The following is a 427,787-nucleotide window of genomic DNA, read 5'->3' as shown; positions in this document are numbered from 1 at the left end:
GTGTGATCTTGGTCTCGTCGGCGGCGTCGACACGCGGCATTTCAACGATCGCTTCACCGTTGAACGCCCAGGCATGCAACTGCGGTTCGAAGGTCAGCAGCAGGAAGCTGCCCGGCGCCTGCGGGTTGCCGCCCAAAATGAGCCGTTGGGCGTTGGCGCTGACGACGGTCAGCGCGCGATCGCCGCCGTTAATCTTCGCCAGCGGGTAACCTTGCAGGAACCACAGCGTCGGCGAGAGGGTTTGCCCGCCGTGTTGCAGCGTGACCGCGCCGCTGCCCTGCAGCCAGCCGTCCTCGCCGCAGCGCAGCGCGTCGCCGGCGGGAATGAACAGCGCGCCGCCGGTGGCGTCGTCACCCCAGAAGGTGCGGAAGTGGCAGCCCTGTGGCAGGCTGAAACGCTGTGGCGGCGCGGTGTCCGCCTGCGCAGAGGTGACGGCCACCGCCGCAGGAATGGTCGGCGGCGGCGGGGTTTGCGGCTGCTCGGCGGTCTCTTGTTTGACCACCGGTTTCCAGCCGCGCGCTTTGGCGGCTTCGCCGGTCGCCAGCTTCTCACCGCGCTTGTCGGTCAGCGTCCAGGGCAGATGACCGGCTTTTGGGCACTGCTTTTCCAGCAGATTGCCGACGCGGGGCAGAAAGTCGTTCAACACGGCCGGATCTTTGCCTTGCGCCGAGACGATGCGCAGCGGGATGCTTTTGCCGCACCAGCTTTCCGGATTGCTGTTCTTGACGTCATCGATAAACACTTCCAGCTTCTGGCTGGGGGAGTAAACCAGGCGATAGTTCATCGCCTGCGCGGTCGGTACCGCCATCAGGGCAACGAGCCCCGGCATCCAGTATTTCATAGTGAACCTTGCTGTGAATGTGCGCCGACTCAGTCGCGGATGAGAAACCGTTCCGCATCCGCCAGCGAATGCAGCAGGGTGGTTTCCTGCGGTGAGCCAATCCAGACGGCGATAGCGCTGTAGTTATCGCTGTTATTGTTTTTCTTCCATGCCTGCTGCATCAGGGCGATCCACTCGCTGGGGGAGTTGACCATGTGCAGCGACTGTTCCAGTTCGGCCTGGCTGAAGCTGTGCCAGAAGCCGTCGGTGCACAGCAGGAAAACGTCGCCGTCTTCCAGCTGCAGCACGTCGCTGTAGGTGGCGTCGCGCTCTTCGTTGAGCCCCAGCGCGAAATACAGCAGGTTGCTGTTGATGCCGTTGGTCTGATAGCCGGCGTCCTGCATCTGTTGGATCAGACTGTGGTCGGTGGTGACGGCATGCAGGTAGCCGCGGCGGAACAGGTACAGGCGGCTGTCGCCGGCGTGCGCCCAGTAGGCCAGCTGGTAATCGCGATCGATAAACAGACTGACCAGCGTGGTGCCCATCTTGCTGTATTCGTCCGACTGCCGCTGTTGCTGGTGGATGGCGGCATTGGCGCGCGTAATGTGCTGACGAATGCTCTGGGCGTTCAGGTGCTTTTCGCCGTCGAAGTTTTGCAAAATGGTGTCGCGCGCCAGTTTGGCGGCGATATCGCCGCCCGGAAAACCGGCGATGCCGTCGCACACCACGAAGCAGGCGGCGCGGTTGCCGAGCACCTCGCCGGTCTGATCCTGGTTGGAGGCGCGGCCGCCCTGATTGGAGGTAGAGGCTATGGTGATATTCATTACGCGTCCGGTTTGGTCTGTGAGTCTTTGTATTGATTCACTTCAACGTCATAGGCGTGCAGGAAGGCTTCGCCGAACAGGGTGTGGAAATCGTCCTCGATCTCGCCGGAGGTTTGCTGATAGTTCTTCACAAAGTAGTCCCACAGCGCGGCCTTGCGGTTGGCGGGCAGCGACAGACGCGGCGCCACGCCTTCCTTGCGCGCTTCCTCTTCGAGGCGCTCCGGGTTGAAGGACTGCAGCATGGCGGCGATGATGGCGCGAATGCCGGCGATCATCCCCAGCTGGTGCGCCTGCAGGTCGATCAGTGCATCGCGCACCGCCTGTTCCGGCGGCATAAAGCCCGGCATCTGGCTGCCGAACATCTGCATCAGCACCGTTTTCCCCGAAGGCAGCAGTTTGAACGGGTTGTTGGCCTCGTCGAGGATCATGGTCATCTCAGCCTTCACGCCGCGCTTGAGGATCGAGCGGGATGAGAGCAGGGCGACGGTGCCTTGCGAGAACAGGCTCAGCAGGCGGCCAGCCTGGCGGATCTGTTGTTCGTCGAAATGCGGCTGCGGCTGCAGATCGTCGAGACCGATGCCTTGCAACAGCGCCGTCAGCAGCGGCCCCTCCAAGGTGTCGCCATTCGGCGCGGCAGCTTGCTGCCGCTGGGCGGACTGGTAGGCGACCGGATCGATGCCCAGGCGGTTGCCCTGGCGCGGGCGCGGAGGTTGCGCAGGCGGTTCCTGCTGGCTGAACTGCGGCGCGGGTTGGGGTTGCGGCTCGGGTCTCTGCACCGGCGGAGGCGTCGGCGTCGGTTGAGGGCGCGGCGCTTGCGGTTGTGTGGCGATCGGCGCCGGTGGTGGGGACGGCGGTTGTGCCGGTTCCTCCGGCTGAGCCAGTGGCACGGCGCCGCCCATCAACAGCCCCAGCGGGTCGTTGCTGTTTAACGTCTCTGGCGAAGCGGGCGCGGATGAACCGCCGAACAGCGCCAGCGGATCCAGCTCTTGTTCCGGTTGCTGCGCATTCTGGACGGGGGGAGCCGGGCGCGGTGGCGCAGCCTGCTCCGCCAGCAGCGCGCTGGGAGTGGTGTCGGCCAGGATATGCTCACGCTCAAAAGTGGAGTCGGTGTTGAACAAGGCGGCCGGATCGGTTTGCTGTTGCTGCAATTGGCGCAGATCGACATCGCCCGCCAGCTGCGCCAGCGGATCGGCCGGGTTCAGCTCGCGAGCGGGGGTATCCAGCAGCGGATGATTGTCCGGATTGGCGATCGGCGGCGGTGTGACGGCGGTCGGCGCGTTTGGCGTAAATTCTTCCACCAGGCTGTCCCAGATTTCGTTGGGGATCGGCGCGGCGGATTTTTCTTTGGCGGCGGCTGCAGGGGCCGCAGCAGCGGCAACGGCCTTGGCCACCGGTTGAGCCTGCGGCGCGGCGTGCTGTTGCAGCGCGCTGACTTCAATCTGGTAATCGTCGATGCCGAGCACGTCGCCATCCTGCAATTCAACCTGGCGGCCTCGTTCCAGCGGAATATCGTTCAGCAGCACGCGGGTGACGTTGCCGCGATTGGTGATGCGGCATTCGCCGTCAGAGGAAATGTGCACGATCGCCTGCAGACGGGAAATGGCGCGCTCTTCGTCCGGCAGCACCAGGTTGTTGTCCACGCTGCGGCCGATGGTGCCGCCCGGCGGCAGAAAATCGCAACTGCTCTGCGGCGGAACCTGGCCGCTTTTATTTTTTACAATGGAAAATCGCATAAGGCATTCCTGCTGATAAGATCTTATGGCCAGACAGTGGAACTCGATAACTGGATGAGTTTGACTTGATTTCTTTCCTAAGAGAGAGCTTTGAATTTGAGTGACTAAATTCTTTGGTTAACGCATTATATGTTCGCAAGCTTCAATTTAGTAACGTGAGGCTGTATATGTCAGGTGATGTCTTTGCTATTACTCTCATTGTTCTTACCCTTTCTTTTGTAATAGAGATTAGTCGGTAGTTGAGATAAGTAAGTAAGGGCGAATATAATACTGGCGTACCAGACCTCGTCATAATCTTGAAGTTTTATATTGAGCATTGGATCCAGTATCTCAGAACCATAGTTAAATACTAAACCTTGGATGATGCTTGCAAATAAATTTACTGTGGTAGCTATCACAAAAAGGGAATAGGATTTTCTATTGTTGGTTTTTTGTTTTAGGTGATAAAGCCCGACAAATACTAAGACTGACAGGAAAAAGTATAAAAACACAAATGAGTAAGAGTAGGTGGAAAGCGTGACGTCATCGAACACTGTTTTTTCCTTATCCCAATGCTCTAAAATTCCATATGGTTTGTACTGAGTAATAGAAAGTCAAGGAATATTTTCCCAATGACTGATGATTAATGGTGCTGGTATATTTTCAAGTAATAAATTATAAGTGATAAAAATGTAATTAATTTGAGGCTGATGGCTGCAAAAAATGAATTCTATCACTGCGGCTATTACTTTGAGTAACGTTTAAAAATGGCTTCAGCTTCACTGGCGTTCTGCAGTAAAAGGCAATCTAAAATATGATAACTTCCTTTAACTGAGCCTTGGCTATTTTTATTGGCGTACTGTTCAGCCAGCTTTTCGCCTTGTTCGAATGCATCCATCGGCAGTTTACTCAATTCTAAATAGGCGGAAGCGGAACGGAAGGCGTCTTGCTTGGTTTTTTCTGAGTCAGTGGACTTCCCAATGCAGCGGCTGACTAACCAATTTTTATATAGTGCCTCTTGCGATAAAATATTGAGTGAGTTTTCAGCAAGGGCTACATGGCTTCCGAGCAGCAGAGACATTAAAAAGTACGTGTATCTTCTCATCCGAGATAACCTTTGATATGAGCCGTCGTTTGAGCAACTCTGATATCAGTTGTCGTCTTTCCCTTGGTACTTCTTGATGATGGCTTGCAACGCTTGGCTATGTACAAGATCGATGCACTTTGCCATCGTCATCGGCTCCCCTGACATACTGTCATAGGGCTTTGCCAGAAATTCTTTTGCCAGCGCCCTGACGGCGGTATGCGCCTCCAGAGAATAATCGCCGAACTCCATATAACCCCGAGCAGCGGCGGCGGCATCGTTTTTGACTTCTTTTGCTGAGTACCCCTCGGCGATGCAAACGCTAAGCGCGTAGTTTTTGAGGTACTCGGCAGGGGAATACTTTCCGTTGGCGTAAGCTTCAGCATTCAATACCGCCAACATGAGTAGGAACGCAGTTTTAATCGTGTGACGTAAGTGCATCGATTCGTTTTTGCATCGTATCGGCCAGGCAATCTTTGTCATCTCGGCATTTATCCCTTTGCAGTAACCAAGATCTTTGCGTGCTGTTTAAAGAAGCCGCCAGTTTTTTATCCCCTACATCGGTCGCCTGCTTTTTTGCCAACAGCCAAGCTTGGGAAACGCTTTTGTCATAGGCGGATAAATTGAAGTCTGAGCAGATAGTTTTTTCAACAACGCTTGTAGATTTAGCACAGTCGAAAGACGCTGCAGGTTTAGGATCTTTCGGTAACCGTTCTAATTGCAGTAGCGAACCATCGTACCAATTAACCAGCATTTTTTGTGGATTGAGAGCGGCAAAGCTGGAGCCTGCACCATTATCGGCTGGGCCGAATGATCCGGCGTGACAATCGATCTTGAAAAGAGAGACTTCTGCTTGGCCGTTTTCTTTCAATGCATAGTTTTTAGCCGAGATGCTTTTATCTCCGCCCATCGACTTGCCGATGAATTGATTTAGCGTGCCTCTCTCAATACTTAAGGTTGGCGCTGTGCAGACGTCTTTTTCCGGCAGATTGTTTTCTATTGATTGAGCGGAAATATTGATCACTCTTCCTAGTAATCGAGGATCGTTAAATTGATAGCTAAGCGTGCGGGTAGTCTCATTATCTATGTTGACCTGAGTCACTTGCCATAAGCCATCAATAGTTGATGATGTTGAGGCATTAACGTTTTTTTCTGCAGCGTATGTACTGAACGATAATAAGACGCTACTGATGAGAAATTGATGTTTACTCAATTGAGTGATGTCCTTATCTCTGCAAAATACTGTCCTTAGTTTGCTAATAAACCTCCCCATAATGGGGAGGTTGTATAACAATTAAGCTTCGCGGTTTTCCTTGATGTTCCAACCTGCGCTGCTTTCGGCGCCTTTGCCGCCTTTGTCGCTCTGCTCCCAGTACTGCTGTTTCACTTTCGCCGCCTGGAAGGAGTAGGTGACGCCCACGGTGTCTTCGCCGCCTGCACCGGTGTACTGCACGGCGGTGACCAGCACGTCTTCCAGGGTGATTTTTGCGTATTCAACCTGGGTGCCGCCCGCCTTGCAAACCGACAGCTCAATCTTGGTCAGGTGTTTGCCGCTTGAGCAGTGTTTCAGCAAGGCCGGGGTTGACTTGTCGATCAGCGCGTTGACGTGCAGATCGTTGAAGCACACTTTACCGGCGCCACCGCCGCCGCCAACGCCCATATTGCCCGGTTGAGAAGCGCCCCAGGAGAAAGAAGTAATGTCGGTCCAGCCTTTGTGATTCGAATCTTTGGATTCGCCGCTGGCACCTTCAACTTTCAGGAACATATCAATAGCCATAGTTTCTTCACTCTTTATTAAGGGTTAACAGTAGTATTAACGTTACGTTGAAAAACTCAGGTAATAGCAGCAGGAATTGCAAGTGTGGTAATGCATTACCAATTTATATCCTTGTGCCATGCACCTTCTTAAATACCGAAAACTATCGGTACGGGTTACCGAGCCACTATTAAGTGCTAATGGCTCAATGCTTAATTATTTCGCGTTATCTTGATTCCACGTGCGATCTGGATTGCCTGCAATGAGCTGTCGGGAAAGCTTGTCCAATTCCGGACTATGGTACAACCGCAGGCAGTTTAAGGTGACACCTTGACTCTTGCCTTTGGTTTCACTGTGAAACTCATTGACTCTGGATTTATATTTGCCGATGAGAGCATTGATTTTCTCATCACCTGATTCGATATCGAATGGCATCCATTCTCTCATCGCATTCGCCGTTCTGGCTGCATCAAGAGAGAACGCTTTATCCGAATCGGAGACCTGTGCCAGGCAGCGTGACAATGCCAGTTCTTTTACGACCTGGTGATAAGGCATCTGTTTGATAAATGCCACCGGATCTTGAATGTCCTTGGCGAGCGATGACTGCGAGAGCCCCAACAAGGTAGTTGCCAATCCGATTGTGATTAACTTGTTCATGGCAACTCCCAAAAATTGGCTCGCGGAGTAGAGTAATTGGTTCCGGGCTCATTGAAATAGCAATGATCTGAACAACTGTTTCCGTTCCAGAAAGTGGCGTGCCCGCCCGCATTTCCCCAACCTGATACTTCAAAAAGTATTAATCCTTTTTTGTTGGCCAGTTGCGTAACAGGTAATTGAGGGTAATTAACAATCATGTCAGGTTTTCCCCACGTTTTAGTCAGGTAGGGAATCAAATCCCGCACGCGGAAAAAGTACCATTTTTTATCTGCGCCTGAGACGGTTAACTGACCTATTCTGGGAACTGGATGGCCTGTGTAATTGAGCACGTAACTCATCCTTACAGCACAGCTGTTTTCCCAGCCACCTGATTCGGCGGGTATCTCAAAGTTTCGTTTTACGGCACCGCCAATCGTATTTTTAACTTTTCCCAGAGGATCGTTTGGGTCATAAATATTTTTAGCCGCAGTCCAGGCAGCCAGAAAACGGGGTCTTGTTCCCATGATTTACCTCCATGTTTTATTTATCAGGCCGCGGGATCGCGGCCTGACTCCAGTCCATCAGGACGCGTCGTTTTGCTTCAGCGAAGGCAGCTTCGACACCAGGCGCAGGGAGACGGTCAGGCCTTCCAGCTGGTAGTGCGGGCGCAGGAAGAACTTGGCGCTGTAGTAGCCCGGGTTGTCTTCGATCTCTTCCACCTGCACTTCCGCCGCGGCCAGCGGTTTGCGCGACTTGGTTTCCTGCGATGAGTTGGCCGGATCGCCGTCCACGTAGTTCATGATCCAGTCATTCAGCCAGCGCTCCATATCGTCGCGCTCGCGGAAGGAGCCAATTTTGTCGCGCACGATGCACTTCAGATAGTGCGCGAAGCGGCAGCAGGCGAACAGGTATGGCAGGCGCGCGGAAAGCTGGGCGTTGGCGGAGGCGTCGGCGTCGTAGTATTCCGCCGGCTTCTGCAGCGACTGCGCGCCGATAAAGGCGGCGAAGTCGGAGTTTTTGCGGTGCACCAGCGGCATAAAGCCGTTTTTGGCCAGCTCGGCTTCGCGACGATCGCTGATGGCGATCTCGGTCGGGCACTTCATGTCCACGCCGCCGTCGTCGCTCGGGAAGGTATGGCACGGCAGGTTCTCCACCGCGCCGCCGGATTCCACCCCGCGAATGGCGGTGCACCAACCGAACTCTTTGAACGAACGGTTGATGTTGGCGGCCATGGCGTAGGCGGCGTTGGTCCAGGTGTAGTTGCCGTGGGTCGCGCCGTCGGTATCTTCTTCGAAGTCAAACTCGTCCACCGGATTGGTGCGGATGCCATACGGCAGGCGCGCCAGGAAGCGCGGCATCACCAGGCCCAGGTAGCGCGCGTCTTCCGATTCGCGCAGGCTGCGCCAGGCGGCGTATTCGGTGTTCTGGAAAATCTTGGTCAGATCGCGCGGGTTGGAGAGCTCCTGCCAGGACTCCATCTGCATCACGCTTGGCGCGGTGCCGGCGATGAACGGGCAGTGTGAGGCGGCGCCGATCTTGGCCATTTCACCCAGCAGCTCCACGTCCTGCGGGCTGTGATCGAAGTAGTAGTCGCCCACCAGGCAGCCGAAGGGCTCGCCGCCGAACTGGCCATACTCTTCTTCGTAGATTTTCTTGAAGATCGGGCTCTGATCCCAGCCCACGCCTTTATAACGCTTCAGCGTGCGGCCCAGCTCCTGCTTGGAAATGCTCATGAAACGGATCTTCAGCATCTCGTCGGTTTCAGAGTTGTTGACCAGGTAGTGCAGGCCGTGCCACGCGCCTTCCAGCTTCTGGAAATCGTCGTGGTGAATGATCTGGTTGATCTGCTGCGACAGCTTTTCGTCGATTTCCGCGATCAGCGCCTGGATGGTGCGGTAGGCGTCGGAAGAAACGGTGACGGTATTTTCCAGCGCCTGCTGCGCCAGAGTTTTCACCGCGTTCTCGACCGCTTCTTTGGCCTGATCGGTCTTCGGCCGGAACTCTTTGTTCAACAGCGCGCTGAACTCATCGCTGGAAAAAGTCTCGGTGGTTTGCAACGCATTTTGTTGCTGAGGCGAGTTGCTCATCGATTAATCCTCACGCTCGTTGTTGTCATCGTTAACCGCCGGCTTCGGCGCGTCGGTCAGGGATTTCAGCAGCGCCGGGTTTTGCAGGATCTTGGAGATCAGCTCCTCGGCGCCGTTTTTACCGTCCATGTAGGACAGCAGGTTGGAAAGCTGGGTGCGGGCGTCCAGCAGATTGTCCAGCGCGTCGACCTTGCGGGCGATAGCGGCGGGGGAGAAGTCTTCCATGCTTTCGAAGGTCAGATCGATGTTCAGCTTGCCTTCGCCGGTCAGGGTATTGTCAACCTGATAAGCGACGCGCGGCTTCAGCGATTTCATGCGCTCGTCGAAGTTGTCGACGTCGATTTCCATGAACTTGCGCTCCTCCACGCTGGCTTGCGGATCGACCGCTTTCCCCACCAGATCCGCCATCACGCCCATCACGAACGGCAGCTGGATTTTGCGCTCTGCGCCATAAATTTCGACATCGTATTCAATCTGTACGCGCGGCGCGCGGTTGCGGGCGATGAATTTCTGCCCGCTGCGGGATTTCGAGTTTGACATGATTTACTCCATCTAATGGCGATTGGGAACGCGCCTCGTCCGGCTGGGAGAGTCAGGTTCTGATTCGGGTCTGCGCAGGGGCAGACGGTATCGGGTGTCGTCAAGAGAACAAAAGTCGGCGGCTAGCTGTTCTCCTCGTTGTCGGGGCGACCGAGAATGGTCTCCAGTTGGTTAAGCCCATCGGGCGCCAAATCGCGGACGATTTGCATAAAGTCCAGCGTAATCAGTCGCTGTACCCGATCGATCATCAGCGGCGCCGGGTGGCTTGGCTCATGAAGACGAAAATAGTTTTTCACCTTGTCCAGCATCAGCTGGGCGTCATCGCGCGACTGGATCTGCGCGCTGCGCCAGTTGAGTGAGGCAGAGGCGCTCTGCACGGCGGCCGGTGGCTGCTCAGCGGCGGTTTCCTGTGTGGCGTCCGCTTCGGTGGCGGCCGGGGCCTCGCTCTGGCCGGCAAGCGCCACCAGCGAAAAGACTTTGGTCAGCGCGCTCATTTCCGGCAGCGCGCTTTCACCCAGATGGCGGGTGACTTCGCTGCGAATGGCGGCCAGGGTGTTGGCGATATGCATCACCAGCGCGCCTTCGGGGCGATCCTGTTGCGCCAGCTCATCCTGCAGCCGTGCGCGGCCGCCGGGAAAGTTGGGGCACTCTTGCTTGCTGCCGTCGAGCAGGGCGCCGGCATCGCGCAGCGAGATTTCACCGGCGGCGCTTTTCAGCAGCGGCGCGGCGCGCACGCTGGCGGCCAGCGCGGCCTTGTCGCCAAGGTCGGCCAGCGCGTTGATGCGAAACAGCGGGTCGGCCTCGCCGTCGAACTCCAGCGGCGGCTGCAGGGCATCCCAGTAGCGGAGTATCGCCTGGTGGATCAGCGTCAGCCCGTCGGCGTAGCCCGGCAATCCGCGCAGCTGGGTCCAGGCGCGGGTGAGATACAGCATGACGCGCAGGTCTTTGGTGCGCGCCAGCAGCGAGCTTGCGAGACGCTCGACCTGCACCCAATCCGGCGCTTCTTCCGGAATGATGGTGCTGCCGAATTGCTGTTCGGCTTTGCCGGTGGCGGCGCGCGCCATGGCCAGAAAGTCGGCGTCGTATTCCAGGTTGTCGCCGCAGGGCGTGTCCGCGTCAACCGGGGCCAGCAGGGTATCGGTGTCGATAGCCATAAGATTTCCTTCAACGAGCGATGTTAATCAAACATTTGCGGGTACTGGCCGCCGCGGCCGGGGCGCGCCCAGCCGTTGGGTTCGAACAGCAATGAAAACAGCTGCACGGTGAGGTTGCCGCTGTGCACGTGGGTGTAGAGCGGGTGCCCGTCGGCCTGATTGGTCCACCAAAAGCTGGTGTACTGCGCCGGATCGAAACAGTCGGCGGCCTGCTGCCAGCCGAGGCCCGGTACGTCCGGATGCTGGAAACCGATAATCGACAAGATCTCGGAGTCCGCTTCCGCCGGCGGGCTGGGCAGCGCCGGGATCGCCTGCAGCGTGCGGTCGATCTGTTCGGCGGAGAAGCCGTTGCGCACGCCGTTCAGTAGGGTATGGCCGAGCTGTTGGTACCAGCTCGCCGCCATGTTCAGCTGTTGCGGGCGCCAATCCTGTTGGCTGAACAGGCGCAGCGCGCAGATGGGGTAACGCCGCCCGACGCGGTCGCGCGCCGGCAACAGGCAGCCCATCTGCACGTACTGGCTGCCGAGCGTGGCGGGGATCACGAAGTTCCACACCGGCGCGTTGCTGAACGGGTGATCGTTTGGCCCCTGCGCATCGCGCTGCAAATTCACCAGCCCGTTATGGAACCAGTGGGCCCAGTTGTTGACCACCGGGTCAGGCAAACGGCGTTGCAGGAAGTCACCGGCGGAAGGAAGTTTGCCGTACCAGCCGATGCTCGTCGGGGCGCTTGAATCAGTGCTCATGGTCATGTCCTTTCGGGGCTACGGGCACGAGAAGGCCGGCAGTTGGAACGGATTGCGAATGCTGTTGGGCGTGAACTCCAGCGTGACGCGGTGGCCGTCGAGATTGAACGTCGCCTGACGGCCGAGGCCGCCGGTGCCCGAAGACTGCGCCATATCCACCAGGCGGTTCAGCGCCCACGGCCCGCTGGTCACCAGACTGGCGGTGGTGCCGTTGGCCAGCGCCAGCTGCAGATGCACCTGGTTGGTATTGCGGGTGCCCGGCCAGCTGACCACCAGCGGCACCTGCGGGCCGTGGCTGTATTTGAACAGCTGCCCGTCGATATCCAGCGTCAGGTTGAGGATGTCGTTATCCATCCGCACCGGCCGCACGGTCACGCGGTAAGAGGGCGTCGCCGTGCCGTTGGCGAAAAAGGCGTCGCGGATGCGCTGCGCCTGCTGGAACGACCGCAGGATGCCTTCGCCGCCGGGCAGCGTCTTGCCGTCCACGCCGGGCGTGAAACGCCAGTTGGCGCGGGTGGTATCGACCTTGCCCTGCAGGTTGTCGCGGAAGAAGCTGTCCATCAGCCCGCTGTTCGGCGCGAACATGCGCGCCAAATCGTCCGGCGTCACTTCCTGGCGCGCCCGGGCCACCAACGGATAACGCCCGGCGATCGCCTGGCGGCAGAAGCTGCCGACCTCGAAGCTGATGCGCTTTTTCACGTTCTCCATCTCTTTGCGCTGGGTGTCGCTGCTGGCGCCGATCGCCAGCGACAGCAGCATCTGTTTGAACGGCACCGGCAAGCGGCCGGATTCGGCCTGCAGGCGCGGGATGATGTCGCTCGGCGGCGCCGACATGCCGCTGTTGGCCGCGCCTTGCACCGCCGTCAGGTAGCTGTACAGCTCATCGACCTGTTTCAGCACGCTGTCGAAAGGGATCGCCTTATTGCCTTCGCCCTGGCTTTGCGCCAGCTCAAGCAGCGGCGCGAAGTGCGCCATCACCAGCTGTTCCGGCTGGGCCGACACGTCGCCGTCGGCGTTGGCCGGCCGGTTGGTGAACAGCGCCTCCAGCGTGCGATTGGCGTTTTGATTCAGTTTGTCTTCGGTTTTGGCCAGCAGCGAGCGGGAATCGGCGTCGCTTTTCTCGTCGCGCAGGGTGACGTTTTTGCTGACGTTAACCAGCAGATTGCGCATCGGCGACGGATTGCCGGACAGCAGGCGCGCGCTGCTGATGCGCTGGGTCAGGTTGCCGATGTTGGCCAGTTGGATATCGCCCAGCAGCTCATCCCAGGCGCTGATAAAGTCCTGCATGTACAGCTGGCGGATGGTCTTGGTCAGATCGGCGCTTTTCTGCTCCGGCGTCTGGCTGTTCAACACCCAGACGTCTTCCTTGCGCAGGGTATCGGTCACCGGATCGATGTTGTCGTTGAACGCTTTCCAATACCCCTGCGAGGTGAACAGGCCCGGCACGCCGTCGGTCACCGGTTTGCCGCTTTTGCGGCTGAACGCCAGTTCGGTCTGCGGACCGGCCAAATCGACCAGGCTGACCGGCTTGATGTCGGTCTGTTTCAGCAGCAGACGCTTAAGGCGGCCGTAGACGCGTTGCGACAGCGGCGCCCGATTGAGCGCGGCCTGCGCCTGCGCCACCAACGGCTCGTCTTTGGCGTAAGGCGAGGCCTGGATCTGTGTATCCAGCAGTTGGCTCAGGTGCCATTCGATCTGCTGCAGCTGTTTTTGGGTACTGCCCTGCGGCAGGTTGCGCTGCAGGTTGAGCATCACCCAGGCGCGCAGGAATTTGCCGTCGTACTGCTTCGGCAGATACAGCATCTGGTAGGCCTTCAGCGCTTCATAGCTGAAGTCCGCGTCGCCGTGGTTGTCGTTGCGCAGCGTGGCGGCGATCTGTTGCGCCACCTGCGGCAGCAGCAGTTCTTTCAGCGCTTTTTGGTACAGGGCATTGCCGGCGTCGCCGACCTGATCGCCGCGGAACAATCCCATGCGATAGGTGAACGGCGGATCGTCCAGCGAAAAGTTCTGGCTGTCCGGCAGATGCAGCAGGCTGTTGAGGAACGGCAGCAGCGAGAACATATCGCCGTTGCCCAACTGGGTCAGGCTTTGCCCCTGGCGCTCGACGCCGGGCACCTTGGCGGCCACTTCCGCCAGATAGGCCTTGTTGTTGCCGTAGCTGGTGAACCACAACATCGCCAGCACCGCCAGGATCACCGCCAGCGCGATGTACCCCGCCCAGTGCAGGGCGCGGTTGCGGTATTCCCACCAGCGGTTGCTGCCCGCCAGCCCGGACTCCTGGAAGACCACCGATTCCAGCGTCTCTTTCAGGAAGAAGCTCTGGCCTTTGGCTGCCGGGATCGGCGTTTCCTGGCCCACGCTGTCCCAGGCCGCGTTGGCCTGCGCCCCTGAATTGGCCGGCGGCAGCTGCAGGTAGCGGTTCAGTTCGCCCATCACCCGGTCAAACGGCAGGCCTTCCTGAGTGCCGCTGGTGAAGTAGATGCCGCGCGGGGTAAAGCGGGTTTCAAAACTGGAGGTGGCGAACACCTGTTCCAGATATTGGCCGAGCAGCGGGCGCAGCGCGGCGAACTCCTGCGGGAACAGGTAGCTTTCGGCGCGTTGGCGCGCGTCGTGCTCCATCAGCAGCGTATCCGGCAGCGCCGCATCCAGCCGTTGTTGCAGCAGGGCGTATTGTTGTTCGAAGGCGGCGTTCAGGTTGAAGTCCGGCTGCCGCGAGCGCTCGTAAGGGAAGGTGAATCCCCAGATCTGGTCGCGCTGCGCTTTGTCGAAGCTGCCGAAATAGGCCATAAAGCCGTTGAGCAGGTCGGTTTTGGTCACCAGCACATAGACCGGGAAGTGAATGCCCAGCTGTTCGTGCAGTTCTATCAGGCGTTTGCGCAGCGCGCTGGCCTGCGCGGCGCGCGCTTCCGCGCTGTCGCTCAGCAGATCGGCGACGCTGATGGTGACCATCACGCCGTTGATCGGCTGGCGGGTGCGATATTTTTTCAGCAGCGCGACGAAGCTTTGCCATTCGCCGGCGTCTTCTTCGCGCTGGCTTTCCTGGGTGGTGTAGCGGCCGGCGGTGTCGAGCAGCACGGCGTCGTTGGTAAACCACCAGTCGCAGTTGCGGGTGCCGCCCACGCCGCGCAGCGCGGACTTGCCGAAGCGATCCGCCAGCGGAAAATGCAGGCCGGAGTTGACCAGCGCGGTAGTTTTACCGGCGCCGGGCGCGCCGATGATCACATACCACGGCAGCTGATACAGATATTGGCGGCTGAAGCGGGTCATCCAGCGATGTTTGCCGTCGCCCTGGCCCGGGGCGAAGCGCGCCTTTTTCAACAGCTGCGCCGCTTCGTCGAAACGCTGGGCCAGCGGATCGTCTGGTTTGATCTCGGGCTTGCCGTCTTCCGCCGGCACCGCTTCGGCGGCGCGCAGGTTGCTCAGCAGGCGGCTGTTGAACCAGGCGCTGTAGAGGCGCGGTATCAGGCGGCACAGGAACCAAATCAGGTAGATAGCGCCGATGGCGATCTGGCGGTTGAGTTCCGGCTCCAGCGGGCGATAGTCACCGATGGCGACCAGCGGGCCGATCGTCCAGATGATGAACGCCAGCGCGGTGATGCCGACAAAGCCCCACAGCAGGCGGCTGGTGATGATGGAGAATAACGTACTGAGCATTACTTTCCGGTTCCTTGCGGCAAGCCGTTGATTTCCGCCTGGGTGTTTTCCGGGGCGACCAACAGCGTAATTTCTACCCGGCGGTTCAACGCGCGGTTCACTTTGTTATCGTTCGGCGCGACGGGGTTGCTCTCGCCGCGGCCCTCGGCCTTGACCCGCTGCGGGTTGGCGAGGTGTTTTTGCAAGCGGGCGCTGACCGCTTCGGCGCGCGCCAGCGACAGCTCCCAGTTGGAGGCGAAGCGGGCGCTGCGGATCGGCACGTTGTCGCTGTAGCCGGTGACCAGGATTTTGCCGCTGACGCCGTTCATGGCGGCGGCGATGCGATCGATGACCGGAATGTAGTTGGCGCGCACCGTGGTGGCGGCGGAGTCGAACAGCCCGTCGCCTTTGAGGATCACCACGCTTTGCTGCGCTTCGTCGCGCACCACCACCAACCCTTCGGCGATCTCTTTGCGCAGGAAACTTTTCAGGCTCAGCGTCGGCGGCGCGGCCGGCGCCGGATTACCGATCGCCACCTGCGGCAGGTTGGTTTGGTAAATCGCTGCCAGCACCGGGCTGGTGTTGTCGCCCAGCCGCCAGTTGAGGGCGATAAACAGCAGCGAAGCCAGGAAGCCGGTCAGCGCCACGCAGGCCCACAGCGGCACCAGCGGACGCCATAGTTTCTGTTGTACCGGCAGATCCAACGCATGAGGCGACAGGGGCGGGGCGTAGCCGCCGCGTACCGACCGAATCAGCTGCAGCAGGCGCTGCTTCATGGTTTCCAACTGCGAGCGGCCGTTTTCCATCACCCGGTAGCGGCCTTCAAAGCCCAGCAGCAGGCAATAATTGATCAGCTCCAGCAGATTGATGTGCTCGCGCGGGCTCTGCGACAGCTTGGCCAGCAGCTGGAAGAACTTCTCGCCGCCCCAGGTTTCGTTATGGAAGGTCACCAGCAGCCCGCTGCCGGACCACACGCTGTTGCTGCCCCACGGGGTCAGCGCCGCCGCTTCATCCAGCGCGGTGCACAGACAATAACGCGCGCCGATGATCACTTCGTACGGCAGGTTGGCGCGTTGGCCGCGGATCTCGAAGCGGCGCATTTCGTCGATCAGCTGTTGGCGCAGCTGCGCCGGGTTGGCGTGCGTGGCCGATTGGCGGATCTGCGAAATGGCGTTCAGCAGCGGGTTGGCGGCGTCCACCAGCGGGTTGGCCGCCGGCGCCATGCTATTTTCCTGAGTCATAGGTTACCGGTCCGTATGGCTGCGAATCGCCCAAAATTCCATGTCCAGCCCCGGGAATTCGCCGGCCAGATGCAGGGCGAAGGCGCTGGATTTTTCCATCTGTTTCCAAAGGTCGCCGCCTTTTTCCAGCTCGAAATAGGTGTAGCCGGCGTGATAAGGGATCTGGCGCGGCGCGACGGGCATGGTGCGCAGACCGATGCCCGGCAGCTGCAGCTGCACCAGATCGCGGATGCGTGTGACCGGGGCGATCTTCATCTGCGCCGGGAAGTGGGTCTGCAACACCTCGGCGGCCACGTCGGCGCGCACCGCCAGCACGAAGCCGAAGTCGCGCATCATTTTGGCGTCTTGCACGGTGGCGACGTTCAGCCCGTGGGAGCGCTCGACCAGCGTCAGCTGAATGGCGTTGTCCTCCAGCACCACCGACAGGCCCTGACGCAGCAACAGCATCAGCTTGCCGAAGCACAGCGCCAGGTTGTCGTGGTCATACACCGGCAGGCGGCCTTCCGGGGTGCGCTGCGCCGAGAAGCTGGCGAGTTCGGTGGCGAACTGCAGCCAATCGGCGAACAGGCGCTCCGGGTGCAGATGGTCGAGGTGGTAGGCATGGCTCACCTGACCGAGATGGCGGTTGATCAGCTGCAGCAGCATGAAATCGACCATTTCGGAACTGCCACCGCGGCCCGGTTGCAGCAGGCGTTGACTCATCTGCTGGCTGCGCTGTTGCAGCAGACCCTGCAGATCGTTGATGAAGGTCTTCAGTACCGGGTTACCCTGGCAGTTCAGCATCGGCGGGATTTGCGCCGTATCGAGACGCAGGCTGTTGTCGCCGCGCTTTTCCAGCACACGGGTGACGCCGAGCGCCGTCCATTCGGCGTTCAGCTCGCTCTCCAGCATCAGCCGCAGGCGCAGGCGACCGAATTGCAAGGCCGCGCTGCCCACCGAGACGGCGTTGAGATCGTCGACTTCGGTCTCGTAAGCCAGATAGCGCGCCAGCGCTTCCGGGCTTTCCTGAAAGATCACGTCTTCACGCCCCGCGCGATAGGTCGGCAGAGCCAGCACCACGTTTTCACCGGTCTTGTTGTCGGCGATGGCCAGCGGCGCGGGCGCCTGCTGGGCGCCGGAGAAGCGAAACGGCGTGCCGTCGGGCATGATGCCGCTGGCGGCGTTGAGCGCGATCTTGCCCTGGCGCAGCAGCGTTTGGTCCAGATCCAGGGTGAGAAATCCCCAGAAACAGCCGCTGTGGGCCTGGCCCCAGTTGCGCATATAGCCTTCGAGATAGTTTTCCGCCTGCTGGAAATGGTGAGGGCGCAAAAACATCCCCTCAGTCCAGACAACCTTATGAGCATCTTTCATCATCACACCTATAGTTACTTCGCTTCAGCGCAGCGGTAGGTCAGTCGACCTTTTTTACGGGGCGCAGGCCACTCACGCCCGCGACGATATGCGCTTCCAGCTCATCCGGCGAGAATTGCCATACCTTGTAGAAATTGGTTTCGGTGGGTTCCGGCAGCGGCAGTGAAATGCGCCAGGTCTTGCCGTCCAGATTTTGATATTCGGCGATCACGCCGATGTAACGTGCGTCCAATGTGCTTTGCCCACCGAGCTTTTTGCCGGTCTGGCCCGGCGTCAGGAAGAACTGATCGCTGTCCAGCAGGCTGTTGCCGAGCACGCTTTTGGCGTCGTTTTGCAGACTGAAAAAGTCGGCTTCCATGAATTCCGCATCCGAGCGCAGCAGCAGCACGCGAATTTTGATCGGCGCCGGTTGCGCGCCGGCGGCGGCGTTGACCTGGCGGTCAGCGTCGAAGACCAGGCTGTAACGCGCCGGCACGCTTTTCGCGGAAGACATGCAGCCGCCGAGCGCCAGCGCGCCCAGCAGCAGAAACAGCATCCCGCACCAGCGGGAAGCGATAGGGGTCGTCGTCATGGGAATCTCGTCGCCCGCAGGCGTGCTGACTACTGGAGGATCCAGGTGGCTGAGCCGGCGTTTTTGCACGCCTTGCTGTCGCCGCCGACTTTAACGCAGTCCTGCTTGGCGGCGCGCGCGCGGCGCGGCAGATCTTTGCGCAGCGTCGCTTTGTAGCGCGCTTCCGGCACGCCGGCGTTGGCCTGGATATACCCCACCAGATCGCCGCCACGTATGGCGGAGATCGCCAGCCAGTTGTTTTCCACTTCGCCCAGCGCGTAGAACGCGGCGGCGTTGTCCAGGCTGCCGACGGCGGTGCCGGTATAATTCGGGCTGCTCATGATGCTGGCGGCGTACAGGCTGCGGTACTCCTCACCGATCGGTTTGAACTGTTTCGGCGCGCTCACCGCGGCGCGGTGCTTTAACGTGACGCCGTTGACTTCACTGCTGACGATGGCGTCGTTATTGAGCGCCGGCGGCGGTGGCGGTGGGGTGGAGCAACCGGCAAGCGTCAGGGCGGTCAACAACGTCAGGGTAATCCGTGTTTTCACAATGTCCTCTTTTTCTTGATTGAATGGCTGTGTAATAAAGCGCCGTCATCAGGGCGCAAGCAGCAACACTTTTAATTGGCTCGGCACGATGCGCATGCCGAGCGCGTTGGTGGAGTTCTGCAGGCTGAGGCTGGTCAGCCGGGTGGCCGGGGTGCCTTTGAGCAGCACGGTAAAGGCGCCGGTCAGGTGGCGGGACGGCCCCATCACCGTGCCGGAAGCGACGCCGGTGGCCACGCCGGGGTTGTCGCCGTTGGTCAGTGGCGTCACCGTCGCCATGTTGTGCGCCGGGGTGCCGACGAACAGAATGTTGAACGCGTTCGGGATGGCGGTCGGCGCCAGGGCGATATCCGGGTAGGGAATGGGCACCGGCGCCGGGCTTGGCGTCAGACAGACGTCGGGAAACGCCAGGTCCACGCCGATCATTTGGCTATTGGCAAACATAAAAGGCCTCCGCAAGGTTATCCGACGTGGATCTGTTCCGAATCCAGCTTGGTGATGTCTTTCGAGGTAATCAGCGTGTTGCGAGCATGAATACGGGCGTAATCTTCCGCCTGATAATCCAGCTGCCCGGCGCGCACGTGCTCGGTCTGGCGCACTTTGCGAAACAGCGAGTGGCTGATCTGGCTGACCGAATGCCACAGTGACTCGCAGCGTTTGCCGACCAGGCGGCTGATGCTGACGAAAGCCGAGAGCTCTTCGCCGCTGTATTTCATCTTGTCGACGTGGCAGTCGCCGCTGTTTGCTTGCAGGGTCATGGCGTCGCCGCTCAGGTTCAGCGCCTGCGCGCCGTGCAGCGACAGCGAGCCGTGCAGCGTTTCAATGTGCAGATCGCCTTCGACGCTCAGCCGCGCCGCGTTTTGCGGTTCCGCACGCTCGAGGACGGCGATCGCCCACAGCTGGTGGCCGCAACCGGCGACCAGCACGCTATCGCCGAGGGCCGGCGTCAGCAGGCAGCTGGCCGCACGGCGGCAATGCCAGCCGCGGCCTTCACATTCCACCACCAGGCTGCCGTCCGGCAACAGGTTGACGACCTGACCGGCGGCCTGCTGGGGCGGCGCGATGTTGACGGCGCGAGTAGTGTTGACAACGCTCATGGTGATCCCCTCGTGAAGTGGTCAATACGTTCAAATGCGGCTCTGGCGCTGTGCGCTCCAGATTTCGGCGGCGTACAGCTCTTCGTCGCGCTCGAGAATGCCGCTGCGGTCGCCCCAGCGCGTTTGCTGCTGGTGGGCGCGGTGCATGCGGGTGCGCATGAAGCGCGCACGCCGAAAATCGGCGGCGCCGATGTCGGCATAACAAAAATCGGCGTAGGTTAGGTCGCTGTCGCTGAAATCACAGCGCGCCGCGCGGCTGTGCTGGAACACGCTCTGATACAGACGCGCCTGGTTGAAGTTGGCGGCGTCCAGCGTCGCTTCGCTGAAAATCGCCTGATCGAACTGCCCGCCGCGGCACAGCGCCTGAGTCAGGTTGGCCTCCAGCCACAGCGACTGCTGCGCCTGCACGCCCGTCAGGTTGGCGCGCCGCAGCGAAGCGCCCTTGAAGTTGCTTTGGCGCAGCGTCGCCTGGCTGAAGTCGACGTCGTCCAATTGGTTATCGGTAAACTGGCAGGCGATCAGGCGCTGCCCGGCGTAACTTTTGCCGCGGTGGTCGCATTCGAAAAACGTGACGCGGTCGAAATCTGCTCCTGCAAATTCTGTGTTACAGAGGGTTAAGCGAAAAAACGTGACAAGCGAAAGTCGGGCATGCTCCAACGTAGCGCCGTCGAGCGGGCTTTCGTAAAACGTGGTGCGATCGTGCTGAGTGGCGGAAAAGTTCGCGCCGGCCAATTGGCATGACATCCAGTGGCTTTGGGTGAGCGGCAGACGGCTGAAATCACCCTGTTCAAGCCGGCATTCGTTGAACATCGTCAGCTCGATATGACTCTCACTGAAGCGGCTGGCGGACATGGCGCACTGATTGAAGGCCGTTTGCTTGAGGTTCGCCCGAGTAAACAGAGCGTGCTCGAGCCGGCAATCGCTGAATACGCTGTCGCGCAGATCGCAATCGGAGAAGTCCACGCCGTTCAGGTTCAGGGCGTTGAACATTGCGCCGGCCAAATCCATACCCGCGAATGACAGGCCGTGCAAATCCTCACCGGAAATCGGTTCGCCGCGTTTCACACGCTGGCGTATCTGCTCTGGCGTTGAGGTCATACTTCTTTCCCGTTGTGGCGAGGCAATGTTTTCACTCTGGCGGTATAGGCATCGTCGAGCCGGGTCGCCTTGTCCACTTTCGACTGCGACAGATCGGCCCGGAACAGATTGGCGCCCTGCAGGTCGGCGCCTGACAGCACGCACTTTTGCAGGATCGCCGCAATAAAGTTGGCGTCGCGCAGGTTGGCGCGCGTCAGATCGCTGCGAATGAACAGACTGCCGCTGCCGTTGGCCTGATTGAAGTCGGCCTCGTTCAGCCGCGTTTCCGACAGATCGCAATTGTTGAGGCGCGCGCGGCTGAAACTTGCCCGCTGCAACGGCATCTGACGCAAATTGCACTGGTTCAGCGTCGCGTCGCTGAAATCCGCCTGGGGCAACAGCGTCTTTGCCGCAAAGGCGCAGGCCGTCAGGCGCGCGGCGCGGAAACTGAGGTTTTGCGTTTCGGTATCAACCCAGGCGCAGCTTTCCAGCCGTGCCTGCTCGAATTTCACCGCCAGCAGCCGGCATTTGATGAAGCTGACTTTGTCGAGCCGGGCGTGACTGAATGTCAGTTGCTCCAGCTGCAGCTCCATCAGCGTAATGTTGGCCAACGTGGCGCGGCTGAAATCACACTGTCCAAGCAAGGTTTCGTACCCCAGCAAATCGCGTAAGGACGCCATCGTGAAGTCGCAGCGTTGAAACAACGTTTGTTGAATGTTGGTTTCATGCAGCTGTGCGCCGCCGAAATCCGTCGCTTCGCATTTCGCCAGGGCCAAAGAGGCGTGGCTCAGATCCGCCTGCTGCAAGACGGCACCGCAGAGATCGGCGCGCGCCAGCATTGCCTCGCGAAGGTCACAGCCCACCAACCGGGCTTGGCGCAGATTGGCGTTTTCCAGCAACGTGCCGCGCAAGGTGGCATGGCTGAGGTCCATGCCGGACAGATCGGCGCCGGTGAGATCCAGGCCGCTGAGATCTTTATCGCGCTGCATGGCCGCGGTGACGCGTTGGCGAATGATCTGTGCCAGATCGCCGCTTAAACGCAGCGCCGGGCTTTGCGCCTGTGCCGACATTAAATACATTTGGTGCAGCGCGCGCTCGCTTTCCCCCAACTGCTTGTCGCTAAACGCGTCGGGGCGTTGACGCGCCTGTTGAAACAGCTGGTCGCGCTGCTGTTGGTAGCTTTCCGCGCCGGAAAGGTCGGCGGGGCCAGGGCCGTCAATATCAATGCCGTTTGCCTGCGCGTCATCGCGGATTTCACGGTAATGCGCTTCAGCGCGCTGTTCCATGCCCTCGACAAACTCGGCCAGCTGATCCAAAGCGGGCATCGGTTCAGCTGGCGGCGCGGCAAACATGTCGTCGATGTCTCGGCCTTCGCGCTGCAGACGTTGGCGGTGTTGTTCGCGTTGGTGGTGCTCGTAGGCGGCGATGTTTTCCACCATCGGGCTTTGCTGCGTCGGCGTTTCCGTATCGAGCCAGGGGCCGATACAGCACTCCGGCAGCAAATCTTTTTCACGAAAAGCGTGCAGAGCGCCATGCTCTTTATCAAGCCGCCGATCGAGCACCTGCCGATAATGCGCGACGGTGCGGCTTTTACCCTCAATTTCCAGCGCCGGCATGAGCTGCATGACGTCTGCGGCATCGTCTTCATTGATGGGAAGGCTGCCCTGGTAGATCAACAGCATTTGTTCGCGATGGGGAAAGAACCACACGGTGGTGTGGCGCATCGCGACTTCCCCGAAATGCGCTTCGCCGCCGCGCAGCCGGTTAATGAAGCAGCGTGCGCGCCACGCCGGCAAACGGCCTTGCTGAACCGGCTCTGAAGGGTGCATGTTCCATATCCGGTAGGCAGCCTGAAGCGGCAAGCTGTCGCGTTGGGGAAACTGCTGATCGCTTTCCGCCATGTTGAACAGGCGCCAGTCGATATCGTTGGCGAAGCCGGGAAAACCGTGTTTCAACCAGTCGGCGTCGTAGTTTTTACCGATGCGTGAGAAGCGGCGCGGCCAGGTGATATCCAACGCGTCAAAGCTTGCCGGCTGCGCGCTTTGCCGAGGAGACGCGAGGCGCTCCTGCAGCGGTTCAACATTGGGTAGGCGATGAATGCGGCCCTGCGGAAATGTTTCTGGAGTGGCGCCGATGCCGTGCGGATTATCGGCGAACTGAGCCCCGCCGTAAGCCCGGCGCCAGTCCAGACGCATTTCTGCAAAAGGGAGAGGAGAGGAGGGGCGATCGTTGATCCAATGACGATCGCCGAAAACCACCAGCGTTTTCTCCAGCGAATCAAGCTGGATCTTCACGGCGCAGGCGGTTTTGTCTTGTTGATGGTGGGTGTAGGCGTTGCCGGTGGCGAGAAACTCCGCACAGGCTTTCGGAATAGCCAAATCGAGCACACCGCCGCTCAGCGTAAGTTCGTCGGCGGCCAACTGCCACAGCTCCGGTTCGGGGCGCAGGCGCGGGGAAGCCCCCATGTCGGCCAAGGCCAAAATGGAAACGCCCAGATGATTTTGCCCTTGCCAAGAGAAGGGGCGATGAAGCGCGCTGAGGCGCAGAGGTTTTACGACTTTCATTGTGTGTGTAAAGCTTCCTGTGGATATCAGCCGGCAGCCAGGCTGCTTGCTCAAAAACAATCCGTTTTTCGGTTTAATAGATATCAGGCTATGTCACAACAGATGAAGAAAACGATGCGGCGTCCAGAGCCGATCGCGAATGCGGGGAGCATTTCCTCGCGTCAAAGGGATTATCAAGAGGACAGTGCGTTGTCCTTCCCGCTTATTTTACGAGCCAGCAGTACGACGGCGACGGACAATGCCGCGGCGATCGCCTTGGCGGTAAATTGGCCTGTGCTCTCCAGATGATAGGGGGCAAAAAAGCCGACGCCGGCGGTGCCCAGAATCAGCAGCGCGGCGAGCGGGGCAAAACAGCACAGTTCTATCGCCAGCGCCAGTCTGCCGGGGGCCGCCGCACCCAGGTAACCCATCAAAAAACCGGGCAAAATCAGGAACCCGATCAGCTCCGCGGGCGCGTTCACCGCAGACATCACCTGCTGGTTATACTTCAGGATCGCCAGCATCAGTGCGACAAAGATCAGCAACCGGACGGACAATGCCGCCGTTCTGCCCGCGGGTAAGACGGTCTTGCAAATGGCGGCGATCAATACGCCGCCAACCAGGATGCCTAAGAAGGTAAACAGGATTTGTCCCCCGAGGCTGTCCTGCGTCGAAAAGGCAATAAACGCGCCCATCGTGACACTTCCTTATGCAAGGTGATTTAGCGAACTGATGGACGACAAGTCGTTTTCACAACGTTGAAATCGGATCGCGTTGATTGAAAAGGTTCTTTTCGCTCAAAGTCGGGATAACTCTTCGATCACCGCTTTTTTGGGGTTCTTGGGATCGTACTTTATCGCGGTGAAATGACCCGGCTGATAACGCGGCAGATCAACGACGCTGATCGGGCCTTTCGCGACGGCCGTATGGTTTTTTCCGTCTTGGGCGATGTATTTGACTTCCACTTCGCAGACCGGCCGATTCCCGTCCCACAGGTTGGTCTGGCGGATGCTGACGATTTGCCCGGAGGCGGAAACTCCGTTCTCCATCACGCTGAGAGAAGAACCGATGTGTTTGAAATAGCCCCAGATATCGACCGTGATGAATTTGAAAAAACCCACCAGGCTGAGAATAGGGGCCAATAAAATCAAACCGATTACGGTGAAGATATTTTTGGCTTTGGACATGGGCATCCCTACTTATAAAAAGATCGCCAGCGCCTTGCTGCTCAATCGCAACGAACCGTTGGTGATTAAGGCCCCAAGCTGCGTGAACGTCATGGGATCGTTGCTTAGCTTGAAATTGGTTTTGCTGATCGAAAGCGGGTTATGGGAAACATCGAACATCGTGTGCTTGACGCTCAGCCCCGTTAAGGCAAGGTTGGCGCCTATCGCGGTCCACTTATAGCCGTGGCAGTTATCTTTCCAGGTGGGCGCCGAAATAGACACGCCGTCCTCGCTGGTAATGCTGATGGTTTTTGCCGTGATGGTCAGCGAACCGCTAATGGTCGTTTGCTGATCGTTTTTGTAGGTTTCTTTGACATTCCCCGTGATGTCGCTGGTCTGGCCGCCGGCCTCCACCTTCAGCGTCTGACCGCCTGCGGTGACGGTAGTGGTTTGCCCGCCGGCGGTGATGGTGGTGTGCTGCCCGCCGGAGGTGATGTTGACCGTCTGCCCCTTGTTGATGGTGTTGGTCTGTTGCCCCTCGGTAATGTCGAGGGTCTGGTCGCCTTTCACCGTGACATGCTGGGTTTGCGTAATGTTTTGCGTCTGCGCGCCGTCAAGCTTGAAGGACTGATTGCCGGTGATGTCAATCTTATCGCCGCCGTCGATAATCGTCAGGGCGCGGCCGCCTTTGATGTTCACCGTCTGGTGAGCGTTCAGGTTGGCGGTTTCCAGCCCATCGACGGTGGTGGTGCGTTTCGCTTTGTACAGGAACGTGGCGTCGCCGGTGACGGTATCGTTCTGCTGGCGACCGATGGTGGTGGTGCGACTGCCGTCAATATTGACGTTCTTGTCGTTTTCCACCGTCATGTTCATGTTGCGTTCGGCGTGCATGTCGAAAGATTCGTTGCCGGGCGAGTCTTCCAGGAACAGGAAGCTGGCGTTGTCGATGCCGCCGCCTTTGCTGCGGCTCATAAAGCCCATTTTGGTGGCGTCGCCGGGCAGATCCCAAGGCGGCATGCTGTCTTCGTTGTAAACGCGGCCGGTGATGATGGGGCGATCCGGATCGCCGTTGATAAAGTCGACCACCACTTCCTCACCCACGCGCGGGATTTGGATCCCGCCGTATTTCCAGCCGGCCCAGGCGCTGGAGACGCGCACCCAGCAGGAGCTGGTTTCATTGCCGCTGCCGTGGCGATCCCAACGGAACTTGAGTTTCACCCGGCCATATTTATCGGTCCAGATGCTTTCGCCTTCCGGGCCAACCACTTCGGCGGTCTGCGGGCCATGGGTTTTCGGCCAGGGTGTGGTGCGCGCCGGGCGCCAGTTGATGTCCGCCGGCACCACCTGAAATTCGGTATGTTGCTCGCCAACGTCGTTATCGTTGCTGGCGTAGCTGTTTTCCTGCATGAAGTAACGCGCGCTGACCACCAGATAGGCGCGGTTGTCTTCCATGCGCGGCGCCTGGATCAGCTGAAAACGGTAGCCGGGCGCAATGCCCTGCGAACTGCCTTCGCCGCTCATCTGCTCATGCTGCGCTTCGAACTCCTGTTGGCGCACCTTGACGTAAAACTGGCCGTGGGCGTGATCGGTATAACGCCCGGGCCAGTCGAACACCTCGGCTTTATCCTGTGCGAACGAGGCGGGATTCTGCCGGGCCTCGAGCAACCGCGCGCGCGGTTTGCGAAAATCGTAGTCATCCAGGCTATACAGGCTGGGCGTGATGGCGTCCGAGACGCTCCAGCTGTTGATGCTGTCCTTGTTTTCCACCAGACCGCCTTCCGCGAGCTGATAGGGGATGCTGGCATAGCCGGCGAGTTCCTGATGCGCCGCCGGCGCGTCGGCCAGCACCAGCGTATGGCCGTCCTGCTGGTGCGTGAAATAGTAATAGATGCCTTCATGTTCCATCAGACGACTGATGAAATCGAAATCGCTCTCCTGGTACTGCACGCAGTACCCCCAGATGCGGTAGTCGTAACTCAGACGGTTATCGATCTTCACCTGATACTGCCCCAGCACCTGGGTCAGGATGTCGGGAACGGTCTTTTCCTGATAGATGCGAAAATCGCGGTTTTGCGTCAGGTACCACAGCGTGGGGCGCAGCACGGCGCGGTAGATATAGTAGCGGTTGCCGCCGGCTTCTCGTCCGGAGAGGGTCATACGCGTGATATTGCCGTTGAGATAACGCGGGGCCATCGGGTTGCCCCGCAGCTCCAGCGTGATTTTTTGTCCCAGCAGCGCTTTCAGATCGAGGCGATTGTCAGGGCTGAGCAGCTCGACGTCGAACTCGAACAGCCCGGCCAGTCTTTCCTCACCGGAAAGGCTTCTGAACAACAGCTGATGGGCGGGCAAAGGCGTGTGCGCAATGATAAGGCGATCCATACTATATCCCCGGTTTAGGCATAGCTACCGCACGAGATTTGACGCGCGATCCCGATGGCGTATCTGTCACGAATTGAGACAGGGGCTGACGAAAGATTTAACAAAGTTTACACAAAGGCACGATTTGTGCAGTCTACAATAGAGCTCTGCATTTGCAAAATAGCCTTGTGGATCAATGCTCAATTCGTTAACTCGCTCACGATCTGCTTTTTTATTATCTAAAACATATAGATACGAGCAGATCTTTTTTTATCCCAAATTATTGGGAAAATGGTAATACCAAATAATAAATCTGTAACACTTAAGTCAACGTGTTTATAAAACAACTCTTTTTTTCCGTGAAAAAAGTCACTGAGTATTTTTTATCCTTACCATTCGTTAGTTAAAGATGATCAAATATATAAATTTACCGAATGTTAATTCGGATGATTCCTATTTGGCCGACGTGAAAAGCCCGCGGTGCGGGCCTCCGACGGTGAGTCTGAATGGTTGATAAAGCAGCAATTGATGCGGTTAGCGCGGAAGGGGATCGAGGGAAAGTCGGCTTATCAGGTCACAGAGCCAGATTAAGGCCGGGTCGCGTTGCGCCTGTCGGCCGGCGATCAGCTCAATGGGGAAAGGCGCGATGGCCAACTCCTCAGGCAGCGGGAGAATGCGTACGCGTTGCGGATCGGAAAAACGCCGGGCCACGCTGGCGGCCAGGGTGGCGATCAGATCGCTGTCGGCGACCACCGCCGGCAGGGCGACAATGTGTGAAAAGGTCACGGCGACGCGCCGCTGGCCGCCGATTTCCGCCAGACGGCGGTCGACCAAGCCTCTGGCAGAGCCGTCGTCAGCCGGCGCGTACAGCCCGTGCGGCAGGCTGAGGTAGCGGGCCAGATCCCAGCGGCCATCCGCCAATTGCGGGTGTGAACGGCTGGCGATACAGACCAGATGCTCTTCAAACAACGTGCGCACATAGTGACTTTCCGCCCCGGAAAGATGCCCTCCCAGCGCGACATCTACCTCCCCGCTATCCAACTGACGGTAAATATTGCGGCGATCCAGACGCGAAACGCGAATATCGATGCCGGGTGCCGCCTGACGCAAACGGCTGATGATGGCGGGCAGCAGCAAAATATCCGCATAGTCGCCGGCGGCCAGCGTAAAACGCCGTTGCCCGGCGGTGGCCGGATCGAAACGGGCCGGTGGGGCCAACGCCAGATGGATTTGCTCAAGTACCCGCTGTATCTGCGGCATAAGCTGGTGGGCGCGCGGCGTGGGCGCCATGCCGCCGCCGCTGCGGACAAACAGCGGATCGTTGAGCAGAATGCGCAGTCGCGCCAATGCATTGCTGACGGAAGGTTGCGCGCGGTTAAGACGCCGGCCTGCGGCGGTGACGTTACGAGTCTGATACAGCGCTTCAAACACTACCAGTAAATTGAGATCGACGTTGGCTAAATTCATTTTATGAATACTCTATATACAGATAATCCATTTCCAGAATCTTACAGCGTTCCCTAGGCTGGTAGCACACGAATTTAGCCTTCAATCAGGGGAAATGATGAACAAAGTGTTAATCACCGGCATTGAGCCGTTCGACGGTGACGCGGTGAACCCTTCCTGGCAGGTCGCGCAGGCATTGGCCGGAGAGCGTATTGCCGGCGCGGAGATCGCGGTGCTCGAGTTGCCGTGCGTATTGGGCGTGGCCAACCAGCAGCTGATCGCGGCGATTGAGGCATTGCAGCCGCTGGCGGTGATCTGTCTGGGGCTGGCCGGCGGCCGGGCCGAAATATCCCTGGAACGGGTAGCCATCAATTTGATCGATGCCCGCATTCCCGACAATGCCGGTAAACAGCCGATTGACGTGCCGGTGGTTGCCGGCGGGCCGGTGGGCTATTTCAGTACGCTGCCCGTCAAGGCCGCGGTGCAGCAACTGCGCCGGCAGGGGATCCCGGCGGGCGTTTCTTACACGGCGGGCACCTATAACTGCAACCATATTTTTTATGGTCTGCGTCACTATCTGGAGACGCAGCATTCGCGGGCCAGGGGCGGATTCGTGCACATTCCGTACAGCCATGAACTGGCGGCGGCGCATCCGGGCAAGCCGAGTATGGCGCTGGCGACGATGGTGGAAGCGGTGCGCACTCTCGTGCAGGTGACGCTCACGGTAGAGGAAGATGTGCAATTCGGCGACGGTGCCGTGCATTGACAAGCAGGGCGTGGCGCGCCACGCCCTGATGCGCGTTATTCGTCAGCGACGCGGATCACCAGTTTGCCGAAGTTTTTGCCCTGCAGCAGGCCGATAAAGGCCTGCGGCGCCTGCTCCAGCCCATCGACGATGTCCTCGCGGAACTTGATCTTTCCTTGTTCGACCCAGCTGCTCATCTGTTGCAGGAATTCATCAAAGCGTGAACCGTAATCGTCGAAGATGATAAAGCCCTGCATGCGGATACGTTTACGTAAGATCAGCCCTTCCAGCAACGGTAAGCGGTCCGGCCCGGCGGGTAACCCGGTGGCATTGTAATGGGCGATGATGCCGCAGACCGGAATGCGCGCTTTGGCGTTCAACAGCGGCAACACGGCGTCGAATACGGCGCCGCCGACGTTCTCATAATAGATGTCGATGCCCTGCGGACAGGCGGCGGCCAGCTGTTCGGCAAAGTCGGGGGCGCGGTGATCGATACAGGCGTCGAAACCCAACTCTTCCACCACATAGCGGCATTTGTCCGCACCTCCGGCAACGCCGACGACGCGGCAGCCTTTCAGTTTGCCGATTTGGCCGACCACTGAACCGACCGCGCCGCTGGCGGCGGCGACCACCAGCGTTTCACCCGCCTGCGGTTGGCCGATATCGAGCAACCCCATGTAAGCGGTAAAACCGGGCATGCCCAGCACGCCGAGCAGGCGGGAAGGGTGCGGCAAGTGTGGGCCGAGATTGCGCAGGCCGCTGCCGTCGGACAGCGCGTAATCCTGCCAACCGTCATAGCCCAATACCCAATCGCCGACGTTGAAATCGGGATGCTGTGAGGCCGCCACGCGAGAGACCGTTCCACCCACCATGACCTGACCGATCTCCACCGGCGGCGCGTAGGAGGGTGCATCGCTCATGCGTCCGCGCATATAAGGATCCAACGACAGATATACGGTGCGCAGCAGCAGTTGGCCGGCCTCGGGTTGTGGCACGGCGACCGTGTCGAGGCGGAAATTCGCCGCCGTCGGTTCGCCGTGCGGACGCGAGGCCAGCAGAAAGCGGCGGTTCTGTTGAGAAGGGGACATCGAAAGCTCCTTTGTGTTGCGACAAACAAGGTTCGTTAAGCCTAGTCCAGGGGCGCCAAGGCAACGTTACCGAATGTGCTTAGCCTCAGAGCGGAACGATCAGCACGTCGATATGGCTGATGTTGATGAAGCGGGCGGCGGAACAGGAGACTTTGTTCATCATGCTGTCGCGGTGATTGCCGCAGAGCAGCAGGTCGAACGGCTGACGGCGGCTGGCGAATTCCAGGCTGTCGCCAAGCTCGCCATGCACGATAAGGGTATCGGCGATCGGGTAGCCGGCGCGTTGGCGCAGTTCCTCCATAAACAGCCGGGTTTCCTCTTCCATCAGCGTGCGCAAATCGGCCAGCATCGGCCCGGCGAAATTATTGTACATTTCCGGATTGGCGAGGGTGCTTAACAGGGTGATGTTGCCGCCGTAGGGGCGGACGATAGAGACGGCCTTTTCCACCAGGCGATGGCTGTCAGGCGCGACGGCGACGGTAACCAGAACGTTTTGATACCCCATATTCCACTCCTTGTTGCATCCGTCGTGTTTCAGGCTGCCGCGTCGGGGCCTTGGATGAAATGCTGCGCTCGGATAAAGGGTAGAACCTGGCGGGGGGAATAAATGTGTTTCGCATCACGCGCGGCAATAAAAGCTGAGTTTGCTCCGGTTATATAGCAATAAAAGATAAAACCGTTGCCGCACGTAATTTCACTGAATTAAAGCACCTGCGCCCACAGCGTTTTCGGCACCTTGCCCAGATCGAACAATTTACCGGCAACCAGCTCGGCGCGGCGGTGGTCGGCAGCACGGTACATATTGCTCATTTCTGTATCGTTTTCAATGGAATAGTTCAGTTTGTCGTACACCTTCTCCAGGCTGTCCAAAGAGGAGCATTTACGGAATGTCAGCAGATATTCGAGCGTATCGGTCATGATTAAAATATAGCCTGTTAATAGTTAAAGCCGGGTGAATAACACATAGCGGCTCACGGCGACGCCGTCGAGGCAGCGATGTACGACCTGACAAAAATCATTTCAAGTGAATAAATTGCACTGGGTAATAATGTGACGCCGCCCGTGGCGGCGCTGGATAAATCATAATATGCAAGTGCGCCATCAGCAATCTCATCCTGCTGATAAATGAAGAAATAGGGAAAGTCTCAGGGCGATGCGTCACGAACGAGAAGCTTAAGCGTCGACGTTTCCGCTGCGTGCAAGCGCGCGAAGCCGCGCTCGCTCTCCTTTGGCGGCGTTTTTTTCACCTGTCCGGAGGGCGGTCGCAGCACGAGGCGATGTATGTTGCCGCTGTCGGCATTGAAACTACGCCTGTTTGGCCTGCGCGATTATGGCAAGTAAAACAAAACTGCGTTTTATTTTATTGCAATAAAACGATGGGGCGCGGGAATTTTAATAACGTCTGGAACGGCGTGGTAATTAATGTGCCGGCAAAAAAGAAATAAAAAAACGCTAAAGCTTTAGGATGTGCTGCCGATATGTCGTTTTGGGGTAATTTAACGTTAAAAAACCATTCTTGCGCCGCGCTAATACGGAAACATATCGTTACGTCTATTGGCTTGTTCACTACGCCAGCGAATCATTGATAAGCCATAATCACCTGATGTTGAAAATTAGAACAACCCTCTGCGGAGGGTTTAAGTCAAATCCGATAGCTAATAACCTTATAGTTTACATTGGTTATTTTTCACCTCGGATATTTTTTAGCGGCTCAAATGGTTATTTATACTAAGATTGTTGCCTATATGCAGATTTTTGTTCTGTTATTTTGGTTTGGTGATGGTTTTGTTCGAATTGATCTAAAAAAGATAATTTTTTGGCTGATAAACATTGTTTTTAAGACGTTTTTTTACCTAAGGCGATTTTGTGAGCAAAATGCGGGTCATAAAATGTGCGAATTTAGGGGTATTTGGCTTAATTATTTTTTATTTTTGTGATCTATGTCACATTGTATTTAAAATTGCCTCTCACTTACATTGTGTGTGCTAATGGTTCGGGGGTAGAGTTGCGCTGCTTTAGGAATAATCTTATTAAATTTGTAAAAATAGTTTCATGGTGACTAAACACTATCGAAGCAGAATGCTGTACATCCATACACGTTGGTTTACGCTCGTAGCAAATACTGAACAGTGGTCGAATTTAGCGATTGGCGAAAATTATAGCAGTCGTTTTTGAGAGATTAATTTGCCAACTTTGGGAAACAACCCAGGTCACGGGCGATAAAATTTATCACCCAGCGTATGTTTTTAAACATAGTCTGTCGGGATGGGGAATATGGGTACGTCTGAATTACTTAAGCATATTTATGACATCAATTTGTCATATTTACTTTTAGCACAGCGTTTGATCAACGATGAAAAAGCGTCCGCGATGTTCCGCCTTGGTATTGATGAGACCATGGCCGATGCGTTGGCGCAGCTGACTTTGCCGCAAATGGTCAAACTGGCCGAGACCAACCAGCTGGTTTGCCACTTCCGCTTTAACGATCACCAGACCATCGAACGCCTGACCAAAGAGTCGCGCGTCGACGATCTGCAACAAATCCATACCGGCATTTTGCTATCAAGCCATTTACTGCAAGAGCTATCGAGTAAAGACGCTAGCCCGACGAAGAAAAGAGCCTGATGATGGTTGAGAAAAGCATTGTTCAAGAAGCCAAGGACATTCAGCTCGCCATGGAGCTGATTTCGCTGGGGGCCCGTTTGCAGATGCTGGAGAGTGAAACCCAGCTCAGCCGCGGGCGCTTGATTAAACTTTACAAGGAGTTGCGCGGCAGCCCGCCGCCAAAAGGAATGTTGCCGTTCTCAACCGACTGGTTTATGACCTGGGAACAGAATATTCATTCCTCGATGTTTTATAACGCCTACCTGTTTCTGATGAAAAGCGGACAGTGCAGCGGGGTGGAAGCGGTGATCAAAGCCTATCGCCTCTACCTGGAGCAGTGCCCGCAGCAGGCCGGCGAGGCGCCGTTGCTGGCGTTGACCCGCGCCTGGACGCTGGTGCGCTTCGTCGACAGCGGCATGTTGCAGCTCTCCGCCTGCAGCTGCTGCGGCGGCGCATTTATCACCCACGCGCACCAGCCGCTGAACGGTTTCATCTGCAGTTTATGCCAACCCCCATCCCGCGCCGTAAAAAGACGTAAACTTTCGCCGCAACTGGCCGATATTATTCCTCAACTGCTGGACGAGCAGGTCAAACGCGCCATTTGAGCCGCCACGTTGCCGGCTCTCGGCAATGAATACCGACGTGTGATACGCAGGGGCGGCATGCCGCCCCCAGACATGCAGCCTGGTCTGTCGCGCCAGGGCGCGTTTGCCCCACCTTCCATCCACATTGTTAATTTAAGGAATGCGTGTGCTAGTTATTTTGGGTTATCTCGTGGTATTGGGTGCGGTGTTTGGCGGCTACCTGATCGTGGGCGGTCATCTCGGTGCGTTATATCAGCCGGCGGAGTTTCTGATTATCGGCGGGGCGGGGGTCGGCGCTTTCATCGTCGGCAACAACGGCAAGGCGATCAAAGCGACGCTGCGCGCCCTGCCGCGCCTGATGCGCCGTTCCAAATACAACAAAGATCTGTATATGGATCTGATGGCGTTGCTGTTCCGTCTGCTGGCCAAATCGCGTCAGCAGGGCATGCTGTCGCTCGAGTTCGATATCGATAATCCGCAAGAAAGTGAAATTTTCTCTAATTATCCGCGCATCCTTGCCGATAACACCCTGGTGGAGTTCATTACCGACTATTTACGGCTGATGGTGAGCGGCAATATGAATGCGTTCGAGATCGAAGCGCTGATGGACGAAGAGATCGAAACCTACGAGCAGGAAAGCGAAGTGCCCGCCGGCAGTCTGGCGATGGTGGGCGACTCCTTGCCGGCGTTCGGCATCGTCGCGGCGGTGATGGGGGTGGTGCACGCCCTGGCTTCGGCTGACCGTCCGGCCGCTGAACTGGGCGCGCTGATCGCTAACGCCATGGTCGGTACTTTCCTCGGCATTTTGCTGGCCTACGGCTTCATCTCGCCGCTGGCGACGTTGCTGCGTCAGAAGAGCGCCGAAAACGTCAAGATGATGCAGTGCATCAAAGTCACGCTGTTGTCGAGCCTGAACGGTTACGCGCCGCAGATCGCAGTCGAGTTCGGCCGTAAAACGCTGTATACCACCGAACGTCCTTCTTTCGTTGAGCTGGAAGAACACGTGCGCCGCGTGAAAGCGCCGGCGCAGCAGGCGACGGAAGAAGAAGAAGCATGAAACAGAATCATCCGGTCGTTTTGGTCAGAAAGCGCAAGTCGCATCATGCCGCCCATCACGGCGGCTCCTGGAAGATCGCTTATGCCGACTTTATGACGGCGATGATGGCGTTCTTCCTGGTGATGTGGCTGCTGGCGATCGCCAGCCCGCAGGAGCTGACGCAAATCGCCGAATACTTCCGCACGCCGCTCAAGGTTGCCTTGACCAGCGGCGACAAGAGCAGTTCCGAAAGCAGCCCCATTCCTGGCGGCGGCGACGATCCAACGCAACAGCATGGCCTGGTGAAAAAACAGGTCGATTCGCCGGACTCGCGCGCCGAAGAGCTGCGCCTGAACAAGCTGCGCGAAAAGCTGGATGAGTTGATTGAGTCCGATCCGCGCCTGAAGGCGCTGCGTCCGCATCTGTTGATCAACATGATGGACGAAGGGCTGCGCATCCAGATTATCGATAGCCAGAACCGGCCGATGTTCAAAACCGGCAGCGCGCAGGTCGAGAGCTACATGCGCGATATCCTGCGGGCGATAGCGCCGATCCTTAACGACTTGCCGAACAAAATCAGCCTGTCCGGCCACACCGATGACATCCCTTACGCCACCGGCGAACGCGGCTACAGCAACTGGGAACTGTCGGCCGATCGCGCCAACGCGTCGCGACGCGAGCTGATCGCCGGCGGCCTGGCGGAAGGCAAAGTGCTGCGGGTGGTAGGCATGGCGGCCACCATGAGCCTGAAACAGCATGGCGCCGATGATGCGATTAACCGCCGCATCACCGTACTGGTGTTGAACAAGCAAACGCAAGAGGGCATCGAGCACGAAAATGCCGAAAGCAACGCGCTGGATATTGCCCAGCCGGACGGCCTGAAGCAGCTGGCGCCGTCGGCGACCGCGCCGGCCAGCCAAACGCCGGAATCCTCGACGACAGCCCCGGAACCCGCGGCGCCAACGCCGAGCGCTCCACCGCAGGCGTCCCCGGCGATAGCCCCGGCCGACCAGGCGTCGGAACCACCGGCGGCCGCACCCGCACCGACTAACCGCGACTCACAGCCAGAGGTGACCCCGTGAGCATGGACATTAGCGATTTTTATCAGACCTTCTTTGATGAGGCGGACGAGTTGCTGGCCGACATGGAGCAACACCTGCTGGAGCTGGATCCATTGGCTCCCGATATCGAGCCGTTGAACGCCATCTTCCGCGCGGCGCATTCGATCAAGGGCGGCGCGGCGACCTTTGGTTTTTCGGTGCTGCAGGAAACCACCCACCTGCTGGAGAACCTGCTGGACGGTGCAAGACGCCAGGAAATGAGCCTGAGCACCGAGATTATCAACCTGTTTCTGGAAACCAAAGACATTATGCAGGAGCAACTGGACGCCTATAAAACCTCGCAACAGCCTGACGCTGAAAGCTTTGAATACATTTGCCAGGCGCTGCGTCAGCTGGCGTTGGAAGCGCAACAGCAGCAGGAGGCGCCTGCGGCTCAACCCGCCGTTCAGCAGCCGGTCGCTCAGCCATCGGCCGCGCCGGCGGCGATTGAAGGCGGCATGCGCATCAGCCTGAACGGGCTGAAAGCCAGTGAAATCCCCTTGATGTTGGAAGAGCTGGGCAACCTCGGCGAAGTTAAAGACCCGCATCAGACGGAACACAGCCTGGACGTGACGTTGCTCACCTCCGCCAGCGAAGACGACATCAGCGCCGTGCTGTGCTTCGTGCTGGAACCGGAACAAATCAGCTTCTCGACGCCGACGCAAAGCGCGCCGGCCGTCGCGGAGGCGAACTTGCCGGAGACGGTCGCTGCGCCGGAACCGGCGCCAGCGCCGATCGCCAGCGCTGCGCCGCCTGCCGCCAAACCGGCGGCCGCAGCGGCGGAAGCACCAAAAGCACGCGCCAAGGCGAGCGAATCCACCAGCATTCGCGTAGCGGTGGAAAAGGTGGATCAACTGATCAACCTGGTGGGCGAGCTGGTGATCACCCAGTCGATGCTGGCGCAACGTTCCGGCACGCTGGATCCAGTGAACCACGGCGATCTGCTGAACAGCATGAGCCAGCTGGAGCGTAACGCACGCGATCTCCAGGAGTCGGTGATGTCGATCCGCATGATGCCGATGGAATACGTCTTCAGCCGCTACCCACGTCTGGTGCGCGATCTGGCCGGCAAGCTGAACAAACAGGTGGAGCTGACGCTGCAGGGCAGCTCGACCGAACTGGATAAGAGCCTGATCGAACGGATTATCGACCCGTTGACGCACCTGGTGCGCAACAGCCTCGATCACGGTATCGAAGAGCCGGCCACCCGCATTGCCGCCGGCAAGTCGGCGGTGGGCAATCTGGTGCTGTCGGCCGAACATCAGGGCGGCAACATCTGTATTGAGGTCATCGACGACGGCGCCGGCCTGAACCGCGAAAAAATTCTCGCCAAGGCCGCTTCGCAAGGGCTGGCGGTGAGCGACAGCATGAGCGACGAAGAGGTCGGCATGCTGATCTTCGCGCCGGGCTTCTCCACCGCCGAGCAGGTGACCGACGTTTCCGGCCGCGGCGTCGGCATGGACGTGGTGAAAAGAAATATTCAGGAGATGGGCGGCCACGTCGAGATCCGTTCGCAGGCCGGTAAAGGCACCACCATCCGCATCCTGCTGCCGTTGACGCTGGCGATCCTCGACGGCATGTCGGTCAAAGTGAACGACGAAGTCTTTATTCTGCCGCTGAACGCGGTGATGGAGTCGCTGCAGCCGCAGGCGGAGGATTTGCATCCGTTGGCCGGCGGCGAACGCGTGCTGCAGGTGCGCGGCGAATACCTGCCGCTGGTGGAACTGTATCGGGTATTCGAAGTGGAAGGCGCCAAAACCGACGCCACGCAGGGCATCGTCGTTATCCTGCAAAGCGCCGGCCGCCGCTATGCGTTGCTGGTGGATCAGCTGATTGGCCAGCATCAGGTGGTGGTGAAGAATCTGGAAAGCAACTACCGCAAAGTGCCGGGCATTTCCGCCGCGACCATTTTGGGCGACGGCAGCGTGGCCTTGATAGTCGATGTCTCGGCGTTGCAAACCTTGAACCGTGAAAAGCGTCTGACGGACGCCGCCGCATAATAATGAGTTTATTGATTTAAAAGGTGAATGATATGGCAGGATTGGCAGCCGTCAGCAAATTGGCTGGCGAAACGGTAGGGCAAGAGTTTCTGATTTTTACCCTGGGCAACGAGGAGTACGGCATCGATATCCTCAAGGTGCAGGAAATTCGCGGCTACGATCAGGTGACCCGCATCGCCAACACCCCGGCGTTCATCAAGGGCGTCACCAACCTGCGCGGCGTGATTGTTCCCATCATCGATCTGCGGGTGAAATTCTCCCAGCAGAGCGTTTCCTACGATGAGAACACCGTGGTGATCGTGTTGAACTTTGGCCAGCGCGTGGTGGGCATCGTGGTTGACGGCGTCTCCGACGTGCTGTCATTGACCGCCGAGCAGATCCGTCCGGCGCCGGAGTTCGCGGTGACCCTGGCGACCGAATACCTCACCGGCCTCGGTTCGCTGGGCGAGCGCATGTTGATCCTGGTGGATATCGAAAAGCTGCTGAGCAGCGAAGAGATGTCGCTGGTCGACAGCGTGGCGAAAAGCGTCTGATCCAAGACTCAAGGGGGCAGGGCGCTGCCCCCTTCAACCTTCACGTTCCCTGACCTGTCGCGATGCCGCCCGCCGCGCCCGGAACCCCCACTAAAAATAGTTACTTTCCCGCATAAAGTTTTGCCGCGCTGCGCCGATAACTCTCACATTCAACGTCATCAGAGCCTGTCTGCGCGGGCTTCAACAAGGGAAATCATGTTAAATCGTATGAAGGTGGTCACCAGCCTGTTGCTGGTGTTGGTGCTGTTTGGCGCCTTGCAGTTGATTTCGGGCGGACTCTTTTTCTCCTCGCTGAAAAGCGATAAGGAAAACTTTACCGTCCTGCAAACTATTCGTCAGCAGCAGCTGCAGCTGAGCGAAAGCCGCGTTGACCTGCTGCAGGCGCGCAACTCCCTGAACCGTGCCGGTATTCGCTACATGATGGATACCAACAAGATCGGCAGCGGCGCCACCATTGATGAACTGCTGGCCAAGGCGAAGGAAGAGCTGGGCGAAGCGGAAAGACACTACGCCGCGTACGAGAAAATCCCTCAGGACCCGCGTCAGGATCCTCAGGCGGCGGAACGCCTCAAGCATCAGTACGATGTGCTGTACGGCGCGCTCTCCGAGCTGATCCAACTGCTGGGCGAAGGCAAAATCAACGCGTTCTTCGATCAACCTACGCAGAGTTACCAGGACAACTTTGAGCAGAGCTACAACGTTTACCTGGAGCAAAACGGCAAGCTGTACCAAATCGCGGTCGACGGCAGCAACAGCTCCTACAACTCGGCCATCTGGACGCTGATCGTGATCCTGGTGGTGGTGCTGGCGGTGATCGTACTGGTCTGGACTGGTATCCATCACATCCTGGTACGCCCGCTGAACCGCATGATCGAGCACATCAAACAGATCGCCGCCGGCGACCTGACTCAGCAGATCGTCGTCAACAGCCGCAACGAAATGGGCGTGCTGGCGGCCAGCCTGAAACACATGCAAGGCGAACTGATTGAAACCGTCAGCGGCGTGCGCCAGGGCGCAGACGCCATCTACAGCGGCGCGTCCGAAATCGCCGCGGGCAACAACGATCTCTCTTCCCGCACCGAGCAGCAGGCCGCGTCGCTGGAAGAGACCGCCGCCAGCATGGAACAGCTGACCGCGACGGTGAAACAGAACGCCGAAAACGCGCGTCAGGCTTCGCAACTGGCCCTGAGCGCCTCTGAAACCGCGCAGAAAGGCGGCAAGGTCGTGGCTAACGTGGTGCAGACCATGCATGACATCGCCGGCAGCTCGCAGAAGATCGCCGATATCACCGGCGTGATCGACGGCATCGCCTTCCAGACCAACATCCTGGCGCTGAACGCCGCGGTGGAAGCGGCGCGCGCCGGCGAACAGGGCCGTGGCTTCGCGGTGGTGGCCGGTGAAGTGCGTAACCTGGCGCAGCGCAGCGCACAGGCGGCGAAAGAGATCAAAGGCCTGATCGAAGATTCGGTCAGCCGCGTCGATATGGGTTCCGTGCTGGTCGAGAGCGCCGGGGAAACCATGGGCGACATCGTCAACGCCGTCACCCGCGTGACCGACATCATGGGCGAAATCGCCTCGGCGTCGGACGAGCAGAGCCGCGGCATCGATCAGGTTGGCCAGGCGGTGGCGGAAATGGATCGCGTCACCCAGCAGAACGCCTCGTTGGTGGAAGAATCCGCCTCGGCGGCGGCGGCGCTGGAAGAACAGGCCAGCATGCTGACCCAGTCGGTAGCGGTATTCCGTCTGAGGCAGGAAGGCCAGGAAGAATTTAAAGCGCCTGTCACCAGCAAGGCGTCGGTAACACCGGTAATCAATCATAAGAAAATGAACGCCAGCGATCTGCAGGATAACTGGGAAACGTTCTGACCGGTATCGGGCCTCTCTCGCAGAGGCCCTTTTCCCTACGTAGGCCGGTCGCCGGCCGGCTGCAAGGAGGTTCAAGTGTTTAACCGAATCCGTATCTCTACCAGCTTATTCCTGTTGTTGATGACCTTCTGCATTCTGCAGTTGGCCAGCAGCGGCCTGTCGTATTCCGCGTTTCGCTCCGATAACCACAACCTCGACATCATCACCCTCGGCAGCCAGCAGCGCGATTCGCTTAGCCTGAGCTGGGTGTCGCTGTTGCAGGCGCGCAATACGCTGAACCGCGCCGGCACCCGCGCGGCGCTGAAACTGCCGCAGGAGCAGGTGAACGAGCTGATGAGCAACGCCCGCAGTTCGCTGCAGAAGGCCGATCTCTATTTCAATCAGTTTATGGCGGTTGAACGCAGCAGTGAACAGCAGAACCAGCAGACGGCCACCACCAAGGCCAGCTACGAGCGGCTGCGCGGCGCGCTGCGCGAGCTGATCGGCTTCCTGGAAAAGGGCGAGCTGCAGGCGTTTATGGATCAGCCGACGCAGAAAACCCAGGACCTGTTCGAGGCCGACTTCGTGCAGTACCTGCAGTTGGTGAACGGTGACATCAGCGAGGCCAGAGACGCTAATCAGTTCTCCTTCACGCTGGCGGGCCTGATGCTGGCGGGGGCGGTATTGATGCTGATCGTGGTGACCGGCAGCGCCATGTGGTGGTTGCGCACCATGCTGATACAGCCGCTGAACCAAATCCGCAGCCACTTTGAACGCATCGCCGCCGGCGATCTGGCGACGCCGATTCAGGTGTACGGCCGTAATGAAATCAGCCTGCTGTTCGCCAGCCTGCAACGCACGCAGCAGTCGCTGATCGGCACCGTCGGCGCGGTGCGCGACGGGGCAGAGTCGATTCTGATCGGTCTGCAGGAGATCGCCGAAGGCAACAACGATCTCTCTTCCCGCACCGAGCAGCAGGCCGCGTCGCTGGAAGAAACCGCCGCCAGCATGGAACAGCTGACCGCGACGGTGAAACAGAACGCCGACAATGCGCGGCAGGCGTCTCAGCTGGCGCGTGACGCCTCGGCCACCGCGGCCAAGGGCGGCGAACTGGCCGGTGACGTGGTCACCACCATGCACGATATCGCCAACAGTTCGCAGAAAATCGGCGCTATCACCAGCGTGATCGACGGCATCGCCTTCCAGACCAACATCCTGGCGCTGAACGCCGCGGTGGAAGCGGCGCGCGCCGGCGAACAGGGGCGGGGTTTCGCGGTGGTCGCCGGTGAAGTGCGCAACCTGGCGAGCCGCAGCGCGCAGGCGGCGAAAGAGATCAAGGTGCTGATCGACGAATCGGTCAGCCGCGTCAAACACGGCTCGGTGCTGGTGGAAAACTCCGGCGCCACCATGCAGGACATTGTGCGTTCGGTAACTCGCGTGACCGACATCATGGGCGAGATCGCGTCGGCTTCGGATGAACAAAGCCGCGGCATCGAACAGGTGACGCAGGCGGTGACCCAGATGGACCAGGTTACCCAGCAGAACGCCGCGCTGGTGGAAGAATCCGCTTCTGCCGCCACCGCGCTGGAAGAGCAGGCCATTACCCTGGCCGACGCGGTCGCGGTATTCCGTCTGGCGGACGATAACGTCGTCGCGCCAGGTAACAGCAACAACGCAGTTTCACCCGTGGTAAAGGAAGCCCAAGATTGTTAAACCGCATAAACAGCACGTTTTTCTCCGGTGAGGCGGCATGAAACAGGCGCCGTCTACTTCTAACCGGGATACTGCGTCGATGTTGACGCAAATGGTGCAGCGCCTGCCGCTGTCGGACGTGCATTTTCGCCGTATCAGCCAGTTGATTTATCAACGCGCCGGCATCGTGCTGGCGGAGCATAAGCGCGAGATGGTTTACAACCGCCTGGTGCGCCGGTTGCGGCTGCTGGGATTGCACGATTTCGGCGACTATCTGGCGCTGCTGGAAAGCGATCCGAACAGCGCGGAGTGGCAGGCGTTCATCAACGCATTGACCACCAACCTGACGGCATTTTTCCGCGAGGCGCATCACTTCCCGATCCTGGCGGAGCATGCGCGCTCGCGGCCGAACGGCTACAGCGTCTGGAGCACTGCGGCCTCGACCGGCGAAGAGCCGTATTCGATCGCCATCACGCTGAGCGATGCCCTGGGGCAGCGGGCCGGCAGTTGCCAGGTCTGGGCCAGCGACATCGACACGCAGGTGTTGGAAAAAGCGGAAGCGGGCGTTTACCGCCAGGAAGATCTGCGCACCCTGACGCCGACCCAAATGCAGCGCTATTTTTTGCGTGGTACCGGGCCGCATCAGGGGCTGGTGCGCGTGCGGCCGGAACTGGCGGCGCGGGTGAACTTCCAGCCGTTGAACCTGCTGGCGCCGGAATGGGCGCTGCCGGGGCAATTTGACGCCATTTTTTGCCGCAACGTCATGATCTATTTCGATAAGGCGACGCAGGAGCGCATCCTGCGCCGCTTCGTTCCCTTGCTTAAGCCGGGGGGGCTGATGTTCGCCGGCCACTCCGAGAACTTCAGCCAGATCAGCCGGGATTTCTACTTGCGTGGGCAGACCGTGTATGGGCTGACCAAGGAGAGGTAATGAGTAAAATCAGAGTGTTATGCGTAGACGATTCGGCACTGATGCGTCAGCTGATGACGGAAATCGTGAACGGCCACCCCGACATGGAAATGGTGGCGACCGCGCCGGATCCGCTGGTGGCGCGCGATCTGATCAAAAAATTTAATCCTCAGGTGCTGACGCTGGACGTCGAGATGCCGCGCATGGACGGGCTGGATTTCCTCGAGAAGCTGATGCGCCTGCGGCCGATGCCGGTAGTGATGGTTTCTTCGCTGACCGGTAAAGGCTCGGAGATCACGCTGCGTGCGCTGGAGCTGGGCGCGGTGGATTTCGTCACCAAACCGCAGCTCGGCATTCGCGAGGGCATGTTGGCCTACAGCGAACTGATCGCCGAGAAGATCCGCACCGCCGCCAGAGCGCGCCTGCCGCAGCGATCCAGCAGCCCGGCGCCGGCGATCCTCAGCCATGCGCCGCTGCTGAGCAGTGAAAAACTGATCGCCATCGGCGCTTCCACCGGCGGCACCGAAGCGATCCGCCAGGTGCTGCAGCCGCTGCCGGCCACCAGTCCGGCGCTGCTGATCACCCAGCACATGCCGCCGGGTTTCACCCGTTCGTTCGCCGAACGGCTGAACAAGCTGTGCCAGATCACGGTGAAAGAAGCGGAGGACGGCGAGCGCGTGCTGCCGGGCCACGCTTACATCGCCCCGGGGGATCGCCACCTGGAGCTGGCGCGCAGCGGCGCCAACTATCAGGTGAAGCTGCATGACGGCCCGGCGGTCAACCGCCATCGTCCGTCGGTCGACGTGCTGTTCCGCTCGGTAGCGCAATATGCCGGCCGCAATGCGGTGGGGGTGATCCTCACCGGCATGGGGAACGACGGGGCGGCGGGAATGCTGGAGATGCACCGCGCCGGGGCCTATACCCTGGCGCAGAACGAGGCGAGCTGTGTGGTGTTCGGCATGCCGCGCGAGGCGATCGCCGGCGGCGGCGTCAGCGAAGTGGTCGAGTTGGACAGGATGAGCCAGCGCATGCTGGCGCAGATTTCCGGCGGCCAGGCATTGCGCATTTGATTTCAGTCCGCAGGGTTTGCCCGGCGGCGATATGACCTACGGTCGCCGCGCGGCGGCCTGCGGTTTTGCATCATTAAACGGTTAACTATTTCAGGAGTAACAATGGCAGACAAGAACCTCAGATTTCTGGTTGTGGACGACTTCTCCACCATGCGCCGCATCGTCAGAAATTTGCTGAAAGAGCTGGGCTTCAACAACGTCGAAGAAGCTGAAGATGGCGCGGATGCGTTGAACAAGCTGCGTGCCGGCGGTTTCGACTTCGTGGTGTCCGACTGGAACATGCCGAACATGGACGGGCTCGAACTGTTACAGACCATCCGCGCTGATAGCGCGCTGGCCGCGATGCCGGTACTGATGGTGACGGCGGAAGCCAAGAAAGAAAATATCATCGCGGCGGCGCAGGCCGGCGCCAGCGGTTATGTGGTGAAACCTTTTACGGCGGCGACGCTGGAAGAAAAGCTCAACAAGATTTTTGAAAAATTGGGCATGTAAGGAGAGGGCGATGAGAGACATTCCAATGCCTGCCAGCGATGCAGCGACCGCGGGAGAGATCATCTCCCGCATCGGCCAACTGACCCGAATGCTGCGCGACAGCATGCGCGAACTGGGGCTCGATCAGGCGATTGCCCAGGCGGCAGAGGCGATCCCGGATGCGCGCGACCGTCTTGACTATGTCGTAACCATGACGGCGCAGGCGGCGGAACGGGCGTTGAACTGCGTGGAGGCGGCGCAACCGCGCCAGGCGGAGCTGGAATCCGGCGCCAACGCGTTGAAAGGGCGCTGGGACGAGTGGTTCGCCAATCCCATCGAACTGGACGACGCGCGTTCTCTGGTCAACGACACGCGTCAGTATCTGGATCAGGTGCCGGGCCATACGGCCTTCACCAACGCTCAACTGCTGGAAATCATGATGGCGCAGGACTTCCAGGATCTGACCGGTCAGGTGATCAAGCGCATGATGGACGTGGTGCAGGAGATCGAAAAGCAGCTGCTGATGGTGCTGATGGAAAACATGCCGGAGCAGCCGGTGAAGGAAAAACGGCCGAACGACAGCCTGCTGAACGGCCCGCAGCTCGACCAGAACGGCGTCGGCGTGATCGCCAACCAGGCGCAGGTCGACGATCTGCTCGACAGCCTCGGTTTCTGAGGCCTTTCGGGGCGCGCGACGGCGCGCCCCGACAACAAGCCACGCAGTTTTCGTCTCATCCCCTAAATAACCCGCCTTTTTCCCCGTTGTTCCGCCAATGACATCGCCAATTTTTTGGCATGCTGACCGCCATTCTTTACCCTCCCGACACAGGAACGGCGTTTCGTGGCTGAAGACAGCGATCTGGAAAAAAGCGAGGCCCCCACGCCCCACAGGCTGGAGAAGGCGCGTGAAGACGGCCAGATCCCGCGCTCCCGCGAGCTGACCTCGGTGCTGATGTTGCTCTCGGGCCTCGCGATCATCCTGATGTCCGGCAGCAACATGGCGCAACAGCTGGCGGCGATGCTAACGCAAGGGCTGAACTTTGACCACGGCATGGTCAGTAACGACAAGCAGATGCTTCGCCAACTGGGCATGTTGCTGCGTCAGGCGGTGCTGGCGCTGCTGCCGATCATGGCGGGGCTGGTGCTGGTGGCGCTCGCCGCGCCGATGCTGTTGGGGGGCATTCTGTTCAGCGGCAAGTCGATCAAGTTCGATATGAAGCGGCTAAACCCCCTGTCCGGGTTGAAGCGTATCTTTTCCAGCCAGGTGTTGGCCGAGCTGCTGAAAGGGATCCTGAAAGCGACGTTGGTCGGCTGGGTGACCGGCCTCTATCTATGGCACAACTGGGCGGCGATGCTGCATCTGATGACCCAACAGCCGCTCGACGCGTTGGGCAATGCGCTGCAGATGATCCTGTTCTGCGGTTTTCTGGTGGTGCTGGGGCTGACGCCGATGGTGGCGTTCGACGTGTTCTATCAGCTGTGGAGCCACTTCAAAAAGCTGAAGATGACCAAGCAGGATATTCGCGACGAATTCAAAGACCAGGAAGGGGACCCGCACGTCAAGGGGCGCATTCGCCAGCAGCAGCGGGCGATCGCCCGGCGCCGCATGATGGCCGACGTGCCTAAGGCGGACGTGATCGTCACCAACCCGACGCACTACGCCGTCGCGTTGCAGTACAACGACAAGAAAATGAGTGCGCCGAAGGTGCTGGCCAAGGGGGCCGGCGAAATCGCCTTGCGCATTCGTGAGCTCGGTGCGGAGCACCGCATTCCGATGCTGGAGGCGCCGCCGCTGGCGCGCGCGCTGTATCGGCACAGCGAGATTGGACAACACATTCCGGCCACCCTGTATGCCGCGGTCGCCGAAGTGCTGGCCTGGGTATACCAACTGCGCCGCTGGCGGCGCGAGGGCGGCCTGATCCCGAAAAAACCTGAACGTTTACCGGTGCCGGAAGCACTGGATTTTGCGAGAGAGAGTGACTCTGATGGCTAATTTGGCCTCCCTGCTTCGTTTGCCGGGCAATTTTAAAGATACGCAGTGGCAGGTGCTGGCCGGCCCGGTGCTGATCCTGCTGATTTTGTCGATGATGGTGTTGCCGCTGCCGGCGTTTATCCTCGACCTGCTGTTTACCTTCAACATCGCGCTGTCGATCATGGTGCTGCTGGTGGCGATGTTCACCCAGCGTACGCTCGAGTTCGCCGCTTTCCCGACCATCCTGCTGTTCTCCACGTTGCTGCGTTTGTCGCTCAACGTCGCCTCGACGCGCATCATCTTGCTGGAAGGCCACACCGGTTCCGCCGCCGCCGGGCGCGTGGTGGAAGCCTTCGGCCACTTCCTGGTGGGCGGCAACTTCGCCATCGGCATCGTGGTGTTCATCATCCTGGTGCTGATCAACTTTATGGTAATTACCAAAGGTGCAGGGCGTATCGCCGAAGTGGGCGCGCGCTTCGTGCTGGACGGCATGCCGGGTAAACAGATGGCGATCGACGCCGATTTGAACGCCGGATTGATTGGTGAAGACGAAGCGAAGAAACGCCGCGCCGAAGTGACCCAGGAGGCCGATTTTTACGGCTCGATGGACGGCGCCAGTAAATTCGTGCGCGGCGACGCCATCGCCGGCCTGATGATCATGGTGCTGAACGTGGTCGGCGGCCTGTTGGTCGGCGTGGTGCAACACGGCATGGAACTGGGTGCGGCGGCGGAAAGCTATACGCTGCTGACCATCGGTGACGGCCTGGTGGCGCAGATCCCGGCATTGGTGATCTCCACCGCCGCCGGTGTCATCGTCACCCGCGTCGCGACCGATCAGGATGTCGGCGAGCAGATGGTGGGCCAGCTGTTCAACAATCCGCGCGTGATGCTGCTGAGCGCCGGGGTGCTGGGCCTGCTGGGCCTGGTGCCGGGCATGCCGAACCTGGTGTTCCTGCTGTTTACCGCGGCTCTGCTGGGCCTCGCCTGGTGGCTGCGCGGCCGTGAACAGCAGGCGCCGAAAACGGTGGAAGATCCGGTGATGCCGGAGAATCCGCAGGCCGCCGAGGCCAGCTGGGCCGACGTGCAGTTGGAAGATCCGCTGGGGATGGAAGTGGGCTACCGGTTGATTCCGATGGTCGACTTTCAACAGAACGGCGAGCTGCTTGGACGTATCCGCGGGATCCGCAAGAAATTTGCCCAGGACATGGGTTATCTGCCGCCGGTGGTGCACATTCGCGACAACCTGGAACTGCCGCCAGCCAGCTATCGCATCCTGATGAAAGGCGTCGAGATCGGCAGCGGTGAAGCGCAGCCGGGCCGCTGGCTGGCGATCAACCCCGGCAATGCCGTGGGCGAGCTGGCGGGAGACAAAACCGTCGATCCCGCCTTCGGGCTGGAAGCGGTGTGGATAGACAGCGCCTTGCGCGAACAGGCGCAAATCCAGGGCTTTACCGTGGTGGAAGCCAGCACCGTGGTGGCGACGCACCTCAATCACCTGATTGGCCAGTTCGCCAGCGAGCTGTTCGGCCGCCAGGAGACCCAACAGCTGTTGGATCGCGTGTCGCAGGAGATGCCGAAGCTGACCGAAGACTTCGTGCCGGGCGTGGTGTCACTGACGACGCTGCACAAGGTGCTGCAAAATCTGCTCGCCGAGCGCGTGTCCATCCGCGATATGCGCACCATCGTCGAAACGCTGGCGGAACATGCCCCGGCGCAGAGCGATCCTTACGAATTGACCACCGTGGTGCGGGTGGCGCTGGGCCGGGCGATCACGCAGCAGTGGTTCCCGGGTAACGGCGAGATTCAGGTTATCGGCTTGGATACCCAGCTGGAGCGCCTGTTGCTGCAGGCGTTGCAGGGCGGTGGCGGTCTGGAGCCGGGGCTGGCTGACCGTCTGCTGGAGCAGGCGCGTCAGGCGCTGCAACGGCAAGAGATGCTCAGCGCGCCGCCGGTGCTGTTGGTTAACCATGCGCTGCGTCCTTTACTGGCGCGCTTCCTGCGTCGCAGCCTGCCGCAGCTCGTTGTGCTGTCCAACCTGGAGATCAACGACGATCGCCAGATTCGCATGACCTCGACCATTGGAGCCGCCTGATGAAACGCTGTCTGTCCTTGTTGTGTTTGCTGGCGCCGCTAGCCGCCGGCGCGGTGTCCGGCTCCTGGGTGGCTGAAGGGGCGGGGGTCACGCTGGAACAGGGCGGGATGCGCGATGAATCCGCCGGTTTGCGGCCGCCGAACGCGCTGCCGGATGCCAATGCGCGCATCACCAGCGTCAGCTGGCGCTACCGTTTGCTGGGGCCGGAGCCCGTGGGGCTGCAGGCCCAGCTTTGCACGGTAAACCGCTGCATTCCGCTCGGCGGCGGCAGCGGCAGCAGCATCGGTCTGCAGGGCGAGCCGGCCAATGCGGAATTGCGTTTTGTCTATTACGTGCAGTCGCAAGGCGGGCTGAATCCGCCGCTGCGAGTGATTGGCAATCAGGTGATCGTCAATTATCAGTAAGATCAGGCCAGAATTTGCAGGCCGTTGCGTTCCACCAGCGTCAGCAGTTTCATCGCGGCGGAGTTCGGTTGCGCTTCGCCGCGCTCCCATTTCTGCACCGCCTTTTTGCTGACGTTGAGATACAGCGCAAACACCGGCTGACTGACGTTTTCCCGTTCGCGCAACGCGCGGATCTCGGCCGGCCCGAACTGCTTCACCGGCCGCAGGCACAGCATGTCGAAAGTGCGCATGGTCACGTCGTCGACGAAACCGGCGCGGTGCAGGCCCTGAACTTCCTGGTGGATCTCGGCAAGAATTTTACTCATCGCTTAGCCTCCGTAACTCCCTGTTGTTGACCAGCTGGTAGAGTCTGAATGGCGAATAATCCAGATACAGCGCAGCCAGATGTTTCAATCCCTGTAACTCATCCGCACTGATGTTTTCTCTCTCGCTTTTGGCAAAGCCGCGCATAAAAAACAGGCGGTCTTCATCGCGAAAAACGATCAGTACCCGATAGCCGCCACGTTTGCCCGCACCAGCCCGAGCGATGCGCTTTTTGTATACGCAACCGCCAAGATTGGCGTCGTACAGCTGATGTTGCATCTCTCGCGCCGCTTTCACTATCCTGGCGTCGCTAATGCGCTCGCGTGCGGCAAAACCCTGAAAGGTTTTGGTGAGATAAATGTCGGCCATTCGCTCTCCCTGCGAATCTATACCCGTTAAGGGTATATTTCAAGTGGTTTAAAAATAACCACAGGGTGACAAGCGGCCAAAGGGAAAGAAACAGCCAAATTCACGCCATGCGCAGCCTGGCGCAAAGCCTTAAGTGAATTCAAAGAGTGATAGGGAGAAAATGCGACGGGATGCGCAGAAGCCGGTTAACGCATGCCCGGTGATAGGCTCACCGGGCGAAATGAGTCAGGTCAGACGCCGATTTTTCTGCCGAGCAGGCTGCCGGCGTGCGACTGGCCGTCCGGGCCATACAGCGATTTGTTGTTTTTGCTGAGGATGGCCAGCGCCTGAGCGTTATGGTCGATCTGCTGATTGAGCAGCAGGCCGTTGTGCTGGTTCTTTTCGCGCAGCGTTTGGCTCAGCAATTGAACGCGCTGCCAACGGTCGGCCAGGGGGGCGTGGCTGGCATAGGGCGCGCGTTGCCCGCAGGTTTTTTCCTGCCCCAGGCGCTGTTGCTCGAGGTAGGCGACCGTCGCCAGCAGTTGGCTTTTGGCATCGGTTACGCGCTGCAAGGCCACGCCCGGCAGCTGGCCGGAGCATAACAGATCGTGCTCTTCTTCCAGCACGCCATTGAGCGCCTGCAGCGTTTCCAACAGTTTGTCCAGCAGTTGTGCCAGCTTTTCCATAGTGATGACTTATCCTTTACCGCTACCCGCCGCCGCGTTGTCAGTCGCGTCCGGCGATCCATTGAACATCGTTCTGCGCGTCTTGCAGCAGTGCGTCGGCGATTTTGCCGGCGTCCATCTTCAGTTCACCGTTGCGGATCGCCTGCTTGATGGCCTCGACCCGGCCCATATCGATATCCTGGGTGCCCGGCTGCATCAGGCGCGCCTGCGCCTCGCTCAGTTTGACCTGCGTGCCGCTGACGGCGGTTTCGGCCACGGCGGCCTTACGCGGCTGGAGCGGGTTGTCGGCCGGGGTTTCACGCGGTTGCACAGTGGAAACCGGCTGTAACCGCTGGGTGCGATCGATACTCATGGTCCATCTCCGTTTACGCCGTGACCGCACTCGGGCGACGACGCTGCAATGAAAGTGTTGCGGCCCTGATGGCCAATAAAATGCTGCTTGATTTGTCTTATCGGCAAGGTTTGCGGAACCTTTACTTTTTTATAACGTAATGCGAATCGCGCCGTCGTCCCCGACCACGCCGCTGACGATTTGCCCGGACGCCATGCGCACGCGCACGCTGTCTTCGGCGGCGGCGTTGTTCATCGCTTTGCCCGCGCCGCTAATGCTGAATCCTTCGCCCTGTGCATTGACCTGCACCGGTTGCCCGGCCTTGATAATCCAGGCCCGGCGCAGCATGGCGAGGGTCAGCGGCTGGCCGGGGCTGATATTGCGCAGGCTGACGGCGCCTAATGCTTTGCCCGCTTCGGTCAGCGCGCGCGGCGGCAGGGTATCGAGCCGACCTTCTTTCAACGTCAGGTCCGCCGCCGTCAACCGGCTGCCGGCGGTGATGCCGCGCGCCGAAACGAGATAGCGGCCGAACACCTGCACCTGCGTCTGGATAAAACGCCGCTCCTGGCCACAGCGCGCCGAAATGCTGACGTTGCCGCCGATCCGCGCGTTGGGCGGCAGCGACAGCTGCGGCAGTTCGCAAGCGGGCCATTGGTTCGGCGGCGTGCGCACCCGCACTTTTACCTGCACCGGTTCGCCGCTGAACTTGCCTTGGATGAAGCTTTCGATTTGCGTCGCCAGATCGTCGGCGCGCGCGTTCAGACTGCACAGCAGGCCGATAAGCAGCAGCATTTTACCTTTCATCGTCATCTTCTCAAGATCTTCTCAAGCTTCATCGGGATACGCGTAAGTGTACCCGCAGCGCGCGCAGGCTAAGCAGATAAATAGCGCCCCATTTTGCGTTTATTCCCGCGATAGGGTAGCGCGGGGGGCGTTTATGCTGTCGACTCCAAATTCTAACCTCGCGGAGGGAGCATGCTCGACAAACTGGACGCGGCTCTGCGCTTTGGCCAAGAGGCGCTGAACTTGCGCGCCCAGCGGCAGGAAATTCTGGCCGCCAACATCGCCAACGCAGACACACCGGGTTATCAGGCGCGGGATATCGATTTCGCCAGCCAATTGAACAAAGTGATGGAGCAGGGGCGCGTCAGCGGCAACGGCATGGCGCTCAACCTGACGGCGGCGCGCCATATCCCGGCGCAGACCCTGCAGCCGCCGCAGCTCGATCTGCTGTTCCGGGTGCCGGATCAGCCGTCGATGGACGGCAACACGGTGGACATGGATCGCGAACGCACCAACTTTGCCGATAACAGCCTGAAATATCAGACCGACCTGACGCTACTCAACGGTCAGATCAAAGGGATGATGTCCGTACTGCAACAAGGATAAGGCGCATGTCTTTACTGAATATTTTTGATATCTCCGGCTCGGCGTTATCGGCGCAATCCCAGCGCATGAACGTCAGCGCCAGCAACATGGCCAACGCCGACAGCGTGACCGGCCCGGACGGCGAACCTTACCGCGCCAAGCAGGTGGTGTTCCAGGTCGCGGCGGCGCCGGGACAGCCGACCGGCGGCGTGCGCGTCGCCCAGGTGGTGGACGATCCGGCGCCCGAGCGCCTGGTGTATCAGCCGGGCAACCCGCTGGCGGACGCCAAGGGGTATGTGCGCATGCCGAACGTCGACGTAGTGGGGGAAATGGTCAACACCATCTCCGCTTCCCGCAGCTATCAGGCCAACGTCGAGGTGCTCAACACCACCAAGTCGATGATGATGAAAACCCTGACGCTGGGTCAGTAACCGGAGGTTCCCATGGCTATCGCCGCAACCACGAACGAGTCGTTGGACAATACCGTCATCGGTAACAACAGCAAAAATACCAACAGCCAGGATCTGCACAACAGCTTCCTGACGCTGCTGGTGGCGCAGTTGAAAAACCAGGACCCGACCAATCCGATGCAGAACAACGAACTGACCTCGCAGCTGGCGCAGATCAACACCGTTCAGGGCATCGAAAAACTCAACACTACGCTGGGGTCGATCTCCGGCCAGATCAACAGCAATCAGTCGCTGCAGGCCACCGCGCTGATCGGCCACGGCGTGATGGTGCCGGGCAGCAACATTCTGGTCGGCAGCAAGGACGGCAAAGTCAGCACCACGCCGTTCGGCGTGGAACTGGAGCGCGCCGCCGATCAGGTAACCGCCACCATCACCAACGCCAGCGGGCAGGTGGTGCGCACCATCGAAATCGGCGGTCTGACCGCCGGCGTACATGCCTTCACCTGGGACGGTTCGCTGGATGACGGCTCCACCGCGCCCGACGGCGCCTACAAAGTGGCGATTAACGCCAAAGGCAACGGCGAGCAGTTAGTGGCGCGCAGCCTGCACTTCGGCCTGGTGAACGGCGTGATCCGCGACGGCAACGGCGCCAAGCTGGATCTCGGCCTGGCGGGCAACGCCACCCTGGAAGACGTGCGACAGATCTTATAACCCTAAGCATCAGGCTCAATCGGACGATAGCCTGACCACTATTCGGAGAATAACATGGCTTTTTCTCAGGCAGTCAGCGGCTTGAACGCGGCAGCAACCAACCTGGACGTGATCGGTAACAACATCGCCAACTCCGCGACGGCGGGCTTCAAATCCGGCAGCGTCTCCTTTGCCGACATGTTCGCCGGTTCGCAGGTCGGTCTGGGCGTCAAAGTGTCCGGCATCACCCAGAACTTCAAGGGCGGCACCACCACCGGCACCAGCCGTTCATTGGATGTGGCCATCAACGGCAACGGCTTTTTCCGCATGCAGGATAAAGACGGCGGCATCTTCTATACCCGCAACGGCCAGTTCAAGCTGGACGAGAACCGCAATCTGACCAACATGCAGGGTCTGCAGCTGACCGGCTACCCGGCGGCCGGCTCCCCGCCGACCATTCAGCAGGGCGCCAACCCGGTGCCGCTGAGCATTCCTGAAGGCATGATGAACGCGAAAGCGTCCACTTCCGGCCAGATGGTCGCCAACCTGATGTCGACCCATAAGGTGCCGGAAAACAAGACCTTCGATCCGACCAAACAGGACAGCTACAACTATACCAATACCATCACCGCCTACGACTCACTGGGTAACGCGCACAACATCAACGCTTACTTCGTGAAGACCGAAGACAATAAATGGCAGGTCTACACCCAGGACGGCAGCGCAGCGCCAGTGAACGCCGGCACCATGGAGTTCAGCACCAGCGGTACCCTGGTGAAAACCACCAGCACCAACGGCGCGCCGGGCGAGTTCAGCATGGTGATCCCGATGACCGCCAAAGACGGCGCGCCGGCGCAAAACTTCACCCTGAGCTTCGCCGGCAGCATGCAGCAGAACGTGAGCAGCGACTCGGTGAGCAAGGTATCGCAGGACGGTTATGCCGCCGGTGAATACACGGGCTATCAGATCAACAACGACGGCACCATCGTGGGCGTCTATTCCAACCAGCAGACCCAGCTGTTGGGCCAGATCGTCATGGCTAACTTCTCCAACCCGGAAGGGCTGGCGTCGCAGGGTGATAACGTTTGGCAGGAAACCGGCGCGTCCGGTCAGCCGCGCGTCGGTCTTGCGGGCGGCGGCGGTTTAGGCAAGCTGACCAGCGGCGCGCTGGAGTCTTCCAACGTCGATCTGAGCCAGGAGCTGGTGAACATGATCGTCGCACAGCGTAACTATCAGTCCAACGCCCAGACCATCAAGACGCAGGACTCCATTCTGCAGACGTTGGTTAGCCTGCGCTAATAGGGTCGAGTTATGGATCACGCGATTTATACCGCGATGGGTGCGGCTCGCCAAACGCTGGAGCAGCAGTCCATTACCGCCAACAACCTGGCCAACGCGTCGACGCCGGGCTTTCGCGCCCAGCTCGCCGCACTGCGCGCGGTGCCGGTTGACGGGCCTAGCCTGGCGACGCGCACATTGGTGGCCGCGTCGACGCCGGGTGCCGACATGAGCCAGGGGGCGCTGAACTATACGGCGCGCCCGCTGGATGTGGCGCTGCAGCAGGACGGTTTCCTGGCGGTGAGCCTGCCGGGCGGCGGTGAAGCCTATACCCGCAACGGCAACATCCAGATCTCCTCCACCGGGCAGTTGACGGTGCAGGGGCTGCCGGTGATGGGCGACGGGGGGCCGATCGAGGTGCCACCGTCGGCGGAGATCACCATCGCCGCCGACGGTACCATTTCGGCGCTGAACGCCGGCGATCCGCCGAACACCATCGCGCAGATCGGCCGCCTGAAGCTGGTGAAAGCCGACGCGCGCGAAGTGATGCGCGGTGACGACGGGCTGTTCCGCCTGACGCCGGAAACCCAACAGCTGCGCGGCAATCAGTTGCAAAACGATCCGCAGGTGCGGGTGATGCCCGGGGTGCTGGAAGGCAGCAACGTCAAGCCGATGGAGACCATGGTCGACATGATCGCCAACGCCCGCCGTTTTGAAATGCAAATGAAGGTCATCCACAGCGTGGATGAAAACGAACAGCGTGCCAACTCACTGCTCTCAGTGAGCTAAGCAGCAAGGAAATAACCGATGATTCCATCCTTATGGATTGCCAAAACCGGTCTGGACGCGCAGCAGACCAACATGGACGTGATCGCCAACAACCTGGCGAACGTCAGCACCAACGGCTTCAAACGCCAGCGTGCGGTATTTGAAGATCTGCTGTACCAGACCATGCGTCAGCCGGGGGCGCAGTCCTCCGAGCAGACCACGCTGCCTTCCGGTCTGCAGATCGGCACCGGCGTGCGTCCGGTGGCGACCGAGCGGCTGCACAGCCAGGGCAACCTGTCGCAGACCAACAACAGCAAAGACGTCGCCATCAAGGGGCAGGGGTTCTTCCAGGTGATGTTGCCGGACGGCACCCAGGCCTACACGCGCGACGGCTCGTTCCAGATCGATCAGAACGGCCAGCTGGTCACCTCCAGCGGTTTCCAGGTGCAGCCGGCGATCACCATTCCGGCTAACGCGCTGTCCATCACCGTCGGCCGCGACGGCATCGTCAGCGTCACCCAGCAGGGGCAAACCGCCGCCCAGCAGGTGGGTCAACTGACGCTGACGACCTTTGTCAACGACAGCGGTCTGGAGAGCGTGGGCGAGAACCTGTATCAGGAAACCGAAAGCTCGGGCGCGCCGAACGAAAGCACGCCGGGGCTGAACGGCGCCGGTCTGCTGTATCAGGGCTACGTGGAGACCTCCAACGTTAACGTGGCGGAAGAGCTGGTCAACATGATCCAGACTCAGCGCGCTTACGAGATCAACAGCAAAGCGGTATCGACTTCCGATCAGATGCTGCAAAAGCTGACGCAACTGTAATCTGTCATTGACGGGCCCGGCTTGCCGCGCCCGTCATTCTCTTTCGTGAAACAAAGGCGATACCCGTGGTAACCACATATTCGATGGCAATCCTGCCGCGGCAGGGACAACGCTGGCTGGCGGGAATGGTGATGCTGACGCTGAGCGGCTGCGCTTATATTCCGCATAAACCGCTGGTGGACGGTGCGACCACGGCGCAGCCCGCGCCGGCCAGCGCGCCGATGCCGAACGGCTCGATCTTCCAGACGGTGCAGCCGATGAACTACGGCTATCAGCCGCTGTTCGAAGACCGCCGGCCGCGCAACGTCGGCGACACCCTGACCATCGTGCTGCAGGAAAACGTCAGCGCCAGCAAGAGCTCCTCCGCCAATGCCAGCCGCAACGGCGCCAGCAAGTTCGGCGTCGCCACCTCGCCGCGTTACCTTGACGGCCTGTTGGGCAATGCGCGCGCCGATATGGACATTTCCGGCGACAGCACCTTCGGCGGCAAGGGCGGCGCCAACGCCAACAACACCTTCAACGGCACCATTACGGTGACGGTCAACCAGGTGCTGGCCAACGGCAACCTGCACGTGGTGGGGGAAAAGCAGATCGCCATCAACCAGGGCACCGAATTCATTCGTTTCTCCGGCGTCGTCAACCCGCGCACCATCAGCGGCAACAACTCGGTCACCTCGACGCAGGTGGCGGACGCGCGGATCGAATACGTCGGCAATGGCTATATCAACGAAGCGCAGACCATGGGCTGGCTGCAGCGCTTCTTCTTAAATGTTTCACCGTTCTAAGGATTGACTGATGCTGAAAAAATGGTTTATCGCGCTGTGCGTCGGGCTGGTGTGCTTGCCGGCGGCGGCGGAGCGCATCCGCGATCTGGTGACGGTGCAGGGCGTGCGAGACAACGCCCTGATCGGCTACGGCCTGGTGGTGGGACTGGACGGCTCCGGCGACCAGACCATGCAGACGCCGTTCACCACCCAAAGCCTGAGCAATATGCTGTCGCAGCTGGGCATCACCGTGCCGCCGGGCACCAACATGCAGCTGAAAAACGTGGCGGCGGTGATGGTGACCGCCAAACTGCCGCCGTTCTCGCGCGCCGGGCAGAACATCGACGTGGTGGTCTCATCAATGGGCAACGCCAAGAGCCTGCGCGGCGGCACCTTGCTGATGACGCCGCTGAAAGGCGTGGATAACCAGGTCTATGCGCTGGCGCAGGGCAACGTGCTGGTCGGCGGCGCGGGCGCGGCGGCCGGCGGCAGCAGCGTGCAGGTCAACCAGCTGGCGGGCGGGCGCATCAGCAACGGCGCCACCATCGAGCGCGAACTGCCGACCACCTTCGGCAGCGGCGGCGTACTCAACCTGCAGCTGAACGACGAAGACTTCACGCTGGCGCAGCAGATCAGCGACGCCATCAACCGCCAACGCGGCGGCGGCACCGCGACGCCGCTCGACGCCCGTACGATCCAGGTGCTGGTGCCGCAGGGCAACAGCTCTCAGGTGCGCTTCCTGGCGGAGATTCAAAACATCACCGTCAACGTCGGCGCGATGGACGCCAAAGTGATCATCAACTCGCGCACCGGGTCGGTGGTGATGAACCGCGATGTGATCCTCGATTCCTGCGCCGTCGCCCAGGGCAACCTGTCGGTGGTGGTCGATCGGCAAAATACCGTCAGCCAACCGACGACGCCGTTCGGCGGCGGCCAAACGGTGGTGACGCCAAACACCCAGATTTCGGTGCAACAGCAGGGCGGGTCGCTGCAGAAGGTGAACGCCAGCGCCAACCTGAACAACGTCATTCGCGCGCTGAACGCGCTGGGCGCCACGCCGATCGATCTGATGTCGATCCTGCAGGCGATGCAGAGCGCCGGCTGCCTGCGCGCCAAGCTGGAAATCATCTGATGGCGGGCGATCTGATGGCGATGTCGGGCGCGGCCTATGACGCCCAGGCGCTGAACGGCCTGAAGCGCGACGCGGCGGCCGACCCGCAGGGCAACCTCAAGCAGGTGGCCCAGCAGGTGGAAGGCATGTTCGTGCAGATGATGCTGAAAAGCATGCGTTCCGCTTTGCCGCAGGACGGGGTGTTGAGCAGCGATCAAACGCGGCTCTATACCTCGATGTACGATCAGCAAATCGCCCAGCAGATGTCGCAAAAAGGGCTGGGGCTGGCCGACATGATGGTCAAGCAGATGAGCAACGCCAACGCGGTGCCGAGCGAAACCGCGGGCATGTCGCCGATGGCGCTGGACAACGAGGTGCTGCAAACGCTGCCGAACCAGGCGCTGGAGCAGATGGTGCGCCGGGCGATGCCGAAAGCCCCGCCGGCCGCCGCGCCGCTGTCGCTCAACAACGGCAACTTCGTCGCTCGTCTGTCGATACCGGCGAAGGTCGCCAGCCAGCAGAGCGGCATTCCGCATCAGCTGATCGTCGCGCAGGCGGCGCTGGAATCCGGCTGGGGGCAGCGCGAGATCCCAACCTCAGACGGCACGCCGAGCTACAACCTGTTCGGCATCAAGGCCGGCGGCAGCTGGAGCGGGCCGGTGACGGAGATCACCACCACCGAGTTCGAACAGGGCGCGGCGAAGAAGGTGAAGGCGAAGTTCCGCGTTTACGGGTCGTACGTCGAAGCGATCGCCGATTACGTCAAACTGCTGACCAACAACCCGCGCTACGCCGACGTGGCCGCCGCGCGCAGCCCGGAGCAGGCGGCGCATGCGCTGCAGCGCGCCGGGTACGCCACCGATCCGCAGTACGCCAGCAAGTTGGTCAGCGTGATTCAGCAGATGAAGAGCGCGGGGGAACAGGCGGTGAAAGCTTACACCCACGATCTGAAAGATTTGTTCTAAATCCCCGTCATTCTTGACGCCGCTGCGGCGCCAATTATTTAGGGGGTAGGCGGCAATGGAGGCTCGCTGGATGCTGACCGCATTGCCGCTTTTTTTCCTCAAGTTCTTCTCATTTTTGCCGATAACCGAAACAGGCTGAGCGAACAGGCTCAGCAGCTCAATTAAGAACCCTGTGGGCCACCGGCGCCGCAGCATAAGGAATTCCGATGTCCAATAGCTTAATCAATACCGCGATGAGCGGGCTGAATGCGGCTCAGGTGGCGCTCAGTACCGTCAGCAACAACATCTCCAACTACAACGTGGCGGGCTACAACCGTCAGACCGCGATCCTGGCGCAGAACGGCGGCATGGCCACCATGAGCGGCTTTATCGGCAACGGCGTGACCGTCACCAGCGTTAATCGCGAGTACAACCAGTTCATCACCAACCAGCTGCGCGGCGCGCAAAGCGCGTTCGGGGCGCAAAACGCCTATTACGAGAAGATTTCGCAGATAGACAACCTGCTGGCGAGCAAGACCAACCCGCTGTCGACCAACATGCAGGATTTCTTTACCAACCTGCAGAACCTGGTGAGCAACGCCGGTGACGACGCCGCGCGCCAGACGGTGCTGGGCAAGGCCAACGGCTTGGTGAACCAGTTCAACAACACCGACAAATTCCTGCGCGACATGGACAACGGCGTCAATCAGCAGATCAGCGATACGGCGCAGCAGATCAACAGCTACGGCCAACAGATCGCCAAGCTGAACGACGAGATCACCCGTTTGCGCGGCAGCGCCGGCGGCGAACCGAATGCGTTGCTGGATCAGCGCGATCAGCTGGTCACCGAATTGAACCAGCTGGTGGGCGTACAGGTCACGCAACAGGACGGCGACGCCTATACCGTTTCCTTCGCCAACGGTTTGACCCTGGTACAGGGCAGCAATACGTATCAGGTGGAAGCCGTGCCTTCCAGCAGCGATCCTTCCCGTCTGACCATCGGCTATAACCGCGGCAACGGCGCCAGCGAAGTGCCGGAAGGCCAGATCACCAGCGGCACGCTGAGCGGCGTACTGAAATTCCGCAGCGAAACGCTGGACGGCGTGCGCAATCAGCTGGGCCAGTTGGCGCTGGCGATGGCGGACAGCTTTAACCAACAGCATCGTGCCGGCTTCGATCTGAACGGTGACGCGGGCGGCGACTTCTTCAGCTTCAGCGGCGGCCGGGTGGTGGATAACACCCGCAACACCGGCGACGCGTCGCTGTCGGTCTCTTACACCGATACCGGCAAAGTGAAGGCCAACGATTATCGCGTCGAGTTCGACGGCAGTAACTGGCAGGTCAGTCGCCTGCCGGACAACGTGAAAGTTAACGCGACGCCGGGCACCAGCGCCGACGGTAAACCGACGCTGAACTTCGACGGGTTGGAAGTGAGCATCGACGGCAATGCGCAGGCCAAAGACAGCTTCACCGTGAAACCGGTCAGCGACGTGGCGGGCAACCTGAAAGTGGCCATCACCGATTCGTCCAAGATCGCCGCCGCCGGTAAAGACGACAGCGGCCGCGGCGATAACGAGAACGCCAAGAAACTGCTGGATCTGCAAACCAAAAACCTGGTGGACGGCAAAGCGACCCTGAGCGGCGCTTACGCCGGCATCGTCAGCGGCGTCGGCAACCAGACCGCCGCCGCCAAGGCCATCGCCACGTCGCAGGCCAAAATCGTCACCCAGCTGGGCGCGCAACAGCAGTCGATGTCCGGCGTCAACCTTGACGAAGAGTACGGTGAACTGCTGCGTTTCCAGCAGTACTACATGGCCAACGCGCAGGTGATTCAGACCGCCAGCTCGCTGTTCGACGCGCTGCTGAACATTCGTTGATTTCATTGTTAATCGGCGCCGATAACGGCGCCGGTCGCTCAGAGTAAGGAACCCACAGCATGCGCATGAGTACCGGCATGATGTACCAACAAAACATGAACGGCATCACGGGCAACCAGTCGCTGTTCATGAAGGCCGCCGAGCAGCTTTCCTCCGGCAAGCGGGTGATCAACCCGTCCGACGATCCGTTGGCGGCGTCGCGCGCGGTGATGCTGTCGCAGTCGCAGGCGGAAAACAGTCAATACACGCTGGCGCGCACCTTCGCCCGTCAGAACGTGTCGATGGAAGAAACTGTATTGGCCGGCGCGACCTCCACCATCGCGGACATGAAGGCGTTGATCGTCAACGCCGGCGGCACCGAAAGCGATAACGATCGCCAGTCGCTGGCCACCCAGCTGCAGGGGTTGAAAGATCAGCTGCTGAACCAGGCCAACAGCACCGACGGCAACGGCCGCTATATGTTCGGCGGGTATGTGAACGACAAGGCGCCGTTCGTCGACAACGGCGGCACCGTCAGTTACCAGGGCGGCGACAAGACGGTTGAGCAGAAAGTGGACGCTAACCGCACCATGACCATCGGCCATACCGGCAACGCGGTGTTCATGTCATTGACCAGCAATCCGAAGCCCGAGCCGGACGGCAGCGCGCCGGTCAGCAACGTATTCGAGAGCATTGATATTGCGCTGAACGCGCTGAAAACCCCGCTGCAGGGCGCCGACGAGGCCACCAAGCAGCAGGTGAACGATGCGCTGGCGAAAGCCAACCGCGGTCTGGACAACTCCTACAACAACGTGCTGAGCGTGCGCGCCGAGCTGGGCAGCCAGCTGCAGGAGATGGATCAGTTGGACAGCATCGGTAAAGAGCGTGACATGACCAATCAGATCCAGATGAGCGCGCTGACGGATGCCGACCTGGCCGAGTCTATCTCGTCCTACTTCATGCAGCAGGCGGCGCTGCAGGCGTCGTACAAAACCTTCAGCGATATGCAGGGCATGTCGTTGTTCCAGATGAATCGTTAAGAGCAATACCCCGTTGCCTGACCGCGACGGGTTTCCCTTTAGTGCGCTTAGAAAACGCCTTCTCCGCCCCGCGGGGAGGGAGGCTTCTTGAAACCGGGCGCACTCGTTTGGCGCGTCGCTCGTTCTCCCACTACTGACTGAGTGACGCGCCTTTTTTTCATCAGGGAAGAAATAATACGATTGTCACCCCTGTTTAATGCGCAATGGCATTATTGAAATCAGTGGCGGGAAAATCGCGATGGATATTATTTTCCTGACGATAAATAGCGGTGCTATTTCTTTTTCTTCACCACTTTCCATTTTTCACCGGCGGCCGTTTCGCTGATGGCAACTTTAAATTTGTTGCTTTTCCAGTGGGCCATGCCGAATAACCGGCGTGCTTTGCGGTTGCTTTTCGCTTTAATCATGATCTCGCTCCTGTAGTTAGCAAAGGTCGATGCTGCGCCCTGCAGCCGGCAGGCTGCCGGACGCATTTATTCAGGGTGTAAGTTATCTGCCGCGCATTTAACTCTGCGTGGCTGTGTTATTTTATTTTTCTCTAACCAATAATTTTATATTATCGCCACGGGTGACTGACGGGGTGTGGGCGATATTTTTTCTATCGGGTCTATTTTAGGTCGGGGTTTTATTTATTCAAGCCGCCGGAGACATTTGAACCTTAATCCGGATAAAAGACGTTTCTCAGGCTTTTGTCCCAAGAAAACGTTTTTATTGCCATTTTGTCTCAGGCGGAAGAGGGGGAAAGGAAGGGGCCGCAGGGGCTCAGAAGGTCATGCCGCCGATCACCGCCGCCAGTCGATCGAAGATTTCACCGAACAGGTGCTCACAGAACGGCGCCAACATCGGCATCATCATGCCCAGCGTCATGATGCCGAAGGTCATGGTGACCGGGAAACCGATCACGAAGACCGACAGCTGCGGCGTCATGCGGTTGAGCAGGCCGAGCGCCATGTTGAGCGTCAACAGCAGGCAGATCAGCGGCAATGCCAGCATCATGCCGTTGATGAAGATCAGCGAGCCGACCTGAGTCAACACCAGGAAGCCGTTGCCGTTCAGAGGCTGCGTTTGGATCGGCAGGGTATGGAAGCTGTCCGCCAGCAGCGAAATCAGCCACAGATGGCCGTCAAAGCTGAGAAACAGCAACATCGCCAGCAGGTTGAGCAGGCGCGCCAGCACCGGCATGTTCGGGCCGCCGCTGGGATCGAAGAAAGTGGCGAACGACAGTCCCATCTGCATGCCGATCACTTCCCCCGCCAGGCGCACCGCCGCGAAGGCGAACTGCATGGTCAACCCCAGCGCCACGCCGATCAGAATCTGCTGAATCGCCAGCCACAGGCCGGCGGCGGAGAAGATGGGAATATTGCTGGCGGGCAGCGTCGGCGCAATCAGGATGACGATCAGCCCGCCAAGGCCGATTTTGACCTTTTTGCTGATTTGCTTTTCGCTGAATATCGGCGCGGTGCTTATCAGCGCCAGAATGCGCAGCAGCGGCCAAAAGTAGTGGCTGAGCCAGACGGTGAGCTGGGCGCTGTCGAAAGTGAGCACGGTCAGCCGATCAGGGTAGGCAGGTTGCTGAACAGGGTGCGCATGTAGTCCAGCAACAGATTCAACATCCAGGGACCGGCGATGATGATGGTGGCCACCACCGCCAGAATTTTAGGGATGAACGACAGCGTCATTTCGTTGATCTGGGTGGCGGCCTGCAGCAGGCTGACGACCAGGCCGCTGATCAGCGCCGCCAGCAGCAGCGGGGCGGCCAGCGCCAGCGCGACTTTCATCGCCTCGGTGCCGAGCGCCATAACCGATTCAGGTGTCATCTCGCTTTCTCCGGTCAGGGGTTACGAATAGAAGCTCTGCGCCAGCGAGCCGAGCAGCAGCTGCCAGCCATCGACCAGCACGAACAGCATCAGCTTGAACGGCAGCGAGATGGTGGCGGGCGGCACCATCATCATCCCCAGCGCCATCAGCACGCTGGCGACCACCAGGTCGATAATCAGGAACGGAATGAACACCGTAAAGCCGATCTGGAAGGCGGTTTTCAGTTCGCTGGTGACGTAGGCGGGCAGCAGGATGCGCATCGGCACCGCTTCCGGGCCGGCCAGCGGCGGCTGATTGGCCAGCCTGGCGTACAGCGCGAGATCGGTTTCGCGCGTTTGCCGCAGCATGAATTCGCGCAGCGGCTGCGCGCCTTTATCCAGCGCGACTTCCAGCCCGATTTTGTCCTGGCTGAACGGCAGATAGGCATCCTGATAAACCTTGTCGAACACCGGCGACATGATGAAGAAGGTCAGGAACAGCGCCAGCCCCAGCATCACCTGGTTCGGCGGCGCCGACGGCGTGCCCAGCGCGTTGCGCAGCAGGCCGAGCACGATGATGATGCGGGTGAAGCTGGTCATCATCAGCAGCATGGCCGGCAGGAAGGTCAGCGAGGTCAACAGCACCAGCGTCTGCACCGGCAGCGACCAGCTCTGGCCGCCGTTGGCCAGCGGCTGGCTGATCAGCCCCGGCAGTTGCGCGAAAGCCGCCGGGCTGATGAACAGCAGGGCGGCAGGGAGCCAAACCGCCGGGCGGCGGACGAGGGTATGAAGAGTCGAGGTCATGCCGATTTTTCCGGGCGTTTCAGAACTTTTTGCATCAGTTGGCGGAAGTCCGCCGGTGTCGCCGCGTCGGTCTCGCCCTCGTCTTTCGGCGGAGCGGGCAGGGTGTGCAGCGGGGTGATCTGCTGGGCGGTGACGCCCAATACCAACAAGGTGTCGTCGACTTCCACCACCACCACGCGCTCGCGCTGCCCGACCTGGCAACTGGCGCGTAGGTTAAGCAGTTTGTTGTTGCGCGCCTGCGGGGCGAAACCCAGCCGACGGAACAGCCAACCGGCCAGCAGGATCAGCAGCAGAATGCCGCCGAGCGCGCTGCTGACCTGCATCAACACCGAACCGGCCGGCAGGGCCGGCGCGGCGGGCGGTTGGGTGCTTTGGACGGTAACGGGCGCCGCGGCGGTCATCAGCGGCTCAGTCGACGCATGCGTTCGGATGGGGTGATGATGTCGGTGATGCGCACGCCGAACTTGTCGGCCACCACCACCACTTCACCTTGCGCGATCAGGTAACCGTTGATCAGGATATCCAGCGGTTCGCCGGCCAGGCCGTCCAGCGCCACCACCGAGCCTTGCGACAGGCGCAGCAGCTCTTTGATGGTCATCTTGGTGCGCCCCAGTTCCACGGTCAGCTTGACCGGAATATCCAGGATCAGGTCGATATCCTGCAGGCTGCCGAGCGCATCCTGAGCTTCCAGCGACTTGAACACCCCTTCGGTGCTCGCGCCGGATTTCTCTGAAGACTGCTGCTCGTTAAACGCATCAGCCCACAGATCGTCTACGGATTCCTTTCCTTCGCCAGACGGTTGCTTAGGATCACTCATTGGGCTGTTCCTCACTCAGAGCATTCAAAATAGGGTTAATCAAATGTTCAACACGCAGGGCGTATTGCCCGTTTAACGTGCCGTATTGGCTGGTCAGAACCGGTACGCCGTCCACATGGGCGATCAGGCGTTCCGGCTTGTCTATCGGTAATACATCGCCCGGTTGCAGCTTCAGGACTTTCGACAGCCGCATCGGGATATCGACGAAGTTGGCGATCAGCTCCAGTTCGGAGTGCTGCACCTGCTTCACCAGCGTTTCGCGCCAGTGGCTGTCTTCCTGCCGCGAATTTTCCAGCGGCGGGTTGGTCAACAGTTCGCGCAGCGGTTCGATCATCGCGAATGGAATGCAGATGTTGAACTCGCCGGTCAGCGCGCCGATCTCCACCTGGAACGGCGTGGTGACCACGATGTCGTTCGGCGAGGTGGTGATGTTGGTGAACTTCACCTGCATTTCGGCGCGCACGTACTCCACGTCGATCTTGTAGATGGCGCTCCAGGCGTCGCCGTAGGCGTCCAGCGCCAGGCGCAGCATGCGCTTGATCACCCGCTGTTCGGTCGGGGTGAACTCGCGGCCTTCGACCTTGGTCGGGAAGCGGCCGTCGCCGCCGAACAGGTTATCGACGGCGATGAACACCAGGCTCGGCGCGAACACGAACAGGGCAGTGCCGCGCAGCGGATTCAGGTGCACCAGGTTCAGGTTGGTCGGCACCGGCAGGTTGCGGGCGAACTCGTGATACGGCTGAATTTTGATCGGGCCGACGGTAATGTCCGGGCTGCGGCGCAGCAGGTTGAACAACCCCATGCGGAACTGCCGGGCAAAACGTTCGTTGATGATTTCCAGCGCGTGCAGTCGCTCGCGCACCACGCGGCGCTGGGTGTTCGGATCGTAAGGCTTGACCTCGCTCTCTTTGCCGACCACCGCTTCGGGTTCATCACCCGCGCTGTCGCCGTTGAGCAAGGCGTCGATCTCTGCCTGTGAAAGAATGCTATCGCCCATAGTGATTACCGCAGTATGAAGGCGGTGAACAGCACGTCGCTGACCACCTGCTTCGGTTGTCCCTTAACCAGCGGCGGGCTGAGCACGTCCTTAATCTGCGCCACCAGCTGTTGCTTCCCTTGTTCATTGGCCAACTGACTCGCTTCCTGACGGGAAAGCAGCATCAGCAAGCGGCTGCGCACCTCCGGCAGAAAATCGTTCAGCTGACGGCGGGTACTTTCGTCCGGCAGGCGCAGCGTGAGGCCGATATACAGCACGCGATCCGGGTTGTTGTCCGGCGTCACCAGGTTGACGGTAAAGGTGTCGAGCGGCATGAACACCGGCGCGGCCGGCGGTTGCTGTTTGACGGCGGCCGGTTCGGCGCCGTTTTTATGCTGTTGCAGCAGCCACCAGCTGTAGCCCGCGGCGCCACAGGCGACGACGCTGATCAATACCAGCAGGATGACCAGAAGGGGGCGTTTCGGTGCTGCCGGAAGGGAGTTCTGAGACATAGCCAAATCTAATTCCTGTTGTTCCACCCGCGGCCTGCGTGGCGGCGGGCATAGCGCGCGGCAAAGCCGCACGCATGACATGTAAAGGTATTATCGCGTCTATCGCGGCGTGCAATAGCCTGAATAGACGCGCAAATGGGTGCCAGCTTGGGCGTTTGCGGCGGCTCAGGCGAAAATATCGACGCCGTTGACCGCGCTGGCCATGCGCTGCAACGCCACCGGCGCGCTGACGCCGTCGGCGGCCGCAGCCTCGCCGCCAGCGTGTTCAGCATAGCTGGAACGCCCCTGGCCATTGGAAGCCTGCTGCTGCGCCTGTTGCCATTGCGGGGTGGACTCGCCGCCCACGCTGCTCTGCCCCAGGTTGATGCCGCTCTCGGCCAGCGCGTGACGCAGCTGCGGCATCGCCGCTTCCACCGCCGCGCGCACCTGACCGTGGGCGGAGGCAATGTGCAATTGCGCCTGCTGATCGTCCAGTTTCAACGTGATCTGCAAGGCGCCCAGCTCCTGCGGGTGCAGGCGCAGCTCGGCGCTTTGCTGGCCGTTGCGGTGGAACATCAGCACCTGCTGGTTCAACGCCTGCTGCCATTCCGGGCTGCCCAGCTGCGCGTTTAACTGCGGCGCGGGCGGCGCCGTCACCAGCGCGCCGGCCGGGGCGGCCATTTGCGTGGGGCTGGCGGCGGCCAGGGCGACGGCGTGATTGAGCGTCGTCGGCTGCTGCGTATCGCTCGCCGGCAGCGGTTGAGCGGCACTGGCGCGCTCGCCGCTGGTCGGCTGCGGGAGCGCCGCCGTGGCGCTATCGCCGTCCGGGGCCGGGGCTTTAGCGTTTGTCACCGTCGTGGCGGCTGACGCCGACGAGCGCGCGGCGGTATTATCACCGGCCGCCGCGATGTTCAGCAGGCCGTTGCCGGGCTGCAGCGCGGTCGCATCGTCAGCGTTTTCCACCGGCAGCGGCCGCTGGCCGTCGGCCGGTTGAGTCTGGGCGACGATCGCGGCCGGCAGCATGGCGTACAGCGCCTGCAGCGTCGCGGCATCCAGCTCTTTGGCCGCGGCGATCGGCGGCTGCGCCGGTTTATCGCCGGCGAGGGGCGCATCGGTCTCGGGGCGTTCAGATGAAAGCGCATCGGCTGAGATTACCGGGTTCTCCAGCAGGCCGCCGCGCTCGCCGAAGGCGGCCAGCAGTTGATTGAGCTGGTTGCGGCTCAGGGCCGGGGCGCGTTCATCGTCCGCGCTCAGCGCGACCGGCGGCTGTTTGCCATCGGCGGCGGGCGCGAAACGCGCGCCGAGCAGCTGGGCGAATGCCGTCGACAGTTGACTCTCATCCAGCGCCGACGTCAGTTCGGCCAGGCCGCCGGCATCGCCGGGTAAGGCCAGGCCGGGCAGGGCGTTCAGATTCATGGGTTGATATTCCTTTGTGCACTGCGTTGAGCGAACTCATCCATCAGTTTTTGATCCCGTTTATTCTCCTGCTGCTGCTCCGCATTTAAGGCGCGGGTATGCAGGGTCTCGAAAGCGTTCAACCGCTGTTGTTTGTCTTGCCATTGCTTCACCGCATGATCCACTTTCTGCCCCCACTGCAGCAGCTGCTGGCGGTGCTGGTCGATGGCCTGTTCCAGCGTGCCGATAAACTGCTGGTAGTTTTGCCAGCGTGAGCTGTCCATGCCGTCGCAGAGCGTATGATTCAGCTTCTGGCGGTATTCGTCCTGATAGTTGAGCAGCATCGACAGCTGTTGCTCCGCCGCCTGCTGCGCCTGCCGAACCTGGCCTAGCTGTTGCGCGGCTTGTTCCACCGCGTCCTGCGCCAGATCGCGCAGGGTAATCAGGGGTGACTGTGATTTCATCGCTCTGCGCCTCTGTGACGTTAAACAATCAACTGCTGCAGCTGTTGACAGGCTTCATCATAGCCGCTGCGTTCAAAGATGCCCTGTTGCAGGTACGCCTCCATCTGCGGGTACAGCGTCATCGCTTTGTCCAGCAACGGATCGCTGCCGGCCGCGTAGGCGCCGACGCTGATCAGATCGCGGTTGCGCTGATAGCTGGCCAGCATCTGTTTGAAGGTGCGAACCCGGCGATAATGCTCCTCGTCGATCAGCGACGTCATGGCGCGGCTGATTGACGCTTCGATGTCGATAGCCGGGTAGTGGCCGGCCTCCGCCAGGCGTCGGGACAGCACCACGTGGCCATCGAGGATGGCGCGCGCCGAGTCGGCGATCGGGTCTTGCTGATCGTCCCCCTCGGTCAACACGGTGTAGAAGGCGGTGATGGAACCGCCGCCGCTGATGCCGTTGCCCGCGCGTTCCACCAGCGCAGGCAGTTTGGCGAAGACCGAAGGCGGATAACCTTTGGTCGCCGGCGGTTCGCCGATAGCCAGGGCTATCTCACGCTGTGCCATGGCGTAGCGGGTGAGGGAATCCATGATCAGCAACACGTGCTGCCCGCGATCGCGGAAATCTTCGGCGATGCGGGTGGCGTAGGCCGCCCCCTGCATGCGCAGCAGCGGCGATACGTCCGCTGGCGCGGCGATCACCACCGAGCGCGCCCGGCCTTCGGCGCCGAGAATGTTCTCGATAAAGTCTTTGACCTCGCGGCCACGCTCGCCGATCAGGCCAACGACGATCACATCCGCCTGGGTGTAACGGGCCATCATGCCGAGCAGCACGCTCTTGCCGACGCCGGAACCGGCGAACAGGCCCATGCGCTGGCCGCGACCGACGGTCAGCAGACCGTTGATGGTGCGCACTCCCACGTCCAGCACCTGCTCGATCGGCGTGCGCTGCAATGGGTTGAACGGCGCGGTGATCAGCGGCGCGCGGTAACCGGTTTCCGGCGACGGCAGGCCGTCTAGCGGTTTGGCGCTGCCGTCCAGCACGCGCCCCAGCAGCGCCGGGCCGAGCGGCAGCTGTTTGCCGGCGCTTTGGCCTTCCGGCGCGATGCGGGCGTAAACCCGCGCGCCCGGCACGATGCCTTCCACTTCTTCCAGCGGCATCAGGAACAGCCGCTGGCCGTTGAAGCCGACCACTTCGCTTTCCACTTCCTGCACTTCACCGGCGTCGTGCCGTTCGATGAGGCAGGTCGCCCCGAGCGGCAGCTGCAGCCCGGTGGCTTCCAGCACCAGCCCGGTGGCTCGGGTCAGGCGGCCGTAGCGGCGCACCGTCGGCGCGCGGGCGATGCGTTTTTCCAACGTATCCAGAGAGCTCAGCCAGCGGCCGAGACGCGCGGTCATCAGACTTCTCCCGGTGCCGCCAGGCGACACAGTTCATGCCAGCGCGTCGCCAGACTGGCGTCGAGATCGCCTTCTTCGGCGCTGACCTTGCAGCCGCCCGGGTGCAGTTCGCCGTCCGCCAGCAGGCGCCAGCCGTGCAGGCTGAGAGTAACCCCCAGCTGCTGCTCGACGCGGGGGTAGTCGTCCGGGTGGACCCGCAGCTGCGGTTTGCCGTTGAACATCGGCTCCTGCTGGATCAGCTGTTGGATCTGCGCGAGCAGGGCGGTGCCGTCGCACACCGGCGGCTGGCCCAGCACCTGTTTGGCGGCGGTCAACGCCAGCTGCATCAGCCGGGAAGCGATCACGCTGTCGAGCGCGTCCAGCGTGTGCTGGAATTCGGTGACCAACTGCTGCCAGTGGGCGGTCAGCGGCTGTTGCTGCTGCTGCGCTTCCAGCAGACCTTGCTGACGGCCTTCTTCCAGACCGGACTGAAAACCGGCCTCATACCCTTTTTGCTGGCCGTCGGCATAGCCCAACTGCTGGCCCTGTTGCTCGGCCTGCAGCCGCAGCGTCGCCAACTGCTGTTGCAATTCGGCCTGCGCGTCCGGCGACGGATCGCTTTGTTCGAGATCCGGCAACGGCGGCAGTTCGAACGCCGGTTTCTGTTCGCCCAAATCGTTGAGCGACCAGGGCTGCCAGGGCAGGGTGTTAATGCGATCAGACATAGGTGTCCTCGCCGCCGCCGATGATCATTTCGCCGGTTTCCGCCAGGCGTCTCACCACCAGCAGGATGGCTTTCTGCTCGTTCTCCACCTGAGACATGCGCACCGGCCCACGGTTGGCCAGATCGTCGCGCAGGATGTCGGCGGCGCGTTGCGACATGTTCTTGAGGAACTTCTCGCGCAGCGGCTGTTCGGCGCCTTTCAGCGCGATCAGCAGCGACTCGCCTTCCACTTCCTGCAGCAGGCGCTGGATGCTGCGATCGTCGACTTCCACCAGGTTTTCGAACAGGAACATCTCGTCGATGATCTTCTGCGCCAGCTCGCCGTCGTATTCGCGCATCGCGTCGATGACCGCTTCTTCCTGCTGGGTTTTCATCAGGTTGATGATCTCGGCGGCGGTGCGCACCCCGCCCATTTTGCTGCGTTTGAGGTTCTGGCCGTCGAGCAGGTTGTTCAGCACCTCGGTCAGCTCCGCCAACGCCGCCGGCTGCACGCCGCCGAAGGTGGCGATACGCAGCATCACGTCGTTGCGCAGGCGTTCGTCGAACAGGGCCAGAATATCCGCCGCCTGGCCGCGTTTGAGGTGCACCAGAATGGTGGCGATGATCTGCGGGTGTTCGTCGCGGATCAGATCGGCGGCGCTCTGCGGCTCCATAAAGTTGAGCGTTTCCATGCCGGTGGTGGTCTCGCGCGATTCGAGAATGTCTTCCAACAGGCTGGCGGCGCGCTCTTCGCCCAGCGCCTTGACCAGCACCGAACGCAGATAGTCGCTGGCGTTGACGCTCAGCGCCGCGTATTGCTCGGCGTCGTCTTCAAACTCGGTCAGTATTTCGCCGAGCTGTTTGTGCGACACCTGGCTCATGCCGGCCATGGTGCCGCTCAGCAGCTGTACTTCGCGCGAGGAGAGGTGCTTGAACACCTCCGCCGCGCGATCTTCACCCAGCGTCATCAGCAAGATGGCGCTTTTGTCGGTTCCGGTCAGGCTCATATCTCGTTACTCATCCATTGGCGGATTACCAGAGCGACCACGCGCGGGTCTTTGTCAGCCAGATCGCGGATCCGCTGGCTCTGGACTTCTGCGCTGACGCGCTGCTGCGATTTACGACGCTGCGCCAGCTCCTCGTTGCTCGGTTTGCTGCTGTCGACCGCTTTGGCGGCAGGCGCGTTGGCGGCGGCGATGGCGGCCTGTTGCGCCGCCTGGCGCTGTTGCAGCTGCGGCCGCACCAGTTTGCGCCACAGCAGCCAGGCAACCAGCAGCACCAGCAGATAGCGGCCCGCGTCGATCAGGCGATCGATAAACGACTGGCTTTGCCAGAACGGCAGTTCGCCACCGGTCACCTGAGCGTCGGTAAACGGCGTGTTGACCACGTTCAGGGTATCGCCACGGCTGCTGGAGTAGCCCATCGCTTCACGCACCAGCGCTTCGATCTGCGCCAGCTGTTCTTTGCTCATCGGCTGCGGTTTGCCGTCTTTATCCGCGCCGAGGTAGTTGACCACCACGGCGACCGACAGACGCTGCACGGTGCCGGCTTTTTGCTGGGTATGGCGGATGGTGCGATCGAGCTCGTAGTTGGTGGTCGCGTCGCGACGGGTATTTTGCGGCACGCCGCTGGCCGCCGCGCTGCGGGTGGTCGCGGCGTTTTGCGCGGTGGCGTTGGCGTTATTGCCCGCCGCCGGCTTGGCGGTTTCAATCGGCGCCGTAGGCGGAGCGCTCGGTTGGTTGGACAGCGCGCCCGGCACGCCGCCGACCTGCGGCCCGCCTATCTGCTCGCTCAGGCTGGTTTGCTGTGAGCGGATGGCGGCTTTATCCGGCTGCTGGTTAGGTTGGTACTGTTCATCGGTTTGTTCGCGCGTGGCGAAGTCGATCTGCGCCGTGACCTGCGCACGCACGTTGGCGCTGCCGACCACCGGGGCGAGGATCGCTTCGATGCGGCGCTGGAAGCCGTTTTCGACTTCGTTGGCGTATTTCAGCTGCGAAGCGTTGAGATCGCGCCCGGTCCCGTCGGACTGGGTCAGCAGGCGGCCGGCCTGATCGACCACGGTCACGTTGCCCGGCGGCAGACCGGCGACGCTGCTCGACACCATATAAACGATGGCGTTGATCTGGCCGTCGTCCAGCGCACGGCCGGGTTGCAGGGTCAGCGTTACCGAGGCGGAAGGGGATTTTTGTTCGCGCACGAACAGCGAAGGTTTAGGCAGCGCCAGGTGAACGCGGGCGTTTTGCACCGGCCCCAGCGACTCGATAGTGCGCGACAGCTCGCCCTCGAGGGCGCGCTGATAGTTAATCTGCTCGCTGAACTGGCTGATGCCGAATTTTTCCTGATCCAGCAGTTCGAAGCCGACGGCGCCGCCTTTCGGCAGCCCCTGCTGCGCGAGGCGCAAACGGGTTTCATGCACCTTTTCCGCCGGGATCAGCAGCGCTGCGCCATTCTCGGCGAAGCGATAAGGGATATTCATCTGCGTCAGCTGGGTGACGATGGCGCCACCGTCGCGGTCGTTCAGATTGCTGTACAGCACGCGGTAGTCGGGGCTTTTCACCCACAACAGCAGTGCGACGACGATCGCGATCGCGGCGGAAGCGGCGACCAGCAACGGAATTTTCGGGTTGGCGCGCAGACGGTTCCAGATGGCCTGCAGGCCGTTGTCGCGGCTTTCGCCGGCGGTTATCGAAGCACTCATTTTAGGTCTCGTCCTTCAATGGCGCTCACGATCCCGTACGGGCCGCTGAGCAGCTCCCTGCCAGGCTGATGAACGGTATGGTTAGCGTTGTGTGACAAAACAGACTCCCTGATACACATATCTTCTAAATAGCGGCGCTCCCATTTCTGGGCAGGCCATTATTCGCCTTATCAGACAATTCCGATTGCCCGATAAGCCGGGTTTTTTGCAGTTAATTAACCGCTTTAGGTCCGAAAACGCTGTGCTAGGGTGTGCATCATTGGAGAAGTACAGGGTGAAAACGTCACCCGGCGAGACGAGAGGATTGAGGACCAGATGGCGATTCAGGGCATTGAAGGGGTACTGCAGCAGATGCAGACCATGGCGGTTCAGGCCGGCAAGATGGGGCAAAATGCGGCGCCGCAGGGCGTCAGCTTCGCCAGCGAACTGACCGCGGCGCTCGGCAAGATCAGCGATACCCAGCAGACGGCGCGCAAACAGGCGCAGGACTTTGAGCTGGGCGTGCCGGGCATCAGCCTGAACGATGTGATGGTCGATCTGCAGAAATCGTCGGTGTCTTTGCAACTGGGCGTCCAGGTGCGCAACAAGCTGGTGGCGGCCTACCAGGACATCATGAACATGCCGGTGTGATGAACGTGCCGTCCATTTTTCAGTGAAATTTGGCTCGGCGCTGTTAGCCTATGGCGATGGTTATAGGAGGGATAGGATAATGTGTAAATCGCTGTGCCTTGCTCTGGCCATGATGGCGTTGTCTGGATGCGCCGGCCAGAATGATGACTATCCATCGGCGCAAAAAACGGCGTCTCATCAGGATGCCGGCAAAGAGTGGAAGGCGTTTGTCGCGCCGCTGTCGGTGAAGACACAGTCGCCCGGCGAGCGTGAAATGAAACGCGCCGCCCGGTAAGACTGAAGCCGTGACGCCAGTCGATGGACAAAAAAAAGCCAGCTATCGAAATAGCTGGCTGAAGGTGCGATAAAACATTTATGTGATGTAGGAGCGCCGACGCACGTTCGAGGTGCGTCAACGCGAACATCATATTTGTTATATTATAACAAATCAATGCTGCCGTGCGTTTGCCTCAGCCCGCTAACGTCACGATGCGCTGGTGGGCGCTTGCCAGCCCCTGGTCGCGGCCGTGCGGTTTCATGTCCAGCCCTTCGGCATAGATGAATTGCACGTCGCCGATCCCCATCAGCCCCAGCACCGAGCGCAGGTAGGGCGTTACGGCGTCGGTCGGATGCCCGGCGTGCATACCGCCGCGTGAACTGAAGACCACCGCATTGACGCCTTCCACCAGCCCCACCGGGTAGGCGGCGGTATAGTTGAAAGTCATCCGGGCGCGGGCCACCAGATCGAACCAGTTTTTCAGCTGAGTCGGCACGTTGAGGTTGTACATCGGCGCCCCGATCAGCAACAGGTCGCTCTCTTTCAGTTCGGCAATCAGTTGATCGGAGAGCGCCACCGTGGCTTTGGCGCGCGGGCTGACATTTTCCGCGCCGCGCAGCGCGCTGAACAGCTCGCCGTCCAACACCGGCAGATCCAGCGCCGTCAGATCGTGTTCGACGATCCGATCGTCGTATCCTTTCGCTTTGCGCGCCGCCAGATAGCGGTCAATCAGGTTATTGGTCTGCGAGTCATTTCCCATAATGCTGGATTTGAGAGCCAGTATTTTTTTCATGCTGTTGTCCTCTGACGGTAATCTGTGGTTTTCACCGGGGACTCCGGAATGACTGCAGGTTATCATTGCTTAAGGTTCACCAGTGGTGATAGGTTTTCACCTAATTGATTCCATATTGGCAACATTAAGATGAAAAGCGATCTGAGTGCGCTGCCGGCCTTTGTTGCCGTAGCGGAAGGCGGCAGTTTCGCCGCCGCCGCAGAGAAACTGCATCTGACGCGTTCTGCGGTCAGCAAAATCGTGTCGCGTCTGGAGGCGCGGCTGGGCGTGATGCTGTTTATGCGCACGACGCGCAGTCTGAGCCTGACGGACGAAGGCGCGCTGTACTATGAACACTGTCGACAGGCGTTGGCGAACATCCAGGCGGCGGAAAACCAGCTTGACAGCGGCAAGATGCAGGTCAGCGGCCGGCTCAGAGTCTCGGTGCCGGTGCTGTTCGGCCACCTGTGCATTGCGCCCTTGTTGACGGCGCTGGCGAATGAGCATCAGTTACTGACGCTGGAAATCTCATTCAGCGATCGCAGGATCGATCTCGTCGACGAGGGATTCGATCTGGCAGTGCGCATCGGCGAACTGGCGGACAGCGGCAGTTTGGTTGCCCGACGTTTGGGCGAACATGGCATGCTCCTGTGCGCGTCGCCCGACTACGTGCGGCGCTGCGGCGAGCCGAGCACGGTGGAAGCGTTAAGCCGGCATCAGGCGGTGGGGTATCTGCACGCCGGCGCCGTGCTGCCGTGGCAGCTGCGTGGCGAAAACGGTGAGCTGCAATCATTCAGCCCCCCGGCCAAGATGATGATGGATGATATGCAGGGGATCGTCGATGCGATATCCGCCGGCGCCGGCATTGCCTGGCTGCCGGAGTGGCTGGTGCGCGAGCGGCTGATGGCGGGGACGTTGGTGGAGATCATGCGCGGTGAGTCCAACCTCAGTTTCCCGGTCAACGTGGTGTGGCCCTATATGCCTTACCAGCCGCTCAAGGTGCGGCTGGCGGTGGACAAACTGGTGGCTGAGCTGCCCGCAAAATTGGCGCTTGTGCCGCCGCCGTTATCGCAGCGGTAATCACCGCGTTGCAACCGACAGGAAATGGGGGCAATGTCCCGAATAGAGGGGCGAAGATTGTGCTGTCAGGCTTATTGAATGTGCCGGTGAGCGTTTATTATGGCCTTATTAGTAGGGTTATTATTCGAGGCAGGTCAATGAGCAGTAAAAGCGAATCCAGATGGCGCCTGATCAGTATTTTAATGCTGGCGGTGTTAGTCGCGTTAATTGGCGTGTTGGTCAAACTGGATTGAAGTCTGACCAGGCGATAAAAAACCTGGCCGTTTTATTGTGCGGCCAGTAAACGCATCATGTCTTCTTCATACAGTAAGGCTAGCAGCCACAGCCCCAACAACATTATTGCCAGAGAAAATAATCGCTTTTCATTGCGCATCGTTTAATTCGCTTTCGGCGGATAGACGTGGCTTAGCGTATCTTAGCGTTGTTACAACCGTTGGGGACTTGTGTTAAATAAAGCCATTTTGTTGCGCGTCTATTTATGTTTCTCCGGCGACCATCGCCTCAACGCCCTGAGAGCCGGGTTCCATAATCCTTTGGTGGCCGCGAATGGCGGTAGGCGCGAAACCGAAGCGTTTGCGAAAACGTTCGGCGAAACGCGACGCGCTTTCATAACCCACATGCTGCGCGATGGCGGAGATCGGCCAGTCGGTCGATTGCAGCAGGGCCAGCGCGCTGCTCATCCGGACGTCGATCATCAGGTTGCGCAACGCGGTGTTTTCCATCGACAGTTTGCGGCGCAGCATCACCTCACTCATCGACAGGCTCTCCGCGACTTTGGCCGCCGTCCAAATGCTGTGCGGATCGGTCGCCAGGCAGCGACGCACGCGCTGCGTCAGATCCTTGGCTTCGTTGTGAATAAAGCGAATGCCGAATTGGGCCAGCCACAGCAGAATTTCCAGCATTTTGTGCCGCACGATGATGGTGGGAAAGCGTTGCCGCAGCGTCAGCGCCAGGCCGGTGGTTTCAAAACTGTGCTTTAGGGCGCAGGGCAGGTTGCGCAGCGCCAGGACGGCATCGAACGGCATCGCCGCCGGCGTTTCCTCGGCCGGAGGCTGGACGGTGAGCAACAGGGGATCGCAGGTCAGCAGTTGGCAACTGAATACGCCGTCTTCGGACGGGCCGTTAATAATGTCCACCGTTTGCCCGCCGTCGATAATCAACAGCTCGCCGGGATGAGCGACCACTTCGTGTTGTTGCCAGCGTACGCGCTTATGGCCTTGTTGTATCAGATACAGATGTGGTTGCTCAAAATAGACTGAAGGGAATAATAATTCAGTATACTGAATGATGTGCGCTGAGGCGCCAATTCCAGGACAGAGATTAATTGTACGTTCCATCGATATTCATTTCGCAGCCATTATCTGGGAATATCTTTACGCTTTGATCCGCGCTGGAGCAACATTTTTCCATGGGCCGTGAAACACAGCGGCGAGTTTTATCTATCAAAAATCAATTTCCTGATGAACAGAAAACGTCCGTGTCGGGATGATGTTTATCCATTAAAGTGAGAGCCAGGCTCGAAGCGCGCATTTTACCAATTACCCATAAACTGAATAATTCAAATGCCATAGATTAATATCCTAACGTAACCCGAGGGTAATAGCGCATAGTGCTATTTAATCCATTTTCGTCAGTATTGTCGATCTTATCGGACCTGTGGCTCTCCCAGCAGCAGCGCGCGGTCATGAAACTGGCCGTAGGTGTTGTTGACCACGTTTTGGCGCGTTGACTGTTCAATAAGCGTTTTCAGCTCATCCATCCGTTGCTGCAACAGACGTTTGAGCTCGGTTTCGTTGTCGAGGATCTGTTGCAGCTTATTGCGCAACATCTCCTGCAACGCCATGGACGGGCCGGCTTGCCCGGTAAAGGCGGCGGTTTTTTCCACCGCCGTCACGTAGGCGAATTCAAGCTCGACGAGCTCTTCCCAGCGTCCGGTTTGCGCCAGCGCAATCATCTGGCTGCTCAGGGTGTAAATTTGTTGATAAGCGGCTAACAGCTGCTGTTGACGTTCCATTACACGGCGTCCTGCGAAGGTTGGTAGTTGGGGCCGATCTGGCGCCAGGCGTCGGCGATGTTTTCCAGCAGTTTGACCACCTCGGCAATCGCCGCTTCGTCGTTGTGCAGATTGGCCTGCATCAGGCGACGCTTCATATAGTCGTATAACGCCGCCAGGTTTTCGGCGATCTCGCCGCCCTGCTGAGGATCGAGGCCGCTTTTCAGGCCGTTGTCGATGATGTTGATGGCTTTGGAGAGCGCCATGCCTTTGCCGGCGATATCGCCCTGGTTCATCAGGATGCGTGCGCGAAGCAGGGCGCTGAGCGCCCCGTCGAACAACATCACGATTAACTGGTGCGGGCTGGCGCTCATGGCGCCGCTTTCCAGACTGACCTGTGCATAGGCCTGAGTGCCGCTACGGTTATACATGCTGTTTTCTTTGCCTTGTTAAAGGGTTATTTGAACTGTTGAGCCAAATAGTTACTGGTGCCGTTCATTTTCGACATCATGGTATCCAGCTGAACGAACTGTTGTTTATAACGATCGATGGTGTTTTGAATGCTGGCCGTGACCGTGGTGATCTGGCTGTTCAGGCGATCGAGGTTAGTGTTGATGCTTTTGGTCGAGTTCTCGATGATGCCGCCGGATTTGATGTAGTTCTGGATCTCGTTGTGGATCTCGGTGGCCATGCCGGTGTCTTTGCCGTTACCGACGAAGAAGTTGCTGACCTGATCCGGCTTCTCATCCATCGCTTTCTTCAGCTTGGCGCTGTCGATTTCCAGCTTGCCGGTTTTGGTGTTGGTGGAAATGCCGAGGTTGCCCAGGCCTTTCAACTCCGGGTTGTCCTGGGCGGCGCTCAGCGCGCTTTTGATCGACGACTGAATGCCGCGCAGGGTGTTGTCGCCCAGCAGCGGGCCGTTGGTTGGGTTTGGCGCTTCGCCGGTTTTCACCGGGGTGAACTTGGACAGCGAGTTGAAGGTGTCCAGCAGCGAGTTATAGCTGTCGACCCACTCTTTGATCTTGTCGGTGGTGCCGGCGGTGTTGGTGCTGATCACCAGGTGTTGCGGTTCATCGGTTTTGGTTTTGGTTTTCAGATCGATGGTGACGCCCTGCAGGGCATCGCTGATCGAGTTGGTGCTGCGTTTGATGGCCGTGCCGTTCACCATCAGCTCCGCGTCCTGCGGCGCGACCGTCTGCTTCATGGCGGTGCTGGTGCCGCGGGTGGCGTTGTAGTTCAGGATATCGCCCAGTTTGTCGTCATTGTCGACCTGGAGGGAGATCTTGTTGTTTTCGCCGGTGGTGGAAGAGCTGATCGCCAGCTGGTAGTCGTTGTCGCCGACGCGCATGATGCTGGCGGTGACGCCGGCCTTGGCGCCGTTGATGGCGTCGCGCATTTCAACCAGCGAGGTTTGATCGTCGCTCAGCGGGATTTTGGTGGCTTTCGGCGGGTTGCCGGCGGTGATGGTCAGGGAACGGTCGGTGGCGCCTTCGGTGCCTAACTTGGCGCCCTGGTCGCTGACTTTCGCCTGAGTGGTCAGGGTTTGCGCCTGCGCCAGGTTCTTCACTTCCACCACATAGTTGCCCGGCACCGCCTTGGCGTTGGTGGTGATCTTGAAGGCGTCGTGTTCGGTGGCGGTGGTGGCCTTGAAGAAGTCCTCTTTCGCCATCTCTTTGCTGAGGTTGTCGAACTTTTCCAACGCGCCCTTCAGCGTGCCGTAACCGGTCAACTGGGCTTTATAGCTGGATTGTTTGGTGGTGTAAGGGGTCAGGCGCTGTTGTTCCGCTTTAGTCAGCTTGTCCAGCAGGCCATTGAGGTCGAGTCCTGAGCCGAGACCTAATGAACTGATCGTTGCCATGGGTAATTCTCCTTGATTATGACTTTATTCGCTTTACGCGTTATCGGCCCAGTGATGAAAAAGTTTACCGAAAAAAACAAAAAACCGATGGCGCAATAGAAGAGGGAAAAACCGCGTTATTTCCGCCATTGCGGCGGACGCAAAAAAAATTAAAAAAATTCTAAAGGTTGTTAGGGGAGGGCCGATACCTGAGGGGACGGTGGTTGACGCCGTGGGCAAACAAGCCCGAACCTTTTAACTGTGTTGCGAAGAACGCAACTGACTCGTAAGGAAAGCAAACAATGGCACAAGTAATCAACACTAACAGCCTGTCGCTGATGGCGCAGAACAACCTGAACAAATCTCAGTCTTCTCTGGGCACTGCGATTGAGCGTCTGTCTTCCGGTCTGCGTATCAACAGCGCGAAAGACGATGCTGCGGGTCAGGCTATCTCCAACCGTTTCACCGCGAACATCAAAGGCCTGACTCAGGCTTCCCGTAACGCCAACGACGGTATCTCTCTGGCGCAGACCACTGAAGGCGCACTGAACGAAGTTAACGACAACCTGCAGAACATCCGTCGTCTGACCGTACAGGCGCAGAACGGTTCTAACTCCACCAGCGACCTGAAATCCATCCAGGACGAAATCACTCAGCGCATGTCGGAAATCAACCGTATCTCCGAGCAGACCGATTTCAACGGCGTGAAAGTGCTGAGCAGCGATCAGAAACTGACTATCCAGGTTGGCGCTAACGACGGTGAAACCATCGATATCGACCTGCAGAAGATCGATTCTGGCAAACTGGGTCTGACTGGTTTCGATGTAACCGAAAAAGGCACCAAAATTGGCTCTGCAATTGCCGATAAAGCCATGGTTAAAGATGACACCGGTAAAGATGTTGCTTTCGACCTGGCTGAATCTTCCAAAACTGGTGGCGCTTTAGAGAAAGCGACTCTGGTTTCCGGTAAAGACAAAGACGGTAAAGAAGGTTACTACATTCAGACTACTGATGCAGCGACTGGCGCAAAAACCTACGCCACTGCGAAAATCGACGACAAAGGCGTTGTAACCAAGGGTGCTGACGTTACTGACGTTAAAGATCCACTGGCTACCCTGGACAAAGCGCTGGCACAGGTTGACGGCCTGCGTTCTTCCCTGGGTGCGGTACAGAACCGTTTCGATTCTGTTATCAACAACCTGAACAGCACCGTGAACAACCTGTCCGCTTCTCAGTCCCGTATTCAGGATGCTGACTACGCGACCGAAGTATCCAACATGAGCCGTGCCAACATCCTGCAACAGGCTGGCACCTCTGTTCTGGCACAGGCTAACCAGTCTACTCAGAACGTTCTGTCCCTGCTGCGTTAATCGTCTCTCCCGATTAACTGTCGCAAAGAAACCCCGCTTCGGCGGGGTTTTTTTATGCTCGCGCACCGCGCGGTTATTACATGGCGCAAATAAAGCCCGTTTTGTGCGACTGTTCAGCCGATTGGCATTTCGCCCCCTACGCATAATAGCGCTGACTCTCTTATCCGCAGGTTTAAGACATAGTGAGCGATCTGTATACCGCCGAAGGCGTGATGGACAAAAATTCTCTCTGGCTGCGCTACGTCCCGTTAGTGCGCCACGAGGCGCTGCGCCTGCAGGTCAGGTTGCCCGCCAGCGTGGAGCTTGACGACTTGCTGCAGGCCGGGGGAATCGGGTTATTGAACGCCGTTGAGCGTTATGACGCCCTACAGGGAACCGCCTTTACCACCTATGCGGTGCAGCGCATTCGCGGCGCGATGCTCGACGAGCTACGCAGCCGCGACTGGGTGCCGCGCAGCGTGCGGCGCCACGCGCGCGAGGTCGCGCAGGTGATGCGGCAACTGGAACAGCGTTATGGCCGGCCGGCGAGCGAGACGGAAGTGGCGCAGACGCTGAATATCTCGCTGGATGAGTACCGTCAAATTCTGTTGGACACCAATAACAGCCAGCTTTTCTCTTACGACGAATGGCGCGAGGAGCATGGCGAAAACGCGGAACCGATGCTGGAAGGGCATGAAGAGGCCAACCCGCTGCATCACCTGTTGGAAGGCAGCCTGCGCCAGCGAGTGATCGACGCCATCGAGGCGTTGCCGGAGCGCGAAAAAATGGTGCTGACGCTGTATTACCAGGAAGAGTTGAATCTCAAAGAGATCGGCGCCGTGCTGGACGTCGGGGAATCCCGCGTCAGTCAACTGCACAGTCAGGCGATCAAACGGCTGCGTGCGCGGCTTGCGAACGATACCTGACGGCGGGCTGCCGCCCCCTCAACTCGATGACTCATGCGACAATCGGACTGCCCCTTATGCCAGGAATACTGTTGAAGAAACGGCCGCTTAGCCGTTACCTGAAAGATTACAAGCACAGCCAGACCCATTGCTCCCAGTGCGGTAAATTGTTGGACCGCATGGCGCTGGTGTTTCGCGGCAAGATAATCAATAAAGAAGCCATCGCGCGCATGGATCAGCCGATCGACGATGCGGTCTGGCAAAACGTGCAGCATGAGCTGACCGCGCTGTGCCGCTTTTGCAGCGAGATTTCCTGCAACAGCCACCCGAGCTATTTCGACATCATGGCGTTCAAGCAGTATCTGTTCGAACAGACCGAGATGAGCCACAGCACCATTCGCGAGTACGTGGTGCGGCTACGCCGGCTGGACGAAATGCTGGTGGCGCGTAATTACCCGGCGGACAAGTTCGCCAACTGCGCCAGCCATCAGCGCATTATCGACGATCTGCCTACCGCAGCGCACAACAACTACCGCATTGCGCTGCGCAAATACGATCAGTATCTCGCCTGGCAGCGCAGCTACTGAGATTTTCCCCGGCCGCTGGGCCGGGGTCTGCGGATCCCCCCGTGATAAAGGATGATTATTCAGTTCACATCTGCTAAATCTATCGGTTATCAGATGTTGATACTCGATTCCCTGGGGGGAAGTAGTGAACCTGCAACAACAACTGGCGCAATTTCCGCGTCTGGATCTGGTTGGCGTCGCCACGCCGCTGGAAAAACTGTCCCGTCTCTCCGATTATCTCGGCCGTGAAATCTACCTTAAACGTGACGATGTCACCCCTATGGCCATGGGCGGCAACAAGCTGAGAAAGCTTGAGTTTCTGGCTGCCGATGCGCTGAGGCAAGGCGCCGATACGCTGGTTACCGCCGGCGCCATTCAATCCAATCACGTGCGCCAGACGGCGGCGGTGGCGGCGAAACTGGGCCTGCACTGTGTCGCGCTGCTGGAAAACCCTATCGATACCCGCGCGGAAAACTACCTGACCAACGGCAACCGCCTGTTGCTCGGCTTGTTCAACGCCGAAGTGGTGATGTGCGAAGCGCTGCACGATCCGCAGCAGCAGCTGGCGGAGCTGGCGACGCGCCTCGAGGCGCAGGGCTTCCGGCCTTACGTGGTGCCGGTGGGCGGCTCCAATGCGCTGGGCGCGCTGGGATACGTGCAGTGCGCATTGGAAATCGCCGAACAGAGCCAACGCAGCAACGTGGCGTTCAGTTCGGTGGTGGTGGCGTCCGGCAGCGCAGGCACCCACGCCGGGCTGGCGGTGGGGCTGCAACAGCTGCTGCCCGAAACCGAGTTGATCGGCGTGACGGTCTCGCGCACCGTGATCGATCAGTTGCCGAAGGTGGAACAAATCCAGAAAGCCCTGGCCTGTTCGCTGAATATCGACGAACTGGCGCCGATCGCGCTGTGGGACGATTACTTCGCGCCGCAGTACGGCATGCCGAATGAAGAAGGCATGGCGGCGGTGCAGCTGCTGGCGCAGCAAGAGGGGGTATTGCTGGATCCGGTATATACCGGCAAAGCGATGGCCGGTTTGATCGACGGCATCGCCCAGCGGCGTTTCCGCGACGAAGGGCCCATCCTGTTCGTTCACACCGGCGGTGCGCCGGCGCTGTTCGCCTACCATCCGCAGGTGTAAATGCCGCTTGTTATTCCATTTTGAACTATATTTATAAAGTTATATTCCTTTATGCGGGCGGTCGCACTGTTAAAGTGCTGATATCAAAAAAGATAAATAACACACAGGGGTGTTTATGATGTTTGCGAAAGTTCGTCGTCAATGGTTGTTGGGCGTGGTGGGTATTGCGTTGGCCGCCGGTGTGACGACGCAAACCTACGCCGCCGATAACCTGCTGCAGCAGGTGAAACAGCGCGGCACGCTGATCGTTGGGCTGGAAGGCACCTATCCGCCGTTCAGCTTCCAGGGTGAAGACGGCAAATTGACCGGTTTCGAAGTGGATTTCGCCAACGCGCTGGCGCAACATCTGGGCGTGAAAGCCAAGCTGAACCCGACCAAGTGGGACGGCATGCTGGCGTCGCTGGAGTCAAAACGCATCGACGTGGTGATCAACCAGGTGACAATCTCCGATGAGCGCAAGAAGAAATATGACTTCTCCACCCCTTACACCGTTTCCGGCATTCAGGCGCTGGTGAAAAAGGGCAACGAAGGCACGATCACCAAGCCGGAAGACCTGAAGGGCAAGAAGGTCGGCGTTGGCCTGGGCACCAACTATGAGCAATGGCTGCGTGCGAACGTGCAGGGTGTAGACGTGCGCACTTACGACGATGATCCGACCAAGTATCAGGATCTGCGCGTCGGCCGTATCAACGCCATTCTGGTGGACCGCCTGGCGGCGCTGGATCTGGTGAAGAAAACCGGCGATACGCTGGCGGTGGCCGGCCCGGCATTCTCCCGCCAGGAGTCCGGCGTGGCGCTGCGCAAGAATAACCCAGAGCTGTTGGCCGCGATTGACCAGGCGATCGCCGAGATGCAAAAAGACGGCACGCTGGCGAAGATCTCCGAAAAATGGTTTGGCGCGGACGTAACTAAATAATGCACGAAAGTATTCAACTGGCGCTGGATTCAGCGCCATTTTTATTGAAGGGCGCAATACTGACGCTGCAGCTTAGCCTGGGCGGTATGGCGTTCGGCCTGTTGCTCGGTTTTCTGCTGGCGCTGATGCGCCTTTCGCCGCTTTGGCCGCTGTCGTGGCTGTCGCGCATTTACGTATCGCTGTTCCGCGGCACGCCGCTGATCGCCCAGCTGTTTATGATCTATTACGGTCTGCCGCAGTTCGGCGTTGAATTCGATCCCTTCCCGGCGGCGCTGATTGGCCTGTCGCTCAATACCGCCGCTTACACCTCAGAAACGCTGCGCGCGGCGATTTCGTCGATCGATAAAGGGCAGTGGGAAGCCGCCGCCAGCATCGGCATGACTCGTTGGCAAACCCTGCGCCGGGTGATCTTGCCGCAGGCGGCGCGCACCGCCTTGCCGCCGCTGGGCAACAGTTTTATCGGCCTGGTGAAAGACACTTCGCTGGCCGCCACCATTCAGGTGCCGGAACTGTTCCGCCAGGCGCAGCTGATCACCTCGCGCACGCTGGAAGTGTTCACCATGTACCTGGCGGCATCGCTGATTTACTGGGTGATGGCGACCCTGCTTTCCGCACTGCAAAACCGTCTGGAAGCCCACGTTAATCGCCAGGATCAGGAGTAGCGCATGAGTGCCATTGAAGTTAAGCAATTGACCAAGCAGTTCAAGGGTCAGACGGTGCTGCATGGGATCGATCTGGCGGTGGACGCCGGCGAAGTGGTGGCGATCATCGGGCCGAGCGGTTCCGGGAAAACCACCTTGTTGCGCTGCATCAACCTGCTGGAGGAGCCGGATTCCGGCACCATCCGCGTCGGCGATATCCGGATCGACGGCAGCAAGCCGCTGAGCAAACAGAAAAATCAGGTGCGGGCGCTGCGCCAGCAGGTCGGTTTCGTGTTCCAGAACTTCAACCTGTTTCCGCACCGTTCGGTGCTGGAAAACATCATTGAAGGGCCGGTTATCGTTAAAGGCGAGGCGAAAGCCAGCGCCGAACAGCGTGCTCGCGCGTTGCTGGCCAAAGTGGGCCTGAGCGGCAAAGAGGCGGCTTATCCGCGTCGGCTGTCCGGCGGGCAGCAGCAGCGGGTGGCTATCGCGCGCGCGCTGGCGATGCAGCCGGAGGTGATTTTGTTCGACGAGCCGACGTCGGCGCTCGATCCCGAGCTGGTGGGGGAAGTGCTCAATACCATGCGCTCACTGGCGGAAGAGAAACGCACCATGGTGATCGTCACCCATGAGATGAGCTTCGCTCGCGACGTGGCCGATCGGGTTATCTTTATGGATCACGGCCGCATCGTCGAACAGGGCCCGGCCAAAGCGCTGTTCGCCAATCCGCAGCATCAGCGCACCCAGCAATTCCTCGACAAGTTCCGGAATCAATAAGGCGTCGGGGGCGTTTCCCCCGACCGCATTCACTCCGCTTTCAACCATTCGTTTCGCGCGGCGGCGGCGAGAAATCCGCTGCGGCTGCCGTATCCTGGATTATTACCGAACCCGAAAGTCAATGCGTCTCGTAGCGCTCTGACGCGCTTTCAAACAGAATAATCCGTCTATGTTGTTATCGTCCATGAGCGACGCCCCACTCTGTAAGGATAACAAGGCGCTAACGGCCGATCGGCCTGCGGACAATAAAAAACCCTGCACGAGTGCAGGGTTTGCGTAGCGGTAAGCCCATCAGGCTGCAACGCGTGCAGCCTTGAGGATGCGTTAACCGATGGTCATCAGGCTGGCGTTACCGCCGGCGGCGGCGGTGTTGACGCTCAGGGAACGTTCGATCAGCAGGCGTTCCAACAGGATGTTGGTTTCACCGTGGGCGAAGCCCTGCACCGAGACGATGGCGCCGCCGCGCTGGGCGATCTGCTCGCACAGGGTGCGCAGCTGGTCGGCATCGCCGTGGTAGATGGCGGCGTCGAACTCGACCTTGTCCTGCTGCCAGTCTTTGCTGAAGGCGATGCGCGCCTGCACATCGTTCGGCAAGCGGCGGAACAGATTGCGTTGCAGTTCCGCTTCCGGCCACAGCGCGCAGCTGCCAACCGCCAGCACGGCGGCCAGCTGGATCAGCGCGTCGGTTTCGTTATCCGCCAGGCACAGCACGCGTTCACGCGGCAGCAGGGCATAGGTGTTGCGCTCGCCGGTCGGGCCCGGCAGCGGACGTACGGTGCCGCCCTGGCCCAGTTCCGCATAACGTTGCGCCAATGCCGCCAGTTCGCCTTGTTGGCTGGTGACCGCCCACTTCTCCAGCGATTGCAGCGCGCCCAGCAGCTGCGGCCGCGCGGTGGCTTCCATCGGGCGCTCTTCGTCCTGGCGGTGCAGCGTACGTTGCAGCGCGTCGTCCGGACGGTTGGCCAGCAGACGGTACAGGTACAGCGGGCCGCCGGCTTTCGGGCCGGTGCCCGACAGGCCTTCGCCGCCGAACGGCTGTACGCCGACCACGGCGCCAACCATATTGCGGTTGACATACAGGTTGCCGACCTTGGCGCGTTCGGTCACCCGGGCGATGGTTTCATCGATGCGGGTGTGAATGCCGAGCGTCAGGCCATAACCGGCGGCGTTGATCTGATCGACCAGCGCGTCCAGGTTGTTGCGCTGGAAGCGCACCACGTGCAGCACCGGGCCAAAGATCTCTTTTTGCAGCTCGTCGAAGCTGTCGAGTTCGATCAGCGTCGGTTTGATGAAGGTGCCGCGCGCCCACTCTTTCTCATCCTGCGCGTTGCCTTTGGCGGCCTGGTACACCTTGCGGCCTTTGGTGCGCATTGCCTGGATGTGGCGTTCGATGCCGGTTTTGGCTTCGGCGTCGATCACCGGGCCCACGTCGGTGGACAGGCGCTCCGGATTACCCATGCGGCATTCGGCCATCGCGCCGCGCAGCATTTGCAGCGTGTGCTCGGCCACGTCTTCCTGAATGCACAGGATACGCAGCGCGGAGCAGCGCTGGCCGGCGCTGTCGAAGGCGGAGGCCACCACGTCGGTCACCACCTGTTCGGTCAGGGCGGAGGAGTCGACGATCATGGCGTTCAGGCCGCCGGTTTCGGCGATCAGCGGCGTCGGACGGCCTTGTGGATCCAGGCGACCGGCGATGCTGCGCTGCAGAATGCCGGCGACGTCGGTGGAGCCGGTGAACATCACGCCGCGCACGCGGGCGTCGTTGACCAGCGTCGAGCCGACGGTTTCACCCTGGCCCGGCAGCAGCTGCAGCACGCCTTGCGGAATGCCGGCTTCCAGCAGGATGCGCACCGCCTGCGCGGCCACCAGCGGCGTTTGCTCCGCCGGTTTGGCCAGCACGCTGTTGCCCGCCGCCAGCGCGGCGGCGATTTGGCCGGTGAAGATCGCCAGCGGGAAGTTCCACGGGCTGATGCAGACCACCGGGCCCAGCGGGCGGTGGCTGTCGTTGGCGAAATCGTCGCGCACCTGGCCGGCGTAGTAGTGCAGGAAGTCGACCGCTTCACGCACTTCGGCGATGGCGTTGTTGAAGGTTTTACCCGCTTCGCGCACCAGAATGCCCAGCAGGCTTTGCAGCTGGCTTTCCATCAGCTCGGCGGCGCGTTCGAGGATCGCGGCGCGCTCCGAAGGCGGTGTCGCGAACCAGATTGGGCCGGCGGCCGCGGCGGCGTCGAGCGCGCGGCTGACTTCGCCTTCGGTGGCTTCACGCACGTAGCCGACCACATCGCCCGGCTCGGCCGGGTTGATCACCGGCTGCTCCACACCCTGATCCAACTCGGCGTCGATGATCGGTTCCGCACGCCATGGATGGCTGGCGCTGGTGAGCAGGGCGCTGGACAGCGAAGCCAGACGCTGTTCGTTGGACAGGTCCAGACCGCTGGAGTTGGTGCGCTTCTCGCCGTACAGCTCGCGCGGCAGCGGGATGCGCGGATGCGGCAGGCCAAGTTGTCCTTCGCTGGCCGCCAGCGCTTCCACGGCGCTGACCGGATCGGCCACCAGCTCGTCGAGCGGCAGGGTGGCGTCGGCGATGCGGTTGACGAACGAGGTGTTGGCGCCGTTTTCCAGCAGGCGGCGCACCAGGTAAGCCAGCAGCGTTTCATGAGTGCCGACCGGCGCGTAGATGCGGCAAGGGCGGTTCAGTTTTCCGTCGGCCACTTTGCCCACCACCTGTTCGTACAGCGGTTCACCCATGCCGTGCAGGCACTGGAACTCATACTGGCCAGGGTAGTAGTTATTGCCGGCCAGGTGGTAAATAGCGCTCAGCGTATGGGCGTTGTGGGTCGCGAACTGCGGATAGATCAGGTTCGGCACCGACAGCAGCTTGCGGGCGCAGGCCAGGTAGGAAACGTCGGTGTACACCTTGCGGGTGTAAACCGGGTAGCCTTCCAGACCGTCCATCTGGGCGCGTTTGATTTCGCTGTCCCAGTAGGCGCCTTTCACCAGACGGATCATCAGGCGACGGCGGCTGCGTTGCGCCATGTCGATCACTGCGTCGATGGCGAACGGACAGCGTTTCTGGTAGGCCTGAATCACGAAGCCGATGCCGTTCCAGCCGGCCAACTGCGGCTCGAAGCACAGCTTCTCCAGCAGATCGAGCGAGATCTCCAGACGGTCGGCCTCTTCGGCGTCGATATTGATGCCGATATCGTACTGACGCGCTTGCAGGGTCAGCGACAGCAGGCGCGGGTAAAGCTCTTCCATGACGCGTTCGTACTGCGCGCGGCTGTAGCGCGGGTGCAGGGCGGACAGCTTGATGGAGATGCCGGGGCCTTCATAGATGCCGCGGCCGTTGGAGGCCTTGCCGATGGCGTGGATCGCCTGCTGGTAGGAAACCAGGTAGGCCTGGGCGTCGGCTTCGGTCAGGGCGGCTTCGCCCAGCATGTCGTAGGAGTAGCGGAAGCCTTTTTCTTCCAGCTTGCGCGCGTTGGCCAGCGCTTCGGCGATGGTTTCGCCGGTCACGAACTGTTCGCCCATCAGGCGCATCGCCATGTCCACACCTTTGCGGATCAGCGGCTCGCCGCTCTTGCTGATAATGCGGTTCAGCGAGCGGGACAGATTGGCTTCGTTATGGGTCGACACCAGCTTGCCGGTGAACAGCAGGCCCCAGGTAGCGGCGTTGACGAACAGCGACGGGCTGCGCCCCAGGTGCGAGTGCCAGTTGCCGTTGCTGATCTTGTCGCGGATCAGGGCATCGCGGGTCGGTTTGTCCGGAATGCGCAGTAGCGCTTCCGCCAGGCACATTAACGCCACGCCTTCCTGCGAGGAGAGGGAGAACTCTTGCAGCAGGCCTTGCACCATGCCGGCGCGGCCGTTTGCACTTTTTTGGTTACGCAATTTCTCGGCGATGCCATAGGCCATTTTATGAGTAGCCTGTGCAAGATCGGCGGGTAATCGCGCCTGTTCGAGCAACATCGGCACCGCTTCGGTCTCTGGGCGGCGATAGGCGGCGGTGATGGCGGCGCGAGTCACCGACTGCGGCAGAATTTGTTCGGCGAAATCGAGGAATGGCTGGTGTGACTCTTCCTGCGCTTGCGGCATAATGTCGTCCGCTTCAGGCTGACCCGCTGCGGCCAGCGCTGGAATTTCAGGAATATCGGTACCGCTCTCGAGACGCTCGAGGTAATTAAAGATGGCCTGCTTGATGAGCCAGTGCGGCGTGCGATCGATACGCTGCGCGGCGCTCTTGATCCGGTCGCGTGTGGCCTCGTCGAGTTTCACGCCCATTGTGGTAGTGCCCATGCCTATCCAACTCCTGTGTTTAGAACCTATCCCATCAGGCTAGACAAACAGCAGGCCGGAAAGCCTGTTGGGATAGGTTCGTGAGATGTGTGGTGTCAAGAATGCAGACAATATCCTGCATGTTGCAACTTTGTGCAACCTTGTTAAATCAGGCGGATGAGCGAAGTGTGAGTTTCATCGATTTTTTAACACGGGCAGTTGGCATGAATGTTGCGTTATTGAGCGAACGCGGCGGGGTTTATTACGCCGAAGGCGCTTTACCTTGCGGTATATAAGGGTAATAGCAGGGTGCAACTCATTTTGCTTGTCGTGAGTGCAACCTTTGAGCCTGGTAAATGTGACGCAGGGTAAACTTTGTGTAACTTTGTTGTTAAATATCTTGTTGGTTGATGAAAGGCTCATCTAGGATAACCAACGGTCAACAATTACGGGCAGAAACTATTTTACCTGCACTTGCTCGCAGGCTGCGCCACGTTCCGGCGCGGCGGCCAGTGAAATGCATTGCGCGTGGGTTTACCGGCGCCGGCTTGGCCGGAGCGAAACGCGAATAATAATGAAAGTGGAGAATTAAATGACAATGAGCATACCTATGCTGGTGACCTTCCTGGTATACATTTTCGGGATGGTGCTGATCGGCCTGCTTGCCTACCGGGCAACCAATAACTTTGATGACTATATTCTCGGCGGCCGCAGTCTGGGCAGCGTGGTGACCGCGCTGTCCGCCGGCGCTTCCGACATGAGCGGCTGGCTGCTGATGGGCCTGCCGGGCGCCATCTTCCTCTCCGGCATCTCCGAAAGCTGGATCGCCATCGGCCTGACCATCGGCGCTTACCTGAACTGGAAGCTGGTGGCAGGAAGGCTGCGTGTGCATACCGAAGCCAACAACAACGCCCTGACGCTGCCGGATTATTTCACCAGCCGTTTTGAAGACAACAGCAAGCTGCTGCGGGTGATCTCGGCCATCGTCATCCTGGTGTTCTTCACCATTTACTGCGCCTCCGGCATCGTGGCCGGCGCGCGTCTGTTCGAAAGTACCTTCGGCATGAGCTACGAAACCGCCCTGTGGGCCGGCGCCGCGGCGACCATTCTGTATACCTTCATCGGCGGTTTCCTGGCGGTGAGCTGGACCGACACCGTGCAGGCCAGCCTGATGATTTTCGCGCTGATCCTGACCCCGGTGATCGTGATCTTCGCCGTCGGCGGCATCGATACCTCGATGCTGGTGATCCAGGCGCAGAACCCGGCCAACCTCGACATGCTGAAGGGGCTGAACTTCGTCGCCATCCTGTCGCTGCTGGGTTGGGGCCTGGGCTACTTCGGCCAGCCGCACATCCTGGCGCGTTTCATGGCGGCGGATTCTCACCGCACCATCCGCAGCGCGCGCCGCATCAGCATGACCTGGATGATCCTGTGCCTGGCCGGCACCATCGCCGTCGGTTTCTTCGGTATCGCTTACTTTGCCAATAACCCGGATCAGGCCGGCAACGTGTCGCAAAACGGCGAGCGCGTGTTCATCGAACTGGCGATGCTGCTGTTCAACCCATGGGTGGCGGGCGTGCTGCTGTCGGCGATTTTGGCGGCGGTTATGAGTACCCTGAGCTGCCAGCTGCTGGTCTGTTCCAGCGCAATCACCGAAGACCTGTACAAAGCGTTCCTGCGCAAAGGCGCCAGCCAGCGTGAACTGGTGTGGGTCGGCCGCGTCATGGTGCTGGTGGTGGCGTTGGTCGCCATCGCGCTGGCGGCCAACCCGGAGAACCGTGTGCTGGGCCTGGTGAGCTACGCCTGGGCCGGTTTCGGCGCCGCCTTCGGCCCGGTTGTGCTGATCTCGGTGATGTGGTCGCGCATGACCCGCAACGGCGCGCTGGCCGGCATGTTGGTCGGCGCGGTGACGGTGATCGTCTGGAAACAGTACGAATGGCTGGGCCTGTACGAAATCATCCCGGGCTTCATCCTGGGCTGTCTGGCCATTGTGGTGGTGAGCCTGATGGGCCGCCAGCCGTCTTCCACCATGACCGAACGTTTCGATCAGGCGGAAGCCGAGTACAAAACGGTATAACTGACGATAAATAACGAGGGGCGCCCACGGCGCCCCTTTTTTTGACCAAGCCGCAGGCATTACCCTTTAAAGAAAGTCACCATGCGTCTTAATGGTGAGGTCATCTTCCAGGATGTCGAGTTGCGCAGCTCATCGATTTCTCGTTTCAATCCCGCTACCTCACCAGACACAATGTCATTGTGTTTGATGAGTTCACCCTTCAGGTCGGCGATAATGTCGCTATTGGTGTACTTGAAACAATCGACCATATGACAAATGAACTTATTGTATTCGTCCTGCACCTGATTGGCATTGGCTGGAGGATGATTAATCAGTTCGATGATACAGTTATAGTAGCCGTTGATATGTTCATCGCCTTTCTTTTGCGTCATTACTGAGCCATGCCGCACGCGGCGTAAATAGAATTTTTCATTGACACAATGAACGGTAATATCATTTTCAAGCAGAAGGCGCGTAGTGAATATGTTGTCTTCATGTACGATGCCATTTTTGAACTGGATGTTTTTTAAAGCTTTTCTGCTGGATATGTAAAGGCAAGGACTGACGATGTAATTGCCGAGATTAACAGCTTGCTGAAAAAAATGCGTACCGGAGCAGGTGAAATTACTCAATAAACCGTTTCTTTCATACTTTGGGTTGAATCTCTCAGCCAGTTTTTCATCGGCGAAGAAGACGGAAGACTCAAAGAAGACGACGTCACTTTGGGTATCCTTTAATATGTCAGTCAAACGATCCAAGGCATTGTCGGCGAGCTTGTCATCGCTATCCACAAAGATCACATAATCGCCTGATGCAGCGGCAAGCCCCGTGTTTCGGGCCGCCGATTGGCCTTGGTTTTCGGTATGGATCACTTTAATGCATGGTACATCGAAGCTATCCAGTATCGTGCCGGTTTTGTCGGTTGAACCATCGTTGATCAAGATGATTTCAATTTTCTCATGATCGTTTTGCAGTAAGGATCTAACGCATTCACCAATGTATTTTTCCGTGTTAAATGCCGGAACGATGGCAGATATCTTCATTTTCACTCCATTTTACTCGCTGCAGGCTCGCCTCATGCCGGTTAACCAGGTTCTGACGGCAGGATTAAATCGTTTCCATGTCGATCATGATAAGTTTGCTGCCACACCGTTTCTGTGTTGCTCATAAGGAACAGAGCCGGCATATCCCTCAGGTTTACCGTGTCAGGGCGGGGTATTCCACTCACTGCAGTATATCATGGCTCTTCATGAACGTTCTGCGCTCTCCGCCTTGTAACACCTGGCGACATTTGATTAGAAAAAATCACGCTTGCGCCTCTTGTATTTCTTTTTGGCAGAATGATAATCACTCTCGTTGTATTTTACGTTTCTTTACATACTCGCCGCGGCTCATTGCGAGCCGGTTTTCTCTGCCGCCGCGGTCTTTTCAGGGGTGATTATCTATGTTCGTTCCCTTTCTTATCATGTTCCGTGAGGGGTTGGAGGCCGCGCTGATCGTCAGCCTGATCGCCAGCTACCTGAAGCGCACGCAGCGCAGCCAATGGCTGGGCGCGGTGTGGATCGGCGTGATTGTCGCGGCGGCGCTGTGTCTGGCGCTCGGCATCTTCATCAACGAGACCACCGGCGAGTTCCCGCAGAAACAGCAAGAGCTGTTCGAAGGTATCGTGGCGGTGGTGGCGGTGCTGATCCTCACCTATATGGTGTTCTGGATGCGCAAAGTCTCCCGGTCGGTCAAGGTGCATCTGGAAGGGGCGATCGATCAGGCGCTCAGCGCCGGTAAAGGGCAGGGTTGGGCGCTGGTGGCGATGGTATTCTTCGCCGTGGCGCGTGAAGGGCTGGAGTCGGTGTTCTTCCTGCTGGCGGCGTTTCAGCAAGACGTGGGCGCCGCGGCGCCGATCGGTGCGGTGCTCGGCCTGGTCGCCGCCATCGTGCTGGGTATGATGATTTACTGGGGCGGGGTGAAGCTGCACCTGGCCAAATTCTTCAAATGGACCAGCCTGTTCATTCTGTTCGTCGCCGCCGGGCTGGCCGCCGGGGCGATCCGCGCCTTCCACGAAGCCGGTCTGTGGAACCACTTCCAGGACATCGCCTTCGATTTCAGCAGCATCCTGTCGACACATTCGCTGTTCGGCACCCTGCTGGAAGGCATCCTCGGTTATCAGGAAGCGCCGACGGTCAGCGAAGTGGCGGTCTACTTCCTGTATTTGATCCCGGCGCTGATTTTCTTCTTTCTGCCGCAGCGTGCGGAGCCGGCAGCGGCCCCGGCGCAACGTAAAATCAATCATTAATGTTTAATAGGGAATCTCGTATGTCTACTCCGTTATTTCGCCGCAAGGCGTTGCACGCAGCATTACTGGCTATCCCGGCGTTTGCGCTGAGCATCGACGCCTTGGCGGCGGAGGTGCCGCAGGTCAAGGTTACGGTTAACGACAAGCAGTGCGAACCGATGCAACTGACGGTGCCGGCCGGCAAAACGCAGTTTGTGGTGCACAATACCAGCCAGAAAAACGTCGAATGGGAAATCCTGAAAGGGGTGATGGTGGTGGAAGAGCGTGAGAACATCGCGCCGGGCTTTACTCAGAAAATGACCGCCACGCTGGAAGCGGGCGAATATGACATGACCTGCGGGCTGCTCAGCAACCCGAAAGGCAAACTGACTGTCACCGCAGCGGCCAACGGCGCCACCGACGGCAAGCCGAACGCGCTGGACTTGGTTGGCCCGATCGCCGAATACAAGGTTTACGTCACCAAAGAAGTCGACGGGTTGGTGAAACAGACCAAGCTGTTCACCGATGCGGTGAAGGCCGGCAACGTGGATCAAGCGCGCAAGCTGTATGCGCCGACCCGCCAGCACTATGAGCGCATCGAGCCGATCGCCGAGCTGTTCTCCGATCTGGACGGCAGCATCGACGCCCGCGAAGACGACTACGAGAAGAAATCGGCGGATCCGAACTTCACCGGCTTCCACCGTCTGGAGAAGGCGCTGTTTGCCGACAACTCCACCAAAGACATGGGCGCCTACGCCGACCGCCTTTACCACGATACCGTAGAGCTGCAAAAACGCGTGAGTGAACTGACCTTCCCACCGAGCAAAGTGGTGGGCGGCGCAGCCGGGCTGATCGAAGAGGTGGCGGCCAGCAAGATCAGCGGTGAAGAAGACCGCTACAGCCGCACCGATTTGTGGGACTTCCAGGCCAACGTCGACGGCGCACAGAAGATAGTCAACCTGCTGCGTCCTTTGCTGGTCAAGGCCAATAAGCCGCTGCTGGACAAGATCGACGCCAACTTCAAAACCGTGGACACCATCTTGGCGAAGTACCAAACCAAAGAGGGCTATGAGTCCTATGAGAAGTTGACCGATGCCGATCGCAATGCGTTGAAAGGGCCGATCACCACGCTGGCGGAAGATCTTTCCCAACTGCGCGGCGTATTGGGTCTGGACTGAGGCATACGGTTATGAGCAACAAGGCAGGCCCGAACAACGGGCCGCATTCGCAATCCCAGGGGGCGGCATCGCCTTCGCGGCGCCGTTTGCTGCAAGGGTTGGGACTGGGCGCGCTGGCGCTGGGCGGCAACCGCCTGGCGCAGGCGGCGGGCAACGCGGCGGAGCCGTTGGCGACGCCGCAGGATGAGCGCTGGCAGAAACAGCCGTTTTATGGCCGCCATCAGGCCGGCGTGCTGACGCCGCAACAGGCGGCGATGATGCTGGTGGCGTTCGATGTGCTGGCGACCGACAAAGCGGGGCTGGAGCGCCTGTTCCGGCTGCTGACCGATCGCATTGCCTTCCTGACCCACGGCGGCAAGGCGCCCGAGGTGGACGCCAAGCTGCCGCCACTCGATTCCGGCATCATGGGGCCGGAGATTTACCCGGACAATCTGACCATCACCGTCTCGGTTGGCGCATCGCTGTTCGACGAACGCTTTGGTCTGCAGGCACATAAACCGCTGCGGTTGCAGAAGATGACGCGCTTCCCCAACGATGCGTTGGACGCCGCGCTTTGCCACGGCGACCTGCTGCTGCAGATCTGCGCCAACACCAACGAAACCGCTCTCCACGCGCTGCGCGACATCATTAAGCACTCGCCGGATCTGCTCAGCGTGCGCTGGAAGCGGGAAGGGTTCATCTCCGCGCACGCGGCGCGCAGCAAAGGCAAAGAGACGCCGATCAACCTGTTGGGTTTCAAAGACGGCACCGCCAACCCGAAAACCGACGACAAACCGCTGATGGATAAAGTGGTGTGGGTCGGCGACAACGTCGGTGAACCGGCGTGGACGGCGGGTGGCAGCTATCAGGCGGCGCGTATTATTCGTTTCCGCGTCGAGTTTTGGGATCGCACGCCGCTGCAGGAGCAGGAAACCATTTTTGGCCGCGAGAAGCACAGCGGCGCGCCGCTGGGCATGAAGCATGAACATGACGAGCCGAATTACGCGAACGATCCCGACGGTAAAGTGATCCCGATGGACGCGCACATTCGCTTGGCTAACCCACGCACGCCGGACAGCCAAAGCAATCTGATGCTGCGACGTGGCTACAGCTATTCGCTGGGGGTATCCAATGCCGGTCAGCTCGAAATGGGGCTGCTGTTCGTCTGCTATCAGGCCGATCTGGAGAAAGGTTTCCTGACGGTGCAAAAAAGGCTGAACGGCGAAGCGCTGGAGGAATACATCAAGCCGATTGGCGGCGGGTATTTCTTCGTGCTGCCGGGCGTGAAAGAGCGCGGCGATTATTTGGCCAGCGGCCTGCTCAAGGCCTGAACCCGGAATGCCGAGGCGGGCTCGCCTGCCTCGTTTTACTTTGTGTTGCCTGCCGTACGGAAGATTGAGCGTCGAAAGTCAATTCGACACTTGGCCTATGGATTAAAAAGTACGCACCGCCCGCGTTTTGCGTTGTGTAAAATTTAATCAGGAAACCAAAGTGTCATTCGCGGATTTTAATTGTAATCTATTGAAATTTATATATTAAAAAATTTTATGGAATGACGTGTCGCGCGTGATATAGTGTTTTAGCGATAACTAAAAACAAAACATATAAAATTTTTTTACATTTTAGTAACGCGACAGGATTGAATGTCATTATACTGTAATCATCTGGCGGTAGTTTTCACACGGTGCACAGCTTGAAGCTGTAAATATCACTGCGGGGATCGCTAATGGTAAAGTCCTTGGTTGGGCTGGAAAGAAAAAATAACACATCTCCCCTGATTTCTCGTTGTAACGAGGGTTCTCTCTCCGACTCTCTTTTACCGGCAACTCCGCACTCTTATCGCTACCGAATCTCACCACTTTTTACCCCACGTTTATTGATGCAGTCCGCGTTGTCCCGTGAAGAAACGGCGCTTAAGCGTTGCCGTCAATTCACATTGTCCCTTGGCTCTGATTGGCTCGGAGGAGGCCAAAACCTAATACGTGTGTGAAACATAATCGCGCGGCCCGGCCGTTGCGGTAGGTGAAACAAACTGTAAGGTGCCACTATGGGTAGACAGAAAGCAGTGATCAAAGCACGTCGTGAAGCGAAACGCGTTATTCGTCGTGACGCTCGTAGTCATCGCCAGCTGGAAGAAGAGTCTGTGACCTCGCTGGTGCAAATGGGGGGAGTCGAGTCTATCGGTATGGCGCGAGACAAGCGCGATAGCTCACCCATCGAGGCTAGAACCGAAGCTCAGGGTCATTACTTATCAGCCATAGAGAATAAGCAGCTGATCTTCGCCACCGGCGAAGCCGGCTGTGGCAAAACATTCATCAGCGCCGCCAAAGCGGCGGAGGCGCTGATCCATAAAGAGGTGGATCGGATTATCGTTACCCGTCCTGTTTTGCAGGCGGATGAAGACCTCGGTTTCTTGCCGGGGGATATCTCCGAGAAGTTCGCGCCTTATTTCCGCCCGGTGTATGACATTCTGGTACGTCGTTTAGGATCTTCCTTTATGCAGTACTGCCTGCGCCCGGAAATCGGCAAGGTAGAGATTGCGCCGTTCGCTTATATGCGCGGACGCACCTTTGAAAATGCGGTCGTTATCCTGGATGAAGCCCAGAACGTAACCGCCAGCCAGATGAAAATGTTCCTGACCCGCCTGGGGGAAAACGTGACGGTTATCGTTAACGGCGACGTGACCCAGTGCGACTTGCCGCGCGGCGTGAAATCCGGTCTCAGCGATGCCCTGGAGCGCTTCGAAGAGGATGAGATGATCGGCGTTATCCGCTTTGAAAAACAGGACTGCGTGCGTTCCGCTTTGTGCCAACGCACGCTCAACGCTTACAGTTAACCTATCCGCTAATGGAAAGGCCGCTTCGGCGGCCTTTTTTATCGCCCCCTCTTTTTCATCTCGTTTAGCCTTTGTGTAAATTATTGTGGCTTTTTGTATAGATTTTCGTTGAGTTAGCGTTAATGATTAATGGGTTCCAGATTGGCGCGCAGTTTGCGTGCGCCGCCAAAAGGACATTTTCTGGGGTGTGCGCCGCACGGCGCATTGAGTGTGGGTTCCTTGCTGCGATTCAAACATGAAATATATCATTCTGATTTTGCTTATTTTATGCGTCGTCTATGTGCATTACCGCGGACGGGTGCGCTATAACGTTTGGCGGCAGCTGTCTGACCATTCCACCTTTACCGCACCGTTGAACGTCTTCATGTATCTGTTTTCTCGTGTGCCGACTACGCCGTACCTGAAGCCGGAGCAGTTCCCTGAGCTGGCGGTACTGCGGGAGAACTGGGAAACCATCCGCGACGAAGGACAGAAGCTGATGGAGATTCAGCAGATCAAAGCGTCCGATCAATTCAACGACGCCGGTTTCAACTCGTTCTTCAAGACCGGTTGGAAGCGCTTCTACCTGAAATGGTATGAAGACAGCCATCCTTCCGCCATGACCCTGTGCCCGCAGACCACGGAACTGCTGCGCAGCCTGCCTTCGGTCAAGGCGGCGATGTTCGCCGAACTGCCGGACGGCAGCCGTTTGCCGCGCCACCGCGATCCTTACGCCGGTTCGCTGCGCTATCACCTGGGGTTGATTACCCCCAACGATGACCGCTGCTTCATTGAGGTGGACGGTGAGCGCTACAGCTGGCGCGACGGTGAAGGGGTGATGTTCGATGAAACCTATCTGCACTACGCGGAAAACCAGAGCGGGCAGAACCGTCTGATCCTGTTTTGCGACATCGAACGGCCGATGCGTTACCGCTGGGCGCAGGCGGTGAATCACTGGCTGGGGCGCAACCTGATGAGCGCCGCCACGGCGCCGAATGAAGAGGGTGATCGCACCGGCGGCGTCAACAAGATGTTCAAATACATCTATGCGATACGCCGGGTGGGGAAACGCCTGAAGGCCTGGAACCGCACCGGTTATTACATCATCAAGTGGATTTTGTTCGGGGGGATCGCCGCGGCGATATTCTTCTCGGTATAGCGAAGGCAGGGGCGCACAGAGTGCGCCCCTTTTTGATCAGGCGAAGATAGTCATCATGTAGGCGGCGAACAGCGCCAGGTGGGCGGTGCCGTTCAGCACGTTGGTGCGGCCGGTCGAGAACGACAGCTGGCACAGCAGCAGCACCGTCAACATCACCACGATATGCGGCGTTTGCAGGCCGAAGATCAGCGTCTGCCCGGTCAGAGTAGCGATGATGGTCACCGCCGGCACCGTCAGGGAGATGGTCGCCAGCACCGAACCGAAGAACAGGTTCATGGCGCGTTGCACCTGATTGTTCAACACGGCGCGCAGCGCGCCCAGGCCTTCCGGCGACAGGATCAACAGCGCCACCAGGAAACCGGTGAACTGCGCCGGTGCATTCATCTTGGTCAGCAGGCCTTCCAGCGGGTTGGCGTTGAACTTGGTGACGGCGATAACCGCGATCAGGTGCACGATGAGCCAGGCGGCGTGCCAGGCGCTGCTGTGCGAAGAGGGCTTGCCGTGGTGCGGGTCGCCATCGTCGTCTTCATGCTCGTACACGAACAGGCTCTGGTGGGTTTTGGTCTGGATCACCAGGAACACGCCATACATGGCGGCGGAGATCAACGCCACCAGCAGCGCTTGCCCGGTGCTGAAGTTGCCGCCTGGCAGCGCGCTCGGGAACACCAGCACGATCACCGCCAGCGGGAAAATCGCCATCAGATACTGTTTGATGCCGCCCAGGTTGACGTACTGGGTGGCGAACTTGCGCCCGCCGAGCAGCAGCGCAAAGCCGACCAGGCCGGCGGAAACGATCATGATGATGGAGTACAGCGTGTCGCGCATCAGCGCTGGCGCGGCGTCGCCGGTGGCCATCAGCGCGGAAATCAGGCTGACTTCGAGGATCACGACGGACAAACTGAGGATCAGCGAGCCGTAGGGTTCGCCCAATCGGTGAGCCAGCACGTCGGCGTGGCGCACCACGCTGAAGGCGCTGCTGAGGATCCCCACCAGCGCGAGAATATTGATGCCGACGATCAGCGGAAAGTTATCGGTGCTGCCCCATAGATTTAACACCACCAGCGCGGCGATAGGGAAGATCAGCGAGTATTCGGTGTGGCGAGATTTGGTGGATCGGCCAGGATCGTGTTGCGACTTCATGAGGGTGGCACTCCTTCTCAAACAGCGTAGCCCGTCAGCGCCGGTCGCCGTAATACGGCAACGTTGCGTTTCCAGTAGGTATTTTATATTAGGATACACCCGCGGCGCCGGTGTGATGTTGTTTTATCTGAGAAAGCAATTGCTTGCTTATGTGATCAGGGTAGCAAAAAAACCGCACGGGGTGCGGTTTTATTTACTTACTTTTACGCAATAACGCCAATTTTTAGCGTTAGATTTGAGAAAAGTCGTGTTTACTTGTTTAGCTCGTGGTTAATCAAGGAAAATGAGACCGTCAGTCGTCAATATTATCCATGATTTCATGCCGTTTATTGTGGTAACCCTCTTCATTTAGCCCCTCACGCCAGTAAGGCACAGCATAAAGACGATTACGATCGCATTGACGTTCGCGACGCAGGTAGCGGCGCAGCTCAACCACCAGGCGATCTTCACCGGCGAGCCAGAAGTGGGTTTCGCCCTGCGGCAGGGACTGCGCGCGGAACCGAGCGACCAACTCGTCGGTCTTCTCCGTGCCGCCGACGACCCAATTGACCTCAACGTCGGCGGGTTTCTTCAGGTCAATGACGTCAGCGTTGCTGTCGACGCGGACGAAAGCGCGTCCGGCACTGTGTGGCGGCAGGTTTTCCAGCAGTGCGGCCAGCGCAGGCAGTGAGGAAGGATCGCCCGCCAGGCAGTAGAAGTCGGCGGCCGGCAGCATCGGCTTGGGGCCGCCCGGGTTGCTGATGCCGATTTTATCACCGGCTTTCGCCTGGCGTGCAAAGTCCACCGCCGGGCCCTGATGGTCATGAATGGCGAACTCGATGTCCACTTCCGCCAGTTCCGGGCGCACGGCGCGGATGGAATAGGTACGCACGATCGGGCGCACGGCGTCCGCAGCCCAACGCGGGCCGTTTTCGGTCAGCGTCGGCAGGTCCGGCTGCGTCTGGCCGGCGAGCGGCAAAAAGACTTTGATGTGTGCAGCGGCGGCATTGGCCGGGTAGTAACGCAGATCGGGAGCGGTAAAGGTAATGCGGCGCAGGTGCGGCGTAATGTCCTGTACGCGGCTGACGGCGATCAGGTAGGGGGCGCGTGAGCGAGGGGCTTCGGTAGTCACGGGATTCTCCTTATAGTTCGTTTGGCGGTGAGTATAACATGTCGTTTGATAATGAGAATTGTTTGCTAATTGAGACGAAACCGCATGTGGGCTAGGCTTAAGGTTCACTCATCCTGAAAGGGGAGGCCATATGCCCTACCACAGCACGAACGACTTGCCGGACAACGTTAAGCATGTGCTGCCGGAACATGCGCAGGCGATCTATAAAGAAGCGTTCAACAGCGCCTGGCAACAATACCGGGATCCCGATGAGCGGCGCGGTGACGACAGCCGGGAAGAGACGGCGCATAAGGTGGCCTGGGCGGCGGTCAAGCAAAGCTATCGCAAGGGCGACGACGAACGCTGGCATAAAAAGTAACGAATTATCACGCAGTAAAATCGCGCAGACATTATGTGGAGCCCGGCAATTAATATTATTGCTGCTCAGTACAAATACTTTTTCACTTTAACGCCGCTTTGTAACTTGATTGCACGTCAGGAAAAGAATAAGGTCATTCTTATAAGGCGCGGTGATTGAATTAATAAAAATCCGCAGCCGAAAATAAAACATCAAAGGTTCAGCAGTGGCGAGGGAAGGCGAGAAATCGTATTCCCGGGAGGTAATATCAGTGTTAACGCGAGATTTTCTGCAAAAAGCGGATTGCAAAACTGCATTCGGCGCTATTGAGGAGTCGTTGTTGCTGACGCCTGAACAGCGTGCAGCCTCGTTGGATTGCACCTTATCGCGCCGGCCGGATCACAGCCCCGTATGGATATTCGGTTACGGTTCGCTGATGTGGAACCCGGTTTTCGAATCGGAAGAAGTGCGGCCGGCCACGCTGCAGGGCTGGCACCGGGCGTTCTGCATGCGCTTGACCGCCGGGCGCGGCACGCTGCATCAGCCGGGGCGCATGCTGGCGTTAAAAGCCGGCGGCCACACCACGGGGCTGGCGTTTCGTTTGCCGGAAAGCAAGCTGCGTGAAGAGTTGGAGCTGCTTTGGAAACGCGAAATGGTGACCGATTGTTACGTGCCCACCTGGTGCGAGCTGCAGTTGGATGGCGGCGAGAAGGTTACTGCGTTGGTGTTCGTGATGAACCCGCAGCATCCGCTGTTTGAAGAAGACACCAGCTACCAGGTGATCGCGCCATTGATCGCCAGCGCCAGCGGCCCGCTGGGCACCAACGCGCAATATCTGTTTGCGCTGGATAACGAGTTAAAGCACCACGGCATGCAGGATGATTGCATCGGCGATCTGGTGCGCTGTGTACAGCAGTGGCTGCAGCAGAACCGCACCGGCGGCATCGGCAGCGAGGCCACCGCCTGAGGCTGCTGCGGGAATACGAACGGTGAGGGGCTCAGCATGCTGAGCCCTTTTTTATATCTAATGCCTATATTTAATAACTTTAATTTGCACAGCGATTTAAGGCATGTTTTTATTGTGGTTATCTATCCCGTTATTTTTAAAGTCATTAGCTGTTTTTTGTCAGTTTCCCACCCCACCTGCGAAGCAGAATGACCGACTTAGTATTAAATTGCATAAGTAAAGGTTATTTCTTATTTGTTCAGACTCGTCGGACTCCGTATCAATATGGCTAACGCTACTGGAAGAAACAGGGAGACGGGGATGAACTTTCAACAATTAAAAATTATTCGTGAATCGGCGCGCTGCAACTACAACCTGACTGAGGTCGCCAATACGTTATTTACCTCGCAGTCCGGCGTCAGTCGGCATATTCGCGAGCTGGAAGAAGAGCTGGGCATTGAAATATTCATTCGCCGCGGCAAACGGCTGCTGGGCATGACCGAACCCGGCAAAGAGCTGCTGGTGGTGGCGGAGCGCATTCTCAACGACGCCAACAACATCCGTCGCCTGGCGGACGTTTTCAGCAGCAACGACTCGGGGCAGCTGCATATCGCAACGACGCACACTCAGGCGCGTTACAGTCTGCCGGGGGTAATCAAAGAGTTTCGCGCGCTTTATCCGCGGGTGCGGGTGGTGCTCAATCAGGGCAGCCCTGAGGAGATCGTCTCGATGTTGGCCGCCGGAGAAGCCGATATCGGCATCGCCAGCGAACGGCTGATGAGTGACGAATCGCTGGCGGCGTTCCCTTACTACCGCTGGCATCACACCATCCTGGTGCCGGAAGGGCACGAGTTGACGCGTCAGCCGCAGGTGACGCTGGAGATGCTCAGCACCTTGCCGCTGATCACTTACCGCCAGGGCATTACCGGGCGCGCGAAGCTGGATGCGGCGTTCAAAGCGGCGGGCCTGACTCCGGACATCGCGCTCAGCGCGCAGGACTCCGACGTGATTAAAACCTACGTCGAGTTGGGGTTAGGCGTGGGCGTGCTGGCGGACATGTCGTATGAAAAAGAGCGCGATCGCGGCTTGGTCAGTCTCAACGCCGAGCATTTGTTTGAGCCTAATACGGTATGGCTGGGCCTGAAACGCAGCCAGCTGCAGCGCAACTATGCCTGGCGCTTTATCCAGCTGTGCAATCCGACGCTGTCGCTGACCGAAATCAAGGACAAGGTCTTCTCGTCGCAGCTGGACGCGGTGATTGATTACCAGATTTAACAGCGCGTCATTGCCCTGCCGGACCGGATTGCTTGCGGGCTAATGCGGGATCAGTCGTCGGTACGTTCGATCAGATGACGTTTACTTTTTCTGAACGGGCCGATGGCTTCCCATTCAGGGAGTTCTTCGGGGGGGCGAGGGTTGGCCATCTCCCAGCGATGGTACTGACGTAGAATCTCTATGGCGATGCGTTTTTGCTCTTGAATGGAGAGCGTCGGGTCGGTCAGATCCTTATTTTTCATTTTTGCTTCCTTTTTGCGCGTTATTTGTACGCACCTTATCACATTTGGCACCGTATTTTTCCAGCGATTGTATGTACTTTTTCAGTGCGTTGAAGCTGGTTTTACATGTCATGGTACCGGGTATCACTTCAAAGGCGGCCTGACGGGTATACAGCGCCAACACGCGGTGATTAATGGCGTGGCTGATCAGCATGTCCGGCGGAGACGCCGGCGTCAGCCCCTGCTCTTGCAGGTTCAGGCCATACAGATACAGAGCCTGCAAGCAGTTGCGCAGCATATTGCCTTTCAGTGGATGTTGCGTTTCGCGCAAGGAGAAATTCTCCAGCGCGACAAGTTCAATAACGTTCTCGGCCTGGAGATAACGGCACAGACAAAAGCCTGCACGGCTCAGCGGGCTGGTTATTCGCCGGTAGACAAAAGCGAAAGTTATGGGCATTTGGGCATGATATTTAAAGAGAGAGCGCCAATTTAACGTATGGCCGTTTTTTCTGCCTTTTTGCCAGCGCCGGTCTTGTACCGTCAGACGAGTCATAAAGAGATCCGACTCAAGCAGCACGCTGTTCATATCTGCCAATGTTTGCTCTATCGCTCTCTCATGCCGGATTGAGAAGCCATTTTCTGATGGATGGTTTTCCATTTGCCCGTCCTTTGGGTGACCGAGCTCACGTTAATCACCCGATGAAACAGACTCAAACCTCGACTTTCATCGCTGCGAATCGCGCCGCAAAGACAATGGGCAATTGCTGCGAGGTGCCGCGAGAGTGCGATCGGCCGCGCAATCCTCGCTCTAATAATCAAAACCCCATCTATATACATAAAAAGAATATCTATAGTGATTTAAGTACCTTCAGCTGCCGATCACGCTCGCATACACTCGCGAAATTATTATAAATTCCATCCGCTTGGAGAGTTTCAGATGAAAGCGCTCGTTCCTTCTTTGCTGTTTTTGGCCGTGGCGGCCAGCGTTGACGTACAGGCGGCGACGCCGGCCAACACGTTGGTGATCGCGCAGTCTATCGATGACGTGGTCAGCTTTGACCCGGCTCAGGGATTTGAGTTAACCACGGTGCAGTCGTTCAACAGCCTGTATCAACGTCTGATCCAGTCCGATCCGCACAATCCCGTCGATCTCAAACCGACCCTGGCCAGCCGTTGGCAGGCCGGCGCCGATAACCGCAGCCTGACCTTCAGCCTGCGCCCGGACGCCAAATTCGCCAGCGGCAACCCGCTGCGGCCGGAGGACGTGATCTTTTCGCTTTCACGGGTGGTGAAACTCAATCTCGAACCGTCGTTTATCCTGACGCAGCTGGGCTGGAACGCGAAGAACGTGGATCAACACCTGACCAAGGTGGATGACCATACGGTAAAAATCAGCTGGGATGAAAACGTCAGCCCGGCCTTCGTGCTAAGTCTGCTGTCGGCGCCGGTATCCTCGATCGTCGACGCCAAAGAGGCGCTGGCGCACCAGCAGGGCGACGATCTGGGGCACCAATGGTTGAACAGCCACTCCGCCGGCAGCGGCCCTTACAAAATCCGCACCTATGTGCCGCACGAAGTGGTGGTGTTGGACGCGAACCCCGGCTCGCCGGAAGGGGCGCCGACGTTGAAAACCATCCTGATCAAAAACGTGCCCGATCCGGCCGCGCGCCGTTTGCTGATTGAGCAGGGCGATGCCGACATCGCGCGCAACCTGGGGGCGGACCAGATGGCGGCCCTGAAGGGCAAGCCGGGCGTCAAACCGTTGGCCATTCCTTACGCCTCGCTTTATTTCCTGCAGTTCAACGCCAAGGCGTCGCCGGCGCTCGGCAACCCGGCGTTTTGGGAGGCGGCGCGCTGGCTGTTCGATTACCAAGGCATCGCCGACGATCTGCTGAAAGGGCAGTTCCAGAGCCATCAGGCATTCCTGCCGGACGGTTATCTGGGGGCGCTCAAGGAGCAGCCATACAGCTTCAATCCACAGAAAGCCAAAGAAATACTGGCCAAAGCGGGGCTGAGCAACGTCAGTTTCCGTCTGGACGTCAACAACCAGCCGCCGTACCTGGATATCGCTCAGGCGCTGCAGGCCAGTTTTGCTCAGGGCGGCGTGAAGGTCGAACTGGTGCCGGGCATCAGCTCGCAGGTCTCCACCAAGGTGAAAGCGCTTAACTACGATGCGACGCTGACCTCCTGGGGGCCGGATTACTTCGACCCCAACACCAACGCGGCCGCCTTTGCCTACAACCCGGAGGACGGCAGCAAGACGCTGGCCTGGCGAGCCAACTGGAAGATCCCGGCGCTGAGCAAGTTGACGCTGGCCGCCACTGCGGAAAACGACACCGCCAAACGGGTGGCTGACTATCAGCAACTGCAGAAACAGGTGCAGCAAAGTTCGCCGTTTGTCATCGGCCTGCAGGCGCGCAGCCTGATCGCGGTGCGTGACAACCTCAAGGGCTATGTGCAGGGCATCAACCCTGACATGGTGTTCTACAGCAAGGTCAGCAAGTAATGGCCGCTGAACTCTCCGCCTCCGCCGGGCTAGCCCGGCGGTATTGGCGCTGGGGCGGGCGGCTGCTCGGCGGCGTGTTGTCGCTGGCGTTAACGCTGCTCGGCCTGCTGCTGTTCACCTTTATGCTGTCGCACCTGGCGCCGATCGATCCGGCGCTGCAGGTGGCGGGCGATCACGCCAGCGAAGCCACCTATGCGCAGGTGCGTCATGACCTGGGGCTGGACCAGCCGCTGCCGGTGCAATTTTGGCGCTATTTGGCGCATCTGGCGCACGGCGATCTGGGCATTTCGCGCATTACCGCCCAGCCGGTGCTGAGCGATCTGTTGCGTACCTTCCCGGCAACGGTGGAACTGGCCACCTGCGCCATTATTCTCGGCGCGTTAGGCGGTATTACGCTGGCGTTTCTGGCGGTGCTCAAACCGGGGAGCTGGTTGGATAATGCGGCGCGGTTGCTGTCGCTGGTGGGTTATTCGGTGCCGATTTTCTGGTTGAGCCTGCTGGGGCTGCTGCTGTTCTACGCCACGCTGCACTGGTCGGCGGGGCCGGGGCGCCTGGATGACATTTACTTGTACAGCATGGAGCCGCGTACGGGTTTCGTGTTGATTGACAGCTGGCTGTCCGGCGATCGCGAGATGTTCTACAACGCCATCAGCCACCTGTGGCTGCCGGTCGTGGCGCTGGCGCTGCTGTCGATGGCGGGCATCACCCGGCTGCTGCGCGCGGCGATGCTGGAAGAGTGCAACAAGGAATACGTGACGCTGGCGCGTTCCAAAGGCGCCGGCCGCCTGCGCATTCTGCTGCGCCACGTGTTTCCCAACGTGCTGGGGACGTTGATCACCGTACTGTCACTCTCCTATGCCAGCCTGCTGGAGGGCGCGGTATTGACCGAAACGGTGTTCGCCTGGCCCGGCGTCGGGCGCTATCTGACCTCGGCGCTGTTTGCCGCCGACACCCCGGCGATCCTCGGCGCCACGCTGCTGATCGGCACCTGTTTCGTGCTGTTGAATACCCTGGCCGATGCCTTGACCTATCTAGTGGATCCGCGAACCCGATGAGCCAATATCTCTCTGAACACGAACCGCAAAGCGAGCCGGCCGTCGGCTATCGCACCGGTCAGCGGCTGACCACGCTGACGCTCGGCGCAGCGCTGGTGGCGATCCTGATCGTCACCGCACTGCTGGCTCCGTGGTTGGCGCCTTTCGATCCCAATTTGCAGCATATCGAGCTGCGGCTGCTGCCGCCTTCCGCCACGCATTGGTTGGGCACCGACGGTTTCGGCCGCGACTTGCTCTCCCGCGTGATTTACGGCGCGCGGCCGACGCTGATTCTGGTGTCGCTGATTCTGGTGCTGACCATTCCTATCGGTCTGCTGGTGGGCATCTGCGCCGGTTATCTCGGCGGCTGGGCAGAACGCATCTTGATGCGTCTGACCGATATTTTCCTGTCGTTGCCTAGCCTGGTGATCGCGCTGGCGTTCGTGGCGGTGATGGGGCCGGGGCTGATGAACGGCGCGCTGGCGCTGGCACTGACCAGCTGGCCGGCCTTTGCCCGCCAGGCGCGGGCCGAAACGCTGGCGCTGCGCCGCAGCGATTATCTGGCGGCGGCGCGCATGCAGGGCATCAACGGGCTGCGGCTGATGGTCGGCCACATTTTACCTTTATGCCTGCCCAGCGCGGTGGTGCGCGCGGCGCTGAGCCTGGGCGGCATCATCCTGTCCGCCGCCGGTCTGGGGTTCCTCGGCATGGGCGTCGCGCCGCCGACCGCCGAATGGGGCTCGATGGTGGCCGAAGGCAGTAAAGTGATTTTCGATCAATGGTGGGTCGCCGCCGCACCGGGCGGGGCGATCCTGTTCGCCAGCCTGGCCTTTAACCTGCTGGGCGATGGCCTGCGCGATAAAATGGATCCTCGTCATGGGCACTGATAACACCTTATTGACCGTTGAACGTTTGGCGATCGGCGTGCCGGGGCCGCAGCCGGCGGCGCTGGTGAAGAATATTTCGTTCAGCATGGGGCGGGAGCGGCTGGCGCTGGTCGGTGAGTCCGGCTCCGGCAAATCGTTGACCGCGCGTGCGCTGATGGGGCTATTGCCACCGCCGTTGCAGCTGCGGGCGCAGCGCCTGACGCTGGGCGACGAAGACTTGACGCGCCTGAGCGAGCGCCAGTGGAGCCGACTGCGCGGCGACCGGGTGGCGATGGTGATGCAAGATCCCAAGCATGCGTTGAATCCCAATCAGCCGATCGGCCGTCAGGTGGAGGAGCCGCTGGTGTTGCATGCCAAGCTGAGCCGCGCCGAGCGGCGTGAAAAAGTGCTGGAGATGCTGGCGGCGGTGGGCTTGCCCGATCCGGTGGCGCTGTGTCGCCGCTATCCGCATCAGCTCTCCGGCGGGATGGGGCAGCGGGTGATGCTGGCCATCGCCCTGATCAACGATCCGCAGCTGCTGATTGCCGACGAACCCACCTCGGCGCTGGATCACCAGATGCGCGATCAGGTGCTGCAGCTGATAGAAAATCTGGTGGCGCAACGTAATATGGGGCTGATCCTGATCAGCCACGATCTGCAGCAGGTGGCGCACCACTGCGAGCGGGTACTGGTGATGTACAAAGGCGAGCTGTTGGATCAGCTGCCGGCAGCTGAGCTGGCGCAGGCCACGCACCCTTATACTCGCACGCTGTGGGCGTGTCGGCCGAGCCGCGAGACGCGCGGCAAGCCGCTGCCGGTGCTGGATCGCGCGCTGCTGGAGGCATTGAAATGAGCGTGATTGCACTGGAGAACCTCAGCGTCAGCCATCGCCAGGGTTATGAACAGCGCACCGTGGTGCACGACGTTAACCTGCGTATCGAACCGGGCGAGTGCTTCGGCCTGGTGGGGCCTTCCGGCTGCGGCAAGTCCTCGCTGCTGTGGGTATTGGCCGGGCTGAACGACAGCTGGCGCGGCGGTTTTGAACTGCTCGGGCGGCGGCTGCAGCCGGGGCAGGCGTTTACCGGCGAACTGCGGCGTGAAGTGCAGATGGTATTTCAGGATCCTTATGCTTCGCTTCACCCCAAGCACCGGCTGTTGCGCACGTTGTCGGAACCGCTCAACCTGCTGCAGGAAAGCGACATCGAACGCAAAATCAGCGCGGGCTTTCGCCAGGTAGGATTGGATCCGCGCCTGCTGGATCGCTATCCGCACCAGCTGTCGGGCGGCCAACGGCAGCGCGTGGCGATCGTGCGCGCCTTGCTGTTGCGGCCGAAGCTGCTGCTGCTGGATGAGCCGACCTCGGCGCTGGACATGTCGGTGCAGGCGGAGATCCTCAACCTGCTCAACGAGCTGAAACAGGCTGGCGATCTGACCCTGGTGCTGGTCAGTCACGATGCGGATGTGATCGACCATATGTGCGATCGTGCGGTGGCGATGGCGCACGGCCGTCTCCTTGCCTGAGCCAATGCCCGTCAATGCGGCGGGCATATCCATCTTGGTAATAAATAAAGCAATTTATCGTCGTTCTTCTGTTAATTCTTACCCCCTACACTCGAAAAACAACGCAACCGCGTGATTGTGGAGAGTGTATCGATGAAACGGTTAATCCCAACCTTATTGTATGGCGCGCTGGCGACCGCTTTCGGCGCGCAGGCCGCCACCCCGCCGGATACCTTGGTGGTGGTCAGTTCGCTGGAGGGCATCATCAGCCTCGATCCGGCGGAGAGCTTTGAAACCGTCAGCTCGGCCAATTTGGTCAATCTCTATCAGCGCCTGGTGGCGCCGGATCGCGGTGCGCCGCAAAAGTTGGCGCCGGACGCCGCCGCCCGTTGGCAAGCGGGCGCCGATGGGCGCAGCCTGATCTTTACCCTGAAGCCGCAACAACATTTCGCTTCCGGCAATCCGCTGCGTCCCGAGGACGTGATTTACTCACTGGTGCGTGCGGTGAAGCTGAACAAGGCGCCGTCCTTTATTCTCGCTGAGTTTGGCTGGACGCCGGATAACGTCGAGCAGCAGCTGAAGAAGATCGGGGATAACCAGGTGCAGCTCAGTTGGTCGGCCAACATCGGCAGCGAGCTGGCGCTGCGGCTGCTGACGGCGAACGTGGCTTCGATCGTGGATGAGAAGCTGTTGAGCGAACACGCGCAGCAGGCGGACTTCGGGAACGCCTGGCTGCGCAACCATTCGGCCGGCGGCGGCCCGTATCGGGTGAATAACTATGTGCCGCATGAGGCGCTGCTGTTTGGCCGCAACGATTACGCGCCGTCGCCGGCCCGGTTGAAAACGGTGTTATTCAAGAACGTCAGCGATGCCGGCACCCGCCGTTTACTGTTGCTGAAGGGGGATGCCGACGTGGCCTACGATCTGGGCGCCGACCAGTTCGACTCGCTGCGCAAAGCGCCGGGCGTGCGCATTGAGCAGGCCGATGCGCCCAAGGTGTATTACCTCGGTTTCAATACCGGCAGCAAAGACAACCCGGCGCTGGGCAATCCGGCGCTGTGGCAGGCGGCGCGCTGGTTGGTGGATTATCAGAGCATCGCCGAACGGTTGCTGAAAGGGCAATATCGCGTGCATCAGGCCTTCTTGCCGCAGGGATTGGACGGTGCGCTCGACGAGCGGCCGTTTAAGCTCGATGTGGACAAGGCCAAACAGATCCTGCGCGATGCCGGCATCGCCGAGGGCACAAGCATCAGCCTGATCGTCATCAACCAGCCGCCGTATACCGACATCGCGCAGGCGCTGCAGGCCAGCTTTGCGCAGGCTGGGCTGCGGCTGGACATTCATCCGGTGGTGGAGAGCGATCTGTGGGGCAAGATGCGCGGCCGCGATTTCCAGGCGATCTTCACCTATTGGGGTGCCGACTATCTGGATCCGAACACCAACGCCAGCGCCTTTGCCTACAATGTGCCGGGCGGGCCGAAGACCCTGGCCTGGCGCACCCAGTGGAGCATTCCCGCCATCAGCGCGGAAACGCGTGCGGCGGCTGCGGAAGGCGACAGCGCAGCGCGCAGCGCACGTTACGCCGCGCTGCAACGGGAACTGCAGGCCAGTTCGCCTTATGTGCTGGCGCTGCAGGGGCAAACGCTGGTGGCATTACGGGACAATGTTGAAGATGCCCGGGTGGATATCGCCAACAGCATGCTGTATCTGGATCGGGTGAATAAAACGCAGCCGTGAACGAAAAATGCCCCCTCGCCGCCGAGAGGAGAGGGGGGCCTGGCCGGTGTTAACGCGGCGAGCTCACCACGGCGTGCCGGCGAGATTCAGCTTATTGAGGATTGTCGGCAGGCTGTCGGTCACCAGCGCCTGCAGATCGCCGTACCAAAACTGCTGCACGCCGACCTGGTTGATATACAGATAGGACGCGATGCCCAGCGAGAAGCACAGCAACGTTAGCAGCACCCGGCTTATCGCGTCTTTCAGATTGCCGCATACCATCACCATAAAGATCAGCACGAAGATCATCATGTTGAATGAATAACGGTTGGCCACCTCTTCAAAGCTGATGGTGGCGAAGAACACCGCGCAGTTATAAAGGAACATCAGGCGCACGGCATAGGCGGCTTGTACAAACTGAGGCGATGGCGTGCGGAACTTGTAGCGGGCGAATTGATACAGCGCCTCCACCACGCCGACGTACAGCAGCGTGATTTGGATTTTGCGCACCGGGTTATTACCGAAGTCGCCGCTGACGTAGGCTTCGGCGCGCGAGGCCAGAAAGTCGTTGCCGACGACGGCAATCAGTTTAGGCATCAGCACCGCGCCGCCGAGGTAACAGGCGGCGAACAGCGCCAGCACCGGCAGGGTGCCCACGGTGCGCCAGCGCGCGGGCAGCAGCAGATAGGGCAGAAACAGGAAAGCGGAAAAATGGCTGAAGGACGCCATCACGATCCAGAGCAGCATGCGGCCGCGGTGCTGTTCCGACACGGCCAGCACCAGGAAAGAGAGCGCCAGCCCCTGCCGCAACAGGTTGCCGTACAGCCCCTGGAAATTGTACTGGCAGCAGAACAAAAACAGGATCACGGCAAAGTAAGTGCGCGACAGGCGGTAAACGCCCAGCGCCAGCAGCGAAAAGCTGATCAGGAAGAAGGCGGCGAATGCGCCATTGCCGACGCCAAACCAGGTGGCAGTCAGTTTAAACAACAGGTGCGAGACAAAGTCGGTGCCGGAAAACTGCGCCAGCCAGTCCATCAGGCCGTAGCCGCTGTACTGCTGCATCTCAAGGTAGTAGTTCACCTTGTCGTTCATCACCGGCTCGAGGTTCTTCGTCGCCAGCGGCACCGCGGATATCACGGTCAGCAGCAGGAAGGCGGTGAGATTCAGCACGCGATCGGGTTGCTGGCGCAGCAGCATAAAGGCGGCGATCAAGCCGCTGCAAATCACCAACGATAAATAGGGGGCGAACCAAACGCCTGTGATGGCGACGGCGCCCAGCAGCAGCCATTGCACGGAAGAATGCGCCTGTTCGCTGTCGGGAAGGGCGGCGAGTGGCCTGACCGGGTTTTGCATGGGATGCTCCATGGCGTGATCCAGCTGGGGAACATAACACCGGGGGCCTAAAGGGACACAGTGAGTTTTGGTGAAATAGGCAAAATTTCACCGGGTTATCATCCCTTGCCGGCAGCGGAAAAATGGCCGTCGGCGAGGCTGGGTAAAAACGGTGCGAAATGCGCAGAACCGCGTTCTGCCTCGATTTCATGTGGGGTTGATGCTGTGAAATAAATGAAATTCCACTGCGGGCCAGGTGAGCCGGGACCGGTCAGCAGGCATAGCCAGCCGGCCGCCGCTAACCCGATACCGAAAGGTTGCGGCGTTCGCCAGGCTCGGCGGTTGTGCAGGCCACGCGCCAACGCGACGCCCAATCCGAACGCCGCCGCCAGAAAGACCAGCAGCGGCAACATCGTCCAGCCAAGCCAGGCACCCAGCGCCGCCAGCAGTTTGAAATCGCCTTGGCCGATGCCGTCACGCCGCTGCGTCAGCCGGTAGAGCGCATTGAGCAGCCATAACGCGCCGTAACCGGCGACGGCACCCAGCACGGCGTCTTCCAGCGGCGCCCAGCGAGCGTCAAGGTTGCACAGTAGCCCGCCCCACAGCAGCGGCTGAGTCAGTCGATCCGGCAGCCACCGATGGCGCCAGTCCAGCCAGGCCAGGGCGATCAGGAGCGCCGCGGCCGGCACTAACCCCCATCGAGGCGCTGCAGCCAGGCTCAGGGGCAGCGTCGCCAACGCCAGCCCCAGTGCCGTCAGCAGCGGCCCCTGAAGGCGCAACCTCTGTGGGCGATCGTTGACGCCCTCCACGCGTTCCAGCCACGTAATGAGCGCGAAGGCGATCAGGCCCGCCGACAGCAGCGCGGTGAAAAACAGCGCGTGCCACAGTAAAGAAAGCAACATCCGGACTCCGCCAGTCGTAGAACAGACGGCTAAAATAACGGCAAAATGCGTATTTCATCAGGGGAAAACGCGGTCGGTTGTGAGGAATGCGCAGGCGTTCGCATCGCCACGCTGCGTATTGCAGGGGTGTACAATGCCCTGCGCGGTGGCGCGCAGCCACGGGGTACTGTGCTTTTTATCGGCAAAATCGGCGCTAAAATGCGGTGAATTCACCTGGCGGCCGGAATGGATCGGTAAAGGGTACAAGTGACGACGTCACTGGGGAGCGATTGGGGTTTATCCTATTGTTTCTGCTCGGCAAGCCGTTAGGCTATGAGGACATAGGCGCCCCCGCCGGGCTGGGGGGCGTGAGGTTTTTCAGCGCTGTCGCGGGAATGGCGGCGGCAAAGCAGTGGGTTGGCGTGCTCCAGGAAGGAGGGAAGCCAACGATGTCATGAAAGACGTTATTCAGGCAGTACTCATCAAGACTAAAAAGCGATTCTGGCACCGACGCCAGACGGCGTGGCTGGCCGGGCCGCTGGTGTGGCTGGCCGGCGCGGCGCCCGCGTGCGCCGAATCCCCACCGGCGCCGGACAGCGTTATCTCTTCCGAACAGGCCGGCGCAGATCCGGCGGCGAACTTGCCCGAACTGGGCGGTGCGCCCGACGATGCCGCGCGCGAGAAGCAGTGGGCCGAGATGGCCAAACAGCTCGGCGAAAAAGATCTGAACAACGTTTCACGTCAGCAGATGCGCAGCCGCGCTGAAGATTATTTGCTGGGGCAGGCGACTGGCGCGCTGCAGCAACAGGCGCAAGAACTGCTGTCTCCGTTGGGAACCGCCCGGCTGTCGCTGAAGATGAACGGCGAGGGCGATTTTACCGGCAGCAACGGCCAGCTCTTCAGCCCGTTGTACGACGTCGATGGGTTGTTGACCTACAGCCAAATCGGCTGGCTGCAGCAAAGCACCGGGGCGCTCGGCAATGTCGCGCTGGGGCAACGCTGGATCGCCGGTGACTGGCTGCTGGGTTACAACACGGCGCTCGACAGCGATTTCGCCCGGCAGCGCAATCGCGGCAGCGTGGGGGCGGAAGCCTGGGGGGACTACCTGCGTTTCTCCACCAACTATTACTATCCGCTGTCGGCGCTGTCGCAACAGCCCGGCGATGGGGTATTTTTCAACCGTCCGGCGCGCGGTTACGACATCACGACGCAGGGCTATTTGCCGTTCTATCGCCAAATCGGCGGTTCGCTCAGCTATGAACAGTACCTGGGCGAGAATGTCGATCTGTTCGGCAGCGGCAAGAAACAGAACGATCCGCGCGCGATGCAACTGGGGCTCAATTATACCCCGGTGCCGCTGGTGACGATGAAGGCGTTGCATAAGATTGGTGCGGGCGGGCAGAGCCAGGATCAGGTGGAATTGGCGCTGAGCTACCGGCTCGGGGTGCCGCTGGTCAAGCAGATTTCGCCGGAGTATGTGGCTCAGGCCAAGTCGCTGCGCGGCAGCCGCTACGATCCTGTCGAGCGTAAAAACGTGCCGGTGCTGGAGTTCCGCCAGCGCAAGACGCTGCAGGTGTTCCTGGCCACGCCGCCGTGGAGCCTGCAGGCGGGGGAAACCGTGCCGCTGGTATTGGAAATCAAGGCGTTGCACGGGATTTCTCACGTCAGCTGGCAGGGGGATACGCAGGCGCTGAGCCTGACGCCGCCGCACAATGCCAACGACCCGCAGGGCTGGACGGCGATCGTGCCGCCGTGGGATGACGCCCCGGGCGCCGCCAACAGCTATCGGCTGTCGGTCACGCTGGAGGACGACAAACAGCAGCGCGTGACGTCCAACTGGATAGAACTGAAAGTGGCGCCGCCGCTGACGGCGACCGCCGGTGATGAAGCGGATCAGCCGCCGATCCAAACCCTGACGCCGCCGCCGATCCCGGCGCAAACCGGGCCGCTGTACGGCGACGATTAACCGTTTTTACCCTGCAACACCCACACGGCGGCCTCGACGCGGGATTTCAGCTTCATCTTTTTCAGCAGGTGTTTGACGTGTACCTTGACGGTGCTTTCCGTGATGGTCAGGCGGCGGGCGATCAGTTTGTTCGGCAGCCCCTGGGCGATCAGCTTCAGGATATCCCGTTCGCGCGGCGTCAGTTGCTGAATATCGCGTTCGGCGCTCGGGCGGTTTTCCCGCAGGCTGGCGGCGAGGATCGGCGTCAGCGTTTCGCTGAGCACCATCTGCCCGGCCGCCGCCTGATGCAGCGCCTTAAGCAGATCCTCCGGCTCCATGTCTTTCAGCAGATAGCCATCGGCGCCCCGCTTGAGCGCGCTGACGACGTCGTCTTCATGGTTGGATACGCTGAACACCACGATGCGCCCCGACAGGTCGGTCTGACGCAGGCGATCCAGCGTTTCCAGCCCGTTGATGCCGGGCATGTTCAGGTCGAGCAGGATCAGATCCGGATCGTGCTGCTCCGCCAGCGCGACCCCTTGTTCACCGTTGCTGGCTTCGGCGATGACCTGCAGGCGAGCGTCCATGCCGATCAGCTGTTTTACGCCGTTGCGCAGCATGGGGTGGTCGTCGATCAGTAAGATGGTGGCGGCGGTTTCTGTCGTCATGGTGTCTCCGTTAGTCGATGGCGTGGTTATCCGGCGTGAAGCTGACCCGCACCTCGGTGCCGCCGCCGCTGCGCGGTAAAATGTCGCAGCGGCCGTGCAGGCTCTTGGCGCGATCGCGCATGATGATCAAGCCGTAATGGTCGGGGCGAGAGGTCTCGGCCGGCAGGCCGCGTCCGTTGTCGCATACGCTCAGGGTCACTTCGCCGCGTTTATTGATGACCTGAATGCTTACCTCGCTGGCGGCGGCATGCTTAAGGATGTTGCTGAGCGCCTCGCGGGCGATCTGCAGCAGGTGTATGGCCTGATAGGCCGGTACCGTGCGCGGCCCCAGCTGATAATCGAGGCTGATGGTCAGGCCCAGTTTGGGGTTGAACTCCGCGACCGTCGATTGCAGCGCCGCCAGCAGACCCGGTTCGGTCAACTGCAGACGGAAGGTGGTCAGCAGTTCGCGCAGTTGGCGATAGGCGCCGTTCAGCTCTTCACGCATCTGTTGCACCAGCGCCTGGCTGGCGGCAGAGAGCGTTTCCCCCTGCATCTGCAGGCAGGCGATCTGCATTTTCAGGCAGGAGAGCGATTGGGCGATGGAGTCGTGCAGCTCGCGGGCGATCGCCGCCCGTTCCTCCATCAGCATCAGCTGCTGCTGGTGGTCGACCTGACGTTCGATGGCCAGCACGCTGGTCAGCTGTTCCACCAGGGTATTGATCAGTTGGCGATGTTCATCGTTCAGCGGTTGCTGCGGCGCATGTTGCGCCACGATCACGCCGTAGTCGCCGAGCTTGTCGCTCAGGCTCCAGCTCAGCGACGGATTGTTGGGATACTGGCGGTCGCTGTCGTTCAGGCAGGCGCTGCACACCGGGTTATGGCAATGCTCCGGCCTTAGCGGTTGGTTGCCGCTCAGCTGCAGCAGCGGTTCCCGGCTGTCGTTTTCATACAGCCGCACCTGAATGGCGCGCAGCGGCGTCAGGGTTTGCAATTGGTTGAGCAGCGGCGTCAGGCGACTGCACAGCGGCTCGCTGGCGTGCAGCTGGCGGCTGGCGCGATAGAGGAAGCTCAGCACCTGATTTTTCTGCTGCAGGTCGGCGGTCTTCTCGGCCACGCGCTGCTCCAGCCCGCTGTAGGTGGCCGACAGCTCGTCGGACATGGTGTTCAACGCGCCGCCGAGCGACGCCATTTCATCCTGATGGCCGCGCTGCGCAAAGCGGCGGCTAAAATCACCGCGGCCTACCGCCAGGGCCATCTCCACCAGTTGCCGCCAGGGATGCAGCAACCGGCGCCGCAGGTAGCAGGTGGTGCCGATCAACAGCAGCAGCGTCAGCGCAATAAAGTCGGCCTGCACCAGCGTCACCATCAGCAGGCGGCGTTCGGTTTGCCTGTCGATATCCGACACCAGCTTATCCAACAACCGCACGAAGTGCGCGACCTGGGGCGCGGCGTCGGCCGGCTGCTGCGCGCTGCGCAGGCGAGGTTGCAGCGTCTGTTGCCAATAGTCGCGCAGGGCGTTGAAAGGCTGCGTCAACCCTTCCTGCTCCACCGAACGCTGCAGGTCGGGGCTGTTTTCGTCGCGCTCCAGTTCCCGGATCAGCGCTTCGTGCCGTTCATCCAGCGGCACCTGCGCCAGCAGCCGGTAGCTTTGCATGCGCAGCGAGCCGGCCTTGTTGATGGCGTGCGCGTTGCCCTGAATGCTTTGCGACATCCAGGCGGAAATCCCCATGCCGGCCACGCCCAGCATGCCCGACAGCAACATCAGCAGGGCGACCTGATTCACGATCGAAAGCGGGGCCAACAGGCGTTTCATAAGTGCGGATTCCTGGCGTTTGGCGCCGCTGAAGCTCAGGGGCGAAGGCGGCGATGGGGCTAAACAAGTCACGATTCAGCCGTATTTTTGATTATCCCTGCGCATAACCCCATACCTCGAATGAAGTACCCATTAGTTTCCAGGGGCGCGTCGAGACGGCAAGAAAACGAAAGTGATAGTGATTAGTTTATTGATTTAAATGGATTTAATTTTTTGTTAGGGCGTACCCCTAAGGGGATGAAGGCGCTATTTCCGCCGCCAACTACTTGCATGCGGGTTGATATACATCAACTTTGCCGCCGGGGCCGCCCCCTAGGGTGTGCGGAATGATCCCCCGTGTCTGAGGTTTTTATGTCGCAACTTGCAACGCCTTCATCAAAGAAAACCGGTGCGCTGATTCAGGACTGGCGCCCTGAAGACAGCGCTTTTTGGCAGCAGCGTGGCCAGCGCATCGCCACCCGCAACCTGTGGATTTCCATTCCCTGTCTGCTGCTGGCCTTCTGCGTCTGGATGCTGTTCAGCGCCGTCGCGGTCAACCTGAACAAGGTCGGCTTCAATTTTACCACCGACCAGCTGTTTCTCCTGACGGCGCTGCCGTCGGTCTCGGGCGCCATTTTGCGCGTACCGTATTCCTTCGTGATCCCGTTGTTTGGCGGCCGTCGCTGGACCGCCATCAGCACCTGCTTCCTGCTGGTGCCCTGCCTGTGGCTCGGGTTTGCGGTGCAGGACAGCAGTACGCCGTACAGCGTGTTCGTCATTATTTCCCTGCTGTGCGGTTTCGCCGGCGCCAACTTTGCCTCCAGCATGGCCAACATCAGCTTCTTCTTCCCGAAAGCGCGTCAGGGCGGGGCGTTGGGGCTCAACGGCGGGTTGGGCAATCTGGGCGTCAGCGTCATGCAGCTGGTCGCGCCGCTGGCGATTTCCTTCAGCCTGTTCGGCCTGTTTGGCGGCACGGCGCAAAACCAGGTGGAGGGGGGCCAGCTGTGGCTGGAAAACGCCGCCTGGATCTGGGTGCCGTTCCTGCTGGTCGGCACGTTGGCGGCCTGGTTCGGCATGAACGATCTGGCGGCGGCCAAGGCATCGCTGCGTCAGCAACTGCCGGTGCTCAAGCGTGGGCATCTGTGGATGCTGAGTCTGCTGTATCTCGCGACCTTTGGCTCTTTCATCGGTTTCTCCGCCGGCTTCGCCATGCTGTCGAAGACGCAGTTCCCCGACGTGGTGATCTTGCATTACGCGTTTTTCGGGCCGTTCCTGGGGGCGCTGGCGCGGCCGGTCGGCGGCGCGTTGTCTGACCGTTTCGGCGGTGTGCGGGTGACGTTGATCAACTTTGTGGTCATGGCCGTTTTTGCCGCGCTGTTGTTCCTCACCTTGCCGAGTGCGGGCGAGGGCGGGTCGTTCATCGCCTTCTACGGTATCTTTATGGTGCTGTTCCTCACTGCGGGGCTGGGCAGCGGATCGACTTTCCAAATGATCGCCGTTATTTTCCGCAAAATCACCGTCGATCGCGTTAAAGCGGCCGGCGGCAGCGATGAAAGCGCGCAGCGTGAGGCGGTAACCGATTCCGCCGCCGCGTTGGGCTTTATCTCGGCGATTGGCGCCGCCGGCGGCTTCTTCATTCCGCAGGCCTTTGGCACCTCACTGGCGCTGACCGGTTCACCCGCGGGCGCGATGAAAGTGTTCCTGGTGTTTTACATTTTGTGCGTCGTGATCACCTGGGCGGTGTATGGCCGCAAGAAAAAAGGCTGAGTGTCAAACGACTTTCTCTATCCCTCCCGACAGGGGAGGGATATTTCGTTCATACCGAAACTTCTCTCTTCTCCTCCTCAGTGAAATTTTCTGCCTTTAGGTAAAATTCTCACCCCCGCTTGCCGTTTTTTTCTTTTTTTATAGTTATATCTCTCAATGTATGAATCCTTTCTCACAAAAGGTTTATATTATTCACGCGGTTTTTTCGTTTTGTTGAGCGTGTTCTTACTATTAAACAATTAATGCTTTTTCCTGCGTTTAAATGAAATTGCTTAGGAGAATACCTAATTGATGTGCGTATTATAAAATCAGCAATAGGGTTTTGTCTTAGATGCTGCGCCCGTTGGATGGAATGAACGCCGGAGTTAAATCAGATAACTCTCATTCTGTTTTTTCCGTCTTTTTGTAGTCTATCTGACGTTCAGATTAGGTGGAAAAACAGAATGAATTCAGGGCGTAGAATGAAATTTCACAATTTCATTCGATTAACAATTAAGCAACGCCGTTAGTTTTTTCTTTCTAAATCAAAGAGGTGCTGGTTTGAATTTTACGGTAGCCAGGAAAGAAATCCATGTTACCAACAGGGAAATAGAGTCGTCTGGATAAACGGAAAATCCTGAATCAGGCTTAATGTAAAAAATGAAATCAGAAAATTTTTATAAAAGCCAATATCCGATGAGTGCAACCTGTTGAGTTTACATTTAATTTCTTGAACATTTTTTGATATTTCTATACAAAGTGTGCAGGACAGGCACGCTAAGGAAATTAAAAGTGAATCTTGATAAAAGAATAAAGATTAGGAATCTCGATGTTCTGACTCCTGCCGGGGAGAAATTCCGTCTGCGTTGGAAGGAGTATCAAATTCTTTCGCTGCTTGTCGCCAGATCCCCCGAGCTGGTTACCCGAACGGAAATTATAGAAAATATCTGGAAAGGAACCTATTGTTCAGATTCAACGATAAATCAAACAATTAAATCCATCCGTCAGAAAATTAGCGATTCGGAACACACGCTTATCAGAACCATTCCACGCTTGGGTTACAAGGTGGAAAATCAAGCGGCTTTTCACTTTATATCTGAAGATGAAGACTACGCCGATGATGATATATTAAACGGTAACGATGATATTGACGTTGATATTCAAGCGGAACTTTCTGAAAGTGAAAATGAATCGCCTGTAGCCAACGACGAGAAAATAGTTAAGCCGCGTAAATCGACCCTCGTTTCTGCGCCTGTTGCGGCGATGGATTCCTCTCAAGATCCGGCGCATGAAAAGAAGTCGCTATCCGTGCGCCGTTTTTTCAGCGTGCCTGCCAGTCGCGTGGTGAAATACCTGACGGTGTTCGCCTCGTTACTGGTTATTTCACATTTTTCATATGTCCTGGGCAACCAAACCCGTCCGCCGGTGATCAATGATATTCAGAACAACACGCGCGTGGTGTTGACGCTGACGCTGAATAATCCCCATACCAACAGCCCGCAAACGCTGTTCTGTCTGTACCAGGGAGAGAACATGGATCAGGCCACCATCGAATGTGTCGATCCTAAACAAGGCCAGCTGAAATTGCCGGTAAAATATGAGACCTCTTCCTCCACCGGTAAAGGTCGGATTAATCTCATATTGCCGAATAAAACCTTGCAATATCAAGTTGCTTACGATGTTAAAAATTAGCGCTGAATGAGGTTTTATCTATAGCGATAATTTTACATTTGATGAAATCTTTTATTTCATTATTTGTTATTTGAAAGCCAGGTTCGATTTGTCCAGTCTGGAACTCATTGCCTAACGCGTATTAGCGCCTGTCCCAATCGGGTGACGGGAATAATGAGAACCTGCTGAGTGACAAATTATGGATAAGCGTAAAGTAGCTATTATCGGGGGTTCCGGTTTTATCGGAACACGCCTGGCGAAACGTCTCAGTAAGCGCGATGATCTGACATTGGTCATCGTCGATAAGCAACCCAGTGCACATTTTCCATCCCTTTATCAGTATGGCGATGTGACTCAACCTCAGACTTTGCAAGAACCGCTGGCGGGCTGTGACGCCATCATTAATCTGGCGGCGGAGCATCAGGACAATGTCGATCCCATTTCGCTCTATTATCAGGTCAATGTCGAAGGCGCACGTCATGTCTGCATGACCGCCTCTGCATTGAATATCCGCCAAATCATTTTCACCTCCTCGGTCGCCGTTTACGGGTTCGTCAAGCAGGAAACCGGCGAAGAAGGGCGTTTCGAACCTTTCAACCATTACGGCAAGTCCAAGCTCGAGGCGGAATATGTTTATGAGGCCTGGCGCAAGGCAGACGCCGCAAATAAATTGACCATCATCCGTCCGACGGTGGTGTTCGGCGAAGGCAACCGCGGCAACGTGTATAACCTGTTCCGCCAGATCGCCAGCGGCCGCTTCGTGATGATTGGCAGCGGCAATAATATGAAGTCGATGGCTTACGTCGAGAATATTGCTGCACGGTTGGAGCATGCGTTGGATCAGCAGTCCAGTTATCAGGTCAGCAACTATGTCGATAAACCGGACTTTACGATGAATCAGCTGGTCGACGTTATTTCCTCTTCATTGGGCAGAGAAAATAAGACGATTCGCATTCCTTACGCCTTGGGAATATGCGGCGCAACCGCATTGGATGTCGTGAGTAAAATAAGTCGAAAGAAATTTCCAATCAGTCGCGTCAGAGTGCAGAAATTCTGCGCCAGAACGCAATTTAAAAGCAATGTGCAGAATAATTTCGTGGCGCCGGTCGAACTTGATTCGGCAATCGAAAGAACCATTAAACATGAGTTTTCTGATAGATAACTTAATCGCACGCTGACGTTATTTCGATATTTTCGCTGACAAGCGGATAAATCTGCATTTTCAGGATTAGCGCATGCTGACTTATATCCTGGCCGGATCAATTTTGTTTTTGTTAATAGCGCATTGGGAGCTGTAACTCAAGGGCGGTAGCGTGCTTATTCGCAGGAGGAACGATGTTATATCAACTGAGCGTGATATTTGTGCTGGCGGTGGCGTGGGTGCTTATTGCCCGCCGCGCCGCCTTGGTGGTGGGGTTAGTGGATAAGCCCAATGCGCGCAAGCAACATCTGGGGCACATTCCGCTGGTCGGCGGCATCGCCGTGTACCTGACGCTGATGCTGATGACGCTGTGGCAACCCGCCTGGCTGCCCGAAAGCACGATCTACCTGCTGTGCATAACGGCGCTGGTGGTGTTGGGCGTGCTGGATGACCGCTTTGATCTGCCCGTGGCGCCGCGCGTCATGGTGCAGGGAGGGATCGCGCTGGCGATGATGCTGGCGGCAGGGATGCAACTCTCCTCGCTGGGTTATGTCTGGGGGCATCAGGAAGTGATGCTCGGCTATGGCGCGTTGCTGCTCACGCCGCTGGCGGTATGGGGAGCGATCAATGCCTACAACATGGTGGATGGCATCGATGGGCAGTTGGGCGCTTTGTCCTGCGTCACCTTCGTCGCGCTGGCCATCGTGTTCGGGCTGGGCGGCCGGGAAGACCTGGCGCTGTGGTGTCTGGGCCTGATCGCCGCTCTGGCGGCTTATCTGCTGTTCAACCTGAGTCTGTTCGGTGCCCGTAGCAAGATCTTTATGGGGGATGCCGGCAGCATGGTGATTGGCTTCAGCGTGCTGTGGCTGGTGTTGCTGGCGACCCAGGGACCGCAGGCGGTGATGCGCCCGGTGACCGCGCTGTGGCTGATCGCCATTCCTCTGATGGACATGGTGTCGGTGATGGTGCGCCGCCTGCTGCGCCGCCAAAGCCCATTCAAAGCGGGGCGCGATCATTTGCACCATATTCTGATGCGTCGCGGACTGAATGCGCGCCAGGCGCTGGCGATGAGCACCATGCTGGCGGTGACGCTGGCCTGCATCGGCATCTGCAGCGAAGTGCTGAAACTGCAAGAGAGTTTGATGCTGGTGGCGTTTCTGCTCTGTTTTTGCGGCTATTTCGCCCTGTTGCGCGAGCCGCGTCAGGCGACGGTGTTCAGCGATAATCCGACCGTCGGCCGTTAATCCCCTCACGGGCTGCGGCGGCAGCCCGTTTATCACGGTACTTCCATGAATTTTCATTTGCCTCTTTTGATGCCGTTGGCCTTTACCTCCGCGCTGTTGAGCGGGTGTACGGTGATTCCCGGCTCACATTTACCTACCAGCGGAAAAGCCGTCGTCGTGCAGCAAGACGACGGTTTTGATTTGAATAACCAGGTGCAGGTCTACCGCATGTCGCCGATGTTGCTGCAGAAAATGCGGCGCGTAGAACCGGTCGCCCGGCCGAACCCGGCGCTGGATCAGCGGCTGCAGAACTATCAATACCGTATCGGCGTCGGCGACGTGTTGAACGTCACCGTCTGGGATCACCCTGAGCTGACTACGCCGGCCGGGCAGTACCGCAGCGCCAGCGACACCGGTAACTGGGTCCATGCCGATGGCACGATTTTTTATCCCTATATCGGGCGAGTGGCGGTGGTGGGCAAAACCGTCACCGAAGTGCGCAGCCTGATCGCCGGCCGTCTGGCGCAGTATGTGGAAAGCCCGCAGGTGGATGTCAGCATCGCCGCTTTCCGTTCGCAGAAGGCTTATGTGACCGGTGAGGTGAAAACCTCCGGCCAGCAGGCGATCACTAACGTGCCGCTGACCATCCTGGATGCGATCAACGCCGCCGGCGGCCTGACGGAGAACGCCGACTGGCGCAACGTGGTGCTGACCCATCAGGGCAAGGATCGGGCCATCTCGCTGCAGGCGCTGATGCAGCGCGGCGACATCAGTCAGAACGCGTTGCTGCAGCCGGGTGACATCCTTTACGTCCCGCGCAATGACGAACTGAAAGTGTTCGTGATGGGCGAAGTGGGCAAGCAAGCGACGCTGAAGATGGATCGCAGCGGCATGACGTTGACCGAGGCCCTCGGCTCTTCCGAAGGGATCAGCCAGACGGTCGCGGATGCGACCGGGGTATTCGTGATCCGGCCGAGCGGCGGCAAAACGCCGCAGCGGCTGGCGACGCTGTATCAGTTCGATCTTTCCGACGCCAGCGCGCTGGCGATGGGCGCTGAATTTCAGCTGCAACCTTACGACGTCGTGTACGTCACTGCGGCGCCGGTCGCGCGCTGGAACCGTTTGATCAGCCAGCTGGTGCCGACCATCAGCAGCTTTAACGATCTCAGCGAGGCTACCTTGCGCGTGCGCAACTGGTAAATCCGCAGGATGAATAAGGAACAGAAGATGAAGAACAATGCGCTGTCCGTGATGGTGGCCGAACAAGATGAAAAGCTGGAGTGGGAGCGTCTGGTAGGGCCGCTTTGGGATAACCGCTGGCGGATCGCCGTCGTAACCGGCGTGGCCGGCGCGCTGGGCGTCGCCTATGCCCTGTTGGCGACCCCGGTGTATCAGGCCACGGCGGTGGTGCAGGTGGAGAAACAGCTGTCCGGCGACTCGCTGCTGCGCGAAACGCTGGACAGCTCGATGGGGCAGAATTCGGCGACGCAGGATGAAGTGACGCTGGCCAAGTCGCGCTACGTGCTCGGCAAAACGGTGGATGCCCTTGGCCTGACGGTGCGCGTCGAGCCGGACTATTTCCCGGTATTCGGTAAAGGTTTTGCCCGACTGAGCGGCGAAAAGGTGCCGGTGCTGGATATCGCCACGTTGACGACGCCGCCGGAAATGGAGGGCGAAGCGCTGACGCTGACGGTGCGCGATGGGCAGCATTACGAGCTGAGCCATGACGGCGCCAAACTGTTCAGCGGCGCGGTCGGGCAGCCGGTGGCGCAGGGCGGATGGAACATGGCCGTCTCGGCGCTGGACGCGGCGCCGGGCGCCAGCTTCACGGTGGTCAAAGTCGCGCGCCAGAAAGCGGTGGACGATCTGCGCAAAAATCTTGACGTAGTGCCGGGCGGTAAAGACAGCGGCATCATGACCTTTACGCTGCCGAGCGAAGATCCGCAGCGCGCCGAGGCGGTGCTGAAGAACATCACCGACAACTACCTGCAGCAGAACGTGGATCGCAAAACGGAAGAGGCGCAGCGAATGCTTGCGTTCCTGCAAGAGCAACTGCCGCAAACGCAAACCTCGCTCAACAACGCCGAAACCCAGCTCAATCAGTTCCGTCAGCAAAACGACTCGGTGGATCTGTCGCTGGAAGCCAAATCGGTGTTGGACACGCAGGTGCAGCTCGAAGCGCAGCTCAATGAACTGACCTTCAAGGAAGCGGAGATCTCCAAGCTCTATACCCGCGCGCACCCGGCTTACCGGGCGCTGCTGGAAAAGCGCGCCACGCTGGAAGCGGAAAAGGCGCGGCTGGGCAAACAGGTGCAGACGCTGCCGAAAATGCAGCAGGAGATCCTGCGTCTCACCCGAGATGTGCAGGTGGATCAGCAGGTTTACATGCAGCTGATGAACAAGCAGCAGGAGCTGAGCATCAGCAAGGCCGGCACGGTAGGCAACGTGCGCATTATCGATGAAGCGGAAACCGCCATTCGGCCGATCCAGCCGCAAAAGATGCTGATCGTGCTGTTGGCGCTGCTGCTGGGCGCCGGGGGCGCCGCTGCGGTGGTGCTGTTGCGCGCGGCCTTCCACCGCGGCATCAATGATATCGATACGCTGGAGAAGCGGGGCATCAACGTCTACGCCACCGTGCCGCTGTCGCCGTGGCAGGTGAAGCGCAACCGCGAGCAGCGTCATCTGTTGCCCAAATCCGGCGGCCGGCGCCTGCCGATCCTGGCGGTGGCCGAGCCGACGGATCTGTCGGTGGAGGCAATCCGCAGCCTGCGTACCAGCCTGCATTTCGCCATGCTGGAAGCCAAAAACAATATTCTGATGGTCTCCGGTGCCAGCCCGGAAAGCGGCAAGAGCTTCACCAGTACCAACCTGGCGGTGGTCGTGGCGCAGGCCGGGCAGCGGGTATTGCTGATCGACGCGGATATGCGCAAAGGCTTTCTGCATCGCTGGCTGGCCGAGGATGGACATCGCGGTTTGTCCGACATGCTGGTGGGCGACGTGATGGCGGAACAGGCGGTGCGAAAAACCGCCATCGCCAACCTGGACTTCGTGCCGCGCGGCCAGGTGCCGCCGAATCCGTCCGAACTGCTGATGCATCGCCGCTTCGCCGACTTCCTGCGCTGGGCCGGGCAAAACTACGATCTGGTGCTGATCGATACGCCGCCGATTCTGGCGGTGACGGATGCGGCGATCGTCGGTCATCACGCCGGCACCTCGCTGCTGGTGGTGCGTTTTGAAGTGAACACCGTCAAGCAGATCGAAACCAGCATGCGCCGTTTCGAACAGAATGGGGTGGCGATCAAAGGCGTGATCCTCAACGGCATGGTAAAAAAATCCGCCACCGATGCGGGTTACTACGCCTTCGCCTATCCGAGCCATCAGGAAGAAAAGGTGCCGTAAGCGCATGAAAGCGATGCTGATGAACTCTTTGTGGTTAATGCTGGAGCGGGTATCGCTGAGTCTGTCGGGGATTTTCGTTTCGGTGTACGTCGCGCGCTATCTCGGGCCGGCGCAATACGGTTTGATTAACTACTTGCTGTCGGTGATCGCCATCGCCGTGCCGCTGGTGCAACTGGGGGCGGACGCGGTGCTGTTCAACCGCGTCGCCAAACGGCGCCGGAGCGGCATGCGGCTGATGCTGGCTTCGATGCGCATCCGCCGCCAGCTGTTTGCGCTGATCGCGCTGCCGCTGATGGCCTGGACGCTGTTGACGCAGGATCGCACCAACCAAATCATGATGCTGCTGATGTTGATCAGCGCGTATTTCTCCGTGCAGGACGTCTACAAAATCTATTACGACGCGCTGCTGAAGTCGAAGTTGAACACATTGATCAACAACGTCGCGCTGTTGCTGTCGATCGTGATGCGGCTCGGCCTGGTGTACGCGCAATTGCCGCTGGTGTGGTTTGCGCTGCCCTATGTGCTGAGCAGCCTGCTGCCTTATGCGGTGCGCTGGGTGCTGTTCCGTCGCGAGCAGGCGCAGATGCCGGCGATCAGCGGCAGACACAAACGGCGCTACGGCCGCTACCTGTTCAGCGTCGGCTTGCCGCTGGCGATCTCCAGCCTGTCGATCGTCATTTATACGCGCATCGATCAGATCATGCTGGGCAACTATTTGGGAGAACACAGCGTCGGGCTTTACAGCGCCGCCATCACGCTGAGCCAGGGGTGGGTATTCGTGCCTATCGCGCTGATCATGTCGATGATGCCAGGCGTGGCGAACGCCGGTTCGGAGCAGGAACAAGAGGCGCGCATTCGCCAGCTGTATCTGATGGTGCTGGTGCTTTCGATGCCGGTGATAGCGGTGCTGTCGCTGTTTCCGCAGCAGATAGTCGCGCTGATGTTCGGCGACAGTTACCGGCAAACGGCGACCATTCTGGCGCTGTGCTCGGTGACGTCGCTGTTCTCGGTGATGGGAACGGTGTCTTACCGCGCCATCGTGCTGTTCAGCGGCTATCGATTCATCGCCATCAAAATGCCGCTGGCGGCGTTGGCCAACGTGGTGATGAATTTCATCCTGATCCCGCGCTACGGGATCATGGGCGCGGCGATATCGACGTTGATCACGGAGTTTATTTCATTCTTTGTGCTCAACAGCTTTTTCAGAGGAGGAAAAATTACGCGTTTGCAGGTGACTTGCTATCGGTGTTTTCCGCAATTAATAGGGAAGGTACGAGAAATATATGTTAAATAATCTGGTGAAAGGGTTATACCGACGTATGCCCGATGCAATATATCATCAGTTAAAATACGCAATGTTTTTCCGCAAGGTGCCGCATCTGGCTCATCCGGTGGGGTACAGCGAAAAACTGATGCGTAGGAAAGTTTATCCACTGGCGATATATACGCAGCTATCCGATAAATATCGGGTGAGAGAGTATATCGAACAGCTATGGGGCAAAGAGTATTTGATCGATCTTTACGCGCACGGCAACGAATTTACGGAAGAGATGTATCAGCAGCTGCCCGAGTCGTTTGTGATTAAAGCCAACCATGGCAGCGGATATAACAAGCTGGTATTTGATAAAAGCCAAACCGGTTATAACGAACTGCGGGTGTTGACCAACAGTTGGCTGCGGCAAAGTTTTTATCAGGTTTATCGCGAGCGGCATTATAAAGATATTCCACCTTGCATCATGGTGGAAAGAATGCTGATCGACGAAGGGCAAATACCGAACGACATCAAGATCCACTGTTTTAATCTTGACGGTGAGGTGCGCTTCTTTATTCAGATCGATTATCAGCGCTTTATCGATCATCGCCGCGATTTCTTTGATGCGGACTGGAACCGCACCGAGATCCGCATGGGCGTGCCGAACAGCGACGTGCCGATGTCGTGCCCCAGCGGGCTAAAGGAGATGCTGCGGCTGGCGCGCCAGGTGGCGGAACAATTCTCGTACGTACGCGTCGATTTTTATCAGGTGCAGGATCGCATTTATTTTGGCGAGCTGACTTTCACCCCGGGGGCCGGATTACAACGGCTGATGCCAGAAACGATTGAACAAGAATGGGGAGGGTATTTTCATACGTAGCTGAAACAGGCCGTTGGCTGCGCGTACTCGACCCGAGGCGGGGGGATAACCGGGCAGGGATATGCTGCGATAACAAACTTTTTCTCTGGCATCAGGCTGCACTCGCCAGTTGATAATAGCTTTTGAGGTATTAAATGGACTTATCAATTGTTATTCCCGCTTTTAATAATTCAAACCATCTCGCCGCCACGCTGGCGCGCATGACCCATTATTGCGCCGGTTTTGATTATGAAATTATCGTGGTCGATTATTCATCGGAAGCCGGTGAGTCGGAAAAAATACACGGACTGTTGGCGGCGAATCATCGCGCCAGGCTGCATGAAAGCCGGGTGCGCGGCAATATCGCCGTCGCCTGCAATATCGGTTTTCGCCTGGCGCGTTCTGAGGTGGTTTTTTTTCTGGAACCGGAAGATATGTTTGGCACCAATTATATCATCCGGCGCTTGAGACGGCATGAGGACACGCGGATCGATATCGTGTTCGGCAATTACACCACGGTCAACGACAAGAATGTGCGCAGCTACGTGTTTAATTATCAAGAGGGCGTGGCCGGGGAAGATTTCTTATTTATCGAGATGGGAGATATTCGCACCTCGACCATCAGCGTGCGCAAGAAACAAGACCGGCGGTTTTTATTTCCGGAGTTTTTGGCCCGTTACCAGGACTGGGGGTTTTTGGTCAACGCCACCAACCTGGGCGCCCGGGTGGTTCACGATCAGGGCGGTGGGGTGTTCATCCGCTGCGGCGACGAGGATCTGAACCGCTGCCGATTGAACATCGACGCCAGCGAACGCTTTATCGATACCTATCTGCAGGCCAGCGGCCGTTATATCAGCGGCTTTGCCTGTAAACACCTGCTGGCTTCGCTGTACAGCGAAGATCTGCAGGCTTTCAACTACTACTCATCGCGCATGGAGCGCCACACCCTGAGCGGCAAATTCAAGGCGATCAAGCTGTATGGCGACTGTCTGGCCAGGCTGGGACTGTTTCCATTGGGGGGGAGGCTGCTGCGCACGGCCCGCGAGGGATTACGGAGGTGACATGCAACCGCGGAAAATCGCAATTGTAATCGAAGACATCGGCGGCAAAGGCGGCACCGAACGGGTGGCCAGCAGCCTGGCCAATGCGCTGACCACCCGCTTCGGCCACCAGGTCGAACTGATATCCATCTGCGGGGATCGGGCGTTCTATCCGTTGGAGCCGGCGGTGACGCTGCGCTTCATGCGCGGCAAGACGCTGCTCTGGCCGTGGCGCCTGGCGCTGTTCTTACGCCGCGGCCGCTATGACGCCATCATCACCGTCTCGATGGGGAAACTCTCGGTGATCATGGTGCCTTACCTGCGGCTGTTGTGTCCCGGCAGCCGCTTGGTGCTGAGTGAACATGTCAGTTTCCACCAGTATCCGTGGCCGATGAAGTGGCTGAAGGTGCTGATCTACCGGCTGGGCGATCGCACCGTGCTGCTGACGCAAAAAGATCTGGCGAATATCGGCCGCTGGGTGCCCGCCCGCAAATGTCGGGTGATTGAGAACGTGTCGCCGTTTCCGCTGCGGGCGCCGCATCCGGAACAGCAACAGCCGGTGGCGCTGGCGGTCGGCCGACTGTGCCACCAGAAAGGCTTCGACCGGCTGATCGCCGCCTGGCGGCAGGTGGCGCAGCAGGCGCCGGAGTGGCGGCTGCACATCGTCGGCGATGGCCCGGATCGGGCGGCGTTGCAACGGCAGATCGCCGATTACGGGCTCGACGACCGGGTGCAGCTGCTGCCGGCCACCGCGGATATCGCCGGGCATTACCGGCAGGCGAGCCTGTTGCTGATGACCTCTCGCTACGAAGGCCTGCCGATGGTGCTGATCGAAGCCATGAGCTTCGGCCTGCCGCTGGTGGCTTTCGACTGTCTGACCGGCCCGGCGGAGCTGATCGACGATCGCGAAAACGGTTATCTGGTGGCGGACGGCGACGTCGACACCTTCAGTCAGCGCGTCCTGGCGCTGATCGGCGACGACGAACTGCGTCGCCGCTTCTCCCACCGTGCGTTGGAAAAGGCGCAGCGGTTTGTGCCTGAACGTATTTACCCCCAGTGGCAAGAGCTTATCGTCTGAGGTAATCATCATGGAAAAAGTGTCCGTCATTATGCCGGCTTATAACGCCGCCGGTTTTATCCGCGAGTCGATCCTTGGCGTATTGAATCAAACTTATCAGGACTATCACCTGTATGTGATTGACGACGCCTCCACCGACAACACCGCTGAGGTGGTCAAGCCGTTCATTCACGATCGGCTGACCTACATCCGCAACAACGCCAATCAGGGGGTGGCCGAAACGCGCAACATCGCCATCGAGGCGGCGCGCGGCGACTACATCGCGTTTTGCGACAGCGACGATGTTTGGCACCCGAATAAGCTGGCCCGCCAGGTCGGCATCCTTAAAACCCAGCGTTACGACGTGGTCTGCTCGCACTATTACACCTTCGAGAATGACCTGGCGCAGGTGAAAAATTACCGCGGCGCCGGGGAGATCATCGCCTACCGCGACATGTTGAAAAGCAACTGGATCGGCAACCTGACCGGCATGTACAACCAGCGCCGGGTCGGCAAGGTCTACCAGCGCAAGGTCGGGCATGAAGACTACGTGATGTGGCTGTCTATTCTGGAGCGTGCGCGCAATCGCCTGGCGTACTGCATTCCGGAGCCGCTGGCGTTTTACCGGCTGTCCGCCAATTCGCTGTCCGGCAACAAGATCCGCGCGGCGGACTGGCAGTGGCAGATCTACCGTCGTCATCTGGGGCTCTCTTATCAAAAATCCTGCTACCTGTTCTTCTCCTATCTGTACAGCGCGGTGATGAAAAGACAATGACCAGCAAAATCTTGAACGCAGCCTGCGTGCTGATCGGATGCGGGCTGGCGGCTCAGGCCGGGGCGGCGGGCTGCGAGACCAATCTGCTGACCAACCCCGGCTTTGAGCAGGGACAGACGGGCTGGTCGCTGCCGCCGGCCAAGGTGGTCTCCGGCGGCCGCAGCGGCCGCGCCAGCCTGTACTACAGCAATCCTGACCCGGCGGAGTATCACCAGATGCTGCAAACGCTGCAGGTGAAAGCGGGCCAGACGATCGCGTTCGGCGTGTGGGTGCGCGGCGATAACCTGCGCGGCAAAGGCGATCAGCCGGGCGCCGGGGTGTACGTCGAAAGCTATGACGCCAAGGGGCGCCACCTGGCCGGCAGCTACCCGCAAGGCCTGCTGGGCAGCAGCGGTTGGCAGCCGGTGGAAGGCAGTTTCACCGTGCCGGCAGAGGCCACCACCACCGTACTGGGGCTGTATATGCGCATGGGCACGACCGGCAACGCCTGGTTCGACGATGCCTACGTTTGCAGCCAGCCGACGGCGCCGGCGTTGTATCAGATGCGAGCCGGCGGGCAATCGGCCTCCAGCCTGATCGAAGTGCAGCAGCCTCAGGAAGTGCAGGTGGAAAGTACGCTGCTCGATAGCCAACGCACCGCGGTGCGGCAGGAGAGCCGCCGCTACCATGTCGCTGAGCGTCAGCGCGTAGAGTTCTCGCTGCCGGCCAACCTGGCCGCCGGCGAGTACCGCCTGCAGCAGCAGGTGACGGACGTGGCGTCGAAGCACAGCCGGAGCAGCGAAATGCCGGTCAGCATCGGCGAGGCGCCGCCGAAAGTGGCGTTGGACGAGCAGGGCTATACGCTGCGGCAGGGCAAGCGCTTCTTTCCGCTGGGCATCTACATGTACGGCAACATGGCGACCGATGAGCATCTGGCGCGCATCCGCGACGCCGGTTTCAACACCGTGCTGAATTACAACTACGGCGCAGGGCGCGACCCGTACGCCTATTTCCGCAAAACGCAGCAGTACGGGCTGCAGGTGATTTTCTCGCTGAAGGATTTCTACCCCGGCCTCGACTCTGCGCCGAAAACGCGCCTGAGCTACCCGCAGTTGACGGCGTCTTATGTGGAGAAGTTTAAAACTCAGCCGAACCTGCTCGCCTGGTACATCAACGATGAGCTGGCGCCGAAGTACGCGCCGCAGATAGAGCAGATGCATCTGCAGGTGAAGCAACAAGACCCTGACCATCTGACCTTTCAGGCGCTGAATCAGACCGGCGCGCTCAACGCCTATTTCAACAGTTCCGACGTGTTGGCCAGCGATCCTTATCCGGTCGGACGCGATGCCGACATGACGCGCACGCTGGAATACTCGCGCCTGACGGTGCAGGTGGCGCGTCAGGCGAAGGGCGCCTGGCTGGTGATGCAGATCATGGATCACGCCGCCTATGAGCCGCACCGCAAGCCGCGCCAGCCGAGCGAAGCGGAGATCCGCAACCAGGCCTGGCTGGGGCTGATCGGCGGCGTCAAAGGGCTGCTGTTCTACTCCTATACCGACCTGTTCTACAAGCGCCGCAGCGATGATTTCAACCAACAGGAATTCGACGGTATCTGGCAAGGGGTTGCCCGCGTGGCGCAACAGATCGACAGCTTCACGCCGTACCTGCTCTCGGGCGAAAGTGCGACGCTGTCCGGCAACAACACCGCCGTACCGGCGCGGCTGTTTATCGACGGCGAGCGCGGCCTGGTGCTGATCGCCAACCCGTACTATCGGCCGATGGCCGCCCGTTTTGACTTGCCGCCCGGCTGGCGCTGGCAGGGGCAGCCGCAGATCGACGCCAAATTGCCCGCGGTGGGCAGCAGCGCGCTGTGGGTGCAACGAGACACTAGCAATCAATAAGGATACCCGTTCATGACTATCACGCTAAGCCTGATCGTCCCGGTGTATAAGGTGGAAGCCTACATCGAAGCGTGCCTGGACTCGGTGCTGAGTCAATTGCCCGACTGGGCGGAAGTGATCCTCGTCGATGACGGCAGCCCGGACGGCTCCATCGCCGTCGCGCAAGAGGTGCTGTGCCGTTATCCGGCGTTGAAAACGCAGGTCAGCATCCTGCGCCAGGAAAACCAGGGGTTGAGCGCCGCGCGCAACGCCGGGATCGCCCATGCCGAAGGCGAATATCTCGGTTTTCTGGACTCCGACGACGTGCTGCTGCCGGGCTATTTCAGCATTTTGGGGCGCCTGCTGGCGGATAACCCGCAGGTGGAAATCGTGGCGTTCAACGCCCAGCGCTTCTCGCGGCTCAAAAACGGCAAGATAGAACCGGATGGCCTGATGGCGATCGTGCCCGGCAACGCCGCGCCACAGGAACGCGAGCCGCATATGGCGCTGCTGGCGGACAGTTTTAACCGCAGCCTGTGGTACGCCTGGGCGCGGATTTATCACCGTTCGCTGTTCAACGACGCCGCGTTTCCGGCGGGGCGCAACTTCGAGGATATCCAGCTGATCCCGCAGCTGTATCTGAAAGCGAACCGCATCGTGGTGTGCGACACGCCGTTGGTAGGATACCGCGCTAACCCCAACGGCATCACGCGCGCGCCGAAGCGGCGGGATTTGGACGATCTCGATTACGCCATCGAGCGCGCTGACAGCGGGCGTCGCCGCGAGGGGGGGAAGGGATTCCACTCGGTGCTGTTCGTCACCACGCTGAAGGCGCGCCTGCTGGTCGGGCTGGACTTCTTCGGCCTGCGCGACGCGCTGCGGGAAACCGCCGAGCTGAAACGGCGCTATGCCCGGCTGCGGGCGGAGGAGCGGCAAATGCTGAGCCGCAAGAACCGCCTGTTCTACCGCAGTCCGCTGGTCTACTACCTGATGGCCAGTCTCTACAACCGTTTCGGGTGAATCTGACCGTGCCCGAACGACGATAAACCCGTGTGGAAGCCCATTATGAGTATCAAAGTCAGCGTCATTATTCCGACCTATGGCCGCAGCGAACTGCTGGCGCGCGCCATCGACAGCGTCCTGGCGCAAACCCATCAGCCGGTGGAGATCGTGGTGGTGGACGATAATCCGCCGAACCATCCGCAGCGCCAGGCCACCCGCGAACGGCTGGCCGGCTATATTGCCGCCGGGCAGATCGTCTATTGCCCGCGCGCGCGCAACGGCGGCGGGGCGCGGGCGCGCAACAGCGGCATCCTGCACGCCACCGGGGAATACCTCACTTTTCTGGACGACGACGATTATTACCATCCGGAGAAGATCGCCCGTCAGCTGGCCTTTATGCAGCGCGGCGATTACCCCGTCAGCCTGTGCGATATGGATATTCTGCAGGACGGCCAAATCAGCGCCGAGCGCTATTACCGCGCCCGCTGCGACGGGCTGGAGGACTTCATGCTGGCCGGCGTCGCTTACACGCCGATGATCATGCTGCGCCGCGAGGCAGCGATCGCGGTGCGCGGGTTCTTCAATACCCCGCGTTATCAGGATCATATCTTCATTTATCGCCTGCTGGCGGCGGGCATGCGCATCGGCACGTTGCACGAGCGCCTGGCGGTGCATAACGATCACGACGGTGAGCGTATTACCTCCAGCCCGAAAGGCATCATCGGCTATCACAACAAAATGCGGTTCGAGCGCCGGTTGATGCCGCAGATTTCGCCGCGGGCGCGCAAGGTGATGCGGCTGCGCCACACCTGCATCACGTCGCGCATCATCACCGACAGCCGAAGCCGCCTCGGCGGCGTGCTGCACGGCATGAAGGGCATCATCTACGTCAACAGCGGGGTGATGGCCGGCGTTTACATGAAGAACATTCTGCGCAACGTCTTCTTCCGCGGCGTCCCTTTCTGAAACCCGACGCGGGGTTTTCCCCCGCGTCCTACCCCCAAATACCCCGTCTTGCCTCCCACCCGTTCGCCTTCATATTGATATTCTGATTTATTCATTTTAATTCAAACAATTAATTCTATTTCTCACCCCTATACTTTGGTGGTATTTCCCGCCCGGCGCACGCGTCGCCCGCCGCTTTCTCTTGATCGCAATCAATCTGCCGCCGGTTGGCCGTCAGTAGGCTGGCGGCAGATTGAGCATGTCTTCTTATAACGACAAGAGCCTTCAGGAGCATTCCGGATGAGCAAATTTTTAGACCGTTTCCGCTATTTCAAGCAGTTGGCGGAGCCTTTTTCTGGCGATCATGGCCAGACCTTGAACACCAACCGCGACTGGGAAGACGGCTATCGCAGCCGTTGGCAGCATGACAAAGTGGTGCGTTCCACCCATGGCGTGAACTGCACCGGTTCCTGCAGTTGGAAGATCTACGTGAAGAATGGTCTGGTGACCTGGGAAACCCAGCAAACCGACTATCCGCGCACCCGCCCCGATCTGCCCAACCATGAGCCGCGCGGCTGCCCGCGCGGCGCCAGCTACTCCTGGTACCTGTACAGCGCCAACCGGTTGAAATACCCGCTGATGCGCAAGCGGCTGCTCAAACTGTGGCGCGAGGCGAAAGCGCAGCACAGCGATCCGGTCGAGGCCTGGGGATCGATCGTCGGCGATGCGGAAAAAGCCAAAAGCTACAAGGTGGCGCGCGGCCGTGGCGGTTTCGTCCGCTCAAGCTGGCAAGAGGTCAATGAACTGATCGCCGCCGCCAACGTCTATACCGCCAAAACCTTCGGCCCTGACCGCATTATCGGCTTCTCGCCGATCCCGGCGATGTCGATGGTGTCCTACGCCGCCGGCGCCCGTTACCTGTCGCTGATCGGCGGCGCCTGCCTGAGCTTCTACGACTGGTATTGCGATTTGCCGCCGGCTTCGCCGATGACCTGGGGCGAGCAGACCGACGTGCCGGAGTCCGCCGACTGGTACAACTCCTCCTACATCATCGCCTGGGGCTCCAACGTGCCGCAGACGCGCACCCCGGACGCCCACTTCTTTACCGAAGTGCGCTACAAGGGCACCAAAACCGTGGCGGTGACGCCGGACTACGCCGAAGTCGCCAAGCTGTGCGACCACTGGCTGAATCCGAAGCAGGGCACCGACAGCGCGATGGCGCTGGCGATGGGCCATGTGATGCTGAAAGAGTTCCATCTCGACCGCGAAGTCGGCTACTTCCGCGACTACGTGCGCCGCTATACCGACATGCCGATGCTGGTGCTGCTGGAGCCGCGTGAAGGCGGCCACTACGCCGCCGGCCGCCTGCTGCGCGCCGCCGATCTGGTGGACGGACTGGGCCAGGAAAACAATCCCGAGTGGAAAACCGTCGCTATCGACAGCCGCAGCGGCGAGCTGGTGGCGCCGCAGGGCTCCATCGGTTTCCGCTGGGGCGAGAAGGGCAAGTGGAACCTGGAGCAGCGCGAAGGCAAGTCGCAACAGGAGGTTGAGCTGCAGCTCAGTCTGCTGGGCATGCATGACGACGTTGCCGAGGTGGGCTTCCCGTACTTCGGCGGTGCCGACAGCGAGCATTTCAACAGCGTAGCGCTGGACGAGATCCTGCTGCACAAGCTGCCGGTGAAACGCCTGCGGCTGGCGGACGGCAGCGAAGCGCTGGTGACCAGCGTGTATGACCTGACGCTGGCCAACTACGGCCTGGATCGCGGGCTGGGCGACGCCAACTGCGCCGCCGACTATGACGAGGTCAAGGCTTACAGCCCGGCCTGGGCCGAGCAGATCACCGGCGTGTCGCGCCACAATATCATCCGCATTGCCCGCGAGTTCGCGGAAAACGCCGAGAAGACCCACGGCCGTTCGATGATCATCGTCGGCGCCGGCGTCAACCACTGGTATCACATGGACATGACCTACCGCGGCCTGATCAATATGCTGATCTTCTGCGGTTGCGTCGGCCAGAGCGGCGGCGGCTGGGCGCACTATGTCGGCCAGGAAAAACTGCGGCCGCAAACCGGCTGGCTGCCGCTGGCGTTCGGCCTCGACTGGCAGCGCCCGCCGCGCCATATGAACAGCACCTCGTTCTTCTACAACCATTCCAGCCAATGGCGCTATGAAACCGTCGGCGCCGATGAGCTGCTGTCGCCGCTGGCGGACAAGTCGCGCTTCGGCGGCAGCCTGATCGACTTTAACGTGCGCGCCGAGCGCATGGGCTGGCTGCCGTCGGCGCCGCAGCTGGGCGCTAACCCGTTGCGCCTGGCGGAGCAGGCCCGTGCCGCCGGCCAGTCGCCGGTTGAGTTCACCGTCGACAGCCTGAAGAGCGGTGCGCTGGGCTTTGCCGCCGAGCAGCCGGACAATCCGCAGAACTTCCCGCGCAACCTGTTCGTCTGGCGCTCCAACCTGCTGGGCTCTTCCGGCAAGGGCCATGAATACATGCTCAAATACCTGTTGGGCACCGAGAACGGCATCCAGGGCAAAGATCTCGGCCAGCAGGGCGGCGTGAAGCCGCAGGAAGTGGAATGGCGCGAGCAGGGCGGCGAAGGCAAACTGGATCTGGTGGTGACGCTCGATTTCCGCATGTCGAGCACCTGCCTGTATTCCGACGTGGTGCTGCCGACCGCCACCTGGTACGAAAAAGACGACATGAACACCTCCGACATGCATCCGTTCATTCATCCGCTGTCGGCGGCGGTCGATCCGGCCTGGGATTCGAAGAGCGACTGGGAAATCTACAAGGGCATCGCCAAAGCCTTCTCCGAGGTGTGCGTCGGCCATCTGGGCCAGGAAACCGACGTGGTGACCTTGCCTATTCAGCACGACTCCGCCGCCGAGCTGGCGCAGCCTTACGGCGTGCAGGACTGGAAGAAAGGCGAGTGCGAACTGATCCCCGGCAAAACCGCGCCGCACATCATCGCGGTGGAGCGCGATTATCCGGCCACCTACGAGCGCTTTACCTCCTTGGGGCCGTTGATGGACAAACTGGGCAACGGCGGCAAGGGCATCAGCTGGAACACCCAGACCGAGGTCGATTTCCTCAAGCAGCTTAACTACGTCAAGGCCGATGGCCCGGCGGCGGGGCGGCCGAAGATCGAGAGCGCGATAGACGCGGCGGAAGTGATCCTGTCGCTGGCGCCGGAAACCAACGGCCAGGTGGCGGTGAAAGCCTGGGAAGCGCTGAGCAACGTCACCGGCCGCGATCACCGGCATCTGGCGCTGAACAAGGAAGACGAGAAAATTCGCTTCCGCGACATTCAGGCGCAGCCGCGCAAAATCATCTCCAGCCCAACCTGGTCCGGCCTGGAAGACGAGCACGTCTCCTATAACGCCTGCTACACCAACGTGCATGAGCTGATCCCGTGGCGCACCCTCAGCGGCCGTCAGCAGCTGTATCAGGATCACGAGTGGATGCGCGCCTTCGGCGAAAGCCTGCTGGCGTATAGGCCGCCGATCGACACCCGCGCCGCGCAGCCGCTGCTCAACAGCAAACCGAACGGCAACAAGGAGAAGGCGCTGAATTTCCTGACGCCGCACCAGAAGTGGGGCATTCACTCCACCTACAGCGACAACCTGCTTATGCTGACGCTGTCGCGCGGCGGCCCGATCGTCTGGCTGAGCGAAGACGACGCCAAAGATCTGGGCATCGCGGACAACGACTGGATCGAGGCCTTCAACGCCAACGGCGCGCTGACGGCGCGCGCGGTGGTCAGCCAGCGTATCCCGGCGGGGATGACCATGATGTACCACGCGCAGGAGCGCATCGTGAATCTGCCCGGCTCGGAGATCACACGCCAACGCGGCGGCATCCATAACTCGGTGACCCGCGCTTGCCCGAAACCGACCCACATGATCGGCGGCTATGCGCAGCTGGCCTACGGCTTCAACTACTACGGCACCGTCGGCTCCAACCGCGACGAGTTCGTGGTGGTGCGCAAGATGAACCGTATTGATTGGTTGGACGATGAAGGCAACGACTACGCGCAGGGCAGTCAGCAGGAGAACAACAAATGAAAATTCGTTCGCAAGTCGGCATGGTGCTGAATCTGGACAAGTGCATCGGTTGCCACACCTGTTCGGTCACCTGCAAGAACGTCTGGACCAGCCGCGAGGGGATGGAATACGCCTGGTTCAACAACGTGGAAAGCAAGCCCGGCGTCGGGTATCCGCACGCCTGGGAAGATCAGGAAAAATGGAAGGGCGGCTGGATCCGTAAAATCAACGGCAAACTGGAGCCGCGCATGGGCAGCCGCGTCGGCGTGCTGGCGAAAATCTTCGCCAACCCGGACGTGCCGGCGCTGGATGACTACTACGAGCCGTTCGATTACGACTACCAGCACCTGCACACCGCCAAACCGGGCAAACACCAGCCGGTGGCACGCCCGCGCTCGGTGATCACCGGCCGGCGCATGAACAAGATCGAAAACGGCCCGAACTGGGAAGAGATCCTCGGCGGAGAGTTCGAAAAACGTTCGCAGGACAAGAACTTCGACAACCTGCAGAAGGCGATGTACGGCCAGTTCGAAAACACCTTCATGATGTATTTGCCGCGCCTGTGCGAGCACTGCCTCAACCCGGCCTGCGTCGCCACCTGCCCGAGCGGGGCGATCTACAAGCGCGGTGAAGACGGCATCGTGCTGATCGACCAGGACAAGTGTCGCGGTTGGCGCATGTGTCTGACCGGTTGCCCGTACAAGAAAATCTACTTCAACTGGAAGAGCGGCAAGTCCGAGAAGTGCATCTTCTGCTACCCGCGCATCGAAGCCGGGCAGCCGACGGTCTGTTCGGAAACCTGCGTCGGCCGCATCCGCTACCTCGGCGTGCTGCTGTACGACGCCGATCGCATCGAGCAGGCGGCGGCGGTGGAAAGCGACAAGGATCTGTACCAGAGCCAGCTCGATATCTTCCTCGATCCGCATGACCCGAAGGTGATTGCTCAGGCGCTGGCGGACGGCGTGCCGCAGGGCGTAATCGAAGCCGCTCAGCAGTCGCCGGTGTACAAAATGGCGATGGACTGGAAGCTGGCGCTGCCGCTGCACCCGGAATACCGCACGTTGCCGATGGTGTGGTACGTGCCGCCGTTGTCACCGATTCAATCGGCCGCCGACGCCGGCGAGCTGGCGCACAGCGGCGTATTGCCGGACGTCGAGAGCCTGCGCATCCCGGTGCAGTATCTGGCGAACCTGTTGACCGCCGGCGATACCGAGCCGGTGCTGTTGGCGCTGAAACGCATGCTGGCGATGCGCCACTACAAACGGGCGGAAACCGTCGACGGCGTGGTGGACATCAGCGCACTGGAGCAGGTCGGTCTGAGCGAAGCGCAGGCGCAGGAGATGTATCGCTACCTGGCGATCGCCAACTATGAAGATCGCTTCGTGGTGCCGTCGAGCCACCGCGAGCTGGCGCGCGAAGCCTTCCCAGAAAGCAAAGGCTGCGGTTTCAGCTTCGGCGACGGCTGCCACGGCAGCGACGGCAAGTTCAATTTGTTCAACAGCCGTCGTATCGATGCCATTGACGTGACCGCGAAAACCGCGCGGCCGGAGGATGCCTCATGATCAGTCTGAAAGTGATCGCCCGCCTGCTGGATTACCCGGAGCAGGCGCTGTTTGACCATCAGCAGGCGCTGATTGAAGCGCTGGAACCGGCCAGCGAGCTGGATCTGCACCACAGCGCGCTGCTGATTCTGTTTATCCGCCGCCTGTGCGCGCGCCCGTTGCTGGACGCGCAGGCCGACTATTGCGAGCTGTTCGATCGCGGCCGCGCCACCTCGCTGCTGCTGTTTGAGCACGTGCACGGCGAGTCGCGCGATCGCGGCCAGGCGATGGTTGACCTGATGGCGCAGTACCGCGCCGCCGGGCTGGAGATCGACAGCCGCGAGCTGCCTGATTTCCTGCCGCTGTACCTGGAGTATCTGGCCAGCCGCAGCGCGGCACAGGCGCGGGAAGGGCTGCAGGACATTGCGCCGATCCTGGCGCTGCTGGGCGCGCGCTTGCAGCAGCGCGAAAGCCCGTACGCGGTGCTGTTCGATCTGCTGTTGGCGCTGTCCGGCAGCGATGCGCAGGCGCAGGCGCTGAAGACGCAGGTGGCGCAAGAGGCGCGCGACGATACGCCGCAGGCGCTGGATGCGGTATGGGAAGAGGAGCAGGTCAAATTTCTCGGCGAGCAGGGCTGCGCCTCCGCCCAGCAGACGGCGCACCAGCGGCGCTTCGCCGGCGCGGTGGCGCCACAGTATCTGGACCTGACGGATGCGTTAACCGGAACCAAAGGACGCTAATCATGCAATTTTTGAATCAGTTCTTCTTCGACATCTACCCTTATCTGGCCGGCGCGGTGTTCCTGATCGGCAGCTGGCTGCGCTACGACTACGGGCAGTACAGCTGGCGCGCCGGCTCCAGCCAGATGCTGGATAAAAAGGGTATGCGGCTGGCGTCCAACCTGTTCCACATCGGCATTATCGGCATCTTCGCGGGCCACTTCCTCGGCATGCTGACGCCGCACTGGATGTATGAGGCCTTCCTGCCGATCGACGTGAAGCAGAAGCTGGCGATGATCGCCGGCGGCGCCTGCGGCCTGATGACGCTGATCGGCGGCGCGCTGCTGCTGAAGCGCCGGTTGACCAACCCGCGGGTGCGCGCCACCAGCAGCTTCGCCGACATCATGATCCTGACGTTGTTGGTGGTGCAGGTGTGCCTGGGGTTGCTGACCATTCCGTTCTCCGCCCAGCATATGGACGGCAGCGAAATGATGAAGCTGGTGGCCTGGGCGCAGGCGGTCGTGACCTTCCACGCCGGCGCTTCTGCGCACCTGGAAGGCGTGGCGCTGATCTTCAAGCTGCATATGGTGCTGGGCATGACGCTGTTCGTGCTGTTCCCGTTCTGCCGCCTGGTGCATATCTGGAGTGCGCCGGTAGAGTACCTGACCCGCCGTTACCAGCTGGTGCGCAACCGCCGCTGAGCCTGACCCCGCCGCCGCCGATCGCCAGCGGCGGCGCTATTCCGATAATTCTCCCGCCGTCTGCCCATTCTCGTCGCCTTGTCGTAAACTCACTATCTCAGTTATGTTACGTTTATGCTTCCGCCGACGGACGTCGGCCTGTGGTAGCCGATAACAAGAGATACCGCCTTGATGAAAGGCATTTTGGGACATAAAAACCGGGGATGATCCGTGTGGTCTGCGCGCCGTACGGGAGAATCGCTTTATGGATAGTCAGGTTAATCAATAACAATAATGACCACACAATTACGCTCACCCGAGCTGCTGCCTCTGAAAATCATCGCCACCGGGGCCGCGTTGCCGCCTAACCGCGTGGCGTCCTCTGCGCTCGACGCTCGGCTGGGGAAACCGGCCGGCTACGTTGAAAAACGCTCGGGCATCGTTTACCGCTATCACGCCGCCGACGATGCCAGCCAGGCCGAACTCGCCGCTGCCGCGCTGCAAGATGCGCTGGCTCGCCACGCCATTCCGGCGGACTCGATCGATCTGCTGATCTCTGCCTCGGCGATTTCGGTGCAGGCGCTGCCGTGCACCGCCGCGCACATTCTCAAGGTGGCGGGGCTGGCGCCGGGCACGCCGGGCTTCGACATCAACAGCAGCTGCGTCAGCTTTATCTCTGCGCTGCAGGTGGCGGCAGGGCTGCTGAACGCCGGGACGTATCGACGCATCGCCATCATCTCGGCAGATCTCGCTTCACGCGGCATCGACTGGCAGCACGAAGAGTCGTCGCTGATCTTCGGCGACGGCGCGGCCTGCGCCATTGTGGAGCGCGGCGACGGCGCCAGCGGCATCCTCGCCAGCCTGGTGGAAACCTACCCCGCCGGCAGCGAACTGTGCGAGATCCGCGCCGGCGGCACGCGTCGCAACCCGCGCGCCGGCATGTGTGAGCAAGACTTCCTGTTTCATATGCAGGGCAAGCCGCTGTTCCGCCAGGCGTCGGCGCTGATTGAGGGTTACCTCGATCGGCTGTTGAGCGCCAGCGGCCTGACCCTGGCGCAAATCGCCACCGTGGTGCCGCATCAGGCCAGCCATCTGTCGCTCGAACATATGCGCAAACGGCTGCACGTCTCCAGCGAGGCGCTGGTCGATATCTACCGCCATCATGGCAATCAGGTGGCGGCGTCTATCCCGACGGCGCTGCATGCCGCCGTGACCACCGGGCGCTTCAATCCCGGTCAGCCGGTGATGCTGATCGGCACCGCCGCCGGGCTGGCGCTGGCCGGCATGGTGTTGCTGCCATGAGGGTGCTGGTCACCGGGGCGACCAGCGGGCTGGGACGCAACGCGGCGCAGTGGTTGCTGGAGGCCGGACATCAGGTGCGCGCCACCGGCCGCGATGAACGGGCCGGCGCAACGCTGCGTCAGCTGGGCGCCGAGTTTTGCGCGCTCGATCTGGCGCAGGCCACGCCGCAGCAGTGTCGGGAGCTGGTGACCGACTGCGAATGGGTCTGGCACTGCGCGGCCAAGTCTTCGCCCTGGGGCGGCAAAGCGGAGTTTCACCGCATCAACGCCGTGGCAACGGAGAAGCTGGCGGAGGCGGCCGGGCGCTGCGGCGTGCGGCGCTTCGTGCATATCTCCACGCCGGCAATCTACTTCGATTTTCAGCCGCATTACGATCTTGACGAGGGTTACCGCGCCCGGCGCTTCGCCAATCACTATGCCGCCAGCAAGTATGCGGCCGAGCAGCGCCTGTTGGCGCAGGCGAAGATCTATCCGCAAACCACCTACATTATGCTGCGGCCGCGCGGCCTGTTTGGCCCGCACGATCGGGTGATCGTGCCGCGGCTGTTGCAGCAGCTCGAACGCGACCGCGGGGTATTGCGATTGCCCGGTGGCGGACAAGCGCTGCTGGATCTGACCTTCGCCCCCAACGTGGTGCACGCGATGGATCTGGCCAGCCGACAGCGCGGATTGCCGTCCGGCGCCGTGTACAACATCACCAACCACCAACCGCAGCGGCTGGCGGAGATGCTGGATGCGTTGCTGCGTCAGGAGCTGGGGCTGAGTTACCGGCTGCAGGCCGTGTCCTATCCGCTGCTGCATACGCTGGCCGGCGGCATGGAGCTGTGGGCGGCGCTGAGCGGCAAGGAACCGCTGTTGACGCGCTACAGCGTGGCGGCGGTGCATTTTGACATGACGCTGAGCCAGACCCGTGCGATCGAAGAGCTGGGTTACCGGCCGCGTTATTCGATGGAAGAGGGCATTCGTCTGACCGGCGAGTGGCTGCGGCGGCAAGGAGGCGGACAGCATGGCTAAGGTCACCGTGTTTGAAGTGGGCTATTGCACGCATATCGGCTGCATGGCGCTGCGCGGCGCCGGATTCCGGGTGTGCAAATTCCCGGCGCGCGCCTATCTGCTGGAGGTGGGGGAGCGCCGCTGGCTGTGGGATACCGGCTACGCGCGTTATTTTCAGCAGCACACGCAGTCGGGGCTGTTCAGCCTTTACCGCCGCATGACGCCGGTCTATTTCGATCCGGCCGAGTCGTTGGCGCATCAGCTGCGCGAAGCCGGTTACGCCGAGGGGGATATTCAGGCGCTGATTGTCTCGCATTTTCACGCCGATCACATCGCCGGGCTGCAGGATTTCAGCCAACTCGACTTTATTTGCTCCGGCGAGGGCTGGCAGCAAACCCGTGGGCTGCGCGGTTTCGCGGCGCTGAAGCGCGCCTTTATTCCCGGCCTGATCCCGGCGGATTTCGAGAGCCGTCTGCAGTTTATGGAGTCTTTTCCTGCGGTGGCGTTGCCCGCGCTGTTGGCGCCGTTCGATCGCGGTTACGCGCTGCCGGGCAGTGAAGGGCAGGTCGTGCTGGTGCCGTTGCCGGGGCATGCGGCCGGCCATATCGGCGCCTTTATTCTCACCGACGCCGGCTGGACGCTGCTGGCCAGCGACGCCGCCTGGTCGCCGCAGAGTTACCAGACGCTGCGCGGGCCTTCGCGCCTGGCCAATCTGGTGATGGACGACGCGGCGGCTTACACCCGCACCCTGGAGCGGCTCAACCAGCTGTGGGCGGGCGGTCAGGTCAACATTTTGCTGTGCCACGAGGGGGACCTGTGATCCCCTTCATGACCCTTTGGCACTATTTCCGCGCCCGGCGCCTGCGCTTTGGCGATCGTGCGGCGCTGGAGGCGCATCAGGCCCGACAGCTTGAGGGGTTTGCCCGCCGGGTGCTGAGCAAGAGTCCCTATTTTCAAGGCTTCAGCCGCCGGCCGTTCGCCGAATGGCCGCAGATGGACAAGGCGCTGATGATGGCGCAGTTCGACCGCATGAACACCGCCGGGCTGCGGCGCGATGCCGTGTTGGCCTGCGCGCAGCGCAGCGAGGCGGATCGCGATTTCACGCCGAAGATCGGGCGCTACAGCGTCGGATTGTCGTCCGGCACTTCCGGGCAGCGCGGCGTGTTTGTCGTCAGCCCGCGGGAACAGCAGGTGTGGGCCGGCGGCATGCTGGCGAAAATGCTGCCGGACGGGCTGTCGGCGGGCGAGCGCGTCGCGCTGTTTCTGCGCGCGGACAATAATCTCTATCACAGCGTGAACAACCGTTGGCTGAGCCTGGCGTTTTACGATTTGCTCGCGCCGTTCAGCGGCCACTTGCCGGCATTGGAACGGCAGGCGCCCAGCATCATCGTGGCCCCGGCGCAGGTGCTGCGCGCATTGGCGTTGGCGGTGCTGGCCGGGCAGGTGACGCTGTCGGTCAAAAAAGTGATCTCGGTCGCCGAGGTGCTTGAAGAACAGGATCGCCGCCTGCTGCAGCAGGTGTTTCCGGCGGTCGGCGAAGTGTATCAGGCTACCGAGGGGTTCCTCGCCGCCACCTGCGCGCACGGCACCTTGCACCTGAACGAGGAGTTTTTGCATATCGAGCCGCAGTGGATCGACGAACTGCGCTTCACGCCGCTGATCACCGACTTTACCCGCAGTACGCAGCCGATCGTGCGTTATCGGCTGGACGATGTATTGGTGCTGCGCAAGGAACCCTGCCCATGCGGGCAACCGACGCGGGCGATCGCCCGTATCGAGGGGCGGCGCGACGATCAGCTGATGCTGCCCGATGCGCAGCGGCAACCGCAGGCGGTGTTCGCCGATGCCTGCAGCCGAACGATCGCCAATGCGTTACCGCTGACCAGCGATTACCGCCTGATCCAGCATGGCGAACGGCGGTTGGAGCTGATTGCCGATTGCAGCCCGGCGGCGTTGGCGCACTGTCAGGCGCAGCTGATGGCGCTGTTCGCTCGTCAGGGCATCGCCACCGTTCGCCTCGAATGGCGGTTGACGGCGCAAGCGGTGCTGCCGCAGTTCGATCGCAAGCGGCGGCGCATCGTGCGCCGGGCGGAGGAGGCATGAAAAGCGCACTGTTCAGGCTATGGCACATGCTGCTGGGATGGGGCACGGTCGGCGTGGTGTATAGCCTGACCGATCGCCTGCAGGGTGCGGGAACCCTGTTGCCGCCGTCGGCGCTTGATCGGGCGATCCCGTTCAGCCCCACGGCCATCTGGCTCTATCTGTCGTTCTTCCTCATCGTCCCGGCGGGCTATCTGCTGGCGCCGCTGCCGCGGATCAAATGGCTGACGCTGGCGATGCAGCTGACCGCGCTGGGCGCCGGGGCGGTTTATCTGCTGTGGCCGACCACCATGGCCTATCCGCAGAACGATGGCGTCGGGATCAGCGCGCAACTGCTGGCGGCGTTAACCCGGGTGGACTCGCCGCAAAACTGCCTGCCTTCGTTGCATATGGCGCTGACGGTGCTGGCGGTGTGGGCGCTGAGCGACGGCGAACGCAAAGTGCGCACGGCGCTGTGGATGCTGTGGGGCGTGGCGATCGCGTTCTCGATTCTGCAACTGCGTCGGCATTTGTTTGTCGATTTGGCCGGCGGCGCGCTGCTGGCGCTGTTCGCCGGCTGGCTGGCCCTGCGCATGAAAACCCTGCGCCGGCGCGTCGTTAAAGGAGAAATGGGATGAGCGATCTGGCATTGCCGATAGTGTTCATGCTGTTCATCGTGGTGGCCGAGGCGGTGGCGCTGCAGTGGGGGCGTCGCGAGCCGATCAACTGGCACGATCTGGTGTTCAACCTGAATTCCGGCCATATCATGTTGTGGCTGTTCCGCGGGTTGGAGATCACCTGCTACGGCTACGTGGCCGCGCATTTCAGCCTGGGGCTGCTGGATGCCTGGCCGCCGCTGCTGATGTGGCTGTTCGCCCTGCTGGCGTGGGACTTCGGTTTCTACTGGCTGCACCGTCTGCACCATCGTTTCCGCCTGCTGTGGGCGGTGCACGTGGTGCACCATCAGGGCGAGCACTTTAATCTGTCGCTGGGGGTGCGCAACTCCTGGTATTCGTCGCTGACGTCGATCCCGTTCTTTTTGCTGCTGGCGTTGGCGGGGGTGCCGCTGTCGGTGTTCGTTGCGGTCTCTATTTTTCATTACAGCATTCAGCTGTTTAACCACAATGCGCTGACGCCGAAGCTCGGCGTGCTGGAAAACATCCTGGTCACGCCGGCGCATCACCGGGTGCATCACGTCAAGGACATGGCGTATTCCAATAAGAACTTCGGCGGCAGCTTTATCTTCTGGGACAAGCTGTTCGGCACCTTTTGCCCGGCATTGCCGAGCACGCCGTTCAGCTATGGCGTCGGCGGCGACAGGCCGTCCGCCAACCCATTCTGGGCGAGCAATCTGCCGTTCCTGCGTTATTTGCGCCTGGCATGGCGCCCGGCGCCGGGCCGGCCACGCGACCGCCGTTCGGCGTTCAGCGTTTTCAGCGGCGCCATGCTGTTGTTCTCGCTGGTGGTCGGTTACGTCTACCAATACGGTTACGGCTATAGCGACATCAGCTGGCCGCAAATGGCGCTGTTGGCGCTGCTGGCGTTGGGATCGGTGGCGCTGGGCGGCATGACGGAAGGGCGGCGGTGGGCGAGCGCCGTCTGGCTGCTGATCGCGCTGGGCATGCCGCTGCTGTTTATCGGCTATCTCGGTTGGCCGCAGCGCTATTGGCATATCGCCATGGCCGCCGTGGCGTTGCATGCCCTGTGCGTCGCGTTGGGCTGGGGAAGAGTAGCCGCACCGGCCGCCGTGGAGGAACCGCATGGCTGAATCATTGCCGCCGCTGCGTTTTCCCGCCGATGGCGAACAGGCCTTCCACCGCGATCTTAAGCGCGCGGCCCACGCCTCTCTGGCGGGCGATCATCGCTATGCCGATGCCGCGCGATTGGCCAAGGCCGCGCTGTTGCTGGCGCTGTGCGTCGGGTTTTACGCGCTGAGCCTGCTGCAGCATCAGCCCTGGGCGTTTTTCCTCTGCTATTTCCTGTTCGTGACCATGGGCATGCTGCTCAATGTCAACGTCAACCACGATGCTTCGCATAACGCTTTCCTGCGTGCGCCCTGGGCCAATCGGCTGGTGGGGCGGTTGGTGACGCTGCCGCTGGGCGTCGATCCGGACTACTGGCGCACGCGGCATGTGGATTACCACCATGTTTACGCCAACGTCGAACATTACGATCTGGATACCGAAGAGAACGGCTTTTTCCGCCAGACACCGTTCCAGTGCTGGCGGCCCCATATGCGCTATCAGCATCTGTACTGGCCGCTGATCGCCGCGCTCTCGCTGCCCTATATCGCCTGGATTTTCGATTGGTCCGATCGGCTCGATAAAACGCCGCTGCGGGAAAAACGCGTGCTGGCGGGGCGCGGCGGTTGGGCGCTGTTCGTGCTGTGCAAGCTCGCGCATCTGGCGCTGGTGCTGGTGGCGCCGCTGGTCGTGGGCCACTTGCACGGCATCGGCTGGGGCTGGGTGTTGCTGGCTTACGCGCTCAGCCAGATGTGCGCTTCGCTGCTGGTGGTGTTCTTGCTGCTGGGCACCCATTGGGCGCAGGCCGAGTTTTACCCGGCGCCGACGGGCGACAGCATGCCGCAAGGCTGGTATCGGCACAATTTCGCCACCGCCTGCGACTGGCAGCCCGAACCGCGCTGGCTGGAGCATCTGACCGGCGGGCTGAACTATCACCTGACCCATCACCTGTTTCCCGGCTGGAATCATCGCCACTATCCGGCCCTGGCCGCCGCGGTGGCGGAGGTCGCGCAGCGGCACGGCATGGCGTACCGCTGCATTGGCTATCGTGAACTGCTGGCGCAACAACAGCGCTTCTTACGCCGGATGGGACAGCCATGAAACCGCTGCGTCCGTTAGCCTATCGGCGCGACGATAACGGGTTGCACCGCGCGCTGATGCAGGCCGCACAGCATTATCTGGCGGCCAACGGCGATCACCGCTTCGCCGACGGCGGCATGCTGGCGAAGGTCGCGCTGCTGCTGGCGCTGTGCGGCCTGTGTTACGGGTTGAGCCTGCAGCAGCAAAACGGCTGGGCGTTTTTCGCTTGTTATTTCGGCTTTATCTTTATCGGCATGTTCCTGACGGTGAACGTGGTGCACGACGCCTCGCACAACGCGTTTTTCCGCCGCCCCTGGGCCAACCGCTGGCTGAACGCACTGGTGAGCGTGCCGCTGGGGCTGGATCCCGACTGTTGGCGCGTGCGGCATGTGTTGTTCCACCATGCCCATAACAACATCGAACATTACGACCCCGACATCGACGCCAATGGCGTGCTGCGGCAAACGCCGTTCCAGCGCTGGCGGCCCTTTATGCGCGCGCAGCGTTACTATTGGCCGTTGGTGGCGGCGCTGACTTTTCCGTACTACATCTGGCTGTTCGATTGGTTGGACAGGGCGGGCCGCACCCGCGTGGCGGCGCGCATGGCGCAGCAGGGCGTGCGCGGCTGGTGCGGGTTTCTGGCGGGGAAGGCGGCGCACCTGCTGCTGGCGCTGGCGATCCCATGTTGGCTGTTGCCGCCGGCTATCGGCATCGGGCAAATTCTGCTGGTCTATTTGCTGAGCCAGATGCTTTCTTCATTGCTGTTCGTGATGTTGATCATCGGCACCCACTGGGCCAAGGCCAACTTTTATCAGGCGCCGGCGCAGGGCGCGATGCCGCACGGTTGGTATCACCATGTGTTCGCCACCACGTTCGACTGGCAGACTCGGCCGCGCTGGCTGGGTTATTGGCTGGGCGGGGCGAACCTGCATTTGACGCATCATCTGTTTCCGCACTGGAGCCACCGCCATTACCCGGCGCTCAGCCGCATCATCGGCGAGGTGGCGCCGCGTTTCGGCATCGACTACCGCCTGCTGGAGCTGGAGGAGCTGTTGCGTCTGCAGCAACGCTTCCTCAGCGCGATGGGCCGCAAGCCGCACTAGCGTTGCATGCGAATTGTGCGAGGCGTTACGCAGTTCACTAATTGAACGATATTTGCCCTTCCAGTAGACTTTCCCTCTGTGAATCAACGGCCACAGGAGGTGGACTATGCGCAGCTTGCCGATTCGGTTATCGAACAAAATTGATGATGATCTGAACGATATCGCCCGGCGTCACGGGATGGAAAAAACCGAGGTAATCAAAATGGCGTTTGCACTGATTACCCTTGCCGATAAGTACTGGATGAAACAGGATGGTACTTCTCTTGGCATTGTACGGGAGAAGGGTGAACAGCTTGAAGCGGTGGGGCGGGTCGTGGAGATCTTCCCATGAACATCGAAAGCCGTAATCTGCGCGATGAGGCCAGCCAGGTTTATCTGGAGCAGGTCTTGGTCTTCGACGAAATGGAGCGGCTGCGCCTGGCACGCCAGGTGCTGTGCGGGATATTCGCGGTCAGCGTGGGCGTATTCGCCGCCCACGCGTATTGGGAGAAAAACGAAGCGCTGAATCAGGTGTTTGAGCTGGTGAAGATCGGCGCCTTGCCGCTGGTCACGCTGGTGGTCTCTTTTTACTTTCCCAACAGCGCGTCCAGATAAGGCGTCACGTCAATGCGACTTCATGCCCGCCGCGGTCATCAGCAGGCGGAACAGCGAGGCAACCACGAAAAGCCCCAGCACGCTGGCGCTCCAGATGATCACCAGCCAACCGATGCGTTTCCACCAGGGCGCCGGAGCGGCGGCTGCCGTTTTATCTTGCATAGCGTCCTCCTTCCTCAGTGATAGCCGTGTTCATGGCTGATCTTGCCGCGGAACACGTAGTAGCTCCAGAAGGTGTAGACCAGAATGATTGGGATGATGAACAGCGCGCCCACCAGCATAAAGCCGAGGCTCTGCGGTGGTGCTGCGGCGTCCCATAGGCTGATGGCCGGCGGGATCAGGTGCGGCCAGATGCTGATGCCAAGCCCGCTCAGGCCGAGGAACACCAGCAGCAGCGTCAGCATAAACGGCGAGTAGTGCGCGCCGCGTTTCACTCCGCGTTGAATTCCCCAGGCGCTGAGCAGCACCAGCAGCGGTACCGGCAGCAGCCAGAACAGGTTCGGCAGCGTAAACCAGCGCGCGGCGATTTCGGGATGCGCGATCGGCGTCCAGATGCTGACCGCAGCCAGCACCAGCAGCAGGATCGCCAGCAGCGGCGTCGCCAGGTGATACATGCGCGCCTGCAGGTCACCGGCGGTTTTCATCACCAGCCAGGTACAGCCGAGCAGGGCGTAGGTCACCACCAGCCCCAGCCCGCAGAACAGCGCGAACGGCGTCAGCCAGTCCAGTGCGCCGCCGGCGTAGGTGCGGCCTTCTACCGGGAAGCCGTTGATCACGGCGCCCACCACCACACCCTGGCTGAAGGTGGCGAAGAGAGAGCCCCAGATGAACGCTTTATCCCAGATATGGCGCTTCTCCGGCGTCGCCTTGAAGCGAAACTCGAAGGCCACGCCGCGGAAAATCAGCCCGATCAGCATCAGCGTCAGCGGGATCGCCAGCGCGTCGAGGATCACCGAGTAGGCCAGCGGGAAGGCGCCGAACAGCGCCGCGCCGCCCAGCACCAGCCAGGTCTCATTGCCGTCCCACACCGGGGCGACGGTGTTCATCATCAGATCGCGGTCGCCGCTCGCCTTCACCCACGGAAACAGAATGCCGATGCCCAAATCGAAACCGTCCATCACCACGTACATCATGGTGCTGAACACGATGATGACAAACCAAATCAGCGGAAGATCGATACCCATGTTCAGCTCCTGTCGTCCAGAGTGTCGTTGACCGCGGACAGCGGACGCGCCGGGCGGCCCTCGGTATTGTCTTCTTGGTGTTCATGCGGCTGCGGCCCTTTGCGGATCAGGCGCATCATGTAGGAGTAGCCCACGCCGAACACCGAGCAGTAGACGATGATGAACGCCAGCAAGCTGATGCTCATGTGCAGATCGCCGTGCGCGGACACCGCATCCTTGGTGCGCAGCAGGCCGTACACCACCCACGGCTGGCGGCCTATCTCGGTGGTGAACCAGCCCGCCAGCAGCGCCAGCAGCCCGGAAGGGCCCATCCACAGGATGAAATACAGGAACGGACGCGACTGATAGAGCCCTCCGCGCCAGCGCAGCCACAGGCTCCACACCCCGGCCAGGATCATCAGCATGCCCAGCCCGACCATGATGCGGAACGACCAGAACACCACGGTGGAGTTGGGGCGATCTTCCGGCGGGAACGATTTGAGCGCCGGCACCTGCTCGGTCAGGCTGTGCGTCAGGATCAGGCTGCCGAGATAGGGCACTTCCAGCTTGAAGCGGGTCTCTTCACGCTGCATGTCCGGCCAACCGACCAGGATCAGCGGCGTGGCTTCGCCCGGCGGGTTTTCCCAGTGGCCTTCGATGGCGGCGATCTTCGCCGGCTGATGTTTCAGCGTATTCAGGCCGTGCGCATCGCCGATCAGCGCCTGCACCGGCGCGACGATCAGCGCCATCCACATCGCCATCGACAGCATCTTGCGCATCGCCGGCGTGTCGCGGCCGCGCAGCAGATGCCAGGCGGCGGACGCGCCGACGAAGAACGCCGAGGAGAGGAAGGCGGCGGTGGACATGTGCAGCAGGCGGTACGGGAAGGACGGGTTGAAGATGACCTTCAGCCAGTCAACCGGCACCACCTGGCCATTGATGATTTCATGCCCTTGCGGGGTCTGCATCCAGCTGTTGGAGGCCAGGATCCAGAAGGTGGAGATCAGCGTGCCGAGCGCCACCATGCAGGTGGCGAAGAAGTGCAGGCCGGGGCCGACGCGGTTCCAGCCGAACAGCATCACGCCGAGGAAACCGGCTTCGAGGAAGAAGGCGGTCAGCACTTCATAAGTCAGCAGCGGCCCGGTAATGCTGCCGGCGAACTCGGAGAAGAAGCTCCAGTTGGTGCCGAACTGGTAAGCCATCACCAGCCCGGATACCACGCCCATGCCGAAGTTAACGGCGAAAATCTTTGACCAGAAGTGATAAAGCTCACGATAGGCTTCATTGTGCGTTTTCAACCATAATCCTTCCAGCACCGCCAGATAGCTGGCTAAACCGATGGTGATGGCGGGGAAAATGATATGGAAAGACACGGTGAAGGCGAACTGTATTCTGGCAAGTTCCAGTGCATCAAGACCCAGCATGGCGCCTCCTAGGGTTGAACATAAATTAACCTCTTGAGTATAGCTGTCATTTTTATGTGAAATGCTTGGCGTTAAGTTAAGCACGGAGTACAGTGCCTATAATAGTGACAGTTATTTTACTTTTTCATATAACAGTTAATGGTTATGACCCGATACGAGCAGCTTGCGCAGCAGATTAGAGAACAGATCCAGAACCGGGTGTGGCGGGCGGGCGACAAGCTGCCTTCGCTGCGCGAGAGCGGCAAACGCGCCGGATTGAGCCTGATGACGGTGGTGCAGTCTTATCAACTGCTGGAGAGCCAGGGGTGGATCGTCGCCCGGCCGCAGTCGGGCTACTATGTGGCGGCGCGCCCGCAGCCGCTGCCGCAGCCTTCGCGCGGCGAGAAACTGCTGCTGAGCGAACAGGTGGACATCAACGCCTTTATTTTCGACGTGCTGCAGGCCTGCAAGGATCCGGACATCGTGCCTTTCGGTTCGGCGTTTCCCGACGCCACGCTGTTCGCCCAGCCGAAGCTGGCGCGGGCGCTGAGCAGCGTAGCGCGCAAGTTCACGCCGCACAGTTCGCTGGTCAACCTGCCGCCGGGCAACGACGCGCTGCGACGGCACATTGCCCAACGCTATGCGCTGAGCGGCATGCAGGTCGCGCCGGACGAGATCGTCATCACCGCCGGGGCGATGGAGTCGCTCAGCCTCAGTCTGCAGGCGGTGACCCAACCGGGCGACTATGTGGCGATCGAGTCGCCGGCGTTTTACGGCGCGCTGCAGGCGCTGGAACGGCTGCGGCTGAAGGCGGTGGCGATCGCCACGCATCCGCAGGACGGTATCGATCTGGACGCGTTGCAGCAGGCGGTGGAGCAGTATCCGATCAAAGCCTGCTGGCTGATGACCCACTTCCAGAACCCGCAGGGCGCCACCCTGCCGGAGGCCAACAAGCAGCGTCTGGTGGCGCTGCTGCGCGAACGGCAGATCTCGCTGATCGAAGACGACGTCTACGGTGAGCTGTACTTCAGCGCCGAACGGCCGCTGCCGGCGAAGGCGCTCGACAGCGGCGGCCAGATCCTGCACTGCTCGTCATTTTCCAAATGTCTGGCGCCGGGCTTTCGCGTCGGCTGGGTGGCGGCGGGGCGTTATGCGCAACAGATCCAGCGTTTGCAGCTGATGAGCACCGTTTCCACCAGCGTGCCGACCCAGATGGCGCTGGCGGATTATCTGCTGCACGGCGGCTACGACACCCATCTGCGGCGGCTGCGACGCCTGCTGGCCCAGCGCCAAAGCGCAATGCGTCAGGCGATCGCCCACCATTTTCCGCCGACGGTGAAAGTCAGTCAGCCCGACGGCGGGTATTTCCTGTGGCTGGAACTCGACCCGGCGCTGTCGTCGATGGAGCTGTACCGGCGCGCACTCGCACGGGGCATCAGCATCGCGCCGGGGCGCATGTTCACCACCGGCGACCATTTCAACCACTGCTTCCGTCTCAACGCCTCGTTTGAATGGAATGACCGCTTTGAAGAGGCGATAAAAACCTTAGCCAAACTTATCCGGGGGCTGGCGGCGGCCGGCTGAATCGCGTTTTTCCCGCCGCTTCGCCCCAGAAAAATTCATAATGCTTTTTTCGGCAATGGAATGCCGGTTTCGTTGTTAGACAGCCCTCCAGCCGCCCATTACTCTGCGATAAATTTTGTCACATTTTTATCAACGGGTAGACGAGGGGCAGTGGGTGAGTGGAATAAAAAATAAGCTAAACAAACTGTTGCGCTATCGGCTGACGCCGCTGGCGTTGGTCTGCGCGCTGGGGCTGAGCGCCGCCGCGCAGGCGGAAACGCTGGCCGAAGGCATTACGCCGGCCAGCGACGCCGCTCGGGTGCCGGCCGCCGCCAAACTGCGCAAAGATACCGTCGTGGCGGGCATCTCGGAGCCGCAGGGGATTTTCAACCCGTATCTGTTCACCAACGGCTGGGACGAGAACGTGACCGACGTAATCTTCAGCCGGCTGATCGGCCTGGACAGCCAGGGCAAACCGGAAGGGCGCCTGGCGGAGTCCTGGCAGGTCAGCCCCGATAATCTGACCTACACCATCAAGCTGCGGCCGAATCTGGTCTACAGCGACGGCTCGGCGCTGAAGGCCGACGATATCGCCTTTACCCTGACGCTGCTGCATGACCCGGCCTATGACGGCGATACCGATATCACGCCGGCGCACATTCAGGGCGGCGCCGAGTATAAAAACGGCACCGCGGCCGGCATCAGCGGGCTGAAGGTGATCGACGATCGCACCATTCAGATCGTCACCACCCAACCGGGCGCGACCACGTTGCAACTGATTGGCGGGCCGGTATTGTCGCGGGCTTACTACGGCAAAGACTATCAGCGCGGCAAGCTCGACGGCGTGCGCGCCTTGAACGGCAAGCCGCTCGGCAACGGCCCCTACATTTACGACAAGTACGTGCCGGGGCAGGAAATCCGCTTCCACGCCAACCCGAACTTCTACCTCGGCCCGCCGCCGATGGCGCGCTTTATCTATCGAGTCACCAACCCGGCCACCAACTTCCAGCTGTTCCAGACCGGTGAGACCGACTACGACGCCTTTACCGCCAAGCCGGACGATATCGAACAGCTCAAGCTGCTCGGTTTCGCCAATATCAACCTTTACAGCTCGAGCGATTACAGCCGGGTTGATTTCAACCTCAGACGCCCGGCGCTGCAGGACAAGCGGGTGCGTCAGGCGCTGATCTACGGCCTCGATCGGCAAAAACTGATCGCCGTGGTGTACCAAGGGTACGGCAAGGTCGCCAACCAGCCGATTTCGCCGATCTCCTGGGCTTACGACGCCAACGGCATCAATCCTTACGCTTACGATCTCGATAAGGCCAAAAAGCTGTTGGACGAGGCAGGCTGGCAGGTGGGCGCTGACGGCATCCGGCAGAAAGACGGTAAAAAGCTGGAGCTGACGCTACTGGTGACCAAAAAGCTGATCAACGACGCGCTGGTGCCGATCGCCAAGGATAACTACCGCCGGCTCGGCGTGGTGCTGAAACCGCAGGTATTGGATTTCAACGCGCTGCTGGCGCAGCGCAAGGCGGGCAATTACGACCTGGCGTCTCTCAGCACCAGCACGCTGAACGATCCGCACGACGGCGTACGCGACTTCATCAGCCGCGAGAGCGAGACCGGCTATCACAACCCGCAGGTGGACGCGCTGATCGCCAAAGCCAATGCCACGCTGGATATCGCGCAGCGTAAGCCGCTGTACCATCAGCTGTATCAGGTGCTGGCGGACGATCCGCCGGTGATCCTGCTCGGCAACCGCGAAATCTTGAGCGCCAGCAGCGCGCGCGTCACCGGCTTTAAACCGGATATCTACAACGGACTGGTCGGCAGCCTGCCGAACGTCAAACCGGCGCCGTAACGCCCCGATGCCGCCGCGCCATTCCGGGCGGCGGCGATGGAATTCGCGATGAGAAATTTTATCCTGCGCCGTTTGTTGCAGACTATCCCGATGCTGTTGCTGGCTTCATTGCTGATTTTTTGCATCTTCGCCCTGGCGCCCGGCGACTTTATCGACGGCAATATCAACCTGACCGCGCAACGCGCCGCCGATCTGCGGGCGCTGTATGGGTTGGATCAGCCCTTGTTCAGCCGTTACCTGCATTGGCTTGGCCGGCTGTTGCAGGGCGATCTCGGCTTCTCGCTGCAGTATCAGATCCCGGTCAGCACGCTGCTGAATCAATACATCTGGAACTCGTTCCTGCTGGCGGCGGTGGCGATGGTGCTGTATTGGGGCATCGCGCTGGCGGTAGGAGTGATCTCGGCGATGAAACCCTATTCGCTGTTCGATCATCTGATCACCGTGGCGGTGTTCGCCGCCATGTCGTTTCCGACGTTTTTCCTTTGCCTGTTGCTGATCAAATGGTTCGCCGTCGATCTGCACTGGTTGCCGGCGGGCGGCATGTTGCGCACCGGCAGCGAAGCGAGCGGGCTGGCCTGGGCGCTGGAGGTGGCGGCGCACCTGCTGTTGCCGGTGCTGGCGCTGGTGATGCTGCAGGCCGGCAGCCTGACGCGCTATTTTCGCGCCAGCATGCTGGAGGTGATCCGCATGGACTATATCCGCACCGCGCGCGCCAAAGGGCTCAGGGAGAAAACGGTGATCCTCAAACACGCGCTGCGCAATGCGCTGTTGCCGATCATCACCCTGCTGGGGTTCGAGCTGCCGGGATTGTTCTCCGGCGCGCTGATCACCGAAAAAATCTTCAACTGGCCGGGCGCCGGGCATATCCATATCGATTCGCTGGCGGCGCGCGATTATCCGGTATTGATGGGGTTCACGCTGTTTCTGGCGGCGCTGACCATTCTCGGCAATCTGCTGGCGGACATTCTGTACGCCTACGCCGATCCACGCATTCGCTTGAGGTAACACGATGTGGGTAACGCTGTTTTTCGGGCGCCGTCGCCGCTGGCGCCAGGCGCAGTTGCCGGCGCTGGCACAGCTGTCTCCGCCGCCCGCCGCGCAGGCCTGGCGCCGTCTGCGTCGCCACCGACCGGCGATGATCTCGCTGGCGCTGCTGGTGCTGTTGGCGCTGCTGTGCCTGATTGGGCCGTCGCTGTCGCCGTGGCCTGACGACGCCGGCGATGTGCTGAACATCAATCAGGCGCCGAGCGGCGCGCATTGGTTGGGCACCGACTTTCTCGGCCGCGATATTTGCACCCGGCTGCTGCTGGCGGGGCGAATATCGCTGACCATCGGCCTGGTGTCGATGCTGCTGTCGGTGACGCTGGGTTATGTGCTGGGGGCGTTCGCCGGTTATCTGGGGGGCGTGGCGGATCGGCTGATCATGCGCTTCGCCGATCTGTTGATGACCATTCCCGGCCTGCCGCTGCTGATCATCATGGGGGCGATGCTGACCGAACTCGACGTGTCGCCGGACTACCGTATCTACATGGTGATGATCATGCTGAGCCTGCTGGGCTGGCCGTCGCTGGCGCGGCTGGTGCGCGGCCAGATCCTGTCGCTGCGCGAGCGGGATTTCATGTTGGCCACCGAAGTGCTGGGGCTCTCCACTCGGCGGCGCCTCTTCGGCCATCTGTTGCCCAATACCGTGCCGATTTTGGTGGTGGTCGCCACCATGGCGGTGGCCAACGCCATCCTCAGCGAGTCGGCGTTGAGCTACCTTGGGCTGGGCGTGGTGCCGCCGACGCCGTCGTGGGGCAACATGATGGACGCCGCCAATAGCCTGATCGACTTTCAGCGCCGCCCCTGGCTGTGGATGCCGCCGGGGCTGGCGATCTTCGTCACCGTGGTGGCGATCAATATCTTGGGCGACGGCCTGCGGGACGCGCTCGATCCGAAAATGAGCGGGGTAAAACGATGAGTCAACCGCTGGTGGCGTTCGACCGGCTGTCGGTGTCGTTTCATGGCGAGCAGGGGCCGGTGCGGGCGGTGCAGCAGGTCAGCCTTGAACTGCAGGCCGGGCAAACGCTGGGGATCGTCGGCGAATCGGGCTGCGGCAAAAGCGTGACCGCCATGGCGCTGATGGGGCTGTTGCCGCAGCCGCTGGCGCAGGTAGACGGCGGTGAGATTCGCTTTGAAGGGCAAAACCTGCTGTCGCTGCGGGCATCCAAGATGGCGGATCTGCGCGGCAACCGGCTGGCGATGATCTTTCAGGAGCCGATGAGCGCGCTGAATCCGGTCTTGACCCTCGGCGAACAGCTGGTGGAGCCGCTGATTCGCCACCTGACCCTGTCGCCGAAAGCGGCCTGGCGCCAGGCGATTCAACTCTTGACGGAAGTGGGGTTGGCGCGCGCGGAGGCGCTGATGCGCTGCTACCCGCATCAGCTTTCCGGCGGCATGCTGCAGCGCGTGATGATCGCCATGGCGATCGGGTGCCGCCCGGCGCTGTTGATCGCCGACGAACCGACCACGGCGCTCGACGTCACGGTACAGGCGCAGATCCTGGCGTTGCTGCGTGAGCAGAGCCGGCGACACAACATGGCGATGATCTTGATCACCCACGATCTCGGGGTGATCGCCCAGATGGCCGATCGGCTGGCGGTGATGTACGCCGGGCGCGTCGTCGAGCAGGGAACGACCCGGGAAGTGCTGGACGAGCCGCGACATCCCTATACGCAGGGGCTGATCGCCTCGCGGCCGGTGCCGGGGCAGCGGCGACGCCGCTTGTACTCTATTCCCGGTCAGGTGCCGGATCTGGCGCGGCTGCCGGAGCATTGCGCTTTCGCCGAGCGCTGCGCGCAGGCCTCCGCTCGCTGCCGCGACGGCATTCCGCCGCTGTACGGCTCCGGTCAGCGTCAGTCCGCCTGTTTTCTCAATGCCGGAGGGCATCCGTATGTCGACTGAACCTTTGGTGGAGGTAAAGGGGTTAAAGAAATATTTTCCGCTGCGCGACGGGCTGTTCGGGCGCACCACCGGCCAACTGAAGGCGGTGGATGATGTCAGCTTCAGCATCCGCAAGGGGCGCGTTTTCGGGCTGGTGGGCGAGTCCGGCAGCGGCAAAACCACCGTTGGCCGCACGCTGCTCGGCCTGCACGACAAAACCGCCGGTGAGGTGCTGTTCAAAGGGCAGGCGTTGGACGGCCTGAGCAAGGACGCGTTGCGCGCCCTGCGGCCGAAAATGCAGCTGGTGTTTCAGGATCCTTACAGCTCGCTGAATCCGCGTCTGCGCGTGGGCGACGCCATTGGGGAAGCGCTGTTGCAACACGGCCTGGCGAGCAAGGCGGAACTGCGCGAACGGGTGCTCGATACCCTGGCGATCTGCGGGTTGTCCTCACAGCATTACGGGCGGTTTCCGCATGAGTTTTCCGGCGGTCAGCGGCAGCGTATCGGCATTGCGCGCGCGTTGATCCTGCAACCGGAATTTATCGTCGCCGATGAGCCGATATCGGCGCTCGACGTGTCGATTCAGGCGCAGATCATCAATCTGTTTTCCGATTTACAGGAGCGGCAGGGGGTGACGCTGCTGTTTATCTCGCACGATCTCGGCGTGGTGGAGCATCTGTGCCAGGATGTGGCGGTGATGTATCTGGGGCAGATCGTTGAGAGCGCCGATCGCGATGCGCTGTTCCGCCAACCGCTGCATCCCTACACGCAGGCCTTGTTGGCGGCGGTGCCGACGCTGGATGCGCAACGCGCGCCGGCGTGGGTGGCCGGCGGCGAGCCGCCGAACCCCGCCAACCCGCCGCGCGGCTGCCGTTTCCATCCCCGCTGCCCGCTGGCCACGGCGCAGTGCCGCGAACAGGCGCCGCAGCTGCGCAGCGTGGCGCCCGGTCATCAGGTGGCTTGCCACCTGGTCGGTTAGCGTCAGGACAGGTAGTGTTTCAACGCGCGCCCGGCCTGGTGGATCGCCGAATGCACCGCCGGGACGTGGGCGAGCGGGTTCAACAGGCCGTAGTCGTGGATTAGCCCGTTGTAGCGGGTGGAGGTGACCTCGACGCCGGCGGCGTCGAGCAGACGCGCGTAGGCTTCGCCCTCATCGCGCAGCACGTCCAGCTCGGCGGTCTGCACCAGCGCCGGCGGCAAGCCCCGCAGCTGTTCCGGCGTAGCGTTGAGCGGCGAGGCGTAGATGTCTTTGCGCTGCGCTTTATCGGGCGCATAGCTGTCCCAAAACCACTTCATCATATTGCGGGTCAGGAAATGGCCTTCGGCGAACTGATGGTAGGAATCGGTATCAAAATGGGCGTGCGTAACGGGCCACAGCAGGATCTGGCAACGCAATGCCGGTAGGCCTTTTTCTTTGGCCATCAGGCTGATCACCGCCGCCATATTGCCGCCGACGCTGTTGCCGACCACCGCCAGCCGTGAACCGTCGACGTTGATTTTTTCGCCATATTCGGCCACCCATTCCGTGGCGGCGTAAGCCAGATTGATCGCCTGCGGATAGTGCGCTTCCGGTGAGCGGGGGTAGTTGACGAATACCGCCGCCGCGCCGGAGCTGTAAACCAGATCGCGCACCAGCCGTTCATGGGTGGGAAAATCGCCCAGCACCCAGCCGCCGCCGTGAAAGAACATGAATACCGGCAATGTCTCCTTGACCCTGGCCGGCCGCACCAGCTGCAGCAGAATATCCTGGCCTTCTACGTGAATGGTTTTCTCGCTGATCTCCACCTCGCGCAGCGGCACGTCTACGCTGCGCTGCGCCGCTTCCAAAACTCTGCGCGCCTCTTTGGGCTTCATTTGTTCCATAGGTTTACCGCCGGCGGCATTCAGCGTCTCGAGAAACGCGCGGATGTCGTGCTGGAGGAGAGGCCGGCTGAGATCGACGGTTCGTTTGGGCATGGTGACTCCTTGTGCGCAGAAGAAAAAGTGCGGTCAGAATCACAGTGTAGTCGTTGGCGCATAAAGCGGGAGCCACGGCCGGCGGCGATCGGCGCGGTTCGTTTTCCGGGGCGCTGCCGATGGAATAGGCGCTTCGTCGCCGCATTGCCCGATCCTGGCGCAGCGCTGCACCGGGTTGGGGCAAAAAGTGTGATGGCGAGCAAATCGGATGAAATTATTTTTGCGAGCGCGATCAGAAATCCTGAAGTTTTTCGCAATTGAATAGGATTTCGCGAGCAATGATGATTTTAGGCCTTATTTTTTAAATTATGCATTGCAAATGCATATAAAATGAATAAATATGCATTATAAGCCGTTGTTTTAACGTAAAAAATAGCAAAATCCGGCAAAAATCCCGTTTTGGCACGATAGCTGCTCTACACTCTTTATCAAACGACATGTATTTTAACTGCTCGTTAACATTTACTCCCCGCTCAGGGACCGGATAAGCGCCATAAATAGTGAAAAACCGATTTTATGTAACAGATTTGTTTCTAAATCAGCGGTGAGAGACAGCATTTTCTCCGCCGGGAAAGTCGGTTTTGAACAGCGGTTTTTTTGCATTGTGGCGGCCTAGCCGGGCTTGCGCGGTCCTTACAGTCAAAATTCAGCCTTTGCTGAGATTATGAGGTCACTATGGAACAGCCAATCGCAGTTACCCGCCAGTCTTTCGATGACTGGATGGTCCCGGTTTATGCCCCTGCCGATTTTATTCTGGTGCGGGGTGAAGGATCGCAGGTGTGGGATCAACAGGGTAAGTCTTACATCGATTTCGCCGGCGGCATCGCGGTTAACGCGTTGGGCCATGCGCACCCGGCGGTCAAGGCGGCGCTGGTGGAGCAGGCGGGCAAACTGTGGCATCTGGGCAATGGCTATACCAACGAACCGGTGCTGCGCCTGGCCAAGAAACTGATCGACGCCACGTTCGCCGACAAGGTGTTTTTCTGTAACTCGGGGGCAGAAGCCAACGAAGCGGCGCTGAAACTGGCGCGCAAACATGCGCACGACCAGCACGGCGCCGGTAAAGATCAGATTGTGGCGTTCAACAACGCGTTCCACGGCCGTACGCTGTTTACTGTGTCCGCCGGCGGCCAGCCAAAATATTCGCAGGACTTTGCGCCGCTGCCGGGCGGTATCACCCATACGCCGTATAACGATCTGGCCGCGGCGGCCGAGCTTATCAACGATCGCACCTGCGCGGTAATCGTCGAGCCTATCCAGGGCGAAGGCGGCGTGCTGCCGGCGGAAGCCAGTTTCCTGCAGGGGCTGCGTGAACTGTGCGATCGCCATAACGCGCTGCTGATCTTCGACGAAGTGCAGACCGGCGTCGGCCGCACCGGCCACCTGTATGCCTATATGCAGTACGGCGTGGTGCCGGACGTGCTGACCACCGCGAAAGCGCTGGGCGGTGGCTTCCCGATCGGCGCCATGCTGACCACCGATGCGCTGGCGAAAACGCTGGGTGTCGGCACTCACGGCACCACCTACGGCGGCAACCCGCTGGCGACGGCGGTGGCGGGGGAAGTGTTCTCCATCATCAATACCCCGGAAGTGCTGGAAGGCGTTAAGCAGCGCCACCAGTGGTTCATCGACGGGTTGAACGACATCAACCGTCAGTATCCGATCTTCGCCGAGATTCGCGGCGGCGGTTTGCTGATCGGCTGCCAACTGAAGAAAGACTATGCCGGCAAAGCGAAGCAGATCACCCAACTGGCCAACGAAGAAGGCGTTATCGCGCTGATCGCCGGCCCGGACGTGGTGCGTTTCACGCCGTCGCTGATCATCCCTGAGCAGGATGTGAAAGAGGGGCTGGCGCGATTCGCGCGCGCCGTGGCGCGCATTTGCAGCTAATCAGCGGGCTGCGCCTTCATCGGCGCAGCCTGATTCAGAAGAGGTTCGCATTATGATGATTATTCGCCCTATAGAGCGCCGCGATTTGGCGGATTTGCTGACGCTTGCCGGCAAATCCGGTATCGGTCTCACGTCGCTGCCGCAAAATGAAGATACCCTGTCGGCACGCATTGAGCGGGCGTTAAAAACCTGGCAAGGCGAACTTCCGCAAAGTGACCAGTGTTATTTGTTCGTGTTGGAAGACAGCGAGCGCCGGCAGGCGGTGGGGGTCTGCGCGATCGAAGTGGCCGTCGGCCTGGCGGAACCCTGGTACAGCTTCCGCGTTGGCACGCAGGTGCACGCTTCCAAACAGCTGAACGTCTATAAATCGGTGCCGACGCTGTTCCTCAGCAACGACCATACCGGGCATTCGGAACTGTGCACGCTGTTCCTCGATCCGGACTATCGTCACGGCGAGAACGGCAAGCTGCTGTCGAAGGTGCGTTTCCTGTTTATCGCCGCGTTCCGTGAACGCTTCTCCCGCCGTCTGATCGCCGAGATGCGCGGTTTCTCCGATGAAAACGGCCGTTCGCCGTTCTGGGAGAGCGTCGGCCACCGTTTCTTCTCCATCGAGTTCGCCAAGGCGGACTACCTGAGCGGCACCGGACAAAAAGCGTTTATCGCCGAACTGATGCCGAAACATCCGCTGTATGTCGATTTCCTGGCCGAAGACGCGCAGAAGGTGATCGGTGAAGTGCACCCGCAAACCCTGCCGGCGCGCCGCCTGCTGGAGGCGGAAGGCCTGAGCTATCAGGGCTACGTCGATATCTTCGACGGTGGCCCGACGCTGGAAGCCGAAATCGACCACATCCGTGCGGTGAAGCAGAGCCGCCTGGTCAAAGTGGTGCTGGATGACACGCCGATGCGCGCCGATGCGCCGGTCCATCTGGTCGCCAACGACAACTATCAGAATTACCGCGCACTGCTGGTCAATGCCGATCTGTATGACGACCGCCTGCATATCAACGCCGCCACCGCTGCGGCGCTGGGCGTCGAACAGGGCAGCCCGGTGCGGGTGCTCCCCCTTATTGCACAGGAGAAAGCATGATGTCCCATCCTGCACTGTTGATTAACGGCGTCTGGCGGCAGGGCCGCGGCGCGGAGTTCGGCAAGGCCGATCCGGTCGGCAATCAGCCGCTGTGGCGCGCCAACGCCGCCGACGCCGATGACGTCGCCGCCGCCTGCGAAGCCGCGCGCGCCGCATTCCCCGGCTGGGCGCGTACGCCGTTCGAGCAGCGTGAACAGCTGGTGAAACGCTTCGCCGCTTTGCTGGAAGAACATAAACAGTCGTTGGCGGAAACCATCAGCCGTGAGACCGGCAAACCGCGCTGGGAAACCCTGACCGAAATTCAGGCGATGATCGGCAAGGTGGGCATTTCACTGCAGGCCTATCAGGCGCGCACCGGTTTTAGCCAGACGGCGATGGCCGACGGCGCTTCGGTGCTGCGCCATCGCCCGCACGGCGTGCTGGCGGTGTTCGGGCCTTACAACTTCCCCGGCCATCTGCCGAACGGCCATATCGTGCCGGCGCTGCTGGCCGGAAACTGCGTGGTGTTCAAGCCGAGCGAACTGACGCCGCTGACCGCCGAGGAGACCCTGAAGCTGTGGCTGAAGGCCGGTCTGCCGGACGGGGTGATCAATCTGGTGCAGGGCGGCCGGGAAACCGGCGAGGTGCTGGCCGCCAGTGCGGATATCGACGGCCTGTTGTTCACCGGCAGCGCCGGCACCGGTTACCACCTGCATCGCCAATTGGCGGGGCAGCCGGAGAAGATCCTGGCGCTGGAGATGGGCGGCAACAACGCGCTGATCGTCGATGGTTTCGAGGATCGCGACGCGGCGGTCAACCTGGCTATCCAGTCGGCGTTTATCTCCGCCGGCCAACGCTGCACCTGTTCACGCCGCATTTTGGTTAAGCAGGGGGCGGAAGGCGACGCCTTTATCGCGCGTTTGGTTCAGGTGGCTGGCGAGCTGCGCGTTGGCCGTTGGGATGCCGAACCGCAGCCGTTCATGGGCGGCGTAGTGTCGGCGGCTGCGGCGGAAAACATGCTGAAAGCGCAGCAGCGCTTGCTGGCGCTGGGCGGCAAATCGCTGCTGGCCATGCGTCTGCTGGAGCCGGGCAGTTCGCTGCTCAGCCCGGGCATCATCGAGCTGACCGGCGTGGCCGGCGTGCCGGACGAAGAGTACTTCGGGCCGTTGACCACGATCGTGCGTTACCGCGATTTCGACGAGGCCCTGCGGCTCGCCAACCAGACGCGCTACGGCCTGTCGGTGGGATTGGTCTCGCCGCAGCGCGAGCTGTTCGAGAGGCTGCTGCTGGAAGCGCGCGCCGGCATCGTCAACTGGAACAAGCCGTTGACCGGGGCGTCCAGCGCGGCGCCGTTCGGCGGCGTGGGGGCTTCCGGCAACCATCGCCCAAGCGCCTTCTATGCGGCGGACTATTGCGCCTGGCCGATGGCGTCGCTGGAAAGCGAAAGCCTGTCGCTGCCGGCGACGCTCTCGCCGGGCTTGTCGTTCCGTTAATCGTCTGCGGCGGCGTCATGGCGTCGCCGCAGGCCATCCCCAGGGGATAGCCATGTCAGGATATGAAGTCAATTTCGACGGTTTGGTGGGGCCGACGCACCACTATGCCGGGCTGTCGTTCGGTAACGAGGCCTCTACGCAGCATCAAAACAGCGTATCGAACCCGCAGCTGGCGGCGAAGCAGGGGCTGCTGAAAATGAAGGCGCTGGCCGATCTCGGTTTCCAGCAAGGGGTATTGCCGCCGCAGGAGCGGCCGCATTTGCCGATGCTGCGTCGCCTGGGTTTCAGCGGCAGCGATGAGGCGGTGCTGGCGCAGGCGATGCGTCAATCGCCGCGTTTGCTGTCGGCGCTCAGCTCGGCGTCCTGCATGTGGACCGCCAATGCGGCCACGGTGTCCCCCTCGGCGGACAGCGCAGACGGCAAGGTGCATTTCACCGCCGCCAACCTGAACAATAAATTCCACCGCGCCATTGAAGCGGAAACGACCACCGACGTTTTGCGGGCGATGTTTAACGACGACCGGCATTTCGCCCACCATGAAGCGCTGCCGCAGGTGGCGTTGTTTGGGGACGAAGGGGCGGCCAACCATAACCGGCTGGGCGGCGATTACGCCAGGCGCAGCGTGCAGGTGTTCGTTTACGGTCGCCAGGAGTTTGGCGGCGAAACGGCGCCGGCGCGTTATCCTGCGCGCCAGACGCGCGAAGCCGGTGAGGCGATCGCTCGCCTGCACCAATTGGACGAGCAGCATACGGTCTTCGTGCAGCAAAACCCGGCGGTGATCGACCAGGGCGTGTTCCATAACGACGTGATTGCGGTCAGCAACCAGAACGTGCTGTTCCACCACCAGCAGGCGTTTTACCGTCAGCAACAGGCGCTGGATGAAGTGCGCCGCAAGATGGCGACGCTGGACAGCGAGCTGGTGGCGATCGAAGTGCCGACGGAGCGCGTCTCGGTGGCGGACGCGGTGGCGACTTATCTGTTCAACAGCCAAATTCTCACCAAGCCGAACGGCAAGATGATGATCGTGGTGCCGGAAGAGTCGCGCCAGCATGCCGGCGTGTGGCGTTATCTGAACGAGATGGTCGGTAGCGGCGGCCCGATCGATGAAATCCGCGTGTTCGATCTGCGCGAAAGCATGCGCAACGGCGGCGGCCCGGCCTGCCTGAGGCTGCGGGTGGCGCTCAACGATCAAGAGCTGCGGGCGGTGAACCCGCGCGTCATGATGAACGATCGGCTGTTCGCGACGCTGAACGAGTGGGTGGATCGTCATTACCGCGATCGCCTGACGCAGGATGACCTGGCCGATCCGCTGCTGCTGCGCGAAGGGCGCGAGGCGTTGGATTCGCTGACGTCGATCCTCGGTCTCGGGTCCATCTATCCGTTCCAACGATAAGGGAGGCTGCATGATCGATCTACTGCCCCTGACGCTGGAGGGGAAAGAACCCGCCGAATGGCAGGGCGAAACGCCGCAGCTGCGCTGGCGTTGGCTGGGGGAAGGGGTGTTGGAGCTCACGCCGCGGCAGCGTTATCGCCAGGCGTTGGTGGTGTCGGCGGGCGTACACGGCAATGAAACCGCGCCGATTGAACTGCTCAATCAACTGGTCGGCGATCTCCTTGCCGGCCGGTTACCGCTGACGGTGCGGCTGTTGGTGGTGCTGGGCAACCCGGCGGCGATGCGGGCGGGCAAGCGCTATCTGCACAGCGACATGAACCGCATGTTCGGCGGCCGCTACCGCAACTTCGCCGCCAGCGGGGAAACCGCGCGCGCCCAGCAGTTGGAGCGCACGCTCGCCGCTTTTTTTGATGGCGAACAGGCGGCGCGTTTCCATTACGATCTGCACACCGCCATTCGCGAGTCGCATTTGCCGCGCTTTGGCATTTTGCCCTTCCAGAAGCGCCCGTACAGCGAACCGATGCTAAAGCTGCTGGATGCCGCCGATCTGGATGCGCTGGTGGTACACAGTGCGCCGGGCGGGACTTTCAGCCACTATTCCAGCGAGCATCTCAATGCGGCGAGCTGTACGCTCGAGCTGGGCAAGGCGCGGCCGTTCGGCAGCAACGATCTGCAACAGTTCGCCGCCATCGATCGCGCTCTGCGGGCGGCGGTCAGCGAGGGGCCGTTGCCGGAGCGCGCGGGCGAGGCAATCCGGGTATTCCGTGTGATGCACTCGTTGATCAAACACAGCGAGGATTTCAAGCTGCATCTGGATGATGACACCGCCAACTTCACCGAGTTGAAACCGGGGATGTTGCTGTGCGAGCAGCCGCAGGAGGAGTATCGCGTTGGCGAAGAGGGCGCGTGGATACTGTTTCCTAACCCCACTGTGGCGCTGGGGCTGCGCGCCGGCATGCTGTTGAGCGAAGTTTCCCGTTCTACGTTGTATTGATTTATCCTCGGCGGCGCCGTCAGCGCGCTGCCGTTTATTCCTTTCATTATTTTAATCTGCTATTTCCCGCTATTTAAATGGCTATAAATCGAATTTTATTCGTCCTATAGGGATTTCTTTACGTGAATGAATAAAGGCCATATTCAGCCGTTATCGGAAAGCCTTAATTGCCTGGTAACTTTGTTAAGATAAAAATGTGAAATAAGTAACGTTTTTAATAACCATGCTAATCTTGTTGTTACTTTTGAATCGCGCAGAAAGCACGCAAAACGAAACCAAAATGCACTAAATTGGTGCGTTGCACCGTTTTGGTTATAAGTTATGTGATAAAAATTTCTTATATTCAATGGGTTATGTAATCTCTTTTTTGAAATATATGGTTACAAATAAACATGCTTTCTCCTCGTTGTTTCATGAACTTTTTGATTTTAAGTTTTGATTCATGATGCTAATGTCACATCACCCCAGCATTAGGGGAGCTCATAAAATACCAAAAGATAAAATCACAGCCCAAATTATAAATTGGGCGTGACGGGCAGGGTTTTAATTATAATATCTAGGAAAATAAATGATGAAACGCAGTGTATTAGCCTTAGCTGTCGCCCTCGGGGCGGTCACCTCCTTCGCCAACGCGGCTGAAATCTACAATAAAGATGGCAATAAACTCGACCTGTACGGCCGCGTTTCGGCCAAACACGTTTTCAGTAAAGATAAAAGTGAAGACGGAGATAAAACGTACGTTCGTCTGGGCTTTAAAGGCGAAACCCAGATCAACGATCAGTTGACCGGTTACGGCCAGTGGGAATACAACGTTCAGGCCAACCACGATGAAGCGCAGGGCACCACCGGCACCAAAACCCGTCTGGGCTTCGCCGGCCTGAAGTTCGCCAACTATGGCTCGTTCGACTACGGCCGTAACTACGGCGTGGTGTACGACGCCGAAGCTTATACCGACATGCTGCCGGAATTCGGCGGCGACTCCTACAGCTACACCGACAACTACATGACCGCGCGCTCCAACGGCCTGGCGACCTACCGCAACCGTGACTTCTTCGGTTTGGTGGAAGGCCTGAATCTGGCGTTGCAGTACCAGGGTAAAAACGACGGTGACGGCCGCAGCGTGACCAAGCAAAACGGCGACGGTTACGGCATGTCTCTGGACTATCAGGACATCGGCGGCACCGGCATCGGCGTCGCGGCGGCGTTCTCCGATTCCAACCGCACCAGCGCTCAGAAAGCGTTGCAGTACGGTAAAGGCGACAAGGCCACCGCCTGGACCACCGCAATCAAATATGACGCCAACCAGGTCTATCTGGCGGCCATGTATGCCGATACCCGCAACATGACGCCGATCAGCGGCAATGGCGTCTCCGGCTTCGCCAACAAAACGCAGAACTTCGAAGTGGTGGCCCAGTACCAGTTCGAAAACGGTCTGCGTCCGTCTCTGGCCTACGTGCAGTCAAAAGGCAAGGATATTGAAGGGATTGGCGATGTCGATCTGGTGAAATACGTGGAAGTGGGCGCGACTTACTACTTCAACAAAAACATGTACACCTACGTCGACTACAAGATCAACCAGTTGAACGACGACAACAAACTGAAGCTGAGCACTGACGACATCGTTGCCGTCAACCTGACCTACCGCTTCTAAGCTGCAATTCCATTACCCTCATCCTGTGTCGGGATCGGTAATCAGGCAGGGCGCAAGCCCTGCCTTCGTTTGTATCGCGCGCTCAGCCTTTTGGCGCCAACCCCACCAGCTCGATGGCCGAACGCAGCGCGGCAAACCGCTGCTGATCCTGCTCTCGCTCTATCTCTGTCACCAGCTGCGAAAGAATATTGCCGCCGGATACCTTTTTATGGTTTTTGATTAACTGCAACACTGCGTCGCCTAACGCCAGGCTGACGTTGCGCAGCAGAATTTCATATTGCTCGTTGGAATGAGCCGATGCTGACATGACCTTTCTCTGTCTTTCTTCTTCGGGAGCCGCAATTTAGCAAAACAGCGGCCTTGTGCCTCGGAGGAAGATGCAGTTTCCGATGAAATCAGAAATTCCTCAGCATCAGGCGGGGAGGGGATCAAAAATCCGAGTATTCGCTGGCCGGCAACCAGAAGCCGTCAATAAATTCTTCCATGGGATAACAGCCGGCGTGACGCAGGTTCTGTTCCTTCATCGCCACCAGGCATTGCGGTTCGTCGCGCAATATGTCCACCACCATTTCACTGCAGCCGCCATCCAGATAACAGACAAACATCACCAATGCGTACATCTTGCAGCCTCCTTCGTCGAGCCGCCTTGTCTGCAACAGTGTAGGTAAAAAAGCGCGATTTTTCAGCATCATTGCGCGATAAAACGCCAATGAGGCGCCGCAGACGGCACTTTCGGAATTCTCCAGCCGTTTCTGGGGGGGAGAGCGGATGGCAGATCCTTTTGACGATGCTAAGCTTAACAAGCCTTACATCAACGCATTAGTGCAACCATCAAAAGGAGTGAATATGGGCTTGTTTAACTTTGTCAAAGAAGCGGGCGAAAAACTGTGGGACACAGTCACCGGCAATGCCTCCGCCGAAGATCAAAGCGCCAAACTCAAGGAGCATCTCGATAAGAGCGGCCTGCCGGGCACCGACAAAGTCAATGTGCAGGTGGTCGATGGGAAAGCGGTGGTGACCGGCGATGCCGTCAGCCAGGAGCTGAAAGAGAAGATTCTGGTGGCGATTGGCAACGTAGCGGGCATCAGCGGTGTGGAAGACAAGGTGGCGGTAGCGCAATCCGACGCCGAGAGCCGCTTCTATACCGTGAAGAAGGGCGATACGCTGAGCGCAATCTCCAAAGAGATGTATGGTAACGCCAATCTTTACAACAAAATTTTCGAAGCCAACAAGCCGATGCTGTCGAGCCCGGACAAGATCTATCCGGGACAGGTTTTGCGTGTCCCGCAATAACGCCTCTGTCTCCCCTGGCCCGGCGATGTGCCGGGCTTTTTTTTGCCTCCGCTATAAGCATCTCTTATTTCCCTTCCCTCTAAATAAAAGTTACACATACCGTGTGCCTGCGCTCGCCGGCCCGCGGCGGCGGTGTTGACCCTGGGGGGGAAAGTTGGTAGCGTCATGGCCCGGTTGCGGACTGAGCAGCCGAAGGGGGATTTCGCTCCCCCATTCTGAGGGGGTGTCTTGCCCCATCAAACAGCAATGCAGCAGTTGAACGAGTGAAAGCCGATTTAGTGAAACAGCAGCGTAACGCCTTGACGGATAAAAACTACAGAGAAACCTTGGGTGATGCGCAATTTGCGATCGTCGTTTTGGCGATTGCGTCCTGCTCACTGATCATTTTTACGTTGGCGGTTACGCTGTGGCTGACCTGACGTCATTAACTAGGGGAGAGAAAATGGAGCCTAATCTCCACGATGAAACCAAACTGTTGGCGATTATCGGCCTGTTGGTTTCTGTACTGCTGGTCGTGTCGATTCTCTTCGGAGTGACTTATTTCTCCGATCTCAGGCATGCCCACGACGATATCGATATTAAAAGCTGCTACATCAAAACACCTTAATCCGCGTGAGCGCGGCTGAGCGTCGTCGCTCTCCAGGGGGCGTTGTCCTGTGCTAAGCTGGGGCGATTATCCTTGGCGAATCGGCGCCATTCAGGAGGTCTTTGCGATGAGTCAGTCACGTCCTACGCGCTTTTCACCCTCACGCGAGTGCCCTGTCGTTGACGGCGCGCGCCAGATCCAGCGCATTGCCGTGCGCAATGCCGAAGTGGGCGGCATTCCTATCAACCGCGCGTTGCCAACCCGGGAGCGGCGCACCGTCGGCGCCTGGTGTTTTCTCGATCACGCCGGCCCGACGGTATTCAACGGCACCGCGCCCGGCATGGACGTAGGGCCGCATCCGCATACCGGTCTGCAAACCTTTACCTGGATGATCGAGGGTGAGGTGCTGCACCGCGATAGCCTCGGCAGCGAACAGTTGATCCGTCCGGGGCAGGTCAATCTGATGACCGCAGGGCACGGCATCGCGCATACGGAACAGTCGGTGGGCGAGGACCGACGACTGCACGCCGCACAATTGTGGATTGCGTTGCCGGCCGAATATGCCGACATGGCGCCGCGATTCGATCATTATCCCGATTTGCCGCAGTGGCGGAATAACGGCGTGAATCACCGTTTGCTGGTCGGGGAATTTGGCGCTTATCGTTCACCGGTGTTTACTCTTTCGCCATTAATCGCCATTGATATGGAATGGCAAGAGGCGGCGACGGCGCAATTGCCGCTGCGCGATGATTATGAAATCGGCTTTTTGCCCCTGATTGGTGCATTTGAACTTAATGGTGAAACATTTTCACCTGACGCATTCGCCTATTTAGGCATGGGTAATAACTCTATTGAGTTAAATGCAGAGAAGGGCAGCCGAGGATTATTAATCGGTGGAGCGCCGTTAAATGAAGAGATCCTTATCTGGTGGAACTTCGTTGGCCATACCAAAGCGGAAATTATTCAGGCTCAGCGCGATTGGGAGCAGGAAACGGATCGTTTTCCGGCGGTCAGCGGTTATTCCGGTGAGCGCATGGTCGCGCCACGCCTGCCGTGGAGCGAAGTTTGATAGCGTTAGGATATAATCGCCGAGATTATTCGACTTATTTCGCTCTAATAACGCGCAATAAATGTGATCGCGGCTCCAGCTTCACGACAATATAAAGTTTCTCAACGAAATAGTGATCTGACGCATATAATGATAAACGGAAGAAGATTAGGATAATCCTCAGGAAGTCAGGTTGTCTCCCGTTAGTCTGATGTCAGTGAGGTCATTATGAGCCAAGTTCTTTATCGTGCAAGACTGTCCCATGTCGTGGTTGCCACGGCGCTGTTTTGGGTCTCTGTCGCGGCATTGTTGGTTGCCGTATTACACTAACCTCAAAAAATGACTCCTGCATAAACCCGCTTCGGCGGGTTTTTTTATCTTGGATGGTGAGCGATATTCACCCATCACTTATACTTGACGGCATCCCCATTTCGCTATTTGGATAATCATGAAGCTCATTGCCGACATTGTTCTGCTGCTTATCGCGGCGCTCCACCTTTATATCCTGGTATTGGAAATGTTCCTGTGGCGCGCGCCGATCGGCAGGCGAGCATTCGGGACGACGGCGGAGTTCGCCGCGGCCACGCGGGTCTTGGCCGCCAACCAGGGGCTGTACAACGGTTTTCTGGCGCTGGGTCTGGTATGGGGCTATTGGCGTGAAGATGTGGCGCTGCAGCTGTTCTTTCTCGGCTGCGTGCTGGCGGCCGGCGTGTTCGGCGGGCTGACCGCCAGCCGCAAGATCCTGTGGGTGCAGGCGTTGCCGGCCGCGATCGCGCTGCTGGCGGTCTGGGGCGCGCGTTAACCCGCCGGTTGACGGCGGGCGAAAATCAGGCGGATTTTTGGTGAATGACGTGCAGCGGCGGATCGATGTGCAGATCGACGCTCAGATCCTGGCGGAAATCGTAAGGCGTGATATTAAAACGCTTTCTGAACATGTAGGTGAAGTGGGACTGTGAGCCGAAGCCAAAGTCCAGGGCGATATCGAAAATCGACGCTTCACTGCTGCGCAGTTGATAGACCGCGCCGGCCAGACGGCGTTCACGAATGTATTTGCCCAGCGAAATCCCTGTCGCTTCTTTGAACAGCTTCTGCATGTGCCACAGCGAGTAGCCGGAGTACTCGGCCAGCTCTTCGAGATGGATCACTCGTCCGAGGTGAGTTTCGACCCATTTGCTGAGGGCGCAGACCAATGAGAGATGGTGTTCTTGTATCATCAGTGCGTCAGTGTGAGATCTACATAGCGGTGAAGTATACACAACTTGCCGCCGCGGACAAAAAACGCCGCCGATGACGGGGCATGATTCGGAAAAACCGTTGAACCGCCGCTTGTCAGCCGAAAGGAAAAACGGCTAATCTGAGACTGTCGCCGCCGCGGTGGGTGACGCGGAGCAGACCGCAGCAAGAACCGCCAAAACAGAGTCAGCCGTAACAACTCAACGTTGATGGGGTGATCGCATGTTAATGACAGTGATTATTACTCTGGTTGTAATCGTGGGCGTCGGCGCTTTTATGGCGACGCCGGTGATGAGCATGAAAAATGCGGAAGGTGTGGGAGGTGAAGAACCGTGAGAGCAAGCAGAGATGCACGCCGCTGAGCGGGGTGAGCGCTAATCGGGAAAGCCTGGGCCAGAAACCCGGGCTTTTTGTTGCCTGGCGGCTTAAACGTTTTTACGCTCGACGGTTTCCTCTCCCCAATAAAGCTGGTCTGCGGTGGTTTTGGCAAAAGCCTTTTCCAGCGCTTCATCGCTGCCTTCTTCCCAGATCTTCTGCGCCAACACTTCATCGTTCCCTGCCAGTTCAAAAATAGCTTCGGCAATTTCCACCGAAGTTTCACGCACTGTTGCCCAGGATTTCACATTGTGATTCGCCATAACTATCTCCTGTTGGTTGTGGCTTAGGTTACGGATGTTTTTATCACCGTCATGCTGCAAGTATAGGCTAATCTGCCGCGGGCTTTTGCCCGGCGGTGCGCAGAATGGGGAAAAAGGCGGGGAGGGCGGGCAATGGCGCAGGCGGCATGCTATTCTGTGCGGCGTTTGAATCAAGAGGGAAAGTTATTATGTCTGACATGCTGAGCAACGAGCAGGAATTGGCTTCCGATCTGGTCGCTTGCCAACTGGTCATTAAACAGATTCTGGACGTTATCGACGTGATTGCGCCGACCGAAGTGCGCGACAAGATGGCGGGCCAGCTCAAAAGCATCGATTTCTCCACGCATCCCGCCGGCGCCGATCCGGTGACCCGCAGAGCGATTGACAAGGCGATTGCGCTGATCGAGTTGAAGTTTACCCGCGATTGAGGCGGAGCCGCCGCAGAGCGACGGCGTCGGGCGGTGGCGGTTAATCCACCACCGTTTCGATTTTCTTGAACAGCGGGCAGTCGGTCACGCCGATGAAACCGTTGTCGCCATTGACGTACTGGGCGATCGCCACGTTGCGCGCCGTCAGGTATTTGCACTGCAATCCCAATCCGCCGACGTTCTTGTTGCTGCCGATCAGCACGCCGTAGCCCGAGATCAAAAAGCCGCCGTAAATGACCGCCAATACCAGTACCCACTTAATCAGTCTGCTCATTGCGTTTCCTCGTTATCCCTGAGGGTTCATCTAGCCACGGCGCCAGCTCGAGGGCAAGGGTAACAGTCTGAAAACCGGGCGATAGCCAGAAATCTAAACGACAAGTTAAACTTCGTTTAACTTTGCTGTGATAACATGCGCGATAGACCATCCTGATAACAATGAGGCTGCTAAATTTGTTGCGAAAAAAAATCCTCGTGATAATGACGGCCGTCGCTGCCTGCCTGTTTTTCTACCTGTTGGCGCTGGACAGTTATTGCGACGATGGTGGAAATTTTGCGCTGGGCATCTGTTCGGTGACGCGCTTCGTACCCTGGTAAGCAATTTTTGGCAGGGATGTTCGCCCGGCCGCCGCGAGTGTTAAGATGGCGGCCTGAATTTCGCAGTAGATAGGGTTGTCCATGTACGATTTAGGTTTTGGCCAGAACGGCCTGTTGTCGTTGGCTCTCGCCGCCGTGGCGTTGCTGGTGGGGCTCTGGGTTTGGTTCCTGGTGAACCGCGCCAGCGTGCGCGCCAACGAGCAGATTCGCCTGCTGCAGGAAATTGCCGAGCAGCAACGTCAACAAACGGCGCTGTTGAAGCGTTTGGCGCACAGCGCTCGCGCCGACGGCGGCGATGCTGATGACGACGATCTCAGCCCCGCGTTGGATTTCAAAGGTTTTATCCCCGAACGTTGAACACCCTGCTCCGGCCGGCGCTGCGCCGCCGGGGCGCTTCAGTAAAATACCATGCCCTGATACGGTTTTTCCCGGCATGCCGCCAGGCGGCTGGCCAGATCGCCGGCATGGATCTCCAACTGATGCCCATCAGGATCGAGAAAATAGAGCGACTCGCCCTCGCTGCGATTGCTTTTCCACTCTTCTGCGCCGCTCTGGCGCAGCCGCTCGCTGACCCGTTCAATGTGTTCCGGCGCGACGCTGAAGGCGTAATGGGTGTAATCACGCGCCCGTGGTTGCGTGCGAGCCTCATCCAATGACAGGCACAGCCACAACGCCCCCAACGACAGATAGGCGCCGCCTTGCCAGCGGGCGTGAGGGGTGAACCCCAACAGATGGCGGTAAAAATCGAAGCTGCGATCGAGATCGCTGACGGCGAGCGTCAGGTGGTTGAGGCCGGTCAACATGTGTGCGTTTCCTGGGCGCTAAACAGACGAAAAGTGTACGCAGAAGGGGAGAAAAGTTAAAGGGGGCGAAACATTAGTGCAGATAATGTGAAAACCGGCGACGCTGTCATAAAACTGTCTTACAGACATCGTAATGTAGCGCGAACCTTACAAAAGATGGATTAAGCCGATGATTAAATGGTACGAAGAAAGCGATGCCGAAGTGAACCGCAGCATTGCGCTGCTGACTGGGGAGAACCCGGACAAGTGGTATCCCTACGGCGGCGTGAAAGGTAAAGATTACTGCAAGAATCCCTCCGACGCCTGGCCGATCATTTGCGCCAACAAAATCAGTCTGAACCCCGACAACCACAGCGACAGCCCACAGTGGCAGGCGCGCATGAGCACCCAGGGCGGTGAATGGCAGGCCGACAGCGCCAGCCCGCTGCGCGCGGCGATGATCTGTTTTCTGATGAGCCGACAGGCTAACTGATTCGCAAAAATACCGGTGATTGGTAAGAGTTTCTCCTTTTTCTAATAACAGAGCTGTCGTTGGCGGAGGCTGTTTATGAAGCGCATTATCAAAGGTGATAAAAACTTGTCTCATCTGGTGATTGCCCATGCGGCGATCGATCGTCATGCCGAAAGCTTCGGCCAGCGCCGTCAGGGCTGGCCCTCGACCTATCTGATAAAATATCAAAACGATCGCGTGGCGGTGGAAGTGGTTACGCGTCGCCAATCTTATGTCGCCACGCTGATGATCGGCGCGCGCAACCTGACCAAACTGTGCGGTATGCCTGGCTGAACGCCGCCGTTACCCGCTCTCCCTCGGTTAAAAAATCGCGCTCCGGTCTGCCGTCTCGGGGCGCTACTCCTTGATGCTCACGGGGTTAAGTGTTAAAAAGCCGCCCGCAGATACATTTATTGATTGGTGAAATCTTGGCCGATAACGGCAAGGAGGTACGCCATATGAGGATAAGATGGGCGGTCAGCATCAGGATACCCCGCTAAAACGCGGATTAAAAAACAGACACATACAGCTTATTGCCCTCGGGGGCGCCATCGGCACCGGTTTATTTCTCGGCATTGCGCAAACCATTAAAATGGCCGGTCCCGCCGTGCTTTTGGGCTACGCCATCGGCGGTTTTATCGCGTTTTTGATCATGCGCCAGCTGGGCGAAATGGTGGTGGAGGAGCCGGTCGCCGGATCTTTCAGTCACTTTGCCTATAAATACTGGGGTGATTTCGCCGGCTTCCTTTCCGGCTGGAACTACTGGGCGATGTTCATTCTGGTCGGCATGGCGGAATTGACCGCCGTCGGCATCTACATTCAGTACTGGTGGCCAGAGATCCCCACCTGGGCGTCCGCCGCGCTGTTCTTTGTGTTGATCAATCTGATCAACCTGGTGAACGTGCGCCTGTACGGCGAAACCGAGTTTTGGTTCGCCATCATCAAGGTGGTGGCGATTGTCGGCATGATCGTGTTTGGCGCCTGGCTGTTGGCCAGCGGCAACGGCGGGCCACAGGCCAGCATCACCAACCTGTGGCAGCAGGGCGGCTTTATGCCGCACGGCTTCTCGGGGCTGGTGATGGCGATGGCGGTGATCATGTTCTCGTTCGGCGGGCTGGAGATGGTGGGCATCACCGCGGCGGAAGCCGCCGATCCGCGTCGCAGCATTCCTAAAGCGACCAATCAGGTGGTGTACCGCATTCTGATTTTCTATATCGGTTCGCTGACCGTACTGCTCTCGCTTTATCCGTGGGGGCAAGTGGTGGAGGGCGGCAGCCCGTTCGTGCTGATCTTCCATGCGCTGAACAGCAATCTGGTGGCGACGGTGCTCAACGTGGTGGTGCTGACCGCCGCATTGTCGGTCTACAACAGCGGCGTTTATGCCAACAGCCGCATGTTGTTCGGGCTGGCCAGCCAGGGCAATGCGCCGAAAGCGCTGACGCGCGTCAACAAGCGCGGCGTGCCGGTGCTGTCCATCGCGCTGTCGGCGCTGATTACCTCGATCGGCGTGCTGATCAACTATCTGATGCCCGGCAAGGCGTTTGAGCTGCTGATGGCTCTGGTGGTGTCCACCCTGGTGATCAACTGGGTGATGATCTGCCTGGCGCACCTGAAATTCCGTGCGGCGAAGAACCGTCAGGGCGTCATTCCGAGCTTTAAGGCGCTGTGGTATCCGTTCGGCAACTATCTGTGCCTGGCGTTCCTCGGCCTGATTTTAGTGATTATGTATTTCAGCGAAGGGATCCGCATTTCGGTGCTGTTGATGCCGGTGTGGATTGCAGTGCTGTGGGGCGGGTTCATGCTGACGCGCCGCAAAGGCGCCAAGCGTTAATCTGCGCGCGGAGGCGTATTGCGCCTCCGCGCTCTTCTCGTCAGCTGCGCGGCATAAAGGCGCGCCCCTCACCGTCACCCCGTCCCAGCAGTTTCCGGCACAGCAGCAGCAGGGTGCTGATGACGTCGATGGTCACCACGCTGAGCATCAGCAGGGTCAGCATGAAGAACCCGAGCAGCGAACCGCCAAGCAGCACCAGCGGTGCAGGCACGCGCACGCGGCGCAGCTTCATGGCGAAATACATTTTCCAGTATTGCTTCTGCGCCAGCAGCGCGCTGCGAATACGGCGCCCCAGGCCTGCGCCTGATTTGCGGGATGTCGAACGACTCATAACTTCTCCTTTTCTGTATGCCCTACAAGTCAATCACAAAGTTCTTAAGAGAGTCTTAACGGGCTCTTGGCGGCCCTGGCTGTCTCACCGAAGTGAGACAACAGCATACGGCAAAAGCTCCCTCAATGCAGCGCACGGCTGACGAAGTGCGAGCTTCATCGGGTTTGTTACACTGAAAGTCATGCCCGTGCAGGGCGCTGAGGGTCGGGAGAAGACGCTGGATGAAAAGAATCAACCGTTATTACGACGCGGCCAAGGCGCATCACACGCCGGAGGGATTTTGCAACCCGGAACCTTCGCGGCGTCAGGAGGGGGATCTTCAACGTTGGCAAGATGAGCGCAAGCGCCAGGGGTTGCCCAAGCCGCCGCAGCAGGGCTACGCGCAATTTACCGAACGCTGGTGGCAGCCGGCCGATCTCAGCGGCAGTGGCGACAGCGTCTGGTGGTTGGGGCATGCCTCGATGCTGCTGCGGTTGAGCGGGCGCTATATTCTGATCGATCCGGTGTTGTCCGAACGCGCATCGCCGCTGAGCTTTTACGGCCCGAAGCGCAGAACGCCGCCGCCGCTGACGGTGGAGCAACTGCCGGCGGTGGATGCGGTGCTGATCTCCCATAACCATTATGACCACCTTGACAGGCGCACGGTGCGGCAATTGGCGCGGCGTTTCCCTCAGGCCGAGTTCATCGTGCCGCTCGGCTTGAAGCGCTGGTTCCGCCGTTATCGGCTGAAGGTGCATGAGCTGGACTGGTGGCAGAGTCTGCCGTTGGGCGAGCTGACGGTCTACGCCACGCCGGCGCGGCACTGGAGCATGCGCACGCTGTGGGATCGCAATCGCTCGCTGTGGTGCGGCTGGGTGATCCACCATCCGGCGCTGCGGTTTTATTTTTCCGGCGACAGCGGCTATTCGGAACGGTTGGCGGAGATCGGTCAACGGCTGGGGCCGTTCGACGTGGCGGCGCTGCCCATCGGCGCCTATGCGCCGCGCTGGTTTATGCAGGAACAGCATATGGATCCGCAGCAGTCGGTGACGCTGTACCGTCAACTGAATCAGCCGCGCGCCATTCCCATTCATTGGGGGGTGTTCGAATTGGCGGATGAATCGCTGGACGAGCCGCCGCAGCAGTTGAACCTGGCGTTGAGTGAAGCGGGGCTGGAGCAGCATCAATTCCATCCGCTGAAGATTGGCGAGCGCATCGCGTTGCAGGGCTCACCGTCTGCGTTACCTCATCACCCGGCGGCGCTGCGGGATGAATAAAACCAACGGTTTGAAAGCGCGGCTGTAATTAGCCGAATTGATAAGCGCGGGTGGTGATTCAAATAACCCCCTTGTTTTCAGGATTTAATTCAACGTTGAACTTTCGTTATTGATAAGACTATTCCGGCTATTGAGGTTAATGATATTCGGATTATTTATGATGAACCCACCGGCAAGCGGGAGAGGTGCCGGCGCTTTGCATGTTTATGCATCCGTTGTGCAGGGCGGATGTGTTACCGCTGGCCCGTGCGCCGTGCTCGCCCGCGCCGTTTGGCGGCAGGGCTGAAAGCCGATGATGAATGGGCTTTCCGGCGGTAAATGGTCGGAGGAGCGATGAATAAATTGGCCCCCGTTCATCGATATTCAAATGTTGCATATCAAATTCCATAAAGATTCAAATTTTTTAACGCTATAAGCGGCAAAAAAGCGGAAATGATGAGGCAGATAGGCGTCAATACGATGAAAGTTTTGTTAAAACGCCAGCAGAATGCGGGGTCTGGCGCAGTGATTTTGGCAAGCAGAAAATAGCCGATGCTTCAACATCTTTTGGCCTATTTAAGCAAATGTGGCTCTCGACCGTTTCAAATATGTGCGACATGTCGTTCAGTGATTAAAAATGGCTTGCCATCGCATACAGAGTATGTGATAACGCATCTGGGTAAAACGAGGTACAGTTCTGTATATGTGTGGCATTTTCAGTAAAGAAGTTCTGAGTAAAGACGTTAGCGTTGAATACCGCTTCTCTGCCGATCCTTATCTTAGTGCCTCAAGCAGTAACGACTCTAGTTTGTCTATGTAACGCCTACGGGCGGTTTAAACAATCCAAAGGAAATACTCAAGATGGCAAAGATCAAAGGTCAAGTTAAGTGGTTCAACGAGTCTAAAGGTTTCGGTTTCATCACCCCGGCTGACGGCAGCAAAGACGTGTTCGTACACTTCTCTGCAATCCAGGGTAACGGCTTCAAAACCCTGGCTGAAGGCCAGAACGTTGAGTTCGAAATCCAAGATGGCCAGAAAGGCCCATCTGCAGTAAACGTTACTGCTATCTAATCAGCGTCAGCTGTACAAAAAGCCCGCCTTCGCGCGGGCTTTTTCGTTTCCGTCATTCGGCGACGATGACGATGCCGGCGTACTGGTTGCGGCCTTTAATGCCCGGATGCGTCGGATCCTGCGCGCGCCGATGGCTGTTGCGGCGATAGCTGGTGTATTTGAAGCGCTGCGGCCGCTGCGGATCGACGTCCGGCGTGCAGATAGTGCAACTGCCTGAGCGGTCAACGGCGGCGAAGCCGAGCGCCGTCAGCTTGTATTCGGCGATCGCGGCCAGATCCAGATGCCGATAGTGCGGGCTGATCAGCGTAGCGGGCAGCGGCAGACGCTGTTTAAAGTTTTCCACCAGCGCTTCGTCAACTTCGTAACAGCACGGGCCGGCGGCGGGGCCGATGGAGGCCACCCAATCGGCGGTGTCGCCGTCCTGGCGAATGCGGGCCGCCATCTGTTCCAGAATACCGTCCAGCAACCCGCGCCAGCCGGCGTGCACCGCCGCGATGGCGCCGCCGTCACGACGGCTGAACAGCACCGGCAGGCAATCCGCCGTCAGCACGCTGAGCAGAATGCCGGGCTGGCGCGTGTAGAAGCCATCGGCCTCACCGCACGCCTGCGCCGGTTGCAGCACATCGACGATGCGGGTGCCATGCACCTGCTTCTTTTCCGGCAATGTGGCGCTGTAGGGCAGCAGATGCCCCGGCAGCAGCGCGAGTTTGCTGCCGAAGCCGTGCTGAATGTGGGGCACCGCATCGAGCAGCGCGGAACGATCGCTCATAAATTATTTTCACCTGCGTGAGAAAACAGACTCTCAGTGTAGCCAGCTTTTTCCCCGCTTGGCCAGGTGTTGTTGGCGATGAAAGCGAGCGGGGATGCGCCTTGCATCAAACCGGCGCCTTCTTTAGACTAGCCGCGCCCTGTCTCTCTGGAAGCCCATTCATGTCTTATCAATGTCCCCTGTGTCATCAGCCGCTGCATTTTTCATCTCAACAATGGCGTTGCGACGGCAATCATCAGTTCGATCAGGCCAAAGAGGGCTACGTCAATCTGCTGCCGGTACAGCACAAGCGATCGAAGCAGCCGGGAGACAGCGCGGAAATGATGCAGGCGCGGCGTGCGTTTCTCGACGGTGGGTATTATCAGCCGCTGCAAGCGCAGGTGGCCGAGTGGCTGGATGTGGCGCTGGCGGCCGATGCTGGCGCGTTATTGGACATAGGCTGTGGGGAAGGGTATTACACCGCCGCCGTGGCCTCACGGCTGGCCCAGGGGCGCAATATGGCGGTCTACGGGCTGGATGTCGCGAAGGTGGCGATCCGCTATGCCGCCAAACGTTATCCGGCGGTCTCGTTCTGCGTCGCCTCAAGCCACCGTTTGCCGTTCGCCGACGGGGCGCTGGATGCGGTCTTGCGCATCTACGCCCCTTGCAAGGCGCAGGAGCTGGCGCGGGTGGTGAAGCCGGGCGGCGTGGTAGTGACGGTTTCGCCGGGCCCGCGTCATCTGTACCAGCTGAAAGAGCGGGTGTACCAGCAGGTGCAGCTGCATGCCGAACAGGACGAACAGTTCGATGGGTTCGACTGCGAGCGCAAAGAGGCGCTGGCCTATACGATGACCTTGCCGGGCGCGCAGGCCGCCAACCTGCTGCAGATGACGCCGTTCGCCTGGCGCGCCACGCCGGAAGTGCAACAGCGGTTGGCCGAGGGCGGGGAGTTTGTGTGCGAGACGGATTTCGTCCTGGCGCTGTACCGACGTCGCGCTTAAAAGGCGCGGCGTCCAGAAACAAAAAACCTGCCGCGGCAGGTTTTTTTTTGCAGTTCGGTCGCTTCAGGCCAGGTAGCCGAGGTGTTCCAGCAGGATGTTGACGCCGATACCTATCAGCACCACGCCGCCGAGGATCTCGGCGCGTTTGCCGAGCAGCGGGCCGATAAAGCGGCCGATCATCATGCCCAGCGTCGCCATGATCATGGTGGCGCAGCCGATGGCCATCGCGGTGTGCACGATATTCACCTGCAGGAAGGCCAGGCCGACGCCGATCGCCATGGCGTCGAGGCTGGTGGCGATGGCGGTGGCGACCAATAACCAGAAACCATGGCGTTTGACCTTCTCTTCTTCGTCGGGCCTGTTGCGCACCCCTTCGACGATCATGCGCATGCCGAGAATGAACAGCAGCGAGAAGGCGACCCAGTGGTCCCATTCCATGATGTATTGGCTGGCGAACAGGCCGATGGCCCAACCGATGAGCGGGGTGATCGCTTCCACCACGCCGAAGATCAGGCCGGTGCGGATCGCTTCGCGAAAACGGGGTTGATGCAGGCTGGCGCCTTTGCCGATTGAAGCGGCGAAAGCATCCATGGACATGCCGAAAGCGAGAATAAGCGTTGCTGAAAGGTTCATGTGAAATAGCCTCGGCCGGGTGGCTCCATATACACGTAACCCACCCCCAACCAAACGACGGAGTTACGTGTCTATGGTCTCGCCAACCTTACCTGGCTGCCCGCACCACGTTTCATACGGCGAAACGAGTATGTTGATACGGGCGTTTCTGGTTTTTATTCTCCAGAAACCGGCTACTCCCCAATGACGGCGCAACCATACCATATTATTTCAGCCATCGACAACCTTATTCTTTGGCAATATTGGCTCTTAATTGAGACTCGTTTTCATTAATCTGAGTTCATGGGGGAATATAATGTAGCCGGGGGTAACAATGTTGCGGAAATAATAGTCAGAAAAGAAATGGCGCTGCCGATTAATTGTCCACAAGCAGCGCGGGGTTTGAGCGATAACGGAATGGATTTATTTTTATTTATTGATTATCAACGAAAAAGTGATAAATCTTCTCCAGGTCGTCCAGGTGAGTTACCTGAACCAACAGCCGGCGCTGTTCCAGGTCGATGGCCAGAATGCCATCCTCCGATAAATTCATGGCTTTAATGCGGTTATATTCGACAAACACATTGGCGAAGAAAAAACCGTGCGCTTTAAACACCATCTTGGGCGAGCGAATATAAGCGATATAGATGGCGAGCAGCGCCAAAGAAATAAGCAGATAGGTGGTTAATACCGCGCCGTTGGTGGTGACGTTGCGGTAAATCAGAATGGCGATCAGGCCGACGAAAATCAGGCTGTCGAGCCGGTTGCGGCGTTTGAGCGGCACTTTGAGCCGCGTTTTGCCTTTCAGCAGATCCATGCCGAATTCGTCATACAGCGAATACAGCAACAGCAGGGCGATAAACAGCATCAGTACGGCGTCGGTCAGTGACATCTCTTGCTCCACACATAAAAAAGCCGGGGGTTGCCCCCCGGCCGTTCCGAACGATTACAGGCCCAGCAGGCCAATCCAATAGCCAAAGATACCGATGACGAAGAAGCCGATGATGATCCACAGCGCGTTGACTTTCTTGCGCAGCAGCCACATGCAGGCGAAGGTCAGCAGCAGCGGCACCAAGCCCGGCATCAGCTGGTCGAGGATAGTCTGCACCGTGGTGACGTTGGTATGCCCGGTCTGGTCGGTTATCTTGGACACCACCAGCGGGATATTCACGTGCGTCCACTTGTTGACCAGCGCCCCCATCACAAACAGGCCGAGAATGGACGCTCCTTCCGTCAGTTTTTGCAGGAAACCGCCGCCCATGTCGTTGACGATATCCACCCCTTTACGGTAACCGTAGGCCACGCCGTAGTAACGGGTCAGCAGGCGCACCAGGTTGAACAGCACGAAGAACAGGATCGGCCCGAGCAGGCTGCCGCTCATGGCGATGCCGGCGCCGAGCGCGGCGAACACCGGCCGCACGGTGCCCCAGAAGATCGGGTCACCGACGCCTGCCAACGGCCCCATCAAACCGACCTTGATGCCGTTGATCGCGCCGTCGTCGATCGGCGCGCCGTTGGCGCGTTGCTCTTCCATCGCCATGGTCACGCCGAGCACTGGCGCCGCCACGTAAGGGTGCGTGTTGAAGAACTCGAGATGGCGTTTGATCGCCTGTTTGCGATCGTCATTGTTTTCCGGATACAGGCGACGGATCACCGGCACCATCGAGAAGCAAAAACCCAGCGCCTGCATGCGTTCGAAGTTCCATGACCCCTGGAACAGGTTAGAGCGCAGGAATACGCCGCGAATGTCGGCCGGCGTGAGTTTCTTTTGAGCAGTTGTATCAACCATTTCTCTCACCTATTCCTAGTCGAGTTCGTTATCGAGATCGTTCGCGTTAGCCGGGCCGGCCTGGACAACCTGAGATTTGTTGTATTTCGGGCTGAGCTGGATATACAGCACGGCCATCACCACGCCGATGACGCCGAGCGCCACCAGGTTGAAGTTGGTGAAGGCGGCGGTAACGAAACCGAGATAGAAGAACGGCATCAGGTAGCCGGCGCGCATCATGTTAATCACCATTGCGTAACCGACCACGACGATCATGCCGCCGGCGATGTTCAGGCCGCTGGTGACCACTTCCGGGATCGAGTTGAGCAGGGCGTGTACCCCGGCGGTGCCGACCGAGATGGCGACGATGACCGCAGGGATGGCGATACGCATCGCCTGCAGCAGCAGGGCGCCGATATGGATCCAGGTGATGGCGCGCAGGCTGCCGCGCTCCGCCGCGCTGTCCGCCGCGTGCTGGAAGGCCACGGTGAGGGTGCGCACGATGATGGTCAGCACCTGGCCGGCCGCCGCCAGCGGAATGGCCAGCGCGATACCGGCGCCGACGCTCTGCCCACCGGCGATGACCAGAATGGTCGAGATGATGGACGCCAGGGCGGCATCCGGCGCGACCGCCGCACCGATGTTCATCCAGCCGAGGGCGATCATTTCCAGCGTACCGCCGATGATGATGCCGGTTTTCATGTCGCCGAGGATGAAGCCGATCAGGGTACAGGCGACCAGCGGGCGGTGGAACTGGAACTCGTCGAGGACGGAACCCATCCCGGCGATACAGGCAACGATAAATATCAGCACAATCTGAAGAGTGGTGATCTCCATTGCACTTCTCCTATGACCAAAAAAGCTCTGAGTAAAATAATCAGCGGCTGGCGCCACTAATTGAGTTTGTTAATCAGGTCCATCATTTTTAGCCGGCTGTCGGACGAGACCTTACGCACCTCCAGCTCGATACCGCGGTCGTTCAGCTTCTTAAACGCTTCGATATCTTTTTCATCGACGGAAACGGCGTTGTTCACCTGGGTTTTCCCCTGACGGAACGCCATGCCGCCGATATTGACGGATTTAATCTCCACGCCGCCTTCCACCAGACGCCAAACGTCGGTCGGGTTGGTGAATAACAGCATCACGCGATCGTTGGCGTATTTCGGGTTGTTCCAGACGCGGATGGCCTTCGCCACGTCCACCACGTGAGCGGTGACGCCCGGCGGGGCAACCTGGGTCAACAAGGTCTTGCGCACATGGTCGGCGGCGACCTCATCGCTGACGACGATGATGCGGCTGACGTTGGTCTCTTTGGTCCAGCGGGTGGCGACCTGGCCGTGGATTAAGCGATCGTCGATACGCGCCAGGCCGATTTTCATGTGATCGTTCGGCCCCAACGGCGCCTGAGGAGCAGCGGCTTTCGGGGCGGGTGCTGCGGGTTTTGCGGGTTCTTCTTGCGGTTTTTTCAGCGCTTTCACGCCTTCACGGCCGGTTTCCAATGCCAGCGCCACCAGTTCATCGAAAGCGGGGTTATCGTCCCGCGCCATGAAGGTTTCCACCAGCATCGGAATGTTGACCCCGGTGACGACCTCATAGTTGTCTTTATCGACCGCAATGCGGCTGGCGGCGTTGAACGGGCTGCCGCCCCAGGTATCCACCAGGAACAGCACGCCGCCGCTGGTATCCAATCCACTGATTTTTTCGTTGTACTTGACGATTAACGTTTCGGCATTCTCACCGGGAACGAAGTCTATAAAGGCGACGTTGTCCTGCTCGCCCAATAGCATCTCCGCCGTTTTCAGCAGTTGTTCCGCTGCAGCCCCGTGTGTGCCGATGATAATAGCTATTGCCACTCGCTACCTCCTCGTTGAACTCCAGGCACGGTGTGTATCGTTCTTCCGTGCCGTCTTGGCAGTCACTTCCGCGGTTCAGATACATTATGGTAGAAAAAAAGAAACGCACGCCTAACATTTCTCACGCAGTTTCAAATGCCTGTGCGTGATACTTCACGAACGCGAGATTTATTTTAGTGAGTGAAAAAATATTTTTTGTGACGCTGCTCCGCTATTGAATGCTCGGATAAATCTTAACGGTCGTGGGCGAGATGACAGGGCGCAACCTTAAACCGCCGTTGAAAAAGCCGCTTTGTCCGCCAGAAAAATCCTGATACAGTAATTTCCTCTTTCATCACTAAGGAGTGAAGGGCCTCAGCCCTCCCTATGGACTGTCACCGAAGTTACTGTTTTTCCAGGTTTCACCCGCCACCTGCTGGCGTTACATATGCTGTTCGGCCGCTCGGCCACCACCCGGTAATCCCATCCCGTCACCTTGCTATTGTCGACTGCGCCCATGCAGCGGCGGCATCGTCACGTCTGAGCCTCCTGCGCTCATTCCCACTTTTCTCTGGAGTCTGATATGGAATTTTTAATGGACCCCTCTATTTGGGCGGGGTTGCTTACGCTGGTGGTGCTGGAAATCGTGCTGGGCATCGACAACCTGGTGTTCATTGCCATTTTGGCCGACAAGCTGCCGCCGAAGCAGCGTGATAAAGCGCGCATCATCGGCCTGTCGCTGGCACTGCTGATGCGTTTGGGCCTGTTGTCGGTGATCTCCTGGATGGTGACGCTGACCACGCCGCTGTTCAGCGTCGGCGATTTCAGCTTCTCGGGCCGCGATCTTATCCTGCTGTTCGGCGGGGTGTTCCTGCTGTTCAAAGCCACCATGGAGCTGCATGAACGGCTGGAAGGGCAGACGCACCAGGACGGCGCCAACCGCGGTTACGCCAAGTTCTGGGCGGTGGTGGTGCAGATCGTCATCCTCGACGCGGTGTTCTCGCTCGATGCGGTGATTACCGCCGTGGGCATGGTGAACGATCTGCCGGTGATGATGGCGGCGGTGGTGATCGCGATGGCGGTGATGCTGTTGGCGTCCAAACCGTTGACTAACTTCGTTAACGCGCACCCGACCATTGTGGTGCTGTGCCTGAGCTTCCTGTTGATGATCGGCCTGAGCCTGATCGCCGAAGGCTTCGGCTTGCATATTCCTAAAGGTTATCTGTACGCCGCGATCGGCTTCTCGATCCTGATTGAATTGTTCAACCAGATCGCGCGTCGCAACTTCATCAAGCATCAGGCGCGTCGCCCGATGCGCGAGCGCACTGCGGAAGCGATCATGCGCCTGATGGGGCAGCAGCGCGCGCAGCAGACGGACGATGCGGTCGCCTTGCCGCGGGATGAAACCTTTGCGGAGGAAGAGCGTTATATGATCAGCGGCGTGCTGACGCTGGCCTCGCGCTCATTGCGCAGCGTGATGACGCCGCGCACCGAGATTTCCTGGGTCGATTGCGAGCGCTCCCGCGAAGAGGTGCGCGAACAGCTGCTGGACACGCCGCACAGCCTGTTCCCGGTGTGCCGCGATTCGGTGGATGAGATTGTTGGCGTGGTGCGCGCCAAGGATCTGCTGGTGGCACTGGAGCTGGGTGAAGATATCGCCGAGTTCGCCGCCCGCACGCCGCCGATCGTGGTGCCGGAAACCATGGACGTCATCAAGCTGTTGGCGGTGCTGCGTCGCGCCAAAGGGCGTCTGGTGGTGGTCACCAACGAGTTCGGCGTCGTGCAGGGGCTGGTGACGCCGCTGGACGTGCTGGAAGCGATTGCCGGTGAATTCCCGGACGAAGATGAAACCCCGGACATTGTGGCGGAAGGCGACGGCTGGCTGGTGAAGGGCGGGACCGACCTGCACTCGCTGGAACAGGCGCTGGCCTGCGATGATCTGGTGAGCCCCACCGCGGACTACGCCACCCTGGCGGGGCTGCTGTTGGCCCACTACGGCCAGATGCCGGTGGTGGGGGATACTATCGAGCTGAACCACCTGCGTTTCGATATTGTGGACGTCTCCGAATACCGCATCGAACTGGTGCGTGTCACCCGCGTCGTCTTTGACGAGCCGTCGCAGTCGTAACCCGTTCGCCGGAGGCTCAGGCCTCCGGCGGATCCTCTTGCGCATGCCTGACGCGCGATTCGTACTGTTGCAACCATAGCGGGAAAACGTGGATCGGCATCGGTTTGGCGAAATAATACCCCTGCAGGGCATTGACCTCGCGTGAGCGCAGGTAGTCAGCCTGTTCCGCCGTTTCTACCCCTTCAGCCACCAACTTCAGCTTCAGCCGCTGCGCCAGCGTAATGATGGTGTCGGTCACCGTGGCGTTAACCGCGTCGGTGCCGATGGCCGCGGTAAACCCGCGGTCAATCTTCAACACGTCCGGGCTGAGGTTTTTCAGGTAGCTCAGCGAACTGTGGCCGGTGCCGAAATCGTCGATGGCCAGCATGATACCCATGTCTTTCAGCGTCCGGATTTGGTCGTGCTGGATGGCCGACAGCGCGGTGCGCTCGGTCAGCTCCAGCATCAGTGACGGCATCGGGTGCGCTGGCAGCCAAATCTGGCGGATATCGTCGATGATGTTGAGCGTTTTAAAATGCTCGGCGGCGACGTTGATGCTGATGTAGAACGACGGCCGCGGCGGGAACAGCTGCAGATTTTCCGTCACGGTGTTCATCAGATAGCGGGTCAGCGGAATGATCAGCTCATGCTGCTCGGCCAGCGGGATAAACACGTCTGGCGATATCCATCCCTGCCGTTTCTTTTTCCAACGCAGCAGCATCTCGACGCCGGCGCAGCGGCCGGTATCGCTGTGAATGATCGGTTGGCAGTAAACGCGGAACTCCCGGTGGGTAATGGCATGACCGATGTGATAAGACAGGCTCATACGGTTAGCGGTGAGCAGGTAGACCACATAGGCCGCCAGCAGGCTGATCAACAGCGCCAGAGGAATATGGCGCGGCAGTGCGGAAAACGCCAGCATGCCGACCTGCGGGCCAAACAGCGAAATCGAGAACGGGTACCGCTCGGAACCGGCGGTGTAACGCAGATCGTTGGTCAGGGTGTCGCGGCGCAGGATTTCACGGCGTCCGTATTCCAGGCTGCTGTCAGCTACGTTCAGCACCATTCGCTGAACATAAGGCTCCTGCGGTTCGAGTAAAAAGTTCGATAACAGCTCGATATTGAAGACGTGCAGCACGCCGCTGGTTCTATCGCCGGGGGAGGGTGTCCACATCACCAACGTGGGCAGTCCTTTGCTCACCGCCAACGAAGGGCGCAGCGCCAGCTTGACGTTGCTGTTGACGAAAATCGGCAGCACGGCGGCCAACTGATAATGACGGGCGCCAAACAGGCTGGAGCAGTAGATGACGCCATTTTTTACCAGCAGCATGGCGCGCAGCGCCTGATTTTGCGCGGCGCGAAAGCGCAGGGTCGATGAGACGTTCTCGCAGGGTTGTTCCAGCATGTCCATACTGCGTTCCGCCTGCAGCTGCGCGGGGGACAGCAGCTGGTCAATCTTGCCGACGGTGCGGGTGGCCAACGTTTGCTGGCTCTGCTCGATGCTTTTGACCTCTTGATAGTAACGGGTATACAGCGATACCAACAGAATAGCCGCGCCCACCGCTCCGGCCAGCAGCCAACGGTAGTAACGATATTGGGACGCGGCGAGGTGGGTCATCAACATCCGGTAAATCCTTGTTCGGTAATCCAGCTCCGAGTCACGGTCAGGCCATAGATCCTTAAGTTGCGCTCGGCTAATTCTAGCCTGAGGTTATACAAGATTGATGGTAACTCAGTAAATTATTTCGATTTGGCAAAACAGAAGGTCAATTTGCAGGCTAACCGCCGGATCGATGAGAAAAATGCAGGATTTTTTCTGGTGACATTGTCACAAAAACGCTCAATGAATTGATTACCCATAAAAAACCCCGCCGGGTGGCGGGGTTGTCGGTCAGTCGCATTGCACCTTGATAGCCAGGCCGCCGCGTGATGTTTCTCGATACTTGGCGTTCATGTCTTTGCCGGTTTCATACATGGTCTCGATCACCTTATCCAGCGAAACGCGCGGTTCGCTGGTGCGGCGCAGGGCCATGCGGGCGGCATTGATCGCCTTGACCGAGGCGATGGCGTTGCGCTCGATGCACGGCACCTGCACCTGGCCGGCGACCGGATCGCAGGTCAGACCCAGGTTGTGTTCCATGCCGATTTCCGCCGCCACGCATACCTGCTCAGGGCTGCCGCCCAGCAGTTCGGCCAGGCCGGCCGCCGCCATGGAGCAGGCAACGCCGACTTCACCCTGACAGCCGACTTCGGCGCCGGAAATGGAGGCGTTCATCTTGTACAGCGCGCCGATGGCACCCGCCGCCATAAAGTAGCGGATATAGATGTCCGGGCTGACGGACTCGATGAAGTGATCGTAGTAAGCCAGCACGGCAGGCACGATGCCGCAGGCGCCGTTGGTCGGCGCGGTGACGACGCGGCCGCCGGCGGCGTTTTCTTCGTTAACCGCCAGCGCGAACATGTTGACCCAGTCGATCACGTTCATCGGATCGTTGGACAGTTTATCCGACGCCACCAGCATGCGGCGTAGCGCGGAGGCACGGCGCGGCACGCGCAGCGGGCCCGGCAGCACGCCTTCGGTGTTCAGACCGCGATCGATGCAGGCGCGCATGGTTTGCCAGACGTTACCGAAGTAGGTGTCGATCTCTTGCTTGCTGTGCAGCGCCAGTTCGTTCTGCATCACCATGCCGGACAGCGACAGCCCGGTCTCGCGACAGTGGTCGAGCATTTCGCGCGCGGAATTGAACGGATAAGGCATTTGCAGTTCTTGCTCGGCGGCCTTGCCGAAGTTCTCTTCATCGACGATGAAGCCGCCGCCGATAGAGTAATAGGTCTTGCTGTACACTTCTTTATCGCCGGCGAAGGCGTGGACCTGCATGCCGTTTTCGTGCAGCGGCAGGTTGTCGCTGCGGAAGACCATGCCGCCGTCGCGCGGGAAATCGACTTCATGCAGGCCGTTGGCCAGCATCAGGCGTTGACGTTGTTCTACATCGCGAATAAAACCCGGGATGCTATCGATATCGACGGTGTCCGGCATGTTGCCGGCCAGGCCGAGAATGATAGCGATATCGGTATGGTGACCTTTGCCGGTCAATGAGAGTGAGCCGTAAACGTCTACGGCAACACGCGTGATAGAAGGCATCAGGCCTTTATTTACCAGATCGTCGACAAACTGTTTGCCGGCTTTCATCGGTCCAACCGTATGAGAGCTGGACGGGCCGATGCCGATCTTAAACATGTCGAAAACGCTAATCACGCTAAAACTCCTTAAAGAGACGTATTGTTATGGCTGCGGCGGTTAAAAACCGCGCAGGGAACAGCGATATTGTAAAAGGGCCGTGCGGGTTCGGCTGCCTTTTTCGCATGAAATTAAATAATCCGTGGTGTCGCTTTTTTTACTGATTACCCGGGGCGAACCCTTGTGCGGGGCATCCGCTTTCGCCCAAGCTCCATTAACGGTAATCGCGCCAGCTTTCCTTGCTGAACGCCGCCGGCTTAATCCCTGTTTCTACAGTGGTTTATCTCGGACGGTGGTATTTTACAGGTATTTCGTAAGGTTTAAGAGAGGGTTTACAGTTTTTTTAAAACCATTCAACCGGAACGGTAGTTGAAAAAGCGATCAAATGAAGTGATTTCGATCGCTTTACCCGCAGCGGAGGCCGGCAACCGTGCCAGATTGCGAGTCAGATCACGCAATGCCGGCTAAATACTGACTTGCTGCGCCAGGCGGCGAATGATGGCGGCGGTCAGCCCCCAGATAAACTGGCTGTGGTACCAGGAAAGGTAAATCCGGTGCGTATGGCCGGCGCGATGAATGTCCAGCGGGTAGTAACGCGACAGGGTCAGCGCCTCCCGCAAAGGCATTTCAAACACGTCAGCCACTTCGCCTTCGTTGGCGCGGAACTGCACGTCCGGCGAGACCAGGCCGACGATAGGCGTGACCTGAAATCCGGTGCTGCTGTCGAGCGGCGCCATTTGGCCGAGTATGGTAACCGCCTGCGGCGGTATCGCCACTTCTTCCTGCGCTTCTCGCAGCGCCGTCACGATCGCCGACCCGTCTTCAGCGTCGGTTTTACCGCCGGGGAAGGCCACCTGGCCGGCATGTTTGCGCAGCGAGTCGGCGCGGCGGGTCAACAGCAGCGTCGGCTCGGCGCGGCAGACGATCGGGATCAGCACTGCGGCCGGGCGCACATTGTGCGAGATCTGCGCCGCCTGAGGTAGCTGCAGTTGGAAACGGCTGATAAAGGCGTGCAGTGAAGCCGGTGCATTTGGTGGGATCACGACTGGGCGCACTCCCCGAGCTGCGGCAGAATGCGGCCAACCTTGTCGAAGGTCTCCTGATATTCCGCCTGTTCCTGGCTGTCCGCCACGATGCCGCCGCCGGCGGAGCAATGGATGCGGCCGTTTTCGGTGACGAGCGTGCGAATAGTGATGTTGGTGTCCATGGTGCCGCAGGCGCTCAGGTAACCGATGCTGCCGCAATAGGCGTTGCGACGCTGCGGCTCCAGTTCTTCGATGATTTCCATCGCCCGCACCTTGGGCGCGCCGGTGATCGAGCCGCCGGGAAAGCAGGCGCGCAGCAGTTCGGTCGCCGAGGCGGTGTCCGGCAGGGTTGCGGTGATGGTGCTCACCAGGTGGTGCACCGCCGGGAACGGCTCCACGACGAACAGCTCCGGCACGCGCACGCTGCCGGGCTGGGCGACGCGGCCGATATCGTTGCGCAGCAGATCGACAATCATCAGATTTTCAGCGCGGTCTTTGGGTGAACCGGTCAAACGACGAGCCTGTGCGGCGTCTTGTTCCGCGTCCGCCAGCCTCGGCAGCGTGCCCTTGATCGGGCGGGTTTGGATGCGCTGCTGCTCCAGCCACAGGAAGCGCTCGGGAGAAACGCTCAACACGCTGTTGTACGGCAGACGCAAGAACGCGGAGAACGGCGCGCGGTTGCTGGCGCTCAATTGGCAAAACGCCTGCCATTCATCTCCTTGATAGTCTGCGGAGAATCGCTGCGCCAGATTGATTTGGTAACAGTCGCCGCTGCGCAGGTAGTGCTGAATGCGTTGGAACTTCTCGCCGTACTGCTGCCGGCTCATATTGGCGCGCCAGTCGCTCAGCAGCGTGAAAGGGCGTGCCGCAGGCGCGGTTTGGCTATTGAGCCAGCGCCAGCGCTGTTCCACGTCGCCATAGCTGAGCAGCGTCAGCGTTTGCAGCCGGTGGTCGGCGATCAGCGCCCAGTCATAAATGCCCACCGCCATGTCCGGCAAGGCGATGTCGGCTTCGGCCAACTGCGGCAAGCTTTCCACCCGCCGCCCAAGATCGTAGCCGAACAGCCCCAGTGCGCCGCCCTGAAACGGCAGATCCGGATTAAAGGCCGGTTGCCAACCTTGCGCCACCATCTGCTGTTGCAACAACTCAAACGGATCTTGTTGCGACCGTATTGTTACGTCGTCACTTATGATTTCCGTGGTGGCGCCATGAGTCGTGAGAGTAATGCGCGGCTGCGCGACCAGAATATCGAAGCGGTTGTGCGAATGGTCGGCAAAGCCCGAGTGCAGCAGCATCGCCCAAGGTTGCGATGAAAGCGGGGCAAAAAGCGTCATCAGGGCGCTGCGATGGTAGGGCAAAGACTTTATGTTTGGGGCGGTTACGCTCATGAACGTCAATAAACCTGGCTGTGAAGACGGCAATATCTGGCGGCTAGTGTGCCATAGACGGCCATGGCATGCATGTTTTGCCATGCGAGACATGCAGCACACCTCACATAAACGGCAGTTCAATAAACCTGAAATAAGGCATTTTTTGCGCCATTGTTTATACTTCGATATGTTAAAAATTTAACGTCAAAATAACTGGAAGCATTTTTCACCGAGGGCGCAAGACCCGAGAAATATAAAGACAACTCGTTAATTTCACACTTTTATTGTTGCTCGCTGTTATTAAGCGGGCGATGCGAAACGGTTTTGCCTGTGTTTTTTACGGTGGCCGTCTTGTGAAAGTTATTCCTTGTTGTGGAACGCTTTTCTTATAGAAAGCATGAAAAGACAAACAAGATGAATCTTATTTAGCTTGCGGCGGAAATGTGAATGTTTGCGTCATATTTCGCTCGGGCGCTGAAGCGATTTCTTTTTTTCAAAAAAATAAAATTATCATTTTGTTACATTATTATTGAAGAGCTGCCTATGTCGTTAATGCTGAGCGTCATCGTCCCGATGCACAATGCGGGAGAACTGTTAGAGCCTTTCCTGGCTTCGTTGCTTGCCCAACGAGAACAGCGGTTGGAGGTGATCATCGTTAACGATGGTTCCACCGATGGTTCGGGGGAGGTCGCCCACCGCTATGCGGCGGCGCATCCGCATATTCGGGTTATCGATCAGGCGAACGCCGGCGTTTCCAGTGCGCGTAATGCCGGGCTCGCCGTTGCCCGAGGAAAATACGTGGCGTTTCCCGACGCTGACGATCTGTTGGCGCCGGAAATGTATTCCACGCTGCTGGAGCAGGCCGAACAGCACCAACTAGACGTGATGCAATGCAATGGCGAACGCTATTTTGCCAGCCAGGACGAATTGCAGCCGATTTTTCCTCAGGAGCGTTTACGCACCACTGATGTTATCACTGGCGTTCAATGGTTCGAACGCGCGTTGAAATCGCGAAAGTTTATTCACGTTGTGTGGTTGGCGATATATCGTCTCGATTTTATCCGCCAGCATCGGCTCTATTTTGAACCGGGCTTACATCACCAGGATATTCCCTGGACGACGGAGGTCATGTTTAATGCCAAGCGGGTCAAATATTTAAGCACGCCGTTGTACCGCCAACGGGTGCACGACAAGTCGATCAGCAATCGCCGTCGCACCGGCAAGGCTAACGTGGATTATCAGCGCCACTATATGAAAATCGTCGAAATGCTGGAGCGGCTCAACCTGCGTTATGCGAGCACCATCGCCATTCGGCCGGCGTTTCATTGGCAGATCACCCGTGAAGCGCTGGGGATTTGCCACAGCATTCGCCGTGAGCCGGATCCGGCCGCTCAGAATCAGATTACCGAAGAGTTTTACCAACGTGGCATCGACAGAGCGATGCTCGCCAATGCGCGCGGCGTGAAGCAGGGGTGGCATGTCATGCTGTGGCGGCACCGTTTAAAGCAGTGGCGCAACGATAACGGCTGTTCACAGCCGGCCTGAGGCACAAGACGTTGGGATCCGCCGCGTTAGCGCGTATACTCCTTCTCCCTTTTGCCGGAGAGAACGACACATGCATGCAGGTATGCCATTACTGAGCCACGCGGAGCAGCAGGAAGCGGCGGATCGCATCCATCAGCTGATGGAACAGGGCATGAGCAGCGGTGAGGCCATTGCTCGCGTTGCGCAGGAAATTCGTGAGAAGCATCAGGGCGCTCATGTCGCGGTGCTGTTCGATGACGAAGACGAACAGCAGGATGCCGCGCCGGAGGCGTCGCGGGATGACGATGCTGAAGAAGACGAAGACTATTGATGTTATCGGGGCCGCGCAAGCGGCCCCGTCAGTTTTAGCGGTTGACTGCTACGGCGGCGGCGGCCTGTTTCGCCAGCTCTACCGCGAGTTCCGTGGTGTCCGCCGTCGCCAGCGCTACACCCAGGCGGCGCTGGCCGGCGATTTCCGGCTTGCCGAACAGACGCAGCTGGTTGTGCCCGCGCAGCGCGTTTTCCAATCCGCTGAAGCGCACATCGGTGCTGGTGAGCTGTGGCAGGATCACCGCCGAAGCGGAAGGGCCGAACTGGCGGATAGCGCCGATCGGCAAACCGAGAAACGCGCGCACGTGCAGGGCGAACTCAGACTGATCCTGTGAAATCAACGTGACCATGCCGGTATCGTGCGGGCGTGGCGACACTTCGCTGAAGATCACGTCGTCGCCACAAACGAACAGCTCCACGCCGAACAGCCCGAAGCCCCCCAGGGCCTTCACCACTTTCTCGGCGATAGCCTGGGCCCGGCTCAGCGCCGTAGCCGACATGCGTTGCGGCTGCCAGGACTCGCGGTAATCCCCATCCTCCTGACGGTGCCCGATCGGCTCACAGAAATGCACGCCATCCACGGCGTTGATGGTCAGCAGCGTAATTTCAAAATCAAATCTTACCAGCCCTTCGACGATCACCCGGCCACCGCCGGCACGGCCGCCCTGTTGGGCGTAATCCCAGGCGCTTTGCAGCTGTTCGGGCGTGCGGATCAGGCTCTGGCCTTTGCCGGAAGAGCTCATCACCGGTTTGACGATGCACGGGTAGCCGATATGCTCAACCGCCTGGCGGAAAGCGATTTCACTGTCGGCAAAGCGGTAGCTGGAGGTGGGAAGACCGAGCTCTTCCGCCGCCAGACGGCGGATGCCTTCACGGTTCATGGTCAGGCGTGTGGCTTCGGCGCAGGGCACTACGCGGTGGCCCTGGCGTTCAAGCTCGACCAGCATGGCGGTGGCGATCGCTTCGATTTCGGGAACGATATAGTCCGGCCGCTCGTGTTCGATGACGGCTTTCAACGCGTCACCGTCCAGCATATTGATGACGTGGCTGCGGTGCGCCACATGCATGGCCGGCGCATCGGCGTAGCGATCGACGGCGATCACCTCCAGACCGAGGCGCTGGCATTCAATGGCGACTTCTTTACCCAGCTCGCCGGAGCCGAGCAACATGACGCGGGTGGCGGAAGGGCGCAGGGCGGTTCCAATCGTTAACATAGTTTCGTACCTGGATCGGTGAAAGTAAGCGGATTGATGATCGGCGGGCAGTATATACGAAAACGATTGCGCGCGCAGCCGCCGCGCCGGTTTTGTTGCTAACTGGCTGTTTTTATAACAAACAGAAATATTTGCCCTGTATGAGCGATTGTGCGTTAATAACCGACGGCGAAAGAAGGCCTACTTATCGAAAGGTTTTCGCGTCTCGTGCCGTCAAGGCAGGTTTATCAAGTAAAGGAAACACAAATGAGCAAGATCACTGGTCACGTTAAATGGTTCAACGAAAGCAAAGGTTTCGGCTTTATCACCCCTGCCGACGGCTCTAAAGACGTTTTCGTTCATTTCTCCGCTATCGTCAGCGATGGTTTCAAGACCCTGGCTGAAGGCCAGCAGGTTGAGTTCTCCATCCAGGACAGCCAACGTGGCCCAGCCGCAGCCAACGTCGTTGCGATTTAACGACTGCGTTGCCGAGAAACCCGCCGCCGGCGGGTTTTTTTATGCCCGCACCCCGTAACGCCGCCCATCTCTGTTATCATTTACCGCTGATTCGGCGCTTACCTGCGGGCGCGCCGCCATTCCATTCGTCATATAAGAGTTATCGCCGTGAGCACAGTTTCTTTTTCTTCCCTGCCGCTGCCAGCCGAACAGTTGGCCAACCTCAACGAACTGGGGTACGCCGAAATGACGCCGGTACAGGCCGCCGCATTGCCCGCCATCCTGCAAGGGCGGGACGTGCGCGCCAAGGCGAAAACCGGCAGCGGTAAAACGGCGGCCTTCGGCATTGGTTTGCTGAACAGTATCGTCGTCGGTCAGGTCGCCACGCAGGCGCTGGTGCTTTGTCCCACCCGCGAGCTGGCCGATCAGGTGAGCAAAGAGTTGCGTCGCCTGGCGCGTTTTACGCAAAACATCAAGATCCTGACGCTGTGCGGCGGCCAGCCGATGGGGCCGCAGCTCGATTCGCTGGTGCATGCGCCGCACATCGTGGTGGGGACGCCGGGCCGTATCCAGGAACACCTGCGCAAGAAAACGCTGCAGCTGGACGAGCTGAAGGTGCTGGTGCTGGATGAGGCCGATCGCATGCTGGACATGGGGTTCGCCGACGACATCGACGATGTGATCAGCTATACGCCGCCGCAACGTCAGACGCTGCTGTTTTCCGCCACGTACCCGGCAGGCATCGAGCGCATCAGCGCGCGCGTTCAACGCCAGCCGCTGAGCGTCGAGGTGGACGATGGCGAAGCGCAGACCTCCATCGAACAACGCTTTTATGAGACCGCGCGCGATCAGCGCCCAGCGCTGCTGGTGTCGGCCATTCGCTATCATCAACCCGCGTCCTGCGTGGTGTTCTGCAATACCAAACGCGACTGTCAGACGGTGCTTGAGGCCCTGGAGGCCCGCGGCATCAGCGCGCTGGCGCTGCATGGCGATCTGGAACAGCGCGACCGCGACCAGGTGTTGGTGCGTTTCGCCAACCGCAGTTGCCGGGTATTGGTGGCGACCGACGTCGCCGCACGCGGGCTGGATATTAAAGAGCTGGAGCTGGTGGTCAACTACGAGCTGGCGTTCGATCCCGAAGTGCATGTGCACCGTATTGGCCGTACCGGCCGCGCCGGCATGAGCGGGTTGGCGATCAGCCTGTGCACGCCGCAGGAAATGGCGCGTGCGCACGCGATTGAAGACTATCTGCAGATGAGCGTTGACTGGTCGCCGGTGTCCGAGCTGAGCGGGGCGGCCAACGGCTCGCTGGAGGCGGAAATGGTGACGCTGTGCATCGACGGCGGCCGCAAGGCGAAGATCCGTCCCGGCGATATTCTCGGGGCGCTGACCGGTGATGCCGGGCTGACGGCGGCGGAAGTGGGCAAGATCGATATGTTCCCGGTGCATGCCTATGTCGCGATCCGCAAAGCCAGCGCGCGCAAGGCGCTGCAACAGTTGCAGCAGGGCAAAATCAAAGGCAAAAGCTGCAAGGTGCGGCTGCTGAAATAAGCCGAAGGCGGGTGGCGGTTTGCCTTCCCGCCACGATCTATTTATACTGTATATAATCACAGTAATTTGAGTGTTTGAGGACGCACGCATGGCGGTTGAAGTTAAATATGTGGTGGTGAGAAACGGTGAGGAAAAAATGACTTTCGCGAGCAAGAAAGAAGCCGACGCCTACGACAAAATGCTGGATCTGGCGGACAACCTTGGGGAGTGGCTGCAGCACGCGCCACTGAACCTGGATGACGAACAGCGCGAAGGGCTGAGCTTCTTCCTGGCGGAAAACAAGGATGCGCTGGGTCTGATTCTGCGCGGCGCATCGCCGGCGGAAACCCTCAAGAAACCAGCGGAAAGCAAAGCGAAAAAAGCGGCCTCTACCCCAAAAGAGGGATCTGCGTCAGAAAAGCAGGCGGCATAATGACTTATGTTGCGGTGTTGTGATGAAAAAGGATCTAAAATGAGCCGTGAAATAACTTTCTTCAGCCGCTTTGAGCAAGACATTCTGGCCGGGCGTAAAACCATCACCATTCGGGATGCCAGTGAATCGCATTTTGAACCGGGCGAGGTATTGCGCGTCAGCCGCAAAGAGGACGGCGTATTTTTCTGCTTTATCGAAGTGCTGTCGGTAACGCCGGTGCGCCTGGATGCGCTGACCGAACGCCACGCACAGCAGGAGAACATGTCGCTCGGCGAACTGAAGCGGGTGATCAAGGAAATCTATCCGGGCCTGGATGCGCTGTTTGTCATTGAGTTCGTCAAACGGTAACCCTTTGCCGAAGCCCTGTTGTGAGCCAGGGATGGGCGCCCGGATAGCGCTAATCACAACGGGAGGACATATGAAAAAAACGGGTTTGGCTATCGCCTTGTTGGCCATGATGGGAGCATCGACGACGGTGTGGGCGCAGGATCACGAACAGCGCACCGCCAAGGTGGGGCAGTGTGCGGGCCTGCAGCCGGCGGATATCGCCGCCCAGGTCAAGCGCGACTTCTTGCAGAACCGCATTACGCGCTGGGAGTCGGACAAAAAGCTGCTGGGTACCGCAACGCCGATTGCCTGGGTTAGCCCGGATGCCATCAGCGGCAAGGATCAGGTATGGCAGGTGCCGTTGACGGTGCGTGGCACCAAGGCAGATAAAACCTACAACGTGACGCTCAACTGCAACACCGGCGAAATCGCCTACAGCGCCCCGCAGTAACGCTTTCCCGGCAGTAAAAAGCCCGCCGAGCGGCGGGCTTGATGTTCTCAGGCGGCGTCAGTCGCTGAACGGAATCACCAATTCACCCGGTTTCACTTCCAACCCTTTCGCCAGTTTTTTCGCCAGCGCTTCGGTTTTGCTGTTGTCAGGATTCAGCACATAAGCCGGCTTTTGGTCGAAGTAGGATTTCAGCGACTGGTTCAGATACGGCGTCAGCGCTTTCATCACCGTCTGCATTTTTTCCGGCTGCACGCTGTAATCGGTCAGCTCCATGTCCTTCAGGAAAATGGCACCCTGCGCCCGGTCATAAACCGGCTGCGCCTTCAGCGTCAGCTTCAGATCAGCGGTCTGCGGGCCGAGAATCGACGTGATGTTGACCTTGGCGTCGCCGGAAAGGGTGACTTTACCCGGTTCGCTGCGGCCGATCTGGCTTTGCAACTGAGTCAGCACGATGTTGGCGTCCAGCAGGCCGGGCACGCCGATTTGCTTCTGATAGTCGTTATGTTTCTGCAGGTAGTCATTCACTTCCTGCTCACTCAGGGTGTACTGGGTCAGTTGATTGCAACCGGCCAATACGCCGGCGAACAGCAGGGCGGCTGCGCCCATCAGGATCTTCTTCATTAATGCCTCATTGCGACTGCTGGCGAAAAGTGCTGCAGATAATTGATTAATCATTATAAACGCTCCGCCTGCGCGTGAAAACGGCAGGCGGCGGTATGGCGGGAATAGTGCGCGTAAAACAGGGCGAGACCTATCGGATAACGCCGAAAGCGTCAGCGCCGTAATCGCAGCGCCAAGAGGATCACGCCGGCCAGGCAGGCTGCGCCTCCCAACAGCGGGAACAGCGGAATGCCCCACAGCCGCAGCGACGAATGCATCAGATAAGGCGCCAGCCCCAGGGCAAAAGCGGCGGTGACCATGGCGATGGCCAGGGTAACGGCGCTGCGCTCCAGCGCTTTGCTCAACTGACCGAGGTTCTTGACGTTAATGTCGGCATTGAGCTGCCCGCGTTTCAGGCGGCGCACCAACAGCCGCAGGGTTTGCGGCAGCTCCTCTCCGGCGTCGAGCGCTTCCCCGCCCAGGGCCAAGAGTCGTTGGCGCACGGCGTCAGGGGCATAGCGTTGCAGCACCGTTTGTTGCAGCATCGGTTTGAGCGTGGCGACGATGTCAAAGGCCGGATCCAGCCGGTGCAGCACGCCGTCGGCGGTGATTAAGGCCTTGAACAGCAGCACCAGATCCGGCGGCAGCGCCAGCTGGTGCTCACGCGCCATCACCAACAGGTCAGTGAGGGCTTTGCCGAGCGTTAGGGAGGCGGCGGCCTGCTTGTCGAGAAAGTTTTGCGCCGCCAGCTCCAGGTCCATCAGATCCAGCGGTTCGCTGTCCGACCAGGCGATCAGCGTGTTGACGATGCCTTCGGACTGACGATCGGCGATGGCCTGCAGCAGCAGGAGCAACTGGTTACGCCGCCGTTCGGACAGCTGGCCCACCATGCCGAAGTCGATGAAGCCGACGCGATCGCCGCTCAGCGCCATCACGTTGCCGGGGTGCGGATCGGCGTGATACAGCCGGTGCTCCAGCACCATGCTCATAAAGGCGCGGGCGCCGCGCCGCGCCAGCAGCGGGCCGTCAAATCCCGCTTCCGCCAACTGCCGGGGGTTCTCCGGCGCGGTGCCGGGCAAGTATTCCTGCACTAACAGACGCGGGGAAGACCATTGCCAATAGATTTTCGGCACGACCACGTCGGGTTCACGCGCAAACATGCCGGCGACGCGATCGCAGTTATGCCCTTCATGGGTCAAATCCAGTTCATGATTGAGCGCCGTCGCCAGCGCTCTGACCATCTGCCGTGGTCGATAGCGCGCCAGCGCCTGACTCTGCTGCTCCACGGTTTCCGCCAGCGAGGCCAGCAGCCGCAGATCGGCGTGAATGGTTTTTGCCAGGCCGGGGCGCAGCACTTTCACCACCACCTGTTCGCCGCTGTGCAGGCGTGCGCGGTAGATTTGCGCCATCGACGCCGCGGCCAGCGGTGTGCGATCGAATTCGGCAAACAGCTGCTCGGGATCATCCCCGAGATCGGCGATGATCTGGGGTGCCAGCATTTCCCATGGCAACACCGCCGCCTGGCTGTGCAGGCGATCCAGTTCGTCGGTCCAGGCCGGATCCAGCAGGTCAGAACGCGTGGCCAGGATCTGGCCGAATTTGACGAAGGTTGGGCCGAGCGCCTCGAGCGCTTCGCGCAGCCGCTGAGGAAGGGGCTGCGCGCTCTGCCGGGCGGGCTCACTGCGGGCGCCACGCAGCAACGCCCCCAGGCCCAGCAGGCGCAGAACGTCTTGCAAACCATAACGAATCAGAACGGAAGTAATTTCCTTCAGCCGCGCCCGATCGCGAGCGGTGGCGAGCACCATTTTCAGCATCAGTACGCCATATCCTTTTTGTGACTGTCGAACGTTATTGTTCCATATCCAGCAGCAACGGCACTTCGCTGCGCTGCGCCATGCGGTTGCGGTAGGCTTCCACGTTGTCCGGCAGGGCAACCCCGGCGACGATCGACAATGAGCGCAGCAGCGGGAACAGATGAATATCGTCCTCAGAAAGCTCGCCGTTCACGGCGTCGGCGGAGACGATCAGCGGTGACAGCGTTTGTAGGTCGGCCTCCAGTTCGGCGATCAGATCGGCGCTGTTGGCGAGATGCTCGGCGAAATCACCTATTGACGCCTGCTTTTTATCGATAAAGTAACGGCGGGCGCTGTCGGTGGCAAATTCTTCGAAATCGGCATGCGCAATACGCGGCAACAGCAATTTGGCCGCATAACTGTCGACCCGGCGCAACCACTCGGTGATGGCCGGGTTGGTGCGGCCGGTCAGCACCGGTTTGCCGTCCAAGCCATCGATATAGCGCACGATATCCAGGCTTTCCGGCATTGCTTCGCCGTCGTCTTTGATCAGGATCGGCACCATTTTTTTGCCAATCAGATTAAACGGGGTCGTCTCATCGTCGTTGAGCAACGTGACCAGGCGAATCGGCAGATGTTTCAGGCCGAAAATCATGCGGGCTTTAACGCAGAATGGGCAATGATCGTAAATGAACAGTTTCATGCTTGCTCCGGGTTGTCAGGTTTTAACAGCAATAGTTACCACAGCTTATCGAGGCTGTCTTGAAACGCGTGTGTTGGATGGTGCGTTATTGCGATATTGCCCGCGTAACAGGCGCGGGCGAGGGGTGCTATTTCTTGACCGGTACCGAGTTGAGCACATCGATCAGGTGAATGCGGGCTTGTTCCAAATCGATCTGATCGCGTTCGTTGGCGGCGGTGACGACCTGCAGCTGTTTGATAATATCGTTTTTCAGGCCGGCGTCGCTGGCGAGGATATGCGCCAGCGCCTTTTCCACCAGGGTGGAGCGCGCATAAATCATGCGCAAGTTCAGTATCATATGTTCGAGTAGTTGCGGTAATTTGGCTTCTTCGCTCATGCCGACGGGCTCCTGTGGGTGTTTTTACTAACAGGATAGCAGCTGTTGCCGATTCGGCCGGATTTCTATGGCGTTAGCCGCCGCGCAGTATCACCGACGCGTTGCGCCGCGGGTTGAATTGCCAGTACAGCGCCAGCAGCGTGGCGAAGCCTACGGCGCCGAGCAGCAGCCAGGGCAGCTCCGGCATGTTCATCATCCGCCCGGTATCGTACATCCAACCGCCGCCGGTATATCCCAACGCACCGCCCAACGCCAGCCCGAGGCGGCTGAAGCCCATGTAGCTGCCGCGCGCCCGCGGATCGGCCAGCGACGCGCTGAGCGTTTCGCGCGCCGGCTCGGCGATGATCGAACCCAGATAGAAACAGCAGATCAGCGTGAACACGCCTTGCAGGCTGCTGGCAAGGCCGATCGGCAGCAGGCTGAGCGTCATCAGCAGCAGGCCCGCCATCAGGCGTTGTTCAAGCCGAAAATGTTTTTCACCCCAACGCGCCAGCGGATAGAGCAGCGACAGCGACAGCGCCGCTTCGATCGCGTACATCCATTTCACCGCCGCCGGTGAGCCGGCAATTTCATTGACCACGATCGGCAGCATCAGCATCACCTGTACCGCCAGCATATAGTAGCCGGTCAGCGTCAGGACATAGGTGAGGAAGCGGCGATCGCGCACGACCCGCAACATGCCTTCTTTCATCGGCACGCGCACGGTGGAGATGCGATAAGCCGGCAGTAACCAGGCGTTCCAGCCGGCGGCCAGCACGAAGATCGCCGCCCCGACCCAGCAGACAAAGTGGAAATCGTATTGCAGCAGCCAACTGCCGATCAGCGCGCCGACTACCGCGCCGGCGCTGTCCTGCATCATCAACAGCGAGAAAAAGCGGCCGCGTTCGTGCGGACGGGTCAGTTTGATCACCAAAGCGGTGCGCGGCGGATCGAACAGCGTGCCGCCGAGGGCCGACAGCGCGCAGGAGAACCACAGGATCCACGGCGCATCGGCCATCGCCATGGTGGCGAAACCGGCGGCGCGCAACAGCATGCCGGTGACGATCATCGGCTTGGCGCCAAAGCGATCGGCGACCGCGCCGCCAAAGATGCCGAGCCCTTGTTGCAGCAACTGACGCAAACCCAGCGCGATACCGACGATCAGCGCCGCCCATCCCAGTTGATCGACGAAGCGGATCGAAATAAGCGGGAACACGACAAAGAAGCCTAAAACCACCAGCAGGTTGTCGAGCAACAGAAAATATTTACCCAAGCTGCGCGCTTGCGACACCAGAGACATGCATCACCATGAGCAATTAAGAGAGAGGGGGAAGGCAACCCCACCATTCTCTACCCAATTGGCGGACGGCGACAGGGGCGGAGTAGATAATATTTTTTTATCGTCAAGGTGTTACCTGAACTGCAAAATTGGCGGAAAAACGCCGTAAAACGCGTATTCGGCGATTTACTGAGCGGCCGGTATTTTACCTCGGGGGCGGCCTACGGTTATATTGAATGCAAGGGAGCGCGGTTCTGAGGCGCTATTGGCAACATAAAGTCATGGCCTCAGATCGGCGTCGGATAATTATCCACGAGGCTTCCTAATAAATACTTCTTATCGAACCGTTTTGACCGCGGGGGAAATGATGTTCGGCTACCGCTCTGCATCGCCAAAAGTACGTCTTACTACCGACCGGATGGTGGTCCGTTTAGTGCATGAACGGGACGCCTATCGTCTGGCGGACTATTATGCCGAGAACCGGACCTTTCTCAAACCCTGGGAGCCGGTGCGCGATGAAAGCCATTGTTATCCGTCCGGCTGGCAGGCGCGCCTGGGGATGATCGCTGAAATGCAAAAGCAGGGCAGCGCCTACTATTTTATCCTGCTCGATCCGGAAGAGCAGGAAGTCCGCGGCGTGGCGAACTTCAGCAACGTGTTGCGCGGTTCGTTTCACGCCTGCTTCCTCGGTTATTCGCTGGGGGAGAAATGGCAGGGGCAGGGGTTGATGTTCGAAGCCTTGCAGTCCGCCATCCGCTATATGCTGCGCCAACAGCGCATGCACCGCATCATGGCCAACTATATGCCGCATAACCAGCGCAGCGGCGCATTGCTGACGCGTCTGGGATTCGAACGCGAAGGTTACGCCAAAGATTACCTGCTGATCGACGGCAAGTGGCAAGACCACGTTTTGACGGCATACACCAATAAAGAGTGGCTACCCCCACGTTGAGGCCAAACGATGAAATATGAATTGAACGCCAAAGAGGCCCGGGTCATCGGCTGCCTGTTGGAAAAACAGGTGACGACGCCGGACCAATACCCGCTTTCGCTTAACGCCATTACCCTGGCCTGTAACCAAAAGACCAACCGCGAGCCGGTGATGGATCTGAGCGAAAGCGAGGTGCAGCAACTCCTCGATCTGTTGCTGCGCAAACATTTCCTGCGCACCCTCAGCGGGTTCGGCAATCGGGTCGTGAAATACGAGCAGCGGTTTTGCAATTCCGAGTTTGGCCAGCTGAAGCTCTCTCCCGCCGAACTGGCGGTGATCGCCACCTTACTGCTGCGCGGCGCGCAAACGCCGGGCGAGCTGCGCACGCGCACCAACCGAATGCACGAGTTCAGCGATGTCAGCGAGGTCGAACAGGTGCTGCAGCAGTTGACCACGCGCGAAGACGGCCCGTTCGTGGTGCGCCTGGCGCGCGAGCCGGGCAAGCGCGAAAGCCGCTTCATGCATCTGTTCAGCGGGCCAATCGATGAGGCGCCGCCGGCGCTCGAGTCGGAGATCGACGGTGAATTGAGCGCCAGGGTCAGCGCGTTGGAAAACGACGTGGCGGAGCTGAAACGGCAGGTGCAGCAACTGTTGGTGAGGGAAACGCATGACTAAATTGCGCGTGGGCGTGGTGGGGCTGGGCAGCATCGCGCAGAAGGCCTACCTGCCGATCCTCAGTCAGGCGGCGGACTGGACGCTGGTGGGCGGCTTCTCGCCTAATCAACAGAAAGCGCAGCCGCTGTGCGACAGCTACCGCATGGCCTGTTTCCCTCGGCTGGACAGCTTGGCCGAACAGTGCGATGCGGTCTTTGTCCACAGCAGCACCGCCAGCCATTTTTCGGTCATTGGCGAGCTGCTTAACCGTGGCGTACATGTTTACGTCGATAAACCGCTGGCGGAAACGCTGGAGCAGGGCGAGCAGTTGCTTGAGCTGGCCGAGCGGCGGGGCAAAACGCTGATGGTGGGGTTCAACCGTCGTTTCGCGCCGCTTTACCGCCAACTCAAGCAGCAAATGAATCAGCCCGCCTCCATTCGCATGGATAAACATCGGGCGGACAGCGTCGGCCCTCACGATCTGCGCTTTACCCTGCTGGATGACTATCTGCACGTGGTGGACACCGCCCTGTGGCTGGCGGGCGGAGGCGAGCAACTGCTGAGCGGCAGCGTGCGCGCCAACGCTGCAGGCGAAATGCTGTACGCCGAGCACCACTTCGTCTGTGGCGATACGCTGGTGACGACCAGTATGCATCGCCGCGGCGGCAACCAGCGCGAAAGCGTGCAGGCGGTGACCGACGGCGCGCGGTATCAGTTGACCGATATGCGGCACTGGCTGCGCGAAGATGCGCAGGGCGAGTTGGAACAGCCGGTGCCGGGTTGGCAAAGCACGCTGGTGCAACGCGGTTTCGACGGGGCGGTGCGGCATTTCCTCTGCGCCGTCGCCAATCAGAGCGCGCCGGAAACCGGCGGCGAGCAGGCGCTGGTTGCGCAGCGGGTGGTCGAGCGTTTGTTACGCGATAACTCTATGTAACATATGGCGGTAGCTATTCTTTTCCGGATGCGTAAACTGAGCCGATTGTTTCACTGACGCCTGCTGTTGCAGGCGTTGATATTTACGGTACCTATCAGACAACCACATGAACCTACTCAAATCCTTGGCTGCCGTCAGCTCGATGACGATGTTTTCGCGGGTGTTGGGCTTTGCCCGCGATGCGATCGTCGCGCGCGTGTTCGGGGCCGGCATGGCAACGGACGCCTTCTTCGTGGCGTTCAAACTTCCTAACCTGCTGCGTCGTATCTTTGCCGAAGGCGCATTTTCGCAGGCTTTCGTGCCGATCCTGGCGGAATATAAGAGCCAGCAGGGCGAGGAAGCGACGCGCACCTTTATCGCCTATGTTTCCGGGCTGTTGACGTTGGTGCTGGCGGTGGTGACGGTGCTGGGGATGCTGGCCGCGCCCTGGGTGATCTATATCACTGCGCCGGGCTTTACCGATACGCCCGACAAGTTTGCGCTGACGTCGGCGCTGCTGCGCATTACCTTCCCCTATATTCTATTGATTTCGCTGGCCTCGCTGGTGGGGGCGATCCTCAATACCTGGAACCGTTTCTCGATCCCGGCCTTTGCGCCAACGCTGCTTAACGTCAGCATGATCGGCTTCGCGCTGTTCGCCGCGCCGTATTTCCACCCGCCGGTGCTGGCGCTGGCGTGGGCGGTGGTGGTCGGCGGCGTGCTGCAACTGGGCTATCAGCTGCCGCACCTGCGCAAGATCGGCATGCTGGTGCTGCCGCGCATCAAATTGGGCGACGCCGGGGTCTGGCGGGTGATGCGCCAGATGGGGCCGGCGATCCTTGGGGTGTCGGTCAGCCAGATCTCGCTGATCATCAACACGATCTTCGCATCGTTCCTGGTGTCCGGCTCGGTGTCCTGGATGTACTATGCCGACCGCCTGATGGAGTTTCCTTCCGGCGTGCTGGGCGTGGCATTGGGCACCATCCTGCTGCCGTCGCTGGCCAAAAGCTTCTCGAGCGGCAACCACGACGAGTATTCGCGCCTGATGGATTGGGGGCTGCGCCTGTGCTTCCTGCTGGCGCTGCCGAGCGCCATCGCGCTGGGTATTTTGGCCAAACCGTTGACCGTCTCGCTGTTCCAGTACGGCAAGTTCAGCGCCTTTGACGCGACGATGACGCAACGCGCGCTGGTGGCTTACTCGGTGGGGCTGATGGGGCTGATCGTGGTTAAGGTGCTGGCGCCGGGCTTTTATTCGCGTCAGGACATCAAAACGCCGGTCAAGATCGCCATCATTACGCTGATCATGACGCAGGTGATGAACCTGGCGTTTATCGGTCCGCTGAAGCATGCCGGCCTGGCGCTGTCGATCGGTTTGGCGGCCTGCCTGAACGCCGCGCTGCTGTATTGGCAGCTGCGCAAGCAGAAAATCTTCCAGCCACAGCCGGGTTGGGCGCTGTTCCTCACCAAGCTGGTGATTGCCGTGCTGGTGATGTCGGCGGTGTTGATTGGCTTGATGTGGCTGATGCCGGCCTGGGATCAGGGCAACATGCTGGAGCGTTTGCTGCGCTTGGCGGCGGTGGTGGTGGCCGGTGTGGTAGCCTACTTCGGCGTGCTGGCCGGGTTGGGTTTCCGCCCGCGTGATTTCGCGCGCCGGGTCGTCTGAGCCGAGTGAAAGTGTAAAAAAAAAGGTCGCCACGGCGACCTTTTTGCTTTTCTGCGCGGCGCGGTTTACATGCGCTCGACGGTTTCGATGCCCAGCGTATCCAGGCCGGTTTTCAGCGTTTTGGCGGTCAGCAGCGCCAGCTTCAGGCGGCTCTGACGGGCTTCTTCGCTGTCGGCGTTGAGGATCTGGCAGTGCTCGTAGAAGCCGGAGAACAAGCCGGCCAGATCGTACAGGTAGCTGCACATGACGTGCGGCGTGCCTTCACGCGCGACGGCGGTGAGCACCTCTTCGAACTGCAGCAGGCGAGTGGCCAGCGCAATTTCACGCTCTTCGGTCAGGGTCAGCGGCAGCGTCAGGCTGCTTTCGTCGATCCCGGCGCGTTTGAATACCGATGCCACACGGGTATAGGCGTATTGCATGTAAGGCGCGGTATTGCCTTCGAAGGCCAGCATGTTATCCCAGTCGAAAACATAGTCGGTGGTGCGGCTTTTCGACAGATCGGCGTATTTCACCGCGCCGATACCGACCACGCGAGCGATGGTCTTCATTTCGTCTTCCGGCATGTCCGGGTTTTTGCCGGCGATCAGCTGTTCGGCGCGTTCGATGGCTTCATCCAGCAGATCGGAGAGCTTCACGGTGCCGCCTGAGCGGGTTTTGAACGGCTTGCCGTCTTTGCCCAGCATCATGCCGAACATGTGATGTTCCAGCGAGACGGACTCCGGCACATAACCGGCTTTGCGCACGATGGTCCAGGCCTGCATCAGGTGCTGATGCTGGCGGGAATCGATGTAATACAGCACGCGATTGGCGCCCAGGGTCTCGTAGCGATACTTGGCGCAGGCGATATCGGTGGTGGTATAGAGGTAGCCGCCATCCTTTTTCTGGATGATGACGCCCATCGGGTCGCCGTCCTTGTTCTGGTATTCGTCGAGGAACACCACGGTGGCGCCTTCGCTTTCCACCGCCAGCCCTTTGGCTTTCAGATCGGCGACGATGCCCGGCAGCATCGCGTTATACAGGCTTTCGCCCATCACGTCGTCTTCGGTCAGCGTGACGTTCAGGCGGTTATAGGTCAGCTGGTTTTGCGCCATGGTGATGTCGACCAGCTTGCGCCACATTTTCAGGCAGTATTGATCGCCGCCCTGCAGCTTCACGACGTAAGCGCGTGCGCGCTCGGCGAACTCGGCGTCTTCATCGTAATGCTTCTTGGCTTCGCGGTAGAACTGCTCGAGATCGGACAAGCCCATATCGCTGGCGTTTTCATTCTGCATTTTTTCCAGGTAGGCAATCAGCATGCCGAACTGGGTGCCCCAGTCGCCGACGTGGTTGGCGCGGATCACTTTATGGCCCAGAAACTCCTGAGTACGCGCTGCGGCGTCGCCGATGATGGTGGAGCGCAGGTGGCCGACGTGCATTTCTTTCGCCACGTTCGGCGCGGAATAGTCGATAACGATGGTTTGCGGTTCAACCGGCGCAATGCCCAATTTCGGTGCGTTCAGCACCTGGTCGGCCTGGCGGGCGACCCAGTCGCTGTTCAGGAAGATATTGATAAAGCCGGGGCCGGCGATTTCCACTTTACTGGCGACGTCGCCGAGATCCAGCAGTTGCACCACTTTTTCCGCCAGCTGACGGGGCGGCATGCCCAGCTTTTTGGCGACTGACATCACGCCGTTGGCCTGGTAATCACCAAACTGCGCCTTGGCGGATGGGCGGACCTGCGCTTCGCAATCGGCTGGCGCGCCAGCGGCGATCAGCGCCTGGCTGACTTTATCTGAAAGAAGAACCTGAATATTCACCGGGTTACCTTAATGACGAACGAGGGGCCGAAACCAGCCCCCGAGGGATTCAACGGTGGTGGCCAACGGCGCGCGGGCGGCGGCGACCTCCACAAAACAGCCTGCAATTGTAACCGATCTGAGGGAGCCCGTCAGCAGTTGGCGCGACCGCAGCGATGAAACAGTTGCGGAGGCGCGCGTTATTGCCGTGGGGATAAAAGATGGACAACCGAGAGAAGATATACGGTGGAAAAAATGAGGGACTAGCGTTTTTTATTGCGGCGACCGGAATCCAGCGTATTGGTGCTGCGAGATTTAAAATGACGGTAGATGGCGTATACGGCGATAATTATCAACACCAAGGATATCGTCAGCAATAACATAATGATCATCTCTAATTTAAATTTCCCCCAAAGTAGCCGAGTTGAGTGGGTGAATCAATTGCCCGGCATTAAATTAAGATAATCCTTAGTTTTCCATCATTTTTTGCGCGGCATTCTCTTTGTTTACAATTGGTTAAACTTCATGTTTTGTGTGACTTATATAAGTGGGTGAGGTTTGATTAAGCGAAAAAAATCAATCGATTTAGCCCGCAGGTGGCGGAGGGTTTTGTGCAAAATAACTTAAATCTTACTGTCATAAGGAAATGATATAATGGCCTGCGAAAAATCCTATTTTTTATTTAATTGCCGAATTAATAAGCTGCCATCTCAATAAGCGCTGGGTTTTTCGTCCCCCATCCAGAACCGAAAATTATGCTGTACTGCCGCTGAAAAATCTCGCCACTCTGGCGAGCGCCGTCGCCACCGTGTAAATTACGGCCTTTAACTTTGCGCTCGTTGTTTTGAGGTTTCTATGACCAATCCCTTGCAGGCCATTGCCGAGCTTGACGATCTGAGGCTCGACCTGCCGCGTTTCGAGCAGGCGTTGCAACAATTCGCCGCCAGATTGCAGCTTGACCTGTCCTCGTTTACCGCCGATCACATTTCCTTGCGCTGTCACCAGAACGCTACCGCCGAACGCTGGCGCCAGGGATTGATGCAGTGCGGGACACTGTTGTCCGAATCGATGATCAACGGGCGGCCTATCTGTCTGTTTGATTTACAGCAGCCGCTGGCCATGGGGCCGTGGCGGATAGATTGCGTCGAGCTGCCGTATCCCGGGGAGAAACGGTATCCGCATGAAGGGTGGGAACATGTCGAGCTAGTGCTGAGCGGCGATCCGCAGACGTTGCACGCCCGTGCGTTGAGCCATCTCGCTGATGAAGCGTTGCTGGCGCCGGGGATCAAACTGAAGCAAAGCTCGCCAAAAGGCGAGGGCGAGCGGTTGCCGAACCCGACGCTGGCCATCACCGATGGAACGGTCACGATCAAGTTTCATCCTTACTCCATTCGGGACATTGTCGCCAGCGAGCAAGGCTAGTCGAACAGCGTGGCGCAGGCCCGCGCCATGCGATCGAGCGCTTCATCGAGCAGAGCCCGCCGGCAACCGAAGTTCAGTCGTACAAAGCGCCGATCGCCGAAATCCAAACCGGCGCTTAATCCAACGCCCGCGCGCTCGAAGAACTGATGCGGATTGTCCACCGGCAACGCGCCGCAGTCGATCCAGGCCAAATAGGTGGCTTCAATCGGCAACAACTTCAATCCCGGCATGGCGTTGATGCGCTCTGTCACCCGATCGCGATTGGCGCGCAGATAAATCAACTGCTCGTCCAGCCAGGGTTGCCCGTATTGATAGGCCGCCTGGGCGGCGACCAGCGCCAGCAGATTGACCTCCGGCACGATGCCGCTGCGCGCGCGTTTCAGCTTTTGTCGCAGCGCCTCATTAGGGACGATCGCTATCGAGGCGCCCAGCCCGGCGAGATTAAACGCCTTTGACGGCGACATCAGCGTCACGCTGCGTTGGGCCGCGTCTTCGTTCAGGGTGGCGAAAGGAATATGCCGTGCGCCGGGTTCAAGCAGCAATTCGCAGTGGATTTCATCCGAACAGACGATTAAATCGTGCTCGCGGGCGAACTGATGGTGCTGCGACAGCTCTTCTCGACGATAAACGGTGCCTCCGGGATTTTGCGGGTTGCACAGCAGCAGGAGCTTCTCATTGCCGCTGAGCTGCCCATGCAGCGCGGAAAAATCCAGCACCCAACGTTGGCCTGTTGCCGCCAGCGGTACCGAGAGGTGCTTGCGCCCGGCGAATTTGGCCGCTTTGCGAAATGGCGGATAAATGGGGCTGGGCGCGAGCGTGCTCTGATGGTCTTCGGTGAAGGCGCGCACGCACAGGTTTAAGCCGCACACCAGGCCGGGCAGGAAAAGGATCCATTCAGGCTTGATGTGCCAGCGGTAGCGCTCTACCATGCGGCGGGTAAAAACCTCAAGAAGATCGGGGGATGGGTGCGTGTAGCCGAACACGCCGTGCGCCACGCGCCGCTGCAAGGCGTCGATGACCGCCGGCGGGGAGGCGAAGTCGCTGTCGGCGACCCACAGCGGAATGATGTCGCTGTCGCGATATTTATCCCACTTAACGCTGTCACTGTGACTGCGGTCTACCCATTGATCAAAATTGAATGCCATAGTTACAACCCTGAGCCGGTTTATGCCTAAGCATGAGCCTACGTGAGAAATGAAGAAATGAACAATTGCCGCCGTATGTTGGCCGTTATCTGGGGGTGACAATGATAAAACTGGAAGTTTGTTGCTTTAGCGTCGACTGCGCGCTAACGGCCGAACGGGCGGGCGCCGATCGTATCGAGTTATGCGCCAGCCAGAGCGAGGGCGGATTGACGCCGAGTTATGGCACGCTGCGTTTGGCGCGGGAACGGGTTTCGATTCCGGTTCATCCGATCGTACGCCCTCGCGGTGGCGATTTCTGTTATGGCGCGGTGGATTTCGAGGTGATCAAGCAGGATATCCGCCAGATCCGCGAGTTGGGATTCCCCGGCGTGGTCGTCGGCATGCTGGACGAAGAAGGGCATATCGATCTGCCGCGGATGCGCGAGGTAATGACGTTGTGCGAGGGGATGGCCGTCACGTTCCATCGCGCATTCGACATGTGTCAAAACCCGATGGTGGCGCTGGAGCAACTAACCGACCTGGGCGTGGCGCGCATTCTGACTTCCGGTCAACAGCAGAGCGCCGAACTGGGCCTGCCGCTGTTGCGTGATTTGCGTCAGGCCAGCCAGGGCCCGGTGATCATGGCGGGCGCCGGCGTGCGTCTGAGCAATTTGCACAAGTTTGTCGATATCGGCCTGCATGAATTGCACAGCTCTTCCGGCCATCTGGTGCCATCGACCATGCGTTATCGCAAGGCGGGGGTCACCATGTGTTCCGATAACGAGTTTGACGAATTTAGCCATTATTGCGTGGATGGCGAAATGGTGGAGGCGATGAAAAACGCGCTGGCCTTGGTTGACCCCTTGGCGCAAAGCGCATAAACACGCAGCTAACCGCGTTTGATAACCGGTTTCCGGGCCGTAAGACCCCTTTGCGTGTCACTGAGCCTTCGGCGATCACGCAAGTACCAGGCCCCGGCGTTTTGCCGGGGCTTTTTTTATGCCTTGTTAAGACACCGCGCCCGTTCCTGCGCTGTTTATCGGTCGGTCAGGCGCCATCTCTTCTCTTGCGCTCGTCATGCCCTGCTGATAAGTTTATGAGTTAAAATCCTTTAAATATCATAATATTAAATGATTTTTTGGTATGTATTGGCGTGGTGAATGATTTGCGCTCTGCCGTTCATTATCGCGTCTGCATTTTATACCTATTCACCGCCGGTTTTTATGGCCGGAACATCACAGCACCAATGAGGAGAGCCGTCGGCGCAGCCACAGAGCACGTCGACGGCGGACTTTACAAGGAGATAACGATAATGACCCGAACGGCACACTGTTTGACCGCTGCGCTTTTGCTGACCTTGGCCCTGACCGGCTGCCAGACCACCAAGCGGCCTGTTTCTACCTTAAGTAAGCCCCCCAGCGCAGAAGAAATTGCGGAGCAAGACAAACGGCAACGTGAGGCCGAACGCATGCAGCAGTGCCAGCGCGAGCTGGATGCCATGCGCGGCATGGATAACGAAAAATACCAAAAATTCAAACGCGAATTCGATGCTTTGATGGGCGGCGCCGCGCAGTATGCCGGGGTGCGTCAGCGGGTCAACACGGGGACGCAGGAAACCGTTGACGCCCTGTATCGTTATCGCACCAGCCGTCTGTGCGCAGACATCAGTTCTGCCATGATGACCGGTCTGGCTGAGCGTGGAGAGCGCACCCAATGACCCCGCGTGCGAGAAAGGCGTTACTGAGCCTGATGATACCGTTGGCGTTTGCGCCGGCGGTGGCCGCTGCGGATGGCGATGTGCCGGCGTTATTGCAGTTTGCCGAGCGCTACCAGCGGCAGGATGCACCGGCAGCGGAGGCTGATGCCGCCGTCACGCAACCCCAGGCCCCCCAGAAGTCGGCATCCCGCCGGGTTCAAACGCGTGAGGCGACGGCGCAGAAGCAGCAGCTGGCGCAGTGGCAAAAGGCGCTGCGCGAGAAAGATGCCCGACTGGAGCAACAGCAGGCTTCCATTCAATCTCTGCAGCAGGAGCTGACCGCGTTGCGCGTCGCGTCTTCCCTGGCGGCTGCCGATAAACCGGCTCCGGCGCCCGATCTGAGCGCGTTGAGCGACTTTGCCAGCGGCGTGCGGCAGGCGCTGAACCTGACGCCGCAGGAGCGTAAGGCTCAGGCGCAAATCGCCGAGGCGCAAGCGGCGTTAGCGCGGCAAAAGCAGCAAACCGAGGAGCGGGATCGACACATCGCATCGCTGGAGCAACGGTTGGCGGCGTTGCCAAAACAGTCTGATAACGCGCAGCAACAGGTTTGGCAGGAGAAACTGACGGCGGCGCAGGCTGCCAACGATAAAGCGCGCCAGCGTTATGAACAGGACCGAAAAGCGGCCGCCGCTGAACTGGAACAGCAGAAGGCCGAAGCCGCCAAGGCGCTCGGCGTACTGCAACAACAATTGGCGCAGTTGCAAAAAGAGCAGGAAAGCCAACGCCAGCAGGGTGGGCAGCAAGAGAAAAACCTGAAGGCGGCGCTGGAGCAACAAAAGGCCGAGGCCGCCAAAGCGGCGGGCGAACTTCAACAGCAGTTGGCAGCGCTGCAAAAAGAGCGTGATGACCAACGCCAGCAGGCCGAGCAGCAAGAGAAAAAACCGAAGATGGCGCTGGAGCAGCAAAAGGCCGAGGCCGCCAAAGCGGCGGGTGAACTTCAGCAGCAGCTGGCGCAGCTGCAGGAAAAAAACAAGACGCAAACCGAGCAGGCTAAGGCGCTGGAACAGCGTCTGGCGGCGCTGACGGCGGAAAGCGCGCAGGCTGCGCAGCAACGGGATAAAGCGGCGCAACAGGCAGATAAAACGGCGACGGAGCTGGCGGCCGCGCATCAGGCGCAGCAAGCCTTGCGTGAGGAACTGGACGGGCTGAGATCGCGGGCCAAATGGCTGCCGGATAGGCAAGCGCTGAAGAAAAAGCCGGAGCAACAGAGCTATGCCGCCGGTGTCGCTTTGGGGCGCGATATTCAAACAATGCTGGCGGAACGTAAAAATTGGGGTATCACGCCCGACAAAACCGCGCTGCTGGCGGGCGTGATCGATACCTTCAACGGCCATTACCAGTTGAGCGATGCGCAGTTGACCAGCGCACTGGCGGAGTCGGAAAAAGCGGTGAACGATGCCAGAAACCAGGCTGCGAAGACGCAGGCCAGCAAAGGTGAGGCGTTCGTTGCCGAGTTCCAAAAGAAGAAGGGCACGCAGAAGTCGCCTTCCGGTTTCTGGTATCGCATCGATTATGCGGGTGATGAAGCCATTACAGAAAACGCGCGGGTGGATATCGTGGTGAAAGAAAGTTTAACCGACGGTCGCGTGATTCAGGATATGGATCGCAGTGGGAAGGTGATGTCCCAGCCGCTCTCCGCCTATCCGCCGTTGTTCCGCGAGGCTATCGGCCATCTGAAAAATCACGGCTCGCTGACGATGGTGGTGCCGCCGGCGTTGGCGTACGGTGAAACTGGCTATGCGCCGCAGATCCCGCCAAACGCGACGATGGTTTATGAACTGCGGATTGTCGATGTCAGTAACGGGTGAAGGCGGGCCGGCGCAGGCCGGCCCGATTAGCGTGCGCTAGGGCTTTTTGGCGGTCAGCACGGCGCGCAGCGGCGCCGGATAGCCTTCGACCGTTTTGCTGCGATCGTTCGGATCGAGGAATTCGGCCAATGATTCGCTGGTCATCCAGTCAGTGCGTCGCTGCTCTTCGAGGCTGGTGACGCACATATCGGCGATCTTCACGTCGACAAAGCCGCACTTCTCCAGCCAGCATTTCAGCGCTTCGGCGGAAGGGATGAAATACACGTTGCGCATCTGCGCATAACGATCGCCCGGCACCAGCACCTGGTGACGGTCGCCTTCCACCACCAGCGTTTCCAGCACCAGCTCACCTTCAGCCACCAGCTGATTTTTCAACTGATAGAGATGATCGAGCGGCGAGCGGCGATGATACAGCACCCCCATCGAGAACACGGTGTCGAACGCCGCCAGATCCGGCAACTGCTCGATGCCGAGCGGCAGCAGATGGGCGCGCTGATCGCCGCCCAACAGTTTGCGCACGGCTTCAAACTGGCACAGGAACAGCTGCATCGGATCGATACCCACGGCGAAGTGTGCGCCGGCGCCAATCATGCGCCACAGGTGATAGCCGCTGCCACAGCCGACGTCGAGAATGGTGCGGCCGGCCAGCGGAGAAATGTGCGGCAGTACGCGATCCCATTTCCAGTCGGAATGCCATTCGGTATCGATATCGATGCCATACAGCGAGAAGGGCCCTTTGCGCCACGGCATCAGGGTGCGCAGCATTTTCTCGATGCCTTCAAGCTGGCCCGGCGACAGCCCCGGCTCCATCTCGGCGCGCACGCCGTGCAGCAGATCGAGACGGGTGGGAGTCAGCGTCGGCAAATGCTCCACCGAGTTGAACCACTGCTTGAATTTGCCGTGCAGCGATTCGCGCTGCCAGGCGCTCAGCTGAGCGGGCAACGTATCCAGCCAGTGGCTGAGGGGGCTCTTGGCAATCCGCTGATAGAAGTCACCAAACTCGATCATTGCGCATCCCCCGCTTTCAGAGCGATCAATGAACCGAAGTTGAAGCACTGGAACCACACTTCGGCATGCTCGAATCCAGCCTGTTGCAGACGCGCCTTGTGCGCTTCCACCGAGTCGGTGAGCATCACGTTTTCCAGCATGCTGCGTTTTTGGCTGATCTCCAGCTCGCTGTACCCGTTGGCGCGCTTGAAATCGTGGTGCATGTTGAACAGCAGCTCGCCGACTTCGGCGTCTTCAAAGCTGAACTTTTCCGACAGCACCAGTGCGCCGCCCGGGCGCAGGCCACGATAAATTTTTTCCAGCAGGCGCAGGCGATCGGCCGGTTCGAGGAACTGCAGCGTAAAGTTCAGCACCACCATCGAGGCGTCTTCGATGTCGATGTCGCGAATATCGGCTTCGATGACGTCTACCGGCGTGTCGGCGCGGAAGGCGTCGATATGGCGGCGGCAACGTTCCACCATCGCCGGCGAATTGTCGACGGCGACGATAGTGCAGCCGGGCACCCTGATATTCCGCCGCATCGACAGCGTCGCCGCGCCCAGCGAGCAGCCCAGGTCATACACCCGGCTGTCGGGTTGCACAAAACGTTCGGCCAGCATGCCGATCATCGAGATGATGTTGGAATAGCCGGGAACGGAGCGTTGGATCATGTCGGGAAACACTTCGGCGACACGTTCGTCGAAGGTCCAGTCGCCCAGTTTGGCGATGGGGGCGGAGAAAAGAGTATCGCGGTTTGGCATAGCGGCAAATCAGTTCAGAATTCGAAGCTGCGTAGTCTAACAGAAAAGCGTAAAAAAGCGGAGCGGAAGCAGGCGGCGCGGCCGCCTGATGATAAAACGGGATCAATGCAGGCTGAAAATCAGATCCCAGGGCAGATAGAAGATATTTGCCAGAACCATCAACAACAAAGAGATGTAGGTCGCGGCCATGCCCGAACGACGCCAGCGAACCTCGCGGTTGCGCAAACCGTAGTAATGCACCAGTCGCCCGGCCATCAGCATCAGGCCGCAAAGGTGGATCATCCAGATTTCCGCGCCGTTCATTTCCATAATCACCAGCAATACAGCAGCGATAGGAATGTATTCAACGGCGTTGCCATGCACGCGGATGGCGGTCTGCAATTCGTAAAAACCGCCGTCGCCGTAGGCTACGCGGTACTGCATCCTTAATCTGACAACGTCATAAGAGAGTTTGATCAACAACAATGCGCCGAGCACCACATAAAGCGCGCTTACCATTTTTAACTCCGTTCCCTAACCAAAACTGGCAGCCAGCATCATAGCCGTCATTGTATTCACTGTCGCGGGGAAATATTTGATGTTATTGGTCAGATTAATAGGTCAAAACAGTGCATCTTGCTCTGGCCAGTCCGGCGGCGCAGGCAAATCGGGGATCGCCCGGCGCAGCTGCTGCCAAATTTTTTGCGCTTGCTGGGGCGAATCGCCGTTGTCCGGCGTATGAATAAACAGATACGGTTGATGCTGTTGCTGCCACAGCGGCAGTTTTTGCTGCCAGGCTTCGAACCAGCGCAGGTTGTCGGCCAATTGGTCGCCGCCGATAAAGCGCACCAGCGGTTGGTCGGCGGTGACCAGCGCGTGCACCGGCAGCTTCGGTTTTTTCTGCTGGGCATCGCGCACGGCGGCGGTATTGGGGGCGGCGTGATGCACCGGGCGGCTGTCGAGGATCACCCGATTGATGCCGCGCTGATGCAGCCCCTGATTCAACGCGCGCTCTTCCTCGCCTTTGGCGAAAAATGCCGGATGACGCACTTCGACGCCGTAAGTGAACTCCTGCGGCAGGCTGTCGAAGAACTGCCACATGCGCGGCAGCTCATCGGGGCCGAAGGCGGCGGGCAACTGCAGCCACAATTGCCCGATGCGTTGATGCACCGGGCTCAGGCAGTGGTAAAACGCCTGCAGCTCGGCGGCGCAGTTGCGCAGGGCGGCCTTATGGCTGATGTCCGACGGGAATTTGAAGCAAAAGCGAAAATCGTCGCCGGTCATGTCGCGCCAGCGCTGCACGATTTCCAGCTTCGGCAGCGCATAGAAGGTGGTGTTGCCCTCCACGCAGTTGAAGTAGCGGCTGTAATCCGCCAAGTCGCGCAGCCCGATACGGTTCCAGGCTGCATGTTGCCACTGTGGCAGTCCGATGTAGATCACGGCTCGTCTTCCTTTACTTGTGCTTGGCTTATCAGGCTACAACTTAACGTTACCGATCGAGCGCGGCAAGAATTTCGCCGGTGTCGCGCACCCGCGCCAAACGCGGGAAGATGTGTTCGAACGCGAAACGGTGCATTTCCGCGTTCTGCGCGCTGCAGACGTCTTCGGCGATCACCAGCTCATAGCCGTGTTCCCAGGCGGCGCGGGCGGTGGATTCCACGCCGATATTGGTGGATATGCCGCCCAAGACTACGGATTTGATGCCGCGACGGCGCAGCTGCAAGTCCAGATCGGTGCCGTAGAAGGCGCCCCATTGGCGCTTGGTGATCAGAATATCGCTGTCGCAGACCGCCAGCGGTGCGGGGAACTCCCACCAGGTGGCCGGCAAACCGCCGGCGGGCGCAGGAGCCGGTTTATCCACCGGTTGTTTCAGCGCCTCGGCGAAGGAGTCTGACCAACCGACGCGCACCAACAGCACCGGCGCGCCCAGCATGCGAAAACGCGCGGCCAGCAGGGCGGCGTTCGCCACCACCTGGTCGGCGCCGTGCGGGCCGCCGGCGTAGGGCAGAATGCCGTTTTGCAAATCGATCAGCACCAGAGCGGTGGTTTGGGCGTCAAGTTTCAGCATGGATTTCATCTCGTTGCGAAGTGGATAAAAACTGTTCGGCGCGTCGGGCGAGCTGCGTTCGGCGCAAAACCGGGGGAGAATCAGGCTACGTGAAAAAACTGTCGCAGGTTAATGGGAAATTTGTTAACCGATGTGTTGATTCGAACAAAAACGCGCCATTTAGTGCAGTAACAATGCTGTGTTCGCACTTATCGGGCGGATGAATTTCCTTTATAATGACTCCCTTTTTTCAACACTCTTTAATCCAACGACCTATGCCGATTTATGAATATGCATGTGGTGCTTGCAACCATCGGTTAGAGAAATTGCAAAAATTTTCCGATGCGCCGCTGGCAGACTGCCCGGCGTGTGGGCAGCCCGCGTTGACCAAGTTGATTTCATCTTCCGGTTTCCAGCTTAAGGGCACCGGCTGGTATGCGACGGATTTTAAACCGGGTAACAAGTAGAATTTATCAGATAACAGCCGCGCGACAGGGGCGCAGTAGCCCGGCGCGGCATCGGCTGTGTAAAAGGATAGCGTATGCGTACTGAATATTGCGGGCAGTTGAATCTGTCCCACGTGGGCCAGGAAGTCACTCTGTGTGGTTGGGTCAATCGTCGTCGCGATCTCGGCGGCCTGATCTTTATTGATATGCGCGACCGCGAAGGCATCGTGCAGGTGTTCTTCGATCCGGACGAGAAAGTGGCGTTCGACAAGGCCTACGACCTGCGCAATGAGTTCTGCATCCAGATCGTCGGCACCGTGCGTGCGCGTCCGGACAGCCAGATCAATAAAGATATGGCCACCGGCGAAGTGGAAGTGTTTGCCCACGCGCTCGAGATCATCAACCGCTCCGAGCCACTGCCGCTGGACTCCAACCAGGTCAACAGCGAAGAAGCGCGCCTGAAATACCGCTACCTGGATCTGCGCCGCCCGGAAATGGCCGAGCGTCTGAAGACCCGCGCCAAAATCACCAGCTTCGTGCGCCGCTTCATGGACAGCCACGGCTTCCTCGACATCGAAACGCCGATGCTGACCAAAGCGACGCCGGAAGGCGCCCGCGATTACCTGGTGCCGAGCCGCGTGCACAAGGGCAAATTCTACGCGCTGCCGCAGTCTCCGCAGCTGTTTAAACAGCTGCTGATGATGTCCGGCTTCGATCGTTACTACCAGATCGTCAAATGCTTCCGTGACGAAGACCTGCGTGCGGACCGTCAGCCTGAATTTACCCAGATCGACGTCGAAACCTCCTTCATGACCGCCGACCAGGTGCGTGAAGTGATGGAGAAACTGGCGCGTGAACTGTGGTTGGACGTGAAGGGCGTGGATCTGGGCGATTTCCCGGTCATGACCTTCGCCGAAGCGATGCGTCGCTTTGGTTCCGATAAGCCGGACCTGCGTAACCCGCTGGAGCTGGTGGACGTGGCCGACCTGGTCAAGGACGTCGAGTTTAAAGTGTTCTCCGGCCCGGCCAACGACGCCAAAGGCCGCGTGGCGGCGATCCGCGTACCGGGCGGCGCACAGCTGACCCGCAAGCAGATCGATGAGTACGGCGCTTTCGTCAACATCTACGGCGCGAAAGGCCTGGCCTGGCTGAAGGTCAACGACCGCGCCGCCGGCATGGAAGGCGTGCAGAGCCCGATCGCCAAATTCCTCAGCGCGGAAGTGCTGGAAGCTGTCCTGGCGCGTACCGACGCGCAGACCGGTGACATCCTGTTCTTCGGCGCAGACAGCTTCAAGATTGTCACCGATGCGATGGGCGCGCTGCGCCTGAAGCTGGGGCGCGATCTGGGGCTGACCCAACTCGATAGCTGGGCGCCGCTGTGGGTGGTCGACTTCCCGATGTTCGAAGAAGACGAAGAGGGCGGCCTGGCGGCGATGCACCACCCGTTCACCTCGCCGCGCGACATGAGCCCGGAAGAGCTGGCAGCAGCGCCGGTCAACGCTATCGCCAACGCTTATGACATGGTCATCAACGGTTACGAAGTGGGCGGCGGTTCGGTGCGTATTCACCGCAGCGAAATGCAGCAGACGGTATTCAGCATTCTGGGCATCGACGAACACGAACAGCGCGAGAAGTTCGGCTTCCTGCTGGACGCGCTGAAGTACGGCACGCCGCCGCACGCCGGCCTGGCCTTCGGCCTGGACCGTCTGGTGATGCTGCTGACCGGCACCGACAATATCCGCGACGTGATCGCCTTCCCGAAAACCACCGCGGCGGCCTGTCTGATGACCGACGCCCCGAGCTTCGCCAACCCGGCGTCGCTGCAGGAGCTGGCGATCAGCGTGGTAAAGAAAGCCGGTGCGGAACAAGAGAGCGAGTGATGAGTTATAAGCGCCCTGAATCTATCCTGGTAGTGATTTACGCGAAATCCAGTGGTCGGGTGCTGATGTTACAGCGGCGCGACGATACCGAGTTCTGGCAGTCGGTCACCGGCAGTCTGGAGCAGGATGAGTCGCCACCGCATGCCGCGCGGCGTGAAGTCATGGAAGAAGTCGGCATCGATATCGAAGCAGAGCACCTGCCGTTGTTCGATTGCCAACGCTGCGTGGAGTTTGAACTCTTTGTCCATTTGCGACATCGCTATGCGCCGGGAACCACGCGCAATAAAGAGCACTGGTTCTGTCTGGCGTTGCCCGAGGAGCGCGATCCGGTGATTACCGAGCATCACGCTTACCAATGGCTTGAGGCGGCCGAGGCCGTGAAGTTGACCAAGTCGTGGAGCAATCAGCAGGCGATTGAAGAGTTCGTGATCAATTCAGTCCAGTAGTTTTTTTCGGAGATTTTTTATGGCAGGTCATAGTAAGTGGGCCAACACAAAGCACCGTAAAGCGGCGCAGGACGCCAAGCGCGGTAAAATTTTCACCAAGATTATTCGTGAGCTGGTCACTGCCGCGAAGCTGGGCGGCGGCGATCCGGATTCCAACCCGCGTCTGCGCGCGGCGATGGACAAGGCGCTGTCGAACAACATGACGCGCGACACCATGAACCGGGCGATCGCGCGTGGCGTGGGCGGCGATGATGATACCAACATGGAAACCATCATCTACGAAGGCTACGGCCCTGGCGGCACCGCCGTCATGATCGAATGCCTGAGCGACAACCGTAACCGCACCGTGGCGGAAGTGCGTCACGCCTTCACCAAATGCGGCGGCAACCTGGGTACCGACGGTTCCGTTGCCTACCTGTTCACCAAGAAGGGCGTAATCACTTACGCACCGGGCCTGGATGAAGACAGCGTGATGGAAGCGGCGCTGGAAGCCGGTGCGGAAGACATCGTGACCTATGACGATGGCGCCATCGACGTGTTCACCGCCTGGGAAAGCCTGGGCGCGGTGAAAGACGCGCTGACCGCGGCGGGCTTCGAAGCCGAAGCGGCGGAAGTGTCGATGATCCCATCGACCAAGGCCGACATGGACGCGGAAACGGCGCCTAAGCTGCTGCGCCTGATCGATATGTTGGAAGACTGCGACGACGTGCAGGAAGTTTACCATAACGGTGAGATCTCCGACGAAGTGGCGGCGACGCTGTAATCCGGTAAAACGGGCGCCGCCATCAGGCGGCGCCGTGCATGCAAGGTGGATGTAGATATGGCGATCATACTCGGTATCGATCCCGGCTCACGCGTCACCGGCTATGGCCTTATCCGCCAGCAGGGCCGCCAGTTGAGCTATATCGCCAGCGGCTGCATCCGCACGGTGGTGGACGACATGCCGACGCGGCTGAAGCTGATTTACGCCGGCGTCAGCGAGATCATCACCCAGTTTCAGCCAGACTTCTTCGCCATCGAACAGGTGTTTATGGCCAAGAACCCGGATTCGGCGCTCAAGCTCGGCCAGGCGCGCGGCGTCGCGATCGTCGCGGCGGTGAATCAGAATCTGGAAGTGTTCGAGTATGCGGCGCGGCAGGTCAAACAAACCGTGGTCGGCACCGGCGCAGCCGAAAAGGCGCAGGTGCAGCACATGGTGCGCTCGCTGCTCAAACTCTCGGCCAACCCGCAGGCGGACGCCGCCGACGCCCTGGCCATCGCCATCACCCACTGCCACCTCAGCCAGAACGTGCTGCGGATGAGCGAAGGGCGGCTTAACCTGGCGCGCGGGCGTTTGCGCTGACGCGAAGCGATGATTGCTCAGGCTGGATATTCATCCAGCCTTTTTTATGTTATAAGCTTTACCAGCAACGGCATGGCAGGGCGCCATGCCCGGTCATTCTGCAGGAGGGTAAATGATAGGTCGTCTCAGAGGAAATATTCTGGAAAAGCAGCCGCCGCTGGTGTTATTGGAGGCGAACGGCGTGGGCTATGAAGTGCACATGCCGATGACCTGCTTTTACGAGCTGCCGGAACTGGGGCAAGAGGCCATCGTGTTTACCCACTTCGTGGTGCGCGAAGACGCGCAACTGCTGTATGGTTTCAACGATAAGCAAGAGCGCGCGCTGTTCCGCGAGCTGATCAAGGTCAACGGCGTCGGGCCGAAACTGGCGCTCGCGATCCTGTCGGGCATGTCCGCGCAGCAGTTCGTCAGCGCGGTGGAGCGTGAAGAGATCACCGCGCTGGTCAAGCTGCCGGGCGTGGGCAAGAAAACCGCCGAACGCCTGGTGGTAGAGATGAAAGACCGCTTCAAAGGGCTCAACGGCGATCTGTTCAACAGCAGCGAGATCAGCTTGCCGTCCGCCGCTGAGAAAGCGCCTGAGGCGGATGCGGAGGCCGAAGCGGTCTCGGCATTGGTGGCGCTGGGCTATAAGCCGCAGGAAGCCAGCCGCATGGTCAGCAAAATTGCCAAACCGGGTGCCGACTGCGAGACCCTGATCCGCGACGCGTTGCGCGCTGCTTTGTAAGGCCGCTAAGAGGTAGATAATGATTGAAGCCGATCGCCTGATCTCCGCCGAACCGCTCAACGAGGAAGAAGTCCTCGATCGCGCCATTCGTCCCAAGCTGTTGACCGAATACGTTGGCCAGCCGCACGTGCGCGAGCAGATGGAGATTTTCATCCAGGCGGCCAAGCAGCGCGGCGACGCGCTCGACCACCTGCTGATCTTCGGTCCGCCGGGGCTGGGGAAAACCACCCTGGCCAACATCGTGGCCAACGAAATGGGCGTGAATTTGCGTACCACCTCCGGCCCGGTGTTGGAGAAGGCGGGCGATCTGGCGGCGATGCTGACCAACCTTGAACCGCATGACGTGTTGTTCATCGATGAGATTCACCGTCTGTCACCGGTGGTGGAAGAGGTGCTGTATCCGGCGATGGAAGACTATCAGCTGGATATCATGATCGGCGAAGGGCCGGCGGCGCGCTCGATTAAGCTCGATCTGCCGCCGTTTACCTTGGTGGGTGCAACCACCCGCGCCGGTTCGCTGACCTCACCGCTGCGCGATCGCTTCGGCATTGTCCAGCGGCTGGAGTTTTATCAGGTGGCCGATCTGCAGCACATCGTCTCACGCAGCGCCGGGTGCCTGGGGCTGGAGCTGTCCGACGAGGGCGCCCATGAGGTAGCCCGCCGCGCGCGCGGCACGCCGCGTATCGCCAACCGTCTGTTGCGCCGGGTGCGCGACTTCGCCGAAGTGCGCGCCAACGGCGTGATCAGCGGCGCGGTGGCGGCGCAGGCGCTCGATATGCTTAACGTCGATGCCGAAGGCTTCGACTATATGGATCGCAAACTGCTGTTGGCGATTATCGACAAGTTTACCGGCGGCCCGGTCGGGTTGGATAACCTGGCGGCGGCGATCGGCGAGGAGCGCGAGACCATCGAAGACGTGATCGAACCGTTCCTGATCCAGCAGGGCTTTATCCAGCGCACGCCGCGCGGCCGTCTGGCGACGCAGCACGCCTACCGGCATTTCGGCCTCGAACGCGAAGCGTAAGTTTTTAATCCGCCAATAAGAAAGGGCCGCAGATGCGGCCCTTGTCATATCCCGGCTTTAATCAAGCCTGCTGTTTTTTAAACAGGCTCAGCGTGAACAGCACGGCGGCGCAGAGCACCACCGAAGGGCCGGCAGGCGTATCGTAAAACGCCGAGAAGGTCAGGCCACCGGTAACCGCCGCCATCCCGAGCAGCACCGCGATGCCCGCCATCTGCTCCGGCGTGCGCGCGAAGCGGCGAGCGGTGGCCGCCGGGATGATCAGCAGCGAGGTGATGATCAGCGCGCCGACGAATTTCATCGCCAGACCGATGGTCAAGGCGGTGACCAGCATCAGCACGGTGCGCGCCCGCGCCAGATTGACGCCGTCGACGTGCGCCAGCTCAGGGCTGATGGTCATCGACAGCAGATCGCGCCATTGCCACCACAACACCAATAGCACCACGGCGACGCCGCCGGCGATCATCACGATGTCGCTCAGCGTGACCGACAGCAGATCGCCGAACAGATAGGCCATCAGATCGACCCGCACGTTGGACATCAGCGCCACCACCACCAGCCCCAGCGACAGCGCGCTGTGGGCCAGAATGCCGAGCAGGGTATCCACCGAAAGCTGCGGGCGGCGCTCCAGCCACACCAAGGCCAGGGCCAGCAGCAGCGTAATGGCGATCACCGCATAGAAAGGATTGATGTCGAGCAGCAGACCGAAGGCGACGCCGAGCAGCGAGGCGTGCGCCAGGGTATCGCCGAAGTAGGACATGCGGCGCCAGACCACAAAGGAGCCCAGCGGCCCGGCGGCACCGGCCAACAACACCCCGGCCAGCCAGCCGGGAAGTAACAATTCGATCATGCTTCGCGGCTCCCGGTTTTCTTCAAGACAATTCTTCCCTGCAGGTCGTGACGGTGGTTGTGATGGTGGCGATACACCGCCAGCTGCTCTGCGCCGCGGTTGCCGAACATGGCGATGAATTCGGGATGCATCGAGACCACCTCCGGCGCGCCGGAGCAGCAGATGTGCTGATTGAGGCACAACACCTCGTCGGTTTTCGCCATCACCAGATGCAGATCGTGCGAGACCATCAGCACGGCGCACCCCAGCTCCTTGCGCAGCTGATCGATCAGATCGTACAGCGCCAGTTGGCCATTGACGTCCACCCCTTGCGTGGGTTCGTCCAGCACCAGCAGCTGCGGTTTATTCAGCAGCGCTCGCGCCAGCAGCACGCGCTGGTTTTCGCCGCCGGAGAGCTTTTGCATGGGCTGGTCGAGCAGGTGGGCGGCGTGCACGCGTTTGAGCGCCGGCAGAATGTCGGCTTTCTTTACGCCCGGCTTCAGGCGCATAAAGCGGCTGACGGTCAATGGCAGGGTAGCGTCGAGGTGCAGCTTTTGCGGCACGTAGCCGATGCGCAGATCGGGCTCACGCTCCAGCGTGCCGGCGGTCGGTTTTACCAATCCCAGCACTACGCGCACCAGCGTGGATTTACCCGCGCCGTTCGGGCCCAGCAGGGTAAGAATGCGGCCAGGCTGCAGGCTGAGGGAAATATTCGACAGCACCTTGCGGCTGCCGAAGGCGACGGAGATATTTTTTAGCGTTATCAGTGTAGACATCTCGAGATTACAGGTTGCAGAACGAAGCGAATGTTATAATATCACGCCTTGTTGATGAAAACGATGGGATTACTGATGATGGCACAGAAAAATAAATGGCTGCAGCGCACGCTGCTGGCCAGCGCACTCGTGATGGCCGGCCCGCTGAGCAGCGCTTCCGCGGCGGTGGTGACGACGATTCGTCCGCTGGGCTTTATCGCTTCGGCTATCGCCGACGGCGTGACGCCGACCGAGGTGCTGCTGCCGGATGGCGCTTCGCCGCACGACTTCGCGCTGCGGCCTTCCGATATTCAGCGTTTGCGTTCTGCCGACCTGGTGCTGTGGGTCGGACCGGACATGGAAGCGTTCCTGACCAAGGCGCTGGTGCCTATCTCGGCAACCCGCAAACTCGCCATCAGCGAACTGCCCGCGGTGAAGCCGCTGCTGATGAAAGGCGAAGATGACGACGATCATGATCATGCAGGCGAGGCGCATAACCATGCTGATGACGATCATGGGCATCATCACGGCGAGTACAATATGCACGTTTGGCTGTCGCCGGAGGTGGCAAAAGTGACCGCGATCGCGATTCACGACAGATTGTTGGAACTTATGCCGCAAAATAAGGACAAATTAGACGCAAACCTGCGCCAGTTCGAGAATCTGCTGACGCAAACTGACAAAAATGTTGGTAACATGCTTACGCCTGTGCAAGGTAAGGGTTATTTTGTTTTTCATGATGCTTACGGCTACTTTGAGAAACACTACGGTTTGAGTCCGCTGGGCCATTTCACCGTCAATCCCGAAATTCAGCCTGGAGCACAGCGCCTACACCAAATTCGAACACAGTTGGTTGAGCAGAAAGCGGTATGCGTTTTTGCTGAGCCACAATTCAGGCCGGCCGTAATCAATGCCGTCGCCAAGGGTACCACTGTGCGTTCCGGAACGCTGGACCCGCTGGGCATCGGCATCGCGCTGGGGAAGGACAGCTACGGGAAATTCCTGACACAGTTGTCAAGCCAGTACGTGAGCTGCCTGAAGTAAGCTTATGAGGATAATATCGAGTGCAGCAGATAGTCCGAACTATCGCTCTGGCGTATAACAACCTGCCACGGCCCCACCGCGTCATGCTGGGGTCGCTGACAGTCGTCACATTGGCCGTCGCTGTTTGGCGGCCTTTTGTTTACCACCCAGAACACAATCCCATCGCCAAGAGCGTCGAGTTAGAATCCAGCCAGTTGCGGTCATTGCTCCCCGAAGCCAGTGAACCGATAGATGCCGACCAACCCACCCCCGATGACGAAATCCCGCAGGATGAGCTGGACCAGAAGGATGCCGGCGATGATGGCGTGCATGAATATGTGGTTTCCACCGGCGATACCCTCGGCAGCATTCTGACGCAGTACGGCATCGATATGTCGGATGTCACGCTGCTGGCTTCGCAAAACCGCGATCTGCGCAACCTGAAGATCGGCCAACAGCTGTCGTGGACCGTGAACGAAGCGGGCGATCTGCAGCAGTTGACCTGGGAGGTTTCTCGTCGAGAAACCCGCACCTACGATCGCGTCGGCAACAGCTTCAAAGAGTCGAAAGAGGCGCAGCAGGGCGAATGGCGCAACAACGTGATCAGCGGCCGCGTTAACGGCAGCTTCGTCAGCAGCGCCGGCGACGCCGGGTTGAGCCGTAACGAAATCAATGCGGTGATCAAGGCGCTGCAATGGCAGCTCGATTTCCGCAAACTGCGCAAGGGCGACCAGTTCTCCGTGCTGATGTCGCGCGAACATTTCGACGGCAAGAAATCGCAAAGCCAACTGTTGGGCGTGCGTCTGCGCACGGGCGGCAAAGATTACTACGCGATCCGCGCCGAGGACGGCAAGTTCTACGATCGCCAGGGCTCTGGCCTGGCACGCGGCTTCATGCGTTTCCCGACCATGAAACAGTTCCGCATCTCCTCCAACTTCAACCCGCGCCGGGTGAACCCGGTGACCGGCCGCGTGGCGCCGCACAAAGGCGTCGATTTTGCCATGCCGGTCGGCACACCGGTGCTGGCGGTCGGCGACGGCGAGGTGGTGATCGCCAAGCGCAGCGGCGCAGCCGGCAACTATGTGGCGATCCGCCACGGTCGCCAATACACCACGCGCTACATGCACCTGAAAAAGCTGCTGGTGAAACCGGGCCAGAAGGTGAAGCGTGGCGATCGCATAGCGCTCTCCGGCAACACCGGCCGTTCCACCGGGCCGCACCTGCACTTTGAACTGTGGACCGGTCAACAGGCGGTGAACCCGCTGACGGCCAAGCTGCCGCGTTCCGAAGGCCTGAGCGGCAAAGACCGCAGCGATTATCTGGCGCAGGTGAAGGAAGTGGTTCCTCAGCTGCAACTGGATTAACGTCCCCCTTATTCCGGCGCTCCGGCGCCGTTAATTTCATCGGCCTGATTGCGGGCCGATGCTGTTTTATCTGGGCGGTTCGCGGTTGTTAATTGCAAAATTGGTGATGGCAATTATGATTAGCCGAATTGCTAAGCGAAGAGCATGTGCATGCAAAACGAGAAGAAATCGAACGTAGAGTTCATCCCGCAGTTTCAAAAAGCCTTTTTATACCCGCGCTACTGGGGCGTGTGGCTGGGAACCGGCCTGATGGCTGGCGTTTCGCTGGTGCCTGCGCGCCTGCGCGATCCTGTGCTGGGGGCGATCGGCACACTGGCCGGCAAGCTGGCGAAAGGGGCGCGTCGTCGTGCCCGCATCAACCTGCTGTATTGCTTGCCGGAACTGCCGGAAAGCGAGCGTGAGCACATTATCGACCAGATGTTCGCCTGTGCGCCGCAGTCGATGGTGCTGATGGCGGAACTGGCCTGCACCAAACCGGAAAAAGTGCTCAAGCGCGTGCGTTGGCACGGTGAAGAGGTGTTGGACAAGATCCGCGCGGAAGGGCGCAACGTGATTTTCCTGGTGCCACATGGCTGGGCGGTGGATGTGCCGGCGATGTTGATGGCCGCGCGCGGTCAACCGATGGCGGCGATGTTCCACAATCAGCGCAATCAGCTGATCGACTACCTGTGGAATGCCGTGCGTCGTAAATTCGGCGGCCGCATGCACGCGCGCAATGACGGCATCAAACCGTTTATCAGTTCGGTTCGCCAGGGATATTGGGGTTACTATCTGCCCGATCAGGATCACGGCGCTGAGCACAGTGAGTTTGTCGACTTCTTCGCCACCTATAAGGCGACGTTGCCGGCGGTTGGGCGGTTGATGAAAGTGTGTCGTGCGGCGATCGTGCCGTTGTTCCCGGTGTACGACGGCAAAACCAGCATGCTGGATATTCATATTCGCGAGCCGATGGACGATCTGGCCGAAGCGGACGATCCGCGCATTGCCCGCCGCATGAACGAAGAGGTGGAGAATCTGGTGGGCCCGAACCCGGAGCAGTACACCTGGATCCTCAAACTGTTGAAGACGCGCAAGGAAGGGGAGATTGAACCCTACTCGCGCGATGATCTGTATCGTTAATCCTATCTACCGCTAACGCCGGTCGAGCCACACCCTGGCCGGCGTCACTTCAGATGTGCACCATACAGCCGCGCGCCCGCAGGATCTCAATGACGTTGGGCGTGTGGGTGAAATCATTCCAGCGCAGATCCAGCTTGCGCAGCCGGCTCAGTTCACCGAGGCTTTCCGGCAGATCGCTCAGGCGGTTGGCGCGCAGATCCAGACTTCTCAGCGCCGTGAGCTCACCGATATTTTCCGGCAGGCGCGTCAGCTGATTAAAACGCAGGTTCAGCTCGCTCAATCGCGGCAGGCGGCAGAAGGCTGCCGGCAGTTCGGTGATGGCATTGTTGGCCGCATCGAGTACTTCAAGCTCGCCGAGCAGAGCCATTTCCGCCGGCAGCGTGGTCAGGGCATTTTTCATGATATGCAACTCGCGCAGCGCGCGCAGTTGCCCGATTTCGCCGGGCAGGCTGCGGATGCGATTGTTGTATAAACGCAGCTCCTGCAACGCCGCCAGCCTCGGTATTGCCTGCGGCAAGGCGGTCAGCTGGTTATCGGTCGCGTTGAGGTAAACCAACTGCTGCAGTTGCGCCAGCGCACGCGGCAGGTCGCTAAAGCCGTTATCGCTCAGGTAGAGGTATTTCAGCCGGTGCAGTCGCCCCAATGTTTCAGGCAGTTCGCTCGCGCGGTTGTGACCAAAATCGAACATCTCGAGCTGTTGCAACTGACCTATCTCCGGCGGCAGACGCTCGAGCTGATTGCAGGAGATATTCAGCACCTGCAGGTTCTGGTGCCGGAATAGGGAAGTAGGGAAGACCGTCAGCCGATTGTCGTACAGGCTGACCTTGCGCAGCGCGTGGCCGGCAAACAGCGATTCGTCGAGCTGCGTCAGGCCGCGTCCATCGAGCTCGAGCTCATCACAGGCCGAGGCGGAATTGTGCTGGTGGAGCATGGCGTTCTCCGTCGTAATGGCAGTGTAAGAGCAAAAAAAATGCCGGCCTAGGTGGGCCGGCCGGCATTTCGTCTGCGGCGTGAATTACTCGACGCGCAGGATACGGCTGGTATTGGTGGTGCCGACGGTTTCCATCACGTCGCCCTGAGTGACGATCACCAGATCGCCGGAGACCAGGAAGCCTTTGTCGCGCAGGCGATTGACGGCTTCGTTGGCGGCGATGACGCCGTCTTTATGGCTGTCGAAATACACCGGCGTCACGCCGCGATACAGCGCGGTCAGGTTAAGCGTGTGCTCATGCCGCGACATGGCGAAGATCGGCAGGCCGGAGCTGATGCGTGACATCATCAGCGCGGTGCGGCCGGACTCGGTCATGGCGATCAGCGCGGTGACGCCTTTCAGGTGGTTGGCCGCATACATCGAAGACATGGCGATCGCCTCTTCGATATTGTCGAACTGCACGTCCAGACGGTGTTTGGAAACGTTGATGCTCGGGATCTTCTCGGCGCCCAGACAAACGCGCGCCATCGCCGCCACGGTTTCCGCCGGGTATTGGCCGGCAGCGGTTTCCGCCGACAGCATGACGGCGTCGGTGCCGTCCAGCACGGCGTTGGCCACGTCCATGACTTCGGCGCGGGTCGGCATCGGGTTGGTGATCATCGATTCCATCATCTGAGTCGCGGTGATCACCGCGCGGTTCAGAGTACGGGCGCGGCGGATCAGTTTCTTCTGGATCCCGACCAGCTCCGGATCGCCGATTTCGACGCCCAGATCGCCACGGGCGACCATCACCACGTCGGAGGCCAGAATGATGTCGTCCATCGCTTCGTCGCTGCAGACCGCTTCGGCGCGCTCGACCTTGGACACGATCTTGGCGTTGCAGCCTGCGTCGCGCGCCAGGCGGCGAGCATAGTTCAGATCTTCACCGGTGCGCGGGAAGGAGACCGCCAGGTAGTCGACGCCGATCTTGGCGGCGGTGACGATGTCCGCCTTGTCTTTTTCGGTCAGCGCTTCGGCCGACAGGCCGCCGCCGAGTTTGTTGATGCCCTTGTTATTGGACAACGGGCCGCCAACGGTGACTTCGGTAAATACTTTCATGCCCTGAACTTCGAGCACTTTCAGCTGAACGCGGCCGTCGTCGAGCAGCAAGACGTCGCCCGGCACGACGTCGGCAGGCAGGCCTTTATAGTCGATACCGACTTTTTCTTTATCGCCTTCGCCTTTTGACAGGTTGGCGTCCAGCAGGAATTTATCGCCCACGTTGAGGAAGATTTTGCCTTCCTTGAAGGTGGAAACGCGGATTTTCGGCCCTTGCAGATCGCCGAGGATAGCGACGTGACGTCCCAGTTTGGCAGCAATTTCGCGAACTTTGTCTGCGCGAGCCTGGTGATCTTCCGGGCTGCCGTGGGAGAAGTTAAGCCGAACTACGTTGGCGCCGGCGGCAATGATCTTTTCCAGATTATTGTCGCGGTCTGTAGCCGGACCCAGGGTGGTAACGATTTTGGTTCTTCTGAGCCGTCTGGACATGTATTACTCCGTTGACTGGTGAAGCAAATATTGGTGTTGCGATAACGTCGGATAACGAAACCAGGCGTGAAATGTAATTTTACAACACTGATATTTCACCCGGGTTACCCGCATGAGCGTATTAACAGGGTACAGCCTCTGATGTCGCCATTCAAATGTCTGTTGAACGGCGACTTTTTTCTTCGTCGGGTTACGAGTCAAAACTGTTGGGAATGACTACGCCTTTATCAAAGCGCGATTCTTTGAGCGCTTCTTTGACCCGCTTCAAGTTATCTCTGAATTTAGCCCCTCTGCGCAAGGTAAATCCGGTGGCGAGCACGTCAATGAGCGTTAATTGCGCGATCCGCGACACCATCGGCATGTAAACGTCGGTGTCTTCAGGCACGTCGAGCAGCAACGCGAGGGTCGCCGCCTGGGCGAGCGGGGTGTCGCGCGAGGTGATAGCCAGTACCGTGGCGTCGTTTTCTCGCGCCAGGTGGGCCATTTCCACCAGGTTCTTGGTGCGGCCGGTGTGAGAGATCAACACCACCACGTCGCCCTCGCCGGAGTTCATGCAGCTCATGCGCTGCATGACGATGTCATCGAAGTAGACCACCGGAATATTGAAGCGGAAAAATTTGTTCATCGCGTCGTGGGCCACGGCGGCGGAGGCGCCCAGACCGAAGAAAGAGATCTTTTTTGCCTGGGTGAGCAGGTCAACCGCACGATTGATTGCGGCAATATCCAAATTTGCCTTTACTGTATCCAGGCTGGCCATCACCGATTCGAAGATCTTGCTGGTGTAGGAATCGACGCTGTCATCTTCCTCGACGTTGCGGTTCACGTAGGGCGTGCCGTTAGCCAGGCTTTGGGCGAGATGCAGTTTGAAGTCGGGAAAGCCTTTGGTATCAAGGCGACGGCAAAAACGGTTGACGGTGGGTTCGCTGACGTCGGCCATGCGCGCCAGCGTGGCGATGCTGGAGTGAATGGCGGTCTGCGGGGAGGCCAGGATCACCTCGGCGACTTTCCTTTCAGATTTGCTCAGGAGCTCCAGATGGCTCTGGATTTTGTCCAGCGTATTCATATAACGAGAGTCACTCATGGTTTTATCCCTGTGGCTTTCAAGCAACAGCGCCGAATTTCGCCCGTGTTCGCCGTGCAAGCAGACGCCAAACGAGCGGCTGTAACCTGAAATCGATAGGGTATGTCGATTGCAAACAAAGGAGAAATCAATGCCGGTTTAGTGAAAATATACTACGTGCTGGTAACCGTTGGCAGTCTCGACAGGGCGTATGCAGGCTTTTTTCACCAGAATATGACCTGTGTCTAACTTTCATAATGGTAACAGAGCGTCAAAAAAGACGAAAAATTACAGTTTTGCCCGCCTGTGAGGGCGCCGGCGCGCAGTGGCGTTACCACTGAGATCTTAACGTCTTTTTTCTGCTTCTGCGCCGGGTTTGCTGGCCGTAGTCAAACAGAGTACATTAGTAATGTAAGAAAATTACAAATATCCTGCAACGAGGAGATGAACATGGCGGTAACCTCTACAGCCCAGGCGTGTGACCTGGTTATTTTCGGCGCGAAAGGTGATTTGGCGCGCCGTAAGCTGCTGCCTTCCCTGTACCAGTTAGAGAAAGCCGGACACATCCACCCGGATACGCGGATCATCGGCGTCGGCCGCGCGGAGTGGGATAAAAAAGCCTATACCGAAGTGGTCAAGGAAGCGCTTGGCACCTTCATGAAGGAAAAGCTGGATGACGAACTCTGGGCCACGCTGAGCGCGCGCCTGGACTTCTGCAATCTGGACGTCAACGACAGCAAGAACTTTACCAAACTCGGTAAAATGCTGGATCAGAAGCACCGCACCACCATCAACTACTTCGCCATGCCGCCAAGCACCTTCGGCGCCATCTGCAAAGGGTTGGGCGAAGCCAAGCTGAACCATGAGCCGGCGCGCGTGGTGATGGAGAAACCGTTGGGCACCGATCTGGCGTCCTCCCGCGTGATCAACGATCAGGTGGCGGAGTTCTTCAACGAGTCCCAGGTCTACCGCATCGACCACTACCTCGGCAAAGAGACGGTGTTGAACCTGTTGGCGCTGCGTTTCGCCAACTCGCTGTTCGCGTCCAACTGGGACAACCGCACCATCGATTCGGTGCAGATCACCGTGGCGGAAGAGGTGGGCATCGAAGGGCGCTGGGGCTACTTCGATCAGGCCGGCCAAATGCGCGACATGATCCAGAACCACCTGCTGCAGATCCTGACCATGATCGCCATGTCGCCGCCGGCGGATCTGACCACCGACCGCATCCGCGACGAGAAGGTGAAGGTGCTGCGTTCGCTGCGCCGCATCGATCAGACCAATGTACGGGAAACCACCGTGCGCGGTCAGTACACCGCCGGTTTCGTTCAGGGCAAGAAAGTGCCGGGGTATCTGGAAGAAGAAGGGGCGAACAAGAGCAGCAGCACCGAGACCTTCGTTTCCATCCGCGTGGACATCGACAACTGGCAATGGGCCGGGGTGCCGTTCTATCTGCGTACCGGTAAACGTCTGCCGACCAAATGCTCGGAAGTGGTGGTGTACTTCAAGAATCCGCCGCTTAACCTGTTCAGCGACTCTTATCAGCAGCTGCCGCAAAACAAGCTGACCATTCGTTTGCAACCGGACGAAGGCATCGAAATTCAGGTGTTGAACAAGGTGCCGGGGCTGGATCACAAGCACCGCCTGCAGACTACCAAGCTGGATCTGAGTTTCTCGGAAACCTTCAACCAGGAGCACGTGGCGGACGCCTACGAGCGCCTGCTGCTGGAGACCATGCGGGGCATTCAGGCGCTGTTCGTGCGCCGTGACGAAGTGGAAGAGGCCTGGAAGTGGGTCGACTCCATCATGGACGCGTGGAAAGCCGACAACGAAGCGCCTAAGCCTTATCAGGCGGGCACCTGGGGGCCGGTGGCCTCGGTGGCGATGATCACCCGCGACGGCCGTTCCTGGAACGAGTTCGAGTAATGCGCAATGCCGGCAGCCCGTCTGCCGGCTTTTTTTTGCCTGCGATCTGCGCGTGGGCCACATCACTTACGGTACGGCCGGACGTTCGCGCGTTTGCGCGGAGCCCTGTGGCAGGGGCGTGCCATTGTTAACCGCGAGTAATGGAGAAAGAATGATGAAAAACTGGAAAACCAGCGCTGAACAGATCCTGACGGCGGGGCCGGTGGTGCCTGTTATCGTGATCAACACGCTGGAACAGGCGGTGCCGCTGGCGAAAGCGTTGGTTGCCGGCGGCGTGCGGGTACTGGAGGTGACGCTGCGCACCGCCTGTGCGCTGGAGGCTATCCGCGCTATCGCCAAAGAGGTGCCGGAGGCGATCATCGGCGCCGGTACGGTGATCAATCCACAGCAGCTGCGGGAGGTGACCGAGGCCGGGGCGCAGTTCGCCATCAGCCCGGGGCTGACCGACGCTTTGCTGCAGGCGGCGACGGCGGGGTCAATTCCGTTGATCCCGGGCATCAGCACCGTATCTGAACTGATGCTGGGCATGGATTACGGCCTGCGCGAATTCAAATTCTTCCCGGCGGAAGCCAACGGCGGCGTGAAGGCGCTGCAGGCGATCGGCGGCCCGTTCCCGCAGGTGCGCTTTTGCCCGACCGGCGGCATTACGCCGAACAATTACCGCGATTATCTGGCGCTAAAAAGCGTGCTGTGCATCGGCGGCTCCTGGCTGGTGCCGGCCGATGCGCTCGAAAGCGGCGACTACGCGCGCATCACTGAACTGGCGCGCAGCGCCGTCAGCGGCGCCGCGTTGTAACCCGCACTAGGCCTGGGGTTGGCGCTTATTTGCTCACCCGCGGATATCGCAAGGCTCAACGCTCCGTTGGGCCTTTTTTAATTTTTATTGCGATTAACTTTCTTATTTTTAACCCGTTTTTTTCTGCTTTTTTATGAAAACGGCAGTTTGCTTTCTTATTTTGGCTGTGGTAAAAATATCTCAGTTGAAAATTTTACTTTTATGAGGATATTGGGCAAATCGCACGGTGTGCGGCTGATAATAGAGAACTATTATGATGACTATTAACGGAACTACCCTCAGAACCTCTACGTGCCAACTCTTCCTGTCTGCGATCCTTGCCAGTGAGCATCACTGGTGCAGCGAGCTATAGCGTCTTTCTCCCTTAACCGGTGCTGGTAGCGGGCTTACGCCTTCGCTCTACCGTTCAGCCGGGCAAACATTCTTTTTGCGTTTGGGTCAGTTTATCCCCAGGGATCTCTGCGTCTTGCGGGCCGTACTGCGGCCGTTCGACGAGATAAATCGGGATAAATATGCCTTGGCGCGCGTTATTCGCCGTTTGGGAGAAAAATTATGATTTATTGGATCTTTTTAGGTTTGGCCATCATGACCGAAATCATCGGCACCTTGTCGATGAAATACGCCAGCGTCAATGGCGGCATGATTGGGCATATCGTGATGTACGTGATGATCACCGCGTCTTATGTGTTGCTGTCAGTAGCGGTAAAACGCGTGGCGTTGGGCGTGGCTTATGCGCTGTGGGAAGGTATCGGCATTCTGTTCATTACCCTGTTCAGCGTGCTGTGGTTCGACGAGCCCATTTCGGCGCTGAAGGTACTGGGTCTGGCTACGCTGATCGCCGGTATCATGCTGGTGAAATCCGGTACCCGCAAAGAGCGAAAACAGGTCAGCCCGCGAGGTGACAACCATGCAACAGTTTGAGTTGTACCACATTGGGTTCCTGGGATTGGCCATCGTGCTGGAAATCATCGCCAACATCTTCCTGAAGATGTCGGACGGTTTCCGTAAAATTTGGCTGGGATTGCTGTCGCTGCTGTCGGTACTCGGTGCGTTCAGCGCCCTGGCGCAAGCGGTAAAGGGCATCGATCTGTCAATCGCTTACGCGTTGTGGGGCGGTTTCGGTATCGCCGCCACCATCGCCGCAGGCTGGATCATGTTCGGCCAGCGGTTGAACGCCAAAGGCTGGATTGGCCTGGCGCTGCTGTTGACGGGGATGGTGATCCTCAAACTGTCCTGATAGCGGGCAATAAAAAACCGCAGGCGTTGCCGTCTGCGGTTTTTTTTCGTCTGCGCGTGGCTTACAGCGCGGCGATGATTTTGATTTCCACCTTGTACTTCGGATTCATCAACTGGGCCTGCACGGTGCAGCGCACCGGCGCGCTGCCGGCGACGACCCAGGCGTCCCAGGCGGCGTTCATCGCGGCGAAGTCGGCGGTATTGGCCAGGAAGATGGTGGCATCCAGAATACGGCTTTTGTCCGACCCTACGCGTTCCAGCAGCACGTCGATGGCGGCAAGAGCGTTGGCGGTCTGCGCGGTCGCGTCATCGTCCAGATTCTCAGGCACGCTGGTGTAGTAAACGGTCTCGTTGTGCACCACGGCTTCGGACCAGCGCTGATCGGGATCAATTCTTTCGATATTCATTTGCTTATCTCCATATCATAGTCCCGCTAAGGGTAGCACAGCCGGTGATGAAAAAGCGCGGCGATAAAGTGGGTGGTAGCCGGGCGGCAGGCTTGGCATAATCACCGCTGAATGACACCGGCAGAGAGACAGCGTGACAGACGATTTTGCAACAGACGGCGCATTGGCGCAGGCTATCAAGGGATTCAAACCGCGTGAGCCGCAGCGGCAGATGGCGCAAGCCGTTACCGAAGCGATCAATTTCAAGCAGGAACTGGTGGTGGAAGCCGGCACCGGCACCGGCAAAACCTTCGCTTATCTGGCGCCGGCGCTGCGTGCCGATCGCAAAGTGATCATCTCCACCGGTTCGAAAGCGCTGCAGGATCAGCTGTATGCGCGCGATCTGCCCACCGTCGCCAAGGCGCTGAAGTACAAAGGCAAGCTGGCGCTGCTGAAGGGGCGCTCCAACTACCTGTGTCTGGAGCGTCTTGAGCAACAGTCGATGGCCGGCGGGGAGCTGGCGGGGCAGACGTTGATCGATCTGGTGCAACTGCGCAAGTGGTCGTCGCAGACCAAAGAGGGTGATATCAGCACCTGCAGCGAAGTGGCGGAAGACAGCTTCGTCTGGCCATTGGTGACCAGCACCAATGACAACTGTCTCGGCAGCGACTGCCCGCTGTATCAGGATTGCTTCGTGGTCAAAGCGCGCCGCCGCGCGATGGATGCGGATGTGGTGGTGGTGAACCATCACCTGTTCCTGGCGGATATGGTGGTGAAAGAGGGCGGCTTCGCCGAGCTGATCCCGGAAGCCGAGGTGATGATTTTCGATGAGGCGCACCAAATTCCCGACATCGCCAGCCAGTATTTCGGCCAGCAGCTCACCAGCCGCCAACTGCTGGATCTGGCGAAGGACATCACCATCGCCTACCGCACCGAGGTGCGCGATGCCGCCCAACTGCAAAAAAGCGCCGACCGTCTCAGCCTGAGCACGCAAGATTTCCGTCTGAATCTGGGGGAGCCGGGTTTTCGCGGCAACCTGCGGGATGTGCTCGGCGAACCGAACGTGCAGCGCGCTTTGTTGCTGCTCGATGACGCGCTGGAGCTGTGTTATGACGTCATGAAACTGTCGCTGGGGCGTTCGGCGTTGCTGGACGCCGCCTTTGAGCGCGCCACGCTGTACCGCGCGCGTCTCAAACGCCTCAAGGCGGTGACGGAACCGGGCTACAGCTATTGGTATGAGTGCAATTCGCGCCACTTCGTGTTGGCGCTGACGCCGCTGACGGTGGCCGATCGTTTCCGCGAAATGCTGGACGAGAAGCCGGGCAGCTGGATCTTTACCTCGGCCACGCTGTCGGTTAACGATCAGTTGGGTCACTTCACCGAACGGCTGGGGCTGACCAAGGCCAAAACGCTGCTGTTGCCGAGCCCGTTCGACTATGCCAAACAGGCGTTGCTGTGCGTGCCGCGCTTTTTGCCTTCGCCGAATCAGCCCGGCGGGGCGCGCCAGCTGGCGCGTATGCTGCGCCCATTAATCGAAGCCAACAACGGCCGCTGCTTCTTCTTGTGCACATCGCACCAGATGATGCGCGAGCTGGCGGAAGAGTTCCGCGCTACGATGACGCTGCCGGTCTTATTGCAAGGGGAAACCAGCAAAGGGCAGCTGTTGGCACAGTTCGTCGCCGCCGGTAACGCGCTGTTGGTGGCGACCAGCAGCTTCTGGGAAGGGGTGGACGTGCGTGGCGATGCGCTGTCGTGCGTGATCATCGATAAGCTGCCGTTTACCTCACCGGACGATCCGCTGCTGAAGGCGCGCATTGAAGATTGTCGCCTGCGCGGCGGCGATCCGTTCAATGACGTGCAGTTGCCGGATGCGGTCATCACCCTGAAACAGGGGGTGGGCCGTTTGATCCGCGATACCGACGATCGCGGCGTGCTGGTGATCTGCGATAACCGTCTGGTGATGCGCCCTTATGGCGAGGTGTTCCTCAATAGCCTGCCGCCTACGCCGCGTACCCGCGATCTGAAGCAGGCGATCGCCTTCTTGCAGGCCGCTGATACGTCGGCCACGTGAAAGATGAAGGGCTTACGGGGCTGTGCTACAATGCGCGCCCTGTATGAAAAACCCAGTTTTATTCCCGCCAGAGGTTGGCATGTCCACGCGAATTTTAGCGATCGATACCGCGACGGAAGCCTGTTCCGTCGCCGTCTGGAATCAAGGCGAAATCCACGCCCTGTTTGAGCTGTGCCCACGCGAGCATACGCAACGTATTTTACCTATGGTGCAGCAGGTGCTGGCGGAATCCGGCCTGGCGCTCAACCAGCTCGATGCGCTGGCCTTCGGCCGCGGCCCCGGCAGTTTTACCGGGGTGCGCATCGGCATCGGCATCGCTCAGGGCCTGGCGCTGGGCGCCGATCTGCCGATGATTGGCGTTTCTACGCTGCAAACCATGGCGCAGGGCGCCTGGCGCGTCAGCGGCGCGGAGCGTGTGCTGGCGGCGATCGATGCGCGTATGGGCGAGGTCTACTGGGGGCAGTTCGAACGTCAGGCCGACGGCCGCTGGTTGGAAAGCGAAGGCGAGGCGGTGCTGTCGCCGGCGCAGGCGCTCGAGCGTGCACAGCGCCTGCAGGGCGAATGGGCCCACGTCGGCACCGGCTGGCAAACCTACCCCGATCTGGTCAACGGTTCCACGCTGAGCGTGCGCGACGGCCAGATGCTGTTGCCGCAGGCGGAAGACATGCTGCCGCTGGCGCTGCACGCCTGGCAACAGGGGCTGGCGGTGGCGGTGGAAAACGCCGAGCCGACCTACCTGCGCAATGAAGTGACCTGGAAAAAACTGCCGGGCCGCGAGTAATCGCGGCGTTATTGTGCTGATGTTGATGCCGGGCGATGAAGGCCTGCAACTTGAGCGCTGAAACGCGGTCAAAGTTACAGGCATTTCAGGAGATTGCGACCATGTTAATCCGCACTGCAAGTAAAAAGCTGTCGCTGCTGGCCGTCGCCTGCGGCGCGCTGGTTCTGACCGGGTGCGTCACCGTACCGGATGCGATCAAAGGCTCCAGTCCTTCGCCGGTGACTCAGCTTTCCTCGGTACAAAATGCACCGAACCTGTTTACCGGCGCGGAAGCCCGCTTCGGCGGCACCGTGGTGAACGTCGCCAACGAACAAGGGCGCACGCTGCTGGAGATCGCGGCGGTGCCGCTCGACAGCGGTGCGCGGCCGATACTGGGTGAACCGTCGAACGGCCGCTTGCTGGCCACGGTGAACGGCTTCCTCGAACCGGTTGATTTCAAAGGCCAACTGGTGACCGTCGTCGGCCCTATCACCGGCCTGAAAGAGGGGCGGATCGGCATGACGCCATATCGCTTCGTAACGATGAACGTGACCGGTTTCAAGCGCTGGCATCTGATACAGCAGGTGGTGATGCCGCCTGCGCCGATGGGCCCTTGGGGCTGGCGCGGTGGCCCGTGGGGACCCGGCTGGGGCGCAGGCTATGGCTGGTACAACCCCGGCCCGGCACAGGTGCAAACCATCGTAACCGAGTAACATACGCTTGATGTGAACAAATTTGACAGGGCGGCTCAGGCCGCCCTTTTGTTTTTTGGGATAAGGAATATCCGACAATTAGTGACGTACATCGCAACCTGAGTAATGTTTAAAACCCGAACTGGTCTGCTGAGTTAAAATATTGTTATGGTTAGGCTGCGAGTTTGAGGGCTGCGATGATAATTAGTAATGATTTCAGGAGTAATACCTTGGATAAGGTCTGGTTAAAACGGTATCCGGCAGATGTGCCCGCAGAGATTGATGCCGATCGCTATTCGTCGTTGATCGAAATGTTTGAGCATGCCGTGCAGCGCTATGCCGATCAGCCCGCCTTTATCAATATGGGCGAGGTGATGACCTTCCGCAAACTGGAAGAACGCAGCCGGGCTTTCGCGGCTTACCTGCAAAATGAGCTGGGCCTGAAGAAGGGCGACCGCGTCGCGCTGATGATGCCTAACCTGTTGCAATACCCCATTGCCCTGTTCGGCATTCTGCGTGCCGGCATGGTGGTGGTCAACGTCAACCCGCTGTATACCCCGCGCGAGCTGGAGCACCAGTTGAACGACAGCGGCGCCAGCGCCATCGTCATCGTCTCCAACTTTGCCCATACGCTGGAAAAAGTGGTGTTCAACACCCAGGTCAAACACGTGATCCTGACGCGCATGGGCGATCAGCTGTCGGCCGCCAAGGGCACGTTGGTCAACTTCGTGGTCAAATACGTTAAGCGTCTGGTGCCGAAATATAACCTGCCGGACGCCATTTCCTTCCGCAGCGCGCTGCAGCGCGGCCGCCGTTTGCAATATGTAAAACCGGACATCATTAATGCCGATCTGGCTTTCCTGCAATACACCGGCGGCACCACCGGGGTGGCGAAGGGGGCAATGCTGACTCACCGCAACATGCAGGCCAACCTTGAGCAAGCCAAGGCCGCCTATTCGCCGCTGTTCCGTGAAGGGCAGGAGCTGGTGGTGACGGCGCTACCGCTGTATCACATTTTCGCGCTGACGGTGAACTGCCTGCTGTTTATCGATCTGGGCGGGCGCAATTTGCTGATCACCAACCCGCGTGACATTCCAGGTCTGGTGAAAGAATTGGGCAAATACCCGTTCACCGCCATGAGCGGGGTGAATACGCTGTTCAATGCGTTGCTGAACAACGAAGACTTCCACAAGCTCGATTTCTCTACGCTGCGTTTCTCTGTCGGCGGCGGCATGTCGGTGCAAAAATCGGTGGCCGAGAAGTGGGAGAAAACCACCGGCAAACACCTGCTGGAAGGTTACGGCCTGACGGAGTGCGCGCCGCTGGTGGCCGGCAACCCTTACGATCTTAAACACTACAGCGGCAGCATCGGTCTGCCGGTGCCGTCGACGGACATTCGGTTGGTGGACGACAACGGCCATGATGTGCCGCCGGGCGAGCCGGGCGAACTGTGGGTCAAAGGGCCGCAAGTTATGTTAGGCTATTGGCAGCGCCCGGATGCCACCGACGAAGTGCTGAAAGACGGCTGGCTGGCGACCGGTGATGTGGTGACCGTGGACGATCAGGGATTTGTACGCATCGTCGACCGAAAGAAAGACATGATCCTGGTCTCGGGTTTCAACGTGTATCCGAACGAGATTGAAGATGTGGTCAGCCAGCACCCGAAAGTGCTGGAATGTGCGGCAATCGGCGTGCCCAGCGAGGCCTCCGGCGAAACGGTGAAGATCTGCGTGGTGAAGAAAGACGCCTCGCTGACCAAGGAAGAGCTGTTGACCCATTGCCGACGCCACCTGACCGGGTATAAAGTGCCTAAAATTGTTGAGTTCCGCGATGAACTGCCGAAGTCGAACGTCGGCAAGATTTTGCGGCGAGAATTGCGCGATGAGCAAAAAGCGCCTAAGCCGGCTGATGCCGCCTAGGTTTTGCTCTCGCGTCAGCCTATCAACAACGCCGGTGAATGCCGGCGTTGTTGTGTTTGAATCCTACAAGAGAATGATGTTTTGAATTATCAGTTGATCACTACCGATGCCGGATTGCAGCAGGTCTGCGAGCAGGCGAGAAAGCATGCCCAGGTTGCGCTGGACACCGAGTTTGTCAGAACGCGTACCTACTATCCGCAGCTGGGCCTGATCCAGCTTTACGACGGTGAACAACTCTCCCTTATCGATCCTCTGCCGATCAAGCACTGGCAACCGTTTGTCGAGCTGCTGGCCGACACCGCCGTGGTGAAGTTCCTGCATGCCGGCAGTGAAGATCTTGAAGTGTTTCTCAACGCCTTTAAAACGCTGCCGACGCCGATGATCGACACTCAGATCCTGGCGGCCTTTACCGGTCGGCCGCTCTCCTGCGGCTTTGCGACGCTGGTGGCGGAGTACATGAAGGTTGAACTGGACAAGAGCGAGTCGCGCACCGATTGGCTGGCGCGCCCGCTGACTGAAAGACAGTGCGTGTATGCGGCCGCCGACGTGTTCTACCTGCTGCCGATGGCCAAACAGCTGGTGCAGGAGACCGAAGAGGCCGGCTGGACCGCTGCGGCCAATAACGAGTGCTTGCTGCTGTGCCAACGCCGTAGCGAGGCGCTGGCGCCGGAAGTGGCCTATCGCGAAATCAGCAATGCCTGGCAGTTGCGCCCGCGCCAGCTGGGGTGTCTGCAGAAGTTGGCGGAATGGCGGTTGCGCCAGGCGCGCGAGCGCGATCTGGCGGTGAACTTCGTGGTTCGCGAGGAGAACCTGTGGCAGGTGGCGCGCTTTATGCCGTCTTCGCTGGGAGAACTGGATTCGCTGGGCCTGAGCGGGCCGGAGATCCGTTATCACGGCAAAACGCTGTTGGCGCTGGTGGCCGAAGCTGAAGCGCTGGAGGAGTCCGAGTTGCCGGCGCCGTTGGCTAACCTTATCGATCAGCCGGGCTACAAGAAGGTGTTTAAGGACATCAAGGCCGCTATCGCCACCGTCAGCGAGCAAAGCGGGTTGAGCAGCGAGCTGCTGGCATCCCGTCGCCAAATTAACCAATTGTTGAACTGGCATTGGAAACTGAAGGACGGCGAGAGTCGCCCTGAATTAATCAGCGGCTGGCGCGGCGATTTATTAATGGCGCCGTTGCAGGACATCCTGAAAGATTATTAATCGCTGGCTATCACCAGGGCAGGGTAGGGAAACTCTGCTCGGGTGAATATAGGCAGGAAATAATGCGTTGAAGGTAAATCTGGCCAGAATTTACTTTAAACGAGGTGGCGGCAAAGTTAATTGGGAATTGTCCCAAAGGGAAAAATCGATTTTTTGCTGCCGATAATGCTTAATAACTGGATGCACATACAGTTACCCCCTGCATAAAATATACAGGGGGTAATTAATGCGTCGCAATCATTTAGCTGCTTCTTCCGATTCCGGTAATGTCACGTTAAGTTCAAGTACCGAAATATCGTCCCCTTTCTGCTCGAACTGCACATGCAGCATTTCAGGATCGATCTGAATGTATTTGCAAATAACCGCCAGAATATCGCGTTTCAAATCAGGCAGATACGGGGGCTCACTGTCCCCGCGACGACGCTCTGCGACGATAATCTGCAGCCGTTCCTTGGCTATATTGGCTGTCTGTTTTTTGCGGGACAGAAAGAAGTCTAATAAGGCCATGGTTTATCCCCCAAAAAGGCGTTTCAGGAAACCCTTCTTCTCTTCTTCAATGAAGCGGAATGGGCGTTCTTCCCCCAACAAGCGGCAAACGGTATCGTCATACGCCTTACCGGCGTCTGACTCGGCATCCAGAATGACAGGCTCACCCTGGTTGGAAGCACGCAGTACGGACTGGTCTTCCGGGATCACACCCACCAGTGGAATGCGCAGGATTTCCAGCACGTCTTCCATGCTCAGCATGTCGCCACGGCTGACGCGGCCCGGGTTGTAACGGGTCAGCAGCAGGTGTTCCTTGATAGGCGATTCGCCTTTCTCGGCGCGGCGCGATTTGGAGGAAAGGATGCCCAGGATACGGTCGGAGTCGCGTACCGAAGAGACTTCCGGGTTGGTGGTGATGATAGCTTCGTCGGCGAAATACAGCGCCATCAGCGCACCGGTTTCGATACCGGCCGGTGAGTCGCAGACCACGAAGTCAAAATCCATCTCGCCGAGATCGTTGAGGACTTTTTCAACGCCTTCACGGGTTAACGCGTCTTTGTCGCGTGTCTGCGAAGCCGGCAGGATATAGAGGTTTTCAGTGCGTTTGTCTTTGATCAACGCCTGATTCAGCGTGGCGTCGCCCTGAATCACGTTCACGAAATCATAAACTACCCGACGTTCGCAGCCCATGATCAGGTCAAGATTACGCAGGCCGATATCGAAATCGATCACGACGGTTTTCTTGCCTTTCTGGGCCAGGCCGGTAGCGATGGCCGCGCTCGAAGTGGTCTTGCCAACGCCCCCTTTACCCGATGTAACAACAATAATGCGTGCCATGAAATGGATTCCTTGTCAAAAGGGCTTAATTTAAAGGTTGTATGGTTAAAGCGTTATCCAACAGGCTGAGTCGTACGGCCTGCCCGACGTAATCGGACGGGATTTGGTCGCTCAACCAGTACTGCCCTGCGATAGAGACTAGCTCAGCCGCCAGGTGGGTGCAAAAAATCTGACATTGCGTGTCGCCTGACGCGCCTGCCAGCGCGCGACCGCGCATCATGCCGTAGACATGAATGTTGCCGTCGGCAATCAGTTCGGCGCCGGCGCTGACGCTGCTGGTCACGATAAGATCGCAGTTGCGGGCGTAAATCTGTTGGCCGGAACGGACAGGGGTGCTGATGATACGCGTTTTGGCGGGGGCGTTTTCCGCCACCACGGGCGCAGGTGCAGGCTCCGGCGCCGCCATTTTCTGGCCTCTGCCTTCGCTCAGCAACGGCAGCCCGGCACGGGCTATCGCGCGCTTTTGACGCTCATCTCTGCAACCGCTGATACCCACAACGCGCAGACCTGCCGCCGCGACAGCCTGTTGAAGTTCTTTCCAGTTCGCATCGCCATCCAGCGTTGCGACGTTGATAACAACAGGGGCGTTTTTCAGAAAAGCGGGCGCTTGCTCAACTTTTTCCTGTAACGCCTGGCGTATTACCTCGGGCTGCGAATTATGCAAATGAACAACCGATAGGGTAAAACTGCTGCCTTTTAGCTCAATTGGCGATTGTGACATCTATCCTGACTCAGTCTCAGCAACTTTAAATCCCCGGAATACCACTCGGGGTGCGATATTCCGATGTACTATAAGCATGTTATAGTCAGAGTTATATCCAGGCAAGACGCTCCCTCAATTAAATAGAGTTAAAAAAATGCTTTGTGTGATCTATAGAAGCCCGAAACGCGATCAAACTTATCTTTATGTCGAAAAAAAAGACGATTTCTCTCGTGTGCCGGAAGCGCTGATGAAAAGTTTCGGCGTACCGCAATTCGCCATGATGCTTTCACTCGATGAACGCAAGAAATTGGCCTCGGCGGATATCGAAAAGGTGAAACAGGCGCTGAAAGATGAAGGTTATTACCTGCAGTTCCCGCCGCCGGTGGAAAACCTGCTCAATCAGCATTTGGCGGGCGACAAGGCCTGAGACCGCCGCCACGGTCAGGGGAGGCATGATGACACGTTCGGCGAGAAGTACCGCGTTGGCCGTTTGGCTGGCGCTGGGCGGTGCGATGATGCCGGGCGCACCGCAGGCGGCGCAGGAGACGATGCTGGCGACCAGCGGGCGCGATCCGGCGCAGTTCCCGGCGTATGTCGAGCAACTGAAGCGCCGGGCGCGGGAACAGGGCATCAGTCAGGCCACCCTTGACCGCGCCTTTGCGCAAATCCATTTCGTCGATCGGGTGATCAAGGCCGATCGCAATCAGCCGGAGCAGAAGATCACTTTGGACGATTATCTGCGGCGGGTGATGTCGCCCGCCAAGGTGCGGCAGGGGCGCGAACTGTACCGGCAGCGCCATGCGCAATGGCTGCGGGCCAGCGAACGCTATCGGGTGCCGGGGCGTTATATCATCGCGCTGTGGGGCATGGAGAGCGCCTATGGCAAGATCCAGGGGCGGGAGGACGTGGTGTCCGCGCTGGCGACGCTGGCGTTCGAAGGGCGCCGCGAGGCCTTTTTCAGCCGGGAGCTGCTGGCGGCGTTGCAGATAGTCGAACAGGGGCACGTTGGCGATACGCCACTGAAAGGGTCCTGGGCCGGCGCGATGGGGCAATGTCAGTTTATGCCAAGCTCCTTCCTGCGCTATGCGGCGGACGGCGACGGTGACGGACGCATCGATATCTGGAATAACATTGACGACGTTTTCGCGTCCACGGCCAGCTACCTGTCCAAAGAGGGCTGGCAGCCCGGCATCGGTTGGGGGCGCGAGGTCAAACTGCCCGCCGGCTTCAATCGAGCCGAACTGGGCCTGAAAGACGCGCAGGCGCGCAGCGTCAACGACTGGCAGAAACGCGGCGTGCGCCGTGCGGATGGCCGCGCGTTGCCGCACGCCGTGCAGCGCGGCTGGATCATCGCGCCGGATGATCTGCAGGGGCGGACCTTCCTGGTCTATGATAATTTCCGCACCCTGATGCACTGGAATCGCTCTTACTATTTCGCTATCGCCGTGGGTATGATGGCAGACGCGATCGGGCATTGATCCGGTACACCAATAATCGGCTTGGCGCGCCAAGCCTCTACAGTTTGGGAGAAGCGGTATGTATCAACATAGAGACTGGCAGGGTTCGCTGCTCGATTTCCCGGTGAACAAGGTGGTCTGCGTCGGCAGTAACTACGCCGATCACATCAAGGAAATGGGCAGTGCGGTGTCCGTCGAGCCGGTGGTGTTTATCAAACCGGAGACGGCGCTGTGCGATATCCGCCAGCCGGTGGCCATCCCTAAAGAGTTTGGTTCAGTGCACCATGAGGTAGAGCTGGCGGTACTGATCGGCACGCCGTTGAAACAGGCCAACGAAGATCGCGTGGCGCGTGCGATTGCCGGTTACGGCGTGGCGCTCGATCTGACGCTGCGCGATCTGCAAGCCGGTTTTAAAAAGGCCGGTCAGCCGTGGGAAAAGGCCAAGGCCTTCGACGGGTCTTGTCCGATGTCAGGGTTTATCCCGGTGGCGGAATTCGGCGATCCGCAAAACGCCGAGCTGTCGTTGACCGTCAACGATCAACTGCGCCAGCAGGGCAATACGCGTGACATGATCACGCCGATCCTGCCGCTAATCAGCTACATGAGCCGTTTCTTCACGCTGCGCGCCGGCGACATCATCCTGACCGGCACGCCGCAGGGCGTAGGCCCGATGGCTTCCGGCGACATGCTGAAAATCAGTCTGAACGGTAAAGCGCTCAGCACCCGGGTGATCTGATCGCTGTTGGCCGCCGGCATCGTCGGCGGCAAAACTTGCATCTCGCGGCTAAAATGTCTATATAGTCCCCCCTCGAACCTGTGCGCAGGTGAGTTATCCATTTACCGAAACCGGACGCTAACATGTCACAACTCGCTTTTTGGCAACAGAAAACGCTGGCGGAAATGTCAGAACAAGAGTGGGAATCGCTGTGCGACGGGTGCGGGCAATGCTGTTTGAATAAGCTGATCGACGAAGATACCGACGAGATTTATTTTACCAACGTAGCCTGCAACCAGCTCAACATCAAATCCTGCCAATGCCGTAACTACGAGCGGCGCTTCGAGCTGGAAGAGGACTGCATCAAACTGACGCGCGAAAACCTCACCACCTTCGATTGGTTGCCGCCGACCTGCGCCTATCGCCTGATCGGTGAGGGCAAGCCGCTGTTCCCCTGGCACCCGTTGCTGAGCGGCTCCAAGGCGGCGATGCACGGTGAGCGCATCACGGTGCGGCATATCGCGGTGCGCGAGAGCGAAGTGGTGGACTGGCAGGACCATATCCTCAACAAGCCGGACTGGGCCAGATAACGCCGGACCCCTTGCGCAGCAAGACGCGTTTTCATGCAAGAGGGCGGCGTGTCAGGACACGCCGCCCTCTGCAATTGCGCTAACCGGCAGACGTGAGGTTATGGCATAAGCCGTCACTTCACTCTTTTTTGTCGCGGCGGCGCCAGTTGGCCAGATTTTTCAGCGGCTGCTTCACGTAAGGGCTGGCTTTAATCAGGCTGAACAGCAGTTTATTTACCGCCGTCCCCACTTTGTCCATCGGCCGGTCGATATCGAGAAACAGCACCGCACGCAGTTCGTCGGTATCATTGCGCACCTCGTGTTCATAAGAGTCATCAAACAAAATGACCTTGCCTTCATCCCAGTGCAGGATCTGATCGTCGACGCGGATCCAGAGCTTTTCCCGATCCTTTGGCACGATCAATCCCAAATGCGCGCGCACCACGGCACGAGTCGGGCCTTTGTGGGGGACGATGTGATAGTGCGGCTTAAGGATCGAAAACATGGCAGTGCGCATGCCGGGGATCTCGCTGACCGCCCGTGCGGTGTGCGGACAAATGGCGCAGTTCTCATCAACGCGCTGCCCGTAGACAAATAGCCCGAAGGTTTTCCAATTATCCCCTTTGGAGATGCGTTTCTGATCCGGTGATATTTGGTGGAACGCGGGGATGTCCTCCGGGTGCTCCAGTAACCGATCCAACTCTTGGCGAATGGCAGGCCAACGGGCTTCCAGCGCCGTCACCCAATTAAATTCATGATTACCGATCCGCGGCGTAGTGGAGATGAGCGAATGGCGAGTCTGAAATTCGCCGTTCCAGCGCAGGAATTTTTTCCCTGCTTTGAGCAGCATGCGCCGCAGGAACGGGCGCTGAGACGTGGGGGGAAAGGTGCTATCCGGCATAAATCGTGTCCTTGATATCATTGGCCTACTGCATTCAGCATAAGGAAAGAATCACGAACGATTTTAATCATTAGTGCGCGAGCGATGGCCGATGAGTGATACCGCGCAGAGTTAAATTTGAATGATTTATTTAAAGGCAGCGGGGACTGACGGTTGGGGGGAGAAGGAAAAAAGCCCCTGCAAAGATGAGGGGCAAGACACACAACAACACCAGGGAAATCGGTAGTACTCACTTTGCCGATACTATAAGGATTTTATGGGCAAACTTCACCAAAATATTGTGCTCTGAATGTGACAAAGACGCAGCCGTTCATAAATAACGGTAATTTATTGATGCCCGCAGGCCGTGAGGAAAGTGCCTGCACAGCATGTGTTGGCCCGCTGGCAACGCAGAAGTTTAATGTTATGTAAATTACGCGCTTAATCGAGCCAGGATGCTTCTTTTTAAACGATAAGTTGGGTAATTTGGCCGCTCTCCCGCAAGTTCGAGAGCATAACAATGAAAATGGTCCGTCTGTTTGCCGTAGCTGGGGCACTGATCGTGCTCGTTTACTTCCTTACACATACCTGAAATGGGGTTATCTCTGAATTCAACAGTAATACCCTAAAAAAACGGCGCCCTGAGGCGCCGTTTTTTGTTTGTTGGCCTATCAGCGGCCGAACAAATCGCGGCGGCGTGGGCGAACAAATTGCGCGATCAGCACAATCAGCGCCACCAGCAGATAGGCACCGAAGATACCCACCAGCCACTGTGGCATTTCCAGCGTCAGGAACTGCCATTGACGCACGGAACAGTCACCGGAAGCGTGGAACACCGCAGGCAGCCATTTATCCAGCGGCAGCCAGGACGGGAAGCTGACGAAGAAATCGCAGGTATTGAACGGCGAGGGGTGCAGTTGGATCATGGTGTGTTTCCACGCCAGCTGTACGCCTTCCCAGGCGCTGTAGATCCACAGCAGGATCGCCACATAGCGCAGCGGCGTTTTCGGCGCGATGGCGCCCACCAGTGAGGCGCCGAGGATGCCGAACAGCGCGCAACGCTCGTAAATGCACATGACGCAGGGCTGCAGCAGCATAACGTGCTGGAAATAGAGCGCGACCAGTTCCAACACCAACGCTGTCAGGGCCATCAGCAGCCAGGCGCCGCGTCCTTGTGAACAGCGGTTAAAGAATTGCAACATATCTAGATTCTTCCATGCAGTAAGCAATTGAACCGGCAGTGTAAACCAATTCCCCCTCGCTGCCAGCCACCTGGGCCGGTTTCAGCGTAAAAATAGTCGGTTTACCCTGCCGGCGCCGCATCAGTGGCCGATGGCGTCGACAGGCGGCAGCGTCAGCCAGTGCCACTGTGTCAACAGTTCGGTCGCCGGCTCCAGCGTGAACTGTACGCACAGCAGGCCGACCACGGTCAATACGATCGTATAAGGCAGGGCCATCCACACCATGCGGCCATACGACAGACGCACCAGCGGCGCCAAGGCCGACGTCAAAAGGAACAGGAACGCCGCCTGGCCGTTAGGGGTCGCGACCGAAGGCAGGTTGGTGCCGGTATTGATGGCGACCGCCAACAGTTCGAACTGTTTCAGCGCAATGGCGCCGGTTTCCAGCGCGGTGCGCGCTTCGTTGATGTAAACCGTGCCGACGAATACGTTGTCGGAAACCGACGACAGCAGACCGTTGAACAGGTAGAACAGCGAAAGCTGAGAAGCGGGCTCGGCGCGCAGTACAAACTGGATCACCGGGCTGAACAGGTGTTGCTCAATGATCACGGCCACCACGGTGAAAAATACCGTCAGCAGGGCGGTGAACGGCAGCGCCTCCTGGAACGCTTTGCCGATGGCGTGTTCGTCGTTCACGCCGCACAGCGATGTGGCGAGAATGATGACCGACAGGCCGATCAGCCCGACTTCCGCCAGGTGGAAGGCCAGCGCCAGCACCAGCCAAACGCCGATCAGCGCCTGCATCACCAGCTTGAGCCTTTCTTGCTTGCTGCGGCCTGCGGTGGCCTTGCGATCATACTCTTTCAGCACCTCACGCACCGCTTCCGGCAGTGGCGTGCCGTAGCCAAACAGGCGAAAACGCTCTACCAGCCAGCAGACCAGCAGGCCGCATGCCAGCACCGGCAAAGTGACCGGCGCCATCCGCAGGAAGAAGTCGATAAAGCCCCAGCCCGTGCTTTTGGCGATGATCAGGTTCTGTGGCTCGCCCACCATGGTCATGACTCCGCCGAGCGCGGTGCCGACGCCGGCGTGCATCAGCAGGCTGCGCAGAAAGGCGCGGAATTGCTCCAGCGTCTGCTTGCGCTCTTCGCCGGTGAAATCGCTGTCATCGCCGATGTCGCCGTCGGAGCGGTTCGACGTCACATTGTGATAGATGGAATAGAACCCCGTGGCGACGCTGATCACTACCGCGACGACCGTCAGCGCATCGAGGAAGGCGGAAAGGAAAGCGGCCGCTAGGCAGAACGCCAGCGACAGCAGCGTTTTCGAGCGGATATTGAGCAGCAGCTTGGTGAACACGAACAGCAGCAGTTGCTTCATAAAGTAGATGCCGGCCACCATAAAGACCAGCAGCAGCAGCACGTCCAGATTATGTTCGATTTCCTGCGAAACCTGCGCCGGGCTGGTCATGCCGATGGCCACGGCCTCCAGCGCCAGCAGGCCGCCCGGCAGCAGCGGGTAACATTTCAACGCCATCGCCAGGGTAAAGATGAACTCGATCACCAACAGCCAACCCGCGAGAAACGGGCTGGCGAAAAAGAACACCAGCGGGTTGATCGCTAGGAAAATGAGAATGGTCAGTTTGTACCAGTCGGGAGATTGCCCCAGGAAGTTTTTGAGCAGGGCGCTGCGCAAGGTTGTTTCCATTGTCCTTTATGCATCCTTAAATCAGTCGTAGCACGTACCCTAACAACGCGGCGGGGGCGGGCGCAACCGGAGCTTGTTTTACGGCGGCAAATTTCTCAGGGCCGGTGTTTTTGCGCGTTTTTTGCCACTTTATGCACACTTTCGTTTATTGTTTTTCGCTCACGCTATGTCATGTCTGTGTGATCTGGTATGATGAGCTGATTACTTTTACTGATTTTATCGTCGCAACGGAACGTCAAACACATGGTCATAAAGGCGCAGAGTCCTGCCGGTTTCGCGGAAGAGTACATTATTGAGAGTATTTGGAATAATCGCTTCCCCCCTGGCTCTATTTTGCCCGCGGAGCGTGAGCTTTCGGAGTTGATTGGCGTCACGCGCACCACGTTACGTGAAGTGTTGCAACGTCTTGCCCGCGATGGCTGGTTGACCATTCAGCATGGTAAACCGACCAAAGTGAACAATTTCTGGGAAACGTCCGGCCTCAATATCCTTGAGACCGTGGCTCGTCTCGATCACAAAAGCGTCCCGCAGCTGATCGATAACCTGCTGTCCGTGCGTACCAATATCGCATCGATCTTTATTCGCGCTGCGGTGCGCAATCATCCTGAGCAGGCGCAGGAAGTGCTGGCGAAAGCCGCCGAGGTGGAAGATCAGGCGGATGCCTTCAATGTCCTGGACTATGAGATCTTCCGTGGTCTGGCGTTCGCTTCCGGCAACCCGATCTATGGCCTGATTTTCAACGGCCTGAAAGGGCTGTACACCCGCGTGGGCCGTTACTACTTCTCCAACCCGGAAGCGCGCAAGCTGGCGCTGACTTTCTACAGCAAGCTGTCTACGCTTTGCCATGAGAAGCTGTACGACCAGGTGATGGACACCGTGCGCAACTACGGTAAAGACAGCGGGGCGATTTGGCAGAGCATGCAGGGCACCATGCCGAGCGATCTGACCGAAGCGCGCCGCTGATGCCGCGCGAATGACATAATAAGGGCGCCGTGTTGGCGCCCTTTGTCGTTATGGCGGTTACAGCGGCGTAGGCCGCGGCGGGCAGCGGTCGAGCAATTCCACGCTGCCGTCTTCGTTTTGCTGCTCGAGGATCACGTCGAAGCCCCACAGGCGATGCAGGTGCTTCAACACGTCGCGGCGGCTCTTATCGAGCGGCGCGCGCTCCTGCGGGATGTAGCGCAGCGTCAGCGAACGGTCGCCGCGCAGGTCTACGTTCCAGATCTGAATGTTCGGCTCGTGGTTGCTCAGATTGTATTGAGCCGACAGCTCCTGGCGGATTGCCCGGTAGCCCGCTTCGTTATGGATCGCGGCAATTTCCAGGTAGTTGTTGCGATCGTCGTCCAGCACGGTAAACAAGCGGAAGTCGCGCATCACTTTGGGCGACAGGAACTGGCTGATAAAGCTCTCATCCTTAAAGTCGCGCATGGCGAAGTGCAACGTGTCCAACCAGTCTTTACCGGCGATGTCCGGGAACCAGTAGCGATCTTCCTCGGTCGGCGATTGGCAGATGCGCTTGATGTCCTGGAACATGGCGAAGCCCAGCGCGTAGGGGTTGATGCCGTTATAGTATGGGCTGTTGTACGGCGGCTGATAAACCACGTTGGTGTGGCTGTGCAAAAACTCCAGCATGAACCGCTCGGTCACCCGGCCTTCGTCGTAAAGATGGTTAAGGATGGTGTAGTGCCAGAAGGTCGCCCACCCCTCGTTCATTACCTGGGTCTGTTTTTGCGGGTAGAAATATTGGCTGACTTTGCGCACGATGCGCAGCACCTCACGCTGCCACGGTTCCAGCAGCGGCGCATTCTTCTCGATAAAATAGAGGATATTTTCCTGCGGTTCGCTCGGATATCGGCGCGCCTGCTCAGGCGACTCTTCGCGCTCGACGCGTGGCAGGGTCTTCCACAGCGTATTCACCTGGCTTTGCAGATACTCTTCGCGGCTTTTCTGGCGCGCTTTTTCTTCCACCAAAGAGATTTTTTGCGGGCGTTTGTACCTGTCGACCCCGTAGTTCATCAGCGCATGGCAGGAGTCCAGCAGCCGTTCCACTTCTTCGACGCCGTAGCGTTCTTCGCACTGGCTGATGTAGTGGCGAGCAAACAGCAGGTAATCGACGATGGAGCTGGCGTCGGTCCAACTGCGGAACAGGTAGTTATTCTTGAAGAACGAGTTGTGGCCATAGCAGGCGTGCGCCATCACCAGCGCCTGCATGGTGATGGTGTTCTCCTCCATCAGGTAGGCGATGCAGGGATTGGAGTTGATGACGATTTCATACGCCAGCCCTTGCTGGCCCTGTTTGTAGCGCTGCTCGGTTTCGATGAATTTTTTGCCGAAGGACCAATGGGTATAGTTGATCGGCATGCCGACGCTCGAATAGGCGTCCATCATCTGTTCTGAGGTGATCACCTCGATCTGATGGGGGTAGGTGTCGAGCCGGTAATGCTTGGCGACGCGGTCGATCTGCTCCAAATACACCTGCAGCAGTTCGAACGTCCAGTCCGGTCCATCGCTCAGACGTTTATCATCCTTAACCTTGTCATGTGTTGAAGTAGTCATCAGCGCACCCTCATTATTCACGGGCCTTGCTCAAACGGCAGACCCTGTAACAAGCATAGTTCAAGTCATAATTAACCATTGCAAATCAGTGAAATAAAAATGCCGGTACGCAAAGGAGCGAACGGCGGTCGATCCGGCGCCCGTCCCGGCAGAAGGCGGTGCAACACCGCGCATCTTCTCCGAGTATAGCCCTGCGGCAGGGGCGTGCAACACATTGCCTGCTGTGCGACAGGGATTGAAAACTGTTATGTTATATTGTAACTTTTCATTTTTCTCAATAACGGACAAGGAGCGCGTTTTGACGAGGCATTTGGGCAAATTGGCAGTGGCGCTGGCGGCGCTGTTCATCAGTGGGCAAACGTTGGCTCACGGGCATCATTCACATGGCAAGCCGCTGACGGAAGTGGAAAAAAATGCGGAGGGAGGCGTGTTCGACGATAAGGACGTCAAAGATCGCGACCTGGCTGATTGGGAGGGCGTATGGCAATCCGTGTATCCGTATCTGATCAATGGGGATCTTGACCCGGTGTTCAAGAAGAAAGCGGCGCAGGATAAGAGCAAAACCTTCGCAGAGGTGAAGGCGTATTACCGCAAAGGTTACGCCACCGATGTGGATACCATTGGCATTGAGAACGGTATCATGGAATTTCACCGTGGCGACCAATCCAGCGCCTGTCAGTACAAGTACGCCGGGCATAAGATCCTGACGTATGTCTCCGGTAAGAAAGGCGTGCGTTATCTGTTCGAGTGCCAGGATGCCGACAGCCAGGCGCCGAAATTCGTACAGTTCAGCGATCACATTATCGGGCCGCGCAAATCGGCGCATTTCCATATCTTTATGGGCAACACGTCGCAGGAGGCGTTGCTGAAAGAGATGGATAACTGGCCGACCTACTACCCATTCCAGCTGCAGACCAAAGAAGTCGTGGATGAGATGCTGCATCATTGATGCTTCTCTCTTCTGCCACCACAAGCCCGCACGCGTGGGCTTGTGGTCAGTCGAACGGCCTGATTTGCAGGTAATCGTCCGTGACGTCCATTTCAAATAGCGTTTCATCCGCCAATAAAGTGGCGCGCATGCGATCCCGAGCCGCTCGGTACCGTTCATCCAGCTGAATATCACCGGCGTTTTCCCATGCCGAGCGGCTTGGCCACTGCGCATAGCCGATATATTTGCCGTTCACCTCCCGATGCAGGCGCGAGCCCAGGCTGCCGCGTTGCTGATAGATGCCCTGCGTCAATTCAAGCCAGGCCTGGCGAAAAGCGTGTTCGTGTCCGGTTTTGACTGAGAACTGATAGAGAGCGATGAACATGCGAGGTTCTCCTGAATAGCGACAGTATGAACTCTAGGCGCGGCTGGGGGCTTGAACGTTCATATCGTGCTGCAGCGAAAACAAGATGGCGCCACAGTGAACGCCGCTTTATTCCAACAGTAAAAATAAGGCTATTAAGGGCTGAAAATTTACGCGATTTTTCTGCTGCAGCGGGTGGTGCCGTTATTTGCCAGTTGTTTTGGTATTTTTTGTTTTTGTGGTTTTTTATTCTATTTATAGGTTGGCTGATATTTTTATATTCTGTTAAATCCATGTTGCTTATCACGCCAATTTTCCATGACATCAATGATAGCAATGCTAGCGAATCAGGGGTGACCTCGCGCCATAAACCCCCTTAAACCGTATCTTATCGCTATTTTCTGGCGGCTATTGCAAATGCGCGGGCCATCGACGATAAATTAATTGTGAATATTGTCACGTTTGATGACGAAGTTGTTGGACGGATTTTTTCACTGAGTTAATTTCCTGTTAGCAGAAGATTGTGCTTTGTGAAGCCTTGGGCTGGAGTCAGCGATGCGAGTGGTAATTTTAGGTAGTGGAGTGGTGGGCGTAGCCAGTGCCTGGTATTTGGCGAAGGCTGGGCATGAGGTGACGGTGATCGATCGTCAGCCCGGCCCGGCACTGGAAACCAGCGCGGCGAACGCCGGGCAGATTTCACCGGGCTATGCCGCTCCCTGGGCGGCGCCGGGCGTGCCGCTGAAGGCCATTAAGTGGATGTTCCAACGCCATGCGCCGCTGGCGATCCGTCTCGACGGCAGCAGCTTCCAGTTGAACTGGATGTGGCAGATGCTGAAAAACTGCAACACCGAACACTACATGACCAACAAAGGCCGCATGGTGCGCCTGGCGGAATACAGCCGCGACTGCATCAAGGCGCTGCGGCAGGAAACCGGCATCCAGTACGAAGGCCGTCAGGGCGGCACGCTGCAGCTGTTCCGCACCCAACAACAGTTCGAAAACGCCGCGAAAGATATTGCGGTATTGGAAGATGCCGGAGTGCCTTACCGATTGCTGGAGGCCGGCCAACTCGGTAGCGTTGAGCCTGCGCTGGCGCAGGTGGCGCACAAGCTGACCGGCGGCCTGCAGTTGCCGAACGACGAAACCGGCGATTGCCAACTGTTTACGCAACAGTTGGCGAAGATGGCTGAGCAGGCGGGCGTGACCTTCCTGTTCAACCGCAGCGTCGACCGTCTGTTGGTGGAGGGGGACAAGATCGCCGGCGTACAGTGCGGCGAGGAAGTGTTCAAAGCCGATAGCTATGTGGTGGCGTTCGGTTCGTACTCCACGGCGCTGCTGCGCGGCCTGGTGTCTATTCCGGTTTACCCGCTGAAGGGCTATTCGCTGACGATCCCTATCGTCGATGAGGCGGCGGCACCATTCTCTACGGTTCTGGATGAGACGTATAAAATCGCCATCACGCGCTTCGACCAGCGCATTCGCGTCGGCGGCATGGCGGAGATCGTCGGTTTCAATACTCAGCTGGAGCAAAAGCGGCGAGAAACGCTGGAGATGGTGGTGCGCGATCTCTACCCGAACGGCGGCAGAGTGGAAGACGCGACGTTCTGGACCGGCCTGCGCCCGATGACGCCGGACGGCACGCCGATCGTCGGCCGCACCTCGTTGAAAAACCTGTACCTCAACACCGGGCATGGCACGCTCGGCTGGACCATGGCCTGCGGTTCCGGGCAGTTGTTGTCCGATCTGATGTCCGGCATTACGCCGGCAATCCCTTCCGATGACCTGGCGGTGGCGCGTTACAGCGCCGGATTTCGCCAGCAACACGCGGTTCCGCTGAACGACGTGCATCCCGCACGTTAATCGTCGACGCTGTCATAGACTTTTTCGGCCACGCGCAGGCGCGCGTGGCCGCTGTACGCTGCCCCAAGGAGAAGCGATGCCCCGCCCGATAACCGCCACGATGCATCTCGGCGCAATTGAAAACAACCTGCAGGTGGTGCGCCGTTTCGCCCCCGGCGCCAAAGTCTGGGCGGTGGTCAAGGCCAACGCCTATGGCCACGGCATCAAACACGTTTGGCGCAGCATGGCGCAAACCGACGGCTTCGCCATGCTGGATCTGGCCGAAGCGGTGCTGCTGCGCGAGTCCGGTTGGCAGGGGCCGATCCTGTTGTTGGAAGGCTTCTTCCAGCGGCAGGATCTGGCCTTGCTCGATCGTTATCGCCTGACGACGGCGGTGCACAGCGACTGGCAACTGGCGGCGATCGCCGACGCGAAGCTGAGTGCGCCGCTTGATGTCTATCTGAAAGTGAACAGCGGCATGAATCGGCTGGGGTTTGCGCCCGAGCGCCTGCATGAGGTGTGGCGCAGGGCGCAGGCTGTCGCCAATATTGCCGAGCTTACGCTGATGAGTCACTTCGCCACCGCCGACGGGCCGGAAGGCGTAACTCAGCAGATGGCCACCATCGAGGCGGCGGCGGCCGATGTACCGCTGCCGCGTTGCCTGGCCAACTCGGCAGCTACGCTGTGGCATCCTGCGACCCACGGCAGCTGGGTGCGCCCTGGGATCATTCTCTATGGCGCTTCGCCGAGCGGATGCTGGAACGATATCGCATCGACGGGGTTGCAGCCGGCGATGACGCTGAGCAGCGAGATCATCGGCATTCAGCAGCTGAAGTCTGGCGATCGCGTGGGCTACGGTGGCCGTTACAGCGCAGCCGGCGCGCAGCGTATCGGCGTGGTGGCCTGCGGTTATGCCGACGGCTATCCGCGTCATGCGCCGACCGGAACGCCGGTATGGGTCGATGGCGTGTTGACGCGCACCCTGGGAACGGTATCGATGGATATGCTGGCGGTGGATTTGACGCCCTGTCCCCACGTTGAACTGGGCGCCGAGGTGGAGCTGTGGGGAAAACGCCTGCCGGTGGACGAGGTGGCCACGGCGGCAGGGACGTTAGGCTATGAACTGTTGTCGGCGTTGGCGGCACGCGTGCCGGTTGTTACCGAAGCCTGAGCCGCGGCTCAGGCGACTTTTCTGATCTGTCCTTTAATCTGCTTGCTGAGCCGCCGCGCGTGCAGCGCCAGCAGGCAGCCCGCCAGCATGACCAAGGCCAGCGACAGCTTCGGTTGCAGCGGCAGCGCCATCGCCAGCAGCCCCAGCGCGGCGCCCCCGGCCATCTGTACGAAACCGACCAGCGCGGACGCGACGCCGGCCTCATTGGAGTACGGTTCCAGCGCATAGCTGGTGGCCGGGCCCATCACGAACGCCAACCCGGCGCAGGCGCTGGCGACCGGCAGCATATACGCCAGCCAGTGCGCTTGCGCCGCCGCGGGAAGCCACATGACGCCCAGCAGCAGGCCCAGGCAGCCCAACCCCATCAAAATGCCGCCGGTCGCCAGACAAACCGGACGGCCGACTTTGTGGATGATGCGGTTAGCGAAGAAGCTGACCAACATGATCCAGAAGCCGTTGGCGCCGAACACCAACGAGAATTGCAGCGGAGTCAGGCCCGCGGTGCCCATCAGCACGTTAGGCGCCAGAGAAACGTAGGTCAGCGCCATGCCCATCGCCCCGGAGTTCACCACCGCAAAAGAGAGGAAACGCCGTTCGCTGAGGATGCGCGCGTATTGGCGCACCGGCAGCCCTTTGACGGGCACGGTGTCGGCGGGGCGAGTTTCCGGCAGGCGCAGCGCGATGAGCACCAACACCAGCAGCGCGTAACCGGCCAGGAACCAAAAGGGCGCGCGCCAGCCGAAGGCTTCGGCGAGCAGGCCGCCGAGCAGCGGCGCCAATGCCGGGATGATGTTCAGCGTGCCGTTGAGAAAGCCGAAGGCGCGGGCGGCGTCGTCGCCATTCAGCCGATCGCGCACGCCGCTGAAGGCGACGACGGCGGTGCAACAGACCGCAACCCCTTGCAACAGGCGCGACGCGATGAAGATCGTCGGGCTGGTGGCCAGCGCCGCCATTGCCGCGCCGATCGTGTAGAGAATAATGCCGGCCAGCGCCACCGGTTTGCGGCCATAGTTATCCACCAACGGACCGGCGATGATTTGACCGAGGCCGAGCACCAGAATAAATAGCGAAATGGTGGATTGGATCAGCGCTTCACTGCTGCCCAGGCCGACGGCGATGGCGGGAATGGTGGGCAGATAGAGATCGATGCCCAATGGGCCGAGCAGCACCAGGCTGAGAAGCAGAAACAGGAACTTTTGCATAGCAGGAAAGGCACGTCCGAGTGACAAAGAGGGCTAGAGTAGAGATTCTGGCGGCAAATGAAAAGGGGCAAAGCGGGTCAGCGCTGCGCTCTCGGGCGGAGATAAAGCGCCGAGACGGTATCGGCCACATAACGGGCCTGATGGCGAGCGTCATCCAACGCGCGATGCGGCATGCCTTCGAACGGACGGGTCTTTTTCGGGTTAAAGCCGTGCAGTTCCGCCAGCGTTATCACCGTGCGCACATCCTGGGTATCCCAGAATTTCCACGGACAGGGCATCTCCAACTGCTGGAAGGCGTGTTCGAGGATCGCGCAGTCGAACTCTTTACCGTTGCCCCAGACCTTTACCGTATCGGTGCTGTTCATATGGATAAAACGGCTGAGACTGCTCAGCACGCGCTTGAGGCTCTCGGTGCCGCCGAAGGCCAGCTTGCGCGCTTCATCGGATTGTTTCGTCCACCAGGCAACCGTGTCCAGGCTTATGGTTCGTCCCGGCTGATCTTTCTGGCTGCTGACGGCGGCCTCGAATTCGGCGCCGAGTTCGCCGGTGCGGGGATCGAAAAACACCGCCGCGACCACCAAAATCACGGCGCTGGGTTTTATATCCAGGGTTTCAATGTCTAACATCAGATGGTGCATCGGCGTTTCCGGTGGTTGGCGTGGTGGCTTAATGTTACTACAGAACGTGCGCCGATGCGGCCAGTGCGCACATGAAATCCTTTTAAAGCGCCTCGTTCAGGTTATGATGCTGGAGATACTCTTGTCAGGTTGGTCGCTATCGGTGAGAACGCTTATCTTTATTTTGTGCATGGTTGGCTACTTGCTGCTGCTGGGCTACCTTAGCGTGTTCGTCACGGACAAGATCTGTGAGAAGGCAGGCAACTACACCAAAATATGCCGCATCGTGGACATTTCAGAGCCCCATATCCCCAGATAGCACCGCGTTTAGCCGAGGTAATCGGTGGTGATCAGCGGGGTCAGGATCGCTGCCAGCGCCGCGAGCGTCATCCATTGCCGCCAGCCTAGGCGAGCCAGCCAGTCATGCCGCTGTGGCGGCGTGGCCAGCTGCCCGACGGCCACGGTGCCGGTCAGCAGCAGCGTCAGAATCAGCAGCACCAGGCCACGGCTCACCAGCGTGAACTCAATGTGCAGCACATTGGCGTAATACAGGCGCATCAGAATAAAATAGCCCAACAAGATCCAGGCGAAAACGACGTTTTTCTTGAGCACCTGTTGCAACATCAGCGCGAGAAACAGGCTGTGAAACAGCGATAGCAGCGGGGCTTCGATCGGATGCCGAACGCAGACGTTGTAGACCGCCATGTAAATGTTGAAAACCAGCAGGATATAGATCACGTAAATATACCAGCCGTAGATCACTTTGAGTTTTTTGGCGCTCGGCGGCAGGGAGAGTGCGTCCGGTTTCATTAGGGCCTCCTGATGACGCCACGCAAACGCTGCAGTTGAAGGCGGCGCGTCGGCATCGTAATTTATAATCCACAGGGTATATATCACCCGAGCGCTAAATGAGAATTAAACGCTGAACCGGCTTTATTCCCGCGTTTGCGCGGAACTATTTTTGGCCCGCAGGGTCGATTGGCGAGCGATCGCCAGGCGATTCTCGCACTGAGATGAAGCAAGCAATACGCTGATATGAAAGATTATAAAAACACGCATGGCACCAGGCTGCTGCTAATATTCACCCTGGCGTTTTACATCCTGTTGCCGCCTGTGCTGACCGCCTGCGTCTTCACCCGTTTCAATCTTAATCCCTTCGCGATCGTCAAATTTTTGCACTTTAATCCGTTCTTCGCCGATCGGGGCATACCCGGTTATCAGACTTTCCTCTACCTGCTGATGCTTTGGTTGGGGGGGAATATTTTACTATGGCTGATGGTATGGGGCGTGGGGCGGCTGTACCGCCGTTGGCGATCGCGGCGCGGCGAATAGTCTACCCCCCAAGTAAAACATTACGCGGGGAAATGGCCTTTCATTTAACAATGCGCCGTATCGTCACTTGTTTCGCCGGTGAGGGGGCAGCGTCGTTGGCCGACCCATTACATTAGCACGGCTGTTTAAAAGCATCCGTGGCGGCACAGCCTGTTAGGGCGTTAGAACAGCGAAAACAGCAAGACGACAGGCAGACTCAACGGCCAGGTTAACCCGATGGTCAGCGCGCTGATGCAACGAATTTTGACGGTGTCCCTGCTTACCAGGTAGGTGAAAATCATTGAAACTAACAGACCAATAAAATAACAGTATTGCGTTGCAACCCACAGCGACGACATGAAACTCGATCCCAGTTGTATTTTTACGCGCGAATTTTAGGAGCTTGGCGGGCGATAATCAATGACCGAAGGCCGTTAATTCATGCCTTTATCCATAAGAATGCATAATTTATTTCTATAAAGAATGTAAGGTTATTAACGGCTTTATGTTTATTACGAAAAGAAATCAACAACATAGTTACCGGTAACATTTTAAGGTTGTCAGCCTGATTTCAGGCGGGAACGGTGTGAAGAAGCAAAATAGTCATTCAGACGTCCGGAAACGCGACGAGGCTATCACTCATAAATTTTATTGATGTTTAAGTGGGCGAGCAGACGAAGGCGAGATCGCGTTGCGCCGGCGAGCTTTGGGTTCTTTTTAGCTGTCGACGGGCGAATGATGGGATAAAAACATGTCGGGGAGAGGGGTTTTTAGCGCATCGTCCGGATGCGCTGCCGGTCAGCCAGGAAGGGGGGGGGTGGTGTTGCTGTAGGTTTAATGAATGTTAAGACCGTAGACGAACAGCCACGAAAACAGCAGCGCCAGCAGGCATGTCATCAATACGATGGAGATCATTTCCTTCACAACTTCATTCCTTTTCCCGATGAACCAAATTTACTTGTCTTTGTTTTTGCGTGGGATTTTAGATCGGTATGGGTAAAAATCCTAGTTTTAATCCCGTTTTTTGCACTGCCGCCACGGCGTACGCTGCCTCGGCAAGTCATGACGACGCCTGTAAACCGAGCGCCTTAACCCGTCGTAGCTATTGTCGAATGCCGCAGTGCTAACTATATAAATGGAGATCGCACGACGTCGCCGGCTGCAAGGCGCGTCCCTGTAGGGCGGCTGTTGATCAGTCTACAGCGCCTCCAAATGAGATGAAGAGGTCGGCAATGAGCACAAAACCAACCATCGTGCTGGTGCACGGATTCTGGGGCGGCGCCGCGCACTGGAGTAAGGTGATTATCGAGTTGTCGCGCAGGGGCTATTCGACGATTCACGCGGTGGAAATGCCGCTGACCTCACTGGCTGAGGATGCGGAACGGGCGCGCAAGATGGTCGCGCAGCAAGCGGGACCGGTATTGTTGGTGGGGCACTCTTACGGTGGCGCGGTGATCACGGAAATGGGCAACCAGCCTAACGTGGTCGGCCTGGTCTACATTGCCGCGTTTGCGCCGGATGCCGGTGAAAGCCCCGGTGGCATTACGCAAGCGCATCCTCCCGCGGCAGTCGCGAATCTGATTCCGGACAGCGACGGTTATCTGTGGATCAAGAACGACAAGTTTCACGAAAGCTTTTGCCAGGATCTTACCGCCGACGAGGCTCTGGTGATGGCGGCGACGCAGAAGGCGCCATTGGCCGATACCTTCGGCAACCCCCTCGGTGAGCCCGCCTGGAAACATAAACCGTCGTGGTATCAACTCTCCAGCGACGACTGCATGATAGCGCCGGAGAACCAACGGCGTATGGCGCAGCGGCTGCAGGCTAAGAAAGTAATGGTGCTGAAGGCCAGTCATGCCTCGCTGGTTTCCCATGCCGATGACGTGGCGGGATTGATTGACGAAGCGGCCGGTTCAAAATAAAACCCGGGCAGAAACGCGCTTCGGGCCAAAAAAGAGGCACCTTGCGGTAAAGGAGTGCTTCGCTTCGCATTAGGGATAAGCGCTGATATCGCTGCCGGAGTTCATTATTAACAGCATAATCAACACCACGACGGCGGCAATAATGGCGTAGATTTCCGCCTTGCGCATATCGATCTAGCGCCCGTTAACGCCGATCATTTCTATTGCCGCGCGATGCAATTTTTGAAAATACTCGTCGTGCTGTTGTTCAACTTCCTGAATAAGACTGGCCAGCAGATTCTGTTTGGTGATCGGTTTGTTGGCGATGAGCACCAGCAGCACGCTTTTGCCGAGCAGGCAGCAGATTTGCTTATGGTATTCATCAACATCATTCTTGTTGAGGCCATAGAGGGTGTAATCGATCATGGTGTCTAACCTGCTGACAGGTAAATTGCCCGCCGAAGCGGGCTGAGAAGCCATAGAAAATAAAATGAGTCAAATTTCGCTTAGGGTGGAACCCGATGCGTGTGTTAACGATAACTGAATGGGAATATTCCCATCAAGACGCATGAGGGAGGATGTGAAGGTTTAGGAATAACCTCAGAAGAAATAATAATAGAGGTCGTCATTCGGGATAATGCGGCTTATTATTTTGCCGGTGAAGGTCAAAATTTATGTGTGAGGGATATATCAGGGTGAAAAATAAACAGCCGGAAAACGGGTTCTCCGGCTGCTATGATTACCGCGATATTATTCACGCGGTCTGTTTGCGGAACAGTTCGCGGAATACCGGATAGATATCGTCCGGTTCGCGGATATGCTGCATGGCGAAGTTGTCGAATTTCGCCTGCAGATCTTCGTATTCGCGCCACAGCGTTTGGTGAGCGCGGCGAGTGATTTCGATGTAGCTGTAGTACCGCACCATTGGCAGGATCTTCTTCGCCAACAGCTCGTGACACAGCGGTGAATCGTCGGCCCAGTTGTCCCCGTCCGACGCCTGCGCGGCGTAGATATTCCATTGCGCCGGATCGTAACGCTCTTCGACCACGTCGTTCATCAGTTTCAATGCGCTGGAGACGATGGTGCCGCCGGTTTCCTGCGAATAGAAGAACTCCTGCTCGTCCACCTCTTTCGCCTGGGTGTGATGGCGAATATAGACCACCTCGACGTTTTTGTAGGTTCGGCTCAGGAACAGATAAAGCAGAATGTAAAAACGTTTGGCCATGTCTTTGGTGGCCTGATCCATCGAACCGGATACGTCCATCAGGCAGAACATCACCGCCTGGCTGGAGGGCTCCGGCCGACGCTCGTAGTTTTTGTAACGCAGATCGAAGGTGTCGATAAACGGCACGCTTTCGATTTTCTTGCGCAGTTCGGCAATCTCTTTGCGCAGCCGCTCTTCTTCCAGCAGTTGCACCGGCTCGGTGTTTTCCAACTGGGTCAGCGCGTCTTCCAGTTCGTGCAACGCGCGCCTTTTACCGGCGGTCATGGCGGTACGCCGCGCCAGCGAGTTTTGCAGCGAACGCACGACGCTGATGTTGGCCGGCACGCCATTGGCGGTATAGCCGGCGCGGTGGGTTTTGAACTCGGTCAGCTGCTTGTACTGATTCTTTTTCAGGTTGGGCAGGGCGAGATCCTCGAACAAAAGATCGAGGTACTCGTCTTTGGATATCTGGAAGACGAACTCATCCTGGCCTTCACCGTCCTGGCTGGCGTTGCCCTGGCCGCCGCCACCGCCTGCGCCGCCCTGAGGCCGTTCGACGCGATCGTTCTGCACGAAGTGGTCATTGCCCGGGTGAACGCGATGGCGCGTGCCGCCGCGCCCCTGATGAAACATCGGTTCGTTGATATCGTCAGTGGGGATAGAGACTGACTCCCCGCTGTCTACGTCGGTGACCGAACGCTTGTTGATGGCTTCGGCAATCGACTGTTTGATTTGCGACTTGTAACGGCGCAAGAAGCGCTGGCGGTTCACCGTGCTCTTGTTTTTGCCGTTCAGCCGCCGGTCAATGAAATAGGCCATACTTCCCCCAAACGACGTTGCCAACTCTTCATGTCCCGGCGCGGCAGCGCAATGTGTCAGCCCCTCCGTGGGCTGCGCTGCAACGTCCATGACTGTGGACATGGCCCTGATAATGCCGCTTACCTGAGGCGTTATGAGGATTTTCTGACCCGCAGATACCATTCACACAGCAGGCGCACCTGCTTGCGGGTATAGCCTTTCTCCATCATGCGATCGACGAAGTCGTCGTGTTTTTTCTGCTCGTCCGTCGATGTTTTGGCGTTGAACGAAATCACCGGCAACAGTTCTTCGGTATTGGAGAACATCTTTTTCTCGATCACGGTGCGCAGCTTCTCGTAGCTGGTCCAGTTCGGATTGCGGCCGTTGTTGTTGGCGCGGGCGCGCAGCACGAAGTTCACGATTTCGTTGCGGAAATCTTTCGGGTTGCTGATGCCGGCCGGTTTTTCAATTTTCTCCAGTTCGGCGTTCAGGGACTCGCGGTCGAACAGCTGGCCGGTGTCGGGATCGCGATACTCCTGATCCTGGATCCAGAAGTCGGCATAGGTGACGTAGCGGTCAAAAATATTTTGTCCGTATTCCGAGTAGGATTCCAGATAGGCGGTCTGGATCTCTTTGCCGATAAACTCGGCGTATTTCGGGATCAGATAGCCTTTCAGGTGCTCCAGGTATTTCTCCGCCAAATCCTGCGGGAACTGTTCGCGCTCGATCTGCTGTTCCAGCACATAGAACAGGTGCACCGGGTTGGCTGCCACCTCGGCGTGATCGAAGTTGAATACCCGCGAGAGGATTTTAAAGGCGAAACGGGTGGAGAGGCCGTTCATGCCTTCGTCAACCCCGGCGTAGTCGCGGTATTCCTGATAGGACTTGGCTTTCGGGTCGGTATCTTTGAGGCTTTCGCCGTCATACACGCGCATTTTCGAGTAGATGCTCGAGTTTTCGGGCTCTTTCAGCCGCGACAGCACGCTAAAGCGCGCCAGCGTTTCCAGCGTGCCCGGCGCGCAGGGCGCATGGGTCAGCTCACTGTGATCCAGAAGCTTGTCGTAAATTTTGATCTCTTCCGACACGCGCAGGCAGTAAGGCACCTTGACGATATACACGCGGTCGAGGAACGCTTCGTTGTTCTTGTTGTTACGGAAGGTCACCCACTCGGATTCGTTGGAGTGCGCCAGAATAATGCCGCTGAACGGCAGGGCGGAGATGCCTTCGGTGCCGTTGTAGTTGCCTTCCTGGGTTGCGGTCAGCAGCGGATGCAGCACCTTGATCGGCGCTTTGAACATCTCGACGAATTCCATAATCCCCTGGTTGGCGCGGCACAGGGCGCCGGAATAGCCGTAGGCGTCCGGGTCGTTCTGCGCGTGGTTCTCCAGTTTGCGGATGTCCACTTTACCGACCAGCGCCGAGATGTCCTGGTTGTTCTCATCGCCCGGCTCGGTTTTGGCGATGGCGATCTGTTCCAGAATGGAAGGGCGCACTTTCACGACTTTAAACTTGGTGATATCGCCACCGAACTCATGCAGGCGCTTCGCCGCCCACGGCGACATGATGGTGCCGAGATAGCGACTTGGGATATTGAACTCTTTTTCCAGGATCGTGGCATCTTCCTGCGGATTGAACAGGCACAGCGGATGATCGTTGACCGGGCTGCGTTCGCCGTTGGCGCTGAGGGTGTAGATGGGCACGCGCTGCATCAGCGCTTTCAGACGTTCCGCCAGCGAGGACTTGCCGCCGCCCACCGGGCCCAGCAGGTAAAGGATCTGTTTCTTCTCTTCCAGGCCCTGAGCGGCGTGTTTCAGGTAAGAGACGATCTGTTCGATGGCCTCTTCCATGCCGTAGAACTCTTCGAAGGCCGGATAGCGTGCGATCACGCGGTTGGAGAACAGGCGCGACAGGCGTGATTCTAGCGCAGTGTCGACCATCACAGGTTCACCGATAGCCATCAGCAGACGTTCGGCCGCGTTGGCATAGGCACTGCGATCTTGCCGGCAAATGGTAAGAAATTCCTGCAGTGTGAACTCTTCGTCCTTGGCAGCTTCGTAGCGCTGGCGATAGTGGTCAAATATGTTCATGATGCCCGTCCTTTCGTTATTAGCACAGGTTAAAGAGAGCGTGTGATAGTGTTCTGGCTCCCGAAAGATGAGAATACGCCTGAGTACAGCAACCCGTATGCCAACTTGGTGCGCTTATTATCGCGAGTTGCGCTGTATGCCACTGGGCCCAGGATAAATTCACCTTCTGATTTAAGCTTAGTTTGCTTGCCGGAAAATTTCCTGCCGTAGAAAAAGCTTTTTTTAAGTCATATCAATGACTCAGTTATTGCCGGGATAACCAAATGCCTTGTCTGGCGCGGCCTGCGGCATGAATCGTCATCGTTCCGCCATGATTAATTCATAATTCCGCTATAAGTTATTCGATCTTGGTCGTTTTCTATTGTAAAGATTAGGCGCGTAACTAAATTTTCACATAAACTATTGCGGCTATTAACCCTGTAATTTATGGAAAAAGAACCAGTGAAGATTTCAAAACTCAAAACGCTAGCAATTATCGCTTCCGCAATGGTTTGTGCGCAAAGTGCCCAGGCGGGAACCTGGTCACTGGGTGCTGCCGCGCTGGTTAGCCCGGACCCGTATCGCGGTTATCAGGATCGCGTTTATCCGGTGCCCGTCATCGACTATGAAGGTGACGACTTCTACTTCCGTACTCTGACCGCCGGTTACTACCTGTGGAAAGATCAAGAAAATCAGCTGAGCATCATGGGGTATTACACGCCATGGGGCTACCGTCCGGGCGACAGCGACGACGATCGCATGAAGCGTCTCGACAAGCGTCGCGGCACGCTGATGGCCGGCCTGGCCTATTCACACAACGCAGAGTGGGGCACCATTCGCACCACCTTCACCGGCGACACGCTGAACTACAGCAACGGGCTGGTGGGCGATGTGGCTTATCTGTACAAGTTTGATCTGGACGCGTTGACGCTGGTTCCGGGCGTAGGCGTGATGTGGAACAGCAAAAACCAGAACAAATATTACTATGGCGTCAGCGCCAATGAATCGCGCCGCAGCGGTCTGGACAGCTACACCCCGAGCGATAGCTGGGCGCCGTATCTCGAGCTGAGCGCCAATTACCAGATCAACAAGAGCTGGAACGCCTTCTTCCTCGGCCGCTATGTGAAGTTGTCGGATGAAGTGAAAGACAGCCCGATGGTGGATAAATCTTACACCGGTTTGCTGATGACGGGTGTGAGCTACACCTTCTAATCGCGCATTGCACGATAAGTGTGCATGGCGTGCATCAAAAAGGGGCGCGAGCGCCCCTTTTGCACATCCGTAGTGCGCTGACGCGCACGGGGTTTCAGGCCTTTTTACGGCTGCGGAAGGTCACACCCAAACGGGCGGGTTGTTCGCCGGCGGCGAGCAGCGGTTTGCTGACGCGCCCGGTCTCAACGCAGACCATGGTCTTGTAACCGTCGTTCGGCATGTCTCCCATGCTGCAGGACAGCTCTACGCCGGGGTTCCAGGCGATAACGTCGCTCATATGATGGTGATGAACCTCGATGGTGCGTGCGAGCGCCGGATCGCGGATCAGGCTGAAGGCCTCCGGACGGGTATAGACGCGGTCGGTTTGGCCGACGAAGGTCACTTCGCCCGTCTGACGCGCTTCGACGCCGCCCGCCACCTTATCAATATAAGGTTCGCCCAGGCCCGCCACGCTGACCCGATCGATATCGCCAACCTGGAAGTAGCTGTGCAGCGCCGCCGTGGCTTGATAATCGCCGTGCGATTCCAGTTCGATCTCGCACTCTTCACCCAGCTTGAAGCGAGCAATCAGCGTGAAGGCGTGCGGCCACAGCTTGCGGGTCTGCTCATTGTCTTTCAGCGTAAAGGTCAGGATGACGCCGTTGTCATCTTCATCGTGCGCCGTCAGGCTCCAGGGCTGGTTGCGAGCGAACCCGTGGGAGGGTTGCGCCACCGGGCCGAACCACGGCCAACAGATCGGCACGCCACCGCGGATGGCCTTGCCTTTGGCGAAAGGCGTGTTGTTGCTGAGCCAAATTACCGGCTGCTCACCGCTAGGCTGCCAGGCCAGCAAATGCGCGCCCTGCAGCGCGACCGCCGCGCGCACTTTCGGGTGCGACACGACCACCACGCCCAGCTCATCGAGTTGGCGCTGGCTGATATAAGGAGAAATCTGTTCGGAAACGGGCAGGGTGAAAATTTTCTCGTTCATTTCATAACCTATTGTTTGCCGGAAATAGAAATGGACCCTATTAGCTTTCGGGTCACAACCAGGCCCTCAGGCGCATGCTTAGACAGTGACTGAGGTGAGTGTGTGCAGCGAACAACGCTGTGACTCGAAAGATGACGGGTAAAAAAAGGGCGACAAAAAAATGTCGCCCTCATTATCAGCTTAACATCATGCCATTACTTGGAGATGTGAGCGATCAGATCCAGAACCTTGTTGGAGTAGCCGGTTTCGTTGTCGTACCAGGAAACCAGTTTCACGAAGTTGTCGTTCAGTGCGATACCGGCTTTGGCATCGAACACGGAAGTCAGCACTTCGCCGTTGAAGTCGGTGGAAACCACGTCGTCTTCAACATAGCCCAGAACGCCTTTCATAGAGCCTTCAGCGGCGTCTTTGATGGCTTTCTTGATTTCTTCGTAGGTAGCCGCTTTTTCCAGACGAACGGTCAGGTCAACAACGGACACGTTAGGGGTCGGTACGCGGAACGCCATGCCGGTCAGTTTGCCTTTCAGCTCTGGCAGAACCACGCCAACCGCTTTCGCTGCGCCGGTAGAAGAAGGGATGATGTTCTGGGATGCGCCGCGGCCGCCGCGCCAGTCTTTGTGAGACGGGCCATCAACGGTTTTCTGAGTAGCGGTGGTCGCGTGAACGGTGGTCATCAGGCCTTCAACGATACCGAAGTTGTCGTTGATGACTTTAGCCAGCGGCGCCAGGCAGTTGGTGGTGCAAGAGGCGTTGGAAACGATGTCCTGGCCGGCATATTTGTCAAAGTTGGCGCCGCGAACGAACATTGGGGTCGCATCTTTGGATGGGCCAGTCAGAACCACTTTTTTAGCGCCGGCGGTGATGTGTTTACGCGCGGTTTCGTCGGTCAGGAAGATACCGGTCGCTTCAGCAACCACATCAACGCCCACTTCGTTCCACTTCAGGTTAGCCGGGTCTTTCTCTGCGGTAACACGGATGGTTTTGCCGTTAACAACCAGGTGGCCGTCTTTAACTTCTACCGTACCGTTGAAACGGCCGTGAGTAGAGTCATACTTCAGCATGTAAGCCATGTACTCTGCGTCCAACAGGTCGTTGATTGCAACGATCTCGATGTCAGAACGCTCTTGAGCAGCACGGAAAACAATGCGACCGATACGGCCAAAACCGTTGATACCTACTTTGATAGTCATATATTCCACCAGCTATTTGTTAGTGAATAAAAGGTTGGTTGTAAAATTACAAAAACCTTACCCAGCGTCAAGCGGAATCGTGTCAATACTTGCGGCAAGTCAAACCGGAAGGGTGGTTTTGCACGCTTATTGCACAGTCCATTTGCGCTCGGCCTCATCCGTTATATGGGGACAAGCCGCCAAGTATAAAGTCAGCATACGCAAGATGTGTGATCGCTATCACATATCATCGTGACGTGGCCTTTATGGGCTACAGTTTAGGCCAAAAAACCCTGCAGCGGTGTTAATTTTTTGTTATTATTAATCATTGTTTTCGTTGACATTATCCACATTCAGAGATAAGCACAAATGGCTAAAGAGACAACCCCCGCTCATCCGGTCACGGAACTGAATGAAATCCAACGTTATGTCACGCAACAGCGTGGCACCGAAGCGCCGTTTAGCGGCAAATTGCTGCATAACAAGCGTGAGGGCGTGTACCATTGTCTGTGCTGTAACCAGCCGCTGTTCTATTCCGAAACCAAATACGATTCCGGCTGCGGCTGGCCCAGCTTTTACGAGCCGGTTTCCGCCGATGCAATCCGTTATCTTGATGATAATTCACATAATATGCATCGTGTTGAAATCCGCTGTGGCCACTGCGACGCGCACCTGGGGCATGTTTTCCCCGATGGCCCGCAGCCGACCGGTGACCGTTACTGCGTCAATTCCGCCTCGCTGAGTTTCACCGATGGCGAAAATGGCGATCAAACGGCCGGTTAAGCGGTAATTTAACTAACAAAATCGATTCAGCTAATTATTCTTCCGTAAGCGAGAAGGGCCCTGATGGACGTGAAAGATCTGATTGCGGCGATGACGCCCGAGATATACCAACGCCTGGTGCAGGCGGTTGAACTGGGCAAATGGCCGGACGGCGTGGCGCTGACGCCGGAGCAAAAGGAAAACAGCCTGCAGGCGGTGATGCTGTGGCAGTCGATGAACAACGTCGATCCGCAGCATATGAGCATCGGCACCGACGGGCAGATCGTGATGAAGAGCAAACAAGAGCTGAAGCAGCAGTTCGTTGCCGAGCCGCTGGTGAAACTCAAGCCGCAGTAAGGCTCCACCCCTAAAGCGGGGCGATGTCGCCATCGCCCCGTCGATTCAACGTTTCTCGCCCTTTATGCCCAGCGATTCCGCCAGCTGCTGCGCCAGCCGGTTATTGTCGTCTGCGCCGTATTCCCAGAACATCGCACCGCCCAATCCCTGGCTTTTGATGTAATCGGCCTTGATGGCCACCGAACGCGGGTTCTCGAACGAGATGGCGAACAGCGGCTTGCCCTCGGCGGATTGCAGCGTCAGGTATGGCACTTTGGCGTCGTCATCCCAGTGCTCGCGGAAACGCTGCTGCGGATCGTTGAGCAATTTGTTGACGATATCGCGGTATTTAAAATAACTGTCTTTGCTGAGATCCAATCCCAGCGTGCGGAACAGGGCGATTTCACGCGCGCTGAAGTAAGGCTGCGTCACCGGATGGTTGGCGGCGTCCGGCTTGTCCCAATCGATACCCGCTTCGGTAGCCCGTTTCGGCACCCGGCCGTAGAAACCGATCCCGAGGTTCATCTGCGCCGGTTTCAGACCGGCGGCCAGATAATGCTTTACTACGTTATCGGCGCTGTAGCGATCGGCGGCGGCTACGGTTGGCCAACGCGTTGAATCGTACAGGTTGGCATTGAAGTACTGCGTGCCGTAAGCCATGTCGTAAGTCATCAGATTGATGTAATTGAGGTAGGGCGCAATATTTTTCACATCGACCCATTCACGTGGGCTTTTGACGTTGGCCCCGACGGCGATGGTCAACAGTTTGCCTTTACCCAGCGCCTGATGAAGTTCTTTCAGCAGCAGGGTGAAGTTGTCGCGGTCTGCCGGTTGGCTTTCCACCAAGCCCCAGGCGCCGTTTACCGGATATTCCCAGTCCAGATCGATCCCATCCAGCCGGTACTGCTCGATCACCTGCAACGCCGAGCGAATGAAAATCGCCCGGTTTTCCGCGGTGGCGGCGGCGCCGGAGAAACCGCGTGCGCCCCAGCCTCCGACCGACAACAGCACTTTCAGCTCGGGGTTCTGTTTGCGCAGCACTGGCAGACGTTGCAGATCGGCCGTGACTTTCGGCGACAGGTAGATCTGGTGGCGGCGAGCGGGGTCTTTCAGCGCCGCATTGGTTTCGTCTTTCTCGTCGTTGTAGATCAGGCCAAACGAATAGTTGAGGTGGGTGATTTGCGTCACGTCCAGCTTGTCGATGTCACCACCGGGGCCGGCGGTGACGTCGCCGCCGCCGTTGAAGTAGCCGACGGAGAGATAGGCCGCCTGAGCCGCGCCAGTACCGGCGATAGCCAACTGCACCGCTGCCAGTAAAGGCAGCAGTTTTCGGGTTATTTTCATGTTTGTCTCCTTGGGATCGGCAAGGCCGACCGTACCGCTAGTAGCGGTCACAATAAAGCCGGGCTCAGCGGGCCCCGGATGCGTATAACCGATTGACGCCAAAAGCGTCGCTGCCATAACAGCAAAAGCGCCTGCCGGTCACAAGCCGTTGGGGAAGAAGAAAGGCGGTATTGTGAGCAGCGTCGATAATTTCGCCGCCGCGCAGAGAGGGCGCCGGTGGCGCCAGAGCGGATTTAGTTGGCGAGAAACTGTGACAGGGTAACTAGCTGCGCGCCGGCGCGCGCCATCTCCTGCAGCGCCTGCTCACTGTCGTCTGGCTGCAGATTCACGCCGCGGCAGCCGTCGACGATCACCTGCGTCGGATAGCCGGCAGCCAGCGCATCCAGCACGCTGAACTTCACACAATAGTCGGTCGCCAGGCCCATGATCGCCAGCCGCTGAATGCCCTGCGATTGCAGCCAGCCGTGCAGTTCGGTCTGCGCCCGGTGGCCGTTATCGAAGAACGCGCTATAGCTGTCGATGTCCGTATCCTGTCCTTTGCGAAAGACGGCATTGATGTGTTGCCGCTGCAGTTGAGGATGAAAATCGGCGCCGAGGCTCCCTTGCACGCAGTGCACCGGCCACCACACCTGCGGCAAACCTTCCAGTTCACCGAGGGTGCCGACTTGCGCATCGGAGTTCACCGCAAAGCTGCGGTGATTGGCGGGATGCCAGTCCTGGCTGGCCACCACCGGTTCGCCGCGCGCCAGGCAGGCGGCGATCGCCTGATTGGCGACCGGGATGACGGCGTCGCCCTCCGTGACCGCCAGCGCGCCGCCGGGGCAGAAATCATTTTGCAGATCGATCAACAACAGGGCCGTTTTCATCGCCGCTCCAAAGATCGGTAGGTTAACCGTTGATGCTCAGCTCGCCGCGCAGATCTTGCTGCATCAGGGCGCGGATTTGTTCCGGCGTCAGCGGCTGGCTCAACAGGTAGTGCAGCTTGGTCAGAGCGGCTTCCACCGTCATGTCGAAACCGCTGATCACCCCGGCGTGCGCCAGCGCGTTGCCGGTGGCGTAGCCTTCCATATTGACGCGCCCGGAGATGCACTGCGTCAGGTTGACCACTACGATGCCGCGTTCGGAAGCCGCGCGCAACTCGTCGATCAGCTCGGCCTTCTGAGGCGCGTTGCCGACGCCGTAGGAGCGTAAGATCAGCGCCTTGACCGGCTGCAGCAGGAAGTTGCGCACCACCGCGCCGGAAATGCCCGGATAGATGGTGACGACGCCGATCGGTTGCGGCGTGATGTCATGTACCTGTAGCGCGCCGTTGCAAACCGGGCTGTCGATGCCGTGCTGGCGACGAATGTGGATACCGGCTTCCAGCAGCGGCGGCAGATTCGGGGAGGCGAAGGCGTCGAAGCCGTCGGCGTGCGCTTTGGTGGTGCGGTTGCCGCGGAACAGCTTGTTGTTGAAGAACAGGCTGACTTCGTTCACCGGATGGTTGGCCGCCAGGTACAGTGCATTCAGCAGATTGGTTTGGCCATCGGAGCGCAGCTCCGCCAGCGGAATCTGCGAGCCGGTGACGATCACCGGTTTGGCCAGGTTCTCCAACATGAAGGAGAGCGCCGAGGCGGTGAACGCCATGGTATCGGTGCCGTGCAGGATCACGAAGCCGTCGTAGCGATCGTAGTTCTGTTTGATGTCGTCGGCGATGTGCTGCCAGTCTTCCGGCGTCATGTCCGAGGAATCGATGAGCGGCGCGTATTCATGAATGGTGAAATCCGGCATCTCCGGCCGATGGAATTCCGGCATCAGCGCCAGCTGACGCTGCAGGTGGCCGGAAACCGGAATATAGCCGTGCTCGGAACGCTGCATGCCGATGGTGCCGCCGGTGTAGGCGACGTAAATGGATTTCTTTTGCATGGTTATGATTTTAACAAAGATAAGATGGGCTGAATTATAGGGACATGGCGGCAGAAAAAAAGCCCGGCGGAGGCCGGGCAGCAGAATTATTTGTTAGCGGACTTCTCCGCAGGTCAGACAGATCGCGTAACGGTTCTGCGGATCGTTCAAGTTATTGAACAAACCCGGCTGCTCTTTCACCGCATTGGCGACCGAGGCCAGCGGGGCAGGCAGCATGGCCTGAATCGCCGCCGGCAGCATGGCGTGAATGGAAACGCCGAACTGGCTGAGCACCATATCGCTCAGGCTCGGAGTGTCGACGAACCAGTCGAGCTGCCACTGTTGCAGTTTCGCCAGCTCAGCGGCTTTCTTCACCGCGTCGTCGAAATCGCCCAACTGATCGACCAGGCCGTTGGCCTTGGCGTCGCTGCCGAGCCACACGTGGCCCTGCGCGATTTGGTCAACCTGCTGCGGGGTCATCTTGCGTGATTTGGCGACCAGATCGAGGAAGTTCTTATACCCGTTTTCGATATTCAGCTGCATCATCTGCGAGAACTCCTGCGGCAACGCCTTGGTGACCGCGATATCGGCCAGCGGCGATGTCGCCACGCCGTCGGTGTGCACGCCCAGCGTATCCAGGGTTTTCTCGTAGGTATTGATGATGCCGAAAATACCGATGGAGCCGGTCAGCGTGCTCGGGCTGGCGATGATGTAGTCGGCCGGCGTCGAGACCCAGTAACCGCCCGACGCGGCCATGCCGCCCATCGACACCACCACCGGTTTGCCGGCGGCGCGCACGGCGGCCAGCTCGGAGCGGATCACTTCGGACGCGCTGACGCTGCCGCCAGGGCTGTTGACGCGGAACACCACGGCTTTGACGGCCGGATCCAAACGGGCCTGACGCAGCTCGGCGGCGGTGGTGTCGCCCCCAACGTTGCCCGGCGTCTGAGGGCCGTCCATGATGGCGCCGTTGGCGAACACCACGGCGATCTTGCCGCCCTGGTTGGCGTCCGGCTTCGGCTGGTAGTCGTAGATGCTGATGGCGTTGAAATCGTTCGCCTGTTTGTCCCAGCCGAAGGTTTTGACCAGCTGATTTTCGATCGCGGTGCGCGACGCCAGCTCGTCCACCAGCTTATTGTCCAGCGCATAGCGGGCGGTGTCGCCGCCTGCCGCCTGCAGGCCGCTCAGCACGCCGGCGGCGCCGGGGAACAGCTGCTGCGGCGTCAGCTGCCGGTTGGCCGCCACGGTTTCCAGATAGTTCTGCCACAGACCGCCAATCCAGCGGCTGTCCGCTTCGCGCGCCGCCGGGGACATGTCGTCGCGGATCAGCGGTTCGACCGCCGATTTATAGGTGCCTACGCGGAAGATATTGGTGGTGACCTTGAGCATGTCCAGCAACGACTTGTAATACAGGTTGTTGGTGGCGAAACCGTGCAGATCGACCGCGCCCTGCGGCGAGAGGTAGACCTTGTTGGCGTAGCTGGCCAGGTAGTATTGCGTTTGATTGTAACTGTCGCCGATGGCGAAGATCGGTTTGCCGCTGTCGCGGAACTCGCGCAGCGCTTTGCCGATATAGCGCAGCGAGGGCTGATCGGCGCCGGCGAAGTCATTCAGCTGCAACACCATGCCGGTAATGTTTTTGTCGTCTTTGGCCTTGCGGATGCTGTCCACCACGTCGAACAGCGAGTTCTCCTGCAGGCGGCTGCTGGAGGCGCCCAACAGTTCACGCCCCCATTGCCGCACCCGGTTGTTTACCGAAGGCTGATCGACCACCACGCCGCTTAAATCGACCAACAGCGCGCCGCGCGCCGGGGCCGTTGAGGTGGAGGAACTTTGGAAGGACAGATAGATGCCGACCCCAACCAGGATCAGCAGGACCAGGAACAGGTTAAGGATCAGTTCCCTGATAAAATTCAGCAGACGCCATGTCCACCGGAAAATGCCGGCAATAATTTGCCACAATGTGCGCATGTGCTCTCCAACAAGAGTCGAGAATGTTCCGCTATCCTAATGAGCGGCCGGGTAAATGTCAGCTTTAAATCGTGGCACACAGACGCTATCGCCGAGGCTGTAACTCGCCGTTTAGCTATGTTAACGTGGCCGGAATGAAAATTGTTATCAGGAGTTTACGATGGATGCTCTGGATCTTTTATTGAATCGTCGCTCGGCTTCGCGCCTGGCGGAACCGGCGCCGGCGGGGGAAGTGCGCCAAAACATCATCAACGCGGGCCTGCGTGCGCCCGATCACGGCGCGCTGCAGCCGTGGCGTTTCGTGATGATCGAGAATCAGGGCCTGGAGCGCTTCAGTCAGCTGCTGCAGGCGGCGGCGAAGCAAGATCAGATGGATGAGGCGGCGATCGAAAAAGCCACCAAGGCGCCGTTCCGCGCACCGCTGATCATCACCGTCATCGCGCATTGCACTGAAGAGACCAAGGTGCCGCGCTGGGAGCAGGTGGTTTCCGCCGGTTGCGCCGTGCAGGCGATGCAGATGGCGGCGCTGGCGCAGGGCTTTAACGGCATCTGGCGCACCGGCGCCTGGACCGAGCATGCGCTGGTGCGTGAAGCCTTCGGTTGCCGCGAGCAGGATGAGATCGTCGGTTTCCTCTATCTGGGCACGCCGCAGCTGAAGGCCGCCACCAAAGTGACGCCGCCGGACAGCACGCCTTTCGTCAGCTATTTCTAAGTATTATCCAACGGGGCGCGGTGAAAATGCGCCAAACCCCGCAAAATTGCATGGTTTCTGAGCAGGCCGCTCGCTTATCGGCGGCACGCTCTTATCAATCCCCTCGGCAAGCGCTACCCTATGTTATCTTGAGTGCCGTTATCGAAGGGAGTGGACTATGACATCGCCAGCGATCCGTTTAACCCAGTACAGCCATGGCGCTGGCTGCGGCTGCAAAATCTCACCGAAAGTTCTCGAAACCATCCTGCACAGCGAGCGGGAGAAATTTGTCGATCCGCGTCTGCTGGTCGGCAATGAAACCCGCGACGACGCGGCGGTATATGACATCGGCAACGGCGTCGGCATTATCAGCACCACCGACTTCTTCATGCCGATCGTCGACGATCCGTTCGATTTCGGCCGCATCGCCGCTGCCAACGCCATCAGCGACGTGTACGCCATGGGCGGCAAACCGATCATGGCGATCGCCATTCTCGGCTGGCCGATCGCCAAACTGCCGCCGGAGGTGGCGCAGCAGGTGATCGACGGTGGGCGTTTCGCCTGCCAGCAGGCGGGGATCGCGCTGGCTGGCGGCCACTCCATCGATGCGCCTGAACCTATCTTCGGCCTGGCGGTAACCGGCGTGGTCAATACCGAGCGGGTGAAGAAGAACAGCGCCGCGCGGGCCGGGGCTAAACTCTATCTGACCAAGCCGCTGGGCATCGGCGTGCTGACGACCGCCGAGAAGCAAAGCAAGCTGCGCCCCGAGCATCAGGGGTTGGCGACGGACGTGATGTGCCGCCTGAACAAGCCGGGCGCCGACTTTGCCGAGGTGGCGGGCGTCACGGCGATGACCGACATCACCGGTTTTGGCCTGCTGGGCCACCTGAGCGAGGTATGTCAGGGTTCCGGGCTGCAGGCGACGGTCTGGTTCGATCGGGTGCCGAAGCTGCCGGACGTCGAGGCGTATATCGCCGAGGGCTGCGTGCCGGGCGGTACCGGGCGCAACTTCGACAGCTATGGCCATCTGGTGGGCGAGATGAGCGATCTGCAGCGCCAGTTGCTGTGCGATCCTCAGACCTCCGGCGGTTTGCTGTTGGCGGTATTGCCGGAGGCGGAAGCGCAGGTGCTGGCGATTGCCGAGCAGCATGGCATTACGCTCAACGCCATCGGCGAGCTGCATGTGGCATCGGCCGATAAGCCGCTGATCGAGGTCGTGTAGTGTCCAACATGCAAGGAAGGCCGGACAGCGACGATTACCAACGCATTTTTCTGCAGGACGTGCCGCTGATTGACGTGCGCGCGCCGATCGAGTTTCAGCAGGGCGCCTTCGCTCAGGCGCTGAACCTGCCGCTGATGCTCGACAGCGAGCGGCAGGCGGTGGGCACCTGCTATAAACAGCATGGGCAGCAAGCGGCGATCGCGCTCGGCCACAGTCTGGTGAACGGCAAACTGCGCGAACAGCGCACCACCGCCTGGCTGGCGGCCTGTGCGCAGCGGCCCGAAGGCTATCTCTATTGCTTCCGCGGCGGTTTGCGCTCACAGCTGGTGCAGCAATGGCTGCATGAGGCCGGCGTCGAGTACCCGCGGATCATTGGCGGTTATAAGGCGCTGCGCAATTATTTGCTCGGCGTGCTGGCGCAAAGCGCGGCATTGCCGATGGCCCTGGTGGGCGGCAATACCGGCAGCGGCAAGACGTTGCTGGTCAACGAACTGGCCGACGGCGTCGATCTGGAAGGCGTGGCGCGCCATCGCGGTTCATCTTTTGGTCGAACGCTGGCGGGCCAGAGCTCGCAGATCGATTTTGAGAATCGTCTGGCTGTGTTATTGCTGAAAAAACAGCATGGTGGCAGCCGCCGTTGGGTGCTGGAAGACGAAGGGCGGATCATCGGCAGCAACAATTTGCCGCTGCCGTTGTTCAATGGGATGCAGCAGGCGCCGGTGGCGGTGATCGACGATCCGTTCGACATTCGCCTGGCGCGTTTGCAGGCGGAATATATCGACGGCATGCGCGAACAGTTCGAACAGGCCTATGGCATGGAAGAGGGCTGGCGACAGTACGACAACTATCTGCACCACGGCCTGTTCGCCATACGCCGCCGCCTGGGGCTGGAACGCTTCCAGCAGCTGACGCAACGACTGGAAGCGGCGCTGCGGACACAGCGGCTCAGCGGCCAGGGCGAGGCGCACCGCGAGTGGTTGGCGCCCCTGTTGCAGCAGTACTACGATCCGATGTATTGCTATCAGTTGGAAAAGAAAGCCCAGCGGATTGTCTTCCGTGGGAACTATGCAGAAGTAAGAGAATTCTTGATGACGTTCAGCCAGAAAAACGGTGAATAATGCGACTGTTCATAGCCGAGAAACCGAGTTTGGCGCGCGCCATTGCCGACGTATTGCCCAAGCCGCATCGCCGCGGCGACGGGTATATCGCCTGCGGCAACAACGATGTGGTGACCTGGTGCGTCGGCCACCTGTTGGAGCAGGCTCAGCCTGACGCTTATGACAGCCGCTATGCGCGCTGGTCGTTGGCGGATCTGCCGATCATTCCCGAAAAATGGCGGTTGCAGCCGCGGCCTTCGGTCAGTAAACAGCTCAACGCCATTAAAAAGTTGCTGCTTGAAGCCGATGAAGTGGTTCACGCCGGCGACCCGGATCGCGAAGGGCAGCTGCTGGTGGATGAGGTGCTGGACTACCTGGATCTGACGCCGGAAAAACGCCAGAACGTGCGCCGCTGTCTGATCAACGATCTCAACCCGCAGGCGGTGGAACGCGCGGTTGAACGTCTGCGCGACAACCGTGACTTCATCCCATTGTGCGTGTCCGCTCTTGCGCGCTCACGCGCCGACTGGCTGTACGGCATCAATATGACCCGCGCTTATACGCTGCTGGGCCGCAACGCCGGTTATGACGGCGTGTTGTCGGTGGGCAGGGTGCAGACGCCGGTGCTGGGGTTGGTGGTGCGGCGCGATGAAGAGATCGAAAACTTCGTGCCGAAAGACTTCTTTGAGGTCAAGGCGCACATCGTTACGCCGAAAGAAGAGCGTTTCGTGGCGTTGTGGCAGCCCAGCGAGTCGTGCGAGCCTTATCAGGACGAAGAGGGGCGCTTGCTGCACCGGCCGTTGGCGGAGCACGTGGTCAAGCGCATCGAGGGCCAGCCGGCGCTGGTCACGTCCTATAACGATAAACGGGAATCAGATACCGCGCCGCTGCCGTTTTCGCTCTCCACGCTGCAAATCGAAGCGGCCCGGCGTTATAACCTCAGCGCCCAACAGGTGCTGGACGTTTGCCAGCGGTTGTACGAAACCCATAAATTGATCACCTATCCGCGTTCCGACTGCCGCTACCTGCCGGAAGAACATTTCGCCGGCCGCCACGCGGTGCTGAACGCCATCAGCGTGCACCAGCCTGAACTGTACCCGCAGCCGGTGATCGACAGCGATCGCCGCAACCGTTGCTGGGACGATAAAAAAGTCGATGCGCACCACGCTATCATTCCCACCGCCCGTGCCGGCAAGATTAATCTGACGCAGGATGAACGGAACGTGTATGGGCTGGTGGCGCGCCAGTATCTGATGCAGTTTTGTCCGGATGCGGTATTCCGCAAATGCGTGATTGAGCTGGATATCGCCGGCGGCAAATTTATCGCCAAGGCGCGTTTCCTGGCAGAAGCCGGTTGGCGTACGCTGCTGGGCAGCAAGGAGCGCGACGAAGAAAACGAAGGCGCACCGCTGCCGGTGGTGGCTAAAGATGATGAGCTGCTGTGTGAGCGCGGTGAGGTGGTGGAGCGCCAGACGCAGCCCCCGCGGCCGTTTACCGACGCCAGTCTGTTGTCGGCCATGACCGGCATCGCGCGCTTTGTACAAGATAAAGCGCTAAAGAAAATCCTGCGGGCGACCGATGGTTTAGGTACGGAAGCGACGCGAGCGGGGATCATCGAATTGCTGTTCAAACGGGCGTTTCTGTACAAGAAGGGACGCTATATTCACTCCAGCGAAACCGGGCGCGCGTTGATTCACTCGCTGCCGGATCTTGCTGCGCGTCCTGATATGACGGCCAACTGGGAGGCAACGCTGACGCAAATCAGCGAGAAATCCTGCCGTTATCAGGACTTTATGCAGCCGTTGGTCGGCACGCTGCAAGAGCTGATTTATCAGGCTAAGCAGAGCCGGGCGAGCATGGCGTTTCGTGGGTTGCCGCCGCCGCCTTCCAGCGGAGGCAAAAAACGCAGGAAAAGCGCCGGTAAGGCGCAGGAGAAGAGTGAATGAAGCACGGACTCAATGGGGTGCTGGCTGCCGCTGCCCTGGCGTACTGCGGCCTGGCGGCCGCCAACCGGGGCGATGTGGACGTGGTGTTGCCGGTTTCGCCGGAGATTTGGGGCACGGCGAAAAACGGCGCCAATTCGCCACCGGCGCAACCCTGCAACCGCTGTTGCGTCTACCAGAATCAAAACTATTCCGAAGGCGCGGTGCTCAAAGTCGAAGGAGAAGTGCTGCAGTGCGTGCGTGAGCCTAACACCATCGGCACCAACCCCTTGATTTGGGTGCGATTGAAGAAGTGACCATGTAACCTATCGCCGCGCTCAGCGTGCATCGCCTTGCGCGGCGATATAGTCCGCCAGCAGTGGAACGTCGGCCGGGGCCAGGGTATATTCCTGCGCCTGTTGCGGCGTGACCCACACCAGCGCTGAGTGACAATGCAGCTGCAATTCACCGGAGAACTCCGCGACTCGCCAGGCGTGTAGCCGGATGAGGCGTTCGCCTTGCTGCCACTGATTGCTGCCCACATAGTTGCCGATACGGGCGCAAATCCCCAATTCTTCATCCAGTTCGCGCGCCAGCGCCTGCGGTTGGCTTTCACCCGGCTCAACTTTGCCGCCGGGAAACTCCCACAGACCGGCCTGATCGCTGTCTGCGCCGCGCTGGGCCAGCAAAATGCGGCCATTTTTTTCCAGAATGGCGGCTACCACGTCGATAATTGTCATTGGCTTCACAGAGTAAAACCCCGGCGGACGCCGGGGTGATGGGGTTACAGCGTAAATTCCGCCCAGACCGGCGCATGGTCGGAAGGTTTCTCCATGCCGCGGGTTTGGTAATCGATGCCGGTGGCGATGCAGCGCGAAGCCAGCGGGGTACTGGCCAGCAGCAGATCGATACGCAGGCCGCGGTTGTCGTCGAACCCTTTGGAGCGGTAGTCGAACCATGAGAACTCGTCGTTGCGCCCCGGGTTGGCGTGGCGGTAGGTATCGACCAGGCCCCAGTTCAGCAGGCGATCCATCCATTCGCGCTCTTCCGGCAGGAAGGAGCATTTACCGGTGCGCAGCCAGCGTTTGCGGTTGTCTTCGCCGATGCCGATATCGTAATCGCTGGGGCTGATATTCATGTCGCCCATGATCAGCACCGGGGATTCCGCCGACAGCTGCTGCTCCAGGTAGTTTTGCAGATCCTGATAAAAGCGTGTTTTAGCCGGGAATTTGATCGGGTGGTCGCGGCTTTCACCTTGCGGGAAGTAGCCGTTGATCACCGTCAGCGTGCCCTGCGGCGTAGCCAGATCGGCCATGATGATGCGACGCTGCGCGTCTTCTTCATCGGTCGGGAAGCCGCGGCGCACGGCCAGGGGCTCCGCTTTGGTCAGCAGCGCCACGCCGTAATGGCCTTTTTGCCCGTGATAGAACACGTGATAGCCGTGCTGGCTGACTTCTTCCAATGGGAACATGTCATCGTGAACTTTGGTTTCCTGCAGACCGATCACGTCGGGCTGGTGCTGTTCGATAATTGCCGCCAGCTGATGCGGACGCGCGCGCAGTCCATTGATATTAAAAGAGACAAACTTCATGAGCGGTGCCGTTTTCACGAGAAAAATGTGCTGTGATAGTAGCAGAGTTTGGCGGGAAATGTAACGCAGACAGCGGCGAGCCCGCTGACTGCGCAGCCGGCTTTATTTCGCCCAGCGGTCGTAATTTTTGGGTTGATAGTCGTCAAACTGTTGCAGTAGCGTTTGCGCCGATTCGCTGATGTGCAGCGTACCGAGATAGTCGTGGCGCATGAAGCCCTGATCGGCGACGTGTTCGAGGAACTGGCTCAGTGGGCGGTAGAAACCGTTGACGTTCAGCAGGCCGACCGGTTTGTTGTGATACCCGATTTGCCCCCAGGTCCAGATTTCAAACAGCTCTTCCAGCGTGCCGATGCCGCCGGGCAGGGCGATAAAACTGTCCGCCAGCGCCGCCATACGGGCTTTGCGCGTATGCATGTCTGGCACCACTTCCAATTCAGTCAGGCCGCGATGCGCCGTTTCCGCTTCAACCAGGCGCTCGGGGATAATGCCGACAGCTTCACCGCCCGCCGCCAACACCGCGTCCGCCACAATCCCCATCAGTCCTTTTTTGCCGCCGCCGTAGATTAAACGGCGCCCCTGTGCGGCCAGCAATTGCCCCAGTTGGCGAGCCTGCTCGGCATAAGCGGGATTGACGCCTTCGCTGGCGCCACAAAAAACGCAAATATTGTTTCGCATCCACCTGTTCCTTACTGCACTAAAGAAGCCAGTGGTATAGCGAATTGTCGGCCGGAGTTCAAGTTACGGGCGGGGGAGAGAAATAAAACGTCTGGATGAAAGCGGTTAATAAGGGGGAGATAACTTGATTTATTGATACGAGAACATTGGATGCAACGTGTTGGATGCGATGTGCTTTAAGTGGGTTTTGGGATTTTCTGTAAGAGATGGTGGTGGGGGAAGGATGATTCGTCGCTGCGCGACTCACCCTGCGGGCCGCGCTGAAGCGCGTTGTCTCACTGCGTGAGACTCGAATCTTGGTCGAAGCTTCTCATCCCTCCCCAATACGGAGCATTATGGATGCGATGTGCTTTTAATTCGGTTTGGGGGTTTCTGCAAGGGATGGTGGTGGGGGAAGGATGATTCGTCGCTGCGCGCCTCACCCTGCGGGCCGCGCTGAAGCGCGTTGTCTCACTGCGTGAGACTCGAACCTTGTCGAAGCTTCTCATCCTTCCCCGGTACGGAGCATTCTGGATGCAATATGTTTTAAGTCGTTTTGGGATTTTCTGCAAGAGATGGTGGTGGGGGAAGGATTCGAACCTTCGAAGTCAGTGACGGCAGATTTACAGTCTGCTCCCTTTGGCCGCTCGGGAACCCCACCATGGTATTCATGGATTTGCTGATTTTTTAAGGAATGGGCTAAATTCCTATTGTGTGCTTCTAAGGATTACCGCGCTAAAGCGCGTTGTCTCGCTGCGCTCGGCTCGAACCTTGTCGAAGCTTCTCATCCTCCCCCTCGGCGTTTAATGATATTTCAGCTTTCGCTTCAATTTCATCAACAGAGAGAAGATGGTGGTGGGGGAAGGATTCGAACCTTCGAAGTCAGTGACGGCAGATTTACAGTCTGCTCCCTTTGGCCGCTCGGGAACCCCACCATATACATGGCTATTTAACTGGCCTTGCTTGCGAGAGCGCTGTCTCGGTAAGCGGGGCGCATCATATCAAATGAAGCGGATGTGTAAAGCATTGAAATGCAGAAAATGAATCGTTTGCCGTTTTTTTATTCTTGGCGGTGCATCCCTGAACGAAATGCACCGATTTATTGAGCGATTACAGAATAACGGTGCGATTGCCGTAGACGAAGACGCGCTGCGCCAACACCTGATACAGGGCTCGGCTGAGCACGTTTTTCTCTACGTCGCGGCCGGCGCGCATCATATCCTCGGCGGAATAGGTGTGATCGACGTGGATCACGTCCTGCATGATGATCGGGCCTTCGTCGAGATTGTCGTTAACGTAGTGAGCCGTGGCGCCGATGATTTTCACGCCGCGTTCGTAGGCCTGGTGATAAGGCCGCGCGCCGATAAACGCCGGCAGGAACGAATGGTGAATGTTGATCACCTGATTCGGATAATGTTGCACGAAGGCCGGCGTCAGCACGCGCATGTATTTGGCCAACACCACGTAATCCGGCTGATATTGATCGATCTTGGCCGTCATTTCGCGGTCGTGCTGTTCGCGCGTCAATCCTTCGTGGCTCACCAGATGGAAAGGAATATCGAAACGCTCCACCAGCGTTTGCAGCGTGTCGTGGTTGCCGATTACGGCGGCGATCTCAACGTCGAGGCCGCCATAGGCGCTTTTCATCAACAGATCGCCCAGGCAGTGCGCCTCTTTGGTGACCAGCACCACGATGCGCCGACGTCCGGTGCTGTGCAACTCACGCAGCGAACCTTCCGGCAGGGCGCTGTCCAGATCGGCCAGCAGCGTGTTGTCGTTGAAAATGCCTTCCAGCTCGGTGCGCATGAAGAAACGCCCGGTGCGGTGATCGACGAACTCATTATTCTGAACGATATTGAGCTCGTGCTTGTAACAGATGTTGGTGATCTTGGCGATCAGCCCTTTGGCGTCCGGGCAGATGGTGCGTAACACTTTTCGTTGTACATTTTGGTGTGGCATGGGTTTGAGGATCCTGTCTGATACTGAACGGCCTGTCTGCGCAGGCGTTAACGTGAAGCGCCGGCCGGCTAGCGCCCGCAGCACTTCTTATATTTTTTCCCTGAGCCGCAGGGACATATCGCATTTCGGCCGGGCTGGGGTTTGCTGCCGTCGATATAATACCAACGTTGATCGCGACGAAGGAAGCGTGAGCGCTCATGCATCGCCTGGGGCTCGCCGCTTTCGCCATCGGTGAAGCGGGCGATGAATTCGACGAAGCCTTCGTCCGGCTCATGGCCGGTTTGCTCCTCGACGATCGTCAAGCCCAGCCATTCGGTGTTTTTGAAGCTGTCGACGATCGCATTGCGCCATGCTTCGGCGCCGCAGTCGGGGTGCCAGGTGGCGATCAGATAGTCGACGTTATGATTCACGTAGGCGGTGAAGCGTGAACGCATCAGTTGGCCGGGCGTCGGCGCCGGCTGACTGCCGCTGATAAAAGGGGCGCAGCACGCGTTATACGCCAGTCCGCTGCCGCATGGGCATGATTCGGGCAAAATAACTCCTGAGAAAACGAGGCTGAAAATGAATTTAGCGCATATGTTACCTAACAATATTCGTCAGTGACAATCTACCCTGAAAGCAGAGAACACCTTTTACCGAGAGGATGGCGCTATGCGGCAAATCAAGATCGGACTGGCGCTGGGGGCGGGCTCGGCTAAAGGCTGGGCGCACATCGGCGTGATCAATGCGTTAAAGAAACTGGGGATTGAGGTTGATATCGTTGCCGGCTGCTCTGTCGGTGCATTGGTGGGGGCGGCATTCGCCAGTCACCGTTTGCCGGTGATGGAGCAGTGGGTGCGGTCGTTCAGCTATTGGGACGTCATTCGTCTGATGGATTTTTCCTGGCAGCGCGGCGGTTTGTTGCGCGGCGATCGGGTGTTCACTGCCGTCGGGCAACTGTTGAAGATCAATGATATTGCCGAATGTACGCTGAAGTTCGGCGCCGTGACGACCAATCTCAGCACCGGCCGCGAACTGTGGCTGACCGAAGGCGATATTCATCAGGCGGTGCGCGCTTCTTGCAGCATGCCAGGCCTATTGGCGCCAGTGTGGGCCGACGGCTATTGGCTGGTGGACGGCGCGGTGGTCAATCCGGTACCGGTGTCGCTCTGCCGGGCGCTGGGCGCCGATATTGTCATTGCGGTCGATCTGCAGCATGACGCGCATTTGATGCAGCAGGATCTGTTCTCGATACGCGGCGAGGACGAAAGCCCGGACGATACGCCTGCGGAGACCTGGCGCGGGCGCCTGCGGGAGCGCGTCGGCAGAATGCGCAAGCGCAAACCGACGACGGCGCCGACGGCGATGGAGATTATGAGCACGTCGATTCAAATGCTGGAAAATCGCCTGAAGCGCAACCGGATGGCGAGCGATCCGCCGGACGTTTTGATCCAGCCTTTTTGCCCGCAGATCTCAACGCTGGATTTCCACCGCGCCGATGAAGCGATCGAGGCGGGGTTGCTGGCGGTTGAAAAACAACTGGATCGGTTGTTGCCGTTGATAAAAAATAGATAATTCTCGGTTCTTGGTTGGCAATGCGAGGTTGGTCTGTTTCAGACGAGCATAAGTGACCTTTTTGAGCCACTATTACACTATGGAAAGGGACGAGGCTCGGCTGATGGCATTACCACTCACTCACAAGCGTATCTTGATCGTTGAGGACGAACAGGTTTTTCGTTCCGTGCTGGTCGGTTATCTGACCTCGCTGGGCGCTGAAACCGGCGAGGCGACCAACGGTTTACAGGCGCTGAGTGCCGTCGACGACTTCAAGCCGGATCTGATTCTGTGCGATCTCGCGATGCCGGAAATGGGCGGCATCGAATTCGTTGAACACCTGCGTCTGCAGGGGCTGCAGATCCCGGTGCTGGTGATCTCCGCTACCGACAAGATGGCGGACATCGCCAAGGTGCTGCGTTTGGGCGTACAGGATGTGCTGCTGAAACCGCTGACCGATCTCAATCGCCTGCGTGAGGCGGTGCTGGCGTGTTTATACCCCAATATGTTCACCTCCCAGGCGATTGAAGAGGTTGAGCTGTTTCAGGATTGGGACGCGCTGAGCAAGAATCCTTCCGAAGCCGTCAAACTGCTTAAGCAATTGCAGCCGCCGGTGCAGCAAACCATTGCGCATTGCCGGATCAACTATCGCCAGTTAACCACGGGCGAAAATCCCGGGCTGGTGCTGGATATCGCGGCATTGTCAGAAAAAGACCTGGCGTTCTATTGCCTGGACGTCACGCGCGCCGGTGATAATGGCGTATTGGCGGCGCTGCTGTTACGCGCATTATTTAATGGGTTGCTGCAAGACCATCTGGCTAATCAACAACATCGCCTGCCGCAAATGTCGGCATTGTTAAAGCAGGTTAATCAATTATTGCGGCAGGGGAAATTAGACGGCCAATTCCCGCTGTTGCTGGGATATTATCACGCCGAAAATAAAAACCTGATTCTGGTTTCCGCCGGGCTGCATGCCAACGTCAATACCGGCGACAATCAAATTCAGCTGAGCAACGGCGTGCCGCTGGGCACGCTGGGCGCCACCTACATGAACCAGATCAGTCAACGCTGTACGGCCTGGCAATGTCAGGTATGGGGCAGCGGCGGCCGATTGCGGCTGATGCTCAGCGCCGAATAATGGACGTTGATCGGCGATATCTTAAGCTATTCACTTATCGGTAATTAAACCGTTTATTTTTTCTCCCGATTATCAGAACGGGTAATAGTCCTAAATGTTTTCTATTTGTGTTCTGGTTAATGCCAGGCGCGCATAAGCTGGTATACTCCGAAGGTTTTTTTATATCGAGCCCAAGCTCATAAAATGAGCGCTTCAGCTTTAAGAGAGGAAATAATGCCTGCTGTAAATCGCAAAGTCAGAAAAGCCGTGATCCCGGTTGCAGGCTTGGGTACGCGGATGTTGCCGGCCACCAAAGCCATTCCGAAAGAAATGTTGCCGCTGGTTGATAAACCGCTGATCCAATACGTCGTCAATGAGTGCATTGCGGCAGGGATTAACGAGATTGTGCTGGTCACCCACTCCTCCAAGAACTCGATCGAAAACCATTTTGATACCAGTTTCGAACTGGAAGCGATGCTGGAAAAACGCGTCAAGCGTCAACTGCTCGATGAAGTGCAGTCAATCTGCCCGAAAGGCGTTACCGTGATGCAAGTCCGCCAGGGGAATGCCAAAGGCTTGGGGCACGCGATTATGTGCGCCTACCCGATGGTGGGCGATGAGCCGGTCGCGGTGGTGTTGCCGGACGTGATCCTTGACGAATACAGCGCCGATCCGAAAAAAGACAACTTGCACGACATGCTGCAGCGCTTCGAAACCACCGGCATCAGCCAGATCATGGTTGAACCTGTGCCGCATAAAGATGTTGGCAACTACGGCGTAGCAGACTGTAAAGGCGTCGAATTGCATCCGGGCGAAAGCGCACCGATGGTCAGCGTGGTCGAGAAGCCGTCGCCGGAGAAAGCGCCTTCCAACCTGGCGATTGTCGGTCGTTATGTCCTCTCCGCCGATATCTGGCCGCTGTTGGCGAAAACGCCTCCGGGCGCCGGCGACGAAATTCAGCTGACTGACAGCATCGAAATGCTGATGCAGCAGGAAACGGTGGAGGCGTATCACCTGAAAGGCGTGAGCCATGACTGCGGTAACAAACTCGGTTACATGCAGGCCTTCGTGGAATACGGCATGCGCCATGCCAGCCTGGGCAAAGAATTTTCTCAGTGGCTGCAACAGGTTGTTGCCGCTGACAAGAAGTAATTGAGTGATCTTTCGTCTTAATTTGAAAAACTAGGATTTTCACATGAAAGTAACAGTTTTTGGTATTGGTTATGTGGGTCTGGTGCAGGCCGCCGTACTGGCTGAAGTAGGCCATGACGTTATGTGTATTGACGTCGATGAGCGAAAAGTCGAAAACCTGAAAAAAGGGAATATCCCGATTTTCGAACCGGGTCTGACGCCGCTGGTGCAGCAAAACTATGAGGCCGGCCGTCTGCATTTCACCACCGATGCCAAAGCGGGCGTGGCGCACGGGACTATCCAGTTCATCGCCGTCGGCACGCCGCCGGATGAAGACGGTTCCGCCGATCTGAAGTACGTCACCGCGGTGGCGCGCACTATCGCCGAGCACATGGCCGATCGCAAAGTGGTGATCGACAAATCCACCGTGCCGGTCGGTACGGCGGACAAGGTGCGTCAGGTGATGGCTGAAACGCTGGCGAAACGCGGCAGCAACGTGCCGTTTGACGTGGTATCCAACCCGGAATTCCTGAAGGAAGGCGCGGCGGTGGCAGACTGCATGCGTCCTGAGCGCATCGTGATCGGTACCGACAATAAAGATGTGATCGAGCCTATTCGCGAGCTGTACGAACCGTTTAACCGCAATCACGATCGCATGATCATGATGGATATCCGCAGCGCGGAGCTGACCAAATATGCCGCTAACTGCATGCTGGCGACCAAGATCAGCTTTATGAACGAAATGTCCAACCTGGCGGAAATGCTGGGCGCGGACATTGAGAAAGTGCGTCAGGGCATCGGTTCCGACTCACGCATCGGCTATCACTTCATCTACCCGGGTTGCGGCTACGGCGGCTCTTGCTTCCCGAAAGATGTCCAGGCGCTGATCCGTACGGCGGAGCAGATCGGTTACCAACCGAAGCTGTTGCAGGCGGTAGAGCAGGTCAACTATCAGCAGAAAGACAAGCTGAACAGCTTTATCAACGACTACTTCGGCGGCGATCTGAAGGGTAAAACCTTCGCGCTGTGGGGGCTGGCGTTCAAGCCGAATACCGATGACATGCGTGAAGCTTCCAGCCGCGTGCTGATGGAACAGCTGTGGGCCGCAGGCGCCATCGTTCAAGCCTACGATCCGGAGGCGATGAACGAAGTTCAGCGCATCTATGGCCAGCGTGACGATTTGAAGCTGGTGGGCACCAAAGAGGCTGCATTGCACGGCGCCGATGCGCTGGTGATCTGCACCGAATGGCAGAACTTCCGCGCGCCGGACTTCGATGTGATCAAGGGCGCGTTGAAGCAGCCGGTGATCTTCGATGGCCGTAACCTGTACGATCCGGAGCGTTTGGAAAATCGCGGCTTTACCTATTACGCAATTGGCCGCGGCGCCTCGATTAAACCGGTTATTTAAGGAGTGAGCATGAAATTCCTGGTTACAGGCGCCGCAGGGTTTATTGGCTATCACGTTGCAGAGCGTTTGTTGACCGCCGGTCATCAGGTTGTCGGCATTGATAACCTGAATGATTATTATGACGTGGGCCTGAAAATGGCCCGTCTGGATCGACTGGCGGATAAGCCGGGATTCCGCTTTATCAAGCTGGATTTGGCCGATCGTGAAGGCATGGCGGCATTGTTTGCCGAGCATCAGTTCCAGCGAGTCATTCATTTGGGGGCTCAAGCCGGCGTACGTTATTCGCTGGTCAATCCGTTGGCTTATGCCGATGCCAACCTGATCGGTCATTTAAACGTTTTGGAAGGCTGCCGTCATAATAAGGTTGAGCATTTACTTTACGCCTCTTCCAGCTCGGTATATGGCCTGAATCGCAAGCTGCCGTTTGCCACCGAAGATTCTGTCGATCATCCGGTGTCACTGTATGCGGCGACTAAAAAAGCCAACGAGCTGATGTCACACAGCTATTCCCATTTATACGGTCTCCCGACAACCGGGCTGCGGTTCTTTACGGTATATGGTCCCTGGGGGCGCCCGGATATGGCGCTGTTCAAGTTTACCAAAGCCATATTGGCCGGGGAGAGCATCGACGTATATAACCACGGTGAAATGCACCGAGATTTTACTTACATCGATGACATCGCCGAGGCGATAGTGCGGTTGCAGGCGGTTATTCCGCAGGCGGATCCGTCATGGACCGTTGAACAGGGATCGCCGGCAACCAGTTCAGCGCCGTATCACGTTTATAATATCGGCAATAACACCCCCGTTAAACTGATGGAATATATCAGTGCGTTGGAGAAGGCATTGGGGGTGACGGCCCGTAAGAATATGCTGCCGATGCAACCGGGCGATGTGATGGATACCAGCGCGGATACGGAAGAGCTTTATCGTGACATTGGCTTTAAACCGGAAACCAGCGTTGAAGAGGGCGTGAAGCGCTTTGTTGACTGGTATAAGGCATTCTATCAGGTTCAATAATTGAACGCGGATAAATGCGACAGAAGGGACCTTGGGGTCCCTTTTTTTTTCGCTGCGATCTCATGTACGGCGCAAAAGCGAATTAGGATATTTACTAAAAGGAGAGAGGAATGACGGGATCAGGGTTATACGCTCTAAAAATGAAAAGGCCCCCCGCAGGGAGCCTTTCAGATACGGACTGAATCGCTATTACAGCAGGAAATCATCCAGAGATTTACCTTGCTCTTCGATTGCTTTCTTAATCACCGCAGGAGTACGGCCTTGGCCGGTCCAGGTTTTCAGTTCGCCGTTTTCGTCTTTATATTGGTATTTAGCTGGACGTGCTGCACGTTTTGCTTTGCCGGCAGCCTTGTTGGCAGCCATGGTTTGCAGCAGTTCATTTGGATCGATACCGTCAGCAATCAGCATTTCGCGGTATTGCTGCAGTTTACGAGTGCGTTCTTCGATTTCTGCTTGAGCCTGGCTGTCTTCTTCGCGACGTTCGTTCACAACAACTTCCAGTTTCTCGAGCATTTCTTCCAGCGTTTCCAGTGTGCATTCTCTTGCCTGGGCGCGCAGAGTGCGGATGTTGTTCAAAATCTTTAATGCTTCGCTCATTGTCCTAGTCTCAAATTATATTGGTGGGGGGCGTCTCGATAATAATAGAGTGCTCTTTTCTTTTCTGCAATAGCCAAATTGGCTTGAATACTCAAATTTACCTTTAAAAAAACCGTTAATCGGATCAGTCCGACTAATAATAGGAAGGGCTGTTAACTATTACCCTTGGCACGCTTAAGTCAAAATTTCAGCAGACAGGCTTTAAAAGGCGCGTATCACAAGGCTTTCATCGATAAGTTATCGTAGTAATTTATATCAATATTACAATGAGTTCTGTGGGCTTAATCACGCCACGGCAGGCCAGACATTGTAAACAATAGGGGTATATAGGTAAAGATTGCGTCAGTAAACCTTGGCGCGTCGGTGCAGGTGATTAAATGCCCGGTATTGGGCTCGCGTATAATAGACGGGGGCTCCGCCGCGGCTGCAGCGCCAGCGAGAGGGAATGGGCAAGTCGGCATTAATGGGCAAATCACCGGGCTTAACCATTAGCAAGAATTAATAGTGATGACAGGCATACATTATCCTGTAAATAGCTGTAAAAAGAACAGGCCGACAGAACGATATGTTTCGCTTGAAAGCGCATTATTACGGCGAACGCAATATTCGTTCGCTTTGGGCTGAGGCGGGGGGCGGGTTATGGTACACTTACCGTCCTAATCAACATTTTGAATATTTCTTATACCATCGGAGTTGCGGGGCCATGGCTCAACTTTATTTTTATTACTCTGCGATGAATGCCGGCAAGTCCACCGCGCTGTTACAGTCTTCATATAACTATCAAGAGCGCGGTATGCGCACGCTGGTGTTCACCGCGGAGATCGATCACCGCTTTGGCGTAGGCAAAGTCAGTTCGCGCATTGGTTTATCCTCGCAGGCCCAGCTCTATAACAACGACTCGATGCTGTACGCCATGATCCAGCAAGAGCATCAACAGCAGCCGGTGCATTGTGTGCTGCTGGATGAAAGCCAATTCCTGACCAAAGCGCAGGTTGAGCAATTATGCGATGTGGTGGACCAACTGGACATTCCCGTATTGTGTTACGGCTTGCGTACCGATTTTCTCGGCGAGTTGTTTACCGGCAGCCAATATTTGCTGGCCTGGGCCGATAAACTGGTGGAATTGAAAACCATCTGTCACTGCGGGCGTAAAGCCAACATGGTGTTGCGGTTGGATGAGAATGGCAAGGCGATGCACGCCGGCGAGCAGGTGGTGATTGGCGGTAACGAGAGCTATGTCTCCGTCTGTCGCAAGCATTATAAAGAGGCGATTCACTCCCTGGAGTAGGGGCGAAAATGCCGCCAGCGCCCGCTGAGGCGTTTTGGCGGCGGGATAAGAAAAACCGCGCGCCAGGCGCAATAAAAAACCCGCCATTCGGCGGGTTTTTTCATCGGTTCACGGAACCGTTATTTCTTGGACTTCTTTACCGCGGTTTTGGCTGCGACCGGTGCAGCCGCTTCCTCTTCCACCGTTTCGCTGAATTCGCGACCATAGAAGGTATCCAGCATGATTTGCTTGAGTTCGGCAATCAGCGGATAGCGTGGGTTGGCGCCGGTGCATTGGTCGTCGAAAGCGTCTTCCGACAGCTTGTCGACTTTCGCCAGGAAGTCGGCTTCTTGCACACCCGCCTCACGGATGGAAGCTGGGATGCCCAACTCGGTTTTCAGCTCGTCCAGCCAGGCCAGCAACTTCTCAATCTTCTGCGCGGTGCGGTCGCCCGGTGCGCTCAGGCCGAGGTGGTCGGCGATTTCAGCGTAGCGGCGGCGCGCCTGAGGGCGGTCGTACTGGCTGAAGGCCGTTTGCTTGGTCGGGTTGTCGTTCGCGTTGTAACGAATGACGTTGGAAATCAGCATCGCGTTCGCCAGGCCGTGCGGAATGTGGAACTCCGAACCCAGTTTGTGCGCCATGGAGTGACAAACCCCGAGGAAGGCGTTGGCGAAAGCGATACCGGCGATGGTGGCGGCGTTGTGCACGCGTTCACGGGCAACCGGGTTCTTCGCGCCTTCTTTATAGCTGGCCGGCAGATACTCTTTCAACAGTTTCAACGCTTGCAGCGCCTGGCCGTCAGAGTATTCGTTCGCCAGCACCGACACGTAGGCTTCCAGCGCGTGGGTCACCGCATCCAGGCCGCCGAAGGCGCACAGGGATTTCGGCATGTTCATCACCAGGTTAGCGTCGACAATCGCCATGTCCGGGGTCAGCGCATAGTCGGCCAGCGGGTATTTCTGCCCGGTGGCGTCGTCGGTTACGACGGCGAATGGCGTGACTTCCGAACCGGTGCCTGACGTCGTGGTGATGGCGATCATCTTCGCTTTGACGCCCATTTTCGGGAACTTGTAGATACGCTTTCGGATGTCCATGAAGCGCAGCGCCAGATCCTCGAAGTGGGTTTCAGGATGTTCGTACAGCACCCACATGATTTTCGCGGCGTCCATCGGCGAGCCGCCGCCCAGCGCGATGATGACGTCCGGTTTGAAGGAGTTCATCTGCTCGGCGCCTTTACGCACGATGCTCAGCGTCGGATCGGCTTCCACTTCGAAGAACACTTCGGTTTCGATGCCGTGTGACTTGAGAACCTTGGTGATCTGGTCAGCATAGCCGTTGTTGAACAGGAAACGGTCGGTCACGATGAAGGCGCGTTTCGCCCCGTCGGTCGCCACTTCTTCCAGCGCGATTGGCAGCGAGCCACGGCGGAAGTAGATCGATTTCGGAAGTTTATGCCACAACATGTTTTCTGCTCGCTTCGCTACAGTTTTCTTGTTGATCAGGTGCTTAGGTCCGACGTTTTCAGAGATGGAGTTACCACCCCAGGAACCGCAACCCAGCGTCAGCGAAGGCGCGAGTTTGAAGTTATACAGGTCGCCGATACCGCCCTGAGAAGCCGGGGTGTTGATCAGGATGCGAGCCGTTTTCATTTTATCGCCGAAGTAGGCGATGCGAGCCGTTTGGTTATCCTGGTCGGTATACAGGCAAGAGGTGTGGCCTATACCGCCCATGGCGACCAATTTTTCGGCTTTGGCGACGGCGTCTTCGAAGTCTTTGGCGCGGTACATCGCCAGCGTCGGCGACAGTTTTTCATGGGCGAAAGGTTCGGACTCGTCGACCAGCTTCACTTCACCGATCAGCACTTTGGTGTTGGCCGGCACTTTAATGCCTGCCATTTCGGCGATTTTCGGCGCGGATTGCCCGACGATGGCCGCGTTCAGGCCGCCGTTTTTCAGGATGATGTCCTGCACCGCCTTCAGTTCTTTGCCCTGCAGCAGATAGCCGCCGTGGGAAGCGAAGCGCTCGCGTACCGCATCATAGATAGCGTCAACGACGATGACCGACTGTTCGGAAGCGCAGATAACGCCGCTGTCGAAGGTTTTGGACATCAGGATAGAGGCGACCACGCGTTTGATGTCTGCGGTCTCGTCCACCACGACCGGCGTGTTACCGGCGCCTACGCCGATTGCCGGTTTGCCGGAGCTGTAGGCGGCTTTCACCATGCCCGGGCCACCGGTGGCCAGGATCAGGTTGATGTCAGGGTGGTGCATCAGCTGGTTGGACAGCTCGACGGTAGGTTGGTCGATCCAACCGATGATGTCTTTCGGCGCGCCGGCGGCGATAGCGGCTTGCAGCACGATGTCGGCGGCTTTGTTGGTGGCATTCTTCGCACGCGGGTGCGGCGAGAAGATGATGCCGTTGCGGGTTTTCAGGCTGATCAGCGCTTTGAAGATCGCGGTAGAAGTTGGGTTGGTGGTAGGAACGATACCGCAAATCAGGCCGATAGGTTCGGCGATGGTGATGGTACCGAAAGTGTCATCTTCAGACAGGATGCCACAGGTTTTTTCATCTTTATAGGCGTTGTAGATGTACTCGGAAGCGAAGTGGTTTTTGATCACTTTGTCTTCGACGATACCCATTCCGGATTCTTCCACGGCCATTTTGGCCAACGGGATACGGGCATCAGCAGCGGCGAGGGCGGCAGCGCGGAAGATTTTATCCACTTGCTCTTGAGTGAAGTTGGCATATTCGCGCTGGGCTTTTTTGACACGGGCGACAAGCTCGTTCAGTTCAGCGACATTCGTTACAGCCATAATGCTCTCCTGATAATGTTAAACTCTTTCAGTAAATAAGCCGTGCGAGCCACTAGTATAGTCGTAACGGGGATAAGCGGTGATGAGAATACCGGGGTCTTCCCGCGTTATTTCTTCGCATGCTGCTGATTTGCTTAAAGAGCTTCACCCTACGCCAACTGGAGGGGCAGGCAGTGAGGAGAACGGAACCGGCGATGCCGCGGCCTACTTTGTTCTACTCCCTGACTACGACTAAGAGCTTACCCACTGTTGGGTAGTTGATTTGTGATCTAAATCATGAAAAGTGCAAGCTGACACCTTTCAGCTTGGTGTTTTTGAGAGTGATTCTCAATAACTGTGATCGGCGACTCTTTTTTCAACATAAAAAATCAAAAGGCCATACATCACTTTAACAAAGGGCATTTGTTTTGTTGCCTAACTTGCTGGTAGTCAAAAATGCTGCTCTGGCCGGATGGATTACCCGCGGCAATTCCATTACATTAGCGCGCATAGTCAGCACACCTTTACAGCAATTAACGCGGAGCCATCTGTGGGCCAATCTCTGTTGGATCTTTCCGGCTTTATCAAGTTCTTTGTCGGTCTGTTTGCGCTGGTCAACCCGGTGGGCATCTTGCCGGTGTTTATCAGCATGACCAGTTACCAGGCGGAAGCGGGGCGCAATAAAACCAACCTGACCGCCAACCTGTCGGTTGCCATCATTCTATGGACATCGCTGTTCCTGGGTGAAGGGATATTGCGGATGTTCGGCATCTCCATCGATTCGTTCCGCATCGCCGGCGGTATTTTGGTGGTGACCATCGCCATGTCGATGATCAGCGGCAAGCTGGGTGAAGATAAGCAGAACAAACAGGAGAAATCAGAGAGCGCGATCCGCGAAAGCATCGGCGTGGTGCCGTTAGCGCTGCCGTTGATGGCGGGGCCGGGGGCGATCAGTTCCACCATCGTGTGGAGTTCCCGTTATCACAATTGGCAAAGCCTGCTCGGCTTTACGGTGGCGATCGCCTTATTCGCTTTTTGCTGCTGGTTATTGTTCCGCGCCGCGCCGCTGTTGGTGCGTTTGCTTGGGCAGACCGGCATCAACGTGATCACCCGTATCATGGGCCTGTTGCTGATGGCGCTCGGGATCGAATTTATCGTTACCGGCATTAAGGCGATATTCCCCGGCCTGCTGTAATCGCTCTCGTTTGGCCGCGTCTCTGTCCTTGAGCGCGGCTAAAATTAATTTTAAAAGTTAAATTATTTATTGGTTCGCATTATTATAGTGCACAAGATGAATAAAATTTATGCCATTGCACTCTTATGTTGCATAAATCTCATGTTGCTGCTTAAAAAAAACGCTAAGCGTTATTTCAGACACTTTTCTTTCCCCATTTCCGCGCGTTTTCTCCTCGTTAAACGGTAAAGCTGTTGTTAAATTAATCACATCATTCTGTGGGGCTTGTCTCACTTTCATCCAGGTGTTATTAGTGATTAACCGCCTGTAGGCAGGTGTTTGTTCTTTGAATGGCTGGTTTGTTAACTGAATGTTTCTTTGTGTGGCGACGGGATTGTGTCGACAGTTTCAAATGAAACTAATTTTGAGTTTTCTCCTTTAAAATCAAAGCTGTTTTCATGTTTCTCCTTGCCCTTCATCACAAGGGCTGGATCGGGCTTGGTGCGATAAAAGAGAATTGCTTAACATTTTTGTAAAATTTATTGGCTATGGAATTTGGCTTCTGCTAATTTCCGAGCAACTTTCCCGTGGTCAATTAACTGAAATGCGCCATAAAAACGGGAATGATTTTTGCTGGTATCCGTTTATTTAGAATTCTTATAAACACTTCACAAACTTCGATAAGCGATGCTTGTCGGTGAAAAGGAGCCTCGATTATGCAGCAAACCCTGAAGCGCACTTCTTTGACCTTGTTGATTAGCGGCGCGTTGAGCGTCATCGCCGTAAATAGCAGTTTGGCGGCGGAGGTTCCGGCCGGCGTCCAATTGGCGCAGCAGCAGAATATTGTCATCAACAACGGCAGCGAAGTGGCTTCATTGGATCCGCATAAGGTCGAGGGCGTACCCGAGAGCAATATCATTCTTAACCTGCTGGAAGGGCTGGTGAGCACCGACGCCAACGGGCATGTAGTGCCGGCGGCGGCAGCGAGCTGGGAAAACCAGGATTATCGGCAGTGGACCTTCCACCTGCGCCCCGGCGCGGTGTGGAGCGACGGCAGCCCGGTCACCGCGCAAGACTTCGTCTACAGTTGGCAGCGCCTGGCCGATCCGAAGATCGCTTCTCCCTACGCCAGTTACCTGCAGTACACCAAAGTCGAGAATATCGACGACATCCTGACCGGCAAAAAGAGCCCGCAGACTCTCGGCGTCAAGGCGCTGGACGATCAAACGCTGCAGGTGACCCTGAGCGAACCGGTGCCGTATTTCATCAGCATGCTGAGCCACACGTCGCTCAAACCGGTCAAACGCGCGGTGGTGGAGAAATTCGGCGACAAATGGACGCTGCCCGCCAACTATGTCGGCAACGGCGCTTACCGCCTGAAAGAGTGGGTGGTGAACGAGCGCATTGTGCTGGAGCGCAGCCCGAGCTACTGGAATAACAAGCAGACGGTGATCAACCAGGCGACCTTCCTGCCGATCGCTTCTGAAGTCAGCGACGTCAATCGCTTCCGCAGCGGCGAGATCGATATCACCAACAGCGCCATTCCGCCGTACCTGTACGTCAAAATGAAGCGCGAAGTGCCCGAGCAACTGCACGTTAACCCTTATCTGTGCACTTTCTATTACGAACTCAATAACCAGCGGGCGCCGTTCACCGATCCGCGGGTGCGTGCGGCGGTGAAGATGACGCTGGATCGCGACATTATCGCCAACAAAATCATGGGCCAGGGGCAGATCCCGGCCTACAGCTTCACGCCGACCTTCACCGAAGGCGCCAACTTCACGCAGCCCGCGTGGGCCGGCTGGAGCCAGGAACAGCGCAACGCCGAAGCCAAAAAACTGCTGGCGGAAGCGGGTTACAGCGCCGCCAAGCCGCTGAAGTTCTCGCTGCTGTACAACACCTCCGATCAAAACAAACAGCAGGCGATCGCCGCCGCATCGATGTGGAAGAAGAACCTCGGCGCCGACGTCACGCTGCGCAACCAGGAGTGGAAGACCTCGCTGGAAAGCCGCCATCAGGGGCAGTACGACGTGGCGCGCGCCACCTGGTGCGGGGATTACAACGAGCCGAGCGCCTTCCTGAACCTGGTGCTGTCCAACAGCAGCATCAACACCGTGTTTTACAAGAGCCCGGCGTTCGACGCCATCATGGCCGCCACGCTGAAGGCGCCGGATGAAGCCGCGCGCGCCGCGCTCTACCAACAGGCGGAAACGCAGTTGGACAAAGACTCCGCATTGATTCCGGTGTATTACCGCGTCAGCGCGCGTTTGATCAAACCGACGGTAGGCGGGTTCACCGGCAAAGATCCGCTGGACTATACCGACGTTAAAAATCTGTACATCATCAAGCAGTAAAAGGGGTATTCCTCACGCTGAACTGCAGGGGAATATGGGGAAGGCCCGCCGCCGCATTCGTTCCGCAGCGGCGGGAAAACAGAGTCCGCTTACGGGCAACGCAGGTTCCACGAAGAGCCTGTGATAATAAAAAACTGGAGTCGATAAGTATGACCAACATCACGAAGAAAACCCTCATTGCCGCCGGCGTCATCGCCGCGCTCGGCATCACAGCAACCACCTCCGCCTTCGCGGCCGACGTTCCTGCAGGCGTGCAACTGGCCGACAAGCAAGAAATCGTCAAGAACAACGGTTCCGAAGTGCAGTCGCTTGACCCGCATAAAATCGAGGGCGTGCCGGAAAACAACGTGACCCGCGATCTGATGGAAGGTCTGGCGAACAACAGTCCGGACGGTTCCATCGTGCCGGGCGTCGCGGAAAGCTGGGATAACAAGGATTTCAAAGTTTGGACCTTCCACCTGCGTAAAGACGCCAAATGGTCCAACGGCAAGCCGGTGACGGCGCAAGATTTCGTATACAGTTGGCAGCGCGTGGTGGATCCGAAAACCGCGTCGCCTTACGCCAGCTACCTGCAGTACGCCCACGTAGAAAACGTCGATGACATCATCGCCGGTAAAAAAGACAAGTCGACGCTGGGCGTGAAGGCCATCGACGACCACACCTTCCAGGTGACCCTGAGCGAGCCGGTGCCTTATCTGGTTGAAATGACCCCGCACTACGCCATGAAACCGGTCTATAAGGACGCGGTAGAGAAGTTTGGCGAGAAGTGGACGCTGCCGGCCAACTACGTCAGCAATGGCGCCTACAAACTGAAAGACTGGGTTGTCAACGAACGCATCGTACTGGAACGTAACCCGGAATACTGGGATAACGCCAAAACCATCATCAATAAAGTGACGTTCCTGCCTATTTCGTCGGAAGTGACCGACGTTAACCGCTACCGCACCGGTGAAATCGACATGACCTACAACAACATGCCGATCGAACTGTTCCAGAAGTTGAAGAAAGAGATCCCGAAAGAGGTGCACGTCGATCCTTATCTGTGCACCTACTATTACGAAATCAACAACCAGAAGGCGCCGTTCACCGATGCGCGCGTGCGTGAAGCGCTGAAGCTGGGCATGGACCGCGACATTATCGTCAACAAGGTGAAAAACCAGGGCGATCTGCCGGCCTACAGCTTTACGCCGCCATACACCGACGGCGCCAAGCTGACCCCGCCGGAGTGGTTCGGCTGGACGCAGGAAAAACGCAACGAAGTGGCGAAGAAACTGCTGGCGGACGCCGGCTACGGCCCGGGTAAACCGCTGACCTTCTCCCTGCTGTACAACACCTCCGACTTGCACAAGAAGCTGGCGATCGCCGCCGCCTCTATCTGGAAGAAAAACCTGGGCGTGGACGTGAAGCTGGTGAACCAGGAGTGGAAAACCTTCCTGGATACCCGCCATCAGGGCACCTATGACGTATCGCGCGCCGGCTGGTGCGCCGACTACAACGAGCCGAGCTCGTTCCTGAACATGATGCTGTCCGACAGCAGCAGTAACACCCCGCACTATAAGAGCGCCGAGTTCGACAAACTGATGGCCAACGTGTTGACCGCGAAGACCAAAGACGAACGCGCCGACCTGTATCAGAAAGCGGAAGTGCAGCTGGATAAAGATTCCGCCATCGTTCCGCTGTATTACTACGTGAACGCCCGTTTGGTGAAACCTTACGTCGGTGGCTACACCGGCAAAGACCCGCTTGATAACGTGTACGACAAAAACCTGTACATCATCAAGCATTGATACGGTAAGAGCCGGCGGCGCAGGCCGCCGGCCCATGTTGAGAATAATAAGCCGTCATCAGGCTGTCGCACAGGGTTAGGGCAATGCTGAAATTTATACTTCGTCGCTTGTTGGAAGCGATCCCGACACTATTTATCCTTATTACCATCTCATTCTTCATGATGCGCCTCGCGCCCGGCAGTCCATTTACCGGGGAACGCGCATTGCCGCCGGAAGTCATGGCGAATATCGAAGCCAAATACCATTTGAACGACCCGATCTGGAAACAGTACGGTCATTATCTGGCGCAGCTTGCGCAGGGAGACTTCGGCCCGTCCTTTAAATACAAGGACTATTCGGTCAACGATTTGGTGGCCAGTTCTTTCCCGGTGTCTGCCAAGCTCGGTCTGGCCGCGTTTCTGTTGGCGGTGGTGCTGGGCGTTAGCGCCGGCGTGATCGCGGCGTTGAATCAAAACACCAAATGGGACTATACGGTGATGGGGTTCGCCATGACCGGGGTGGTGATACCCAGTTTCGTGGTGGCGCCGCTCTTGGTGCTGATCTTCGCGATTACGTTGAAATGGCTGCCGGGCGGCGGCTGGAACGGCGGCGCGCCTAAGTTCATCATCTTGCCGATGGTGGCGCTGTCGCTGGCCTATATCGCCAGCATCGCCCGTATCACGCGCGGCTCGATGATTGAAGTGCTGCACTCCAACTTCATTCGCACCGCGCGCGCCAAAGGTTTGCCGATGCGCCGCATCATTTTCCGCCACGCGCTGAAGCCGGCGCTGCTGCCGGTACTGTCCTACATGGGCCCGGCGTTCGTCGGGATCATCACCGGCTCGATGGTGATCGAAACCATCTACGGTCTGCCGGGGATCGGCCAGCTGTTCGTTAACGGCGCGCTGAACCGCGACTACTCCCTGGTGTTGAGCCTGACCATTCTGGTGGGCGCTCTGACCATTCTGTTCAACGCGATCGTCGATGTGCTGTATGCGGTCATCGATCCGAAAATCCGTTATTAATCTGGAGCACGCGAATGATGTTGACTAAAAAGAACAGCGAAGCTCTGGAGCACTTCAGCGAGAAGCTGGAAGTGGAAGGGCGCAGCCTGTGGCAAGACGCGCGTCGGCGCTTTATGCACAACCGCGCGGCGGTCGGCAGCCTGTTCATTCTGGCGCTGATCACGCTGTTTGTGGTGCTGGCGCCGATGCTGTCGCAATTTGCCTACGACGATACGGATTGGGCGATGATGTCCGCCGCGCCGAGCATGGAATCGGGGCACTACTTCGGCACCGACTCCTCCGGACGTGATCTGCTGGTGCGCGTGGCGATCGGCGGGCGCATCTCGCTGATGGTCGGCGTGGCCGCCGCGCTGGTGGCGGTAGTGGTGGGCACCCTGTACGGCGCGATGTCCGGCTATCTGGGCGGTAAGGTCGACTCGGTGATGATGCGCCTGCTGGAGATCCTCAACTCCTTCCCGTTCATGTTCTTCGTTATCCTGCTGGTGACCTTCTTTGGACAGAATATCCTGCTGATCTTCGTGGCGATCGGCATGGTGTCGTGGCTGGATATGGCGCGTATCGTGCGCGGGCAAACCCTTGGCCTGAAGCGCAAGGAGTTCATCGAAGCGGCGCTGGTGTGCGGCGTCTCCACGCGCAACATCGTGCTGCGGCATATCGTGCCTAACGTCCTCGGCGTGGTGGTGGTGTATGCCTCGCTGCTGGTGCCGAGCATGATCCTGTTCGAATCCTTCCTCAGCTTCCTGGGGCTGGGCACGCAGGAACCGTTGAGCAGCTGGGGCGCATTGCTCAGCGACGGCGCCAACTCAATGGAAGTTTCACCGTGGTTGCTGCTGTTCCCGGCGGGTTTCCTGGTCGTCACTCTGTTCTGTTTCAACTTTATCGGCGATGGCCTGCGTGACGCCCTCGACCCGAAAGATCGTTAAGGAGTGCAACCATGAGCACCATTGAACATCCTCAACTGCAAACCGCCACCGGCGTCAAAGCGTCGCCGCTGCTGGACGTGAAAGACCTGCGCGTCACGTTTTCCACCCCGGACGGCGACGTGACGGCGGTGAACGATCTGAACTTCGATCTGCGCGCCGGTGAAACGCTGGGCATCGTCGGTGAATCCGGCTCCGGCAAATCGCAGACCGCGTTCGCCCTGATGGGGCTGCTGGCCAGCAATGGCCGCATCGGCGGCTCGGCCAAATTCAACGGCCGTGAAATCCTCAACCTGCCGGAAAATCAGCTCAACAAACTGCGGGCCGAGGAAATCTCGATGATCTTCCAGGACCCGATGACCTCGCTGAACCCTTATATGCGCGTTGGCGAACAGCTGATGGAAGTGCTGATGCTGCATAAGAAAATGAGTAAAAGCGAAGCCTTCGAAGAGTCGGTGCGCATGCTCGACGCGGTGAAAATGCCGGAAGCGCGCAAGCGCATGCGCATGTACCCGCACGAGTTTTCCGGCGGCATGCGCCAGCGCGTGATGATCGCCATGGCGCTGCTGTGCCGGCCGAAGCTGCTGATCGCCGATGAACCGACCACCGCGCTGGACGTGACCGTCCAGGCGCAGATCATGACGTTGCTCAACGAGCTGAAGCGCGAGTTCAACACCGCCATCATCATGATCACCCACGATCTGGGCGTGGTGGCCGGCATCTGCAACAAGGTGCTGGTGATGTACGCCGGGCGTACCATGGAATACGGCAGCGCGCGCGAGGTGTTCTACCAGCCGAGCCACCCGTATTCCATCGGTCTGTTGAACGCGGTGCCGCGTCTCGATGCCGAAGGCGAGGCGTTGCTGACTATTCCCGGCAACCCGCCGAACCTGCTGCGGTTGCCGAAAGGCTGCCCGTTCCAGCCGCGCTGCCCGTACGCCATGGAACAGTGCGCGAGCGCTCCGCCGTTGGAGCAATTTGGGGAAGGGCGCCTGCGCGCCTGCTTTAAACCGGTGGAGGCGTTGGTATGACAGCGGTAACCGACAAGAAAGTGCTGCTCGAAGTGGCCGATCTGAAAGTGCACTTCGACATTCATGACGACAAGCAGTGGTTCTGGCAGCCGCCGAAAACCCTGAAGGCGGTCGACGGCGTTACGCTGCGGCTGTTCGAAGGGGAAACCCTGGGCGTGGTCGGCGAATCCGGCTGCGGCAAATCCACCTTCGCGCGCGCCATCATCGGCCTGGTGAAGGCCACCAGCGGGCGCGTCGCCTGGCTGGGTAAAGATCTGCTGGGCATGAGCGACGCCGACTGGCGCAAAACACGCAGCGATATCCAGATGATCTTCCAGGATCCGCTGGCTTCGCTCAACCCGCGCATGACCATCGGCGAAATCATCGCCGAGCCGCTGCGCACCTACTACCCGAAAATGCCGCGTCAGGAAGTGAAGGACAAGGTCAAGGCGATGATGCTGAAGGTCGGCCTGCTGCCTAACCTGATCAACCGTTATCCGCACGAGTTCTCCGGCGGCCAGTGCCAGCGTATCGGCATCGCGCGCGCGCTGATCCTCGAACCGAAGCTGGTGATCTGCGACGAGCCGGTCTCCGCGTTGGACGTGTCGATTCAGGCGCAGGTGGTGAACCTGCTGCAGCAGCTGCAGCGCGAAATGGGGCTGTCATTGATCTTTATCGCCCACGATTTGGCGGTGGTGAAGCACATTTCCGATCGCGTGCTGGTGATGTATCTGGGCCATGCGGTGGAGCTGGGCACCTATGACGAGGTGTACCACAATCCGCAGCACCCTTACACCAAGGCGCTGATGTCGGCGGTGCCGATCCCGGATCCGGACAAGGAGAAGGAAAAGCAGATCCAGCTGTTGGAAGGGGAGCTGCCTTCGCCGATCAACCCGCCGTCCGGCTGCGTGTTCCGCACCCGCTGCCCGATCGCCGGGCCGGAGTGCGCCAAGACGCGCCCGCTGCTGGAGGGCAGTTTCCGCCATGCGGTTTCGTGCCTGAAGGTCGATCCGCTGTAATGCGCCGCTAGCCGGCAACAAAAAGCCCCGCTTATTCAGCGGGGCTTTTTTTATCCGAAACGTTAGCGGTGAATCACTCTTTCCACAGAATGTGGCACAGCTTGTGGTCTTTCTCGCGGCAGATCAGCACGCGGGCGAACACGTCGTTGATCGGCTCGCCGTCGCTGTCCGCCAGACCGATCACCACTTCGGCGAAGAAGTCCGGGTTCAGGTCGTAATCCACGTGCTCGCTCCAGTCTTCGGAGGGGTCGTACAGTTCTGCGCCGCCGCGCTCTTCAAACTGCAGATTGAACAGCAGAATATCCGCCGGATCCAGATTGTCGCCGGCCAATTCGAGGAAGATGTCGTAGGCCTGTTCCAGCGTTTCGTCTTCGGTAAGGCGGTTATTCAAGTCCATAAAAAAATCCTGATAACAAATGATTTGGCGCTATTAAAGCACGCTCGCCGCGGCTTTTACAGCAACGGGCTGAAAAAGTAGAACAGGCGCTCGACCAGGCGGTGCCAGAACGGCCGCTTCAGCCACTCTTTGGCGTTCAGCAGCTTGGAGCGAGCGATGTAATCTTCCTGCACGCAGGCCAGATCGCTGCCGAAGCCGTCGTCGTCGATCACCAGGGTGATTTCGAAATTCAGCCACAGGCTGCGCATATCCAGATTGACGGTGCCGACCAGGCTGAGCTGGCCGTCGACCAGCACGCTCTTGGTGTGCAGCAGGCCGCCTTCGAACTGATAGATTTTCACGCCGGCTTCCAGCAGCTCGGAGAAGAACGCGCGGCTGGCCCAGCGCACCATCATCGAATCGTTGTAGCGCGGCACGATGATGCTGACCTCGACGCCGCGCAGAGCGGCGGTGCAGATGGCGTGCAGCAGATCGTCGCTCGGCACGAAGTACGGCGTGGTCATGATCAGCTGTTCGCGCGCGGAATAAACCGCGGTCAGCAGCGCCTGGTGGATCATTTCCTCGGGGAAGCCGGGGCCGGAGGCGATCACCTGAATGGTGTGGCCGCTTTCCTGCTCGAACGGCATGATGTTGACGTCCGGCGGCGGCGGCAGAATGCGCTTGCCGGTTTCAATTTCCCAGTCGCAGGCATAGACGATGCCCATGGTGGTGGCCACCGGGCCTTCCATGCGCGCCATCAGATCGATCCATTGACCGACGCCCGCATCCTGTTTGAAATAGCGCGGATCGACCATGTTCATGCTGCCGGTATAGGCGATGTAGTTGTCGATCAGCACCACCTTGCGGTGCTGGCGCAGATCCATGCGGCGCAGGAATACGCGCAGCAGGTTGACCTTCAGCGCTTCGACCACTTCGATGCCGGCGTTGCGCATCATCGCCGGGTAGGGGCTGCGGAAAAATTGCAGGCTGCCGGCGGAGTCCAGCATCAGACGGCAGTGTACGCCGCGCCGCGCGGCGGCCATCAGCGATTCGGCCACCTGATCGACCAGGCCGCCGGGCTGCCAGATATAGAACACCATTTCGATGTTGTGGCGCGCCAGCTCGATGTCGCGGATCAGCGCTTTCAGCGTGTCGTCGGTGGTGGTGAGCAACTGCAGCTGGTTGCCCTTGACGCCGTCGATGCCCTGGCGGCGGTTGCACAGCTGGAACAGCGGTTCGGCGACTTTACTGTATTCGGTGGCGAAGATGCGGCGACTCTCTTTCAGCTCTTTCAGCCAGCGCGCGGTCGACGGCCACATGGCCTTGGCGCGCTCGGCCCGGCGCTTGCCCAGATGCAGCTCGCCGAACGATAAATAGGCGACGATGCCGAACAGCGGCAGAATATAGATAACCAGCAACCAGGCCATGGCAGAGGGAACCGCACGGCGTTTCATCAAAATGCGCATCGTCACGCCGGCGATCAGCAGCCAGTAGCCGAACACCATGAGCCAACTGATTACGGTATAAAATGTTGTCATAAAGGCGAAAAATCCCGTTCGCAAACCACCAATGATGAGTGTACGCACAGATCGGGCAAGGCGAAACCTTTTATCGGCGCTTATGTTACATAAATATGATGAAGTTAAGGCACTTGCCGAAACCGAAAGGGCGGCTTTTAGCGGCGCGGCGCCTGCGATGTCGCCGATAACGGCGACTTGGATCGCGGGCTGAAAGGGCTATAATGCCCGCGGTTGGCATTAGACGAACGAGTGACGGAATTATGAGACGCAGTAGAAATGAAGTGGGCCGTTGGCGAATGTTGCGGCAGAGCCAACGCCGTCGGCATCGTTGGCTGGAGCGCCAGTCTTGCAGCAATCGCCATATTATCCGGGTGCGCCGTCGCCTGGACGATCAGCATCGGCGCGCGCTGCTGTTTGCGGTATCCTGCGAGTGGTAAAACGAAAACAGTCCCGTGAGGGACTGTTTTGTTATGGCGCCTGGGTTTATTTGCCGAGGTAGGCGTTGAGCATCCAGACCTGTTTTTCCTGCTCTTTGATGTAATCGCTCATCAGCGACGCGGTGCCTTCGTCGCCGGCGTCCGCCGCGACCGTCAGCAGTTCACGCTGCTGCTGCAGCAAGATTGAATACCCTTCCAACAGGCCGCGCAGCGTGCCCTTATCATCGGTCACGTTGGTGTGTTCCTTGATATCGGCGGTTTTCAGATAGTCGCTGTAAGCGTGGCGCGGCTGCGAGCCCAGCGTCAGAATGCGTTCCGCCAGCTCATCCACCTTGGTCAGCAGATCGTTGTAAGTTTCTTCGAATTTCGCGTGCAGCTCAAAGAATTGCGGGCCGGTAATATTCCAGTGATAGCCGCGCACATTCATATACAGCACCTGATAATTCGCCAACAGCGCATTTAGCGCTTCGGCGAGTTTTGCCGATTGTTTACTGTCGAGGCCGATATGGGTTTTCGCTGCTTTCTTCGCCGTTGCCATAATAATCTTCTCCTGATTATTCGTTCCAAGGGTAGACAGAATCAATTTCCATAGCTGTTACAGTAACCGGATTTATCGCAGGGTTAAACACGATAACAGGCATCATTGCCATCGCTCAAACCGATGACGATAAATCCGTCGAGCAAATTGCCGAATCAGTTTACGCAGGATCCGCAGGCGAAAAAAGCCGCTTTTATCGGTTACTTGCGCAGCGCCAGTTTTACCACGCCGGCGCCCAGCGCCATTAACAGCGCGGCGGCGATCAGCACCATGATAAACGCGCGATCAAAGGCCAAACGCGCCAACTGCGTCAGCTGCTGCGCGCGATCGGCCGCCATCCCGGCAGCCAGGCGCAACGCCTCGTCGATGCTGTCGTAAGCCAACTCGCTGACCGGCAGCTCCGCCGGCAGCGCCAGACTATGGCTGTAGACCGCCGTCATCAGCCCGCCGAGCAACGTCACGCCCAGTACGCCGCCCAGCTCGTAGGAAACGTCCTCGATCGACGCCGCCATGCCGGATTTCTCCTCCGGCGCGTTCAGCATGATGGCGGTGGACGCGGCGGTGATCACGCCGCCGAGACCAAAGCCCACCAACGCCAGGCTCACCAGCTGCAGCGCCATGCTGCTTTGATACAACAGGGCGAGGGCGGCGATGCCGAAGGCGGTCAGGGCGAAACCGCCGAGGATGATGCTGCGTTCGCCATAGCGCGGCAACAGTAAACCGGCCATCGGCCCCGCCAGCGCCGAGGCCAGCGGGATCGGCAAAATAAACAGCGCCGCCTGCAGCGGACTGAGGCCGAGCACCAGCTGCAGGCGTTGGCTGAGCACCAGCTCGACGCCGATCAGGGCCACCATCGACAGCAGTGCCACGCCGATGCCGCCGGCGAACAGCCGGTTGCGGAACAGGGAGAAATCGATCATCGGGTGGGCGCTGCGCTGCTGGCGACGCACGAACAGCGCCAGGAACAGGATGCCGATCAGGGCCGCTGCGAGCAACGCGCTGACGTCAGGCGCCGGCTTACTCAGTTCCTTCAGCGCATAGATAGCGCCGACCAGACCGATCATGATCTGCACCGAGCCGACGATATCGGCGGGGCGCGGGTTATCGCCGCCGCAGCGGGGGATCAGTTTCCACGCCAGCGGCCAGACCAGCAACACCACCGGTACGTTGATCAGGAACACCGATCCCCACCAGAAATACTCCAGCAGCAGGCCGCCGACCACCGGGCCGATGGCCGCGCCGCCCGAGGCCACCGAGGCCCAGATGCCGATCGCCAGCGCGCGTTCGCGTTCGTCGGTAAAGACGTGGCGCACGATGGACAGCGTGGCGGGCATCATCATTGCCGCGCCAACGGCGAGGAACACCCGTGCGGCGATCAGCCATTCGGCGGTTGGCGAAAACGCGGCACACAGCGAAGCGACGGCAAACACCGGCAGCCCGGCGAGAAACAGCCGCTTATGGCCGACGCGATCGCTCAGCATGCCGGCGCCGGGCAGCAGCCCGGCGACCACCAGCGGGTAGGCGTTGACGATCCAGAGTTTTTGCGAGGCGCTGGCGTCCAGCGCCTGGGTTAAACGCGGCAGGGCGGTATATAACACCGTCATATCGATAACAATCAGGAAAAGGGCGCTGGCGACCATCGTCAGGATCAACCAGCGGTTCTTGGCGTACATAAGTCATAATCCAGTTTACGTGGGCGGCGCGAAGGCGCCGCCATTGCGGTAACCCTCCGGCGATGCCGAGTGGTATACTGGTGATAATATATATCCATACGTTCGTATTGAAAAGAAGGGTTTCTTAATGGGACGTCAACGCAGCATCGATCGCGACAAGGTTTTGGACACCGCCGAAGAGATCGTCGCCACCCAGGGCGCCGCCGGTTTGACCATCGACGCCGTCGCCAAAGCGATGGGGATCTCCAAGGGCGGGGTGCAGTATTGCTTCGGCAGCAAAGACGCCCTGATCGACGCGATGTTCGATCGCTGGGGCAGCGCCTATGAAACGCTGTTCGCGGAGATCGCCGGCGACGATCCTTCGCCGCAGACCGGCGTGCGGGCGCATATGTTGGCTACCCAAAGTTCGGATCAGACCTCCAGCGCCAAGGCCGCCGGGTTGATGGCGACGCTGATTCAAACGCCGGAGCATCTGGCGAGCACGCGCGAATGGTACCGCAGCCGCATCGCCGGGCTGGATTTGACTACCGAAGAGGGTAAGCGCGCGCGGCTGGCGTTTCTGGCCACCGAAGGCGCCTTTATGCTGCGTTATTTCGGTTTGATGGATATCGGCCAGGCGGAATGGGAAACGATGTTCGCCGATATGCAGGCGTTGATTTTAACGGGCAGCGCCTATCGCACTGATAGCTAGTAAAGCGTGCGGCGAAAGGCGTATGTTTATCGCACAAGATATTCCCTCGAAGAACTTTTTAGCCAGCCCCTCCGTGCTGGCTTTTTTTTGCCTGCGGCAAGCTTCGGAGCAAAGGCCCCCTGAGTACAGGGGGCGCCGGACATTACTTGCGCGCGTCCAACAGTTGCTGGGCATTCTCTGCGGTGACGACGGTCCACGGAATATAATAATGTTTCTGCGTGCCGCCCTCCCATTTCAGATCTTTGGCGTACTGTTTCCAGATATCCGACTGTGGTTGATAACTTTCCCCTTTCACGGCGCGCAGCGCGACGTCGATGGAACCCTGCATCTGGCCTTTGGCATCTTGCAGGATAGAGACCATTTCACCGGCCTGCACCGCATGAATCGCGTCGGAAACGCCGTCGACGCCCGCAATGGCAAAGTCTTTCACGTTCAGGCCGGCCCCTTTAATCGCTTCGATGGCGCCCAGCGCCATCTCGTCGTTCTGGCCAATCACGCCGTTGATTTTGCCCCGGTGTTTCTGCAGCCAGTTTTCCATCAGCGGCTGCGCTTCCGCGCGTGACCAGTTGGCCGTTTTACGTTCAAGCACGGTCACCTGGCCGGCGCCGCACTCGGCAATCGCTTTATCATTACCCTTGCCGCGCTGGATCTCACCGCTGCCGCCTTTCGGGCCTTCGATAATCACCACGTTCACCTTCTGGTTCTTGCAGTCGAGTTTGTCCAGTACGGCTTTGGCTTCCAGATACCCGCCCAGCTCGTCATTAGACACCACTTCAGACGTCATCGCGTCCGTGTTCAGGCGCGCGTTGGTGACCACCACCGGAATTTTGGCTTCGTTGGCATTAGTGACGATATCGATATTGGCCTCAAAATCCATCGGGTTGACGATAATGGCATCGGCGCGCGTCTGGATAGCGGTGGCGGCCTGATCGTTTTGCACCGATGCATCATAACGCCCATCGTAGAAGGTCAGCACGGCTTCGCCGCTTTTCACCGCCGGGTGTTCTTTCCCGAACCTTTCCATCAATTGCACGAACTCGGCTTTGTTGCCGTACATCAATACCGCGATTTTAACCGGGGCGGCCTGAGCCGCCGACAGGCTGCCGAACAGCATGGCAGAGGCAAACAACGCTATCTTGGTCTTATTCATGGTTTTCTCCTGGTAGAGTTGGGTCTGATGTTATTAATCGCGCTGTTGCTTACGCGAGGGGTCGAGCAAGACGGCAAGAACGATCAATGCGCCTTTGATAATTTGTTGGTAGTACGATTGCACGCCGAGCAGATCGAGGCCGTTGTTCATCACCCCGATAATCAGCACGCCGAAGAAGGTGCCGACCAGCGTACCGACGCCGCCGGCCATGCTGGTGCCGCCGATCACCACCGCCGCGATAGCGTCCAGCTCATACCCAGCGCCGGCGTTGGTTTGCGCCGAACCGGTGCGCGCGGTGAGGATCAGGCCGGCGATGCCGGCCAGCGCGCCGCACAGCGTATACACCAGTATTTTGATGCGCGTGACGTTAATCCCCGAGGTGCGCGCGCTTTTCGGGTTGCCGCCGACGGCGTAGATGTAGCGCCCGAAGAGGGTTTTATTCAGCACCAGCCAGGCGAGGGCGAACAGCACGATGAAGATGATGACGGGCACCGGAACGCCGCCGACATAGCCATTGCCTAACCAGCGGAAATCGCTGTTCAATTGCGATACTGGATTGCCGTTGGTGGTCAACATGGTTAACCCGCGCGCCGCGGAGAGCATGCCCATGGTGACGATAAACGGCTGCAACCGGTAGCGAGCCAACACGGTGCCGTTCACCAGGCCGCAGACGATGCCGATCCCCAGCGCCACGATCAGCGGCGCCATGACGGCGGTCGCGGTATCGCCGATAGCCAATCCGCTATTGTTGGTGGCGAAACGGGCGGCGACGATGCCGCTTAACGCCAGCACCGAGCCGACGGAGAGATCGACGCCTGCCGTGATGATGACGAAGGTCATGCCTATCGCCAGAATGCCGTTGATCGAGACCTGGCGCAGTACGATCAGGGTGTTTTCATTGCTGAGAAAATAATTGCTGCTCCAGGCCCCCTGGGCGACCTGATATTCGCCAATCAGCGCCACGATCAGGCACAGCGCGAAGAAGGCGATGATAATGCCGTATTTGTGCATACGGCGCTTATTGCGGGTGAAAAATGACATTCCTGGTGATAAGGAGTGGGCGCTGCTCATTTTTTTTTCTCTCTCTGTTAAACCGCAAGTTTCATCAGTGCTGCCTGGCTCGCATCGGCCGCCGAAAGCTCGCCGGCCAACTGCCCGTCACGAAACACCAGGATGCGATCGCTCATGCCGATAATTTCAGAAAGCTCGGAGGAAACCATGATGATTCCCTTGTTTTGCAAGGCGAACTCCGACATAAATCGGTAGATCTCTTTCTTGGCGCCGACGTCGATACCGCGCGTCGGCTCGTCGAGCAACAACACCTCCGGATCCAGCAGCGCCCAGCGGCCCAGCACCACTTTTTGCTGGTTGCCGCCGCTCAGGTTGCCCACGGGCTGTTCGCCATCGTGGGTTTTAACGTTGAAGCGCTGGATCATGTCGCGGGTTCGCGCTTGCTCCCGTTTTTCGCTGACGAACCCCATTCGGCTTATGCCGGCAAAAGAGGCGATATTGATGTTTTCACTGACGGAACGGCACAGCACCAGGCCGGTTTCCTTGCGATCTTCCGTCACGTAGGCAATGCCGCTGTCGATGGCCTCTCGCGGGGAATGGCGGTTAAGCGTCTTGTCGCCCAAGCGGATCGTGCCGCTGTCGGCATGCTGAATGCCGAAGATAAGATCGAGAAACTCGCTGCGGCCCGATCCCACCAGGCCGTAGATGCCCAGGATCTCACCGTGCTTAAGCTGCAGGCTGATATCCTTTATCTTGCTGCGCCAACACAGGCCGTTGACCTCCAGCAAGACCTCTTCGCCGGGTTGATTGAACTTGGCGAACTCGCTGTCGTACTCGCCGCCGATAATGTGTTCGATCAACTGCTCGCGAGTAATGTCGGCGATATAGCCCTCATGGATATAGGCGCCGTCGCGGAAAATGGTGTAGCTGTCCGCGATTTGGAATATCTCTGACAAACGGTGGGAGACGTAGATAATGCCTTTACCTTTCGCCGCCAGTTGCTGAAGCGTCTGAAAGATTTTTTGCGCATCCTCTTCGCCAATCGCCGAGGTGGGTTCATCCATGATGATGATGTCGGCATTGGCATGCGACAGCGCTTTGGCGATCTCGACCAGTTGCTGCTCGGCGACGCTCAGGTTGCGCATTTTTTCTCGGGCGTCGATCTTGAAATCAAGTTCCTTGAGCAGACGGGTGGTGCGTTGGTTGAGCGTCGCAAAGTCGACGAAACCCAGGCGTCTCGGCTCGCGGCCCAGCCAAATGTTTTCGGCCACCGTCAGGTCCGGGATCGCGCTCAGCTCCTGCTGCACGATGGCGATGCCGGCATTGAGGGCTTCCCGGGGATGATGAAATTCACAGCGTTGGCCATTGATAAAAATGTCGCCGCCATCGGGTTGAATAAAGCCCATCAGAATGCTGAGAAAGGTGGATTTCCCCGCGCCGTTGCCGCCGCACAGGGCATGGATGGATCCGCGCCGCAGGCAAAACTCGGCGTTCTTGAGCGCCACGACCGGGCCAAAGGCTTTCCTGACGCCGCTGACTTCCAGCAGGTAGGCAGGGGCTTGCGTCTGGGGATCTCGCGTCACGATTGAACCTCCGGGTATGTCCGCTGCAAACGCTGCAGGTACCGTTGATAAAGCGTCTCGTATTGCGTTTGCCTGTCGGCGTTTGGCATCGTGCGCGTGGCTTCATCCAGGGAAACGAAGCGTTGGCACAGTTCAGCCAAGAGCCCGGCGGCGTTCTGGTGCGGGCGATCGGCCAACGACGTCGCCCACATCGCTTGAATGGCGCCGCCCAGCGCGGCGGTCTCTTTGACGTTCAGGCAGACCACCGGGCACCCCATCACGTCCGCGACGATTTGTCGCCAGGCGACGCTGCGGGCGCCGCCGCCGGTGAGGCGGATCTCGCGCGTTTCGATGCCTTGGCGACGAAACAGCTCGATGCCATAGCGCAGGCCGTAGGTGGCGCTTTCAACCACCGCCAGGCAGAGATTGGCGCGAGTAAAATTGTCGCTATCGAGGTTATGCAGGCTGGCGCGCGCGTGGGGAAGCGGGGGAACGCGTTCGCCGTTGAAGAACGGCAGCATCTCGACGCCGCCGGCACCCGGCGCCGCCTGCGCCAATAAGCGGTTAAAGCCGTCAAGATCTTCGTCCAGCAGCGTCTGCATGGCCGTGGTGGCCGAGGTGACATTCATGGTGCATATCAAGGGCAGCCACCCGTTGGTGCTGGAGCAGAAACCGGCAATCATGTCGGATTCCGCCACGACGGGCGCGGCGGACCAGGCGAATAGCGTGCCGGAGGTGCCCAGGCTTAGGGTAACGGTGCCGGCCTCGATGTTGCCGGAACCGATGGCCGCCATCATGTTGTCGCCGCCGCCGGTCGAGACCCGAACTGCCGGGCCGAGGCCGAGCTTTTCCGCCGCGAAGGGGCGCACCGTGCCGATGCAGCATTCCGCGCTTTTGAGCGGCGGCAGGGCATGCCATAAACGGCCGCTGTCATCGATAAGATTGACGGCGGCTTGACTCCAGCTACGGCCGCGCACATCGAACAGCCCGGTGCCGGAAGCATCGCCATATTCCGCTACACGCTCCCCGGTCAGCCAGAAGTTCAAATAATCATGCGGCAGCAGCACGGTGTGCAGTTTTGCCCAGAGCGCCGGATGGTGCGTCTTGAACCAAAGGATTTTTGACGCGGTATAACCGGTGGCGACCCGCAGGCCGAGCTTGTCCAGCGAGCCCTTGGCGCCGCCGAGCCGCTGCAGCAGCAGTTCGTTTTCCTCCGCGGTTTCGGTATCGCACCACAGCTTGACGCTGTGCAGCACGTTGCCATCTGCGTCCAGCGGCACAAATCCATGCTGTTGGCCCGAGACCCCGAGAGCGTTAATTTCCCCGGCATCAATACCGGCGTTAGTCACGGCTTGGTGAAACGCGGTGACCAACGCCTCAATCCACCAGTCGGCCTCTTGTTCGCGCCGGCCATTGGCTTGGCTGATGAGGCGGTGAGGGGCGCTACCCTCACCGAGGATCACGCCCTGTGTGCTGTCGACAATCACGACTTTCGTGCCTTGCGTACCGCAGTCTATGCCAGCATAGAGCGCCATAGGATCACTCCATTTCCAGCATGATTTTGATGTCCGAGGCATGTCCGGCCGCCGCGCGCTCGAAGGCGGCCACGCTGTCGGAGAATTTGTAGGTTTGGCTTATCAACGGTTGGACGCGCAATTTGCCGCTGCTCAACAGCCGCAGCGTGCGCGGATACATGTTGGCGTAGCGGAAAATGGTCTTGAAGGTGATTTCCTTGGCCTGCGCGGCGACGATATCCATCGGCGCGGCGTCGATCGGCATGCCGACCAGCACGGCGGTCGCCCCTGGCGCCGCATGTTCGGCCAGCGTAGCGATAGCCGGTTTTGCGCCGCTGCATTCAAACACGATATCGACGCCGTTGCCGCTGGTGAGCGCAGCCACTTTCCCCGCCAGGTCGCCGGTTTTGATATTGACGGCGTGCAGCCCTTCATAGCTGGCCGCCACGGCGAGTTTCTCGTCAAACAGGTCGCAGATAATGACGTCCGAGCAGCCGCCCGCCAGCGCCGCGAGGGCGGTGACCACGCCGATCGGCCCAGCGCCGATCACCAGCGCGATATCGCCGGGTTTGATCCCGGCTTTGGTGGCCGCTTGCATGCCGATGGCCAGGGGTTCAACCATGGCGCCTTCAGCGAAACTGACGTTGTCCGGCAGTTTGAACGTGAATGCGGCGGGGTGGATGACGGTTTCGCGCAAACAGCCGTGCACCGGCGGCGTCGCCCAGAAGCGAACGGCGGGGTCCAGGTTGTAAATCCCGGCGCGCGTCTGCGCCGAGTTGAGGTCGGGAATGCCGGGCTCCATGCAAACGCGATCGCCGACGCTGAGGTGAGTGACGTTTTCACCTGTCGCGAGCACCACGCCGGCGGCCTCATGGCCGAGCACCATCGGGGCTTTGACCACAAACGGGCCAATGCGGCCATGCTGGTAATAGTGCACATCGCTGCCGCAGATGCCCACGGAATGAATTTTTATCTGTACATCGTTGGGCCCCAGCGTTTCGGCCAGTTGGACGTCCTCGATAGCGATTTCCCCCGCTTTGGCCAGCACTAATGCTTTCATATTGCCTCCTGGTGAATCATTTTTATGGTAACGGTATCATTTCAATGCGGCGATAGTGAGCTAATGCGGGTGGTTAAACTGTGATCAATGTTGGAATTACTCGACGAGAGTTAATTTTGCTGGCGGGTTGTTATTCAATATAGCGATGGTGGTCACAAAATCGGCGTGGCAATGACGGTTTTAATATCGGCCTGTTGATATCGATACCGTTACTATGCCGGGGGAATGATGAACAAACAACAAAGCGCCAGAGCCGCTACGCTGGAGTATTTGCGCCAGGCGGACATTATCTTGACCGAAGAAGAACAGCAACGCATTGAAATTGCGACGTTTGGTCTGGCCGACTATCCCGCGTCCGGGTTGCAGCTGCTGACCTACGTCAACTCACCTCGGTATTGCGCGAAAGAGCTGGTGCTGTTTCCTGGGCAGACTTGCCCGGAACATTTACACCCTCCCTTTGCCGGCACGCCCGGCAAGCAAGAGACGTTCCGTTGCCGTTGGGGAGAGGTGTTTTTGTTTGTCGATGATGAAAATCTGACGCCCAACGATCGCGGCGGCCAACCGGTATGCCGGGTGCCAGAGGGCGCGGAGCAGTGGTATACCTGTCATCGCTATATCCTCTTGCGGCCGGGGGAACAATACACCATTGCGCCCAATACCCGTCACTGGTTTCAGGCGGGGAAGCAGGGCGCGGTGGTGTCCGAGTTCTCTTCCGAGAGCCGTGATGAGCTGGATATTTTTACCGATCCGCGAATTAACCGTCTTGCCGGCGTAAACCATTAGCGCCAAGAACAAAGTTCTGTCATGATGCCGGGAATGATACAAAATGATATCTTCAAGCTAAGGAGCTGCATTTGGCCGTGGGTCGAGGACGGAAAGCGACGCTGGCTAGCGTCGCCGCACAGGCGAACGTCAGCAAAATAACCGCTTCGCGGGCATTTTCACAGCCGGACAAGGTCCATCCGGAAACGTTGAGGAGAATTCGGGAGACCGCCGCCGAACTCGGTTACGTGGTCAATGCCGCGGCGCGCAATCTGCGGGCGAAAAGCAGCAGAACCATTGGCATCGTCAACCCCGACATGGCCAACCCATTCTTTGGCGGCCTGACGCGCCTGATGACGCTTGAAGCGCAAAAGATGGGGTACGACACGCTTGTGTTCGACTCCTATGAGTCTCAGGAAAGCGAAGACAGGATCATCGACAAACTCATTGGCTACAACGTCGATGCGATCATTCTCTCGGTCATTTCCAACGATCATCTGTACCGGCCTTCCTACCTCAAACGTCTGGAAACGCTCAATATACCGGTGGTGTTGATCGATCGGGAATTGGAGAGTCACCACTGCAGCGGGGTGTATATTGATAATCTGGATTGCGGCCTCCAGGCGGGGCGTTGGCTTCTGGAACAGCAGGCGCAGCGGGTGGTGGTGATCTCCGGGCCGGAGAATTCCAACGTTGCGCGTGACAGGGTCACTGGCTTGCAGGCGGCATTGCAAGGGAAGGTGGCTTCGCTCGACGTGCGGTATGCCGATTTCTTTATGGATATCGCCTGGCAAGAGACGAGCCGCTGGCTAGCCAATAACCCCGCCCCCGATTTTTTCGTCGGCTGCAATAACCAGATCTCGCTGGGCATCATCAAGGCCTGTATCGAACATCGGTTGCCGTTGATGCAGGACGTGTCGCTGTTCAGCATCGATGAGGTTTCACATGCCGAAATCTACGGTTTCCATTTCCCCTGCGTGTCACACGACTTGCAAGAGATCGCCTGGCAAGCGTTGAATCTGGCGATCCGCCGTATTGCCGATCCCGAGATAAAACCGGGCAAGGTGGTGGTACGGGGAAAACTCGTCGTGTAACGGTGCCGGCAACGTGTAGCCGACATCTCCGTCAACCTTATCTGCCATTATTCACAATCCGGCCCCTCATCGGGGGGCGGATAAGCAGCCACAAGCCGCTCCCCGCCGTTGCTGCGCCCAGCAGCATGGGCCAGGAAAGGGGCTCATCGAACATTAACCATGCCCAGCAGAAGGTGACGAAGGGGCTGAGGAACAGCAGGCTCGTCACACGCAATGCAGAGGTATGCCTAAGGCAGAACCAATACAAACCGTAACCGGCCAGGGTGGCCAAAAGCGCGGTCCAAAGCACGCCGATAACCAACCCTGTCGTCATGGTTGGCAGCAGCGGGCTCTCTGCGCCTGCCAGTGGGGCAAAAGCCAGCGCTGAAATCGCGCTTTGTATCCCCAACCTGGCGGGCAGGCTCACCGCTTGCGCCTGTGGCAGCCGTTGCTGCCACAGCGTCGCCAGTGCCAGTGACAGCATTCCCGCCAGCGGCAACAGGTAGCTCCACAATGGCGCACTTCCCCAGGAAATAGCACCGCCCGTCGCCAATATCACCCCGAGAGAGCCTAATGCCAGGCCGAGCCAGACGCGGCCATCGGGCAGCCGGCGTAGAAACAGCATGTTCAAGAGTGCGGTGCCGAGAGGGAGCAAATCGGCGATGAGCGCGGCCAACCCGGTCGGCACGCCGTACTCGATGCCTTTACTGACGCCGGTCAGGTATCCGGTCATGGCAAGCAGCCCGATCCCGGCATGAGCGGCTACCGACTGCGGCGAGGAGCGCCTGATGGCGCGAAGGCTAAACGGCATCAGCAGTAAAGCGACCACGACACAGCGCCAGAACGCCACCAGCAACACCGGCGCGTAATCGGCGGCGAAACGGATGCCGACAAAGCCCGAGCTCCAGGCGACGATCAGCAGGACTTCCGCGGCCGGCAACCAGACGGCGGCTTTGTCGCCCACCTTATCGCGGCAGGAAGGTGGACGAAATTCTGACAGGGGCATGGTGATCTTCTCCTTTTTCCCCAAGGGTAGTGAGCCGCTATAATTTAATAAATCGAATAATTTTCGTTCAGTTGTTTAATGGAGTTAAACCATGCTGCCAACCCTGGACATTAATCTTTTGCGCACTTTTCACGCTATCGCCCGTTTGGGGCAATTTCGTGCGGCGGCGGCCTTTGTTCATCGCAGCCCAGCCGCGGTGAGCGTTCATATTCAGCGTCTGGAACAGGTCGTGGGCGGCCGCTTGCTGGAGCGCGACAATCAGTCCGTCGTGTTGACGCCCTTAGGCGACAAACTGCTGGCCTCGACGCTCGGGCTGTTGAATGCCCACGACGATATTCTGCGTGAGCTGCAGGGCGCACCGCTGAGTGGGCACATCAAGCTGGGAGTGCCTGATGAATACGCATCACATGTCATGCGCGATGTGCTGCCGGCGTTTGCCACCCGTTTTCCTGCGGTGATGCTGGAGGTTTCTACGGCCGCCAGCCAGGCTTTGGTTGAACAGATCGGGCGCAACCGGCTACAGCTGGCGTTGGTGGTGCTGCCGATGGGGGGACTGCGTCAGATGCCGCTTGCGGTGACTGCGCCGGTTTGGGTTGGCGGCCGCCGGTTGGCGCTGGATATGGCCCAACCGATACCATTGGCGTTGCATGCCGCCGATTGCCCTTACCGAGAGGCTATGATCGATGCATTGAGCGGGGCGGGAAGGCATTGGCGAGTGGTTGTGAGTAGCCCATCGGCCAGCGTGGTGGCTGCCGCCGTCGAGGCAGGATTGGCCGTCACGCTGCTCGACCGCGCACGCGTGACGGCGGCGATGCGGATCCTCGACGAATTGCCGTCGGTCGCTCCGCACGAAGTGCAGCTGCTGCGCTCTGCCGCTGCCGCCGGTCAATCGGCGATGGCGATGCTGGAAAGCGTTATCGGTGAGTATTTCCGGGGCGGAACATGAATATCGACCGCGCGGGGAAGACGACCCGAGCGCGACGGTCAAGCAGAGGTGTGGCTAGCGCCGGAAACGCCGTATAGCGGGGCGTTCCCGGTATTCGGAGGGCTGGAGATCAGAACACCTGCTTGAACGGCTTCACCGTCACGTCGGCGTAGACGCCGGCGGCGACGTACGGATCCTGCTGCGCCCAGGCCTGGGCTTCCGCCAGTGAGGCGAACTCGGCGATCACCGTTGAACCGGTGAAGCCGGCGGCGCCGGGATCGTTGCTGTCGATGGCCGGGTTGGGGCCGGCGACCACCAGACGGCCGGCGTCACGCAGCGCCTGCAGGCGCGCCAGATGTGCCGGGCGCACCGCCAGACGGTTTTCCAGCGAGTGGGAGACGTCTTGCGCGTAGATCAGATAAAGCATATTTCACCTGTAAAATCATGGCTATAAAACGGTGCTACCAAGGTAGCGCAAAAGGCGCGGCAGGGGAACGGCGCGCGGTGAATTTATGGGAGGGATTGGCGCTTATGCCTTGAAGCCGCTACTTTTTATTCGTATAGTGCGGCGCGCTTAAACAGATATGCCATTGAGGTGAGGACATGACGGAACTGGTAAGGGAAAAACTCGATTTGCCTGCGGGCAAAAGCAAACTGCTGCTGCATTCTTGCTGTGCGCCCTGTTCCGGCGAGGTGATGGAAGCGATCCAAGCGTCCGGCATCGAGTACGCTATTTTCTTCTATAACCCCAACATTCACCCGCAAAAAGAGTATTTGCTGCGTAAGGAAGAGAACATCCGTTTCGCCGAAAAGCACGGGGTGCCGATCATCGATGCCGATTATGACACCGACAACTGGTTCGAACGCGCCAAGGGCATGGAACATGAGCCGGAGCGCGGCATTCGCTGCACCATGTGCTTCGACATGCGTTTTGAGCGCACGGCGCTGTATGCGCATGAGCACGGTTACGACACCATCTCCAGCTCGCTCGGCATCTCGCGCTGGAAGAACATGCAGCAGATTACCGACTGCGGCATTCGGGCGGCGGAAAAGTATCCCGATCTGGTGTATTGGGATTACAACTGGCGCAAGAAGGGCGGCGCGGCCCGCATGATAGAGATCAGCAAGCGCGAACGCTTCTATCAGCAGGAATACTGCGGCTGCGTCTATTCGCTGCGCGACACCAACCTGCATCGCAAAGCGCAAGGGCGGCCGCTGATTAAACTGGGCGTGCTCTACTATGGTGATGAAGAATAACGCTTAATCACCGCAATCCACCCGCTACGGCGGGTTTTTTATTTTTTAGCGCCGTCTGAACGTTAATGAAGCGTGTTGATTCGGCGGTAAAAAAGCAACGTTCAGGTTAATATCCTTATGAGTTTGCTGGTTTTCGCCGCGGAGACTGACGATTAAAGCGATAGTTTGCCTTTCGTTATTGAATATGATTGCTATTTGCATTTAAACTTGGCGAACCAGAGGAAACAGAATCATTATGCCGCTAAAAAAGATGTTCCTTAATCGCCGTATATCCGTGCCTTTCGTCTTGTCCGTAGGCCTGCACAGCGCCCTGGTGGCGGGACTGCTTTACGCTTCGGTAAAAGAAGTGGTTGAGCTGCCAAAGCCTGAAGAGGCGCCGATCAGCGTCATGATGGTCAACACCGCCGCGATGGCTGAACCGCCGCCGCCTGCTCCGGCGGAACCGGAGCCGCCGCAGGTGGAACCTGAGCCGGAACCTGAACCAGAACCTATTGTGGAGCCGCCGCCGAAGGCGATTGTGAAACCGGAGCCGGTCAAGCCGAAACCGAAGCCCAAGCCAAAGCCGAAGGTAGAAAAACCGGTGAAACCGGAGCCGAAGAAGGTCGAGCCGCGCGAGCCTTCGCCGTTCAATAACGACTCGCCGGCCAAACCGATCGATAAAGCGCCGGTGAAACAAGCGCCCGCCGCGCCGGTACAGGGCAACTCGCGCGAGGTCGGGCCAAAACCGATCAGCCGTGCGGAACCGATTTATCCGCCGCGCGCCAGAGCCTTGCAGATCGAAGGCAACGTGCGGGTGCAGTTCGATGTCGACAGCGATGGCCGCGTGACCAACGTGCGCATCTTGTCGGCTGAGCCGCGCAACATGTTCGAGCGAGAAGTGAAACAGGCGCTGCGCAAATGGCGGTATCAAGCCAAAGAAGCGAAGGATCTTATCGTCAATATTCGTTTCAAGCTGAACGGCACCACCGAAATGAACTGATTTCGGTTTGCGCCAAGAAAAAAAGGTCGCCTCGGCGACCCTTTTTGCATTTGCGGCGCAGCCGCAGGCTTACTCTTCGAAGCCGACGCGGAAATTCATTTTACCCTCAGGCAGCGCGCGCGAGTTGCCTTCCGCATCGACCGCCACGTAGGTGAACACCGCTTCGGTCGCCCGGTAGCGCTGGCCGATTGGGGCGGAGGAGACTTTCTTTACCCACACTTCGATATTGATGGTGATCGAGCTGCGCCCGGTGCGGATGCAGTGCGCATAGCAGCAAACCACGTCGCCTACCGCCACCGGTTTCAGGAAGGTCATGCCGTCTACGCGTACCGTCACTACGCGCCCCTCGGCGATCTCTTTTGCCTGGATGGCGCCGCCGATGTCCATTTGCGACATCAGCCAGCCGCCGAAAATATCGCCGTTGGCATTGGTATCGGCCGGCATCGCCAGCGTGCGCAGCACCAGCTCGCCGCTGGGTAAAGGTCGTTGTTGTGTCATAGCAGTCTGCTTTTAAAAGGAAGGGATAACATCATACTGCCCGCGGCAAATGCCGCAGGCATTAACAATTTTGTAACTATTTTGTTTCTTCTGCCGGTACGTGCCGGTATTTGTAACTATTTTTTCTGTTCTGCCGGCATGTGCCGGTAAATATAGATGCCGCTGAGCAGGGTGAATACCAGCGTCAGCACCGTCAGGCCAAAGACTTTGAAATTGACCCAGACGCTTTGCGGCAGCCAGAAGGCGACATAGATGTTCGCCAGGCCGCAGGCCAGGAAGAAGAAGGCCCAGGCCAGGTTGAGGTTGCTCCACACTTTGTCCGGCAGCGTCAGCTCTTTGCCCAGCATGCGCTGAACCAGCGGCTTTTTGAGCACCCACTGGCTGATCAGCAGCGCCAGCGCGAACAGCGCGTAAATCACCGTCACTTTCCACTTGATGAATAAATCGTTGTGGAACACCAGCGTCAGGGTGCCGAACACCAGCACCATCAGGAAGGTGATCAGCGTCATCTTCTCGACCTTGCGGTATTTCACCCAGGTGAACACCAGCGCCAGCGCGGTGGCGACGATCAATGCACCGGAAGCGACGTAAATGTCGTACAGCTTGTAAAAAGCGAAAAAGACAATTAACGGGAGGAAATCAAGAAACTGCTTCATAAATCAATCCATCATCTGTTCGTCGGCCGACTATACCGGATTCGGCGAGTTCTGTGTACCGCCGGGCGCTGCCGATTATCGGCGTTTGGCCGGCGGATTTCTGCCGCGAAAGCAGGAATTTGCATAAACTTACGCAAGAAAGCACGGGCGCATTGCCAGCGCTGGCCGCAGATCGCATAGTAAGTGCCATAATAACCAGATAATTTACCGCGGAAAACAGCATGCAGTGGAAATCTCTCCAGGCCCTGACGCCTGGTTTGACGCATTTATTGGGCTATCAACGCAGTTGGCTCAAACCGGATATGCGCGCCGGTCTTTCCGTCGCCGCCGTCGCCTTGCCGGTGGCCATCGCCTATGCCGAACTGGCCGGGGTTAGCCCGGTGGTGGGGCTTTATTCCTGTATCTTGCCGATGGTGGCCTATGCGCTGTTCGGTTCGTCACGCCAGCTGATCGTCGGGCCCGATGCCGCCACCTGTGCGGTGATCGCCGCGGTGGTGACGCCGCTGGCGGCGGGCAATATGGAACGCCATTGGCAGTTGACCATCATGATGACCGCGATGATGGGCGGCTGGTGCCTGTTGGCCAGCCGGTTCAAGCTGGGGGCGCTGGCGGATCTGCTGTCGCGGCCGATCCTCAGCGGGCTGCTGAACGGCGTGGCGCTGACCATCATCGTCGATCAGATCGGCAAGGTGTTGGGGTTCACGGTGCGCCCGGCGCAGCTGATCGAGCGCATCTACGCGCTGCCGGCCAACCTGTTGCACAGCGACTGGCTGACGATGGCGGTGTCCTTGCTGACGCTGGTGACGCTGCTCGGATTTAAAAAATGGCGGCCTAACTGGCCGGCGCCGCTGTTCGCCATCGTGCTGGCGGCGTTCGTCACCTGGGCGGGCGGATTGCAGCAGTATGGCGTGGTGACGGTGGGCGGTTTCAGCGGCGTGTTACCGATCGTCCAGTGGCCGGACTTTCAGCCCGGGCTGCTGCGCGACATGGTGATCCCGGCGCTCAACCTGGCGGTCGTGAGCTTTGTCAGCATGATGCTGACCGCCCGCAGTTTCGCGGCCAAAAACGGCTATGAGGTTAACGCTGACGCTGAGTTTCGCGCGCTGGGGATGGTGAATATCGTCTCCGCATTGTCGCAAGGCTTCGCCATCAGCGGGGCGGATTCGCGCACCGCGGTGAATGACGCCAACGGCGGCAAGAGCCAGCTCGTGTCGATCATCGCCGCCGCGGTGATCGCTTTCGTCTTGCTGTTCCTGATGGCGCCGCTGCAGTTTATTCCGGTGGCGGGATTGGGCGTGGTGCTGATGTATGCGGCCTGGTCGCTGCTGGATTTTCGCGGCATCTGGATCTTGCGCCGCCGCAACGCGCAGGCTTTCCGCCTGGCGATATTTACCTTCCTCAGCGTCTTGTTGGTCGGGGTGATCAGCGGCATCGGGCTGGCGGTGTTGCTGGGGCTGATGCAGTTTCTGCACACCGTCTTTCGGCCGACGGAACAGCTGCTGGGCGTTAACGACGAAGGCATGATCCATTCTATGGGCAACAACAATGGGGTGAAGGCGGTGCCCGGCGTCATGATGTATCGCTTCAATTCGCCGCTGACCTACTTCAACGTGGCCTACTTCAAACGCCGCATTCTCAATTTGGTCGACAGTACGCCATTCCAGCCGCGCTGGGTGGTGGTGGACGCGGTGGCCAGCTTTACCCATGCCGATATCAGCGTGCTGGCGGCCATCGACGAACTGAAACGCGATCTGTTGCAGCGTAACGTCAAACTGGTGCTGGCCGGGCGCCGCACTGAACTGACGCGCTGGTTCCGCATCAATCGGTTGGGGCGGGACAAGGAGCTGATTTTGGTGCCGGATCTCTATCTGGCGCTAAAGCTGATTCAGAGTAAGGAACAGGCGGAAGCCGCCGCGGTGGGGTAAACAAAAAGGGGCGCGCCGAAGCGTGCCCCTGGGCATTTGTTGCGCCGGCGTCAGCCGCGCAGCAGCATATACAAACGGAACAGATAGATCAGCAGCAGGGCGGAGACCAGGTTGCTTAACGCGGTCAGCACGACGCTGGCCACGTTCGGCGTCAGCACTGACAGATTGCTCACTAAAAACAGCACCAGCAGCTTGGCCGCCAACCACAGCATCATCGCCGGCACAATCACGCGCGCATTGGCGAAGGCCAATTTGCTGCTCAGCTTGAGCGAAGCGAAGACGCCTTTCTTGTCGACGGAGGCGATCACCGGCGCCAACGCGAAGGCGATAGCCATGATCACGCCCGGCACCACGAACAGCGTCAGGCCGAGCTGGATCAGCAAGGTGCAGATAAACAGCAGCAGCAGCAGGCGCGGCAGATCGGGCGCCGAGGCGCCGAGCGCGCGCAGGGCGCTGGTGCGTTGCCCCTGAGACACCAGACGGATCAACGTCAGCATCCCACCGACCAGCAGCACGTTGCCGACCAGCGCGGAGAACGTGGCGGCGGCCGACACTTTCAGCAACACCATCTGCTGTTCCGGCGTCATCTGCTGGATCACGTCCTGAATGCCCATGCCGGTCGACGACGCGAAATCGCTGGTGGAGGCGGCCAGCGTCGCCAACTGTTCGGCATCGGGGCTGAAAGCTTGGTTCAGCAGCACCGAGATAAACGCTGTCAACAGCGCCAGCATCAGGATGCTGGCCAGTTGATTGCGTAAAAAGTTAAAACTGTCACGGTACAAAGCGTTGGCCGTGATAGGCATGCAGACTCCTTGGCGTCGAGAAAACAGAGATAAATCAGTGGGTGATTGTACCCTGTTCCACGCCGCTGTGGCACCCCGCGAATTGCACTACGTCTATTTCTTCAACGATCGTCGTCTCTGGCAACGACAGCGGCAAGGGCACCGGCAAGGGGGGCAGGCCGTAGCGTTCGCGAGCGCGATCGCAGGCTTCGTTGCGCAGGCCGTTTTCACCGGACTGATCGAACTCTCTGCACGGGCTGGGCCGATTAAGATAAATCGAGCACGACACGGCTTTGCCAATCTCGCCGTCCAGCGCGGTGCAGCGCGGAGACTTGCTGTTGGTCCCCTGCATGCAGCGCAGGAACGGGGTCAGAGGCTCCGTCAGGGAAAGGGGAACGGTGCCGCCGCCGTCTTCGGCTTCGGCCCAATAGAATGACACTCGAAAATAACCGCAGCATGCGCCGCAGCTGACACAGGGATTAAGGATTTCGCTCATCTTGATTGCCCGCCGACTCCTCACGGCACCAACCAAAACCAACACGGAAGATGAAATTACCTCAGCCACATTTTTTTCCGCAACTGAAATTTGAACATGTAGATAATTTGCAACAAAATCGTTTTTTTGATGCAGATCAATCCTTGATTTATTAAGCGGTTAGGTAACCTTGTTTTTGGTGGGATTTTAAAATTTTACACATAAGATGTGATCTCGATGGGATCACAAATACCCGAAAGTAGGTATATTCCCCTTCGAGAGATTAACCACACAAATGGAATGGATAATGAAAAAGACAACTCTGGTGGTATTGGCGACGATGATGGCGCCTATGTTGGCAAGTGCGCATCAGGCCGGTGATTTCCTGTTCCGTGCGGGCACCGCGACGGTGCGTCCAAATGCGGGCTCGGACAACGTATTGGGTTTGGGATCGCTGGATGCGAAAAACAATACCCAGCTCGGTTTGACCTTCGGTTATATGGTGACGGACAACATCGGCGTTGAGTTGTTGGCCGCGACACCGTTCCGCCACAAGGTTACCCTGGGCGGCACCGATCTGGCGACCGTTCATCAACTGCCGCCTACACTGATGGCACAATACTACTTCGGCGACAAGCAGGACAAACTGCGTCCTTATCTGGGCGTCGGCGTTAACTACACCACTTTCTTCGACGAGAAGTTCAACGACTACGGCAAAAGCGCCGGGTTGAGCAACCTCGATCTGAAAGACTCCTGGGGCGTGGCGGCGCAGGCCGGTCTGGATTACAACCTGGATGAGCACTGGATGCTGAACATGTCGGTGTGGTGGATGAACATCGAAACCAAAACGCGTTTCAACGACGCGAGCGGTGGGCACCACAGCTTCGATACGCGATTGGATCCGTGGGTGTTTATGTTTGGGGCGGGTTACCGCTTCTGATGAAGGCCGCAAACAGGGAGGCATTGCGCCTCCCTGTGTCGGTATTATTTAACCTGCATGACGTTTTCAACAGATTTCACGCCGGCCACGCCGCGTGTGACCTGCACCGCACGGTTGGCGTCATCGCTTGACGTCACGAAGCCGCTCAACTGCACGCGTCCTTTAAAGGTTTCCACGCTGATTTCGCGCGACTTGATGTTTTTATCCGCCAGCAGCGCCGATTTCACTTTGGTGGTGACCACGGTGTCATCGATATAACCGCCTGTTCCCTCTGATTTCGCCGTCGGTGCGCAAGCGCTCACCGCGACCGCCACAACGGCTGCCATGCACAAGGCCGAAAGGGTTTTAAACAGCTTCATAAATTACTCTCCATGCAATGTTATGGTTGAAATTCGATGCGGTTTTTTCGCCGCAGCGAGCGCATTCCCCAAATCAAACGAAGAAATGCATAGCGAACAATGTTTATTGTGAGACAAGACGCGGGTTTGTTCAAATTTTTGCTGTAAATAAATAGAACAAACTTTGAGGGGAAACAAGCTGTTAAGGCGAGCGCCGGCAAGGCGCTCGCCGAAGGGGATCACGCGCGGGTCGCGTGCTTCATCGCGCTAACGAAGGCCGCCAGCTTGGTCAGCATTTCCGCCGGGTTGGCATGGTGCCGTTCGATGATTTTGACGATTGCCGATCCGGAGATGGCGCCGGCGGCGCCGGCCTGCAGCGCAGCCTTCACCTGCTCGGGCTCGGAGATGCCGAAGCCCTGCAGCGGAGGCGCGGCGTGATACTCGCGCAGCGTGTTCACCAGGTGATGCAGCGGCAACTGCGCCCGGCTTTCGGTGCCGGTGACGCCGGAACGCGACAGCAGATAGGTGTAGCCGCGACCGTGTGAAGCGATCTCACGCAGCAGATCGTCGTCGGCGTTCGGCGGGCAAATGAAGATGGGCGCGATACCGTGGCGCACGGCCGCGGCGCGGAACGGCGCCGATTCTTCAAACGGCACGTCGGCGACCAGCACCGAATCCACGCCCACTTCCGCACAGCGTTGGTAAAAAGCATCGATGCCCTTATGGAACACCAAATTGGCGTACATCAGCAGGCCGATGGGAATGGTCGGGTGCTTCTTACGAATGGCCGCCAGCAGCTCGAAACACTGGGTCGGCGTAACGCCGGCGGCGAAGGCACGCAGCGTCGCGCTCTGGATGGTTGGGCCATCCGCCAACGGGTCGGAGAAGGGGATACCCAGTTCCAGCGCGTCCGCGCCGGCTTCGATCAGGGTGTCGATAATCTGCAGCGACAGCGCCGGATTAGGATCGCCCAGCGTCACGAACGGGACGAAGGCGCCTTCCTTGCTGCTTTCCAGACGCGTGAACAGTTGCTGATAACGTTCCATCAGATTTCTCCCCGTGCTTTCAAAATGTCGTGAACGGTAAATATGTCTTTGTCGCCGCGGCCGGATAGGTTGACCACCAGGATTTGCTCTTTTTGCGGCGTTTCACGGATCATTTTCAGCGCGTGCGCCAGGGCGTGTGAAGATTCCAGCGCAGGGATGATGCCTTCATGGCGCGACAGCGCTTTGAACGCCTCCAACGCTTCGTCGTCGGTGATCGACACGTATTCGGCGCGGCCGGTGCTGTTCAGGTAGGCGTGCTGCGGCCCGACGGACGGGAAGTCCAGCCCGGCGGAGATTGAATAGGATTCTTCAATCTGGCCTTCGGCGGTCTGCATCATCGGCGCCTTCATGCCGAAATAGATGCCGACGTGGCCATGCTTGAGCGGCGCGCCGTGTTGACCGGTTTCGATGCCCAGACCGGCGGGTTCCACGCCGATCAGCCCAACGTCGGCGTCATCGATAAAATCGGCGAACATGCCGATGGCGTTGGAGCCGCCGCCGACGCAGGCGATGACCGCATCCGGCAGGCGGCCTTCGCGCTCCAGCACCTGCGCTTTGGTCTCTTCGCCAATCATGCGCTGGAATTCACGCACGATGGTGGGGTACGGGTGCGGGCCGGCCGCGGTGCCGAGCATATAGTGCGCAGTTTCATAGCTGCCGGACCAGTCGCGCAACGCTTCGTTGCAGGCGTCTTTCAGGGTGGCGGAGCCGCTGTGCACCGGGATCACTTCCGCGCCCATCAGCCGCATGCGGAACACGTTCGGCGACTGGCGCTCAACGTCTTTGGCGCCCATATAGATACGGCATTTCAGGCCGAGCAGCGCGCAGGCCAGCGCCGAAGCGACGCCGTGTTGGCCGGCGCCGGTTTCCGCGATGATCTCGGTTTTGCCCATGCGCTTGGCCAGCAGGGCCTGGCCCAGCACCTGGTTGGTCTTGTGCGCGCCGCCGTGCAGCAGATCTTCCCGCTTCAGATAGAGCTTGGTGTTGCTGCCGGCGGTGAGATTTTTGCACAGCGTCAGCGCCGTAGGGCGGCCCGCGTAGTTCTTCAACAGATCGATGAATTCCGCCTGAAACGCCGGATCGCGCTGAGCGCTGACAAAGGCTTCTTCGAGTTGTTTCAGGGCCGGCATCAGAATTTGCGGCACGTATTGACCACCAAATTCGCCGAAGTAGGGGTTAAGCAGCGTCATGAGAGTTCCCGTCATTATCCGTTATTAATGTAGAGCCGTATTCAGTAAGCGCGCAGGGTTTGGAAGACCGAGGCCAGGCGCGCGGGATCCTTGATGCCCGGTTCGCTTTCCACGCCGGAATTGAAGTCCAGACCGGCGCAGCCGAGCTTGGCCGCTTCGACGCAGTTGTCGGCGCGCAGACCGCCCGCCAGCATAACGTTGGTCAGATCTTCGCCTTGCAATACCGACCAGTCGAAGCGTTGGCCGGTGCCGCCTGCGCCGTTGTCCAGCAGATAGCGATCGACATGCTGCAGATCGCGCGCCGGCACCCGTTCTTTCACGCTCAGCGCTTTCCAGATGCGGCAATCGGCCGGCAAGCGGGCGCGCAGGGCGCTGATATAGGCCTGGTCCTCCGCGCCGTGCAGTTGCACCGCCTGCAGACCGAGGCGCTCCACGGTCAGCGCCACGGTATCGAGCTGGGCGTCGCAGAAGACGCCGACGTACTTCAGCGGCGCGCCGGAAATGACTTCGCGGGCGCGGACGATATCCACATAGCGCGGCGAGCGGCCGACGAAAATCAATCCGCCGTAGATGGCGCCGGCCTGATACGCGGCGGCGGCGTCCTGTGGGCGAGTCAGGCCGCACACTTTATTGTCGCCCAGGATCACACGGCGCACGGCGGCGCGCAGATCGGGTTCCGACATCAGCGCGCTGCCGATCAGGAAACCGTTGGCGTAGTGGCTGAGCTCGCGGATCTGCCCGTAGTTGTTGATGCCCGACTCGCTGATCACCGTCACCCCATGCGGCACGCGCGGCGCCAACTGCCGGGTGCGGCCCAGATCGATGCTCAGATCGCGCAGATCGCGGTTATTGATGCCGACCACGCGGGCTTCCAGCGCGATCGCCCGCTGCAGCTCTTCTTCACTGATCACTTCGGTCAGCACGCCCATATTGAGGCTGTGGGCCACCGCCGCCAGCTGGCGGTATTGTTCGTCGGTCAACACCGACAGCATCAGCAGGATAGCGTCGGCCTGGTAGTAGCGTGCCAGGTAAATCTGATACGGGTCGATGATAAAGTCTTTGCACAACACCGGTTGGCTGACGGTTTTGCTCACCAGCGGCAGGAAATCAAAGCTGCCCTGGAAGTATTTCTCGTCGGTCAGCACCGAGATCGCCGAGGCGAAATCTTTATAGACCGTGGCGATCTCCACCGGATCAAAGTTTTCGCGAATCAGCCCCTTGGAAGGCGAGGCCTTCTTGCATTCGAGAATGAAAGCCGTACGGGTGCCCTGCAGCGCGTGGTAGAAGCTGCGTTCGCTCGGTACGATGTCATTCTGAAAGCCGGCCAGGGGCTGTTGCTGTTGTCGCGCCGCGATCCATTGCGCTTTGTCGCGGACAATCTTGTGTAGCACGGTTTCCTGCATCATTTATCCTCTTGCCGCCAGTGCGATGACACGCTCATAGGCCTGCCCGCTGTTGATCATATCCAGTGCCTGCCGCGCATTTTGGCGCAGGTCTTCATGTCCGAATAACTTCAGAAGCAACGCGACGTTGGCCGCGACCGCCGCGGCGTGCGCCGGCTCGCCTTTACCTTGTAACAGCCGCGCCAAAATGTCACGGTTTTCTTCCGGCGTGCCGCCCAGCAAGGCCTCCAGCGGATAGGTTTCCAATCCGAAGGACTGCGGCGTGAGCTGATAACTGCAGATTTCGCCGTTGTTCAATTCCGCCACGTGCGTCGGGGCGTGGATCGCCACCTCGTCCATGCCGCCGCCGTGAACCACCGCCGCGCGCTGATAGCCCAGCACGCGCAGGGTTTCGGCGATCGGCAGCACCAGTTCCGGGCTGTAAACGCCGATCAGCGCCAGCGGCGGACGCGCCGGGTTGATCAGCGGGCCCAGCACGTTGAACAGCGTGCGGGTCTTCAACTGCTGGCGTACCGGCATGGCGTGACGGAAGCCGGTGTGGTACTGCGGCGCAAACAGGAAGCACACGCCAAGATCGTCCAACGCCTTGCGCGCCTCTTCCGCCGGCAGATCCAGACGGATACCGAATGCCGCCAGCAGATCCGAAGAGCCGGAGCGGCTGGAGACGCTGCGGTTGCCGTGTTTGGCGATTTTCGCGCCGCACGCCGCCGCCACAAAGGCGCTGGCGGTCGAAATATTGATGCTGTTGGTGCCGTCGCCGCCGGTGCCGACGATATCGGCAAACGGGTAGTCAGGGCGCGGGAACGGTTGAGCATCTTCCAGCAGCGCTTTGGCGGCGCCGGCGATCTCTTCCGGGCGCTCGCCGCGGACTTTCATGCTGATCAATGCCGCCGCCAGTTGGCTCGGCTCCAGTTCGCCGCGCACGATGGCGCTGAACAGCTGTTGGCTTTCCTGCTGGCTCATCGATTCAGCGCGGTACAGTTTCTCAAGGATAGGTTGCATCGTCGTGTTCCTTTTATGACTTCGCCAGCGCCCAGGCCAGGGTCTGCTCAAGCAGGCGCGCGCCATGGGTGGTCAGAATCGATTCCGGGTGGAACTGGAAGCCGCATACGCGGCGGCGATCGTCGCGTACCGCCATCACCATCTCGCCGAACCGGGCGTTGACGGTCAGATCGGCCGGGATGTTGCTGCCGACCAGCGAGTGGTAACGCGCCACCGGCAACGGGTTGGCCATGCCGGCGAACATGCCTTCACCGTCGTGAACGATCGCCGAGGCTTTGCCGTGCAGGATTTCCCCCGCCTGGCCGACCTGGCCGCCATAGGCTTCGACGATCGCCTGGTGGCCGAGGCAGATGCCGATGATCGGCAGCCGGCCGCGCAGGCGTTGCAGTAGTTCCGGCATACAGCCCGCTTCGGAAGGGGCTCCGGGGCCGGGCGACAGCATCAGCACCGGCTGTTCCATCTGCGCCAGACGCTCGATGATTACCTCGGCGGCGATCTGGTTACGGTAAATCACCACCTGGTGGCCGCTGGCGCGCAGCTGATCGACCAGGTTGTAGGTAAAGGAGTCGACGTTGTCGAGCAGCAGGATATCGGCCATCAGAACACCTCCTTGGCATGGTGCGCAGTGGCGATGGCGCGCAGCACGGCACGGGCTTTATTACGGGTTTCGTCGGCTTCCGCCTGCGGGATGGAGTCCAGCACGACGCCGGCGCCGGCCTGCACGGTGGCGATGCCGTCTTCGACGTAGGCTGAGCGAATGACGATGCAGGTATCCAGATCGCCGGTGGCGGTAAAGTAGCCTACTGCGCCGCCGTAGCTGCCGCGGCGCGTGCCTTCGGAGGCGGCGATCAGCTGCATCGCCCGTACTTTTGGCGCGCCGCTCAGGGTGCCCATATTCATGCAGGCCTGGTAGGCGTGCAGCACGTCGAGATCGGCGCGCAGGGTGCCCACCACGCGGGAAACCAGGTGCATGACGAACGAATAGCGATCCACTTTGGTCAGGTCGGCCACGTAGCGGCTGCCGGCCTGGCAGATGCGCGCCAGATCGTTGCGCGCCAGATCGACCAGCATCAGGTGCTCGGCCAGCTCTTTGTGGTCGGTGCGCATTTCCAGCTCGATGCGGCTGTCGAGATCCAGATCCAGTGAACCATCGGCTCGGCGGCCGCGCGGGCGGGTGCCGGCGATCGGGTAGATTTCGATCTGGCGATTGCCCGCGTCGTATTTCAGCGCGCTCTCCGGCGAAGCGCCGAACAGGGTGAACTCGTCATCTTGCATGAAGAACATGTACGGGCTGGGATTGTTGTCTTTCAACGTCTGGTAGGCCGCCAGCGGCGCCGGGCACGGCAGGGAGAAGCGGCGCGACGGCACCACCTGGAAAATCTCGCCGTGACGGATCGCTTCCTGCAGCCCGCTGACCACCGCGCCGTACTCTTCGTCGCTCTGGTTGCAGCTCAGCTGCATGTTTTCCAGCTTTTGATGCGGGATTGGCTGCGGGGTTTGTTTCAATTCGGTCTGCAATTGTGCCAGACGCTGCTGCAGGCGTTGTATTTCACTCGCTTGCTCGCTGAAGACGCTGGCCTGCAATCGGGCGGAACCGCGTTGATGATCCAGCACCAGCAGGGTTTCCGCCAGATAGAAGCAGAAGTCCGGGCAACGTTGATCCTGGCGCAGCGTCGGCAGGTTTTCGAAACCGGCGACCAGATCGTAGGCGAACAGGCCGCCCAGCATCACGGCTTCACGCTCGTCCGCCGGGGAGTCGACCAGGGTCAGCAGCGTGCGCAGCGCGTCGAATACCGACAGGGAGCGCAGGCGCGCGTCTTCGTCCTGCACCTCGTCGATCGCCGGGAAGGTCAGCTCGCGGCCGTTTGGGCGCGCCTGAATGCTGACCTCGGGCGGCAGCGCTTCGTCCAGCAGCGGCAGCAGCGCCGCGCCATTGGCGGTGAGCGCCTGCACGCTGACGGTGTGACCCAGCGCGGTGATGCGCAGCGCGCTGTCGATCACCAGCAAGCTCTGCAGATTCTGTTTACTGTTGATTTCCGCCGATTCCAGCAGCAGGGTGGCCGGCCGGGCGCCGCACAGCTGGTGGAAAAGGGTGGTGGGATCGCCCCGGTAACTGGCCTGCGCCTTCAGTAATGTCAATTGTGGTTTGATGTTCATCATCGGTGGTTCCAGTGAATTCTGTCCATAAAAAAGCCCGCATCAGGTGCGGGCTCAGGAAATCTGCATTGTCAGATGACAGCTATGCGCGATTACACCGCCCGCAACAAGAGGGAGGTAAGCCACCAACCGTGAAGAGAAATGTATGTGTTCATTTGCAGACTCTCTTTGTTAACTCTCATCCGACACGGCCACTGCCGTGAACTTGTGTACTAGTTAACTGGTTCGCGAGGGCAAAGTCAACCCCCTTTTTGTACAATGTTTTAGCGGTCAGCGTGAATTCTGTTCATCATCCCGCCCGCGCGCCCAGCCGGGGCAGAATAGATTTCCGTCCGGCCGCCGATCGCAGGTATGATAGAAAACCAAGCCATTGCCGGATAGCCGTTTTGACAGACAGTAACCCTCAATCCACCGCTTTTACCCTGTACGATCTCCACAGCCATACGACCGCCTCCGACGGCTACCTGACGCCGACGCAGCTGGTGCAGCGGGCGGTAGAGATGCGCGTGGGTGTGTTGGCGATCACCGATCACGACACGACCGCCGGGCTGGCCGAGGCCGCCGCCGCCATCGCGGAGCAGGCGTTGCCGTTGCGGTTGGTCAATGGAGTGGAAATCTCGACGCTGTGGGAAAATCATGAAATCCATATTGTTGGGTTGGGTATGGACGTCGCGCATCCGGCGCTGGTGGCGCTGTTGGCGGAACAAACCGAACGCCGCAACCGGCGGGCGCAGGAGATCGGCGTGCGGCTGGGCAAGGCGCGTATTCCCGACGCCTATGCCGGCGCCCAGCGCCTGGCCGGAGCCGGCGCGGTGACCCGCGGCCATTTCGCCCGTTACCTGGTGGAGATCGGTGTGGCGGACAATATGGCTCAGGTGTTCAAGAAATACCTGGCCAAGGGGAAAACCGGCTATGTACCGCCGCAGTGGTGTACAATAGAACAAGCCATTGATGCGATTCATCAATCGGGCGGCCAGGCGGTGATGGCGCACCCGGGCCGTTACGATTTGACCGCGAAATGGCTGAAACGCTTGCTGGCGCATTTCGCCGAACACGGCGGCGACGCCATGGAAGTGGCGCAGTGTCAGCAGGCGCCGCATGAGCGCACTCAGCTGGCGAAATACGCGCAAGACTACCGCCTGTTGGCCTCGCAAGGCTCTGATTTCCATCAACCTTGCTCGTGGATCGAACTGGGGCGCAAGCTGTGGCTGCCGGGCGGCGTCGAGCCGGTGTGGCGCGATTGGCCGCAACCGGGCCAGGCGGTCTGATTTTACGCGCGTGGCAACGCGCGCGGGCATCATTTTAGGAGCAAGTCATGAGTCAGCTTTTTTATATTCACCCGGACAACCCGCAGCCGCGCCTGATCAACCAGGCGGTAGAGGTGCTGCGCAAAGGGGGGGTGATCGTTTATCCCACCGATTCCGGCTATGCGCTGGGCTGCATGCTGGAAGAGAAGGCGGCGATGGAGCGCATTTGCCGCATCCGTCAGCTGGACGGCAACCACAACTTTACCCTGATGTGCCGCGATCTGTCCGAGTTGTCGACCTATGCTCACGTCGATAATACGGCGTTCCGTCTGATCAAAAACAATACGCCGGGCAACTACACGTTCATTCTGAAAGCGACCAAAGAAGTGCCGCGCCGCCTGATGAATGAAAAGCGCAAAACCATCGGCCTGCGCGTGCCGTCGAACCCGATCGCGCTGGCGCTGTTGGAGGCGTTGAACGAACCGATGATGTCCACCACGCTGATGCTGCCGGGCAATGATTTCGCCGAGTCCGATCCGGAAGAGATCAGCGATCATTTGGGTAAGGTGGTCGATCTGGTGATCCACGGCGGCTTCCTCGGCCAACAGCCGACCACGGTTATCGATCTGACCGAATCCTCGCCGGAAGTGGTGCGCGAAGGCGCCGGCGACGCGGCGCCTTTCCGCTGATGTAAAATATTGCCACCTTGCCCATTGTCTGAAAAACGGCTGAAGCGACGCTATTTCGCGTGAAAGCCGCTATTCTTTAAGACTTCAGAATTGATAATGGGCAGGATGCGCAGCAATGATTAAACAGGTTTCTTTTTTAGCGGCCTTATTATTTTCCTCAATGGCAAATGCGGGTTTTTATTCGGGCAGCGGTTTGCTGGCGGAATCCGGCGGTTACGTAAAAAATAAAAGCGGTGAAGCTACCGTGGCCGAAGCGCTGAATGGCGGCATGTTTATGGGATACGTCGCCGGCGTATTCGATACCTATTCCATGCAGGGCAATCGCAATATCTGCCCAGAGGCCGGAATGAGCATCGGCGTAGCCGCCGACGCGGTAATGCAGTACTTGAACGAACATCCCGAGCAACTGCATTATTCCGCACCGTCGGTGATTATGCTGGCGTTGAGCGCCGCCTATCCCTGCGTGCGCCATTAAATTCCCTTTCCAATAAGTGCGCATTTTTTCATAAGGTGCGCTCGGGGCTTTTCCGCACGAACTTCAATAGATCACGACCTGCTGCGCTGTCACCCTTAGCCCGTCGGTAATTCCCGAACGGGTCGGGGAGAGACGTGCAGGAGGTAATATGACCGCATTTCACAGTGCCAACATGACGCTCGATTATCAGGATATCGGCTCAGGGCCGCTCACGTTGGTGTTGCTGCCCGGCTGGTGCGAACCGAAAACCGTGTTTGAGCCGTTCATCGCGCTGGCGGCCGAACGCTATCGGACGATCAGTCTCGATTGGCGTGGCCACGGCCTGTCGTCAAAAGCGGCGGAGATGTCGCTGACGGCGGACGATTTGCTGGAGGATGTGCGCCAACTGCTGACGGCGCTGCGTTTGGACAACGTGATCACCCTGTCGGTGGCGCACGCCAGCTGGTTGGCGGTGGCGTTGGCCGAGGCGTTGCCGCAGCAGGTGCGGGGCATGGTGTTTCTCGATTGGATCATGACGCACCCGGAGCCGGCGTTCTTTGCGGCGGTGAGCCGCATGCAACAGCCGCAGCAGTGGTTGGCGGCGCGCGACGCCTTGTTCGACTTCTGGCAGGGCGGCATCCGCCACGGTCGGGTCAAACGCCATCTGGAGGTCGAGATGGCGCAGGAGGATGACCGGCTCTGGCGCGCCGCCGGCGTGGCCATCGAACAGGCCTACCGGCAATTCGGTTCGCCGCTGCAACGCCTGGCGGGGATGAGCGCGCCGCCGCCGTGCCGGCATATTTACTCGCTGGATCGCCGCGATGACTATCTGCGGCAACAGCAGGCATTTGCCGCCGAGCGGCCGTTTTTCTCCGTGGCGCGATTAGAAGAGGCCCGCACTCACCTCGGCATTCTGGAACGGCCCGACGCGGTGCTGAGGGCGGTGGAGGACTTCTTGGCGCCGTGAACGCCGCTTGGGGTCACCGCCGATAAAGTGGGTTTCAACACCTTAGAAAGCCTGTATAATGCGCGGTTCGATCCTGATAAACGTATTATTACCGTTGCGGCGATTGGCCGCGGCGGTTATCCCCCCGACGCCTGTGAAGGCGACATTAGAGGTTGCTCAATGAGCGAAAAGTTACAGAAAGTATTAGCGCGCGCCGGGCACGGCTCGCGTCGTGAAATCGAAACCATGATTGAAGCCGGGCGCGTCAGCGTCGACGGCAAGGTCGCCAAGCTGGGCGATCGCGTTGAAGTGACCCCGGCGATGAAAATTCGTCTGGATGGCCATGTCCTGTCGATCAAAGAGTCCGAAGAAGTGGTCTGCCGCGTGCTGGCTTACTACAAACCGGAAGGTGAGCTGTGTACCCGCAGCGATCCTGAAGGCCGCCCGACGGTGTTCGATCGCTTGCCGAAGCTGCGCGGTTCGCGCTGGGTGGCGGTAGGGCGCCTGGACGTCAACACCTCCGGTCTGCTGCTGTTCACCACCGATGGCGAACTGGCCAACCGTCTGATGCACCCAAGCCGTGAAGTGGAACGCGAGTACGCGGTGCGCGTGTTCGGCCAGGTCGACGATGCGAAAGTGAAGCAACTGAGCAAAGGCGTGCAACTGGAAGACGGCCCGGCCGCGTTCCGCACCATCAGCTTCCAGGGCGGTGAAGGCCTCAACCAATGGTACAACGTGACCCTGACCGAAGGCCGCAACCGTGAAGTGCGTCGCCTGTGGGAAGCGGTGGGCGTGCAGGTGAGCCGCCTGATCCGCGTACGCTACGGCGATATCGATCTGCCGAAAGGCCTGCCGCGCGGCGGCTGGGCCGAGCTGGACCTGCCGGCGATCAACTACCTGCGCGAGCTGGTGGAATTGAAACCGGAAACGGTCAGCAAGATGCCGGTGGAGCGTGAGCGCCGCCGCGTGAAGGCTAACCAAATCCGTCGCGCGGTCAAGCGTCACTCGCAGGTGGCCGGCAGCGGCCGTCGCAGTGCGCCGGGCAGCAAACCGAGTAAATCGGGCAAACCGAGCAAACGCAGCTAATCCCGTCATTCTGGCCCCGTTCGGGGCCAGAACGTTTTGTTACCAATCGATCCCCTGTTGCGCCTTGATGCCCGCGTCGAACGCGTGTTTCACCGGCCGCATCTCCGTAACCGTATCCGCCATTTCCAGCAGCTCGCGATGGCAACCGCGCCCGGTCAGTATCACCGTTTGGTGCGCAGGGCGCTGCCGCAGCGCTTCTTTGAGCTCTTCCAGCTCCAGATAGCCGTAGGTCAACATGTAGGTCACTTCGTCCAGCAGCACCAGATCCAGGCCGCTGTCGGCCAGCATGCGTTTGCCGTGCTGCCACACCGCCTGGCAGGCGGCGGTGTCGCCTGCCTTGTTCTGCGTCTCCCAGGTGAAGCCGGTAGCCATCACCTGAAATTCAACGCCATGTTGCTGCAGCAGGTTTTTTTCGCCATTGGGCCACTCGCCCTTGATGAACTGGATCACCCCGGCGCGCATGCCGTGACCGACTGCGCGGGTGACGGTGCCGAAGGCGGCGGTGGTTTTGCCTTTGCCGTTGCCGGTAAACACCAGCAGCAGGCCGCGGGTGTCCTGCGCCGCGGCGATGCGTGCATCGACCTGTTCTTTCAGGCGCTGCTGGCGCTGTTGATGACGATCTTCCGCCATGAAACGCTCCTTATTATTCGGCCGCGCCGGGTTTGCGGTTCGGCTGGGCGTCGAAGCTCATGCCGGTTTTTCGCCGGCTGTCCTCGCCCATCAGATACAGGTACAGCGGCATGATGTCAGCCGGGGTTTTCAGCTTGTTTTTGTCTTCGTGCGGGAAGGCGGATGCGCGCATTTTGGTGCGAGTTCCGCCCGGATTGATGCAGTTTACCCGCAAATTACGATTTTTGTATTCATCGGCCAATACCTGCATCATGCCTTCGGTGGCGAACTTCGACACCGCATAAGCGCCCCAGTCGGCGCGGCCGGTGCGCCCGACGCTGGAACTGGTGAACACCAGCGACCCGGCGTGGGATTTCAGCAGCAGCGGCAGCAGCGCCTGAGTCAGCATAAAGGTGGCGTTGACGTTAACCTGCATCACCTCTTGCCACATGGTTATTGACAGGTCGGCCATCGGCGCAATGTCGCCCAGCAGGCCGGCGTTGTGCAGCACGCCGTCCAGGCGCGGGATTTGGCGTGCCAGATCGTCGGCTATCTGCCGGCATTGCTCCGGCGTGGCGTGCAGCAAGTCGAGCGTGACCACCAGGGCCGGGGCGCCGCCCTGGGCCGCGATCTCTTGTTGTACCGCCAGCAGTTTGCTTTCGGTGCGTCCCAGCAGCACTAACTGGGCGCCGAAGCGAGCGTAGGTCAGCGCCGCTTCGCGGCCGATGCCGTCTCCGGCGCCGGTGACCAAAATAATGCGTTGTTCGAGCAGATCTTGTTTGGGTTGGTAATGCACGATAAATCCTCGCCTGGGTGGCTGTTCTCCCGCGTATCGTGGGGAGCAAGGGTGAAACGCGCGGCCAGGGCGGGAGCGAGAGCTCGACCTTCTGCGGGCCGCGCAGCGAATCTGTCTCATCATATTGATGAATAATGGGTGTTATATGCCTTAATCCGTACGCATTTTCAATGCGTAGCAGGCTGAAATGGCATTCTTTTGTAACAAAAGCGGCGCGGCGGCGGCTTGGTTCGGCCTTGAATCGTCCCCATAGTGACGTGCAGAACGCAATGAATTTTCATTTAGCCGCGACAGCAGGCGCTGCGGTTGGCTAAAATGGAAAGAATCATACTAACAACCTGTAAATAAAGGCGGAATCTGTGGAGTTTATATCTGTTTATGGCCTGTTTCTGGCCAAGGTCGCCACGGTGGTGCTCGCCATCGCCGCGTTGGCCATACTGGCGGTCAGTCTGGGGCAACGCAAGAGCCGCCAGAAAGGGGAGCTGCAGCTGACCGATCTCGGTGAACAGTATCGCGAAATGCAGCGCGATATGCGCCTGGCGCGTATGGATACTGCCGAGCAAAAGGTTTGGCTGAAACAGTTCAAGAAGCAGACCAAATCTGATGACAAATTGAAGAAGCAGCGCGCCAAATCCGGCGCGGTGGAAGTGGACAAGCCGTGCCTGTACGTGTTGGACTTCAAGGGCAGCATGGATGCGCACGAGGTGACGTCGCTGCGCGAAGAGATCTCCGCGGTGCTGGCGGTGGCCTCGGCGCAGGATGAAGTCCTGCTGCGTCTGGAAAGCCCGGGCGGGGTGGTGCACGGCTACGGCCTGGCGGCTTCGCAGCTGGAGCGCTTGCGCAAAGGCGGCATCCGCCTGACGGTGGCGGTGGATAAAGTGGCGGCCAGCGGCGGCTACATGATGGCCTGTGTCGCGGATCGCATCGTGGCGGCGCCGTTCGCCATCATCGGTTCCATCGGCGTGGTGGCGCAGATCCCGAATTTCCACCGCCTGCTGAAGAAAAACGACATCGACGTGGAGCTGCATACCGCCGGGCAGTTTAAACGTACGCTGACGCTGTTCGGTGAAAATACCGAGCAGGGGCGCGAGAAGTTCCGCGAAGATCTGAACGAAACGCACGAGCTGTTCAAACGCTTCGTGCACGAGCAGCGCCCGTCGCTGGACATCGACAGCGTCGCCACCGGTGAGCACTGGTTCGGGACCCAGGCCAAAGAGAAAGGCCTTATCGACGCCATCGGCACCAGCGACGATTTGTTGATCGCCGAGTTGGATAACCACGAAGTGATCGCCGTGCGCTATGCGCGTCGTAAACGTTTGATGGATCGTTTCACCGGCAGCGCGGCGGAAAGCGTCGATCGTTTGCTGTTGCGCTGGTGGCAGCGCGGGGAAAAGCCGTTGTTGTAAGGCGAGAAGTGCAGGAATCAACGGGGGCCAGGCGCCCCCGTTTTGTTTTCTCAATCGACCAAATGGTATTTTTCCGAAAGCAGGTGAGCCAAATGTTTAAACATATTAAATACGGCGGTGGTTTTGGCGGTGGGCAATCCATCGGCATCTAAAAAGTATTCGCCGCGAAAAACTAAAACGCCGCTTTTTTGTTCAACGTCGGTGGCGATCATGCCGTGCAGATAATCTTCGTGTTGGCGGATGATGTTATTTGCTTCCGCCAGCAGGGCCTCGCGGCCGATAGGTGCAGTATTCTTGTGCATTTATTAGACTCCAAACAAAAAACGCTGCGCATATTCTAACGCCGGTTCGCTTTTATCCGCAAACCGACTAAGGTTTATTTGCCGTCTGGATGGCCATGGGCGGCGGCCGGTTGGCGAAATCTGCCTTTCCGTGCTAATTAGGTTGCGTGACGCTTTTTATCAGGTACAGTGTGGGATTTTGCGGCGTCGGGTGGAAGGTTTTGTTTACGCCATGAATAAAAATCACGCAGCCATACTTCTGGGCATGGGTGAATAGCAGGCAGGATCAACAACTTGCGTTCAGGTTGAGCAGTTGGGCAACCAAAAGAAAAAAATCTGTTGATCTCTTGCCAGACTGCCGCAATATAAAAAAAGAGACACGAATTGCCGCGGCACGGCGAGATAAAAGACTTCTTTTTAGAAGAAATAAATTAGGTAAAGGTAAATATGGGTAAAGCTCTCGTAATAGTTGAGTCCCCGGCAAAAGCCAAAACTATTAATAAATATTTAGGAAGTGACTACGTGGTGAAGTCCAGCGTCGGTCATATCCGTGATTTGCCGACCAGTGGCTCAGCCAGCAAAAAGAGCGCTGACTCAACCGAAGACAAAGCCAAGAAAAAAGTTAAAAAAGATGAGAAGGCGGCGCTGGTAAATCGCATGGGCGTCGACCCTTACCACGGCTGGAAAGCGCATTATGAAATCCTGCCGGGTAAAGAAAAAGTGGTCGCCGAGTTAAAATCGTTAGCGGAAAACGCCGACCACATTTATCTCGCAACCGACCTTGACCGCGAAGGGGAAGCCATCGCCTGGCACCTGCGGGAAGTGATCGGTGGGGATGACAAACGCTTTAGCCGCGTGGTGTTTAACGAAATCACCAAAAACGCGATCCAACAGGCGTTCAAACAGCCGGGCGAGTTGAACATTGACCGCGTCAACGCGCAGCAGGCGCGCCGATTTATGGACCGCGTGGTGGGCTATATGGTCTCGCCGCTGCTGTGGAAAAAAATCGCCCGCGGCCTGTCCGCCGGCCGCGTACAGTCGGTGGCGGTGCGCCTGGTGGTTGAGCGTGAGCGCGACATCAAGGCGTTCGTGCCGGAAGAGTACTGGGAGCTGCATGCCGATCTGCTGGCGAAGGGTGACACCGCGCTGCAGATGGAAGTGACCCATGCGCACGACAAACCGTTCAAGCCGGTCAACCGCGAGCAGACGCACGCCGCGGTCAAGTTGCTGGAAAAAGCCCGCTACACGGTGCTGGATCGCGAAGACAAACCGACCAGCAGCAAGCCGGGCGCGCCTTTCATTACCTCCACGCTGCAACAGGCCGCCAGCACCCGCCTGAGCTTCGGCGTGAAGAAAACCATGATGATGGCGCAACGGCTGTATGAAGCCGGTCACATCACCTATATGCGTACCGACTCCACCAACCTGAGCCAGGATGCGCTCAACATGGTGCGTGGCTACATCGGCGACAACTTCGGCGATAAATACCTGCCGAAGGCGCCGAATCAGTACAGCAGCAAAGAGAATTCGCAGGAAGCGCACGAAGCGATCCGTCCTTCGGACGTGAACGTGCTCGCCGAGCAGCTCAAAGACATGGAAGCGGACGCGCAGAAGCTGTATCAGCTGATCTGGCGTCAGTTCGTCGCCTGCCAGATGACGCCGGCGCAATACGATTCCACCACGCTGACGGTGAAAGCCGGCGATTATCAGCTGCGCGCCAAGGGCCGTACGCTGCGCTTTGACGGCTGGACCAAGGTGATGCCGGCCCTGCGCAAAGGCGATGAAGATCGCACGTTGCCGTTCGTCGAAATCGGCAGCGAGCTGGATCTGCAGAAACTGATCCCGAGCCAGCACTTCACCAAGCCGCCGGCGCGCTACAGCGAAGCCTCGCTGGTGAAAGAGCTGGAAAAACGCGGCATCGGCCGTCCGTCCACTTACGCCTCCATCATCTCGACCATTCAGGATCGCGGTTATGTGCGGGTGGAAAGCCGCCGTTTCTATGCCGAGAAAATGGGTGAGATCGTCACCGATCGTCTGGAAGAGAACTTCCGCGAGCTGATGAACTATGACTTCACCGCGCGCATGGAAGACGGCCTCGATGAGGTCGCCAACAACCAGGCCGAGTGGAAAGCGGTGCTGGACGAATTCTTCGTCGACTTCAGCGAGCAGCTTGAAACGGCGGAGAAGGATCCGGAAGAAGGCGGCATGCGGCCTAACCAGATGGTGATGACCAGCATCGACTGCCCGACCTGCGGCCGCAAGATGGGCATCCGTACCGCCAGCACCGGGGTCTTCCTCGGCTGTTCCGGCTACGCGCTGCCGCCGAAGGAACGTTGCAAAACCACCATCAACCTGGTGCCGGAAGCGGAAGTGCTCAACATCCTCGAAGGCGACGACGCGGAAACCAACGCGCTGCGCGCCCGCCGCCGCTGCCAGAAATGCGGTACGGCGATGGACAGCTATCTGATCGACAACCAGCGCAAGCTGCACGTCTGCGGTAACAACCCGGCGTGTGACGGCTATGAGATCGAAGAGGGCGAGTTCCGTCTGAAAGGCTATGATGGCCCGGTGGTGGAGTGCGACAAGTGCGGCTCGGAAATGCACCTGAAAATGGGGCGTTTCGGCAAGTACATGGGCTGCACCAACGAGAACTGCAAAAACACCCGCAAGATCCTGCGTAACGGCGATGTCGCGCCGCCGAAGGAAGATCCGGTGCCGTTGCCGGAGCTGCCGTGCGAGAAGTCCGACGCCTATTTCGTGCTGCGTGACGGCGCTGCCGGCGTGTTCCTGGCGGCCAACACCTTCCCTAAATCGCGCGAGACCCGCGCGCCGCTGGTGGAGGAACTGGCTCGCTTCAAGGATCGTCTGCCGGAGAAACTGCGCTACCTGGCCGATGCGCCGGTGGCGGATGCCGAAGGCAACAAAACCCTGGTGCGTTTCAGCCGTAAAACCAAGCAGCAGTACGTCTCCTCTGAAAAAGACGGCAAGGCGACCGGTTGGTCCGCGTTCTACGTGGACGGCAAGTGGGTCGAAGGCAAGAAGTAAGGCCGATGTCCTGCCCGCAAGATGAAAAACCAGCCCTGGCGGCTGGTTTTTTTATTGGTGAAAAGGGGCAAACGGATCTATCCTTTGCTGTTTTTATCCCTCCGACACCGCCGTTTCACGTTGATACCCATGCAAAATAATCGTTATCATAGTGTGACGCGGATCTATACTTGAAGCTGCATCGTGGTATAGTGGTTATATAAAAAGTTTTTTTATTATTAAAGCTTATTAACAACGGCGTTTTCTTCACCATCAGGGTAGAACACGGGGTTTATGGCTTGTGAGTTTCAGCATACCGGGGCGACACCGATATACCTGGCTGCGGGTAAGCCGCAGTGTTTAACCTAGGATGGTATAAGATATGAAATTGCAGCAGCTTCGTTACATTGTGGAAGTGGTTAACCACAACCTGAATGTCTCCTCGACGGCAGAAGGGCTCTATACCTCTCAACCCGGCATCAGTAAACAGGTGCGCATGCTCGAAGATGAGCTGGGCATCCAGATTTTCGCCCGCAGCGGCAAGCACCTGACCCAGGTCACCCCGGCCGGCCAGGAAATCATTCGCATCGCGCGTGAAGTGCTGTCCAAGGTAGACGCCATCAAGGCCGTCGCCGGTGAACACACCTACCCGGACAAAGGCTCGCTGTACGTCGCCACCACGCATACCCAGGCTCGCTACGCCTTGCCCAACGTGATTAAAGGCTTCATCGAGCGTTACCCGCGTGTCTCGCTGCACATGCATCAGGGCTCGCCGACGCAGATCGCCGAAGCGGTCTCCAAGGGCACCGCAGATTTCGCCATCGCCACCGAAGCGCTGCACCTGTATGACGATCTTATCATGCTGCCGTGCTACCACTGGAACCGTGCGGTGGTGGTGAAGCCCGATCATCCTTTGGCGGGCAAAAGCAGCATCAGCATTGAAGAACTGGCGGCTTACCCGATCGTCACTTACACCTTCGGCTTTACCGGTCGTTCGGAGCTGGACACCGCCTTCAACCGCGCCGGCCTGACGCCGCGCATCGTCTTTACCGCCACTGACGCCGACGTGATTAAAACCTATGTGCGTTTGGGATTGGGGGTAGGGGTGATCGCCAGCATGGCGGTGGATCCGGTGCAGGATCCGGATCTGGTGACGGTGGATGCGCGCGATATCTTCACCTACAGCACCACTAAAATCGGCTTCCGCCGCAGCACCTTCCTGCGCAGCTACATGTACGACTTCATTCAGCGCTTCGCGCCGCACCTGACGCGCGACGTGGTCGACAGCGCAGTGGCGCTGCGCTCCAACGAAGAGATTGAAGCGATGTTCAAGGACATCAAGCTGCCGATTAAGTAATCGTTGACGATATCAAATCAAACCCGGTTAGGCGCCTGCCAAACCGGGTTTTTTTAGCACGGAAACCCGCACCTTCCTTGTTTGTCAGGATCATCCTGAAAAACTGCCGTCCTCTTTTCAATCCGTTCACCTCTAAGTAGACTGCAAAACGTTCGGATCATTGAATAAGGAAATTCAACGTTATGCAGATATGCAGGCTTAACTACGCTGATTTATCGAGTGATTTCCAGATCCTTCGGGATGCGCTGCTAAGGCGTAGAAAGGTGAGAGTGCCTGGAGGTCGAGGGCTGATGGCGTACGGTCGTATAGATGTTCAAGGCGAGCCTGATTACAGTAAATGCGTGGTATCACAATGAAAAAAAGTCTCTGGATTGTTCTGTTCTTGTTGCTAACCTTTTTGTTGTTGCGCTACCTGCCAGACGGAATTTTCGACAGCTTCGTTTCCAACAACATAGAAATTAGCGGTGATGGTGAAATAGGGATGAATAATTTCGACTCGGCTGTCATTGCCATTAAATTGGGTGTCTCTGCTATCATTGCTGCAGTTGTGCTCACAGTATGTCGCCGCCTGGTGCGCAAACCCCGCTAAAGCCGCGAGATTTTCCCTGCCAAAACGCCGCCTCGTTGCGGCGTTTTCGTTGACGCGTAGCCTAACCCCTTGGCTGCGCTCGCACTTCCTTCTTCTTGATTGTTCTCACCTATCGCTGTGATCAAATCGTGTTGTTATCAAAACGTTAACTTATCTTTGTGGTATCTTTAAACAAGACCTCACTGATTACCCTGTTTTAATCACAATAAGAAATGGAGGAGCTATGTCGTCCGATCTTCGTGAAACAAGTCTGGATAAGCTGGTTGCGCTGAATAGCGAATATTACTACTACAGTCTGCCGCTGGCGGCGAAGCAGCTGGGTGATATCGACCGGTTGCCGAAATCAATGAAAGTGCTGTTGGAGAACCTGCTGCGCCATGTGGATGGCGATACCGTGCAGGTTGACGACCTCAAGGCCATCGTCGCCTGGTTGCAAACCGGCCATGCTGACCGTGAGATCGCCTACCGTCCGGCGCGCGTGCTGATGCAGGATTTTACCGGCGTCCCGGCGGTGGTGGATCTGGCGGCGATGCGTGAAGCGGTGCGGCGGCTGGGCGGCAATGTCGACCAGGTGAACCCGCTGTCACCGGTGGATCTGGTGATTGACCACTCGGTTACCGTCGATGAATTCGGCGATGACAACGCCTTCGAAGACAACGTTCGTATCGAAATGCAGCGCAACCACGAGCGCTACACCTTCCTGCGCTGGGGGCAGAAAGCCTTCAACCGTTTCCGCGTGGTGCCGCCAGGCACCGGCATCTGCCACCAGGTCAATCTCGAATACCTCGGCCAAACGGTGTGGCACAGCGACGAAAGCGGTCGCCGCGTGGCCTATCCGGATACGCTGGTGGGCACCGATTCCCACACCACCATGATCAACGGCCTGGGCATTCTCGGCTGGGGCGTCGGCGGTATCGAAGCGGAAGCGGCGATGCTGGGCCAGCCGGTGTCGATGCTGATCCCGGACGTCGTCGGCTTTAAGCTGACCGGCAAGCTCCGCGAGGGCATTACCGCCACCGACCTGGTGCTGACGGTCACCCAAATGCTGCGTAAGCACGGCGTTGTCGGCAAGTTCGTCGAGTTTTACGGCGACGGCCTGGCCGATCTGCCGTTGGCGGACCGGGCGACCATCGCCAATATGTCGCCGGAGTTCGGCGCCACCTGCGGTTTCTTCCCGGTAGATGACGTCACGCTCGGCTACATGAAACTCAGCGGCCGCAGCGCCGAACAAATCGCGCTGGTGGAAGCCTACGCCAAGGCGCAGGGCATGTGGCGCAACCCGGGGGATGAGCCGGTCTTCACCAGCTCGCTGGCGCTGGATATGTCGACGGTCGAGGCCAGCCTCGCCGGGCCGAAACGCCCGCAGGATCGCGTCGCGCTGCCGAATGTGCCGCAGGCGTTCAAGGCCGCTACCGAGTTGGATATCGGCGGCCACAAGACCAAGGCAGACAGCAAACCCTTTACGCTGGATGGGCAGCAGCACGAGCTGCACGACGGCGCGGTGGTGATCGCGGCGATCACCTCCTGCACCAACACCTCCAACCCGAGCGTGATGATGGCGGCTGGCCTGCTGGCGAAAAACGCCGTCAAGAAAGGGCTGCGCAGCAAACCTTGGGTAAAAACGTCGTTGGCGCCGGGTTCCAAAGTGGTGACCGACTACTTCGACAGCGCCAAGCTCACCGCTTATCTGGAAGAACTGGGGTTCAACCTGGTGGGATATGGCTGTACCACCTGTATCGGCAACTCCGGGCCGCTGCCGGATCCTATCGAGCAGGCGATCAAAGAGGGCGATCTGACCGTGGGCGCGGTGCTGTCGGGCAACCGTAACTTCGAAGGGCGCATCCACCCGCTGGTGAAAACCAACTGGCTGGCCTCACCGCCGCTGGTTGTGGCGTATGCGCTGGCGGGCAGCATGAAGATCGACCTGACCAAAGAGCCGCTGGGCGAGGGCAATGACGGTCAACCGGTCTACCTGAAGGACATCTGGCCGAGCAGCCAGGACATTGCTCAGGCGGTGGAAGAAGTGCGCACCGAGATGTTCCACAAAGAATACGGCGAAGTGTTCGATGGCGACGCCAACTGGCAGGCGATCCAGGTGACCGGTTCGGCGACCTATCAATGGCAGGAGGATTCTACCTATATCCGCCATCCTCCGTTTTTCAGCACCATGAAGGTGAAGCCGGATCCGGTGCAGGACATCAAGGACGCGCGCATTCTGGCGATTCTGGCCGATTCGGTGACCACCGACCACATCTCGCCGGCGGGCAACATCAAGCGCGACAGCCCGGCGGGGCGTTACCTGAGCGAGCACGGCGTGGCGCCGCAGGATTTTAACTCCTACGGTTCGCGCCGCGGAAACCATGAAGTGATGATGCGCGGCACCTTCGCCAACATCCGCATCCGCAACGAAATGGTGCCGGGCGTGGAGGGGGGCTATACCCGCTATATTCCGTCGCAGCAGCAACTGTCGATCTACGACGCCGCCATGCAGTACCAGCAGGAGCAAGTGCCGCTGGCGGTGATCGCCGGTAAAGAGTACGGTTCCGGCTCCAGCCGCGACTGGGCGGCGAAAGGGCCGCGCCTGCTGGGCGTGCGGGTGGTGATCGCCGAATCCTTCGAGCGTATTCACCGCTCCAACCTGATCGGCATGGGTATTTTGCCGCTGGAGTTCCCGCAGGGCGTGACGCGCAAAACGCTGGGGCTGACCGGGGACGAGCAGATCAGCGTCGGCGGCCTGCAACAGCTGCAGCCGGGCCAGACGGTGCCGGTACATATCACCTATGCCGACGGGCGCAAGGAGGTGATCGACACCCGTTGCCGCATCGATACCGGCAATGAGCTGACCTACTACGAAAACGACGGCATCCTGCACTACGTAATCAGGAAAATGCTGTAAATCGGGCAGTAAAAAGGGCGCCGCAAGGCGCCCTGATGGTTTTCACCGTGGCGGCGATCACTTCTGGTCGAGCAAATGGCCCATTTTGGCGGCCTTGGTGGCCAGATAGTGTTCGTTCTTCGGATTGCGGCCGACGATCAGCGGCACGCGCTCGCTGATATTGATACCGGCTTCGGTCAGGATCTCGACCTTTTTCGGATTGTTGGTCAGCAAGCGCACCGCGTCGACGCCCAGCAGTTTGAACATGTCGGCGCACAGGGTGAAGTCGCGTTCGTCGGCGGCGAAGCCGAGCTGATGGTTGGCTTCCACGGTGTCTGCGCCCTTATCCTGCAGGGCATAGGCGCGGATCTTGTTCAACAGGCCGATATTGCGGCCCTCCTGGCGATGATAAAGCAGGATGCCGCGGCCTTCTTCGGCGATCTGCTCCAGCGCGGCTTCCAGCTGAAAACCGCAGTCGCAGCGCAGGCTGAACAACGCGTCGCCGGTCAGACATTCGGAATGCACGCGTGCGAGCACCGGCGCTTCACCGGAAATATCACCGAAAACCAGCGCCAGATGATCGTGCCCGGTCGCCAGTTCTTCGAATCCTACCATCAGGAAATCGCCCCAAGGTGTCGGCAGTTTAGCCTCTGCCACCCGTTTAAGCTGCATGTCACTCTCCACAAAAACCTACGATTCAATCATTGTCGCGCATCCTAAGTCCGGTTAGTGCATTGACCAAGACTAAAACGTGCTACGCCGATCTCTATTTCGTTAATTATCGGCTATTTTGCCACAACTTCTTGCCGGGCGGTGCTCAGCAAACCAGCAGATGGCGTTTTCTGGCCACCTATTATTGCGATAGATTGTCTATCTGTTTAATTTTTCGCGTGTTATCAAGATTGCACTCTTGTTACACTGCAGCCTGATTCACGCAGAGGAAAACGGGAATGTATGAGATAGCAAAACGCACGGCGGGCGGCGCGTTGCTGCTGTTGTTGATGCCGCTGGCGGTCTGGGTATCCGGCTGGCACTGGCAACCCGGCGGCAATGACCGGCTGCTGAAAGCGCTGTACTGGGTGACCGAAACCGTGACCTCGCCGTGGGGCATTCTGACCAGCGCGATCCTCTGCGGTTGGTTTTTGTGGTGCCTGCGCTTTCGGCTGAAGCCGGCCATCGGTCTGGCGATGCTGCTTTTCGCCGCGCTGTTGATTGGGCAGGGCGTGAAGTCGTTGATCAAGGATCGGGTGCAAGAGCCGCGTCCTTTCGTGGTGTGGTTGGAGCAAACCCACGGCGTGGACGGCAAGTATTTCTACTCGCTGCAGCGCAAAGAGCGCAGCGCGCTGGTGCGCGAGCAACTGCAAGACCAGTCGCTGGTGCCGGGCTGGCTGCGCAAGCACTGGCAGTTTGAAACCGGCTTTGCTTTTCCGTCGGGGCACACCATGTTCGCCGCCACCTGGGCGCTATTGGGCGTAGGGCTGCTGTGGCCGCGCCGCCATTACAAAACCGTCGCGATCCTGATGGTGTGGGCGGCCGGGGTAATGGGCAGCCGCTTGCTGCTGGGCATGCACTGGCCGCGCGATCTGGCGATGGCCACGTTGATCAGTTGGTTGCTGGTGGTGATCACCTGCTGGCTGGCGCAGCGCTGGTTCGGTCCTCTGACGCCGCCGCCGCAAGAGCAGCAGGAAATCGCGGCGCGCAAGCCGGAGAAATGAACGTTATGTGACCATGTCACAAAAAGCGCGGCGCCAGATCGGCGCCGCATTAACCGCTTACATTTTCCCGCCATTGCAATCCGCGCCGTCGCCCCCATATCCTTATAAATTCGACGTTTTGAGAAGCTTTCTCATCAATTTGTTCGTTAAAGCCGTTTACTGCCGAATATGCCAGCAGATATGTGGTTTTATCGTGCCGCAGGGTTTCCCTGCCGCAACGGGAAATGCTAACTTAAGGGTTAGGGACGCCACGTTTTGGCATCGTTCATCCGATTCACTCGGCATCGCGGGAAAGAATGTGAAATATTTGCTGATTTTTTTGTTGGTTCTGGTGATCTTCGTGATTTCCGTCACCTTGGGTGCGCATAACGATCAGGTGGTCAATTTTAACTATCTGGTTGCGCAGGGCGATTATCGCGTATCGACCCTGTTGGCCACGCTGTTTGGCGCCGGTTTCATTCTCGGCTGGATCATTTGCGGTCTGTTCTATCTGCGTACGCGCATTGCGCTGGGCCGCGCCGAGCGCAAGATCAAAAGGCTGGAGCTGCAGCTTGAGCAGCCCGCTGAACCGGCGGCTCAGGCCGTTGTCAGCAAGGAATAACCCTCTATGTTAGAACTGCTGTTTCTGTTGCTGCCCGTGGCTGCCGCGTACGGTTGGTACATGGGGCGCAGAAGCGCTCAGCAGGATAAACAGCAAGAAGCCAACCGCCTGTCGCGTGAATACGTGGCAGGGGTGAACTTTCTGCTTTCAAACCAGCAGGATAAGGCGGTCGATCTGTTCCTCGACATGTTGAAAGAGGACAGCAACACCGTTGAGGCCCACCTGACGTTGGGCAACCTGTTCCGCTCGCGCGGCGAAGTCGACCGCGCTATCCGCATCCATCAGGCCTTGATGGAAAGCGCTTCCCTGACCTTTGAACAGCGCCTGTTGGCGGTGCAGCAGCTGGGCCGTGACTATATGGCCGCCGGGCTTTATGACCGCGCGGAAGACATGTTCAGCCAGTTGACTGACGAAGCGGATTTTCGCGTCTCGGCGCTGCAGCAACTGCTGGTGATCCATCAGGCGACCAGCGACTGGCAGAAAGCGATCGACGTGGCGGAAAAGTTGGTCAAGCTGGGCAAAGAGAAACAACGCGTCGAGATCGCGCACTTTTATTGTGAACTGGCGCTGCAGGCGATGGGCAGCGACGATCTCGATCGGGCGATGAGCCTGCTCAAGCGTGCGGACGCGGCCGATAAACAGTGCGCGCGCGTGTCCATCATGTTCGGGCGCATTTACATGGCGCAAAACGACTACGCCAAAGCGGCGGAGTCGCTGCAACGCGTATTGAGTCAGGATAAAGAGCTGGTCAGCGAAACGCTGCCGATGCTGCAGGAATGCTACCGGCACCTGCCGGAACAGCAGCACAACTGGGCTGATTTCCTGAAGCGCTGCGTGGAAGAGAACACCGGCGCAACCGCCGATCTGATGCTGGCCGAAATCATCGAGCAGCACGAAGGGCGCGACGTGGTGCAGGTCTATATCAACCGCCAGCTGCAGCGTCATCCCACTATGCGGGTGTTTTATCGGCTGATGGATTATCACCTGGCGGACGCTGAAGACGGCCGTGCGAAAGAGAGTCTGCTGTTGTTGCGCGATATGGTCGGCGAGCAAATTCGCACCAAGCCGCGTTACCGCTGCCACAAATGTGGCTTCACCGCGCACTCGCTCTATTGGCATTGTCCGTCGTGTCGCGCCTGGTCATCGGTTAAACCGATCCGCGGTCTGGACGGACAATAGCGCGGCGGTGAGACAAAATAAAACGGGGCGATTGATCGCCCCGTTTTTCTATGTTCATCGCTTACTTTTTCTTGCCGCCTTTAGCGCCGGTTTTCAATAGCTGACGCAGCTTCTTCAGCTCTTTCTGGCTCAGAGGCTGTTCGATTTCTTCTTCGGTGCTTTGATTGTCGATCTCGCCGTGGTGCAGGTCGTCCGCTTTCTTGGCCGGTTTTTCTGCCTTGACGACGGGCGCGTTGAAGCTACTTTCCAGGCGCTGGCACACTTCCACGCTCAATGAAAATTCGTTTTCAGCGGCGGCGGCGCGGATTTTCTCCTTCAGTGCCAGAGGAATTTTAATGGTAAGTGTCGATATCTCGCTCATTTTGAAAGCCTTTCTGCAGGAAGATGCCTTCAAGCTAAGCCACTGGCGATCGGGTGTCTAGTGTGTAATAAAAATTTAATATTTTTGTAACAATAAAGAGCGGGGCAAATGCGGGGGGTTTTTAAGCGGGAAACAGAGGCAGGGCCCGAAATCTCGAGCCCTGTACCGGAAACCTTATTTGTAGATGATCGCGGTGCCGCTCAACATGTTGTTACCGCCGGCGGAGATAATGCGGTAGCTGCTGGCGCCCTGAGCATCTGCTTTAGCGGCCAGTTTTTTCTCCAGGCTGCTGAGGGTGGTTGCGTGGCCTGCGGAAACGACGCCGGTCGCGGTCAGGCTATCGGCCTGCTGGCTGTTGATCGGCTCAGCGGCCAAAGTGGCGAAAGAGGTCAGTGCGATAGCGGCAGCGGCTGCAAAATATTTGATGGTTTTCATGGGTGACTCCAGTCTGTTTATTTAGGAAGGAAGCCATTCGCTTCCGATGTGGTGAATAATAAAGCATCTGTGCCGATTGAAAATCTGATAATGCTGAGCAAGTTGTTCAAAATATTTGATCGATAATTTACGCATCTTTACGGCGTTTTACGCTGCGTGGTTTATTGCTGACGCGCTTACGTTGACGCGCCATGACAAAGACGCAAGGTAACATGACAGAGCGCCGGTGCGCGCTGCGGCTGGGATTTCTGGCCCCTGGCATGTAGAATGCGGCGGTCAGTTTCGCGGGTGAGTCCCTGATTATCTCCATTTTACAGAAGGTAGAAGAAATGAAGTCTGAAAATAACACTAATAACAATGACTTAAAATCATCTCCAATCGTTGTGGCGTTGGATTACGCCGATAAGAACGCTGCGCTGGCGTTCGCCGACCGTATCGATCCGCAAGACTGCCGGCTGAAAGTGGGCAAGGAAATGTTCACGCTGTTTGGGCCGCAGCTGGTGCGCGATCTGCACGGGCGCGGCTTCGACGTATTTCTTGACCTGAAATTCCACGATATTCCCAATACCACGGCGCATGCGGTAGCCGCAGCGGCCGAGCTGGGCGTTTGGATGGTCAATGTGCATGCCAGCGGCGGCGCGCGCATGATGACTGCCGCTAAAGAAGCGCTGGTGTCATACGGGGCGGATGCGCCGCTGCTGATCGCCGTCACGGTGCTGACCAGCATGGAAGCGGAAGACCTTCGCGGCATCGGCATCGAGGCCAGTCCGGCAGAACACGCCGAGCGCCTGGCGCGCCTGACCCGCGACTGCGGGCTGGACGGCGTGGTGTGTTCGGCACACGAAGCGCAGCGCCTGAAGGCCGCCTGCGGGCAGGCTTTCCAACTGGTGACGCCGGGGATCCGCCCTGAAGGCAGCGCGGCGGGCGATCAGCGTCGTATTATGACGCCGGTGCAGGCGCAGGCCGCCGGCGTGGACTATATGGTGATTGGGCGTCCGATCACCCAATCTGCGGATCCGGCCGCGACGCTGCGCGCGATCCGCGCCTCTTTGGCCTGAGGAAGCGATGATGAATGACGATAACAGCCGTCTGGTGTATTCCACGGACACCGGTCGCATCAAGCAGGAAGAGGTTAAACCGCAACGCGCCAAGGGCGATGGCGTCGTGCGCATCCAGCGCCAGACCAGCGGCCGCAAGGGGAAGGGCGTGTGCCTGATTACCGGCGTCGATCTGGATGATGCCGCGCTCGACAAACTGGCGGCCGAACTGAAAAAGAAATGCGGCTGCGGCGGCTCGGTGAAAGAGGGAGTCATCGAGATCCAGGGCGATAAACGCGATCTGCTCAAACAGCTGCTGGAAGCCAAAGGCATGAAGGTCAAACTGGCGGGCGGTTGAGGCGAATCGCCATGCCGCAGTGCAATGCTGCGGCATGGCTAGAGGTTGTTGCTGCCGGGGGTTAACCCGTTAACGGCGAAAGAACCATAGACTTAAAGTAAAACAGACCTGAAATCATCGTTATTGGTTAATACGTCAAAGCGCCGAGGCGCTTTTGCCCGCCTGTCGGCGGAGGAGCATCGGGCAGGTTATTTGCCAACCTGGTGACCGATGATGCCGCCCACCGCAGCCCCACCCAGCGTGCCCAAAGCGCTGCCGTTGGTCAGCACTGCGCCGCCGACTGCACCGGCGCCGGCGCCGATAGCGGTGTTGCGATCGCGTTTGGACATGTTGGAACAGGCGCTCAGTGAAAACGCCAGAGTCAGAGCCAGAGCGGCGGTGGCGAAACGTTTATTGATAATCATCATAATGACTTCTCCTTAGCATTGGCTATATGGAAGTGCCCTATAAGTATAGGCGTTAACCATAAATCAGGCCTGCTGTTGATTCCCATACGGTATCGATATAAAAAATGGCATTTTTTGTTAACGGCCGAATAATTAGCGGGTTACGGCCCAAAAGTTACCGAAGCTGAGTATAGGTTTCTCGGGAAGGATAAACAGGTAAATAGTCTTAAAATCCCGCTGCGCAAGGGAAACGGCGGGCGGCGTGGCCCGCGCGGCGCGTTATTCGTTGACCAGCTCCACCTGTACGCCCTGACGTTTCAGCTGATGCTGATACTCCAGCGCCAAACGTGAATCGGTGATCACCCGGCTGATTTGCCCCGGCTGCGCCAGCGGGTTAGGCTGGATCTGGCCGAATTTGCTGGAATCCGTCAGTACGATATTCTCCACGCCCTTGGCCAGCACCGCGCTGACCACATCGGCGCGCATCATGTCGCGGCCGGTAAAGCCGGTTTCGGCCTGAAAGCCGTCAATGCCGATAAACGCTTTGTTGAAATGCACCTGCTGAATGCACAGCCGTGTGAGCGGGCCGACCACGGTCTCGCTTTTCTTCTGGTACATGCCGCCCAACACAATCACGTCGCAGTCGGTTTCTTTGAGCAGGTTGGCGATGTAGTGGCTGACGGTGATCAGCGTAATGCGCTTGCGTTCGGCGATGTAGCGCGCCAGCAGGGCATTGGCGCTGCCGCTCTCGATAAAAATCGTCTCGCCGTCGTTGACCTGCGCGGCGGCGTACTGCGCCAATCGTTGCTTAAGGGTGAAATTGGACATCATGCGGGCGTCGACGTCGTCGCTTTCCAACGCCACGGCGGAGCCGTGCACCCGCTTCAGATAACTGCGTTTTTCCAGCAGGTTGAGATCCTGCCGGATGGTGACTTCCGAGACGCCCGAAGCGCGCGCCAGCTCATTGACGCTGATCCGGCGGCGATCGTTAACCAACTGCAATATGGTCTGTTGTCGTAAATTCATATCGGCCTGATGATGCGGCCGCCAAGGCGCGGCCGCTAAGAGTCAAAGGTTTAAAGAGTATGTTCTGTGCGCGCAATAATATCATCCTGCGCCTCAGGGGATAATGCGGTAAAGAAGGCGGAATAGCCAGCTACGCGAACCACTAAATCACGATATTGGTCAGGGTGTTGCTTCGCCGCCAGCAGCGTGTCGCGCGACACGATGTTGTACTGCACATGCCAGCCGCGATAGCTCTCGAAGAAGGTGCGCAACATCAGCATCAGCTTCTCCCGATCGCGCGGGTTGTCCAGCGTCGCCGGGTTCAGCTTTTGGTTGAGCAGCACGCCGCCGAGGATCGCCTCGGTCGGCAATTTGGCGAGCGAATTAAACACCGCCGTCGGCCCCAGGTGGTCGGTGCCGGACGCCGGGCTGGCGCCTTCCGCCAGCGGCGCGTGCGCCTTGCGGCCATCCGGCGTGGCCAGGGTGGCAGCGCCGAAGGGCACGTTGGCCGAAATCGACGAGGTGCCGGCGTAGTAGCCGCCGCCGATCGGCCCGCGGCCGAAGCGGGTGTTGCGGTACTGTTTCAGTTCTTCGATGTAGGTTTGGTAGGCGCGCACCAGCAGCCGATCGACCTCGTCCACATCGTTGCCGTATTTGGGCGCGGCGTTGAGCAGCCGCTGACGCAGCTGTTCGCCATCCAGCCCGGCGAAGTCTTCGGCCAGCGCGGTCGCCAGCTGCTGCTGGCCGATCGCCCCTTGGTCGAACACCAGTTTGCGCACCGCCGCCAGGCTGTTGCCCAGGTTGGCGATGCCGACCTGCAGACCGGAAACCCAATCGTATTTGGCGCCGCCTTGCTTGATGCTTTTGCCGCGTTCAATGCAGTCATCCACCAGCGCGGAGCAGAGGATATCGTGAGCGTTCTCCTCCAGCACGCTGTCCACCACGCACTCGATCTCGATCGACTTGCGCGTGTAGTAGCGGATTTGCCGATCCCAGGCGGTTAATACCTGCTCGAAATCGGCGAAATTTCCTTTGGACAGCGCCTGTTCCTGCGGCAGGAAGATCTGCCCGGACGTGGCGTCGCGGCCTTGTTCCAGCGCCGCCAGCAGCACGCGGGCGAAGTTGATGAAGCTCATGCCGGTGCAGCGATAGCCCCATTTGCCGCCGACGGCGGTCTCGATACAGCCGATGGCGGCGTAGTCGTAAGCGTCCTGCGGTTCGACCCCCAGCTTGATGAACTCGGGAATGACGATTTCGTCGTTATTGAATGCCGGCATGCCGAAGCCGCAGCGGATCACCTGTACGCAGGCGTCGAGGAAATCGGCGCTCATTCCGGCGTGGTAACGCACGCTGAGGTTGGGCTGGGTGGAGCGCAGGCGGCCGCAGGACTCGAGAATGGCGTAGGACAGCGGATTGACCGCGTCGCACGGCCGGCCATCGACCAGTTTTTGGCCGCCGATGGTGACGTTCTGGTACAGCGGGCTGCCGGCGGAGGCCTTGGAGTGCGAGCCGGAGCGGATCTTGTTGACCTCCAGCAGCTTCAGCCAGCAGCTGTGCAGCAGCTCGATGGCGTTTTCCCGCGTCAGGTTTTGCTCCAGCTCCACGTCGCGCCGATACCAGGGATAGAGATACTGATCGAGGCGGCCAAAGGAAACCGAATGGCCGTTGGATTCGATCTGCAACGTCAGCTGGATGAAATAGCACAGCTGCAGCGCCTGCCAGAAGGTTTGCGGTGGGCGATGGGCGATCCGGTCGCAGTTGTCCGCGAGGGACAGCAGCTCGGCGCGCCGCCAGTCGCGGGCTTCGTTTTGCGCCATGTCGAGCGCCAGGCGGGCGAAGCGCAGGATGTGTCCGCTCAGCGCCGTCAGCACAATATCGATAGCGTTGAGAAACTGCGCCTTGTGCAGATCTTCCCACGCGGTCAGACGCAGGCGGCTGCGGCGCGCGTTCACCTTTTCACGCAGGCCATCGAGGCCTTGTTCCAGCAGCAGCGGGAAGTTGACCGCCAGATGGGCGTCGCCGGAGGTCATATTGCCCTCGGCCTTGATGATGCCGGTGGCCAGCAGCGCCTTTTGTTCGTCGGTGAACATGCCGTAGCAGCGATCCTGCACCGTTTGGCCGCGCCACCAGGGGCACAGACGATGCAAAATTGCCTTGTTCTCGTCGCTGACCGAAAAACCGGCGCCCGGCCGGTCGGCCAACTGGTCTATTTCGTTTTCTATCCAGCCGACGGTGTATTCGGGGAAGATCGGCGCGGCGCGCAGCTCGCTGGCCTGGTTGCCGACGATCAGCTCGTCGTTGGCGATCCAGATGCTGCGTTTCGCCAGATGGTTGGCCAACGCCAGGGCGCGGCGCACCGGCAGCGGCTTGTCCTGATGCTGCTGATAGGCCTCGGTATAGTGCTGCGCGCGTTCGGTGCACACCGGCGGTTTGACGATGTGAATCAGCGCATTCTTATGCGCCTGGATACGGGCGCTCAGGGTAGTCAAATCCAACGTGGTCATAGTGTTATCCTCGCAAAATGGCGGTCAGGCCCTTGGCGCCGGCATAGTCTTCGGCGAAGGCCAGCAGGTCGGGTGCGTCCAGTGGCGTGCGGGCGGCATGGTAGGGTTCGCCGAGCAGGTGGTACTTGTTGATGCCAAGCGTGTGGTACGGCAGAAAGTGGATCTCCGACACGCCGATCTCGTCGGCGGCGAAGTCGACGATGGCACGGACAGAGCGGCGATCGGCGTTGAAATCGGGGATCAGCGGCACACGGACGGTCATTGGTACGCCGTGCGCCGCCAGCCGACGAAAATTGCTCATCACCCGGCGGGCGGAACCGCCGGTCCAGGCTCTGAAGCGCGCTTCGTCGGTGTGTTTGAGATCGGCCAGCAGCAGATCCAGCCACGGCAGCGAAGGCGCGATATAACGCCATGGGACGTGCAGGCAGGATTCGACGGCGGTGTGGATGCCGGCCTCGCGGCCGCGCCGCAGCAGCTCCGCCGCGATGTCCGGCTGCATAAAGGGTTCGCCGCCGGACAGCGTTAAACCGCCGCCGCTGCGCAGGTAGAAAGGCTTATCCCGCATCACCTCGGCCATGATATCGTCGGGGTTGATCGGGCTGCCGCACAGGCTGAGCGCGCCGGTCGGGCAGGCGGCGGCCAGGGCGGCATAATCGTCTGCGCTAATCAGCTCGCGTTGCAGCGTCAGCGGCCCGTCGTTGCGTTGCAGCCCTTGCGGACAACGCTCGGCGCACAGCGTGCAGCCGCTCAGGCACAGGCGTTCGTCAAACAGCAGGTCTGCGTGGCGCGAGCGGCTTTCCGGGTTCTGACACCACCGGCAGCTCAGCGGGCAGCCTTTTAAAAAGACCACGCTGCGGATGCCCGGGCCGTCATGGGTCGAGTAGCGCTGCAGATTGAAGATCATGAGTCACCCGTTTGGCGTTGCTGTATCTTTCGCCATTAAAGGTGTTTCGAATGAAAGTTGAATTGATTTTGATCAAAAGTTAGCGCGGTTTTTGCCCTATGATGATCAGAGTTTGAATCCGCCTACAGAACATGACACAGGAGTCCGTGATGGAGCTTTATCTCGATACCGCCGATGTGACCGCGGTAAAACGCCTGGCGCGCATTCTGCCGCTGCACGGCGTCACCACCAACCCGAGCATCGTGGCGAAGGAAGGCAAGCCGATCTGGGAAGTGCTGCCCGCGCTGCGCGACGCCCTCGGCGGCACCGGCAAGCTGTTCGCACAGGTGATGGCGACCGATGCGGAACGTATGGTGGCGGAGGCGGCGCTGCTCAGCCAGCGGGTACCGGGGCTGGTGGTGAAAATCCCGGCGACCGCCGAAGGGCTGGCGGCGATCAAGAAGCTTAAAACGATGTCCATTCCGACGTTGGGCACCGCGGTGTACGGCGCTGCACAGGGGCTGTTGGCGGCCTTGGCCGGGGCGGAATATGTGGCGCCTTACGTCAATCGGGTAGACGCGCAGGGCGGCGACGGCATCGAAATGGTGCACGAGCTGCAGCAGCTGTTGAGCCTGCATGCGCCGTCGGCGCAGGTGCTGGCCGCCAGTTTCAAAACGCCGCGCCAGGCGCTGGAGTGCCTGTTGGCGGGCTGCCAGGCCATTACGCTGCCGGTGGACGTCGCGGAGCAGTTCCTGAATGCGCCGGCAGTGCAGGCCGCGGTCGAAAAATTCGAACAGGATTGGCAGGGGGCGTTCGGCTCCACGCTGTTAGGCTAAAGCCAGTAAAAAGGGCGCCGCGGCGCCCTTGCTTGATGCTCGGTTCGTTTAGCTGCGGCCGGCCTCTTCCCTCAGCGCGGCGCCGACCTCGTGCGCCGTCGGCTGTTCGGCGCGCAGCGCTCGGCGGATCGCGAAGAAGGCGGCGATCAGCATGGTCACCGCCACCAGCATAAAGAACCCGCACAGCGCGGCGTTGATCTGGTTGCTGAACACGATGGTTTCCATGTCTTTCAACGATTTGGCCGGCGCAATGATCGTGCCTTGCTCGATGCCGGTGGAGAACTTCTTCGCCTGCGCCAGGAAACCGATGCTCGGTTTTTCGTGGAAGATCTTCTGCCAGCCGGCGGTCATAGAGGTCACGAACAGCCAGGCGGTCGGCAGAATAGTCACCCAGGCGTAGCGCTGCTTTTTCATCTTGAACAGCACCACGGTGCCGAGGATCAGCGCCATCGACGCCAGCATCTGGTTGCCGATACCGAACAGCGGCCACAGGGTATTGATGCCGCCGAGCGGATCGACCACGCCCTGATACACGAAGAAACCCCAACCGGCCACCGCCACCGTGGTGCCCGCCAGGTTGCCGAACCAGGAGCGGTTATTGGCCAGCTGCGGCACCGCCACGCCCACCAGATCCTGCACCATAAAGCGGCAGGCGCGGGTGCCGGCGTCGACGGCGGTCAGGATGAACAGCGCTTCGAACAGAATGGCGAAGTGATACCAGAACGCCATCATCGCCCGGCTGTTGAACACCTCACTGATGATGTGCGCCATGCCCACGGCGAAGGTCGGGGCGCCGCCGGCGCGCGACAGGATGGCGTTCTCGCCCACCTCTTTGGCGATCAGCGCCAGCGTTTCCGGCGTGACGATAAAGCCCCAGCTGTTAATGACCTGCGAAGCATTTTCCACCGTGGTGCCGATCAGCGCCGCCGGTGAGTTCATGGCGAAGTAGACGCCCGGATCCAGCACCGAGGCGCAGATCAGCGCCATGATGGCGACGAAAGACTCCATCAGCATGGCGCCGTAACCGATAAAGCGGATGTGGCTTTCGCGCTCTATCAGCTTGGGCGTGGTGCCGCTGGAGACCAGCGCGTGGAAGCCGGAAATGGCGCCGCAGGCGATGGTGATGAACAGGAAGGGGAACAGGGCGCCGGCGAACACCGGGCCGCTGCCGTCGATAAAGCGCGAGACCGCCGGCATTTTCATCTCCGGCATGGCGAAGACGATGCCGATGGCCAGGCCGATGATGACGCCGATTTTCATAAAGGTGGAAAGGTAATCGCGCGGCGCCAGCAGCAGCCACACCGGCAGCACCGAGGCGACGAAGCCGTAGATCACCAGCACCCAGGTCAGGGTGGTGCCGTGCAGCGTGAAGAACGGCCCCCAATAGGGATCTTGCGCCACGTTGCCGCCGTAAACGATCGCCAGCAGCATCAGCACGAAGCCAATCACCGAAATTTCAGCGATCTTGCCCGGCCGGATAAAGCGCATGTAGATGCCCATGAACAGGGCGATCGGGATGGTGGCGGCGATGGTGAACAGCCCCCACGGGCTGTCGGCCAACGCTTTCACCACCACCAACGCCAGCGCCGACAGGATGATGATCATCACCCCCAGCGCGCCGAGCATGGTGATCACCCCGGCGAACGCGCCCAGCTCTTGCTTGGCCATTTCCCCCAGCGAACGCCCGTCGCGGCGCGTGGAGATGAACAGCACCAGAAAATCCTGCACCGCGCCGGCCAACATAACGCCGACCAGGATCCAGATGGTTCCCGGCAGGAAGCCCATCTGCGCGGCCAGGATCGGCCCCACCAGCGGCCCGGCGCCGGCGATGGCGGCGAAGTGGTGGCCGAACAGCACCCATTTGTTGGTGGGCACGTAGTCCAGGCCGTCGTTGTGGCGTTCGGCCGGGGTCAGACGGCGGTCATCCAGTTCAAAGACCTTGTCGGCGATGAACCGGCTGTAGAAGCGGTAGGCGATGCTGTAGCAGGCGACGGCGGCGACCACCAGCCAGACGGCGTTGACGTGCTCGCCGCGGCTGAGCGCCAGCATGGCGAAGGCGAAGGCGCCGACCAACGCCACCAGCAGCCAGATAAGTCCGGACCTGATGTTTCTCATGAAATAACTCCTTGGCGTGCAGAGGTAAAATCGACGTTGTTATTAGGAATGACGTTTTAACAGTAGAAGTTTTGCCGCCGAACCGCGGCAGGTCGGATGAGAAATGTGAAGCAGGTGGGGTTTTATTGTAAAAACAACGTGATGAAACACCGCTGGCGCAGGCTGCGGCCCATGCGCTTTCCGGCAGAAGTTCATTCTGCACTTTCACTTCGCATACAGCGAATCATCGCCGTTTTTTATCTGAGCACGGCGTCTGGCGGCCTATTATTTTATCTGGCGAGGCGCGCCGAAATAAAATTACTCATGCCGTGTTATACCTTTATTTCAATTCGCACTTTTATTCATTCATTAAATAAATAATAAAGCTACGAAAGGAATTTAATTATGATAAATAAAGTCATTGAAGGGTATTTACCGCAGCTTACGGCCATCCGGCATGATATTCACCAGCATCCCGAGTTGGGTTTTGAAGAATTTCGCACCAGCGATCTGGTGGCGGATTATCTAAGCTCGTGGGGCTATGAGGTACACCGCGGATTGGCGGGCACCGGCGTGGTGGGGACGCTGCGGGTGGGCGACGGCGTTAAACGCCTCGGACTGCGCGCCGATATGGACGCCTTGCCGATCGAGGAAAACAACGGCAAACCCTGGAGCAGCAGCGTGGCCAACCGCATGCACGCCTGCGGCCATGATGGCCATACCACCATGCTGCTCGGCGCCGCGCGTTACCTGGCGCAAACGCGCAACTTCAACGGCACGCTGCACCTGATTTTCCAACCGGCGGAAGAGATGCTGAACGGCGGCGCGCGCATGGTGGAACAGGGGCTGTTCGAACGCTTCCCCTGCGATGCCATCTTCGCCATGCACAACATGCCGGGGATGCCGCTCGGCGAGTTCTTCTTCCAGCACGGCCCGTTCATGGCCTCGATGGATCAGTTCAACGTGCGGGTGCAGGGGCGCGGCGGCCACGGCGCCATCCCGCAGCTGGCGGTCGATCCGGTGCTGGTGGCCTCGCATATCACCGTCGCGCTGCAGAGCATCGTTTCGCGCAATATCGATCCGCTGGAGGCGGCGGTGATCACCGTCGGCAGCATCAAGGCCGGCGAGGCGGCCAACGTGATCCCGGACAGCGCGGAAATGAAGCTCAGCGTACGCTCTCTGGATCGTCAGGCGCGCGCAACCCTGCTGGCGCGCATTCCGGCGCTGATCGAGGCGCAGGCGGCAAGCTTCGGTGCCCACGCGGTGGTGGAGCACGTTAACGGTACGCCGGTGTTGGTCAACGACGAAGCGATGACCCGCTTTGCCCACCGCGTGGCGCAGCAGCAGTTCGGCGCCGCCCGCGCGCACTACGGCGCCAGGCCGCTGATGGGCAGCGAAGACTTCGCCTTTATGCTCGATGCGCATCCGCAAGGCTGCTACCTGATCATCGGTAACGGCGACGGCGAAGGGAGCTGCATGGTGCATAACCCGGGATATGACTTTAATGATGGGTGTCTGGCGGCCGGCAGCCAGTATTGGGGAGCGTTGGCGGAAGCGTATTTAAAATAAATTCGAAGAATAATAGCAGGGAAGATAATGATGAGTGAAAATACGGCGGCGACGCAATCAACAATAAACGCGCCCGCGAGGGTAGGCGGCAAGAAAGTGATATTTGCCGCCTCCTTCGGTAATGCGCTGGAGTTTTTCGATTTCGGTATTTATAACTTTTTCGTTATTTATATCAGCGTATTGTTTTTTCCCCCCTCGAGCGATCCCAATTTGGCGTTGCTGTTGGCGTTCGCCACGTTTGGCGTCAGTTTTTTCATGCGGCCGCTGGGCGGCATTCTGATCGGCGCCTATGCCGATCGCCATGGCCGAAAGCCGGCGATGATCCTGACGATTTCACTGATGAGCCTCGGCACGGCGATGATCGGCTTTGCGCCGACCTACGCCAGCGCCGGTTATTGGGGAACCGTCACGCTGGTGGCGGCGCGTTTGATCCAGGGCGTGGCGGCGGGCGGCGAGGTGGGCGCATCGATGTCGTTGCTGGTGGAGTCGGCGCCACCTAACCGGCGAGGCTTCTATTCCAGTTGGTCGCTGGCGACGCAGGGCATCGCCACCGTGGTCGGCGGCGTCACCGCGCTGGCGCTCAGCGCGGCGTTGCCGGCGATCTCAGGCGAGCCGAACGCCATGGCCGAGTGGGGATGGCGCATTCCGTTCTTTATCGGCGTGGCGCTGGCGCCGCTCGGTTGCTGGCTGCGTCTCGGATTGGAAAGCGACCGGCCGCCAGTGTCGCGGGCCCATGAACCGCCGGCGCAGCTGCGACGGCACTCGCGGGCGGTGGTGCTCGGCGTGATGCTGACCATTGGCGCCACCGTCGCCACTTACATCTCGATGTATTATCTCGGCACTTACGCGGTGAAATACTTAGGCATGCCGCAAGCCTACGGCTACGCCGCGATGCTGCTGGCGGGGCTGGTGACCTTCGGCGGCAGCCTGTTGGTTGGGCACTGGTGCGATCGCTATGGCCGCTTGCCACTGATCCGAGGCTCGCGCATCGCTATCTTGATCGTGGCCTTGCCGGCATTTTGGTGGCTGAGCGCCGCGCCGCATCCGGCGGTGCTGCTGCTGATTGTCGCGATATTGGTCGGATTGACCACGCTCGGCTCGGTGCCGACCATGCTGATGATTTCGGAGCTGTTTCCGCAGCGCATTCGCGCATTGGGGTTTGCGTTGGTCTACAGCCTCGGCGTGGCGATTTTCGGCGGCTTCGCCCAATATATCGCCTCGCAGTCGATCGCGTTGAGCGGCTCGCTGCTGGCGCCCGCCGTTTACCTGATGCTGGCGACGCTGGCTTCGTTGGCGGTGCTGCCATTGCTGCGTGAAACCGGCGGTGATCCATTGCGTTAGCGAGCGCGGGCGAAAAAAACGCCGGCGGTTTTCACCGTCGGCGTTTGGCGTCGCTACCGTTTCAGGCTGGCGTTCAGGCCGCCGGCCGGGCGATCACGCTGCGGGTTTCCATACGCACTTCGGCGATGGTGACCTGCAAGGTATCGCTCTGGCGGTAAACCACTTCGCCTTTGATCTGCACGGTGCCGGTTTCCTGGCTGCACTGCATCTCGTCACGCACCGCGTGAATAAACGGCGCCGGGATGAAGGCAACCGCGCCGTTGTCCAGCAGGCGCACGCGCAGGCCGCCGCGTGTCACGTCGATGATCTCGGCGTTGAAGCGGGTATCGGTACCGGCCTTGTCCTGCAGGAAACGGGCGTACAGCCAGTCGCCGACGTCTCGTTCCGCCATGCGGTTCAGGCGGCGGCGTTCCGCCAGCTGCACCGTCACGTCATCCTGCGGTTTTTCCGCCGGCTGCTGGTTGATGATCGCCTTCAGCAGGCGATGATTGACCATATCGCCGTATTTACGGATCGGTGATGTCCAGGTGGCGTAAGCCTCCAGCCCCAGACCGAAGTGTGGCCCCGGCGTAGTGCTGATCTCGGCGAAGGTCTGGAAGCGGCGGATGCGGCTGTCGAGGAACTGGGTCGGCTGCGCATCCAGGTGGCGGCGCAGTTCGCAGAAACCGTCGAGGGTCAGCAGCTTCTCGGCTTCGGCTTCGACGCCGTTGGCCTGCAGTACGGTGACCGCTTGCTCAACCAGCGCAGGATCGAAACCGGTGTGCACGTTGTACACGCCGAAGCCCAGGCGATCGCGCAGCACGATGGCGGCGCAGACGTTGGCGGCGATCATGCACTCTTCAACGATGCGGTTGGCGCTGCGGCGCTGCTCGGTAACGATCTCCAGTACGTCGCCTTTTTCACCCAGCACGAAGCGGTAGTCCGGGCGATCTTTGAATACCAGCGCATGCTGGTGGCGCCAGGCGTTGCGCGCGTCGCAAACGCGTTTCAGCAGGGTGATCTGTTGCGCGATGGCGTCGCTCGGCGGTTGCCAGCCGGCAATGCCGTCCAGCCAGTCGGAGACTTCGTCGTACACCAGTTTGGCTTTGGATTCGATCTCGGCGGCGAAGAACTGAATATCTTCGCCCAGCGCGCCGTCGGCGGCGATGGTCACGCGGCAAGCCAGCACCTGACGGCGCTCGTTAGGGCGCAGCGAGCACAGGTTGTCCGACAGATCACGCGGCAGCATCGGGATGTTGAAGCCCGGCAGATAGTTGGTGAAGGCGCGCACGCGGGCGATATCGTCCAGCTTGCTGCCTTGTTCTACGTAGGCAGTAGGATCGGCGATGGCGATGGTCAACTGCAGCGAACCGTCACCGTTGTCGGTCACGTACAGCGCATCGTCCATGTCTTCGGTGCTGGCGCTGTCGATGGTGACGAATTCGAGCGCGGTCAGATCTTCACGCACCAGCGCAGCGTCCGGCTCGCTGAGGGCCTGCATCTCCGGCGCCTCTTTTTCCAGGTTGTGACGCGCCAGCGTCACCCACCACGGGGCGAAATGGTCTTCACCGTCGGTGATAAACTGGGTCAGGTCGGCGTTGAAGCCGCGATCGCCTTTCAGCGGATGGCGGCGCATTTCCGCCACCGCCCAGTCGCCGGCCTGGAAGTTGTGGGTCAGTTCACGCACCGGGCGGCACGGAATCGCGTCTTTCAGCAACGGATGATCGGGCACGATGGACAGACGATCGTCGCGCTTTTGCACGCGGCCGACAAAGCGCGACAGGAATGGCTCGACCAGGGTTTCCGGCTCGGCGATTTCGCGCTCTTTCTCGGTGTGCAGGGTGGCGATAATGCGATCCCCGTGCATGACTTTCTTCATGTACGGCGGCGGAATGAAGTAGCTTTTTTGACCGTCTACTTCAAGAAAGCCAAAGCCTTTCTCAGTCCCTTTCACTACGCCTTCAACGCGCGGGGTCTGAGAGTGAAGTTGCTGTTTTAGCTGCGCCAGCAGCGGGTTATCTTGAAACATATCGTCCAGTGAATGGGTTGTGAGTGGCAAGATTTGCGGCTGACAGTTTTACGCGAATCACCCGCTGCGAGCAAGCCTAACGTCACGGAACCCCGCGTTGCCGCGCGATTTTGCGCAAGATTGGTCAATCGAAGGGCGAACGATGAAAAACCCCGGCGCGCAGGCCGGGGTGAAGGAAGGGGGCAATCAGTCCTGCAGCGGCGTCGGCTGCAGGATTTCAATCCAGTAATCGTCCGGATCGCGAATGAACGCGACGTAGTTCATGCGGCCTTCATGCAGGCGTTTCTGGAAGGTGACGCCCAGGCGCTCAAAACGCTCGCAGGCGGCGCGCACGTCCAGCACCGTGACGCACAGGTGGCCAAAGCCGCGCGGCTCGCCGTTGCCGTTGTGGTAATGGAAATCCGCCTGATTTTCGGTGCCGTGGTTATGGGTCAGCTCGAGAATGCCCGGTTGGCTCAGCGCCCAGCGTTTGCGTTCGTCGTCATCCTGCGGGATCTGCTCGCGCGGGCTGCGCGTCAGGTAGCAGATGGTGAAGGCGGCCTCTTTGAATTCTTCCAGATAGACCGGGGTAAAACCCAGTACGCGAGTGTAGAAATCCAGTGCTTTGGTCAGGTCTTTCACGCGGATCATGGTGTGGTTGAACACGTAACCGTCGGTTACCGCGTCCGGTTGGGCCGCCACGCCGGGCAGCGTCAGTAAATCATTCAGTGGCATCAGTGATCCTCCTCAAGGTGTCGACAGACTGTAGGTGAAATCGATGCTAATCTAAAGTGATTGTTTTTAACTAAAACACTAACTAAAAGTGAATGATAGATGAAGCTGAGCCAGCTGAAGTTTTTCTGCACCGTGGTGGAACACAAAACCATCGCCGCCGCCGCCCGTGAGCTGCACTGCGTGCCTTCCAACGTCACGTTGCGGCTGCGCGAGCTGGAAGAGACGTTGGGCGGCGAGCTGTTTTTCCGCGATAAAAACCGGCTGTACGTCAATCCCAAAGGCCGGCTGTTCTACCAACAGGCGCGCGACATCGTGGCGCAGGCGGAGCGCAGCAAGCAGCTGTTCGCCGGAGAACATCAGCATGGGCTGCTGAACCTCGGGGCGCTGGATTTCTCGCTGGTCAGCCATTTGCCGGCGCGCATCGCCCGGCTGCGCCGTTTACAACCCCATCTGCAGATCAACGTGCTCAGCCGCGATTCATTGGTGCTGGAGCGCATGCTGATCGACAGTGCCCTCGATCTGGCGATCACCGACGGCCCGATTGAACATCCGTTGCTGGCCAGCCAAAAGGCGTTTGACGAACGGCTGGTGATGCTGATGCCGGCCGATGCCGGGCAGCCCGATGCCGCCACGCTGGCGGCGCTGGAATTTTACACGTTCAGCCGAGAATGCTCGTTCCGCCTGAAGGTGGATCACTGGCTGGCCTCGCGCGGGCTGAAACCGCGCATGACGCTGGAAATGGAGTCTTATGCCGCGATGGCGGCCTGCGTGCAGGCAGGTTGCGGCGTCGCCTGCGTGCCGGGTTCTTTGCTGCCGCAGATTTTGCCCGCTCCGGGGCTGAAGGTGGTGGAAATGGGCGAGGAGGGCGTGAGCGATCTGTACTTCGTCTGGCGACGGCATCAGCTGTCCGACGAATTACAGACCATCCTGGCGATATTGAAGCGCCCGGCGTGAACCGGGCGCGCGTTTTCAGGCAATGCGCAGCGAGGGTTGCTGTTCGCTGCGGCGAATCGCCACCGGGATCGACTTCGACGTCGGGGTGCCGGTGCCGTCGCCGAAGCTGGCCAGCGGCACCAGCGGGTTGGTTTCCGGGTAGTAGGCCGCCAGGTTGCCACGCGGAATGTCGTAACTCACCAGCTTGAATCCGTCCACTTTACGCACCACGCCATCGTTCCACAGAGTCTCTATCTCAACCCGTTCGCCATCCTGCAGGCCCAGCGCCGCCAGATCTTCCGGATGGATGAACAACACTTCGCGCTGGCCGTAAACGCCGCGGTAGCGGTCATCCAGGCCATAGATGGTGGTGTTGTACTGATCGTGCGAGCGCAGCGTTTGCAGGGTAAACGGCGCTTGCACGTCGCCCAGTTGCGGGAACAGGGTCGCCGGCAGCGCGGCGGCGCTGAATTCCGCCTTGCCGCTCGGCGTGGCAAAGCGCAGTTCGGCGGCGGCATTGCCCAGGTAGAATCCGCCGGGCTGCTCGCAGCGACGGTTGAAATCCTCAAAGCCGGGAATGGTGGCGGCGATATGATCGCGGATCAGCGAGTAGTCGTCGGCCAACTCCAGCCAGTCCAGCTGCTGCGTGCCCAGCACCGCGTCGGCGATGCCGCAGACGATCGCCGTTTCCGAACGTTGGGTATCCGCCAGCGGTTTGCCGATGCCTTCCGAAGCGTGAACCATGCTGAAAGAATCTTCGACCGTGATGTACTGCGAGCCGCTGGCCTGCATGTCCAATTCGGTGCGGCCCAGCGTTGGTAGGATCAACGCGTCTTTGCCGGTCACCAGGTGGCTGCGGTTAAGTTTGGTGCTGATGTGTACCGTCAAATCGCAGTTGCGCAGGGCGCGGGCGGTGCGCTCGGTGTCCGGCGCCGCGGCGGCCAGATTGCCGCCCAGCGCGATCAGCACTTTCACTTCGCCGCGCAACATCGCTTCGATCGCTTCCACCGTGTTGTGGCCCACCGCGCGATTGGCGGTGAAGTTAAAGTGGCGTTCCAGGCTGTCGAGCAGCGCCTTGGGCGACTTCTCGTCAATCCCCATGGTGCGGTTGCCCTGGACGTTGCTGTGGCCGCGCACCGGACAAAGACCGGCGCCCGGTTTGCCCAGTTGCCCGAACAGCAGCTGCAGGTTGGTGATTTCACGCACCGTCGCAATCGAGTGCTTATGCTGAGTCACGCCCATCGCCCAGGTGCAGATCACCCGCTCGGCGCCCTGGTAAGTGGCCGCCGCCTGGCGCAATTGCGCTTCGCTCAGGCCCGATTGTGCGGTAATGGCCCGCCACTCGGTCGCATCCACCTGCGCCAGGTATGCCTCCACGCCGACGCTGTGCCGCTCGATAAACGCCAGGTCGAACAGGGGGGGCTCACCGGCGGCCAGCCGCTGGCGGTGGGTTTCCAGCAGCGCTTTCACCATGCCGCGCACCGCCGCCATATCGCCGCCCAGATTCGGTTGGTAATAGGAGGAACTGATCGGCGAGGATTTGGGCGTCAGCATCTGCACCGGATCCTGCGGATCGGCGAATCTTTCCAGCCCGCGCTCGCGCAGGGTGTTGAAACTGACGATGCGCGCGCCGCGTCGGGCTGCGTTTTTCAGGCTGTGCAACATGCGCGGGTGGTTGGTGCCGGGGTTTTGACCGAACACGAAGATGGCGTCGGCTTTTTCGAAGTCATCGATGCGGATGGTGCCTTTGCCGACGCCGATGCTTTGTTTCAGCCCGACGCCGCTCGCCTCGTGACACATGTTGGAGCAGTCGGGGAAATTGCTGGTGCCGAGCATGCGGCCGAACAGTTGATAAAGGTACGACGCTTCGTTGCTGGCGCGGCCCGAGGTATACAGCTCGATTTGGTTCGGGTTGTCCATTGCGTTGATGTGCCTGGCGATCAGCGCCAGCGCGTCCGGCCAATGAATAGGCTCATAGTGGTCGGTTTCGGCGTTGTAGCGCATCGGATGCGTGAGGCGCCCCTGATATTCGAGGAAATAGTCGCTCTGCTGCTGCAGGGTGCTGACGCTGTGCGCGGCGAAGAACTCTGGCTCGACGGCGCTGCGCGTCGCTTCCCAACTGACTGCCTTGGCGCCGTTTTCACAGAAGCTGAAGGTGCTGTGGTTGTCGTCGCCCCAGGCGCAACCGGGGCAGTCGAAGCCGCGCGCCTTGTTGACGCGCATCAGGTTGCGCATGTTTTTTAGGGTTTGTTTACTGTCGAGGACAAAGCGGGTGGTGGCTTCAAGCGAACCCCAGCCGCCCGCTGGGCCGGTATAAGGCTTGATTGACGGTTTGAATTTCATGGTGACACTTCGCAGGTGGTTGTAGCTAAAAAGTAAACGCTTTTTTATGCGTCTTGCGTATTTATGTCACAAGTTTAGGGGCGCGGCAGGCAGGCGTCTAATCGAATGGGGCAATGGCGGCATAGAGCATATCTATCGCAGGCGGACGCTGACCTAAACAAATGGTTGCATAAAGACACCCGCTGCAAAAGAGTAATGGTTTCGCCTGAAAGTGAATTCATGCAGTCTATCTCGCGGATTATATTGGCATTTTATTTAGCCTGCGGGCCTGAGGAACACAGCGTGAAGCGTTCAGTATCAGTGGTGATCGGCGGTATCTTACTGCCTTTAGCGGCGCAGGCGGCGGAAACGGCGTCCCATTTTCCCACCATGACCCCACCGGCGATAGACGCCGCCTCTTACGTATTGATGGATTACACCACCGGCCAGGTGCTGGCGGCCGGCAATGCCGACGAGCGGCGCAATCCGGCCAGCCTGACCAAACTGATGACCGGGTTGGTGATCGATCATGCGCTCGATGAGCATAAGATTGGCCTCGACGATGTCGTCACCGTGGGGAAAGACGCCTGGGCGCAGGGCAACCCGGTGTTCAAAGGCTCCTCGCTGATGTTCCTGAAGCCTGGTGACAGGGTCACGGTACGCGATCTCAGCCGCGGCATCATCATCGATTCCGGCAACGACGCCTGCGTGGCGATGGCGGACTATGTGGCGGGCAGCCAGGCCAACTTCGTCAAGCTGATGAACGAGAAGAGCGCGCAGCTGGGCCTGCAGAACACCCATTTCGAAACGGTACACGGGCTGGATGCGCTGGGGCAGTTCACCACCGCCGGCGATCTGGCGGTGATTGCGCGCGCTATCATCATGAGCGAGCCGGCGGAATACCATATGTACAGCGAGAAATCGCTGACCTGGAACGGCATCACGCAGCAGAACCGCAACGGCCTGCTGTGGGACAAGACCCTGCACGTCGACGGCCTGAAAACCGGGCACACCGCCTCGGCCGGCTTCAACATCATCGCTTCCGCCACCGAAGGAGATCGCCGTCTGATCGCCGTGGTGATGGGCGGCAAAAGTTCAAAAGGCCGCGAGGAACAGGCGCGCAAGCTGCTGAGCTGGGGGCTGCGCGACTTTAGCACGGTACACCTGTTCAGCGCCGGCCAGAGCCTGGGGGAAGAGCCGATCTGGTATGGTGAAAGCCACCGCTTGCCGGTCGGCAGCGCGCAGGACCAGTCGCTCAGCCTGCCGAAAAACGAGGCGGACAAGCTGAAGGCGCAGTACGTGCTCAACGTTGCGCGGCTGGAAGCGCCGATCAACAAAGGACAAATCGTCGGCGAGATCCGCATCAGCGACAATGGCCAGGTGGTGAAAACCCTGCCGCTGGTGGCGCTGCGGGCGGTGTCGCAGGGCGGCGTGTTCTCGCGCCTGGCGGATTACGTGAAGCTCAAACTCTGACTCACCGGGCGGGCGGCGGCGCCCGGTGGTATACTGGTGCGAATGCCGATCATTGAGCCGCGCTATGGATATTAAACAACTGATTTATCTGTGTAATTTAGAACGGGAGCGCCATTTCGGTCGGGCGGCGGAAGCCAGCTTCGTCAGCCAGCCGACGCTGTCCATGCGATTGAAAAATCTGGAAAAAGAACTGGGCGTTTCGCTGATTAACCGCGGCAACCATTTCGGCGGCTTTACCGCCGAGGGCGAACGGGTGTTGGCGTGGGCGCGCGAGATCGTCTCGGTCTACCAAGGGCTGAAACTGGAGGTGGAGTCGCTCAAGCACGGCTTGCACGGCACGTTGCGCCTCGGCGTGGTGCCGCAGTGCAGCATCTCGGTGGCGGAAATGCTCAAGGCGGTCAGCGAACGTTATCCCCATCTTGATTATCGGTTGGCGGTGCTGAGCGCCGATCAGCTGCTGGAGGCGCTGACGGCGCACACCGTAGATATCGGCATCGGCTTTTTCGAGCTGTCGACCTTGAAAGAACTGCATTTCCAATCGCAGCCGCTGGTGGAAACCGGCGTCGAGCTGGTGTTTCATCCGCAGCATTTCCCTAAGCTGGTGGGGGATGCGCCGTTGCCGCTGGAGGCGGTGGCTGCCTTGCCGCTGTGTCTGGCCGAGCCGACGCGTTATTTCCGCCGCTATCTCGATCAGCATTTCCGCGACGCTGGATTGACGCTGCACCCGCGGCTGGAAACTACCTCGATCTTCCAACTGCTCGAAGGGATTTTCGTCGGGTTGGGCTGCGGGTTGTTCCCGCGCGGCCAACTGCAATCGCCGCTGATGCCGGCATTGCAGCGGCGTCCGGTGGCCATCGCCGCCATGCCGCGTCATGCGGCGGTGGTGGTCGATATGTCGGAGCGCGCCACGCCGTTGGCGCAGAAGTTTTTCGATGCCGCCAGCGAGTGGTTGCGGCGGCAAAATATCTGAAGGAAGAATGTATTGCGGCCAGTATTAGCCGCGTAGTGGTGTTCAGTCGATAGCGCTGAAAGATTCCGCATCGCCCAGCGTTTGGCGCAGGCGGTTTTCCCAGGCGTAGAGCGCGACGGTGAGGATCACCTCCAGCGCCTGCGCCTGATCCAGGCCGCTGTTGAACAGCGGCTGCACGCTCTGCGGGGTGAACTTCTCAGGTGCGCGAGTCAGCTCGGCGGCGGTGCGCATCACTGCGAGTTTTACCGAATCTTCGGTATACGCCAGCCCCTGAGGCAGCCCGGCGAACAGCGCCTGAACCAATCCCTCATCCTGCAATTCTTGCGCGACGGTGGCCGCGCAGTATCGGCTGCCGTTGATGCGCGAGACCGCCAGCGTCGCCAGCGCCTTGAGGCGACTCGATAACCCATATCCTTCGGCATTGATGCCGTTGAACACCCCGTTGCGCTCGCGCAGGGTGGCGGCGTCGTGAGCTAACAGCAAATAATAAGATTCGGCGCGCGCCTGCGGGTGACTTTGATCCAACACATCAAGCTGTTCGGCGGCGGCGGTTTCCGCGTCGATCGGTGGCAGACGGGCAGACCAATTCAGTTCGTCGGCGCTGAAAGCGATGCCATCGGCGTCTTCGACGTTAGGAAAGCCGGGCACCACCACCGCCGGCCGGCCGGCCAACGCCGCGACGCCCGCGACCACGCGCGCCTGGTAGCTGACAAAACCGATCACCTGCGAAAAGGTGACAATATCCGCCGGGCTCAGCCCGACGTCGCCGAGCTGTTGCAGCGCCTTGCGGCAAATCAGCGTGGGCTGGCTGGCAAGCTGGCGGGCATATTGGGTGATCTGAGCAAGGCGGATATTGCTTTCCCGGGAGGCGTCCGGGCTGTGCAGCGGGGCGAGGCGGGCGGCGTAGTGGCTACAAAGCGATTGCACGCCCGTCACCTGAGCGACGGTCAACGCGGTGCTGAGGCGATCGTAGGGTGACAATGTCACGTATCGTGATAGCGGCACCTGGTCGGGAAACAGCGCGTGGTAACCGGCCAACGAGGCGCTGAACACCCCGGCGCGAGCGCTGAGCGCATTGTTTAAGGCTTCATCGGCGAAGGCGCCCAGCCCCAGCAGAAAGCGATCGCGAAGGGTGGCCGCCTGGGGTTCCAGCGGCGCATCGCCCCGCACGCTGCTTTGGGTTTCGTGATACCACTGGGCATTATGTTGTCGACGGAGTCGTTCCATAGGGTCAATCCTTAATCATGATCAACAGCCGCCGCTGCGCGCGGCAGCGTCGGCTGGACAAAGAGGCAACATGCCCGCAGGCGGGGCGAAAGGCGGTTTTAGCGCAGCTCATCACAGCAGAGGGCGTGGCCGTAAACAGAAAAACCGGCTGCCAGCGTGAGCAGAAACTGCGTAAGGCGGCGATGGCGAATGCTGTTCATCAGTGCGATATCCTGTCGTATGAGAAGTGCAACGTAGGGGATATCCTCACCGATCGCCCTGGCGAGATAAAATAATGTTACGGACTAATCAATAACTGAAAGGAATAAAATATAAGGATATATAACAAGAATGTAATTTGCATGTGCGCTTTCTTGCTAAGCGGCAGGCGCGTAAGGCGATAAAAAACCCGCCGCAGCGGGTTTGGAGGTGAAGGTGTGACTCAGAAGCGGCCGCCGTCGCGCCGCCAGGCATCGGCGGTCAGCGCCTCGCCGAAGTGGCTGGCGATAAGACGCTTGGTCAATTCGTGCAGCGGCGCCGCCAACACCTCCGCGGTGCTGCCGCGTTCGACGATTTCCCCTTCGTGCATCACCAGCACCTGGTCGCTGATATGCTTCATCATGCCGAGGTGCTGGGTGACATAAATATAGGAAATGCCGTGTTTTTCCTGCAGCTCCAGCATCAGATTGATGATTTGCGAGCGCATCGACATGTCCAGCGACGCCAGCGCCTCATCGGCGACGATCACCTTCGGTTGCAGGATCAGCGCGCGGGCCAGCGCGACGCGCTGTTTTTGCCCGGAGGCCAGCATGTGCGGATAGTAGTAGGCGTGATCCGGCAGCATGCCGACCTGGCGCAGCGTTTGGTTGATACGTTGCTCGCGCTCGGCGGGCTCAAGATCGGTGTTCAGCCGCAGCGGCGCATCCAGCAGCTGGCCGATGCGCTGGCGCGGGTTGAGCGAGGTGCTCGGATCCTGAAAAATCATGCGAATACGCTGGCTGCGGTAACGATAATCGCCGAATGCCAGCGGATGATCGTCGATCAGCAGCTCGCCGGCGGTGGGTTCCACCATGCCGGAGAGCATCTTCGCCAGCGTGGATTTGCCGGAGCCGTTCTCGCCGATCACCGCCAGCGTCTGGCCTTCGCGCAGGGTAAAGCTGACCGATTTCACCGCCTCGACGTGCTGGCGGCGAAACAGCCCGGTGCGGTAGCGGTAGGTTTTGCTCAGGTTGCGCACTTCCAACAGCGTTTCCATGTTATTGCTCCTCCATGTTCAGCGGGAAGTGGCAGGCGAAGAAGTGGTTTTTGACCGGGCGCAGGCGCGGCGTTTCGATGCATTTCTTCTGCGCGTAAGGGCAGCGCGGCCCCAGGCGACAGCCGATCGGCAGGTGTTCCAGCGAAGGAATGGCGCCCGGCAGCGTATTCAACCGGCTTTTGTGCGGCAGCGAGCGGCCGAAGTCCGGCATGGCGCGGATCAGCGCCTGGGTGTAAGGGTGGTGCGGCGCCGCCAGCAACTCTTCGCACTGGGCGCTCTCCACCGTTTGCCCGCAGTACAGCACGTTCACCCGATCGGCCCACTTGCTCATCATCTGCAGGTCGTGGCTGATCAGCAGAATGGTGGTGTTGTTGTTCTGGTTGAGGCGCGCCAACAGACGGAAAATCTGCGCCTGCGTGGTCGGTTCCATGGCGTTGGTCGGCTCATCGGCGATCAGCAGGCGCGGTTGGTTGGCCAGCGCGATGGCGATCATCACTTTCTGGCACTCGCCTTCCGTCAGCTCGTACGGGAAGCTGCCCATGATGTCGTCATGATCCTTGATGCCGACGCGGTGCAGCAATTCGATGGCGCGGCGTTTGCGCCAGTTGAAGCGCTGCCACCAGTGGCCCTTATAGGTCCAGCCCGGGATGGCCTGCGCAAGCTGGCGGCCGATGCTCTCGGAAGGGTCGAGACAGGACTGCGGCTCCTGGAAGATCATTGAGACGTTGTGGCCCACCAGCTTGCGCCGCTCGCGCGGGCTCAGCTGCAGCAGATCGATGTCGTCGAAACGAAAGCGATCGGCGGTAACGCGCCAGTTGTCTTTGGTTACGCCGCAGATGGCCTTGGCGATCAGGCTCTTGCCGGAGCCCGATTCGCCCACCAGCCCGCGCACTTCGCCCTCGGTCAGCGTCATGCTGACGCGATCGACCGCCTTGACCGGCCCTTCGGCGGTCATAAATTCAATCGTCAAATTGCGGATATCGAGTAACGGCATTATTCCACCCCGGCATTGATTGCGCGGCGCATACCGTCGCCTAACAGGTTAACCAGCAGCACGCTGACGAGGATGGCCGCGCCGGGCAGCATCACCGTCCAGGGCGCGACGTACACCAGCTCGAGCGAATCGCCGAGCATCGCTCCCCATTCCGGCGAAGGCAACTGCGCGCCGAGATCGAGGAAGCCGAGCGCGGCGATATCCAAAATGGCCATCGACAGCGCGCGGGTGAACTCGGTCACCAGCACCGCCGCGATGTTCGGCATGACCGCGTACCACAGGATCTGCAGCGTGGAAGCGCCGTCAAGCCGGGCCGCCACCACGTACTCTTTCTCCAGTTCGTCGTGCACCGCGCTGTAGATGGTGCGCACCATGCGCGGCAACAAGGCGAGCCACACCGCCAGCATGGCGTGTTCAAGTTTGGGGCCGATAAACGCCACCACCACGATCGCCAGCAGCAGCGACGGAATCGACAGCAGGGTATCGAGGATGTGGTTGAGCACCGCCGAGCGTAGCCCGTGGGTGACGCCGGCGAACACGCCGAGGATCACGCCGCAGAACGCCGCGGCCAGCGTCACCGCCAGCGCGGAACCGAAGGTGGCGGCGGTGCCGGTCAACAGGCGGCTGAGGATGTCGCGCCCGAGATCGTCGGTGCCGAGGAAGAACGACACGTTGCCGTAGCGCGACCAGGACGGCGGCAGCAGTTGATAGCCAAGGAACTGCTGATCCAGCGCGTAGGGCGCCAGCAGGCTGCCGAACAGCGACAGCAGCAGCAGGGCGATCACGCCGTAAAAACCGATCATCGCCAGCGCGTCGCCATAGAAAATCCGCCAGGTGTAGCGCAGCGGGCTCGGCATCTTTTTCTCGCGGTATACGTTATCGAAGGGCATACCATTCCTTATGTTTCAGCGGGTTGGTTGCCGCACCCAGAATGTCGGCCAGAACGTTAATGGTGATCACCAGCGTGCCGACCACCATCACGCCGGCGGAGATCGCCGCATAGTCCTGTTGGCGAATGGCGTTGATCAGCCATCGGCCGAGGCCCGGCCAACTGAACACCACTTCGGTGATCATCGCCAGCGTGAGCATGGTGGAGAACTGCAGCCCCAGTTTGGGCACGATCGGCGGCAGCGCGTTGTGCAACACGTGGCGACGAATGATGGTGAAGCGCGACAGGCCGCGGGTGGCGGCGGCCTTGATGTAGTTTTGGCTCAGCACGTCGTCGGTGCTGATGCGCATCAGCCGCACCACTTCGGTGGTGGGCGCCACCGCCAGCGCGGCGATCGGCAGGATCATGTGGCGCAGGGCGCTGCCGATCATCTCGGCGCGATACGGCGAGTCCGACAGCCAGGCGTCGATCAGCGCGAAACCGGTGATGGGTTTCACCTGATACAGCAGATCGAAACGGCCGGAAACCGGCAGCCAGCCGAGATGCAGCGAGAAGAACAGCATCAGCAGCAGCGCCAGCCAGAACACCGGCATCGAAAAGCCCAGCAGCGCGAAGGTGCTGATGGCGGTGTCCTGCCACTTGCCGCGCAGCACGCCGGCGATGATGCCCAGCGGAATGCCGATAAACAGCGCCAGGGCGAAGGCCAGCAGGCACAGTTCCATGGTGGCCGGGAACACTTCGCGCAGCTGTTCGCTGATCGCCTGGCCGTTGATGCTGGAGACGCCGAAGTCCCAGTGCAGCAGGCTGACGAAGTAGAATTGATAGGCGTCCAGCAGGGCGGCGCCGTTCAGCGGCGCACGCGGCGTGAAATAGCTCAGGCTGAAGCTGACCAGCGTCAGGAAGAACAGCGTGATCAGCAGCAGCAGAATGCGGCGCAGGGTAAAGATAATCACTTTTTCACCTCCGGCGCGGATTCACGGTACACCCCGGCGAACGAGGCGTTGCCGAACGGGCTCAGCACCAATCCCTTGATGTCGTAACGATAGGCCTGCAGGCGCAGGGAAGACGCCAACGGCAGCACCGGCAATTGCTGCTCAAGGATTTTCTGCGCCTTGCGGTAGTTGTCGATGCGCTGAGACAGCTGCTGCGACAGCAGCGCGTTCTGCAGCACTTCGTCGAAGCTCGGGTCACACCAGTGAGCATAGTTGGTTTGCGAACGGATTGCCGCGCAGCTCAGCAGCGGCCGGAAGAAGCTGTCCGGATCGTTGCTGTCGGTGGCCCAGCCGGTCAGGGTCAGATCGTGGTTCATCTCCATCAGGCGCGCTTCCTGGAAGCGGCCCTCCACCGGCACGATGGTGACGTTGATGCCCACCTGGCCGAGGTCGGCCTGGATCAGCTCGGCGGTTTTCAGCGGGCTCGGGTTGTAAGACTGCGAGGCGGTAGGCACCCACAGCTTCAGGTTTAGCTGGCCGACGCCGGCCTGCCGCAGCATCTCGCGAGATTTGGCCGGATCGTACTCGGTGACGTGCGCGTCGTTGTCATAGGCCCAGGAGGCGCGCGGCAAGATCGAGGCGGCGGTTTCCGCCGTGCCGTAATAGATAGACTGCATCAACCGCTGGTTGTTGATCGCCAGCGAGATCGCCTGGCGCACATTGAGATTGTCGAGCGGCGGTTTGCGGGTGTTGAACGCCAGATAGGCGATGTTCATCCCCGGACGCAGCGTCAGGCGCAGGCGCGGATCGTCGCGCAGGATAGACAGCTGGCTGGCCGCCGGATAAGCCAGCACGTCGCATTCGCCGGTCAGCAGTTTGGAGAGGCGGCCGGTACCGCCGGCGCCCAGATCGATCACCACCTGCGGCATGCGCGGCAGCCCTTTCCAGTAGGCGGCGTTGCGCGCCAGGCGAATATATTGCCCCGAGCGGTATTCGTTGAGCAGGAACGGGCCGCTGCCGACCGGCTCGCGGTCGATCAGCTCCTGATGGCCCTCACGCGTCAGCAGATCGGCGTACTCGGCGGACAGCACCGGCGCGTAGTGGGTCGCCAGATGCCACAGGAACGAGGCGTCCGGCGACTGCAGGCGAATCTCCACCGTATAGTCGTCGAGCTTTCTCACGCTCTGCACCGAATCGCCGAACTGCAGGCTGTCGAAATAGGGGTATTCGCCGCCGTTCACGTCGTGATACGGGTGTTTCTGATCGAATACGCGGGCGAAGCTGAATACCACGTCGTCGGCGTTCATCTTGCGGGTGGGCGTGAACCAGGCGGTGGTCTGAAACGGCACGTCCTTGCGCAGATGGAAGCGGTAGGTGGCGCCGTTGTCCAGCACCTCCCAGCTCTGCGCCAGCTCGGGGATCAGGCGATAGGTGTAGGGGTCGACGTCCAGCAGGCGATCGTACAGCTGGGCGGCCAGGGTATCCACCGTCAGGCCGCTGCTGGCCATTTGCGGGTTGAAGGTATTCAGTATGCCGCTGACGCAATAAACAAAGCCGCTCTGGCGAATGTCCGGCAGCGGCGCCGCGCTGGGCGCGGGCGGTGTTGTCGCGGCCAGGGCAGAGCCCGTCAGGCACAACGACAGTATCCAAAAGGGTAAACCACGCATAGAGGCTCATGGGTTAATCAGCAATAGCGTTAGTGTATCGCACTCTGACCAGCAGCCCAATCCATTGAGCAAAATCGCTGAGTTTTCTGCGACTTGATTGATCAGCCCGTTCAGCGGCAAGAAAAAAGTTTTCCATGTTATGTTATAATATAACAAAATCATGTTACCGTTCCCCGGCAAAGTCACAATAACGCAAGGGGATGTATGAACGAAGTTGCACTTCCACCACGCCGTTCGCTGCCGGATGCTCAGGCATGGCGCGGCGAAATGAGTGATGTCGGGCTCGATTGGGTCGGGATGCAAGGGATCGCGCTGCCGCTGGAGCTGGCCGGCAAGCCATTGATGGCGAAGGTCGACGCCGGTATCAACCTGCGCGCCGAAGCGGCGGGCGAGCGCGGCATTCACATGTCGCGGCTGTATCTGGCGCTGGACGAGTTGACGCAGGGCGAGCTGACGCCGCAGCGCATCGGCCGAACGCTGCAGGCCTTTTTGGCTTCGCAGCCGGAACACAGCGATCGCGCCAGCTTGTCGATCGGCGGCGAGCTGTTGCTGTCACGCCCGGCGCTGCTGTCGCCGCAGCGCGGCTGGAAAGCCTATCCGCTGCGCATCGAGGCCACTCTGACGGATACGCTGACGCTGGCACTGACCGTCGGCGTGCCTTATTCCTCCACCTGCCCGAGTTCGGCGGCGCTCAGCCGTCAGTTGGCGCAGCAACAGTTCCAGTTTGATTTTGAACAGGCGGCGGAGCGGGTCAGCCAACGGCAGGTGAGCGAGTGGCTGCTGGAGCAAGGGATGCCGGCCACCCCCCACAGCCAGCGCAGCTGGGCCTGGATCACCGTGACGCCCGAGAATGAACGGGCGTTTGAGCCGGTGAAACTGATTGATCGCATCGAACACGCGCTGGGCACGCCGGTGCAAACGCTGGTGAAACGCAGCGACGAACAGGCCTTCGCATTGGCCAACGGTCAGAATCTGATGTTTTGCGAGGACGCGGCGCGCCGTCTGTATCGCATGCTGCGCAGCCAGTGCGACTACCGCGCTTTTTCGCTGCGCGTCGAGCATCAGGAGAGCCTGCATGCCCACAATGCGGTGGCGGAGCTGAGCTGGCGGGGAGAACACCATGCTGCGTAAAAATCCCAGTGGCCATCTGCCGCAGGTCTCGCCGCTGGCCTACATCGATCCCACCGCCATTATTTGCGGCCGGGTGATCGTTGAAGATTTCGTTTACGTCGGCCCTTATGCGGTAATTCGCGCCGACGAGTTGAACGCCGTCGGCGACATGGAGCCGATCGTCATCGGCTCGCACTCCAATATTCAGGACGGCGTGGTGATCCATTCCAAGAGCGGGGCGGCGGTGACAATTGGCCGCTACAGCTCGATCGCCCACCGCGCCATCGTGCACGGCCCGTGCCGCATCGACGATCGGGTGTTTATCGGGTTCAACAGCGTGCTGTTCAACTGCCACGTTCAGTCCGGCTGCGTGGTGCGCTACAACGCGGTCGTGGACGGCGTGACGCTGCCGGAAAACCGCTATATCCCCTCGACCGAGCGCGTGGGGCCGGACAGCGACCTGTCGCGCTATCGCCAGGTCGATCGCAGCGCGCTGCAGTTTTCGGAAGAAGTGGCCGCCACCAACGTCGAACTGGTGCGCGGTTACCAGGCATTACGCAATGAATTTTAATGAGGTCCCCATGAAACAACTTCCCGTGACCGTGCTTTCCGGCTTTCTCGGCGCCGGCAAGACCACGGTGCTGAACCACATCCTGAACAACCGGCAGGGCATGCGCGTGGCGGTGATCGTCAACGACATGAGCGAGGTGAATATCGACGCCGCGCTGGTGGAGAATGAAGTGCGCCTCGATCGCCAGCAGGAGAAGCTGGTGGAGATGAGCAACGGCTGCATCTGCTGTACGCTGCGCGAAGACCTGCTGGTGTCGGTGCGCGAACTGGCGCAGGACGGGCGTTTCGATTACCTGTTGATCGAATCGAGCGGCATCTCCGAACCGCTGCCGGTGGCGGAAACCTTTACCTTTGAGGATGAAACGGGCGAAAGCCTGTCGCAGTTCGCCCGGCTGGATACCCTGGTGACGGTGGTCGACGGGGTGAATTTCATCCGGCAATACCAACAGGCGCAAAGCCTGCAGGAGGCCGGCCAAAGCCTGGGCGAGGACGATCTGCGCAGCGTGGCGGACCTGTTGATTGAGCAAATTGAATTCTGCGACGTGATCCTGGTCAGCAAGACCGATCTGTTGACGCCAACGCAGCAGGGCGAAGTGATGGCGCTGCTGGCCAGCCTGAATCCCGACGCCCGCATTGTGCCGATCGCGCCGGGCAAACTGCCGCTGGAGGCGGTGCTGAATACCGGCAGCTTCAGCTTTGAAAAGGCGCAGCAGGCACCCGGCTGGCTGAAAGAGCTGCGCGGCGAACACGTGCCGGAGACGGAAAGCTACGGCATCAGCAGCTTTGTCTATCAGGCGCGGCGGCCGTTTGCGCCGGACAAGTTCTACCGCGTGATCAACGGCGACTGGGGCGGCGGCAAGCTGCTGCGTTCGAAAGGCTTCTTCTGGCTGGCGACGCGGCCGCGGCAGGCCGGGCAGTGGAGCCAGGCCGGCGGCATCGCCCATTACGGCCTCGCGGGCACCTTTTGGCGCGCGATCCCGCAAGACAATTGGCCGCAAGATCCGCAAACGCGGGCGCATATACAGGAGAAATGGGTGGAGCCGTTCGGCGACATGCGCCAGGAGCTGGTGTTTATCGGCCAGCACTTGCAACAGGCGGCGATCGTGCGTCTGCTGGACGACTGCCTGCTGAGCGACGACGAAATGGCCGCCGGCGTGGACTATTGGCTGGAGATGGCAGACCCGTTCCCTGAGTGGTAATTGCGCAATCTTCGTGTGGTAATGAGAAAAATTCTCAACAAAGTGCTTTACAGACGATACTGATAACTATTATCATCGCCTGGCAGTTCACGGAAGGCCACAGTTTGCGGCTCTGATGTGGAAGGCACGACATTGCTCACATTGCTTCCAGTGTTTTTTAAGCCAGCTCGGGTGCTGGCTTTTTTTTTTGCCTGTTTCAGACCGGAAACCTCGCCTGGCGAGCCATCATGCTCCACTTTCTTCTTTTTTCGCCGCGTAACCTGGACGATCTCGACAGAAGTTCGGGGTTTCATGCATTCACAGTCCCGTGACGGAATTTCATACTCCTTCTCATCGACGCGCCGGCTGCGTTTGGCCGGCCACTGTTAACCGTGAGGAGAATGCCTGTGATTACCCAACAAACCCCCATCAAGTCAGGATTCGGGCCCAAAACGACCGCCGGCGAGGTGCTCGCGGGCCAGGATCTGTCAGGCACGCTGGCCATCGTCACCGGTGGCCATTCAGGCCTCGGTCTGGAGACGACGCTGGCGCTGGCCGACGCCGGCGCACGGGTTATCGTCGCTTGCCGGGCACCGGCGGCAGCCAAAGCGGTGTTAGGGCAGAGTGCCTGCATTGAGATCGCCGAACTCGATCTCGCCGATTTGAACAGCGTGCGTCGTTTCGCTGCAGACTTTACCGCATCGAGCCTACGGGCGGATATCGTCATTAACAACGCCGGGGTGATGGCATGCCCGGAGGCGCGGGTGGGGCACGGTTGGGAAAGGCAGTTCGCCACCAACCATCTCGGCCACTATGCGCTGACCAATTTGCTGTGGCCGACCATTGCCGATGGCGGGCGGGTGGTCACCGTCTCCTCCGCCGGGCATCACCATTCGGCGATCCGCTGGGAAGATGTGCAGTTCGAACGCGGTTACGACAAGTGGCTGGCGTACGGTCAGTCGAAGACGGCGAATGCCCTGTTCGCCGTCTGGTTGGATCTTCTGGGCCGCTCGCGGGGGATCCGCGCATTTAGCCTGCATCCGGGTAGCATCGCCACGCCGCTGCAGCGGCACATATCGAGAGCAGAGATGATAGCCCTGGGCTGGATGGACGAAGAGGGCAATCCGGCCGATCCCGATGCCCTTAAAACGCCTCAGCAGGGGGCTGCTACGCAGGTCTGGGCCGCCACCTCACCGCAGTTGCAGGGATTGGGGGGCCTCTACTGCGAGGATGGCGATATTGCCGGCATCGCCGTCCACGACAGTCAGGCGCTGGTCGGCGTGAAGGAATACGCGATCGACCCGGAACAGGCGCAGCGTCTGTGGGCGCTTTCGGCATCGCTGACCGGCATTGATGCCTTCGCCTGACCAGGCCGCTAAAAAGCCGACCTCTTCAGGCGGCCGTTCTCAGGCCACATCTCTCAACCTGGGGCTAATAGCTGACGGCCGGGAAAGACCGGCATCCAATCCCCGCGTTGCTAATCCTCGTCTTGCTCGCCGTTTTGCAGCAGCGCATGCTTTTTCAGCATGCCGCGCAACTGGTGGTAAGTGAGCCCCAGCAGCTGCGCCGCCTTGCGCTGGTTGAATCGCCCTTGCTGCAGCGCTGCTTCGATCAGCGCCTTCTCTTGCTCCAACTGCCAGTTTTTCAGCTCGAGCGGCAGCGCCGGCAACGCGCCGGCGCCTTCAGGGGCAGGCGTAAGCGGCGTGGCCTCGCGTGGCGCAAACGGGTTGATGACGATCTCATCCAGCGGGTTGTCGCTGTCGCCGTGACGATAGACCGAACGTTCCACCACGTTTTTCAGTTCGCGCACGTTGCCCGGCCAGCCGTAGTTGAGCAACGTCTGCCTGGCGCGTTCGGTAAAGCCGGGAAACAGCGGCAGCGCCAGCTCGCGGCACATTTGAATGGCGAAGTGCTCGGCCAGCAGCATGATGTCGGGCCGGCGTTGGCGCAGCGGCGGCAGCTGCACCACGTCGAACGCCAGCCGATCCAGCAGATCGGCGCGGAACTTGCCCGCCGCCGCCAGCGCCGGCAGATCGTCGTTGGTGGCGCACACCAGGCGCACATCTACCCGCAGCGGCTGGCTGCCGCCCACGCGTTCCAGTTGGCCGTATTCGATCACCCGCAGCAATTTCTCCTGCACTAGCATTGGCGCGGTCGCCAGCTCATCGAGGAACAGCGTGCCGCCGTCGGCGCGCTCGAAGCGGCCCAGATGACGTTTCTGCGCACCGGTAAAGGCGCCGGCCTCGTGGCCGAACAGCTCGGAATCCAGCAGGTTTTCATTCAGCGCCGCACAGTTAAGCGAGATGAACGGCCCTTGCCAACGGTTGGAGAGGTAGTGCAGACGATGGGCGATCAGCTCTTTACCGGTGCCGCGCTCGCCGATCACCAGCACCGGTTTGTTCAGCTTTGCCACCTGGGAGACTTGCTCCAATACTTCGACAAAGGCGTTTGCTTCGCCCAACAAATTCTCTGGCTGTTCGTTCATGATGAAATTCGCCAATGTTTGGTGAAAATAATCACTCTACAGCAAGCGCGCAGAGAGTCAAAAATAAAGAGTTGTTGTTTTTCAATTAGATAAAAGTTGGCACGGGTTTTGATTATCTCTTTGGGCAAGCTGTACGACTTAACGCGGCGCTTCAGACGCCATCAGAACCAAGAGGAAGTGAATTATGGGTATTTTTTCTCGTTTTGCCGACATCGTGAACGCCAACATCAACACCCTGCTGGACAAGGCGGAAGATCCGCAGAAGCTGGTGCGGTTGATGATCCAAGAGATGGAAGACACGCTGGTTGAAGTCCGTTCTACGTCGGCGCGCGCGCTGGCGGAGAAAAAGCAGTTGCTGCGTCGCATCGAGCAGGGTGAAAGCCAGGTAAGCGACTGGCAGGAAAAAGCCGAGCTGGCACTGCGCAAAGATAAAGAAGACTTGGCCCGCGCGGCGCTGATCGAAAAACAAAAGGTTGCCGACCTGATCGCCACGCTGACGCAGGAAGTGGCGACCGTAGAAGAAACGCTGGCGCGCATGAAGAGCGAAATCGGTGAGCTGGAAAACAAGCTGACCGAAACCCGCGCGCGGCAGCAGGCGCTGGCGCTGCGCCATCAGGCCGCATCTTCCTCGCGCGAGGTGCGCCGTCAGCTCGACAGCGGCAAGCTGGATGAGGCGATGGCGCGTTTCGAACAGTTCGAACGTCGCATCGACCATATGGAAGCCGAAGCGGAAAGCATCAGCATCGGTAAAAAGAAGTCGCTGGACCAGGAGTTTGCTGAGCTGAAAGCCGACGATGCCATCAGTGAGCAGCTGGCGGCGCTGAAAGCCAAGATGAACCGCTCCGAGTAAGGCGAACCGCGGCCACACGCCGGAGGTGGCCGCCTATCCAGGATCCGATAAGAAGGAATAACAATGAGTGCTTTATTACTTGCCATTCCGCTGACAATTTTCGTGCTGTTTGTCGCGCCGATTTGGCTTTGGCTGCATTACAGCAATCGGCAACAGACCGGCATCCAGCTGAGTCAGCAAGAAATGCAGCGCCTGGCGCAGCTGGCGGAAGACGCCAAACGCATGCGTGAACGCATTCAGGCGCTGGAAGAGATCCTCGATGCGGAACACCCGAACTGGAGACAGTCCTGATGAGCATGACGCTGGGCAGTAAAAAGCTTTATCGCGTACCCGAAGAAGGCATGGTGAAAGGCGTCTGCGCCGGTCTGGCTCACTATTTCGACGTACCGGTGCGCCTGATCCGCGTGATGGTGGTGCTGTCGCTGTTCTTTGGGCTGTTTTTCTTCACGCTGGTGGCCTATATCGCGCTGGTGTTCGTGTTGGACGAAGCGCCGGCCAGCCGTTTCGAGGGCGAGCATCAGAAGACGCCGCGCCAGTTGCTCGATCAGCTGGAATATGAGCTGGGCAGCGGCGAACAGCAGCTGCGTCAGGTCGAGCGTTACGTGACGTCCGACACCTTCGGCGTTCAGAGCCGCTTCCGCAAGCTGTAACTCTTCTTGCGATATCCGGCCTGTGCAGGCCGGATATCTCGCCGTCGTCATCCCGTTGAAGGTTATCTTAATCGTCTTGTGCCGGAGGGCATTGTCATGAATAAAATTGATGTCGCGAACGCCACCAGAACGGGTGGATTTAAATCAGGAACGGCGGCAATGTTGAAGACATTGGCTAAAGTCATCATCATAGCGTTATTGAACTATGGCCCGGCGGGCGCCGCCGGCTGGCTGTTGAAGACCGTCGGCCGCAAACCGGTGCGCTTCGTGCTGGCGCTGGTGCTGGAACCGCTGTTCCGTAAAGGCCTGAACAAGGCATTCGGGCGTTACGTCAAGGAGAGCAATGAAACGACTGCAAAATGAGTTAACCTCGCTGGTCAACCGCGGAATGGATCGCCATCTGCGCCTGGCGGTGACCGGCCTGAGCCGCAGCGGCAAAACCGCCTTTATCACCGCCTTCGTCAATCAACTGCTGCATGTGCACAGCGGCGCGCGCATGCCGCTGTTTTCACCGGTGCGCGAAGAACGCCTGCTGGGCGTCAAGCGCATCCCGCAGCGCGATCTCGGCATCCAACGTTTCACCTACGACGAAGGGCTGGCGCAGCTGTACGGCGCGCCGCCGTCCTGGCCGACGCCGACGCGCGGCGTCAGCGAAATCCGACTGGCGCTGCGTTACCGCTCCAACGACTCGTTGCTGCGCCATTTCAAAGACACCTCGACGCTGTACCTGGAGATCGTCGATTATCCGGGCGAATGGTTGCTGGATCTGCCGATGCTCGAGCAGGATTACCTGGCCTGGTCGCGGCAGATGACCGGGCTGCTGCAGGGGGAACGCGCCGAATGGGCCAAGCCCTGGCTTGACCTGTGTAAAACCTGCGATCCGCTGGCCCCGGCCGACGAAAATCGCCTGGCGGCGATCGCCCAGGCCTACACCGATTATCTGTTGCGCTGCAAAAGCGAAGGGCTGCACTTCATTCAACCGGGCCGTTTCGTGCTGCCGGGCGACATGGCCGGCGCACCGGCGCTGCAGTTTTTCCCGTGGCCCGATGTTGCCGCGGTGGGCGAGTCGAAACTGGCGCAGGCCGACAAACACACCAATATCGGCATGCTGCGCGCTCGGTTCAATTATTACTGCCAGTCGATCGTCAAAAACTTCTATAAAGAGCATTTCGTCCGTTTCGATCGGCAAATCGTGCTGGTTGACTGCCTGCAGCCGCTCAACAGCGGCCCGCAGGCGTTCAACGACATGCGCCTGGCGCTGACCCAACTGATGCAGAGTTTCCATTACGGGAAACGCACGCTGTTTCGCCGCTTGTTCTCGCCGACCATCGACAAACTGATGTTTGCCGCCACCAAGGCGGACCACATCACCGCCGATCAGCACGCCAATCTGGTGTCGTTGCTGCAACAGCTGGTGCAAGAGGCGTGGCAGAACGCGGCGTTCGAAGGCATCAGCATGGATTGCGTCGGCCTGGCCTCGGTGCAGGCGACCGAGAGCGGCATTGTCGATCATCAGGGGCAGCGTATTCCGGCGCTGAAGGGCAATCGCCTCAGCGACGGCGCGCCGCTGACGGTGTTCCCCGGCGAAGTGCCGGCCCGTTTGCCGGGGCCGGCGTTCTGGCAGAGCCAGGGATTCCACTTCGATGAGTTTCGCCCGCGCGCCATGAGCGTGGACAGCCCGTTGCCGCATATCCGTCTGGATGCGGTGATGGAATTTTTACTGGGAGACAAATTGCGATGAGCGAGCCGATCAAACCGCGTATCGATTTTGACGAGCCGTTGCAGCCGCCGCAGGAACCGACGTTGCGTGCCGGCGTCGCTTTCGACGCCGAGCAGGCGGAGAGCTTCTTTCCGGCGGCGCCGGAGCTGCAGCAGGAGGAGGAGGAAGGGCGCGCCGAGGGCATCATCAACGCTGCGCTGAAGCCGAAACGCAGCCTGTGGCGCAAAATGGTGACCGCCGGGCTGGCGCTGTTCGGCGTCAGCGTGGTGGCGCAGGGCGTGCAGTGGGTGCATACCGCCTGGGTGCAGCAGGACTGGATCGCCATGGGCGGCGGCGTGGCCGGCGGCCTGATCGTGTTCGCCGGCGTCGGTTCGGTGGTCACCGAATGGCGGCGTTTGTATCGGCTGCGCCAGCGCGCGGAAGAGCGCGACGTGGCGCGCGAGCTGTTGCACAGCCACGGACTGGGGCAAGGGCGCGAATTCTGCGAGAAGCTGGCGCGCCAGGCCGGGCTGGATCAGGGGCATCCGGCGCTGCAGCGTTGGCAGGCCTCGCTGCATGAAACCCAAAATGACCGTGAAGTGGTGGAGCTGTACGCCAAACTGGTGCAGCCGGTGCTCGACAATCAGGCGCGGCGCGAAATCAGCCGCTCCGCCGCCGAATCGACGCTGATGATTGCCGTCAGCCCGTTGGCGCTGGTGGATATGGCGTTTATCGCCTGGCGCAACATCCGTTTGATTAACCGCATCGCCGCGCTGTACGGCATCGAACTGGGCTACTTCAGCCGCATTCGTTTGTTCCGGCTGGTGCTGCTCAACATCGCCTTCGCCGGCGCCTCCGAACTGGTGCGCGAAGTGGGCATGGACTGGATGTCGCAGGATCTGGCGGCGCGACTGTCGGCGCGCGCGGCGCAGGGCATCGGCGCCGGGTTGTTGACCGCGCGGCTGGGCATCAAGGCGATGGAACTGTGTCGCCCGCTGCCGTGGCTGGAAGGGGAGAAACCGAAGCTTGGCGATTTCCGCAGCCAGCTGATCGGCCAGTTGAAAGACACGCTGAAAAAGAGCGACGGCAAGGCCAAATAACCCCGCGACGGCGCTCCTGGCAGCGCCGTTATTTCACCGGCGCCAACGCCGGACGTAATCGAGACTTGACGATAGTCGATCCCCCTGTGCTTGCGTGATAAATATCTGCAAAATTAAATCTGTTTGTGATAACTCTCTGTTTGTGGGCTAAAATGACGCCGATGCTGTTATTCGCTTGCGTTTAAAATCAGCAACCACGGCAATAAATCAGAGTTCTGTCAACTTTTGCTGACAGATCGCTTCTACCGCCCGGTGCGAGGGAGTATCATCATCGCTAACGATCCCCGCACCTGCAGAGATAAGGCCAACACTGATGCGTTTGGAAGTATTTTGCGAAGACCGCCTCGGTCTCACTCGAGAATTACTCGATCTTTTGGTATCGCGCAGCATTGACTTACGTGGCATCGAGATCGATCCCATCGGCCGCATTTACCTCAATTTCTCCCAGCTGGACTTCGATACTTTCCGCGCGCTGATGGCGGAGATCCGCCGCATCGCCGGCGTGACCGACGTGCGCACCGTCAGCTTTATGCCTTCCGAACGCGAGCATCGCGCGCTGCGTGCGCTGCTGGAGTCGATGCCGGAGCCGGTGTTCTCTATCGACATGAAGGGCAAGGTCGAGCTGGCCAATCCGGCGGCGCTGGCGTTGTTCAGCCTGAACGAAGACAAGATCCGCAACCAGACCGCCGGGGCGTTGATCGGCGGCTATAACTTCAGCCGCTGGCTGGAGAGTGAGCATACGGCGCCGCACTCAGAACGGGTGGTGATCCGCAGCCAGGACTTCCTGATGGACATTACGCCTATCTATCTGGAAGACGAACAGCAACAGCCGGCTGCGGTCGGCGCAGTGGTGATGTTGAAGTCCACCGCGCGCATGGGCCGCCAACTGCAAAATCTGTCGGTGAACGACGATACCGAATTCGATCACATCGTCGCGGTGAGCGCCAAGATGCGTCACGTGCTGGAGCAGGCGCGCAAACTGGCGATGCTCGATGCGCCGCTGCTGATCGTGGGCGATACCGGCACCGGCAAGGATATTCTGGCTCGCGCCTGCCACCTGCGCAGCCCGCGCGGCAAACAGCCGTTCCTGGCGCTGAACTGCGCCGCGCTGCCGGATGACGTGGTGGAGAGCGAGCTGTTCGGCCATGCGCCGGGCGCTTATCCCAACGCGCTGGAAGGCAAAAAGGGCTTCTTCGAGCAGGCCAACGGCGGTTCGGTGCTGCTGGATGAGATTGGCGAAATGTCGCCGCGCATGCAGACCAAACTGTTGCGTTTTCTCAATGACGGCACGTTCCGCCGGGTCGGCGAAGAGCATGAGGTGCACGTCGACGTGCGCGTGATCTGCGCCACCCAGAAGAACCTGACCGAGCTGGTGCAGCGCGGCGAATTCCGCGAAGACCTCTATTATCGCCTCAACGTGCTGACCATCACCATTCCGCCGCTGCGCGAACGTCCGCAGGACATCATGCCGCTGACCGAGCTGTTCGTGGCGCGCTTCGCCGATGAGCAGGGCGTGGCGCGGCCCAAGCTGGCGAACGATCTGGGCAGCTTCCTCAGCAAATACGGCTGGCCGGGTAACGTGCGCCAGCTGAAAAACGCCATCTACCGCGCGCTGACGCAAACCGAAGGCTACGAACTGCGGCCGCAGGATATCGTGTTGCCGGAGTTCGAGGTGGAGATGTCGCTGGGCGACGAGGTGCTGGACGGTTCACTGGACGACATCAGCAAGCGTTTCGAGCGCTCGGTGCTGACGCGCCTGTATCGCACCTATCCCAGCACCCGCAAGCTGGCGAAGCGGTTGGGCGTTTCCCATACCGCCATCGCCAACAAGCTGCGCGAGTATGGCCTGAGCAGCCGCAAAGGCGGCGCTGAGGGCGAAGAATAAAAAAGGCGCCTTGCGGCGCCTTCCCGTGTATCCAAAGCCGGCGTTCGCCGGCTTTATTATTTCAGCGCTGCCAGCGCCGCGTCGTAATCCGGCTCGATGGTGATTTCGTTCACCAGCTCGCTGTACAGCACGTTGTCCTGGCCATCCAGCACCACGACCGCACGCGCGGTCAGGCCCGCCAATGGACCTTCGGCGATTTCAACGCCGTACGCCTGTTTGAACTCGGCGCCGCGCAGGGTGGACAGCGTGACCACGTTGCTCAGGCCTTCCGCGCCGCAGAAACGAGACTGGGCGAACGGCAGATCGGCGGAGATGCACAGCACCACGGTGTTATCCAGGCCGCTGGCCAACTGGTTGAATTTACGCACCGACGTCGCGCAGACGCCGGTATCGATGCTTGGGAAGATGTTCAGGACTTTGCGTTTACCCGCGAAGCTGCTCAGCGCTACGTCTGACAGGTCTTTGGCAACCAGCGAGAAGGCCTTGGCCTGTTCGCCCTGCTGTGGCAGTTTGCCCGCTACGCTGACCGGATTGCCTTGAAAATGTACTGTCTGAGTCATTGCTAGATTCCTTTTACAGGTGTTTATACAAAGGGTATGAACCTGATGAAACGGCGCGCCGGCGGCGGCTGTTAACATCAGGTTCACACCCTGACGCCAGTTTATGACAAGCGGGGCGGATTGGATATCAAAGTTTGCTAAATAGTTGTATATATTAGGCTGTTCTATAAAACATCACCGGCGCATCAGCCTGCCTGGATGCGCAGTTTTCGCTCAGGAGCCGTTATGAGAGACATGCGTTTTTACCCGGAAGCCTGGCCGCTGCACACCGCCTTCGTGATCGCGCGCGGCAGCCGCACCGAAGCCAGGGTGGTGGTGGTCGAAATCGAACAGCAGGGCGTGCGCGGCGTCGGCGAATGCACGCCGTATCCGCGCTATGGCGAGAGCGAGGAATCGGTGATGACGCAGCTGGCTGAGATGGCGCCGGCGATCGCGCAAGGCATCACCCGCGAGCAGCTACTGACGCAGATGCCGGCGGGCGCGGCCCGCAACGCGCTGGACTCGGCGCTGTGGGATTTGGAGTGTGGTCTGCACGGGCAGAGCCTGTGGCAGCGCAGCGGCGTGACGGCGCCGGCGCAGATCCGCATGGCGCAGACCGTCAGCATCGGAACGCCGGAAGCGATGGCCTTCGCCGCGCGTGAGCTGGAGCGGCAGGGCGCCACGCTGCTGAAGATCAAACTCGACGATCACTATATCAGCGAGCGGCTGGTGGCGATCCGCGCCGCGGTGCCGCAGGCGACGCTGATTGTCGACGCCAATGAATCCTGGCAGGCGGAAGGGCTGGCGGCGCGCTGCCAGCTGTTGGCCGATCTCGGCGTGGCGATGCTGGAGCAGCCGCTGCCGGCCGGTGATGACGCCGCATTGGAACACTTTATTCATCCGCTGCCGATCTGCGCCGATGAGAGCTGCCACACCCGCGCCGATCTGCCGCGGCTGGCGCAACGCTATCAGATGGTCAACATCAAACTGGACAAAACAGGCGGCTTGACCGAGGCGCTGGCACTGGCGCAGGCCGCGCGCGAACAGGGATTCGCCATCATGCTCGGCTGCATGTTGTGCACGTCGCGGGCGATATCCGCCGCCTTGCCGCTGGCGCCGGCGGCGCGTTTCGTCGATCTGGACGGCCCGACCTGGCTGGCGCGGGACGTCGAACCGGGTCTGGCGTTCGAATGCGGGGCGATCGTCGATCTCGCCCCGTAGGGATTAATTCGGGTAGGTCAGCAGTTCGGTCATGGCGTCGATGTAGCGCTCGCTGGCGGCATCGGCGGAGATCGGCGGGAATTCGGCGGTGATGCACGGCAGCGACAGATCCGCGCACCAGCTGCCGAACGAACCTGGCGTTTCATAGCCGACGCTGGTCACCAGCGGGAGTTCGAACTTGTGCGACAGCCAAACGCCGAGCCGCGAGCTGGCGGGATCTTCGATGCAGGCCAGCGGCTCATGGAACGACACCACCCAATGCGGCTTCAGGCGATGGATCAGATGACACAGCGCCTGGGTTTCCGGTTCGGAGCCGGGGCGCCCGCCGGTGGAGAGCCTGACGTCGCGCACCGGCGCCGCGCTGTTCCAGCGATAGACGGTGTCGCCGGAGCGCCAGTTGGCGGCCGGGAAGTTGCGGTTCAGATCGACGCCGTTGGCATTGGCGCGCAGCCCCAGCTGACAGCCGTCGGGGTTGACCGCCAGCACCACGTGGTGGCGCAACTGTTCGGGGGCGATGCTGCGCAGCGCGCAGGACAGGGTTACGATGGCGGCGCTCTCATCGCCGTGGGTGCCGGCGATGATCAGCCCGGTTTCCGGGCCGCTGACCGCCGCCGGGAAATAGAGCAGCGGCGCGCCCAGCAGCGAGCTGCCGTAGTTCTCTCCTGCGACGGCCAACTGGCCACGTTCACTGCGCGGTCGATGTTCGGTCATGGTGTTGTCCCTGAGTTAAAGGCCGAGAGTCATTGTCATTTTATTCAGTGTATTACGCTTTGAGACATCTTTCCCATCGCAATTGTGCGGCGTTTGCGCGATCTGTGATGCGGTAGCGGCGAAAACGCCAATTAAACCGCACCTGGCCTGAGGCTGTTGTTATACTAACGGCAGAGCTAAGCCAATCACCCGCAAGAGGATTTAACATGCCAGTAGCCAGAATCATCGCCAGCTATAGCGAAAATGAAAATGACACCATCACGCTGCTGTGCGGCGTAGACGCTGAAAACCAGATCCGTCAGGGGGAATGGTTCGGCGTGGTGAAAAATGACGACGGGCGCGGGGACGAATCGAACTATCCGTTCACCCTGCATATCGATTACCAGAAAGATGCCTTCTATCTCGACTACGGCTACGACGACGCGGATGCGCGTCAGCTGCAAAAAACCGATATCTCGGCCCGTCCGCTGGCTGAGAAAGGCTTTTTCACCGTGTTCGATGAAGAAGAGGGTGAAGAGTTCAGCTACCGCATCAACAGTATCCACCTGTACGACTGACGGTCGCTGCCGCAATCCCACCCGTGCCGCCCTGCGCCGCACGGGTTTTTTATCGCCTGAATCGCACTTTTTGCAACTTCTCGCCCGCGGGCTCTAGGCCGGATGGATCTTGTGCTATATGATAAAAAATTCAGATGGTTAACGGGGGACAAATCATAATGACGGGAAAAAAAATGCAACGGGGTTTTCGTTTGGCGCTTTGCGCGGCGGCGATCGGCGCCTGTATGAGCAGCGCCATGGCGGCGCAGGTTCCCCCGGGCACCGCGCTGGCGGACAAACAGGAAATCGTGCGCCACATTAAAGACGAACCGGCCTCGCTCGATCCGATCAAAGCGGTTGGCTTGCCGGAGGCTCAGCTGGCGCGCGATCTGTTCGAAGGGCTGGTCAATCAGGACGCCAACGGCAAAGTGATCCCCGGCGTCGCCACCCGCTGGCAGACCAGCGACAATCAGACTTATATTTTCCATCTGCGTAAAGACGCGCGCTGGTCAAACGGTGACCCTGTCACGGCAAAAGACTTCGTTTACAGCTGGCAGCGGCTGGTAGAACCGAAAAATCTGTCGCCGTTCGCCTGGTTCGCGCAGCTGGCGGGGATCCAGAACGCCGAGCAGATCATCAGCGGCAAACTGCCGGCCGATCGCTTGGGCGTATCGGCGCCGGATGACTACACGCTCAAGGTGCAGTTGGACAAGCCGGTGCCGTACTTCGTCAGCCTGACGGCCAACTTCAGCCTGTTCCCGGTGAACAAGGCGGTGGTGGAAAAATACGGCAACGACTGGACCAAGGTCGGCAATCTGGTGGGCAACGGCGCGTTCAAACTGCAGGAGCGGGTGGTGAACGAGAAGCTGGTGCTGACGCCTAACGACCATTACTGGGATCATGCGCGCACCGTGCTGACCAAAGTGACCTTCGTGCCGATCAACCAGGAATCCAACGCCACCAAGCGTTATCTGGCGGGTGACATCGACATCACCGAATCCTTCCCGAAAAACATGTATCAGAAGCTGCTGAAAGACATCCCGGGGCAGGTGTACACCCCGGATCAGCTCGGCACCTATTATTACGCGTTCAACACCCAGCGTGCGCCGACCAACGACGTGCGGGTGCGTCAGGCTTTGTCCTACGCCATCGATCGCAAGATTATCGCGGAGAAAGTGTTGGGCACCGGTGAAAAACCGGCTTATCACTTCACGCCGGACGTCACCGCCGGGTTCAAACCCGAGGCGAGTTTGCTGCAACAGCAGCCGCAGGCGGAGCTGGACGCGCAGGCCAAGGCATTGCTGCAGGCGGCCGGCTACGGCTCGAACAACCCGCTGAAGCTGACGCTGCTGTATAACACCTCGGAGAGCCACCAGAAGATCGCCATCGCCGTGGCCTCGATGTGGAAGAAAAAGCTGGGGATTGACGTCAAGTTGCAAAACCAAGAGTGGAAAACCTACATCGACAGCCGCAATACCGGCAATTTCGATGTGATCCGCGCCTCCTGGGTGGGTGACTATAACGAGGCGTCGACCTTCCTGTCGCTGCTGACCTCCACCCACAGCGGCAATATCGCCAAGTTCAAGAATGCGGACTACGACAAGCTGCTGGCGCAGGCGGGGCGGGAAACCAACCCGGCGGCGGTGACCGCCGATTACAACAAGATGGAACAGATCATTGCCGATCAGGCGCCAATCGCGCCGATATACCAATACACCAACGGCCGCCTGATCAAACCGTGGGTAAAAGGCTACCCGATCACCAATCCGGAAGATGTGGCCTATAGCCAAACGATGTATATCATCAAACACTGAATGGGTTTATTTATCGCCCCCGCGCAATGCGGGGGCGTTATTTTATCGGCGGCGAAACCACGCGGCTAATTAATTTTTCCACGCGATAAACCCCGTTTAATAATAAACAGGGTTGCCATCATCACATTAATATTGTCTATTTCAGAGAGCGGTTACGCTTACAGACAGTCCCGCATGGCGTCCACCACTACGCGGCCGCTCATATCGGTCTGAGTAATGCGGTAGCTGGTGGGATAAGAACGACGGGTACTGAAACGATCGTGGACGGAGACCTTGCCAATCTGCAGGCCGGCGGCGTTTTTCACCACAAACTCACTGATCTCTTCCTGGCCCTGGTTTTGCAAATGGATATTGCTGATTTTTTCCAGCGTATCGCTGGCGTTTATTTTTAAATGGTCGCGTAACATAACTACCTCCTCGTAGTGAGAAAAGTATATGCCCCTAAAATTTGCGCTGAAACAGCTTTGTGTTGATTTATTATTATCATTTTGAATTAAAATTGATAGCAATATGTTAAGTCATAATAATAACGGCATTACCAGCGCTTTATCGGCGATATTGTCTGATTTATCGGCAATGGTTTATTTCAATGCCGTTATTATTAGTCTGCATTAATGGAGAACAGCGCTTGCCTGGCCGCCGGCGCGGGAAAGACGCAGGCGACGTTGTGTCCGCAGCCGGGAACGAGGGTTAGCCGATGCGGCTTCTCCGGCGCCAGATAGCGCCGGTCATAGTCGGCATAGGCCAGGGCGCGCTGCAACCGGTAGGGACCCTGCAGCTGGGCGGCGCAGGATTTGTCGAGTATCCGATAGTAGGCGCCCGGCGCGGTGCCGGTATCACCGTCTGCGGCCAGGTAGGTGATATCCGCCGCCGCATAGCGCCGACGGGCTGCGGCGGCGGTGCGCTGCAGGTGAGCGGGGAGCGCTTCCGGACCATATTTCCACTGGTTAGCCTGCGGGCACTGGCCGGCGTCCAGCGTTTGCCAGCGGAAGCGACAGGTTTTTTCACTGCCGCAGCGCTCCGGATGAAGGGGCTGGGGACGCAGGTTGTCAAAATAGAGCCAGCTGCCCGGATCGGCGACGACATAGCGCAGACGCACTCCGTCCGGCGGGTTGGCGAAGCCGACATAATGCTGCACGAATTGGGCGCCGGCGGAGAAACCGGCGACGGTGATCGACCGCAACGACGGCCAGCGCCGTTTCAGATCGGCCAGCAGGTTATCCATGGCGTTGAACGAGCCGGTTTTCCCGCCATTATCCAAACCGCCTTCGATCCAGGAGCCGCAGCGCCATAGGGCGTCACCCTCTTGCGGCGCCGGTAGCCCGGCGGAACGGCAGCGGGCGGCAAGCGTCTCCGGCACCTGGAACAGCGGGGCGACCAGCAAGCTGTTGTCTCCCGCTCCCTGCGCGGCGTCGATCGCCGCTTGCAATGTCTTGGCGACATCGCGCGGGTGGCCGTGCATCACCACCAGCGCGGTGCGCGGCTGGGGGGAGTGAGCGTGCGCGACAAAATAAGGCAGTGAACCCGCCGCCGTCGGCGCGTGATAGGGTGTGGCGAGGCGTTCTAACACCGGCTCTGCACGAGCCGATTGGCCGAACAGCAGCAGGGCGGCCATTGCGATGCAGCGCAGGCGGCGCATTCTCGTCAGGTTCGGCGCAGCGCAGCGCGCAGTTGTCTCAGGACTTCCCGGCATCGTTGTTCCTCACGCGCTCGTTGATAGTAGCGATAAAAGGCGCGTTCCGAACTGAGGTTACCCGCGCGTGCCAGCTGCCTGAAGGTCATGTATGCCAGGCTGAACATAATGATAATAAATAATAAACCGGGGAACAGCAGCTGCCAGCCGTCGGTGATGCGCGCATTAGGCAGATAGCGGAGTGAATAGGGCGTAATCAATACCCCTAACTGCTGCAGCCCCCATTGAGTCAACGCAGGGAACAGCACCAGCAACGTAACGAACACCAAATACAGCAAGAAATAGCGACAGGAAAGCAAGAAACGCTTGAACGCGTTATTGGCGCTTGGCCGCAAAACGAAGCCTGCGGGCGTGGCGCGCAGGATTTGCTGACGGCCACCGGTGAAACGATAGCGTTCCAGCGCCGCTACGCTATCCGGCAATGCCAGCAGCAGCTGCAGCGCAACAAGGCCGGCGCTGCGGTTGCCGATATAGTCGCGAAACCGCAACAGACGTATGGGGGCGCTTTGGGGCTTCTCGACGGATTCGAGCAGGTTTAACAGCTTATCGTGGTTTTCCCGCCGAATGCGAAAAGGCGTTTTGACCACGGCGATAAACAGCGTAATGACGGTCGGTAGGACGATTTTCAAGATATCTGCGGTGCTGATTTGTAACATGCGAGTTTCCTCTCGGGCTGTCTTGCGTTCCTGGCAGCAGAAGTATAGACCACGCTTATGGGACAACATGAAAACTGGCGTTACAGCTTGGTCTTTGATCTCCAAGGCGTTAACGCTAGACTCAGCAACATAAGCAAGACTGAGGGGATAAATGAATGGATGTGATTGAGGGGAGCGAGCTGCAGGTCGCCGACGCGGTTTACGCCTACCAGCTGGATGGCAAGGGCGGCGTCACGCCGATCGAGCAGGATGACAAGATCACCTGCGACGCGCCTTGTTGGCTGCATCTTGATTACGCGCACCCGGCCAGCGCCGAATGGCTGAGCACCACGCCGCTGCTGCCGGACTCGGTGCGCGAAGCGCTCTCCGGCGAAAGCTCACGGCCGCGCGTCAGCCGCCAGGGCGAAGGCACCATGATCACGCTGCGCAGCATCAACTTTAACGCCAACTCGCGGCCGGACCAGTTGGTCACCATTCGCGTGTACATCACCGATAAACTGATTATCTCCACGCGGCACCGCAAAGTGTATTCCATCGATCAGGTGGTGAACGATTTGCAAAGCGGCGCCGGGCCGACCAACAGCGGCAACTGGCTGGTGGAGATTTCCGATGCGTTGACCGATCACACCAGCGAATTCATTGAGGATCTGCACGACAAGATTATCGATCTGGAGGACGCCTTGCTGGAACAGCAGGTGCCGGAGCGTGGCCAGCTGGCGTTGATCCGTAAACAGCTTATCGTGCTGCGCCGTTACATGGCGCCGCAGCGTGACGTTTTCGCACGGCTGGCCAGCGACCGCCTGCCGTGGATGAGCGACGACGATCGCCGCCGCATGCAGGACATCGCGGATCGCCTGGGGCGCGGGTTGGACGATCTGGACGGCAGCATCGCGCGCACCGCCATCTTGTCCGACGAAATTACCACGGTGATGGCCGACGCGATGAACCGCCGCACTTACACCATGTCGCTGTTGGCGATGGTATTTCTGCCGACCACCTTCCTGACCGGGCTGTTTGGCGTCAACCTTGGCGGCATACCGGGCGGCGGCAACCCCTTCGGTTTCGCGGCATTTTGCCTGATGCTGGTCGGGTTGGTGCTTGGCGTCGCCTGGTGGCTGAAGCGCAGCCGCTGGCTGTAGGCGAAAATGACGAAAACCCGGTTAACATTGAGCAAAATCAACATTTAGCCGGGGGAAATGGGGCATGATCTCTCTCGCAGGTGAATGCAACGTCAAGCGATGGGCGTTGCGCTCCATAATTGTCTTACTTTCTTATTTTTGAATTACTGCATAGCACATTTGATTCGTACAATGCCGGTTTAATCACCGGCATTTTTTTATTCGATTTCTCTCTTCCTCAGGCCGCGCTTTCATCCCAGAAGCTGGCTTCAATCTTGTGCCCATCCAAATCACGGACAAAGCAGCCGTAGTAAGCCTCACCGTAGTGCGGCCGCGAACCGGGCGCGCCTTCATCGACGGCGCCGGCCAGCAGCGCCTGGCGATGGAATTCATCCACCTGTTGCTTACTTGTGGCAAAAAAACCGACGTGCGTGCCGTTGCCGGGTGAAGCGGGCTGGCCGTCGATCGGCACCTGCAGCCAAAACTCCGGGTAGTCGCGGCCGTAACCAATGGCGCCGGGATGCTCCAGCACCCGTCGGCAACCCAAAGCGGCCAGCGTGCGATCGTAAAAGGCCGCGGCGGCCTCGAAATCGTTGGAGCCCAGCGAGACGTGGGACAGGCAGGGGGTGATATTCATTGCGCGATCTCCATATGACTGTATAAATAAACAGTATAGGGTAAAAACGGCACTGCCCAGTAAATTTTGCGCAAACTGTGAACAGGATCGAGATCGTCGAGAGAGGGAAAAGGTCGCCGCTCGCAGGGTGGCGAGCGGCGAGGGGACTTATTTGATTTCCAGCACGTCCAAACGCGCCGGCGCAGGCGCCGCGTCGTCCGAATCTTCCGGCTGCCAGCCGACCGGCTGCATCGGAATGTCTTCGCGATCGAAGGCCAAATCGCCGCCGTCCACCACCGCGCTACCGTGGTGAATGCCTTTGAAATCGAACAAATTGATATCGCTCAGGTGCGAAGGCACCACGTTTTGCATGGCGCTGAACATGGTTTCCAGCCGGCCTGGGTAACGTTTGTCCCAGTCGCGCAGCATGTCGCCGATCACCTGGCGCTGCAAATTAGGCTGAGAGCCGCACAGATTGCATGGAATGATCGGGAACGCTTTGGCGATCGAGAAACGCTCGATGTCTTTCTCGCGGCAATAGGCCAGCGGGCGAATGACCACGTGCTTACCGTCGTCGCTCATCAGTTTGGGCGGCATGCCTTTCATCTTGCCGCCGTAGAACATGTTGAGGAACAGCGTCTGCAGAATATCGTCGCGGTGGTGGCCCAGCGCGATCTTGGTGGCACCCAGTTCGGTGGCGGTGCGATACAGAATGCCGCGGCGCAGGCGCGAGCACAGTGAACAGGTGGTTTTGCCTTCCGGGATCTTGTCTTTAACGATGCTGTAGGTGTTTTCTTCGACGATCTTGTACTCCACCCCCAAGCCTTCCAGGTAAGCAGGCAGAATATGCTCAGGGAAGCCGGGCTGTTTCTGGTCGAGATTCACCGCCACCAGCGAGAAATTGATCGGCGCGCTTTGCTGCAGATTGCGCAGGATCTCCAGCATGGTGTAGCTGTCTTTGCCGCCGGACAGACAGACCATGATGCGGTCGCCTTCTTCAATCATATTGAAATCGGCGATCGCTTCGCCCACGTTGCGGCGCAGGCGCTTTTGCAATTTGTTCAGGTTGTACTGCTCTTTTTGGCTAACGGATTGCTTTTCTGACATTTAAATCGTGCTCATTCTCAATGGGGGGCACTAGGGGCATGGCGTTGTAGACCGCGAGTTTACCATTCAACCGGCCGATTTTGATCATTATTCATCATCCAGCTTCCACGCGCCCGACGCGAGGCCTGTATGGTACGGATTGCGCGCAGGAATGCCAGCAGGTTTTATTGCTACGCCTTACGTCAACGGTAAAAGATCAGGGCGCGAATCGCTCGCGCCCTAAGGGAGGTTACTCAGCGGCGGACTTTTCCGCCTTGCCGGCCAGCAGACTGAGGAAATCGTATTTCTCCTTCAGCTCTTTCTCGGCGGCCTGATACAGCGCGCTGGCCACCTCCGGCTGCTGCGCGTTCAGGCGGCGGAAACGCTGTTCTTTCAGCAGCGTTTCCGACAGGTTGCTGTTCGGCGGCCGTGAATCCAACGCCAATGCGGCCTTGCCCTCGGCGCTGCGACGCGGATCGAAGCGGTACAGCGGCCAGAAGCCGGTGGCGGTCAGTTGTTTCATCTGATCGTGGCTGAGCGCCAGATCGTAGCCGTGCTCTTCGCACGGGCTGTAGGCGATGATCAGCGACGGCCCCGGATAGGCCTCGGCCTCCTGAATCGCTTTCACCGTCTGGTTGAGCTGCGCCCCCAGCGAGATCTGCGCAACGTAAACATGGCCGTACATCATCATGCTGACGCCCAGATCCTTGCGCGCCTTGCGCTTGCCGTGCTCGCCGAACTTGGTCACCGCGCCGAGCGGCGTGGCCTTCGACTGCTGGCCGCCGGTGTTGGAGTAGCACTGGGTGTCGAGCACCAGCACGTTGACGTTCTCCGTCAGGCTGAGGACGTGATCCAAACCGCCGAAGCCGATGTCGTAGGCCCAGCCGTCACCGCCGATCAGCCAGATGGATTTATCCACCAGATAGTCGGCGTCGGTCGCCAGCTGGCGCGCATCTTCACCTTCAATACTCGCCAGCAGCGCGCGCAGTTCGGCGATTTGCTTACGGCGCGGCTCCGGCGCCACGTCTTCCATCTGCAGGGCATTGACCAACTGCTCCGGTAGCTGCGGCGCCAGCGAATTCAGCAGGCGCAGCACCCGCGCGCGATGTTGATCGACCGTCAAACGGAAGCCCAGGCCGAATTCGGCGTTGTCTTCGAACAGCGAGTTGGCCCATGCCGGCCCGCGCCCTTCGGCGTTGGTGGTGTACGGCGTGGTCGGCAGGTTGCCGCCGTAGATCGACGAACAGCCGGTGGCGTTGGCGATTAGCAAACGGTCGCCATAGAGCTGGGTCAACAGCTTGATGTACGGCGTTTCGCCGCAGCCGGAGCAGGCGCCGGAGTACTCGAACAGCGGCGTGATCAGCTGCGAGGTGCGAATGTCGATGCGTTCCAGCTGCGCCGTATCGATTTCCGGCAGCTGCAGGAAGAAATCGTAGTTGTCTTTTTCCGCCGTCAGATTATCGAGGCGTGAAGCCATATTGATGGCCTTGATCTCCGGGTTCTGGCGATCTTTCGCCGGGCAGACCTCGACGCACAGGTTACAGCCGGTGCAATCTTCCGGCGCCACTTGCAGTACGTATTTTTGCCCGCGCATATCGCGCGCTTTGACATCCAGCGACTGCAGGGAGGCGGGGGCGTGTTCCATCTCCGCCGGCTGCACGACCTTGGCACGAATGGCGGAGTGCGGACAGGCGGCGACGCAATGGTTGCACTGGGTGCACAGGTCGGGCTGCCAGATCGGGATCGCTTCGGCGATGTTGCGCTTTTCCCACTGGGTGGTGCCCACCGGCCAGGTGCCGTCCGGCGGGAAGGCGGAAACCGGCAGCGCATCGCCCAGTCCGGCCAGCATCGCGGCGGTAACGGTTTTGACGAAGTCAGGCGCGGCGTCCGAGACCACCGGCGGGCGCATCGGGCTGCTGTCGTCGACCGGCTGCAGCGGGATTTCAATCAGCGCGCCGCGGGTGGCGCCCAGCGCCTGCCAGTTGCGCTCGACGATCTCCTGGCCTTTGCTGCTGTAGCTGCGGGCGATGGCGTCCTGCAGCTGTTGCAGCGCCACGTCGCTTGGCAGGATCTGCGTCAGATGGAAAAACGCCATCTGCATGACGGTGTTGATGCGCGCGCCGAGCCGGCATTCACGCGCCAGCTTGGCGGCGTTGATGATGTAGAAACGCGCCTGGCGTTGATGCAACAGCGCCTGTACCTCCTGCGGCAGGCGCGACCAGACTTCGTCGGCGCCGTAAGGGGTATTGAGCAGGAAGGTGCCGCCGGGTTTGAGGCGCTCAACCATCTGGTACTTATCGATAAACTGCAGCTGGTGGCAGCCGACGAAATCCGCCTGGCTGACCAGATAGGCCGAATTGATCGGTTGCTCGCTAACGCGCAGATGCGACACCGTCAGGCCGCCGGCCTTTTTGGAGTCGTAGACGAAATAGCCCTGCGCATACAGCGGCGTGGCGTTGCCGATGATTTTGATGTTGTTCTTGGTGGCCGAGACCGAGCCGTCGCTGCCCAAACCGTAGAATAGCGCTTCCAGCGAGGCGCGCTGCGGCAGGATTTCGTCGCTCAGCGGCAGCGAAAGGCCGGTGACGTCATCGAAGATACCGACGGTGAAACGCGGGCGTGGCTGCGGCTGGGCCAGCTCGCGAAACACCGCCAGCGCGCAGTCCGGGCCGAACTCCTTCGACGACAGGCCGTAACGGCCGCCGATCACTCGCGGCAGCGTGGCGCGCTCGCCCCGGCTGTAGGCTTCCGCCAGCGCGGTCATCACGTCCAGATACAGCGGCTCGGCCAGCGCGCCCGGTTCTTTGGTGCGATCGAGCACCGCGACGCTGCGCACGCTGTCCGGCAGCGCGCCGAGCAGGTGTTTGGCGGAGAACGGCCGGAACAGCCGCACTTTCAGCACGCCGACTTTTTCGCCGCGGGTCAGCAGGGTGTCGATCACTTCTTCGCAGGTGCCGGCGGCGGAGCCCATCACCACCACCACGCGTTCGGCCTGCGGGTGGCCGTAATAGTCGAACGGCCGGTAGTGGCGGCCGGTGAGGGCGGCGAAGGCCTCCATGGCGTCGATCACGTGCTGGTCGGCGGCGTCATACCAAGGGTTGGTGGCCTCGCGCGACTGGAAATAGGTGTCAGGGTTGGCGGAAGTGCCGCGCACCACCGGATGATCCGGCGACAGCGCCCGGCGGCGGTGGGCGTCGATCGCCGCCTGCGGCAGCATGTGCCGCAACGTATCGTCGCTGAGCGGTACGATTTTATTGATCTCGTGCGAGGTGCGGAACCCGTCGAAAAAGTGGATGAACGGCAGGCGCGCGTTGAGGCTGGCGGTCTGCGAGATCAGCGCGAAATCCTGCGCTTCCTGCACGCTGCCGGCGCACAGCATGGCGCAGCCGGTCTGGCGCACCGCCATCACGTCAGAGTGATCGCCGAAGATTGACAGCGCGTGCGTGGCCACGGTGCGCGCGGCGACGTGCAGCACAAACGGCGTCAGCTCGCCGGCCAGTTTGTACAGCGTCGGGATCATCAGCAGCAGACCCTGCGATGAGGTGAACGAGGTGGACAGCGCGCCGGTCTGCAAGGCGCCGTGCACGGTGGCGATCGCGCCGCCCTCCGACTGCATTTCCACCACGCGCGGGATATCGCCCCAGATGTTTTGCCGGCCATCGCCGGACCAGGCGTCCGCCTGCTCCGCCATGGTGGAACTTGGCGTGATAGGGTAGATGGCAATCACTTCGTTGGTGCGATAGGCCACGGAAGCGACTGCATTATTACCATCTGTAGTTATCATCGACATTACCTTTTCATTGCTCACAAAGCCGCGAAAGCGCACTTTCGCAGTAATGGAAAAAAGTCTAACAGAGGGTTTGAACGCGGCTTTATCGCGTTTGTGTGGCGGGCGATAAATCGGCAAGCGTATCCGGCATCGCTATTTGCATCGCCGGTTGAGGTCACTTCAATAAATTGTTTTCGCCGTTTAAAGACAATTTATTTCCGGCGCGTCATAATTGCGCATCGGTAAACTGACAGAAGAAAACCATGAGCGGATTTATGTATTTGACGATGGCGATAGTCGCGGAAGTGATCGCCACCACCATGTTGAAAGCCTCCGAGGGCTTTACCCGTCTGTGGCCGTCGCTGCTGGTGGTGCTGGGCTACGGCGTGGCGTTTTGGGGGCTGTCGATGGTGGTCAAGAGCATGCCGCTGGGCATTGTGTATGCGATTTGGTCGGGCATGGGGATCGTGCTGGTGTCGGTCGCGGCGGTATTCGTTTATCAGCAAAAATTGGATTGGCCGGCGATTGTCGGCATGGGATTAATTATTGCCGGCGTGCTGGTAATTAATTTACTGTCGAAAGCCTCTGTGCACTGAATGTTATTTTGATGTAAAAAAAGCCGGCGTGACAGCAAGTCGCGCCGGTTGAAGAATTCAGCCATCATTCACTGAAAATAGTGGAATGCTAATTAGTTAGCGCCGTCAGCATAGACGCAAATATCATCCTCTCCGGTAGCAAAAAATGCGCCGTCACGCCGAAAGCACGCGGGGTTAATTAATACCGATATCATGCGAAGAAACCCCGTCGCCGGCAACGGTGACGTTATCACTTTCTCTCTGCGGCCGGGGCGGGCGGTGGGGGCCGCTGTCACGTTTAACCTCCCGCAATGGGGGCGGAAATATTCTGCAAACAAAATAAATGTCTAGCCGGTGCAAAAAAACCACAAATAATGGCCGGAATATATTTTCATTATTTATATATCGAGCTAGATTAAACAAGTTTGCATCAAAGATAGCGAAACGTGTCCGCCAAGTGACGCGCGTTATCGGCAATGGCGATTTTACACAGCGCAGTTCCGGGTTCAGGAGTGGGATAATGACGACATCAAAATGGCTGCTTGCCAGCGCCGTGCTGCTTTTAGCCGCCTGCAGCAGCAACAACGAAGAGCCAGTACAGCAGGGCAACAGTGCCAGAATCAATACGTTGCAGACCAGCGCCGGTTGTGCGGCGGTCGGCGGCGTCACCACCATCGCGCACAACTTGAACGGTGAAGCGCTGCGCATGTGCCAGATGCCGAACGGCAAACAGTGTGAGGAACGCACGCTGGGCCTGGGCAGCTGCGCCGGGTAAGCCCACGGCGCCAGGCCTGGCGTTCAGAATCAATATACCCAGTCGCGCAGGGCATAAACCAGCGTGTGGCCGCTGCCGTTGAGCGTCAGCTGCTGCGCGCTCAGCGTCACTTCGGCGCCGTTTTCCAACACGGTGCCGATCACCCGATCCCAGCGATTGCGCTGCTCATCAGGGCACAGCCTGCGCGTCGAGGCCAACGGTTTTACCGTCAGTACGCCGTCGCGTAATTGCCCCTGGCCGAAAAAGCGGTTGCACATCGCGCCGGACACGTGCAGGTTCTCGCCGAACTCCAGATTGAGCAGGACGCCGCCCGTTGGGGATTTTGCCGCTTCGCCATCGACGCTCTGCAACACGAAATTATGATGCATCAGATCGCCGGGCGTAACGGTCGCGGGTGGTTTCATGCTGCATCCCCCCAAGACCAGCGCCGCAAGGGCGGCCATCGTTGTTCTCATCGTCGCGCTCTCAAATAAACAGGGCGCCGCAAGGGGCGCCCCGAGATGCCATTTACGCGTTCAACTGGTTCGGGCAGGCTTCGCCGCGATCCAACTGGCTGATGTTTTGCAGCGTGGTTTGCGAAATGCTGGTCAGCGCCTCTTCGGTCAGGAAAGCCTGATGGCCGGTGAACAGCACGTTGTGGCAGGCCGACAGGCGGCGGAACACGTCATCCTGAATCACGTCGTTAGACTTGTCTTCAAAGAACAGATCGCGTTCGTTCTCGTAGACGTCCATCCCGAGCGCGCCGATTTTTTGCTGCTTCAACGCGTCGATGGCGGCGGTAGAGTCGATCAGCGCGCCGCGGCTGGTGTTGATCACCATTACGCCGTTTTTCATCATCGCGAAGGCGTCGGCATTCAGCAGATGGTGGTTTTCCGGCGTCAGCGGGCAGTGCAGGGTGATTACGTCGGATTGCGCGTACAGCGTTTTCAGGTCGACATACTCTGCGCCCAGTTCCAGCGCCTGTTCGCTGGGGAACGGATCGTAAGCCAGCAGCTTCATGCCGAAGCCTTTGAGAATGCGCATCGTCGCCACGCCGATTTTACCGGTGCCGATCACGCCGGCGGTGCGATTGTGCATGTTAAAGCCGATCAGCCCTTCGAGTGAGAAATTGGCGTCGCGGGTGCGTTGATATGCGCGGTGAATACGGCGGTTCAGGCACATCATCATGCCTACCGCGTGTTCCGCCACGGCTTCCGGCGAGTAGGCCGGCACGCGCACTACCTTGATGCCCAGCGCTTTGGCGGCGTCCAGATCGACGTTATTAAAACCGGCGCAGCGCAGGGCGAGAATTTCGACGCCTAGCGCCGCCAGTTCTTCGAGCACTTCACGGCTGCCGTCGTCGTTGACGAAGATACACACCGCCTTGCAACCGGCGGCCGTTTTGGCGGTTTTTTTACTGAGTAAAAAGTCGAAGAATTCCAGCTCATAGCCAAACTGCTGATTCACCAGTTCGAGATATTTACGGTCATACTGTTTGGTGCTGTATATCGCCAATTTCATCGTGGTTTCTCCACCGTGATTTTGTGATCAATTTAACAGATTTTAGTAAATTCGACAATTGGTTAGCCACGCTGCAGGGCTGCTGTGGGCTGACGACGGTGAAGGGAAGGCGACGGTGAGGCGGGCGACAAAAAAATCCCCACGGGGGTGTGGGGAATGGCTTCTCTAGTACACAGTTAGCTAGCAGCTAAACTTTTATTAGAATGCTTGCAAGACTATTAATCATCAACGGTAACAACAATAACAAAAGTCTGAAAACTGTCCTATTTATGTGATGTATATGTAACGAAAATCTACAACTCCGCGCACGCTTGCGCCAAAAGGGTGCAAATCGCCTCTGCGACCGCGCTCAGCTTCACCCTATGTCAAATTCGTGCCATCATTATTGTCAATTCAGGCATAGACTTAACCAATGCCTAACACAGGAACGAAGCAATCATTTAATGACCAGGCGATTGAAAGTATTCATAGGGACGGTGGCGAGCTGCGCAATCCTGGTGCTGGCGTTGTGGCAAACCTTGCCGCGCTGGCTGCCGGGGGTGTTATCGCATTGGTTGCCGGCGGGAAGCCGACTGGAGTTGCAGGGCAAATTGCATTGGCGCCAGGGCGGCCTGACGTTGGCGGGGGCGCGTTTCACCGCGCAAGATTGTCTGCTGGCCAGCGTCGGGCCGACGCGGCTGGCTTATCGGCAAGGCCGCTGGCAGCTGTCGAGCGATAAGGTCAGCGTCGATAGCGCCTGTTTGTCAAAACTGCCGGGCGGCGACGCCAACAGCGCGCCGCTTGCGCTCGATCAACTGCAGCGGCAGCTGCCGCCGCTGGATCTCACCATTCATGACCTCACGCTCATTCCCTGGCAGCGTTATGCCGGGAAGCTGCAGCTTTCCTCCGGCTCTGACGGACAACGTCTGCATTATCGGGGGCCGAATCTCAGCGCCGAGGCGCAGCTGGATGAAAAACAGCAGCTGACGTTGCACAGCCTGACCGTCATTCCGCCCAACAGCGCGCAACCGCTGCGCCTCGCGGGCAAGATAACTATCCCGCTGGATCTGGCCAGCCTGCCGACGCAGGGCGCGCTGCAGGGTGAAATGCAGACGGCCTATCTGGAAAAACCGGTTTTGCTGGATATGCGCTGGCAACAGCAGCAGGGCGTGTTGACGGTGAGCGAGAAAGGCGACGATCGGCCGCTGGCGGTGCTGCCGTGGGAAGTGACCCCGCAGCGGGTCAGCATCAAGCAGGGCGAGTGGCGTTGGCCTTACAGCGGACAGCCGTTGAACGGCGGCCTCAGCATCGCGCTGCACGATTGGAGCAAGGGACTGGATGAAACGGAGATCAGCGCGCGGCTGAACGTGATCACCGCCGGCCACAACGGCAAGGGCAATGCGGTGCTCACCCTCGGGCCGGGCAAGGTGGGGCTGACCGACAGCGATCTGCGGTTCCAACTGACCGGCCAGGCCAATCTGGCCGACTTCTCCGCTACCGCGTCGATCCCGGGCGTGCTCGGCGGCAGCATTCTCAACCCGACGCTGGTTCTGCAGCCGGGTTCGTTGCTGCGCCTGTGGGGCAAGGTGACGCCGGAAATGACGCTGGAAGAGGCGCGTTTGCCGCTGGCGGGCGTGAAGGTGACCGCCGCCGGTATTACCGGCCGCCTGCAGGCGATTTTGAGCGCCAGCGACAGTTACTGGGGCCGCTTCAAGCTGCATCTGGACGGCCAGGCGCAGGATTTCTGGCCGGACAAGGGCCACTGGCAATGGCGCTACTGGGGCAATGGCCGCTTGCCGCCGCTGCAGGCCGCCTGGGACGTGGCCGGCAGCGGCAGCTGGCGCGACAGCGAGTTGGTGCTCGATAAACTCTCCACCGGCTTCGATAAGTTGAAGTACGGCCTGGTGACGGTCGCCGCGCCGCGCTTGAGCCTCAACCAGCCGCTGCGCTGGCGGCGTGATGAACAAAGCCCGCAGTTCAACGGTGAGCTGCAGCTGGCGGCGGATAAGGTCAGCTTCAGCGATGGCGGCTATCTGCCGGCGCCGGTGCTGGCGCTGCAGGTGAACGGCCGTTCGCCGGACAGTTTCCAGATGCAGGGCAAGCTGCAGGCGCAACAGATTGGTCCGATCGCGCTGCGCGGCCGTTGGGACGGCGAACGTCTGCGCGGCGAAGGCTGGTGGCCGAAACAGTCGCTGAAGGTCTTCCAACCGCTGCTGGCGCCGGATCTCAATCTCACGCTGCGCGACGGCGAGTTTTACGCGCAGTCGGCGTTTTCCGCCGCCCGCGAACAAGGGTTCGAGGCCGGTGGCCACTGGGTGGTGAAAAACGGCGGCATGTGGCTGAAGGACGGGGAGATGAGCGGCCTGGATTTCATCCTGTCGTACCGGTTCAAGCAGCATCACTGGCAATTGGGAGCTAAACAGCCGGTATCGCTGCGCATCAAGTCTTTCACCAACCTGTTCGAGATGCAGAACATTTCCGCCGATTTGCAGGGCACCTATCCTTATAGCGAAGGGCAGCCGCTGACGTTGAGCAACGTCGGCGTGGACATGCTCAACGGGCATATCAGCCTGTCGGCGCTGCGGTTGCCGCAGCATGACGCCGCAGTGCTGAAGCTGGACAAGGTCGATCTCAGCGCGCTGTTTACCGCCCTGAAACCGAAGCAGTTCGCCATGTCCGGCCGCGTCGACGGCGAGTTGCCGCTGTTCCTGAACCATCCGAAGTGGCTGGTGCAAAACGGCTGGATCGCCAACGCCGGCACGTTGACGCTGCGCCTGGACAAAGACATGGCCGACGCCATCGGCAGCAACAACCTGGCGACCGGCGCGGCGATCGACTGGCTGCGCTACATGGAAATCAACCGTTCGCATGCCCGGGTCGATCTCGACAACCTGGGCGAGCTGACGCTGAGCGCGCGCATCGACGGCATCAACCCGCAGAAAAGCGCCAAGCGCGAGGTGATCCTGAACTATCGCCATCAGGAAAACGTGTTTCAGCTGTGGCGCAGTTTGCGCTTCGGCGACAATTTACAGGAGTGGCTGGAGCAGGCCCTCTCACAACCTGGGGAGCAACAATGAAAATCATGAGTGTGTCGACGCTGGCAGCGGTGCTGTGCGTTTCGCTGCTGAGCGGCTGCGTGCCGCGCATCGAGGTGGCGACGCCTAAGGATCCGATCACCATCAATATGAACGTCAAGATCGAACATGAAATTCATATCAAGGTGGATAAGGACGTCGAAAACCTGCTGAAAACCCAAAGCGGTCTGTTCTAGGAGCCGACATGAAAAAACGTTATTTGTGGCTGGCCGGCGCCGCCTGGCTGTTCAGCGGCCTGGCGATGGCGCTGACGCTGGATGAGGCGAAGCAGCAAGGGCGGGTGGGGGAAACCCTGAGCGGCTACATCGCGCCGGTGCAGCAGGACGCCGAAACTTTGGCGCTGGTCAAGCGCATCAACGCCGGCCGCGCCGAGAAGTATCAGGAAGTGGCGGACGGCAACCATATCGCCGTTGATGAAGTGGCGCGCATGGCCGGCCAGAAGCTGGTGACGCGGGCGCAGAGCGGCGAGTATGTGCGCGGCATCAACGGCCAGTGGCTGAAGAAGTAAAAAAAAGCGCGCCGTCGGGCGCGCTGAATGATACGGATAGATGATTATTATGAGGGTAGTGCAGGTTTGACAAGGCTTGCCTCTTGTCCGGCAGGGGCATGACGCCCCTGCGCAGTCTCTTACGCGGCAACCACCTGAGACAGGGCCGCTTTGGCGTCTTCCTGTGCTTTGGTCGCCACTTCCGGACCGTAGGCGATGCCTTCCGCGAAGACGAACTCCACGTCGGTGATGCCGATGAAGCCCAGGAACAGACGCAGGTAAGGTTCCACCAGGTCGGTTGGGGTGCCTTTATGAATGCCGCCACGGCTGGTCAGGATCACGGCGCGTTTGTTTTTCACCAGGCCTTCCGGACCGTTTTCGGTGTAACGGAAAGTCACGCCGGCGCGGGCAACCAGATCGAAATAGTTTTTCAGCTGGGTCGGGATGTTGAAGTTGTACATCGGTGCGGCGATCACGATGACGTCATTGGCCTGCAGCTCGGCGATCAGTTCGTCCGACAGGGCCAGCGCTTCTTGTTGACGCGGAGTCAACGGAGCATCGGAAGGACGCAGCGCGCCAACCAGCTCGCCGTCCAGCACCGGGATTGGCTGTGCGGCCAGATCGCGCACGGTGATGGTGTCGCCGCTGTGGGCGTTGCTCCATTGCTCTACGAAGAAATCGGCCAGTTGGTTAGACTGAGAGTAGGTCGCCAGGATGCTTGATTTCAGAACCAATACGTTGCTCATCGATAATTCCTTACGTTGTGACAGTGACATCAGGACTCAGCGTCCCTTGCATGAACTACATGCTATTCACATTCCCCCAACAGTGATAGCGCAATATTTCGAGATCTTCGTTCGATTTTATTGAATAACATGCCGAGGCTTTACTCGCGAAAGTAGGGGGAAAAAGCCGTTTGTGATAGGCTGTGCGGCTAAAGCAAAAAAATCGCTAAAAAAACATTAAACCGTTGCTAAGCCTGGTATTGGCCACGATGAAACAAGGAACACCGAACGTGAAATCTCCGCTCGAGGCACTGCCGGCCCAACTGGGCGAGCTGATGCTCCGCGATCAACAACGCCTGCGTCGTCGCCTGCAGGGCGCACGAAAAATCAAAAATCCCGATGCCCAGCTGGCGGTCGCCGCCGAAGTGGAAAGCGACATCGCGACGGCGCGGCAAAAAGTGCAGGCGCGCGCCGCGTCTTGCCCGCGCATTACCTATCCGGAAAGCCTGCCGGTCAGCCAGAAAAAGCAGGACATCTTAAACGCTGTCCGCGACCACCAGGTGGTGATCGTCGCCGGGGAGACCGGCTCGGGGAAAACCACCCAGTTGCCGAAGATCTGTCTGGAGCTGGGGCGTGGGGTGAAAGGGCTGATCGGCCATACTCAGCCGCGCCGCCTGGCGGCGCGCACCGTCGCCAACCGCATCGCCGACGAGCTGGAAACCCCGCTCGGCGGCAGCGTGGGCTACAAGGTGCGCTTCAACGATCAGGTAGGGGAAAACACCCTGGTCAAGCTGATGACCGACGGCATTTTGCTGGCGGAGATTCAGCAGGATCGCTTGCTGATGCAGTACGACACGCTGATCATCGATGAAGCGCACGAGCGCAGCCTGAATATCGACTTTATTCTTGGTTACCTGCGCGAACTGCTGCCGAAGCGCCCGGATCTCAAGGTGATCATCACCTCGGCGACCATCGATCCGCAGCGTTTCTCGCGTCACTTCAACAATGCGCCGATCATCGAGGTTTCCGGCCGCACCTACCCGGTGGAGGTGCGCTACCGCCCGGTGGTCGACGACGGCGACGATACCGATCGCGACCAGCTGCAGGCGATTTTCGATGCGGTGGACGAGCTTGGGCGCGAAGGGCCGGGCGACATTCTGATCTTCATGAGCGGCGAGCGTGAGATCCGCGATACCGCCGACGCTTTGAACCGCCTCAATTTGCCGCACACCGAGGTGCTGCCGCTGTATGCGCGCCTGTCGAACAGCGAGCAGAACCGGGTGTTCCAGTCGCACCACGGCCGCCGCATCGTGCTGGCCACCAACGTGGCGGAAACCTCGCTGACGGTGCCGGGCATCAAATACGTCATCGATCCGGGCACCGCGCGCATCAGCCGCTACAGCTTCCGCACCAAGGTGCAGCGCCTGCCGATCGAGCCGGTGTCACAGGCCTCCGCCAATCAGCGTAAAGGGCGCTGCGGCCGCGTGTCGGAGGGGGTGTGCATCCGTCTGTACTCCGAACAGGATTTCCTCTCGCGGCCGGCGTTTACCGATCCGGAAATTCTGCGCACCAACCTGGCGTCGGTCATTCTGCAGATGACCTCGCTGGGGCTGGGCGACATCGCCGCGTTTCCGTTCGTCGAGGCGCCGGACAAACGCAACATTCAAGATGGCGTGCGCCTGCTGGAAGAGCTGGGGGCGATCACCACCGCCGATAACGGCCACTATCAGCTGACGCCGCAGGGCCGGCAGCTGGCGCAGTTGCCGATCGACCCGCGTCTGGCGCGCATGGTGCTGGAAGCGCAGAAGAGCGGCAGCGTGCGCGAGGTGATGATCATCACCGCCGCGCTGTCGATTCAGGATCCGCGTGAGCGCCCGATGGACAAGCAGCAGGCCTCGGATGAAAAACACCGCCGCTTCGCCGACAAAGACTCGGACTTCCTGGCGTTCGTCAACCTGTGGGATTATCTGCAGGAGCAGCAAAAGGCGAACTCCTCCAGCCAGTTCCGCCGGCTGTGCCGCAACGATTTTCTCAACTACCTGCGGGTGCGCGAGTGGCAGGATATCTATACCCAGTTGCGCCAGGTGGTGAAAGAGCTGGGGCTGCCGATCAACAGCACGCCTTCCGACTACCGCAGCGTCCACACCGCGCTGCTGACCGGCCTGTTGTCGCACATCGGCCAGAAGGATGCGGACAAGCAGGAATACACAGGCGCGCGCAACGCCCGCTTCTCGATCTTCCCCGGCTCCGGCCTGTTCAAGAAGCCGCCGAAGTGGACCATGGTGGCCGAACTGGTGGAAACCAGCCGCCTGTGGGGGCGCATCGCCGCGCGCATCGAACCGGAATGGATCGAGCCGCTGGCTCAGCACCTGGTGAAACACAGCTACAGCGAACCGCACTGGTCGAAGTCGCAGGGGGCGGTGATGGCCAGCGAAAAGGTCACGTTGTTCGGTCTGCCGATCGTCGCGGCGCGCCAGGTCAATTACGGCGCCATCGATCCGCTGCTGTGCCGCGAGCTGTTTATCCGCCATGCGCTGGTGGAGGGCGACTGGCAGACGCGCCATGCTTTCTTCCGCGATAACCAAAAGCTGCGCGCCGAAGTGGAAGAGCTGGAGCATAAATCGCGCCGCCGCGATATTCTGGTAGACGACGAAACGCTGTTCGGCTTCTACGATCGCCGTCTCCCCAACGACGTGGTGTCCGGCCGTCATTTCGACAGCTGGTGGAAGACCGCCGCCAAACAGCAGCCCGACCTGCTGAACTTCGAAAAAGAGATGCTGATCAAGGATGGCGCCAACAAGATCAGCGCGCTCGACTACCCGAACTTCTGGCATCAGGGCAACCTCAAACTGCGGCTGAGCTATCAGTTCGAACCAGGCACTGACGCCGACGGCGTGACGGTGCACATCCCGCTGCCGATCCTCAATCAGGTGGAGGAGCAGGGGTTCGAATGGCAGATCCCCGGCATCCGCCGTGAGCTGGTGATCGCGCTGATCAAATCGTTGCCGAAACCGGTGCGTCGCAACTTCGTGCCGGCGCCGAACTACGCCGAAGCGTTCCTTGGCCGCGTAACGGCGCTGGAATTGCCGCTGCTTGACGCGCTGGAGCGAGAGCTGCGGCGCATGACTGGCGTGACCGTGTCACGTGATGACTGGCAGTGGGATCAGGTGCCCGATCATCTGAAGATGACATTCCGCGTGGTGGGCGAGAAAAACCAGACGCTGCGCGAAGGCAAAGATCTGGCCGCCCTGCGCCTGCAGTTGAAAGAGAAGGTGCAGGAGACGCTGTCGGCGGTGGCCGATGACGGACTGGAGCAGAGCAACCTGCATGTCTGGAGCTTTGGCCAATTGCCGGCGTTCTACGAGCAGAAGCGCGGCGGCTATTCGATGAAAGCCTATCCGGCGCTGGTGGATGAAAAGGACAGCGTGGCGATCCGCCTGTTCGACAGCGAAAGCGAACAGCAACAGGCGATGTGGCAGGGCACGCGTCGTCTGCTGTTGTTGAATATTCCTTCACCGATCAAATACCTGCATGAAAAACTGCCGAACAAAGCCAAGCTGGGGCTCTATTTCAACCCGTACGGCAAGGTGCTGGAGCTGATCGACGACTGCATATCGTGCGGCATCGACAAGCTGATCGCCGAACACGGCGGCCCGGTTTGGCAGGAGGAAGACTTTGCCCGGTTACAGGAGCAGATCCGCGCCGAGCTGAACGACACGGTCGTTGAGGTGGCCAAGCAGGTTGAACAGATCCTGACGGCGGTCTTCAACATCAACAAACGGCTGAAAGGCCGGGTGGACATGTCGTTGGCGCTGGCGCTGTCGGACATCAAGACCCAGCTCGGCGGGTTGGTCTACCGCGGCTTCGTCACCGGCAATGGATGGAAACGGCTGCCGGACACGCTGCGCTACCTGCAGGCGATCGAACGCCGATTGGAGAAACTGGCTATCGATCCGCACCGCGATCGCGCGCAGATGCTGCGGGTGGAGCAGGTGCAGCAGGCGTGGCAGCAGTGGCTGAACAAGCTACCGCCGAAGCGACAGCAGGAGGAAGAGGTGAAAGCGGTGCGCTGGATGATTGAAGAACTGCGCGTCAGCCTGTTCGCGCAGCAGCTGGGCACACCTTACCCGATCTCCGACAAGCGCATTCTGCAAACCATCGAACAGCTTTCGGGCTAAGCTCAGGCGCGCCGGCCGGCAAACGGCCGGCGCAGCGCAAGTTGAAATTCAGGGAACAGAGAAACAGCAACGGCGCTTAATGCGCCGTTGCGAGAGCTACTTGCCTGCCGCCAGGGCGTCCAGCGCCTCGCGGATGCCGGGCACCGCCAGAGCGCGGTTATCGGCGCGGTAACGATCTTTCGCCGCCGGTGCCGAACTCTGGATGGCGATCAGCTGCCAGCCGTCGGCGGTTTTCAACAGCAGCGGTGAGCCGCTGTCGCCGGGCAGGGTATCACACTGGTGCGACAGCACCCCTTGCTGGGCCCAGCCGGTCACCTTGCAGTTTTGGTGGCTGTAGAGGTCATCCAGATGGTCCTCCGGGTAGCCCGCCTGGGTGATCAGCCGTTTGGCCTGTTTCAGGGCCTGAGTCAACGCCTTGCTGTCGCCTTGCCACAGCGGCAGCGGGGCGATCGGCAGCGGCGTTTTGTCTTTCAGCCGGATCAGCGCAAAGTCATAAGCGGCGGCGGCGGGCGGCACGATCCAGCCGTCGCCGTCCGGTTTCAGTTTTTTGCCCAGTTTGCTGTCGACCAGGGTTTCAATATTGTCGGTTTGATACTGCCATGATTTATCGCCCGCCACGAAGCGCAGGGCGACGGCTTTATCCAATTGTCCCGGCGGCGCCAGCACGCAATGGCCGGCAGTCAGCGCCAAGTGTGGGGAGATCAGCGTGGCGGTACACAGATTGCCGCTGGCGGTTTCGACCTGGCCGATGGCTTGCCACGGCTGGGCGGCGGTATCCGTGACCTTGATTCGTTCATCTTTGCCGAAAAACAGACGCGTTTGCTCGGCCTTGGACGGGCCGTCGGCGCGTGCCGCCTGGGAGGCGATGAGCGGGAGTGAGCACAGCAACAGTAAAACGGATATGCGCATAGATCTCTTGCCTGACAAATACGGATCATCCATAAACACACTGAATGCTAACTATAGACTGATTTAGCAGCCATGTGGATGGGCAATAACTGATTTTTCAATAATTTCCCGCCGGCGAGGCGACAGGCTACAGATAAAAAAAGACGGCGATCAGTCCACAGAGGATCAGGGCGGTCAGAATGATCTCGAACAGGTAGCGGCGCAGCATCAATGAGAACCCCCCGGATGAAAAAACACCCGGTGAACCGGGTGTCGTGCACGTCAAGCCTGAAGCGGTGAGGGGACCCTCACGACATTACGCTTTTTTGTGGCTGGCTTTCTTGTGGTGCTTTTTAGCCGCCTGGGCTTTTTGCGCCGGGGCTTTTTTGCCGGCTTTCTTGTGATGCTTTTTGGCCGCCTGAGCTTTCTGTACCGGGGCTTTCTTGCCGTGGTGTTTCACCTGAGCTTTAGCCGGCGCAGCGGTGGCGGTGGTTGCGGTAGCCGCAGGTGCGGTAGTGGTGGCAGCCTCGGCAGCGAAAGCCACGGAAGACAGACCCATTGCAGCGGCAACAACCAGAGCTAATACTTTTTTCATCGCAGAATCCTCA

The 427,787-nt window shown here is 59.2% G+C and carries 415 protein-coding genes, 2 tRNA genes, 2 other RNA genes, 1 pseudogene, 1 riboswitch and 1 other annotated feature; of the genes and pseudogenes, 229 read left to right on the top strand and 191 right to left on the bottom strand.

The features are described 5' to 3' along the window. From ACSBQV_RS06530 to ACSBQV_RS06405, 26 genes are all read right to left on the bottom strand, one after another. Positions 1-841: type VI secretion system-associated protein (locus ACSBQV_RS06530; protein ID WP_434991427.1), on the bottom strand; the 841-nt coding region annotated here is incomplete at its 3' end. Positions 842-870: 29 nt separating this feature from the next. Next, a complete protein-coding gene (locus ACSBQV_RS06525) occupies positions 871-1,644 on the bottom strand; it encodes a PP2C family protein-serine/threonine phosphatase (protein ID WP_033643559.1) in 774 nt (257 codons plus the stop codon). Beyond that, positions 1,644-3,377 (bottom strand): type VI secretion system-associated FHA domain protein TagH, encoded by a 1,734-nt coding sequence (gene tagH / locus ACSBQV_RS06520; protein WP_099786038.1) that lies wholly within the window; start codon positions 3,375-3,377, stop codon positions 1,644-1,646. Before tagH ends, ACSBQV_RS06525 begins: the two co-directional genes overlap by 1 nt. Positions 3,378-4,101: 724 nt before the next feature. Further along, positions 4,102-4,437 carry a T6SS amidase immunity protein Tai4 family protein gene (locus ACSBQV_RS06515; protein WP_226886090.1) on the bottom strand — a complete coding sequence of 112 codons (336 nt, stop codon included), beginning with the start codon at positions 4,435-4,437 and terminating at the stop codon, positions 4,102-4,104. A 69-nt stretch (positions 4,438-4,506) separates the two neighbouring features. Next, positions 4,507-4,842, bottom strand: coding sequence for a T6SS amidase immunity protein Tai4 family protein (locus tag ACSBQV_RS06510; RefSeq protein WP_241900206.1), 336 nt, complete (start codon positions 4,840-4,842; stop codon positions 4,507-4,509). 16 nt (positions 4,843-4,858) lie between these two features. Next, positions 4,859-5,653: a lysozyme inhibitor LprI family protein gene (locus ACSBQV_RS06505; RefSeq protein WP_099786199.1), complete on the bottom strand. Its 795-nt coding sequence runs from the start codon at positions 5,651-5,653 to the stop codon at positions 4,859-4,861. 81 nt (positions 5,654-5,734) lie between these two features. Next, positions 5,735-6,217 carry an Hcp family type VI secretion system effector gene (locus tag ACSBQV_RS06500; RefSeq protein WP_004934962.1) on the bottom strand — a complete coding sequence of 161 codons (483 nt, stop codon included), beginning with the start codon at positions 6,215-6,217 and terminating at the stop codon, positions 5,735-5,737. A 195-nt stretch (positions 6,218-6,412) separates the two neighbouring features. Continuing rightward, positions 6,413-6,853: a T6SS amidase immunity protein Tai4 family protein gene (locus ACSBQV_RS06495; RefSeq protein WP_038876774.1), complete on the bottom strand. Its 441-nt coding sequence runs from the start codon at positions 6,851-6,853 to the stop codon at positions 6,413-6,415. Then, the gene (locus ACSBQV_RS06490; RefSeq protein ID WP_071605363.1) at positions 6,850-7,356 is read right to left on the bottom strand and encodes a type VI secretion system amidase effector protein Tae4; all 507 of its coding nucleotides are present in this window, start codon (positions 7,354-7,356) and stop codon (positions 6,850-6,852) included. The genes ACSBQV_RS06495 and ACSBQV_RS06490 overlap by 4 nt, the downstream gene beginning before the upstream one ends. 57 nt (positions 7,357-7,413) lie before the next feature. Continuing rightward, a complete protein-coding gene (tssC, locus tag ACSBQV_RS06485; protein WP_004934958.1) occupies positions 7,414-8,919 on the bottom strand; it encodes a type VI secretion system contractile sheath large subunit in 1,506 nt (501 codons plus the stop codon). A 3-nt stretch (positions 8,920-8,922) separates the two neighbouring features. Continuing rightward, a complete protein-coding gene (tssB, locus tag ACSBQV_RS06480) occupies positions 8,923-9,459 on the bottom strand; it encodes a type VI secretion system contractile sheath small subunit (RefSeq protein WP_015378282.1) in 537 nt (178 codons plus the stop codon). A 122-nt stretch (positions 9,460-9,581) separates the two neighbouring features. Continuing rightward, positions 9,582-10,613, bottom strand: coding sequence for a type VI secretion system protein TssA (gene tssA, locus ACSBQV_RS06475; RefSeq protein WP_060660572.1), 1,032 nt, complete (start codon positions 10,611-10,613; stop codon positions 9,582-9,584). A gap of 23 nt (positions 10,614-10,636) precedes the next feature. Next, a complete protein-coding gene (gene tagF, locus ACSBQV_RS06470; RefSeq protein WP_033643553.1) occupies positions 10,637-11,356 on the bottom strand; it encodes a type VI secretion system-associated protein TagF in 720 nt (239 codons plus the stop codon). A gap of 18 nt (positions 11,357-11,374) precedes the next feature. Further along, on the bottom strand, positions 11,375-15,010 hold the full coding sequence (gene tssM / locus ACSBQV_RS06465) for a type VI secretion system membrane subunit TssM (protein WP_033643552.1): 3,636 nt from the start codon (positions 15,008-15,010) through the stop codon (positions 11,375-11,377). Next, positions 15,010-16,212, bottom strand: a complete 1,203-nt coding sequence (locus ACSBQV_RS06460) for a DotU family type VI secretion system protein (RefSeq protein ID WP_049272050.1) — start codon at positions 16,210-16,212, stop codon at positions 15,010-15,012. Before ACSBQV_RS06460 ends, tssM begins: the two co-directional genes overlap by 1 nt. Before the next feature lie 21 nt (positions 16,213-16,233). Then, positions 16,234-17,580, bottom strand: coding sequence for a type VI secretion system baseplate subunit TssK (tssK, locus tag ACSBQV_RS06455; protein WP_099786197.1), 1,347 nt, complete (start codon positions 17,578-17,580; stop codon positions 16,234-16,236). Between the two features lie 40 nt (positions 17,581-17,620). Then, positions 17,621-18,151: a type VI secretion system lipoprotein TssJ gene (gene tssJ / locus ACSBQV_RS06450; protein ID WP_033643551.1), complete on the bottom strand. Its 531-nt coding sequence runs from the start codon at positions 18,149-18,151 to the stop codon at positions 17,621-17,623. Between the two features lie 29 nt (positions 18,152-18,180). Then, on the bottom strand, positions 18,181-18,681 hold the full coding sequence (gene tagV / locus ACSBQV_RS06445) for a type VI secretion system accessory protein TagV (protein ID WP_033643550.1): 501 nt from the start codon (positions 18,679-18,681) through the stop codon (positions 18,181-18,183). Between the two features lie 48 nt (positions 18,682-18,729). Next, the gene (locus tag ACSBQV_RS06440; RefSeq protein WP_033643549.1) at positions 18,730-19,122 is read right to left on the bottom strand and encodes a DUF4150 domain-containing protein; all 393 of its coding nucleotides are present in this window, start codon (positions 19,120-19,122) and stop codon (positions 18,730-18,732) included. Positions 19,123-19,139: 17 nt separating this feature from the next. Continuing rightward, positions 19,140-19,775 (bottom strand): DUF3540 domain-containing protein, encoded by a 636-nt coding sequence (locus ACSBQV_RS06435; RefSeq protein WP_033650852.1) that lies wholly within the window; start codon positions 19,773-19,775, stop codon positions 19,140-19,142. Positions 19,776-19,805: 30 nt separating this feature from the next. Next, complete coding sequence (locus ACSBQV_RS06430; RefSeq protein WP_099786028.1) at positions 19,806-20,873, bottom strand: pentapeptide repeat-containing protein; 1,068 nt, start codon at positions 20,871-20,873, stop codon at positions 19,806-19,808. Continuing rightward, positions 20,870-23,416, bottom strand: a complete 2,547-nt coding sequence (locus tag ACSBQV_RS06425) for a DUF2169 family type VI secretion system accessory protein (protein WP_099817840.1) — start codon at positions 23,414-23,416, stop codon at positions 20,870-20,872. Before ACSBQV_RS06425 ends, ACSBQV_RS06430 begins: the two co-directional genes overlap by 4 nt. Before the next feature lie 173 nt (positions 23,417-23,589). Further along, positions 23,590-24,090 carry a hypothetical protein gene (locus ACSBQV_RS06420; protein WP_099786026.1) on the bottom strand — a complete coding sequence of 167 codons (501 nt, stop codon included), beginning with the start codon at positions 24,088-24,090 and terminating at the stop codon, positions 23,590-23,592. 102 nt (positions 24,091-24,192) lie between these two features. Further along, complete coding sequence (locus ACSBQV_RS06415) at positions 24,193-24,582, bottom strand: DUF3592 domain-containing protein (RefSeq protein WP_033643543.1); 390 nt, start codon at positions 24,580-24,582, stop codon at positions 24,193-24,195. 12 nt (positions 24,583-24,594) lie between these two features. Further along, positions 24,595-26,940, bottom strand: coding sequence for a type VI secretion system Vgr family protein (locus tag ACSBQV_RS06410; protein WP_099786024.1), 2,346 nt, complete (start codon positions 26,938-26,940; stop codon positions 24,595-24,597). A 513-nt stretch (positions 26,941-27,453) separates the two neighbouring features. Continuing rightward, positions 27,454-28,386, bottom strand: coding sequence for a LysR family transcriptional regulator (locus ACSBQV_RS06405; protein ID WP_033643541.1), 933 nt, complete (start codon positions 28,384-28,386; stop codon positions 27,454-27,456). Positions 28,387-28,483: 97 nt separating this feature from the next. On the opposite strand from ACSBQV_RS06405, the gene pcp reads away from it, so the two are divergent. Further along, on the top strand, positions 28,484-29,131 hold the full coding sequence (pcp, locus tag ACSBQV_RS06400; protein WP_033650977.1) for a pyroglutamyl-peptidase I: 648 nt from the start codon (positions 28,484-28,486) through the stop codon (positions 29,129-29,131). A gap of 35 nt (positions 29,132-29,166) precedes the next feature. Here the strand turns inward: pcp and ACSBQV_RS06395 are convergent, their stop codons facing one another. From ACSBQV_RS06395 to ydgT, 3 genes are all read right to left on the bottom strand, one after another. Then, complete coding sequence (locus ACSBQV_RS06395; RefSeq protein WP_033650857.1) at positions 29,167-30,198, bottom strand: NADP-dependent oxidoreductase; 1,032 nt, start codon at positions 30,196-30,198, stop codon at positions 29,167-29,169. A gap of 85 nt (positions 30,199-30,283) precedes the next feature. Continuing rightward, entirely contained in the window at positions 30,284-30,703 is a 420-nt protein-coding gene (gene uspC / locus ACSBQV_RS06390) for a universal stress protein UspC (RefSeq protein WP_033650858.1), read from the bottom strand. 197 nt (positions 30,704-30,900) lie between these two features. Then, positions 30,901-31,116 carry a transcription modulator YdgT gene (gene ydgT, locus ACSBQV_RS06385; RefSeq protein ID WP_004934895.1) on the bottom strand — a complete coding sequence of 72 codons (216 nt, stop codon included), beginning with the start codon at positions 31,114-31,116 and terminating at the stop codon, positions 30,901-30,903. Positions 31,117-32,472: 1,356 nt separating this feature from the next. Here ydgT and flhD point away from each other — a divergent pair. The 15 genes from flhD to ACSBQV_RS06310 all read left to right on the top strand — a co-directional run bounded on the left by flhD (position 32,473) and on the right by ACSBQV_RS06310 (position 48,511). Beyond that, entirely contained in the window at positions 32,473-32,823 is a 351-nt protein-coding gene (gene flhD / locus ACSBQV_RS06380) for a flagellar transcriptional regulator FlhD (RefSeq protein WP_033643537.1), read from the top strand. Beyond that, the gene (gene flhC / locus ACSBQV_RS06375) at positions 32,823-33,407 is read left to right on the top strand and encodes a flagellar transcriptional regulator FlhC (RefSeq protein WP_016927281.1); all 585 of its coding nucleotides are present in this window, start codon (positions 32,823-32,825) and stop codon (positions 33,405-33,407) included. The genes flhD and flhC overlap by 1 nt, the downstream gene beginning before the upstream one ends. A 145-nt stretch (positions 33,408-33,552) precedes the next feature. Next, positions 33,553-34,443 carry a flagellar motor stator protein MotA gene (motA, locus tag ACSBQV_RS06370; protein ID WP_015378266.1) on the top strand — a complete coding sequence of 297 codons (891 nt, stop codon included), beginning with the start codon at positions 33,553-33,555 and terminating at the stop codon, positions 34,441-34,443. Continuing rightward, positions 34,440-35,504, top strand: coding sequence for a flagellar motor protein MotB (motB, locus tag ACSBQV_RS06365; RefSeq protein ID WP_099786022.1), 1,065 nt, complete (start codon positions 34,440-34,442; stop codon positions 35,502-35,504). Before motA ends, motB begins: the two co-directional genes overlap by 4 nt. Beyond that, positions 35,501-37,522, top strand: coding sequence for a chemotaxis protein CheA (cheA, locus tag ACSBQV_RS06360; protein WP_046896583.1), 2,022 nt, complete (start codon positions 35,501-35,503; stop codon positions 37,520-37,522). The genes motB and cheA overlap by 4 nt, the downstream gene beginning before the upstream one ends. Positions 37,523-37,554: 32 nt before the next feature. Beyond that, a complete protein-coding gene (gene cheW / locus ACSBQV_RS06355) occupies positions 37,555-38,055 on the top strand; it encodes a chemotaxis protein CheW (RefSeq protein ID WP_025303271.1) in 501 nt (166 codons plus the stop codon). A 195-nt stretch (positions 38,056-38,250) separates the two neighbouring features. Next, positions 38,251-39,921 carry a methyl-accepting chemotaxis protein gene (gene tsr, locus ACSBQV_RS06350; RefSeq protein WP_099786020.1) on the top strand — a complete coding sequence of 557 codons (1,671 nt, stop codon included), beginning with the start codon at positions 38,251-38,253 and terminating at the stop codon, positions 39,919-39,921. Between the two features lie 75 nt (positions 39,922-39,996). Next, complete coding sequence (locus ACSBQV_RS06345) at positions 39,997-41,613, top strand: methyl-accepting chemotaxis protein (RefSeq protein ID WP_099786018.1); 1,617 nt, start codon at positions 39,997-39,999, stop codon at positions 41,611-41,613. 37 nt (positions 41,614-41,650) lie between these two features. Next, entirely contained in the window at positions 41,651-42,523 is an 873-nt protein-coding gene (gene cheR, locus ACSBQV_RS06340; protein WP_025159837.1) for a protein-glutamate O-methyltransferase CheR, read from the top strand. Next, positions 42,523-43,572, top strand: coding sequence for a protein-glutamate methylesterase/protein-glutamine glutaminase (locus ACSBQV_RS06335; protein WP_033643532.1), 1,050 nt, complete (start codon positions 42,523-42,525; stop codon positions 43,570-43,572). The genes cheR and ACSBQV_RS06335 overlap by 1 nt, the downstream gene beginning before the upstream one ends. Before the next feature lie 102 nt (positions 43,573-43,674). Further along, a complete protein-coding gene (cheY, locus tag ACSBQV_RS06330; RefSeq protein WP_004934862.1) occupies positions 43,675-44,064 on the top strand; it encodes a chemotaxis response regulator CheY in 390 nt (129 codons plus the stop codon). A gap of 10 nt (positions 44,065-44,074) precedes the next feature. Then, positions 44,075-44,719 carry a protein phosphatase CheZ gene (gene cheZ / locus ACSBQV_RS06325; protein ID WP_004934858.1) on the top strand — a complete coding sequence of 215 codons (645 nt, stop codon included), beginning with the start codon at positions 44,075-44,077 and terminating at the stop codon, positions 44,717-44,719. Positions 44,720-44,884: 165 nt separating this feature from the next. Then, complete coding sequence (gene flhB, locus ACSBQV_RS06320) at positions 44,885-46,036, top strand: flagellar biosynthesis protein FlhB (protein WP_033640021.1); 1,152 nt, start codon at positions 44,885-44,887, stop codon at positions 46,034-46,036. After that, positions 46,029-48,107, top strand: coding sequence for a flagellar biosynthesis protein FlhA (gene flhA / locus ACSBQV_RS06315; RefSeq protein ID WP_033643531.1), 2,079 nt, complete (start codon positions 46,029-46,031; stop codon positions 48,105-48,107). Before flhB ends, flhA begins: the two co-directional genes overlap by 8 nt. Next, positions 48,107-48,511: a flagellar protein FlhE gene (locus ACSBQV_RS06310; protein ID WP_033643530.1), complete on the top strand. Its 405-nt coding sequence runs from the start codon at positions 48,107-48,109 to the stop codon at positions 48,509-48,511. The genes flhA and ACSBQV_RS06310 overlap by 1 nt, the downstream gene beginning before the upstream one ends. 2 nt (positions 48,512-48,513) lie before the next feature. On the opposite strand, the gene ACSBQV_RS06305 is transcribed toward ACSBQV_RS06310, so the two are convergent. The 5 genes from ACSBQV_RS06305 to flgA form a co-directional block, all read right to left on the bottom strand. Continuing rightward, a complete protein-coding gene (locus ACSBQV_RS06305) occupies positions 48,514-48,816 on the bottom strand; it encodes a helix-turn-helix domain-containing protein (protein WP_015378258.1) in 303 nt (100 codons plus the stop codon). Then, a complete protein-coding gene (locus ACSBQV_RS06300; protein ID WP_099786014.1) occupies positions 48,809-49,183 on the bottom strand; it encodes a type II toxin-antitoxin system RelE/ParE family toxin in 375 nt (124 codons plus the stop codon). Before ACSBQV_RS06300 ends, ACSBQV_RS06305 begins: the two co-directional genes overlap by 8 nt. Before the next feature lie 230 nt (positions 49,184-49,413). Beyond that, a complete protein-coding gene (locus ACSBQV_RS06295) occupies positions 49,414-49,848 on the bottom strand; it encodes a flagella synthesis protein FlgN (RefSeq protein ID WP_033650863.1) in 435 nt (144 codons plus the stop codon). Between the two features lie 40 nt (positions 49,849-49,888). Then, entirely contained in the window at positions 49,889-50,200 is a 312-nt protein-coding gene (flgM, locus tag ACSBQV_RS06290; RefSeq protein WP_099786012.1) for a flagellar biosynthesis anti-sigma factor FlgM, read from the bottom strand. A gap of 129 nt (positions 50,201-50,329) precedes the next feature. Beyond that, positions 50,330-50,983, bottom strand: a complete 654-nt coding sequence (gene flgA / locus ACSBQV_RS06285) for a flagellar basal body P-ring formation chaperone FlgA (protein ID WP_033650864.1) — start codon at positions 50,981-50,983, stop codon at positions 50,330-50,332. A gap of 171 nt (positions 50,984-51,154) precedes the next feature. Between flgA and flgB the strand changes: the two genes are divergently transcribed. The 11 genes from flgB (at position 51,155) to flgL (ending at position 61,230) form a co-directional block, all read left to right on the top strand. Beyond that, complete coding sequence (gene flgB / locus ACSBQV_RS06280; protein WP_033643526.1) at positions 51,155-51,568, top strand: flagellar basal body rod protein FlgB; 414 nt, start codon at positions 51,155-51,157, stop codon at positions 51,566-51,568. Between the two features lie 5 nt (positions 51,569-51,573). Next, complete coding sequence (gene flgC, locus ACSBQV_RS06275) at positions 51,574-51,978, top strand: flagellar basal body rod protein FlgC (protein ID WP_004934826.1); 405 nt, start codon at positions 51,574-51,576, stop codon at positions 51,976-51,978. Between the two features lie 12 nt (positions 51,979-51,990). Next, positions 51,991-52,668 carry a flagellar hook assembly protein FlgD gene (gene flgD / locus ACSBQV_RS06270; RefSeq protein WP_046896594.1) on the top strand — a complete coding sequence of 226 codons (678 nt, stop codon included), beginning with the start codon at positions 51,991-51,993 and terminating at the stop codon, positions 52,666-52,668. A 54-nt stretch (positions 52,669-52,722) separates the two neighbouring features. Continuing rightward, positions 52,723-53,946 carry a flagellar hook protein FlgE gene (gene flgE, locus ACSBQV_RS06265; protein WP_033643522.1) on the top strand — a complete coding sequence of 408 codons (1,224 nt, stop codon included), beginning with the start codon at positions 52,723-52,725 and terminating at the stop codon, positions 53,944-53,946. Between the two features lie 12 nt (positions 53,947-53,958). Further along, positions 53,959-54,714: a flagellar basal body rod protein FlgF gene (locus ACSBQV_RS06260; protein WP_033643521.1), complete on the top strand. Its 756-nt coding sequence runs from the start codon at positions 53,959-53,961 to the stop codon at positions 54,712-54,714. Positions 54,715-54,732: 18 nt separating this feature from the next. Beyond that, positions 54,733-55,515: a flagellar basal-body rod protein FlgG gene (gene flgG, locus ACSBQV_RS06255; protein WP_004934819.1), complete on the top strand. Its 783-nt coding sequence runs from the start codon at positions 54,733-54,735 to the stop codon at positions 55,513-55,515. Between the two features lie 83 nt (positions 55,516-55,598). Continuing rightward, positions 55,599-56,300, top strand: coding sequence for a flagellar basal body L-ring protein FlgH (flgH, locus tag ACSBQV_RS06250; RefSeq protein WP_004934817.1), 702 nt, complete (start codon positions 55,599-55,601; stop codon positions 56,298-56,300). Positions 56,301-56,310: 10 nt separating this feature from the next. Then, entirely contained in the window at positions 56,311-57,411 is a 1,101-nt protein-coding gene (locus ACSBQV_RS06245; protein ID WP_004934816.1) for a flagellar basal body P-ring protein FlgI, read from the top strand. Continuing rightward, complete coding sequence (gene flgJ / locus ACSBQV_RS06240) at positions 57,411-58,355, top strand: flagellar assembly peptidoglycan hydrolase FlgJ (protein ID WP_033643520.1); 945 nt, start codon at positions 57,411-57,413, stop codon at positions 58,353-58,355. The genes ACSBQV_RS06245 and flgJ overlap by 1 nt, the downstream gene beginning before the upstream one ends. 206 nt (positions 58,356-58,561) lie before the next feature. After that, positions 58,562-60,211, top strand: coding sequence for a flagellar hook-associated protein FlgK (flgK, locus tag ACSBQV_RS06235; RefSeq protein WP_033643519.1), 1,650 nt, complete (start codon positions 58,562-58,564; stop codon positions 60,209-60,211). A gap of 59 nt (positions 60,212-60,270) precedes the next feature. Beyond that, positions 60,271-61,230, top strand: a complete 960-nt coding sequence (flgL, locus tag ACSBQV_RS06230; protein ID WP_033643518.1) for a flagellar hook-associated protein FlgL — start codon at positions 60,271-60,273, stop codon at positions 61,228-61,230. Between the two features lie 272 nt (positions 61,231-61,502). On the opposite strand, the gene sra is transcribed toward flgL, so the two are convergent. The 14 genes from sra to fliF form a co-directional block, all read right to left on the bottom strand. Beyond that, positions 61,503-61,637, bottom strand: a complete 135-nt coding sequence (sra, locus tag ACSBQV_RS06225; protein ID WP_004934807.1) for a stationary-phase-induced ribosome-associated protein — start codon at positions 61,635-61,637, stop codon at positions 61,503-61,505. Positions 61,638-61,992: 355 nt separating this feature from the next. Then, complete coding sequence (gene fliR, locus ACSBQV_RS06220; protein WP_033632754.1) at positions 61,993-62,775, bottom strand: flagellar biosynthetic protein FliR; 783 nt, start codon at positions 62,773-62,775, stop codon at positions 61,993-61,995. Positions 62,776-62,777: 2 nt separating this feature from the next. Further along, the gene (gene fliQ, locus ACSBQV_RS06215; protein WP_004934803.1) at positions 62,778-63,047 is read right to left on the bottom strand and encodes a flagellar biosynthesis protein FliQ; all 270 of its coding nucleotides are present in this window, start codon (positions 63,045-63,047) and stop codon (positions 62,778-62,780) included. Between the two features lie 21 nt (positions 63,048-63,068). Continuing rightward, positions 63,069-63,830 carry a flagellar type III secretion system pore protein FliP gene (fliP, locus tag ACSBQV_RS06210; protein ID WP_033632755.1) on the bottom strand — a complete coding sequence of 254 codons (762 nt, stop codon included), beginning with the start codon at positions 63,828-63,830 and terminating at the stop codon, positions 63,069-63,071. Beyond that, entirely contained in the window at positions 63,827-64,231 is a 405-nt protein-coding gene (gene fliO / locus ACSBQV_RS06205) for a flagellar biosynthetic protein FliO (protein ID WP_099786008.1), read from the bottom strand. Before fliO ends, fliP begins: the two co-directional genes overlap by 4 nt. Further along, positions 64,231-64,647: a flagellar motor switch protein FliN gene (fliN, locus tag ACSBQV_RS06200; protein ID WP_004934799.1), complete on the bottom strand. Its 417-nt coding sequence runs from the start codon at positions 64,645-64,647 to the stop codon at positions 64,231-64,233. The genes fliO and fliN overlap by 1 nt, the downstream gene beginning before the upstream one ends. Further along, positions 64,640-65,644, bottom strand: a complete 1,005-nt coding sequence (gene fliM, locus ACSBQV_RS06195) for a flagellar motor switch protein FliM (RefSeq protein ID WP_004934798.1) — start codon at positions 65,642-65,644, stop codon at positions 64,640-64,642. The genes fliN and fliM overlap by 8 nt, the downstream gene beginning before the upstream one ends. 5 nt (positions 65,645-65,649) lie before the next feature. Then, positions 65,650-66,135, bottom strand: a complete 486-nt coding sequence (gene fliL, locus ACSBQV_RS06190; RefSeq protein WP_033643515.1) for a flagellar basal body-associated protein FliL — start codon at positions 66,133-66,135, stop codon at positions 65,650-65,652. Positions 66,136-66,300: 165 nt separating this feature from the next. After that, the gene (locus ACSBQV_RS06185; RefSeq protein ID WP_099786006.1) at positions 66,301-67,530 is read right to left on the bottom strand and encodes a flagellar hook-length control protein FliK; all 1,230 of its coding nucleotides are present in this window, start codon (positions 67,528-67,530) and stop codon (positions 66,301-66,303) included. Further along, complete coding sequence (gene fliJ, locus ACSBQV_RS06180) at positions 67,527-67,973, bottom strand: flagellar export protein FliJ (RefSeq protein WP_033643513.1); 447 nt, start codon at positions 67,971-67,973, stop codon at positions 67,527-67,529. The genes ACSBQV_RS06185 and fliJ overlap by 4 nt, the downstream gene beginning before the upstream one ends. Before the next feature lie 20 nt (positions 67,974-67,993). After that, entirely contained in the window at positions 67,994-69,355 is a 1,362-nt protein-coding gene (fliI, locus tag ACSBQV_RS06175) for a flagellar protein export ATPase FliI (protein WP_004934781.1), read from the bottom strand. Then, on the bottom strand, positions 69,355-70,059 hold the full coding sequence (gene fliH / locus ACSBQV_RS06170; RefSeq protein WP_016927310.1) for a flagellar assembly protein FliH: 705 nt from the start codon (positions 70,057-70,059) through the stop codon (positions 69,355-69,357). The genes fliI and fliH overlap by 1 nt, the downstream gene beginning before the upstream one ends. Next, the gene (fliG, locus tag ACSBQV_RS06165; protein WP_004934775.1) at positions 70,052-71,044 is read right to left on the bottom strand and encodes a flagellar motor switch protein FliG; all 993 of its coding nucleotides are present in this window, start codon (positions 71,042-71,044) and stop codon (positions 70,052-70,054) included. Before fliG ends, fliH begins: the two co-directional genes overlap by 8 nt. Next, on the bottom strand, positions 71,041-72,735 hold the full coding sequence (fliF, locus tag ACSBQV_RS06160) for a flagellar basal-body MS-ring/collar protein FliF (protein ID WP_033650870.1): 1,695 nt from the start codon (positions 72,733-72,735) through the stop codon (positions 71,041-71,043). Before fliF ends, fliG begins: the two co-directional genes overlap by 4 nt. A 315-nt stretch (positions 72,736-73,050) precedes the next feature. Here fliF and fliE point away from each other — a divergent pair, with 315 nt between their 5' ends. After that, complete coding sequence (gene fliE / locus ACSBQV_RS06155) at positions 73,051-73,365, top strand: flagellar hook-basal body complex protein FliE (protein ID WP_033643509.1); 315 nt, start codon at positions 73,051-73,053, stop codon at positions 73,363-73,365. 79 nt (positions 73,366-73,444) lie between these two features. Next, positions 73,445-73,639, top strand: a complete 195-nt coding sequence (locus tag ACSBQV_RS06150; RefSeq protein ID WP_047574772.1) for a hypothetical protein — start codon at positions 73,445-73,447, stop codon at positions 73,637-73,639. Positions 73,640-73,814: 175 nt separating this feature from the next. Here ACSBQV_RS06150 and ACSBQV_RS06145 read toward each other — a convergent pair whose 3' ends face one another. Beyond that, on the bottom strand, positions 73,815-74,414 hold the full coding sequence (locus ACSBQV_RS06145; RefSeq protein ID WP_099786004.1) for an FMN-dependent NADH-azoreductase: 600 nt from the start codon (positions 74,412-74,414) through the stop codon (positions 73,815-73,817). Positions 74,415-74,543: 129 nt separating this feature from the next. Between ACSBQV_RS06145 and ACSBQV_RS06140 the strand changes: the two genes are divergently transcribed. Beyond that, complete coding sequence (locus ACSBQV_RS06140) at positions 74,544-75,473, top strand: LysR family transcriptional regulator (RefSeq protein WP_099786002.1); 930 nt, start codon at positions 74,544-74,546, stop codon at positions 75,471-75,473. Positions 75,474-75,949: 476 nt separating this feature from the next. Here the strand turns inward: ACSBQV_RS06140 and ACSBQV_RS06135 are convergent, their stop codons facing one another. The 4 genes from ACSBQV_RS06135 to fliD all read right to left on the bottom strand — a co-directional run bounded on the left by ACSBQV_RS06135 (position 75,950) and on the right by fliD (position 79,324). Beyond that, on the bottom strand, positions 75,950-76,810 hold the full coding sequence (locus ACSBQV_RS06135) for a helix-turn-helix transcriptional regulator (protein WP_033643505.1): 861 nt from the start codon (positions 76,808-76,810) through the stop codon (positions 75,950-75,952). 308 nt (positions 76,811-77,118) lie between these two features. Then, positions 77,119-77,487: a flagella biosynthesis regulatory protein FliT gene (gene fliT / locus ACSBQV_RS06130; RefSeq protein ID WP_033643504.1), complete on the bottom strand. Its 369-nt coding sequence runs from the start codon at positions 77,485-77,487 to the stop codon at positions 77,119-77,121. Next, positions 77,487-77,897, bottom strand: coding sequence for a flagellar export chaperone FliS (gene fliS / locus ACSBQV_RS06125; RefSeq protein WP_004934758.1), 411 nt, complete (start codon positions 77,895-77,897; stop codon positions 77,487-77,489). Before fliS ends, fliT begins: the two co-directional genes overlap by 1 nt. A 26-nt stretch (positions 77,898-77,923) precedes the next feature. Then, positions 77,924-79,324 (bottom strand): flagellar filament capping protein FliD, encoded by a 1,401-nt coding sequence (gene fliD / locus ACSBQV_RS06120; protein ID WP_099786000.1) that lies wholly within the window; start codon positions 79,322-79,324, stop codon positions 77,924-77,926. A 281-nt stretch (positions 79,325-79,605) separates the two neighbouring features. Here fliD and ACSBQV_RS06115 point away from each other — a divergent pair, with 281 nt between their 5' ends. The 7 genes from ACSBQV_RS06115 to tcyN all read left to right on the top strand — a co-directional run bounded on the left by ACSBQV_RS06115 (position 79,606) and on the right by tcyN (position 85,595). Beyond that, positions 79,606-80,673: a flagellin FliC gene (locus ACSBQV_RS06115; RefSeq protein WP_033643502.1), complete on the top strand. Its 1,068-nt coding sequence runs from the start codon at positions 79,606-79,608 to the stop codon at positions 80,671-80,673. A 182-nt stretch (positions 80,674-80,855) separates the two neighbouring features. After that, positions 80,856-81,578: an RNA polymerase sigma factor FliA gene (locus ACSBQV_RS06110; RefSeq protein ID WP_004934752.1), complete on the top strand. Its 723-nt coding sequence runs from the start codon at positions 80,856-80,858 to the stop codon at positions 81,576-81,578. Positions 81,579-81,634: 56 nt separating this feature from the next. Next, the gene (gene fliZ / locus ACSBQV_RS06105; protein ID WP_033643501.1) at positions 81,635-82,144 is read left to right on the top strand and encodes a flagella biosynthesis regulatory protein FliZ; all 510 of its coding nucleotides are present in this window, start codon (positions 81,635-81,637) and stop codon (positions 82,142-82,144) included. 124 nt (positions 82,145-82,268) lie between these two features. Beyond that, the gene (locus ACSBQV_RS06100; RefSeq protein ID WP_004934750.1) at positions 82,269-83,261 is read left to right on the top strand and encodes a D-cysteine desulfhydrase; all 993 of its coding nucleotides are present in this window, start codon (positions 82,269-82,271) and stop codon (positions 83,259-83,261) included. Positions 83,262-83,376: 115 nt separating this feature from the next. Beyond that, complete coding sequence (gene tcyJ / locus ACSBQV_RS06095) at positions 83,377-84,177, top strand: cystine ABC transporter substrate-binding protein (protein WP_033650878.1); 801 nt, start codon at positions 83,377-83,379, stop codon at positions 84,175-84,177. Continuing rightward, a complete protein-coding gene (gene tcyL / locus ACSBQV_RS06090; protein WP_033643498.1) occupies positions 84,177-84,839 on the top strand; it encodes a cystine ABC transporter permease in 663 nt (220 codons plus the stop codon). The genes tcyJ and tcyL overlap by 1 nt, the downstream gene beginning before the upstream one ends. A gap of 3 nt (positions 84,840-84,842) precedes the next feature. Next, a complete protein-coding gene (gene tcyN / locus ACSBQV_RS06085) occupies positions 84,843-85,595 on the top strand; it encodes an L-cystine ABC transporter ATP-binding protein TcyN (protein ID WP_033643496.1) in 753 nt (250 codons plus the stop codon). A 324-nt stretch (positions 85,596-85,919) separates the two neighbouring features. On the opposite strand, the gene putA is transcribed toward tcyN, so the two are convergent. Beyond that, positions 85,920-89,891, bottom strand: a complete 3,972-nt coding sequence (putA, locus tag ACSBQV_RS06080) for a trifunctional transcriptional regulator/proline dehydrogenase/L-glutamate gamma-semialdehyde dehydrogenase (RefSeq protein ID WP_099785998.1) — start codon at positions 89,889-89,891, stop codon at positions 85,920-85,922. A gap of 571 nt (positions 89,892-90,462) precedes the next feature. Here putA and putP point away from each other — a divergent pair. Continuing rightward, positions 90,463-91,947 (top strand): sodium/proline symporter PutP, encoded by a 1,485-nt coding sequence (gene putP, locus ACSBQV_RS06075; RefSeq protein ID WP_434991426.1) that lies wholly within the window; start codon positions 90,463-90,465, stop codon positions 91,945-91,947. 59 nt (positions 91,948-92,006) lie between these two features. Here the strand turns inward: putP and ACSBQV_RS06070 are convergent, their stop codons facing one another. Continuing rightward, positions 92,007-92,969 (bottom strand): glycosyltransferase family 2 protein, encoded by a 963-nt coding sequence (locus ACSBQV_RS06070; protein ID WP_099785996.1) that lies wholly within the window; start codon positions 92,967-92,969, stop codon positions 92,007-92,009. A 401-nt stretch (positions 92,970-93,370) separates the two neighbouring features. On the opposite strand from ACSBQV_RS06070, the gene efeU reads away from it, so the two are divergent. The 5 genes from efeU (at position 93,371) to lpxO (ending at position 99,326) form a co-directional block, all read left to right on the top strand. Then, positions 93,371-94,216: an iron uptake transporter permease EfeU gene (efeU, locus tag ACSBQV_RS06065; protein ID WP_099785994.1), complete on the top strand. Its 846-nt coding sequence runs from the start codon at positions 93,371-93,373 to the stop codon at positions 94,214-94,216. Positions 94,217-94,236: 20 nt separating this feature from the next. Further along, a complete protein-coding gene (gene efeO, locus ACSBQV_RS06060; RefSeq protein ID WP_099785992.1) occupies positions 94,237-95,373 on the top strand; it encodes an iron uptake system protein EfeO in 1,137 nt (378 codons plus the stop codon). Between the two features lie 11 nt (positions 95,374-95,384). Further along, positions 95,385-96,683 (top strand): iron uptake transporter deferrochelatase/peroxidase subunit, encoded by a 1,299-nt coding sequence (gene efeB / locus ACSBQV_RS06055; protein WP_099785990.1) that lies wholly within the window; start codon positions 95,385-95,387, stop codon positions 96,681-96,683. 716 nt (positions 96,684-97,399) lie between these two features. Next, positions 97,400-98,188, top strand: a complete 789-nt coding sequence (gene phoH / locus ACSBQV_RS06050) for a phosphate starvation-inducible protein PhoH (RefSeq protein ID WP_015378226.1) — start codon at positions 97,400-97,402, stop codon at positions 98,186-98,188. Positions 98,189-98,423: 235 nt separating this feature from the next. Continuing rightward, complete coding sequence (gene lpxO, locus ACSBQV_RS06045) at positions 98,424-99,326, top strand: lipid A hydroxylase LpxO (protein ID WP_025303230.1); 903 nt, start codon at positions 98,424-98,426, stop codon at positions 99,324-99,326. Positions 99,327-99,362: 36 nt separating this feature from the next. On the opposite strand, the gene chaA is transcribed toward lpxO, so the two are convergent. Together chaA and ACSBQV_RS06035 are read right to left on the bottom strand one after the other, a co-directional pair. Further along, complete coding sequence (gene chaA, locus ACSBQV_RS06040; RefSeq protein ID WP_025303229.1) at positions 99,363-100,466, bottom strand: sodium-potassium/proton antiporter ChaA; 1,104 nt, start codon at positions 100,464-100,466, stop codon at positions 99,363-99,365. Positions 100,467-100,758: 292 nt separating this feature from the next. Further along, positions 100,759-101,577: a siderophore-interacting protein gene (locus ACSBQV_RS06035; protein ID WP_099785986.1), complete on the bottom strand. Its 819-nt coding sequence runs from the start codon at positions 101,575-101,577 to the stop codon at positions 100,759-100,761. 130 nt (positions 101,578-101,707) lie between these two features. Here ACSBQV_RS06035 and chaB point away from each other — a divergent pair, with 130 nt between their 5' ends. From chaB to cbl, 3 genes are all read left to right on the top strand, one after another. After that, complete coding sequence (chaB, locus tag ACSBQV_RS06030; protein WP_033643458.1) at positions 101,708-101,935, top strand: putative cation transport regulator ChaB; 228 nt, start codon at positions 101,708-101,710, stop codon at positions 101,933-101,935. A 250-nt stretch (positions 101,936-102,185) separates the two neighbouring features. Then, a complete protein-coding gene (locus ACSBQV_RS06025; protein ID WP_033643457.1) occupies positions 102,186-102,881 on the top strand; it encodes a gamma-glutamylcyclotransferase in 696 nt (231 codons plus the stop codon). Between the two features lie 300 nt (positions 102,882-103,181). After that, complete coding sequence (cbl, locus tag ACSBQV_RS06020; protein WP_033634950.1) at positions 103,182-104,135, top strand: HTH-type transcriptional regulator Cbl; 954 nt, start codon at positions 103,182-103,184, stop codon at positions 104,133-104,135. 50 nt (positions 104,136-104,185) lie between these two features. On the opposite strand, the gene ACSBQV_RS06015 is transcribed toward cbl, so the two are convergent. Next, complete coding sequence (locus tag ACSBQV_RS06015) at positions 104,186-104,377, bottom strand: hypothetical protein (RefSeq protein ID WP_033643456.1); 192 nt, start codon at positions 104,375-104,377, stop codon at positions 104,186-104,188. Beyond that, a complete protein-coding gene (locus ACSBQV_RS06010) occupies positions 104,367-105,014 on the bottom strand; it encodes a hypothetical protein (protein WP_099785984.1) in 648 nt (215 codons plus the stop codon). Before ACSBQV_RS06010 ends, ACSBQV_RS06015 begins: the two co-directional genes overlap by 11 nt. Before the next feature lie 279 nt (positions 105,015-105,293). On the opposite strand from ACSBQV_RS06010, the gene ACSBQV_RS06005 reads away from it, so the two are divergent. From ACSBQV_RS06005 to ACSBQV_RS05980, 6 genes are all read left to right on the top strand, one after another. Beyond that, positions 105,294-106,862 (top strand): ABC transporter substrate-binding protein, encoded by a 1,569-nt coding sequence (locus tag ACSBQV_RS06005; RefSeq protein WP_099785982.1) that lies wholly within the window; start codon positions 105,294-105,296, stop codon positions 106,860-106,862. Continuing rightward, positions 106,862-107,917: an ABC transporter permease gene (locus tag ACSBQV_RS06000; protein ID WP_099785980.1), complete on the top strand. Its 1,056-nt coding sequence runs from the start codon at positions 106,862-106,864 to the stop codon at positions 107,915-107,917. The genes ACSBQV_RS06005 and ACSBQV_RS06000 overlap by 1 nt, the downstream gene beginning before the upstream one ends. Then, entirely contained in the window at positions 107,914-108,783 is an 870-nt protein-coding gene (locus ACSBQV_RS05995; RefSeq protein WP_046687287.1) for an ABC transporter permease, read from the top strand. Before ACSBQV_RS06000 ends, ACSBQV_RS05995 begins: the two co-directional genes overlap by 4 nt. After that, positions 108,773-109,615 carry an ABC transporter ATP-binding protein gene (locus tag ACSBQV_RS05990; RefSeq protein WP_033643451.1) on the top strand — a complete coding sequence of 281 codons (843 nt, stop codon included), beginning with the start codon at positions 108,773-108,775 and terminating at the stop codon, positions 109,613-109,615. The genes ACSBQV_RS05995 and ACSBQV_RS05990 overlap by 11 nt, the downstream gene beginning before the upstream one ends. Further along, positions 109,612-110,283 (top strand): ABC transporter ATP-binding protein, encoded by a 672-nt coding sequence (locus ACSBQV_RS05985; RefSeq protein ID WP_033643450.1) that lies wholly within the window; start codon positions 109,612-109,614, stop codon positions 110,281-110,283. The genes ACSBQV_RS05990 and ACSBQV_RS05985 overlap by 4 nt, the downstream gene beginning before the upstream one ends. 132 nt (positions 110,284-110,415) lie before the next feature. Beyond that, on the top strand, positions 110,416-111,999 hold the full coding sequence (locus ACSBQV_RS05980) for an ABC transporter substrate-binding protein (RefSeq protein ID WP_099785978.1): 1,584 nt from the start codon (positions 110,416-110,418) through the stop codon (positions 111,997-111,999). Positions 112,000-112,062: 63 nt separating this feature from the next. Here ACSBQV_RS05980 and ACSBQV_RS05975 read toward each other — a convergent pair whose 3' ends face one another. Beyond that, positions 112,063-113,331 carry an EpsG family protein gene (locus tag ACSBQV_RS05975; protein WP_158234561.1) on the bottom strand — a complete coding sequence of 423 codons (1,269 nt, stop codon included), beginning with the start codon at positions 113,329-113,331 and terminating at the stop codon, positions 112,063-112,065. Positions 113,332-113,429: 98 nt separating this feature from the next. Beyond that, positions 113,430-114,212, bottom strand: coding sequence for a prepilin peptidase (locus ACSBQV_RS05970; RefSeq protein WP_099785974.1), 783 nt, complete (start codon positions 114,210-114,212; stop codon positions 113,430-113,432). 433 nt (positions 114,213-114,645) lie between these two features. On the opposite strand from ACSBQV_RS05970, the gene ACSBQV_RS05965 reads away from it, so the two are divergent. Continuing rightward, complete coding sequence (locus tag ACSBQV_RS05965) at positions 114,646-116,157, top strand: YchO/YchP family invasin (RefSeq protein WP_099785972.1); 1,512 nt, start codon at positions 114,646-114,648, stop codon at positions 116,155-116,157. On the opposite strand, the gene narL is transcribed toward ACSBQV_RS05965, so the two are convergent. Together narL and narX are read right to left on the bottom strand one after the other, a co-directional pair. After that, entirely contained in the window at positions 116,154-116,804 is a 651-nt protein-coding gene (narL, locus tag ACSBQV_RS05960) for a two-component system response regulator NarL (protein ID WP_033643446.1), read from the bottom strand. The genes ACSBQV_RS05965 and narL overlap by 4 nt on opposite strands. Positions 116,805-116,814: 10 nt before the next feature. Then, positions 116,815-118,599, bottom strand: a complete 1,785-nt coding sequence (gene narX / locus ACSBQV_RS05955; RefSeq protein ID WP_099785970.1) for a nitrate/nitrite two-component system sensor histidine kinase NarX — start codon at positions 118,597-118,599, stop codon at positions 116,815-116,817. Positions 118,600-118,950: 351 nt separating this feature from the next. On the opposite strand from narX, the gene ACSBQV_RS05950 reads away from it, so the two are divergent. The 28 genes from ACSBQV_RS05950 to ACSBQV_RS05815 all read left to right on the top strand — a co-directional run bounded on the left by ACSBQV_RS05950 (position 118,951) and on the right by ACSBQV_RS05815 (position 152,420). Continuing rightward, entirely contained in the window at positions 118,951-120,345 is a 1,395-nt protein-coding gene (locus ACSBQV_RS05950; RefSeq protein WP_099785968.1) for a NarK family nitrate/nitrite MFS transporter, read from the top strand. A gap of 771 nt (positions 120,346-121,116) precedes the next feature. Beyond that, positions 121,117-122,016 (top strand): transcriptional regulator, encoded by a 900-nt coding sequence (locus ACSBQV_RS05945; RefSeq protein ID WP_033650894.1) that lies wholly within the window; start codon positions 121,117-121,119, stop codon positions 122,014-122,016. 178 nt (positions 122,017-122,194) lie between these two features. After that, a complete protein-coding gene (locus ACSBQV_RS05940) occupies positions 122,195-123,157 on the top strand; it encodes an NAD-dependent epimerase/dehydratase family protein (protein ID WP_033643442.1) in 963 nt (320 codons plus the stop codon). Positions 123,158-123,330: 173 nt separating this feature from the next. Next, entirely contained in the window at positions 123,331-124,380 is a 1,050-nt protein-coding gene (wecA, locus tag ACSBQV_RS05935; RefSeq protein WP_099785966.1) for a UDP-N-acetylglucosamine--undecaprenyl-phosphate N-acetylglucosaminephosphotransferase, read from the top strand. A gap of 45 nt (positions 124,381-124,425) precedes the next feature. Further along, entirely contained in the window at positions 124,426-125,559 is a 1,134-nt protein-coding gene (locus ACSBQV_RS05930) for a polysaccharide export protein (RefSeq protein WP_033650895.1), read from the top strand. Positions 125,560-125,586: 27 nt separating this feature from the next. Next, positions 125,587-127,758: a polysaccharide biosynthesis tyrosine autokinase gene (locus tag ACSBQV_RS05925; protein WP_099785959.1), complete on the top strand. Its 2,172-nt coding sequence runs from the start codon at positions 125,587-125,589 to the stop codon at positions 127,756-127,758. Between the two features lie 4 nt (positions 127,759-127,762). Next, entirely contained in the window at positions 127,763-129,052 is a 1,290-nt protein-coding gene (locus ACSBQV_RS05920; RefSeq protein ID WP_099785957.1) for a flippase, read from the top strand. Next, positions 129,042-129,890: an ATP-grasp fold amidoligase family protein gene (locus ACSBQV_RS05915; RefSeq protein WP_099785955.1), complete on the top strand. Its 849-nt coding sequence runs from the start codon at positions 129,042-129,044 to the stop codon at positions 129,888-129,890. Before ACSBQV_RS05920 ends, ACSBQV_RS05915 begins: the two co-directional genes overlap by 11 nt. Before the next feature lie 134 nt (positions 129,891-130,024). After that, the gene (locus tag ACSBQV_RS05910) at positions 130,025-130,930 is read left to right on the top strand and encodes a glycosyltransferase family 2 protein (RefSeq protein ID WP_033643435.1); all 906 of its coding nucleotides are present in this window, start codon (positions 130,025-130,027) and stop codon (positions 130,928-130,930) included. Between the two features lies 1 nt (position 130,931). Beyond that, positions 130,932-131,987, top strand: coding sequence for a glycosyltransferase family 4 protein (locus ACSBQV_RS05905; protein WP_099785953.1), 1,056 nt, complete (start codon positions 130,932-130,934; stop codon positions 131,985-131,987). A 10-nt stretch (positions 131,988-131,997) separates the two neighbouring features. Then, on the top strand, positions 131,998-132,741 hold the full coding sequence (locus ACSBQV_RS05900) for a glycosyltransferase family 2 protein (RefSeq protein WP_033643433.1): 744 nt from the start codon (positions 131,998-132,000) through the stop codon (positions 132,739-132,741). Beyond that, on the top strand, positions 132,738-134,621 hold the full coding sequence (locus ACSBQV_RS05895; protein ID WP_099785951.1) for a carbohydrate-binding protein CenC: 1,884 nt from the start codon (positions 132,738-132,740) through the stop codon (positions 134,619-134,621). Before ACSBQV_RS05900 ends, ACSBQV_RS05895 begins: the two co-directional genes overlap by 4 nt. Before the next feature lie 12 nt (positions 134,622-134,633). Beyond that, positions 134,634-135,620 carry a glycosyltransferase family 2 protein gene (locus tag ACSBQV_RS05890; protein ID WP_099785949.1) on the top strand — a complete coding sequence of 329 codons (987 nt, stop codon included), beginning with the start codon at positions 134,634-134,636 and terminating at the stop codon, positions 135,618-135,620. Between the two features lie 45 nt (positions 135,621-135,665). Then, complete coding sequence (locus ACSBQV_RS05885) at positions 135,666-136,568, top strand: glycosyltransferase family 2 protein (protein WP_099785947.1); 903 nt, start codon at positions 135,666-135,668, stop codon at positions 136,566-136,568. Between the two features lie 279 nt (positions 136,569-136,847). Next, the gene (locus tag ACSBQV_RS05880; protein WP_434991425.1) at positions 136,848-140,609 is read left to right on the top strand and encodes a nitrate reductase subunit alpha; all 3,762 of its coding nucleotides are present in this window, start codon (positions 136,848-136,850) and stop codon (positions 140,607-140,609) included. Continuing rightward, a complete protein-coding gene (gene narH, locus ACSBQV_RS05875; protein WP_099785945.1) occupies positions 140,606-142,150 on the top strand; it encodes a nitrate reductase subunit beta in 1,545 nt (514 codons plus the stop codon). Before ACSBQV_RS05880 ends, narH begins: the two co-directional genes overlap by 4 nt. Continuing rightward, a complete protein-coding gene (gene narJ, locus ACSBQV_RS05870; RefSeq protein WP_033650904.1) occupies positions 142,147-142,869 on the top strand; it encodes a nitrate reductase molybdenum cofactor assembly chaperone in 723 nt (240 codons plus the stop codon). The genes narH and narJ overlap by 4 nt, the downstream gene beginning before the upstream one ends. Before the next feature lie 2 nt (positions 142,870-142,871). Next, positions 142,872-143,549, top strand: a complete 678-nt coding sequence (narI, locus tag ACSBQV_RS05865; RefSeq protein WP_019452883.1) for a respiratory nitrate reductase subunit gamma — start codon at positions 142,872-142,874, stop codon at positions 143,547-143,549. Positions 143,550-143,822: 273 nt separating this feature from the next. Beyond that, positions 143,823-144,830 carry a 3-oxoacyl-[acyl-carrier-protein] synthase III C-terminal domain-containing protein gene (locus ACSBQV_RS05860; RefSeq protein ID WP_042784778.1) on the top strand — a complete coding sequence of 336 codons (1,008 nt, stop codon included), beginning with the start codon at positions 143,823-143,825 and terminating at the stop codon, positions 144,828-144,830. Beyond that, positions 144,827-145,843: an NAD-dependent epimerase/dehydratase family protein gene (locus ACSBQV_RS05855; protein WP_099785943.1), complete on the top strand. Its 1,017-nt coding sequence runs from the start codon at positions 144,827-144,829 to the stop codon at positions 145,841-145,843. The genes ACSBQV_RS05860 and ACSBQV_RS05855 overlap by 4 nt, the downstream gene beginning before the upstream one ends. After that, positions 145,836-146,642: an MBL fold metallo-hydrolase gene (locus ACSBQV_RS05850; RefSeq protein ID WP_099785941.1), complete on the top strand. Its 807-nt coding sequence runs from the start codon at positions 145,836-145,838 to the stop codon at positions 146,640-146,642. Before ACSBQV_RS05855 ends, ACSBQV_RS05850 begins: the two co-directional genes overlap by 8 nt. Next, positions 146,639-147,925 carry a F390 synthetase-related protein gene (locus ACSBQV_RS05845; RefSeq protein WP_099785939.1) on the top strand — a complete coding sequence of 429 codons (1,287 nt, stop codon included), beginning with the start codon at positions 146,639-146,641 and terminating at the stop codon, positions 147,923-147,925. Before ACSBQV_RS05850 ends, ACSBQV_RS05845 begins: the two co-directional genes overlap by 4 nt. Beyond that, on the top strand, positions 147,922-148,539 hold the full coding sequence (locus ACSBQV_RS05840; RefSeq protein ID WP_033650909.1) for a phosphatase PAP2 family protein: 618 nt from the start codon (positions 147,922-147,924) through the stop codon (positions 148,537-148,539). Before ACSBQV_RS05845 ends, ACSBQV_RS05840 begins: the two co-directional genes overlap by 4 nt. Beyond that, entirely contained in the window at positions 148,536-149,669 is a 1,134-nt protein-coding gene (locus ACSBQV_RS05835) for a sterol desaturase family protein (RefSeq protein ID WP_099785937.1), read from the top strand. The genes ACSBQV_RS05840 and ACSBQV_RS05835 overlap by 4 nt, the downstream gene beginning before the upstream one ends. After that, positions 149,662-150,744: a fatty acid desaturase family protein gene (locus ACSBQV_RS05830; RefSeq protein ID WP_099785935.1), complete on the top strand. Its 1,083-nt coding sequence runs from the start codon at positions 149,662-149,664 to the stop codon at positions 150,742-150,744. The genes ACSBQV_RS05835 and ACSBQV_RS05830 overlap by 8 nt, the downstream gene beginning before the upstream one ends. Next, entirely contained in the window at positions 150,741-151,826 is a 1,086-nt protein-coding gene (locus ACSBQV_RS05825) for an acyl-CoA desaturase (protein WP_099785934.1), read from the top strand. The genes ACSBQV_RS05830 and ACSBQV_RS05825 overlap by 4 nt, the downstream gene beginning before the upstream one ends. 106 nt (positions 151,827-151,932) lie before the next feature. Beyond that, positions 151,933-152,157 (top strand): hypothetical protein, encoded by a 225-nt coding sequence (locus ACSBQV_RS05820; RefSeq protein WP_025303190.1) that lies wholly within the window; start codon positions 151,933-151,935, stop codon positions 152,155-152,157. After that, the gene (locus ACSBQV_RS05815; RefSeq protein WP_033643416.1) at positions 152,154-152,420 is read left to right on the top strand and encodes a hypothetical protein; all 267 of its coding nucleotides are present in this window, start codon (positions 152,154-152,156) and stop codon (positions 152,418-152,420) included. The genes ACSBQV_RS05820 and ACSBQV_RS05815 overlap by 4 nt, the downstream gene beginning before the upstream one ends. Before the next feature lie 9 nt (positions 152,421-152,429). Here the strand turns inward: ACSBQV_RS05815 and ACSBQV_RS05810 are convergent, their stop codons facing one another. Genes ACSBQV_RS05810 through ACSBQV_RS05800 form a run of 3 tightly spaced genes read right to left on the bottom strand, consistent with a single transcriptional unit; the run spans position 152,430 to position 155,007 of the window. Further along, positions 152,430-152,582 carry a DUF2474 domain-containing protein gene (locus ACSBQV_RS05810; RefSeq protein WP_004934619.1) on the bottom strand — a complete coding sequence of 51 codons (153 nt, stop codon included), beginning with the start codon at positions 152,580-152,582 and terminating at the stop codon, positions 152,430-152,432. A gap of 14 nt (positions 152,583-152,596) precedes the next feature. Further along, entirely contained in the window at positions 152,597-153,604 is a 1,008-nt protein-coding gene (gene cydB / locus ACSBQV_RS05805) for a cytochrome d ubiquinol oxidase subunit II (protein ID WP_033643414.1), read from the bottom strand. 2 nt (positions 153,605-153,606) lie between these two features. Beyond that, on the bottom strand, positions 153,607-155,007 hold the full coding sequence (locus ACSBQV_RS05800) for a cytochrome ubiquinol oxidase subunit I (protein ID WP_004934615.1): 1,401 nt from the start codon (positions 155,005-155,007) through the stop codon (positions 153,607-153,609). A gap of 144 nt (positions 155,008-155,151) precedes the next feature. Between ACSBQV_RS05800 and ACSBQV_RS05795 the strand changes: the two genes are divergently transcribed. The 6 genes from ACSBQV_RS05795 to ACSBQV_RS05770 all read left to right on the top strand — a co-directional run bounded on the left by ACSBQV_RS05795 (position 155,152) and on the right by ACSBQV_RS05770 (position 162,314). Then, a complete protein-coding gene (locus ACSBQV_RS05795; RefSeq protein ID WP_042784770.1) occupies positions 155,152-156,570 on the top strand; it encodes a PLP-dependent aminotransferase family protein in 1,419 nt (472 codons plus the stop codon). A 154-nt stretch (positions 156,571-156,724) separates the two neighbouring features. Continuing rightward, positions 156,725-158,413 (top strand): ABC transporter substrate-binding protein, encoded by a 1,689-nt coding sequence (locus tag ACSBQV_RS05790; RefSeq protein WP_199169665.1) that lies wholly within the window; start codon positions 156,725-156,727, stop codon positions 158,411-158,413. A gap of 48 nt (positions 158,414-158,461) precedes the next feature. Further along, positions 158,462-159,418 carry an ABC transporter permease gene (locus ACSBQV_RS05785; protein WP_099786195.1) on the top strand — a complete coding sequence of 319 codons (957 nt, stop codon included), beginning with the start codon at positions 158,462-158,464 and terminating at the stop codon, positions 159,416-159,418. Positions 159,419-159,422: 4 nt separating this feature from the next. Next, positions 159,423-160,373, top strand: a complete 951-nt coding sequence (gene opp4C, locus ACSBQV_RS05780) for an oligopeptide ABC transporter permease (protein WP_046687269.1) — start codon at positions 159,423-159,425, stop codon at positions 160,371-160,373. Beyond that, the gene (locus tag ACSBQV_RS05775) at positions 160,370-161,356 is read left to right on the top strand and encodes an ABC transporter ATP-binding protein (protein ID WP_099785928.1); all 987 of its coding nucleotides are present in this window, start codon (positions 160,370-160,372) and stop codon (positions 161,354-161,356) included. Before opp4C ends, ACSBQV_RS05775 begins: the two co-directional genes overlap by 4 nt. Further along, on the top strand, positions 161,346-162,314 hold the full coding sequence (locus ACSBQV_RS05770; protein WP_033650921.1) for an ABC transporter ATP-binding protein: 969 nt from the start codon (positions 161,346-161,348) through the stop codon (positions 162,312-162,314). Before ACSBQV_RS05775 ends, ACSBQV_RS05770 begins: the two co-directional genes overlap by 11 nt. Before the next feature lie 2 nt (positions 162,315-162,316). On the opposite strand, the gene ACSBQV_RS05765 is transcribed toward ACSBQV_RS05770, so the two are convergent. Beyond that, positions 162,317-163,291, bottom strand: a complete 975-nt coding sequence (locus ACSBQV_RS05765; protein ID WP_099785926.1) for an alpha/beta hydrolase — start codon at positions 163,289-163,291, stop codon at positions 162,317-162,319. 675 nt (positions 163,292-163,966) lie between these two features. Between ACSBQV_RS05765 and ACSBQV_RS05760 the strand changes: the two genes are divergently transcribed. The 6 genes from ACSBQV_RS05760 to ompC all read left to right on the top strand — a co-directional run bounded on the left by ACSBQV_RS05760 (position 163,967) and on the right by ompC (position 171,778). After that, positions 163,967-165,181 carry an aspartate aminotransferase family protein gene (locus ACSBQV_RS05760; protein ID WP_015378175.1) on the top strand — a complete coding sequence of 405 codons (1,215 nt, stop codon included), beginning with the start codon at positions 163,967-163,969 and terminating at the stop codon, positions 165,179-165,181. A gap of 52 nt (positions 165,182-165,233) precedes the next feature. Next, a complete protein-coding gene (gene astA, locus ACSBQV_RS05755) occupies positions 165,234-166,268 on the top strand; it encodes an arginine N-succinyltransferase (protein ID WP_004934585.1) in 1,035 nt (344 codons plus the stop codon). Continuing rightward, entirely contained in the window at positions 166,268-167,740 is a 1,473-nt protein-coding gene (astD, locus tag ACSBQV_RS05750; protein WP_099786193.1) for a succinylglutamate-semialdehyde dehydrogenase, read from the top strand. The genes astA and astD overlap by 1 nt, the downstream gene beginning before the upstream one ends. A gap of 52 nt (positions 167,741-167,792) precedes the next feature. Continuing rightward, positions 167,793-169,133, top strand: coding sequence for an N-succinylarginine dihydrolase (gene astB, locus ACSBQV_RS05745; protein ID WP_033643406.1), 1,341 nt, complete (start codon positions 167,793-167,795; stop codon positions 169,131-169,133). Positions 169,134-169,143: 10 nt separating this feature from the next. Beyond that, positions 169,144-170,127, top strand: a complete 984-nt coding sequence (gene astE / locus ACSBQV_RS05740) for a succinylglutamate desuccinylase (RefSeq protein WP_089191913.1) — start codon at positions 169,144-169,146, stop codon at positions 170,125-170,127. 568 nt (positions 170,128-170,695) lie between these two features. Next, positions 170,696-171,778: a porin OmpC gene (ompC, locus tag ACSBQV_RS05735; RefSeq protein WP_033650925.1), complete on the top strand. Its 1,083-nt coding sequence runs from the start codon at positions 170,696-170,698 to the stop codon at positions 171,776-171,778. An 82-nt stretch (positions 171,779-171,860) separates the two neighbouring features. Here ompC and ACSBQV_RS05730 read toward each other — a convergent pair whose 3' ends face one another. After that, the gene (locus ACSBQV_RS05730; protein ID WP_033643403.1) at positions 171,861-172,085 is read right to left on the bottom strand and encodes a biofilm development regulator YmgB/AriR family protein; all 225 of its coding nucleotides are present in this window, start codon (positions 172,083-172,085) and stop codon (positions 171,861-171,863) included. Positions 172,086-172,206: 121 nt separating this feature from the next. Beyond that, complete coding sequence (locus ACSBQV_RS05725; RefSeq protein WP_004934567.1) at positions 172,207-172,398, bottom strand: YebW family protein; 192 nt, start codon at positions 172,396-172,398, stop codon at positions 172,207-172,209. 226 nt (positions 172,399-172,624) lie between these two features. On the opposite strand from ACSBQV_RS05725, the gene lysM reads away from it, so the two are divergent. From lysM to ACSBQV_RS05700, 5 genes are all read left to right on the top strand, one after another. Beyond that, the gene (lysM, locus tag ACSBQV_RS05720; protein ID WP_099785924.1) at positions 172,625-173,071 is read left to right on the top strand and encodes a peptidoglycan-binding protein LysM; all 447 of its coding nucleotides are present in this window, start codon (positions 172,625-172,627) and stop codon (positions 173,069-173,071) included. Between the two features lie 263 nt (positions 173,072-173,334). After that, complete coding sequence (locus tag ACSBQV_RS05715) at positions 173,335-173,490, top strand: hypothetical protein (RefSeq protein WP_162882310.1); 156 nt, start codon at positions 173,335-173,337, stop codon at positions 173,488-173,490. Positions 173,491-173,513: 23 nt separating this feature from the next. Beyond that, on the top strand, positions 173,514-173,678 hold the full coding sequence (locus tag ACSBQV_RS05710; protein ID WP_162837199.1) for a hypothetical protein: 165 nt from the start codon (positions 173,514-173,516) through the stop codon (positions 173,676-173,678). 106 nt (positions 173,679-173,784) lie between these two features. Next, the gene (locus tag ACSBQV_RS05705; RefSeq protein ID WP_099785922.1) at positions 173,785-174,726 is read left to right on the top strand and encodes a pirin family protein; all 942 of its coding nucleotides are present in this window, start codon (positions 173,785-173,787) and stop codon (positions 174,724-174,726) included. A 427-nt stretch (positions 174,727-175,153) separates the two neighbouring features. Further along, positions 175,154-175,507, top strand: a complete 354-nt coding sequence (locus ACSBQV_RS05700; RefSeq protein ID WP_046687262.1) for a DUF1304 domain-containing protein — start codon at positions 175,154-175,156, stop codon at positions 175,505-175,507. Positions 175,508-175,532: 25 nt separating this feature from the next. Here the strand turns inward: ACSBQV_RS05700 and ACSBQV_RS05695 are convergent, their stop codons facing one another. Beyond that, positions 175,533-175,919, bottom strand: a complete 387-nt coding sequence (locus ACSBQV_RS05695) for a helix-turn-helix domain-containing protein (RefSeq protein ID WP_004927697.1) — start codon at positions 175,917-175,919, stop codon at positions 175,533-175,535. Between the two features lie 444 nt (positions 175,920-176,363). Continuing rightward, a complete protein-coding gene (locus ACSBQV_RS05690; RefSeq protein ID WP_004927694.1) occupies positions 176,364-176,576 on the bottom strand; it encodes a YccJ family protein in 213 nt (70 codons plus the stop codon). 188 nt (positions 176,577-176,764) lie between these two features. Between ACSBQV_RS05690 and ACSBQV_RS05685 the strand changes: the two genes are divergently transcribed. Continuing rightward, entirely contained in the window at positions 176,765-177,004 is a 240-nt protein-coding gene (locus ACSBQV_RS05685) for a DUF2766 family protein (protein WP_033643399.1), read from the top strand. A 40-nt stretch (positions 177,005-177,044) separates the two neighbouring features. Here the strand turns inward: ACSBQV_RS05685 and ACSBQV_RS05680 are convergent, their stop codons facing one another. Next, positions 177,045-177,278, bottom strand: a complete 234-nt coding sequence (locus tag ACSBQV_RS05680) for a YobH family protein (protein ID WP_033643398.1) — start codon at positions 177,276-177,278, stop codon at positions 177,045-177,047. A 161-nt stretch (positions 177,279-177,439) separates the two neighbouring features. On the opposite strand from ACSBQV_RS05680, the gene ACSBQV_RS05675 reads away from it, so the two are divergent. Continuing rightward, the gene (locus tag ACSBQV_RS05675; RefSeq protein WP_004927688.1) at positions 177,440-177,598 is read left to right on the top strand and encodes a PhoP/PhoQ regulator MgrB; all 159 of its coding nucleotides are present in this window, start codon (positions 177,440-177,442) and stop codon (positions 177,596-177,598) included. An 81-nt stretch (positions 177,599-177,679) separates the two neighbouring features. After that, positions 177,680-177,955, top strand: coding sequence for a YebO family protein (locus ACSBQV_RS05670; protein WP_033643394.1), 276 nt, complete (start codon positions 177,680-177,682; stop codon positions 177,953-177,955). A 38-nt stretch (positions 177,956-177,993) separates the two neighbouring features. On the opposite strand, the gene fos is transcribed toward ACSBQV_RS05670, so the two are convergent. Next, entirely contained in the window at positions 177,994-178,401 is a 408-nt protein-coding gene (gene fos, locus ACSBQV_RS05665) for a fosfomycin resistance glutathione transferase (RefSeq protein ID WP_033643393.1), read from the bottom strand. 169 nt (positions 178,402-178,570) lie between these two features. Between fos and ACSBQV_RS05660 the strand changes: the two genes are divergently transcribed. The 3 genes from ACSBQV_RS05660 to ACSBQV_RS05650 all read left to right on the top strand — a co-directional run bounded on the left by ACSBQV_RS05660 (position 178,571) and on the right by ACSBQV_RS05650 (position 180,722). Continuing rightward, positions 178,571-178,873, top strand: a complete 303-nt coding sequence (locus ACSBQV_RS05660; protein ID WP_033643391.1) for a phage protein NinX family protein — start codon at positions 178,571-178,573, stop codon at positions 178,871-178,873. 75 nt (positions 178,874-178,948) lie between these two features. Continuing rightward, positions 178,949-179,185 (top strand): DUF4060 family protein, encoded by a 237-nt coding sequence (locus tag ACSBQV_RS05655; protein ID WP_025303167.1) that lies wholly within the window; start codon positions 178,949-178,951, stop codon positions 179,183-179,185. Positions 179,186-179,360: 175 nt separating this feature from the next. Then, the gene (locus ACSBQV_RS05650) at positions 179,361-180,722 is read left to right on the top strand and encodes an amino acid permease (RefSeq protein ID WP_072627486.1); all 1,362 of its coding nucleotides are present in this window, start codon (positions 179,361-179,363) and stop codon (positions 180,720-180,722) included. 40 nt (positions 180,723-180,762) lie between these two features. Here ACSBQV_RS05650 and ACSBQV_RS05645 read toward each other — a convergent pair whose 3' ends face one another. Next, positions 180,763-181,053 (bottom strand): hypothetical protein, encoded by a 291-nt coding sequence (locus ACSBQV_RS05645; protein WP_033643389.1) that lies wholly within the window; start codon positions 181,051-181,053, stop codon positions 180,763-180,765. Between the two features lie 221 nt (positions 181,054-181,274). Here ACSBQV_RS05645 and ACSBQV_RS05640 point away from each other — a divergent pair, with 221 nt between their 5' ends. The 3 genes from ACSBQV_RS05640 to cspE (ACSBQV_RS05630) all read left to right on the top strand — a co-directional run bounded on the left by ACSBQV_RS05640 (position 181,275) and on the right by cspE (ACSBQV_RS05630) (position 183,359). Further along, a complete protein-coding gene (locus tag ACSBQV_RS05640; protein ID WP_099785918.1) occupies positions 181,275-182,309 on the top strand; it encodes an MBL fold metallo-hydrolase in 1,035 nt (344 codons plus the stop codon). Positions 182,310-182,991: 682 nt separating this feature from the next. Next, entirely contained in the window at positions 182,992-183,108 is a 117-nt protein-coding gene (locus tag ACSBQV_RS05635) for a DUF2627 domain-containing protein (protein WP_002211058.1), read from the top strand. Positions 183,109-183,149: 41 nt separating this feature from the next. After that, positions 183,150-183,359, top strand: coding sequence for a transcription antiterminator/RNA stability regulator CspE (gene cspE / locus ACSBQV_RS05630; RefSeq protein ID WP_002221949.1), 210 nt, complete (start codon positions 183,150-183,152; stop codon positions 183,357-183,359). Between the two features lie 52 nt (positions 183,360-183,411). Here the strand turns inward: cspE (ACSBQV_RS05630) and pgeF are convergent, their stop codons facing one another. Beyond that, on the bottom strand, positions 183,412-184,128 hold the full coding sequence (gene pgeF / locus ACSBQV_RS05625) for a peptidoglycan editing factor PgeF (RefSeq protein WP_099817951.1): 717 nt from the start codon (positions 184,126-184,128) through the stop codon (positions 183,412-183,414). Positions 184,129-184,289: 161 nt separating this feature from the next. On the opposite strand from pgeF, the gene rlmA reads away from it, so the two are divergent. Continuing rightward, positions 184,290-185,108 carry a 23S rRNA (guanine(745)-N(1))-methyltransferase gene (gene rlmA, locus ACSBQV_RS05620; RefSeq protein ID WP_096242324.1) on the top strand — a complete coding sequence of 273 codons (819 nt, stop codon included), beginning with the start codon at positions 184,290-184,292 and terminating at the stop codon, positions 185,106-185,108. A 63-nt stretch (positions 185,109-185,171) separates the two neighbouring features. Here rlmA and mntP read toward each other — a convergent pair whose 3' ends face one another. From mntP to manX, 5 genes are all read right to left on the bottom strand, one after another. Beyond that, positions 185,172-185,741 carry a manganese efflux pump MntP gene (gene mntP / locus ACSBQV_RS05615; protein WP_025159822.1) on the bottom strand — a complete coding sequence of 190 codons (570 nt, stop codon included), beginning with the start codon at positions 185,739-185,741 and terminating at the stop codon, positions 185,172-185,174. Positions 185,742-185,752: 11 nt separating this feature from the next. Next, positions 185,753-185,935: riboswitch (yybP-ykoY riboswitch) on the bottom strand. Between the two features lie 218 nt (positions 185,936-186,153). Then, positions 186,154-186,612, bottom strand: a complete 459-nt coding sequence (locus ACSBQV_RS05610; RefSeq protein ID WP_099785912.1) for a DUF986 family protein — start codon at positions 186,610-186,612, stop codon at positions 186,154-186,156. 54 nt (positions 186,613-186,666) lie between these two features. Beyond that, positions 186,667-187,509 carry a PTS mannose transporter subunit IID gene (locus ACSBQV_RS05605; protein ID WP_033634889.1) on the bottom strand — a complete coding sequence of 281 codons (843 nt, stop codon included), beginning with the start codon at positions 187,507-187,509 and terminating at the stop codon, positions 186,667-186,669. A gap of 15 nt (positions 187,510-187,524) precedes the next feature. Next, complete coding sequence (locus tag ACSBQV_RS05600) at positions 187,525-188,325, bottom strand: PTS mannose/fructose/sorbose transporter subunit IIC (protein WP_033634888.1); 801 nt, start codon at positions 188,323-188,325, stop codon at positions 187,525-187,527. 56 nt (positions 188,326-188,381) lie between these two features. Further along, positions 188,382-189,341 (bottom strand): PTS mannose transporter subunit IIAB, encoded by a 960-nt coding sequence (gene manX / locus ACSBQV_RS05595; protein ID WP_089194865.1) that lies wholly within the window; start codon positions 189,339-189,341, stop codon positions 188,382-188,384. 562 nt (positions 189,342-189,903) lie between these two features. Between manX and ACSBQV_RS05590 the strand changes: the two genes are divergently transcribed. Further along, complete coding sequence (locus tag ACSBQV_RS05590) at positions 189,904-191,448, top strand: TerC family protein (RefSeq protein WP_099817952.1); 1,545 nt, start codon at positions 189,904-189,906, stop codon at positions 191,446-191,448. A gap of 16 nt (positions 191,449-191,464) precedes the next feature. On the opposite strand, the gene ACSBQV_RS05585 is transcribed toward ACSBQV_RS05590, so the two are convergent. The 4 genes from ACSBQV_RS05585 to pabB form a co-directional block, all read right to left on the bottom strand. Then, entirely contained in the window at positions 191,465-193,051 is a 1,587-nt protein-coding gene (locus ACSBQV_RS05585) for an EAL domain-containing protein (protein WP_033643382.1), read from the bottom strand. Between the two features lie 267 nt (positions 193,052-193,318). Then, complete coding sequence (gene sdaA, locus ACSBQV_RS05580; RefSeq protein ID WP_025159820.1) at positions 193,319-194,683, bottom strand: L-serine ammonia-lyase; 1,365 nt, start codon at positions 194,681-194,683, stop codon at positions 193,319-193,321. A 446-nt stretch (positions 194,684-195,129) separates the two neighbouring features. Further along, a complete protein-coding gene (locus ACSBQV_RS05575; protein ID WP_033644292.1) occupies positions 195,130-195,708 on the bottom strand; it encodes a CoA pyrophosphatase in 579 nt (192 codons plus the stop codon). After that, positions 195,705-197,078 (bottom strand): aminodeoxychorismate synthase component 1, encoded by a 1,374-nt coding sequence (gene pabB, locus ACSBQV_RS05570; RefSeq protein WP_099786191.1) that lies wholly within the window; start codon positions 197,076-197,078, stop codon positions 195,705-195,707. Before pabB ends, ACSBQV_RS05575 begins: the two co-directional genes overlap by 4 nt. Positions 197,079-197,603: 525 nt before the next feature. Here pabB and ACSBQV_RS05565 point away from each other — a divergent pair. Both ACSBQV_RS05565 and ACSBQV_RS05560 read left to right on the top strand, forming a co-directional pair. Continuing rightward, positions 197,604-198,605: a glycosyltransferase gene (locus tag ACSBQV_RS05565; RefSeq protein ID WP_099786189.1), complete on the top strand. Its 1,002-nt coding sequence runs from the start codon at positions 197,604-197,606 to the stop codon at positions 198,603-198,605. Positions 198,606-198,675: 70 nt separating this feature from the next. Then, positions 198,676-198,915, top strand: coding sequence for a YoaH family protein (locus tag ACSBQV_RS05560; protein WP_033643378.1), 240 nt, complete (start codon positions 198,676-198,678; stop codon positions 198,913-198,915). A 34-nt stretch (positions 198,916-198,949) separates the two neighbouring features. Here ACSBQV_RS05560 and purT read toward each other — a convergent pair whose 3' ends face one another. Further along, on the bottom strand, positions 198,950-200,128 hold the full coding sequence (purT, locus tag ACSBQV_RS05555; RefSeq protein ID WP_099785907.1) for a formate-dependent phosphoribosylglycinamide formyltransferase: 1,179 nt from the start codon (positions 200,126-200,128) through the stop codon (positions 198,950-198,952). Between the two features lie 246 nt (positions 200,129-200,374). Here purT and cspE (ACSBQV_RS05550) point away from each other — a divergent pair, with 246 nt between their 5' ends. The 5 genes from cspE (ACSBQV_RS05550) (at position 200,375) to yebF (ending at position 203,304) form a co-directional block, all read left to right on the top strand. Then, on the top strand, positions 200,375-200,584 hold the full coding sequence (cspE, locus tag ACSBQV_RS05550; protein ID WP_004927572.1) for a transcription antiterminator/RNA stability regulator CspE: 210 nt from the start codon (positions 200,375-200,377) through the stop codon (positions 200,582-200,584). 147 nt (positions 200,585-200,731) lie between these two features. Next, positions 200,732-202,114 carry an ATP-dependent RNA helicase DbpA gene (gene dbpA, locus ACSBQV_RS05545; RefSeq protein ID WP_099785905.1) on the top strand — a complete coding sequence of 461 codons (1,383 nt, stop codon included), beginning with the start codon at positions 200,732-200,734 and terminating at the stop codon, positions 202,112-202,114. 88 nt (positions 202,115-202,202) lie between these two features. Next, the gene (locus ACSBQV_RS05540; protein WP_099785903.1) at positions 202,203-202,526 is read left to right on the top strand and encodes a YebG family protein; all 324 of its coding nucleotides are present in this window, start codon (positions 202,203-202,205) and stop codon (positions 202,524-202,526) included. A gap of 39 nt (positions 202,527-202,565) precedes the next feature. Next, positions 202,566-202,874: a N(4)-acetylcytidine aminohydrolase gene (gene yqfB, locus ACSBQV_RS05535; RefSeq protein WP_099785901.1), complete on the top strand. Its 309-nt coding sequence runs from the start codon at positions 202,566-202,568 to the stop codon at positions 202,872-202,874. A gap of 70 nt (positions 202,875-202,944) precedes the next feature. Then, entirely contained in the window at positions 202,945-203,304 is a 360-nt protein-coding gene (gene yebF, locus ACSBQV_RS05530; protein WP_089191905.1) for a protein YebF, read from the top strand. Between the two features lie 57 nt (positions 203,305-203,361). Here the strand turns inward: yebF and ACSBQV_RS05525 are convergent, their stop codons facing one another. From ACSBQV_RS05525 to mdtH, 5 genes are all read right to left on the bottom strand, one after another. Then, positions 203,362-203,925, bottom strand: coding sequence for a lipoprotein (locus ACSBQV_RS05525; RefSeq protein WP_016927416.1), 564 nt, complete (start codon positions 203,923-203,925; stop codon positions 203,362-203,364). A gap of 152 nt (positions 203,926-204,077) precedes the next feature. Beyond that, positions 204,078-205,718 carry an ABC1 kinase family protein gene (locus ACSBQV_RS05520; protein ID WP_099785899.1) on the bottom strand — a complete coding sequence of 547 codons (1,641 nt, stop codon included), beginning with the start codon at positions 205,716-205,718 and terminating at the stop codon, positions 204,078-204,080. A 34-nt stretch (positions 205,719-205,752) separates the two neighbouring features. Further along, positions 205,753-206,400 (bottom strand): glutaredoxin 2, encoded by a 648-nt coding sequence (grxB, locus tag ACSBQV_RS05515; RefSeq protein WP_099785897.1) that lies wholly within the window; start codon positions 206,398-206,400, stop codon positions 205,753-205,755. A 127-nt stretch (positions 206,401-206,527) separates the two neighbouring features. After that, complete coding sequence (locus ACSBQV_RS05510) at positions 206,528-206,776, bottom strand: hypothetical protein (RefSeq protein ID WP_033643371.1); 249 nt, start codon at positions 206,774-206,776, stop codon at positions 206,528-206,530. A 73-nt stretch (positions 206,777-206,849) separates the two neighbouring features. Further along, the gene (mdtH, locus tag ACSBQV_RS05505) at positions 206,850-208,055 is read right to left on the bottom strand and encodes a multidrug efflux MFS transporter MdtH (protein WP_099785895.1); all 1,206 of its coding nucleotides are present in this window, start codon (positions 208,053-208,055) and stop codon (positions 206,850-206,852) included. A gap of 346 nt (positions 208,056-208,401) precedes the next feature. Between mdtH and rimJ the strand changes: the two genes are divergently transcribed. The 4 genes from rimJ to murJ all read left to right on the top strand — a co-directional run bounded on the left by rimJ (position 208,402) and on the right by murJ (position 212,195). Then, the gene (gene rimJ, locus ACSBQV_RS05500) at positions 208,402-208,986 is read left to right on the top strand and encodes a ribosomal protein S5-alanine N-acetyltransferase (RefSeq protein ID WP_033644290.1); all 585 of its coding nucleotides are present in this window, start codon (positions 208,402-208,404) and stop codon (positions 208,984-208,986) included. Positions 208,987-208,995: 9 nt separating this feature from the next. Beyond that, positions 208,996-209,640: a YceH family protein gene (locus ACSBQV_RS05495; protein WP_099785893.1), complete on the top strand. Its 645-nt coding sequence runs from the start codon at positions 208,996-208,998 to the stop codon at positions 209,638-209,640. After that, positions 209,633-210,553 carry a Gfo/Idh/MocA family protein gene (locus ACSBQV_RS05490; RefSeq protein ID WP_099785891.1) on the top strand — a complete coding sequence of 307 codons (921 nt, stop codon included), beginning with the start codon at positions 209,633-209,635 and terminating at the stop codon, positions 210,551-210,553. Before ACSBQV_RS05495 ends, ACSBQV_RS05490 begins: the two co-directional genes overlap by 8 nt. Before the next feature lie 106 nt (positions 210,554-210,659). After that, a complete protein-coding gene (gene murJ / locus ACSBQV_RS05485; RefSeq protein WP_099785889.1) occupies positions 210,660-212,195 on the top strand; it encodes a murein biosynthesis integral membrane protein MurJ in 1,536 nt (511 codons plus the stop codon). 65 nt (positions 212,196-212,260) lie between these two features. On the opposite strand, the gene argS is transcribed toward murJ, so the two are convergent. Beyond that, positions 212,261-213,991 carry an arginine--tRNA ligase gene (gene argS, locus ACSBQV_RS05480; protein ID WP_033650942.1) on the bottom strand — a complete coding sequence of 577 codons (1,731 nt, stop codon included), beginning with the start codon at positions 213,989-213,991 and terminating at the stop codon, positions 212,261-212,263. Between the two features lie 200 nt (positions 213,992-214,191). Between argS and ACSBQV_RS05475 the strand changes: the two genes are divergently transcribed. Continuing rightward, positions 214,192-214,350 (top strand): hypothetical protein, encoded by a 159-nt coding sequence (locus tag ACSBQV_RS05475; RefSeq protein WP_154219869.1) that lies wholly within the window; start codon positions 214,192-214,194, stop codon positions 214,348-214,350. 475 nt (positions 214,351-214,825) lie between these two features. Beyond that, positions 214,826-215,392 carry a VOC family protein gene (locus tag ACSBQV_RS05470; protein ID WP_099785887.1) on the top strand — a complete coding sequence of 189 codons (567 nt, stop codon included), beginning with the start codon at positions 214,826-214,828 and terminating at the stop codon, positions 215,390-215,392. On the opposite strand, the gene ACSBQV_RS05465 is transcribed toward ACSBQV_RS05470, so the two are convergent. Further along, complete coding sequence (locus ACSBQV_RS05465; protein ID WP_099785885.1) at positions 215,389-216,537, bottom strand: MalY/PatB family protein; 1,149 nt, start codon at positions 216,535-216,537, stop codon at positions 215,389-215,391. The two genes, ACSBQV_RS05470 and ACSBQV_RS05465, sit on opposite strands and share 4 nt — an antisense overlap. Before the next feature lie 101 nt (positions 216,538-216,638). Here ACSBQV_RS05465 and cutC point away from each other — a divergent pair, with 101 nt between their 5' ends. From cutC to ACSBQV_RS05450, 3 genes are all read left to right on the top strand, one after another. After that, entirely contained in the window at positions 216,639-217,397 is a 759-nt protein-coding gene (gene cutC / locus ACSBQV_RS05460) for a copper homeostasis protein CutC (protein WP_033643362.1), read from the top strand. A 431-nt stretch (positions 217,398-217,828) separates the two neighbouring features. Continuing rightward, the gene (locus ACSBQV_RS05455; RefSeq protein ID WP_033643360.1) at positions 217,829-218,233 is read left to right on the top strand and encodes a hypothetical protein; all 405 of its coding nucleotides are present in this window, start codon (positions 217,829-217,831) and stop codon (positions 218,231-218,233) included. Continuing rightward, positions 218,230-220,080, top strand: coding sequence for an FKBP-type peptidyl-prolyl cis-trans isomerase N-terminal domain-containing protein (locus ACSBQV_RS05450; protein ID WP_434991424.1), 1,851 nt, complete (start codon positions 218,230-218,232; stop codon positions 220,078-220,080). Before ACSBQV_RS05455 ends, ACSBQV_RS05450 begins: the two co-directional genes overlap by 4 nt. 36 nt (positions 220,081-220,116) lie before the next feature. Here the strand turns inward: ACSBQV_RS05450 and cmoB are convergent, their stop codons facing one another. From cmoB to ACSBQV_RS05425, 5 genes are all read right to left on the bottom strand, one after another. After that, on the bottom strand, positions 220,117-221,088 hold the full coding sequence (gene cmoB, locus ACSBQV_RS05445) for a tRNA 5-methoxyuridine(34)/uridine 5-oxyacetic acid(34) synthase CmoB (RefSeq protein WP_033643358.1): 972 nt from the start codon (positions 221,086-221,088) through the stop codon (positions 220,117-220,119). Continuing rightward, positions 221,085-221,828 (bottom strand): carboxy-S-adenosyl-L-methionine synthase CmoA, encoded by a 744-nt coding sequence (gene cmoA, locus ACSBQV_RS05440; RefSeq protein WP_033650946.1) that lies wholly within the window; start codon positions 221,826-221,828, stop codon positions 221,085-221,087. Before cmoA ends, cmoB begins: the two co-directional genes overlap by 4 nt. Before the next feature lie 102 nt (positions 221,829-221,930). Next, a complete protein-coding gene (locus tag ACSBQV_RS05435) occupies positions 221,931-222,326 on the bottom strand; it encodes an MAPEG family protein (protein WP_004932387.1) in 396 nt (131 codons plus the stop codon). A 102-nt stretch (positions 222,327-222,428) separates the two neighbouring features. Next, the gene (locus tag ACSBQV_RS05430) at positions 222,429-223,244 is read right to left on the bottom strand and encodes a DUF72 domain-containing protein (protein ID WP_099786188.1); all 816 of its coding nucleotides are present in this window, start codon (positions 223,242-223,244) and stop codon (positions 222,429-222,431) included. Between the two features lie 52 nt (positions 223,245-223,296). Beyond that, positions 223,297-223,875 (bottom strand): hydrolase, encoded by a 579-nt coding sequence (locus ACSBQV_RS05425; protein ID WP_033643355.1) that lies wholly within the window; start codon positions 223,873-223,875, stop codon positions 223,297-223,299. Positions 223,876-224,090: 215 nt separating this feature from the next. Here ACSBQV_RS05425 and ACSBQV_RS05420 point away from each other — a divergent pair, with 215 nt between their 5' ends. From ACSBQV_RS05420 to ruvB, 7 genes are all read left to right on the top strand, one after another. After that, positions 224,091-224,321 (top strand): FmdB family zinc ribbon protein, encoded by a 231-nt coding sequence (locus ACSBQV_RS05420; protein WP_320204121.1) that lies wholly within the window; start codon positions 224,091-224,093, stop codon positions 224,319-224,321. A gap of 74 nt (positions 224,322-224,395) precedes the next feature. Beyond that, complete coding sequence (gene aspS, locus ACSBQV_RS05415) at positions 224,396-226,180, top strand: aspartate--tRNA ligase (protein ID WP_033643354.1); 1,785 nt, start codon at positions 224,396-224,398, stop codon at positions 226,178-226,180. Further along, positions 226,180-226,626: a dihydroneopterin triphosphate diphosphatase gene (gene nudB, locus ACSBQV_RS05410; protein WP_004932373.1), complete on the top strand. Its 447-nt coding sequence runs from the start codon at positions 226,180-226,182 to the stop codon at positions 226,624-226,626. The genes aspS and nudB overlap by 1 nt, the downstream gene beginning before the upstream one ends. Before the next feature lie 19 nt (positions 226,627-226,645). Next, complete coding sequence (locus tag ACSBQV_RS05405) at positions 226,646-227,389, top strand: YebC/PmpR family DNA-binding transcriptional regulator (RefSeq protein WP_004932370.1); 744 nt, start codon at positions 226,646-226,648, stop codon at positions 227,387-227,389. 57 nt (positions 227,390-227,446) lie between these two features. Next, positions 227,447-227,968: a crossover junction endodeoxyribonuclease RuvC gene (gene ruvC, locus ACSBQV_RS05400; RefSeq protein WP_004932367.1), complete on the top strand. Its 522-nt coding sequence runs from the start codon at positions 227,447-227,449 to the stop codon at positions 227,966-227,968. A gap of 112 nt (positions 227,969-228,080) precedes the next feature. Further along, positions 228,081-228,692 carry a Holliday junction branch migration protein RuvA gene (ruvA, locus tag ACSBQV_RS05395; protein ID WP_033643353.1) on the top strand — a complete coding sequence of 204 codons (612 nt, stop codon included), beginning with the start codon at positions 228,081-228,083 and terminating at the stop codon, positions 228,690-228,692. 19 nt (positions 228,693-228,711) lie between these two features. Further along, positions 228,712-229,716: a Holliday junction branch migration DNA helicase RuvB gene (ruvB, locus tag ACSBQV_RS05390; protein WP_033643352.1), complete on the top strand. Its 1,005-nt coding sequence runs from the start codon at positions 228,712-228,714 to the stop codon at positions 229,714-229,716. A gap of 61 nt (positions 229,717-229,777) precedes the next feature. Here the strand turns inward: ruvB and znuB are convergent, their stop codons facing one another. Both znuB and znuC read right to left on the bottom strand, forming a co-directional pair. Continuing rightward, a complete protein-coding gene (znuB, locus tag ACSBQV_RS05385) occupies positions 229,778-230,563 on the bottom strand; it encodes a zinc ABC transporter permease subunit ZnuB (protein WP_099785881.1) in 786 nt (261 codons plus the stop codon). Next, entirely contained in the window at positions 230,560-231,318 is a 759-nt protein-coding gene (gene znuC, locus ACSBQV_RS05380; RefSeq protein ID WP_004932357.1) for a zinc ABC transporter ATP-binding protein ZnuC, read from the bottom strand. Before znuC ends, znuB begins: the two co-directional genes overlap by 4 nt. Positions 231,319-231,396: 78 nt before the next feature. On the opposite strand from znuC, the gene znuA reads away from it, so the two are divergent. From znuA to lpxM, 3 genes are all read left to right on the top strand, one after another. Continuing rightward, positions 231,397-232,341: a zinc ABC transporter substrate-binding protein ZnuA gene (gene znuA / locus ACSBQV_RS05375; protein ID WP_033644289.1), complete on the top strand. Its 945-nt coding sequence runs from the start codon at positions 231,397-231,399 to the stop codon at positions 232,339-232,341. Between the two features lie 20 nt (positions 232,342-232,361). Further along, a complete protein-coding gene (gene mepM / locus ACSBQV_RS05370; protein WP_033643350.1) occupies positions 232,362-233,684 on the top strand; it encodes a murein DD-endopeptidase MepM in 1,323 nt (440 codons plus the stop codon). Between the two features lie 150 nt (positions 233,685-233,834). Beyond that, entirely contained in the window at positions 233,835-234,803 is a 969-nt protein-coding gene (lpxM, locus tag ACSBQV_RS05365) for a lauroyl-Kdo(2)-lipid IV(A) myristoyltransferase (protein ID WP_099786187.1), read from the top strand. A 49-nt stretch (positions 234,804-234,852) separates the two neighbouring features. On the opposite strand, the gene ACSBQV_RS05360 is transcribed toward lpxM, so the two are convergent. The 3 genes from ACSBQV_RS05360 to ACSBQV_RS05350 all read right to left on the bottom strand — a co-directional run bounded on the left by ACSBQV_RS05360 (position 234,853) and on the right by ACSBQV_RS05350 (position 238,324). After that, entirely contained in the window at positions 234,853-235,734 is an 882-nt protein-coding gene (locus tag ACSBQV_RS05360) for a leucine-rich repeat domain-containing protein (protein ID WP_099785879.1), read from the bottom strand. 84 nt (positions 235,735-235,818) lie between these two features. Further along, complete coding sequence (gene pyk, locus ACSBQV_RS05355) at positions 235,819-237,261, bottom strand: pyruvate kinase (protein ID WP_019452801.1); 1,443 nt, start codon at positions 237,259-237,261, stop codon at positions 235,819-235,821. A 190-nt stretch (positions 237,262-237,451) separates the two neighbouring features. Continuing rightward, on the bottom strand, positions 237,452-238,324 hold the full coding sequence (locus tag ACSBQV_RS05350) for a MurR/RpiR family transcriptional regulator (protein ID WP_033643347.1): 873 nt from the start codon (positions 238,322-238,324) through the stop codon (positions 237,452-237,454). A gap of 447 nt (positions 238,325-238,771) precedes the next feature. On the opposite strand from ACSBQV_RS05350, the gene zwf reads away from it, so the two are divergent. The 4 genes from zwf (at position 238,772) to mdtI (ending at position 242,280) form a co-directional block, all read left to right on the top strand. Beyond that, a complete protein-coding gene (gene zwf / locus ACSBQV_RS05345) occupies positions 238,772-240,247 on the top strand; it encodes a glucose-6-phosphate dehydrogenase (RefSeq protein WP_033643346.1) in 1,476 nt (491 codons plus the stop codon). A gap of 154 nt (positions 240,248-240,401) precedes the next feature. Continuing rightward, entirely contained in the window at positions 240,402-241,043 is a 642-nt protein-coding gene (locus ACSBQV_RS05340; protein WP_046896732.1) for a bifunctional 4-hydroxy-2-oxoglutarate aldolase/2-dehydro-3-deoxy-phosphogluconate aldolase, read from the top strand. 552 nt (positions 241,044-241,595) lie between these two features. Then, positions 241,596-241,964 carry a multidrug/spermidine efflux SMR transporter subunit MdtJ gene (gene mdtJ, locus ACSBQV_RS05335; protein ID WP_004932327.1) on the top strand — a complete coding sequence of 123 codons (369 nt, stop codon included), beginning with the start codon at positions 241,596-241,598 and terminating at the stop codon, positions 241,962-241,964. Continuing rightward, positions 241,951-242,280: a multidrug/spermidine efflux SMR transporter subunit MdtI gene (gene mdtI, locus ACSBQV_RS05330; protein ID WP_016927446.1), complete on the top strand. Its 330-nt coding sequence runs from the start codon at positions 241,951-241,953 to the stop codon at positions 242,278-242,280. Before mdtJ ends, mdtI begins: the two co-directional genes overlap by 14 nt. 61 nt (positions 242,281-242,341) lie before the next feature. On the opposite strand, the gene ACSBQV_RS05325 is transcribed toward mdtI, so the two are convergent. After that, complete coding sequence (locus tag ACSBQV_RS05325; RefSeq protein WP_004932322.1) at positions 242,342-242,686, bottom strand: RidA family protein; 345 nt, start codon at positions 242,684-242,686, stop codon at positions 242,342-242,344. Positions 242,687-242,819: 133 nt separating this feature from the next. Between ACSBQV_RS05325 and ACSBQV_RS05320 the strand changes: the two genes are divergently transcribed. The 5 genes from ACSBQV_RS05320 (at position 242,820) to rnd (ending at position 249,310) form a co-directional block, all read left to right on the top strand. Continuing rightward, positions 242,820-244,736, top strand: a complete 1,917-nt coding sequence (locus ACSBQV_RS05320) for an ATP-dependent DNA helicase (RefSeq protein ID WP_004932318.1) — start codon at positions 242,820-242,822, stop codon at positions 244,734-244,736. A gap of 79 nt (positions 244,737-244,815) precedes the next feature. Then, positions 244,816-245,517: a tRNA (adenosine(37)-N6)-threonylcarbamoyltransferase complex dimerization subunit type 1 TsaB gene (tsaB, locus tag ACSBQV_RS05315; protein ID WP_033643345.1), complete on the top strand. Its 702-nt coding sequence runs from the start codon at positions 244,816-244,818 to the stop codon at positions 245,515-245,517. Between the two features lie 101 nt (positions 245,518-245,618). After that, positions 245,619-246,209, top strand: a complete 591-nt coding sequence (locus tag ACSBQV_RS05310; protein ID WP_099785877.1) for a Slp family lipoprotein — start codon at positions 245,619-245,621, stop codon at positions 246,207-246,209. A gap of 209 nt (positions 246,210-246,418) precedes the next feature. Then, positions 246,419-248,107, top strand: coding sequence for a long-chain-fatty-acid--CoA ligase FadD (gene fadD / locus ACSBQV_RS05305; RefSeq protein ID WP_033643344.1), 1,689 nt, complete (start codon positions 246,419-246,421; stop codon positions 248,105-248,107). A gap of 81 nt (positions 248,108-248,188) precedes the next feature. After that, positions 248,189-249,310 (top strand): ribonuclease D, encoded by a 1,122-nt coding sequence (gene rnd / locus ACSBQV_RS05300; RefSeq protein WP_046687239.1) that lies wholly within the window; start codon positions 248,189-248,191, stop codon positions 249,308-249,310. A 237-nt stretch (positions 249,311-249,547) separates the two neighbouring features. Here rnd and minE read toward each other — a convergent pair whose 3' ends face one another. Genes minE through minC form a run of 3 tightly spaced genes read right to left on the bottom strand, consistent with a single transcriptional unit; the run spans position 249,548 to position 251,354 of the window. Further along, positions 249,548-249,817, bottom strand: coding sequence for a cell division topological specificity factor MinE (gene minE / locus ACSBQV_RS05295; RefSeq protein WP_004932303.1), 270 nt, complete (start codon positions 249,815-249,817; stop codon positions 249,548-249,550). Positions 249,818-249,820: 3 nt separating this feature from the next. Then, positions 249,821-250,633: a septum site-determining protein MinD gene (minD, locus tag ACSBQV_RS05290; protein ID WP_004932300.1), complete on the bottom strand. Its 813-nt coding sequence runs from the start codon at positions 250,631-250,633 to the stop codon at positions 249,821-249,823. A gap of 25 nt (positions 250,634-250,658) precedes the next feature. Continuing rightward, positions 250,659-251,354 (bottom strand): septum site-determining protein MinC, encoded by a 696-nt coding sequence (gene minC / locus ACSBQV_RS05285; protein ID WP_099785873.1) that lies wholly within the window; start codon positions 251,352-251,354, stop codon positions 250,659-250,661. A gap of 136 nt (positions 251,355-251,490) precedes the next feature. On the opposite strand from minC, the gene ACSBQV_RS05280 reads away from it, so the two are divergent. The 4 genes from ACSBQV_RS05280 (at position 251,491) to ACSBQV_RS05265 (ending at position 254,098) form a co-directional block, all read left to right on the top strand. Beyond that, positions 251,491-251,763 carry a YcgL domain-containing protein gene (locus ACSBQV_RS05280; protein WP_033643340.1) on the top strand — a complete coding sequence of 91 codons (273 nt, stop codon included), beginning with the start codon at positions 251,491-251,493 and terminating at the stop codon, positions 251,761-251,763. A 28-nt stretch (positions 251,764-251,791) separates the two neighbouring features. Further along, positions 251,792-252,814, top strand: coding sequence for a lytic murein transglycosylase (locus ACSBQV_RS05275; RefSeq protein ID WP_099786185.1), 1,023 nt, complete (start codon positions 251,792-251,794; stop codon positions 252,812-252,814). Positions 252,815-252,872: 58 nt separating this feature from the next. Continuing rightward, a complete protein-coding gene (locus ACSBQV_RS05270; protein ID WP_046896694.1) occupies positions 252,873-253,529 on the top strand; it encodes a fumarylacetoacetate hydrolase family protein in 657 nt (218 codons plus the stop codon). A 122-nt stretch (positions 253,530-253,651) separates the two neighbouring features. Continuing rightward, the gene (locus ACSBQV_RS05265) at positions 253,652-254,098 is read left to right on the top strand and encodes a YcgN family cysteine cluster protein (RefSeq protein WP_025159803.1); all 447 of its coding nucleotides are present in this window, start codon (positions 253,652-253,654) and stop codon (positions 254,096-254,098) included. Positions 254,099-254,216: 118 nt separating this feature from the next. Here ACSBQV_RS05265 and ACSBQV_RS05260 read toward each other — a convergent pair whose 3' ends face one another. The 3 genes from ACSBQV_RS05260 to nhaB all read right to left on the bottom strand — a co-directional run bounded on the left by ACSBQV_RS05260 (position 254,217) and on the right by nhaB (position 257,845). Further along, the gene (locus tag ACSBQV_RS05260) at positions 254,217-254,978 is read right to left on the bottom strand and encodes an aspartyl/asparaginyl beta-hydroxylase domain-containing protein (RefSeq protein ID WP_099785871.1); all 762 of its coding nucleotides are present in this window, start codon (positions 254,976-254,978) and stop codon (positions 254,217-254,219) included. Between the two features lie 650 nt (positions 254,979-255,628). Continuing rightward, positions 255,629-256,159, bottom strand: a complete 531-nt coding sequence (dsbB, locus tag ACSBQV_RS05255; protein WP_033643335.1) for a disulfide bond formation protein DsbB — start codon at positions 256,157-256,159, stop codon at positions 255,629-255,631. A 120-nt stretch (positions 256,160-256,279) separates the two neighbouring features. Then, positions 256,280-257,845, bottom strand: a complete 1,566-nt coding sequence (gene nhaB / locus ACSBQV_RS05250) for a sodium/proton antiporter NhaB (protein ID WP_434991423.1) — start codon at positions 257,843-257,845, stop codon at positions 256,280-256,282. Between the two features lie 243 nt (positions 257,846-258,088). On the opposite strand from nhaB, the gene fadR reads away from it, so the two are divergent. Beyond that, positions 258,089-258,808 (top strand): fatty acid metabolism transcriptional regulator FadR, encoded by a 720-nt coding sequence (gene fadR, locus ACSBQV_RS05245; RefSeq protein WP_033643333.1) that lies wholly within the window; start codon positions 258,089-258,091, stop codon positions 258,806-258,808. A 57-nt stretch (positions 258,809-258,865) separates the two neighbouring features. On the opposite strand, the gene ACSBQV_RS05240 is transcribed toward fadR, so the two are convergent. Beyond that, on the bottom strand, positions 258,866-260,401 hold the full coding sequence (locus ACSBQV_RS05240) for a SpoVR family protein (protein ID WP_033643331.1): 1,536 nt from the start codon (positions 260,399-260,401) through the stop codon (positions 258,866-258,868). Positions 260,402-260,699: 298 nt separating this feature from the next. Between ACSBQV_RS05240 and zinT the strand changes: the two genes are divergently transcribed. Further along, positions 260,700-261,350, top strand: a complete 651-nt coding sequence (gene zinT / locus ACSBQV_RS05235; RefSeq protein WP_099785869.1) for a metal-binding protein ZinT — start codon at positions 260,700-260,702, stop codon at positions 261,348-261,350. Positions 261,351-261,396: 46 nt separating this feature from the next. Here the strand turns inward: zinT and ACSBQV_RS05230 are convergent, their stop codons facing one another. Then, positions 261,397-261,714: an antibiotic biosynthesis monooxygenase family protein gene (locus tag ACSBQV_RS05230; protein WP_046687236.1), complete on the bottom strand. Its 318-nt coding sequence runs from the start codon at positions 261,712-261,714 to the stop codon at positions 261,397-261,399. Between the two features lie 26 nt (positions 261,715-261,740). Between ACSBQV_RS05230 and ACSBQV_RS05225 the strand changes: the two genes are divergently transcribed. The 3 genes from ACSBQV_RS05225 to dadX all read left to right on the top strand — a co-directional run bounded on the left by ACSBQV_RS05225 (position 261,741) and on the right by dadX (position 264,703). Further along, positions 261,741-262,073, top strand: coding sequence for a hypothetical protein (locus tag ACSBQV_RS05225; RefSeq protein ID WP_143557073.1), 333 nt, complete (start codon positions 261,741-261,743; stop codon positions 262,071-262,073). Positions 262,074-262,248: 175 nt separating this feature from the next. Continuing rightward, positions 262,249-263,553, top strand: coding sequence for a D-amino acid dehydrogenase (locus ACSBQV_RS05220; protein ID WP_033643328.1), 1,305 nt, complete (start codon positions 262,249-262,251; stop codon positions 263,551-263,553). Between the two features lie 76 nt (positions 263,554-263,629). Further along, positions 263,630-264,703 (top strand): catabolic alanine racemase DadX, encoded by a 1,074-nt coding sequence (dadX, locus tag ACSBQV_RS05215; protein WP_099785867.1) that lies wholly within the window; start codon positions 263,630-263,632, stop codon positions 264,701-264,703. 8 nt (positions 264,704-264,711) lie between these two features. Here the strand turns inward: dadX and ACSBQV_RS05210 are convergent, their stop codons facing one another. The 3 genes from ACSBQV_RS05210 to ACSBQV_RS05200 form a co-directional block, all read right to left on the bottom strand. Further along, positions 264,712-265,905: a Bcr/CflA family efflux MFS transporter gene (locus ACSBQV_RS05210; protein ID WP_033650957.1), complete on the bottom strand. Its 1,194-nt coding sequence runs from the start codon at positions 265,903-265,905 to the stop codon at positions 264,712-264,714. Positions 265,906-265,982: 77 nt separating this feature from the next. Then, positions 265,983-266,543 carry a 3'-5' exonuclease gene (locus ACSBQV_RS05205; protein ID WP_099785865.1) on the bottom strand — a complete coding sequence of 187 codons (561 nt, stop codon included), beginning with the start codon at positions 266,541-266,543 and terminating at the stop codon, positions 265,983-265,985. Positions 266,544-266,849: 306 nt separating this feature from the next. After that, positions 266,850-267,332, bottom strand: coding sequence for a hypothetical protein (locus tag ACSBQV_RS05200; RefSeq protein ID WP_099785863.1), 483 nt, complete (start codon positions 267,330-267,332; stop codon positions 266,850-266,852). 225 nt (positions 267,333-267,557) lie between these two features. Between ACSBQV_RS05200 and ACSBQV_RS05195 the strand changes: the two genes are divergently transcribed. Then, complete coding sequence (locus ACSBQV_RS05195; RefSeq protein WP_099785861.1) at positions 267,558-267,854, top strand: hypothetical protein; 297 nt, start codon at positions 267,558-267,560, stop codon at positions 267,852-267,854. A 161-nt stretch (positions 267,855-268,015) separates the two neighbouring features. On the opposite strand, the gene ACSBQV_RS05190 is transcribed toward ACSBQV_RS05195, so the two are convergent. Then, a complete protein-coding gene (locus tag ACSBQV_RS05190) occupies positions 268,016-268,192 on the bottom strand; it encodes a GhoT/OrtT family toxin (protein WP_033634815.1) in 177 nt (58 codons plus the stop codon). 873 nt (positions 268,193-269,065) lie between these two features. Between ACSBQV_RS05190 and ACSBQV_RS05185 the strand changes: the two genes are divergently transcribed. Beyond that, entirely contained in the window at positions 269,066-269,755 is a 690-nt protein-coding gene (locus tag ACSBQV_RS05185) for an alpha/beta hydrolase (protein WP_099818247.1), read from the top strand. A 174-nt stretch (positions 269,756-269,929) separates the two neighbouring features. Here the strand turns inward: ACSBQV_RS05185 and ACSBQV_RS05180 are convergent, their stop codons facing one another. From ACSBQV_RS05180 to yeaG, 3 genes are all read right to left on the bottom strand, one after another. Then, positions 269,930-270,160 (bottom strand): hypothetical protein, encoded by a 231-nt coding sequence (locus ACSBQV_RS05180; RefSeq protein WP_033643319.1) that lies wholly within the window; start codon positions 270,158-270,160, stop codon positions 269,930-269,932. A 328-nt stretch (positions 270,161-270,488) separates the two neighbouring features. Beyond that, positions 270,489-271,757, bottom strand: coding sequence for a YeaH/YhbH family protein (locus tag ACSBQV_RS05175; RefSeq protein WP_033643318.1), 1,269 nt, complete (start codon positions 271,755-271,757; stop codon positions 270,489-270,491). A 131-nt stretch (positions 271,758-271,888) separates the two neighbouring features. After that, entirely contained in the window at positions 271,889-273,823 is a 1,935-nt protein-coding gene (gene yeaG, locus ACSBQV_RS05170) for a protein kinase YeaG (protein ID WP_016927472.1), read from the bottom strand. 426 nt (positions 273,824-274,249) lie between these two features. On the opposite strand from yeaG, the gene ACSBQV_RS05165 reads away from it, so the two are divergent. Further along, positions 274,250-275,014, top strand: coding sequence for a MipA/OmpV family protein (locus tag ACSBQV_RS05165; protein WP_033643317.1), 765 nt, complete (start codon positions 274,250-274,252; stop codon positions 275,012-275,014). Between the two features lie 94 nt (positions 275,015-275,108). On the opposite strand, the gene ACSBQV_RS05160 is transcribed toward ACSBQV_RS05165, so the two are convergent. Then, positions 275,109-275,984, bottom strand: coding sequence for a D-hexose-6-phosphate mutarotase (locus ACSBQV_RS05160; protein ID WP_042784714.1), 876 nt, complete (start codon positions 275,982-275,984; stop codon positions 275,109-275,111). A 194-nt stretch (positions 275,985-276,178) separates the two neighbouring features. Beyond that, complete coding sequence (gapA, locus tag ACSBQV_RS05155) at positions 276,179-277,174, bottom strand: glyceraldehyde-3-phosphate dehydrogenase (RefSeq protein ID WP_004932222.1); 996 nt, start codon at positions 277,172-277,174, stop codon at positions 276,179-276,181. A gap of 348 nt (positions 277,175-277,522) precedes the next feature. On the opposite strand from gapA, the gene msrB reads away from it, so the two are divergent. Together msrB and ACSBQV_RS05145 are read left to right on the top strand one after the other, a co-directional pair. Continuing rightward, positions 277,523-277,936 (top strand): peptide-methionine (R)-S-oxide reductase MsrB, encoded by a 414-nt coding sequence (gene msrB / locus ACSBQV_RS05150; RefSeq protein ID WP_033643315.1) that lies wholly within the window; start codon positions 277,523-277,525, stop codon positions 277,934-277,936. Between the two features lie 63 nt (positions 277,937-277,999). Then, positions 278,000-278,272, top strand: a complete 273-nt coding sequence (locus ACSBQV_RS05145; RefSeq protein WP_004932218.1) for a YeaC family protein — start codon at positions 278,000-278,002, stop codon at positions 278,270-278,272. A 45-nt stretch (positions 278,273-278,317) separates the two neighbouring features. Here the strand turns inward: ACSBQV_RS05145 and ACSBQV_RS05140 are convergent, their stop codons facing one another. The 4 genes from ACSBQV_RS05140 to sppA form a co-directional block, all read right to left on the bottom strand. Next, the gene (locus ACSBQV_RS05140; RefSeq protein WP_099785857.1) at positions 278,318-279,595 is read right to left on the bottom strand and encodes a glycoside hydrolase family 18 protein; all 1,278 of its coding nucleotides are present in this window, start codon (positions 279,593-279,595) and stop codon (positions 278,318-278,320) included. Between the two features lie 233 nt (positions 279,596-279,828). Further along, positions 279,829-280,461: a bifunctional nicotinamidase/pyrazinamidase gene (gene pncA, locus ACSBQV_RS05135; RefSeq protein ID WP_099785855.1), complete on the bottom strand. Its 633-nt coding sequence runs from the start codon at positions 280,459-280,461 to the stop codon at positions 279,829-279,831. Positions 280,462-280,483: 22 nt separating this feature from the next. Beyond that, positions 280,484-281,500 (bottom strand): asparaginase, encoded by a 1,017-nt coding sequence (gene ansA, locus ACSBQV_RS05130; protein ID WP_033643312.1) that lies wholly within the window; start codon positions 281,498-281,500, stop codon positions 280,484-280,486. A gap of 93 nt (positions 281,501-281,593) precedes the next feature. Further along, entirely contained in the window at positions 281,594-283,450 is a 1,857-nt protein-coding gene (gene sppA, locus ACSBQV_RS05125) for a signal peptide peptidase SppA (RefSeq protein ID WP_033643311.1), read from the bottom strand. 160 nt (positions 283,451-283,610) lie between these two features. Here sppA and ACSBQV_RS05120 point away from each other — a divergent pair, with 160 nt between their 5' ends. From ACSBQV_RS05120 to ACSBQV_RS05100, 5 genes are all read left to right on the top strand, one after another. Continuing rightward, positions 283,611-284,162: an NAD(P)H nitroreductase gene (locus ACSBQV_RS05120; RefSeq protein WP_099785853.1), complete on the top strand. Its 552-nt coding sequence runs from the start codon at positions 283,611-283,613 to the stop codon at positions 284,160-284,162. A gap of 157 nt (positions 284,163-284,319) precedes the next feature. After that, positions 284,320-285,363, top strand: a complete 1,044-nt coding sequence (gene selD / locus ACSBQV_RS05115; protein WP_042784711.1) for a selenide, water dikinase SelD — start codon at positions 284,320-284,322, stop codon at positions 285,361-285,363. A gap of 8 nt (positions 285,364-285,371) precedes the next feature. Beyond that, positions 285,372-286,481 (top strand): tRNA 2-selenouridine(34) synthase MnmH, encoded by a 1,110-nt coding sequence (gene mnmH / locus ACSBQV_RS05110; RefSeq protein WP_099785851.1) that lies wholly within the window; start codon positions 285,372-285,374, stop codon positions 286,479-286,481. Continuing rightward, the gene (locus tag ACSBQV_RS05105; RefSeq protein WP_021503851.1) at positions 286,481-288,406 is read left to right on the top strand and encodes a DNA topoisomerase III; all 1,926 of its coding nucleotides are present in this window, start codon (positions 286,481-286,483) and stop codon (positions 288,404-288,406) included. The genes mnmH and ACSBQV_RS05105 overlap by 1 nt, the downstream gene beginning before the upstream one ends. Beyond that, entirely contained in the window at positions 288,403-288,699 is a 297-nt protein-coding gene (locus ACSBQV_RS05100; RefSeq protein ID WP_033643308.1) for a YnjH family protein, read from the top strand. The genes ACSBQV_RS05105 and ACSBQV_RS05100 overlap by 4 nt, the downstream gene beginning before the upstream one ends. A gap of 21 nt (positions 288,700-288,720) precedes the next feature. Here ACSBQV_RS05100 and ACSBQV_RS05095 read toward each other — a convergent pair whose 3' ends face one another. The 9 genes from ACSBQV_RS05095 to ACSBQV_RS05055 all read right to left on the bottom strand — a co-directional run bounded on the left by ACSBQV_RS05095 (position 288,721) and on the right by ACSBQV_RS05055 (position 293,119). Then, positions 288,721-289,122 carry a pyrimidine (deoxy)nucleoside triphosphate diphosphatase gene (locus ACSBQV_RS05095; protein WP_099785849.1) on the bottom strand — a complete coding sequence of 134 codons (402 nt, stop codon included), beginning with the start codon at positions 289,120-289,122 and terminating at the stop codon, positions 288,721-288,723. A 44-nt stretch (positions 289,123-289,166) separates the two neighbouring features. Then, entirely contained in the window at positions 289,167-289,973 is an 807-nt protein-coding gene (gene xthA, locus ACSBQV_RS05090; protein WP_004932192.1) for an exodeoxyribonuclease III, read from the bottom strand. Positions 289,974-290,075: 102 nt separating this feature from the next. After that, positions 290,076-290,648: a TIGR00730 family Rossman fold protein gene (locus ACSBQV_RS05085; protein ID WP_004932190.1), complete on the bottom strand. Its 573-nt coding sequence runs from the start codon at positions 290,646-290,648 to the stop codon at positions 290,076-290,078. Between the two features lie 207 nt (positions 290,649-290,855). Further along, a non-coding RNA gene (locus tag ACSBQV_RS05080) (RtT sRNA) lies at positions 290,856-290,983 on the bottom strand. A gap of 47 nt (positions 290,984-291,030) precedes the next feature. Continuing rightward, positions 291,031-291,157: non-coding RNA, RtT sRNA (locus ACSBQV_RS05075), on the bottom strand. A 46-nt stretch (positions 291,158-291,203) separates the two neighbouring features. Continuing rightward, positions 291,204-291,288: transfer RNA gene (locus ACSBQV_RS05070), tRNA-Tyr, on the bottom strand. Positions 291,289-291,477: 189 nt separating this feature from the next. Then, a tRNA-Tyr gene (locus ACSBQV_RS05065) sits at positions 291,478-291,562 on the bottom strand. Positions 291,563-291,737: 175 nt separating this feature from the next. Beyond that, positions 291,738-292,586: a formyltetrahydrofolate deformylase gene (gene purU / locus ACSBQV_RS05060; RefSeq protein WP_004932187.1), complete on the bottom strand. Its 849-nt coding sequence runs from the start codon at positions 292,584-292,586 to the stop codon at positions 291,738-291,740. A gap of 68 nt (positions 292,587-292,654) precedes the next feature. Continuing rightward, positions 292,655-293,119: a YchJ family protein gene (locus tag ACSBQV_RS05055; protein ID WP_033643306.1), complete on the bottom strand. Its 465-nt coding sequence runs from the start codon at positions 293,117-293,119 to the stop codon at positions 292,655-292,657. A gap of 118 nt (positions 293,120-293,237) precedes the next feature. Here ACSBQV_RS05055 and rssA point away from each other — a divergent pair, with 118 nt between their 5' ends. The 5 genes from rssA to ACSBQV_RS05030 all read left to right on the top strand — a co-directional run bounded on the left by rssA (position 293,238) and on the right by ACSBQV_RS05030 (position 298,795). Beyond that, on the top strand, positions 293,238-294,140 hold the full coding sequence (gene rssA, locus ACSBQV_RS05050; protein WP_069100703.1) for a patatin-like phospholipase RssA: 903 nt from the start codon (positions 293,238-293,240) through the stop codon (positions 294,138-294,140). A gap of 103 nt (positions 294,141-294,243) precedes the next feature. Further along, positions 294,244-295,257 carry a two-component system response regulator RssB gene (gene rssB, locus ACSBQV_RS05045; protein ID WP_004932178.1) on the top strand — a complete coding sequence of 338 codons (1,014 nt, stop codon included), beginning with the start codon at positions 294,244-294,246 and terminating at the stop codon, positions 295,255-295,257. 213 nt (positions 295,258-295,470) lie between these two features. After that, positions 295,471-296,388, top strand: a complete 918-nt coding sequence (gene galU, locus ACSBQV_RS05040; protein WP_033650221.1) for a UTP--glucose-1-phosphate uridylyltransferase GalU — start codon at positions 295,471-295,473, stop codon at positions 296,386-296,388. A gap of 43 nt (positions 296,389-296,431) precedes the next feature. Then, on the top strand, positions 296,432-297,775 hold the full coding sequence (locus tag ACSBQV_RS05035) for a UDP-glucose dehydrogenase family protein (protein ID WP_099785847.1): 1,344 nt from the start codon (positions 296,432-296,434) through the stop codon (positions 297,773-297,775). Between the two features lie 9 nt (positions 297,776-297,784). After that, the gene (locus ACSBQV_RS05030) at positions 297,785-298,795 is read left to right on the top strand and encodes an NAD-dependent epimerase (RefSeq protein WP_033650223.1); all 1,011 of its coding nucleotides are present in this window, start codon (positions 297,785-297,787) and stop codon (positions 298,793-298,795) included. Positions 298,796-298,984: 189 nt separating this feature from the next. On the opposite strand, the gene hns is transcribed toward ACSBQV_RS05030, so the two are convergent. Continuing rightward, on the bottom strand, positions 298,985-299,392 hold the full coding sequence (gene hns / locus ACSBQV_RS05025) for a histone-like nucleoid-structuring protein H-NS (RefSeq protein ID WP_004932170.1): 408 nt from the start codon (positions 299,390-299,392) through the stop codon (positions 298,985-298,987). A 703-nt stretch (positions 299,393-300,095) separates the two neighbouring features. Between hns and ACSBQV_RS05020 the strand changes: the two genes are divergently transcribed. Then, positions 300,096-300,680, top strand: a complete 585-nt coding sequence (locus tag ACSBQV_RS05020) for a thymidine kinase (protein WP_033650224.1) — start codon at positions 300,096-300,098, stop codon at positions 300,678-300,680. A gap of 119 nt (positions 300,681-300,799) precedes the next feature. Here the strand turns inward: ACSBQV_RS05020 and adhE are convergent, their stop codons facing one another. After that, positions 300,800-303,472 (bottom strand): bifunctional acetaldehyde-CoA/alcohol dehydrogenase, encoded by a 2,673-nt coding sequence (adhE, locus tag ACSBQV_RS05015; protein ID WP_046898916.1) that lies wholly within the window; start codon positions 303,470-303,472, stop codon positions 300,800-300,802. Positions 303,473-304,001: 529 nt separating this feature from the next. On the opposite strand from adhE, the gene ACSBQV_RS05010 reads away from it, so the two are divergent. The 7 genes from ACSBQV_RS05010 (at position 304,002) to oppF (ending at position 312,719) form a co-directional block, all read left to right on the top strand. Then, positions 304,002-304,646 carry a YchE family NAAT transporter gene (locus ACSBQV_RS05010; protein WP_015378089.1) on the top strand — a complete coding sequence of 215 codons (645 nt, stop codon included), beginning with the start codon at positions 304,002-304,004 and terminating at the stop codon, positions 304,644-304,646. A 695-nt stretch (positions 304,647-305,341) separates the two neighbouring features. Then, positions 305,342-306,979: an ABC transporter substrate-binding protein gene (locus ACSBQV_RS05005; RefSeq protein WP_033650226.1), complete on the top strand. Its 1,638-nt coding sequence runs from the start codon at positions 305,342-305,344 to the stop codon at positions 306,977-306,979. A 149-nt stretch (positions 306,980-307,128) separates the two neighbouring features. Continuing rightward, on the top strand, positions 307,129-308,766 hold the full coding sequence (gene oppA / locus ACSBQV_RS05000; protein ID WP_033643298.1) for an oligopeptide ABC transporter substrate-binding protein OppA: 1,638 nt from the start codon (positions 307,129-307,131) through the stop codon (positions 308,764-308,766). An 83-nt stretch (positions 308,767-308,849) separates the two neighbouring features. Further along, complete coding sequence (oppB, locus tag ACSBQV_RS04995; protein ID WP_004932150.1) at positions 308,850-309,770, top strand: oligopeptide ABC transporter permease OppB; 921 nt, start codon at positions 308,850-308,852, stop codon at positions 309,768-309,770. A gap of 14 nt (positions 309,771-309,784) precedes the next feature. Continuing rightward, positions 309,785-310,693 carry an oligopeptide ABC transporter permease OppC gene (gene oppC / locus ACSBQV_RS04990; protein ID WP_033643297.1) on the top strand — a complete coding sequence of 303 codons (909 nt, stop codon included), beginning with the start codon at positions 309,785-309,787 and terminating at the stop codon, positions 310,691-310,693. Between the two features lie 11 nt (positions 310,694-310,704). Beyond that, positions 310,705-311,721, top strand: a complete 1,017-nt coding sequence (locus tag ACSBQV_RS04985; protein WP_033650227.1) for an ABC transporter ATP-binding protein — start codon at positions 310,705-310,707, stop codon at positions 311,719-311,721. Continuing rightward, positions 311,718-312,719, top strand: coding sequence for a murein tripeptide/oligopeptide ABC transporter ATP binding protein OppF (gene oppF, locus ACSBQV_RS04980; RefSeq protein ID WP_019452737.1), 1,002 nt, complete (start codon positions 311,718-311,720; stop codon positions 312,717-312,719). Before ACSBQV_RS04985 ends, oppF begins: the two co-directional genes overlap by 4 nt. Before the next feature lie 73 nt (positions 312,720-312,792). On the opposite strand, the gene ACSBQV_RS04975 is transcribed toward oppF, so the two are convergent. Continuing rightward, positions 312,793-313,116, bottom strand: coding sequence for an HI1450 family dsDNA-mimic protein (locus ACSBQV_RS04975; RefSeq protein ID WP_004932139.1), 324 nt, complete (start codon positions 313,114-313,116; stop codon positions 312,793-312,795). A 56-nt stretch (positions 313,117-313,172) separates the two neighbouring features. Then, positions 313,173-314,633, bottom strand: a complete 1,461-nt coding sequence (gene cls / locus ACSBQV_RS04970) for a cardiolipin synthase (RefSeq protein WP_099785843.1) — start codon at positions 314,631-314,633, stop codon at positions 313,173-313,175. Between the two features lie 242 nt (positions 314,634-314,875). Here cls and ACSBQV_RS04965 point away from each other — a divergent pair, with 242 nt between their 5' ends. After that, on the top strand, positions 314,876-315,052 hold the full coding sequence (locus ACSBQV_RS04965) for a YciY family protein (RefSeq protein WP_025159792.1): 177 nt from the start codon (positions 314,876-314,878) through the stop codon (positions 315,050-315,052). Positions 315,053-315,098: 46 nt separating this feature from the next. Here the strand turns inward: ACSBQV_RS04965 and ACSBQV_RS04960 are convergent, their stop codons facing one another. Beyond that, the gene (locus ACSBQV_RS04960; protein WP_019452735.1) at positions 315,099-315,590 is read right to left on the bottom strand and encodes a Dps family protein; all 492 of its coding nucleotides are present in this window, start codon (positions 315,588-315,590) and stop codon (positions 315,099-315,101) included. Between the two features lie 200 nt (positions 315,591-315,790). Next, the gene (gene smfY, locus ACSBQV_RS04955) at positions 315,791-317,263 is read right to left on the bottom strand and encodes a multidrug efflux MFS transporter SmfY (protein ID WP_072627535.1); all 1,473 of its coding nucleotides are present in this window, start codon (positions 317,261-317,263) and stop codon (positions 315,791-315,793) included. Between the two features lie 127 nt (positions 317,264-317,390). Here smfY and ACSBQV_RS04950 point away from each other — a divergent pair, with 127 nt between their 5' ends. Beyond that, positions 317,391-317,954, top strand: coding sequence for a TetR/AcrR family transcriptional regulator (locus ACSBQV_RS04950; protein ID WP_033650229.1), 564 nt, complete (start codon positions 317,391-317,393; stop codon positions 317,952-317,954). Positions 317,955-318,096: 142 nt separating this feature from the next. Here ACSBQV_RS04950 and ACSBQV_RS04945 read toward each other — a convergent pair whose 3' ends face one another. Genes ACSBQV_RS04945 through ACSBQV_RS04925 form a run of 5 tightly spaced genes read right to left on the bottom strand, consistent with a single transcriptional unit; the run spans position 318,097 to position 324,251 of the window. Next, the gene (locus ACSBQV_RS04945; RefSeq protein WP_033643292.1) at positions 318,097-319,104 is read right to left on the bottom strand and encodes a substrate-binding domain-containing protein; all 1,008 of its coding nucleotides are present in this window, start codon (positions 319,102-319,104) and stop codon (positions 318,097-318,099) included. Positions 319,105-319,137: 33 nt separating this feature from the next. Next, entirely contained in the window at positions 319,138-320,175 is a 1,038-nt protein-coding gene (locus ACSBQV_RS04940) for an ABC transporter permease (RefSeq protein WP_033643291.1), read from the bottom strand. Positions 320,176-320,192: 17 nt separating this feature from the next. Then, on the bottom strand, positions 320,193-321,701 hold the full coding sequence (locus tag ACSBQV_RS04935; RefSeq protein ID WP_415640503.1) for a sugar ABC transporter ATP-binding protein: 1,509 nt from the start codon (positions 321,699-321,701) through the stop codon (positions 320,193-320,195). Next, entirely contained in the window at positions 321,695-323,212 is a 1,518-nt protein-coding gene (gene xylB / locus ACSBQV_RS04930; RefSeq protein WP_099785839.1) for a xylulokinase, read from the bottom strand. The genes ACSBQV_RS04935 and xylB overlap by 7 nt, the downstream gene beginning before the upstream one ends. Positions 323,213-323,216: 4 nt before the next feature. Continuing rightward, a complete protein-coding gene (locus tag ACSBQV_RS04925) occupies positions 323,217-324,251 on the bottom strand; it encodes an NAD(P)-dependent alcohol dehydrogenase (RefSeq protein WP_099785837.1) in 1,035 nt (344 codons plus the stop codon). Between the two features lie 228 nt (positions 324,252-324,479). Here ACSBQV_RS04925 and ACSBQV_RS04920 point away from each other — a divergent pair, with 228 nt between their 5' ends. Then, positions 324,480-325,034, top strand: coding sequence for a D-lyxose/D-mannose family sugar isomerase (locus ACSBQV_RS04920; RefSeq protein ID WP_033643287.1), 555 nt, complete (start codon positions 324,480-324,482; stop codon positions 325,032-325,034). A gap of 71 nt (positions 325,035-325,105) precedes the next feature. After that, positions 325,106-326,107 (top strand): LacI family DNA-binding transcriptional regulator, encoded by a 1,002-nt coding sequence (locus ACSBQV_RS04915; RefSeq protein ID WP_099818249.1) that lies wholly within the window; start codon positions 325,106-325,108, stop codon positions 326,105-326,107. A gap of 37 nt (positions 326,108-326,144) precedes the next feature. On the opposite strand, the gene ACSBQV_RS04910 is transcribed toward ACSBQV_RS04915, so the two are convergent. Continuing rightward, the gene (locus ACSBQV_RS04910) at positions 326,145-327,092 is read right to left on the bottom strand and encodes a DMT family transporter (protein WP_099785833.1); all 948 of its coding nucleotides are present in this window, start codon (positions 327,090-327,092) and stop codon (positions 326,145-326,147) included. A gap of 91 nt (positions 327,093-327,183) precedes the next feature. On the opposite strand from ACSBQV_RS04910, the gene ACSBQV_RS04905 reads away from it, so the two are divergent. Continuing rightward, positions 327,184-328,038 carry a LysR family transcriptional regulator gene (locus tag ACSBQV_RS04905; RefSeq protein ID WP_099785831.1) on the top strand — a complete coding sequence of 285 codons (855 nt, stop codon included), beginning with the start codon at positions 327,184-327,186 and terminating at the stop codon, positions 328,036-328,038. A 109-nt stretch (positions 328,039-328,147) separates the two neighbouring features. Here ACSBQV_RS04905 and ACSBQV_RS04900 read toward each other — a convergent pair whose 3' ends face one another. Further along, complete coding sequence (locus tag ACSBQV_RS04900) at positions 328,148-328,444, bottom strand: YciI family protein (RefSeq protein WP_099785829.1); 297 nt, start codon at positions 328,442-328,444, stop codon at positions 328,148-328,150. 176 nt (positions 328,445-328,620) lie between these two features. Between ACSBQV_RS04900 and ACSBQV_RS04895 the strand changes: the two genes are divergently transcribed. Together ACSBQV_RS04895 and tonB are read left to right on the top strand one after the other, a co-directional pair. Next, positions 328,621-329,274, top strand: coding sequence for an epoxyqueuosine reductase QueH (locus ACSBQV_RS04895; protein ID WP_033643282.1), 654 nt, complete (start codon positions 328,621-328,623; stop codon positions 329,272-329,274). Positions 329,275-329,509: 235 nt separating this feature from the next. Next, a complete protein-coding gene (tonB, locus tag ACSBQV_RS04890; RefSeq protein WP_033643281.1) occupies positions 329,510-330,253 on the top strand; it encodes a TonB system transport protein TonB in 744 nt (247 codons plus the stop codon). 69 nt (positions 330,254-330,322) lie between these two features. Here tonB and yciA read toward each other — a convergent pair whose 3' ends face one another. Continuing rightward, on the bottom strand, positions 330,323-330,751 hold the full coding sequence (gene yciA / locus ACSBQV_RS04885; protein WP_004932085.1) for an acyl-CoA thioester hydrolase YciA: 429 nt from the start codon (positions 330,749-330,751) through the stop codon (positions 330,323-330,325). Positions 330,752-330,867: 116 nt separating this feature from the next. Further along, on the bottom strand, positions 330,868-331,407 hold the full coding sequence (locus tag ACSBQV_RS04880; RefSeq protein ID WP_046898932.1) for a septation protein A: 540 nt from the start codon (positions 331,405-331,407) through the stop codon (positions 330,868-330,870). Between the two features lie 221 nt (positions 331,408-331,628). Between ACSBQV_RS04880 and ACSBQV_RS04875 the strand changes: the two genes are divergently transcribed. Further along, positions 331,629-333,332 carry a SulP family inorganic anion transporter gene (locus tag ACSBQV_RS04875; RefSeq protein WP_033643279.1) on the top strand — a complete coding sequence of 568 codons (1,704 nt, stop codon included), beginning with the start codon at positions 331,629-331,631 and terminating at the stop codon, positions 333,330-333,332. Between the two features lie 50 nt (positions 333,333-333,382). Here the strand turns inward: ACSBQV_RS04875 and ACSBQV_RS04870 are convergent, their stop codons facing one another. Next, positions 333,383-334,135 carry a YciC family protein gene (locus ACSBQV_RS04870; RefSeq protein WP_099818251.1) on the bottom strand — a complete coding sequence of 251 codons (753 nt, stop codon included), beginning with the start codon at positions 334,133-334,135 and terminating at the stop codon, positions 333,383-333,385. Positions 334,136-334,169: 34 nt separating this feature from the next. After that, entirely contained in the window at positions 334,170-334,610 is a 441-nt protein-coding gene (locus ACSBQV_RS04865) for a YkgJ family cysteine cluster protein (RefSeq protein ID WP_033643277.1), read from the bottom strand. Positions 334,611-334,896: 286 nt separating this feature from the next. Between ACSBQV_RS04865 and ompW the strand changes: the two genes are divergently transcribed. After that, positions 334,897-335,529, top strand: a complete 633-nt coding sequence (ompW, locus tag ACSBQV_RS04860; protein WP_099785823.1) for an outer membrane protein OmpW — start codon at positions 334,897-334,899, stop codon at positions 335,527-335,529. A gap of 44 nt (positions 335,530-335,573) precedes the next feature. Here the strand turns inward: ompW and ACSBQV_RS04855 are convergent, their stop codons facing one another. The 6 genes and pseudogenes from ACSBQV_RS04855 to ACSBQV_RS04830 all read right to left on the bottom strand — a co-directional run bounded on the left by ACSBQV_RS04855 (position 335,574) and on the right by ACSBQV_RS04830 (position 342,668). Continuing rightward, positions 335,574-335,888, bottom strand: coding sequence for a BON domain-containing protein (locus ACSBQV_RS04855; protein WP_016927515.1), 315 nt, complete (start codon positions 335,886-335,888; stop codon positions 335,574-335,576). A gap of 218 nt (positions 335,889-336,106) precedes the next feature. After that, positions 336,107-336,913, bottom strand: a complete 807-nt coding sequence (gene trpA / locus ACSBQV_RS04850; protein ID WP_099785819.1) for a tryptophan synthase subunit alpha — start codon at positions 336,911-336,913, stop codon at positions 336,107-336,109. Continuing rightward, a complete protein-coding gene (gene trpB, locus ACSBQV_RS04845) occupies positions 336,913-338,118 on the bottom strand; it encodes a tryptophan synthase subunit beta (protein WP_170852993.1) in 1,206 nt (401 codons plus the stop codon). Before trpB ends, trpA begins: the two co-directional genes overlap by 1 nt. Positions 338,119-338,144: 26 nt before the next feature. Further along, on the bottom strand, positions 338,145-339,506 hold the full coding sequence (gene trpCF / locus ACSBQV_RS04840) for a bifunctional indole-3-glycerol-phosphate synthase TrpC/phosphoribosylanthranilate isomerase TrpF (protein ID WP_099786184.1): 1,362 nt from the start codon (positions 339,504-339,506) through the stop codon (positions 338,145-338,147). Between the two features lie 3 nt (positions 339,507-339,509). After that, positions 339,510-341,106 (bottom strand): annotated as a pseudogene (gene trpD / locus ACSBQV_RS04835) (bifunctional anthranilate synthase glutamate amidotransferase component TrpG/anthranilate phosphoribosyltransferase TrpD). Next, the gene (locus ACSBQV_RS04830; RefSeq protein WP_033643270.1) at positions 341,106-342,668 is read right to left on the bottom strand and encodes an anthranilate synthase component 1; all 1,563 of its coding nucleotides are present in this window, start codon (positions 342,666-342,668) and stop codon (positions 341,106-341,108) included. Before ACSBQV_RS04830 ends, trpD begins: the two are co-directional and overlap by 1 nt. Before the next feature lie 24 nt (positions 342,669-342,692). Further along, positions 342,693-342,799, bottom strand: a sequence feature (Trp leader region). Between the two features lie 252 nt (positions 342,800-343,051). On the opposite strand from ACSBQV_RS04830, the gene rnm reads away from it, so the two are divergent. The 5 genes from rnm to rluB all read left to right on the top strand — a co-directional run bounded on the left by rnm (position 343,052) and on the right by rluB (position 347,087). Then, positions 343,052-343,933, top strand: a complete 882-nt coding sequence (rnm, locus tag ACSBQV_RS04825) for an RNase RNM (protein ID WP_042784676.1) — start codon at positions 343,052-343,054, stop codon at positions 343,931-343,933. Between the two features lie 47 nt (positions 343,934-343,980). Continuing rightward, complete coding sequence (locus ACSBQV_RS04820) at positions 343,981-344,601, top strand: L-threonylcarbamoyladenylate synthase (protein WP_033643268.1); 621 nt, start codon at positions 343,981-343,983, stop codon at positions 344,599-344,601. Positions 344,602-344,716: 115 nt separating this feature from the next. Next, the gene (locus tag ACSBQV_RS04815; RefSeq protein WP_016927523.1) at positions 344,717-345,076 is read left to right on the top strand and encodes a Rap1a/Tai family immunity protein; all 360 of its coding nucleotides are present in this window, start codon (positions 344,717-344,719) and stop codon (positions 345,074-345,076) included. A gap of 148 nt (positions 345,077-345,224) precedes the next feature. Further along, a complete protein-coding gene (locus ACSBQV_RS04810) occupies positions 345,225-346,022 on the top strand; it encodes an alpha/beta fold hydrolase (RefSeq protein ID WP_099785814.1) in 798 nt (265 codons plus the stop codon). A gap of 159 nt (positions 346,023-346,181) precedes the next feature. Then, on the top strand, positions 346,182-347,087 hold the full coding sequence (gene rluB, locus ACSBQV_RS04805) for a 23S rRNA pseudouridine(2605) synthase RluB (protein WP_033643266.1): 906 nt from the start codon (positions 346,182-346,184) through the stop codon (positions 347,085-347,087). A 39-nt stretch (positions 347,088-347,126) separates the two neighbouring features. Here rluB and cobO read toward each other — a convergent pair whose 3' ends face one another. Beyond that, a complete protein-coding gene (cobO, locus tag ACSBQV_RS04800) occupies positions 347,127-347,717 on the bottom strand; it encodes a cob(I)yrinic acid a,c-diamide adenosyltransferase (RefSeq protein ID WP_033643265.1) in 591 nt (196 codons plus the stop codon). A 13-nt stretch (positions 347,718-347,730) separates the two neighbouring features. Next, entirely contained in the window at positions 347,731-348,492 is a 762-nt protein-coding gene (locus ACSBQV_RS04795) for a YciK family oxidoreductase (protein ID WP_033643264.1), read from the bottom strand. Positions 348,493-348,851: 359 nt separating this feature from the next. Between ACSBQV_RS04795 and sohB the strand changes: the two genes are divergently transcribed. Next, positions 348,852-349,898 carry a protease SohB gene (sohB, locus tag ACSBQV_RS04790; RefSeq protein WP_099785812.1) on the top strand — a complete coding sequence of 349 codons (1,047 nt, stop codon included), beginning with the start codon at positions 348,852-348,854 and terminating at the stop codon, positions 349,896-349,898. 50 nt (positions 349,899-349,948) lie between these two features. Here sohB and ACSBQV_RS04785 read toward each other — a convergent pair whose 3' ends face one another. Further along, the gene (locus ACSBQV_RS04785) at positions 349,949-350,200 is read right to left on the bottom strand and encodes a YciN family protein (protein WP_033650243.1); all 252 of its coding nucleotides are present in this window, start codon (positions 350,198-350,200) and stop codon (positions 349,949-349,951) included. 426 nt (positions 350,201-350,626) lie between these two features. On the opposite strand from ACSBQV_RS04785, the gene topA reads away from it, so the two are divergent. From topA to acnA, 5 genes are all read left to right on the top strand, one after another. Beyond that, a complete protein-coding gene (topA, locus tag ACSBQV_RS04780) occupies positions 350,627-353,224 on the top strand; it encodes a type I DNA topoisomerase (protein WP_042784671.1) in 2,598 nt (865 codons plus the stop codon). 5 nt (positions 353,225-353,229) lie between these two features. Further along, positions 353,230-353,364: a hypothetical protein gene (locus tag ACSBQV_RS04775; protein ID WP_255201708.1), complete on the top strand. Its 135-nt coding sequence runs from the start codon at positions 353,230-353,232 to the stop codon at positions 353,362-353,364. A 221-nt stretch (positions 353,365-353,585) separates the two neighbouring features. Further along, positions 353,586-354,560: an HTH-type transcriptional regulator CysB gene (gene cysB / locus ACSBQV_RS04770; protein WP_004930690.1), complete on the top strand. Its 975-nt coding sequence runs from the start codon at positions 353,586-353,588 to the stop codon at positions 354,558-354,560. 352 nt (positions 354,561-354,912) lie between these two features. After that, the gene (locus ACSBQV_RS04765; protein WP_079449787.1) at positions 354,913-355,149 is read left to right on the top strand and encodes a hypothetical protein; all 237 of its coding nucleotides are present in this window, start codon (positions 354,913-354,915) and stop codon (positions 355,147-355,149) included. A 223-nt stretch (positions 355,150-355,372) separates the two neighbouring features. Then, positions 355,373-358,045, top strand: coding sequence for an aconitate hydratase AcnA (gene acnA / locus ACSBQV_RS04760; protein WP_099785808.1), 2,673 nt, complete (start codon positions 355,373-355,375; stop codon positions 358,043-358,045). 57 nt (positions 358,046-358,102) lie between these two features. Here the strand turns inward: acnA and ribA are convergent, their stop codons facing one another. Continuing rightward, the gene (gene ribA, locus ACSBQV_RS04755) at positions 358,103-358,696 is read right to left on the bottom strand and encodes a GTP cyclohydrolase II (RefSeq protein WP_019452695.1); all 594 of its coding nucleotides are present in this window, start codon (positions 358,694-358,696) and stop codon (positions 358,103-358,105) included. A 278-nt stretch (positions 358,697-358,974) separates the two neighbouring features. Here ribA and pgpB point away from each other — a divergent pair, with 278 nt between their 5' ends. From pgpB to lapB, 3 genes are all read left to right on the top strand, one after another. Then, positions 358,975-359,739 (top strand): phosphatidylglycerophosphatase B, encoded by a 765-nt coding sequence (gene pgpB, locus ACSBQV_RS04750; RefSeq protein ID WP_099785806.1) that lies wholly within the window; start codon positions 358,975-358,977, stop codon positions 359,737-359,739. 298 nt (positions 359,740-360,037) lie between these two features. Continuing rightward, complete coding sequence (locus tag ACSBQV_RS04745) at positions 360,038-360,340, top strand: LapA family protein (RefSeq protein WP_033643257.1); 303 nt, start codon at positions 360,038-360,040, stop codon at positions 360,338-360,340. A 6-nt stretch (positions 360,341-360,346) separates the two neighbouring features. After that, the gene (lapB, locus tag ACSBQV_RS04740) at positions 360,347-361,519 is read left to right on the top strand and encodes a lipopolysaccharide assembly protein LapB (RefSeq protein ID WP_019452693.1); all 1,173 of its coding nucleotides are present in this window, start codon (positions 360,347-360,349) and stop codon (positions 361,517-361,519) included. Positions 361,520-361,580: 61 nt separating this feature from the next. Here lapB and ACSBQV_RS04735 read toward each other — a convergent pair whose 3' ends face one another. Then, positions 361,581-361,880, bottom strand: a complete 300-nt coding sequence (locus ACSBQV_RS04735) for a hypothetical protein (RefSeq protein ID WP_033643255.1) — start codon at positions 361,878-361,880, stop codon at positions 361,581-361,583. 174 nt (positions 361,881-362,054) lie between these two features. After that, complete coding sequence (gene bhsA / locus ACSBQV_RS04730; RefSeq protein ID WP_033643254.1) at positions 362,055-362,315, bottom strand: multiple stress resistance protein BhsA; 261 nt, start codon at positions 362,313-362,315, stop codon at positions 362,055-362,057. A gap of 329 nt (positions 362,316-362,644) precedes the next feature. Here bhsA and pyrF point away from each other — a divergent pair, with 329 nt between their 5' ends. Continuing rightward, positions 362,645-363,373 carry an orotidine-5'-phosphate decarboxylase gene (gene pyrF, locus ACSBQV_RS04725; RefSeq protein WP_046898957.1) on the top strand — a complete coding sequence of 243 codons (729 nt, stop codon included), beginning with the start codon at positions 362,645-362,647 and terminating at the stop codon, positions 363,371-363,373. A 10-nt stretch (positions 363,374-363,383) separates the two neighbouring features. Then, a complete protein-coding gene (gene yciH, locus ACSBQV_RS04720) occupies positions 363,384-363,710 on the top strand; it encodes a stress response translation initiation inhibitor YciH (RefSeq protein WP_004930637.1) in 327 nt (108 codons plus the stop codon). A 188-nt stretch (positions 363,711-363,898) separates the two neighbouring features. Here the strand turns inward: yciH and osmB are convergent, their stop codons facing one another. The 4 genes from osmB to ACSBQV_RS04700 all read right to left on the bottom strand — a co-directional run bounded on the left by osmB (position 363,899) and on the right by ACSBQV_RS04700 (position 368,509). Then, positions 363,899-364,117, bottom strand: a complete 219-nt coding sequence (gene osmB, locus ACSBQV_RS04715) for an osmotically-inducible lipoprotein OsmB (protein ID WP_004930634.1) — start codon at positions 364,115-364,117, stop codon at positions 363,899-363,901. 258 nt (positions 364,118-364,375) lie between these two features. Further along, positions 364,376-365,122, bottom strand: coding sequence for a DeoR/GlpR family DNA-binding transcription regulator (locus ACSBQV_RS04710; protein ID WP_004930631.1), 747 nt, complete (start codon positions 365,120-365,122; stop codon positions 364,376-364,378). A 50-nt stretch (positions 365,123-365,172) separates the two neighbouring features. Then, positions 365,173-367,605, bottom strand: a complete 2,433-nt coding sequence (locus tag ACSBQV_RS04705) for a formate C-acetyltransferase/glycerol dehydratase family glycyl radical enzyme (RefSeq protein ID WP_099785804.1) — start codon at positions 367,603-367,605, stop codon at positions 365,173-365,175. A gap of 4 nt (positions 367,606-367,609) precedes the next feature. Then, entirely contained in the window at positions 367,610-368,509 is a 900-nt protein-coding gene (locus tag ACSBQV_RS04700) for a glycyl-radical enzyme activating protein (protein ID WP_099785802.1), read from the bottom strand. Positions 368,510-368,658: 149 nt separating this feature from the next. Between ACSBQV_RS04700 and fsa the strand changes: the two genes are divergently transcribed. Continuing rightward, positions 368,659-369,324, top strand: coding sequence for a fructose-6-phosphate aldolase (fsa, locus tag ACSBQV_RS04695; protein ID WP_033643250.1), 666 nt, complete (start codon positions 368,659-368,661; stop codon positions 369,322-369,324). 48 nt (positions 369,325-369,372) lie between these two features. Here fsa and ACSBQV_RS04690 read toward each other — a convergent pair whose 3' ends face one another. Then, positions 369,373-371,439, bottom strand: a complete 2,067-nt coding sequence (locus ACSBQV_RS04690; protein WP_099785800.1) for a carbon starvation CstA family protein — start codon at positions 371,437-371,439, stop codon at positions 369,373-369,375. Between the two features lie 384 nt (positions 371,440-371,823). On the opposite strand from ACSBQV_RS04690, the gene ACSBQV_RS04685 reads away from it, so the two are divergent. Together ACSBQV_RS04685 and ACSBQV_RS04680 are read left to right on the top strand one after the other, a co-directional pair. Continuing rightward, positions 371,824-372,987, top strand: coding sequence for a M20 aminoacylase family protein (locus ACSBQV_RS04685; protein ID WP_099785798.1), 1,164 nt, complete (start codon positions 371,824-371,826; stop codon positions 372,985-372,987). Positions 372,988-373,017: 30 nt separating this feature from the next. After that, positions 373,018-374,328 (top strand): MFS transporter, encoded by a 1,311-nt coding sequence (locus tag ACSBQV_RS04680; protein ID WP_434991422.1) that lies wholly within the window; start codon positions 373,018-373,020, stop codon positions 374,326-374,328. A 73-nt stretch (positions 374,329-374,401) separates the two neighbouring features. Here the strand turns inward: ACSBQV_RS04680 and ACSBQV_RS04675 are convergent, their stop codons facing one another. Both ACSBQV_RS04675 and gloA read right to left on the bottom strand, forming a co-directional pair. Beyond that, positions 374,402-376,336, bottom strand: coding sequence for an exoribonuclease II (locus ACSBQV_RS04675; protein WP_033650269.1), 1,935 nt, complete (start codon positions 376,334-376,336; stop codon positions 374,402-374,404). A 186-nt stretch (positions 376,337-376,522) separates the two neighbouring features. Further along, positions 376,523-377,050 carry a lactoylglutathione lyase gene (gloA, locus tag ACSBQV_RS04670; RefSeq protein ID WP_099785792.1) on the bottom strand — a complete coding sequence of 176 codons (528 nt, stop codon included), beginning with the start codon at positions 377,048-377,050 and terminating at the stop codon, positions 376,523-376,525. 99 nt (positions 377,051-377,149) lie between these two features. Between gloA and ACSBQV_RS04665 the strand changes: the two genes are divergently transcribed. Continuing rightward, positions 377,150-378,004 carry a LysR family transcriptional regulator gene (locus ACSBQV_RS04665; protein ID WP_089194821.1) on the top strand — a complete coding sequence of 285 codons (855 nt, stop codon included), beginning with the start codon at positions 377,150-377,152 and terminating at the stop codon, positions 378,002-378,004. 15 nt (positions 378,005-378,019) lie between these two features. On the opposite strand, the gene ACSBQV_RS04660 is transcribed toward ACSBQV_RS04665, so the two are convergent. Continuing rightward, complete coding sequence (locus ACSBQV_RS04660; protein ID WP_047026021.1) at positions 378,020-380,326, bottom strand: FdhF/YdeP family oxidoreductase; 2,307 nt, start codon at positions 380,324-380,326, stop codon at positions 378,020-378,022. Between the two features lie 282 nt (positions 380,327-380,608). On the opposite strand from ACSBQV_RS04660, the gene dacD reads away from it, so the two are divergent. Together dacD and ACSBQV_RS04650 are read left to right on the top strand one after the other, a co-directional pair. Continuing rightward, positions 380,609-381,778, top strand: coding sequence for a serine-type D-Ala-D-Ala carboxypeptidase DacD (gene dacD, locus ACSBQV_RS04655; protein WP_099785790.1), 1,170 nt, complete (start codon positions 380,609-380,611; stop codon positions 381,776-381,778). Positions 381,779-381,842: 64 nt separating this feature from the next. Next, complete coding sequence (locus ACSBQV_RS04650; protein ID WP_033650272.1) at positions 381,843-382,748, top strand: LysR family transcriptional regulator; 906 nt, start codon at positions 381,843-381,845, stop codon at positions 382,746-382,748. Between the two features lie 42 nt (positions 382,749-382,790). On the opposite strand, the gene ACSBQV_RS04645 is transcribed toward ACSBQV_RS04650, so the two are convergent. Further along, positions 382,791-383,975, bottom strand: coding sequence for a CMD domain-containing protein (locus tag ACSBQV_RS04645; protein ID WP_099785788.1), 1,185 nt, complete (start codon positions 383,973-383,975; stop codon positions 382,791-382,793). A 17-nt stretch (positions 383,976-383,992) separates the two neighbouring features. Between ACSBQV_RS04645 and ACSBQV_RS04640 the strand changes: the two genes are divergently transcribed. Next, positions 383,993-384,250: a hypothetical protein gene (locus tag ACSBQV_RS04640; RefSeq protein ID WP_004930590.1), complete on the top strand. Its 258-nt coding sequence runs from the start codon at positions 383,993-383,995 to the stop codon at positions 384,248-384,250. 146 nt (positions 384,251-384,396) lie between these two features. Here ACSBQV_RS04640 and sapF read toward each other — a convergent pair whose 3' ends face one another. From sapF to sapA, 5 genes are read right to left on the bottom strand one after another with little or no spacing between them, the layout of a single operon-like run. Next, the gene (sapF, locus tag ACSBQV_RS04635) at positions 384,397-385,209 is read right to left on the bottom strand and encodes a putrescine export ABC transporter ATP-binding protein SapF (protein WP_016927550.1); all 813 of its coding nucleotides are present in this window, start codon (positions 385,207-385,209) and stop codon (positions 384,397-384,399) included. Between the two features lies 1 nt (position 385,210). Then, positions 385,211-386,203: a putrescine export ABC transporter ATP-binding protein SapD gene (gene sapD, locus ACSBQV_RS04630; RefSeq protein WP_016927551.1), complete on the bottom strand. Its 993-nt coding sequence runs from the start codon at positions 386,201-386,203 to the stop codon at positions 385,211-385,213. Further along, positions 386,203-387,093, bottom strand: coding sequence for a putrescine export ABC transporter permease SapC (sapC, locus tag ACSBQV_RS04625; RefSeq protein WP_004930580.1), 891 nt, complete (start codon positions 387,091-387,093; stop codon positions 386,203-386,205). The genes sapD and sapC overlap by 1 nt, the downstream gene beginning before the upstream one ends. Then, positions 387,080-388,045: a putrescine export ABC transporter permease SapB gene (sapB, locus tag ACSBQV_RS04620; RefSeq protein ID WP_004930575.1), complete on the bottom strand. Its 966-nt coding sequence runs from the start codon at positions 388,043-388,045 to the stop codon at positions 387,080-387,082. The genes sapC and sapB overlap by 14 nt, the downstream gene beginning before the upstream one ends. Continuing rightward, a complete protein-coding gene (gene sapA / locus ACSBQV_RS04615) occupies positions 388,042-389,691 on the bottom strand; it encodes an ABC transporter substrate-binding protein SapA (protein WP_033643238.1) in 1,650 nt (549 codons plus the stop codon). The genes sapB and sapA overlap by 4 nt, the downstream gene beginning before the upstream one ends. 204 nt (positions 389,692-389,895) lie before the next feature. Between sapA and folE2 the strand changes: the two genes are divergently transcribed. Genes folE2 through zigA form a run of 3 tightly spaced genes read left to right on the top strand, consistent with a single transcriptional unit; the run spans position 389,896 to position 392,570 of the window. Beyond that, on the top strand, positions 389,896-390,822 hold the full coding sequence (gene folE2, locus ACSBQV_RS04610; protein WP_099785786.1) for a GTP cyclohydrolase FolE2: 927 nt from the start codon (positions 389,896-389,898) through the stop codon (positions 390,820-390,822). Then, complete coding sequence (locus tag ACSBQV_RS04605; protein ID WP_060660657.1) at positions 390,812-391,372, top strand: carbonate dehydratase; 561 nt, start codon at positions 390,812-390,814, stop codon at positions 391,370-391,372. Before folE2 ends, ACSBQV_RS04605 begins: the two co-directional genes overlap by 11 nt. Positions 391,373-391,382: 10 nt before the next feature. Beyond that, a complete protein-coding gene (gene zigA / locus ACSBQV_RS04600; RefSeq protein WP_047026024.1) occupies positions 391,383-392,570 on the top strand; it encodes a zinc metallochaperone GTPase ZigA in 1,188 nt (395 codons plus the stop codon). 47 nt (positions 392,571-392,617) lie between these two features. On the opposite strand, the gene ACSBQV_RS04595 is transcribed toward zigA, so the two are convergent. After that, positions 392,618-392,863, bottom strand: a complete 246-nt coding sequence (locus ACSBQV_RS04595; protein WP_199169661.1) for a hypothetical protein — start codon at positions 392,861-392,863, stop codon at positions 392,618-392,620. Positions 392,864-392,956: 93 nt separating this feature from the next. On the opposite strand from ACSBQV_RS04595, the gene ACSBQV_RS04590 reads away from it, so the two are divergent. Further along, on the top strand, positions 392,957-393,916 hold the full coding sequence (locus ACSBQV_RS04590; RefSeq protein ID WP_099785784.1) for an SDR family NAD(P)-dependent oxidoreductase: 960 nt from the start codon (positions 392,957-392,959) through the stop codon (positions 393,914-393,916). Positions 393,917-394,026: 110 nt separating this feature from the next. Here the strand turns inward: ACSBQV_RS04590 and pspF are convergent, their stop codons facing one another. Further along, a complete protein-coding gene (gene pspF / locus ACSBQV_RS04585; RefSeq protein WP_033650277.1) occupies positions 394,027-395,034 on the bottom strand; it encodes a phage shock protein operon transcriptional activator in 1,008 nt (335 codons plus the stop codon). A 184-nt stretch (positions 395,035-395,218) separates the two neighbouring features. Between pspF and pspA the strand changes: the two genes are divergently transcribed. From pspA to tyrR, 7 genes are all read left to right on the top strand, one after another. Beyond that, the gene (gene pspA / locus ACSBQV_RS04580; RefSeq protein ID WP_004930555.1) at positions 395,219-395,884 is read left to right on the top strand and encodes a phage shock protein PspA; all 666 of its coding nucleotides are present in this window, start codon (positions 395,219-395,221) and stop codon (positions 395,882-395,884) included. A 63-nt stretch (positions 395,885-395,947) separates the two neighbouring features. After that, a complete protein-coding gene (pspB, locus tag ACSBQV_RS04575) occupies positions 395,948-396,175 on the top strand; it encodes an envelope stress response membrane protein PspB (protein ID WP_004930553.1) in 228 nt (75 codons plus the stop codon). Continuing rightward, complete coding sequence (pspC, locus tag ACSBQV_RS04570; protein ID WP_033643233.1) at positions 396,175-396,534, top strand: envelope stress response membrane protein PspC; 360 nt, start codon at positions 396,175-396,177, stop codon at positions 396,532-396,534. Before pspB ends, pspC begins: the two co-directional genes overlap by 1 nt. A gap of 96 nt (positions 396,535-396,630) precedes the next feature. Further along, complete coding sequence (gene pspD / locus ACSBQV_RS04565) at positions 396,631-396,897, top strand: phage shock protein PspD (protein WP_099785782.1); 267 nt, start codon at positions 396,631-396,633, stop codon at positions 396,895-396,897. After that, positions 396,878-398,275: a YcjX family protein gene (locus tag ACSBQV_RS04560; protein WP_099785780.1), complete on the top strand. Its 1,398-nt coding sequence runs from the start codon at positions 396,878-396,880 to the stop codon at positions 398,273-398,275. The genes pspD and ACSBQV_RS04560 overlap by 20 nt, the downstream gene beginning before the upstream one ends. Next, complete coding sequence (locus ACSBQV_RS04555; protein WP_033650280.1) at positions 398,272-399,333, top strand: YcjF family protein; 1,062 nt, start codon at positions 398,272-398,274, stop codon at positions 399,331-399,333. The genes ACSBQV_RS04560 and ACSBQV_RS04555 overlap by 4 nt, the downstream gene beginning before the upstream one ends. Before the next feature lie 313 nt (positions 399,334-399,646). Continuing rightward, positions 399,647-401,218: a transcriptional regulator TyrR gene (tyrR, locus tag ACSBQV_RS04550; protein WP_033643230.1), complete on the top strand. Its 1,572-nt coding sequence runs from the start codon at positions 399,647-399,649 to the stop codon at positions 401,216-401,218. A 56-nt stretch (positions 401,219-401,274) separates the two neighbouring features. Here tyrR and tpx read toward each other — a convergent pair whose 3' ends face one another. Continuing rightward, a complete protein-coding gene (tpx, locus tag ACSBQV_RS04545; RefSeq protein WP_434991421.1) occupies positions 401,275-401,778 on the bottom strand; it encodes a thiol peroxidase in 504 nt (167 codons plus the stop codon). 225 nt (positions 401,779-402,003) lie between these two features. Here tpx and ycjG point away from each other — a divergent pair, with 225 nt between their 5' ends. Beyond that, the gene (gene ycjG, locus ACSBQV_RS04540) at positions 402,004-402,978 is read left to right on the top strand and encodes an L-Ala-D/L-Glu epimerase (RefSeq protein WP_046687132.1); all 975 of its coding nucleotides are present in this window, start codon (positions 402,004-402,006) and stop codon (positions 402,976-402,978) included. Between the two features lie 3 nt (positions 402,979-402,981). Here the strand turns inward: ycjG and mpaA are convergent, their stop codons facing one another. Then, entirely contained in the window at positions 402,982-403,689 is a 708-nt protein-coding gene (gene mpaA / locus ACSBQV_RS04535; RefSeq protein ID WP_033643228.1) for a murein tripeptide amidase MpaA, read from the bottom strand. A gap of 206 nt (positions 403,690-403,895) precedes the next feature. On the opposite strand from mpaA, the gene ACSBQV_RS04530 reads away from it, so the two are divergent. Then, positions 403,896-404,246 (top strand): hypothetical protein, encoded by a 351-nt coding sequence (locus ACSBQV_RS04530; RefSeq protein WP_015378006.1) that lies wholly within the window; start codon positions 403,896-403,898, stop codon positions 404,244-404,246. A gap of 158 nt (positions 404,247-404,404) precedes the next feature. Then, positions 404,405-406,039: a peptide ABC transporter substrate-binding protein gene (locus ACSBQV_RS04525; RefSeq protein ID WP_181937714.1), complete on the top strand. Its 1,635-nt coding sequence runs from the start codon at positions 404,405-404,407 to the stop codon at positions 406,037-406,039. Positions 406,040-406,197: 158 nt separating this feature from the next. Here ACSBQV_RS04525 and ACSBQV_RS04520 read toward each other — a convergent pair whose 3' ends face one another. The 3 genes from ACSBQV_RS04520 to ACSBQV_RS04510 form a co-directional block, all read right to left on the bottom strand. Continuing rightward, entirely contained in the window at positions 406,198-406,446 is a 249-nt protein-coding gene (locus ACSBQV_RS04520) for a hypothetical protein (RefSeq protein ID WP_004930507.1), read from the bottom strand. A 194-nt stretch (positions 406,447-406,640) separates the two neighbouring features. Continuing rightward, entirely contained in the window at positions 406,641-407,732 is a 1,092-nt protein-coding gene (locus ACSBQV_RS04515; RefSeq protein ID WP_099785774.1) for a hypothetical protein, read from the bottom strand. Then, a complete protein-coding gene (locus ACSBQV_RS04510; protein ID WP_241900232.1) occupies positions 407,684-408,493 on the bottom strand; it encodes a hypothetical protein in 810 nt (269 codons plus the stop codon). Before ACSBQV_RS04510 ends, ACSBQV_RS04515 begins: the two co-directional genes overlap by 49 nt. A 50-nt stretch (positions 408,494-408,543) precedes the next feature. On the opposite strand from ACSBQV_RS04510, the gene zntB reads away from it, so the two are divergent. Continuing rightward, positions 408,544-409,527 (top strand): zinc transporter ZntB, encoded by a 984-nt coding sequence (gene zntB / locus ACSBQV_RS04505; protein ID WP_047575040.1) that lies wholly within the window; start codon positions 408,544-408,546, stop codon positions 409,525-409,527. A 217-nt stretch (positions 409,528-409,744) separates the two neighbouring features. On the opposite strand, the gene ACSBQV_RS04500 is transcribed toward zntB, so the two are convergent. The 3 genes from ACSBQV_RS04500 to nifJ all read right to left on the bottom strand — a co-directional run bounded on the left by ACSBQV_RS04500 (position 409,745) and on the right by nifJ (position 414,992). Beyond that, positions 409,745-410,143 (bottom strand): VOC family protein, encoded by a 399-nt coding sequence (locus ACSBQV_RS04500; RefSeq protein WP_099785770.1) that lies wholly within the window; start codon positions 410,141-410,143, stop codon positions 409,745-409,747. Between the two features lie 147 nt (positions 410,144-410,290). Further along, positions 410,291-411,229, bottom strand: a complete 939-nt coding sequence (gene ttcA, locus ACSBQV_RS04495; protein ID WP_033643222.1) for a tRNA 2-thiocytidine(32) synthetase TtcA — start codon at positions 411,227-411,229, stop codon at positions 410,291-410,293. A 229-nt stretch (positions 411,230-411,458) separates the two neighbouring features. After that, complete coding sequence (nifJ, locus tag ACSBQV_RS04490; protein ID WP_099786183.1) at positions 411,459-414,992, bottom strand: pyruvate:ferredoxin (flavodoxin) oxidoreductase; 3,534 nt, start codon at positions 414,990-414,992, stop codon at positions 411,459-411,461. Between the two features lie 248 nt (positions 414,993-415,240). Here nifJ and ssmE point away from each other — a divergent pair, with 248 nt between their 5' ends. Next, the gene (gene ssmE / locus ACSBQV_RS04485) at positions 415,241-415,573 is read left to right on the top strand and encodes a multidrug efflux SMR transporter SsmE (RefSeq protein WP_033632935.1); all 333 of its coding nucleotides are present in this window, start codon (positions 415,241-415,243) and stop codon (positions 415,571-415,573) included. A 499-nt stretch (positions 415,574-416,072) separates the two neighbouring features. Further along, the gene (locus ACSBQV_RS04480; RefSeq protein WP_015377999.1) at positions 416,073-416,327 is read left to right on the top strand and encodes a DUF333 domain-containing protein; all 255 of its coding nucleotides are present in this window, start codon (positions 416,073-416,075) and stop codon (positions 416,325-416,327) included. A gap of 29 nt (positions 416,328-416,356) precedes the next feature. Here ACSBQV_RS04480 and hslJ read toward each other — a convergent pair whose 3' ends face one another. Beyond that, on the bottom strand, positions 416,357-416,782 hold the full coding sequence (hslJ, locus tag ACSBQV_RS04475) for a heat shock protein HslJ (protein WP_033643221.1): 426 nt from the start codon (positions 416,780-416,782) through the stop codon (positions 416,357-416,359). A 52-nt stretch (positions 416,783-416,834) separates the two neighbouring features. Next, positions 416,835-417,827, bottom strand: a complete 993-nt coding sequence (locus tag ACSBQV_RS04470) for a 2-hydroxyacid dehydrogenase (RefSeq protein ID WP_033650287.1) — start codon at positions 417,825-417,827, stop codon at positions 416,835-416,837. A gap of 443 nt (positions 417,828-418,270) precedes the next feature. Between ACSBQV_RS04470 and ACSBQV_RS04465 the strand changes: the two genes are divergently transcribed. Genes ACSBQV_RS04465 through ACSBQV_RS04455 form a run of 3 tightly spaced genes read left to right on the top strand, consistent with a single transcriptional unit; the run spans position 418,271 to position 421,409 of the window. Then, positions 418,271-420,883, top strand: a complete 2,613-nt coding sequence (locus tag ACSBQV_RS04465) for a YdbH family protein (RefSeq protein WP_099785768.1) — start codon at positions 418,271-418,273, stop codon at positions 420,881-420,883. Next, positions 420,880-421,077, top strand: a complete 198-nt coding sequence (locus ACSBQV_RS04460; RefSeq protein ID WP_025302979.1) for a YnbE family lipoprotein — start codon at positions 420,880-420,882, stop codon at positions 421,075-421,077. The genes ACSBQV_RS04465 and ACSBQV_RS04460 overlap by 4 nt, the downstream gene beginning before the upstream one ends. Positions 421,078-421,085: 8 nt before the next feature. Beyond that, a complete protein-coding gene (locus ACSBQV_RS04455) occupies positions 421,086-421,409 on the top strand; it encodes a YdbL family protein (protein WP_033643218.1) in 324 nt (107 codons plus the stop codon). Positions 421,410-421,528: 119 nt separating this feature from the next. Here the strand turns inward: ACSBQV_RS04455 and azoR are convergent, their stop codons facing one another. Then, on the bottom strand, positions 421,529-422,134 hold the full coding sequence (gene azoR, locus ACSBQV_RS04450) for an FMN-dependent NADH-azoreductase (protein WP_015377994.1): 606 nt from the start codon (positions 422,132-422,134) through the stop codon (positions 421,529-421,531). Positions 422,135-422,403: 269 nt separating this feature from the next. Between azoR and hrpA the strand changes: the two genes are divergently transcribed. Beyond that, complete coding sequence (gene hrpA, locus ACSBQV_RS04445; protein ID WP_099785766.1) at positions 422,404-426,291, top strand: ATP-dependent RNA helicase HrpA; 3,888 nt, start codon at positions 422,404-422,406, stop codon at positions 426,289-426,291. A 96-nt stretch (positions 426,292-426,387) separates the two neighbouring features. Here hrpA and ACSBQV_RS04440 read toward each other — a convergent pair whose 3' ends face one another. Beyond that, on the bottom strand, positions 426,388-427,200 hold the full coding sequence (locus ACSBQV_RS04440) for a trypsin-like serine peptidase (protein WP_033650290.1): 813 nt from the start codon (positions 427,198-427,200) through the stop codon (positions 426,388-426,390). Positions 427,201-427,495: 295 nt separating this feature from the next. Then, positions 427,496-427,774, bottom strand: coding sequence for an acid resistance repetitive basic protein Asr (asr, locus tag ACSBQV_RS04435; protein WP_033643216.1), 279 nt, complete (start codon positions 427,772-427,774; stop codon positions 427,496-427,498). Between the last annotated feature and the right edge of the window lie 13 nt (positions 427,775-427,787).

This window comes from Serratia sp. B501 (assembly GCF_051172315.1).
Taxonomy (GTDB): domain Bacteria; phylum Pseudomonadota; class Gammaproteobacteria; order Enterobacterales; family Enterobacteriaceae; genus Serratia; species Serratia ureilytica.
This window is presented reverse-complemented; position numbering and strand designations above follow the sequence as displayed.

What these genes read in the sequence shown, in the direction of transcription:
- ACSBQV_RS06525 (WP_033643559.1), bottom strand. Translation starts at nt 1,644, where the DNA reads ATGAATATCACCATAGCCTCTACCTCCAATCAGGGCGGCCGCGCCTCC.
- tagH (WP_099786038.1), bottom strand. Translation starts at nt 3,377, where the DNA reads ATGCGATTTTCCATTGTAAAAAATAAAAGCGGCCAGGTTCCGCCGCAG.
- ACSBQV_RS06515 (WP_226886090.1), bottom strand. Translation starts at nt 4,437, where the DNA reads ATGTCTCTGCTGCTCGGAAGCCATGTAGCCCTTGCTGAAAACTCACTC.
- ACSBQV_RS06510 (WP_241900206.1), bottom strand. Translation starts at nt 4,842, where the DNA reads ATGTTGGCGGTATTGAATGCTGAAGCTTACGCCAACGGAAAGTATTCC.
- ACSBQV_RS06500 (WP_004934962.1), bottom strand. Translation starts at nt 6,217, where the DNA reads ATGGCTATTGATATGTTCCTGAAAGTTGAAGGTGCCAGCGGCGAATCC.
- ACSBQV_RS06495 (WP_038876774.1), bottom strand. Translation starts at nt 6,853, where the DNA reads ATGAACAAGTTAATCACAATCGGATTGGCAACTACCTTGTTGGGGCTC.
- ACSBQV_RS06490 (WP_071605363.1), bottom strand. Translation starts at nt 7,356, where the DNA reads ATGGGAACAAGACCCCGTTTTCTGGCTGCCTGGACTGCGGCTAAAAAT.
- tssC (WP_004934958.1), bottom strand. Translation starts at nt 8,919, where the DNA reads ATGAGCAACTCGCCTCAGCAACAAAATGCGTTGCAAACCACCGAGACT.
- tssB (WP_015378282.1), bottom strand. Translation starts at nt 9,459, where the DNA reads ATGTCAAACTCGAAATCCCGCAGCGGGCAGAAATTCATCGCCCGCAAC.
- tssA (WP_060660572.1), bottom strand. Translation starts at nt 10,613, where the DNA reads ATGGCTATCGACACCGATACCCTGCTGGCCCCGGTTGACGCGGACACG.
- tagF (WP_033643553.1), bottom strand. Translation starts at nt 11,356, where the DNA reads ATGAGCACTGATTCAAGCGCCCCGACGAGCATCGGCTGGTACGGCAAA.
- tssM (WP_033643552.1), bottom strand. Translation starts at nt 15,010, where the DNA reads ATGCTCAGTACGTTATTCTCCATCATCACCAGCCGCCTGCTGTGGGGC.
- ACSBQV_RS06460 (WP_049272050.1), bottom strand. Translation starts at nt 16,212, where the DNA reads ATGGCGCCGGCGGCCAACCCGCTGGTGGACGCCGCCAACCCGCTGCTG.
- tssK (WP_099786197.1), bottom strand. Translation starts at nt 17,580, where the DNA reads ATGAAAGATGCTCATAAGGTTGTCTGGACTGAGGGGATGTTTTTGCGC.
- tssJ (WP_033643551.1), bottom strand. Translation starts at nt 18,151, where the DNA reads ATGACGACGACCCCTATCGCTTCCCGCTGGTGCGGGATGCTGTTTCTG.
- ACSBQV_RS06440 (WP_033643549.1), bottom strand. Translation starts at nt 19,122, where the DNA reads ATGTTTGCCAATAGCCAAATGATCGGCGTGGACCTGGCGTTTCCCGAC.
- ACSBQV_RS06435 (WP_033650852.1), bottom strand. Translation starts at nt 19,775, where the DNA reads ATGAGCGTTGTCAACACTACTCGCGCCGTCAACATCGCGCCGCCCCAG.
- ACSBQV_RS06430 (WP_099786028.1), bottom strand. Translation starts at nt 20,873, where the DNA reads ATGACCTCAACGCCAGAGCAGATACGCCAGCGTGTGAAACGCGGCGAA.
- ACSBQV_RS06425 (WP_099817840.1), bottom strand. Translation starts at nt 23,416, where the DNA reads ATGAAAGTCGTAAAACCTCTGCGCCTCAGCGCGCTTCATCGCCCCTTC.
- ACSBQV_RS06420 (WP_099786026.1), bottom strand. Translation starts at nt 24,090, where the DNA reads ATGGGCGCGTTTATTGCCTTTTCGACGCAGGACAGCCTCGGGGGACAA.
- ACSBQV_RS06415 (WP_033643543.1), bottom strand. Translation starts at nt 24,582, where the DNA reads ATGTCCAAAGCCAAAAATATCTTCACCGTAATCGGTTTGATTTTATTG.
- ACSBQV_RS06410 (WP_099786024.1), bottom strand. Translation starts at nt 26,940, where the DNA reads ATGGATCGCCTTATCATTGCGCACACGCCTTTGCCCGCCCATCAGCTG.
- ACSBQV_RS06405 (WP_033643541.1), bottom strand. Translation starts at nt 28,386, where the DNA reads ATGAATTTAGCCAACGTCGATCTCAATTTACTGGTAGTGTTTGAAGCG.
- pcp (WP_033650977.1), top strand. Translation starts at nt 28,484, where the DNA reads ATGAACAAAGTGTTAATCACCGGCATTGAGCCGTTCGACGGTGACGCG.
- ACSBQV_RS06395 (WP_033650857.1), bottom strand. Translation starts at nt 30,198, where the DNA reads ATGTCCCCTTCTCAACAGAACCGCCGCTTTCTGCTGGCCTCGCGTCCG.
- uspC (WP_033650858.1), bottom strand. Translation starts at nt 30,703, where the DNA reads ATGGGGTATCAAAACGTTCTGGTTACCGTCGCCGTCGCGCCTGACAGC.
- ydgT (WP_004934895.1), bottom strand. Translation starts at nt 31,116, where the DNA reads ATGACCGATACGCTCGAATATCTGCTGACATTCCGTAAATGCTCCTCT.
- flhD (WP_033643537.1), top strand. Translation starts at nt 32,473, where the DNA reads ATGGGTACGTCTGAATTACTTAAGCATATTTATGACATCAATTTGTCA.
- flhC (WP_016927281.1), top strand. Translation starts at nt 32,823, where the DNA reads ATGATGGTTGAGAAAAGCATTGTTCAAGAAGCCAAGGACATTCAGCTC.
- motB (WP_099786022.1), top strand. Translation starts at nt 34,440, where the DNA reads ATGAAACAGAATCATCCGGTCGTTTTGGTCAGAAAGCGCAAGTCGCAT.
- cheW (WP_025303271.1), top strand. Translation starts at nt 37,555, where the DNA reads ATGGCAGGATTGGCAGCCGTCAGCAAATTGGCTGGCGAAACGGTAGGG.
- tsr (WP_099786020.1), top strand. Translation starts at nt 38,251, where the DNA reads ATGTTAAATCGTATGAAGGTGGTCACCAGCCTGTTGCTGGTGTTGGTG.
- cheR (WP_025159837.1), top strand. Translation starts at nt 41,651, where the DNA reads ATGAAACAGGCGCCGTCTACTTCTAACCGGGATACTGCGTCGATGTTG.
- ACSBQV_RS06335 (WP_033643532.1), top strand. Translation starts at nt 42,523, where the DNA reads ATGAGTAAAATCAGAGTGTTATGCGTAGACGATTCGGCACTGATGCGT.
- cheY (WP_004934862.1), top strand. Translation starts at nt 43,675, where the DNA reads ATGGCAGACAAGAACCTCAGATTTCTGGTTGTGGACGACTTCTCCACC.
- cheZ (WP_004934858.1), top strand. Translation starts at nt 44,075, where the DNA reads ATGAGAGACATTCCAATGCCTGCCAGCGATGCAGCGACCGCGGGAGAG.
- flhA (WP_033643531.1), top strand. Translation starts at nt 46,029, where the DNA reads ATGGCTAATTTGGCCTCCCTGCTTCGTTTGCCGGGCAATTTTAAAGAT.
- ACSBQV_RS06310 (WP_033643530.1), top strand. Translation starts at nt 48,107, where the DNA reads ATGAAACGCTGTCTGTCCTTGTTGTGTTTGCTGGCGCCGCTAGCCGCC.
- ACSBQV_RS06305 (WP_015378258.1), bottom strand. Translation starts at nt 48,816, where the DNA reads ATGAGTAAAATTCTTGCCGAGATCCACCAGGAAGTTCAGGGCCTGCAC.
- ACSBQV_RS06300 (WP_099786014.1), bottom strand. Translation starts at nt 49,183, where the DNA reads ATGGCCGACATTTATCTCACCAAAACCTTTCAGGGTTTTGCCGCACGC.
- ACSBQV_RS06295 (WP_033650863.1), bottom strand. Translation starts at nt 49,848, where the DNA reads ATGGAAAAGCTGGCACAACTGCTGGACAAACTGTTGGAAACGCTGCAG.
- flgM (WP_099786012.1), bottom strand. Translation starts at nt 50,200, where the DNA reads ATGAGTATCGATCGCACCCAGCGGTTACAGCCGGTTTCCACTGTGCAA.
- flgA (WP_033650864.1), bottom strand. Translation starts at nt 50,983, where the DNA reads ATGAAAGGTAAAATGCTGCTGCTTATCGGCCTGCTGTGCAGTCTGAAC.
- flgB (WP_033643526.1), top strand. Translation starts at nt 51,155, where the DNA reads ATGCTCGACAAACTGGACGCGGCTCTGCGCTTTGGCCAAGAGGCGCTG.
- flgC (WP_004934826.1), top strand. Translation starts at nt 51,574, where the DNA reads ATGTCTTTACTGAATATTTTTGATATCTCCGGCTCGGCGTTATCGGCG.
- flgD (WP_046896594.1), top strand. Translation starts at nt 51,991, where the DNA reads ATGGCTATCGCCGCAACCACGAACGAGTCGTTGGACAATACCGTCATC.
- flgE (WP_033643522.1), top strand. Translation starts at nt 52,723, where the DNA reads ATGGCTTTTTCTCAGGCAGTCAGCGGCTTGAACGCGGCAGCAACCAAC.
- ACSBQV_RS06260 (WP_033643521.1), top strand. Translation starts at nt 53,959, where the DNA reads ATGGATCACGCGATTTATACCGCGATGGGTGCGGCTCGCCAAACGCTG.
- flgG (WP_004934819.1), top strand. Translation starts at nt 54,733, where the DNA reads ATGATTCCATCCTTATGGATTGCCAAAACCGGTCTGGACGCGCAGCAG.
- flgH (WP_004934817.1), top strand. Translation starts at nt 55,599, where the DNA reads ATGGCAATCCTGCCGCGGCAGGGACAACGCTGGCTGGCGGGAATGGTG.
- ACSBQV_RS06245 (WP_004934816.1), top strand. Translation starts at nt 56,311, where the DNA reads ATGCTGAAAAAATGGTTTATCGCGCTGTGCGTCGGGCTGGTGTGCTTG.
- flgJ (WP_033643520.1), top strand. Translation starts at nt 57,411, where the DNA reads ATGGCGGGCGATCTGATGGCGATGTCGGGCGCGGCCTATGACGCCCAG.
- flgK (WP_033643519.1), top strand. Translation starts at nt 58,562, where the DNA reads ATGTCCAATAGCTTAATCAATACCGCGATGAGCGGGCTGAATGCGGCT.
- flgL (WP_033643518.1), top strand. Translation starts at nt 60,271, where the DNA reads ATGCGCATGAGTACCGGCATGATGTACCAACAAAACATGAACGGCATC.
- sra (WP_004934807.1), bottom strand. Translation starts at nt 61,637, where the DNA reads ATGATTAAAGCGAAAAGCAACCGCAAAGCACGCCGGTTATTCGGCATG.
- fliQ (WP_004934803.1), bottom strand. Translation starts at nt 63,047, where the DNA reads ATGACACCTGAATCGGTTATGGCGCTCGGCACCGAGGCGATGAAAGTC.
- fliP (WP_033632755.1), bottom strand. Translation starts at nt 63,830, where the DNA reads ATGACCTCGACTCTTCATACCCTCGTCCGCCGCCCGGCGGTTTGGCTC.
- fliO (WP_099786008.1), bottom strand. Translation starts at nt 64,231, where the DNA reads ATGACCGCCGCGGCGCCCGTTACCGTCCAAAGCACCCAACCGCCCGCC.
- fliN (WP_004934799.1), bottom strand. Translation starts at nt 64,647, where the DNA reads ATGAGTGATCCTAAGCAACCGTCTGGCGAAGGAAAGGAATCCGTAGAC.
- fliM (WP_004934798.1), bottom strand. Translation starts at nt 65,644, where the DNA reads ATGGGCGATAGCATTCTTTCACAGGCAGAGATCGACGCCTTGCTCAAC.
- fliL (WP_033643515.1), bottom strand. Translation starts at nt 66,135, where the DNA reads ATGTCTCAGAACTCCCTTCCGGCAGCACCGAAACGCCCCCTTCTGGTC.
- ACSBQV_RS06185 (WP_099786006.1), bottom strand. Translation starts at nt 67,530, where the DNA reads ATGAATCTGAACGCCCTGCCCGGCCTGGCCTTACCCGGCGATGCCGGC.
- fliJ (WP_033643513.1), bottom strand. Translation starts at nt 67,973, where the DNA reads ATGAAATCACAGTCACCCCTGATTACCCTGCGCGATCTGGCGCAGGAC.
- fliI (WP_004934781.1), bottom strand. Translation starts at nt 69,355, where the DNA reads ATGACCGCGCGTCTCGGCCGCTGGCTGAGCTCTCTGGATACGTTGGAA.
- fliH (WP_016927310.1), bottom strand. Translation starts at nt 70,059, where the DNA reads ATGTCTGATCGCATTAACACCCTGCCCTGGCAGCCCTGGTCGCTCAAC.
- fliG (WP_004934775.1), bottom strand. Translation starts at nt 71,044, where the DNA reads ATGAGCCTGACCGGAACCGACAAAAGCGCCATCTTGCTGATGACGCTG.
- fliF (WP_033650870.1), bottom strand. Translation starts at nt 72,735, where the DNA reads ATGAGTGCTTCGATAACCGCCGGCGAAAGCCGCGACAACGGCCTGCAG.
- fliE (WP_033643509.1), top strand. Translation starts at nt 73,051, where the DNA reads ATGGCGATTCAGGGCATTGAAGGGGTACTGCAGCAGATGCAGACCATG.
- ACSBQV_RS06150 (WP_047574772.1), top strand. Translation starts at nt 73,445, where the DNA reads ATGTGTAAATCGCTGTGCCTTGCTCTGGCCATGATGGCGTTGTCTGGA.
- ACSBQV_RS06145 (WP_099786004.1), bottom strand. Translation starts at nt 74,414, where the DNA reads ATGAAAAAAATACTGGCTCTCAAATCCAGCATTATGGGAAATGACTCG.
- ACSBQV_RS06140 (WP_099786002.1), top strand. Translation starts at nt 74,544, where the DNA reads ATGAAAAGCGATCTGAGTGCGCTGCCGGCCTTTGTTGCCGTAGCGGAA.
- ACSBQV_RS06135 (WP_033643505.1), bottom strand. Translation starts at nt 76,810, where the DNA reads ATGGAACGTACAATTAATCTCTGTCCTGGAATTGGCGCCTCAGCGCAC.
- fliT (WP_033643504.1), bottom strand. Translation starts at nt 77,487, where the DNA reads ATGGAACGTCAACAGCAGCTGTTAGCCGCTTATCAACAAATTTACACC.
- fliS (WP_004934758.1), bottom strand. Translation starts at nt 77,897, where the DNA reads ATGTATAACCGTAGCGGCACTCAGGCCTATGCACAGGTCAGTCTGGAA.
- fliD (WP_099786000.1), bottom strand. Translation starts at nt 79,324, where the DNA reads ATGGCAACGATCAGTTCATTAGGTCTCGGCTCAGGACTCGACCTCAAT.
- ACSBQV_RS06115 (WP_033643502.1), top strand. Translation starts at nt 79,606, where the DNA reads ATGGCACAAGTAATCAACACTAACAGCCTGTCGCTGATGGCGCAGAAC.
- fliZ (WP_033643501.1), top strand. Translation starts at nt 81,635, where the DNA reads ATGCCAGGAATACTGTTGAAGAAACGGCCGCTTAGCCGTTACCTGAAA.
- tcyJ (WP_033650878.1), top strand. Translation starts at nt 83,377, where the DNA reads ATGATGTTTGCGAAAGTTCGTCGTCAATGGTTGTTGGGCGTGGTGGGT.
- tcyL (WP_033643498.1), top strand. Translation starts at nt 84,177, where the DNA reads ATGCACGAAAGTATTCAACTGGCGCTGGATTCAGCGCCATTTTTATTG.
- tcyN (WP_033643496.1), top strand. Translation starts at nt 84,843, where the DNA reads ATGAGTGCCATTGAAGTTAAGCAATTGACCAAGCAGTTCAAGGGTCAG.
- putA (WP_099785998.1), bottom strand. Translation starts at nt 89,891, where the DNA reads ATGGGCACTACCACAATGGGCGTGAAACTCGACGAGGCCACACGCGAC.
- putP (WP_434991426.1), top strand. Translation starts at nt 90,463, where the DNA reads ATGACAATGAGCATACCTATGCTGGTGACCTTCCTGGTATACATTTTC.
- ACSBQV_RS06070 (WP_099785996.1), bottom strand. Translation starts at nt 92,969, where the DNA reads ATGAAGATATCTGCCATCGTTCCGGCATTTAACACGGAAAAATACATT.
- efeU (WP_099785994.1), top strand. Translation starts at nt 93,371, where the DNA reads ATGTTCGTTCCCTTTCTTATCATGTTCCGTGAGGGGTTGGAGGCCGCG.
- efeO (WP_099785992.1), top strand. Translation starts at nt 94,237, where the DNA reads ATGTCTACTCCGTTATTTCGCCGCAAGGCGTTGCACGCAGCATTACTG.
- efeB (WP_099785990.1), top strand. Translation starts at nt 95,385, where the DNA reads ATGAGCAACAAGGCAGGCCCGAACAACGGGCCGCATTCGCAATCCCAG.
- phoH (WP_015378226.1), top strand. Translation starts at nt 97,400, where the DNA reads ATGGGTAGACAGAAAGCAGTGATCAAAGCACGTCGTGAAGCGAAACGC.
- lpxO (WP_025303230.1), top strand. Translation starts at nt 98,424, where the DNA reads ATGAAATATATCATTCTGATTTTGCTTATTTTATGCGTCGTCTATGTG.
- chaA (WP_025303229.1), bottom strand. Translation starts at nt 100,466, where the DNA reads ATGAAGTCGCAACACGATCCTGGCCGATCCACCAAATCTCGCCACACC.
- chaB (WP_033643458.1), top strand. Translation starts at nt 101,708, where the DNA reads ATGCCCTACCACAGCACGAACGACTTGCCGGACAACGTTAAGCATGTG.
- cbl (WP_033634950.1), top strand. Translation starts at nt 103,182, where the DNA reads ATGAACTTTCAACAATTAAAAATTATTCGTGAATCGGCGCGCTGCAAC.
- ACSBQV_RS06015 (WP_033643456.1), bottom strand. Translation starts at nt 104,377, where the DNA reads ATGAAAAATAAGGATCTGACCGACCCGACGCTCTCCATTCAAGAGCAA.
- ACSBQV_RS06010 (WP_099785984.1), bottom strand. Translation starts at nt 105,014, where the DNA reads ATGGAAAACCATCCATCAGAAAATGGCTTCTCAATCCGGCATGAGAGA.
- ACSBQV_RS06005 (WP_099785982.1), top strand. Translation starts at nt 105,294, where the DNA reads ATGAAAGCGCTCGTTCCTTCTTTGCTGTTTTTGGCCGTGGCGGCCAGC.
- ACSBQV_RS06000 (WP_099785980.1), top strand. Translation starts at nt 106,862, where the DNA reads ATGGCCGCTGAACTCTCCGCCTCCGCCGGGCTAGCCCGGCGGTATTGG.
- ACSBQV_RS05995 (WP_046687287.1), top strand. Translation starts at nt 107,914, where the DNA reads ATGAGCCAATATCTCTCTGAACACGAACCGCAAAGCGAGCCGGCCGTC.
- ACSBQV_RS05990 (WP_033643451.1), top strand. Translation starts at nt 108,773, where the DNA reads ATGGGCACTGATAACACCTTATTGACCGTTGAACGTTTGGCGATCGGC.
- ACSBQV_RS05985 (WP_033643450.1), top strand. Translation starts at nt 109,612, where the DNA reads ATGAGCGTGATTGCACTGGAGAACCTCAGCGTCAGCCATCGCCAGGGT.
- ACSBQV_RS05980 (WP_099785978.1), top strand. Translation starts at nt 110,416, where the DNA reads ATGAAACGGTTAATCCCAACCTTATTGTATGGCGCGCTGGCGACCGCT.
- ACSBQV_RS05975 (WP_158234561.1), bottom strand. Translation starts at nt 113,331, where the DNA reads ATGCAAAACCCGGTCAGGCCACTCGCCGCCCTTCCCGACAGCGAACAG.
- ACSBQV_RS05970 (WP_099785974.1), bottom strand. Translation starts at nt 114,212, where the DNA reads ATGTTGCTTTCTTTACTGTGGCACGCGCTGTTTTTCACCGCGCTGCTG.
- ACSBQV_RS05965 (WP_099785972.1), top strand. Translation starts at nt 114,646, where the DNA reads ATGAAAGACGTTATTCAGGCAGTACTCATCAAGACTAAAAAGCGATTC.
- narL (WP_033643446.1), bottom strand. Translation starts at nt 116,804, where the DNA reads ATGACGACAGAAACCGCCGCCACCATCTTACTGATCGACGACCACCCC.
- narX (WP_099785970.1), bottom strand. Translation starts at nt 118,599, where the DNA reads ATGAAACGCCTGTTGGCCCCGCTTTCGATCGTGAATCAGGTCGCCCTG.
- ACSBQV_RS05950 (WP_099785968.1), top strand. Translation starts at nt 118,951, where the DNA reads ATGTCGCAACTTGCAACGCCTTCATCAAAGAAAACCGGTGCGCTGATT.
- ACSBQV_RS05940 (WP_033643442.1), top strand. Translation starts at nt 122,195, where the DNA reads ATGGATAAGCGTAAAGTAGCTATTATCGGGGGTTCCGGTTTTATCGGA.
- wecA (WP_099785966.1), top strand. Translation starts at nt 123,331, where the DNA reads ATGTTATATCAACTGAGCGTGATATTTGTGCTGGCGGTGGCGTGGGTG.
- ACSBQV_RS05930 (WP_033650895.1), top strand. Translation starts at nt 124,426, where the DNA reads ATGAATTTTCATTTGCCTCTTTTGATGCCGTTGGCCTTTACCTCCGCG.
- ACSBQV_RS05925 (WP_099785959.1), top strand. Translation starts at nt 125,587, where the DNA reads ATGAAGAACAATGCGCTGTCCGTGATGGTGGCCGAACAAGATGAAAAG.
- ACSBQV_RS05920 (WP_099785957.1), top strand. Translation starts at nt 127,763, where the DNA reads ATGAAAGCGATGCTGATGAACTCTTTGTGGTTAATGCTGGAGCGGGTA.
- ACSBQV_RS05915 (WP_099785955.1), top strand. Translation starts at nt 129,042, where the DNA reads ATGTTAAATAATCTGGTGAAAGGGTTATACCGACGTATGCCCGATGCA.
- ACSBQV_RS05910 (WP_033643435.1), top strand. Translation starts at nt 130,025, where the DNA reads ATGGACTTATCAATTGTTATTCCCGCTTTTAATAATTCAAACCATCTC.
- ACSBQV_RS05905 (WP_099785953.1), top strand. Translation starts at nt 130,932, where the DNA reads ATGCAACCGCGGAAAATCGCAATTGTAATCGAAGACATCGGCGGCAAA.
- ACSBQV_RS05900 (WP_033643433.1), top strand. Translation starts at nt 131,998, where the DNA reads ATGGAAAAAGTGTCCGTCATTATGCCGGCTTATAACGCCGCCGGTTTT.
- ACSBQV_RS05895 (WP_099785951.1), top strand. Translation starts at nt 132,738, where the DNA reads ATGACCAGCAAAATCTTGAACGCAGCCTGCGTGCTGATCGGATGCGGG.
- ACSBQV_RS05890 (WP_099785949.1), top strand. Translation starts at nt 134,634, where the DNA reads ATGACTATCACGCTAAGCCTGATCGTCCCGGTGTATAAGGTGGAAGCC.
- ACSBQV_RS05885 (WP_099785947.1), top strand. Translation starts at nt 135,666, where the DNA reads ATGAGTATCAAAGTCAGCGTCATTATTCCGACCTATGGCCGCAGCGAA.
- ACSBQV_RS05880 (WP_434991425.1), top strand. Translation starts at nt 136,848, where the DNA reads ATGAGCAAATTTTTAGACCGTTTCCGCTATTTCAAGCAGTTGGCGGAG.
- narH (WP_099785945.1), top strand. Translation starts at nt 140,606, where the DNA reads ATGAAAATTCGTTCGCAAGTCGGCATGGTGCTGAATCTGGACAAGTGC.
- narJ (WP_033650904.1), top strand. Translation starts at nt 142,147, where the DNA reads ATGATCAGTCTGAAAGTGATCGCCCGCCTGCTGGATTACCCGGAGCAG.
- narI (WP_019452883.1), top strand. Translation starts at nt 142,872, where the DNA reads ATGCAATTTTTGAATCAGTTCTTCTTCGACATCTACCCTTATCTGGCC.
- ACSBQV_RS05860 (WP_042784778.1), top strand. Translation starts at nt 143,823, where the DNA reads ATGACCACACAATTACGCTCACCCGAGCTGCTGCCTCTGAAAATCATC.
- ACSBQV_RS05855 (WP_099785943.1), top strand. Translation starts at nt 144,827, where the DNA reads ATGAGGGTGCTGGTCACCGGGGCGACCAGCGGGCTGGGACGCAACGCG.
- ACSBQV_RS05850 (WP_099785941.1), top strand. Translation starts at nt 145,836, where the DNA reads ATGGCTAAGGTCACCGTGTTTGAAGTGGGCTATTGCACGCATATCGGC.
- ACSBQV_RS05840 (WP_033650909.1), top strand. Translation starts at nt 147,922, where the DNA reads ATGAAAAGCGCACTGTTCAGGCTATGGCACATGCTGCTGGGATGGGGC.
- ACSBQV_RS05835 (WP_099785937.1), top strand. Translation starts at nt 148,536, where the DNA reads ATGAGCGATCTGGCATTGCCGATAGTGTTCATGCTGTTCATCGTGGTG.
- ACSBQV_RS05830 (WP_099785935.1), top strand. Translation starts at nt 149,662, where the DNA reads ATGGCTGAATCATTGCCGCCGCTGCGTTTTCCCGCCGATGGCGAACAG.
- ACSBQV_RS05825 (WP_099785934.1), top strand. Translation starts at nt 150,741, where the DNA reads ATGAAACCGCTGCGTCCGTTAGCCTATCGGCGCGACGATAACGGGTTG.
- ACSBQV_RS05820 (WP_025303190.1), top strand. Translation starts at nt 151,933, where the DNA reads ATGCGCAGCTTGCCGATTCGGTTATCGAACAAAATTGATGATGATCTG.
- ACSBQV_RS05815 (WP_033643416.1), top strand. Translation starts at nt 152,154, where the DNA reads ATGAACATCGAAAGCCGTAATCTGCGCGATGAGGCCAGCCAGGTTTAT.
- ACSBQV_RS05810 (WP_004934619.1), bottom strand. Translation starts at nt 152,582, where the DNA reads ATGCAAGATAAAACGGCAGCCGCCGCTCCGGCGCCCTGGTGGAAACGC.
- cydB (WP_033643414.1), bottom strand. Translation starts at nt 153,604, where the DNA reads ATGGGTATCGATCTTCCGCTGATTTGGTTTGTCATCATCGTGTTCAGC.
- ACSBQV_RS05800 (WP_004934615.1), bottom strand. Translation starts at nt 155,007, where the DNA reads ATGCTGGGTCTTGATGCACTGGAACTTGCCAGAATACAGTTCGCCTTC.
- ACSBQV_RS05795 (WP_042784770.1), top strand. Translation starts at nt 155,152, where the DNA reads ATGACCCGATACGAGCAGCTTGCGCAGCAGATTAGAGAACAGATCCAG.
- ACSBQV_RS05785 (WP_099786195.1), top strand. Translation starts at nt 158,462, where the DNA reads ATGAGAAATTTTATCCTGCGCCGTTTGTTGCAGACTATCCCGATGCTG.
- opp4C (WP_046687269.1), top strand. Translation starts at nt 159,423, where the DNA reads ATGTGGGTAACGCTGTTTTTCGGGCGCCGTCGCCGCTGGCGCCAGGCG.
- ACSBQV_RS05775 (WP_099785928.1), top strand. Translation starts at nt 160,370, where the DNA reads ATGAGTCAACCGCTGGTGGCGTTCGACCGGCTGTCGGTGTCGTTTCAT.
- ACSBQV_RS05770 (WP_033650921.1), top strand. Translation starts at nt 161,346, where the DNA reads ATGTCGACTGAACCTTTGGTGGAGGTAAAGGGGTTAAAGAAATATTTT.
- ACSBQV_RS05765 (WP_099785926.1), bottom strand. Translation starts at nt 163,291, where the DNA reads ATGCCCAAACGAACCGTCGATCTCAGCCGGCCTCTCCTCCAGCACGAC.
- ACSBQV_RS05760 (WP_015378175.1), top strand. Translation starts at nt 163,967, where the DNA reads ATGGAACAGCCAATCGCAGTTACCCGCCAGTCTTTCGATGACTGGATG.
- astA (WP_004934585.1), top strand. Translation starts at nt 165,234, where the DNA reads ATGATGATTATTCGCCCTATAGAGCGCCGCGATTTGGCGGATTTGCTG.
- astD (WP_099786193.1), top strand. Translation starts at nt 166,268, where the DNA reads ATGTCCCATCCTGCACTGTTGATTAACGGCGTCTGGCGGCAGGGCCGC.
- astB (WP_033643406.1), top strand. Translation starts at nt 167,793, where the DNA reads ATGTCAGGATATGAAGTCAATTTCGACGGTTTGGTGGGGCCGACGCAC.
- astE (WP_089191913.1), top strand. Translation starts at nt 169,144, where the DNA reads ATGATCGATCTACTGCCCCTGACGCTGGAGGGGAAAGAACCCGCCGAA.
- ompC (WP_033650925.1), top strand. Translation starts at nt 170,696, where the DNA reads ATGATGAAACGCAGTGTATTAGCCTTAGCTGTCGCCCTCGGGGCGGTC.
- ACSBQV_RS05730 (WP_033643403.1), bottom strand. Translation starts at nt 172,085, where the DNA reads ATGTCAGCATCGGCTCATTCCAACGAGCAATATGAAATTCTGCTGCGC.
- ACSBQV_RS05725 (WP_004934567.1), bottom strand. Translation starts at nt 172,398, where the DNA reads ATGTACGCATTGGTGATGTTTGTCTGTTATCTGGATGGCGGCTGCAGT.
- lysM (WP_099785924.1), top strand. Translation starts at nt 172,625, where the DNA reads ATGGGCTTGTTTAACTTTGTCAAAGAAGCGGGCGAAAAACTGTGGGAC.
- ACSBQV_RS05710 (WP_162837199.1), top strand. Translation starts at nt 173,514, where the DNA reads ATGGAGCCTAATCTCCACGATGAAACCAAACTGTTGGCGATTATCGGC.
- ACSBQV_RS05705 (WP_099785922.1), top strand. Translation starts at nt 173,785, where the DNA reads ATGAGTCAGTCACGTCCTACGCGCTTTTCACCCTCACGCGAGTGCCCT.
- ACSBQV_RS05700 (WP_046687262.1), top strand. Translation starts at nt 175,154, where the DNA reads ATGAAGCTCATTGCCGACATTGTTCTGCTGCTTATCGCGGCGCTCCAC.
- ACSBQV_RS05695 (WP_004927697.1), bottom strand. Translation starts at nt 175,919, where the DNA reads ATGATACAAGAACACCATCTCTCATTGGTCTGCGCCCTCAGCAAATGG.
- ACSBQV_RS05690 (WP_004927694.1), bottom strand. Translation starts at nt 176,576, where the DNA reads ATGGCGAATCACAATGTGAAATCCTGGGCAACAGTGCGTGAAACTTCG.
- ACSBQV_RS05685 (WP_033643399.1), top strand. Translation starts at nt 176,765, where the DNA reads ATGTCTGACATGCTGAGCAACGAGCAGGAATTGGCTTCCGATCTGGTC.
- ACSBQV_RS05680 (WP_033643398.1), bottom strand. Translation starts at nt 177,278, where the DNA reads ATGAGCAGACTGATTAAGTGGGTACTGGTATTGGCGGTCATTTACGGC.
- ACSBQV_RS05675 (WP_004927688.1), top strand. Translation starts at nt 177,440, where the DNA reads ATGAGGCTGCTAAATTTGTTGCGAAAAAAAATCCTCGTGATAATGACG.
- ACSBQV_RS05670 (WP_033643394.1), top strand. Translation starts at nt 177,680, where the DNA reads ATGTACGATTTAGGTTTTGGCCAGAACGGCCTGTTGTCGTTGGCTCTC.
- fos (WP_033643393.1), bottom strand. Translation starts at nt 178,401, where the DNA reads ATGTTGACCGGCCTCAACCACCTGACGCTCGCCGTCAGCGATCTCGAT.
- ACSBQV_RS05660 (WP_033643391.1), top strand. Translation starts at nt 178,571, where the DNA reads ATGATTAAATGGTACGAAGAAAGCGATGCCGAAGTGAACCGCAGCATT.
- ACSBQV_RS05655 (WP_025303167.1), top strand. Translation starts at nt 178,949, where the DNA reads ATGAAGCGCATTATCAAAGGTGATAAAAACTTGTCTCATCTGGTGATT.
- ACSBQV_RS05650 (WP_072627486.1), top strand. Translation starts at nt 179,361, where the DNA reads ATGGGCGGTCAGCATCAGGATACCCCGCTAAAACGCGGATTAAAAAAC.
- ACSBQV_RS05645 (WP_033643389.1), bottom strand. Translation starts at nt 181,053, where the DNA reads ATGAGTCGTTCGACATCCCGCAAATCAGGCGCAGGCCTGGGGCGCCGT.
- ACSBQV_RS05640 (WP_099785918.1), top strand. Translation starts at nt 181,275, where the DNA reads ATGAAAAGAATCAACCGTTATTACGACGCGGCCAAGGCGCATCACACG.
- ACSBQV_RS05635 (WP_002211058.1), top strand. Translation starts at nt 182,992, where the DNA reads ATGTGTGGCATTTTCAGTAAAGAAGTTCTGAGTAAAGACGTTAGCGTT.
- cspE (WP_002221949.1), top strand. Translation starts at nt 183,150, where the DNA reads ATGGCAAAGATCAAAGGTCAAGTTAAGTGGTTCAACGAGTCTAAAGGT.
- pgeF (WP_099817951.1), bottom strand. Translation starts at nt 184,128, where the DNA reads ATGAGCGATCGTTCCGCGCTGCTCGATGCGGTGCCCCACATTCAGCAC.
- rlmA (WP_096242324.1), top strand. Translation starts at nt 184,290, where the DNA reads ATGTCTTATCAATGTCCCCTGTGTCATCAGCCGCTGCATTTTTCATCT.
- mntP (WP_025159822.1), bottom strand. Translation starts at nt 185,741, where the DNA reads ATGAACCTTTCAGCAACGCTTATTCTCGCTTTCGGCATGTCCATGGAT.
- ACSBQV_RS05610 (WP_099785912.1), bottom strand. Translation starts at nt 186,612, where the DNA reads ATGTCACTGACCGACGCCGTACTGATGCTGTTTATCGCCCTGCTGTTG.
- ACSBQV_RS05605 (WP_033634889.1), bottom strand. Translation starts at nt 187,509, where the DNA reads ATGGTTGATACAACTGCTCAAAAGAAACTCACGCCGGCCGACATTCGC.
- ACSBQV_RS05600 (WP_033634888.1), bottom strand. Translation starts at nt 188,325, where the DNA reads ATGGAGATCACCACTCTTCAGATTGTGCTGATATTTATCGTTGCCTGT.
- ACSBQV_RS05590 (WP_099817952.1), top strand. Translation starts at nt 189,904, where the DNA reads ATGGAATTTTTAATGGACCCCTCTATTTGGGCGGGGTTGCTTACGCTG.
- ACSBQV_RS05585 (WP_033643382.1), bottom strand. Translation starts at nt 193,051, where the DNA reads ATGTTGATGACCCACCTCGCCGCGTCCCAATATCGTTACTACCGTTGG.
- pabB (WP_099786191.1), bottom strand. Translation starts at nt 197,078, where the DNA reads ATGAGCGTAACCGCCCCAAACATAAAGTCTTTGCCCTACCATCGCAGC.
- ACSBQV_RS05565 (WP_099786189.1), top strand. Translation starts at nt 197,604, where the DNA reads ATGTCGTTAATGCTGAGCGTCATCGTCCCGATGCACAATGCGGGAGAA.
- ACSBQV_RS05560 (WP_033643378.1), top strand. Translation starts at nt 198,676, where the DNA reads ATGCATGCAGGTATGCCATTACTGAGCCACGCGGAGCAGCAGGAAGCG.
- purT (WP_099785907.1), bottom strand. Translation starts at nt 200,128, where the DNA reads ATGTTAACGATTGGAACCGCCCTGCGCCCTTCCGCCACCCGCGTCATG.
- cspE (WP_004927572.1), top strand. Translation starts at nt 200,375, where the DNA reads ATGAGCAAGATCACTGGTCACGTTAAATGGTTCAACGAAAGCAAAGGT.
- ACSBQV_RS05540 (WP_099785903.1), top strand. Translation starts at nt 202,203, where the DNA reads ATGGCGGTTGAAGTTAAATATGTGGTGGTGAGAAACGGTGAGGAAAAA.
- yqfB (WP_099785901.1), top strand. Translation starts at nt 202,566, where the DNA reads ATGAGCCGTGAAATAACTTTCTTCAGCCGCTTTGAGCAAGACATTCTG.
- yebF (WP_089191905.1), top strand. Translation starts at nt 202,945, where the DNA reads ATGAAAAAAACGGGTTTGGCTATCGCCTTGTTGGCCATGATGGGAGCA.
- ACSBQV_RS05525 (WP_016927416.1), bottom strand. Translation starts at nt 203,925, where the DNA reads ATGAAGAAGATCCTGATGGGCGCAGCCGCCCTGCTGTTCGCCGGCGTA.
- ACSBQV_RS05520 (WP_099785899.1), bottom strand. Translation starts at nt 205,718, where the DNA reads ATGCTGAAAATGGTGCTCGCCACCGCTCGCGATCGGGCGCGGCTGAAG.
- grxB (WP_099785897.1), bottom strand. Translation starts at nt 206,400, where the DNA reads ATGAAACTGTTCATTTACGATCATTGCCCATTCTGCGTTAAAGCCCGC.
- ACSBQV_RS05510 (WP_033643371.1), bottom strand. Translation starts at nt 206,776, where the DNA reads ATGAGCGAAGAAGCCAAATTACCGCAACTACTCGAACATATGATACTG.
- mdtH (WP_099785895.1), bottom strand. Translation starts at nt 208,055, where the DNA reads ATGTCTCTGGTGTCGCAAGCGCGCAGCTTGGGTAAATATTTTCTGTTG.
- rimJ (WP_033644290.1), top strand. Translation starts at nt 208,402, where the DNA reads ATGTTCGGCTACCGCTCTGCATCGCCAAAAGTACGTCTTACTACCGAC.
- ACSBQV_RS05495 (WP_099785893.1), top strand. Translation starts at nt 208,996, where the DNA reads ATGAAATATGAATTGAACGCCAAAGAGGCCCGGGTCATCGGCTGCCTG.
- ACSBQV_RS05490 (WP_099785891.1), top strand. Translation starts at nt 209,633, where the DNA reads ATGACTAAATTGCGCGTGGGCGTGGTGGGGCTGGGCAGCATCGCGCAG.
- murJ (WP_099785889.1), top strand. Translation starts at nt 210,660, where the DNA reads ATGAACCTACTCAAATCCTTGGCTGCCGTCAGCTCGATGACGATGTTT.
- ACSBQV_RS05475 (WP_154219869.1), top strand. Translation starts at nt 214,192, where the DNA reads ATGGACAACCGAGAGAAGATATACGGTGGAAAAAATGAGGGACTAGCG.
- ACSBQV_RS05470 (WP_099785887.1), top strand. Translation starts at nt 214,826, where the DNA reads ATGACCAATCCCTTGCAGGCCATTGCCGAGCTTGACGATCTGAGGCTC.
- ACSBQV_RS05465 (WP_099785885.1), bottom strand. Translation starts at nt 216,537, where the DNA reads ATGGCATTCAATTTTGATCAATGGGTAGACCGCAGTCACAGTGACAGC.
- cutC (WP_033643362.1), top strand. Translation starts at nt 216,639, where the DNA reads ATGATAAAACTGGAAGTTTGTTGCTTTAGCGTCGACTGCGCGCTAACG.
- ACSBQV_RS05455 (WP_033643360.1), top strand. Translation starts at nt 217,829, where the DNA reads ATGACCCGAACGGCACACTGTTTGACCGCTGCGCTTTTGCTGACCTTG.
- ACSBQV_RS05450 (WP_434991424.1), top strand. Translation starts at nt 218,230, where the DNA reads ATGACCCCGCGTGCGAGAAAGGCGTTACTGAGCCTGATGATACCGTTG.
- cmoB (WP_033643358.1), bottom strand. Translation starts at nt 221,088, where the DNA reads ATGATCGAGTTTGGTGACTTCTATCAGCGGATTGCCAAGAGCCCCCTC.
- cmoA (WP_033650946.1), bottom strand. Translation starts at nt 221,828, where the DNA reads ATGCCAAACCGCGATACTCTTTTCTCCGCCCCCATCGCCAAACTGGGC.
- ACSBQV_RS05435 (WP_004932387.1), bottom strand. Translation starts at nt 222,326, where the DNA reads ATGGTAAGCGCGCTTTATGTGGTGCTCGGCGCATTGTTGTTGATCAAA.
- ACSBQV_RS05425 (WP_033643355.1), bottom strand. Translation starts at nt 223,875, where the DNA reads ATGCTGAAACTTGACGCCCAAACCACCGCTCTGGTGCTGATCGATTTG.
- ACSBQV_RS05420 (WP_320204121.1), top strand. Translation starts at nt 224,091, where the DNA reads ATGACTCCCTTTTTTCAACACTCTTTAATCCAACGACCTATGCCGATT.
- aspS (WP_033643354.1), top strand. Translation starts at nt 224,396, where the DNA reads ATGCGTACTGAATATTGCGGGCAGTTGAATCTGTCCCACGTGGGCCAG.
- nudB (WP_004932373.1), top strand. Translation starts at nt 226,180, where the DNA reads ATGAGTTATAAGCGCCCTGAATCTATCCTGGTAGTGATTTACGCGAAA.
- ACSBQV_RS05405 (WP_004932370.1), top strand. Translation starts at nt 226,646, where the DNA reads ATGGCAGGTCATAGTAAGTGGGCCAACACAAAGCACCGTAAAGCGGCG.
- ruvC (WP_004932367.1), top strand. Translation starts at nt 227,447, where the DNA reads ATGGCGATCATACTCGGTATCGATCCCGGCTCACGCGTCACCGGCTAT.
- ruvA (WP_033643353.1), top strand. Translation starts at nt 228,081, where the DNA reads ATGATAGGTCGTCTCAGAGGAAATATTCTGGAAAAGCAGCCGCCGCTG.
- ruvB (WP_033643352.1), top strand. Translation starts at nt 228,712, where the DNA reads ATGATTGAAGCCGATCGCCTGATCTCCGCCGAACCGCTCAACGAGGAA.
- znuB (WP_099785881.1), bottom strand. Translation starts at nt 230,563, where the DNA reads ATGATCGAATTGTTACTTCCCGGCTGGCTGGCCGGGGTGTTGTTGGCC.
- znuC (WP_004932357.1), bottom strand. Translation starts at nt 231,318, where the DNA reads ATGTCTACACTGATAACGCTAAAAAATATCTCCGTCGCCTTCGGCAGC.
- znuA (WP_033644289.1), top strand. Translation starts at nt 231,397, where the DNA reads ATGGCACAGAAAAATAAATGGCTGCAGCGCACGCTGCTGGCCAGCGCA.
- lpxM (WP_099786187.1), top strand. Translation starts at nt 233,835, where the DNA reads ATGCAAAACGAGAAGAAATCGAACGTAGAGTTCATCCCGCAGTTTCAA.
- ACSBQV_RS05360 (WP_099785879.1), bottom strand. Translation starts at nt 235,734, where the DNA reads ATGCTCCACCAGCACAATTCCGCCTCGGCCTGTGATGAGCTCGAGCTC.
- pyk (WP_019452801.1), bottom strand. Translation starts at nt 237,261, where the DNA reads ATGTCCAGACGGCTCAGAAGAACCAAAATCGTTACCACCCTGGGTCCG.
- ACSBQV_RS05350 (WP_033643347.1), bottom strand. Translation starts at nt 238,324, where the DNA reads ATGAATACGCTGGACAAAATCCAGAGCCATCTGGAGCTCCTGAGCAAA.
- zwf (WP_033643346.1), top strand. Translation starts at nt 238,772, where the DNA reads ATGGCGGTAACCTCTACAGCCCAGGCGTGTGACCTGGTTATTTTCGGC.
- ACSBQV_RS05340 (WP_046896732.1), top strand. Translation starts at nt 240,402, where the DNA reads ATGAAAAACTGGAAAACCAGCGCTGAACAGATCCTGACGGCGGGGCCG.
- mdtJ (WP_004932327.1), top strand. Translation starts at nt 241,596, where the DNA reads ATGATTTATTGGATCTTTTTAGGTTTGGCCATCATGACCGAAATCATC.
- mdtI (WP_016927446.1), top strand. Translation starts at nt 241,951, where the DNA reads ATGCAACAGTTTGAGTTGTACCACATTGGGTTCCTGGGATTGGCCATC.
- ACSBQV_RS05325 (WP_004932322.1), bottom strand. Translation starts at nt 242,686, where the DNA reads ATGAATATCGAAAGAATTGATCCCGATCAGCGCTGGTCCGAAGCCGTG.
- tsaB (WP_033643345.1), top strand. Translation starts at nt 244,816, where the DNA reads ATGTCCACGCGAATTTTAGCGATCGATACCGCGACGGAAGCCTGTTCC.
- ACSBQV_RS05310 (WP_099785877.1), top strand. Translation starts at nt 245,619, where the DNA reads ATGTTAATCCGCACTGCAAGTAAAAAGCTGTCGCTGCTGGCCGTCGCC.
- minE (WP_004932303.1), bottom strand. Translation starts at nt 249,817, where the DNA reads ATGGCCTTATTAGACTTCTTTCTGTCCCGCAAAAAACAGACAGCCAAT.
- minD (WP_004932300.1), bottom strand. Translation starts at nt 250,633, where the DNA reads ATGGCACGCATTATTGTTGTTACATCGGGTAAAGGGGGCGTTGGCAAG.
- minC (WP_099785873.1), bottom strand. Translation starts at nt 251,354, where the DNA reads ATGTCACAATCGCCAATTGAGCTAAAAGGCAGCAGTTTTACCCTATCG.
- ACSBQV_RS05280 (WP_033643340.1), top strand. Translation starts at nt 251,491, where the DNA reads ATGCTTTGTGTGATCTATAGAAGCCCGAAACGCGATCAAACTTATCTT.
- ACSBQV_RS05275 (WP_099786185.1), top strand. Translation starts at nt 251,792, where the DNA reads ATGACACGTTCGGCGAGAAGTACCGCGTTGGCCGTTTGGCTGGCGCTG.
- ACSBQV_RS05270 (WP_046896694.1), top strand. Translation starts at nt 252,873, where the DNA reads ATGTATCAACATAGAGACTGGCAGGGTTCGCTGCTCGATTTCCCGGTG.
- ACSBQV_RS05265 (WP_025159803.1), top strand. Translation starts at nt 253,652, where the DNA reads ATGTCACAACTCGCTTTTTGGCAACAGAAAACGCTGGCGGAAATGTCA.
- ACSBQV_RS05260 (WP_099785871.1), bottom strand. Translation starts at nt 254,978, where the DNA reads ATGCCGGATAGCACCTTTCCCCCCACGTCTCAGCGCCCGTTCCTGCGG.
- dsbB (WP_033643335.1), bottom strand. Translation starts at nt 256,159, where the DNA reads ATGTTGCAATTCTTTAACCGCTGTTCACAAGGACGCGGCGCCTGGCTG.
- nhaB (WP_434991423.1), bottom strand. Translation starts at nt 257,845, where the DNA reads ATGGAAACAACCTTGCGCAGCGCCCTGCTCAAAAACTTCCTGGGGCAA.
- fadR (WP_033643333.1), top strand. Translation starts at nt 258,089, where the DNA reads ATGGTCATAAAGGCGCAGAGTCCTGCCGGTTTCGCGGAAGAGTACATT.
- ACSBQV_RS05240 (WP_033643331.1), bottom strand. Translation starts at nt 260,401, where the DNA reads ATGACTACTTCAACACATGACAAGGTTAAGGATGATAAACGTCTGAGC.
- ACSBQV_RS05230 (WP_046687236.1), bottom strand. Translation starts at nt 261,714, where the DNA reads ATGTTCATCGCTCTCTATCAGTTCTCAGTCAAAACCGGACACGAACAC.
- ACSBQV_RS05225 (WP_143557073.1), top strand. Translation starts at nt 261,741, where the DNA reads ATGAACTCTAGGCGCGGCTGGGGGCTTGAACGTTCATATCGTGCTGCA.
- ACSBQV_RS05220 (WP_033643328.1), top strand. Translation starts at nt 262,249, where the DNA reads ATGCGAGTGGTAATTTTAGGTAGTGGAGTGGTGGGCGTAGCCAGTGCC.
- dadX (WP_099785867.1), top strand. Translation starts at nt 263,630, where the DNA reads ATGCCCCGCCCGATAACCGCCACGATGCATCTCGGCGCAATTGAAAAC.
- ACSBQV_RS05210 (WP_033650957.1), bottom strand. Translation starts at nt 265,905, where the DNA reads ATGCAAAAGTTCCTGTTTCTGCTTCTCAGCCTGGTGCTGCTCGGCCCA.
- ACSBQV_RS05205 (WP_099785865.1), bottom strand. Translation starts at nt 266,543, where the DNA reads ATGCACCATCTGATGTTAGACATTGAAACCCTGGATATAAAACCCAGC.
- ACSBQV_RS05200 (WP_099785863.1), bottom strand. Translation starts at nt 267,332, where the DNA reads ATGAAACCGGACGCACTCTCCCTGCCGCCGAGCGCCAAAAAACTCAAA.
- ACSBQV_RS05195 (WP_099785861.1), top strand. Translation starts at nt 267,558, where the DNA reads ATGAAAGATTATAAAAACACGCATGGCACCAGGCTGCTGCTAATATTC.
- ACSBQV_RS05190 (WP_033634815.1), bottom strand. Translation starts at nt 268,192, where the DNA reads ATGTCGTCGCTGTGGGTTGCAACGCAATACTGTTATTTTATTGGTCTG.
- ACSBQV_RS05185 (WP_099818247.1), top strand. Translation starts at nt 269,066, where the DNA reads ATGAGCACAAAACCAACCATCGTGCTGGTGCACGGATTCTGGGGCGGC.
- ACSBQV_RS05180 (WP_033643319.1), bottom strand. Translation starts at nt 270,160, where the DNA reads ATGATCGATTACACCCTCTATGGCCTCAACAAGAATGATGTTGATGAA.
- ACSBQV_RS05175 (WP_033643318.1), bottom strand. Translation starts at nt 271,757, where the DNA reads ATGGCCTATTTCATTGACCGGCGGCTGAACGGCAAAAACAAGAGCACG.
- yeaG (WP_016927472.1), bottom strand. Translation starts at nt 273,823, where the DNA reads ATGAACATATTTGACCACTATCGCCAGCGCTACGAAGCTGCCAAGGAC.
- ACSBQV_RS05165 (WP_033643317.1), top strand. Translation starts at nt 274,250, where the DNA reads ATGGAAAAAGAACCAGTGAAGATTTCAAAACTCAAAACGCTAGCAATT.
- ACSBQV_RS05160 (WP_042784714.1), bottom strand. Translation starts at nt 275,984, where the DNA reads ATGAACGAGAAAATTTTCACCCTGCCCGTTTCCGAACAGATTTCTCCT.
- gapA (WP_004932222.1), bottom strand. Translation starts at nt 277,174, where the DNA reads ATGACTATCAAAGTAGGTATCAACGGTTTTGGCCGTATCGGTCGCATT.
- msrB (WP_033643315.1), top strand. Translation starts at nt 277,523, where the DNA reads ATGGCTAAAGAGACAACCCCCGCTCATCCGGTCACGGAACTGAATGAA.
- ACSBQV_RS05145 (WP_004932218.1), top strand. Translation starts at nt 278,000, where the DNA reads ATGGACGTGAAAGATCTGATTGCGGCGATGACGCCCGAGATATACCAA.
- ACSBQV_RS05140 (WP_099785857.1), bottom strand. Translation starts at nt 279,595, where the DNA reads ATGAAAATAACCCGAAAACTGCTGCCTTTACTGGCAGCGGTGCAGTTG.
- pncA (WP_099785855.1), bottom strand. Translation starts at nt 280,461, where the DNA reads ATGAAAACGGCCCTGTTGTTGATCGATCTGCAAAATGATTTCTGCCCC.
- ansA (WP_033643312.1), bottom strand. Translation starts at nt 281,500, where the DNA reads ATGCAAAAGAAATCCATTTACGTCGCCTACACCGGCGGCACCATCGGC.
- sppA (WP_033643311.1), bottom strand. Translation starts at nt 283,450, where the DNA reads ATGCGCACATTGTGGCAAATTATTGCCGGCATTTTCCGGTGGACATGG.
- ACSBQV_RS05120 (WP_099785853.1), top strand. Translation starts at nt 283,611, where the DNA reads ATGGATGCTCTGGATCTTTTATTGAATCGTCGCTCGGCTTCGCGCCTG.
- selD (WP_042784711.1), top strand. Translation starts at nt 284,320, where the DNA reads ATGACATCGCCAGCGATCCGTTTAACCCAGTACAGCCATGGCGCTGGC.
- mnmH (WP_099785851.1), top strand. Translation starts at nt 285,372, where the DNA reads ATGCAAGGAAGGCCGGACAGCGACGATTACCAACGCATTTTTCTGCAG.
- ACSBQV_RS05105 (WP_021503851.1), top strand. Translation starts at nt 286,481, where the DNA reads ATGCGACTGTTCATAGCCGAGAAACCGAGTTTGGCGCGCGCCATTGCC.
- ACSBQV_RS05100 (WP_033643308.1), top strand. Translation starts at nt 288,403, where the DNA reads ATGAAGCACGGACTCAATGGGGTGCTGGCTGCCGCTGCCCTGGCGTAC.
- ACSBQV_RS05095 (WP_099785849.1), bottom strand. Translation starts at nt 289,122, where the DNA reads ATGACAATTATCGACGTGGTAGCCGCCATTCTGGAAAAAAATGGCCGC.
- xthA (WP_004932192.1), bottom strand. Translation starts at nt 289,973, where the DNA reads ATGAAGTTTGTCTCTTTTAATATCAATGGACTGCGCGCGCGTCCGCAT.
- ACSBQV_RS05085 (WP_004932190.1), bottom strand. Translation starts at nt 290,648, where the DNA reads ATGCGAAACAATATTTGCGTTTTTTGTGGCGCCAGCGAAGGCGTCAAT.
- purU (WP_004932187.1), bottom strand. Translation starts at nt 292,586, where the DNA reads ATGCCACACCAAAATGTACAACGAAAAGTGTTACGCACCATCTGCCCG.
- rssA (WP_069100703.1), top strand. Translation starts at nt 293,238, where the DNA reads ATGCGGCAAATCAAGATCGGACTGGCGCTGGGGGCGGGCTCGGCTAAA.
- rssB (WP_004932178.1), top strand. Translation starts at nt 294,244, where the DNA reads ATGGCATTACCACTCACTCACAAGCGTATCTTGATCGTTGAGGACGAA.
- galU (WP_033650221.1), top strand. Translation starts at nt 295,471, where the DNA reads ATGCCTGCTGTAAATCGCAAAGTCAGAAAAGCCGTGATCCCGGTTGCA.
- ACSBQV_RS05035 (WP_099785847.1), top strand. Translation starts at nt 296,432, where the DNA reads ATGAAAGTAACAGTTTTTGGTATTGGTTATGTGGGTCTGGTGCAGGCC.
- ACSBQV_RS05030 (WP_033650223.1), top strand. Translation starts at nt 297,785, where the DNA reads ATGAAATTCCTGGTTACAGGCGCCGCAGGGTTTATTGGCTATCACGTT.
- hns (WP_004932170.1), bottom strand. Translation starts at nt 299,392, where the DNA reads ATGAGCGAAGCATTAAAGATTTTGAACAACATCCGCACTCTGCGCGCC.
- ACSBQV_RS05020 (WP_033650224.1), top strand. Translation starts at nt 300,096, where the DNA reads ATGGCTCAACTTTATTTTTATTACTCTGCGATGAATGCCGGCAAGTCC.
- adhE (WP_046898916.1), bottom strand. Translation starts at nt 303,472, where the DNA reads ATGGCTGTAACGAATGTCGCTGAACTGAACGAGCTTGTCGCCCGTGTC.
- ACSBQV_RS05005 (WP_033650226.1), top strand. Translation starts at nt 305,342, where the DNA reads ATGCAGCAAACCCTGAAGCGCACTTCTTTGACCTTGTTGATTAGCGGC.
- oppA (WP_033643298.1), top strand. Translation starts at nt 307,129, where the DNA reads ATGACCAACATCACGAAGAAAACCCTCATTGCCGCCGGCGTCATCGCC.
- oppB (WP_004932150.1), top strand. Translation starts at nt 308,850, where the DNA reads ATGCTGAAATTTATACTTCGTCGCTTGTTGGAAGCGATCCCGACACTA.
- oppC (WP_033643297.1), top strand. Translation starts at nt 309,785, where the DNA reads ATGATGTTGACTAAAAAGAACAGCGAAGCTCTGGAGCACTTCAGCGAG.
- ACSBQV_RS04985 (WP_033650227.1), top strand. Translation starts at nt 310,705, where the DNA reads ATGAGCACCATTGAACATCCTCAACTGCAAACCGCCACCGGCGTCAAA.
- oppF (WP_019452737.1), top strand. Translation starts at nt 311,718, where the DNA reads ATGACAGCGGTAACCGACAAGAAAGTGCTGCTCGAAGTGGCCGATCTG.
- ACSBQV_RS04975 (WP_004932139.1), bottom strand. Translation starts at nt 313,116, where the DNA reads ATGGACTTGAATAACCGCCTTACCGAAGACGAAACGCTGGAACAGGCC.
- cls (WP_099785843.1), bottom strand. Translation starts at nt 314,633, where the DNA reads ATGACAACATTTTATACCGTAATCAGTTGGCTCATGGTGTTCGGCTAC.
- ACSBQV_RS04965 (WP_025159792.1), top strand. Translation starts at nt 314,876, where the DNA reads ATGAGACGCAGTAGAAATGAAGTGGGCCGTTGGCGAATGTTGCGGCAG.
- ACSBQV_RS04960 (WP_019452735.1), bottom strand. Translation starts at nt 315,590, where the DNA reads ATGGCAACGGCGAAGAAAGCAGCGAAAACCCATATCGGCCTCGACAGT.
- smfY (WP_072627535.1), bottom strand. Translation starts at nt 317,263, where the DNA reads ATGTACGCCAAGAACCGCTGGTTGATCCTGACGATGGTCGCCAGCGCC.
- ACSBQV_RS04950 (WP_033650229.1), top strand. Translation starts at nt 317,391, where the DNA reads ATGGGACGTCAACGCAGCATCGATCGCGACAAGGTTTTGGACACCGCC.
- ACSBQV_RS04945 (WP_033643292.1), bottom strand. Translation starts at nt 319,104, where the DNA reads ATGAATAAGACCAAGATAGCGTTGTTTGCCTCTGCCATGCTGTTCGGC.
- ACSBQV_RS04940 (WP_033643291.1), bottom strand. Translation starts at nt 320,175, where the DNA reads ATGAGCAGCGCCCACTCCTTATCACCAGGAATGTCATTTTTCACCCGC.
- xylB (WP_099785839.1), bottom strand. Translation starts at nt 323,212, where the DNA reads ATGGCGCTCTATGCTGGCATAGACTGCGGTACGCAAGGCACGAAAGTC.
- ACSBQV_RS04925 (WP_099785837.1), bottom strand. Translation starts at nt 324,251, where the DNA reads ATGAAAGCATTAGTGCTGGCCAAAGCGGGGGAAATCGCTATCGAGGAC.
- ACSBQV_RS04920 (WP_033643287.1), top strand. Translation starts at nt 324,480, where the DNA reads ATGAACAAACAACAAAGCGCCAGAGCCGCTACGCTGGAGTATTTGCGC.
- ACSBQV_RS04910 (WP_099785833.1), bottom strand. Translation starts at nt 327,092, where the DNA reads ATGCCCCTGTCAGAATTTCGTCCACCTTCCTGCCGCGATAAGGTGGGC.
- ACSBQV_RS04905 (WP_099785831.1), top strand. Translation starts at nt 327,184, where the DNA reads ATGCTGCCAACCCTGGACATTAATCTTTTGCGCACTTTTCACGCTATC.
- ACSBQV_RS04900 (WP_099785829.1), bottom strand. Translation starts at nt 328,444, where the DNA reads ATGCTTTATCTGATCTACGCGCAAGACGTCTCCCACTCGCTGGAAAAC.
- ACSBQV_RS04895 (WP_033643282.1), top strand. Translation starts at nt 328,621, where the DNA reads ATGACGGAACTGGTAAGGGAAAAACTCGATTTGCCTGCGGGCAAAAGC.
- tonB (WP_033643281.1), top strand. Translation starts at nt 329,510, where the DNA reads ATGCCGCTAAAAAAGATGTTCCTTAATCGCCGTATATCCGTGCCTTTC.
- yciA (WP_004932085.1), bottom strand. Translation starts at nt 330,751, where the DNA reads ATGACACAACAACGACCTTTACCCAGCGGCGAGCTGGTGCTGCGCACG.
- ACSBQV_RS04880 (WP_046898932.1), bottom strand. Translation starts at nt 331,407, where the DNA reads ATGAAGCAGTTTCTTGATTTCCTCCCGTTAATTGTCTTTTTCGCTTTT.
- ACSBQV_RS04875 (WP_033643279.1), top strand. Translation starts at nt 331,629, where the DNA reads ATGCAGTGGAAATCTCTCCAGGCCCTGACGCCTGGTTTGACGCATTTA.
- ACSBQV_RS04870 (WP_099818251.1), bottom strand. Translation starts at nt 334,135, where the DNA reads ATGCCTATCACGGCCAACGCTTTGTACCGTGACAGTTTTAACTTTTTA.
- ACSBQV_RS04865 (WP_033643277.1), bottom strand. Translation starts at nt 334,610, where the DNA reads ATGAGCGAAATCCTTAATCCCTGTGTCAGCTGCGGCGCATGCTGCGGT.
- ompW (WP_099785823.1), top strand. Translation starts at nt 334,897, where the DNA reads ATGAAAAAGACAACTCTGGTGGTATTGGCGACGATGATGGCGCCTATG.
- ACSBQV_RS04855 (WP_016927515.1), bottom strand. Translation starts at nt 335,888, where the DNA reads ATGAAGCTGTTTAAAACCCTTTCGGCCTTGTGCATGGCAGCCGTTGTG.
- trpA (WP_099785819.1), bottom strand. Translation starts at nt 336,913, where the DNA reads ATGGAACGTTATCAGCAACTGTTCACGCGTCTGGAAAGCAGCAAGGAA.
- trpB (WP_170852993.1), bottom strand. Translation starts at nt 338,118, where the DNA reads ATGACGGGAACTCTCATGACGCTGCTTAACCCCTACTTCGGCGAATTT.
- trpCF (WP_099786184.1), bottom strand. Translation starts at nt 339,506, where the DNA reads ATGCAGGAAACCGTGCTACACAAGATTGTCCGCGACAAAGCGCAATGG.
- ACSBQV_RS04830 (WP_033643270.1), bottom strand. Translation starts at nt 342,668, where the DNA reads ATGATGAACATCAAACCACAATTGACATTACTGAAGGCGCAGGCCAGT.
- ACSBQV_RS04820 (WP_033643268.1), top strand. Translation starts at nt 343,981, where the DNA reads ATGAGTCAGCTTTTTTATATTCACCCGGACAACCCGCAGCCGCGCCTG.
- ACSBQV_RS04815 (WP_016927523.1), top strand. Translation starts at nt 344,717, where the DNA reads ATGATTAAACAGGTTTCTTTTTTAGCGGCCTTATTATTTTCCTCAATG.
- ACSBQV_RS04810 (WP_099785814.1), top strand. Translation starts at nt 345,225, where the DNA reads ATGACCGCATTTCACAGTGCCAACATGACGCTCGATTATCAGGATATC.
- rluB (WP_033643266.1), top strand. Translation starts at nt 346,182, where the DNA reads ATGAGCGAAAAGTTACAGAAAGTATTAGCGCGCGCCGGGCACGGCTCG.
- cobO (WP_033643265.1), bottom strand. Translation starts at nt 347,717, where the DNA reads ATGGCGGAAGATCGTCATCAACAGCGCCAGCAGCGCCTGAAAGAACAG.
- ACSBQV_RS04785 (WP_033650243.1), bottom strand. Translation starts at nt 350,200, where the DNA reads ATGCACAAGAATACTGCACCTATCGGCCGCGAGGCCCTGCTGGCGGAA.
- topA (WP_042784671.1), top strand. Translation starts at nt 350,627, where the DNA reads ATGGGTAAAGCTCTCGTAATAGTTGAGTCCCCGGCAAAAGCCAAAACT.
- ACSBQV_RS04775 (WP_255201708.1), top strand. Translation starts at nt 353,230, where the DNA reads ATGTCCTGCCCGCAAGATGAAAAACCAGCCCTGGCGGCTGGTTTTTTT.
- cysB (WP_004930690.1), top strand. Translation starts at nt 353,586, where the DNA reads ATGAAATTGCAGCAGCTTCGTTACATTGTGGAAGTGGTTAACCACAAC.
- ACSBQV_RS04765 (WP_079449787.1), top strand. Translation starts at nt 354,913, where the DNA reads ATGAAAAAAAGTCTCTGGATTGTTCTGTTCTTGTTGCTAACCTTTTTG.
- acnA (WP_099785808.1), top strand. Translation starts at nt 355,373, where the DNA reads ATGTCGTCCGATCTTCGTGAAACAAGTCTGGATAAGCTGGTTGCGCTG.
- ribA (WP_019452695.1), bottom strand. Translation starts at nt 358,696, where the DNA reads ATGCAGCTTAAACGGGTGGCAGAGGCTAAACTGCCGACACCTTGGGGC.
- pgpB (WP_099785806.1), top strand. Translation starts at nt 358,975, where the DNA reads ATGTATGAGATAGCAAAACGCACGGCGGGCGGCGCGTTGCTGCTGTTG.
- lapB (WP_019452693.1), top strand. Translation starts at nt 360,347, where the DNA reads ATGTTAGAACTGCTGTTTCTGTTGCTGCCCGTGGCTGCCGCGTACGGT.
- ACSBQV_RS04735 (WP_033643255.1), bottom strand. Translation starts at nt 361,880, where the DNA reads ATGAGCGAGATATCGACACTTACCATTAAAATTCCTCTGGCACTGAAG.
- bhsA (WP_033643254.1), bottom strand. Translation starts at nt 362,315, where the DNA reads ATGAAAACCATCAAATATTTTGCAGCCGCTGCCGCTATCGCACTGACC.
- pyrF (WP_046898957.1), top strand. Translation starts at nt 362,645, where the DNA reads ATGAAGTCTGAAAATAACACTAATAACAATGACTTAAAATCATCTCCA.
- yciH (WP_004930637.1), top strand. Translation starts at nt 363,384, where the DNA reads ATGAATGACGATAACAGCCGTCTGGTGTATTCCACGGACACCGGTCGC.
- osmB (WP_004930634.1), bottom strand. Translation starts at nt 364,117, where the DNA reads ATGATGATTATCAATAAACGTTTCGCCACCGCCGCTCTGGCTCTGACT.
- ACSBQV_RS04710 (WP_004930631.1), bottom strand. Translation starts at nt 365,122, where the DNA reads ATGAATTTACGACAACAGACCATATTGCAGTTGGTTAACGATCGCCGC.
- ACSBQV_RS04705 (WP_099785804.1), bottom strand. Translation starts at nt 367,605, where the DNA reads ATGACCACGTTGGATTTGACTACCCTGAGCGCCCGTATCCAGGCGCAT.
- ACSBQV_RS04700 (WP_099785802.1), bottom strand. Translation starts at nt 368,509, where the DNA reads ATGATCTTCAATCTGCAGCGCTACTCGACCCATGACGGCCCGGGCATC.
- fsa (WP_033643250.1), top strand. Translation starts at nt 368,659, where the DNA reads ATGGAGCTTTATCTCGATACCGCCGATGTGACCGCGGTAAAACGCCTG.
- ACSBQV_RS04690 (WP_099785800.1), bottom strand. Translation starts at nt 371,439, where the DNA reads ATGAGAAACATCAGGTCCGGACTTATCTGGCTGCTGGTGGCGTTGGTC.
- ACSBQV_RS04685 (WP_099785798.1), top strand. Translation starts at nt 371,824, where the DNA reads ATGATAAATAAAGTCATTGAAGGGTATTTACCGCAGCTTACGGCCATC.
- ACSBQV_RS04680 (WP_434991422.1), top strand. Translation starts at nt 373,018, where the DNA reads ATGAGTGAAAATACGGCGGCGACGCAATCAACAATAAACGCGCCCGCG.
- ACSBQV_RS04675 (WP_033650269.1), bottom strand. Translation starts at nt 376,336, where the DNA reads ATGTTTCAAGATAACCCGCTGCTGGCGCAGCTAAAACAGCAACTTCAC.
- gloA (WP_099785792.1), bottom strand. Translation starts at nt 377,050, where the DNA reads ATGCCACTGAATGATTTACTGACGCTGCCCGGCGTGGCGGCCCAACCG.
- ACSBQV_RS04665 (WP_089194821.1), top strand. Translation starts at nt 377,150, where the DNA reads ATGAAGCTGAGCCAGCTGAAGTTTTTCTGCACCGTGGTGGAACACAAA.
- ACSBQV_RS04660 (WP_047026021.1), bottom strand. Translation starts at nt 380,326, where the DNA reads ATGAAATTCAAACCGTCAATCAAGCCTTATACCGGCCCAGCGGGCGGC.
- ACSBQV_RS04650 (WP_033650272.1), top strand. Translation starts at nt 381,843, where the DNA reads ATGGATATTAAACAACTGATTTATCTGTGTAATTTAGAACGGGAGCGC.
- ACSBQV_RS04645 (WP_099785788.1), bottom strand. Translation starts at nt 383,975, where the DNA reads ATGGAACGACTCCGTCGACAACATAATGCCCAGTGGTATCACGAAACC.
- ACSBQV_RS04640 (WP_004930590.1), top strand. Translation starts at nt 383,993, where the DNA reads ATGATCAACAGCCGCCGCTGCGCGCGGCAGCGTCGGCTGGACAAAGAG.
- sapF (WP_016927550.1), bottom strand. Translation starts at nt 385,209, where the DNA reads ATGGAAACGCTGTTGGAAGTGCGCAACCTGAGCAAAACCTACCGCTAC.
- sapD (WP_016927551.1), bottom strand. Translation starts at nt 386,203, where the DNA reads ATGCCGTTACTCGATATCCGCAATTTGACGATTGAATTTATGACCGCC.
- sapC (WP_004930580.1), bottom strand. Translation starts at nt 387,093, where the DNA reads ATGCCCTTCGATAACGTATACCGCGAGAAAAAGATGCCGAGCCCGCTG.
- sapA (WP_033643238.1), bottom strand. Translation starts at nt 389,691, where the DNA reads ATGCGTGGTTTACCCTTTTGGATACTGTCGTTGTGCCTGACGGGCTCT.
- folE2 (WP_099785786.1), top strand. Translation starts at nt 389,896, where the DNA reads ATGAACGAAGTTGCACTTCCACCACGCCGTTCGCTGCCGGATGCTCAG.
- ACSBQV_RS04605 (WP_060660657.1), top strand. Translation starts at nt 390,812, where the DNA reads ATGCTGCGTAAAAATCCCAGTGGCCATCTGCCGCAGGTCTCGCCGCTG.
- zigA (WP_047026024.1), top strand. Translation starts at nt 391,383, where the DNA reads ATGAAACAACTTCCCGTGACCGTGCTTTCCGGCTTTCTCGGCGCCGGC.
- ACSBQV_RS04595 (WP_199169661.1), bottom strand. Translation starts at nt 392,863, where the DNA reads ATGAAACCCCGAACTTCTGTCGAGATCGTCCAGGTTACGCGGCGAAAA.
- pspF (WP_033650277.1), bottom strand. Translation starts at nt 395,034, where the DNA reads ATGAACGAACAGCCAGAGAATTTGTTGGGCGAAGCAAACGCCTTTGTC.
- pspA (WP_004930555.1), top strand. Translation starts at nt 395,219, where the DNA reads ATGGGTATTTTTTCTCGTTTTGCCGACATCGTGAACGCCAACATCAAC.
- pspB (WP_004930553.1), top strand. Translation starts at nt 395,948, where the DNA reads ATGAGTGCTTTATTACTTGCCATTCCGCTGACAATTTTCGTGCTGTTT.
- pspC (WP_033643233.1), top strand. Translation starts at nt 396,175, where the DNA reads ATGAGCATGACGCTGGGCAGTAAAAAGCTTTATCGCGTACCCGAAGAA.
- pspD (WP_099785782.1), top strand. Translation starts at nt 396,631, where the DNA reads ATGAATAAAATTGATGTCGCGAACGCCACCAGAACGGGTGGATTTAAA.
- ACSBQV_RS04560 (WP_099785780.1), top strand. Translation starts at nt 396,878, where the DNA reads ATGAAACGACTGCAAAATGAGTTAACCTCGCTGGTCAACCGCGGAATG.
- ACSBQV_RS04555 (WP_033650280.1), top strand. Translation starts at nt 398,272, where the DNA reads ATGAGCGAGCCGATCAAACCGCGTATCGATTTTGACGAGCCGTTGCAG.
- tyrR (WP_033643230.1), top strand. Translation starts at nt 399,647, where the DNA reads ATGCGTTTGGAAGTATTTTGCGAAGACCGCCTCGGTCTCACTCGAGAA.
- tpx (WP_434991421.1), bottom strand. Translation starts at nt 401,778, where the DNA reads ATGACTCAGACAGTACATTTTCAAGGCAATCCGGTCAGCGTAGCGGGC.
- ycjG (WP_046687132.1), top strand. Translation starts at nt 402,004, where the DNA reads ATGAGAGACATGCGTTTTTACCCGGAAGCCTGGCCGCTGCACACCGCC.
- mpaA (WP_033643228.1), bottom strand. Translation starts at nt 403,689, where the DNA reads ATGACCGAACATCGACCGCGCAGTGAACGTGGCCAGTTGGCCGTCGCA.
- ACSBQV_RS04530 (WP_015378006.1), top strand. Translation starts at nt 403,896, where the DNA reads ATGCCAGTAGCCAGAATCATCGCCAGCTATAGCGAAAATGAAAATGAC.
- ACSBQV_RS04525 (WP_181937714.1), top strand. Translation starts at nt 404,405, where the DNA reads ATGACGGGAAAAAAAATGCAACGGGGTTTTCGTTTGGCGCTTTGCGCG.
- ACSBQV_RS04520 (WP_004930507.1), bottom strand. Translation starts at nt 406,446, where the DNA reads ATGTTACGCGACCATTTAAAAATAAACGCCAGCGATACGCTGGAAAAA.
- ACSBQV_RS04515 (WP_099785774.1), bottom strand. Translation starts at nt 407,732, where the DNA reads ATGCCGGGAAGTCCTGAGACAACTGCGCGCTGCGCTGCGCCGAACCTG.
- zntB (WP_047575040.1), top strand. Translation starts at nt 408,544, where the DNA reads ATGGATGTGATTGAGGGGAGCGAGCTGCAGGTCGCCGACGCGGTTTAC.
- ACSBQV_RS04500 (WP_099785770.1), bottom strand. Translation starts at nt 410,143, where the DNA reads ATGAATATCACCCCCTGCCTGTCCCACGTCTCGCTGGGCTCCAACGAT.
- ttcA (WP_033643222.1), bottom strand. Translation starts at nt 411,229, where the DNA reads ATGTCAGAAAAGCAATCCGTTAGCCAAAAAGAGCAGTACAACCTGAAC.
- nifJ (WP_099786183.1), bottom strand. Translation starts at nt 414,992, where the DNA reads ATGATAACTACAGATGGTAATAATGCAGTCGCTTCCGTGGCCTATCGC.
- ssmE (WP_033632935.1), top strand. Translation starts at nt 415,241, where the DNA reads ATGAGCGGATTTATGTATTTGACGATGGCGATAGTCGCGGAAGTGATC.
- ACSBQV_RS04480 (WP_015377999.1), top strand. Translation starts at nt 416,073, where the DNA reads ATGACGACATCAAAATGGCTGCTTGCCAGCGCCGTGCTGCTTTTAGCC.
- hslJ (WP_033643221.1), bottom strand. Translation starts at nt 416,782, where the DNA reads ATGAGAACAACGATGGCCGCCCTTGCGGCGCTGGTCTTGGGGGGATGC.
- ACSBQV_RS04470 (WP_033650287.1), bottom strand. Translation starts at nt 417,827, where the DNA reads ATGAAATTGGCGATATACAGCACCAAACAGTATGACCGTAAATATCTC.
- ACSBQV_RS04465 (WP_099785768.1), top strand. Translation starts at nt 418,271, where the DNA reads ATGACCAGGCGATTGAAAGTATTCATAGGGACGGTGGCGAGCTGCGCA.
- ACSBQV_RS04460 (WP_025302979.1), top strand. Translation starts at nt 420,880, where the DNA reads ATGAAAATCATGAGTGTGTCGACGCTGGCAGCGGTGCTGTGCGTTTCG.
- ACSBQV_RS04455 (WP_033643218.1), top strand. Translation starts at nt 421,086, where the DNA reads ATGAAAAAACGTTATTTGTGGCTGGCCGGCGCCGCCTGGCTGTTCAGC.
- azoR (WP_015377994.1), bottom strand. Translation starts at nt 422,134, where the DNA reads ATGAGCAACGTATTGGTTCTGAAATCAAGCATCCTGGCGACCTACTCT.
- ACSBQV_RS04440 (WP_033650290.1), bottom strand. Translation starts at nt 427,200, where the DNA reads ATGCGCATATCCGTTTTACTGTTGCTGTGCTCACTCCCGCTCATCGCC.
- asr (WP_033643216.1), bottom strand. Translation starts at nt 427,774, where the DNA reads ATGAAAAAAGTATTAGCTCTGGTTGTTGCCGCTGCAATGGGTCTGTCT.